The sequence below is a fragment of the Oscillospiraceae bacterium genome, from assembly GCA_034925865.1.
Lineage (GTDB): Bacteria > Bacillota > Clostridia > Oscillospirales > SIG627 > SIG704.
Window position 1 is genome coordinate 1 of the sequence record JAYFRN010000006.1, and the last position, 328,500, is coordinate 328,500.

The 328,500-nt window shown below is 43.1% G+C and carries 306 protein-coding genes, 6 tRNA genes, 1 other RNA gene, 2 pseudogenes and 1 riboswitch; of the genes and pseudogenes, 118 read left to right on the top strand and 197 right to left on the bottom strand.

What is annotated here, in order from left to right; genetic code table 11:
• Window positions 1–457: 457 nt before the first annotated feature.
• The 3 genes from VB118_02355 to VB118_02365 all read right to left on the bottom strand — a co-directional run bounded on the left by VB118_02355 (window position 458) and on the right by VB118_02365 (window position 3,957).
• On the bottom strand, window positions 458–1,363 hold the full coding sequence (locus tag VB118_02355) for a hypothetical protein (GenBank protein ID MEA4831445.1): 906 nt from the start codon (window positions 1,361–1,363) through the stop codon (window positions 458–460).
• Window positions 1,364–2,101: 738 nt separating this feature from the next.
• A complete protein-coding gene (locus VB118_02360; GenBank protein ID MEA4831446.1) occupies window positions 2,102–3,418 on the bottom strand; it encodes an S-layer homology domain-containing protein in 1,317 nt (438 codons plus the stop codon).
• A 161-nt stretch (window positions 3,419–3,579) separates the two neighbouring features.
• Window positions 3,580–3,957, bottom strand: a complete 378-nt coding sequence (locus VB118_02365; GenBank protein MEA4831447.1) for a YlmC/YmxH family sporulation protein — start codon at window positions 3,955–3,957, stop codon at window positions 3,580–3,582.
• A gap of 196 nt (window positions 3,958–4,153) precedes the next feature.
• On the opposite strand from VB118_02365, the gene efp reads away from it, so the two are divergent.
• Window positions 4,154–4,711, top strand: coding sequence for an elongation factor P (efp, locus tag VB118_02370; GenBank protein MEA4831448.1), 558 nt, complete (start codon window positions 4,154–4,156; stop codon window positions 4,709–4,711).
• 22 nt (window positions 4,712–4,733) lie between these two features.
• Complete coding sequence (locus VB118_02375; GenBank protein ID MEA4831449.1) at window positions 4,734–5,144, top strand: hypothetical protein; 411 nt, start codon at window positions 4,734–4,736, stop codon at window positions 5,142–5,144.
• Window positions 5,145–5,786: 642 nt separating this feature from the next.
• Here VB118_02375 and VB118_02380 read toward each other — a convergent pair.
• The 8 genes from VB118_02380 to VB118_02415 form a co-directional block, all read right to left on the bottom strand.
• On the bottom strand, window positions 5,787–7,889 hold the full coding sequence (locus tag VB118_02380) for a beta-propeller domain-containing protein (protein MEA4831450.1): 2,103 nt from the start codon (window positions 7,887–7,889) through the stop codon (window positions 5,787–5,789).
• Between the two features lie 163 nt (window positions 7,890–8,052).
• Window positions 8,053–8,634: a hypothetical protein gene (locus tag VB118_02385; protein MEA4831451.1), complete on the bottom strand. Its 582-nt coding sequence runs from the start codon at window positions 8,632–8,634 to the stop codon at window positions 8,053–8,055.
• Between the two features lie 296 nt (window positions 8,635–8,930).
• Window positions 8,931–10,352: a S26 family signal peptidase gene (locus tag VB118_02390; GenBank protein MEA4831452.1), complete on the bottom strand. Its 1,422-nt coding sequence runs from the start codon at window positions 10,350–10,352 to the stop codon at window positions 8,931–8,933.
• Window positions 10,352–11,404, bottom strand: coding sequence for a hypothetical protein (locus tag VB118_02395; protein MEA4831453.1), 1,053 nt, complete (start codon window positions 11,402–11,404; stop codon window positions 10,352–10,354). Before VB118_02395 ends, VB118_02390 begins: the two co-directional genes overlap by 1 nt.
• A 13-nt stretch (window positions 11,405–11,417) precedes the next feature.
• On the bottom strand, window positions 11,418–11,933 hold the full coding sequence (locus VB118_02400; protein MEA4831454.1) for a signal peptidase I: 516 nt from the start codon (window positions 11,931–11,933) through the stop codon (window positions 11,418–11,420).
• 42 nt (window positions 11,934–11,975) lie between these two features.
• Window positions 11,976–12,551 carry a hypothetical protein gene (locus VB118_02405; protein MEA4831455.1) on the bottom strand — a complete coding sequence of 192 codons (576 nt, stop codon included), beginning with the start codon at window positions 12,549–12,551 and terminating at the stop codon, window positions 11,976–11,978.
• Between the two features lie 174 nt (window positions 12,552–12,725).
• Window positions 12,726–12,813: riboswitch (cyclic di-GMP riboswitch) on the bottom strand.
• 112 nt (window positions 12,814–12,925) lie between these two features.
• Window positions 12,926–13,849 carry a ComEC/Rec2 family competence protein gene (locus tag VB118_02410; protein MEA4831456.1) on the bottom strand — a complete coding sequence of 308 codons (924 nt, stop codon included), beginning with the start codon at window positions 13,847–13,849 and terminating at the stop codon, window positions 12,926–12,928.
• Complete coding sequence (locus tag VB118_02415; protein MEA4831457.1) at window positions 13,846–14,613, bottom strand: sugar phosphate isomerase/epimerase; 768 nt, start codon at window positions 14,611–14,613, stop codon at window positions 13,846–13,848. The genes VB118_02410 and VB118_02415 overlap by 4 nt, the downstream gene beginning before the upstream one ends.
• Before the next feature lie 380 nt (window positions 14,614–14,993).
• Here VB118_02415 and VB118_02420 point away from each other — a divergent pair, with 380 nt between their 5' ends.
• The 14 genes from VB118_02420 to VB118_02485 all read left to right on the top strand — a co-directional run bounded on the left by VB118_02420 (window position 14,994) and on the right by VB118_02485 (window position 31,037).
• Window positions 14,994–15,920 (top strand): YicC/YloC family endoribonuclease, encoded by a 927-nt coding sequence (locus VB118_02420; protein ID MEA4831458.1) that lies wholly within the window; start codon window positions 14,994–14,996, stop codon window positions 15,918–15,920.
• Between the two features lie 32 nt (window positions 15,921–15,952).
• Window positions 15,953–16,231, top strand: a complete 279-nt coding sequence (locus VB118_02425) for a DUF370 domain-containing protein (GenBank protein ID MEA4831459.1) — start codon at window positions 15,953–15,955, stop codon at window positions 16,229–16,231.
• Complete coding sequence (gmk, locus tag VB118_02430) at window positions 16,209–16,868, top strand: guanylate kinase (GenBank protein MEA4831460.1); 660 nt, start codon at window positions 16,209–16,211, stop codon at window positions 16,866–16,868. Before VB118_02425 ends, gmk begins: the two co-directional genes overlap by 23 nt.
• A gap of 14 nt (window positions 16,869–16,882) precedes the next feature.
• Entirely contained in the window at window positions 16,883–17,125 is a 243-nt protein-coding gene (locus VB118_02435) for a DNA-directed RNA polymerase subunit omega (protein MEA4831461.1), read from the top strand.
• Window positions 17,118–19,649, top strand: a complete 2,532-nt coding sequence (gene priA, locus VB118_02440) for a primosomal protein N' (protein ID MEA4831462.1) — start codon at window positions 17,118–17,120, stop codon at window positions 19,647–19,649. Before VB118_02435 ends, priA begins: the two co-directional genes overlap by 8 nt.
• Window positions 19,650–19,888: 239 nt before the next feature.
• Window positions 19,889–20,362, top strand: coding sequence for a peptide deformylase (gene def, locus VB118_02445; GenBank protein ID MEA4831463.1), 474 nt, complete (start codon window positions 19,889–19,891; stop codon window positions 20,360–20,362).
• Complete coding sequence (fmt, locus tag VB118_02450; GenBank protein MEA4831464.1) at window positions 20,355–21,344, top strand: methionyl-tRNA formyltransferase; 990 nt, start codon at window positions 20,355–20,357, stop codon at window positions 21,342–21,344. Before def ends, fmt begins: the two co-directional genes overlap by 8 nt.
• 84 nt (window positions 21,345–21,428) lie before the next feature.
• Window positions 21,429–22,115 carry a zinc metallopeptidase gene (locus VB118_02455; GenBank protein MEA4831465.1) on the top strand — a complete coding sequence of 229 codons (687 nt, stop codon included), beginning with the start codon at window positions 21,429–21,431 and terminating at the stop codon, window positions 22,113–22,115.
• Window positions 22,115–23,419 (top strand): 16S rRNA (cytosine(967)-C(5))-methyltransferase RsmB, encoded by a 1,305-nt coding sequence (gene rsmB, locus VB118_02460; GenBank protein ID MEA4831466.1) that lies wholly within the window; start codon window positions 22,115–22,117, stop codon window positions 23,417–23,419. The genes VB118_02455 and rsmB overlap by 1 nt, the downstream gene beginning before the upstream one ends.
• Window positions 23,420–23,427: 8 nt before the next feature.
• Window positions 23,428–24,501, top strand: a complete 1,074-nt coding sequence (rlmN, locus tag VB118_02465; protein MEA4831467.1) for a 23S rRNA (adenine(2503)-C(2))-methyltransferase RlmN — start codon at window positions 23,428–23,430, stop codon at window positions 24,499–24,501.
• Window positions 24,502–24,516: 15 nt separating this feature from the next.
• The gene (locus tag VB118_02470; GenBank protein ID MEA4831468.1) at window positions 24,517–25,263 is read left to right on the top strand and encodes a Stp1/IreP family PP2C-type Ser/Thr phosphatase; all 747 of its coding nucleotides are present in this window, start codon (window positions 24,517–24,519) and stop codon (window positions 25,261–25,263) included.
• Window positions 25,264–25,289: 26 nt separating this feature from the next.
• Window positions 25,290–27,269: a Stk1 family PASTA domain-containing Ser/Thr kinase gene (gene pknB / locus VB118_02475; protein MEA4831469.1), complete on the top strand. Its 1,980-nt coding sequence runs from the start codon at window positions 25,290–25,292 to the stop codon at window positions 27,267–27,269.
• A gap of 51 nt (window positions 27,270–27,320) precedes the next feature.
• Window positions 27,321–28,259, top strand: a complete 939-nt coding sequence (gene rsgA / locus VB118_02480; GenBank protein MEA4831470.1) for a ribosome small subunit-dependent GTPase A — start codon at window positions 27,321–27,323, stop codon at window positions 28,257–28,259.
• A gap of 288 nt (window positions 28,260–28,547) precedes the next feature.
• Window positions 28,548–31,037: a hypothetical protein gene (locus VB118_02485; GenBank protein MEA4831471.1), complete on the top strand. Its 2,490-nt coding sequence runs from the start codon at window positions 28,548–28,550 to the stop codon at window positions 31,035–31,037.
• Between the two features lie 45 nt (window positions 31,038–31,082).
• On the opposite strand, the gene VB118_02490 is transcribed toward VB118_02485, so the two are convergent.
• The 9 genes from VB118_02490 to VB118_02530 form a co-directional block, all read right to left on the bottom strand.
• Entirely contained in the window at window positions 31,083–33,524 is a 2,442-nt protein-coding gene (locus VB118_02490) for an ATP-dependent DNA helicase (GenBank protein MEA4831472.1), read from the bottom strand.
• Window positions 33,521–34,327 (bottom strand): fumarylacetoacetate hydrolase family protein, encoded by an 807-nt coding sequence (locus VB118_02495; protein ID MEA4831473.1) that lies wholly within the window; start codon window positions 34,325–34,327, stop codon window positions 33,521–33,523. Before VB118_02495 ends, VB118_02490 begins: the two co-directional genes overlap by 4 nt.
• Window positions 34,328–34,341: 14 nt before the next feature.
• Window positions 34,342–34,923: a ribosome biogenesis GTP-binding protein YihA/YsxC gene (yihA, locus tag VB118_02500; GenBank protein ID MEA4831474.1), complete on the bottom strand. Its 582-nt coding sequence runs from the start codon at window positions 34,921–34,923 to the stop codon at window positions 34,342–34,344.
• 42 nt (window positions 34,924–34,965) lie between these two features.
• A complete protein-coding gene (gene lon, locus VB118_02505) occupies window positions 34,966–37,425 on the bottom strand; it encodes an endopeptidase La (GenBank protein MEA4831475.1) in 2,460 nt (819 codons plus the stop codon).
• Between the two features lie 192 nt (window positions 37,426–37,617).
• Window positions 37,618–38,565 carry a hypothetical protein gene (locus VB118_02510; protein MEA4831476.1) on the bottom strand — a complete coding sequence of 316 codons (948 nt, stop codon included), beginning with the start codon at window positions 38,563–38,565 and terminating at the stop codon, window positions 37,618–37,620.
• A 103-nt stretch (window positions 38,566–38,668) separates the two neighbouring features.
• Entirely contained in the window at window positions 38,669–40,465 is a 1,797-nt protein-coding gene (locus tag VB118_02515; GenBank protein MEA4831477.1) for a beta-galactosidase family protein, read from the bottom strand.
• A gap of 19 nt (window positions 40,466–40,484) precedes the next feature.
• Window positions 40,485–42,965 carry a 3'-5' exonuclease gene (locus VB118_02520; GenBank protein ID MEA4831478.1) on the bottom strand — a complete coding sequence of 827 codons (2,481 nt, stop codon included), beginning with the start codon at window positions 42,963–42,965 and terminating at the stop codon, window positions 40,485–40,487.
• An 82-nt stretch (window positions 42,966–43,047) separates the two neighbouring features.
• Window positions 43,048–43,932 (bottom strand): Gfo/Idh/MocA family oxidoreductase, encoded by an 885-nt coding sequence (locus tag VB118_02525; protein MEA4831479.1) that lies wholly within the window; start codon window positions 43,930–43,932, stop codon window positions 43,048–43,050.
• Between the two features lie 19 nt (window positions 43,933–43,951).
• Entirely contained in the window at window positions 43,952–45,067 is a 1,116-nt protein-coding gene (locus VB118_02530; protein MEA4831480.1) for a Gfo/Idh/MocA family oxidoreductase, read from the bottom strand.
• A gap of 258 nt (window positions 45,068–45,325) precedes the next feature.
• Here VB118_02530 and VB118_02535 point away from each other — a divergent pair, with 258 nt between their 5' ends.
• The 3 genes from VB118_02535 to VB118_02545 are packed head-to-tail and all read left to right on the top strand — an operon-like array spanning window position 45,326 to window position 47,673.
• The gene (locus VB118_02535; protein ID MEA4831481.1) at window positions 45,326–45,850 is read left to right on the top strand and encodes an SLOG family protein; all 525 of its coding nucleotides are present in this window, start codon (window positions 45,326–45,328) and stop codon (window positions 45,848–45,850) included.
• Complete coding sequence (locus tag VB118_02540) at window positions 45,847–46,797, top strand: BadF/BadG/BcrA/BcrD ATPase family protein (protein MEA4831482.1); 951 nt, start codon at window positions 45,847–45,849, stop codon at window positions 46,795–46,797. The genes VB118_02535 and VB118_02540 overlap by 4 nt, the downstream gene beginning before the upstream one ends.
• Window positions 46,798–46,803: 6 nt before the next feature.
• The gene (locus VB118_02545) at window positions 46,804–47,673 is read left to right on the top strand and encodes a radical SAM protein (protein MEA4831483.1); all 870 of its coding nucleotides are present in this window, start codon (window positions 46,804–46,806) and stop codon (window positions 47,671–47,673) included.
• A 236-nt stretch (window positions 47,674–47,909) separates the two neighbouring features.
• Here the strand turns inward: VB118_02545 and VB118_02550 are convergent, their stop codons facing one another.
• The 4 genes and pseudogenes from VB118_02550 to VB118_02565 form a co-directional block, all read right to left on the bottom strand.
• Window positions 47,910–48,971 carry a spermidine/putrescine ABC transporter substrate-binding protein gene (locus VB118_02550; protein ID MEA4831484.1) on the bottom strand — a complete coding sequence of 354 codons (1,062 nt, stop codon included), beginning with the start codon at window positions 48,969–48,971 and terminating at the stop codon, window positions 47,910–47,912.
• Between the two features lie 22 nt (window positions 48,972–48,993).
• A complete protein-coding gene (locus VB118_02555) occupies window positions 48,994–49,809 on the bottom strand; it encodes an ABC transporter permease (GenBank protein ID MEA4831485.1) in 816 nt (271 codons plus the stop codon).
• Between the two features lie 44 nt (window positions 49,810–49,853).
• Window positions 49,854–50,663 carry an ABC transporter permease gene (locus tag VB118_02560; protein MEA4831486.1) on the bottom strand — a complete coding sequence of 270 codons (810 nt, stop codon included), beginning with the start codon at window positions 50,661–50,663 and terminating at the stop codon, window positions 49,854–49,856.
• Window positions 50,664–51,049: 386 nt separating this feature from the next.
• Window positions 51,050–52,108 (bottom strand): annotated as a pseudogene (locus tag VB118_02565) (ABC transporter ATP-binding protein).
• A 463-nt stretch (window positions 52,109–52,571) separates the two neighbouring features.
• Here VB118_02565 and VB118_02570 point away from each other — a divergent pair.
• Genes VB118_02570 through VB118_02580 form a run of 3 tightly spaced genes read left to right on the top strand, consistent with a single transcriptional unit; the run spans window position 52,572 to window position 56,714 of the window.
• Window positions 52,572–53,723, top strand: coding sequence for a hypothetical protein (locus VB118_02570; GenBank protein MEA4831487.1), 1,152 nt, complete (start codon window positions 52,572–52,574; stop codon window positions 53,721–53,723).
• Window positions 53,724–54,854 carry a tRNA guanosine(34) transglycosylase Tgt gene (gene tgt, locus VB118_02575; GenBank protein MEA4831488.1) on the top strand — a complete coding sequence of 377 codons (1,131 nt, stop codon included), beginning with the start codon at window positions 53,724–53,726 and terminating at the stop codon, window positions 54,852–54,854.
• 21 nt (window positions 54,855–54,875) lie between these two features.
• On the top strand, window positions 54,876–56,714 hold the full coding sequence (locus VB118_02580; protein ID MEA4831489.1) for a diguanylate cyclase: 1,839 nt from the start codon (window positions 54,876–54,878) through the stop codon (window positions 56,712–56,714).
• 272 nt (window positions 56,715–56,986) lie between these two features.
• Here the strand turns inward: VB118_02580 and VB118_02585 are convergent, their stop codons facing one another.
• Entirely contained in the window at window positions 56,987–58,216 is a 1,230-nt protein-coding gene (locus tag VB118_02585; GenBank protein ID MEA4831490.1) for a phenylacetate--CoA ligase, read from the bottom strand.
• Window positions 58,217–58,413: 197 nt separating this feature from the next.
• On the opposite strand from VB118_02585, the gene VB118_02590 reads away from it, so the two are divergent.
• Together VB118_02590 and VB118_02595 are read left to right on the top strand one after the other, a co-directional pair.
• Window positions 58,414–61,779 carry a PD-(D/E)XK nuclease family protein gene (locus VB118_02590; GenBank protein MEA4831491.1) on the top strand — a complete coding sequence of 1,122 codons (3,366 nt, stop codon included), beginning with the start codon at window positions 58,414–58,416 and terminating at the stop codon, window positions 61,777–61,779.
• A gap of 4 nt (window positions 61,780–61,783) precedes the next feature.
• The gene (locus VB118_02595) at window positions 61,784–65,515 is read left to right on the top strand and encodes a UvrD-helicase domain-containing protein (GenBank protein ID MEA4831492.1); all 3,732 of its coding nucleotides are present in this window, start codon (window positions 61,784–61,786) and stop codon (window positions 65,513–65,515) included.
• Between the two features lie 92 nt (window positions 65,516–65,607).
• Here VB118_02595 and VB118_02600 read toward each other — a convergent pair whose 3' ends face one another.
• From VB118_02600 to VB118_02620, 5 genes are all read right to left on the bottom strand, one after another.
• Window positions 65,608–66,063 (bottom strand): hypothetical protein, encoded by a 456-nt coding sequence (locus VB118_02600; protein MEA4831493.1) that lies wholly within the window; start codon window positions 66,061–66,063, stop codon window positions 65,608–65,610.
• A gap of 12 nt (window positions 66,064–66,075) precedes the next feature.
• Window positions 66,076–66,666, bottom strand: coding sequence for a hypothetical protein (locus VB118_02605; GenBank protein MEA4831494.1), 591 nt, complete (start codon window positions 66,664–66,666; stop codon window positions 66,076–66,078).
• Window positions 66,666–68,165, bottom strand: coding sequence for an extracellular solute-binding protein (locus tag VB118_02610; GenBank protein MEA4831495.1), 1,500 nt, complete (start codon window positions 68,163–68,165; stop codon window positions 66,666–66,668). Before VB118_02610 ends, VB118_02605 begins: the two co-directional genes overlap by 1 nt.
• 266 nt (window positions 68,166–68,431) lie before the next feature.
• Window positions 68,432–69,904, bottom strand: a complete 1,473-nt coding sequence (locus tag VB118_02615; protein ID MEA4831496.1) for a hypothetical protein — start codon at window positions 69,902–69,904, stop codon at window positions 68,432–68,434.
• A 393-nt stretch (window positions 69,905–70,297) separates the two neighbouring features.
• The gene (locus tag VB118_02620; protein MEA4831497.1) at window positions 70,298–71,644 is read right to left on the bottom strand and encodes a hypothetical protein; all 1,347 of its coding nucleotides are present in this window, start codon (window positions 71,642–71,644) and stop codon (window positions 70,298–70,300) included.
• Window positions 71,645–71,886: 242 nt separating this feature from the next.
• Between VB118_02620 and VB118_02625 the strand changes: the two genes are divergently transcribed.
• The 8 genes from VB118_02625 to VB118_02660 all read left to right on the top strand — a co-directional run bounded on the left by VB118_02625 (window position 71,887) and on the right by VB118_02660 (window position 78,914).
• Entirely contained in the window at window positions 71,887–73,677 is a 1,791-nt protein-coding gene (locus tag VB118_02625; protein MEA4831498.1) for an AMP-binding protein, read from the top strand.
• Window positions 73,678–73,722: 45 nt separating this feature from the next.
• Window positions 73,723–73,950: an acyl carrier protein gene (locus VB118_02630; protein MEA4831499.1), complete on the top strand. Its 228-nt coding sequence runs from the start codon at window positions 73,723–73,725 to the stop codon at window positions 73,948–73,950.
• Entirely contained in the window at window positions 73,947–74,879 is a 933-nt protein-coding gene (locus tag VB118_02635) for a radical SAM protein (GenBank protein MEA4831500.1), read from the top strand. The genes VB118_02630 and VB118_02635 overlap by 4 nt, the downstream gene beginning before the upstream one ends.
• Window positions 74,880–75,004: 125 nt before the next feature.
• A complete protein-coding gene (locus VB118_02640) occupies window positions 75,005–75,499 on the top strand; it encodes a tRNA (cytidine(34)-2'-O)-methyltransferase (GenBank protein MEA4831501.1) in 495 nt (164 codons plus the stop codon).
• Window position 75,500: 1 nt separating this feature from the next.
• Window positions 75,501–75,968 (top strand): VanZ family protein, encoded by a 468-nt coding sequence (locus VB118_02645; protein MEA4831502.1) that lies wholly within the window; start codon window positions 75,501–75,503, stop codon window positions 75,966–75,968.
• A 138-nt stretch (window positions 75,969–76,106) separates the two neighbouring features.
• Window positions 76,107–77,105, top strand: a complete 999-nt coding sequence (locus tag VB118_02650) for a MoxR family ATPase (GenBank protein MEA4831503.1) — start codon at window positions 76,107–76,109, stop codon at window positions 77,103–77,105.
• Between the two features lies 1 nt (window position 77,106).
• Window positions 77,107–78,222 (top strand): DUF58 domain-containing protein, encoded by a 1,116-nt coding sequence (locus VB118_02655; protein ID MEA4831504.1) that lies wholly within the window; start codon window positions 77,107–77,109, stop codon window positions 78,220–78,222.
• Complete coding sequence (locus VB118_02660; protein MEA4831505.1) at window positions 78,219–78,914, top strand: hypothetical protein; 696 nt, start codon at window positions 78,219–78,221, stop codon at window positions 78,912–78,914. The genes VB118_02655 and VB118_02660 overlap by 4 nt, the downstream gene beginning before the upstream one ends.
• 7 nt (window positions 78,915–78,921) lie before the next feature.
• Here VB118_02660 and VB118_02665 read toward each other — a convergent pair whose 3' ends face one another.
• From VB118_02665 to VB118_02675, 3 genes are all read right to left on the bottom strand, one after another.
• Entirely contained in the window at window positions 78,922–79,800 is an 879-nt protein-coding gene (locus VB118_02665; GenBank protein ID MEA4831506.1) for a hypothetical protein, read from the bottom strand.
• Window positions 79,801–80,030: 230 nt separating this feature from the next.
• Window positions 80,031–80,276 (bottom strand): hypothetical protein, encoded by a 246-nt coding sequence (locus tag VB118_02670; protein MEA4831507.1) that lies wholly within the window; start codon window positions 80,274–80,276, stop codon window positions 80,031–80,033.
• A gap of 5 nt (window positions 80,277–80,281) precedes the next feature.
• A complete protein-coding gene (locus VB118_02675; protein MEA4831508.1) occupies window positions 80,282–85,435 on the bottom strand; it encodes a vWA domain-containing protein in 5,154 nt (1,717 codons plus the stop codon).
• Between the two features lie 698 nt (window positions 85,436–86,133).
• Here VB118_02675 and ytvI point away from each other — a divergent pair.
• Window positions 86,134–87,252, top strand: coding sequence for a sporulation integral membrane protein YtvI (gene ytvI, locus VB118_02680; GenBank protein MEA4831509.1), 1,119 nt, complete (start codon window positions 86,134–86,136; stop codon window positions 87,250–87,252).
• Between the two features lie 115 nt (window positions 87,253–87,367).
• On the opposite strand, the gene VB118_02685 is transcribed toward ytvI, so the two are convergent.
• Together VB118_02685 and VB118_02690 are read right to left on the bottom strand one after the other, a co-directional pair.
• Window positions 87,368–87,799, bottom strand: a complete 432-nt coding sequence (locus VB118_02685) for a DUF3842 family protein (protein ID MEA4831510.1) — start codon at window positions 87,797–87,799, stop codon at window positions 87,368–87,370.
• A 90-nt stretch (window positions 87,800–87,889) separates the two neighbouring features.
• Window positions 87,890–88,519: a TetR/AcrR family transcriptional regulator gene (locus VB118_02690; protein ID MEA4831511.1), complete on the bottom strand. Its 630-nt coding sequence runs from the start codon at window positions 88,517–88,519 to the stop codon at window positions 87,890–87,892.
• Window positions 88,520–88,691: 172 nt separating this feature from the next.
• On the opposite strand from VB118_02690, the gene VB118_02695 reads away from it, so the two are divergent.
• The 10 genes from VB118_02695 to VB118_02740 all read left to right on the top strand — a co-directional run bounded on the left by VB118_02695 (window position 88,692) and on the right by VB118_02740 (window position 100,827).
• The gene (locus tag VB118_02695; GenBank protein MEA4831512.1) at window positions 88,692–90,803 is read left to right on the top strand and encodes an MMPL family transporter; all 2,112 of its coding nucleotides are present in this window, start codon (window positions 88,692–88,694) and stop codon (window positions 90,801–90,803) included.
• Window positions 90,796–92,991 carry a hypothetical protein gene (locus VB118_02700; GenBank protein MEA4831513.1) on the top strand — a complete coding sequence of 732 codons (2,196 nt, stop codon included), beginning with the start codon at window positions 90,796–90,798 and terminating at the stop codon, window positions 92,989–92,991. The genes VB118_02695 and VB118_02700 overlap by 8 nt, the downstream gene beginning before the upstream one ends.
• Window positions 92,992–93,315: 324 nt before the next feature.
• The gene (locus VB118_02705; GenBank protein ID MEA4831514.1) at window positions 93,316–94,755 is read left to right on the top strand and encodes a carboxyl transferase domain-containing protein; all 1,440 of its coding nucleotides are present in this window, start codon (window positions 93,316–93,318) and stop codon (window positions 94,753–94,755) included.
• Between the two features lie 12 nt (window positions 94,756–94,767).
• Window positions 94,768–95,130: an OadG family protein gene (locus tag VB118_02710; protein MEA4831515.1), complete on the top strand. Its 363-nt coding sequence runs from the start codon at window positions 94,768–94,770 to the stop codon at window positions 95,128–95,130.
• A gap of 50 nt (window positions 95,131–95,180) precedes the next feature.
• Window positions 95,181–95,570, top strand: a complete 390-nt coding sequence (locus VB118_02715; protein ID MEA4831516.1) for a biotin/lipoyl-containing protein — start codon at window positions 95,181–95,183, stop codon at window positions 95,568–95,570.
• A gap of 84 nt (window positions 95,571–95,654) precedes the next feature.
• The gene (locus tag VB118_02720; protein MEA4831517.1) at window positions 95,655–96,779 is read left to right on the top strand and encodes a sodium ion-translocating decarboxylase subunit beta; all 1,125 of its coding nucleotides are present in this window, start codon (window positions 95,655–95,657) and stop codon (window positions 96,777–96,779) included.
• A gap of 51 nt (window positions 96,780–96,830) precedes the next feature.
• Window positions 96,831–98,225: an oxaloacetate decarboxylase subunit alpha gene (locus VB118_02725; GenBank protein MEA4831518.1), complete on the top strand. Its 1,395-nt coding sequence runs from the start codon at window positions 96,831–96,833 to the stop codon at window positions 98,223–98,225.
• 41 nt (window positions 98,226–98,266) lie between these two features.
• Window positions 98,267–99,139, top strand: coding sequence for a hypothetical protein (locus tag VB118_02730; protein MEA4831519.1), 873 nt, complete (start codon window positions 98,267–98,269; stop codon window positions 99,137–99,139).
• A gap of 261 nt (window positions 99,140–99,400) precedes the next feature.
• The gene (locus VB118_02735; GenBank protein MEA4831520.1) at window positions 99,401–100,471 is read left to right on the top strand and encodes a DUF4097 family beta strand repeat-containing protein; all 1,071 of its coding nucleotides are present in this window, start codon (window positions 99,401–99,403) and stop codon (window positions 100,469–100,471) included.
• Between the two features lie 146 nt (window positions 100,472–100,617).
• A complete protein-coding gene (locus tag VB118_02740; GenBank protein ID MEA4831521.1) occupies window positions 100,618–100,827 on the top strand; it encodes a DUF378 domain-containing protein in 210 nt (69 codons plus the stop codon).
• Window positions 100,828–101,221: 394 nt separating this feature from the next.
• On the opposite strand, the gene ssrS is transcribed toward VB118_02740, so the two are convergent.
• Both ssrS and VB118_02750 read right to left on the bottom strand, forming a co-directional pair.
• Window positions 101,222–101,430, bottom strand: a non-coding RNA gene (gene ssrS / locus VB118_02745) — 6S RNA.
• 1 nt (window position 101,431) lies between these two features.
• Window positions 101,432–101,758 carry a DUF1292 domain-containing protein gene (locus tag VB118_02750; GenBank protein ID MEA4831522.1) on the bottom strand — a complete coding sequence of 109 codons (327 nt, stop codon included), beginning with the start codon at window positions 101,756–101,758 and terminating at the stop codon, window positions 101,432–101,434.
• 344 nt (window positions 101,759–102,102) lie between these two features.
• Here VB118_02750 and VB118_02755 point away from each other — a divergent pair, with 344 nt between their 5' ends.
• Both VB118_02755 and VB118_02760 read left to right on the top strand, forming a co-directional pair.
• A complete protein-coding gene (locus VB118_02755) occupies window positions 102,103–103,050 on the top strand; it encodes a GDSL-type esterase/lipase family protein (protein MEA4831523.1) in 948 nt (315 codons plus the stop codon).
• Between the two features lie 58 nt (window positions 103,051–103,108).
• On the top strand, window positions 103,109–103,588 hold the full coding sequence (locus tag VB118_02760) for a DUF4358 domain-containing protein (protein MEA4831524.1): 480 nt from the start codon (window positions 103,109–103,111) through the stop codon (window positions 103,586–103,588).
• Here VB118_02760 and VB118_02765 read toward each other — a convergent pair.
• A complete protein-coding gene (locus tag VB118_02765; protein ID MEA4831525.1) occupies window positions 103,573–104,676 on the bottom strand; it encodes an SLC13 family permease in 1,104 nt (367 codons plus the stop codon). The genes VB118_02760 and VB118_02765 overlap by 16 nt on opposite strands.
• 206 nt (window positions 104,677–104,882) lie before the next feature.
• On the opposite strand from VB118_02765, the gene VB118_02770 reads away from it, so the two are divergent.
• The 8 genes from VB118_02770 to VB118_02805 all read left to right on the top strand — a co-directional run bounded on the left by VB118_02770 (window position 104,883) and on the right by VB118_02805 (window position 111,471).
• Window positions 104,883–105,632, top strand: a complete 750-nt coding sequence (locus tag VB118_02770; protein MEA4831526.1) for an ATP-dependent Clp protease proteolytic subunit — start codon at window positions 104,883–104,885, stop codon at window positions 105,630–105,632.
• A 127-nt stretch (window positions 105,633–105,759) separates the two neighbouring features.
• Window positions 105,760–106,689 carry a hypothetical protein gene (locus tag VB118_02775; protein MEA4831527.1) on the top strand — a complete coding sequence of 310 codons (930 nt, stop codon included), beginning with the start codon at window positions 105,760–105,762 and terminating at the stop codon, window positions 106,687–106,689.
• Window positions 106,690–106,856: 167 nt separating this feature from the next.
• A complete protein-coding gene (locus tag VB118_02780) occupies window positions 106,857–108,377 on the top strand; it encodes a WG repeat-containing protein (protein ID MEA4831528.1) in 1,521 nt (506 codons plus the stop codon).
• A 257-nt stretch (window positions 108,378–108,634) separates the two neighbouring features.
• Window positions 108,635–108,725 (top strand) — tRNA-Ser (locus VB118_02785).
• Between the two features lie 10 nt (window positions 108,726–108,735).
• Window positions 108,736–108,825: transfer RNA gene (locus VB118_02790), tRNA-Ser, on the top strand.
• A 116-nt stretch (window positions 108,826–108,941) separates the two neighbouring features.
• The gene (locus VB118_02795) at window positions 108,942–109,877 is read left to right on the top strand and encodes an aminoglycoside phosphotransferase family protein (protein ID MEA4831529.1); all 936 of its coding nucleotides are present in this window, start codon (window positions 108,942–108,944) and stop codon (window positions 109,875–109,877) included.
• Between the two features lie 259 nt (window positions 109,878–110,136).
• Window positions 110,137–110,784, top strand: coding sequence for a hypothetical protein (locus VB118_02800; protein MEA4831530.1), 648 nt, complete (start codon window positions 110,137–110,139; stop codon window positions 110,782–110,784).
• A 150-nt stretch (window positions 110,785–110,934) separates the two neighbouring features.
• On the top strand, window positions 110,935–111,471 hold the full coding sequence (locus VB118_02805; GenBank protein MEA4831531.1) for a GNAT family protein: 537 nt from the start codon (window positions 110,935–110,937) through the stop codon (window positions 111,469–111,471).
• 350 nt (window positions 111,472–111,821) lie between these two features.
• Here the strand turns inward: VB118_02805 and VB118_02810 are convergent, their stop codons facing one another.
• The 4 genes from VB118_02810 to VB118_02825 all read right to left on the bottom strand — a co-directional run bounded on the left by VB118_02810 (window position 111,822) and on the right by VB118_02825 (window position 114,802).
• Entirely contained in the window at window positions 111,822–112,916 is a 1,095-nt protein-coding gene (locus tag VB118_02810; protein MEA4831532.1) for a plasmid pRiA4b ORF-3 family protein, read from the bottom strand.
• A 286-nt stretch (window positions 112,917–113,202) separates the two neighbouring features.
• Window positions 113,203–113,670, bottom strand: coding sequence for a hypothetical protein (locus tag VB118_02815; GenBank protein MEA4831533.1), 468 nt, complete (start codon window positions 113,668–113,670; stop codon window positions 113,203–113,205).
• Between the two features lie 154 nt (window positions 113,671–113,824).
• Window positions 113,825–114,259, bottom strand: coding sequence for a hypothetical protein (locus VB118_02820; protein ID MEA4831534.1), 435 nt, complete (start codon window positions 114,257–114,259; stop codon window positions 113,825–113,827).
• Between the two features lie 270 nt (window positions 114,260–114,529).
• Complete coding sequence (locus VB118_02825) at window positions 114,530–114,802, bottom strand: DDE-type integrase/transposase/recombinase (GenBank protein ID MEA4831535.1); 273 nt, start codon at window positions 114,800–114,802, stop codon at window positions 114,530–114,532.
• A gap of 39 nt (window positions 114,803–114,841) precedes the next feature.
• On the opposite strand from VB118_02825, the gene VB118_02830 reads away from it, so the two are divergent.
• A complete protein-coding gene (locus VB118_02830; GenBank protein ID MEA4831536.1) occupies window positions 114,842–115,018 on the top strand; it encodes a hypothetical protein in 177 nt (58 codons plus the stop codon).
• A gap of 164 nt (window positions 115,019–115,182) precedes the next feature.
• On the opposite strand, the gene VB118_02835 is transcribed toward VB118_02830, so the two are convergent.
• The 6 genes from VB118_02835 to VB118_02860 all read right to left on the bottom strand — a co-directional run bounded on the left by VB118_02835 (window position 115,183) and on the right by VB118_02860 (window position 121,268).
• Window positions 115,183–115,890, bottom strand: a complete 708-nt coding sequence (locus VB118_02835) for a hypothetical protein (protein ID MEA4831537.1) — start codon at window positions 115,888–115,890, stop codon at window positions 115,183–115,185.
• Window positions 115,847–116,455 carry a hypothetical protein gene (locus VB118_02840; protein MEA4831538.1) on the bottom strand — a complete coding sequence of 203 codons (609 nt, stop codon included), beginning with the start codon at window positions 116,453–116,455 and terminating at the stop codon, window positions 115,847–115,849. Before VB118_02840 ends, VB118_02835 begins: the two co-directional genes overlap by 44 nt.
• 149 nt (window positions 116,456–116,604) lie before the next feature.
• Window positions 116,605–116,757, bottom strand: coding sequence for a hypothetical protein (locus VB118_02845; GenBank protein ID MEA4831539.1), 153 nt, complete (start codon window positions 116,755–116,757; stop codon window positions 116,605–116,607).
• Window positions 116,757–117,617, bottom strand: coding sequence for a hypothetical protein (locus VB118_02850; GenBank protein MEA4831540.1), 861 nt, complete (start codon window positions 117,615–117,617; stop codon window positions 116,757–116,759). The genes VB118_02845 and VB118_02850 overlap by 1 nt, the downstream gene beginning before the upstream one ends.
• Before the next feature lie 140 nt (window positions 117,618–117,757).
• Window positions 117,758–119,524 (bottom strand): ABC transporter ATP-binding protein, encoded by a 1,767-nt coding sequence (locus tag VB118_02855; protein MEA4831541.1) that lies wholly within the window; start codon window positions 119,522–119,524, stop codon window positions 117,758–117,760.
• A 13-nt stretch (window positions 119,525–119,537) separates the two neighbouring features.
• Entirely contained in the window at window positions 119,538–121,268 is a 1,731-nt protein-coding gene (locus VB118_02860) for an ABC transporter ATP-binding protein (protein ID MEA4831542.1), read from the bottom strand.
• A 208-nt stretch (window positions 121,269–121,476) separates the two neighbouring features.
• Here VB118_02860 and VB118_02865 point away from each other — a divergent pair.
• The 7 genes from VB118_02865 (at window position 121,477) to VB118_02895 (ending at window position 125,348) form a co-directional block, all read left to right on the top strand.
• Window positions 121,477–121,552: transfer RNA gene (locus VB118_02865), tRNA-Phe, on the top strand.
• A gap of 46 nt (window positions 121,553–121,598) precedes the next feature.
• Window positions 121,599–121,674, top strand: a tRNA-Gly gene (locus VB118_02870).
• 8 nt (window positions 121,675–121,682) lie between these two features.
• Window positions 121,683–121,756: transfer RNA gene (locus tag VB118_02875), tRNA-Cys, on the top strand.
• A 97-nt stretch (window positions 121,757–121,853) separates the two neighbouring features.
• A complete protein-coding gene (locus VB118_02880) occupies window positions 121,854–122,561 on the top strand; it encodes a transposase (protein ID MEA4831543.1) in 708 nt (235 codons plus the stop codon).
• Window positions 122,562–122,576: 15 nt separating this feature from the next.
• Complete coding sequence (locus tag VB118_02885) at window positions 122,577–123,320, top strand: VanZ family protein (GenBank protein ID MEA4831544.1); 744 nt, start codon at window positions 122,577–122,579, stop codon at window positions 123,318–123,320.
• 87 nt (window positions 123,321–123,407) lie between these two features.
• Window positions 123,408–124,130: a glycosyltransferase gene (locus tag VB118_02890; GenBank protein ID MEA4831545.1), complete on the top strand. Its 723-nt coding sequence runs from the start codon at window positions 123,408–123,410 to the stop codon at window positions 124,128–124,130.
• A 528-nt stretch (window positions 124,131–124,658) separates the two neighbouring features.
• A complete protein-coding gene (locus VB118_02895; protein ID MEA4831546.1) occupies window positions 124,659–125,348 on the top strand; it encodes a hypothetical protein in 690 nt (229 codons plus the stop codon).
• 223 nt (window positions 125,349–125,571) lie between these two features.
• On the opposite strand, the gene VB118_02900 is transcribed toward VB118_02895, so the two are convergent.
• The 3 genes from VB118_02900 to VB118_02910 form a co-directional block, all read right to left on the bottom strand.
• Entirely contained in the window at window positions 125,572–125,838 is a 267-nt protein-coding gene (locus tag VB118_02900) for a hypothetical protein (protein ID MEA4831547.1), read from the bottom strand.
• Window positions 125,839–125,882: 44 nt separating this feature from the next.
• On the bottom strand, window positions 125,883–126,827 hold the full coding sequence (locus VB118_02905) for a hypothetical protein (protein ID MEA4831548.1): 945 nt from the start codon (window positions 126,825–126,827) through the stop codon (window positions 125,883–125,885).
• 307 nt (window positions 126,828–127,134) lie between these two features.
• On the bottom strand, window positions 127,135–128,541 hold the full coding sequence (locus VB118_02910) for a hypothetical protein (GenBank protein MEA4831549.1): 1,407 nt from the start codon (window positions 128,539–128,541) through the stop codon (window positions 127,135–127,137).
• Between the two features lie 287 nt (window positions 128,542–128,828).
• Between VB118_02910 and VB118_02915 the strand changes: the two genes are divergently transcribed.
• The 3 genes from VB118_02915 (at window position 128,829) to VB118_02925 (ending at window position 133,685) form a co-directional block, all read left to right on the top strand.
• The gene (locus VB118_02915; protein ID MEA4831550.1) at window positions 128,829–130,211 is read left to right on the top strand and encodes a hypothetical protein; all 1,383 of its coding nucleotides are present in this window, start codon (window positions 128,829–128,831) and stop codon (window positions 130,209–130,211) included.
• Between the two features lie 747 nt (window positions 130,212–130,958).
• Window positions 130,959–133,175, top strand: coding sequence for a P-loop NTPase fold protein (locus tag VB118_02920; protein ID MEA4831551.1), 2,217 nt, complete (start codon window positions 130,959–130,961; stop codon window positions 133,173–133,175).
• A gap of 69 nt (window positions 133,176–133,244) precedes the next feature.
• Window positions 133,245–133,685 carry a hypothetical protein gene (locus VB118_02925; GenBank protein MEA4831552.1) on the top strand — a complete coding sequence of 147 codons (441 nt, stop codon included), beginning with the start codon at window positions 133,245–133,247 and terminating at the stop codon, window positions 133,683–133,685.
• A gap of 94 nt (window positions 133,686–133,779) precedes the next feature.
• Here the strand turns inward: VB118_02925 and VB118_02930 are convergent, their stop codons facing one another.
• The 53 genes from VB118_02930 to VB118_03190 all read right to left on the bottom strand — a co-directional run bounded on the left by VB118_02930 (window position 133,780) and on the right by VB118_03190 (window position 172,237).
• The gene (locus VB118_02930) at window positions 133,780–134,112 is read right to left on the bottom strand and encodes a hypothetical protein (protein MEA4831553.1); all 333 of its coding nucleotides are present in this window, start codon (window positions 134,110–134,112) and stop codon (window positions 133,780–133,782) included.
• Window positions 134,096–134,371 carry a hypothetical protein gene (locus tag VB118_02935; protein ID MEA4831554.1) on the bottom strand — a complete coding sequence of 92 codons (276 nt, stop codon included), beginning with the start codon at window positions 134,369–134,371 and terminating at the stop codon, window positions 134,096–134,098. The genes VB118_02930 and VB118_02935 overlap by 17 nt, the downstream gene beginning before the upstream one ends.
• Window positions 134,368–135,063, bottom strand: coding sequence for an NlpC/P60 family protein (locus tag VB118_02940; GenBank protein ID MEA4831555.1), 696 nt, complete (start codon window positions 135,061–135,063; stop codon window positions 134,368–134,370). The genes VB118_02935 and VB118_02940 overlap by 4 nt, the downstream gene beginning before the upstream one ends.
• Before the next feature lie 19 nt (window positions 135,064–135,082).
• Complete coding sequence (locus VB118_02945; protein ID MEA4831556.1) at window positions 135,083–135,430, bottom strand: hypothetical protein; 348 nt, start codon at window positions 135,428–135,430, stop codon at window positions 135,083–135,085.
• 22 nt (window positions 135,431–135,452) lie between these two features.
• Entirely contained in the window at window positions 135,453–135,617 is a 165-nt protein-coding gene (locus VB118_02950) for a hypothetical protein (GenBank protein ID MEA4831557.1), read from the bottom strand.
• Window positions 135,614–136,621: a hypothetical protein gene (locus tag VB118_02955; protein MEA4831558.1), complete on the bottom strand. Its 1,008-nt coding sequence runs from the start codon at window positions 136,619–136,621 to the stop codon at window positions 135,614–135,616. The genes VB118_02950 and VB118_02955 overlap by 4 nt, the downstream gene beginning before the upstream one ends.
• 32 nt (window positions 136,622–136,653) lie before the next feature.
• A complete protein-coding gene (locus VB118_02960) occupies window positions 136,654–136,854 on the bottom strand; it encodes a hypothetical protein (GenBank protein ID MEA4831559.1) in 201 nt (66 codons plus the stop codon).
• A gap of 1 nt (window position 136,855) precedes the next feature.
• Window positions 136,856–137,638 carry a hypothetical protein gene (locus tag VB118_02965; protein ID MEA4831560.1) on the bottom strand — a complete coding sequence of 261 codons (783 nt, stop codon included), beginning with the start codon at window positions 137,636–137,638 and terminating at the stop codon, window positions 136,856–136,858.
• Window positions 137,638–138,372, bottom strand: a complete 735-nt coding sequence (locus tag VB118_02970) for a hypothetical protein (protein MEA4831561.1) — start codon at window positions 138,370–138,372, stop codon at window positions 137,638–137,640. The genes VB118_02965 and VB118_02970 overlap by 1 nt, the downstream gene beginning before the upstream one ends.
• Window positions 138,369–138,914 (bottom strand): putative phage tail protein, encoded by a 546-nt coding sequence (locus VB118_02975; protein ID MEA4831562.1) that lies wholly within the window; start codon window positions 138,912–138,914, stop codon window positions 138,369–138,371. Before VB118_02975 ends, VB118_02970 begins: the two co-directional genes overlap by 4 nt.
• Window positions 138,907–139,968 carry a baseplate J/gp47 family protein gene (locus tag VB118_02980; protein MEA4831563.1) on the bottom strand — a complete coding sequence of 354 codons (1,062 nt, stop codon included), beginning with the start codon at window positions 139,966–139,968 and terminating at the stop codon, window positions 138,907–138,909. Before VB118_02980 ends, VB118_02975 begins: the two co-directional genes overlap by 8 nt.
• Complete coding sequence (locus VB118_02985) at window positions 139,968–140,360, bottom strand: DUF2634 domain-containing protein (protein MEA4831564.1); 393 nt, start codon at window positions 140,358–140,360, stop codon at window positions 139,968–139,970. The genes VB118_02980 and VB118_02985 overlap by 1 nt, the downstream gene beginning before the upstream one ends.
• On the bottom strand, window positions 140,357–140,629 hold the full coding sequence (locus VB118_02990; protein MEA4831565.1) for a DUF2577 domain-containing protein: 273 nt from the start codon (window positions 140,627–140,629) through the stop codon (window positions 140,357–140,359). Before VB118_02990 ends, VB118_02985 begins: the two co-directional genes overlap by 4 nt.
• Window positions 140,613–141,572 carry a hydrolase gene (locus tag VB118_02995; GenBank protein MEA4831566.1) on the bottom strand — a complete coding sequence of 320 codons (960 nt, stop codon included), beginning with the start codon at window positions 141,570–141,572 and terminating at the stop codon, window positions 140,613–140,615. The genes VB118_02990 and VB118_02995 overlap by 17 nt, the downstream gene beginning before the upstream one ends.
• Window positions 141,573–141,586: 14 nt before the next feature.
• On the bottom strand, window positions 141,587–142,531 hold the full coding sequence (locus VB118_03000; GenBank protein ID MEA4831567.1) for a LysM peptidoglycan-binding domain-containing protein: 945 nt from the start codon (window positions 142,529–142,531) through the stop codon (window positions 141,587–141,589).
• Window positions 142,531–144,717: a tape measure protein gene (locus VB118_03005; GenBank protein ID MEA4831568.1), complete on the bottom strand. Its 2,187-nt coding sequence runs from the start codon at window positions 144,715–144,717 to the stop codon at window positions 142,531–142,533. Before VB118_03005 ends, VB118_03000 begins: the two co-directional genes overlap by 1 nt.
• A gap of 203 nt (window positions 144,718–144,920) precedes the next feature.
• Entirely contained in the window at window positions 144,921–145,352 is a 432-nt protein-coding gene (locus VB118_03010) for a hypothetical protein (GenBank protein ID MEA4831569.1), read from the bottom strand.
• Window positions 145,353–145,432: 80 nt separating this feature from the next.
• On the bottom strand, window positions 145,433–145,909 hold the full coding sequence (locus VB118_03015; protein ID MEA4831570.1) for a phage tail tube protein: 477 nt from the start codon (window positions 145,907–145,909) through the stop codon (window positions 145,433–145,435).
• Window positions 145,910–145,927: 18 nt separating this feature from the next.
• Window positions 145,928–147,226: a phage tail sheath family protein gene (locus VB118_03020; protein MEA4831571.1), complete on the bottom strand. Its 1,299-nt coding sequence runs from the start codon at window positions 147,224–147,226 to the stop codon at window positions 145,928–145,930.
• 1 nt (window position 147,227) lies between these two features.
• Window positions 147,228–147,434 (bottom strand): hypothetical protein, encoded by a 207-nt coding sequence (locus VB118_03025; protein MEA4831572.1) that lies wholly within the window; start codon window positions 147,432–147,434, stop codon window positions 147,228–147,230.
• Between the two features lie 8 nt (window positions 147,435–147,442).
• The gene (locus VB118_03030; protein MEA4831573.1) at window positions 147,443–147,868 is read right to left on the bottom strand and encodes a hypothetical protein; all 426 of its coding nucleotides are present in this window, start codon (window positions 147,866–147,868) and stop codon (window positions 147,443–147,445) included.
• Window positions 147,865–148,356: an HK97 gp10 family phage protein gene (locus VB118_03035; GenBank protein ID MEA4831574.1), complete on the bottom strand. Its 492-nt coding sequence runs from the start codon at window positions 148,354–148,356 to the stop codon at window positions 147,865–147,867. The genes VB118_03030 and VB118_03035 overlap by 4 nt, the downstream gene beginning before the upstream one ends.
• Window positions 148,356–148,715 (bottom strand): hypothetical protein, encoded by a 360-nt coding sequence (locus VB118_03040; GenBank protein ID MEA4831575.1) that lies wholly within the window; start codon window positions 148,713–148,715, stop codon window positions 148,356–148,358. The genes VB118_03035 and VB118_03040 overlap by 1 nt, the downstream gene beginning before the upstream one ends.
• On the bottom strand, window positions 148,709–149,173 hold the full coding sequence (locus tag VB118_03045; protein MEA4831576.1) for a hypothetical protein: 465 nt from the start codon (window positions 149,171–149,173) through the stop codon (window positions 148,709–148,711). Before VB118_03045 ends, VB118_03040 begins: the two co-directional genes overlap by 7 nt.
• 20 nt (window positions 149,174–149,193) lie before the next feature.
• Window positions 149,194–150,570 carry a phage coat protein gene (locus VB118_03050; GenBank protein ID MEA4831577.1) on the bottom strand — a complete coding sequence of 459 codons (1,377 nt, stop codon included), beginning with the start codon at window positions 150,568–150,570 and terminating at the stop codon, window positions 149,194–149,196.
• Window positions 150,571–150,596: 26 nt separating this feature from the next.
• On the bottom strand, window positions 150,597–151,226 hold the full coding sequence (locus VB118_03055; protein MEA4831578.1) for a phage scaffolding protein: 630 nt from the start codon (window positions 151,224–151,226) through the stop codon (window positions 150,597–150,599).
• Window positions 151,227–151,369: 143 nt separating this feature from the next.
• Window positions 151,370–151,534 (bottom strand): hypothetical protein, encoded by a 165-nt coding sequence (locus tag VB118_03060; protein MEA4831579.1) that lies wholly within the window; start codon window positions 151,532–151,534, stop codon window positions 151,370–151,372.
• Window positions 151,535–151,548: 14 nt separating this feature from the next.
• Window positions 151,549–153,474, bottom strand: coding sequence for a minor capsid protein (locus tag VB118_03065; protein MEA4831580.1), 1,926 nt, complete (start codon window positions 153,472–153,474; stop codon window positions 151,549–151,551).
• On the bottom strand, window positions 153,464–154,888 hold the full coding sequence (locus tag VB118_03070) for a phage portal protein (protein MEA4831581.1): 1,425 nt from the start codon (window positions 154,886–154,888) through the stop codon (window positions 153,464–153,466). The genes VB118_03065 and VB118_03070 overlap by 11 nt, the downstream gene beginning before the upstream one ends.
• Before the next feature lie 162 nt (window positions 154,889–155,050).
• Entirely contained in the window at window positions 155,051–156,460 is a 1,410-nt protein-coding gene (terL, locus tag VB118_03075; protein MEA4831582.1) for a phage terminase large subunit, read from the bottom strand.
• On the bottom strand, window positions 156,450–157,034 hold the full coding sequence (locus tag VB118_03080; GenBank protein MEA4831583.1) for a terminase small subunit: 585 nt from the start codon (window positions 157,032–157,034) through the stop codon (window positions 156,450–156,452). The genes terL and VB118_03080 overlap by 11 nt, the downstream gene beginning before the upstream one ends.
• A gap of 127 nt (window positions 157,035–157,161) precedes the next feature.
• On the bottom strand, window positions 157,162–157,587 hold the full coding sequence (locus tag VB118_03085; protein MEA4831584.1) for a sigma factor-like helix-turn-helix DNA-binding protein: 426 nt from the start codon (window positions 157,585–157,587) through the stop codon (window positions 157,162–157,164).
• 300 nt (window positions 157,588–157,887) lie between these two features.
• On the bottom strand, window positions 157,888–158,460 hold the full coding sequence (locus tag VB118_03090; protein MEA4831585.1) for a hypothetical protein: 573 nt from the start codon (window positions 158,458–158,460) through the stop codon (window positions 157,888–157,890).
• A gap of 17 nt (window positions 158,461–158,477) precedes the next feature.
• Window positions 158,478–158,738, bottom strand: coding sequence for a hypothetical protein (locus VB118_03095; protein MEA4831586.1), 261 nt, complete (start codon window positions 158,736–158,738; stop codon window positions 158,478–158,480).
• A complete protein-coding gene (locus VB118_03100; protein ID MEA4831587.1) occupies window positions 158,735–158,947 on the bottom strand; it encodes a hypothetical protein in 213 nt (70 codons plus the stop codon). The genes VB118_03095 and VB118_03100 overlap by 4 nt, the downstream gene beginning before the upstream one ends.
• Window positions 158,937–159,536 (bottom strand): dATP/dGTP diphosphohydrolase domain-containing protein, encoded by a 600-nt coding sequence (locus VB118_03105; GenBank protein MEA4831588.1) that lies wholly within the window; start codon window positions 159,534–159,536, stop codon window positions 158,937–158,939. The genes VB118_03100 and VB118_03105 overlap by 11 nt, the downstream gene beginning before the upstream one ends.
• A 16-nt stretch (window positions 159,537–159,552) precedes the next feature.
• Entirely contained in the window at window positions 159,553–161,451 is a 1,899-nt protein-coding gene (locus VB118_03110; GenBank protein ID MEA4831589.1) for a phage/plasmid primase, P4 family, read from the bottom strand.
• Between the two features lie 38 nt (window positions 161,452–161,489).
• Complete coding sequence (locus tag VB118_03115; GenBank protein ID MEA4831590.1) at window positions 161,490–163,184, bottom strand: hypothetical protein; 1,695 nt, start codon at window positions 163,182–163,184, stop codon at window positions 161,490–161,492.
• 72 nt (window positions 163,185–163,256) lie between these two features.
• Window positions 163,257–163,718, bottom strand: a complete 462-nt coding sequence (locus VB118_03120) for a DUF669 domain-containing protein (protein ID MEA4831591.1) — start codon at window positions 163,716–163,718, stop codon at window positions 163,257–163,259.
• A gap of 20 nt (window positions 163,719–163,738) precedes the next feature.
• Entirely contained in the window at window positions 163,739–164,080 is a 342-nt protein-coding gene (locus tag VB118_03125) for a hypothetical protein (protein ID MEA4831592.1), read from the bottom strand.
• Window positions 164,080–164,427, bottom strand: coding sequence for a hypothetical protein (locus VB118_03130; protein MEA4831593.1), 348 nt, complete (start codon window positions 164,425–164,427; stop codon window positions 164,080–164,082). Before VB118_03130 ends, VB118_03125 begins: the two co-directional genes overlap by 1 nt.
• Window positions 164,424–166,226 carry an AAA family ATPase gene (locus tag VB118_03135; protein MEA4831594.1) on the bottom strand — a complete coding sequence of 601 codons (1,803 nt, stop codon included), beginning with the start codon at window positions 166,224–166,226 and terminating at the stop codon, window positions 164,424–164,426. Before VB118_03135 ends, VB118_03130 begins: the two co-directional genes overlap by 4 nt.
• On the bottom strand, window positions 166,145–166,561 hold the full coding sequence (locus VB118_03140; protein ID MEA4831595.1) for a VRR-NUC domain-containing protein: 417 nt from the start codon (window positions 166,559–166,561) through the stop codon (window positions 166,145–166,147). Before VB118_03140 ends, VB118_03135 begins: the two co-directional genes overlap by 82 nt.
• A 6-nt stretch (window positions 166,562–166,567) precedes the next feature.
• The gene (locus VB118_03145; protein MEA4831596.1) at window positions 166,568–166,891 is read right to left on the bottom strand and encodes an NUMOD4 domain-containing protein; all 324 of its coding nucleotides are present in this window, start codon (window positions 166,889–166,891) and stop codon (window positions 166,568–166,570) included.
• Window positions 166,892–167,008: 117 nt separating this feature from the next.
• The gene (locus tag VB118_03150; protein ID MEA4831597.1) at window positions 167,009–167,161 is read right to left on the bottom strand and encodes a hypothetical protein; all 153 of its coding nucleotides are present in this window, start codon (window positions 167,159–167,161) and stop codon (window positions 167,009–167,011) included.
• Window positions 167,154–167,612, bottom strand: a complete 459-nt coding sequence (locus tag VB118_03155) for a hypothetical protein (protein MEA4831598.1) — start codon at window positions 167,610–167,612, stop codon at window positions 167,154–167,156. The genes VB118_03150 and VB118_03155 overlap by 8 nt, the downstream gene beginning before the upstream one ends.
• A 192-nt stretch (window positions 167,613–167,804) precedes the next feature.
• Entirely contained in the window at window positions 167,805–169,100 is a 1,296-nt protein-coding gene (locus VB118_03160) for a DEAD/DEAH box helicase (GenBank protein ID MEA4831599.1), read from the bottom strand.
• 23 nt (window positions 169,101–169,123) lie between these two features.
• Window positions 169,124–169,525, bottom strand: coding sequence for a helix-turn-helix transcriptional regulator (locus VB118_03165; GenBank protein ID MEA4831600.1), 402 nt, complete (start codon window positions 169,523–169,525; stop codon window positions 169,124–169,126).
• Window positions 169,526–169,558: 33 nt separating this feature from the next.
• A complete protein-coding gene (locus tag VB118_03170) occupies window positions 169,559–169,768 on the bottom strand; it encodes a helix-turn-helix transcriptional regulator (protein MEA4831601.1) in 210 nt (69 codons plus the stop codon).
• A gap of 56 nt (window positions 169,769–169,824) precedes the next feature.
• Window positions 169,825–170,577, bottom strand: a complete 753-nt coding sequence (locus tag VB118_03175; protein ID MEA4831602.1) for a hypothetical protein — start codon at window positions 170,575–170,577, stop codon at window positions 169,825–169,827.
• Between the two features lie 81 nt (window positions 170,578–170,658).
• A complete protein-coding gene (locus VB118_03180) occupies window positions 170,659–171,132 on the bottom strand; it encodes a hypothetical protein (protein MEA4831603.1) in 474 nt (157 codons plus the stop codon).
• A 35-nt stretch (window positions 171,133–171,167) separates the two neighbouring features.
• On the bottom strand, window positions 171,168–171,905 hold the full coding sequence (locus VB118_03185) for a hypothetical protein (GenBank protein ID MEA4831604.1): 738 nt from the start codon (window positions 171,903–171,905) through the stop codon (window positions 171,168–171,170).
• Window positions 171,906–171,910: 5 nt separating this feature from the next.
• Window positions 171,911–172,237, bottom strand: a complete 327-nt coding sequence (locus VB118_03190; GenBank protein MEA4831605.1) for a hypothetical protein — start codon at window positions 172,235–172,237, stop codon at window positions 171,911–171,913.
• A 191-nt stretch (window positions 172,238–172,428) separates the two neighbouring features.
• On the opposite strand from VB118_03190, the gene VB118_03195 reads away from it, so the two are divergent.
• The 4 genes from VB118_03195 to VB118_03210 all read left to right on the top strand — a co-directional run bounded on the left by VB118_03195 (window position 172,429) and on the right by VB118_03210 (window position 175,239).
• On the top strand, window positions 172,429–173,082 hold the full coding sequence (locus VB118_03195; protein MEA4831606.1) for an XRE family transcriptional regulator: 654 nt from the start codon (window positions 172,429–172,431) through the stop codon (window positions 173,080–173,082).
• 153 nt (window positions 173,083–173,235) lie between these two features.
• Window positions 173,236–173,568: a hypothetical protein gene (locus VB118_03200; protein ID MEA4831607.1), complete on the top strand. Its 333-nt coding sequence runs from the start codon at window positions 173,236–173,238 to the stop codon at window positions 173,566–173,568.
• Window positions 173,569–173,576: 8 nt separating this feature from the next.
• Window positions 173,577–174,101, top strand: a complete 525-nt coding sequence (locus tag VB118_03205) for a hypothetical protein (GenBank protein ID MEA4831608.1) — start codon at window positions 173,577–173,579, stop codon at window positions 174,099–174,101.
• A gap of 52 nt (window positions 174,102–174,153) precedes the next feature.
• On the top strand, window positions 174,154–175,239 hold the full coding sequence (locus VB118_03210) for a tyrosine-type recombinase/integrase (protein MEA4831609.1): 1,086 nt from the start codon (window positions 174,154–174,156) through the stop codon (window positions 175,237–175,239).
• Between the two features lie 163 nt (window positions 175,240–175,402).
• Here the strand turns inward: VB118_03210 and rpsI are convergent, their stop codons facing one another.
• Both rpsI and rplM read right to left on the bottom strand, forming a co-directional pair.
• A complete protein-coding gene (rpsI, locus tag VB118_03215) occupies window positions 175,403–175,816 on the bottom strand; it encodes a 30S ribosomal protein S9 (GenBank protein ID MEA4831610.1) in 414 nt (137 codons plus the stop codon).
• A gap of 18 nt (window positions 175,817–175,834) precedes the next feature.
• A complete protein-coding gene (gene rplM / locus VB118_03220; protein MEA4831611.1) occupies window positions 175,835–176,266 on the bottom strand; it encodes a 50S ribosomal protein L13 in 432 nt (143 codons plus the stop codon).
• A 314-nt stretch (window positions 176,267–176,580) separates the two neighbouring features.
• Between rplM and VB118_03225 the strand changes: the two genes are divergently transcribed.
• A complete protein-coding gene (locus tag VB118_03225; GenBank protein MEA4831612.1) occupies window positions 176,581–177,669 on the top strand; it encodes a hypothetical protein in 1,089 nt (362 codons plus the stop codon).
• An 84-nt stretch (window positions 177,670–177,753) separates the two neighbouring features.
• On the opposite strand, the gene mgtE is transcribed toward VB118_03225, so the two are convergent.
• Complete coding sequence (mgtE, locus tag VB118_03230; protein MEA4831613.1) at window positions 177,754–179,097, bottom strand: magnesium transporter; 1,344 nt, start codon at window positions 179,095–179,097, stop codon at window positions 177,754–177,756.
• Window positions 179,098–179,532: 435 nt separating this feature from the next.
• On the opposite strand from mgtE, the gene ligA reads away from it, so the two are divergent.
• On the top strand, window positions 179,533–181,536 hold the full coding sequence (gene ligA, locus VB118_03235; protein MEA4831614.1) for an NAD-dependent DNA ligase LigA: 2,004 nt from the start codon (window positions 179,533–179,535) through the stop codon (window positions 181,534–181,536).
• Between the two features lie 132 nt (window positions 181,537–181,668).
• On the opposite strand, the gene VB118_03240 is transcribed toward ligA, so the two are convergent.
• From VB118_03240 to VB118_03265, 6 genes are all read right to left on the bottom strand, one after another.
• A complete protein-coding gene (locus tag VB118_03240) occupies window positions 181,669–183,150 on the bottom strand; it encodes a sigma-70 family RNA polymerase sigma factor (protein ID MEA4831615.1) in 1,482 nt (493 codons plus the stop codon).
• Between the two features lie 548 nt (window positions 183,151–183,698).
• Window positions 183,699–184,382 carry a hypothetical protein gene (locus tag VB118_03245; protein MEA4831616.1) on the bottom strand — a complete coding sequence of 228 codons (684 nt, stop codon included), beginning with the start codon at window positions 184,380–184,382 and terminating at the stop codon, window positions 183,699–183,701.
• Between the two features lie 227 nt (window positions 184,383–184,609).
• The gene (gene sppA / locus VB118_03250) at window positions 184,610–185,632 is read right to left on the bottom strand and encodes a signal peptide peptidase SppA (GenBank protein ID MEA4831617.1); all 1,023 of its coding nucleotides are present in this window, start codon (window positions 185,630–185,632) and stop codon (window positions 184,610–184,612) included.
• A gap of 406 nt (window positions 185,633–186,038) precedes the next feature.
• Window positions 186,039–187,148, bottom strand: a complete 1,110-nt coding sequence (gene ychF / locus VB118_03255) for a redox-regulated ATPase YchF (GenBank protein ID MEA4831618.1) — start codon at window positions 187,146–187,148, stop codon at window positions 186,039–186,041.
• Window positions 187,149–187,273: 125 nt separating this feature from the next.
• Window positions 187,274–188,815, bottom strand: a complete 1,542-nt coding sequence (locus VB118_03260; protein ID MEA4831619.1) for a TIGR03905 family TSCPD domain-containing protein — start codon at window positions 188,813–188,815, stop codon at window positions 187,274–187,276.
• A gap of 2 nt (window positions 188,816–188,817) precedes the next feature.
• Window positions 188,818–190,023, bottom strand: a complete 1,206-nt coding sequence (locus tag VB118_03265) for a hypothetical protein (GenBank protein MEA4831620.1) — start codon at window positions 190,021–190,023, stop codon at window positions 188,818–188,820.
• A 262-nt stretch (window positions 190,024–190,285) separates the two neighbouring features.
• On the opposite strand from VB118_03265, the gene VB118_03270 reads away from it, so the two are divergent.
• Together VB118_03270 and VB118_03275 are read left to right on the top strand one after the other, a co-directional pair.
• Window positions 190,286–192,199, top strand: coding sequence for a family 20 glycosylhydrolase (locus VB118_03270; GenBank protein ID MEA4831621.1), 1,914 nt, complete (start codon window positions 190,286–190,288; stop codon window positions 192,197–192,199).
• Between the two features lie 153 nt (window positions 192,200–192,352).
• Window positions 192,353–194,521 carry a family 20 glycosylhydrolase gene (locus VB118_03275; GenBank protein ID MEA4831622.1) on the top strand — a complete coding sequence of 723 codons (2,169 nt, stop codon included), beginning with the start codon at window positions 192,353–192,355 and terminating at the stop codon, window positions 194,519–194,521.
• Window positions 194,522–194,750: 229 nt separating this feature from the next.
• On the opposite strand, the gene VB118_03280 is transcribed toward VB118_03275, so the two are convergent.
• Both VB118_03280 and VB118_03285 read right to left on the bottom strand, forming a co-directional pair.
• Window positions 194,751–195,371, bottom strand: coding sequence for an ECF transporter S component (locus VB118_03280; GenBank protein ID MEA4831623.1), 621 nt, complete (start codon window positions 195,369–195,371; stop codon window positions 194,751–194,753).
• Between the two features lie 540 nt (window positions 195,372–195,911).
• Window positions 195,912–196,292 carry a hypothetical protein gene (locus tag VB118_03285; protein MEA4831624.1) on the bottom strand — a complete coding sequence of 127 codons (381 nt, stop codon included), beginning with the start codon at window positions 196,290–196,292 and terminating at the stop codon, window positions 195,912–195,914.
• A 162-nt stretch (window positions 196,293–196,454) separates the two neighbouring features.
• Between VB118_03285 and VB118_03290 the strand changes: the two genes are divergently transcribed.
• Window positions 196,455–198,368 carry an ABC-F family ATP-binding cassette domain-containing protein gene (locus tag VB118_03290; protein MEA4831625.1) on the top strand — a complete coding sequence of 638 codons (1,914 nt, stop codon included), beginning with the start codon at window positions 196,455–196,457 and terminating at the stop codon, window positions 198,366–198,368.
• Window positions 198,369–198,377: 9 nt separating this feature from the next.
• Here the strand turns inward: VB118_03290 and VB118_03295 are convergent, their stop codons facing one another.
• Window positions 198,378–198,941, bottom strand: coding sequence for a phosphoribosyltransferase family protein (locus VB118_03295; protein MEA4831626.1), 564 nt, complete (start codon window positions 198,939–198,941; stop codon window positions 198,378–198,380).
• A gap of 124 nt (window positions 198,942–199,065) precedes the next feature.
• Here VB118_03295 and VB118_03300 point away from each other — a divergent pair, with 124 nt between their 5' ends.
• The 7 genes from VB118_03300 to VB118_03330 all read left to right on the top strand — a co-directional run bounded on the left by VB118_03300 (window position 199,066) and on the right by VB118_03330 (window position 205,615).
• A complete protein-coding gene (locus VB118_03300; GenBank protein MEA4831627.1) occupies window positions 199,066–199,974 on the top strand; it encodes a DMT family transporter in 909 nt (302 codons plus the stop codon).
• 37 nt (window positions 199,975–200,011) lie between these two features.
• A complete protein-coding gene (locus tag VB118_03305) occupies window positions 200,012–201,073 on the top strand; it encodes a hypothetical protein (protein ID MEA4831628.1) in 1,062 nt (353 codons plus the stop codon).
• Entirely contained in the window at window positions 201,060–202,121 is a 1,062-nt protein-coding gene (locus tag VB118_03310) for a M42 family metallopeptidase (protein ID MEA4831629.1), read from the top strand. The genes VB118_03305 and VB118_03310 overlap by 14 nt, the downstream gene beginning before the upstream one ends.
• Before the next feature lie 12 nt (window positions 202,122–202,133).
• Window positions 202,134–203,165 (top strand): M20/M25/M40 family metallo-hydrolase, encoded by a 1,032-nt coding sequence (locus VB118_03315; protein MEA4831630.1) that lies wholly within the window; start codon window positions 202,134–202,136, stop codon window positions 203,163–203,165.
• 557 nt (window positions 203,166–203,722) lie between these two features.
• Window positions 203,723–204,793, top strand: coding sequence for a sodium ion-translocating decarboxylase subunit beta (locus VB118_03320; protein MEA4831631.1), 1,071 nt, complete (start codon window positions 203,723–203,725; stop codon window positions 204,791–204,793).
• A 19-nt stretch (window positions 204,794–204,812) separates the two neighbouring features.
• Window positions 204,813–204,953: an OadG-related small transporter subunit gene (locus tag VB118_03325; GenBank protein ID MEA4831632.1), complete on the top strand. Its 141-nt coding sequence runs from the start codon at window positions 204,813–204,815 to the stop codon at window positions 204,951–204,953.
• A 260-nt stretch (window positions 204,954–205,213) separates the two neighbouring features.
• Window positions 205,214–205,615, top strand: coding sequence for a GNAT family N-acetyltransferase (locus tag VB118_03330; GenBank protein MEA4831633.1), 402 nt, complete (start codon window positions 205,214–205,216; stop codon window positions 205,613–205,615).
• 227 nt (window positions 205,616–205,842) lie between these two features.
• Here VB118_03330 and VB118_03335 read toward each other — a convergent pair whose 3' ends face one another.
• The 3 genes from VB118_03335 to VB118_03345 form a co-directional block, all read right to left on the bottom strand.
• Window positions 205,843–207,207 (bottom strand): NUDIX domain-containing protein, encoded by a 1,365-nt coding sequence (locus VB118_03335; protein MEA4831634.1) that lies wholly within the window; start codon window positions 207,205–207,207, stop codon window positions 205,843–205,845.
• 31 nt (window positions 207,208–207,238) lie between these two features.
• Window positions 207,239–208,423, bottom strand: a complete 1,185-nt coding sequence (locus VB118_03340) for an NADP-dependent malic enzyme (protein MEA4831635.1) — start codon at window positions 208,421–208,423, stop codon at window positions 207,239–207,241.
• 73 nt (window positions 208,424–208,496) lie between these two features.
• Complete coding sequence (locus tag VB118_03345; protein ID MEA4831636.1) at window positions 208,497–209,612, bottom strand: Ldh family oxidoreductase; 1,116 nt, start codon at window positions 209,610–209,612, stop codon at window positions 208,497–208,499.
• Between the two features lie 254 nt (window positions 209,613–209,866).
• On the opposite strand from VB118_03345, the gene VB118_03350 reads away from it, so the two are divergent.
• A complete protein-coding gene (locus VB118_03350; GenBank protein ID MEA4831637.1) occupies window positions 209,867–210,385 on the top strand; it encodes a DUF4830 domain-containing protein in 519 nt (172 codons plus the stop codon).
• A gap of 198 nt (window positions 210,386–210,583) precedes the next feature.
• The gene (locus tag VB118_03355) at window positions 210,584–213,280 is read left to right on the top strand and encodes a carbohydrate-binding domain-containing protein (protein MEA4831638.1); all 2,697 of its coding nucleotides are present in this window, start codon (window positions 210,584–210,586) and stop codon (window positions 213,278–213,280) included.
• Window positions 213,281–213,461: 181 nt separating this feature from the next.
• Here the strand turns inward: VB118_03355 and VB118_03360 are convergent, their stop codons facing one another.
• The 9 genes from VB118_03360 to VB118_03400 all read right to left on the bottom strand — a co-directional run bounded on the left by VB118_03360 (window position 213,462) and on the right by VB118_03400 (window position 223,147).
• The gene (locus tag VB118_03360; protein ID MEA4831639.1) at window positions 213,462–215,552 is read right to left on the bottom strand and encodes a polyribonucleotide nucleotidyltransferase; all 2,091 of its coding nucleotides are present in this window, start codon (window positions 215,550–215,552) and stop codon (window positions 213,462–213,464) included.
• Window positions 215,553–215,746: 194 nt separating this feature from the next.
• Window positions 215,747–216,013, bottom strand: a complete 267-nt coding sequence (rpsO, locus tag VB118_03365; protein MEA4831640.1) for a 30S ribosomal protein S15 — start codon at window positions 216,011–216,013, stop codon at window positions 215,747–215,749.
• A gap of 426 nt (window positions 216,014–216,439) precedes the next feature.
• Window positions 216,440–216,613 (bottom strand): 4Fe-4S binding protein, encoded by a 174-nt coding sequence (locus tag VB118_03370; protein ID MEA4831641.1) that lies wholly within the window; start codon window positions 216,611–216,613, stop codon window positions 216,440–216,442.
• 70 nt (window positions 216,614–216,683) lie between these two features.
• Window positions 216,684–217,586, bottom strand: a complete 903-nt coding sequence (locus VB118_03375) for a stage 0 sporulation family protein (GenBank protein ID MEA4831642.1) — start codon at window positions 217,584–217,586, stop codon at window positions 216,684–216,686.
• 109 nt (window positions 217,587–217,695) lie between these two features.
• Entirely contained in the window at window positions 217,696–218,985 is a 1,290-nt protein-coding gene (locus VB118_03380; GenBank protein MEA4831643.1) for a UDP-N-acetylglucosamine 1-carboxyvinyltransferase, read from the bottom strand.
• 283 nt (window positions 218,986–219,268) lie between these two features.
• Window positions 219,269–220,270 (bottom strand): hypothetical protein, encoded by a 1,002-nt coding sequence (locus tag VB118_03385; protein ID MEA4831644.1) that lies wholly within the window; start codon window positions 220,268–220,270, stop codon window positions 219,269–219,271.
• A complete protein-coding gene (locus tag VB118_03390) occupies window positions 220,267–221,763 on the bottom strand; it encodes a hypothetical protein (protein MEA4831645.1) in 1,497 nt (498 codons plus the stop codon). The genes VB118_03385 and VB118_03390 overlap by 4 nt, the downstream gene beginning before the upstream one ends.
• 41 nt (window positions 221,764–221,804) lie before the next feature.
• Window positions 221,805–222,827, bottom strand: a complete 1,023-nt coding sequence (locus VB118_03395; GenBank protein ID MEA4831646.1) for a hypothetical protein — start codon at window positions 222,825–222,827, stop codon at window positions 221,805–221,807.
• Window positions 222,824–223,147 carry a cyclic-di-AMP receptor gene (locus VB118_03400; GenBank protein MEA4831647.1) on the bottom strand — a complete coding sequence of 108 codons (324 nt, stop codon included), beginning with the start codon at window positions 223,145–223,147 and terminating at the stop codon, window positions 222,824–222,826. The genes VB118_03395 and VB118_03400 overlap by 4 nt, the downstream gene beginning before the upstream one ends.
• Window positions 223,148–223,506: 359 nt before the next feature.
• Here VB118_03400 and VB118_03405 point away from each other — a divergent pair, with 359 nt between their 5' ends.
• From VB118_03405 to purD, 7 genes are all read left to right on the top strand, one after another.
• Entirely contained in the window at window positions 223,507–225,114 is a 1,608-nt protein-coding gene (locus VB118_03405; protein ID MEA4831648.1) for a CapA family protein, read from the top strand.
• A gap of 129 nt (window positions 225,115–225,243) precedes the next feature.
• Window positions 225,244–225,774 carry a hypothetical protein gene (locus tag VB118_03410; GenBank protein MEA4831649.1) on the top strand — a complete coding sequence of 177 codons (531 nt, stop codon included), beginning with the start codon at window positions 225,244–225,246 and terminating at the stop codon, window positions 225,772–225,774.
• Window positions 225,775–225,857: 83 nt separating this feature from the next.
• Window positions 225,858–226,352 carry a 5-(carboxyamino)imidazole ribonucleotide mutase gene (gene purE, locus VB118_03415; protein ID MEA4831650.1) on the top strand — a complete coding sequence of 165 codons (495 nt, stop codon included), beginning with the start codon at window positions 225,858–225,860 and terminating at the stop codon, window positions 226,350–226,352.
• A gap of 75 nt (window positions 226,353–226,427) precedes the next feature.
• Entirely contained in the window at window positions 226,428–227,138 is a 711-nt protein-coding gene (purC, locus tag VB118_03420; GenBank protein ID MEA4831651.1) for a phosphoribosylaminoimidazolesuccinocarboxamide synthase, read from the top strand.
• Between the two features lie 357 nt (window positions 227,139–227,495).
• Window positions 227,496–228,161 carry a phosphoribosylglycinamide formyltransferase gene (gene purN / locus VB118_03425; GenBank protein ID MEA4831652.1) on the top strand — a complete coding sequence of 222 codons (666 nt, stop codon included), beginning with the start codon at window positions 227,496–227,498 and terminating at the stop codon, window positions 228,159–228,161.
• Window positions 228,158–229,702: a bifunctional phosphoribosylaminoimidazolecarboxamide formyltransferase/IMP cyclohydrolase gene (purH, locus tag VB118_03430; protein ID MEA4831653.1), complete on the top strand. Its 1,545-nt coding sequence runs from the start codon at window positions 228,158–228,160 to the stop codon at window positions 229,700–229,702. Before purN ends, purH begins: the two co-directional genes overlap by 4 nt.
• A 215-nt stretch (window positions 229,703–229,917) precedes the next feature.
• Window positions 229,918–231,180, top strand: coding sequence for a phosphoribosylamine--glycine ligase (gene purD / locus VB118_03435; protein ID MEA4831654.1), 1,263 nt, complete (start codon window positions 229,918–229,920; stop codon window positions 231,178–231,180).
• 161 nt (window positions 231,181–231,341) lie between these two features.
• Here the strand turns inward: purD and VB118_03440 are convergent, their stop codons facing one another.
• The 19 genes from VB118_03440 to VB118_03530 all read right to left on the bottom strand — a co-directional run bounded on the left by VB118_03440 (window position 231,342) and on the right by VB118_03530 (window position 256,125).
• Entirely contained in the window at window positions 231,342–232,349 is a 1,008-nt protein-coding gene (locus VB118_03440) for a GNAT family N-acetyltransferase (protein ID MEA4831655.1), read from the bottom strand.
• Between the two features lie 10 nt (window positions 232,350–232,359).
• Complete coding sequence (locus VB118_03445) at window positions 232,360–232,935, bottom strand: GNAT family N-acetyltransferase (GenBank protein MEA4831656.1); 576 nt, start codon at window positions 232,933–232,935, stop codon at window positions 232,360–232,362.
• 438 nt (window positions 232,936–233,373) lie between these two features.
• Window positions 233,374–234,900 (bottom strand): nitroreductase family protein, encoded by a 1,527-nt coding sequence (locus tag VB118_03450; GenBank protein MEA4831657.1) that lies wholly within the window; start codon window positions 234,898–234,900, stop codon window positions 233,374–233,376.
• A 204-nt stretch (window positions 234,901–235,104) separates the two neighbouring features.
• Window positions 235,105–236,226 (bottom strand): methionine adenosyltransferase, encoded by a 1,122-nt coding sequence (gene metK, locus VB118_03455; GenBank protein MEA4831658.1) that lies wholly within the window; start codon window positions 236,224–236,226, stop codon window positions 235,105–235,107.
• A gap of 52 nt (window positions 236,227–236,278) precedes the next feature.
• Entirely contained in the window at window positions 236,279–236,749 is a 471-nt protein-coding gene (locus VB118_03460) for a small multi-drug export protein (protein MEA4831659.1), read from the bottom strand.
• A 13-nt stretch (window positions 236,750–236,762) separates the two neighbouring features.
• On the bottom strand, window positions 236,763–239,165 hold the full coding sequence (gene leuS / locus VB118_03465) for a leucine--tRNA ligase (protein MEA4831660.1): 2,403 nt from the start codon (window positions 239,163–239,165) through the stop codon (window positions 236,763–236,765).
• Window positions 239,166–239,576: 411 nt separating this feature from the next.
• Window positions 239,577–239,924: a ribosome silencing factor gene (rsfS, locus tag VB118_03470; GenBank protein ID MEA4831661.1), complete on the bottom strand. Its 348-nt coding sequence runs from the start codon at window positions 239,922–239,924 to the stop codon at window positions 239,577–239,579.
• Between the two features lie 51 nt (window positions 239,925–239,975).
• Window positions 239,976–241,184 carry an LCP family protein gene (locus VB118_03475; GenBank protein ID MEA4831662.1) on the bottom strand — a complete coding sequence of 403 codons (1,209 nt, stop codon included), beginning with the start codon at window positions 241,182–241,184 and terminating at the stop codon, window positions 239,976–239,978.
• 29 nt (window positions 241,185–241,213) lie between these two features.
• Window positions 241,214–241,879, bottom strand: a complete 666-nt coding sequence (locus tag VB118_03480) for an HD domain-containing protein (protein MEA4831663.1) — start codon at window positions 241,877–241,879, stop codon at window positions 241,214–241,216.
• A gap of 16 nt (window positions 241,880–241,895) precedes the next feature.
• Entirely contained in the window at window positions 241,896–242,570 is a 675-nt protein-coding gene (gene nadD / locus VB118_03485; protein ID MEA4831664.1) for a nicotinate (nicotinamide) nucleotide adenylyltransferase, read from the bottom strand.
• Window positions 242,567–243,274 carry an RdgB/HAM1 family non-canonical purine NTP pyrophosphatase gene (gene rdgB / locus VB118_03490; GenBank protein ID MEA4831665.1) on the bottom strand — a complete coding sequence of 236 codons (708 nt, stop codon included), beginning with the start codon at window positions 243,272–243,274 and terminating at the stop codon, window positions 242,567–242,569. The genes nadD and rdgB overlap by 4 nt, the downstream gene beginning before the upstream one ends.
• Window positions 243,267–244,199: a signal recognition particle-docking protein FtsY gene (gene ftsY, locus VB118_03495; GenBank protein ID MEA4831666.1), complete on the bottom strand. Its 933-nt coding sequence runs from the start codon at window positions 244,197–244,199 to the stop codon at window positions 243,267–243,269. The genes rdgB and ftsY overlap by 8 nt, the downstream gene beginning before the upstream one ends.
• Window positions 244,200–244,761: 562 nt before the next feature.
• Complete coding sequence (gene smc / locus VB118_03500) at window positions 244,762–248,358, bottom strand: chromosome segregation protein SMC (GenBank protein ID MEA4831667.1); 3,597 nt, start codon at window positions 248,356–248,358, stop codon at window positions 244,762–244,764.
• Window positions 248,359–248,632: 274 nt separating this feature from the next.
• On the bottom strand, window positions 248,633–249,640 hold the full coding sequence (locus VB118_03505; protein ID MEA4831668.1) for a radical SAM protein: 1,008 nt from the start codon (window positions 249,638–249,640) through the stop codon (window positions 248,633–248,635).
• A 14-nt stretch (window positions 249,641–249,654) separates the two neighbouring features.
• On the bottom strand, window positions 249,655–250,443 hold the full coding sequence (gene rnc, locus VB118_03510) for a ribonuclease III (protein MEA4831669.1): 789 nt from the start codon (window positions 250,441–250,443) through the stop codon (window positions 249,655–249,657).
• 43 nt (window positions 250,444–250,486) lie between these two features.
• Window positions 250,487–251,482: a phosphate acyltransferase PlsX gene (gene plsX, locus VB118_03515; protein ID MEA4831670.1), complete on the bottom strand. Its 996-nt coding sequence runs from the start codon at window positions 251,480–251,482 to the stop codon at window positions 250,487–250,489.
• Window positions 251,479–253,776 carry a type I DNA topoisomerase gene (topA, locus tag VB118_03520; GenBank protein MEA4831671.1) on the bottom strand — a complete coding sequence of 766 codons (2,298 nt, stop codon included), beginning with the start codon at window positions 253,774–253,776 and terminating at the stop codon, window positions 251,479–251,481. Before topA ends, plsX begins: the two co-directional genes overlap by 4 nt.
• 47 nt (window positions 253,777–253,823) lie before the next feature.
• Entirely contained in the window at window positions 253,824–255,095 is a 1,272-nt protein-coding gene (dprA, locus tag VB118_03525) for a DNA-processing protein DprA (GenBank protein ID MEA4831672.1), read from the bottom strand.
• A gap of 199 nt (window positions 255,096–255,294) precedes the next feature.
• Complete coding sequence (locus VB118_03530) at window positions 255,295–256,125, bottom strand: RNA methyltransferase (GenBank protein ID MEA4831673.1); 831 nt, start codon at window positions 256,123–256,125, stop codon at window positions 255,295–255,297.
• A 217-nt stretch (window positions 256,126–256,342) separates the two neighbouring features.
• Here VB118_03530 and VB118_03535 point away from each other — a divergent pair, with 217 nt between their 5' ends.
• Window positions 256,343–258,094 (top strand): Na/Pi cotransporter family protein, encoded by a 1,752-nt coding sequence (locus VB118_03535; protein ID MEA4831674.1) that lies wholly within the window; start codon window positions 256,343–256,345, stop codon window positions 258,092–258,094.
• Window positions 258,095–258,329: 235 nt separating this feature from the next.
• On the opposite strand, the gene VB118_03540 is transcribed toward VB118_03535, so the two are convergent.
• From VB118_03540 to murQ, 3 genes are all read right to left on the bottom strand, one after another.
• Window positions 258,330–260,096, bottom strand: a complete 1,767-nt coding sequence (locus tag VB118_03540; protein MEA4831675.1) for a DUF4838 domain-containing protein — start codon at window positions 260,094–260,096, stop codon at window positions 258,330–258,332.
• A 661-nt stretch (window positions 260,097–260,757) separates the two neighbouring features.
• Window positions 260,758–261,357 (bottom strand): hypothetical protein, encoded by a 600-nt coding sequence (locus VB118_03545; GenBank protein MEA4831676.1) that lies wholly within the window; start codon window positions 261,355–261,357, stop codon window positions 260,758–260,760.
• 104 nt (window positions 261,358–261,461) lie between these two features.
• A complete protein-coding gene (gene murQ, locus VB118_03550) occupies window positions 261,462–262,289 on the bottom strand; it encodes an N-acetylmuramic acid 6-phosphate etherase (protein MEA4831677.1) in 828 nt (275 codons plus the stop codon).
• Window positions 262,290–262,659: 370 nt separating this feature from the next.
• On the opposite strand from murQ, the gene VB118_03555 reads away from it, so the two are divergent.
• The 9 genes from VB118_03555 to nifU all read left to right on the top strand — a co-directional run bounded on the left by VB118_03555 (window position 262,660) and on the right by nifU (window position 269,395).
• A complete protein-coding gene (locus tag VB118_03555; protein ID MEA4831678.1) occupies window positions 262,660–263,061 on the top strand; it encodes a DUF4430 domain-containing protein in 402 nt (133 codons plus the stop codon).
• Window positions 263,051–263,560, top strand: coding sequence for a hypothetical protein (locus tag VB118_03560; protein ID MEA4831679.1), 510 nt, complete (start codon window positions 263,051–263,053; stop codon window positions 263,558–263,560). The genes VB118_03555 and VB118_03560 overlap by 11 nt, the downstream gene beginning before the upstream one ends.
• A 79-nt stretch (window positions 263,561–263,639) precedes the next feature.
• A complete protein-coding gene (gene wecB / locus VB118_03565; GenBank protein MEA4831680.1) occupies window positions 263,640–264,740 on the top strand; it encodes a UDP-N-acetylglucosamine 2-epimerase (non-hydrolyzing) in 1,101 nt (366 codons plus the stop codon).
• A gap of 31 nt (window positions 264,741–264,771) precedes the next feature.
• Window positions 264,772–265,152: a hypothetical protein gene (locus tag VB118_03570; GenBank protein ID MEA4831681.1), complete on the top strand. Its 381-nt coding sequence runs from the start codon at window positions 264,772–264,774 to the stop codon at window positions 265,150–265,152.
• Window positions 265,153–265,498: 346 nt separating this feature from the next.
• Complete coding sequence (locus VB118_03575; GenBank protein ID MEA4831682.1) at window positions 265,499–265,732, top strand: HPr family phosphocarrier protein; 234 nt, start codon at window positions 265,499–265,501, stop codon at window positions 265,730–265,732.
• 527 nt (window positions 265,733–266,259) lie between these two features.
• Window positions 266,260–266,916, top strand: a complete 657-nt coding sequence (locus VB118_03580) for a prolyl oligopeptidase family serine peptidase (GenBank protein MEA4831683.1) — start codon at window positions 266,260–266,262, stop codon at window positions 266,914–266,916.
• Window positions 266,916–267,695, top strand: a complete 780-nt coding sequence (locus tag VB118_03585) for a thioesterase (protein MEA4831684.1) — start codon at window positions 266,916–266,918, stop codon at window positions 267,693–267,695. Before VB118_03580 ends, VB118_03585 begins: the two co-directional genes overlap by 1 nt.
• A gap of 63 nt (window positions 267,696–267,758) precedes the next feature.
• Window positions 267,759–268,952 (top strand): aminotransferase class V-fold PLP-dependent enzyme, encoded by a 1,194-nt coding sequence (locus tag VB118_03590; protein MEA4831685.1) that lies wholly within the window; start codon window positions 267,759–267,761, stop codon window positions 268,950–268,952.
• A 17-nt stretch (window positions 268,953–268,969) separates the two neighbouring features.
• Complete coding sequence (gene nifU, locus VB118_03595) at window positions 268,970–269,395, top strand: Fe-S cluster assembly scaffold protein NifU (protein ID MEA4831686.1); 426 nt, start codon at window positions 268,970–268,972, stop codon at window positions 269,393–269,395.
• 184 nt (window positions 269,396–269,579) lie between these two features.
• Here the strand turns inward: nifU and VB118_03600 are convergent, their stop codons facing one another.
• The 5 genes from VB118_03600 to VB118_03620 all read right to left on the bottom strand — a co-directional run bounded on the left by VB118_03600 (window position 269,580) and on the right by VB118_03620 (window position 276,024).
• A complete protein-coding gene (locus tag VB118_03600) occupies window positions 269,580–270,587 on the bottom strand; it encodes a hypothetical protein (protein ID MEA4831687.1) in 1,008 nt (335 codons plus the stop codon).
• 15 nt (window positions 270,588–270,602) lie between these two features.
• On the bottom strand, window positions 270,603–271,862 hold the full coding sequence (locus tag VB118_03605; protein MEA4831688.1) for a hypothetical protein: 1,260 nt from the start codon (window positions 271,860–271,862) through the stop codon (window positions 270,603–270,605).
• A gap of 418 nt (window positions 271,863–272,280) precedes the next feature.
• Entirely contained in the window at window positions 272,281–273,051 is a 771-nt protein-coding gene (locus VB118_03610; GenBank protein MEA4831689.1) for a glucosamine-6-phosphate deaminase, read from the bottom strand.
• Window positions 273,052–273,069: 18 nt separating this feature from the next.
• A complete protein-coding gene (gene nagA, locus VB118_03615) occupies window positions 273,070–274,254 on the bottom strand; it encodes an N-acetylglucosamine-6-phosphate deacetylase (protein MEA4831690.1) in 1,185 nt (394 codons plus the stop codon).
• A gap of 12 nt (window positions 274,255–274,266) precedes the next feature.
• Entirely contained in the window at window positions 274,267–276,024 is a 1,758-nt protein-coding gene (locus VB118_03620; GenBank protein ID MEA4831691.1) for a phosphoenolpyruvate carboxykinase (GTP), read from the bottom strand.
• A gap of 324 nt (window positions 276,025–276,348) precedes the next feature.
• On the opposite strand from VB118_03620, the gene VB118_03625 reads away from it, so the two are divergent.
• Window positions 276,349–278,070 (top strand): DUF4091 domain-containing protein, encoded by a 1,722-nt coding sequence (locus VB118_03625; GenBank protein MEA4831692.1) that lies wholly within the window; start codon window positions 276,349–276,351, stop codon window positions 278,068–278,070.
• Between the two features lie 107 nt (window positions 278,071–278,177).
• Here VB118_03625 and VB118_03630 read toward each other — a convergent pair whose 3' ends face one another.
• From VB118_03630 to VB118_03645, 4 genes are all read right to left on the bottom strand, one after another.
• The gene (locus VB118_03630; GenBank protein ID MEA4831693.1) at window positions 278,178–280,670 is read right to left on the bottom strand and encodes an ATP-dependent Clp protease ATP-binding subunit; all 2,493 of its coding nucleotides are present in this window, start codon (window positions 280,668–280,670) and stop codon (window positions 278,178–278,180) included.
• 82 nt (window positions 280,671–280,752) lie between these two features.
• Window positions 280,753–281,802, bottom strand: a complete 1,050-nt coding sequence (locus VB118_03635) for an ATP--guanido phosphotransferase (GenBank protein ID MEA4831694.1) — start codon at window positions 281,800–281,802, stop codon at window positions 280,753–280,755.
• Between the two features lie 202 nt (window positions 281,803–282,004).
• Window positions 282,005–282,595, bottom strand: coding sequence for a UvrB/UvrC motif-containing protein (locus VB118_03640; GenBank protein ID MEA4831695.1), 591 nt, complete (start codon window positions 282,593–282,595; stop codon window positions 282,005–282,007).
• Between the two features lie 46 nt (window positions 282,596–282,641).
• Complete coding sequence (locus tag VB118_03645) at window positions 282,642–283,097, bottom strand: CtsR family transcriptional regulator (protein ID MEA4831696.1); 456 nt, start codon at window positions 283,095–283,097, stop codon at window positions 282,642–282,644.
• Between the two features lie 270 nt (window positions 283,098–283,367).
• Between VB118_03645 and trmB the strand changes: the two genes are divergently transcribed.
• A complete protein-coding gene (gene trmB / locus VB118_03650; GenBank protein ID MEA4831697.1) occupies window positions 283,368–284,024 on the top strand; it encodes a tRNA (guanosine(46)-N7)-methyltransferase TrmB in 657 nt (218 codons plus the stop codon).
• A gap of 36 nt (window positions 284,025–284,060) precedes the next feature.
• Window positions 284,061–285,002 (top strand): RluA family pseudouridine synthase, encoded by a 942-nt coding sequence (locus VB118_03655; protein MEA4831698.1) that lies wholly within the window; start codon window positions 284,061–284,063, stop codon window positions 285,000–285,002.
• Window positions 285,003–285,192: 190 nt separating this feature from the next.
• Here the strand turns inward: VB118_03655 and VB118_03660 are convergent, their stop codons facing one another.
• Both VB118_03660 and VB118_03665 read right to left on the bottom strand, forming a co-directional pair.
• Complete coding sequence (locus tag VB118_03660; GenBank protein ID MEA4831699.1) at window positions 285,193–288,918, bottom strand: hypothetical protein; 3,726 nt, start codon at window positions 288,916–288,918, stop codon at window positions 285,193–285,195.
• A gap of 302 nt (window positions 288,919–289,220) precedes the next feature.
• Window positions 289,221–290,489 carry a DegT/DnrJ/EryC1/StrS family aminotransferase gene (locus VB118_03665; GenBank protein MEA4831700.1) on the bottom strand — a complete coding sequence of 423 codons (1,269 nt, stop codon included), beginning with the start codon at window positions 290,487–290,489 and terminating at the stop codon, window positions 289,221–289,223.
• Between the two features lie 356 nt (window positions 290,490–290,845).
• On the opposite strand from VB118_03665, the gene VB118_03670 reads away from it, so the two are divergent.
• Window positions 290,846–291,970: a phosphotransferase gene (locus VB118_03670; protein ID MEA4831701.1), complete on the top strand. Its 1,125-nt coding sequence runs from the start codon at window positions 290,846–290,848 to the stop codon at window positions 291,968–291,970.
• 168 nt (window positions 291,971–292,138) lie between these two features.
• Here VB118_03670 and VB118_03675 read toward each other — a convergent pair whose 3' ends face one another.
• The 36 genes and pseudogenes from VB118_03675 to VB118_03850 form a co-directional block, all read right to left on the bottom strand.
• Window positions 292,139–292,690 carry a TIGR01440 family protein gene (locus VB118_03675; protein MEA4831702.1) on the bottom strand — a complete coding sequence of 184 codons (552 nt, stop codon included), beginning with the start codon at window positions 292,688–292,690 and terminating at the stop codon, window positions 292,139–292,141.
• Between the two features lie 300 nt (window positions 292,691–292,990).
• A pseudogene (gene rplQ / locus VB118_03680) lies at window positions 292,991–293,329 on the bottom strand (50S ribosomal protein L17).
• A 30-nt stretch (window positions 293,330–293,359) separates the two neighbouring features.
• Window positions 293,360–294,310 carry a DNA-directed RNA polymerase subunit alpha gene (locus VB118_03685; protein MEA4831703.1) on the bottom strand — a complete coding sequence of 317 codons (951 nt, stop codon included), beginning with the start codon at window positions 294,308–294,310 and terminating at the stop codon, window positions 293,360–293,362.
• A gap of 91 nt (window positions 294,311–294,401) precedes the next feature.
• Window positions 294,402–295,028 carry a 30S ribosomal protein S4 gene (gene rpsD, locus VB118_03690; protein MEA4831704.1) on the bottom strand — a complete coding sequence of 209 codons (627 nt, stop codon included), beginning with the start codon at window positions 295,026–295,028 and terminating at the stop codon, window positions 294,402–294,404.
• 18 nt (window positions 295,029–295,046) lie between these two features.
• Window positions 295,047–295,457 carry a 30S ribosomal protein S11 gene (rpsK, locus tag VB118_03695; protein MEA4831705.1) on the bottom strand — a complete coding sequence of 137 codons (411 nt, stop codon included), beginning with the start codon at window positions 295,455–295,457 and terminating at the stop codon, window positions 295,047–295,049.
• Window positions 295,458–295,473: 16 nt separating this feature from the next.
• On the bottom strand, window positions 295,474–295,842 hold the full coding sequence (rpsM, locus tag VB118_03700; protein MEA4831706.1) for a 30S ribosomal protein S13: 369 nt from the start codon (window positions 295,840–295,842) through the stop codon (window positions 295,474–295,476).
• Between the two features lie 23 nt (window positions 295,843–295,865).
• Window positions 295,866–295,979, bottom strand: coding sequence for a 50S ribosomal protein L36 (gene rpmJ / locus VB118_03705; protein ID MEA4831707.1), 114 nt, complete (start codon window positions 295,977–295,979; stop codon window positions 295,866–295,868).
• 53 nt (window positions 295,980–296,032) lie between these two features.
• Entirely contained in the window at window positions 296,033–296,248 is a 216-nt protein-coding gene (infA, locus tag VB118_03710) for a translation initiation factor IF-1 (GenBank protein MEA4831708.1), read from the bottom strand.
• 22 nt (window positions 296,249–296,270) lie between these two features.
• On the bottom strand, window positions 296,271–297,044 hold the full coding sequence (gene map, locus VB118_03715; GenBank protein MEA4831709.1) for a type I methionyl aminopeptidase: 774 nt from the start codon (window positions 297,042–297,044) through the stop codon (window positions 296,271–296,273).
• On the bottom strand, window positions 297,028–297,681 hold the full coding sequence (locus tag VB118_03720) for an adenylate kinase (GenBank protein ID MEA4831710.1): 654 nt from the start codon (window positions 297,679–297,681) through the stop codon (window positions 297,028–297,030). Before VB118_03720 ends, map begins: the two co-directional genes overlap by 17 nt.
• 17 nt (window positions 297,682–297,698) lie before the next feature.
• A complete protein-coding gene (secY, locus tag VB118_03725; protein ID MEA4831711.1) occupies window positions 297,699–299,006 on the bottom strand; it encodes a preprotein translocase subunit SecY in 1,308 nt (435 codons plus the stop codon).
• Window positions 299,007–299,450 carry a 50S ribosomal protein L15 gene (gene rplO / locus VB118_03730; protein MEA4831712.1) on the bottom strand — a complete coding sequence of 148 codons (444 nt, stop codon included), beginning with the start codon at window positions 299,448–299,450 and terminating at the stop codon, window positions 299,007–299,009. It abuts the gene before it with no gap.
• A gap of 33 nt (window positions 299,451–299,483) precedes the next feature.
• Window positions 299,484–299,666, bottom strand: a complete 183-nt coding sequence (gene rpmD, locus VB118_03735; GenBank protein ID MEA4831713.1) for a 50S ribosomal protein L30 — start codon at window positions 299,664–299,666, stop codon at window positions 299,484–299,486.
• Between the two features lie 40 nt (window positions 299,667–299,706).
• Window positions 299,707–300,210 carry a 30S ribosomal protein S5 gene (rpsE, locus tag VB118_03740; GenBank protein MEA4831714.1) on the bottom strand — a complete coding sequence of 168 codons (504 nt, stop codon included), beginning with the start codon at window positions 300,208–300,210 and terminating at the stop codon, window positions 299,707–299,709.
• A gap of 13 nt (window positions 300,211–300,223) precedes the next feature.
• Window positions 300,224–300,583 carry a 50S ribosomal protein L18 gene (rplR, locus tag VB118_03745; GenBank protein MEA4831715.1) on the bottom strand — a complete coding sequence of 120 codons (360 nt, stop codon included), beginning with the start codon at window positions 300,581–300,583 and terminating at the stop codon, window positions 300,224–300,226.
• A gap of 18 nt (window positions 300,584–300,601) precedes the next feature.
• Window positions 300,602–301,138 carry a 50S ribosomal protein L6 gene (gene rplF, locus VB118_03750; GenBank protein ID MEA4831716.1) on the bottom strand — a complete coding sequence of 179 codons (537 nt, stop codon included), beginning with the start codon at window positions 301,136–301,138 and terminating at the stop codon, window positions 300,602–300,604.
• Window positions 301,139–301,148: 10 nt separating this feature from the next.
• On the bottom strand, window positions 301,149–301,547 hold the full coding sequence (gene rpsH / locus VB118_03755) for a 30S ribosomal protein S8 (protein MEA4831717.1): 399 nt from the start codon (window positions 301,545–301,547) through the stop codon (window positions 301,149–301,151).
• Between the two features lie 89 nt (window positions 301,548–301,636).
• Entirely contained in the window at window positions 301,637–301,822 is a 186-nt protein-coding gene (locus tag VB118_03760; GenBank protein ID MEA4831718.1) for a type Z 30S ribosomal protein S14, read from the bottom strand.
• A gap of 11 nt (window positions 301,823–301,833) precedes the next feature.
• Window positions 301,834–302,376 (bottom strand): 50S ribosomal protein L5, encoded by a 543-nt coding sequence (rplE, locus tag VB118_03765; GenBank protein MEA4831719.1) that lies wholly within the window; start codon window positions 302,374–302,376, stop codon window positions 301,834–301,836.
• A gap of 17 nt (window positions 302,377–302,393) precedes the next feature.
• Complete coding sequence (gene rplX, locus VB118_03770; protein ID MEA4831720.1) at window positions 302,394–302,711, bottom strand: 50S ribosomal protein L24; 318 nt, start codon at window positions 302,709–302,711, stop codon at window positions 302,394–302,396.
• 16 nt (window positions 302,712–302,727) lie between these two features.
• Entirely contained in the window at window positions 302,728–303,096 is a 369-nt protein-coding gene (gene rplN, locus VB118_03775; GenBank protein ID MEA4831721.1) for a 50S ribosomal protein L14, read from the bottom strand.
• A 31-nt stretch (window positions 303,097–303,127) separates the two neighbouring features.
• Complete coding sequence (gene rpsQ, locus VB118_03780) at window positions 303,128–303,388, bottom strand: 30S ribosomal protein S17 (GenBank protein ID MEA4831722.1); 261 nt, start codon at window positions 303,386–303,388, stop codon at window positions 303,128–303,130.
• A gap of 17 nt (window positions 303,389–303,405) precedes the next feature.
• Window positions 303,406–303,624 carry a 50S ribosomal protein L29 gene (gene rpmC / locus VB118_03785; GenBank protein ID MEA4831723.1) on the bottom strand — a complete coding sequence of 73 codons (219 nt, stop codon included), beginning with the start codon at window positions 303,622–303,624 and terminating at the stop codon, window positions 303,406–303,408.
• Complete coding sequence (gene rplP / locus VB118_03790) at window positions 303,621–304,055, bottom strand: 50S ribosomal protein L16 (GenBank protein MEA4831724.1); 435 nt, start codon at window positions 304,053–304,055, stop codon at window positions 303,621–303,623. The genes rpmC and rplP overlap by 4 nt, the downstream gene beginning before the upstream one ends.
• Before the next feature lie 3 nt (window positions 304,056–304,058).
• Window positions 304,059–304,937, bottom strand: coding sequence for a 30S ribosomal protein S3 (gene rpsC, locus VB118_03795; protein MEA4831725.1), 879 nt, complete (start codon window positions 304,935–304,937; stop codon window positions 304,059–304,061).
• Between the two features lie 24 nt (window positions 304,938–304,961).
• Complete coding sequence (rplV, locus tag VB118_03800; protein ID MEA4831726.1) at window positions 304,962–305,309, bottom strand: 50S ribosomal protein L22; 348 nt, start codon at window positions 305,307–305,309, stop codon at window positions 304,962–304,964.
• A 28-nt stretch (window positions 305,310–305,337) separates the two neighbouring features.
• Window positions 305,338–305,616 carry a 30S ribosomal protein S19 gene (gene rpsS, locus VB118_03805; GenBank protein ID MEA4831727.1) on the bottom strand — a complete coding sequence of 93 codons (279 nt, stop codon included), beginning with the start codon at window positions 305,614–305,616 and terminating at the stop codon, window positions 305,338–305,340.
• A 21-nt stretch (window positions 305,617–305,637) separates the two neighbouring features.
• Window positions 305,638–306,468 (bottom strand): 50S ribosomal protein L2, encoded by an 831-nt coding sequence (gene rplB, locus VB118_03810; GenBank protein MEA4831728.1) that lies wholly within the window; start codon window positions 306,466–306,468, stop codon window positions 305,638–305,640.
• A gap of 24 nt (window positions 306,469–306,492) precedes the next feature.
• Window positions 306,493–306,783, bottom strand: a complete 291-nt coding sequence (gene rplW / locus VB118_03815; protein ID MEA4831729.1) for a 50S ribosomal protein L23 — start codon at window positions 306,781–306,783, stop codon at window positions 306,493–306,495.
• Complete coding sequence (gene rplD, locus VB118_03820; GenBank protein ID MEA4831730.1) at window positions 306,780–307,406, bottom strand: 50S ribosomal protein L4; 627 nt, start codon at window positions 307,404–307,406, stop codon at window positions 306,780–306,782. The genes rplW and rplD overlap by 4 nt, the downstream gene beginning before the upstream one ends.
• Before the next feature lie 23 nt (window positions 307,407–307,429).
• Window positions 307,430–308,062 (bottom strand): 50S ribosomal protein L3, encoded by a 633-nt coding sequence (gene rplC, locus VB118_03825; protein ID MEA4831731.1) that lies wholly within the window; start codon window positions 308,060–308,062, stop codon window positions 307,430–307,432.
• A 77-nt stretch (window positions 308,063–308,139) separates the two neighbouring features.
• The gene (gene rpsJ, locus VB118_03830) at window positions 308,140–308,451 is read right to left on the bottom strand and encodes a 30S ribosomal protein S10 (GenBank protein ID MEA4831732.1); all 312 of its coding nucleotides are present in this window, start codon (window positions 308,449–308,451) and stop codon (window positions 308,140–308,142) included.
• A gap of 522 nt (window positions 308,452–308,973) precedes the next feature.
• Entirely contained in the window at window positions 308,974–309,363 is a 390-nt protein-coding gene (locus VB118_03835) for a hypothetical protein (GenBank protein MEA4831733.1), read from the bottom strand.
• 38 nt (window positions 309,364–309,401) lie between these two features.
• Window positions 309,402–309,641, bottom strand: a complete 240-nt coding sequence (locus VB118_03840; protein MEA4831734.1) for a hypothetical protein — start codon at window positions 309,639–309,641, stop codon at window positions 309,402–309,404.
• A 236-nt stretch (window positions 309,642–309,877) separates the two neighbouring features.
• Complete coding sequence (locus VB118_03845) at window positions 309,878–310,891, bottom strand: GDSL-type esterase/lipase family protein (protein MEA4831735.1); 1,014 nt, start codon at window positions 310,889–310,891, stop codon at window positions 309,878–309,880.
• A 35-nt stretch (window positions 310,892–310,926) separates the two neighbouring features.
• Complete coding sequence (locus VB118_03850; protein MEA4831736.1) at window positions 310,927–311,856, bottom strand: LD-carboxypeptidase; 930 nt, start codon at window positions 311,854–311,856, stop codon at window positions 310,927–310,929.
• Between the two features lie 871 nt (window positions 311,857–312,727).
• On the opposite strand from VB118_03850, the gene VB118_03855 reads away from it, so the two are divergent.
• The 15 genes from VB118_03855 to trpA all read left to right on the top strand — a co-directional run bounded on the left by VB118_03855 (window position 312,728) and on the right by trpA (window position 327,994).
• Window positions 312,728–313,033: a hypothetical protein gene (locus VB118_03855; protein MEA4831737.1), complete on the top strand. Its 306-nt coding sequence runs from the start codon at window positions 312,728–312,730 to the stop codon at window positions 313,031–313,033.
• Between the two features lie 102 nt (window positions 313,034–313,135).
• A complete protein-coding gene (locus VB118_03860) occupies window positions 313,136–313,861 on the top strand; it encodes a response regulator transcription factor (GenBank protein ID MEA4831738.1) in 726 nt (241 codons plus the stop codon).
• A 132-nt stretch (window positions 313,862–313,993) separates the two neighbouring features.
• Entirely contained in the window at window positions 313,994–315,334 is a 1,341-nt protein-coding gene (locus tag VB118_03865; protein MEA4831739.1) for an ATP-binding protein, read from the top strand.
• 202 nt (window positions 315,335–315,536) lie between these two features.
• The gene (locus VB118_03870; GenBank protein MEA4831740.1) at window positions 315,537–316,664 is read left to right on the top strand and encodes an aldo/keto reductase; all 1,128 of its coding nucleotides are present in this window, start codon (window positions 315,537–315,539) and stop codon (window positions 316,662–316,664) included.
• A complete protein-coding gene (gene mfd, locus VB118_03875) occupies window positions 316,661–320,227 on the top strand; it encodes a transcription-repair coupling factor (GenBank protein ID MEA4831741.1) in 3,567 nt (1,188 codons plus the stop codon). The genes VB118_03870 and mfd overlap by 4 nt, the downstream gene beginning before the upstream one ends.
• Window positions 320,224–320,667 carry a SoxR reducing system RseC family protein gene (locus VB118_03880; protein MEA4831742.1) on the top strand — a complete coding sequence of 148 codons (444 nt, stop codon included), beginning with the start codon at window positions 320,224–320,226 and terminating at the stop codon, window positions 320,665–320,667. The genes mfd and VB118_03880 overlap by 4 nt, the downstream gene beginning before the upstream one ends.
• A 207-nt stretch (window positions 320,668–320,874) precedes the next feature.
• Window positions 320,875–320,949, top strand: a tRNA-Glu gene (locus VB118_03885).
• A gap of 305 nt (window positions 320,950–321,254) precedes the next feature.
• A complete protein-coding gene (locus VB118_03890) occupies window positions 321,255–321,473 on the top strand; it encodes a hypothetical protein (GenBank protein MEA4831743.1) in 219 nt (72 codons plus the stop codon).
• Between the two features lie 107 nt (window positions 321,474–321,580).
• Complete coding sequence (gene trpE / locus VB118_03895) at window positions 321,581–323,059, top strand: anthranilate synthase component I (protein ID MEA4831744.1); 1,479 nt, start codon at window positions 321,581–321,583, stop codon at window positions 323,057–323,059.
• Window positions 323,056–323,625, top strand: a complete 570-nt coding sequence (locus VB118_03900) for an aminodeoxychorismate/anthranilate synthase component II (GenBank protein ID MEA4831745.1) — start codon at window positions 323,056–323,058, stop codon at window positions 323,623–323,625. Before trpE ends, VB118_03900 begins: the two co-directional genes overlap by 4 nt.
• Window positions 323,626–323,628: 3 nt before the next feature.
• The gene (gene trpD / locus VB118_03905; GenBank protein ID MEA4831746.1) at window positions 323,629–324,660 is read left to right on the top strand and encodes an anthranilate phosphoribosyltransferase; all 1,032 of its coding nucleotides are present in this window, start codon (window positions 323,629–323,631) and stop codon (window positions 324,658–324,660) included.
• The gene (trpC, locus tag VB118_03910; protein ID MEA4831747.1) at window positions 324,657–325,439 is read left to right on the top strand and encodes an indole-3-glycerol phosphate synthase TrpC; all 783 of its coding nucleotides are present in this window, start codon (window positions 324,657–324,659) and stop codon (window positions 325,437–325,439) included. The genes trpD and trpC overlap by 4 nt, the downstream gene beginning before the upstream one ends.
• Entirely contained in the window at window positions 325,436–326,038 is a 603-nt protein-coding gene (locus tag VB118_03915) for a phosphoribosylanthranilate isomerase (GenBank protein MEA4831748.1), read from the top strand. The genes trpC and VB118_03915 overlap by 4 nt, the downstream gene beginning before the upstream one ends.
• Before the next feature lie 2 nt (window positions 326,039–326,040).
• Window positions 326,041–327,231, top strand: a complete 1,191-nt coding sequence (gene trpB / locus VB118_03920; GenBank protein MEA4831749.1) for a tryptophan synthase subunit beta — start codon at window positions 326,041–326,043, stop codon at window positions 327,229–327,231.
• Window positions 327,224–327,994, top strand: a complete 771-nt coding sequence (gene trpA / locus VB118_03925) for a tryptophan synthase subunit alpha (protein MEA4831750.1) — start codon at window positions 327,224–327,226, stop codon at window positions 327,992–327,994. Before trpB ends, trpA begins: the two co-directional genes overlap by 8 nt.
• The last annotated feature ends 506 nt before the right edge of the window (window positions 327,995–328,500 follow it).

Here is a 328,500-nt window from a genome sequence, read left to right on the forward strand (position 1 = left end):
GCTGTATTTATACATCTCGTCGCCCCCAAGTGCAAGCTTTTTAACATGTTTCGGCCATTTTCCTTGCACTTATTATACCATAATTCTTGCGATTTGTCTTGCCTTGCTGTATATTTTCTTTTGTTCAGCGGGCATTATGTAATATGAGTGGAAATATCAAGACACTTGCTTTCTAATATTATGACAGAAATAATAATTACAGTTTTTAACAAAGAATATACTTAGGTATATAAGCCTGTCTCTCTTATAAAATAATAATTAACTGTAATTTTAATAATTATTTAAAGGCGCAGCTTGCAATCTCATAAGCATTTTCGAGATTGCAGGCTGCGCTTTCATATACTTGATATTCTCTCAATATGTAAGTATCAGTACATTTTATTCCGAAGGAACAAAAAGCATACTGTAGCCGATAAATAGAGGTTAAAAGCATCAGCCTCTGGTATTATAATTTTACTTATCTTCTTTTAACCGCAACGAAGGCGCACCCCGCGGAAAGCAGAATAGCGGCAACGGCAAATATCATCATATCTCCGGTTTCCGGAGTTACAACGACAGGCTTTTCTTCAACAACGGCAGCTGTATCCGAAAGGACGATTTTATTTGAACCCACTCTGATATCATCGGCTTGCGGATTGCAAATTCCGTCGCCCCATGTAAGCCAGCTTTCATAATCTCCGGTGGAAGCAGTCAGAAGAACTGTCGCATATCCATATTCTTTGCCGGCTTTAATTTGAGCAATAGCATCCGAAGGGACGATTTTGCCCCACGGAATAGCTACTTCATATGTAGTCTTCGCTCCGTCGTTAACAGCTTTTAATGTGCTTATATTTGCAAAATAGTTTTCAAAGCCCTCCAGACCGCTGTATCCCCAGGCTCCGAACTTTGCATCTTTATGTACAGCGAAACCACATTCTGTTGTTTGCGCACTGAAGCTCTTTGCGGGACCATTTGGGTCAAACTTAACCTGGAAAAAGTCACCATTCCAAATATTACCTGTGCCTACTCCGGGATTGAACGGTGTGGTATCCGGTGTGACCAATGCCATATAGAAATTGTCATTATCCCATCTGAGATACAGATCAAATGAAATAGGAAGATTTTGATTGTCGGCAACAAAGGTGCCGTCGCCAGATGCGGTAGTTGTAAATACGCATCCGCTGTCCTGCTTCATATCGGCGCATTTCACTGAAACCGTGGGCTTGCCCCATTCCGCTTCAGTCAAAACGCCGTCAATAGTAGGAGCTTTTGCAAATTTAAGGATATCGACCGTAGCATTAGAACGTCCTGCTGCAGACACAGAAATAGCGAGTGCGGAAATCAAAAAGATCATCGAAACTACAAGTGCAAGGGTTCTTTTCATCAGTACTTCCTCCAAATAATTATTATAAGCAAACATGCTTCTTGCTCAGATATATTATAATCTATTAAATATAATATTTCAATACCATAATATGCATTTTTGAATTTTTTGAGATAATTTTTTTATATTTATGTTAATTGATTTAGTATTAATGATGTACTTTATTAAAACTTTAATGCTTAATATTGATCGTAAAATTACTTATTAGGAGCATTAAAGCATATCAAAAATACGCAGCATCATATTTACAATTAATAGTGAAACGGCAACTCCTGCTTATCATTTTGAAATAATCCTTGTTTTATAAGAGAAAAATGTTATTACGAATTTCTCCGTCTTTGGGATCTCCCAGAGTAAGTTCGTTCACTTTCGCCTCGTATATCTGCTGCATTTACGCCCCGAAATTCTGCAATATTGGACTTCGTTTTGTGTGGACACTCGTCCGTTCAGGGTATGCCTTATATGCGGTTTCTGTTCGTCAGACTAAGGCTTTGCCCGTGGGTTATTATCCTCCCCACATCCGACTTCCTTCAGATTCCACCTCGCGATGGACACCCTTGTCTTCGGATAACAGTTCCTACTGCCATGTCTCTAGCGGACTTCCACCTCCGAGTAAACGCGCCTGCCGGGCGCACCACTGAATAAAGCGGCAGAACAATCTGCCGCTTTATTATGATTAGTTATTTTAATGTTGTTTGAAATGATTTTCGATTCTCTCTGGATAGATAATATTAAATTTTACAGACCGAAAAGCTTCTGCCAGAAGGTTTTTTTTACATTCATCCAATCAATAGTGTTCGTTAGTAATACGGCGCATTGAGCGTTTGTGAGCTCGCCGTAAGGGTCAAGCAAACCGCCGCCTTTGCCGTTGATTATGCCGCACGCGACCAGCGAATACATAGAATTTGTTGCCCAAGCGGGAATATCGCTCATATCCGCAAAAACAGGTGAAGATTCAGGTGAAGGAACGTCGAGTATACGGTTCAATATAGCCGCGGCTTCGGCGCGGGTTATGGGTGTCTCTGGGCAAAACATCAATCCCGCTTCTGTTTCAACGCCTAGTATTATTCCCTTTGCTGACGCATACGAGACATATTTCTTTAATGAATACGGAATAGAAGCGTCATCTGCAAACGAAGTATAATCAACTTCCTTCAGCTCTTTATCCAATCCCGCAGTTTTCATCGCCATTTTCAGAAATTCACCGCGCGTTACGGGCTGTTCGGGACTGAATACAGGATACCCGTCTTCATTGAGCTTCAAAGCACAGATGTTTTCTTTTATCAATGTTATAGCATTTGAATGAGCCCAGTGATTTGTCATATCAGAGAAACACAGATTGTTATAACTTTTTTCAACGCTCAGCGTTATCGTGGACGCATCAGCAAGATTTCCGTATTCGTCATAAGCGGTGTATTTAAAACTGTCACGGCCCATAAAGCCATCTATTGGTCTGTAAACAAACGATCCGTTTTCAGTATCGCACAGGGTCAGAATACCATGCTTCGGTACTGAGATAATTTCGTATTCCAATTCGTCGCCATCAGCATCCACTCCCTGGAGAGAACCAAAAACAGCAATATTCTTATATGTCATAAAATCTTTTGCATAGCATACCGGCGCTGTATTCTCGCTGTTTGTAAACCTAACCATGCATTCAATTTCGGAAGCTGATATGCCACTGGCATCTGAAAATTTAAAACTGATATCGGTTTTTTCTCCGGATGGAATTAACTTCATATATGGTATATTTGCTTTTGATATTGTCTGTCCGGCAATAACATCAAGACCGCCAATTTTCAATATACCTTCCGCCACATCAGGCAGCTCCGTTATTTTTATATACGTATAATTGGAAAATCCAAGAGCCTTCGCAAAGTCGCCTGCTGTGAAATCCACCGTTCCTCCGCTTGTCGCATTTTTTAAAAGCGATGTTTTCCGTCTTAGAATTTCAATTCCGTATGAGAGTTCTCCTGTATATGCGGATGCGTATACAGTCCCGGCTGATACAAGAATTAATGCGGCAGCCAGCACCGCAAGCAATAATCTTTTCATGTCGACCTCCCGACCGCTTATGCGGCAGTATATTTTATGTGTTGCATTATAAGGCGGCTTCTGATTCCGTCGTTATATCGCTCATATTTTTTCCCTTTTCGGAATTTTCATACATATACAAATACAAAATATGATAGTAATTCCAATAATATAGTATTTTTTTAACCGCATTCGTGTTCTTTGCATTTTTTTCTGTGTTCGATACATTCTGCTGCTTTCTTCACGTCAACTCTCACAAGAATTACATCATCTCCGATTTTTTCTATCTGCTCCCATGATATCCGCAGTCTATTTTTAGTCGGAAGGCAGAATATTCCCGCTCCACCGCACGGTACAGTCACAGCCACAAGCCGTCCGATGCATTTGTCAATTATAAAATCATCAATATATCCCAGTATCAGCCCGTCGCATACGTTTACGACTTGTTTATCCATCATTTCTCTTATGCTGCAAAGCGGTATATTAAAGCATTCCATAGGCAGTTTATTCTGTTCGTTCATATCAATTACATCTCCGATTCCCGTTATTTTTATATTCATAAAATATTATTCTGATATTGGGCTTTTTATGACTTTTTTAGTGAAATTTTTGCGTTTTGATAAAATATATCTTGATAATATTCGTATTGTGTATTATAATATTCTTGTAATATGCGTTTGCCTCATGCGGGCTCGCAAATCAAATGATTATAAATGTGTTGTTTATGATTTTTTACAGCACGGGAGGATATACTATATGGTAGTAGCAGGCGATTTCAGAAACGGCGTGACATTTGAAATGGACGGAAACGTGATGCAGGTCATCGAATTTCAACATGTCAAACCGGGTAAAGGCGCCGCTTTTGTTCGCACGAAGCTTCGCAATGTAATCAGCGGAACCGTTTTGGAAAAGACCTTTAACCCCAGCGATAAATATCCGCCGGCTTATATTGACCGCAAAGAAATGCAGTATCTTTATAACGACGGCGATCTTTATTACTTCATGGATACAGAATCCTTTGAGCAGATACCGATAAACAAAAACGTTCTGGGCGAAGGATTTAAATTTATCAAAGAAGAAATGGTTGTAAAAGTTCTCTCTTATAATGGCAACGTTTACGGCATTGAGCCGCCCATGTTCGTCACACTTAAAATTAGCGAGACTGAGCCCGGCATACGCGGCGATACCGCCACCGGAGGTTCAAAACCAGCGACTCTTGAAACAGGCGCGCAAATCAGAGTTCCGTTCTTTATAAATGAAGGCGACACAGTAAAAATCGACACAAGAACCGGCGAATATCTTGAAAGAGCATAAACCGTGCAGAAAGGATAATAATATGACCATCAACGAAAAAGTTTCTTACCTCAAGGGGCTTATCGTCGGGCTTAAAATCGACGACTCCACTTCTGAAGGAAAAATCATCAATGTCATATCTGATATTCTTGAGGAAATAGCTTCGGAAATCACTGATCTCAAGGACGAAACATCAGAGCTTTCCGATTATGTGGACGAGCTTGATGATGATCTTGCCTCCATCGAAGATGATTTTTACGAATGCGACGGCTGCTGTGAAGAAGATGACGAGGACGAGGACGAGGACAATGACGACGAGGACGATTTCGGAGAGTTTTTCGAAGTCAAATGTCCTTCCTGCGGAGAAACCGTAGTTCTTGACGACAGCATTGATCCTTCCAGAGTGATTTGCCCGGCTTGTCATTGCGAATTCTCTGACACTGTTGATAAATAACATAGTTTGATTACAACAAATGCTAACAAGGATCGCGCAGCTTAAAGGCTGTGCGGTCTTTCTTTTTGTGTGATTAAATATCTATGTCAATGCTTCAGGAATTTTTTTATATTGCGAATAACGCATTAATAGAATAATTAAACCTGCGGTTTATTCATATCACTTGTAAAGTTCTTGATTTCTATAAGTGTATTTTCTATAATAATACCAGAAGCAGGGCCCGCTTACTTTGATAAAATGGGGTATTTTAATATGTCTATTGTAACTGCAGCAGTGAGGATAACGAAATAGCGAGAGAATTAGCTTGGATACAGTCAATCCCGATATATGATAAAGTAAAAAGATTTGGCAAGCTTAAAAGCTGTAGTAGAAAAGTATGCACCCTATGCGAGCTTGAAAAAAAAATATAAATAATTACCATGGTTTATCCTGTTTAATGATTTCTGAGTGTGAAAATAATAGCATTATTATACCGAATGGCTTTTACCAGTAAAAATAATGCTGCTAACAAGCAATAACGCTTACTAGCAGCATTTACATTAAAACGGCAAAAAATAATTATTTATCCACATTTCAAAATACACTATAAGGGTTTGAATGCACGGCAAAGTTATATTTTTATGCAGCTTTAATCAGTAGAATTTATTTATAAGGTTTTTCAGCAGGCTCTGTCACGCCGTCGTAGACCTGATCGTTTACTACATAACTGCTGTATTCAACGGAGCCTTGTTTCACAAGACCGTCGAATGAATACGCGACCAGTTCTCTGCCGGTAAAGTGATAAAGCGTGTCGCCGATATAGGTAATTCTGTTGCCTGTATCATAGCTGTCCTCACCCTTGAAGGAGCTTACAAGCTTGAGTCCGTCCTGTCTGGAATAACTCACAAGCTTTGCGGCAGCCTCGTAGGCGTAATTAGTAGAGTCGTTGGGAGTAAACGTGCCGCGCACCGCGAACATTGATTTATCAGTTATATCGATAAAGCCCTTGTGATCATACAGGAAGTCTGCCCAGCTGCCCATTCCGCCCAGCTTGAGGGAGGATATTTCCTTAGGATTTTCGGGATCAGATACGTCGAAGAGGGACGCCTTGAGTCCTGTATTAATAAAGCCCGTTACAATCTCGTTGCCTTTTTCGTCACGGTAAAACTGCTCTGCCGTACTCTGTCCCACTCCGATAATAAGATTGTCGCCTACGGGATGCAGATAAGAGGAAAATCCAGGGAGCTTGAGTTCGCCTTTTATGACCGGCTTGGATGGGTTTGTCAAATCCACAACATAAAGCGGATCAGTTGTCTCAAAGGTAACCATATATGCGGTGTTTCCGGAAAAACGTGCGGATTTAATCTGCTCGCCTTTTGCAAGGCCTGTAACTGAACCGACGACCTTCATATCTTTATCAAGAACATAAAGACTGTTGCCGGAATTCCAATCTGTGGTTGCTATACGGAAATAGCCGTTATATTCATCGGCCGAAAATTGATTAAGGGGATATCCCTCAACGCTGCCTGTGGCCAGGTATTTAACATCAGTTTTGTCAACACCGAATTTATGGACGGTTGTGTAGGTTTTATCGTTGGCCCAGGTCTGTTGAGTGATGTAGATATTTTCTTCACTCATGTATACTGTGCCATAGCTGTTCCCCACATAGGAAGTGACGGACGGTGCGTCTTCAGAATCAAGCTCTAGAGCTGTTATGAGTGTGATGCCGGAGTTATATTCATAGTTGTCGCACGGAGCGAAAGCTATGTCCGTCGCGGGTATTACGATTGCATCTGCGCCTTTGATCGAATCAAAGTAAACCGGCAGGACATCCGTATCCTTAAGCTGCGCCGCATTTTCGCGTGTCATATAGCATAAATTGTTGTATTTGCTTGTAATAAGGTAGATCACGCCGTCCTTGACGCGGGAGTTCACATATCCGCCTTCCATCTTAACGCTGCGGCTAAGCTTGGGCGCTGTGCGGTCGGATATGTCATATATATCAATCCCCGTAAGACTGCGTCCGATAGGCATAATACACATATCGGAAGCCATTTTTGCACTTGAGAGCGCCGATTTTGCCGGCTCAGCCGCATCGACTGCTGTTCCCTTTTCTGCGGGTGTATCATTAGCTACGGGATTTTGATATTCGTTGTAAAGAAGTATAAGCTTATCGCCCTGAACAAACATAGAATAGTAATACTTGTTGTCAGCGCTTGTGCTTATCTTCGACAGTACCTTCATGCTGCCCGCGGGATATGCATCAACAATTGAAATACTGCCGGAGTTCTGAGATAGAATATAGATATATTTGCCATCGTTCTTGATAATGTCCGCTTCGTCGATACCTTTAACCTGGACATTGGTTTCGCCATGGCTGACACTGTCATTGCCGCCCGCCTGAGGAGACGCCGGAGATTCTGCCGCCGCTTCTTTGCTATCAACTGCCGCCCCGTCTGTTCTCTCTGTCACAGGTGAACCGTTTGCGTTCAAGCCTGCGAGCAGGAAGGATTTAAACTGATCAAGTGAAGTAAAAGTGGCCATAGCTCCGTCCTTGGATGTCGGGAGAGCAACTTCCTTGAAGGTATCTTCATTGTCCTTTGCATTACTGCTTGGGATATTTGTCTCGTTTGTTTTTTCTGTTTTCTGCCCTGATATTCCGGGAATAATCCCATTCGCAACATTTGAGCAGCTTGTTATAAGCATAACAAGAGAAAGCATCAATGCCAAAGGCGTTAGAAACCGTTTAAAAAGATTCTTTTTCATAAATTGCCCCATTCTTAAATTAAATGTCAGATATTCTTCCATAATATTTTATGGTTTGCCTATTAGACATATCATAAGTTAAAAAGTTCCTGAAATTCTCGAATATTATTGATATTAAAAAGATTGAAAAGACCGCCGACGGCGGTCTTTTGGTAAGCTTGATTCAATAATGGTTTCCGGAAATAAATGTACCTGTGCTTGTTAATATCCCCTGAACCTCAATGTTTTTCCCTTTTGCGTCCTTACATCTGTATTTGATATATACCATGCTTACGGAATATCTGCAATCTACATCCGGATCATAATTATATTGTATTCTGTTATCAGTCAGAAATATCTTGAAATCAATATATTTTGAAGGGCTTCCCTGATAATCGGGCTGATTGACATAATCATAATAACCGCAGGCAAATGTTCGTTTAAGCCGGTTATTCGTATCGTTTTGCGGTGAATTTACCATATTGGGAGTAAAATAGGTTCCCATATTCGGTATTCCACTGTTCGGCACCGAAGCAAGGTAAGACGAGAACGATCCCATAATAATATTTAAATCGCTTTCAAGCGAATCATATTGATACATTATTCTGTCATAATGCGCTGCTTCCGGCGGCTTTGTTTCAACTGGGACATCTGCCGCAAATGTGCTGCCGCCGATATCCACAGCCGATTGAAAAATCGCCCCGCTATTTGTCACAAGAACAATGCTAATCGCCGATAAAAGCATTATTATTAAAAGCTTTTTCAATATATCCCTTTCTGCTGTTTAGCGTCAATAAAATAATGTTCTTATGGATTTATTAACTCGGTAATTAAGTAATTACTACTCAAAGAGATAAGATTCTGGTATATGTATTTTTTCTTATAAGACAAGGATTATTTATTAACTCGGCATTTAAATAACTGCCGTTATAGAGAAAAGGTTCTTACATATGGGCTTTTTTCTATTATTAAACAAGGCTGATTTAAATGCCGTTTTAATAATTGCCGTTTAATTATAATCATATATTAATGATTTTGTTTAACTTCGAGAGAATCGCTCGTTCATATAATTTGCTTTTCTGTCTTGCCATTATTCTGAGTGAAAAACCTTTTAATAAACTCCGCAAGCTGTTTGCTGAAAAATATCAATAAAACAGGTATTACGAAAAGCAGTATTCTGCCAAAGAACGTATTTGCAAATAATACAAACGCTCCGATCCATCTGTTCGTTTTATACAAAATTCCGTATATCTTATCGCGATATACTTCCTTTTCCATTAATTTATCTGTCACGAATTCCGGATAATTTGTTATATCAACAGTATATATGTTTTTGTCACAGCCGGTCACCTGCTCGATATAAACTGTTCCCTCCTCGCGGAATATCACAACCGATCCGATTTCTATCGGACTGGAGGTATCAACCCGTTTAAACAGAACAAGATCATTTTTATATATAGAATTTTCCATTGATGTTGACTGAACTATATACGGAATATATCCGCCGATAGAAAATTCTTTTGTCGATGAACCCATGGCAAGCACCAATATAAAAACATTTCCTCCGATAGAAACCGCAATTAATATCATTAATATTGTTTTTAATAAAATTGAAAACGATTTTCCGATAAATGATGACGATTTATTTTTATCATTGAGCGTAAGCTTATTTGTTTTATAATCTCGCATTGCCGCGTTTTCAGCCTCGTGCGAATTGGAATTAAAATAAAACGCTGAATGATTTTTGGCAAATATACAGGATGCCGTTGTTGTGCCGACAAGCAAAGTACAAATAATAAAAGTATAGGAAGAAATTTTTATATCAAAAAGATTACCCGTAAAAGTCATCAGGTATCTGTCTTTGATCAGCTGTGAATACCCCGTTAGATTCTGAAGCAAAATCATAGCTGCTTCAAAGCATATCATGCACAGTACGGCAAACCGTCTTTTCTTTATAAAAAGCGAAATAAACATCGCGCTCCATACAAGCATAAGTATATCGATAAGCCCTACAATATATAATGATAATAAATATCCCAGAATAAACGTGTATTTAAATAATAATGCCATCACCATCGTAACAATAAATCCGAGAGTATATATTGTGGCAACAGTCAAGGTCGTATTTATTATTTTTAAAATAATCATCGAATCTATGCTGTGATTCATCTTCTTAAGCAGATACCATTTGTTTTTATTTATCTGGGCAAAAGTCAACGAATTGTATTTATACATAAACAGTATAAAGAAAAAAACATATGCTATAAGGTTGTATTTAAAGGCTATCGTGTAATAGCTCGGAAGCATTATCTGAGGAAATATTTCTGTTATAACGCTTTCCGACACAGTTTCCAGGAGCGAATGCAGAGCTATTGTCACTATGCCCAAAAAAACACTTATATACATCAGCTGTCTTTTTCCGAGCTCACGTTCAATATAAGAGCAGCTCAGAAGTGAATCAAGGTGTTTTTTTGTATATATCATTATTCGGTTCTCATCAATTCAATAAACGAATTTTCAACGCGTCCCCGATTGAGCTTAATACTATCAGGGTATATTCCGTTATCCGCGAGAAAACGATAAAAGGATGCAGGATCGTTTTCTTTTGACGAATAATTGAATATATATATATTGTCAGATGAAATATCGCATTTCCATTTCGGCATCAGAGCTTCAATTTTTTGAGCTGTTTCCGCTGCTTCCGAGGATTTCAAGACAAATGTGACTTTATCCGCGTGTCTGCATAAATCGTCGACACTTCCGGAAAACTTTAGCTTTCCTTTGTTGATAAACACGACATGATCGCAAACCATACCTATTAGCTTGGGCTGCGCGGTAGCAATCAGAATTGCCTTTTTCTCTGCTTTCGCGAAACTGCAGATATTTTTAAGCAATTCAATCTGTTCCTGATTAAACTGATAATCAAGAATGTTGAATACAATAATATCTGATTCTGACAAGGCAGCTATAAGAAGCTCCGCCATCAGTTTTTCCTGCGGAAGCAACTGACCAATTTTTACAAGAGTATATTTTGAAAGGCCGAATGAATCCAAAAATGAGATCATTTCTTCCTCTCGTACGATATCATCAAGCATATTCCGCTTTTTATTATGCTTTACTTTAATTACTTGCTTTTCATTGTCCCGAGTTAACTTGTCAGCAAGATTAATATTCATCGTTGACAATAAAAGCTGTTCGAGAAGATTGATATTATCTATCATCATTTCAGGCGTATCAATATTAAAAATATGCGGCAGCAATCGGCGCTTTTTTTGAATAGAGCCGATCCTGCCGATTTTACAGCGTCCGCTGTAGTATGCACATGTATTTCCGATTATACGGGTGAGGACATCAGCTTCCGCTATTGCGGAAGAACCGATCCCCCATATTTCGCCTGATTTCATGGAAAAAGTTATATCATTTAAAAGCGGAATTAATACACCGTTTTCATCTGTAACCTGTTCCTGTGAACATACGTGCTCGAGAACAATTATTTCATCGGCTTTTTGAGCCGGTATTTCATGGCGTTCTGACATAGGCAATCTCCAATCACAGCATCGGGATCTTAAACAGCAGTACCGCCTCTATATTTGAGTAGTAAAGCATTTTAAGATCAACGGAGTTTATGGGATTGTCGCCCTTTGTTCGATAACACATCCTGCCCGTATCGTCTTTTACAACGTCTACGATTCGATGAGTCACACGTTCGCCGCCAGCAGTTATAAATGTGACGACGGTGCCAATTTTTATAGCCTTTAAACCCGACGGCCTGTGAGAAATAATGATGCTCCCGACAGGCAATGTAGGATCCATACTCGGCGTTTCTATTCTGTAGATATAAAAATCGAACACGCTGGGCGCAGCCCCGGTGCGCTTAACGTATATGATCTGTGCGAGAATACCTGCAAGAAAAACCATGACGAGCGCGAAGGCGAAATTCTGTAACATGCGCTTTACGGCTTTGCGGCGTATCTCTCCCGCATATTCGGGAGATTTTGCTCTGAGGAGCTCCAGACGCAAGTCTTTAAGCTCCTCAGCCGTTGTCAATTTTCTTTGGTTATTCATTTTGTGGTATTTATAGTATATTAATATAAATTATATTAAATATTACTTAACACTGTTGTCAGTGGTATCCAGAACTTGAGTTCCGGTGGCTTTGATGGAGAACGCCGCGCTCATACCCTGGTACTGGGTATCGCTTGAATCATTGCTTGACGGCCATGTAAATTCAAGCGTATATGTTTGAGAAGCCTTTTGATTTGCGAGCAAAACGGCATTTATGCTGTCATAGTTGATCTTGGTTTTATTTCCGTCCTTGCTGGTATTTGCAGCTGAACTTATTTCAGTTTTATCGGCTCCTGTCCCTTTATATAGCTTCATTGAAATTGGTGCTATGCCCGTATTCAGCTCGACGTCGATATTAAGTTTCATATTTGTTTCCGTAACATCATCGCCGTTAAAATTATTAATCGTGAATGTTACAGATTGTGCATCGCCGGGCGCCATATTGAGGCTTCTTGAATAAAGGTCTCCGTTTTTCGTGCTTGTGATAACAAATTTCGCAGCTTCAAATGCTCCCGTGCCTACATTGTCGATGGAAGCCTGATAAATTGCTAGTGATCCGGATACAAGGCTCGCAACTATAAAGAATACGAGTGCGGAAATTAATACTGTCTTTTTCATCTTGTTCTCCTTCGGTTTTTACGCATTAAGCGTATTGTAATTGGCGTGGCATGTGTGGCAAATGTGACAAATTAGAACAATATTTGACATTTCGCAAATAAAAGCTCCGGACAAAGTCGTACAGACAAGCCGGAGCTATAATTATTCATTCAAGTGTGAACCAAACAAATGAACAATTGCAACTGGCTGTCATAGCATGCAATATGCCTTAGACCCTATAGCTTTGCGCCGTCGACTTTTATCGACTTTGCCAAATATTCAATTTTCGGAATATACTTCCGTCTAAGGAAATAATAGCATACTCCGGTAATCATGTCAATACTTTTTTTAATATTTTTTAATTTATTTATGGCTTTTTTATGTATAGATACGTTTCAGTTTTTTCGGAGCATAACATTTAACAATGTTCCGTCGCTTTCAATAATAATATCGCCGTCATTTTGAGTTAAATAAACCTTTGCCTGTGCATCCGCGAGCCTAGACAATGTTGATTCGCTCGGATGCCCGTAATCGTTGTTTTTTCCGCATGATATGACAGCAATATCCGGCATGACTTCTTTCAGAAAGACATACGAGGTCGCATCGCTGCTGCCATGATGCCCGATCTTCAGCACATCGGCTGAGAGATCATACCCGGATTCAATCAAGTCTTTTTCAGCGTCGTTTCCCGCGTCTCCCATCAGAAGAAAAGATGTGTCTCCGTATTCCAGCTTCAATACGATTGAATTGTCGTTCACGGAATCGTAAAGCCTTTGCGGTCCTATAATCGTCACTTTTGCTTTTCCGAGATAAAAAACGGTTCCGCATACAGGCAAAGTGATTTCAAGGCTTTGTTTATCTAGGTATTTTTTAAAATTGCGGAAAGCAGAAGAATCATATTCATTATACGAACAATATGCCTTTTTTACCGTCGCATAATTGAGAACTCCCGAAAGCCCGCCCACATGATCTTCGTGAGGATGTGTCGCGACCATATAATTTATGTTGTCTATACCGTGCTTTTTCAGAACCGAAACTACGGTGTCTCCGTCGTTTTTATTACCGCCGTCAACCAGCATCACACTCTCACCGCATTCGACAAGAATGGAATCGGCCTGCCCGACATCAATAAATGTTACGCGGAGTATTTCCTCATCAGTACTCGAAGATAAAGGGTCACGGGTTACTCCTGAATTGCCGCAGAAAAGACACGTCGGTATTAAATTTTCACTGAAAAGAAGCGCCGTAATTATAAGCGCAGCGGTGATAACAAAATACCAGGCCTTTACACCGGCCTTTACGGTTTTTTTTCTGCTCATCTGATGTTTGCTTTCATTATATTGTTAAGACTCTTTTCCAGGCATTTGAAAGGATCGACTCCGTAGCATTCGTCCTGTTCGATGAAAGCATGCTTGACTCCGAGTGAATCTGCGGTTGATATTATCGCATCATAATTCATGTTTCCTTCATAAACAGGAGCATAAACCGCGCTTTTTCCGTCATATGCCATATCCTTTAAATGTATGCATTCAGTTCTTCCCGACAGCTTTTTCAACCATTCGACGGCGTCGCCTCCGCCGGCCTGGACCCAATAAGTATCTAGCGTAAAATTCAAAAGGTCGTTTGGAAACAACTCGGAAATTTTCTCCAGTACAGTTTTGCCGTCGAATTTCTGAAATTCAAAAGCATGATTATGATACATAAGCTTTCCCCCGCGTTCGTTCATCCGCTTTGCGGCAGGCATGAACTTATCGGAGAAACGCTTTGCTCCGTCTGAAGCTCCGCGAAATTCGTCCGGCATACCGCCAATTCCAATGTTTTTGCATCCAAACTTCCTGTGAGCGTCAATCACCGCGTCTGTTTCGGACAATATTCTGTCTGTATTGAAATGTGTAAGCGGGCATATCAGCGAAAATTTGTCAAGCTTTTCCGCGAGCCATTCCGGTTGATAAGCACATGTCCCCGAAACCTGAACGGATCTGAACCCCATTGAGGAAAGCTGTGCCAACGTGGACTCGAAACCATCCAGATCTCTGCAAAAATCTCTAACCGTATACAGCTGAGCTCCGATCTGCATTTTCATTTGTAAACCTCTTATATAATCGTTTATTTAATAGAAAATAATAATATTTGATTTATATGAAAACCATATTTTTACTCAAAAAGTGGCAATAAATAAAGACTGTTGAATAGAAAACCGCCTTATCCTGCCTGCAGGTATTTATGCTTATTGACTCGGTATATAAATAGTTACCGCTTAAATGCGTTTTATAAACCACCATAACCTAAGTATATTATAAATTAATGGTACATATTATAAGAAGTACAACAAATTTCCAAAATCTATCGGAATTTTATTATATCACTTCTCTTTGCGTATTTCAATATTGACTTTTATATCATATTGTTATATAATGACATAATAAGTTACTATAGCCGTTTCGCGCTTCGGAGGAAACGCGGATGCAAGCGGCGCAATATATAATTTCCTCCGGGGACGGATATAATATGCCGAAAAGCATGACAGGCTACGGTAAATCCGTAGTAAAAACCGACTCGTCAGAAATTTCGTTCGAATTAAAGAGCGTGAACAATCGATTTCTCGATACCTCCCTTCATCTGCCGCGCACATATTCTTTCGCGGAAGACAAGATAAAGAAGCTTATTTCATCAAAAATCGCACGGGGAAAAATCGATGCTTATCTTAATATAACCCGTACTGAATCTTCCGACACGCTTGTTACTCTAGACGAATCTCTTCTGCGCCAATATGTTGCGGCTCTTAAAAAAATCGCTGCGCTTGAGGGAGTAAAGGACGATATTTCAGTTTCTACTATCGCAAGATATTCAGACATTTTTACACAAACCGCCGCGCCTGAAAACGAAGAAAACCTCTTCTTATTAATAGAACCAGCAGTTTCCGACGCCATTGATTCTTTCGTCGGAATGCGCGTTTTTGAAGGGCAAAGACTCTATAAGGATATTTTATCAAAGCTTTCCGAACTTGAAGAGGATGTTTTGACAATAGAAAAGCTATACCCAGAATCGGTAAAGTCATATTATGACAGGCTTTTCGCAAAGCTTTCCGAGCTTCTTGAAAGCCGTCAGATTGATCAGTCGCGGATAGTTACCGAGGCCGCGGTCTTCGCCGACCGGGTTTCTGCCGACGAAGAAATCACCAGATTAAAAAGCCATATTGCGCAGTTCATATCTATATTAAAAACAGAAAATGAGCCTGTCGGCAAAAAGCTTGATTTTCTTGTGCAGGAAATGAACCGCGAAATAAACACTATCGGTTCAAAATGCAACATGCTTGAAATAACGCGTCTTGTCATAGACGTTAAAAGCATTATAGAAAAGATACGCGAGCAGATACAAAATATCGAATAAATTCATATTAAAGCAAAGGTCGGGATAATTCTATGAAAATGGTCAATATCGGCTTTGGAAATATGGTTTCCTCCGCTCGTGTCGTCTGTCTTGTAAGTCCTGATTCGGCTCCTGTTAAAAGACTTGTACAGGATGCCAAAGACTCAGGCCGCGCCATAGATGTTACCTGCGGACGCAGGACTCGTTCAGTGATTTTCACGGACAGCGAGCATATCATACTTTCCGCGATACAACCGGAAACAATATCAAACCGTCTGTGCGGAGACGCGGACAATGCGGAGGATGAGGATGAAGCAGAACAAAAAGGGTAAAATTCTGATAATATCCGGATGCGCCGGAAGCGGAAAAGGAACGGTTATAAGACTTCTGATGGAGAAGCATAATAACTTTCAGTATTCTGTATCTCTTACGACGCGCGCTCCGCGTGATGGAGAAAAAGAAGGCGTAAATTACTATTTCGTCACACGCGAACGATTCACCGAGGCGATAAAGAACGGAGAGCTGGTCGAATATACCGAATATTGCGGAAATTTCTATGGAACCCCCAAAAAGATGCTTTATGAAAAAATCGGCGAGGGATATACAATCATTCTTGAAATTGAAACCGACGGCGCCGCTCAGATAATGCGGCTGATAGATAAAAATGATCTGATATCCGTTTTTCTTTCCCCGCCAACCTTTACTTCTCTTGAAGAACGTCTGAAGGGCCGTATGACCGAGACCGAAGCTTCCATAACAAAGCGCCTTGAAACAGCGAAAAAAGAAGCGCACAGCGCTTTTCTTTACGATTATATAGTTATCAATCACGACAGCCGCGCAAAGGATGCAGCCGAAACGATTTTTGAATTATGCAGCGATTATCATCACGAATCGAAGCTTGATTATATCGAAGAAGATACACTTTGTCCGTCATTTGACGAATATATAAATAATTTTTTTAAAAATTAAAAGGACATAAAAATATGATTTACCCTCCAGTAGATGAGTTATGCAAAAACGGATGCAACCGTTACATTCTCTGCATCGCCACCTCAAAATGCGCAAGAAAAATAACCGAAAAATACGCTCCGCCGGCAAATGCAAAGAACAGCGATGAAATTGTAAAATCACACCATGCAATTCTCGAGGAAAAGCCTCTCGTTACAGCTATAAACAAGCTTTACAATAACGAGTATAGAATTGTAATTCCGGATATAAATGTATAACGCGGAATGCGATATTTTTATTTTTTCTTCGCTTCCTGAGCTTGACCGACCATATACCTATGCCGTCCGGGAAGGAATAAATATTTTCCCGGGATGCGTCGCCGCTGTTCCGTTTGGGCGAAGCAACAATCCGGCTTTCGGCGTGGTAACCGAAATCAGAAACGTATCCTCTGAAGACGAAATAAACCAAAACGATAAAATAAATCTCAAGGATGTCTTGTACACACTTGATCCGATATATTCTTTATCAGAAATACAGCTTTCTTTGTGCCGATTTTTAAAGGATCACCTGTTTGCGACCTTTTCCGATTGCGCGCGCGCCGTATTGCCGCCAGGTGCGGAGGCGGCCGTGCGCAGTTTTTACATTTGCGGATCTGAGCTTAAATCTCCGGAGAATATTTCTTTTCTTTCACCGCTTACTGATAAAAAGCTGATGCGCATACAAGGGCTGAATGAATCATATGAAAATCTGCTTTTAATATTGAACGGAGCCGAACTCACCGAGAATTCATTTTCCAAAAATGCCGCCGAATATCTTATCCGTAAAAAGCTTTTGGCACGCAAAGCAGTGCTTTCATATGCTTCTTCTGAAAAGAGTGCGAAATTCATTCGCCTTTCCAATCCATGCAATTTTGTTGACAATATCGATATCTTATCAGACAAGCATGTGAAAAAAGCCGCTGTATATGCCCAAGCCGCAAAATACCTTTCAATATGCGGAATTGAAGGTATACCGCTGTCCGAATTTTTAAAACAGTTCGGAATCAGTTATTCCGGTCTGTCAACCATGAGCCGGTTTTATCCGGTGGAAACATTTGAAAAACGCTTATTCAGACCGACATATATTCATCCCTCTCAAGACGAAAATATCACTCAGGAGTTTATTTTAAATGCCGAGCAGGAAAAAGCCGCAGCTTCTTTAGGAGAAATGCTAGATTCCGGCGTCGCTTCCTGCGCGCTTTTACACGGAGTCACCGGAAGCGGAAAAACCATGGTCATGCTTTCGCTTATCGACCGTGCTTTAAAATCCGGAAAAGGTGTTATAATGCTCGTTCCGGAAATAGCGTTGACAGGCAGGGCTTCACGGCTTTTGCTTTCACGATATGGCGACAAAGTCGCAGTCATTCATTCGGGATTGTCCGACGGCGAAAGATTTGATGAATGGACGCTTACTAAAACCGGTAAAAAGACCGTCGTGCTAGGGACAAGAAGCTCAATTTTCGCTCCTGTTCAAAATCTCGGGTTGATAATCATTGATGAAGAACACGATCAAAGCTATAAATCCGATACACGCCTAAAATACCATGCCAGGGATGTCGCCAGATTTTTATGCGCAAAATGCGGCGCGCTGCTGCTGCTTTCCTCCGCGACTCCGGATATAGAAAGTTATTATAAAGCCGAAACGGGTAAATACAGGCTCTTAAATCTGACTGAGAGATTCAATGCTTCGCCGATGCCGGACGCGGAAATATCCGATATAAGAAACGATATTGCGGAGTCTCCCGATAAGCTTATCGGCGCAAGGCTCGGCACAGCAATAAGAGAAACGCTTTCCCGGGGCGAACAGATTATTCTTTTTATGAACCGCAGAGGTTACCGTCATTATATGATGTGCCGATACTGCGGAGGTATAATTCTCTGCCCCAACTGCAGCGTTTCAATGACGCTTCATAACCCCGATTTCGGCGGTGAAAGCCGCCTGATGTGCCATTATTGCGGATATACCGAGGCTCCTCCAGAGCAATGCCCCTCCTGCGGTCACAAGGCGCTTATGTTTTTCGGTTACGGTACCCAAAAGCTTGAAGAACAGCTTAAAACTGAATTTACTTCCGCGCATATAATTCGAATGGATTCAGATACGGTAACCAAAAAGCATTCTCACGATGAAATACTGTCGGATTTTAAATCCGGGAAAGCGGATATACTCATAGGTACTCAAATGGTGGCAAAAGGTCATAATTTTCCTAATGTCACTCTTGTCGGGATCGTTTCCGCGGACAGCTCGCTTTATTTATCCGACTACCGGGCATATGAACAGACTTTTTCTCTTTTGACACAGGTAATAGGTCGAGCAGGGCGCGCGGAGCTTTCAGGACGGGCAATAATCCAGACCATGAATCCGGATCATGAAATAATCCGTCTCGCGGCCTCGCAGGATTATTTAAAATTTTACAAGGGTGAAATTGCCGTCAGAAAAGCTCTTTTATATCCTCCATTCTGTGAAATATGCGCGCTTATTTTGTCCGGACAGGATGAAAAGTTCGTAAAGGAAAGCGCGACATATACAGATTCTCTTCTCGGCGATCTGATAAAATCGGATTTCACCGATGTTAAGCTGATCGCTTACGGACCGTTTGAAGCTATGCCGTACAAGCTCAACAACACCTTCCGCCTTAAATTTGTTTTCAAGCTTAAATCCGACCGCAGAACACGTGAATATTTAAACTTGATATTATCTTTATTCGCAAAATCGAAATATAAATCAGTCATAATTACGATAGATATGAACCCCGGCATTATTTAAGCGCCGGTATCTTAAGCCCGATACACTCATTACTCATTAAAAAATATTTTGATTGTAAACCTGTTCGGCGCATGAGCCTCTTAGCCTGAGCTTACTCATTAAAGCGGCACTAAAAAGCTTTGATGTTTCCAAAGATTTATAATTTTTATTTGCCGCATACAGAAGCTTCATCTTAGAGCATATATAATTCGATACCTAGCATAATAATAAAGCTTTTAAGTTATATAACGGAGGACACAATGGCAATAAGAAGAATAGTTACTGATGCCGATGGCTTTCTAAGAAAGAAATCAAAGCATGTGGACAAGATCGATGCACGTACACTGAAGCTGATCGACGATATGCGCGACACTCTCGCAAAGCACAATGGAGTCGGACTGGCGGCGGTTCAGGTAGGTATATTAAAACGAATTTTTATTGTCAACACCGGCGATGAAACAATCGAGCTTATCAATCCTGAAATTTTATCTGCCGAAGGCGAACAGGAGGATCTGGAGGGCTGTCTCTCAATTCCGGGCAAATGGGGCATCACCCATAGGCCGATGAAGGTCACTGTCCGCGCAGAAGACAGAAACGGTGAAGTCAAGACATACAGTGGCGAAGGCCTTGTTGCACGCGCCTTCTGCCATGAAAACGATCATCTTGACGGCAAGCTTTATATTGATATTGCAACCTCAATGCTTACACAGGAAGAGGTCGACGCACTTGACTGAAAACACTACCTATGATAAAAAACGGAGCATGTCGCTTTTATATATGGGCACCCCGAATTATGCCGTGGCCCCGCTTCGTTCTTTGTTAAATTCCGGTCTTTTTGATAAGATATCAGTTGTCACACGCCAGGACAGCCCGCAGGGACGCGGACTTAAGGATAAATTTTCAGAAGTAAAACGATTTGCCATCGATAATGCTATCGATGTATATCAACCTGTCAATTTAAAAAAGGATAATTTCGAAGCTGTTCTGCAAAAGCTTGATCCCGACATTATAATCGTCGCCGCATACGGCATGATTCTGCCGGAATATGTTCTTAATTTTCCGAGATTCGGATGTATCAATATTCATGCTTCCCTTTTACCGGAATACCGCGGAGCGGCGCCGATAAACCGCGTCATTCTCGACGGAAAGCAAAAAACAGGAATAACCATTATGAGAATGGATAAGGGAATTGACACCGGGGATATTTTATGTAGTTACGAAGTCCCTATTCTACCCTTGGATAATTTCGGTTCACTCTGTGCGAAGCTTTCTGACGCAGGCGCTTCCGTCATACCGGAAGCCGTCAAGCTGATTTTATCAGGTGAAGCGGTATATAAAAAGCAAAACGATTCATTCGCATCCTATGCTTCAAAGATCACCTCTGCCGATCAGTGTATCGATTGGTTTGAAGATGCGGCAAAGATCGTCAACAGAATACGGGCCTTTTCACCCGACCCATGTGCCAATACCATTACTCCCGACGGCAGACTTTTACGGATTAGCGCCGCGCATGAAGGCTCGGCGGTCGAAGCGCAAATTATACCGGGAACAGTTATAAAAGCTAAAAAAGCACTGGAAATTGCCTCCGGCAACTCATTGTCGCTCGTTATCGACGAGCTTCAGCCTGAAGGAAAACGCCGTATGTCCGGACGCGATTTCATAAACGGGCGAGGAATAAACGAGGGCGATGTGCTTTCACGCACGCTCATGTGCTAATACGTAAATTATATTTTTAACGGCAATCAAATCACTTGTTTATATTAATTGCCAAATTAATATTACGAAAGGATACTGTAATACATGCCGACCGGAACAGAATTTTATATAATCCTTATTCTGCCCGCGCTGATCTTTTCAGTTTGGGCAAGCTTCAATGTAAATCATACCTTCAATAAATATTCGAAAATTTCCAACAGCCGGGGCATAACCGCCGAAAACGCGGTTTATGCGGTGCTTGATAACAACCATATAGGCGGAATTTCGCTTGAACGGATTAACGGAAATCTCACAGATCATTATGATCCGGCAAAAAATACGATAAGACTTTCGCAAAACGTTTCCGGTTCAACAAGCATCTCGGCAATCGGCGTCGCCGCACATGAAGCCGGGCATGCGGTACAATACGGTACCGGTTATTCATTAATTAAGCTTCGGACCATGATCATTCCGGTTTGCCAGTTTGGCTCGAACGCCGCCATGCCTCTTGTGTTCATAGGACTTTTCTTTTCAATTCCTGTTTTTGTCGATCTTGGCATATTGTTTTTCGGCGCGGCAGTGGTATTTCAGCTCGTCACGCTTCCGGTGGAATTCAATGCTTCTCATCGCGCTGTCACAGCGCTCAGAGAAACAGGCACACTTACCGGGACCGAGCTTATCGGTGCCGAAAAGGTGCTTAAAGCTGCAGCGTTGACCTATGTCGCCGCGCTTGCTGTCGCTCTTCTCAATTTCCTGCGCCTTCTTTCTCTGGCTGGGAGACGCAGACGCTGATGAAGGAAAAAAAGATTTACTCACACAATGTTCGGGAATTGTGCGTAGACGCGCTCAACAATCTTGAAAAAGACGTAAAATATTCCAACCTTCAGCTAAACGCTTCATTAACCGAAAGTGCTTTATCAGAGCAGGACAGAGCACTGTTCACCGCTCTTTTTTACGGAGTCATTGAAAAGCGCCTCACTCTTGATTATCTCATCGACCGCTTTGTCAAGCGTCCCGATAAGCTCTCTCCTTACACCAGAAACATTTTAAGGACGGCAATATTTCAGCTGTTATTCTTGGAAAAAATTCCGGATCACGCGGCTGTTTTTGAAGCCTGCGAAACGGCAAAAAAGCATGAAGGTCCGGGATGCACATCGCTTGTCAACGGCGTACTGAGAAATATAATCAGAGAAAAAAGCACACTGTTTGATTTTAAAGACGCTGATCCCATAAAAGCTCTTTCTATTAAACACTCTGTTCCTGAAGAATTGATAGCTCTATGGATTCATAGCTATGGTCAAAGAGCGACCGAAATCGTTTGCGCTCTTTCATTGACCAGATATCCGTCTCTGTATGTAAACACTTTGAAAATCAGCCGCCAAGCATACTGCGCAATGCTTACCGATAAGGGTATAGAATATTCGATTTCCGGTAAAACCGATGTTTTACTTAAAGCGCCTTTTCCGGCAGTAAAGCTCCCTGGATTTAATGAAGGATTGATTTTCATACAGGACCTTTCCTGCCAGGCGGCTATATCAGACCTATTACCAGGTAAAAATGAGATAGTAGTTGATGTTTGCGCCTGCCCGGGAGGAAAGAGCTTTTCCGCCGGCATAGCAATGGAAAATACCGGCGCGATATATTCCTTTGATATCCATTCCTCAAAGCTTCCTCTTATAACAAAAAGTGCAGAAAGACTCGGGATTACGAACATAACCGCACGTGAAAACGACGCCAGATTCCCGGCAGCGGAATTAGTCGGAAAAGCGGATACAGTTATCTGCGATGTCCCTTGTTCAGGATTCGGAGTGATCGCAAAAAAGCCTGAAATAAGATATAAGCCTTTATCCGATCTCGCTTCCCTGCCTGATCTTCAGTTTGAAATTCTTGCCAAGTCCTCTATGTACTGCGCACCGGGAGGTAAAATTATGTATTCGACATGTACACTTAATCCAAATGAAAACGAACGAGTTTCAGAACGGTTCTTATCCTCCGCTCCACAGTTTGCAAGAATATCCGGCAACGCCGGAACCACCGTATTTCCGGACGCTTTTCACGACGGATTCTATTATGATATTTTCATCAGAAAAGATTAAAAGCAAATATGATTAATAATACAGATACTAAACCCTTAAAAAAATACGATATCCGAAGCATGTTTCCGGAGGAAATTCAAGCTCTGATCGTTCCGCTCGGATTTGAACGGTATCGTGCAGAACAAATTTTCAGCTGGCTTTACAAAGGCACCGACAGCTTTGAAGACATGACGAATTTATCAAGAACCGCGCGTACGATTCTAAACGATCATTTTTATATCGAAACGCCTAAAATCAATACTTCTTTTAAATCAAAAGAAGACGGCACGATCAAGCTGCTGCTTGAATTTCCGGACGGTGAATTTGCCGAATGCGTCGCACTCGGATATAAATACGGATACAGCGCGTGCGTATCTTCTCAAGCCGGATGCAAAATGGGCTGTTCGTTCTGCGCGTCCACTAAAGCCGGATTTACACGCGACCTGACCGCCGGAGAGATTCTTGTCCAGATTGAAATGCTTCAAAGAGAACTCCGGAAAGAACTGCCGGAAGCCAAAATCGGACATGTGGTAATGATGGGCATTGGCGAGCCGCTTGATAATTATAATAATTCAATTAAATTCATAAGGCTGGCCAACGACCCGCGCGGATACAATATCGGGATGCGAAACATTTCACTTTCAACCTGCGGGTTGGTCGATAAAATAAACAAGCTTGCCGAAGAGGATCTTCCGATTACCCTTTCCGTTTCACTTCACGCGCCTAACAACGAGCTCCGTTCCTCGCTTATGCCGGTCAACAATAAATATCCGATCGAGGAATTAATATATGCCTGCCGCGAATACATTCGCAAAACAGGCCGGCGCATATCCTTTGAATATTCACTGATTCACGGAGTAAATGATACGCCCGAATGTGCAAAGGAGCTTTCAAAGCTGCTTGCAGGGATGATGTGCCACGTTAATGTCATACCAGTAAATCCTATCAGCGAAAAATCGTTTAAGGGCAGCCCCAAAGAACGAATTTTGCTCTTTACAAATCTGCTTTCACTTGGTAAAATAAACGTAACGGTAAGAAGAACCTTAGGTGCGGATATTGACGCTGCCTGTGGTCAGCTTCGCAGGAAAAGAAAGCAAAATTGACATTGGAGTAATTTTATGGATTGCTTCGGTTCTACCGATATCGGAAAAAGACGCGCTCTTAATCAGGATTGCTTTCGTATTGTATATGCGAAAGATTTTCTGATATCATTAGTATGCGACGGAATGGGCGGAGCGAACGGCGGTAATATCGCCTCCGCAATTGCTGCCGATGTTTTTTGCACCCGTTTATCGGATGAGATATCAAGCTCATCCGCTCCTTCCTATGATAACATAAAGGAATATATCAATAACGCGCTTATTGAAGCAAACCGCGCGGTATATGAAAAATCCAAATCCGATCCTGTCCTTGATGGAATGGGTTCGACTTTGGTTGCATTCGTGTCCGATGGGAAAGCCTTTTACACTGCAAATATCGGAGACAGCCGTGCGTATTACATACCTTCGGAATCCGGTGAAATAATAAAGCTTACAAAGGATCATTCTCTTGTTCAATCTCTTATAGATTCCGGCATTATAACCGAAGACGAAGCTGCCGAGCATCCGAACAGAAATATTATAATGCGCGCTGTCGGCGTTGATGAAATTGCCGAACCGGATATAATCTCTCATAACCTGTGCGGAGGCCGCGTGCTGTTGTGCAGCGACGGGCTCTCCGGGTATTTTCATTTTGACGATTCATATAAAAATATTCTTACCGATATGACGGATCCGGAAAATACCGTTAACCGTCTTATCGAGTATGCCAACCGATGCGGCGGCAGCGATAACATAACCGCGGTTATTATCCGGCTTCAGTCATAAACAAATGTCAAAGGAAGATAGTTATTTTGGAAAACCGTGATAAATATGAAGCTCTTGTCGGAACCACTCTCGACAACAGATATCTTATATTAAATATAGTAGGAATCGGCGGAATGTCAGTCGTCTTGAAGGCAAAGGATCTTCAAATGAACCGAATCGTCGCCGTTAAAATACTTAATGAGGAGCAGGCCTCCGATGAAAAAGCTGTTCGTCGCTTTGTCAACGAATCAAAAGCGGTAGCAATGCTTTCGCATCCGAATATAGTCAATATTTTTGATGTCGCATTCGATGGACCGCTTAAATATATCGTAATGGAATACATCGACGGTATAACGCTCAAAGAGTATATGAGCAAAAAGGGAAAGCTGTCATGCCGCGAGGCGGTTTTATTTACCGAACAAATACTCAAGGCTCTTGAGCATGCACATGAAATGGGCGTAATCCACAGAGACATCAAGCCTCAGAACGTGCTTATGTGCGGCGACAATCATATCAAAGTAGCCGACTTCGGAATAGCAAAGCTTCCGGATTCGGAAACCATTACAATGACAGACAAAGCCATAGGCACTGTATATTATATAAGTCCCGAACAGGCAAGCGGAAAACCCACCGGCGTTTATACGGATATTTATTCGGTCGGCGTAATGCTTTACGAGATGGTCACTGGCAGACTTCCTTTTGACGGAGACACACCTCTTTCCATCGCAATGATGCAGGTAAATAATTCTCCGGTCGAGCCCAGGAAAATTGATCCTTCCATTCCTGTGGGCCTTGAACAAATTATTCTTAAAGCAATGCGCAAAAACACCGAGGAAAGATTTAAATCAGCTCGCTCTATGCTTCGCAGCATATCGATATTAAAATCAAATCCCGATGTAATATTTGAAGAAAGACTCCCAAATTCAAAAGCAGAAGATGAAAATGCAAACGCAAACAATACTGATCAATCGGGTTCTGATATAGAATCATTCTCTGACGCCGCAAACGAAAACAAAAAAAAGCTTCCTTCCGCCATCATGGCAAAAAACAAAGGTGCTTTTACGTCTTCAGCAAATGACGCAACTCCTGTCAGATATAAAAAAGCAAAACGCACGATGTTCCCTATAATTTTCGGCGTTACCTGCGCGTTCTTGCTCGTCGCCGGAATCAGCGCGGCAATCGTTGCAATTTCATTTTTTAAAACTCAGTCTCAGGATACAAGCCTGACATTGACCGTCCCTGAATTAGTCGGAAAAGAATATAATGAAACACTTATAAATGATATAGCAAAAGAAAATTTCCGGATTTTATCAAAAAAATATATTTACGACGCTAACTATGATACTAATGTGATCGTTACTCAGGAACCGGTTTCCGGCACAAGGAAAAAAATTGCGAACAATTCTCTGTTTTGCGATATAACCATCACAATAAGCCGGGGCAAGCAATCCATACCAATGCCGGATGTAACAATCACAGAGTATCGAACGGCGGAAATTGAATTAAAAAAGCTAGGTCTCGAGGTAAGAGTAATACAATCCTTTCATGATACGGTTCTCGACGGATATGTGATTTCCACAAGCATAGAAGCCGGAGCGCCTGTCAATGTCGGAGATACCATCACCTTAAACGTAAGCAAAGGTCAGGAAATTCAATATGCTTTGATGGTTGATCTATCCGGGCTGACATATAATGAAGCCGCAAGAAAGCTCGCGGAAAATGGCTTTGCTGTCGGAAAAATCAAACGTGAGCCATCTCTGAGTCCCACGGATACGGTAATAACTCAAAGTATCAAGCCGTTTGTTTCCGTCCCGAAAAAATACACTTCGGTTGATCTGACTCTAAGTATCCAATATACAGAAGAAGCTCTTGAGAGAAAGCGCATCATAGATGAAGGCGGTGATCCGTCACAGCCCGAACAGCCTGTAACCGAAGAAACTCCGAAAACCGGAGATACACCAACTACGGGAACACCCGGCACATCGGAAACGCCGGATACAATACAAATCCCTGCGCCGATAGATTAAGATTAAATGTAACCAGCAAAACAATTCTTAAAATAAAAGGAGAAAATTTTGATGCTTGAACCGGGCTACGGAAATACCGGAATGTTCAGAGGGCGTCTATTATGCTGCGTCGGAGGAAAATACAAGGTATTCGACGGGAACAGCATCATAGGATGCGAAGCCAGAGGTATATTCAGACATAATAACCTCTCCCCTGTAGCGGGGGACGAGGTTATTTGTATTCGCGGACAAAACAATGAAAACACAGCTGTAATAAACGAGGTTCTTCCGCGAAAAAACCTCTTGCCGCGCCCTCCGGTATCAAATATCGATGTTTTGTTTATTGTGTGCGCAAGCTCTGAACCGGAGCCGTCGGTGCTTGGAATCGACAAGCTTACCGTCATAGCCGCTCATCTTTCTATAAAGCCCATACTGATTATAAATAAAACTGAAATAAATCCGGTAAAAGCGTCCGAACTTTTTGATATATATTCTTTTTCGGGAATTAATACATTTTTATTCCAGGAAAACACTCATGATGAAGTAAAAGCTGCTCTGCTCCCTTTAATAGAAGGAAATGTTTGTACATTCGCGGGAGAAAGCGGAGTCGGCAAATCAACGCTCCTCAATTCACTTTTCGGAGAAGATATTTCAAAAACTTCTGTTTTGAGTGACAAAAGTAAAAGAGGGCGTCAGACAACACGCGAAAGTGTTTTATATCCGATTTCTTTTTGTAAAAGCCCTTCTTTTTTGGCGGATACTCCCGGTTTCTCGCTTCTTGATTTTGAAAAGAACTCATTTGTGGATAAATATGAGCTTGCCCAGTGTTTTTCTGATTTTATTTCTTTTACAGATAAATGTAAATATAATAAATGCTCGCATACGGTTGAGGAAGGATGCGCCGTGCTTGAAGCGGTAAGAGAAGGAAAAATTAAGAAAACCCGCCATGAAAGCTATATGTATTTATATAATTGTGTAAAAAATTTTAAACCTTGGGAAAAGAGGTCATAGTCACAAATAAATAAAGATATAATTATATCATGTTTTTGTATTTCCTTTGCTTAATATTACAATTCTAATATCTATATATAGTGTTTCAAAGACTTTTTTATTTCATTATTTTATATTTTCCGATTTGACACAATAATATTTTTTATTGTATTAATGCTATAATTATAATATAAAATCACAATTGTACAATTTGTACATTTTTTTCATTTAATTTTTGTTCATATCGACTGTTGCAATTTATTCATACACATGTTACAATATATTCAGAAATTTTATAGGAGGATATCTATGAAAAAGACTTTTGCATTACTCATTGCCATCGTCATGATAGCTTCTCTGTGCGCATTTCAGGTAAGCGCAGCCGGAAAGGTTGTTTATGTCGGCGGCGATCCAACTCTTGAAGAAAAAGGCACCGGAACACAAGATGATCCTTTTTCAAAGCTCTCTCTTGCGATCAAAGCACTTCCGCAAGGCGGCGAAATCGTTCTCTTAAACGACATTGACCTCGGATACGAATACACCAATGACAAAACCAAACCAGCTCCTACGGCAGATACAATCGGTAATTCATCCGATACTGCTTTTCATTGCAGAAACCCATTTCATACCGGATATATTACAATCCGCAGTGAATCATCCAGTGATGTAAAAAATATTGTTTTTACATGTCACAGAGATTTTACATCCTGGGTAATGGGTGGTCCGACGATATTTAAGGATGTAAAATTCAGTTTTTCAGCAATCGGTGGTTATAAGAGGATCTATTCAAACGGATTCCCGCTTATATTAGACTCAGGTACCACTGGTGAAGGAACTTATTTCTATCCCGGAATAAGCCCCTATACAACCGATGAAGATAAAGCTTCAAGAATCGTGACAAAATCTGATATCATATTCAAAGACGGTAATTGGAATTATCTTTTCGGCGCTCAGGCGACCAACTGCGCCAGCGATCTTGTTTCAAATTATTATGTAATAGGAAAAGCTTCTATCGTCGGATATGCTTCTGTCGGTCCGATGTTTGGAGTTTCTTTCAAAGAAGCAAACCTCTATGTGGATACTACAGGAGCGGTCGCTACTGTTCATTCAGCATATCAAGGTAAAGACGGAACCGTAAATATCTATATCAGAAACGGCTCAGTCGGAACTCTCAACTGCGCCACACAAAGCGGCGGCACACTTAAAGCTGTCAACGTTTATATTTCCGGCGGAGATGTCACCACGGCTCTCAACGGAAAATGCGACGTTGCCGAATCGACAAATCTCTTTCTCGGCAAGGGCTTTAAACCAACTGCCACCGCAGCTGATTTTACATCGACAAATGAATCCACAATTTTCTATGTAGACGGAGCTCTCGGTCATGCAGATTCCGGAGACGGCAGCCATGGCAATCCTTTTGCAAAAATTTCTCAGGCTATAAAAGCAATAGGCGACAATGACGGCACAGTTGTTCTTCTCTCTGATGTTGACCTTGCATACGAAATGTATGAAACTCCCAACGGAAGCGATGATACAGTTAAAACTCATATTTTCAATCCTAAACACAAGGGAACCATAACAATTCTTGGCACTTCCTGCGAAGCTCCCACAAATATCAAGATGACCGCTCATCGTTGGTATGCTTCCTGGAATATGGGCGGAAACACAATTTGCTACAACATAGGAATATTTGGTAACTGTTCATATTATCAGATCTTTAACAATGGTTATGACCTTACTTTTGATTATAACTGCACAACTGCCGGCGGTGCGACATATTTTTACACCGGTAATTCTCCTTATCTTTCCGATGAAGACACCGCGGCTCTCGACGGCAAATATACCGGCGGATCGCTCACTTTTAAAACCGGTACATGGAATTACATTTTCGGGCCGAAGAAAACCGCTATTGCTGAAGTGTCCGAAGGCGAAACCCCGGCTGATAATTTCAACGAAGATGTCAGCACTGCAAATAATATACTCGGTGATGCTGTGTTCTCAGGTTATATTGAGCTGGGCGGAATGGATAATGTCAACGTCAACAAAGTAACTTTGAACTGCAACACCGCAGGCACTATCGGAACTCTGCATGTCGGTTATGCCGGCAACATAAAGGAATGCAGACTCAACCTTCTTAGCGGTACTATCGACAAAGCAGCTCTCGGCAGCGTAAGCGCTGAAGGTTTAACCTGCGATAAGATGATCCTTAATCTTCGCGGCGGCGATATAACAACTCAGTTTGATCTCATTGATACCAAGCCTTTCACTTTCGGTGAAGCAATCGCGTATGTAGCAGACGGAATAAAATACACCGCTACAGCCGGCGAGGGTATTACTCTTAAGACCGGAAATCTCCCCGCTACAGTCTCTCTTGACAAGACATCATATAAACCCGGTCAAGCAATCACTGTTTCCTTCACAGATGCTTCCGCAAAAGACTGGGTTGGAATTATTAAGAAGGGTCACACCCCCGGAGAAACCGCCATCGACAATGATATGGGCGGCAAAACATTCGGATCTGCTCTCATGTGGGCTTATATAAGCGGCGAAGGACAAGTAGTTCTTACCGCTGAATCTGAAGGCTGTCTCAAAGATCTCGAAAAGATCGAGCTTCCTGTCGGCGATTACATCCTCTTCTACGCTCAGAACGACAGCTATGCAGTAACTCAGTCTATCGAATTCAAAGTAAGCAATGAAACCGCTCCTACCGAGACCGGCGATATGACATATATTCTCATCGCCGCAATCATTTTATCAGCAATAGCAGCAGCCGTTGTTGTTAAGAAGCAGAGATCATAATTCGCTTAAATAAATTACCGGAAGCTTTTCAGCTTCCGGTAATTTTTATTCCCAAAACTCGTTTAATGCATCTTTTAAATCATCAATATCGGCAATATGTTTTATATCATCCCAATCGTCAGGAAAAGCTTCTATATAGTCCTGCTGTCTGTATCTTGAATCGCAAAGTAATATGAATCCTCTGTCATCTTCGCTTCTGATAACTCTGCCGGCAGCCTGAAAGACACGGTTTAATCCCGGCAGATCATATGCGAGTCTTTTCCCTGTTTCTCCTCTTTCGTCATATAGTAATACCTGAGATTCCTTTTCTTTATTCGGAGGCACCAATCCAACTCCTACAATTATGGCACCGTAAAGAGCATCTCCAATCAGGTCTATTCCTTCAGAAAATATTCCGCCTAAAACAGCAAAACCGACCATTGAAATATTGCCTAAAGCAATCTGACGAAAGCTTGATACAAACGATTCTCTTTCAGAATTCGGCATATGCCTTTTTTGTACTATAATTTTATCATATGAAAAAAGTCTTTTGTAAACCGATACCGCATTTTCAAGGTAATCAAAAGACGGCATAAAAACAAGATAATTTCCATGCTTCACATTAACTGCCGCGTTTATATATCTACAAAGATCAACAACAGTCGAATTTCTTGCCGAATATGTAGTTTCTATTTCTATGTCTGCAATCAATCGGTTTTCACGTGCATATGGCGATGGCAAATCAATAAAATTGTCAAAATCATTTCCGCCCAGTACGTTGAAATAATATTCGCTCGGCAGCAGAGTCGCAGAAAAAAACACAGCATTTCCCCATTGCAGCACAATGCTTGAAATCCGTTCCGATGGATCGATAAGATATATTTTTAATGATCCGTCCGTATCATAAAGCGTCATATAGGTTCTGATATAGGATGATATTAATCTGTTTGAGCTTTTGCTATCAAGATTCCGAACTGTTTTCGCTATATCGGCTATAAAACAAAACCTTTTATATTTGAAATAAAGATCTTTTATCTTTTCATACGGATACGGCAATGTGTCATCTTCTGGATTCAACGTTATCAACCGTTTCAACAAAAGCTCAGAGAGCTTATATGCGTATATCACTGGTTCATCTTCAAGCTCAAATGAAAATAATTTGTTTTCTTCCTTTACAGCTTTTGCGGCAATTTTAAAATAATTAAGTAAATCCGAAGTAATTTCCGCTTCCTGCTTAAATTTGTTTGATATTGCTTTATAAAATGACGAAATATCTGATTCGTCAAGTCTCGCGGACCAACATTCTCTTACTCTGTCAGGAAGGTTATGCGCCTCGTCTATAAGAAGGAAATAATTATCAGTATTCAACGCGTATCGCTTTATTGAAACAAATGGATCAAAAATATAATTGTAGTCGCAGATGACGATATCGCAATATTCAGAGGCGTCAAGCGCAAGCTCAAAAGGACATACTTTATATTTATCAGCAAAAAAGCCTATATCTTTTTCGCTGATATGTGTGTTTTGATTCAGCAGATTAAGTAATGCTTCATTTATCCGTGAGTAATGACCTGCTGCCTTTTCGCATAGCTCAGGAGTGCATTCATCAAACGGGCAGAGATCATGCTTTGACGCAAGGGTAATTGATTTTAATAAAGGCTTTCCGTTTTGGAGCGCATTAAGCGCATCCATTGCGGCGGCCCTTATACTGCTTCTTGGTGTTAAATAAAATATTTTATCTGTTTTTCCGGCCAGAAGTAATTTAATTGCCGGATACAGAGCAGAAATTGTCTTCCCTATACCGGTAGGAGCAGACGCAAACAACTTGTATTTATTTTTACCCGCTTTATATATTTCACGTATAAGCTCTTTTTGTCCGTCGCGGTATTTATCATACGGAAATTTAATTGTCTTATTATTCAGTTCAGGATTTATATATCGCTTTGCAGCTATCAATGCAAAAGGAAGGTAAGCTTTGATCAGCGTATTAAAGAATTCGTTCAGCTCAGTAAATTCATTAACGCTTTCTCTGTATACTATTTCACCGCTGTTGACCGGCACATAACAAAGCCTGATATTACATCTTGATAGCTTTCTGGAAACGCAAAGCATGAAGGCATAACATTTTGCCTGGGCAAGGTGAAGCGGGTTATACGGAACATTTTCTGCGGTACCTTTAACGCTTTTAATTTCATCTACGGTGTATTCGCCATTGTTCAATGAAATGCCGTCGGCAATTCCGGACACAACAAATTCGATACAGTTATCAGCCAGGACAAACTTTGATTCAAGACGAACCTCAGCTCTGTAATTCTCGTTTTCAGATATCATATCCGATTCAAAACGAGAATGAACGTCCTTTCCTTCTTTGAGCCTGTCAGATGTATAAATTCCGCGACCGCCAATATCTCCAGAGCGAAGCAAGAAGCAGACAAGCTCTCCCACTGAAATATTGACAGTACATTTACATACAGATAATTCATCTGAAATAGATTTTCTGGTTTTCATTTAATTGTTACGAAGTTTTTCAGAATACCTATACCTTCAATTTCAACTTCTATTATATCACCGGCTTTTATCTCTCCGATTCCGCTGGGTGTTCCTGTGGTGACAACATCGCCAGGCATTAGAGTCATACATGACGTAATGAATTCAAGCTGTTCATATACATTCCAACGCATATCTGATGTATTTGCCTTCTGAACTGTCTTTCCGTTACGAACCGTTCTGATATTCAAGCACATAGGATCAACTTCAGTTTCAATCCATGGACCGAAGGGAGCAAAGGTATCAAATCCTTTTGCGCGTGTCCATTGACCATCAATTTTTTGAATGTCACGTGCTGTCACATCGTTAAAGCAGGTATAGCCCAATATATAGTTATGTGCGTCAGATGCTTTAACGCTGCTTGCTTTTTGCGATATAATAAACGCCAGCTCACCCTCATAATCGATTCTTCCAAAACCATTCGGGATCCTGATATTGCCTAAATGATGGTTTACAGAGCTTGGAGGCTTCAGAAAAATGACCGGTGTCTCAGGCACTTCTCCTCCGATCTCAGCAATGTGTTCTTTATAACATTTGCCGACAGCGACGATCTTTGACGGCATTGAAGGAGAAAGGATTACTATATTGTCCGTTTGATCTGATATTGGCAGAATTTCACCTGTTTCGGTAAACCTAAGAAAATCCGTATCACAGCTTTTTTCTTTATTTAAATATTCGCACACAGAGATTTTATCTCCAACGATTTTACCGTATAAAACCGTTTTCTTTTTTCCGTCATTATACTCAAAACGTACAATACGCATATCTATTCTCCGTTTTATAAGTTATTCAGGATTTCAGACCATACATTCCCGCTTCCCTCTCCTGTAAGAGAAGAAAATGGTATCACTTTCGTGCCCGGACGGATGATATCACTGTTTCGAAGCTCGTCTAGATTGATTTTTAGAATTGCTTTTGTTAGTTTATCAGATTTTGTGGCCGCAACAATATATGGTATGTCATGGTAATTCATCCATGTAAACATATTGATATCATCTTTTGTCGCTCCGACTTTTATATCTATCAACTGTATAACGGCTTTAAGCTTGTCGTTTTCTTCGAAATAAGCTTCAACCAGATTAGACCACTTAAGCTGTTCTTCGTTGCTGCGCTGTGCATATCCATATCCGGGAAGATCCACAAAATATATCTTTCCGTCTATATTGTAATAATTAATTGTAATCGTTTTCCCCGGCATTCCGCTTACGCGTGCAAAGTTTTTTCTGTTCAATAGTTTATTAATCAATGAACTTTTGCCTACATTTGAACGTCCCGAAAAAGCAATTTGATATAATCCGTCTCTTATCAGCTGCTCGGAAAATCCGGCGGAAATTGTCAGAGATACATTGTTTTTATTCATCACTTCCTCCTGAAGCTTATTAAACGGTAAATAATAAGATTTTCAGCTTCGCATGCCTGTAATATTAACAGGTACTCTTATTTCTGAAATACTTATATTCGTATTTTCAAAATCAGTAGCTGAAGGCGCTTTTACTTTTGTTTCAGATGCGCTTTCTAATTCTTTGAAACCGCATAATGCAACTCTCAACACATCGAAAATGCTATCTGCCGGAATAAATTCAACATTTTGTTTAACTTCTTCGTCGACTTCATCAAGATCATCAAGGTTTTCGATGGGAATTATTATTTTCTTCATTCCGTTTGCATAAGCAGCCGAGCACTTTTCTCTGAGACCGCCTATAGCAAGCACATTTCCAGTGAGCGTTATTTCGCCTGTCATTGCGATGTCGGTTCTTACGGGCATTTCGGAAAGAGCCGATACAAGCGCACAGGTCATAGATACTCCTGCGCTCGGCCCGTCCTTTGGCACCGCTCCTTCGGGAAAATGAATATGTATGTCAGTCTTATTATAAAAATTTGTATCCTTAATTCCGAACGCTTCGGCATTTTTCCTAATAAGACTTATCGCAGCGTGAGCCGATTCCTTCATAACATCTCCGAGCATACCCGTTAGCTCAAGCTTACCGGTACCGGGCATGGTCAAAACTTCGACTTTAAGCAATTCGCCGCCGGATTCTGTCCACGCAAGTCCATTTACAACACCGATCTGCGGAAGCTTTTCAATCTTATCTTTTTTATATTTTCTTTTTTCAAGATAATTGATTATGTCAGCAGACTCAATAGTCAATGTCTGAGCCTCGCCCGAAACAATCTTTTTTGCGGCACGGCGGCATATCTTAGCTATCTCTCTTTCAAGATTTCTGACGCCTTGCTCTCTTGTGTAATACTCGATTATTTCTGTAATCGACGCATCTGTGAATTTTAAAATCCTTCGATTCAACCCATGACGCTTAACCTGCTTAGGAATTATATGGTTTTTTGCTATTGATATTTTTTCCGACGCAGTGTAACCCTTAATGCTAATAATTTCCATTCTATCGAGCAATGCTCTTGGAATGGTCTCAGTAGTATTTGCTGTTGCAATAAACATACAATCCGAAAGGTCAACCGGTATTTCAATAAAATGATCTCTGAACGCGTGATTCTGTTCACCGTCCAATACCTCAAGCAAAGCCGACGCGGGATCTCCGTGACCGTCATATGCAAGCTTATCAATTTCATCAAGTACAACAACCGGATTCAAAGAACCGGCTTGCGTCAAAGCGTTTACTATTCTACCTGGCATACTACCTATATACGTTTTTCTATGTCCGCGTATTTCCGCTTCATCACGAATACCTCCCAGAGATATACGCACATATTTTCTTTTCATAGCTCTTGCTATTGAAGCGCATATTGATGTTTTACCGACTCCAGGCGCTCCGACAAGGCAGATGATCTGTGTCTTCAGTTCAGGAGCAAGCTGTTTTACAGCAAGAAATTCAATGATTCTTTTCTTGACGTCGATTAAACCGTCATGATCTTCATTCAATATTTTTTCCGCGGATTTTATATCAAGTCTGTCTTTGGTTTTCTTTGTCCAAGGCAATTCAAGACATGCGTCTATATAATTTTTAATAACGGTGGCTTCCGCTGAACCAAACGCCATCTTTGAAAGCTTTTCATTTTCTTTTAAAAGACGGTCTTCAACAGCTTTCGGCAGCTTCTTTTTTACTATTTCATCGTAAAGCTCATCGGATTCTTCTTCAGGTTCGGTATTTCCAAGTTCTTCTCTTATAACATGAAGCTGCTCACGGAGAAAATAATCGCGCTGACTTTTATCCATCCGATCATGGACCTTTTTGTTTATGTCCTCTTCGAGCTTTAGTATATCAATCTCTGATTCCAAAATAAGAGAAATCAACTCCGCGCGTTTTATCGGGTCGAATTCCTCAAGAATTTCTTGTTTGTCTTCATATTTAAACAACACATTAGCGGCGATAAAATCCGAAAATAACCCCGGATCGCTAATTGCGTTTATAGCGACAGTCGCCTCTTTTGAAAGCTTCGGAGCAAATTTTAGATATGTATTAAGCCTGTCTATTGCGTTTTTAATTAAAGCTTCTCCGCGGATACCGCCGTTATCATCAAGCGCTATCGCTTTTTTGATTACATCGGCGTACAATTCTCCGTTTTCATACTTATGAAGCTCCGTCATTTCTGCGCGAGCAACTCCTTCCACGATAAGACGGTATTGCTTATCCGGAAGTTTTAAAGCTTGTTTTATTACTGCAATTGTGCCGATTTTATATAGATCCTTTTGTTCAGGAATATCTACAGAAGAATCAATTTGTGTCACTATAAATATTTTTTTGTCCGATTCCAGCGCTTTTTCAATAGCTGCGACAGATATTTCTCTCGTAGCTTCGAATCCTGTCGGCATATCAGGAAATACTACCATTCCTCGCATTGCAATTACAGGGAGAGTAAAGCTTGTTAATTTTTCTGTATATTTAACCATTTATATTATTTCCTTTTTTCATATTGAGCAGAATAAGTCATTTTCTATTATATCAGACAAAAGAATAAAAGACCATAAGTTTTTATTAATTTTCAATTAAATTTTCTGAGCGGTTAATAGTAAGCGATGTCGTAAAACAAAAAAGCGAGCCCCGAGGAGCTCGCTTTTTTGTTTATTCACTTTTGAATTTAATTATTTAGCTCTTCTTTTTGCGACAACTACACCTGCAAGGCTAAGAGCAGCAACGAGAGCGAATACAACGGTGGTATCACCGGTGGTCGGATTCGTTGTATCATCTTCTGCAGGTTCTGTTGCAGTGGGATGAGCATCAGCGTATGCTTTTGCGATCACGGCGTCAGCATCAGTTTCATGAGCAGGCGTAGGAGCCATAGCAGCTCTTCCGGCTGCGGAATCGTCTGTCTTTATCAAAAGGCAGTCGTACTGAATGTCATTAGCAATGGTATCTTTTGTAGCATAGAGATTAACGGTGATATAAGCAGTTCCTGCGGGAGCAGTTGTTGCAAAACCAGCGCCGCCATCATATGCATTTCCAGCATTGGCAGTGTCAGAATTGGCAGTGTATTCATAATAGTTGGTATCAGTAGCGGCAACAGCTTTGAGATCCTTGTCCCAATACTCAACTTTGAAGCCCATAACTCCTTGAGCGCTGGTCATATTATCAACAAACCAAAGAACGCATTCGGTCTTGATCTTTGTTCCTGCTTCAACGGGAATATAAGCTGTTCTTATTCCCATAACGCTGTTGGCATCGGTCTTATCAAATCCGAGAGCAAACTTTCTATACCAACCATAAGTAGATTGGAATATTTTCGCATCGGTAAATTCGCTGTCTTTTGATTTAACGAAGCCGTAAGGAAGACTGTCATCAGTAAAGCCCGCGTTTTCAATAACACGCATGCCTTTTTCGTCCTGAACAATGGTATCGATATTGGTCGGCATACCGTCGGCGGCAACAGGATATCCTTCGAAATCGGTGTAGAAAATTACACCATTGTCTTTGTCTGTCCATGCGATGAACTTAGGATCGGTCGTGGGAGCAGCATATGAGCTGACTGCGATCAGAGCCGAAATCATCATGCATGCAAGAATAACGGAAAAAAGTCTTATAGCCTTTTTCATAGTGAAACCCTTTCTTTTGTACAAAATTTCTATGTTTATTATACCGCATTTAAATTCGTAATACAAGAGGATTTTTGAATAATTTTAATTTTTTTTAAATTTTTTACAGACGAGGTGTGTCAACGCTTTCACATATTGGATATCCCTGGGAAGATCTCTTCGCATTTCCAATACCTTCCTGCTCGAACACAACTATATCATTTTCTCCTTTTTTCAAAAGAGCTTCCGGTAAAAAGAGCGTTTTAGTAGGTCCAACATCAAAGTATCTTCCTAAATTAAAACCGTTTACGAAAACAATTCCCTTCTTAAAGCCCTCTGTTTTAATAAATGTGTGCCCGTCCGGAGCGTCATTCAAAAAAAGAGTCCCTTTCATAAACGCGGGAAGCATATCCGCACTAAGCTCGGATGACGGAATATACCCGTCATCGGGAATATCGGTCATCGGGCATGTATACACATCCCATTCAAACTGATATTGGTAGTCAAGCTTAATACCACCAATAATTCCCTTTCTGTCATATATACCCGAGCCGTAATTTACGCGTCCCATATTCTCTGTCACAATCGTTATCAATAATCCGCTCTCAGGTATTTCAGGAAGCTTCAAATGCTTGTTTTGCTCCTCGTCGTTGCGGTATATGGTTTTTAAAAGCTTTCCGTCCGCAAAAATATACGCTCTGTCTCTTATGTCACCAAAGCTCAGTTCTCCGCCCGTGTGCGGCCCGCAAAGGCGTTTTTCGTATACTATATAGCCTGTGTTCTGATCATATTTTTCCATTGAATCCGGAAAAGAGGAATGATGAAATCCTGAAATATCTTTAAAACATGATAAAAATGGTTTGGCGCGGTCGAGAATTATTTCTCCGTAAGCACGTCTTTTATGTTCAGCAGGTCGTTCGGGAAGCTTCACTTTTGTTCTTTCTTTCATCAGTGAACAAAGCTTTGTATATTTTTCAGTATATCCTCCCCATTCGCTTATTATGCTGTCATAATCATAGCTTGTTACAGTCGGCATATATTTACCGTCATAGTTCGCACCGTTCATAAACCCGAAGTTTGTCCCGCCGTGAAACATATAGAAATTAAAGGACGCATTTGCATCCAGCATATCGGCGACTTCTTTTCCGAACGATTCCGTATCGCGTGTATGATGCGGAGCATCAATCGCCCAGTGATCAAACCATCCGTCCCAAAATTCAGTACACATAGGCGGATCATCCGGTCTGAAACGCTTCAATTCGTCAAAGGCGGCCTTTGCGTTGCTTCCGAAGTTTGCCGTTTCGTAAACCTCCGGAAGGCTTCCACCCTGGAACGACAGCCTGACAGGACCGTCAGAGGTGAAAAAGAATGTGTCAATTCCATTTTTTAAGTATAATTCCTTTAATGCGGCAAGATATGACTTATCATTTCCAAAGCTGCCATATTCATTTTCGATCTGCAGCGCTATTACGTTTCCACCGCGTGAATATAATGAATCATGTATTAAATCGCAATATTTATTAAGATAATCACGCACATGCGTCATATAAGGCTCCGAATTGCATCTGAGCCTTATGTTTTCATCCTTTAACAGCCAAGCGGGAAATCCGCCAAAATCCCATTCGGCACAAATATACGGACCCGGACGGAGAATGACGTACAAACCAACTTCCGATGCCGCTTCAATAAATTTTTTCAAATCAAGCATTCCTGAAAAATCGAAACAGCCCTTTTGTGGCTCATGCAGATTCCAGCATGAATATGTCTCCACGGTATTCATTCCGCAGGATTTCAGCTGTAACAGCCGTTCTTTCCAGTATTCGGGAAACACGCGAAAATAATGAATTGAACCGGATCTGATTATAAATGGATCATCATCGAGATAAAACGAACCGTTTTTAATACAAAGATCTTTTTTCATATGCCTCTCCTTATTTATTTTAAATATTTGATTTTTTAAGTTGAGCGTAATTACCCAGCAGTTTCTTTCGTCCTGCTTTTGCAAAATCGATTACATAAAGCATATCGCCCGCAACCTCGGTCGCTTCAACTATTTCACCGATACCGAACAGCTTATGCTCGATAATATCCCCTGCGTCGAATTTAGGTGCTTTATTTACATTGATCTTTGGTGATTTTGTATCAGGCAACCGATCATGCTGAGAATTTACGGAAGCTCTGCCGCCAGAGCCGCCTTTTATTTTACTGCTTTCCGTTCTTTTTGAGTTTTCAAATCGTTGCCCTTCATCGAGGCATTCATAATCTTTGTTTCTTTCCTCCGGACACGAACGAAAGACCTTGACATTTTTATTATCGCAGTATTCATCGGGTATCTCCGAAGCAAAACGCGAAACCGGATTTCGCGATATGAAGCCGTATAAAAGCCTTGTTTCGCAGTTTGTTATACAAATGTTTTTCTTTGCACGGGTTAACGCGACATAAAAAAGCCGTCTTTCTTCTTCTATTTCATCCGGAGAATCAACCGATCTCTGCGATGGAAATATTCCTTCCTCAACAGCGGGAAGAAACACGTAATTAAACTCAAGCCCCTTCGCGCTGTGTACTGTCATTAATACCACAGAATCAGATGATTCATCATAATTGTCTATATCCGAAATAAGCGCAGATTCCTCGAGATATGCTGAAAGCGTCGGTTCTTCATGCTTTTCGGTAAAAGAGACGGCGTTTGATACAAGCTCGTTTATATTATCGATCTTGTCTTCGGCTTCTTTTCCGAGCTTGATCAACATATCCATATATCCGCTTTCTTCAATCACTGATCTGAAAAGCTCCGGAAGGCTTATAATACTTTTCTTCAGACGCATTTTCTCAATAATCTCGCAGAAAGGCGCGAATTTATTCTTCAGCGGTTTCAGCTTTTCGTATTTATCACAGTTGCAGATGACTTCATAAAATGTGATTCCCTCTTCTTCTGAAACAGTTAAAGCGGTATTTACCGCGGTATCCCCTATTCCGCGCCTGGGCGTATTGATTATACGCATTAAACGAACTGTATCAGAAGGATTTTCGATCACCGCGAGATATGAATGTATATCCTTTATTTCCGCTCTGTCATTGAAACGTGTTCCGCTCAACAACCTGTGCGGAATTCCGTTCTTAGTTAATACAGTTTCAAGCTCGTTGGAAACCGCGTTGACTCTGTACAGCACGGCAAAATCAGAAAGTTTATACTTCCCCGAAGAAACTAGTGTTTTTATTGTATCCGCAATGAACTGAGCCTCCTGCTCACGGTCGGGAAGCCGCTTGATAAGTATTTTATCTCCAGTTTCCTTATCACACCATAAGATTTTTCCGTGCCTTGATTCGTTATGAGCGATAAGCGCGTTCGCAGCCTCAAGGATGCTCTTTGTCGAGCGGTAATTCTGTTCGAGCATTATTATTTTTGCTTCGGGATATTCCTTGTCAAAGCCAAGTATGTTTTCAACCACTGCTCCTCTGAATTTATATATACTCTGATCGTCATCGCCTACGACCATTAAATTCTTGCATTTCTCCGATATGATTCTAAGAAGAATGCATTGAACCGTATTGGTGTCCTGATATTCATCGACAAGCACATATGAAAACTTGTTTTGTATGTATTCTCTTGGCTCATTATGATCTCTGAAAAGGATTACTGTCAGCATTATTATATCATCAAAATCCAAAGCATTTGCTTCTTTGAGGCGTTTTTGATACAGTTCGTATATCTGAGCCATGCCGCGCGCTTTGAAATCCCGTGAAGAAGAGCGTGTCGTAAATTCCTCGTATGAAATCATTCGGTTCTTTGCGTATGAAATTTTATTTTGCACTTCGCGGGGAACAAACACCTTGTCGTCAAGCTGCAGATTTTTAATACAGGAAACGATCAGCTTTTTTGTGTCATCCGTGTCGTATATAGAAAAATCCCTGTTATAGCCTATCTGATCTATATACCTTCTCAATATCCTGACGCAGATCGAATGGAAGGTGCCGGACCAGATGTCTTTTGCAGCCTCTCCCACAAGTATATCAAGCCTTGATTTTATTTCGGCCGCGGCTTTATTCGTAAAGGTTATGGCAAGAATTCTGTGCGGTGGGCAGGGAGAATCCGCAAAAGGCTTTAATATTCCGAACAACATATTCATATCAGTTATACCCGAAGCGGCAATTCCCTCGAGCATTTTTAATTCTGATTCGGAAACCTCGGGATTTCTATTAGAATAATACGCGTCTCCGAAATTAATCAGATACGCTATCCTGTTCACCAAGGCCGTTGTTTTTCCGCTGCCTGCTCCGGCGAGCACAAGGACTCTTCCTTTAACGGAATATACCGCCTCTCTCTGCCGGTCATTGAGGAAAGAATAGTATTTATCAAAGAAAACATGTTTGAGTGAATTTACACGCTTTTCCACAGCGTTCAGGGAATCGTTAATCGTCATTTTCTATCCTTATTTATGGGAATTGCCTTTCGACGCGCGACAGTCGCGCGTCGAAAGGCATCAGGTTGATTTGTTTGATTTATCAGAATTCCGAGAGAGCAACCTCACGTTTTTCAGCGAGTGATTTTTCTATGGCATTAAGTACATATACCGGCTTAACAAGATCGTCAGTTGAAATCGCGGATTTGCCGGTGCGAATCATATCGACAAAATGTTTTACTTCACTTTCATAGATCCCGCCGATGTTCGGATTTTTTACAATGTTGCCGCCGGCGCCGTATGCGATTGCAATATACTGGTAATTACGGACGAAATTTAGAATAATATCATATTTTGTATATCTGGCAACAGCGGTAAGATGTCCTTCCGATGAAGCGAACGCGCTGACTGACAGAATGTCGCTGCCGAAAGCGGTCATAGCCATTTCGACAAGATGCGATCCGTAGAAATACATGCCGCCGTATTCGCTTTCGAGTTCTGCCGGGAAATTGATTATGCCGCTGTAAAGCTTGCCGACTTTGCCTTCGGCAATTTCAGTTTTCATTTCGAGAAGCTCCGGTGAAAATTTACATCCCGAGCCGCCGATCAGGGGCACCTTGTTTTCAGCGGCAAGAGCAAGCAGTTCACGGGTGTCTTCCACCGAGATGGTGACAGGCTTATCTATGAAGCATGGCATTCCGGCCTTGATAAAGGGCTTTGCGAAAGGAAGGTGATATTTTCCGTGACGGGATGTCACCATTACGCAGTCCACAAGCGGAAGCATTTCCTCCGGCGAGGAAACAATTTTAATTTCAGTTTCCGGGCAGGCCTTTACGATTTCTTCGCTGGGAGACTTTTCAAGAGCGTAAAGAGCGGTGACTCTGAAGTCCGGATAATTATATTCGCCTTTTTCGTTTTTCGTATTCATGGTCTTTGCAAAGGCCATTGCATGTGAATTTTCTGTTCCGAGTATACCAACGCGATACATTTTTATTTCTCCTTAATAATTATTTTCTTACAAAATCAGACATTGCATATTTCATGTCCGGCGGGTTCTGGCGGCGTACTTCCTCGTAAATTGCTATCTGCTGACGAACCTGATATGGCTTTATGGGAGTATCGGCTCCATTTACGAGCGCGTCATATGTCATTTCGTAATATTTCTGAACAGCTCCCGTAAAAGCGCCGCTTCCGTCAACGCTGAAGGATTCTTCATGCCAGTTGAGATTTTCAGAGCAATACTTCGGGGTTCCGTCTTCTTTCTTCAGCGGAAGCACGGTAAGCTTTTGTTCGGAAGCCTCCGAACCAATGAAATACTTCCATTGTATCTGAGACTGTGAAGCTTTGAGTCCGCCGCGTGTTCCTTGAATTTTATATGTATAGGAAGGATAAGGATCGCTTGAGGATGCGGAAACAATTACAAACGGCTTTCCGGGGAAAGAAAGAACAAGCTTCGCATAATCCTCGGCGTCACCATAACCGTTTGCGTTATAAAGACGCGAAAGAACGGCCGGCATATGGTCATAATCGTTTATAAGACTTAAAACCTGATCGAGGGGATGAGGAACGGTATTGTAGAGGTTGCCGGCGTTAAAGCAAAGAACCGTCTGCCAGTCCCAGCGGCGGAAAAAGCCGCCGAATTGAACGTCTATTTCGATAAGACTGCCGAGCACACCTGAATCCAATATTTCCTTGATTTTTACAAAGTAAGGAGCAAAACGTGACTGCTGGAAAATATTCATGTATTTTCCGTTCTTTTTTGCTGTCGCGATCATGTCGTCAAGCTCCGCAACAGAATGAGAAGCAGGCTTTTCACATACGACGTTAAAGCCATGATTCAATAAATCAATTGTTATAGGAGCATGCTGTTCACTGGTCGTTGAATTGATCACAAGATCAATATCTTTTCTTGAGAACAGATCCCTGTAATCGGAATAGATATCACAGCCCGCGCCATATTCGTTCCTGGCGATTTCACGGCGCTGTGCATCCCATTCAACAACGGCGGCAAGATTAAACTTTTCTTTGCCGGCGTTTGTTTGCAAAAATGCGCCGTGGATATCCCGTCCGCTTCTGCCTTGCCCGAGAATTGCAACATTGAGCTTTTTCATAATACCTCTCATATTTTCGGCCTTCCACTCCTGCGGTCGTGCCGTATTTAACGCCCGTAAAGGCATTAACGAGTAAATTATAATATTAAAACTCAAAAAAGTAAAGGGTATTTATAATATTGTTGTTAATTTTCCGTAATTTTCACATTATTTGTCACATGATTTTTCCACGCGGATTTTTATTTGATATTAATTCTGTCGCTTTATCATTGAAATTATCTTTTATATTTGATATAATATCTTCGATAAAAAGATTTCGGAGGAATTACTTTGGGCTGCGTTTGCTGTTTTACCGGTCACCGGTTTTCAGGCCTTCCGTTCGGATCTGACGAATCTGACGAAAAGTGCATGAAATTGACTGATCTTATCTACAAACAAATACGCTTTTTATACGATTTTTGCGGAGTTGATACTTTTATAACCGGGATGGCTCTCGGAATCGATCAGATCGCCGCGGAGCAAACGCTGTCTATTAAACGTATTCATCCGAATATAAGGCTTATCTGCGCTCTTCCATGTGAGAAGCAATATTCAAAATGGACATACGAGCAGGAAGCGCGTTTCAGAGCTATTCTCTCAAAGGCCGATGATTCAAAAATTCTTCAAGTAAATTACAGTCCGGACTGTATGCATAAGCGCAACAAATATATGGTTGATAATTCCGATTTCGTACTTGCGGTCTGGGACGGCTCCTCCGGCGGAACTTCTCAGACTGTCAGATATTCCCTTAAAAAGAAGAAACGCGTTATAATCATCAATCCCGTAACGTTTGAAATTAAAAAGGAAAATATATGAACCAGAACATATTTATGGGTATAGACGGCGGCGGCACAAAAACCGACATAGCTATCGTGTCAGATTCCGGAAAAGCCATCGCAAAAAAATCGTTTGCAGGCTCAAATCCGAACGACTCCGGACTTGATAACGCCTGTCAGTCGCTTCAAAATTATATAAAAGATATTTTGTCTGGCTCCGAACTGTCAGAAACCGATATTACAGCTTGCTTTGCCGGAATCTCGGGAGCATCCACAGGTAGAAATTTAATAAAACTCAATGATTTTTTACATATTGTATTGCCTCAGACCTTATTAAAAATCGGTTCGGACGCTCATAATTGTATTTCATGCGGTATTTATCATAATAACGGATGCTGTATGATCGCCGGAACAGGTTCATCTGCTTTTGCGCGAAAAGGTGAAAAGCTGTTCCAATGCGGCGGATGGGGATATCTTGTTGACGACGCCGGAAGCGGCTTTTCAATCGGACGCGACGGTTTATGCGCAGCCTTCCGGGCGAGAGACGGCAGAGGTGAAAAAACTGTTTTAGCAAAGCTGCTCGACGAGCGTTATGGTGCGCCGTTTTCCATGAAGCTGGATGAATTTTATAAAGGCGGAAAAAGCGCGGTCGCCGCAGTCGCTCCGATTGTTTTCATGGCCCGTTCTCTCGGCGATACAGTCGCAGTCGCAATAATCGATAAAGCAGTCGACGAAATTAAACTTCATATTTCAGTCCTTAAAAGCTATTTTCCCGATGAAGAATGCCGCGTCGTTCTTTGCGGAGGTATGTTCCGTGATAAAGATGTCATTCCCGTCATGCTTCAAAAATTAATCGGAGAAGGCATTGAGCTTATAAATCCTATTGCTCCTCCAGTTTTTGGCGCAGTAGCCGAAGCGATGAATATCACCGGTATCAAAGCCGGTAAAAGAGAAGAAGAAGCTTTTATGAATTCTATATCAATATAAAGCATTATGCACTACATACATGTAAAAGGAATACTGTCGTCTCAGAACGGCATGAATTTATATCGCGGCTGTACACACGGATGTATTTATTGCGACAGCCGCAGCAAATGCTATCAATTCACACATGACTTCGAAGATATAGAAGTCAAGCAAAATGCTCCGGAGCTATTGGAAAAATCGCTTAAAGCAAAGCGCAGGAAATGCATGATCGGAACGGGTTCGATGTGTGATCCGTATATGCACTGCGAACAACAGCTCGGACTTACCCGTCGCTGCCTTGAAATCATCGATCAGTATGGCTTTGGCCTTTCGATTCAGACCAAATCCGATCGCGTTTTACGTGATCTGGATTTATTGAAAAGCATCAACGAAAAATCAAAATGTGTCGTTCAAATGACACTGACAACATACGACGAGAATTTATGTAAAATCCTGGAGCCTAATGTCTGTTCAACGAAATATCGTTTTGAAGTTCTTAAAATACTGCGTGACAACAAAATTCCGTCAGTAGTATGGCTGTCTCCGCTTTTACCGTATATAAACGATACCGAAGACAATCTTCGGGGAATACTTGAATATTGCGTTGAGGCAAAGGTTTTCGGAATTATTTGCTTCGGCATCGGCATGACACTGCGCGAGGGCGACCGTGAATATTTTTACGCGGCCCTCGACCGAAGCTTTCCCGGGCTTCGTGCGAAATATCAAAGCAAATACGGTTATGCATATGAAGTTATGAGCGAAAATAGCGAAGCGCTTATGAGAATATTTCAATCGGAATGCAACAAGCATGGCATCATGAAAGGCAACGAAAGAATATTTGCTTATCTGCATGAATTTCCCGAACAGCCGAAGCCCGAACAGCTGAGCCTTTTTTAACGCCGAAGGAAAACTCTTTACTATAAAAAACCCATACTATACTTCCGGAGTGTTTTTAATTCAAGAAAGGTTCTTCACGGAAAGATATGGATTAAAAATACAGATAATGCTTCTGCAAAAAACCTGCGGCATAATTCAATGGTTACTGAAAAGAAAATTCATGAGCTACTTGCAATTGATTGAATTAAATGCTGCCTGCAGACAATTACGTTTGCAGGCAGCATTTTAAAAAGTAATTATTGATTTGAACTTTTTACTTCAATCCAAAGATCTCTCATCAGATTATCGATATCATCGGGTAAATAGCGGTAATGCTCCCACTTGTCACTTATATCAGGATATGATATGCCGTCGTTCTTGACGTCGTCACCGAGAAGGTCGTAAACCGCTTTATTCGGAGTCGAATATCCGACATATTCGGTATTCAATTTGCCGATCTCGGCCTTGAGCATGAAATTTATAAATTTTTCCGCGAGTTCCTTTTTACCGCTTGTCACAGGAATGCAGAACGCGTCATTAAATATATTTGTTCCGCTTTTGGGGATCGCAAAAGCCAGATCCTCGTTCTCTGCGTGAACTGTTATATAGTCGCCGGCATAATAAGGCATCATATATGCGTTTTCGCTGGGAAGCATTTCAAAGAATTCATCCATTTTATAAATGAAATTCTGCTTTTTAAGCTCCGCGGCGGCGGCACGTATCTCATCTGGATTTGTCGAATTCATGGAATAGCCGAGCTTGTTTAACGCAATCGCGAACGCGTCGCGGGGATTGTTGAACATGAGTATCTTTCCTTGATATTTGTCACTCCAGAGTATATCCCAGCTGTCAACCGGCTCCGTAATATATTTTTTATTGTATATTATGCCGACGGTTCCCCAGAAATAAGGAACGGTATATTCATTATCCGGGTCATATTCTAGATTTTTAAAATCGTCCATTATATTTGAATAATTCGGGATATTTGAATAATCAATTTTCGCGAGCATATTCTCTTTGACCATTTTTTCAATCATATAATCGGAAGGAACGATTACATCGCATTTTGCTCCGCCGGATTTGAGCTTGGCATATAACTCCTCATTGGTAGCGAAATTGCGGTATTTGACTTTAATTCCGGTTTCCTGAGTGAAAAGCTTTATCACGTCATCCGCCGCGTCGACATCGGCGCCGGTGGACATATACTGTCCCCAGTTGTATACGACGATTGTGTTGGCATCGTCTCCGCAGGATGCAAGCGGGAGGGCGACGGATACGCAAAGCGCACAGATAATTAAGACAGAGAGAAGTTTTTTCAATTCAGTTGAGCCTTTCTTTATATTATTTTTGTTTTTCATTTTCATAAGCGAGCTGAGATTTTCTGCTTGCTCTTGTATCCTTTAAGTTCATAAGCAGCAGAGTGAGAATGACTATGATGAACAATAACGCGCTGAGTGCATTTATGGAAAGCGGTATCGGCTTTTTTAAAAGGCCGTAGATATAAATCGGAAGTGTCTGAAAAGTGCCGCTCGTAAAATAACTGATGATGAAATCGTCAAGTGAAAATGTGAAGGCCATTAAAAATCCCGCGAAAACGCCAGGAAATATCTCCGGCAAGACAACTTTACGAAAAGCCGCAGACGGCACGCAGCCGAGATCGAGCGCCGCCTCATACAGGTTTACGTTCATATTCCGTATACGTGGCATTACATTCAAAATGACGTAAGGCGTATTGAATACGATATGCGCAAGCAGCACCGTGACAAAGCCGAGATCGAGTCCGAGAGGATCCATGATGAATACAAAAAGCAAAAGCAGCGAAACACCCGTCACTATCTCCGGATTTATAATCGGAAGATTTGATACATTCATGACGACACCTTTAACGCGTTTGGACAGGTTGTGTATTCCTATTGCCGCGGCGGTTCCCAGTATTGTCGCCGCGACAGAAGAAAGCACGGCGATTAAAAGCGTGTTAAGAAGCGCCTCCATCAGTATTTCGTCTCTGAATAATGCTTCATACCATCGGAAGGAAAACCCCGAAAAAATTGTTTTTGACTTTGTCGAGTTAAACGAGAAGAAAATCATAACAAGGATCGGAGCGTAAAGAAACAGAAAAACTATGCCTAAGTAAATCTTTGAAATAAGCTTTTTCATGTTTATGATCCTCTCTCCTCTCTGTATATAAGCTTTATAACTGTTTAAATCAATATTGCGTCTTCGCCTTTATCGAAGCGGTTCATAATTGCCATACTTATGACAATGATGATCATCAATACGAGGCTGAGCATGCTGCCCATATTGATGTTGGGGGAGCTTCCGACATAATACTGTTCTATCGCGTCGCCTATCATCATGCCGTTTCCGAGGCGCTGGCTTATGACAAAGGTACTTGCGGCGGGGACAAAAACCATAGTTATTCCTGTAATGACGCCCGGAATGCTAAGCGGAAAGACAATGCGTTTGAATATGTTGTAGCCGTTACATCCGAGATCCTGTCCGGCCTCTATCAAAGATTTATCAATTTTTGACATCACGGTATAAATAGGTATGATCATAAACGGAAGAAAATTATATATCATTACCGTTATAACCGCTCCGTCGTTATTGATCAGCTGCTGTCGTTCAAGTCCGAAATACACGAGGATATTGTTTATTATGCCGTTGCTTTCAAGTAAAGTCATCCACGCGTATATTCTGAGCAGAAAATTCATCCACATCGGCAGCATGATCAGCATATTCATCGTGCGCTGTTTATTAACTGACATTTTACTTATTATATAAGCAAACGGATATCCGGCGACAAGACAGATAACCGTCGTTATAAACGCCATACGAAGCGAATCGATGTAAACTCTCACGATATACGGGTTGGTCAGATATTTTAAATTATCAAATGAAAAGGCTCCGGCATCATCGGTAAATGAATAATATAATACCATGCCAAGCGGAATGACGGTAAAAAAAATCATCCAAACTAAATAAGGATAAAACGGCTTTCTGGATTTCATCTGCCGTCGCCTCCTATAGGCTTTTTGATTGATACAATACGGGCATTTTCATGATGGAGCCTTATGCCGACACGCGTTCCGACCTGTTCGTCGTTTGTCGATTTGATCAAATATCTGCGTTCGTCGGTGATGACGATCATCTCATTGTCTCTGTTTTTCCATATGACGCTGTCAAGATATCCGTTGAAATCTCCCTCGTCTTCCGGAACAACCTCGACTGTTTCCGGAGAAAGAGAAAAAGTAATATCGTCGCCTTCTTCGGCTTCAGAATACTTATCATCAAGAACAGCTGAAAACGTTTCGTCCTCGAGAGAATATTCGGCGTATTTATTTCCGTCTTCTTCAGAAATTTTCTTAATGGAAACAGTGATGACATTTTCGGCGTCTTCAAACATTCGTTTCATGATGTGAGTGTTTTCGGGTGTGATATACATGCCAATTTCCCGTCCCACTTCGGCAGCAGCGGTGGAATGAATAAGCCATGAATAACCGCAGACATCAACGGTCATCTCGTAATGTACGCCTTTAAACATACTTGATGTAACAACGCCGGTCAAAACGCCCTTTTCCGGCGAGGTGATTTCAATATCCTCAGGACGGACGACAAGATCGACATATTCGGATCCTTCGGGACGAATATCGACACATTCAAAAGTACGCCCGCAAACGGAGACAGAATAATCTTTATCCATTACGGCATCGAGAATATTGGCTTCGCCGATAAAATCTGCGACAAAGGCATTCGCCGGTTCATTATAAATTGTCTGCGGCGTGCCTATCTGTTGGATTGCGCCGGATTTCATAACAACGATCACGTCTGACATCGTCAGTGCTTCTTCCTGATCGTGTGTAACGTATATAAACGTAATGTTCGCCTGCTTCTGAATCATTTTAAGCTCGAGCTGCATATCCTTGCGCAGCTTGAGATCAAGAGCTCCGAGCGGCTCGTCCAGGAGAAGCAGCCGCGGCATATTGATCAAAGCGCGGGCTATGGCAACTCTTTGCTGCTGTCCGCCGGACAGCTTTGAAACAGGGCGCTTTTCATAGCCCTTGAGGTCGACCATCGCAAGCATTTTTTTAACTCGCGTATTAATCTCCTCCTTCGGAGTTTTTTTGATCCTGAGCCCGAACGCAATATTATCGTAAACATTAAGATGCGGAAACAGCGCGTAACGCTGAAAAACGGTGTTAACCGGCCTTTTATGAGGCGGGACATCGTTTACTACCGCGTTTTCGAATATGATATCTCCGGAAGTCGGCGATTCAAAACCGCCAATAAGCCGGAGTATTGTTGTTTTTCCGCAGCCCGAAGGGCCGAGAAGCGTGACAAAGGCCTTGTCCTTGATGTAAAGATTTATGTGCTTGAGGACGTCCTCACCGTCAAATGATTTGCATATATCGCAAAGACGGACAAGAACATCAGAACAGGACCCGTTTTCGGTCATCTCACTGTACATTGCCTCAGCTCCGGCATTCGGAACCGGGCCATCCTTTCACCATTTAAATTATTCAGGAAAACGCTTAATCAGTAATGTTATATTTTTGATCATTTCCGATAAAAAAGCAACAATAATATACAACGTATTTACGTAAATGTCAATATTATTTGAGTATTTTTTTGTTTATTCTTCAAAATTCGGGATTTTACCGCGAAAAATCGCAATATTTTACAGATTTTCGTCAAAATGCTCCGTTTTCCTCAATTATTCTTATTATAACTCTGATTTACATGACTTCAATAATTCAGAAATAATTTTCATTGCCCCGTTTATCCAGCAAACCTTTATTTATATTTGCTTCGATTTCTCGGGATAAACATGCCCATTTTTTAAGCTTCTTATTTACAAGCGGTTTCTGATATGTTATAATCGTCATGAAAAAGTTTTAACATAAGAAGGTAACAATCAAATGAAAAAAGCAGTTGTTTTCGGAGCGGGAAATATAGGCAGAGGTCTTGCCGGAAGAATTTTTTCCGAGTCCGGATACGAAGTGGTTTTTGTCGACGTCAATAAAGAGCTGTTGACACGCATCAATGAAGCGGGGTGCTATCCGCTTTATGTTACAAAAGGAGAAGGATATGACAAACGAGTGGTTGGACCGGTCCGCGCGATTGACGGCCGCGATATGGATGCCATCTGCAATGAAACAGATTCGTGCGACATTGCCGCTACCGCATGCGGTGTCAACGTTCTTCCTATAATAGCAAAATCCGTCGCAGCCGTCATAAGGCACAGATGTACTCAAGACAATCCCAGGCCCTTGAATTTTATATTATGTGAAAATAAAATAGATGTTCATGTTTACATGAAGGAGCTGCTGTTTCCTCTTTTGAACGAAAAAGAAAGCGAATATGCAAAAACACATATAGGCTTATTGCAGTCTTCCATAGGCTGTATGGTTCCCGCTCCTTCTCCCGCGCTTCTTGCGGAGAATCCTCTGATCATTGCCGTTGAAAATTACAATAAAATATACACGGATAAAAGCGGTGCGGTAGGAGAGCTTCCCGATATATCAGCGCTTATCGCATATGAGCCTTTCGATTTTTATATAAAGAGAAAACTGTATATGCATAATATGAGTCATTGCGTGCTTGCTTATCACGGATATAAAAAAGGATATAAATACGTATACGAAGCTATCGCAGACAAGGAAATCCGCGATATCGTCCGTGCCGCTCTGCGCGAATCCGCAATCGCTCTCGCAAAAGCATACGGCCAGAGTGCGGACGAGCTTTATGAGCACGGAGACGATCTGATCACACGCTATGGCAACAAGCTTCTCGGAGATACTCTCGCCAGAGTAGGCGCCGATCCGAAACGCAAGCTTTCACGTGCGGATAGGCTCACCGGAGCGGCTCTGTTTTGTCTTGAAAACGGAGTTTTCCCCGAACATATAATTCCCGCAATTATCCTCGGATTTTCATTCAATCCCGAAAATGATCCCACCGCACCCGAAATTGCAGCTTATATCAATGAAAATGGATTTGAAAAATCAATTGAAAAATACTGTGGTCTGTCTTCCGGCGAAGAGCTTTATAAGCTCATCGTCGCGCGTTCATAAATGTTTCGAGTTATTGCCACGGACGGCACCGCGCGCAGAGGCGAGCTTGTCACCGTGCATGGAACCATACAAACTCCGGTATTCATGAACGTCGGAACCTGCGCCGCCATAAAAGGCGGTGTAAGCGCCGAGGATCTGACACAGCTCAAGTGTCAGATCGAGCTGTCTAACACTTATCATCTTCATCTGCGTCCCGGGGACGATATAATAAGAGAAATGGGCGGATTGAGAGCTTTCATGGGCTGGGACGGTCCACTGCTGACAGACAGCGGAGGATTTCAGGTATTTTCACTCGCTGTCTTGAGAAAAATCTCTGAGCAGGGAGTTAATTTTCAAAGTCATATCGACGGCGCGAGAATTTTTATGGGTCCTGAGGAAAGCATGAGAATTCAAAGCAATCTCACGAGCACAATAGCAATGGCTTTTGACGAATGCATTGAAAATCCCGCCGAATACGCATATACGCAAAGATCAGTCGAGCGCACGACAAGGTGGCTAATTCGCTGTAAGGACGAAATGAAACGCCTTAATTCGCTCGATGATACGATCAATAAAAATCAAATGCTTTTCGGAATTAATCAAGGAAGCACATATGACGACATTCGCACATCCCATATGGATGAAATCGCATCCCTTGACCTCGACGGATATGCGATAGGCGGACTGGCAGTCGGAGAAGATACGAATGAAATGTATCGCATCATTGATATTGTCGCTCCAAGAATGCCGGAAAACAAGCCGCGTTATCTGATGGGAGTCGGAACTTGCTCCAACATCATCGAAGCGGTATACCGCGGTATAGATATGTTTGACTGCGTAATGCCTTCGCGCAATGCGCGCCACGGAAATATCTGCACTCATGCAGGAGTGATAAATCTTAATAATAAAAAATATGACCGTGACAAGCTTCCGATTGATCCCGAATGCGATTGCCCTGTATGCAGAAAATACTCGAGAGCTTATATCCGCCATCTACTGCGCTCAGGCGAAATGCTCGGATTCAGGCTGGCGGTTATGCACAACCTGTATTTTTATAATAATCTGACGGAAAAAATCCGTTCTGCAATTGAAAACGGCCGTTTTGCTAAATTCAGAGAGGAAAACAGCGAAATATTATCAAAGCGCATCTGAATTACAATCTGGAGGTACCGGGTGAAAAGAGCGTGGATGAGTTTCGCAACGGCAATACTATATTTTTTAACGATAGGCGCTTTTATAATCGACTATCATATTTCGTCAAGCCTTTATATAAAGCAAAACACATATAATATGCTTCGTGACTCATCTGCGGCACAGATCACCGCAATCCGTTCTGTCCTGAAAAGTTATGAGGATATACTTTCAGTATTTTCTCACACCTTGTCAGATATTTCGTTTTCAGATGAAGTACAGCTTGTTTCAAAAATGAAAGCCGTCGCGGACGCAAATTACTTCGAATACCTCGGTATAGCCAATGCAACCGGCGAAGCCATCGACAGCAACGGAGAAATTCTTGAAATAAAAAGCAAAGACTTTTATGTTAAAACAATGGCTGGCGAAACATGCTTTATAAAAAACGAAAAAAGTAAATTTTTGATTTCGGTGCCTGTCTATAATCAAGAGATCCCAAAAGGCGTTTTATTCGCTGTTTTGTCAGCAAATGTCGTTTCCGACCTTCTTATCCTAGAATTTCAACAACACAAAGCATATTCATTTATATGCGACAGCTCCGGAGCCGTTATATCCGAACCGGAAAATAATAATTATACCCCGTTTTGTTCTAATGTGATTGATTTTGTCGGCAATGTCAAATGCGAAGGAATTACACCGGAAAAGCTATCGTCTGATTTAAAAAACAATAACTCCGGCGCTTTTTATTATGGAGATTCCGGTAATAAAGGGTATGTCACATATATGCCCGCTCAATTAAATGACTGGTATATTTTCTGCATTACGTCTGCGGATATTGTCGAAGAACAGCAAAAATTGGAAACCACACGCGTAATTGTTTTGATGCTTAAAATCCTTATTATCACGGCCGTTGTGTTTTTGCTTATTATTATTCTTGATCGGAAAAGAAAAAAACAGCTTGAAAGCGAAAAAGAGCATCTGCGCCAAAGTGAGGAACGATACGAATTAATGGAAAGGCTTTCTGAAAGCGTGACGTTTGAAGGAAGCTTTGATTCGGATATAATAAAATACAACCAATATTACTCTAAAATGTACGGAAGAAACGGCACACCCTGTACGCGGCTGTCGCAGCTTACTCAGCCCAGCGATAAAATATTTCCAGAGGACATGGATGTATATATTTGTCTCGGTAAAAAGATTCTCGAGGGGATATCCCATTCATCAGCAGAGTATAGAATTCTTGACGCAAACGGTACTCCAATATGGCAGAAAACAGAATATCTGATAATCAAGGACGCCGACGGAAAGCCACTGAAGGTTATTGGAAAAATCACCAATATTGACCAGCAGCAAAAACGAATAATCAAGCTGCGTGACTGTTCCGAACGCGACTCCATGACCGAACTCATTAATCACGGTTCGTTCAAAGAAAAAATCAATGCTTCATTGTCTGCCGATTGTGCGGAAACCATTAATGCCTTTATTTATTTTGACATAGACAAATTCAAATCAATAAATGACACTCTCGGACATACGCAGGGAGACCGCGCAATTGTACTTTTCTCGGATTCGATGAAAAAAACATTTCGTGAAACCGATTATCTCGGCAGACTCGGCGGCGACGAATTCGGGGCGTTTTTAAAAAACATTTCTTCGCGCGCTCAAGCCAAAAAAAAGGTCAGCGAGCTTTACGAGGAGCTTAATAAATCTTGCTTATGCGGTAAATTTGATATACCCATATCATTCAGTATGGGAATTGCTTTATATCCTGAAAACGGTAATGATTTTGACTCTCTTTACATATCAGCGGACAAAGCGCTTTATGAAGCGAAGCATTTAAAAGCAACAGGCAAAAATAATAACTGCCCTCAATTTCTATGAACGAAAATTCAATAAACTGATTATCACGAAACCATTCATCATAAAAATCCTGCGGTATACAACCGGACTGTCCGGAAGCAAATTCACGTGTTTTTAAAATCAATAATCGATGTTCTATAGAGATAAGCTCACCAGAACCTTTTCTCCATGGCGAGGTAATTAATTATTCAATTACATCGTTAATAATATGACAAAGAAACGGCTACGGTCGTATCTCGCAGTCAACAAAACGCTGCCGTAAAATTGCGGCAGCGCCATTTTTAATTTATAATTCAATATCTGTTGTCAAATATTCTTGTGGATTTCTTTTCGCTTCTGGGAAGCTCTCCGATGCTTACAGCCTTCGGTACAATTGTGAGCCCGATTTTTGATTTCACGGCTTCCTTTACGGCTTCTTCCAATTCATTTCTTCCGTTTTCTTTTCCCGTTTCAAAGAAAATAGTCATTATATCCTTGCCGTTGAGGTGATCAATCATCACTTGATATTCACTGCTTACGCCTTCGACATCACGGAGAATTTCATCAATCTGACCGGGGAATATATTAACACCCTTGACCTTAACCATATCGTCAGTTCTTCCGACAAGTGTGTCAATTCTCGGATGGGGATTTCCGCATTTACATTCGCCTGGAATATAGCGGGTAAGGTCGTGAGTGCGGTATCTGATAAGCGGAGCGCCCTGCTTACGAAGCGTCGTTATCACAAGCTCGCCGATTTCGCCATCCGGAACATTTTCTCCTGTTTTGGGATTTATAACCTCGAAATACAGATAATCATCCCAATAATGCATTCCGCATTCATATTTACAGCTCATTGCAATGCCGGGACCGTATATCTCGGTAAGGCCATATATGTCATACAGCTCGATCCCAAGCTCGGATGCTATTCTGCGGCGCATCTTTTCGCCCCAACGCTCCGATCCTATAACGCCTTTTCTAAGGCAGATTTTGTCCTTGACGCCACGCTTTGCTATTTCTTCCGCAATCAGAAGCGCATATGAACTCGTGGCGCACAACACCGTGCTGCGCATATCAGTCATCATTTTTATCTGCTTGTCCGTATTCCCCGGACCCATCGGGATAACCATTGCGCCAAGCCGTTCGGCTCCATTCTGAAAGCCTATTCCCGCCGTCCAGAGTCCGTAACCGGGAGTGATATGTATTCGGTCGTCGGCCGTAATTTCTGCGGTTTTATAACAGCGTTCAAACAGGATCGCCCAATCCTCGACATCTGTTTTTGTATAAGGAATTATAACAGGAGTACCTGTCGTTCCGGAAGAAGAATGAATCCGAACAATTTCACGGTCAGGCACGGCGGCAAGACCGAGAGGATACGCGTTTCTGAGTTCATCCTTTTCAGTAAACGGGATCTTTTTAAAATCCTCCCCGCTTGTTATGCCGGTATCGATTCCCGCATATTTCATACCGTAAAAACCGCTGCGCTTTTTTATATTTTTCAATAGCTCTTTTATTTGTTCAAGCTGCATCAGTGTCATGTCCATAACATATTTGTCCTTGTAATCAGTTAAAGTATAGCGATTATATCACACTGTCAGTAAAAAGTCAAATTTCCGCAGTGTAATAAAGCGGCAGTTAAATTTACAGTATTAAAGCGGAATATAAATTTACCTTGTTGATTTTTGCGCTATATTGCTTATAATGTTATATGCATAAATACATCAAAGGTATGGAATAACATATGCTTCATCTAATTGTTTCACCTGATGGGAAATCCATGTCCGATAAAATATTTGAAAATGCGAAAAGCTCGATTTTCGCCGGACGAGAATCATTCATAATCGTTCCGGAACAAAACACTGTGGATTCGGAAATACGGCTTCTTAAGGAATGCGGAGAAAAAGCAAACCTTTTCTGCGAAGTCATAAATTTATCCCGCCTGCCAAACCGCATATTTCGTGAAACAGGCGGCATCTCAGGCGAATATCTGACGAAAGCCGGTAAAGCTCTCTTGATTTCAAAGGTGCTCTCCGAGCTCTCTGATTATCTGACTGTCTACAAAGACGCTGCAAAATCATATGATTTTCCGATGAGGCTTGTCGAATGCCTCGACGGGTTAAAAAGCTCCGGGTTGGGAACCGCCGCGATAAAAGAAGCGGCGCGGAATGCCGGCTATGACGGCAACACACAGCTTATCGGAAAGCTCTCCGAGCTGTATCTTATAGCTTCGGCTTTTGACGAAGAGGCGAAGAACTTTTGCACACTCGAGGACGATATAACAAAGCTGAATTCAATACTCGACGAATTCGACTTTTTCTCAGGCAAGGATGTATACGCGGACGGATTTTTCGGCTTTTCTCTGCCGCAGCTCGAATTGATAAAGCATATAATTGCCCAGGCGGATAATTTTTACATAACAATCAACTGTTACCCAGAAGCAATTGAAGCGACAGAAAAATGCGACGCTTTTTCATCTTCAATTAAGCTTTATTCCAAGCTTCTGCGTTTTTCAGAAAGTGCGGGACAGCAGGCAAAAACTGATTTTATAAAACGCGGTAATACGAGTTTCTTTTCCCAGATTGACGAAAACGCTTTACTGCAGCGTTCATCTTCTCACGTATTATTCTCAGAAACATCCGCCGACGCGCTGCGAATTACTGAATGCGCGTCGGAATATGATGAAATCATCTACTGCGCTCATGAGATTGAAAAGCTCGTCAGGTATGACGGCATACGCTATTCAGATATAGCAGTCGTATACCGTTCAGAAACGCCATATGGCGCTTTATGCGACATGATATTTGAAAAATACTCAATACCGACATTTCATACGCAAAAAAGCAAAATAAACGCAGCTCCGCTGGTACAGGCAATAATATTATCCGTTGAAATAGCTGCCGGAGACACCCGGCTTGATACGATGCGCGCTTATATGAAAACCGGATTTATTCAGCTGTCCCAAGATGAGCTTTTTTTGCTTGAGGATTACGCGCTGTCATGGAGTATTTCCGGTTCGAAATGGTTTACGGGCGATTTTAAAATGAATCCGTCAGGCTACACCAGCGAAATGACAGAATCCGATTCTGAAAGGCTGACGCGTGTGAATCTGGCCCGCCAAAAGCTGATCGCTCCGCTTTATAAATTGAAACAGAACATTTCCTCCACGCGATCGGTTTCCGGAAAGCTTGACGCGGTAACTTCTTTTTTAATTGATGTCGGCGCATACGAGATCATAGCGCGGCAATCAGAGATTCTCATATCGGAAAAGTTATTTTCGGATGCCGGTGAGCTGATTTTACTATGGAACACGGTCGTTTCCTGTATGACGCAGTTTAATAATATATTAGGTGATTATGAGCCGAAGGGCAATTTTATTTCTATGCTCAGGCTGTGCTTCTCCGATGCGTCTACCGGACGCATTCCGTCGGTCAGTGACGCAGTATCTGCCGGTGAAAGCGAATTTATAAGATATGACGGAGTTAAATATCTGTTTGCTCCGGGCTTCAACGCCGATTTATTTCCCGCGTCAAAGCAGTCAGACGGATTCTTTACGGGGCTGGAGCTGGAGGAGCTTCAGCGAATAATGCCGGACGCGGATCTCATCCCGGATATGACTGACAGCGATGAATTGTTTTTATTTCATAGAATTATTTCCGCTCCGCGTGAAAAGCTCTATATAACTTATCATTCTTCTTCATCCTCGGATGATTCTTACTGCGCAAAAAGCCCTTTTATCCCTGTGCTAATGCGAACACTCCCTTCTCTTTCGCTGGATAAATTCAACCCGGACTCTGCGCTTCCGGTATGTCCGGAGGAAGCTTTCTCTGCATTATGTGCAGGTATGTTTGACGATGAAGGCAAAAACAAACTGCTTTCAGCCGTTTCTATAACTGATAAGAGTTTTACAGACAGATTCGCCCGTGCCGACGGCAGATGCGATCCTTTAAGGTCTCTTTCGCATGAATACAATCCATATATATCCGCGCCTTTTATAAATCTCACTCAATCGCGGATACAATCCTATAATCAGTGTAAATATTCGTATTTTTTAAAATATCTTCTTTCCGCTAAGCCAAAAAAGAACATGGCCTTTGATTATTCGGAGGTCGGGACATATATACATGCCATTCTTGAGAAGTTTTTTGTCAATGTTTTTGAATCCGGCGAGTCGCTTGAAACTCTCGACAGAAAAGAAATCATGTCGAGAATACGGCATCTTTCCGAAGAGCATCTCGGCTCCCTTGGCGGAGGTGGTATATCTGAGGCGAGGCTTTTGCATATGACCTCACGAATATCGGATGCTTCCGTCAGAGTCGTCGAAAAGCTGATATGCGAATTCAAGGGCTCTAAATTCATTCCCGTATTGTTTGAATCCGATCTCTCCGAAACCGACAGCGCTTACCGCGTTGGAGCTGAAAAGCATTCTTTACAAATATTCGGAAAGATCGACCGCGCCGATATTTATAAAAGTGAAAACGGCGAATATTTTATCAGAGTAGTTGATTACAAAACCTCGGGAAAAGCTTTTTCAATAAGCGATATATACAACGGCATAAATCTTCAGCTGCTTGTATATCTTTTCGCGCTGTGCCAAAACGGTGTGAAGCTTGGGGAAAAAGGTGACGGCGTTCGTGTCCCGGTAAATCCGGCCGGCCTGATTTATGTTAAAGCACTTTCTTCAGATTCGTTATCAGATCAACCTGTTTCGGATGAAGACGCAGAAACGAAAGCCTCAAAGCTGCTTAAAAACGACGGGCTCATCATTGACGATAAGGAACTTATATATGCGATGGATCCTGCTGTCTCCGGCAGCTTTATTCCTGTTAAATTCAATAAAGACGGGTCAATCTCATCATATTCAAAGGTAATAAGTAAAGAAAATTATTCTATTTTAAAAAAGCATGTCGACCGTATATTGAAAAAAACAGCTGACGATCTGCTAAGAGGTGATTTCACCGCCGATCCGTTTGCCGATAAAAAGCTGTCATGTGAATATTGCGGTTTTAAATGCGTCTGTCGGAATGAAAGCGACGGCGGACGGGAATTTAAAAAATTCGATAAAATATCCGATGTTCTTGCGGAAATAAAAAAAGAAGAGGAGGTCTGACGGTATGGCAAAAGCAAAAATCGCATTTACATCTAATCAAAAAAGTGCGATAAACGCAAAAAATGTGTCTTTGATCGTTTCTGCCGCGGCCGGCAGCGGTAAAACCGCAGTCCTGACCGAAAGAATACTGCAAAGGCTTTCCGATCCTGCGGATCCCGCGGATATTTCAAAATTGCTTGTGGTAACCTTCACACGCTCAGCAGCCGCGGAGCTCAAGGATAGGCTGTATAAAAAGCTCGACGAAGCCTGTCTTGCTAATCCAAGTGACAAGCTGATACGCCGTCAGCTCAATTCTCTTTCGTCGGCAAAAATATCGACAATACACTCGTTCTGTTTTAATATTGTAAAGCAAAACTTTTTTGCGCTCGGTCTGCCGTCAAAGCTCAGAATTTCCGATCCAGCGGAAGCCAAAATGCTGCGCAACGCATGTATGGAAGAGATAGTAAACGCTTATTTTGAAAATTCAGGTGAAGAATCGGTAGGATTCAAGCTTTCATGCAATAACTACGGAGATTTCTTATATTTGGCCGATCTCTGCTCTGCTGTCAAATCGGACAGGAATTTTTCGGAAATGTTGATAAAGCTTTATGAAAAGCTCAGCTCCTTCCCTTTACCGCTCAGAATGCTGAATGAAAGCACTCAAAAGTTATGTGACGAGCTTTCTTTAATGATAAACGAAAAAGCAAACGTCAACGAAAAAGAAAGGGAAGCAAACTGCGATGCTGTTTTAAAAACCGTTACCGGAAGCGTTATTACCGTCGAAGCTCTGAAAGCTGTCAGAGCGATTAAAAGCCGTTCATTGATGCTAAAGGATGCGGCATCGACATCGGATAAAAGGCTCGGTTCCGCTTATCTTCCCGCCTTTGAATCCGATATTGCGCTTTTCGCTGAAGCAGAAAACGCAATACTGTGTAATGACAGCAAAACATTAATGGATTTAATTGGCGCTTCCGAATCAGCAAAAAAGAGGCTTAATCCGCTTCGAATAGCTCCGGATGAAAAAAAGCTGATACGGCTAAAAAATGCATTCCAAAAAATGCGCGACACGGAATTCACACAGTATAAGGATGTAATGTCATCTCTGGGCTCTCTTTTCAGAGAAAGCGTAAAATCCGAATATGAAATCAATATAAAGCTGAACCGTGTGTTGACAGAGCTTCTTACCGATTTCCGTCAGTATTATTCATCTGAAAAATTAAAGCACGGCATACTTGATTATAGCGATCTCGAGCATTATGCTTTTATTTCTCTTGTCAAGCCCGAAACCTTTAATTATTCTACCGGAGAATTTGAACGCACCCCATTTGCCGTTAAATGCTCAAAAGAAATAGATGAAATTTATATCGACGAATACCAGGATACGAATATGCTTCAGGATGCGATTTTCAGAGCTGTTTCGAGGAAGCGCAACATGTTTGCCGTCGGTGACCCTAAGCAGAGTATATATGGTTTTCGCGGAGCTTTACCGGAAATATTCACCTCATATAGAAACAACTGCGGCGATTATTCCGCTGAAAATCCGGATGACAGGCAAAGAATTTTCCTCTCGGATAATTTCAGGTGTGATGAAAGCGTCGTATCATTTGTGAATACTGTATGTGAAAAGCTTTTAAATACAGATCCCGACAACCTTCTTTACGGAAAGAACGACCGGTTAGTAAAATCAAAACTGTTTGAATCAGGTTTCAGCTGTGAAATTGCCGTGATCGACAAATCACCGACCGCTGCGCAAACGGAAGCAGGTTATATAGCGAAAAAAATCAAAGAACTATTATCGGAGAACATAATCACAGATTCCGGACGGCCGTTATGTCCCGATGATATCGCCGTGCTTGCGCGGAAAGCGGATGTTCTTATACCGGTCAAACAGGAACTTGAATCCATAGGCATTGATTCTGTTTGCGCGGCGGATGATAAATTCACAGAATCAGCCGAAATTCTTTTTATGACTTCACTCTTGAATGCGATAGATAATCCATACCGCGATGAATATCTGATCGGTACGCTCGCGTCGCCTGTGTTCTGCTTTTCATCTGATGATCTTTTCAGGATCAGATTGGCAAAAAAGGATTCTCCGTTTTATGAAGCACTGAAGAGCTTTACAAGCGAAGACATGCTTTCGGATAAGGTCACAGAGTTTTTATATAAGCTTTCGGTTTATAGGAATGCGTCTTTGAAATACAACGCATTGGAGCTTATCCGTTATTTGTATTCAGATACGGATATATTTTCCGCTTTTACTTCCGTCGATAAAGCTGTTAGAATTTGCAAAAAGAAAAATCTAGTCCGACTTACGCGAATAGCTCAGAGCTATATCAAAGCGAATTCCGGTGGACTCGGAAGCTTTATACCGTATCTGGCAAGCTTTTCGGGAGCAGATAGCGAAGCATCCGTAAGCGAAGACGGCGGAAGCGTCAAGCTTATGACTATGCATAAAGCTAAGGGACTCGAATTTCCGGTATGTATACTCTGCGGCTTGGGATCAAATCCGAATGAAAGAGATTTAAGCGGCTCTGTTGTGTTTTCATCAAAAACAGGTCCGGCATTTTTGATGCTCAACGACAGCGGAACCGCCAGGTTCAATACCGTTCTCAGACGCGCCGCCATATCGGAGCTGAAAAAGCAGATGAGAGACGAAGAAAAGAGAGTTCTTTATGTTGCAATGACAAGAGCAAGACAAAAGCTTATTGTCTGCGGAACAATGGACGGTACGGATAAATTAAATGAATTGATATGTCCGTTTCCGGAGCATACGCAGGATACCGAATTTATAATTCAGAGTCTTTTTTGGGCAAAAACACCACTTGAAATGATACTGACCTGTATTTCGGATAATACTATGATTACAGAAGCGTTTAAAAAAGCAGGACGTGATGATTATGATGCGTCATCAGTCTGCGTTCCGGGACTGACAGTAAATATTGTCAAAGGAGAGAAAGACAGCTTTGAAAGCAGCTCTGAAATGTTTTTAAAAGGAAACTGCTGTGATAAAAAATACATTCAGCAGACAAAATTCAGCAGGAGCGAAGCGGATAACATCATTGCCGACTTGACATTCATATATCCTTACAGTAAGCTTACTGAAATGCCGAAAAAGCTATCGGTTTCACAATTATACAGAGGGCTTAACGATTTTGATCACATTGAGCAAAAACAGCCTGAGCAGATAATGCTTGCTTCCGGCAACTTTACCAGAAAAGACAATTCATATGACGCGGCCTTCGCCGGTACATCGACGCATCTTTTTATGCAGTTTTGTGACTTTGATATATGCATAAAAAGCGGAACGGAATATGAAGCCGGCCGCCTTGTGGATGAAAATTACATATCTGTAAAAAACCGCGATTTTCTGAATCACAGGGTCTTGAAAGCTTTTTTTGCTTCTGACCTTTTTAACCGGATTCGATTATCCGAATATGTAAAACGGGAATTAAGGTTTAATGTGTTCATGAAAGCCTCTGAATTATTTTCGGATGGAACCAGCTCAGAAAACGACTCAGATATACTCGTTCAGGGCGTGATCGACTGCTTTTTCAAGAACGATGACGGTACATATACGGTCATGGATTATAAAACTGATCGGGTACAGAGTGAGGATATTCTATGGGAAAGATATTCCGCTCAATTGAAGTTATATAAAAAAGCGGTCGAAAAAATGACCGGATCCAGAGTGTCTAAAATTGTGATCTATTCTTTTAATCTCGGCCGAGAAACTGAAATTACGCTTACTGAATAATTCTAATCAACGAAATTAAATGCGGCGCCTTAAACCTGAAAAGGCTTCCGGCGACGCATTTAATTTCCTTCATTTAAAATTCCAAATTAATATTACAATTTCTCAGCAGTAGTGAAAATAGCTTTCATACCGTCAGAGTACTCACCTTTATAAATGTACTTTAAAAAATTCAGATCGTGATCATGATTTTCAAAGGTATGCAGAGTAAGATTCGTTTTTCCGAGTTGTTTGAATTCCGCTTCGATATCCTGTGCTTGCTGCATAGGCGTCATATAGTCATATTCTCCGGAAAATATATGTATTGGCAATTCAAGCAGCGGCAGGATCTCTTTTGTCGGGCGAAGTTCGAAATGTTCCTTGAACCAACCGCTTGTCAAGCGGATACCGTGATTGTTTTTGAGCCATTCGTCGTCGTTTCCGTCAATGGCGCGGAGCATGTTGTACAAATGTTCTGTAGCTAAAGGCGCTGTGTCGGCAAGTGTGATTTTACCGTCTCCGTCACGGTCAAGATCGGTAAAGGCTTTGTCACAGAATAATGATCCTCTCACCTGATTTATATCTTATGTAAAATCCGATTCTGTAATATAGCCTTTTCTGTCATAATCAAACAGATGCCGCCAAAATATAAGTGTAGAATTACCTGAAAGCTGCCATATTAAAATATCACGTAAATTTTCATTGCTATATCCGGCAAGCATCAGCGCAGATATTTTTGCTTTTCCTCCGAGAACGACAAGAGAAGCAAGATTTGAGCCTTCACTCCATCCAAGTAAAATCACACGAACACCTGGGTATGTTTTTCTCAGGTATGCAACAATATTCTCAATGTCAGATACCGAATTATTAGGCAAATATTTTTTATATGCTTCATCATTAATATCGACGAAGTATGGAGGCGTGTCGCCGTCGCTGACACCGCGCTGACTGTAAGAACAAAAACCTATATTCCGTTTAGTTAACTCCTCTGCGAAAACATCAAAGTAGTTAAAGAGCCTCCCGTCAGGCAACTGCCGTTTGGTCGTATAAGTCATAGGTCCCGAACCGTTGACAAAAAGAATAATTTTGCCGCAGATACCACTTTCCGGCAGGCAAATCCGCACATCAAGCGGATATCCGTCATATGCGCATATATTAAGTATTTGTACAGTCATCAGTTGTTTTTAATATATTCGTCTATGGTCCCCTGAATGGCATTAATACTCTGATCCTTGCGTGTGTCATATTCGGAAGAGAAGTTGGACGATGAGGATGTCCACATCGAGCAGAACATGTCATACCATCCACCCCAATTGTAAATCATTGATAAGTCAAAACACCTGTTGGCGAGGATGATATCGAGCATCTCACCCGATTCAACGTCACGCATGGTCTTATGTTCGATCGCCGTATCGTAATAGGCTTTTCTCAATGTATCCTTCGATTCACGGCAAAGCGCTTCAAGCGCGTATGCTGTTACATCAGTATTCACATTCGATGTCGGAATCGCATAAAGCGAAGCGCAGGTAGACGCGTCCACAACCTCGACATAAGGCTGATCCGCATAACGCTTCGGCATCGGGAGCAAGCCAAAGTCCTGATCAAAGGATGTATAAAGATTTCTTATAGTCCACAAAGTGGAGGAAGCGAGCAATGCTCTGTCGTCCTTTACGACCGAGGTGCAATCTCTCGACCAGCCGATATAATAAGTGTCGCGTGATTTGACCATATCCATTATTATATCGTATACTTCAGCTGAGGAGGAAGAATAAACGGAAAGCTCAGGATAATCATCCGCGTTTTTCTTAGTAACAGATTCACCGAGAGAATAAAACAGAGCATATGTATTAAACGGCTCAAAAACGTAGCCATAGCTGTCGTTTATATCCATCTTGCCGTCATCGTTTACGTCCTTTTTCATCTGTTTGGATATCTCTTCAACTTTTTCTATAGTCCACTTATTATCACGTACGAGCTGATATAGATTTTCTATATTATTCTCTTCCCATACGTTTTTATTATAAACGCATATCCAAGTGGCATCATTGTCGGACATTGAAAGATCACCGGTCGTGCAGAAAAGCTTCCCGCCTATTGAAAGCTGTTCATTTGCGTGCTGATCCCACCATGGTCCGTCAAGCTGAAGATAAGGAAGCGTCTTTAAATCGACGCAATATCCGCCTTGAGCCATTGCGGCGACAGATTTTCCCTCCGCGATTATCATGTCGAACGACTGATCGCCTGCATTGATCGAAGCCTCCGCCAATTCGCGTTGATTTTTAGGGGAAACAACAGATTCAAGAGTAATGCCGTATTTTTCGCTGAGTATCCCGTTACGGCGATAAACCGATTCGTTGATTATCTCGTTTTCATCACCATCAGCCGTGAAATCCATGGTATACCAATCAACATACCCGCTTTCGCGTCCCCGCGTGTATGCTTTAAATACATAACCGTTTGCATCTTCAAGCGCCGGAAGAGGATCAAAGCCGTAATATTTACCGTCCCCGGTATCTGTTGATTGTTCGTTTGTGCCGTTTGATTTGTTGCCAGACGGTTTCGTGTCATTTGCACATGAAGCAAACAATGTCGATACAAGAATCAATATCGCAAGAATAATGGATAGCTTTTTCATATTATTGATTATACCCGTGCCTTTCTGTTCTTTCAGCATTTACACTGTCAGTAGATCTTAATTAATGATTATTATATCATAATATTAACAAAAAGTAAATACGGTGGAGAGAAAATCCGCGCCTGTTTCAGACGCGGATTTTATTAACTCGGCATTCAAATAATTAACGCTTAAAGAGAGAAAAGACTCTGGAGTATGGGCTTTTCTCTCTTACACGACTTATTTAAATGCCGTTTAAATAATCGATAGCCGAATTAGCAAAAAGCAATACTTATACAAAGCTTTTGCAAGTGCCGCATATAAAATTAATTTGATTTTAAGAATTCGTCAACAGTCGTATTTATTTCTGCAATAGTCTTATCCTTAGCAGATTCGTAAGTTGACGCGAAATTTGAACCCGATGTTCCCCAGAGATTGTAAAAATATTGATACCAGCCGCCCCAGTTATATATAATTGCCATATCGAAGTATCTGTTCGCGAGGATGATATCCATCATTTCGGCAGATTCCGGATCTCTCATGGTTTTATGCGTAATTGTGAGGTCGTAATATGCAACTCTGAGTGTGTCCTTTGATTCGCGGCAGAATGCTTCAAGTGCGTAGCCGGTAAGGTCGAGCTCCTTGTTGGATTTCGGGATTGAATAGAGCGACCCGCAGGTCGCGGTGCTGACGACATCGACATACGGCTGATCTTCGGTGAGCTTAGGCATAGGAAGTATTCCGAAATCCTGCTCCCATGCTCTGTAATTTGCACGAACTGTATACATTGTGGTTGAGGTCATAAGCGCACGGTTGTCTTTTATTATAGCCGTGCAGGGCGTGGACCAGTCGATAAAATAATCTATCTTATCATCGGAAATGCCCCGGATAATTTCAAATACCTCCGCGGAAGCGGCGGAATACACTGAAAGCTCAGGAATATCATCTTTGTTTTTCTTGGTAATGGACTGGCCGAGGGAATAAAACAGAGCATAGTTGTTAAACGGCTCATAAATATAACCGTATTTATCGTTCACGTCACGTTTGCCGTCATCGTTCAAATCAGTGCTGATGCTCTTGTTTATTTCCTGAACCTTATCAATAGTCCATTTGTTATCGCGGACGAGCTGATAAAGGTCCTCGACATTCTGCTCTTCCTGTACAACCTTATTATATGTGCATATCCATGTTGCGTCATTTGCGGATATCGAAAGATCACCTGTGGTAAAATACAGCTTGTTGGCAATAGAAAGCTGTTCGTTTGCGTGCTGATCCCACCATGGACCTTCAAGCGTGAGATAAGGAACCGTTTTTAAATCGACAAGATATCCTCCCTGCCCAAGAGCGGCGGAAACCTGTCCGTCGGCAACGATAACGTTAAATGCATCATCTTCGGAATTAATTGAGGCAACCGCCTGATCAAACTGCTCCTTCGGAGAAATGACCTGTGAAACGGTAAAACCGTATTTTGTTTTCAATTGCTCGTTTCTGTCATAGACAGAATCGTTGATCGCTTCTTCGGTGGTCTCTTCGGCATAAAAATCAACGGTATTCCACGCGGTATATCCGCTTTCCGGACCGCGGGTATAACCAATCAAATTGAAGCCTTCCGCGCCGCTTAGTTTGGGAAGCGGATCAAAACCGTAAAACTTATCATCAGTTTCTGTTACGGCTCCGGTTTTACCCGTATTAAGCGTGCCTGTTTTTACAGGATTCTTGTTATCGGCACACGAAACAGCCGTGCAAACTGAGCAAAGCAATAACGCGACTATAATCAACGAAATAACTCTTTTTCCCATCTTTTTTCCCTTTCAAAATGTAAAATGACTCATGGATTTAGTATATGGAGCATAACCATAGTAAATTCTTTATCGCTTATATTTAATATTATATCATATATGAATAATATATGTCAATATTGTTATTGCATTTTTATCAGATTTATTGGATTTTAAAAACTGATTTTCTGAAACATGTCAAGAAATAAATATGCGGATTGATATAATTTAGAACAACTTTCATGCACGATGTGACCCATATTATCCGAAAAAGCTCATGTGTCTGAGCTTTTGACTGCAGAGTGATTAGATCGGTAATTATTAACCCGGTAATTAAATAATCACCACTTGAAAAGAGAAAAGCTCTGGTATATGGGCTTTTCCTTTAAAAAGAATTATTCAATTGGCGATTTATCAGTTATTATTCAAAAAATCATTAATTGTTGTATACCTGTTTGCAAGAATTATATCCATCATTTCAGCAGATTCGACATCACGCATGGTTCTGTGAGTGATGGCAAGGTCATAATATGCGACTCTGAGTGTATTTTTTGATTGGCGGCAAAACGACTCAAGCGCATAACCGGTCAGCTCAAGATTGTTATTTGATACAGGAATTGAATATAGCGATCCGGAGGTTGCAGTGCTGACTACATCGACATATGGCTGATCTTCTGTAAGCTTTGGCATCGGAAGTATGCCAAAATCCTGTTCCCATGTTTTATAATTTGCGCGAATGGTATACAACGTCGTGGAGGTCATCAGCGCTCGGTTATCTTTAATGATGGATGTGCAGCCTGTCGACCAGTTTATGTAATAATTTACTTTATCGTCGGATATTCCGCGTATTATTTCGAATACATCGACCGAAGCGGGGGAATATATTGACAGCTCGGGTATGTCATCTTTATTTTTCTTTGTTATTGATTGTCCTAAAGAATAAAACAACGCATAATTATTGAACGGCTCGTAAACATAACCATATTTATCATTTTGATCGCGTTTGCCATCGTCATTCAAGTCAGAGCTTATGCTTTTGTTTATTTCCTGCACCTTATCAATCGTCCACTTGTTGTCACGTACGATCTGATAAAGATTCTCGATGTTTTGTTCTTTATGAACCACCTTGTTGTATGCGCAGATCCATGTTGCGTCATTTGCGGATATCGAAAGATCGCCTGTTGTAAAATATAGCTTACCGGCAATGGAAAGCTGCTCGTTTGCGTGCTGATCCCACCATGGACCTTCAAGCGTGAGATATGGCACTTCTTTGAGGTTCACAAGATATCCTCCCTGACCGAGCGCAGCAGAGACCTGACCGTTGGCGACTATTACATTGAACGCATCATCACCTGTCTTGATAGAAGCGATCGCCTGTTGATACTGATCTGTCTGTGACACTATCTGAGAGACATTGAAACCGTATTTTGTTTTCAGCTGTTCGTTTCTGTTATAAACGGAATCATTGATAACTTCATCTATTGTCCCGTCGGAATAAAAATCTATAGTGCTCCAAGCACCGATGCCGCCGTCAGATCCGCGCGTATAACCTATAAGATTGAAGCCCTCGATATCACTTATTGCGGGAAGAGGATCAAATACGTAAAACTCTCCGCTGTTTTCTGTCGTTTCTGCTCCGCTTGCGTCCGTGCCTGCCTGAGCTGTGCCTGATAACGCATTATTATCGTTACATGAAACCGAGGTGCAAACAGAAAAAATCAGCAATGCGGTGATGATCGGTTTAAATACACTTTTTCCCATTTTGGCTTCTCCTTGTTTTCAATATATAAGCGAAATTTTTTATATCAGTCATCATGTCCTGTTTTATCTTCTGTTAATAATAATATCATATATGAATAATATATGTCAATACTGTTATTATATTTTCCACGGTTTTATTCGTCAACTTCTATTGACAAATTGTCTGAGCAGAAATATAATAAGGAATGTATCTTAATTTATTAAAAACGTTGGCTTAAGTTTCATGAAAGAGAGCTTCACTGATGTATAAAGGATATCCCGCTCGTAAACCACGCGTCGTAACCGATTTAAGATCGCTTATATTCGACAGCGCAGATTTGTTCGGCGACAAGGATTATTTGCGTTTCAAGCATAATAACAATTTGGAATCTGTTTCATTCCGCCGTTTTTCCGATTTCGTATCAGACTTGGGAACATCGCTGTTTGATATGAATCTTTCCGGTAAAACAGCTGTTGTAATAGGCGAAACATCCCCCGAATGGATAATTACGTATCTTTCCGTGATTATCGCAGGAGGAGTTATTGTTCCGCTCGACAAGGACCTATCTCATCAGGAAATAAAGAATTTTATTACAAGATCCGGCGCCTCCGCCGTATTTTATTCCGAGTCCTTTTCCGAGCTTTTTGACGGCAACGACGAAGCTGATAATGGCTGTGATATCAATTGCTATGTAAAGTTCACTCCGGAATTTATCGAATCAGAGCTTTCCGTCAACGACGGTATTCCCGCTCAAGACGGTCAGACACAGGATGGAAGAATAAGACTTGAGGGAAAACACATTTCCTTCGTTTCTCTTCTCCGCCGCGGCCGATACCTGAGATCAACAGGACATACCGAATTCTTCGATATCCCACAGGATATCAGCAAAATGTCCGCTATTATTTTTACCTCGGGCACCACTGGAACAAGCAAGGGCGTCATGCTTTCTCAAGGAAACCTTGTCTGCGCCATAAACGATTCATACCAGATGACAAATTTCACCATATCAGATGTAATCGTTTCAGTCCTTCCGATACACCACACATACGAAATGACCTGTGGTATTCTAACGCCGATTGTATACGGTCTTACCGTATGTATCAATGACAGCCTTAAATATATTCTTAAGAATTTTCAATTTTACAAACCGACAGGCCTTGTTCTCGTCCCTCTTTTTGTTTCCACAATATATAAAAGAATCTGGGACAACGCAGTTAAATCAGGCCGCGACAAAAAGCTTAAGACGGCGCTTACTATTTCAGAACTGTCACGCAAAGTCGGGATCGATATAAGAAAGCCGCTTTTCAAAGATATAATCGCCGCTTTTGGCGGAAGACTTGAAAAAATAATATGCGGCGGAGCCGCTCTCGCGCCGGAGCTTGTCCAGCAATTTGCCGCTTTCGGAATTGTAGTTTCCCAGGGATATGGCATCACCGAATGTGCTCCTCTTATTTCCGTATGTCCATACCATTTTACGAAATTCGGATCTGTCGGACTTCCTGTCCCGGGAATTGAAGTCATGATCGACAAAGAGGATCCTAACGCTTCATACGGTGAAATCGTTGTGCGCGGCGGAAATATAATGCTTGGGTATTACGGCGACGCGGAAGCGACGGCCGCTGCCATTGAAGATGGCTGGTTCCGAACCGGAGATTACGGCTATCTTGACGAAGACGGATACTTATACATCACCGGCCGTAAAAAAAATGTCATCGTTCTCAACAATGGCAAAAATGTATTTCCCGAGGAAATTGAAAGTTATCTCGAAAAAGTCCAGCTGATAGCGGAAAATGTGATCATAGGAAAAGCCAATGAAAGCGGCGAGACTTACGGCATCACCGCTCTTATATTCCCGGATTTTACTTATGCCGCCTCAATCGGTCTCACTGATATAGTAGATATCAGCGAAGCAATCAAGGATCAGATCGCCAAGCTGAACAAATCACTCCCCTCTTTTAAACAAATAAGAGGAATTGAGATCAGAAAAACCGAATTTGATAAAACCACTTCGCATAAAATTAAACGTCACACGGTAAAGGCCGAAAACCAATAACTCATCCTAAATAATAATGCATATGCTTTTCAGGAGATTATATCTATGTTTGAAGAACTCAAAGCAATTCTCACGGACGAGCTTGATGTCTCGCCAGAAATCATCACACCAGACGCTGAATTTATCGACGATTTAAAACTTAACTCTCTCGAGCTTGCCGATCTTGTTGTTTTATGCGAGGACAAATTCGAAATTGACATTGATGAACAGGATATACACACTCTTATCACTGTAAGTGATCTTGTAGACTATATTGAATCAAAAACAGCATGACAAATCCGCTTCGTTCCTGCCGGCTGTGTCCGAGGGATTGCGGCACCGACAGAACGGTCTCAAAGCCGCGCGGCTTTTGCCGCTGCGGTGAACAGCCGTATATTGTAAACAGTTACCTTCATCACTGGGAGGAACCATGTATAAGCGGAACAGACGGCATACGCGGCAGCGGTGCCGTTTTTTTCTCATCATGTCAGCTCAGATGCGTATACTGCCAAAACAATGATTTCTCACGCAAGGAGACAGGGACGGCATTTACTCCGCAGATGCTTTCAGAGCTTTTTCTGCGGCTTCAGGATGAAGGAGCGTATAATATAAATCTTGTCACCCCGACACCGCACATATATTCCATAATATCAGCAGTTGAACTGTGTAAAGGCCACCTGAATATTCCTCTTGTATACAACACCTCGGGATATGAAAAACCGGAAACAATAACACTTTTAAACGATTATATCTCTGTTTATCTGACCGATATGAAATATTTCTCCGCTGAACTCGCCGGAAAGCTCAGCTCAGCGCCGGATTATTATGAATTTGCGTCTACTTCCCTTGCGAAAATGTTGATTAAAAATATTATATTTAATAAATACGGTGATCAAACCATTTTAGAAAACGGCGTTTTAGTGCGCCATCTCGTGCTCCCGGGTCATTACCATGACAGCCTTGATATTATTGACCGCGTCGCTGATATTTTCGACTCTTTTTCCGTAAACGGAGAGCCGCCCGCGCTTTTTTCCTTGATGAGCCAATACACTCCTAACTCAGACAGCTCTCTTCCTGCCGGTATGAACCGGAAAATTCTCACATTGGAATACCAAACAGCAAAGAAAAGGTGTATCAGCCGCGGTATGAGCGGGTATTTTCAGGATATATCCTCGGCAAAAAACGGATATGTCCCGGAAATTAATAAAACGACGATAAATTAATAATTATATTACCGCCAAAAAAGAAAAAGTTATTATAAATAGGCTTTTCTCTTATAAACAATAGCAGTTTGGCAAGCCGAAACCGTCATAAAGCCTGGGTTCGGCGGAAAGGCATACTAATAAAAATGTCTGAAAATTCATTAAATATCGTGCTTCACGAACCGGAAATTCCTCAAAACACTGGGAATATATCAAGAACATGCGCCGCCACCGGCTGTGCATTGCATCTGATTGAACCGCTCGGTTTCAAAGTCACGGATTCCCAGTTGAAAAGAGCCGGGCTTGATTACTGGAAATATCTCGATATTACATATTATAAAAGCCTTGATGATTTCTTTTCGAGAAATAATGGAGATTATTACTTCTTTTCCACGAAAGCCGACAATATATATACAAAGCCAATATTTGCCGGAAAAACATATCTGTTTTTCGGGAAAGAGACCGCCGGACTGCCTGTCACGCTTTTAAAAGAGAATGCTTCGAAAGCGCTCAGACTACCTATGATGACCGGCATACGAAGCCTTAACCTTTCAAATTCAGTTGCCATTGCGATCTATGAAGTGCTTAGGCAATGGAATTTCGATGATTTTCAAATTAACGGGCATCTGGCGGATTATTGATATGAAGTATTTCAAAAGAATTATTTTCCTCGCAGCCGCGTGTGTCTGGCTTGCTTTTATATTTTCAAATTCATTGAAACCTTCTAAAGTGTCACAAAACCAAAGCGACAGATACTCCAATAAAATTACTTTATTTATAAACGAACATGTGTCTCCATCGCGGCCAGTCAGCGAAGAAACTGTATCTCTAATTATCAGAAAAACGGCTCATTTCACAGAATTTCTGATTTTGGGCTTTTTGCTTTCAGCTTCTGCCGCTTCGTTTGTTTCAGCAAGACCAGCTTTCATTATAACGCTCACAGCAGGAGCGATATCAGCTATCTCGGATGAGATAATTCAATTATATGTACCCGGACGCGCCTGCATGGTATCCGATATGCTGATAGACTTTTCAGGTGTGCTCACCGCCTCCCTACTGTTGTTTTTTATTCTCAGAAATAAAATTAAACCTCGCCGTACGAAGCTTTGATTTTAACATCGTTAATAGATTTGTAATACTTGCAATAAGTAATAATTGTATTATATGAGATAAAAGCACTAAGTCTTTTTCTCTTATATCGGTAATCACTTAACTCCGCGTCAAAAATAAATTGTTCGGAAAGGTAAAATGGTAATTTTCATGCAGCTGATATCTGAGCTCAGAGAAAAAATTAAAACAAACATCGAAAAAGTCATCGTCGGGAAGAGTGAAATAACAGATCTTTTGATAATAGCGCTTTTATGTGACGGTCATGTCCTTATAGAGGATGTTCCGGGAACCGGTAAAACCGTAATCGTCAAATCTCTTGCCGCCTCTGTAGACTGTATCTTCAAACGCATTCAATTCACGCCTGATCTTCTTCCGACTGATATAACAGGCATTAACTTTTTTAATATGAAAATATCGGAATTTGAATTTATACCCGGTCCGGTTTTTTCAAACATTATACTTGCCGATGAAATAAACAGAGCAACTCCAAAAACACAATCAGGTCTTCTCGAATGCATGGAAGAGCATCAGGTAACCATTGACGCCGTTACAAGAAAGCTATCTTCGCCGTTTCTCGTTATTGCGACTCAAAATCCTATCGAGAGCATGGGCGTATTTCCTCTTCCCGAAGCTCAGCTTGACCGATTTCTTGTCAAAGTCACGATGAATTATCCGACACGGAAAGAATCAGATGAGATCTTAAAGCGTTTTGCCAGCGAAAATCCGCTTAATAATCTCAAAGCTGTTGTCTCAAAGTCTGAAATACTTGAAGCGCGGGAAGCACTTAAGAATATTTATGTTCATAACGATCTGTTTTCATATATTTCCGCGATCACGGAAGCCTCCAGAAACGCGGAGGGAGTGGCTCTCGGTCTCAGCCCGCGCGGCGCGCTCGCGCTTCTTCAGGTGTCAAAAGGATACGCAGCCATTCAAGGGAGAAATTATGTGATACCTGATGATATCAAGCGTGCCACTCCGTTTGTTGTCGGTCACAGACTGATATTGAAAAGCTCGGCAAAGGTCAACCGAAACGCCGCCTCCGCGATTGTCTCCGATATTATTTCTCGTGTGACAGTTCCGACGGAGGATCTTTCCGGATGGAACATAACACCGAAGCAGCCGATAAAAAATATCTGATATGCCAACTTATATTGAATTATCCGAATACGCTGCATTGGTGCTTATCATTTACCTGATTTTTATAGCTTTACGTCGTATACGCCAATGGCAGATAGACAAACTTGAATATAAACGTGAATTTTCCGATACCGGTGTCTTCGAAGGTCAGACAATAACCCTAACGGAGACAATATATAATAAAACATTTCTCCCTATGCTTTTTGTCGATGTAGAAGCTTTTATACATTGCAAGCTGAGAATCGATTCAATCAGCGCCGGAGCGCCAGACGACGAGATGCAGTATCTCGTCAGCCGGTTTCAGCTTATGCCTTATATGAAAATCAAACGTACGCATACAGTAAACTGTATTGCCCGAGGATATTATTTACTTTCCAATGTTTGTATTTTTAATCTCAATCGAGAAAATCCGCGAGAAGCACCGGCTGAGCTTTTCGTATATCCGATGCTTAACGATTTTTCCGCTGTTCCGCGTCCTCAGAACAATCTTCAGGGTGATTGCATATCCCTTCGCAGGCTCTTAACCGATCCTTTTTCGATAACCGGTATACGAGATTATCAAAGCGGCGATCCGTTCAATCTGATTAATTTCAAGGCCTCGGCGCGAACAGGCTTCGGTAAACTCAAGGTAAATCAGCGCGATTTTTCATCTTCGCGGATATTCAAACTATATATAAATTTTCAGACGGATATAAACTCAAATATACAAACAGTAAAATATGAATCGCTTATGGAAAAAGCACTTTCGGATTCCGCGACAATCATTCAATCCGCGTTGGAATCCGGTCATCACGTGGGTTTTTCTGCAAATTGTTATATGATAAACGGAGATATGTATTTAAAACACAACATTACTGCCGGAGCGTATTATTTTGAAGAAATGCTCAAGGAAATGTCTATGATACGTCCACGCGCGGGTATAAGCTTCCTGTCTCTTGTGGAATTTGATCTCGCCGACGGTCTGAAGGATTCTGAGGTAATGATCTTTACTTCATATATCGACGAGGTCATAGACGACGAAATTTTAAAGCTTGAACATAACGGCAACTCAGTTAATATCTTTCTTCTCCGAACAGATGATGACGAGGCATTGGAAGGAGCGCAAAGTCCGATATGAATATAAAAAAGCCGGACAAAGTCACGGATAACGACATTCAAGACGTAAAAATCCGTTTTACGGAAAAAATAAAAAACAAATATTACCGCAATGCGCTGATATTTTTTCTAATCGCTGTCATTCTCAGTATTCTTTCGATAAATTTCACCGGATATCTGAAACAGGCCGCCGTCATCGTCGGAATTCTATTTTATTATATATCCTTAAAATGCTTTGCGAAATACAATAAAACAGTCGCGAAAACATATTTCGGAAAGCTTTTCGGCGGTATAATCAAGTTTATTCATAAGGCATATCAAATCATCAAGGCAAAGACCGTTGAAATTTTAAAGCTGAAACCCCGGACATCGTTCATGCGAGGCAAAGATGAAAAAGACATCGTCATAGACCATGATACTCCCGGATTTATTGAACAGCTCTTAAATCTCAGAAACAGACCTAAATGGCGCGATATGCATTCCAACGCAGAAAGAACGCGTTTTTTGTATATTAAATTTATGGTACACCTCTGTAAAAAAGGTTATAAATTATTTGCTTCCGATACTTCTCGTGAAATTTCTCTTGTGGCGCCGAATTATACAAATAATAAAAAAGAGGAGGTTTCCCTTCTCTTCGATAATTACGAGCTTGCCAGGTATAACAGTATCGATCCGGACGACGCAACGATAGAGCTTTTAAAGCATATTAATTGAAAGCGTTTTATTGATTTGGATACAGATATCCATCAAGCGCATTTACAGCCGATTCGTCGGGAACACATCCGAATTCAACGATATCCGCAGTTTTTATTGTTTTCTCTATTATGTCCATAACTGGCAACAGCTTGTTTATATCCCATTCGTTGTATACCGCATTCTTAAGCATGAGCTTGAATGCGGTTTTTTCGTCAGGTGTTTTTATACTGTTTACGGTGCTCTGCGATAAAAAGACGATTGCTTTCAAAGGTGCGGAAATATTTTCGCAAACAGCAGACATTCCGGAAAACGGAATACCGCACGCAAGAATTCGTGAATGTGTGGACATATAAATCGCTGTTTTATCACCGTTTATATATTCTGCTTTTTTAATATTTCTCCAAAGCTCGGATTGAGTTGATTTGCCGGTGTTTGAGGGAGCGGAAAACAATATTGCTTCGTTTTTATATATTATTGCAGATGCGTGCATCATCAGCATTCCCAAGCCGGTAATAATTTCTTCGAATCCTATAAAATTCAAACATATGTCGAGACTATTGATAAAGCGAACAAAATCCTGTTTTATTAAGACATTAGAAATATGTGTTCCGGTTTCGTATGCATCGTTTATTAAACATGCAACAGGAGTTTCTTTATTATATTCTTTATAGAATCTATAATATTTACCGTTAATAAAACTGATTTCTACGCTTTCGCTTATATATAAAATATCGCCCGATATCTCCGGTATCTTATTTACAATTTCAAAAAAGCACAAATGATCGGCCGCACCGCTTTTATCTTCGGATAAAAACTTTGCGGCTTTTCCGTATTCCGTTATTTTTATTTCCGGAGGAATTTCCAAAGCTATTTTTTTGTCACATATTTTTATTGTATATCGCATTTGCTCTTCCAAAATATTAATAATATGTTATTTTTTTCGTCTTGTTTTTACAAGAGAGAAAAGCTTATATACCAGAGCTTTTTCTCTTTAAGCGGTAATTGTTCAATTAACAAGTTAATAAATTATTTTGCAATATTTCCTATTTTTAAATATGCTAAAGGGGCTTTTAAAAGCCCCTTTAGCGAGATTACGAAACATATCGTAACTATTGAATTTTGGTTTTGAAAGATTCAGGAACCTATGACATTTCCGCTGGGGGCGTGATAGCATGTCGGATCGTTGTCTCCGCTTATACTGCAGCCCTCGGCATAAAACACAGTTATAGCCTCACCGTTTTCATCCGAACCGATCGATCTGGGAGGATAACAGGTATTGTTTAAAGCAAAAACAGTCATTGATTGACAAGTTACCGCTATGCTTTCCGTAAGTTTGAAGTTCTCGATATTAATTGTCGGTTTTCTATATTGTTTCTTCATCGAAATCACCTCCAATATCTGATAACGTATCTGCCGGCAAATTCAGCAGAGGCTGTTTCGAATATTGATTTTACCGGATCCGTTTGAGCGGATAGCCATTCGCCCGCGGTAATAACATTTTCGCCGTTCACAGCTGCGCCGATTAAAACACTGCTTCCGATATAATATGTATTTCCACCTGCTGCCTTTAACCCTTGCACAGTATATTCCGTTGCCGGGTCGGCATTGCCGGAAAGATAAATTATAAACAGCTTCTCGCTTCCTGATGAACCGACATATGTATATATCGGCGTAATTTCGGTTGTTCCGGACATGATCTTGAGCTTTTCAACTTCAGATGAAGACGGAGCCGAAACAATCATTATTGATCCTGCGAAACCGATTGTGTTTTTCACAACACATCCTGTAAACGTAAGGTCAGGAGCGGGCGTCGCAGTTGTTCCGATCACAACTCCGAGAGACTCGACATACGAAGGTCTCGCGCTATATGTCAGCTTGATATTGGAAAGCGCAAGAAGCCCAGTGGCGCTTGTATTGGTTATGGTAATATCGCATGTCGTGTAATACTTATCCGCTCCGGGGGTTATTACTCCATCACCGGCGACGGTATAATTCACATATCCTACATTACCGCTGTTGCTGCTGCTGCGCAGGTAGTAATTCATATCCGTCGCAGTATCAATTTCATATGCGTCAGTGCCGTTTATATTGAGCACGGATTTATTTCCATTGATTGATTTTGCGCCTATCTGAATTGTTGCAGGAGGCGCGTCAGTCTTGATCTTAAATGAAACGGATTGGCCGGGCGCGAGATAAAGCTCGTTGTTCGGGCCGACCATTTTGTATTGGTCAAGACTTGTGACGGCGGAATTTGTATCGATATAAACTGTCGAGCCTTCTCCGCTGAGCCCAATTCTGTCCTCGGTATTGAGCGAAAGCAAAAGGTCTCTCAACTCGAACGACTGAGGATATGCTTCGTCGTGATCAAGATAATAACTGTTGCCTGCTTCATCAAGCGGATTGTATATTCTGATCGCGTCGATATATACCGTTCCTCTTGATTCGTTTTCAGGGAGAGGAACATAAGCGGATTTTATAACGACTTTATAATTTCCGTATTTACCGCAGTCATAATTGATAACCGGTATCTGATATATTAATCCCGCATGGAAATAGCAATCCTTTATAATAAGACCAATTCTTCTGTATTTGTTGTTGCCATGTATATCAGTCCCTATTATATCATTGAGGTCATATACTTCGACGACTATCATACCAGAATCAATATCTGTTCTGCTTATGATATCAAAGCCGCTGCCGGTAAAGTTAAATGTAGCTTTTCCGACGGTATCCGATTTGTTATCATTAAGCAGTGTCTGAGATGAATAGCTGAATATTTTATCGCCTTGATATGTGGCTTCAAATCCGTACGGATGAACTGTATCTATGCCGGAATAATTATTTGTTTCCTGTATACGCGCGACATAGTTTGTCCATGCGTCAATTAAAAGCTGATTGCCGTATACCGAACCGTCCAATGTTATATATTTCAGAATGTCCGTATCAACAACATTTCCATCTTCATCAAGATAACTTTGTGATACGTTTCCGGAATATATTACAAAGCCTTCAAAATTATCTTCGTAATACATGGTGGAAGCGGGAACGACGGTAACCTTCGAATAAATATAACGTATGCTGCCTTCTGAGAAGTATGTGCTGATGTAATAAAAATCGACCGTGTTGTTCAGAGCTTTCTTAGGTGTGAATCTGATAAACGGCTTAGCTCCTCCGTCCGGGTTTATTATTTCGACTTTGAATTCGGAATTCTGATCGTAGGAAAACATATGAGCAGCGTTCACAGATGAAAAGGACTTATAATAAAGTCTGTTTTCAAGCGTGCCGGCTTCAAAAGGAGCGTCAATAAGCACATATGTCGGAATGAGATCCGGCGCATCGTTCGCGGCGACATCTATATCCGCCGGAAGTCCGTAATCAATGACTATAGCATCGGGAGCCGCAGGCTTTTTTAATGTAACCGCAAAAGCAACCTTTGTATTGAAATAGTCATCCGGTTGACCCCCGGTTAATGACGAATACAACTTTGTCGTGACCGGCTTACCTGCGCCTGTCGTGATTGTAAAGTGGTTGTTAAGTCCGTCGCTTGAGGTTGTTATGCTGTAATTTGCCGCGGAATCATAGCGTTCGTACGGAGACGGAACAAGCGATGCCGCGTCGAAATTCTCATTGAAGAGGTTCTGTGAAGTGTTGAATAAAATCTCTCTGTATATTTCATCAGTAACAGTATATCTGTTGCTGAAGCCGACTATCGTGCCGTCCGGAAGCACCGGATTTCCGGCGTTGTCAACCAGATAAAACTGAAACGCGACCTGTGGCTCAGCCCATGCGAGCTTCGGAACGGGGAAAAGCTTGGTGACTTCATTCCCGAGGTAATTGCTGTAGACCAACTCCGCATGTTCGTTCGTGTCGTACAATCCAGCTTCTTTTCCTGTTCCCTGAGTAGAATTATCAAGATAAATATAATATTTAAGAGCGATTTCTTTTTCTGTAATATCGCCGATTGTCCATGTAAACGTCTTTGTCGACGAGTTATAGATAAAGTGTACGGCGGTTATTATCCCTCCGGCGAAAATATTCTGTGTACCTCCGCCGATAAGGCTTGAGTATGCCTGGGTTCCGTCAGCACTGAATGTCACCCTTTCCAAAACGTTTAGTGAGGATTTACGTGTCCCTATCTGATCGTATGGCATTGGTGATGCGCCGGAAAGACTGCTGATCCAGTCGGCTCTCGTGTAGAGATCATATGTTCCTATCTCTATCGCGGGCGCGGGATCAAGCTGTGTGGTTTCGGGATTTACAACGCCTATCTGACCGGTAAGAGGCATGTTTTGCTTTGTCTGAAGAGAAAAGTCGTCGCCCATCGTATCGGTCACGACAGCTACGGTTCCCGCTTTTCTGATAGACGTGGCTATATCGCCGAACAATGTATAAAGTTCGGACGCGTTTTCAGCAAGATAAGCGTCGGCGGCGGAAGATGAGTTGTTTTGCAGCACCTGCAGACACGAAGCCCCGCGCACATATGTGCTTCCTCCGTTATATGACGGAGGTATGGAATTCGCGCCTACAAGATCGCTTCCGTTTGTAACCTCATATCCCACGGAAATAATCTTTGTTACCTTGGTTTTCAATAGATCGGCATACCCGTTTGTGCTGCCGGTGAAAAAATCCTCCCAGCCTTTTCTGTATTTCACCGAATTATGGTTATTTGTATATATGCTGCTGTCATAAGCGGTGGAGGTGACGCTGTGTCCGTTTCCGTCGGTTCCGTCAAGAACATACAGTCGTAAACCGGCTGATGGATTTAAAGGATCGATATAAAGCGATTTAGTATAATTAGTATCAGCAGCCTGAGATTCATAAAAAACGCCATTGTAGTTGGTGGGAGCGCCGTCGGTCATGAAAACCACATATACGGGTCTGTCGGTTTCTCCCGCCGCGGTGTTTGCCGTGTTTATCTGATCCGCGACAACGCCCGCTTCCTGAAATGCGTAGTCATAGTTGGTGGCGGCGCCGCTAGCAATCGTTATTGAGTTAATTACAGAATTGGATTCGCTCTTGTCGTTGACTCTCAGGGACATTGTGCGAACATCGTCATAAGGAAGCGAACCCTGATTGTAATCACAGTCTTCTCCGGCAAACACAACAACCGAAACTGAGTTTAACGTTTTTGTGCCGTCGGCATTGTCAGCAAGCAGCTTATCGGAGAAATTCGCCGCAGCCTCTTTTGCCGAAGCGATCCGCGATCCCGCCATACTTCTTGATATGTCAAACACAAGAATTACGTCAAAGCCCTTTTTAATAGGCACACCCGTCACGGCAAGCTCTACATTTGCGACACCTGTCGAAAGGAAAGCAGAGCCGGAAGCGGATTTTTTGATTCTGACAGAACCCGGATTCGGATAGTCCGGATCATCATCCATTATAAGAGATTCGACGACGGTTATATTCAAAGTGCCCGCGAGCACGCCGTCGTAATACACTCCTACGCTTTTTGTCCCGAGCGTTAAGTTATTATAATCCTCAAGCATATCGGAGGTAATGGGCACCGTTTCGAAGGACCCGTTCGGGTAAGTAATGTATATAAATAATCCGGACAGAGACGCTTCGCCGTTTCTGACTATTTTTATATTCTTATTTCCCTGTATGGAAATCACAGGCTCCATAATTGAAACGGTGAGCCCGACGTATTTATTTATGGTTTTCGTATTGCTATAAGTATCTTGGAAGGAGGCCGTCACTTTGATAAGTGCGTCGCCTTCACCGATTATTTTGAACTGACCGTCAGCAAGTCCGTTATTTGATATAACATTTGACGAATTTATTGACCCGTCTGATACTGCCGTCCATGTGTAGGAGACCCCCGCCGGGAATCCGCTGCCTGAGGCGGCAAAGCCGATGATATCATTTCTGACAGCCTCAATATCGACGACCGTCCCGGTAACGTCAGAAGTGTTATATGTAAGATCGAAATCAGCAGTCGATTCTGTTTCCGTGACCAATGCGGACGCAGAATAGAGATAAACATTCCCGGTACCGCTTGATGGAGCAGACCAGCCATTATAGTTATTGTATGTCAATGCTCTGCTTGAGCTGTCGATATAGAGCTTGTTGCTAACATATGATACTTTTCTTTTATTGTAGCTGTTTACTATTGAAAGACTGCTGCTATCGCGTCTAAGATATTTTGTTCCTTCTGCAGCCGAAGGTGTGAGATAGAAATTGTCGAAAATTTTCTCGCATTTCCAGATTGCGCTCTGCGAAATTCCGGTAACTGTTCCGCCGGAAATCGTGCCTGTGGTATCCGTGACTAACGAACCATTGGCAGCAAGAAAATGACCTGATCCTGAATTGGAGTTTGAAATGAGATAATATTTACCATCCTCCAAAGAAGAGGTCGATGTGAAAGAATCCGGAAGAGCTGTCTGACTATCTGAAACATAAGTCAGAGCCGGATCTCCCACAGGCACTGACGGCGTGGCAAATACCGACAGCGGCAGAGTCATAAAGACAAACAGCAGCGAAATAAACGCCGCGGCACATCTCATGACTCTGTTATGAGTGAAAAAGAGATTTTTCATTGCGCTTTCCTTTCGATTTAATTTATATAATTTATTATTATTGCGCAATAGTGTTTTTACGAAAAGTTAATATGTATTTACAACTCTATATAATTAACTAACGTTTCATACGCTTTTGCAGTTAAATCTTACCATACATTTTAATCGCTGTCAATATCTTTGCAGTTAATTCAATGAATATTTAATGATTTTTTAACAGCATTTTATTTTTATTTCCACCCAAGCATACTCGCTTTTTATCAATAACACGCAATTCAACAATTTAGCTTTTCTATCACGTTGTGAATTATGTCGAAAGTTACGTCGTGAGTCATGTAAACCAGCTATTATTTATTAACTCGGTATTTAATAATTACCGCTTAAAAAAGAGAAAAGCCTCTGGTATATGGGCTTTTCTCTCTAATAAGACAAGTCTTATATAAATGCCGCTTTAACAATTCATGTGTAAATAACATTAATTACATACCGGATCTGTCTTTTTATGCGGCTCTGTCATGAATGATATTCGGTTCTGCTTTCGTAATCATGATCATATATTTTTACCGAGAAACTGTTTCCAATTTGATGAATTGAGACAGCTTTTACAAAGCTGCTCTTTTGTATTTATTAACTCGGCATGGCTATAAAATAATGTCGTGTTAATAATGCTGTTAAGGCTCACGATCTGATATTTCTATAAAAAGAATAGCGGAGATAAAATGGATAAAAAAAAACAATATGATTATATTGTCAGGATTGCTTTCTGGCTATGCGCGGCGGTAACCGCATATATAGCGATAAAATTCTGCCTGCCTGTGGCATCCCCGTTTATTACAGCATTTATTTTTTCTGTAATACTGAAGCCGGCTTCGTCATTTTTTTCGCATAAAATCGGCATAAAATACAAAGCCGCATCCGCTTTAACCGTGATCGCATTCTTTACCATTATTGCCGTCATTGCCGTTGGCGCCGGAGCAAGGCTTGTTTCGGCTTTATTTTCGTGGATCACACACATTCCGGAATTTTATGAACAAATAATCGCTCCTTCGGCGGCGGAAATTATGAAATACGCTTGTGCAATAGCCGAAAAGCTCAATCCTTCCGTTTCAAAGCCTGCCGCCGAGCTTTTTGATAAAATAATTGAGGCGCTGTATTCGGCATTAAGCTCAATATGCGCGGCCGCGGCGCAGAAAATATCTTCTGTTGCGTCATCTTCTGTTCCGCGTATCATCCTCAGTGTTATGACAACCGTAACGGCAACATATTATCTGACATCAGACGCAGCCGTCATACGGAATTTTTTAAAAGCGCAGATATCGCCGAAAGCATGGGATATTTTAACCCGCGGCCTTGCCTGTACCGGCAAAGCCGCGCTTAAATACATCAGATCCTACGCATTGATAATGCTGATCACCTTCGCGGAGCTTTCTGTCGGGCTTGCGATTATCAGAGTAAATTCGCCTTTCATATCAGCGTTTCTGATAGCGTTGTTCGACATTCTGCCGGTAGTGGGATCAGGAGGAATATTGGTGCCGTGGGCGATTTTAATGTTTATAAGAAATGATACGGCTACGGGTACAGGATTAATTGCCGTATATGTTACGGTCAGCGTTGTCAGAAGCCTTATTGAACCGAAAATAATAGGCGTGCAGACAGGGCTGCATCCTCTAGCCGCTCTCGCCGGTATGTTTGCGGGAGCATCGCTTTTCGGCATAACAGGATTGATCGCAGGCCCTCTTGTTCTCGCCATAATAAAGAACCTTAATGAAAACGGAATATTCAGGATATACAGAGAAAGCACACATCAAGATTCCAACTGCGAAAAGAAAGCGTCGTAATCCGAGATACATCAATGCTTTATCACAGCTACTTAAAACAGTTTTTCAGATTAAAAATAGGCTGCCACAGATTCAATTAAAGAATTTGCAACAGCCTATTTAATATTTATATAGCTTACTGCTTATTCTCGCTAAAAAGAGAAGCGGCCTCGTCGACAGCTGAATTAATCAAATCGGAAAGCTGAGCCGCTCCGATTCCGGCGACCGTCACTCCGCATTTATTAATGGGAATTAGTATTTTTTTTGCTTTGCTCTGCGCGACGGAAACAGCTCCGTCCGGAGTTATTTCCCCGAGCAGCGCGTCCGCAATTATAATGCCTATCGGACCGATAATAACATCGGTTTTGCGCGCTGCAACCTTTACCGCATTTTCACCTGTGGCGGCAAAATCCGCGCCCGCTTTCATCATCGCGGCTGTCGCAACGGTATTTGTACCGATAGCCGTTATCTCGGCCTCCGGCAAACGAATTTTTATCCGTTCGACAAGCTCCCTTCCGATTTTTCCTCCCTGACCGTCTATAACCGTGATACAAAAATTCTTATTCATTACAATATTCTTTCTTTTCTTTATAGAAACACAAACATCTTACAGAATGTACGTTATTTATTCATTAAAGGCGTCGCAATTATTCAGCACTTATTTTGCTTTTATAACATCACATTTTCTGCTTTTTTCGTCATATTTTTCCAAAACCCCCAAACTGAATCTCACGCATTTTTCTGTCCTGGCCGCAAGCTCTCCGGACGATTCTCTCCTCCCGGAATCAAGCCAATGCTTGAAGATACCGATACAGCCCGAAACCATGTAATGATAAAAGGATTCGAGAAATTCTGTATCTATAATTCTGTATGCTTCCGTCCAGTTGCGAATGCACTCATCGTGTCCGATTAAAAGCATTCTGTCGATAAAGTCCTGGCTTCGTTCTGAACCGAGCAGTACGATGCAGGCTTCGTAATTCTTAGAAAGAAAGTCGAATATGTCGGCTAAAGTCGCAAGCAGCGTATCAGTTGCGCCGTAATTATCTTTGGTTGTGCGTTTGCATATCGATTCAATGATTTCGGTGTACATCTCATCCTGGATTTTACCGAACAAGTCAAAAATGTCACGGTAATGCAGATAAAACGTGCCTCTGTTTATATCGGCAAGCTCGCAAATCTCTATTACTGTAATGGTATTCAGCGGCTTTTTCATCAACAGCTCAATCAGTGCTTTTCGGATAGAAAGCTTTGTTTTTCGGATTCTGCGGTCTTTTTGTTCTTCGTTCATAAAATGTTTTCCTTTGTTAATAGACAGTTGTCGCCCGCGTGTTGATTACTGTGCATTTTACGTTAAGTTTGATTATTGATTTTTAATTATGTTCAGAATACCATTATAATATCATACCAACGTACAATAATCAACACTTGTTTTGTCAATAATGGAATTCGGAGTTATGAATATGATCGCTGATTTTATAATAAAACGCAAGACCTCAGTTATAATTGTCTTTGCTGTCGCCGCAGTTATATGCGCCTTTCTTATGGCTGATGTCTCTGTAAATTACAGGCTTTCGGATTACCTGCCCGAGGATTCAGCTTCGACGGCTGCATTGAAGGTAATGAACGATGAATTTCCTTCCGGCGCTCCCAATCTGAGAGTTTATATTCCTGACATTTCTGTTTCCGAAGCTCTTGAAGCGAAAGAAGAACTCGCAGCTTCATACGGAGTTATTGATGTCATGTGGCTTGACGATGTATGCAATCTAAAAAAGCCGCTTGAAATTTACGACAAATCCGTCACAGAAAACTATTTCAAAGACGGTGGAGCTCTTTTTTACCTTACGGTTGATGAAAACAAAACCGCGTCGGAAGTGGTCTCCGCTCTGAGAGATAAATTTGACAGACGCATCGCGCTTAGCGGAGATATCGCGGATGATGCCGCCTCTCAAATAGCGATTTATACGGAAATAACCCGTATTGTCATAATAATTACACCAATTATTCTGTTAATACTTATATTCGCGACCTCATCGTGGCTCGAGCCGTTGCTGTTTGCGATCGTGATATTAATATCAATAATAATAAACCTCGGAACCAATGTTATATTCGGTAAAATCAGCTTTTTAACACAAAGCGTTGCACCTGTTCTGCAGCTTGCCGTATCAATGGATTACATTATTTTTCTTCTCGCATCCTTCGAACGTGAAAGAAAAGCGGGAAAAGAATCCGATCCCGCGGGGGCAATGAAGAAAGCCATCCGTTCTACCTTTTCTACGGTTCTATCAAGCGGAGTCACAACACTCATAGGTTTTATTGTGCTTGTCCTCATGCGCTTTAAAATAGGACCGGATCTCGGCCTTGTTCTTGCGAAGGGAATCCTTGTCAGCATTGTTTCATCTCTTGTTCTTCTTCCCGCGCTTGTGCTTACTCTGTATAAACCCATTGAAAAAGCGCGCCACCGGAGCTTCATGCCGGATTTTACCAAATTTGCGAAAAGAGCCGTTAAAATAAAATATGTTTCGCTTTTTGTAGCGCTCATCTGTGTTATTCCATGCTTTCTCGCTCAGCGTCAGAACAGCTTTACTTACGGAGCGACAGGAGTCAGTCAGGGTTCACAGCTCGGAGAAGACGCGGAGCTTATCGAAAGCAAATTCGGCAAATCCGCCCAGATGGTCCTGCTGGTCCCGAGAGGCAGCACCGGGACAGAAGCATTGCTTTCAAAAGCGCTTTCTTCCGCTGAAAAAATTACATCTGTCACCTCATATGTAAATACCGTCGGAGCTCTTGTGCCCAACGAGATAATCCCTAAGGATAAAACCAATTCACTCCTTTCGGAGCATTATTCGCGATTCATTATTATAGCGAATGTTCCCGACGAAGGCGCAGAATCGTTTTCGGTAGTTGAAAATGTCCGCTCAATAGCGCAGTTATTTTATCCTGACCGTTATTATCTGTGCGGAACAAACGTGAATACCTATGATATGAAGGAAACCGTAATTTCCGACAACATGATAGTGTCTGTCGCGGTTATTGCCGCGATAGGAATCGTGCTTCTGATAAACTTCAGAAATTTTCTACTGCCGCTGCTTTTATTATTTTGCATTGAGACCGCAATATGGATAAACCTTTCCGTGCCGTTTTTCACCGGCGATACTATTCACTATATTTCATTTCTGATAGTAAACACGGTTCAGCTGGGCGCGACAATCGATTATGCAATCCTGTTTACCGAGCATTATAATAAATTCAGGGAAACCATGAACAAAAAAGATTCGGCAATTCAGGCTGTCCGTGTCGCTGCTCCATCAATAATTGTCTCTGCCGTTATATTGAGCTCCGCCGGATTTGCCTTAGGCATGGTATCTTCAAATTTTATAGTCGGGCAGTTTGGCAGCATTCTTGCGCGCGGAGCGATGCTTTCTGCGTTATCGGTTCTGCTTGTGTTCCCCGCTCTTTTAATGATTTTCGACACACTTATATTGAAAACTGGCTTTTGTCATAAAGCCGCGTCAAAAAATGCCGATGATAACATCATTTCTGATTTTAATAAAGGAGACAATAACCATGAATAAAATTCAAAAGCTTGCCGTAATATTAATTTCACTCAGTATTATCCTGACTTTTTCAACACCTTTTGCGTCAAGCGCAGCTTCGGAGACAGGTAATGCGGAGCAACAGGCCGTTTATAAAAAGAGCGAAACAGTATATGCTTCGCTGAATACCGACGGATCGCCGAAAGGAATATATTGTGTAAATTCCTTTTCCGTAATATCCGAAGGAATAATAACCGATTACGGTTATTACGATAAAACGATCAACCTGACCGACTCTTCCGCGCTTGTGTATGAAAACGGTCTCGTCACATTCAACGCAAAGCCGGGAGAATTTTACTATCAGGGCAATCTGTTTGCAGATAAAGCATTGCTTCCGTGGGAATTTAAAATAGAATACCGCCTGGACGGACAGCTGACAGATGCCGCATCCATAGCCGGAAAGAGCGGAAAAGCGGAGATATCTCTTCACGTAACACCGCGCGACTATCCGGCCGCCAAAAGCTGTACTCTTCAAATATCCGGTTCACTGAAGCTCTCAATATTCTCCGATATTTCCGCCGGAGGCGCCACACTTACTGAAATTGGCGGCGAAACGCAGATTGTCTTTACGGTGTTTCCGAACCGTGCGGCTGATCTGAAAATAGACGCAAATACAAATTCATTCGAATTTTCAGGATTTACAATAGCCGCCGCAAAGGCAGAAATGCCAATTGAGCTTTCTTCGGATTCACTCCCGGATTTTACGAAAGAGCTGGAAGAGTTTTCCAAAGGCATAGGAAAATTTAAAAATGGAGCCGGCTCGCTCTCTGACGGAGCAGCCGAATTGAGCCGCGCGGCAGGTTCTTTGGCGGATGGCTGTCAAACAATAAATAAAGCCACCGCTTCCGCGGCAGCAGGAGCGTTAAAGCTCGCCGATTCGACCTACAATGTCGCCAAATCACTGTCTTCTCTCAGTTTGGGAGGCAAAATATTATCCGACGGAATCAAAAACCTTGCGGACGGAGCAAGCTCAGCGGCCGATAAAGGACAAGACCTTATTTCCGGAGCCGAAAAGCTTTCAAACGGAATCGATTCGCTCCAATCCGGAGCGGATAAGCTCGCGTCGGCAACTTCAGAGCTTTGCAAAGGGCAGAAGGAGCTTTCGGATGGTCTGAATGCTCTGCTTCCAGGAGCGATGTCTCTTTCGGGAGGAATCGGGAATGTCTCAGATACGCTTACTGCACTTACATCAGGCAACGATCAGCTTCTTAAAGGAGCCGAAGAAATCAAACAAAACGCATTCAACCAGGCAAACGTACAGCTCTCGGAAGCTCTCGGCTCACACGCGCCTGTCCTCGAAGAATTAAATTATGCCTCTGTGCTTGACGCGTTGATTTCCGATACAGATGCCGGATCATCCGAATCGGGAACAATAGTATTCAAAACACTTAAAAGCTCTTTGGATTCCATATGTTTGTATTACGACGGACTTGAATCTTACTTAAATACGGTCGGCGTTCTGGCAAAAAACGCTCCCGGGTTGAAATCAGGTTCAGATGCGGTTTACGCAGGCATAGCTTTGCTTTCCGAAGGCGCTTGTACTGTTGCCGCAGGCTCGAAAACTATCTCCGATGGCTCTGCAGGGCTTTCCGCAGGGCTTTCGGAAACTCATTCGGGAGCTTCGGAGCTTTCAGAGGGTGTTAAAGCTTATGTCGACGGAGTAAAAACAATAGCAAAAGGGGCGTCTGAGTCAGCAAACGGAATTTCCGAATACGCAGGAGGCATAAAAATGTTTTCTGATGGCTTCTCGAATTTTACCGACGGTGTTTATTCTATGTCAGATGGCATCAGCTCACTCTCGATGGTAATATCTGATTTTAACTCCGGTGTGACAGCGCTTTCTGATGGAACCAAAACAATAGCTGATGGAGCGAAGGAACTATCCGACGGCTCAAATACACTATATGAAAATACTAACGGGATGAGCGCAGCCGTAAAAGAAAAAATTGACGGAGCTTTAAACGAAATTATTTCCGGTTATTCAGGGAATGGTGAAACGGTTTCGTTCATATCTGAAAAAAATACTTTTACCGATAACGTACAATTTGTGATAATCACAGACAGTGTTTCCTCTACTGAAAACACTCCCATACCCGATCCGGAGCCCCAGGCTATGAACTTCTGGCAAAAGTTCTTAAGTTTATTCGGCCTTTACAAGCAGGAATAAAAGCTTGTGTACAGATGATTCATATATGTAATAAACAGCAATTATTTAATAAGAGAAAGACCCATATACCGAAGTCTTTCTCTTTTATTTATGCAATTATTTAACCGCTGAGTTCATAATAATAATTTTTACATAAGCGGTGATAATTATCCATTAATTTTACAATTTCAAATTTATAATCCAAAAGATCTGAAAAAAGCAGAGCAATATTTGTAAATTATGATGAAATATCATAATTTGCGAATATTGCTATTGTTTTTTAATATCGAAAATGATATAATGGGATTTGAATTTGGATTTATTGCCATGAAAGGAATATCATATATGCACACCCAAACTCCAGCTGACACGATAGTAAATATGATCCGTGCCATAAACGAAGCGGAAGAAGCAAAAGCAAAGAAAGCCGCCGAAACCGGCCGTCTTACGGCACGCGCAAGATTGAAATCGTTATTTGACGAAGGTTCGTTCACCGAAATAGGAGCTTTTTTTAAAAAAAGCGGTTCTCCGGAAAGCGAATCGGATACCGTTATTTGCGCATATGGCGCTCTTGACGGAAGACTGATCTATGCATTTTCACAGGAGTATACCGAATCCAAAGCCGGATTCGGAGAAACACAAGCCGTAAAAATCGCCAAGCTTTATGAGCTCGCAACTAAAAACGGCGCGCCGATTGTCGCATTCCTTGATTCGGCGGGAGCAAACATATCCGAGAATATTTCCGTCATATCGTCATACGGAAAAATAATCAAATGTGCAAACGAAGCAAGCGGAATGATTCCGCAAATTGCTGTCGTAACCGGCATATGCGGGGGAGCCGCCGCAATTTACGCGTCAGCGTGTGATTTTATCGTAGCAGAAAAAAATAACTCAAGTATATATCTTTCCGCTCCGAGTATTGTCAGAGCTTCAGACTCAAAAGCCGGAGCCGGTTTTTCGAAAGCTTCCGATTGCTGCGCGCGCGGAATATGCGCCGCTGTCGGCGACGGAGAAGCAGATACAATCGCTAAGGTAAAACGTCTTCTTTCCTTCATACCTTCAAATTGTGAGGATGGAAATATACAGTTCCCGGTCAACGATGATCCCAACAGACCTACGCTGTGTTTTAACGGCGAATATTCGGCCAGCTCAGTTATTACCGGACTTGCCGACGAAGACAGTATTTTCGAGCTTTATGTCGGTTATGCGGCGGAGCTTAAATGCGGATTTGCCGTGATGGGCGGAATTGTCTGCGGCTTTATAGCCTCCGACGGAGGAAAGCTCACGGCATCGGCAATGAAAAAAGCCGCGGGATTCGTATGCTTCTGCGATATGTTCGGCATCAGCCTCCTCACCCTTGTGGACTCGGATGGCTTTGATGCCACCGAAGAAGCATCTGATGACCTCGCCGGAGCCGCCTCCGATCTTTTCAGTGCTTACGCCATTTCGGAATGTCCCAAGGTTACCGTTTATTTCGGCAAAGCATACGGCAGCGTTTCAGCTGTCCTCGGCGGGAAAGAAACCGGTACCGATCTTGCGTTTGCCCTTCCTTTCGCAGAAATCAGCGTTCTCGCCCCGGAAACAGCTACCGCTTTGATGTGGAATGACAAGCTCCGCGGTGAAAAGGATCCTATCGCCGGAAGAGCCGCGCTTGTTGAAAAATGGCGCAGCGATATGGCTTCTCCTATCGCAGCGGCGCAATGCGGAATGATAGACGATGTGATCATGCCGGATGAGCTCCGCGCGAGACTTATCGCGGCGTTTGACACACTTTCTTCCAGATAAGGAGCGAAATAAATGTTTGAACTTGCTGAAAACGCCACATTAAGCGAAAAAATGCTGATGGGCGGAAAGGTTACGCTGTTGGGACTCGGCACGGTTTTTACCATTCTCGCCTTACTTTATTTTGTGCTTGTGCTGTTCCGCGTAGTCTTTGAAAAAAAGCCCTCCGTCCAATCTGATAAAACAACCGCCGTTGCGGATGGCAGTAATGACAGTGATGTAAATATAGCTTCCGGACTTTCGGCCGCTTCCGATTCTTTGTCCGAACAGGACGAAGACGATGAAGAGCTCGCGGCAGCGATTATCGCCGCCATTTCCGCGTCCTCAGGCAAAGCACCAGGTTCGTTCCGTGTTGTATCGCTTAAAAAGAGAAGATGACATATAGCATACTTAATTAAAACGCGTCTTGAAAGGATTAATAAATTTTTATGAAAAAATATATTGTTACCATCAACGGGAAAGCATACGAAGCAACCGTTGAAGAAGTTTCCGATTCATCAGCCTCTTACACCGCTCCCGCTGCTCCTGTTGCTCCTGTTTCTGCTCCAGCCGCTCCAGCGGTAAAAGCCGCGCCAGTTGCTTCTGTCAAGCCCGCTGCCGCACAGGGAACACAAGTTGCCGCTCCTATGCCGGGGACCATTCTTTCTGTTAAGGCATCTGTCGGACAGACAGTAAAAAAAGGCGAGGCGCTCTGCGTTCTTGAAGCAATGAAAATGGAAAACGATATCGTCGCGCTCTGCGACGGCAAAATTGTTCAGGTTTCCGCCACGAAAGGCTCATCTGTCAACACTGGCGACGTTCTGTTCGTCATTGCGTAAGGGCAGGTTTGGTTTATTGATATGATAGAAGCTATAAACGGGTTTTTGGCTACGACGGGCATAGCTCAGCTTTTAAAAAGCGGAATGGCCATAAAAACTCTCATAATGTATGCTATAATCGGCATTCTGTTTTACTTCGCTATAGTAAAAAAATTCGAACCGATGCTATTATTGCCCATTGCGTTCGGAATGCTGCTTGCAAATCTTCCGGGCGCCGGAATAATACACATGGATATGTTTATTTCCGACGATCCGAATTTTCATATTGACGCGCAGAATATCATGCAGAACGGTCAGCTGCTCGATTTCCTTTATCTCGGCGTCAAGCTTGGCATCTATCCTCCGCTGATATTTCTCGGGATCGGCGCAATGACGGACTTTTCTCCGCTTATCTCCAATCCCAAATCGCTGTTTCTCGGCGCAGCGGCACAGCTTGGCGTTTTTGTCGCGTTTGCTCTCGCTCTTTTATTAGGATTTAATCTTTGCGAAGCGGCTGCGATTGGTATCATCGGCGGTGCCGACGGTCCGACTGCCATATATGTCACTAAAACGCTTGCACCGAATTTATTGGGTGCTATCGCAATCGCCGCGTATTCCTACATGGCGCTTGTGCCTTTCATTCAGAAGCCTATTATGCGCGCTCTGACCACCGACAAGGAACGCAAGGTAAAAATGACTCAGCTCCGTCCTGTTTCAAAGCTCGAGTTGGTTCTCTTCCCGATCGTCGTAAGCGCGGTAGTCTGCCTTATAATTCCCGACTGTACTCCGCTTATCGGTATGCTGATGCTCGGAAACCTTCTCAGAGTATCGGGAGTTGTTGAAAGACTTTCTAAAACCGTTCAAAACGAATTGATCAATATTATTACAATTCTTCTCGGTATTTCTGTCGGAGCAACGGCAAACGCCGAAAACTTCCTCAGCGTAAGGACGCTTATGATCACCGGTCTCGGCTTTTTGGCGTTCTGCTTCTCAACCGCCGGCGGAGTTCTCTTCGGCAAAGTTATGTATGCTCTTTCCGGTGGAAAGATAAATCCCCTCATCGGTTCCGCTGGAGTTTCCGCCGTTCCGATGGCCGCAAGAGTTTCTCAGGATGTGGGCAAGGAATACGATCCAACCAACTTCCTTCTCATGCATGCCATGGGCCCGAATGTGGCCGGCGTAATCGGTTCCGCAGTAGCTGCGGGTGTTTTCCTCGCGTTGTTTAAATAACGCAAAAATTCTAATAAGGAGTATAGGGAATAACCCTGTAATCAATAATATATGGGAGTAAAGATAACTGAAACCGTTCTCCGCGATTCTCATCAGAGCCTTATCGCGACAAGAATGACGACCGAACAAATGCTGCCGATTCTAGGCAAGCTCGATAGCATTGGGTATTATTCACTCGAATGCTGGGGAGGCGCCACATTTGATGCCTGTCTCAGATTTTTGAATGAAGATCCGTGGCAAAGACTCAGAATATTAAAGGATAACGTAAAAAAGACACCTCTGCAAATGCTTTTCAGAGGTCAGAACATACTCGGCTACCGTCATTACGCTGATGATGTCGTGGAATATTTTGTTCAGAAATCAATCGCCAACGGTATCGATATCATAAGAATTTTTGACGCGCTCAACGATAAACGCAACCTCAAGGTTGCAATAAACGCGACAAAAAAAGAAAAAGGACATGTTCAGGCCGCTTTCAGCTATACAACAAGTCCGGTTCATAACAACGATTATTTTTCAAAATTCGCAAAAGAGCTTGAAGAAATGGGCGCCGACTCTATATGTATAAAGGATATGGCCGGACTTTTAAAGCCCTATGACGCATATGAGCTTGTTAAATCGCTGAAATCCGCCGTTAAAATCCCCATTCAGCTCCATACGCATTACACCTCCGGTTTGGCTTCCATGACAGTATTAAAGGCTGTCGAAGCTGGAGTTGATATCGTCGACACCGCGATTTCTCCAATGGCCATGGGCACATCCCAGCCGCCCACAGAATCTATTGTCGCGACATTAGCAGGCACAAAATACGATACCGGTCTTGATTTAATAAAGCTTGATGAAATCAATAAATATTTTACTCCTCTCCGCGAGAAATACTTAGCTTCCGGACTTCTGGATCCCAAGGTATTGAAGGTCGACGTAAATGCTCTTCTATATCAGGTTCCGGGCGGAATGCTTTCGAATCTTGTTTCTCAGCTCAAGCAGGCAGGAAAGTCCGACAAGCTTACAGAGGTTCTTGAAGAGGTTCCTCGCGTACGCAAGGATGCTGGATATCCGCCGCTCGTAACTCCGACTTCGCAAATTGTCGGAACTCAAGCCGTTTTAAATATAATCGGCGGCGAAAGATACAAGATGGTTACAAAGGAATTCAAAGGCCTTCTCCGCGGCGAATACGGAAAAACTCCGGTTCCGGTTGACGAAGCTTTCCGTAAATCAATAATCGGAGATGAAAAGCCGATCACATGCCGTCCCGCCGATCTTCTTAAGCCAGAGCTTAATACTCTCAGAAGTGAAATTTCCGAATATATCGAGCAGGATGAGGATGTTCTTTCCTATGCGCTTTTCGGACAGGTAGCTACAAAATTCTTTGAAGAAAGAAAAAAAGCAAAATATAAGCTTGACGCAGATAATTACGACGGCGAAAAGAAGATCCATTCAGTTTAATCTATTCTATTCTATTAATTTATTAAAAAGGAGCGTTTCAGGTGACAGGCGATAATTTTCTGGCTTTACTTGAGCAAAAGCTCAGATTTGCCACAAAAAGCGACAGAGATAAGATACTCGGCTTTTATCACGAAAAGCTATCCGCCGCCGGAACACCCGATGAGGAGGCCGCGCTGGTTGAAGGCTTTGGCCCGCCCGATGAAATAGCAAAGTCAATACATGAAAAATATGCTGAAATGAATACTGAAGCGACCCGTGTTGGCTCCGGCATCGGAGTCGGAGCAGAAACACGGGTCTCTCCCGGTTCCGTAAAAAACACCTTTTCACAAGAAAGCTTTGCGTCACGCTCATTCACTACGTCTTCAGTTTCCCACTCAGGAACCAAAAAGCGGATGGCGGTAAGATATCCCAAAAGTTCTGAACAGTCTATTCCCGTTAATAAGCTTTGGCTTCCCGAAACCGACGGTCTTTTTGTAATAATTCTCAGAAAGCTTAACGCCTCAAAGCAGGTTCGTCCGCTTATTTTTGCCTTGCTTTTAATTCTTTTGGCTCCTCTTCTGATTATAATTACTGTTCTTGCGTTCGCTTTATATGCCGCTTCAATAGGTTTTATTCTCGCCGTGGCGCTTTGCCTGATTCTCATTATGCTTGGACCGACGGCGATCGCTATAGCGGGTTTAAGCTATGGTATAATAATGCTTTTTCAAAATATAACGATTGCTCTCATTGAAATAGGCATAGGGACGATGGTTTTCAGTATTGTCATTGCGATAGTCGGTATCGGATATCAGCTGGTCGCAGGTTTGATTCCGGCAATCATAGGCAAGCTGTCCGCTTTGTATAAATACGGTCTGCAAATTCTGAAAGCATATTTTTTTGGCACAAGCAGTATTACCAAAGCAGCAATAAAATAACAGCCGCGTTAATAAAACACACTTGCACACTGTTTATAGCTAATAAAGTTAATTAGTTAATTACCAATTGTGAGAGAAGATTATGGCATATGGGCTTTCATATAAAACCGTAATTTTATGATCACTGTTGAATATATGAATGCAGATCAAAGTTAAAGCTCAAGCAAACTTCAGCTTTATACTTTTACGATCAGAATAACCGCATTTCCCGGCAGGAAACGGCAATAAATCACACTTTAATGGAAAGGCATGGCCATAAAGATGAGACACTCGACTAAGTCAATGCTCAAATCGGCTCTTGTGCTGTTCTGCACTGGGTTGATTATTACAACATCATGTTATATTTATGCCGCCGCAAACGGAATTGACGTGTATGGCTCGTCATCGCTTCGTCCTATATATGATTCATATAGCGAAACAATAGACGAGATTCTCGCGCGATCTCCCGACGCCGCAAAAAACGCCAATCCGAGTGATTCGTATCCGCCTTTCTCAGCGATTGAAGTCTTTTCACAGGTTGGAGACATCGCTATTAAAAAGACCAACAGCGCAAGCTATATCGAATATGAAAATGTCGACAAAAACAATCTTAAATGTATAATCGAAGGTGACAAGCTTTCTGTCTCAGAAATAAATCCTGTTATGTTCATGGGAGTTTCAGTAAAAAAAGACGGTATTGCCTTTGACGGGCTCAGACAAATTTTCAACAGAAAAGCTACATTCAATCCCAACAGAAAAATCACTTTATATATAAATGAAGCCAAGCCGTTTTTAAGCGTATCGGTTAAAGCCAATATCGGCGATATTGAAATGGACGGAATCTCGGCTTATAAAATAGAGCTTAACCTTTCATACGGAACCGCAAAGGTTCATAACACGACCGTCATTCCAGGCACCAACGAAAGCATAATCAGAATTAACGGAGATATTGCAAGCATTGAATTTTCCGATAATTCCTATCCAATATGTGACATTTCAGTAATATCAGGCAATATTCACGCCTCTGTAAGTGAAAGTAAAAGCAATTTTGAAACGACACTCGGCACAATCTCGGTCGTCACATCATCGGAGCTTAGTGATTATACAGTCAGAATGTCCACTAACTACGGAGATGTAAAGATTCAGGGAAAAAAAGTTACGGACAAAAACGAATATAATCATCAAGGGGCTACAGCAAGCTCGATTTGGATAAAGGCCGGAGCCGGAAACATATCCGTTTCATCACAATCAGTCATATCAAATGGTCAAACAAGTTCAGAAGAACCGGAAATTACCGCAACAGAAACAAATACTGCAAATGAACCGTCTCCTACCGGAGAAATTGCAAATTGATTATTAAAAATTAAATATGTATAGAAAATGTAATTTGTGAGAATAATACCTGCGGACAAGAAAATATACCGCGGGTATTTTCATGTCCTTACCTATAGATAGTTTTATACAACTGAGAAATTTGAAGAAAGATAATGGTAACAGCAATGGTTGACAGGATAGCATTGACTCTGCTTATTATCGGCGGAATCAACTGGGGCAGCATCGGACTGTTCGGCTTCGACATCGTCGCTTGGATCAGTGGCGGCGTAAACACGCTGATCGCGCGAATAATATATACTGTCGTCGGACTTTGCGCGCTATGGTGCATTTCTCTGCTTTTCAGAGAAAGAGACAGCGAGCCCGAACGGATCTGATTTATTAACTCGGCAATTAAATAATTACCGCTATAAGAGAGAAAAGGCTCTGGTATATGAGCTTTTCTCTCTTGTAAAACAAGGATTATTTAATTGCCTTAATAATTATAATACGGCATATTTCGCGGGACGCCTGCCGGATATAGACAGTCGTCCCTTCCCTATATTCTGACATATGATCTCTTATCTCGAAAAGCATTGAAAACCTTTACTATTATCAACATGCTCGGTCTATCATCGTCAGAATTCATGTCATAACGTCACACTTATAAGAATCACCGGAACGAATGTAACGTTCCGGTGATTCTTCGGATTCGACCTAATAGATAGCTTTTGCAATATTTGAGCAAGCGAGGCATTTTAATAAACAAGGTTTATTAAATGCCGTTTTAATAATATACCCGCATCTGCCGTGTGCATACGTATTGAAACCCTCGCTTTCGCAAGGTACGGTTTCCTCTCTCTGACTCAATGCTCCCAGCGTCCGCCAGCAGCGACTTGCGCGCTGAACAAGCGGGAGGTCTGCAACCGTTTTGAGAAGCCGGAATCCATTTCAATTTCGTAGGGTTAAAAACGTATACATCACGTACAGCGCAGGAATAAATTAATTATTATCTTCTTCTTCGGAGGCTTCCTGGTATTCTTCCTCGTCACCTTCGTCGTAGTCATATTCTGCGAGCACTTCATTTTCGAAAGCATCGGCAACTTTATCAAATTCGTCATCATCGTCAATGGTGACAAGGACTTCCTCACCGTTCTCATCGACAAGCTTGAGGATTATATATTCGTCATCATCGCTATTATCGGGGACAAGCGCAAGATATGTGAATCCATCCATTTCAAGATTTCCGATGACCTGGAAATCACGCTCCACTCCATCCTCGTCGGTAAGTGTCACGCTTTCATAATCAAAGTTTTCGTTTTCGCTCATGGTGATATCCGTTTCTCGGGAGCATCAATAATAATTTAATCTTTTATCCGCCGCCTTCTCCCGCAAGACGGCGAAGCCGATATGTCTTTACGGCTATATTTTATAATGAACACGGGTTTTAGTCAATAGTTTTTTAAGATTTTTTTATTTGAGTGCGGATTAATATTATCAAATGGTAATTATTGCGTTCGAAAATGCAATTATTCGGAAGACATTATTTATGCGACAATTATTTAATGCCAGTTAATAAAATATTTTATATGAAAGCTGCTTTTCGCATTGAAAAATGACTGATATGTGATATAATGAATGGGAATTATTATGAAAATATCAAGGATATTAAAATGCCATTGAAAAAAGTAACAAAGAAGACCCGAAATTCACCTAAGCTTGATATGATTTTTATTGTATCGGCCGTAGCAGTAATATTCTTATTTATTTATCTGAACTCACATAATTTTTTCTCCAAACCCGGATCAGACACCGATGAATCGGAAACGACCTGCGTTTCCGACAGTTCGACATATGCCGTAAATATTACTGATGAACCGATTTTCACAGGGCAGGTCACGCCGGAAACTCATATTTCAGAACCGGTTAAAACATCGACTGATAAAACAGAATGTACAACCGGCGCTCCGGATACCGTAGCTGAAACCGAAACCGGTGAGACAAAATATATGACCGTGACGGATGACTATTTTAAAGACGCCGCATTTGTCGGTGATTCGATTACAGATATGTTTATTCTTTATGCGAACATAAAAACCAATGCTTTTTTTTCGCGTGGAATAATGGTAAATAACCTTTTTGAAAAAAAATTCGTCTTAGACGGCGATGATAAAATTGCTCTTGGCGAGGCGTTTAAAAAAGCTCCGGATATTAGAAAGGTTTACATAATGGCCGGTACAAATGAACAGGGCTGGAGTTATCCCGCGCTATTCAAAGATTATTATAAAAAAGCCATTATGGAAATACGAAAATGTCTGCCGGATGCTATAATATATGTTCAAGGTACCTTACCTGTTACCAGAGAAGCCGAGAAACGAACCGACGCAATTTATGACAATAATATTGCCTCCGATTACAGAAGACAGACAATTGAGTTATGCGGTGAACTAAAGGGGCAAAATATATACTACCTTGACATACCATCTATTTTCATTGCGGAAGACGGATATATGTCGGATGGTGTTTCGTTTGACGGTGTGCATCCGGTTAAAAAATATGTTGAAATATGGCGCGAATATTTAAAAACTCACGCTGTCATCAATGAAGCATCAGGAAACTGAACTCAATTTTTAAAAGTATCTCATTTAATCTATTATTACCGAAAGGTTAAAGCAAACAATGTTAAAAAGAATACTGTTTATGATAATCGTTCTTACCATAGTATTTACAGTTTTGGCGTGCGATATTATTAAAAACGCCGATCTGACCGATAAAGACATAGAAAGCATGATTGACGAGCTCAAGAATTCCGAAGTTTTTTCCGAGGATATTGAAAAGATCGGCGACAATTCCGTCGCGGTCATATATAGTATAGCAGAATCCGCCGAAACGAGTATATGTTATTCCGGTATTTCAGGTCTTAAGGCGGAAGAAATATCAGTGTTTAAAGCAAAAACTGAAGAAGATGCTGTCAGCTTCTGCGCATATCTGGAGGCATACCGCGATTCCAGGCTTAAACAATTTGAAAATTACGCTCCGGCCGAGGCGCCGAAGCTTCGTGACGCTATTATAAAAAGAAGCGGTTTGTATGTAATTTACGCCGTAACCGACAATTCTGTAAAAGCCTCGCAAATTATTGACAGTTATCCCAAAAAATAACATGACACAGTTAAAATAATCAAAAAAGCAAAATTAAATACAGAAAATTTTATTATATATTCTTTTGCCTTATCGGGATTGTGTTTTATATATTCTCTGAACGTAATAAGGCTCGCCATAGACGATATAAGCGTCCCGACTCCTCCTATATTAACTCCTCTCAGCAGCTCCCTGTAATTATCGGTAAAGCCGGAAAGCAATATCGCCGTCGGCACATTGCTGATCAGCTGGCATGAAAGCACGCTTGTTAAAAGTGTGCTTTTTTTCATTATATCCATAAAGAACAGTCGTATCGGTTCTATGCGTGAAACATTTCCCGCAAATATGAAAAAGCAAACAAATGTCAAAAGCAGCGTATAATCCACGTCACTCAAGGCTTTCCTGTCCATTAAAAACAGAGCCGGGAAAATAACTGCGGGCCCTATATAATACGGTATTGCGCGGAATACTATAGCTATTGACAAAACAAAAAGCAAAATATATACAACCGTCCGCAGCGGAGGCAAACGCTTCCCTTCGTCGGGTATATCAATTTTTTCAGGAGCGATAAACAGACAGCATACAGTTATGGCCGCTATTGAAATTGCAAATGGAAATGCCATTATACTGACGAATTCGCTGTCCGGTATGTTGAATTTTGAATACAGAAACAAATTCTGCGGATTTCCGAATGGAGTGAGCATTCCTCCGAGATTTGCGGCTATGTTCTGCATTATAAAAGTGAATGCCATTAATTCTCTTTTTCCGGTTTTTTCGAGAATGTAATATCCGAGCGGAAGAAAGGTGATTAAAGCCATATCGTTGGCTATAAGCATAGAACCAATAAAAGTAATGAAAACGAGCCCCAAAACGGACATCCGCGCCGATTTGAATACAGCCACCACTTTTCGGGCTAAAATAGAAAAAAGCTCTATATTACGCATAGCGCATACTACAGAAAGCACGCAGAAAAGGCATGTAAGGGTTTTCAAATCGAAATATGAAGTATATTTTGCGTCAGGTGTGATAAAAACACACGAAACCGCCGCTGCCATGGCAGCGACGGTCAGTACCGTATTTTCCTTTATGAATTTTTTAATATTAACCATTAATGTTTTTATACCTTGTTGCATCCGCGTATAAATTATCGTATGCGGATGTTTTGGTCGCACTCCTCTTTCTAGCGCAATTTTCACGCCAAATGAATTATATCACTTTAATATAAGCAATCAAGTGTTTTATTTCTAATATTTGAATAATTACGTACTTTTTCAGCAAATAATACTTATTGAATCATAAATAACGGGAGATGTATATGAAAGCAAAATATTCAGACAACACAAAAATAAACAACTCAATTGACGGCGATGATAATGAAAGTCAAGAAGAACATCCGGATAATACGCCGACGGAAAGAGATGCAACGAGCATATCGAAGGCCGATGGATTTTCAATCTGCACTATTCTTATAGCCGGTCATATAGAGGGGCATTCATCGGTTTCGCCTCCTATGAAAGCGACAAAATATGAACGAATTATCCCGGAGCTTGTCGCTTTTCAACGTAATCCTGATCTCGACGGACTGCTTATCATTTTGAATACCGTGGGAGGTGATGTTGAAGCCGGGCTTGCGCTTGCGGAGTTGGTCGCGTCGCTTGATAAGCCGACGGTTTCACTCGTGCTCGGAGGCGGACATTCCATAGGCATTCCGATTGCGGTTGCCGCACAAACCTCGTTCATCGTAAAATCCGCAACGATGACACTTCATCCCGTGCGGACTGGAGGCGTTATAATAGGAGCAGAGCAGAGCTTTGAATATATAATGCGTATGCAGGATAGAGTCACAAATTTTATTCTTGATCATTCATCCGTGTCAAAAACCGCTCTTAACCGTTTGATATATTCAAACAAAGAGCTTTCAGGCGATATCGGAAGTCTTATTGACGGAGAGCGTGCCGTTAAAATAGGATTGATAAATAAAGTCGGTGGGCTTGTCGACGCTCTTAATGAGTTAAAATCCATTACAAAGAGGAATAAACCAGATCCATCTTCCGTACCCACATAATTTTTAAAAAAGTATTGAAAAAATCCTTGTATAGTCATATAATAAGATGTATATTTTTGTTCCGTATTAATTTGTTCTGATTTCCATTTTTTTGGTATAATGGAAGCATTGCTTTAAAGGATTAAATATGAAAAAATCGCGCGAGACCGAAAAAAAGAATTCTGAATTACCGAATGCCGGAAAGTACAAACACCGCCTCGGCGACCGCAAGGACGGAAGAAAGCTGCGCTCATTGCAGCCTATATCCACTGTGGCCGCTTACATAATGCCGACTCGAAACGGAGCCAGCAACCTTATTAACGACAGCGTCGAAATATCCGAAATTGAAAAATTTATCCTTAAAAAGCGCGGAGAAGGTTTGAAGGGCTTTGGAATAATTCACTTTTTCATAGCCGCCTATATCCGTCTGTGTTCTCAGCGTCCCGGCATAAACAGATTCATATCCGGACAGCGCATATATACAAGAGACTACGTCGAAGTGAACATGGCCGTAAAAAAGGATTTTGCCCTTGATGCCGAAGAAACGATGATAAAAATGGTCTTCGACAGAGCGGCAACTGTCACCGATGTATATAACAAAATGACTGAGCTGACCGAACAATACAAAAACGACTCTGACGGTCCGAGCGATTTCGATAATTTTGCGAAAGTGCTTAATTTCATCCCAGGTATAGTTTTGAAGTTTGCCGTATGGAATTTAAATTTATGGGACTATTTCGGCTGGCTGCCTAAGTCATGGACCGATCTGAGCCCATTCCATGGATCATTGGTCATTACCTCGATGGGTTCATTGGGCATACCACCGGTTTATCATCACCTTTATAACTTCGGAAATGTTCCCGTGTTTTTTGCATATGGAGCGAAGCGTTTTGTCAGAGAGCTCAATGAAGACGGGCAAATTCAGATTAAAAAGCTTGTCGATTTTACCTTCGTCACCGATGAGAGAATCTGTGACGGTTATTACTTTGCGTCCGCACTCAAACTTTTAAGGCAATTATGTAAGAACCCGGCTATGCTTGATATACCGCCCGAAACAATAATTGATGATATTGAATGACTTATTAAAACGGCATTTAAATAAGTCTTGTTTTATAAGAGAGAAAAGCCCATATACAGAGTCTTTTCTCTCTTTAAGCGGTAATTATTTAAATGCCGAGTTAATAATAAAATATTATTTAATTACGGTTTTAATAGTCATGTTGTTACATGCTACGGAGGCATCAATTGTCAGCTAAATTTCAAAACGAAGCTCCTGATCCGGAAAAGTTGATCATTAAGCGTATAGGAGCAGCTCTTTTACTCGTGTTTATCGCATCGCTGCCTATACTGATTTTTTCAGGAATAATAAAACTGCCGTTCATTTCTCTTCCCTTTGACACAAAAGAATCAAATAATACAGGCTCGACCGCAGATCCGGATATTACCGGAGGCACTCATGAGACCGGCTCCATGTCCACTGGAAATGTCAGCACAGAAACCGCGACAGAACCAGATCCCGCAGAACAATTAAAGAGTGTTCTCGCAGGCTTTGAAGTTTTTTCGTCGGAATTTGCCGAAAAAGGGTATTTGCTTTCCGACGGAAGATACAATCAGGATGAATACAAGCTGATGCTGATCGACACGTCAGCCATTGTTCTTCCTAAAGCATTTACCTTCGGCGACGATGTCCGGGAAATCGTCTTTCGCAGCGACAAGAATAAAGAAAACGTGCAAACAGTTGCTTCGGTGCGCCCTTCGTTAAAACCGAGAATGGGCTTTATTTTTCGTGAAAACGCCGACGGCGCAATGTCTCTGCTGCGTCCTGACGGGGCGGTTATCTACGATCAGATACCGGAAAACGTGAGTTTTGTCGGCGCGCGCGACAGCAGTGATAATCCAGTTTTTCAGATAGACGACAAGTATTGTTATTACGATTTCACTTCCGGGTCTTTTGTTTCGAGTACATATGACCCGAAGCTTGATTATCGCGGCATTGAATTTGATTATCCCTCTTATTACGGAAAGCCGGACAGCGACGTCATAAGATTTCACACTTCAGCAAACAAATGGGGTTATAAAAAATTAGACGGCACACCATGCCTGGGCACAGATAATAATTACGGGCAAATAGGCGCTTATGAATTTCGTGATGAACGAGGCGTTATATTCATGTCTAATAACAGCATGGAAGTTGTTCAAAGATACGGCGGCATTGCTATTTCAAATGTTTCTTTGTATCGTCCGGAGCATGACGGAATAGAAAAGCTCGGATTTTATATGTATGAGTTTGGTTTAATGCGCGCCAGAATAAAAAAATTCAACAACAAAGGCGAAATGATAAAGGATTATGAAACGGTGATCGGAATAAGCGGTGCCGAATTTTTCCTTCCCGCCGATTATGAAATAATATCGTATTCCGACGGCGTCTTTCTGATGAAAAAGGGAGATTATTATGGATATCTCTCTCATACAGGAAAATGGATCTGCAAACCTGTTTACACATACGCACAGCCCTTTATGGAGGGATTGGGCGTTATCGGGTACAAGGACGGGAAAAAGGGCATGATGGACACATCGGGTAATTACGCTGTTCCTCCCGTATTCGATCAGATAACCTCATGTTCCGGAGGAGTTATTTCTCTTTACGACGATCTGACGGGATATTATCTCATACACAAGCTTTTAATTCCCTCGTCTACCGCGGATAATTCCGCGGTAGATAATACTGTAGCAGAAAACTCAGACGGAGAAAGCTCTGCCGAATAAATATCTGATAATGCAGTGCAATGACAAGTAATCAAGTCGCGCTTCTTCGTTGTGAAATTAATTCCTTTGCGTAATTGATTAAATTCCGTGATATTCCGTATGTGTTGTTTTTGCTTTTAAATACATATCGATGATACGTTAAAATTATGAATTATAGATTTTCTCTTATCACCCTGGCAACATTTTTTATTTAATATTAATTTTTATATTGACTTTTTAGAGTTAATATAGTATTATATTAAGGCAGTTGATTTTTTGGAGAGATGTCCGAGCGGTTTAAGGAGCCGGTCTTGAAAACCGGTGACTCTCTTTTGGGAGCCGTGAGTTCGAATCTCACTCTCTCCGCCAATCAACTTATGGAGAAGTACCCAAGCGGTCAAGGGGGCAGTTTGCTAAACTGTTAGGTCGGGTTACCGGCGCAAGGGTTCGATCCCCTTCTTCTCCGCCAAAAAATCACCGTAACTTTGATACAAAATACAAGGTTATGGTGATTCTTTTTTTTCTTAGAACTTGGATGGTTTAATAACATATAATAATAATCTCGATAACCAAGGAGGAGCCAACATGAACATCAACCGTATAAACGATTTTATAACGCTTGATAAGAATGATATTACAGCACTGTTTGCTCCGTTTGACATGTCGATCGGGATAATTAACTTTTCACTCAAGGACAGTATGAGCAACACAGGTTACGAAGTTACAACGACAAAAGGCAGGTTTTTTCTAAAGCTGTACTCGAATACAACCGATAAAATCGAAACCGCCGTTTATAGATACCTGAAGAACAAAATCAATGTTCCGAAGTTGTTTTATTATGACGGCATTAAAGAGAAGTTTCCGTTTACGTACACTATAACAGAGTTTATCGACGGCGTTTCATTAATAAGCCATGTGCGTAACAACTTGAAATATCCGCCGGAAAAGTCTTTTGAAATCGGCCGTATGTGCGCGGCGATACATAAAAAGAAATACACACACGACGCACTTCTTGATGACAAGTTAAACTCTTCAAGGGAGCTTCCGTACACACGCGATAAAATCTTGCGTCTGATTAACGGCAAGCCGGGAAATCATCTTAATGTCGTAACGGTCGAAAAGCTGAAAGCGTTTATCGGAGACAATTCCACCCTATTCGATAGGATTGAAGCCGAAAGCGTGTTGTGCCACGGCGATTTCGGTTACGGGAATATAATGATTTCCGACGAAAAGATATATCTGATTGATTTTGAGTTTGCTTATGCCGGTAGTATATATAATGATATAGGACACTTTTTCAGACGAAAGGGCATAGATGTGCAGGCGCTTATTGATGATCGTATATATAACTCTTTTGCCGACGGTTACAATTCCGTTTCTGATACACAACTGCCGTCAGATTGGTTCAGACTTGCCCGTCTGTGCGATATAAACGCAATGCTCTGTCTGTTAAACCATGACGGTGTTCCGGCAGAGTGGATAGAAGATATTGAAGCCGATATCCTATATTCAATATGTTAGAAATCTTAAAATCTCCGTATAAATATAACATAGTAAGAACGACACAACAGTTAAATATTTCACATTTGCTCATACCGCTGCAAAACAATGTATACCTTTACGAAAGATATCTACCCGCACAGGCTGTATTATAATTATCAGACTTAACCAGATAAGAGCGATAATTTTAATACATTATATATCGCATTCGTCGTTCTTTTTATTAAATTTGGACTGAACCTCATGGGAAAGGTTTTTTATATTTTGGAAGGTGATATTTTTGAATTATCTTATAAAACAAGCAGATGAGCTACTGAAGAATCACGGTTTTGAATATGCTTTCTGTGGCGGATGGGCAATAGATTTATTTATAGAAGCGGAAACGCGAAAGCACAGCGACATCGATATCCATGCCTATTGGCAAGAACGCAATACGATTATTCTGTATATGCAGTCGCTCGGCTTCGAGGTGTATGAAATGCTTGGCGGCGGGATGGCTCATCATATTACGGATATCTATAATCAAATAAAAAGCAAAAGAAATATCTTCTGCTGCAAGCCCGACTGTGAGTTGGTCTGCCTGTCACCCGAAGATAAGGACGGAATATGCGGCATTAATTTTCAACATATCGGTCAAACGAAATTGAATTTTCTCGAGTTTCTTTTCAATGATAAAAGCGAAAATACGCTTATATACGCGAGAAATCATGAGATTAAACAACCTTTGACCGAAGCAATATTATACAGTGATAACATACCGTATTTATCGCCCGAATTTTGTATATTATACAAATCTAACGATACAGAACGAGACGGTTATCAACATGATTATTATACGGCAATGACAAAAATGAATGAGCATCAAAAGCAATGGCTAATCAATGCTCTTGATACTATGTACCCCCAAGGTCATAAATGGAGGTTATGAGTATCTCCGCACAAAATTTTTCTTCCGTAAAAATGCACTCTGTATTAAAATTATCAGCTAAGAACGCAGATTTTGATACGGTAAGTATCAACATTAGCGTTCTTGTTTTATATATTGAAATGTAAGAGATTTATATTATAAGGATTAAAAATGAAATACTATAAGAAAATTATCGGTGAGCGATTATATCTTTCACCTATAAACACAGATGAAGCAGATAGTTACATTAAATGGATGAATGACGAAGCTGTTGCCGTTAATTTTGGTCAATATCCCCGTTTAGTTGCATCGAAAAATGATATGAAATGGCTATATGAACCGGCTAGCGATATGCACCGCTATGCAATTGTGCTTCTCGACGAAGACGTGTTAATTGGCAGCATAAGCCTTCATAATATCGACCACCTTAATCGTAATGCTTTCATAGGCATTTTTATCGGTGAGAACGAGCACCGAAACAAGGGGTATGGCGCTGAAGCTATTCGGCTAATTCTCAATTATGGATTCAAGACAATGAATCTTCACAACATCATGCTCACCGTACATGCGGACAATTTAGCGGGTATCACTTGCTATAAAAAAGTGGGGTTTCGTGAAACAGGTCGGCTGCGTGAATGGATATTCAAAGATGGAATGTATGTCGATAAGATTTATATGGGTATTCTGGAACGCGAGTTCGATGTATAAACTGTCGCTGCATACCCGTTGGATTATAAGAGAAAATATTATTAAATTAAAGACGCATCAACCAAAGAATTACAACTTTTAGTGTATTCAGAAAAGCAGTATTAATATTATTAAACGGCATTTAAATAAGCTTTGTTTTATAAGAGAGAAAAGCCTATATACCAAAGTCTTTTTTCTCTTTAAGCGGTAATTATTTAACACTACAACGAACGAAACGCGTTACGAATAAAAGGCTATATAATAATTTAAGCTTTAACATTAAAAGCATCGTTTTTCAATAATAGAGTGGCTTGGTTACGAAGTTGATTTGTTCGTAATGTTCCGTATAATTTCTATCGTTCGTTGTAGTGTTATATAACGCCGGGATTGTTTTCCCACTTTTGAAGCTCGGGCGTCCAGTACTTTGCCCATTCCTTCATTTCCTTATATTCCGGATGGTCAGGATTCAACATGATTTCGCGGAAGTTAACAAATCCTTCTACGCCGCCAACATCCTCAGGCGGAGTTTGACCGTTTGCTTCCAACAAATATGGTGATTCTTTGTCATATTCATCAATTACACGTACAAGCTCAATCTCATGCTCCCAGTTATCCCCCATATCATATGTGTAGCGCATAGACTTACATCTGGGTAAAAACTCTGACAAGAGATGCCCTTTCATTAAAAGAGTATTTTCATCATACTCCAAGTCATCCTCCGACGGAACAAGTCTGACAGACGATTTATTTTCACTGTCATCAAAGATCGTAAAATCGTATAGATGATAATTTTCCCAGTTAAATACAGACTGTAATACCTTGTGCAGCTGCTCAAATGCCAAATCGGCAGGCACAATAATCCTTCGTACCGCTGTATATACTTGTAAATCAAGCGTTACCAATAATTCAAATGCGCGATATTTGTAAGCCGGCTTTCCTGTAAGCTCGGACAGTGCTTTAATCATTTTCTGATAAGGGATAAATACATTGCTGAAATTACTTGAATAGTTGACTGGACGGTAGTTTATCGAAGCTCCGACCGTATCAAGGAACATTTTTGCAATGCCGTTATATTCATTTCCAACATAAATTGAGCATTCAAGCCCCGCTTTTATTACCCACGCAGTTATCTGCCGGTTATTATTTTTAGAAAACGTCACTTCACCACACATTCGCATATATTCATCAACAATTTCAGGATTAATATTTAAGAATAGTAGTGTGTTTGAAATAGCTCTTTTCATCATCTGAGCTGCGTTTTTCAGATCTTTGCGTTTGACTTCATAAATCGCAACGGTAAAACGTGTGGCGTTGTTCACTAAGACAAGCATATCCTCGGCACGGCGATTTTCCCATACCTTTGTCCAATTTGCCGTCCAAGAAAAAAGCGGGTTTTCGTCTCCGAGTACAGCCGGAGGATTTACCCCCATGGCTTCCGCCAGTTTCTTCGTCAGTCCAATTTGCATTTTCACACTTCCCTTTTATAATTATTTACTATATTTAGACACCTTGTTTTCAATCAAAGAACCGCTATTATAAATTTTTGTTTTACGCTGTGAGTTTCGCAGGAATCAGTAAATTTCTTCGATATAAATCCCTGGTCATTGTTTGTACTCACTCGGCAATAAATATCTACTCGCTTCTCTCTTAGAAGGCAACGAGGGATATAATGAATTCTTTTATTATCAGCCACGGCAATGCCTCCGTAATTACGACTACTAGAAAAATTGGGGTTACCGCTTTCTTTGCCAATCACACCTTTTCCAATTCCGATTTTATTAGTTTAAGAATATACTCAGCGCTTTCTTCATCCAGCTTATGCAGAAAAGCCATACTTCTGCATTTCTTGTATTCCACTCCGTCCATTGTGAAGGTATATCCAGCCGGGCATATTGGCGAACAGGTGCCGCCGACCAGCTTTTTACAATCACCTGCTTTGATGATTTCCTTCTTCATTTTATCCGGAAAATCATTCAAGATAGCATCATAGGCACTTACACCTGCGGCATAAATCCTCATCTTTACGCCTTTTTTCCTAAAAACATAATTCAATAATGATTTCCCTGAATCCGGAAGCATATATGTAGTAACAAATCCGTTCTTTGCAGGCTCAATCTTTCTCTTGCACTCTTTCCCCAGAAGATAATTGTCTAGTTCAAGCACAAATCCCTGAAGGTTCGCCGGAACCTCGTTCAAAAATAGTGTAAACTTTTCATCCATATCTTTTCTCCATAAAGTCTTAATCCTTATATTCATAAATTTATATTTATAATAGTGATTAATCAATCTACAATTTGAGTTCATTATTCAACTCTCCAATCGAACCCACATTATATGAACAACTCAAATCTCAATTATACGGTTGAGATTATTTCTAAACTGAATCTTTAGAATCTATGGTGTTTCTCCAATCATCCGGTACATTTAACCAAAAAGCAGGTATCAAACAAGGTAAGTATACTTTATTGTTAGGCCATTCATGAAAAACATACGATACTATTTCATTGTTATCCTGAATTATCGTATTTGGAATTTGATACATTTCACTAAACCAACCATCATAGTATATACTCCTAGGTCCTCCACCGCCATGCGGACATCCTGTTTTTATGTTGCCACCTATTGCATTATGGCACCACCAGGTTATTTCGGTAACTTTAATGCTTATTTTTGTTAATGAACTGATAAATTCAGTAACATTTTCTATCATAACGATACAGTCAATATATCCCCATCCGACTGGTTGTACTTTATAGGATAACAATAATTTATCAAGTGCATTCTTGGTTTCTCTATCAAAATTGGTCATGGATACTGCTCCCTCTAACATTATATGGATATGGATATGTCAATAAATGTGCAGTCGAAAAAGACCAAAAAACCGAAACAATATATTTTTAAATTTTCTGAGCCTGCGGCAAAAGCAGCACCGCCGAAGGCGGCATGTGCTTTACAAGTTGCCATCAAAAATCCTGCAATCTTCATTTTCGATGGAAAGGATAACAACATATTTTTGAGTTTCCTTCGCCGCCGACAAAAACCGCAAAGCATTTTAACGGCATTCTGTAAAGTGTGCGGGCTATGTAGCAGTCACATAGCAGCGTCCTGTACCGTTGAGGCTTTGAATAATGCCGTTTTTCTTAAGCTTATCACGAAAAGCTTCGATTGTATATTGGCTTCCTCTGTCATTGTGTATAGCGTTCTTTAACTTTCCAAGCTGGCTTACCGTGTCAACGCAAAACTCATTCTTCATGTTATCACGCATTTCAAGCGCCACAATCTCACCGTTAAAGCAGTCCATAACAGGTGAAATATGGACTGCATCATATAAGTAGAGTCGACAAACACCCATAATCTGATAGAATAGAAGTATCAGAAAAGGTGCAGAACAATGATTTACAGTATAGAATTCAAGAAGCGAAACAATGAACTCGAACGAGAGAATGCCGAGCTGAAGCGTGCAAAGGATATATTAAAGGTGCACTCGGCTTTTTCGCGTTCCCCGCGTGTTGCGGATTATAGATCGGACGAAGTAAAAAACATCAGAGCGGCATCTGTTTATTCCTAAATACAAGAACAGGTACGCGGTAAAGTTGATGTGCAGGATTCTGAAAGCAAGTGAGTCCGGTTATTATCGTTGGTGAAAGCCAAAGTAAGTAGAAAACTCGTGAACTTCTGACGATCAAAATTAAAGAGATAACATCCGAGTATACGGAACGATAATTTTTATCCTCAGTTTATATAATCCTTATAGCTGTTTATATAATTATCGAGTTCTTTTTTCGCTTTCGCTTCGTTCTTTTCATAATATGAAGCGAACATGTTCGCTCCTGACGAAATAATCTGCGTAAAGCACTCTCTGAGTCCTCCGAAATTATATATCGTACCAAGATCGAAATTTACGCTGTCAAATATAATATCAAGGCAGAATTTACTTTCTTCATCGCGGGAAACTATGCCCATCAACAGCCTGTCATAATAAGCCGGAAGCATGATCGTGCGTCCATAATATGACAAAGCTTCAATAACTGCCCCGTTTATTTCAGGGTTCTCAGCTGTGTATGGAATGCATATAGCCGGGCTTGAATAACTCATAGGATGGTAATATTCCGCCTGTGATTCATCAAATTTCGGCATGGGAAGTATACCGAAATCATTTTCCATGGATCTGCACTGAGTAATACGGAAAAAGTTTGTCGTACGGAACAATACGCGGTTTGCTTTGAACATTTCGTTGCCATATTCATATGTACTGTAGCCAGAAGGCGGCGTAATGTTTTCATTATGGAACACCGCTGATTTATCAGTATAGAATTCAAATACTTTTCTTACAATTTCGGCTGTTTTATCATTGTATAGATCAAGATATGGAATGTCGTCTGCGTCCTTGGAAAATTTACTTATTAAAAGCGATGGCGCATGTGTCTTCATTGTCAACAAGGCTGATATCTCCGAGAACGAAAAACAGCTTATTGGCAATAGACAGTTCTTTTACAGAGTTTTGAGCATACCAGGGCATATCAAGATGCATTGTTTCGATCGATTTCAGGTCGCAGAGCAGGCCGTTTTGCGCAAGATTGCCAACCGTAGTCATTTCGCACAGTACGGCGTCAAAAGTATTCAACTGAGTTGTAATATCCGCTTTTGCTTCTACATCCGTATATGAGGATGTCTCTTTGCTGGTTATTTTCACATTATAAATTTCAAGTAATTTTTCTTTTCTTTCATACGCGGCATCATTGATCACTTCTCCGGTTTCGCCTTCCGTTGCGGCAAAATCCTTTTGAATAGACCACCCCTCTGATTTTGGCGTCAGAATTACAAATTCTTCGTTCTTAAAATCAATTTCGGAACGCAGATCAAGAGAGTATTGTTCTTCTGTGGCAGCTTCAGTGGTAATAACCTCCGAAACAGGAGCTGTTTGGGTTGAAATGGTGTCTGCAGCTTTAGGTTCGCATGCGGTAATATTTGCGGCAAGAATCATTGCTGCGGCAGGGAAAGCCATTTTCCTTAAGAATGCAATACGTTTTTTTTTTATAAAGATCTTTCTCCTTCATTTATTCAATTTTAATACCTGACGTTCATACTTTGAAATGCCATATATTCTTTTACATGCCCTGATAAACGATTGTGTTGATGACCAGAGTTATTTCGTCATATCTCTGAACATAATTTCTTGTTTTCGTATCCCGGTTTACAGCATAACTCACCTATCTGAAACAGCTTTATACCGCCCAGATCAAGCGGATTATTCATAAATGTATTGTTGAATTGATATTTTCTTCCGAGATAAAAGGATGATTTCATCAGAATTTACAATCGATCCAATAACCCGGCTTATTGATTGCTTTAAAACCTGTTTCCCGTATTCCGATAACTGCCACAGTTTCAGATGCCGGAGCCTTGATATCTCCGGTTTCAAAAAAATTAACAAGCTCATGAACGAAATTAGGGAAAAAGTCGCTGCATTCAGGAATCAAATAATGATCTCCGTTTACCGCAGTCATGGCAAGCGTGAAAGGGCATTCCCAGCCGAAGTGTCCCATTGTCGCAAATTTATTTTCAGGATATTCGATCACGAGCGCGGGAGCAGCTTCCGTGCCTATCGCCATAACGCGAACAGGATCCGATCCCATAAGCTTTACAATCATTTCAATTTGATGAATTGAGTACACAGGATATTCGCCCGGTCCTCTTACAGATAGAGTTTTTATGCTTCCCTGCTTTTTGTCCTTAAGCTCAGTAGAAAATCTCAGCGCAGATGAAGAAAACATAGGTGTTTTACCGTCTTCAGCCATTTTAATAAGCTGCTTGGCCGTTTTTACATCGGGCGCGAAGGTTTTATCTACATATGTGCGTTTTCCGCTTTTCAACGCATAATCACAGAGCGATAGATGCATTTCCGGATTGTTGGGAGATAGAATCATAAGAACATCGCTTTTTTCAACGACTTCTTTTGCCGATGCACAAAGCTCGGCATCGTGTTCAGCGCACCATACTTTGCTGGGCTTTGAGGCTTCTCCTTCATTTTTCGAGCCATCCGGATCAAGAGCGCCCCAGGCGTAACATATCTTATACTCGCCCTTCGTTTCGGTTTCCAACCATCCCGGCAAATTATTGGCATGCCAGTTGTCAAGATAATAATCAATAAGACCGATTTTTTTCATTAGTTCTCCTTAACGTGTTTCATAAAATTTATATTATACATCGCATTATTATGCGCATTGTATCTTTTCTCAACAGTAATATCTGTCAGAACATATCGCAGGAAATAAATACAATATTTTCGGTACTCGCAAATTCGGTGTTATTCGAATTGTGAATAAAACAATTCGCTGTAAAAGCCTTTTTGAGCAAGCAGAGCATCATGTGTACCGCTCTCAACAACATTTCCGTCTCGCATAACAAGAATACAATCTGCATTTTGTATCGTCGATAAACGATGCGCGACGATGAAGCAGGTTTTATTTCTCATAAGCTCGCGCATGGCATCCTGAATTCTTATTTCTGTACGTGTATCCACGTTTGATGTCGCCTCGTCAAGAATCAGCATTTTTGAATCCATCAGCATGGCGCGTGCGATTGTGATAAGCTGTTTTTGTCCCTTGGATATATTGGTTGCATCGTCATTTATAACCGTATCGTAGCCTTTTGGCAGTCTTTTTACAAAGCTGTCGATTTTTGCGGCTTTCCCGGCGGCGAGCACCTGCTCTCTGGTGACGTTTTCTTTTCCGTATGCTATGTTATCATAAACAGTTCCGTTAAAAAGCCATGTATCTTGTAAAACCATCGCGTACGATAGTCTGAGGCTGCGTCGAGTCAGATCGTAAATCGATTTTCCATCGAGCGTAATCTCTCCCGAATCTATGTCGTAAAATCTCATTAAAAGGTTTATAAGCGTGGTTTTCCCTGCTCCGGTAGGACCTACTATAGCAATCAGACTACCGCCTGGCGCGTATAAAGATAAATTTTTAAGTATAATTTTATCTTTTGAGTATCCGAAGCATACCTTTTTCAGCTCTATGTTCCCTTCAGTGGAAACGATTTCCGACGCGCCGGGTCTGTCAGGTGGTTCCGGAATTTCATCAAGCAAACGGAACACTCTTTCAGCGGCGGAAAGCGCGGATTGAAGCTCGCCATAAATGTTGGCGATTTCGTTTATCGGTCCGGAAAATTTTCGTGAGTAAAGCACAAATGACGAAATATCGCCGCACGAAATTGCTTTTCTCATGTAAAGGAGTGCTCCGAAAACACCTATCAGCGTAAATGACAGATTGTTCACAAAGTTTACGGAAGGTCCGACCTTGCTTGAGTGATATTCGGAATCGTAATACGCGTCTACAGTTTCTTTGTTTTTTATATCATGCTTTTCTATAGTATTTTCTTCACGGCAGTAAACACGCAGAGTACGCTGACCAGAAATAATCTCCTCGGTAAATCCGTTGAATTCACCGAGCTTTTCCGAACGCTTGCGAAACATCGGACGCGTCTTTTTTGTTATTCTATAGGTCAGGTAAACAGAAAGAGGCACGGTAAAGACAAAAATTGATACGAGAGCCGGAGAAATTGACAGCATCATTATAAAAGAACCGACCACTGTTATTATGCTTGCGAGTATCTGAACGACATCGTTTGAAAGCGATGCGTTTATTGTGTCAGAATCGTAGGATATCCTGCTGATTATATCACCGATCTGATGCGTGTCGAAAAAGCCGACCGGGAGAGACGATATTTTATTAAAAATGTCTTCTCTGATGTTAAAGGTTATTTTTCGGGCAACGACAAGCATTATCAAAGAAAGAAAATAAGCCAGCAGACTTGAGGCGGCATATAGGAGGATCATAATAAACGCGTAGTGCATAACTCCGTTTATATCAACCTTGCCCTTTCCGGGTTCAATCAGGTCGATCGCATATCCGGAAAGCTTCGGACCCCAAAGAGCGAGAACATTCGATAAAATCGCAAGTCCTGTTGCAAATATTAGCAATAATGTATGCGGAAGCATATACCGGCCGAGCCGTAAAAGCGTATATTTTTTATCTTTTGGTTTTTCAAAGGTTTTCTTTTTGTCCATTTTGATATAACGCTTAACGCGTCCGCTCCTTTCCCAGTTGAAGCAGACTTATCTTGCGGTATTCCTCACAGCTTTTCATCAGCTCCGAATGTGTGCCGGCGCCGATTATTTTCCCGTCATCCAATACGATTATCTTGTCCGCCTGCATAACCGACGAAATGCGTTGCGCGATCAGAATTGTAGTCGTTGACGCATAATTGGTTCTTATTTCACGACGCATAGATGCGTCTGTTTTGTAATCCAACGCGCTTGAAGAATCATCAAGAATAAGGATTTCAGGATTTCCCGCTATCGCGCGAGCAACGAGGAGTCTCTGCTTCTGTCCCCCAGAAAGATTTGATCCCTTGATAGCAACATATCCATCATAGCCTTTGCCATTATCAATAAATTCCGATGCCTGTGCGCGGAATGAAGCCGACATTATATCGCCGTCCGATATGTCTCTGCCAAATCTGATGTTCTCCGCTATTGTGTCTTCAAATAATATATCATTTTGAAATACGACGCCGAATTTCGAATGAAGCTCGTGCGGATCATATGATTTTATTTTTTTACCGTCAATCAATATTTCACCTTCGTCGATATCGTAAAGCCTGAGCAAAAGCGAAATAATAGTAGATTTTCCTGAACCGGTCGGTCCAATTATGCCAAGTGTTTCTCCCTTTCTGAGGTAAAAGGATATGTTTTCGACATCGTTACCATGCTTCAAATATGAAAAAGACACGTTTTTGAACTCTATAACCGGTATATCATCGTCTGATTCCGCAACAGGCACATCACATTCCTCACGTGACAGCTCCTCCGGAGAATCAAGCACTTCAAATATGCGCTTTGCTGACGCGTCCGCCTGAGAATACATTGTGAATATCCTCGTGACAGACAGCATTGCATTTAATATAATCGTAAAATATGTAAGAAATGCAATTATCTTTCCAACTTCGGTGAGATCTGAATTGACTCTGTACGCGCCGACGATGACAACAAGCACAAGTCCAGTGTTAAGTATGAGACGCATGACCGGATCTATCAAAGCCATGGTCGAGCCGGCTTTCATCTCTTTTTTAAGCATATCTGTGTTATATTTTTTAAAACGATCTATTTCATAATCTGTTTTTGAAAGTGCTTTTATAACGCGTATGCCTACGGCATTTTCGCGTACGACACGCACAAGCTCGTCCTGTGTTTCCTGTTGTTTTGTATAAAGCGGAACGCCTCTTTTAGATACCACATATGTAATTAAAACGATAAAAGGCATCATGGCAACCAAAAGAAGAGACAGCACAGGGTCAAGAGTCATTGTGATAACTACTCCGCCAAGTATCAATATAGGAGCGCGTATGCCTATTCTCTGCATCATACCGACAACTCGGTGAACATAATATGTATCTGCTGTCATTCGGCTGATAAGCGAAGGTATGGAGAATTTATCTATCTGACTGTCAGATAGATATGATATTTTACTAAATAAGTCATGTCTTATTCCCTCCGTCGTGTCCCTTGCGACCGCGGCGGCCTTTTGATTGGCAATTATATTTCCGCCCCATGCGATGAACGAACAAAAAAGCATTATAACGCCCCAAATCAAAACAAACCTGGTATTTCCAAGAGGGATTATATCGTCGATAATATGTGCGAGAATCCATGGCAGACATAAATCCATTATTGTTCCGGCAAATTTGATCAGTAATCCCATAGTAATACGCCATTTATATGGCGACAGATAAGCGAATACTCTTTTCATCATAATCCTCAATCTATCAAATATCATTATTATATTTCATTATCAGTAAAAAATCAATATTGTAATTTATATAAGATCAAATAGCAAACGAGAAAAACGAAAAATGATGAATAATTTTCATAAAAATGCTTGACAAGGTATATGGTGTATGCTATAATACAATCTGTTGCGGGAAAACCGCCTGATATACAAAATGCATGGCAAAAAGTTTGCCTCTGTAGCTCAGTTGGTAGAGCAGAGGACTGAAAATCCTCGTGTCGTTGGTTCAATTCCGACCGGAGGCACCATTTGGGAGAGTCGTGTTTCTTTACGATTCATGTTCTCCCTTTTTATGCGGATTTAGCTCATTTGGTAGAGCGCGACCTTGCCAAGGTCGAGGTGGCGGGTTCGAGCCCCGTAATCCGCTCCAATAAATCCGGCGCCATAGCCAAGCGGTAAGGCAGAGGTCTGCAAAACCTTTACCCCCGGTCCGATTCCGGGTGGCGCCTCCAGAAAAAAGCAGTCACGCTTTGCGTGGCTGCTTTTTTAACACATAACAGACAACCGCGGTATCACGGACAACCATGATACAACGGATAACCGCAAAGGTTGTCCGTACGGGTATCAACGGATATCGCAGCGGTAATTGACAAAGACGATATTTTGTTTTATAATAACATTGATTTTATTGAATATTACAATTTATATTGGATTCATTTTATGGAATTGCCAAAACGAAAGCAGATACGATTAAAAGGATACGATTATTCACGAAACGGTGCGTATTTTATAACAATATGCGCCCATAAAAAAGAAACGATATTTTGTGAAATAACCTGTAGGGGAGACCCTTGCGGTCTCCCGCATATTAATCATGACCCTTGCGGTCTGCAAACCATTCAGTATACGCGTTTAGGCGAAATTGCATTACAACAAATCAATTGCATAGAAAAATTATATAAAATTTCATTCGATAAATATGTTGTTATGCCAAACCATATACATGCGATAATATTTATTGACCGCGGCATTACGGACAACCATGATACAACGGACAACCGCGGCATTACGGACAACCGCAAGGGTTGTCCCTACGGGGGCGACGACGGGATATCGCAAATCGTTGGCGCATATAAATCCGTTGTGGCGAATGAATGGCTTAAAATATGCAAACAAAATAACTTGCCGATGGGCGTAATATGGCAGAGGTCGTTTCATGATCATATCATCAGAGATGAACATGATTATATACGAATATGGCAATATATCGACGAAAACCCGACAAAATGGACTGAGGATTGTTTACATGAAATATAATAAAAAGTGTGAAATATGAAAAAATATCTTAGAATACCTGCCTGTATTCTTTATCTGACCGCCTTCTGCTGTATTTTTATTTATATATTTTACAGCTTCACTCCGGCGGTGATGATTACGCCTTCTTCGCGTCTTGCCCTCTTATGCTCGGCATGCCTGACCGTTTACTTTGGAAGCATACTCCTCATAAGGACAATACAAAAACAAAAAATCGTTGCCGTAATGAAAATCACCTTCGCGATATGCTTTGCTTTATACATATGCCTTATAACAACGCTTGTATTGTTTGATTCCTATTTTGGACGATCCATACATTCATGGCTGTCGCAGTGGAATTCGGAAGCGCTGTCGGATTATCTCAAATATTCCTTTAATATTATACCGTTTGCCACTATACTCTCATATATTGAAAAGCTTTTTGAAAACAGAATAAATATGAATAGCGTCGTGATCAATATCGTCGGAAACATTATCGCTTTTACTCCGTTCGCTTTTTTTCTGCCGCTTTTCTTTAAAAAGTTGAGATCCTTTTCGCGGTTCCTTTTAGCGATGATCTGCATTGTTTCCACGGTAGAGCTTTTGCAATTTGTTTTATTGGCAGGTTCCTGTGATATTGATGATGTAATTCTGAATGTCGGAGGTTCCTGTATGGCTTATGGTATTCTGCATATCGGATTTTTTAGCAGGATAATCGAAAAAATAACTCTCTTACAGTATCGGAATGAGCGGAAATTTCCCCGTATTTCAGAGCATAATTAAAATTCACATATTGTCCATGTAATGGCAGACGTAAATGGTTATAATGTATGAAATAAAAACCAATTTATCAATATATAGGAATACCTAATGAAAATTTCTCTGATTATACCGATGTATAACGAAATTTCAATCGCCGCTGATACCGCGAAAACGTTAAACAGCTATATGCGCGGCGTTTATGACGATTTCGAGATCATTTTCTGCGACGACGGAAGCACCGACGGCTGTGCCGGGGCAGTTCGCGATCTGAGGCTGGAGCACGTCCGGGTGACGGGCTATAAAAATAACAGAGGAAAAGGATATGCGGTAAAAACCGGAATGCTCGAAGCCGCGGGCGATATTGTCATATTCACCGACTGCGATCTTGCTTACGGCACCGAAGTCATAAAAAAGCTGTGCGACATGCTCGTTTCATCGCCGGGTTATGCGCTGGCAATAGGCTCACGCAGGCTCGAGCGCGGAGGATACGGAAAATATACAGTAATACGCTCTCTGGCGTCAAAGGTATACGTAAATATCCTGCGCGTCGCGGGAGGTATAAAGCAATCGGATTTTCAATGCGGCTGCAAGGCTTTCAGGCATGACGCCGCGCGCGCGGTTTTCTCCGTGCTTTCGACGGATGGCTTCGCTTTCGATTACGAAGCGCTGCTTCTCGCCGGAAAGCTCGGCTTTAAAACGGCCGAGGTTCCTGTTAAAATCATCAATCACCGCGAATCGAAGATAAATCTTGCACGCGACGCAATCAGAATGCTCAATGACGTCAGAAAAATAAAACGCAAAGTAAACGCGGATTTTAAGCATAAGAAATAACCGCTTTCGCCTGAGACTTATCTCTCTTTAGCGGTAAATATTTAAATGCCAAGTTAATAAAACGAACCACTTCCCTTTTATGGGACAGAGGTTCGTTTTTTTGTTACGATTTTATATTTTTGCTGAGCTTCTCATAAGCTTGTACCGGTATATTAAAAATCTACATTACTCTGTTATTTTTAAGGCTCTTGAAATTCAAAGCGTCGAAGTAAAGCTTTTATATCCGGTATTATCTTTTCAGTTGAACCCTTGTACATGAACTCTCTTTTCCCGGTTATGAACAAGAAAATTCCTGTTATATTCGAATGTTTAAAGCGCTTTCATCCTTACCGCCAATCAGCTGTATAATTTTATCACAATTTATGATATATGAAGAACCGGCAAGGTGCTTGCCGCATAATATATAAAGGATGAGAAAAGCTATGTACCAGCATTATCCGAGTATGTTTACTATTAAAGATAATGTGATAATACAAATATATAAGCTGATTATCCCATTGGAATTACTATGAAAGGTGGAATTTGTTAATGTCCTGTGAATTGTGTAATGCTATTTTCACAGATCCTGCAAAAAGAGCAGCATTTGGATATCAGGCGGAAACAGCGGTCTGCGAATGCCACGATATCTGTGTCGAAGATGTCCGCGATATATGCGTAAAGACAAGAACTCTGACGCAGGTTATCCCATGCAATCCCGACGGACGCGCGGGCTGCCGCGGAGGATTTTTACCGGACGGAGCGCCGCAAGTCCAAAGCTGGAGGGTCTTGTGCGCGGAAGAACGGCTTAGCCCCGAAACCGGCTGTGACCGTATTTTTAATGATGTTGAATTTGAAGTTGTCATTCGGTATGCCTCCGGAACTCTGGCAGTTTTAACCCCTTCAGATACTATCACTTGTATGTGGTATGAATTTGCCGAGTTCCCCAGCGGTGTGTTTTATCCAAACAGTACAGCAGGATTAAATCAGTTCAGAAATGAACTGGCGGCCATCGATGGATCCTGTAAAGTAATAATCATTGAAAACGTAAGAATTGTTACAGAACTTAACGACTGTGTTTTAGTGATTGATTATAAGATCATTGATAAGTTATGGAAACACGAAAATCTTCTTGTAACGGCTATCAAACCATATCCGGGTGTCGGCGAAATAGGAAACATCACTGTTTCACAAGAGTTCGAACAAGGTCATCGTATCGGTCCCTGCAGAGTCAGTATTTAATAATTATTAAGGGATGCGCAAGCTCCCTTTAATATATTATTAAAGCCACATTATTAAACGGCAATTAAATATTCCTCGCTTCATAAGAGAGAAAGCCCCATATACCGGAACCATTTTTCTCTTTGGCGGTAACTAGTTAATCGCCGCGTTAATAACATAATTCAGAAGTATTGCCTCTTGGTTATTCCTGAGCGGCAATACTTCTGTTTATGTAGCCATTCGATTAAACGGTTTTATTTTCTTTCATAGTTTCAATTTCATTAAGCTTAGCTTCTATTCTCAGGAGACAATCAGACATTTCTTTTAGTAAAGATTCAATATTTAATTTTCGGATATCCGAGGATTGCTGATGCCAATATGTCGTTTTTTTAAATATATCATGATTTTTATCATTTTCCGGGCTGTTCGGTATATTGTCTTCTAATATAATTTTAACTTCATTTTCAGCTGATAGCTTGCTGATATATGCGGTATTTTCTTCATTCTCCAATTATATTCCCTCCAAGCTAAGAATGTTTATGAATCCAGTATATATCAGTTCACTTTTATAATATTAATTGAAGCACTGACTGTGGTATTTATTTTCTCCGGGTTTGATACGCCATTTGAAAGCTTTATATCTGTGCCGCTTAAATTAACAATCGTTATTTCCGCAGGTACGGATGCTACATTTATAATCGCTTCGCCTTGAATTTGATATTGTCCGCTTCTGCAATTAAATGAAAGCTGTTGTTTAATTGAATGATTTACTGCTATAGACCATATTTCCTCACAACAAGAAGCCGAAGATATCAGAAAACGGATTGAATAGCTTCCTATTTCTGTAAGCTTGATAACCGAAGTTCCCGCAGTATACGCTATTGGATCTTCACTTGAGGGAGAATTAAAAATAACCGCTGCATTATTTAAAACTATTTGTTCGGCAGTTGAATAAATATACGCAAAGGGTGATAAATAACCTATTTCTCCAAGCATGTAAGAATCAGATGAATCCTGAGTGCATTGCAAGTTTTCGCTTCGATCATAACCTTTGGAACGAAGTGCGCTTCCGACCTTAGAATACATGAAAGGTCCAGGGTAACTTCTTAATCTTTGATTGCCCTGTGCGCCGGGCGGTCCTTGCTCTCCACGTGGGCCGGGCGGTCCTTGAATACCCTGTGGACCAGGGGCCCCTTGTTCACCCTGCGGACCGGGCGGTCCTTGCTCGCCCTGCGGACCGGGCGGCCCCTGTTCACCCTGCGGACCAGGGAATCCTTGTTCGCCCTGCGGGCCAGATGACCCTTGATCACCGTGTTGGACATAAGGCGTCGGAATAACTCCTTTTGTGTAAAGAGAATCCTTCATACCCTGTGGGTTAATGGAATTAGAATTATTAGAGCTTTGCCGTACGGAAGGAAACATCGGAAAGCCTCTTTGTTTGAAATCCGAATATTTGATGATATTCATTTTATCATAATCATCATTATTATTATGTCTCATACCTCACGCCCTCACCTTTATAGAATTATCTATCACAGTCTATGCCGAACATTGTGTTTGGTGAAATTTTACAATTCCGCTTCAGTGTGAACGATTATGAATCTGCATATGCGCGTTTAAACGCATCTACCATGATATAAAACTTTTTAATTTACATTTATAATATTATCAACTATTAACCTTGAATAAAATATAAGAGAAAAGGCTCCGGTATACGGGCTTTTCTCTCTATAGCATGATTTATGCAATTGTTCTTCCTTCCGGCGCCACAGCTACTGAATTAATGAAGTCGATTCCAGCATACAGCTTACTCAATCCACATGCCGTGTCCGGGACAGATCATATAATCGCCGTATCTATTAATTATTTCGTTTCTGCATAATGTTGCCTTTTGGGAATCGATGTTCACACTTGTCATAAGATACGGAGCAAGCAAATTAAATTCCTGCTGTTCAACCGAAAAGCCCTTTATATTTACGTAATCATCTCCCGTAAAAATCAGCTTATGTTCCTCGCAGACCAGAATCGTTTCGCCTTTCACATGACCACCGTCGCCTTGATATACATTGAAATTCAAATCACCGAAGGAAAGCTCTCCTATCTTTGACAGGATATTATTATCCTTCTTTTGCCCTATTATTTTGATCTTTTTTATATCCGGCGGCTGATAACGTGAAATAATGCGGCTTAACCTGCAATACGGAGCATGCATGACATTCTGTTCTCTGAAATTATCTGATTTTTCATTTTCTAGACGGAAATTTTCATAAGTATCTCCGCTTGTATAAATCGATGAAAACATTGATAACAAGCCTGTGTGGTCAATATCGCCGTGAGTCAATACTATATCCTTATGCATTTCGTCAAAGCTTGCGAAAAGGCTGTCGAATATGACACTCATTTCCTCAGCGAAGCACGCAAAGCCGCTGTCTATAAATAAAAGCTCATTGTTATTTTCAAGAATATATGTGTTGCTTCCGCACGGCGGCTCGACCATTATAAGCCGCGTTTTATCGGTGATATCCTTTTTATGTATATGTGCGTTAAAACGCGCGCCTTTATGCCCGACGATGAACACGGCGAATTTTCTGATGTATTCAAATGTTTTCTGAGCGCTTTCTTCCTTATCATCAAGCAGTTGCATGATTTTATTGGAATTTATGATGATCTCGTTTGTCTGCTCCTGTGAAAGCGAAAGAATATTGCGCATTTCATTCGCGAAGCTTAAATAAAATACCGTGGAATCCAGCGTCTTCTCGGTTACCGTATAATCGATGATATTTACATCGCAGAGCAATGAAAGCTCATCGAGCAGACTTTTGATTATATCGGGATTCTCAATGAATAAGCCCATTCTGAAATATTGATACTCAGTGCCGTTTTCCTGAGAATTAATATATGAAATATTTATAGAATATTTGCTTATTACCTCCAGAATGGGTTTCACCGCACCGGGAACATCATGCAGCTTCAGAGAAATCAGAATCACGGAATTGTTCTTCTGCTCCTGAAGGTATCCTATTTTGTTAAGCTGCTCGGATATGCTGTCAAGCTGTTCTTCGGTCGCGGAAACATCAATGAAAAGCGTATGAACATCGATCGCTTTGTTATAGCTTACCCGCACGATATTACCTTTGTTTTCGGCTATGATCTCGCTTGCCTTTAAAAAGGCACCGGCTTTATCGGGCAGCCTTGTTATGAAGGTCTTTTTCATTTTTTTTCTGCCAATCAAATATATTTTTTTTATCGTTTTTATAGACATTAAACGGTTTTTTAATTTTATGACTGCAGTATAGCACATAAATGTAAAATCCTCAACCTGAAATAATATAATGATTATATAATTTATATATTTTGCCGTTACTCTTGAATTTCATTTTCTGTATTTATCCGGATTCATATATTCATTGTCATTGATAAAAAACCTTTTTATGCTTGAAATCATATAATAGAAGCAGTAAAACTAAATTATAGAGCATATTATAATAAAGGAGTATATCTATGGCAAATCCAGCTCAGGCATGTGAGTGTTCACCTTATTCTAATATTTGCTGCTGCGGACCTCAATTCGGCATTTCTGTTGTTCAGCCGAAATGCCAAAATCTCCCCGATGGCAGCGTTGTAAATAATCCCGCGTTCGTCCCCAAGCTGAACAAATCGTTTTGGACGTATAAATTCTTAACAGATTGCGCAAGTACAACAAGAGCAATCAGCAATTTCGGTATTCCAATCTGCGAAATTATCACCGCAGAAACAATCCAGGTCAGCGAGAAAATCGACGGATGCGGAATATTTGTATCCATTCCATTTACCCTGACAAAAAGCGATCCGAATTTGGGCCCGGCCCCGGCAGGTTTTCAATTTGTAAAAATAGAAACCAATAACCGCTACGAAAAAGGGCTCTGCGTCGAATACAGAATTGAAATCACAGGTGATTTTCCTACGGCGGAACAACCAATCAAAGTAAAAGCCGGAAACAATGTACTCACCTTTTCTTGCGAAGGCTGTTTTTTAGTTCCGAAATGCAACCCTTTAGGAAAATTGTCAGTTACAAAAAATTGCAGTCACTCAATAATAAATAATCAGGCAAGTCTGGACTATAATCTCTCAGTAAGCAATATCGGCAACGCAGCATTGAATAATGTTCAGTTTGAAGATGTTATTTTTATACCGACGCAGCTTGTTATCGGCCAGATCACCGTAAATCCGGCAACATTAAATGTGGATACCAGTATCTCCGGTGAAATATCGATATCCGGTAATTTGGGAACCATTGAACCCGGCGGGAATATTCCGATAACCTATAATATAAAAATAGCGAATGTTCAAATACCAGGAAGCTATATGATAAACAATACAGTTAATGTGGCGGCTGAAGGCACTCAGGCTTCCGCAAATTGCCATACTATAATTAATGTTGTAAAATTAAAAGCCGATAAATGTTGTTCAATAGACGGAAATCAGGCGATATATGCATTATCTGTATCAAGCATAGATCAATCTCCGGATGTATTGATAAACCTTTATGACCATATGGATGTTCCGTCGGGAATAACGGTAAGATTCCTTGATTTAAGCGGATGTGAAGGATATTTCTCCGGCAGCGGAAATCCGATACTAACAAATGTCGATGTTCCCGGACCTGTAGGCTTGGATTTCATATGTAAAAATATTATAGTTCCGGCAGGCGGTGTTTTTTTGAAATATGGTAGCTATATTCTGGTATCGAGTTCTGTGGTGGGAATAACAACAATTACCAATACGATTGTCAAAGTAGAACCGGTAATCCCAGAAGCTCAGGTATTCCTCGGTGTCTCCAATATTCCAGTATCGGCAAATATTGACGTTGAGCTTGTTCAGATATGTCAAAGGCCGTGTGTATAATAGGATTTTGTTTTGTTTTAATATTTATATCATGATTGCTTGACCTTGGTTGTTTATATTTTGTTAAAAGAACATCCCGCCAATAGGCGGGATGTTCTTTTACATAATTACATGAAAATAATCGATTTATGTAATCCCCTCCCCAAAACAAACCGCCCTTGCAAAACAAATGTTTTGCAAGGGCGAAAAGCACATAATATGTTGTACTTATCTCTTTGAGAATTTAAAAGTGTTTGTTTCCAAGCATTTTTTGCTTATTTGTGTATCACTTGTATATCGTTCAACTTTCTGTTGAAATTTTAAAGGAATGATAGGTTGATAACTCACAATGTCAATGATATTACAACTTTTTGTGTTATATAAGTGTCATATCTCACGTTATTCTATTTACATTCTTTTGAACTTTTTAAACTTCTTAAAAACGACATAACCTTACCGGTTAGTAACAGGATAGTGACAGTATTTTTCGTATTTCTCCAGAGTGACACTCTGGAGTTTATTGATTTATAAGGGTGTAAATGAAAAATCTGTGATACTATTTCATATGGTTGTTACTATGTTTGCTTTATTGTTTTTATAAAATCAAAAAATAATGTCGAAATAATGTTGATTTTTTCTAATAATGGGATATAATGGTACTTACAATATAAATGATGTTGGGTTAAAATAATCTTATTATAGCAATTAGACGAAGTTTTAAGAAGTAGGTTAGCATAGAAACGATGTGAAGTATCAACGGAGGTGGCTGTGATTTATTCAGATAAACCAATTAGTACAAATAAAGATGATTATCTAGGCAGGGGTGGTTTTGCAAAATTGCTTGCGCAATCCCTCTTAGATATGAATAACGGCGACACTTTTTCAATTGGGCTTTTTGGGAAATGGGGTTGCGGAAAAACCTCTCTTGTAAACATGACGCTAAATGAAGTTGATGAGCTACAGAAAAACTCTAGAGAGAAAAATAAACTCATTGTAGTTCATTTCGAGCCTTGGAATTTTTCTAATACCGATCAGTTATTATCGCAATTTTTCATCCATTTATCTAACAAGTTTAGGAGTAATGGTGATAAAAAACTTGCGAAAATTGGAAATGCCCTCGAGAAGTACTCAGATGCATTTGAAGTGTTTGAAGTAATACCTACTTTCGGAAAATCTCTAGCTTTATTTGGAAAAAAGTGTGTCTCAAAGTTAGGGAAAAAACTAAAAAAAGGCGCTGATGAAAAAGACATATTAAAGCAGAAGGAATACGTTATAAGCCTTTTAGAAAAACAGTCAAACAAAATTTTGATTGTTATTGACGACATTGACCGATTGAATAACGAACAAATCCGTCAAGTTTTTCAACTAATAACGTCTGTCGCCAAATTTCCAAATACAATTTATCTTTTAGTTTTCGATAAAGAAATTGTAGTTAAAGCTTTGGAAAAAGTACAAGAAGGAAGTGGCGAAGACTACCTGGAGAAAATTATCCAAATGCCTATCCAAATACCTGACATCCAACAACCCAAGCTCAGGGGTGTATTATTTAGTCGGATGGATATGCTTATCTCTGAACATAAAGATATATGCTTTCAAGAAGAGCATTGGCAGCGGTTATTTTATTCATGTGTCGAACCGTTCGTAAAGAGTATTAGAGATATAAACCGCCTTTGTAATTCTGTAAAGTTTAAACTTACGACTTTATTCTCCGAAGTTGATTTTACAGATATGGTTGCTATATCAGCTCTAGAGATACATTTTCCAGCAGTGTATGAATGGGTTAAAGGAAATAAACCTATTTTAACGGGTGAACAAGATTGGTCAGCCTTTAAAGCAAATCTTAAAACTCAAAAAGACTGTTATGAATTTTATCAATCTCAAATAAAGTCGTTACTAGAGGACAGTACAACGAAATATGAAGATACAAATCATGTCGTAGTTATTATTACATTTCTATCCCAGATGTTTCCATATTTTGGACAGAAAATTGGTAAGCTTCATGAGACTTACGATTTGAATGTATTAAGAATGAATAATCAAATTGCGCATCCTGATAAATTTGATAGATATTTTGATCTTGAGTTGGATAACATTTTTCTAAAAAAAGCAGAAGTACTTAATGCAGTAAACACATTTAATCAAGAAGAATTTATGACTTTCCTTTTAGAACTTGATAAAAAAGAAATTAGCTATGACTTTCTTGAAGAAGTCAATGCAATGCTCCCGAAAATATCAGCAGATAGAGCCAGAACAATTTCGAGAGCATTGATAGTGACCACAGCCCAGTTGAATACAAATTCACAGAAACGCCTTTTATTTAGAATAAATAACTATGCAGAATTTCTAGTAATAGATTTGATAGATAGAATTAATTCTACGGAAAGAATTGCATTTATTTCTGATATTATTAATAATGCAGATCTTGCTACATTACAATCGATTGCTAATATCATCAATAGGATTGAATTAGGATATGGAAGACTAGCGGCCAATGGCAAAGAATATGAATATAAGAAAATTATCTCTTTAGAGGAGTTACTTCAGCTAGAAATTCTTTTTATAAATAAGGTTAAGGAAATGCTACGGCTGCACAATCTATTTAATATCAGCAATTGGAGAATGATTTATTATTTGCTTGAGAGTTTCGATTTAGACTATGCCCATGGCTATCTTGCTGATGCCTTAAATAATGATGGTAATATCCTCAGATATTTGGATAACTCTGTAAACGTTTGGTCTGGTGGAGACACAAGATATGAATTTAATCAGGAATATAAAAAACATCTAACAGAAGAGCGTATTCTGCAAGCAATCAAATCACAGAAAGAATCAGGTGAATTATTTTTAATGTCAGAAAAAACACAGAACATATGTGGCGCATTTTATTTGAATGCTTTAGGAAAGCAGGATTATAAATGTAATCTTTCTCAAGCTGATGTAGATAAGTTACTTGCAACATGGAAAAGTGAGAATGAGAAAAGCTAAACGTGATTTGATTTTACTTAAATTTAATCATGTTATACAAATAGTACGTATTAATTAAGGAGTAAAATTATGATTGATAATGATTTTTATAAAGCTTTACAATTTTCTAAAAATATATTAAGGTTTACGAGTCCGCTTACGTGGTTAGTAGTTGATTCTGCAGAAATGGTAATCCAAAAGTCTAGTACATTATCAGATAGAGGAAACTTAGATGATATTAAACAAGAGGCTCTTAAACAAGAAATATTGTTAAAAATGGCAGAATGCCAAGCCAAAGTTGCTCAGGAAGTTGCAATCGCTCGTCGAATTGATACAGCTGAAGAAGTTATTATTGAGGAATATTTTGATACCACAGGAGCAGGAGACCTAGGCGTTAAACTTGAGGGTGAGAGTTTATCTGCTGGACTTTCCGGATCAGGAAGACGTGTGTCGAAGAAAGTATATACATTTAAGGGATGGCGTGATGGTGGACTTGAAGTGATTGAAAAATTAACTGATAAAAATGAATGATGTAATTACTTCCCATTATGTAAAATAGGCAATTATAATATAAAAAATCGGGTAAGCGAAACGCCTACCCGATTTTGTTATTCATAAATTTATTCTATTTAATTTCCACAGCTGCCGGAGAAGGTGCTTTTCCCAAATCCTTGCATAGCTCAACATAACCCGCTTGAATTGATTCTTTAATTTTTGCTTCGTCGAAATATTTGCCATAACGGTCAACAAGGATGCTGTATACATAATTAAATTTTTGTTTGCCTTGATTTGTCTCAAAAGTTGTAAGCGCGACTGCGCAAAGAGATTTAGCTGTATCGAAAAGTCGCCGATCTTTAAGCCACGGTACCGCAACCTTTGCGACCCAGGTCGATACCAGAGTTACGATAATACCCATAATCGCAAGGATTATTTGTGTAAAATCAATCGTGTAAGTCATTGTTTTGTTCTTCTCCCTTTTCCTTTTTGGTATTTTTGATATAGTCAGCATATCCTTTCAGATATGGTTCTTTGTTATTGTATTTTCGCTTGTTGCCGTGAAGGTATCCGAGTATGCTAAGCTCTCCGACGCAAGCTCCAAATACGCACGAAATAAGCGTTGACGGTTCGCTTCCGACAATTATGAATATAATCAGGCATACTATCGTAAACACGGCTAAAAACGAGAATATGCTGTATACAACTTTATCGACATTCATATCTTTTTCAGATACTGGAGCGCGATCCGGCTGAAGAGCTGCAGGATAAGCGCGTTTGCTCCGTCCTTTGACAGGCTCATTACGTTCATTGTTTTTCCGATGAGTCTCTCCGGAACGCTTTTGCCGTTGATGTACTTTGCACTGGGGAGAATCGTCACATGGTCACCAGCTTTGAACTGAGAGCTATTCGCTGCCGATGAAACGCTGTAATCAATCCACGGGCATTTACCCCACCACTTCCACGGACGATCTGCAAGCTGAGTTTTAACAACACCGTACTGGAAGCCGCGAGCTTCGATTACCTCGCCATTCCCTATGTACACACCGACATGACCAGACATGAATACAAGCGTACCAGGTATTTCCGGAATTGTGCTGATGTCGCCTTTTTCTGTGCATTTTGTTCGCATACCGTTTGCGGAAACGTCCTGATCTTCGCGGTATTTCGCCGGGCTGTTTGCGTCTGCGCTCCACAGATAGCCTTTTATAAGCCCGACACAATCGTGTACCTTCTGTCCGATATGCTTTTCCCGTGCCTGAGCTACGCGTGAATCAGACCAGTACACCGGGTATGTTTTCGCGTACCAATCAAGATCGCTTGTGTTTGCAAACTGCCCAAAGGAACCGTACCAATACGGTTTTCCGAGCTGCGCCTTACAATAATCAACGAGACCTTTTGCTGTTTTTACCATGGTTTCAACCTCCGTTTTCTTAATCATTTTTATGGTTTTTTACTACGATCTGACCGTGATCGCGTTCAAGATGCTCATTAAGCCGGTTATGTTCCATTTTTGCGGATTCATATGCTTGCGCAGCTGTGCCTGATATCGAAACCATCTGCTTACTCATTTCATCACAACGACCTTCCAGTCGCCTGACATCATCATTTAATCGCGTTTCAATTCGTTCTACGCTGTCTTTGATGTATTCAATATCTTTCGCAAGGCTTCCGGATTCTTTGCCTTCAGCTTTGCTTGCGGATTGACGACCAATAAAAAATGTAAATACAGATAAAACAAAAGCGCAGATCGTTATGATCGCGCTTATTTCTGGTGTCATATAAAAGTGCTCTCCTTTCCAGCTATTTATTGGTAAGTGCTTTCAACTCGGCTATTTCTGCTTCAAGTACTGCTATGCGTTCTTCAGGTGTGGGTTCTGGCGGCGGCATATTCGCACATTCTGCTTCTAATGCCGCAATTTCTTCGGCGGTCATTTCGACATATTGATTGTTATAATACTTTTTCATACTTTAATACCTCGTATAACAATTTTCCCGGAGTTCATGTTTATTGATGTATTAGGCGTACTGATAACTATTTTATTAATATGATTAACTACAGCATAGAAAGGTATAGCTGGGTTATTATAAGAAATCGGAGTTACAACATGATAAACAGTACCACTAAGCGCGCACGTATAATTGACATACTCTGGCACTGTTCCTGAAACATAATCCATTTCCAGTAATTTCGATTTCCCAATATAAGCATGAACATATAATGCAAGATTTCCATTGGCATATCCCATAGACGTCCAACCTCGATTAGGAGTTATCAAAGGTGTGGAATCATACCATAAATCAATGCCTATATTACTTGTAGCACTTGCCTTGACCTCGACATACGCATACAACTCTTTTAACTTTAAAGTTTGACCATCATCGAATTGGTCTATAACGATGCTTTGTATCGGCTCTGCTATTTCAATCGTTTTTTCATAATTAAATGGTGACATACTAGCAATTAAATCATTAAATTCCGCTTCTGTTCCTTTATAACCGCCATCATACGCCGATTGATACGCGCTTTTGCCGTTGAACTTACCTGCATCTGCATCACTCTGTACTGATCGCGCCATGCTCTCGGCATTTTCCGCAATATCTCGTATCTGCGCTGCAAGAGAAGGTGTGACCAGATCAGGTTCTGCATCTGCGGGCTTCGGCGTATTTAGAACAGCTAATGTCGCGCATCGTGAAATATATTGCTTATTATCGCTTGTACCGACAATGGTCATTTTGCCATTTCCGGGTGTAGATGTAAACTCGGCTGGAATATCTATCGGTGTCCCGGAATAAACAACTGATACGCCTGTGGTACGTTCGGCGGGGTAAAAGCATACAGTGATGTTCAGTCCAGACCAATCATCGGATAAAACAAAATCAATTTTATCCATGCCGTATGTACCCCGCGTGCCGATTGTTAAGGACTCTGGCGTAATGTTATATTTACTGAGCGTAAATGCGTAAATCATTGGTCAACCCCTTTCAAGGTGTTTACACAGGTTTATTCAGCCGGCTGAATAATAGCTACGGGAACACCCTCGCGTGTAAAATTACCATCTACAAAATCATCGTTTATTTTCACATCAAGATTTGAGCAGTCATATAATATGGCTTCATTGGGTAACCCGATAAGTTGTATTCCCTGCTCGCCATATTCGTATATGCCAACGACTTTTCCATATAAAATAACAGCTTTTTTCATTCTAATACCCCCATCTTACAATTATTATTCCTGTACCGCCTAAACCTCCCGGATGTCCTGTGTCGGCGGGATAGTTATACTCATAAGCACCACCACCACCACCACCACCGGTATTGATATGTCCATTACCCCCTGCATAAAAACCACTACTGTACAGTCCCCCATACCCACCGCCTATATATCCATAAACACCCGATGCCCAGTTACCAGAATTCCATCTAACTCCACCTCCGCTTCCACCACCACCATATATTGTGTTATTTGTTTCGCCAAAAGAATACATATTATGTCCTTGCAACTCTCCATAAACCCCATCACCATAAGCTGCATTTCTAACAAGTACTTCTGAAGACCTATCATAGTTGGCTCCTAAGGCTCCTGCATCACCACCCTCTTGATTATCAAAGTTAGAAGCATATCCAGCACTGGCTGAAATTAATGAGCCAAGAGTTGTTGGGTTATTTCTTACCCCATATCCAACACTATTAGGAATTACTGCGGAATAACTGCCATTAACGACAACACCTTTAACTGTTTCAGTTTGCCCTGAGGGGCCTCCATGCCCACCAAAATCATTATAAGTGTTTTGTGCATAAGCAGATTGACCTGCCGCACCTGTTCCTACAGCAAAAATATCCACAGTCATGCTTTTTAAAAAGGTTAAAGTGCCTGATGAGTATAGTTCTATTCTACCTTGATTTTTAGTACCAAATACTGCATAGCTCCCACTATAAGTCACATTAATACCTACGCCAAGAACTCCTAGTCTCAGTAAACTACTCATTATTTATCACCTACAGCTATCCATTTGTCTATCTCAATTTGTACAAAAGAAATAACACCATATCTATTAACCACAGTTAATGTTGTAGTTACGCCATTTACGGTAACCCCTGAAGAAACAGCGATATTTGCCGCGCCTGTGTTGTATCTCATTACATCAATCGCTGTTCCTAATGGGTATGCTACTGAAGCATGTGTGGGGATTGTGATTGTTATAGCCGAGGTACTATTTACAACTTGTAGGGTATTTGCATCAGTAAGAACAGAAGTTTTACCTGAGGTCACAGAAACAGTTGATACCCCAAGTAAGGAAGGTGTGACTTTGCCATCTGTTAAAGTCGCATATACTCCATTATGGTTATGATTGCCCTCTGAAACTGTTCCTGCCGCTGTACCTAAATTCTTCGTCGCGGCATTGCCAAGCCCGCTTACATCAGTTGAAGGAATTTGAGTTGATCCCGTAACTCCACCTGTGCCATTACCTTTTAAAATACCCGATGCAGTAATTTTTGTTTGCTTACCGTTTTGTAAATTTGTGATGTCCGATACCATGCTGGCAAGATTAGATTTTTCTGTGGCTGTAAAATTTGCTTCAGAAAGCCCTTTTCCCGTTTCTTTGCTAACTTTATCAAACAATGCAGCGTCAATGATGTCAGCATTTGCATTCAAGTCTGCAATATCGCCGAAATCGTCATATGTAGGTTTATTTAAATTATAATTTGGAGTTTTGATCATTCCAACACCTCATTTTTAATGTCTCGCCAAGTCTTGGCTTTTAGGTAATCCCATGTGAAATTCTTAATCATGCTCCAGGTGTTGTACATCAGTACAAGTTCAATCACTATATTTGCCGGAACGACCCTTTTTAACAGCGCATTCACATCATCAAAGTTTGACTTGGCAACCAACGCAATTTTCACTTTCAAGATATACAGCTCGTTTTGTACTTCCACACTGTAACCATCCGCGCCGCATAAACTCTGAAGCATGTTTTTCAGCACCGGTAAAGTGTAAGGAAGTTGCTCGCTGATGCGGGAAAGGATCCTGAATTTACGATCTTCTAAAATATCTGTTCCCTTGGGTTTAATACCTAAAATTTTTTCCCACCGTTCAACACCGTTTTCAGTCGCCGATTGTACGAATTGGTCATCTAGTGCGTAATCCACAGCATCCCACAAAGCAGATATTTCAGCTTGTTCGCCATTATTCATGATTGCTTGGTATTCCTGCACGTTTTTAATGACCGGGGGAAGATAATCAATTAACTGTCTAAGCATTGATAATACCCCTTACCGGGATTTCATTAGCCCCCAAGGTTAAATTTTGTGCCGCCCCGTTTAATGTAGTGTTGGCAATGTCCACGATACCAGGAAGGTCAAGAAAGCGGGTTTCAATTTGACTGATACGAGCAATCAAAGCGTCATTATCATCCCAAGCTTGACTTAGTTCTTTGAAATAGGCATCCACTGCCGCTTCCGCATAAGATTTCACATCAGTCCAGCTCCAGCCATTCTGATAAGTGATTTCGGTTACAATGTTAATTGTTGATGATGTAACCCCGGCAACGGTCACCACATGACCGATAGGAGCGATACCAAGTCCTAATCCATTGTTGGGTACGGGATCAAGTGCGGTCTGCACTGCATTGACCAATGCCGTTGATGGGATTTGGAATTCAGAATTCAAAATTACAACTTTAACTGTCCCGCCACCATTCCAAACGGGATAAATCTTTACACCACCTACACCATCAAGCGCAAGTGTTTTTTCGATGTAATCATGTTTGTTGCCCCCGAACGCCTGTGATTTAAAACTGTTAAAGTACCGTTCCCTTAAAGAATCGGTGCTTTCTTCATCTTCACCAGGAATAAGAACTTCTGTCAGCTTTGCTGATTCCAATCCTTCAATGTAATCAATAGGAATCATGTCACCAAAACTTTGATTACCAATAATTCCTGTTGATTCGCACTGTACCTTGTAAATACCTGATGAAATCAGTTCAGTTACCACATAGTTCAATTGGTTCAAATTGAATCTTGCATTCAGCATGTCAATGTTTGTTGGGGTGAATTCGCCTTTTAAAATCGCATTTGTAGCAGGTTCAGTTTCAATTCCTCTTTCAGATGCCCTTCTGATTAAATATTCCCTTGATGCGGTATCACCAAAGGATTCATTAAGAATCATGTCCATTTGAATGTAAACAAGTGTAAGTTCGATTGCAGCGGGAGCTAGTGCATCATAAATAATAGATCCTTCACGTTTATCAAATGTGCCAGGAACTCTGTCAAGCATCCTTTTCAAGATAACATCATATGTCATATCTTCATACATTAAAAATTCACCACCTTTTGAATTTGAACTTCACCATAAATAGTGTATACTGTAAATTTGCAAGAGATTTCATTTTTGGATACATCAAATGTGAAATCATTCACTTCAATTATTCTTTTATCCCATGTCAATGCTTCAATGATTCGCCTTTTTAACTCAGGCATTACATAATTTACTGGTTCACCGATAAGGTCAATAAGTTCAATTCCATAATTCCAAGAATAAATCATATATTGATACCTTTCGGTGTTCAAAATACAATATATAGTCTGAATTATAGCTTCCTGTGAATCAATATACCCACCAATTTTATTGGTAAGTTTATATGTATAACTTGGTTGTTCTTCAATTATAAAATCACTGTTAAGAAATCCATTAACTGACGGAATCATGTTATTACCCTATCCCATACAACATATTTCTGACCACCTTGCATTCTCAGAAGAACAACGGTATCACCGACAATCAAGCTATTCTGACCGGTTACATTACTGGTTAAAATAAGCTGTGCTGATGTAAGTGTCATTTTCTGTTCAACATTGATTTTCATAGGTGAAACAGATGTGACTTTACCAAACATAACCGCGCACGGCTTAGAATTTTCGACCGCATCAAGTGCTGCTTTTTTTATGCTCTCGATTAAATTAGGCAATAAATTCACCACCTCTTAAAGTCAAATCCATCCTATGTTCTGATTCCTTGAAAGTGTGTTTGCAACTCTCCACAAGCATGAAGTTCTGAATCATAATGTCGCTTAGATTCAATTTTACAACAACCATACTTCCTGCTCTAACCTTCGGATTACCCAGAGCATTTGTTATTTTCAAATTCCTGGTTTTTGCATTATACAGGTCAAGCAGAGCATTTGCTTTTGCTTGACCATTTTCACCTTTCTGCAAAGTGTCATAATATTGTAGTATCCCCCAATTGTTTATATTGGAAGAATCTTTTGCCATATATACTTCGCGCTTGCTTGTTTTGTCATTTTCATAAACCAATTTTATTTGGTTATATGTTTGTGAATCGATAGTGGAAGTGTAATCAAAATTTTCACCAGTTTCTTCATCAATGACAATATCAAGCTTCATTCTTTCAAGTGCTTTTAATGTTAGTTTTCCGCATTCGTCATAAAGCACATACATGGTCTTTTTGTTTGTCCGCTCTAAATCAAGTGCATTCTGAATCATATCAAGAATGGTAGTATTATCCTCAACCCTGGATTCAATCTTGAATGATGTACTTTCTATTGTTCCAAGGTTGAGATTGTAATCATTCGCCACCATCTTGATGAACTCTGATGCCGTTTTGTTTGTGTACACATAGATGTCTTTATTTTTCAAATACCTGATTTGGTCATAGGCAGTGACAGTGATGTTCATGTCCTTGCTTTGCTTTTTTGAAAAAACAAAGCCATAGAAAACTTTCACACCGTCAATATCCATTCTGACAGGGTTTCCTTCGGTGAAGTTTATCACACTGTCTTTCACAACCGTAAAAGTAAGCTTCCCAGGTGAACCTTTTCTTTCTGTCTGCCAAACAATACCTTCCTGAATAATCGGGGAATACATCATGTTTCCATTTTGAATAAGGATTTGCACATTCATGTTCATCAACCCCCTTAATTTGGCATTTGAAGAATTGTTCCTGCCCAAATTCGATTGCCATTAGAACTGCTTGCAAATCCATGTGCTTTTGCAGCGTTTTCAATAACAGTTTTATTTAAATTATATATTTCAATGTATTTTGAGCCATTACCAAATCTACTTTTTGCAATTCCCCAAAGTGTATCACCGCTTTTTATGGTGTATGTCTTGTATGTCGGTGCTGAACTTGCTGATCTTGTTGAAGCACTGGATGCAGTTATTGTTGTTATGACAGTCAAATCCGCAGCATGAAAAGGTGAATTGATGCCTGTTTTATCAACAACCACATAGTCGGATAATCCTGTTACACCAACTTTATACACCTTATATGTTCCACTATAAACCCATGAAGGAACAGTTTGACCATAGTAATATTTAGCTCCAGTTTTTACTTTCACCGTATCTCCAACCTTAATTACACCGGAAGAAGATGCACCACCATTGCTAGTTTTCTGTGAAGGTGTGCTTGCCTGGTTTATAGTAAGTGCAATGGTCTTAGTTTGATAATCTCTGTATTGTTTCAGCTTAATTTCCGCATTTACATCAAAGCCATTACCTGCATCCTCAATTATCTTATAATCTTCAAGACTAACTTTTAGATTTGTGTCAAACAACTTACCACCCTTCGGCATTTGCCTTGAAATAATAAATTGGAATGGTTTCTGACTGGTTTTCAGTTCTTCAAGCTGATTAAGAAATACACTTGCTTTCTGAAAACCATTTTTATACACTGCAAATGGATATTGTGTTTGTGGAAGCAACGCTGTGAAAGAAACTTCTGTTAGCCCTGCCTTCTTTAAAACATTAATTTCACCATCATTAATAAGCACCATTGTACTGTTCTTATTTGCTATTTTAATGTTGAGCTTTGAAGGGGTGACTGGTAACAACATTGTTCCTAAATAAATATCATACGCCATTATTCATGCACCCCTTCCGCAACCACTTCAAGTTCTTCTGCAACACGGTCAGAAAGATATGTAACCATTCCGTCCAGGTCAGCTTCTGAAGAAACATTGTTTGTGATACCGCCGAATTCAACCTTGACTTCTGCTGTTGTGAATCTATTAACTGTATCCCTTTCAGCAATGTCACGCAGATACTTCAAATCTTCTTCCGAGAGTGCAACAGAACCTGCCATGCTGTCAGTATTATCAGATATATTTGACAGGTATTGTGAGGGGTCAGAACTGTTTGTATAATCATCAGCAGTAGGTATGTTCGATTGGAACAAGCTTGCAGGGTCAAAATTTGATATTGCTTCATCAACGCTTTCACCCGCCGAATAACCAGTGTTCCAAGCGTCTGTATATGACCATTTTTTCAGCCCCAAACTGTCAACACTTAAATCTAATTCATCAATTACATTCTGGTAATTTTCATTCGGTGCATATTCTGCAACTGCGGCATCAGCCATTTCTTTAAGACCTGAACGCCATCCTGCAACAGCATCAGCCATATTTGAACCAAATACGAAATCTAGAGCGGAAGCTATTTTTTCAAGGAGTCCAAGAACGTTATCTGCCATACCTTGAAATAAATAAATGATAGAAGAAATAGGGTTAGTGAATACATTTCCAATAAAATTTGCAAACTCTATGAATGGATTTATTAAATAATTAATAACGCCAAGAATTAAATCAAGCAAGTCAAGAAACAAATTCCACAAGAAAGCACCAAGTGTGGTGAATACGCCAAAAATGATCCCAGTTGCACTAATTGTTAATCCAGTCAGCTTGTTGATATCTGCAATAACCAAATAAAAAAGGGCGATTATTGCAATTATTGCAATTATTATCCAAGTTATAGGACATGCTAGCAAAGCAGCATTGAATCCATATTGTGCAGCAGTTGCGCTTGCTTTTGCCATAGCTTCTGTTCTTGCAGATGTAGCTAGAGCAACATTGGCAGATGCCGCTGCATATGCTTTTACTGCTGCAATTCCTCTAGATATATTACTTATCATTTCAAGAGTATTGGTGACAGCTAAATAACCTGCATATATGCTCAATGCAATTGCCGCGCTATAAACTACAGGTGCAATCAATGACCAATTGTCAGACATAAACTGACTTACAGCACCCACCATATTAAAAATTCCAAGAACAATTCCCGAAACCACAACTAAAGCGCTTGTCACATCAGAAACCAGTACGGTAAATTGCTTTGAATTTGCAATATCATTCATATTTTTAAGAATAGGTTGAAATTGCATCAATGCATCATTTTTTATTGAAGTCCAAATCTGCCCAAAGGTCATAGGCATTTCATTGAATCGTTCTTCGATTTCATCAGCGGAACTGAATAACGCAGCTTTTATGACATCAGCGGTCAACATACCTTCGGATGCCCAATCTTTCATTGTTCCTTCTGCGCCCTTTACATTCACCATATAATCTTCAATTGATTTGGCTAGTAAAGGTGCATTTTCTATAATTGACCTGTATTCATCACCTTGCAGCCTTCCTGATGCCATTGCTTGTGTTAATTGATACATTGCCGAAGCTTGTTCTGTTGCAGATGCACCGCCAATAATGAAGTTCTTGTTCATCAGTTCGGAAAATGCAATCATTTCGTCATTTCCACTGAAAGACTTTCCTGCAAGCAGCCCAAGCTTTGAAACAGTGTCAATAGTGTCTTGATATACTGCTCTCGATCGTTGAGCAGAAGCAAAAATTTTTTGTTCCAATTCTTCAACTGAACCACCATCATCAACAATCAAGGAGAGCCTTGATTCCGAAAGGGCAAGAGTGTCAGAAAGGTCGATTGCTTTCATAACTGTTTGAAAAGACAGATAAGTAGCAGCCAGTTTGGTTATTGATGATAAAAGCTTATTACTGTTGTTTACACCGCTATTTAACGATTCATTAAATTTATTTTGTTCATCAGTATTTGCTTTGATTTTTTCAATTATTTCATTAAGTTCAACATTTGCTGCATTGATTCTTTCTCTCACACCTTCATATTCAATTGAATCAAATGCTGAATTTGCTTTTGATTCAATTGATTCAAACGCACTTACTGTCATATTCAATGCCTGTGTAATATCTATCAATGGGGAAGTCATCATATCTGTTAATCTTATTGCCGTTTGAATCGTTGCCACACATACCACCTGCCTTTCTGTTTATTTTCGCTGCTTTGATTTTATTTTTGCTGCTTCAGCTTTTTCACTTTCCATCTTGATGTTTATGGATGCTATTATAAAAGCTTTTTCCTGGTCATCTAAAACAATAAACTGTGAAGGCAACAAGTGAAACTTGTGCAAACAATAATGAGCATATACAGCATCGCTGTCACCTTCACTGATTAGTTTTTTGCTTCTTCAACCTTATCTTCCATACTGGTGTTAAAGCCATTAAATTCCTGAACGAAAGAGGCAAATTCGTTATATTCACCAGGGTCATCAATTATTTCTTTCAACAGTTCTTCGGGTGTTTTCACACCATAAGAATCTTGAAGTTCCGCATCATACAGATTTGGGAAAACAATTGAAGCAACCATCATCTTTGCAAGATATAAACCAGTATTCAACTTGGGTCTGTAAGCATTTGATTTTCCCTTGACAGGTACTTCAATCATGCAAGCTTCACGGATGTTTTCACTTTCCCTGGTGGCAATAGGCTTGATTTCCCACATCAGGGGATTGCCTTTTTCATCAACCAAAGATTTTGTTGCAGCGTATTTAGTATTTTCTTTCTGCTTTTTGTTGGCTTTCAAAAACAGTTTCAGTTCTGACATATATTAAATTCCTTTCTTAACAGAAAAGCCCCTGATGGTTGTCTATATAAGACCAAACCATCAGGGGCAAGTCACTGTGATTATTGCATCCCTGCGAGAATTACAAAGGTTTCAGGCATCTTGAAGTCCTCAAAGGTGAAATCTATGTCTTCATCAAGGTATTCACCGTCAGCATCAAATTTGGACAGGATACCACCGTCAGTATTACAGTCAACAAACACAAGGGTCTGTCTTCCTGCTGCACTTGTTGGATCATCATTTGTAACCTGAATTTCAAAGTAAATATCTTCACCGGTGTCTTTGTATCTCAAAAGGAGTTGACGGAAGATGCTTTGATTGTAGTGGGCAGTTGCAGAGCCGCTGCCTTTCCAGCTAGTTGCTTTATTACCCGTTCCTGTTTTACCAAGAATCGGAACTTCGGTTTTTTTCTTTTCAAACTTTGCTTCAAAGTTTATCATTTGCATGAAATTATATCTGTTACCTTCAATAGTAACAAAACATTCGGCAAGCTTTGCAGAAATTGCATCCTTGCCTTTCATCACAACATTATTTAGCATTGATTGTCACCCCCTTTCTTACTGCACAATGCAGGTCATGTAAAGCTGAACCATGCTGTTCACAATTGTGACAACATCATTCACCACAACAGACTGCTTTGTATCACCCTGTGCAACCACAACGCTTGAATCATCAAAGTTTTCAATAGCTCTGATTTCTTCGAGCTGTTCATGATGCTTTACAATATCTGCCCAAAGGCTGATTCTGCCTGATGCATCGTTTGGAACAACACCAAGATATTTGGTGTTAAACAATGTTGCAATGTCATTTGCAATTTGATCAATCACCCTGATGGTCTGATTATCCTTGAAGATGCTACCTTTATCCGCTGTGGTAGTGACCAAAGTGTTAATATCTTTTAGAACACGAACACTGTCCCCGACCTTGTGAAAGAGAAATTTACCTACCTGAATCGCAGCTTCAAGTTGTGACTGTGTGTAAACCGTATCAATGGTGTATTCACCATTATATAGCTTATTGGTCAGGGATTTATTGATTGCACATCCTGCCAGGACACCTGCAACCCAATATACACATTCTGTTCCAGTATTATTTTCAACAGAAGCAACACCTTCATAATCAGCCGTTGTATACTGGTGAAGAACACACTGAAATTTAATGCCGAGTTCATCACGCATACGCTTTGTGTAATTGTAATACAGCCCTTTGGTTGTGCTATCACTGGTATCAGAAACAAGCACATTGAAGGACACCGATTCTAGAGCAGCAAGAGCAGTTGAATGATTTGCACCAGTCACAGTTGCATCAGCACCACCAGTAAGTGCAGTTCCTGCTGTGACAGTGAACGCAACAGCCGATTTCCAAACAACCAAATCATTATCTGCAAGTGCATCTGTTTTTCCACTTGTCAATACCGTCTGACTATCGACAAGGACAGAATCTACATATGTTTTTACATCAGATTTGGTTGCATCATCAACATTGGTGCTGATGACAATATCAATGTCATTTCCTCTTGTACCTGCATATTTGGCATCACAGAGTGTGCAAGATGCCTTTGTCCCTGCGCCAAGTCTGTAAACAAACACCTTGATTGCATTCATGAAAATTTCACGTAAAGGCTTCATTTCATCATTCATGTAATCATATCCAAATAGCTTGAAGCAGTTGGTTTGGAAATCGCTCTTTGCAACAGAAATGACAGCACCTTCCTGACCCCACTTTAATTGCATAGGTATTGCAACAATGCCACGGTCAGAAAGTTCTGCACTTGCGCTTGTCGCACTTATGACATTTATATAAGAACCAGGTAGGATTTTATTTTGTGTAACGAAAGTTCCACCACCTAATGCCATTTTAGTTCACCTTACCTTTCAGATATGTTTCAATAGTTTCATCCACTTCTGCAAGTGAATATTCTTTATCATCATCCAAAAGTGCATTTACAAGGTCAATCCTGTCCTTGTACCTTTTGGATGAAGCAATTTGCTTTTTTGAAAACTTAATTTCAAAAGTCTGTTCAACTTTTTCAGCGTTTTCAACTTTGTCTGTATCTTTTGCCATAGTTTATATCATCCTTTCACATCAACATTTGGCTTTGACATTTCACCCATCAGGGTCGAATCTTCGACTTTGTAAACAAACATATCATAATTCACAAAGAAATTCAGGATACCATCAACTGTCTCACCATGCATTTTTGTACCACGAACCAAATCACTTTCAACAGTGATGCATTCCATTGCAAGAAATAAAGCTTCAAGTACCTGGTTACATTCTGACTTTGGTTCTTTAGATGAAGGGAAATACTGAATGCAAAACAAATTATTTCTGAAGTATCGCTTGCCCAACACCTGTGTGTTAATGGGGTTGATGCACGAAATAAAAAAGCAGGGTTCTTTCAAATCCTGCTTTTTTATTTCTGTGTAAATTTCTTTATCATCACCGAATGTTTCATTGATTTTTATACTTACTGCATCAATAATCTCATTAATCATTTGAAGCATTCCCCCATATATTTTTTCAATTTATTTTCAATTACTCTCGGTGCATCAGCTTCAAGTTCTTGCTCTGAAATAGTCAGCATGAAGCGACCTTCAACCCATCCTTTATGATTAGATGTCCTGTGACCAAATTCAACATAGGAAGCGTAATTGACAGGATTTATAATTTCTACCTGATAGGTGTCACCAACTTTTTGAATTTTAAGCGATTCAGCATAGGCAACAGCATCAGATGATCCACCACTTGTTGTTTCGGCTTCAGTTTTTGCTGTCCATCCACGCCTTAATGTACCGCCTTTCTTGCCAGTGCTTTTAGGGTAATCACCTACAGGGGTTCTTTTAATAACCTTTGCCAGTAATCTTGCCGCAAGTTCTTTGACACAGGAAGTTATAAACTGTTCAGCTTGGTTATCACGCAACTGTTCAAGCTGTTTTCTGAATGCATCAAGTTGTCTTATATCTACTTTGACATTCTTACCCATCACGCCCACCCATCAAACAGTTCAAGTATTATTTCTTGATGTGAGCTGAACACACCAGGCTTTCCACTGTTTTTGAATTCAAGCGTTCTGCTCTGATGCAGAACAATTAACTTCGATCCAGGCTTCACTATAATTTCAGGTGCAATGAACAATTTCACAATCTGTGATACCATTTCAGCACTTATGGTTTCGGTATTGCTTTTCAATGTAGAATATGATAATTTACAGGGTTGATTTTGTAGAACAGTGACTTCCTCTTTAGCAGTGGATTTATTTGCTTTTGTATAAGATTTGTATTCCACTATGTCACATGTATCTTGGTATTGCGATTCAATAGCTTTTCTTGCAGCACTTACCATTTCAACCGCCTATATTGCACAAATTCACTTTTACCGTTCTGCATCAGATAAGCAATAAGCAAATCAAGCCGCTGTTCCGGCGTTTTACTGCCATCACCAAAAGAAACGCTTGTGTCACCTTCCTGAATTTGCTTCACCGCTGCATCCAAATTTAAAGTAAACCCTTGTAATTGCCCGCTACTTTTCTTTGAAAATAAGAATTCACCGCATACCATATCAATTACTGTGTTAAATAATTCATTAGGAATTGAAGTAATATTACATGAATTTTTAATATTATTTTCAATTTTCTGAATTGAAAAGCTAAGTACCCAACTGTCACCTTCATTAACAACATAGCCAAAATAATCCAGCCTTAACAGAACATCGGCAAAAACTTGTTCTGTAAGGCTGGAAGTAGGCATAACAGTAATGATGTTGTTAAGAACTATCTGCTGTATAGAATTAAGTTCGGACATACATCATCACCCTTTCTTCATTATCCTCTTGAAATGATTCTTGCAACAGCAATGGACTTGTGGTCAATGTATTCACCGTTTCCGTCATTGACCAATGTCCAGTTCGCGCCATCTTCAAGTTCAGCATCTGTCGGGGAATTGGATGCCATGCTTGTTTTGGTGAAGCTGATACCAAACGGTGCAAACACCTTGCGCTGTCTGCTGTAAAGTGTGTCCTGACCACCGTTTGTTTTCGGATCACGGTTCATTTCATACGGAACTTCCGCACCGATATCCTCAAAGTCAAAAGCACCTTCGCCAAATACATATGTTGTATAAGTATCGGCATAAGTTGCTTCTGCACCTGCAGTGTTGGTTGTTGCAGCAGCAGTGAGTGTTCCGCCTGCGGTCTTTGTTACAGACAACACAGGGATGCCACCAATACCATTGGTCACCTGTGTGAGAGTAATAACACCAGCCGAGTTGGTAACCGTGAACTTACCGCTGTACTGTGCCGCAAGCAATGCTTTTAGAGCTGTCGCATCCGCTATGACATCCGCACCTGCTGCCCACTGCTTTGCGCCGGGGGCAGAAGCAACACATTCATAAGTTTCATCGTCGATCTGTATCTTATCACCTGCAACAGCTTTTGCCGATATCGTGATTTTATAAACGCCCTGCGTTCCTGCATCAGACTGCACAGAACCGAAAGGCATACCATCATCAATAAGCACAACACGACCATTCCAAGTTGCAAGAGAAAGCTGTCTTTCAATGCCTTCTGCATCAGTGTAAGTCATATAAGAAAGAAGTTTCAGATTTTCAAGATTGGTCGCAACCGCGCTGTGCATGATGCAAAGACCATACTTCGCTTTCTTATCACCGCTTGCCTTCTGAATAGCAGTGTTTAACGTACCTGCAGCAACAGAGCTAACCGTTGCACCTGTTATGTCATAGGTGTGACCATTGACAAATTTCAGATTTTCTGCACCAGTCATGCGGAAAATACCTTTCAATATAGAAAGCAAGATGCTCTGGTCTATGTCATCCCAATATTCAGCAACCTGTTTTGCGACATGAGATATGAAACCAGCACCGCCTGTCACATCTTCAGAAAAGTCTTTTTCTGTCCAGGCTTTTGCTCTACCGATAACAACAACGCCCCTTTCATAAGTGGTTGTTCCGGTGGAAGTAATGTCTGTGCTACCGTCATAATTTAACGGTGTGCCGCCGATTCTGCCATACATGGGGATAGTAGCGTACACAACACCAGTCTGACCATTGAAGGCACCTCGAATCTGACTGTTTGGCTGTAACGCTTTGGATTTAATAAGTTCAGTTCTTTTCTTTTTCGGAATTGTATCAATATACTTACCGAAAGCATTCGGGTTAAATGTTTTACTATCGAATTTCGACATGAAAATTCATCCTTTCATTTTTAAAATTAAATATTGGCATCAGGGTTTTGTTCCATATAAGCAGCAAGTTCTTCGTAACTCATTTTGGAAGTGTCAGCCTTGCCATCAGGATCTTCTTTGCCTGTTTCGCCCGGAACAGCACCCTTAATTTTTGTTTGCTTTGTTTCTGCTGTGAAAAGCATTTTGGAATCCTCTGCACCCTGAAGAGCCTTAATTTTATCGGAAAGACCTTTGACTGAGCCATCTTCGGCAAGTTCAATCTTTTCAGTATCACCAAGGTCTAGAAGTGCTTTGACTGCTTTTACATTAACAACCTTTGCAGCCGTTAATGCAGCAGTAACAGCAGCATCCACTTTTAATTGCTTTAATTCAGCAGCATGTGTTTTATCTTTCGTTACGTTGTCGGCTTGCAAAGCAGAAATCTGCTGTTTCAAACCTTCAATGTCACCTGTGGAATTTTTGAGTGTTTCAAGCTGACCATCCCTTTCAGTTACCTGACTTTTCAGGGTGGTGTTCTCTGTTTCAGCATTTTTCAATTTTGTCTGAACAGTTTCCAGATCACTTTTCGCCTTGCCAATATCCTGACTGTTTTCATCAAGAATGCTATCAACCTGTTCCTTCGTCAATCCCATGTCCTCTAAAAATTTGCGTTTCATGATATAAAATCCTTTCATCTTCGCTTTGTTTTCGGGGGTCGCATCCCCTGATTAGTGTCTTTTTTCGACTTCCACCAGGTCAATTTTTGTATGAAAAAGCACCCTGTAATTCAGGGTGCTTCAATCAATATAGTTTATTACTGTCAATAGTCGCTGTCATCATCAGGATAATTCATTACATAAGGCTTTTTGCTGTTTATGCAATCTTGAAGAATTTGCTTTATTTCTTCATCAGTCTTGCTTCTCACAATAGATATAGGAAAGCCTTCACCGAACATTTCAACATATTGTTCTAACAACTTTTCCATATGCATCATCCTTTCTATTTCAACATTTCTTTAAGCATATCACAAAATACGCCATACGATTTTGGAAGATACTTTTTTATTGCATCTAGGCTTGTTGGTGCTGACATTGTGGAATCAAACATTTCAGCAAAAGCTTCTGCTGCAAGACCGTCTGCCAAACCATTGTATGTTCTCTTTGACCAATAATCCCCTGAATGCCCAAATCCAAGGTTGATTTTATGAAGTGTCGCACCATCTATAATGTCAGATAAATCAGCCCTTGCAATTCCTTTGGCAATGTCAGCATCAATTTGTTTTTCCAATGCCTTATATGCAATTGATTTTGAATAGACTGGTTTGCTTAACCATCTACCATATCTTTGATAAAACTGCCAATTAGAATCTGAAATAAACCCTTTACTGTATAACCAAGAATAATCTTTCTCATGTACTTTGAAATCTGCTTTCATCTGATTGTCAAGTGCAGATACCATGTCGTCGATTTCTTGTTTAATTGTCTGTGGAAATACACCACCATTATATGCAGAAGAAAAATGTCTTACGCCATATATAGGATTGTTGATTTTTCCACATGCAATGTTATCTATTGCATGACCTGATTCATGAAAACTTGTTTGATAAGGTGCTGACCATGTACTGCCTTTCGCATCTACAGCACCGTTTACATAAATTTGCGAACCGCTGCAGTGCTCTGTGCCTGATGTATATGCTGCATCACCAACTTGTATTTGTGATTCATATTTTTGCCAAACTTTTGCAGCATTTGAATCAGAACAGTCAACCACCATTTGGTGCATGTCATCATAGTGACTTGTTCCAAACTTCTGTGCTATTTCACAATTGTAATCAACAGGATATTGGTTACTTTTTATAGTATCATCTTTTTCAATTTTTGTCAATCCATCCTTTGAACCGCCTTCCTTGAAGGTCTTTTTCCATTCAGGATATTTCAGTTTACTGTCCACATAGTAAGTCTTGCCATCCGCATCTTTTGCAGCTCTCTCTGTGAAGTTATCATCAAAATAAGGTGCTGTGGTTGATCTGCACCATGGGTGAAAAGGGGGAGCAGTGACACCTGGTTCATAATCTTTCATGGGGAACACCTGACCATCCATCTGCTGACAAATTTCAGAAGTATGCGAATCAAGTGTTGCAACAATTTCGAAATGTTCAACATCCAGTTCATTGAAAGCATCTTTTTGTGACTGACTATTGAAATAAGCGGATTCTGTCATCACAAGCCTTCCTGCCTGATTTTTAGATACCCCCATTTTCTTTGCAATTGTTTTTATTGCATCATCCGGGGATTTCCCAAGCATAATGGTCTGTGATAGCTGTGTATGAACTTCGTTTATAAGACTGGTCTTGTTCGACCATATCCGTTCACTGAAATTTCTTTTATCAGTTGCCCATAGTTTTGAAATTAACTTTTCAAGTGCTGAATCATCAATTGATGCAATATCCCAGCCAACACTGAAACCCTTTTGAATCTCATATGCGGTATGATAATATGTATCAAGATAATTTTTTTTCAGAAGATGATCAATGGCATCTGTCTGACCCCCAAACAATTTTTCAACTGTCTGCTGTGTTTGCAGTTTTAAAGCTTCAAGCCGTGAAACATGAAACCTTGCAGAGGCGTTTTCAAGCTGCTGCATCCAAGCTGTATCTAGGGCATTCTGTTCGCCATATTTAATATAGTCTTTTACATCCCACCTGAATTCAGCAAGTTCTTTTGTTGTAAGTAACTGTCTTGCTTCTGCCATGCTGATATTATTGTTCTTCGCAAAACGTGTATACCATGTAGAAATTTGTTGTTCAATGGCTTTCTGTGCAGCCATATATTGTTCTTCAATGGTAGCAAATGATTCAACAGCGTTCTTATTGGATGCTGCTTCTAGCTGTTCAAAGCGCATTTTCCAATAAGCACTATTCTTCATTTACACCACCGCCATTCTGCTGAACAGGAAGTGCAGGATTGAATGCATTGCCGTATTCTGCCATAGCAGCTGCTTTTTCAGCTTTTTTTCGTTCCAGTTCCTTCTGTGGATCATCCACCCAAGGATGATTTGCCACAATGGTTTCATCAGAAAGAATTCCTACAGATTTACCGCAGTTTTCAATGACTTCCGTTTCATTTATAAGAATATCACGGTTGAAAATCACTTCAACTTCTTCATTTTCAAAATCACCCATGCCGGTATTAACAAAGTGGCAGTTGATAAACCAAAGCAGTTCTTCAAATGCAGCTTGATATTCGGTTTCCATTTCATTTGCATCCAAGTCAATATCAGAATACATGCTTTGAATATTCATTTGATTTGGTTCACCGGAAAGCCTGTCATCTTTAGCATCATAGCCCATTGCATTTTCAATGATTGCTTTCTTGAAAATCTCAATGATTGCCTTGTAGTTTTCGGAATTGACTTCCACCTGCAATGTTTTAAGATCACCATCTGCGCCATCAACGGTCTTGACCTTTACAGCACCATAGGTTGCAAGATTCCTTCTAAATTCGCCAAGGTTTTCACCGTCATAGTTGACAAGAACCAAGATTGTGTTCCGTGCATCTTCTTCCATGTTGTTCTGAAAGTTGGAAAGGATGATGTTCAAGCCATCCTGCAAGGATTTCACATTTTTGATAAGCGGTATTTCGTCACTGTTGTACTTGAACGGAATCAGCGGAATTCTCGACCAGTTCCACCCCTGGTCTTTGCCTTCATTGTCTGTGGTTATGAAATAATTACTGATAAATGGGGCATCAGGAACAAGGTGACCGCCTTCCAAGATGAAGTAATGAATTCCTGATTCATCATAGACTTCAACCTTTTCAACAATCTTTTCCTGCTGCCCTTCGTATGCGACCACCTCATAAATCCTGATGACATAATCAAGAACAGTATGATCTGCATCACGCCATCCAGGAATGATTTCATATCCTTTGAACTTTTTGAAGGTGAATTCACCATGTTCATCATAATAAACGAACAGCCAACCGATGCCTTCATTTAAGGAATCCTTCCCAAGGTTCTTCATCAACCGCATAAAACGCTTATTGAAGAACTTTTTCAGAAGGTCACCATAAGCATCATTATCTGTTCTGACTGCAATCGGCTGACCAAGCAGGTAATCTGCTTTTTGGTTTACCATCTTCTTGTATTGGTTATCAACAATTCTGTTATTCGGAAGATTGTCAACCGTTTCAACCTTGCCGCCTTCACCAATCACTGTTCTTTGGCGTTTTGTTATGTCATGATGACCTGCAAAGTATTTTTCACCGTCAAACATTTCTTTTCTTCGTCTGCTTGCCTTGAATCGTTGAATTTCAAGTTCAATGAAGCGTTCATCTGAAATAACCAATTCAGCACCAAGTTTCACCAAATGATTTATGCGTTCGGTCTCAGAATTATAAAAATTAAACACGATTCACTCACCCCCTTTCTTAAAAACATTGCTTAATATAAACAAACGCCTTGAAATCATAAGGTTTCAAGGCATTTTGTTACTAATGTGTTACTATTCAAAGCTGAAAGTGCTTCCTGCACTGATTTTTTCAGCAATGCCTGTGGTTGCATCAGGGGCATCATCATGTGCATTTTTACCTTCCTTTTGATACCTTGACATTGCATCATAGTATTCAGGGAATCTGTCTTTCCAGTTCACAGGGAAATAAATATGATTCATAACCCATGTACTGTTGGACAAAATTCTTGATTGTTTATTTTTTGATTGAAAGAATGAATTGATTACACAATGGTTTGAACTGTACCGCCGTTTCAATTCTGTTTGAACATTTCTTGCAAACCCTCTGCCACCATTATTGCTTTCAATATCGGCTGCATTAACCTTGCCTTCATAAAGCAGCTTTGCAGTTGCTGGTTCTGTAATTTCCATTCCTTCTTTTGTATAAAGCACATCAAGAATATAAGCTTCACCGCTGTACACACCATAATTGATGCTGCACAGGTAATCATCACCTGTGTCAGCCGTATCAGTATAATTCTTGATTGCTGTAAATAGAAGATTACCGTGTTCATCCATAGGAAGCTTTGAATACGTTTTGAATGAAGTGTACAATCTGCCTTTAATATCAATTGGTTCTTGCTGATAGTTTGCCGATGCAATATCAAGACCCATTGCCTTAATCTTGGCATTATATGAACGCCTGGACAGTATTTCATCACAAAGCATTGTTCCATCATCCTGTAATGCTTTATATGAGATATGCCTAACCTTTGCACCTGATTCTGTGTAATGCGCAAGTGCCTTTCCTGCTAAATCATCACTGTGCCACCTGGTCATTATTATGATGATTTTACCGCTTTCTTCTAGTCTTGAAAGCATGGTGTTTGTAAACCAATCCCAATGTTTTGTAAGAACATCAGCATTATAAGCTTCCGCTGCATTCTTGATAAGGTCATCAATGATAAGAAGTGAAGCACCAAAACCTGTCGCAGTACCTGTTGGTGATGTAGCCAAATAATTGTTATAACCATTGACCAGCGACCACATATTCATTGCACCGTCACCCCTTTGAATGGTGACACCAGGGAACACATCAGAATAAACAACTTGTGCTGCATCCGCTTTTGCTTCCAGGATGGTGTTTCTTACATTCTTTGAAAAAGAAGTGGACAGCGTCTCATTGTATGAACCTGTCATGATCTTTTCTCTTTGATTTACACCGAGGATCCATTCAACAAAGCACCCCACGGTTCTTGACTTTCCGTGTCTGGGGGGCATGTTCACAATCAGAACTTCATCATCTGATTCATAAAATTCTTGAAGTTGATCGCATAGATCAATCAGGAAGTGTCTATTTTTCTTGTAGAAGTCAGGTGCTTTCAGATTGCAATAATAAAAGAAGTTTCGTTTTGCAAGTTCAATCTTTGCCCCACGCTTTACAGTTTCAATATCAACTGTCATCTTTATCACCAACCAACTTTAAAAGCTGTTCAGTGGTAAGCCCTTCATAAGGATTGTTGTCTATCTGACCTGATAATTCAACTTTGTCTTTGAACATTCCAAGGTGCTTGCCGATCAGTTCTAAAGCTCTGACTTTATCACATGAATTCACTTCAATGCCATATTTGCCTTCCTTGATTCCTGAAATAGCAGCCTTTTTTTCAAGGGGAAGTTTATCCGTGTCAAAAAGTTCAACAAATTGTTCTTCAACTTCCTTTTCAACATATTCTTGTGCTTCATCATCCCATAGGCGTTTCTTCCGCTTCTGTGTGGTCACTTTTGCAAAATCGCTACCATTTGAAAAGGCAACTTTCGCAAGTTCTGAAAGAACCTTATCCTGTGTGATTTCAGTCCTCTGTTCTCGCTTATGCATAGCCTTATCAATCGCATCTTGAACTGTAGTTTTCTGTAGTTGTTGATAACCTATTTCACTTGCTCTTTGCTGTGAGTATCCTGCTCTGATTGCTGCCTGTGTTGCGTTCAGGTCAATCAAATATTCCTGCACAAACAGCTTTTGTTTAGGTGTCAGTGCCATATAGCAACACCGCCTTTCAATCAAAATAAGAAAAGCAGACAGTTTGTGACCGTCTGCTTTTCTTCATAGAATTTTCTCAGCTTAATAATATCATATAAACATAGTGTCATTCAATACCCTGAATGTGTCAGTTCGTATCACTGTACGGAATTTTTATATTTTTCAAAGCATCACTGTGAATTCTATGTACCTGCTTTAATGAAAGATCCATTTTTGAAGCAACAACTTCCCATTTAAGAAATTCAATGTACCGCAGCTTCAACACAAGCCTTTCATTTGGTGATTGTACAGTGTTGATTGTTTCCCTGACTTCCTTCTTCAAGTCAACAAAGCGGTCAATCTCTACATTGATGATTGCTTCAAGGTCAATAATTTTGGCAATACACTTTGCAAATGGTGCTTCTGTTGGTCTTGATGCCGAGTGAGGCATACCTGATAAATTTGGGCTTGAAATACTTGTAGACAGTGCTTTCAACTGTTCAATTTCTTCAAGATCACTCTGTATCAAATCGTTCAAGCGGTAAGCTTGCCTTAAATATTGCTTCGCTGTCATTAGTGTTCCTTTCTGTTTAAGTTCAATATTACATCTTAAACATTAAAAAGCCTTATGCAGCAAGACTTTTTAATCTTTTTTCTATATGGAATGTTTATGTGTTCACGATATTTCTTATATACTTATATATTCTTTTATATATCTTGTAGTTTTTTACTATCAAATTATAATCAAGTGTATTATCTCTATATAAAAGAACTTAAAAATATCTTGCACATAGTAAACATCTTAAACATTCCTTATGTAGCAAGGCTTTTTGTGTTCAAGTTTCTGCTTTCATCTTAAACATTATCTTGAGCATCAAATATTCTTTACCTTTGAAGCGTACATGTCAGCAGTATGTGTGAATAGCACATTCGGATACTTCCTGATTGCTCTGTCATATCCATCCCAATCATCCCCATTGTAGGCGCCCATGTGATACCTGATGCAAAGTATTTCTTCTTCCGTCAGTGTCATGAACTGCGACAGCAGCATTATTGATTTATCGCCATGACCTTTTAGCACCACATCAGGATTGTGTTCATAATGGGCTTCTTCACCTTTTACTTCATCCATTCCCATTATCACTGTGCCTTTCACATCCACAACCTTTATGTATTCATCCGTCTTACAAAGGTCATGAAACATACCAACAATAAAGGGGGATTCCTTGCGCATCCATTCAACACCAAGCTTGGCTGTCATTTCAATCAAACATTCCATCACTTCAAGCGAATGATCAAACAAGCCGCCTTCATAATTGCCATGATACTTTGTGGACGCAGGGGCTGTGAAAAAACCATTTCCAATGAGCCAGTTAGTGAAGTCTTTTGAAGCAATACCCTGCATTACATCCTGGAAGTCAATTAATCTTTCAGATTCTTTTTTCATTTTTGTTCATCCTTTCTTCAAGCACCGGGCATTGCAGCACTTTGACCTGCTTCTGTACCGGCTTCTTTTAATGTTTCATCAAGTTCTAATCTGTCAATCAAATCAAACACTATCTTAATGGCTTCGCAAAAAGAAATTTTTTCTGCATTATCAAGGTCATGCACATTTGTGATATAAGTTCCGGTTGCACACCTTCTGTTTGTGTTACACCCATAATTTACTGCCTTTATTGCAAGAAGTTCTTCTGGACTTATTTCTATTTCCCTCGGGAGGTTCATCTGAATTCCTTTCCGCTTCTCTTATGCCTTAATTCAATTCGTGCAATAAGTTCAAAGCCACTTTCTGAAATAATAAACTTTAACATTTTGATCAAAAAGTTAGCTTTGTTTTCGACCTCAGTTTCTTCTTTTATGATAGGCTTCAAAGCTTCGTAAGCAGTGGGATCAGGATAGCCAGATGAGTTTAAAAAAGGGTTTTTATTCGCCATTTTGATTACCTTCTTTCAGATAATCATTTAATTCAGGCTTATGCTCGCATGTCCAAATGCAGCAAAGAAGATTCCATATATATGCTCTATCATGGGGTTCATCTACATCTTCTCTGCACCATTTCAAATAGTGCCTGACCGCTGAATCAATATAGCAATGTGTTGGAATACCTTTCTGCCAGTTATTTTCGCCATACTTCTTTGCACCTTCTTCAAAGTGTTTTGATACTTCAAGTAATTTTGTAGGAATATCTATCATGTCTTTCTCATACTCTGTACCTTCATCTTCATAATCGCATTCAAATAATAAGATTGCTCTATGAAGATGCTCTATGTCACCAGTGGTCTTGAATTTTTCAATCCATCTTAGTTCTTTGCTACCAATTATATCCCCAATCACATCCAGGGGAAGAAGGTCACATCTGCCTTTACCTTCTTGAATGTCACGGACTGCACCAGTTTCAAACTGCCGTCTGTTTCCGCTGTCGATTATTTTAGGTGGAGCAGTAAAATTTGATTTACATACAGGGAGGGCATGTATACCTTCGGGGATAACCTTTTCGTAAAATACGCACTTTTCAGCATTCATTTTAAAACCTTCCTTTTTATTTTTTAATGAATATTTTTACTGTTTGCTTACCGATTCTTTGCATCTTTGTCTCAAAATTTAATATTTTATTAATTTGTTTTGAAAACTCTATGTTTGACATAGGTTGTAAATTATTTGCAAGACAATATTCATGATACCGCTTGTACACTGTTCTCGTTGGTTCATTTTCAATTTGAAAGTCATCATCACTTTCAACTTCTCTGATGAACCCAAGGACAGGATTATTTGATTCTTCATATTCGTCAATTTCTTTTCCCACCTTCTCTGATTCAGTAAAGCAATTTCTTTCAAGTACTCTTTTTAGACCTGCTAGCCCAAGCTGAATCATGTATTCCATTGATTCCTGACTTTTTAAAATATCGCCAATGTGTGGATCAAAGTCAGGATCAGTGTTGCTAAACTTAGCATCAAATGGGATAATAATTAACCTTCGTAATATTGCAGCAGAATCCCTGCCCTTACCCATTCTCGGAATATTGTTCGCGGAAAAAAACAATTTTACATAAGGTTCAAATTCAAACTTTGGTTGCCCTTTTTGTTCTGCATCAATGGTTTCACCAGTGACAATCTTCTTGAATGTTGATGCATCCATTATAAATTCATCAGAAATATCATCACCGATATTCGCAAGTTTTCCGAAAAGCATTACAGTTGAAAACCTATCATCAAGCTTCTTCAAATCTAATGAAGAAATATTCCGTTTCCCAAGCATGTTTTTCAACATGTTCAAATATGTTGATTTACCGTTTGAACCAGTGCCTGTCAGAATGAACGCTTTACCAAGTTCATTTCTTCTGAACAAACAGAACCCTGCTGCTTCTTCAAGCAATTTCCTGATTTGGTCATCACCGCAAGCAATTTTGTTAAGCGTTTGGTCTGTATTCTGTGAATATGCCTGTGGGTTGAAATCCCAATCAATTCTGTTTGTAATAACCATATCAGGGGAAAGAGGAATAAAACTACAATCTTTTATACTGTACACACCATTTCTGAATGCAATCATTGAAGCATCTGTTGAAGGTGTATTTTCGCGAATCATAATGTCAAGGTAAGCCATTACTTCCTGCCTTTTCGATCTGTTAAGCTGTGGGATGTGCTTTATCATTTCGGCTTCAATATCGGTTTGACCGCTGACATAGATTCCATCCCTATAAAGGTGCAGTTGGTTGTTTATTCGGATAATGTGATTATTGTTCTTTATGTAGGTTGCAAACTTGTCAAAAAGAAAAGTGCTGCCCTTGAAGAACACAGGTTTCTTGAAAGCATCATCACGCAGAATCACTTCAAGTTCTTCATCAGAAAGGGGTTCTTTAAGTATGTATTTATTGATTATTCTAATTGTTTCCCTAGTTTCATCAACGGTGAAGTCATTGCTTTGAAGCACCAGGATGTAATTGAACAGTGCTTGGTTTCTTCCATCACCTGCATCCATGTTTAGAAAGTCCATTTGATAGCTTATGGGGAATAACCACTTTGGAACTTCCTGATAATTGTCTGTTTCAGGGTTTTCAATATCCCATTCAACAAAACGTTCCTCACCATTAAACTTCAAAATTTCATATGAATTAGTAAAACCAACCTTAATATCAGCCATTAGCCCAATGGCAAGGTTCTTGTGAGTATGACAATTTCTGACCTTTATGTTTTTGAATAAAAAATGTTTACCCCTGGTGGTCTGAATTACCTTACAATTCAGTTGCAGTGCTTCGACTATGTCCATCAACTTATCAGCCCGATCACTATCATCAATGTCAATCAAAATGGTGTCTTGTGCTAAAATGCCTGCATATTCAGAAAGCGACTGAACTTCTTCAAGTGTTTTGAAATCGGTTCTACCTTTGAATTTTTCAGCAGCCTGTTTGTTACTGGTTTTGATGTAGCCTTTGAAAAACACTATCAGTCACTTCCTTTCTTATCTAAATTTTCATTCATTTACACCACTCCAAAATCAGCAAGCCGACTTTTCGCAAACCTTATATACCATTGCTTATCAAGTTTATACGGAACTTTTATTTCATTCACTTCATCATTATAAATAAAGCAGTGTTCAGGGGAATTGGTTAGCTTTTCAGGTCTGCCTGTCCTTGCGCTGATTTTTTGAACCCCAGCATCAGAATCAAGCTTTGAAGCAAATATCCTGATGCACTTTTCTTTCAATTTTTTATCACCATGAATAATGTCTGTGTATTTATTGCTTATTTTCGATACCAGTTGAAATTCCTTTAATTCATCACACTTCAGGATACTATCTTCAATTGAAATACCATGAACCATGTAATTAATTAACGCTTTATTAAGGATAGGAAGGTCATAATCCAAGTTGGAAAGCTTTTTAACATAACCGCCTTTTGATTTGATTTTGCCATCATCACCAATCAAAATGTAATTGTTTACATCCTTTTGAAACACCTTGCTAAATAATTCAAATTCCATTTTCATACCGGTTAAGCATTCCCATTCATAAACAGCATCATCAAGAAGGTCATAATCGTCTATGCTTTTAAGTTTTAGCAGAATACCATCCGTATTGCTCTGAATTAGCTGTGCATATGATTCGACCATTTCAATTAACATCAGCAGCATAAGCTGTCCATTAACACAAACCGCATTATTCATCCGAGGATCATACAGTTTACTGTTCTTATCTTTAAGCTGTCCACTCATGCTGTTATCAGCAATTTTGAATGGTGCTCTTGCTTTTTTATTTCCTTCAGCTTTATACCTTAGGTTTTGGTTGTGCATCAATTCAAAGTTTTCAGGTTTTGACATGTTTCTATAACCAAACTTATATTTAAGCTGAATTGATGGATAGTATGCAGTAACATCCGCAATCAGCAGCACTCCTGATTCAGTATTTTTCTTTTTTGCCCCATGAATGCCGCCCCAACTAAATGTATGTGGCACACCTGCAATGACCGTTTCCAATGACTTTGAATAATCATAGTTTTCAGGGTTCTTGTACCAGTCAAGCACATATTTGTATTTGTTCAGCTTCAAGCAGGGTACAATGGGAAATTCAAATTCATTGTCATCAAACTTCTTTCCCATGCCACCACAGATTTCAGCCACAAGCTGTGCTTTGGTCTTGCTGTATGAAGAAATCGGAAGATTGAACAGCTTTATCAATTCCCTTGAAGCGTTAAATTCTTCACTTCGTTGTAAGAATACTTCAATGGTCTGTTCTACATCATGGCGACAATATTTTACCGTTTCATTCAGTTCTTCTTGTGTAAGCTTTCTTTGAATATCGAATGGAACAGAAGTTTCCTTGATGTTATTTCCCATGAAGCCTTCAAAGCTTTTCAGTCCTCTGTCTGTGCTAAGCATCACATCATAATTTATAAGTGGAATGTCCCGCAACATAGAAGAATACTTCCATCCTGAATTACCTTTTACAATGATGTAATCATTAATTGTTTTTGGGTCAAATCCGCAAAGAATGCCTTTCAGGATGTATTGGTCATAGTGCCTGGAATTGAAACCAACCCAAATGTCATTGATGTTTTCCTTGTGAAGCTTTTCCAGTGCATCAGGGTCATTGATGATGACATGTTCACGCTTGTTTGTCACATCATTGATGACAACCAACCAGTCATATTGAAAAACTTCAAAGTCATAGAATAACATCTACATCACATCCTTTCAGAAAATAAATGGGGGAAGGGGAAAGCCCTTCCCCCAATGTGTCAACCGCTGTGCTTACTCAACTTCAAACACATCTGTGATTTCGTATGTACCAAAGCCCTTTTTGCCTTCTTCATACGAAAGACCAAATTCAAGCTTGCCATCAATGGCTTCATGCATATCCATCAGAAGCTGTGCATACTGCTTGTATGTTTTGAAGTCAATGTCAAGCCCTGTGTCCATAGAAAGCAACAGTTCATTGACCTTATGGATACAGAACGACTGTGCGATAACTTGATTGTAGAAGATCAAACTACCCTTGTATTCACCTTCAGAAACAACTTTGAACCAAATGGAAACCATGGGAGCACCTGCTTTAGATTTGGTAAGTTCCATCTTGTTGATATTTACTTCATAATCACCAAAAGGAACAGGGGTGAAGCTACCACCACTTTCTTTTTGTTCCTCAACTTCTTTTGCAAGTTCTTCTGTGTTGTACAACTTGTCAAATTCATCCCAAATATTTTTCTGTGCCATAATTTATTTACCTATACCTTTCAAATTTGATTGTTTATTGTTTTTTGAATTTTTCGAACAAGTTCATTCAGTGTTGAACGGTTCAGCCGTTTGCCGAATTCAAGTTCATTCGTCATTTCCAGGCATATTTCTTTTATGTCCTGAAAAGCTGTGGTGTTGGATTCCAGTGAAGCTTCATAAGAAGAAAGGTCACTGTTCACCTTCTGTTCCGTGTAGTCAGCAGCTTCTTGAAGTTCCTGCACAAGGGTTTCAAAGTATCGTTCTGCTTCAAAACCTATGTACTTCTGAATCAGCCACTGAAAGTCTTTGGCATCAAACAAGGTGTGATTCTTGCCATCAGCCAGGGTCATGACCATGCCCATCAGTCAAGCCCTTCAAACAGACCGCCGAAAAGCATCTTAACAATGGTCATTGCAATGTCCTGCTGCTCTGTGGGCTTGAAATCTTCTATGTTCTCAAAGTCCGAATCCGTGAACAGCTTGTCAAACAGCAGTTCCCTTGCAGCAGCAATGAAAAGCTTTTGCAGTTCAGGGTCTTTCTTGCACTGCATGTCAATACACTGTCTGAAAAGGGATTTCCGCAGGAAAGTCCCCCTTTCTTTCGGCATACCTTTGGGAATCGGTGTCAGCTTTGAAGCACATTTCAGATCAGTGATGTTTCTGTGTGCTTCCATGTACTTGAACAGTTCATCATACTTTGACATTATCATTCACCCCTTTTCTTTCTTGTTCTTGTGACAAGTTTTTCCGCAACAGGTGCTTCCTTCGCTGTGCATTCCTCAACAGGGGGTGCAGCAGATTCATCACTTCCTGTTGCTACTGTTCCTTCATCTGTGGAAGTTGTTTCTGTGCTTTCTTCAACAGGTTTACTAAACTGTTCCTTTTCATCAGGCGCATCTGCATCAGTAGGTGCAGGAACAGCTTCTGTTTCAGGCGGTGTGTTTTTCACAGTCCTGTATGCTCTGCCTGTTCTTCCAGTGGAAGATGAACCATTGATTGCACCTTCTACCTTCTCACCATGCATGGTTTTTACAGCGTTTGCATTAGCTTCCGCATATACGGCAAGGAAAGCATCATAATCAAGCGGAATTTCTGTTGTGCTGACCGTTAAACGCCCACCACCAAAGATAACTTCATTTGTCTTGAAGGAAAGTGTTCTGACATCACCGTCAGCCACAACCCTTGCGACAATATCAACCATACCTGCAACCTTGTTTGCGATTTTTTCCTGTAAATTCGGCTTGATAGCAGTAATTTTGTCACCACCCTTTTTGGTGATATCTTTGCTTGTGTCCTCATGGGAAATCAAGATGATGTTTTCATAATCCATGTTTACCAGGCGTTTCATAGTAGACAGATATTCAGTTCTTTCTTTGTCCCAGGCGCGATAGGAATCATCAGATTCATGGGTGATGCCCATTTGGTCATACATGTAAAGTCTGCAATGTTCATGACAATCTTCTAGAAGGTCAACAATTATGGTCTTGAAATTATTTTCCTTCTTTTCAAGTTCTTCAATCGCATCCTTGAACACCGCCCAGGCAAACACCCTTTTGGGTGACATTCTGCCGTTGGCTTCAACCTTGTCCTTGATGCTGATGTACGGTGCGTCAACGAACTTGATATTTCCATCAGTATTTAGCATCAGGGGGTCAGGAAACTTGTTTGCGAAGGTGGTCTTTCCGCTGAATGGCGAACCATACAGCCAAATGACCTTTTTTTCAATCTTTTCAATATTTCTTCTTTCATTCTTCGGTAACAACATATAATCAATCCCTTTCTGACAATAGTCTTGATACTCGCACCAATTGCACAAGTATCCTGTGTTTTGTGGAAAATCCACTGCTTCCTGTGACCGTTTACCTTTCAGAAGGTATTCAATCACTTTATTTGGGTCATATTCGATTTGAACAAGTGAAGGTTCAGCATCTTCAAGTTCATCTTGAATCCGCTTTCGAAAATCTGATAATCCTTCAGTCTTTTTCTGCTTAATTCCGATTTTCGGAATGAACAGGAAGAAAAGATTTCTAATGGTCTTGCCAGGATTCATCTGTTCAAAGAAATATTTGTACAGATGCAACTGGTCTGAATCTTTGTACCTTTTGACATTGTTTGAATATTTGAAGTCATAAATGTCATACACATTCGGAACTTCCGAATCATGAAATCCTGTTACTGGTGCAAGAAGATCAATAAATCCTGTAAAATCTCCCGATGAAATCTCAACTTCAAATTCACCCTTTGGTATAAATCTTGATGCTTTTGAAATTAACTTTTCAAGTTTTATTGCTTCGTTGATATGATCATCTGTGATGATGTGGTATGACATGTAATATTCATTAATCGCTGCATCAACACCCTTTTCCAGTCCTGTATGTAAGGCGGTTCCGATAATAAGCGGATTGTCTGCATTATCAGGTGGTAAAGTCAATAACTTGTCACAATATCGCAACTTGTACTTGAATGGGCATTTTTCAAAGCATTCAATTCTGCTATGTGACCATTGCATTGCATCACCCCTTTCACTATGTTTTTAAACTGTTCAAACCCTTTTGGGTACAGAACTAAGCCGATGCCATGTGAACTGTTGATTGAAGCTGTATTCTTTTTCTGCAAGTCAGAAGGTTTTCCAGCATCACTTTTAAGTTCTGCGCTGATGAAAACGCCGTTCACGCAAAGCAGCAGGTCAGGAATACCGCTTTTCTGATAACCACCACCCCAAACCTTCAAGTACCAACCGCATTCAGGAACAGTTTTTTTGTTCTGTGGACACCCTGCTGCATAAATACCTTCCGATTCAAGCCACTTCTTGATTTTGTTTTCAAATTGCTTTTCCTGTGCCATACCGTTTTACCCCCTTGAACACAACCCAGTGTTCCATGCGTGTTGTATGTTTTCTGATTGTGTAACCCATTCAAGCTGTGAAGCTCTGCAATCGTGTTTCTTACCCTTCTTGTGGTTTACAATGTCTTTGCCTTCGGGTTTATCAATGAAGGCAACAGCAACCAAAATGTGCAGCCTTTCACACCGTCCATCAATCTTCACACGCAGATAACCTTTTCCGTCATCATAGGGGGAAAGAAGATTTCTAGTTTTAATATTCATGACATTGCCAAGGCTGCTAATTATGTAATTTGGATGGTTATCAATAACCTTCCACCTTTCTTTTGGCATCAGCGCACCACCACGAATTCACGCCAGTGCTTTGCAAAAGGGCTTCTTCCGTCAGACTGCTTTTTGTTCAAATGATAGTAACCTTCAAGCAGCATATTTCTTCTTGCAATAGCTCTCTTAATCTTCCGCATCTTTTTCACCATCCTTTAAATGTTTTAGGATGAAATCGAATGCAGAACAATATGTAAGACCTTTTTTAATTTTGCCTTCATCAACTTTAGTGATATAAGCAAAAGCAGAAGCAACAGTCCATTTTCTTTTCTTAACCATTATTTTCACCGTCCTTGATTTCCACTTTTATATATGCAGATTTTGCAGAAGTCTTTGAACACTCATTTGCAATATCAGGGTATTTCTTTTTCAGCTTAGCACTGTCAATGCTTGTGGAAGTAGTTGCTGCAATGTAGGTAATATTCAAGATGTCAGATTCAAATTTTTTGATATTCGCCTTTTCCATTGCTTCTTTCAGCTTATCCTTCATTTCTTTTTCAACAGCTTCAAGTGCTTTCTTCTGTGTACAAATATCAGCAATTTTTTGAATCACTGCAAGCTGCTGCACCTGGAAAGTTGCAAGTGCAGTTTCTTCATCAGGAAGGGATTCACCACAGTTTTCAGGAACTTCACTGCATCCATCGGCGCACGAATCGTATTCTGAGCAGAAATGACAGCATCCTGAAAACTTTCCTAAGGGGCATTCATTTTTACACTTAATCATTTTCATTTATCCTTTCAAATTTATAAGTTTATTACGCAAAGTGTGCATCCTGTAAAAAACATAAGACTAATAGAAGTCTGTACTATTCCGCACATATACGAAATCGTTTCTTGTTCGATTGCACCAATAGATCCAATTAACATAAGAAAAGATAAAACTGCTAATGTACCGAAAATAAATTTGTATGTTCTGCGTTTTTTATACTTTGCATTCATCGAATAGTTCATCAGTAAAATCCTTTCTTTGGTTTAGGGTTTGAAGAATCGCTTCTTCCACACTGTCACAACACATCATCAGATAATAGAAGCATGTTCTGTTCTGACCGATTCTGTGAATACGTTTCTTTGCTTGTTCATAAAGTTCACTTTTATCAGTAAGGGTGAAGAATACAACCTTGTTTGCTTTCTGAAGGTTTAATCCCATTGCTCCTGCCTGATACTGAATGAAAGTGATTGAATCGCTATCATTCTCATAAGCAAATAAATCTTTCACATGACCGTTCACTTCTGAAATGGGTCTTTCCAGTTCCGCTGTAATCTGCTTCAAAGAGTTCAATTCTTCATTGAAGTTATAGAACACAATCAAGCGGTCTTTTGTACTGGAAGCTAAGTCTCCGAAAGTTTGTAATTTGTCCCGATTGTAATGACCGCATAGCATTCTGCTGTAAAGGCGTTTGGTCAATGATGTATCACCGACCAATTCACAACCTTCAATTGTCACAATTCCTGTTTTTCTAAATTTGATGTATTCTTTGGTTTTTGGTACCATCATCGGAATCATCATCTGTTCAGGAAGGTCAATAACTTCATCTGACTTCATGAACACCGCACCATTTTCACGCATCTTTGATTTCAAGCGGTCAACATTCTTGTATGGTTCTTCTTTGTCAACAACCTTGTGAATAAATCCATCTGATTCAACTTTCATCCAATTTACATATTGCTTGTTGTAAAGTTCCTTGCTAATTTTCCATCCAAGCAGATGCATCTGTGACCAAAGGTTTTCATACTTTCCTGATGTCGGTGTTCCCGAAAGAAGAATCACATTGTCAGGATGCATTTTTAAAATGAATTTTGACCGCTTTGCGGTATCATTCTGAATCAAGGAAGATTCATCAAGCATAAGTGTAAAATGTTCTAAGCCAAGCAATTCTGATCGCCTGAATGCCAGGTCATAGTTGATTATTCCAACCGTCATTGAACATCCGTGATACCCTGCCCAAGCTGTATCATGAGATAAAAAATCATCAAGCTGCTTTCTGTCTGTCAGAAGGTAAATATTAATTTTGGGATAATTATCTTTAAAGTGTTTCATCCAATCATCGATTTTTGACTTCTGACAGACAAGAACATTTGTATCTTTACCAAGTTCAACCATCTTTTCTGAGCCGACAAATGTCTTACCAAGCCCCATGTCCAGGTAATAAGCAACCCTGCTGAACTGTTTTGTGTCTTTCAGTATTTGCTTTTGATAGGGGAATAGTTGCACCGCCATTTCACCCTGTTACCTTTCGATTTTTAATTTTCAATGTATTCTTCAAGCTTCTTCGGTGAAATGTGATAAGACCACTTCTCACCTGAAACTTTGCAAGCAAAACCAAACGGTGCTGTTCCCCTTTGTAATGCCACCCTGATGAACTGCCTTGACTTTCCAAGAATCTTTGCTGTCATTTCAACAGGTACATTTTTCAAGCCATTTGGATTAGGTGTTGCATCACTGCATTCTGTGATGCCTTGCAGGAAAGCTTCGGAACATTCAAGTGCATCAGCAATCTTCTTGATCGCAATGTCCTTTGGTTCGTTCTTTCCCGATATGTACTGACTTATTGATGATTTTCCGATTCCAGTCAATGCAGAAAGTTCAGATTGTGACATGTTCCTTTCTACCATTGCTTTCTTTAATTGTGCTGCAAAACTCATTTTGAATGCCTTCCTTTCATGTTATGTAGAATGTTATTCTACCTCTTGCGCAAAAAAAATTGTGTTTACTTCCGTTATGTGCAAAATTTTACATAACTTCATAATTTCACTTGCCCTGAATTCGTGCTTGTTGTTCAACTTATAGCTGAATGTGACCACAGAAACACCGAGTGCTTCAGCTATTTGTTCTTGATTCATGCCGCTTTCAGCAATAGCTGCTTTCAATTTCAATGTATTTGTCATTGTTTCCCTTCCTTTCTTTTAATTTTAGGTATTTTTAATATCCGACGCCGATATAATCAAGCACACGCGCCCCAGTAATTACAACCGTACATCTTAAGTGATTTTTCACGCCGACCGCCCTCAGATGCCATAAGCCCAAGATATGGAACGCTGTTATGCTGTTTCGCCCAATCGTCACAAGGCTTTTCTTTAAGGTAATAGCAGCACTTTGATGATACTTTAAAAGGTGGTATTTGATAATTCACATTCTCTTTTTCGTTTTCATAACCACCGAATTTTTCAAGCCATTTTTGCGGCATCTTCATTCGCGTGTTCTTGCGGTTCCCGCCGTATTCGCCCGTTTCTCCCGTAATAATTGCGTGGCGCACGGTTTCATTCTTCGAAGACGGGTTTTGAAGTAGCTCAATTTTTGCGGCGATTTCTTTCGATAGTACTGGAAAGCCAAACTCTTCAATGATCTGCGGCTTTTTCCACGGCTTGCCGTCCTCGCGGAGCGCAGGTTTGAGCCTTATAACTCCGAGCTGCTTATGTATTGCTTGTATGCTGCTGTCTTCAAGGTAAGATACCGATATAGCCGGCGCGTCTATGCCTAAACTGCGTAAAAAGAGAAGCAATGTTATACTATCAAGCCCGCCGACTGATATATGATAATTTTTGCCGTGTTCATCGCACTGCTCCACAAATTCACATGCTCGCGTTTCGGCATACCTGATTTTAAATTCATACGGTTGCTTTTGCTTAACCATAAAATCAGCCATTTTTCTTTCCGCGCCTATGGCGTGCATTCTTTCGATTACTGATTGTCCCATCTTTCCCTTCCTTTTTAATTCTTTTCTGCAAACTCAACATTTCCCTTTCATGGAAGGGGGAAAAATGAATTCCCCCTCTATTCAATCAACAAATGTGTGCTTGTCCAGGTCATAAATACCAACCAATTTGTCATTTACGAACACCCGAACCCTACGGAATGTAAATAGTTCATATCCTTTATAACCCTTCAATCCAAGGTTTTCACAAGCCTGTCTGATCTCATGATTGAGTGGGTCACCTACTTCTTTTCTAATTTCAATTTCAAAATACTGATTCATATAGAATAACTGGTTGTACAATTTTTGTGTGTACAGCATCCCATCATCCATTCTGACTTCAAGACCAAGCACACTGTTCAATATATCAGATGCACCGCAAAACCTGTCTGTAATTCCTTTGATTGCTTGAAGCTTTTCATAATCAGATTGAAAAGAAGGATTGTTGCCTTTGAAGATTTGGTCAGCTTCAATGATATATTTTTGAAGGCGGTCAAAAAGTTCAGTTCTGAATTCTTCCATGGTCAACTTGTTTTTGTCTATAATTGTTTTAATCATATTCATTTATCCTTTCTGTAAAGGGATTGCCCCCTTCACTTGAATTCCTTTACAAGAACCCTGATGTGCAGCCTTTGAATGTTATATCCACCTGCCAGGATACTTTCAATTTCTGCCCTGCCTTCTTTTCCAAGAACAAAACCATTAAGAACATTCATTCCACAAGCACCTTGACAATCATGAACATTTGACCAATCTGTGATTTTGCCTGTGATGTTCTTTACTCTATAATATAGGTCAAGAATCAATACCTTTGCATCCATCATGTTTTCATCATGAATCTGTTCATCAGTTTTGTCTTTGAACTGAACATCTGAACTCCTATATTTTTTATTGAACTCTTTCCATCCAAGTGTTCTGTAATCATCCTTCATGCGGTTTCTTCTTTCAACATCCCAAGCATCCCATCTTTCAACAAGCTCAATCTGCATTCGCTTCATAGATTCAGGAATATCTTTCAAAAGAATAGATTCTTTTTCAATTTCTCCTGCAAGTTGCTGTCTGTAATTTTCAAGAGTTGCTTTTGTTTCTTCAATTTCTCTTCTTCCACGTTTTATATCATCTTGCAGCCAATCAATATCACACATCAGCCAGTAAGCTTCATTGGATTTCTTGTTCACTTCATATTTATCAGTGTAAGGGTCAAATCCAAGTGTTTTGATTTTAGATTCTTTCTTTGCAATCAGTGCTTCTTTCTTAATGACGGTGCTTGACTTCTTTTCAATTTTACTTTCAGCATTCTGAATTCTATCGTTCAAGATTTCAATTCTCATTGTTGTCAAGCCCCCTTTCTGTTGCATTCTGCTATTTCAATTATGAAGAAGTTATCTTCATCTTCCTGTTGCCATTTCTTGCTGAATTTTTCAGCTTCATTGACACACTTGACAACCCCACGGTCATAAGCAGCACCATTATCACTTCTGTTGTATCTGTACCACTTATCATAACAATGGGTTTTTCTATCCTCATAACCCTTTTGTTCGTCTTTCTGCTGTCTTTCGGTATCCATTACTTCAAGTTCTTGTCCGGTATAAAGGTTTTCACCAAGTACATAGAAGGTTTCATTTCCTCTGTTAAACTTTTGAAGTCCGTTTGTAATACTCATTATTTCCACCAGTCCTTTCAATGTTTGGGTGATGTACGTAGAATGTCTTTCTACCCGATGGCGTCAGTATAGCAGATAGTAGAATAAAAGTCAACACTTTTTTAGAAATATTTTTAAAAAAAGTTGATTTTCATTCTATTTAATGATACAATAAGAAAAAATAAACAATATAGATTGAAGAAAGTTGGTTTATGATGACTACTGGTGAAAAAATCAAAAGCTTTCGTACCAAAAAAGGTTGGTCTCAGGAATATTTGGCAGAACTCATGGGATATCAGCATAAATCATCTATTAATAAAATTGAAATGGGTAAAAGTGATCTACCCCAATCAAAATTGCTAAAATTTGCAGAAATATTTGGAATAGAACCGCAAGAATTACTTGATATATCCGCAACCAATGAAAAAGAAGACCGGCATGAATTTAAATCAAGTGTGGTCACATACCCAATTAATACTATATTCAATCTTCCTGTTATCGCATCTGTTCGTGCTGGATATGATGGTGTTGCAGTGGAAGAATACCAAGGATTTGAATTTGCCTATGATTTAAAAAACCCCGAAGAATATGTTTGGTTTCGTGTTGAAGGTGATAGTATGGCACCGTTAATCATGAACGGTGATTTAGCCCTTGTCCGTAAGCAATCAGATGTTGATAATGGTGATATTGCAATTGTTATATATAATGGCGATATCGGAACTATTAAAAAAGTAATCAAAAATAAAAACGCCATAACACTTATGCCGTTAAACTCTGAATATGAAGCAAAAATGATTGTTGGAGAAGAATTAAATCAAATATGGATTTACGGTAAAGTTGTAGAAATCAAACGAAAATTAAATTAAGTGTTCAAGTTGTTTAAGATGTTCAAGTTACTTACTATTTCTTATATTTAAATTAAGACCAATTAAAGACAATTTATAAATAGCTATAAGAGAATATAGGTAATAAGAACTATCTTGAACACTTGAACATCTTAAACAGAAAGGGAATATTTTATGATTGAATACAATATTCGTTATGGTTCAAGCAATCCATCGAAGTTATATACAGTTAATGACTTAGAATGCTTATTCTTTGAAAATTTATTTTCAAAATTCAAAAAATGTAATTTAAACAATAAAACAGATATGATTAGAATGTCTGATGGAACATTAACAGTTAATTACTCAGGTTGTCCCATTGGAAAGATCAAGCTTCAAGGAAAGAATTATTGGATGCAGATTTTAACAAGTCTATATGACCATGAAATAATCGAAGGAAATATTCAAGTTTTCATACCCAAAATTGATGATTGGATTAAATATATCAATAATTACTTGAAAGGATAATATTTATAATGAAAAAAGGTAAAATAATAGGCTTAATTGTATTTTTGATGTTTATGGGAGCACTTGGATTTGGTATTTTACAAATAGTACAAAATCCTGAAAAATATCAAAAGAAAAATTCAAATGTAGATGTCATTCTAGATGCAACGTCTTTTTATCGTGATAACAAGACTGTGAATGAATCTCAACTGATTGAAATGAATGGACAACCTGATAGCATTGAAGAATGGACATATAATGGATTATCTGCTACATATGCAATCAGAACACTATATTATGGAAATTATTCATATCACTTCAATCATGATATGCTACAAAGAATTTCAATTGATAATGCTGAAATACCATATGAAAACAAGAATGATATTCTTACCATGTTTGGATTAAAAAAATATTCTAATACCAAAATTAATGATTTGAATGTTTCATACAGAGCTGATAAATGCGGTGTTTATGATTTTTGGATTCCTGTTATGGATGAAGATTCTCTTGATGAAATCAGAATTTCTTACACATCCTTGTTTGAACAATAAAAAGACCTGCTATGTAAAAACGCATAGCAGGTTCAAAAAGTGGTGATTGTATATGAAGTTACCCAATGGGTACGGCGCTGTTTATAAACTTCCAGGTAATAGAAGAAAGCCATGGGCAATAAGAAAGACCGTGTCATGGAATATTGACGATACTGGTGAAAAACTTACTAGACAATATAAATATATTGGATATTATGCGACAAGGCAGGAAGCACTTCAAGCATTAGCAGAATATAATACAAATCCTTTTGATATTCAGTCAGGAATTACTTTTTCAGGTGTATATGATAAATGGTCTGAACGTAAGTTCAAAGAAATTAGCGATTCCAATGTAAACGGTTATCAAGCTTCATATAATTTATGCTCTAGAATATACAATGTGAAATTTACAGAACTGAAGCTTTCGCATCTACAAGGAGTTGTTGATTCTTCCGATAAGAACTATCCAACTTTAAAGAAGCTAAAAACACTTTTCAATCAGTTATTTGATTACGCTGTAATGAATGAAATCATTGGTAAGGATAAACACATTGTTGAATATGTGAGTATTGGTAAGGTAGTTAAAAGCGATAAACATTACCGCTTCACTGATTCTGAAATTGATACTATATGGCGGTGGTCAAACAATAACGAATATATTCAAGTTATTTTAATGCTGATTTATAGCGGTGTCCGTCCAGGTGAATTGTTCAATGTAAAAAGACCGAATGTAAATCTTGAAGAAAAATCTTTCTACATTGAAAAGGGGAAAAATGACAATGCAGCTCGAAAAGTACCAATCCATGACAGAGTTTTGCCCTTTTATGAACACTGGATGCAGAAAGGTACTGAATATCTAATAACGCAGTTAAACGGTAAAAAAATCATGTTTGATGTTTACCATGGTCAATATACTGATACCTATTGGAAGCCATTACTTACTGATATGAAAATCTTTCAATACAAAAATGATAAAGCAGAAATGAGAGAACACACCCCTGATGACACAAGGCATACTTTCACTACTATGTGGAAAGAGAAGAAACTGGATGAAGCCATGAGAAGAAAAATCCAAGGTCATTCCGGTAAAGGCATCGGTGAATTGGTTTATACCCACTTTGAATTTGAGGAATTAAGAAAAGAACTGAATAAGCTTTAATGATGTAAAATCAATCCCTGATCATTATTTTTGTGTATCACTTGTATATCATTTGTGTATCACCGTCACGAACAGCGCTGGGCGTTCAGAAACGTGAAATTGAACAAGCCCCTGCAAATAAAGCATTTGCAGGGGCTTGTAAGTGCATAAATATTGAACTTTTTTATCTCTTTGAGAACTGGGAAGCGCGGCGAGCCGCTTTGAGACCGTATTTCTTTCTTTCCTTCATTCTCGGGTCACGGGTGAGCAATCCTGCCTTCTTGAGTAGAGAACGATACGCCTCCGTATCAGCCTGAACAAGAGCTCTTGCTATTCCGTGGCGGATCGCGCCGGCCTGTCCGGAAACGCCGCCGCCGACCACGCTGCATATGACGTCGAATTTCCCTCCGGTGGATGTAACGCCGAACGGCTGACGAATAATGAGCTTGAGAGTATCAAGACCGAAATAATCGTCTATGTCTCTTTTATTAACTGTTATCGCGCCTGTTCCGGGATAAATGCGGACACGGGCGATTGACTTCTTTCTTCTGCCCGTACCGTAAAAATAGGGCTTCGCGCTCTGGTAATTAATTGCCATTTCTTCTTTCTCCCTTCGTTATTTGACCGCGATTTCGGTAGGCGTCTGCGCCTGCTGCTTGTGAGTGTCTCCGGCATAGGTCATGAGACGCGTAATGCTCTTTCTGCCGATAGAGTTGTTCGGGAGCATTCCCTTGACGGCCAGCTGCATAGCAAACTCAGGGCGTTTCTGCATGATTTCTCTATATCCGATCTCCTTGAGACCGCCGATATAACCTGAATGATGTCTGTATTTTTTCTCGTCGAGCTTTTTCCCGGTAAGGACAGCCTTCGAGCAGTTGATAATAACGACAAATTCGCCGCAATCAACATGGGGCGTGAATTCGGGACGATGCTTGCCGCGCAGAATATCGGCAGCGGCGACGGCCACCTTTCCGAGAGGCTTGCCGGCGGCATCCAAAACGTACCATTTGCGTTCAATGGTTTCGGCTTTCGCCATATAAGTGGACATGAATATTCCTCCGATTACAATTTCTTTCTTTGCGTGTGTCATTATACACATATAAATAATATTTGTCAAGAGCTTTTCTGAAAATAATTCAATTTATTCTTCATTTCCTCGCTTTTGCTTTAATTTTCTCTTTCTATCGCCCGTTTTTGATGTGTTGAATTCATAATAACGCTTGCTTTGCGGCACATCTGTATCATGGACGGAAAAATTTACATATTATTTTACATTTATATGTTTTATTTAATACTGTTTGCTGATATATTATAAACTGTAGCAAGTTCTTCTGCTTATGATACATTAAAGGGAGGGTTTTTATGAATAATGCAAAACCGTCGGAAAAGTACGAAAAGCCTTCCGGCAATAAAAAAGTTAAAAAAGCAAATGCCGAAAAAAACGAGCTGATTCGATCGATATTCTCGTTTCTTCTTCTGTTTTTCGCCGTCTTCTCCGCTTCGCCTCAGAGAGGCTTTATCTCGTCTCTGCCGCTTTTATTCGCAGCCGGATTCATCGTCTCTTTTGTTTATGATGAGCCGGTTAAAAATTCCGTTGTTGTCGCGCTTTCCGCCGCCGTGATTTCAGTTGCCGATTATGCCGATCTGAAATACGCCGCGGTTTACACCGTGTCCTGCGTCGCTTTTTACCTGCTTACGGCATTTTGCGCAAAGCTGTTGAAAAAGGCCATATCCGGAAAATCAAAGAGTGGCTGGCTTTCGCTTCTCAACTGCGCGTTGCTTTCCGTATTGCTTATCGCGGCGCATTTCTTCATGTTGGGGACTCCATGGGAAAATATTTCCGCTGCCGATTCGGTAAGGCAGTATGCCGAAGAAAAATACACCAATCAGAAATTCACCTCATACAGGGCAGGATATGACGTTCGTTCGGGACTGTATAACGTAAATGTGTATTATGACTTCAAGGGCACTACGATTTCGTCTCCGATAGCGGTTCGTGAAAACAGCTTTGACGACGGTTATTTTCTGGACACCGCTTTCTCGGTTTCAAGCTATCGCAGCTCTGAGCTTATTTCATTTTTAAAAACAAAATTTGTCGACGACCAGTTTACGGTCACCTGCGCCCCGTTTTTAAAATCATCAAGAGATTATCAATATTTTACAGCGCTCCCCGACGACAGCGAAAACAAGCTTTATCTTTCGGATATGGCGTTTAATCTTACCTTTGATTTTGAATTGCCGACGGCGTCTGAGTTTTACGACGCTTGCCGGAAATATTATGACTATTTGAAAGAAAATAATTATGAATTCGGTCAAATAACATTTTTCGGCGGCGATAAAGGCACTATGTATTATTATATCGTAGCCACTCCCGAGGCTTTCCCGGACGATTCTTCGGCCGTTATCCCCTTCACCGCGGATGCGTATAAGGTGTTTGACCGCGCAAGATGAATTCGATCCACATATGCGAAAAATTGCGGAGCTTAAATAAAAGCTCCGCAATAATTTTATATTATATTTGTATGGCTTAGCAAGTCAAATCTTCAGCAACGAGCTTGCTATGCCGAAATAGATCACAAGCGAAAGCGCGTCGACGATCGTTGTAATAAGCGGCGCGGCCATAATTGCGGGATCGGTCCTGATAAGCTTCGCGAAGAGCGGCAGGATTCCTCCGATGACCTTCGCGATAATTACCGTAGCCAAAAGGCTGAGAGCGACAACGAACGCAACCGGAGCTTTATCAGGGTACATGATCAAAATTCTAAAATAGTTGACCGTGCTCAGGGCAACTCCGACAAGCAGGCTTACCCGGGCTTCCTTCCACACGACCGCAAAGAAATCTGACATCTTAATTTCACCGAGCGCAAGACCGCGGATAATCAATGCGGAGCTCTGGCTTCCGGCGTTTCCGCCGGTATCGGTAAGCATCGGTATAAATGTGACCAACAGCGGCACTGCGGCAAAAGCCGCCTCATAATTTGACAGGATAATTCCCGTCAGCGTGCTTGACAGCATAAGCACGAGAAGCCAGACAATTCGGTTTCTGGCGAGAAACACGACGCCCGATTTCAAATATGGCTTTTCCGAGGGAGACACGGCCGCCATGAGCGTGATATCCTCTGTTGCCTCTTGTGTAAGGATGTCGACGGCGTCATCGACCGTGATTATTCCGACAAGCCGGCTTTCCTTGTCCACGACAGGCAAAGAGAGCAACCCGTATTTTTTGATCAGCTCGACAACGTGTTCGCGGTCGTCGGTCGTGACGGCAGAAACGAAATTCTCCGTCATTATATCGCCGATCAGATCGTCGTCGCGAGCCATAAGCATCTGCTTGACGGTAACTACGCCTTGAAGCACGCGGTTTTCATCGGTTACAAAGCAGGTGTAAACATCTTCCTTTTCACTGCATTTCTCACGAATACGGGCAAACGCTTCCCTTACGGTAAAGCTATGCTTTAAGTTCATAAGCTCCGCCGTCATAATGCTTCCGGCAGAGTTTTCCGGATAATTCAAGTATTGATTTATTGTTTTACGTGTTTCGGATGTCGCCGTCTCAAGTATACGGCGCACCACCGTCGCGGGCAGCTCCTCCATCATATCGACTATGTCGTCGACAAAAAGATCGCTGATAAGATCGACAAGCTCTTTGTCTGTCGCGGCAGAAATAATATGCTGCTGCTTATCGACATCAAGACAAGCGAAAACGTCTGTAGCCTTGTCCTTTTTCAGCATTCTGAAAAGCTTTGTCGCCTGATCCAGCGGAAGCTCCGAGAAAAAATCCGCTATGTCGACCTCGTTGCTTTCATTAAGACGTTCCTTCAGTTCAACAAAACGCTTTTCATTCAACAGATCAATAAGTTCTGTCCACTTCTCACTCATGTCTTTTACCTCCTCGGCAGATTTTCACAAGACCGGGCGGAAATAAAAAACCCGTTATAATTATGCGTGAGGGCATAAATGTAACGGGGACAGAGCACAAAAATTTATACTGCAGCGGTAAAACCGCGCAGCGGCAAGGCAGGCATATAAATCCATGCCTCTTAAAGTCTGACGGAGACGGAAATCTTTATCCGCAAACAGCCGTCCGACGGAACGCCGATAGTATTTTCTTGTGCTATGCTCTTTCCGCTACTTCGACCGTGCGCGTCCACAGATTTCACTCCTTATATATAATTATCGCGGAAATAATCCGCGTTTATATAATATTACTTTTATCCCATTTTGTCAACCCTGAATATAACCGTATTAAAAAGATGTTGTAATTTCCGGCTTGTTTGGTATAATATATCTGAAATGCGAAAGGCGGTGGGCTATATGGATAAACAGGATAAAACAAAAGCAGAAGCGGAGCAGGAAATAAAGTCTCTGCGCGAATCGCTGCACAGGCATTCATACCTATATTATGTACTGGATACGCCCGAAATAAGCGATTACGAGTATGATATGATGTTCCGGAGGCTTTCAGAGCTTGAAACGCAGTATCCGGAGTTTTCCGATCCGCTTTCGCCGACAAGGCGCGTCGGCGGAGCGGCCGCGGAGGGCTTTAAAAAAGTCTCGCACCGCTTCCCTATGAAAAGCCTTAAAGACGTTTTCAGCTTTGACGAGCTTTATGCTTTTATCAACGATATAAAATCAAAGGATCAGGAATGCGAATTTACGGTCGAGTATAAAATCGACGGTCTCTCAGTATGTCTAGAATACGAAAACGGACGTTTTGTCCGCGGCGCGACAAGAGGCGACGGCTTGGTAGGCGAGGATGTCACCGAAAATCTAAAAACAGTCGCGGAAATCCCGTTGATAATAAAAAACGCTCCGCCGTATATCGCCGTAAGAGGCGAGGTATATATGCCAATATCCGCGTTTGAAGCATTAAACACGCAAAGAGAGCTGAACGATGAGGCGCCCTTCGCGAATCCACGCAACGCCGCCGCCGGTTCTCTGAGACTTCTCGACCCGAATACCGTCGCGAAGCGTAAGCTGTCGATATTTGTATTCAACTTGCAGGGTATGGACGGAGAATTACCCGTTTCTCACAGCAAATCTTTCGAATTTCTGAAAACCTTAGGGTTCAGAGTCATACCGGATTACCGTGTGTGCCGCGGCTTTGACGAGATACGCTCAGTGATCGAACGGATGGGAAACGAGCGCGGAAAGCTTAAATTCGATATAGACGGAGCGGTCGTGAAGGTAAATTCCCTTGCCGCACGCGCAAGGCTCGGTGAGCTGCCGAACGTGCCGAAATGGGCGGTCGCTTTCAAATATCCGCCTGAAATCAAGCTTACACTGTTAAAGGACATTATAATACAGGTCGGACGCACCGGCGTGCTCACTCCGAACGCCGTCCTGGATCCGGTAACACTGGCAGGCACGACCGTAAGCCGCGCAACGCTGCATAACGCCGACTTTATAACCGAAAAGGATATCAGGATCGGCGACACCGTATTCGTGAGAAAAGCCGGAGAGATCATTCCCGAAATTCTCGGCTCAGATATTTCAAAGCGTCCGAAGAATTCAGTAAAATTTGAATTTCCCGAAACCTGTCCTTCATGCGGTGAAAAAGTCCTTCGTATAGAGGGTGAGGCGGCGATAAGATGCGTAAGCGCCTCATGTCCATCTCAAAAAATCAGAAACATAATTCACTTTGCTTCACGTGACGCAATGAACATCCAGGGTCTCGGAGAAGCGGTCGCGGCGCAGCTGTGCGACGAAGGCATCACCGATGATGTCTCCGATATATATTATCTTTCCGCCCAAAGGCTTTCATCACTCGAGGGCTTCGGTGAAAAATCGGCGGCGAAGCTGATCGAATCGGCGGAAAGCTCAAAAAAGCTGTGCCTGTCAAGGCTTATTTACGCGCTTGGCATACGAAATGTAGGACAAAAGGCCGCGTATACTCTCGCAAAAGCATTCAAAACTCTGGATGGACTTATGAACGCGACCGTAGATCAGCTTGCGTCCCAAAGCGATATCGGAGAGATCACCGCCAAAGCAATCATCGATTATTTCTCCGTTGAGAAGAATAAAAAAGTCATTTCACGGCTTTTACAGGCCGGTGTAAACACAGAATTTATCCCGACCGATAAATCCGATTCTCTGTCCGGGTTCGTATTTGTTCTTACAGGAACGCTCCCGACCCTGACGAGAGACGAAGCGGGGGCAATGATAACCGAAAACGGCGGGAAGGTATCCTCTTCTGTTTCAAAAAAGACGTCATATGTAGTTGCCGGAGTAGACGCGGGCAGCAAGCTCTCAAAGGCGCGTGAGCTAGGCGTCAAAGTAATCGACGAGGACGGTCTGAAAGCACTTATTGGATACTGAAAAAAGCTCCGGAGCATTGCAATGCTTCGGAGCTTTCTAGTCAGTATTATGCAATACTTCAATCAGGTTTTTATTATTAACTCGGCAAACAAAGCCCGGACTGGCGAACCAATCCGGGCTTTGCTATAATTTTTATACATTCGGAAGTCTATCGCAGAACATAATCAGGTTTGAGGTTACTTTTTCATTCTCAGTAAGCGCTTTAAATGTACCATTGTTATAGAGAATATCCATTACCATTACAGCCACGGAATTACTTACGAATCCTCCCGCATGCCAACTGATAATCAGATCTCTCATTTGCGGCGGATAATTTCTGGCGGTCATCTCGGCAGCTTCAAGTGCATATCCGGCAAATTTCTTTTTAGTAGCTTCGTCAAGTGATGGTATTTTTTCAAAGAAGTCTTCTGCTTTTCCTTTGACTACCATGATATTGACCTTGTTGTCATCGGTCAAGTATTTCCGTTCCCTCAGCCGCTTAAATTTATCTGTGTTTGCAGAATTGTCAGAAATTTCTCTGGTCATAAACTCATATAAAAATTCATAATCGGAGGTTAGATTATTCTCCCAGTGACCTTTTCTTGAACAGTATTTTGTGTCAATAGACCATGAATACACCGGATATTTGTCCGAGTAACGCGTCATATTTCCGCAAGCACTCAGATCCTGAGGCTGTAATACGGAAACATAGTCTGTATCAATCTGCTTTGACGGTAAATTTACACATGCTATGAAATTCCCACCGGAAGTCGTTTTTATTGAATACTTTGATAAATCCTTATTTATCGGGATTTGACATTTGTTTGCCACTCCGTAAAATATTGCAGCGGCTTCAAACAATTCTTTATTTTCACTTGGTATAAACACATCCGGGTAGTCGGCAACAGCTTTTCGTATTGATTGAGTGTAATCCAGTGCAAGAAGCTCCGCAATTTCATGCTGCTTTTTCAATATATTTTCCGCTTCTTCAAGAAAATAGGTCTCAGGGTCAAATTTCACATAGGTTGTAAAGCGGTTCTTGGGCTGTTTTATCAAAAATCCGTTGCCTTCTAGAAAGCCAATTTTATCTTCAATAAAAACAGGTGTAACGCCAAGTTCCTCAGCTATTTCATCCCTTGTTTTGGGGTCATGATAAACGCTGTAAACAATGTTCAAATTTAAACTGTCACCCAAGTAGAATTCAGGTCCACCGTTTGTTCCGGGATTTCCACTGTGTCCGAAGCCAGTTGCTTTAATTGGTTTCAATCCGAGCTTTCCAATTTTTCTTTCCATAATAAACCCTTCTTTCAATTCGTTTCTCGCCTTGTTGAGATGCCACTTTACCGTTCCGACAGGCAAATTCATCATAGATGAAATGGCAGCGATACTTTTATTTTCATAATAATAAGAATAGACAATTTCGCGGCGTACCTTTGTCAGGAAAGATATTTCACGGCGAAGTCGTAACAGTAGTTCATCTTCATCGGTAAAGTACTTATCCTGAAACGGAATATTCATCTCGTCAATTGAAATTCCCTGATGTTTTTTCTTTGATGAGACGAATTTTGAAAACACATGCTCACTGATTCGCCATACATAGCCGTCAGAATTATAAATTTCGCCGGCATTAAGCAATGACCGATATAGTTCAATGATAATATCGGCGCATAAATCATCAGCCTCATCTTAACTAAAACATTTAGTTACGGCAAAGCCATATACTTTGGGCAAGTATTCCGTTATAAGTTCGTCTGCTTTTTGTTTATTCATAGTTATTATTCCGGTACCGTTTGAGTATATAGTGGAAAGAAAATCAGAAAGGTTGGCAATTTATAAAATAATTTTTCGGAGTTTAGTTTTAAATCCTATACCGGCATACGCCGTATCCTTGCTGCCGCATTATAATAGTTTCCGGCTGCCGAGCCACTTTCGTCTTAAAGAAGCTGTGTCGAAGTATGCGTCAAAGATATCATATGTATAGGAGGTAACGTTACCTGCCATGTCGACCTCTGTCCTTATGCTGCCGTCGGTGTAGTATCAGACATATTTTCATAATTATAACAACCTATAATTGTAAGTATTGTCAAGCCTTACTTGAATATTAATTTTTATTTTACTTTAAAAACCAACAGCCGCCAGTTTACACTAACGGCTGTTGATAGATGTTTTATTTTACTATTTCTTTATAAATGTTTATGTACTTCATTATACAAATGATAATTTCTTTTGTAACCATTAATTGTTGCTGAGTACCAATTGGTATCAATTTTTTTAATATTACTAAAATTCCATGTACCACCATATATAATATTATTGAAATCTTTTTTGTTAATACTGCTGTCATCTGAAGAATAAACAATAACTATATCTTTTTTCACTCCCTTAAATGCATAAAACATAATTTTCGTTATTCCATCATTTACTTCAGTATACAATACGCCGGTATAGGAAGTTGATTTATATGGTACTATGTATTCGTTATTATCGATTGGGTACACTTTTCCTTCATTCATTAGTTGAACGGTTTTTTGAAGCATTCCCTTATTCAATGAATAATACATATTTAAATATAAATTTGTGTAAGGAAATAAAGCATACAACAACGTGGTAACAAGTATGATACCTGCGGGAGCAAAGGCTACCAAACGTTTTTCTTTGAATTTTTTAAATAAATAAAATACAGTTCGTATTGCCAATATACCGTATAGAATGTATGGTATATATAACAGAAAACCAACAATAATCCCTGCACCAAAGCTGCGAGTATCTGCCGCTACGTAAAAATTTAATTTATAAAATCGAATATAAGTATTATTATACTGGAAATAATACATGAAATTAAAGTATTGTCTCTTTTTTTCAAGCAAAAATTTCTCCTTTATCGACTTTACCAAGTTCATTGTGTAAACACTCAATATTACCGATCCCATCCATCACCAAAAAAATATCCATCTTGCCGCGAACAACGCTCCGGTTTGGGTAAAGCTTAGTCCATTTAGCGGCAATGTCCAAAGTGCGAAGATGGAGTATTTCCAAAATTGCAGCTTCTTTTGGAAACGCTCCCTTTTTAGTCAGTATTACAGTTCTTTATTCGTCAGTCCATTACGTTGCAGTAGTAGCTCGGGCGCGAAAAATTCATGCTTACAAGCTGCTTGAGCATGGCAAGCTGAGTCGATTCGCCGACAGAGCCTGTTTTTACATAATTAAAAATATCACGAAATGAAAACTCATGCACATAGTAATAATCGACAAACGGAATTCCGTTTTCTCCGCCGACTTTTTCGGATACATAATCCATGAATTCATCATATGTCTTTATACCGTCGATAAGACCGTTTTTCTCAGCTTGAGCCGCGCTGTAAACACGGCCGTCAGCAAGCGCGCGGACATCATTATCCGACATTTTCCTTCCCGTTGATACAATCCCGACAAATTGGCCGTATGCTTCGTCGCAAAGAGACTGCATTATCGCCTGCTGTTCCTCTGTAAATTCAGAAAAATTACCGCCCAGCGTCTTATTGGCGCCGGAATAAATGGTCGTGACCTTGATGCCAAGCTTCTCACAGAGCGCCGTAACGTCAAAAACCTGATTCATGACGACGCCGATTGAACCTGTCAGCGTGTTCCGGTTGGCGTAAATTTCATCGGCGGCACAAGAAATATAATATCCGCCTGACGCGCAAAGCTCGTTCATATATACATATATCGGACGGCCTGTTTCCTTATATTTCAAAAGTGTCAGATATACCTCGTCAGTCTGATATATCGCGCCGCCGGGCGTGTTCATCGAAATACACAGAGCCTCGTTTGAGGTGTCGTTTATAAGGCTGTTTATTGTCGAAATCAGCCAGTTCTGATCATAACTGCCGTCGGAAGCGGCACTGATTGTTCCGGATATCCATATGACAGCCACATTTGGATACATCGGAGTGTTCTGCATCTTGTATCCTGAATTTGACGTTATCGCACCCGACAAAGCGGAGGCGAAGGCGGACATAGCACCGACAAAAATCAGAGCGAGAACAATAACTCCAACGATGATAAGCGTCACAACGAGTGCTGTATGGTTCTTCTTCGGGGGAGCCGGATTATACGGCGGATACGGATTCTGATTCATTTTAATACCCATCCTTATATTTTTTATTGATCGGATCAAATTTTTAAGAAAACGCTGATTATATTATTAACTTGGCATTTAAATAATTACCGCTTAAAGAAAGAAAAGACTTTGGTATATGGGCCTTCCGCTCTTATAAAGCAAGGCATATTTAAATGAGCTTTGTCCTCAGTTATCCTGATATTTTCTTTTCAAGAAGCCGCGTCTATATAATGCCTGCTGAACAATCATAAAACAAATACGGCAAAAAGGAAATGATGAAAACAATGATGGATACTTCGGGTTTTGGCTGGTTTTCAACTGTCAAAACTTCAGTAGACATTATGTAGTCGGGCATTAGGCTTGTGATATGGTACAATTGAGCATCGCATTTATTATGTTCTGATTCGGCTTTTCTGACCGCGATTTATACATTAAATCTGAATAAAACGATGTCTCCGTCCTTCATGACATATTCTTTTCCTTCGCTTCTGACAAGTCCCTGTTCCTTTGCGACGGTCATTGTGCCGACGCGGATCAGATCGTCATACGCGACGACCTCCGCCCTGATAAAGCCCTTTTCAAAGTCGGAGTGAATCTTTCCGGCCGCGCCCGGCGCGAGCGTTCCACGCTTTATTGTCCATGCTCTGACCTCCGGAGTTCCCGCCGTAAGAAAGCTGATCAGCCCAAGCAGGCGATATCCGGCGGTAATCAAACGGTTGAGCCCGGATTCCTTAAGCCCAAGATCCTCAAGGAACATCGAACGCTCGTCGTCCTCAAGCTCGTTAAGCTCTGCCTCTATCTCTGCGCAAACCGGAATTATCTCTGAGCCTTCATTAATTGCAAGCTCATGAAGCGCCTTATAATCAGGGTTTACCTCGCAGAGAGTGCCGTCCTCGGCGTGCTTTATATCCTCTTCTCCTATATTTGCGGCATATATAACCGGCTTCATTGTGAGAAGCGGAGTGTCTGACAAAAGTTCGATTTCGGTTTTATCGAGCGTCATTGAACGCGCGCATTTTCCGTCGCTCAAATATGCCAAAAGACTTTCACAAAGCCTGATTTCAGCTTCGGCACTTTTATCACCCTTAAAACGCTTTCTGGCACGGTCGAGCTTTCTTTCCAAAAGCTCCATATCCGAAAAAATGAGCTCCATATTTATTATTTCCACGTCGCGTCTGGGATCTGTATTTCCTTCGACATGAACAATATCGTCATTTCTGAAACAACGCACCACATGAACGACCGCGTCAACCTCACGGATATGAGAAAGAAATTTGTTTCCGAGCCCTTCTCCCTTTGAAGCGCCGCGTACAAGCCCGGCGATGTCGACGAATTCCACAACAGCCGGCGTTGTTTTGACTGGATGATACATTTCGGTCAACTTGTCAAGCCTTTTATCAGGAACGGGTACGACGCCGACATTAGGATCAATCGTGCAGAACGGAAAATTCGCGGCCTGTGCGCCTGCGTTTGTCAGCGCGTTGAAGAGAGTGCTTTTCCCTACGTTTGGGAGTCCGATTATTCCGAGTTTCATTTTATTTTTATAACCATAGCTTTCGTGAAGCGAAAGCTTCCTTTCATGTGGAATTGTGCTGTCTTGTGAAGCTGAATCGCATCGGTTCAGGCGGTAAAAGCCGCAAAGCTCGCAATCTTATTTCCTTATCTTTGAATGCGGCGCGCTTCAAGGTAATAACGCTTGTCACAGGCGTGACCCATCGAAAATGTCTTTCGGGGCAGCGCGCCGTCAGAAATGACTGTTTTAAACAGCATATTTTTGTCCGTATCGGGAAGCAAGAACGCCGCGGCGCCGCCTTCGTCGGCGAGGCGTCTTGCGACATCGGCACCGTGAATATAATCCACTCTTCGGCCGGATGTTTTAATAAAATCATCTATAAAAGACTGAACACTGCCCACCGCGATCGCGGAAGGCGGGTTTTTTATAAAATATCTCGTTTCACGGCCGTCAGCGCGGAACGCGAACGACTGTTCCTCCGACTGGGTTTCGGAAAGCTCGAAATATCCGCGCAGAGCTTTTTCCACCGCTTCAGGAGAAGCGCCAAACAGCACACGGTGTATCGGCTCGAATTCGAGCGCGGGATCATGAAGATTCACGACCTCGCAAAGCGCATATCTGGCCGGATGCTCGGCGGCATCCGCGGGAGAAAGCGTCGATTTTATCCTTTCATAAAACGCCTTTGCCGTGGCAAGCGAGTGATTCCCATCCCCGACAGCGAACAACAACACGCCGTTATCGTCACCGGAAAGATTATATTTTTCATCGAATGCTTCTCTGTCAGCAAGAGCCGAGAGGGCGGAATCAATTTTCTTAGTGTATTCGGGAGAAACCGCGTATCCGCATACGCTGCCTCCGGAAAGCATGAGCTTGAAATCGTACAGCTTTTCAAACGTATTTTTTACTTCCGGAAAAGACAAAGGCTCTATCACGGTTTTCTCGCGGTCGTCAATGAGCAGCATGACATGCGGAAGCTCAAGGATCGCGCTCTTGCGTACCCTGAGCCTTGGAGGGATGCGTTCCGTGACTGTCCCCTCGGTGGCTCGTACGGCGGAAGCGGAACCCTTGGAATAATCGTATTTTTCTAAATCGATCATACCGACAAGTCCGCGCCTGACAGCGCCGTTTGACAAGGTGCGTTCCGTCAATATAAACTGCGGCTCTCTTTGCTTGAGAATTCCCTGTCTCATATATTCGCGCATCGACTTGTTAATTGAGGCTATTTTCTCGTCAACTCCGGGCTTGTCAAGGTATATCTCCGGCAGAGTGATCCTCAGCGTCGAAGGAGCGGAGCCGACAATCCTGTCGGCGTTTTCCCAGTATTCCGGCTCCGATGTAAACTGGTCGCAGGCAACAACTGACCATTTTGTCATATCGGCGTTTTCCGGCAGCATAACCTCGGCGGGAAAAAATACGCCGTTATCACATTTTATGGCGTTTTCGCGCATATACTTGTCCAATGCGCGCGAAAGCTGGTCGGAGCAACTTGTCGGTTTGCTCCCGCAGGTGATCCCCTTAAACAGGTTTTTTATTTCCGATGCGTTTTTCCCTTCCATCGCGCGTGAAATCGCTTTAAGGTTGCCGTCGCAGCCGCCGGTGAATTTTATATCGGTGATCTTCCCGTCTTCGTCGGCATTGAAGGAAATAAGCCGCGAACAGGTTCCGTTTGTTTTGTATTCGTATCTCATTTTCAATTCCTTGTTATTTTTTCAAATATATCGCAAAATCCGGTGCATGCCGCGTTGAAATCCCCGCTTTGCGGAGCAGAGCCGCGCGCGAAAAGCGCGGGACCGCCGCCCTTGCCGTTAAAATATGCGTTTATCGATTGAATTATATATCCGCAGTTAAGCTTACAGCCGCTCCCGGCGCCGAGTATATAGTTGATCCTTCCGGAAGTTGGGAAAAACACGGCGGCAAATGCAGCCTTTTCAGCTATAAGAAGGTTTAAAAGCTGTTTTGCCTCCGATTCGGTCATAGAGTCATCATATACATAAAACTTCTTGTCTTTGGTTTCAGATATAATTTTCTCGGCTATCTGACTTATCAGCTTCGACGACCTTTCGGCAAGCATGATTTTTGTCTTTCTTTCTTCGGCAATGAGCTTTTCGGCTTTTTCGATCAGATCACCGCCGCCCGGAAACAGCTCGTTCATACGCATGACCGACTCGTGCTTTGCGCTGTAATCTTTATAAGCTTTCGCGCCGCATATAAAATAAAGGCGCGTCCCGCCCCTGAGCGATTCGCTTTTTATTATTTTTAACATTACGACCTTTGCCGTATCAGTCACATGAAGCCCGCAGCAGGCGCACATATCGCCGCCATCTATGACGACAACCCTGACGTCGCCTTTGATCTTTTCGCTTCGCTTTCTGAGAGTAAGTCCGTCGGCCTCTCCGGAGGAAACGGTGAAGCAAGTCACCGGCTTTGCATCATATATCCCGTTCATTACAAAATTTTCGGCTTCAAGCTGCATTTCCAGAGTCAGTGGCGCTTCAAAATCGGCGGTCGCAAATTCCTCGTTCATGTGAAATCCGACGTTTTTGATTCTGAAAAGAGTCAGGACCGCATGTGAAAGCATATGCTCTCCGGTATGAAAACGCATGAATTCCGTACGTCTTTTTATATCTGCGGAAAGGCGTACGGTCGTTCCCGCGGGCATCCTGTCAAGCACGTGTATGATCTCTCCGTCCTCTTCGCGGATATCGGTAAGCGGAATCCCGTCTATCGTGCCCGTATCGGCCGGCTGTCCCCCTCCGCCGGGGAAAAACACGGTACGGTCGAAAATAAGCTCGTAATAAATTCCGTTTTCGCCGCGTTTTTCATCGCAGCGGACGATTCTTGCCTCAGCCTCGCCGACAAGCGGGTTCGGATTGGTATAATATAATTTTTCGGTCATTTCAAATTCCGTATCTTTGGTATTTATCTGATTTATTATATCAAAAGATACGCGTGAATGCAAGCTTTTTGATATGACTCGTTTTTATCTAAAACAAGGATTTTTAAATGCCGCGTAAAATATACAAAAAGCGTATATACAACCAATAACCAATTTTCATCGTTTCCCCTTGTAAATTATCTTTTAATTTGTTATAATAAACCTGTTGTGAGCCGTATTTACGGCTTTATGCGCGATAAAAATATTATTGACGGAGAAATCTATGAACTTCAATTTTTTCGGAGCGACAAACGAGCTTGAGGGCGGAATAACCGAAATTGCCGAAGAACTCGGAGTCGGTCTTTCAGGCTGCGGCTGCGGGTGCAAATGTGAATGCACAGTGACAATCGAAGTCACCCAAAAGGACGGAGCAGACATTGAGCTCTGCTATTCCGAAGGCAAAGCCCGGATAACCTACGATAAAAAGCATCACTTTTTCCGCGCGTTCGGCCTTCTGGTCGAAAATATAAAAAAGGGACAAAACTCCTTCTGCATTAAGGAAACCCCAAAATTCACAATGAACGGCCCGATGTTTGACGTTTCTCAGGGCAGCGCAGTTATTAATGTAAAGAGCGCAAAAAAATTCCTTCGGCAAATGGCGCTGATGGGCTTGAATATGCTCATGTTTTACTGTGAGGACAGCTTTGACGTCAAGAATCAGCCCTATTTCGGATATATGCGCGCGCGCTATTCGGAAGCCGACATACGCGAATGCGACGAATACGCCGATATGCTCGGCATCGAGCTTATCCCCTGTATACAGACGCTCGCTCATCTCGTCGACGTTTTAAAGTGGTATGAGGTTTATTCCTCCATAAGAGAAGACGACGAGTGCCTTTTCGTAGGAGAAGAAGAAACATATAAATTCATCACAGATGTAATAAAATCGGCCACCGCTCCGTTTAAAACAAAGCGTGTTCATATCGGCATGGACGAGGCATGGAAGCTGGGAAGAGGCTCGTATCTTTCAAAGCACGGATATACTCCTATTACGGAAATAATGAAAATCCACCTCAACCGCGTCATGGAGATCGTCCGCTCGCTCGGACTAAAGCCGATGATGTGGAGCGATATGTTCTTCCGCAGCATAGGCAACGGCGATTATTATCAGCCCGACGTTGAAATCCCGCAGAGCGTCATTGACAGTGTTCCGCCTGAAATGCAGCTGGTTCTCTGGGATTATTATCACAACGATCCGGATTTCTACGAGAAGTTCTTAATACAGCACAGAAAATTCTCAGAGCCGATTTTCGCCGGCGGAATATGGACATGGATCGGCTTCGGTCCGCACTGGGACAGAACGTTTCGTTCAACGGAAGCCGCGCTTGATACCTGCAAAAAGCTGGGCATAAAGGAAGTATTCGTCACCATCTGGGGAGACAACGGAACGGAAGCCCCCGCAAATGTAAATATGCTCGGTTTGTCTCTTTACGCGGAACACGGATACTGCGACAAGCTCGACATGGAAAAATTCAAGGAAAGATTTGAGTTCTGTACCGGCGCCAAGTATGACGACTTCATGCTTTTGGAGGATCTTGACAATACTCCCGGCGTTTCTTCCACAGCCGAGACTTCATACAACCCGTCCAAATACCTAATGTGGCAGGATATCCTCACAGGTCTTTTCGACAAAAATTCAGAAGGTCTGCCTTTCGACGCACACTATGCCGCTCTTGCGGAAAAGCTCAAGGCCTGCGTCGGCAGAAACGGGTATTTCGACGAGATGTTCCGTTTCTATTATAATGTGGCAAATACCCTCGCTATAAAAGCCGAAATGGGACTTAAAATAACAAAAGCATATAAAGAAAACGACAGGATAACACTCGAAACCCTGGCGGAAAATGAGCTTCCCGAATTAAAACAGCGCATGCTTGCTTTACGTGAAAGCCACTACCGTCTCTGGTTCGACCTTTATAAGGCTCTCGGGTGGGATGTATTTGATATGCGTTACGGTTCTTTGGTAACAAGAATCGATACAGCAGCGCGTGAAATAAAGGATTACCTCGACGGTAAACTTGAAAAACTGGAGGAGCTTGAAGAACAGCGCCTTGATTACAACGGTAATTCCGGAGTAATCTCATACGCTAACTACTTCGGCAGGATCGTCTCCGCTTCAAGAATCGCTCCTTTCTGCTGAGAGCATGGCTTTCTTTGAAAAGAAGCCGAGCAGAAGCTCAATAAAAGCAGCAAACGGCAATTTAATAATCGCATCCTTACTGTCGTACTTTATGATTATTCAGCAGACATTATTTAATTGCCATTTTAATAATAATACAGCACGGAGGATAAAATGTTCAACATCGACAAAGCGTTGATCCCGCGCCCGCAGCAGATGATGTCCTCAGGCGAAAGCGTCGAATTGGCGCGCTTCGCGCAGTCAGACTTCTCTTTTATATGCGATTATCCTGATGACGCTGTTTGCTTGGAAGCTTTCAGGCTTGTTTCGGACGCATTCATCGCAAAAAGCGCAGCCGTGAGCAACCCGGAAGCTGATTATACCATAGTTCTCCGGGTAAACGCCTGCGACAAAAGGCTTTCCGCCATCGAAAAGCCGGAATCGTATGTCATTGACATCACAGGAGAAAAAGCGGAGCTGTGCGGAGCTGATCCGTCCGGACTTTTTTATGCCGCCACGACATTTGTGCGCCTTATTCACGGTGAAGACAGCAGATCCGTGCTTCCTCTTTGCACGATCATCGACTATCCGGATTTTTCAGACAGAGGTCAATTCATAGAAAACCGCTTCGGAAGCGATTTTATGACGAAAGAGGATTGGTTCGCGGCGATAGATTATTTTGCTGAAATGAAGCTGAATCAGATCACGATAGGCGTCTACGGTTGTTGGTGCGTACAGTATGACAATCGCATATCAGAATTTTTATACTTACCAATCAAGAAATATCCTCAGCTTCAAACGCCCCGCGATATAAAATATTATTCAGTGGAACAGCGCAAATGGATTTACAGGCATGATGTTCTTCCCGTCATGTTCACCGATGATTATTTGGGCGAAGTGATCGCATACGCAAAGAAAAAGAACATCATCGTAAAGCCGCTTTTCAACAGTCTGGGTCACAACACGCTTATCCCGAGGCTGATCCCGGAAATATCCGCGCGCAACGAAAACGGAGAGCCGACGGGGCATTATTTCTGTACCTCCGATGAAAACACATACCGCGTTATGTATGATATTTATGACGAAATCATCGACAGATATCTGAAGCCCAACGGCATAACCGCAATTGAAATCGGTCTTGACGAGGTTTATGCCGGATACGGCGAAAGCGAAAAAGACGTATTCACGCAGTTTTCTCCGCGCTGTATGTGTGAAAAATGCCGCGGCAAGGAATTCCCCGATCTGATGATCGAGTATATTATTAAAATATGCAGATATCTCAAATCCAAAGGGATGAAAAGCATATATATTTACCACGATATGCTCATGCATCACTTTGATTGCATAAACGAAAAACTGGCGGAAAGATTCAAGGAAGCGGATATATACGATGTGGTAGTGCTCGACTGGTGGAGCTATTCCGCGACTCCGCATCTGTTCCGCGGCGAGACCGACAAGGTAAACAGCTGCTTCCGCAGTATAATGAAGCCGTTTTCCGGATATTATCACTGGGTTCTGCCTCTCGAATTTCACGACAATATAAACGGCTGCGCAAAGCTCGCCAAGGAGAAGAATTTTGAAGGCATCGAGTCATACGGCTCCTTCGATTATTCGTTCGACCGCAGCTTTTTATACCAATCCGACCTGTCGTGGAATATATCGTCGGCCGAAAATATCTCAGATTTTTATGAAAGATACGCATACCGCTACTATCCTCATGCGTTCGAGGATGCATATAAGGCTCTCGACAATATGCGGGAGATCATGATCGGCGAGGCCGCGCCTAATTATGCCTGGGAGCTTGAATACTATTTATATACATATCCGAATCCGGACAAACCTTATCCCCATCGCTTCCCCGACGAGGCGTTCGCCAAGATATTGGCGGCAAAGGATACCTACTACCATTATTTTGCGAAAACCAAAGCGCTTGCCGCCGAAGCCATATCATTTTTTAAAGGCGAGAAGAAGCAATGTAAGTCGCCAGAAGCGATCAATAACGTCTGGTTGACGACCGCGTTGCATTATTACACGCTCTGCGACGAATTTGAATCGCTTGTTTCGGATGTGGAAGCATTCAATATAGGAAAGCTGAGCGCAAGAGGGCTTATCTTTGAGCTTGACAGGCTTATCACGGCACGCGAGGCTCTTATGAAGCAGGCAGAAAAAACACGTATAAAAGCAAACGGCTATGTGCTTCTGCGCAATATGTCCGTTTATCTGCGCTCGCTCCTCGATATGCGCGCGTATATTGCAAACAGGATTAATTCAGAACTTAAATTTAAGCTGGATCTCACCGATCTCTCCGAGATCCGCTCCGAAGGCTTTGCATTTCTTCAATAAAAACAGGATTTTAAAAAACTCTTTTTAAAAAAAGAAAAATGATTATTATTTTCCGTTATGTACCGGAATAGGTCTTACATTTGGCATAATATTTAACCATTTAGCAATAGGATTAAGTTTAGGCGTTGTTCTTGGTTTATTATTGGACAATAAAAAGAAATAATATATGTAAGAAAGCAGCGCGCTCCGGAGGCTCCGGAGCGCGCTGCTATGTAATTATCAGATTAATTTATTTACCCGGTATATATTTTGCGAGTGCTTTTGCGACAGCAGCCGCAACGATAAAGCAGACTATTGCTTCAACAAGTCCGTTAAGCCCGACAAACCAGGCAAGAAACGGCATAAGTGCCCTTCCTGCGCGGAGCTCTGTCATAAAGCTGGTCGAGCTGAACAGAAGCATGAATGATATTACAAAGAATACTGTGTTAAAAACCGCACACGAAAGAGCGGAAACGGGGAAAGAAAGAATTTTCGCACCCTTACCCTTAAAATTTGAAAACGCCTTGAAGACAAGCCCCGCAAGCCAGCCGCAGAGTATGCGCGGTATCATACATGTTATAAATGTTAAAATCGGGTTTACCGCCAACAGCGCGGCTCCAAACGGACTCATCCCGAAGCATTGAATAAAGCTGGTAAGCCCGAACATCGCGCCGAGGAAAGCGCCGGCACCCGGCCCGAGGATTATCGCGCCGATAGCCACAGGGATGAGCACGGTCGTTATCTCAATTACACCGAACTGGATATACCCCAGTTTGGTAAGACCCAGAATAAAAATAATCGCGGTCAAAATGGCAAGGCGTGCCATTTTTCCTGTGTTGATTTTTTTTACTGATTTCGGATTCGAATTCATAAAAGCACCTCCTGCTAATTTCGTGCGTTATAAGATTGTTGTATTATACCGCATTGCAGTTGATTTGTCAATGATTATTTTCATATTTTATGAATTATTATTCACCGATATTCACAAAGCGTTTTTTATCAGAATACAGGTTTTACCTATGATGCTGCTTTGTGTGTCTCTATGTTTAAGCAAAACCTGATTAATGCAAAGCAAGCCTCAATAATATATCGAATAAATTTAACAGCTTTTTTATTAATATGAATAAAGTCGCAACGCAAGCCGTATAAAACAGTATTAATTTAATTGCATAAAGCGAAGCGGATTATCATGCATTTTATGCATATATTATTGCATATATGCAATGCTTTGCTTTGCAATATTTACGAAATTTGCCGGGCTGGACCGTTCTTCGGCCTTCCCGGCAAATACAGTATAACGTTTGCGTAAATCAATCTGGAATTTCGGCTTATTAATCCGGCAAATAACTCTGGTATATGGGCTTTTCTTTCTTGCAAAACAAGAATTATTAAATTACCGTTTTAATAAGCGTCATTTGTTTTCGTCGCCCGCCGCTCCGCCGTCCTTTACATTGTCGCTGCCGCCATCGTTTTCACATTCCTCGCATTCACATTCGCATTCGCATTCGTCGAATGGAATAAGAACATACTTTTCCTCAAGCTTTTTGGTTATGTGTTTTTCCATACGCTTGTATGCGCAGGCCGAAAGCACGCATACAGTGGCGGCGCCGCCTATTGCAATGAGTATAATTTTCAAAAGCGAAATGGAAAAATCGGATTTGATTTTTACATCCTTGAATTTGTATTTGCCGTTTTTATCATCGGCGGAAAGCCCGATATCGGCTTTGTTCGTTATGACGATTTTTTCAAGCCTTTCAAGCTTATCGAGCACTGTTTTTATTTGGTCTATCATAACTGTGTACCTCATTTCTCATAATATATTCATATACATATTATTATATCATAGCCGTCGAAAAATGTAAACCAAGCCGTAAAAAATTACATTACTGTATTATTGCGTTTTTCCTTCGGCAGTTGTATAATAAGCATATGTATTTTAAATTTCGGAGTATAAATGACTGTAATCGGATGCAATAATCTGTCGCTCTCGTTCGGGTCCGAAACGCTTCTTGAAGACATCACCCTTGCCATAAACGAAGGCGACAAGCTTGCCGTCGTCGGAGTTAACGGCGCGGGAAAAACAACCTTTTTGAAGCTTATATGCGGTGAACTCGAACCGAGCTCCGGCAGTATTTTCATAACCAAGGGAAAAACCATCGGAAAGCTCGATCAGCATTCTGCGCTTGATCCTGACAGCACCGTTTTTGGAGCGATGCTCGCTGTATTTTCATCCCTCACAGACGCGGAGCGCAGGATAAATTCGCTTGAAGCGGAGATGCGATCGGAATGCCATGAAACGGCCCAGCGCGCCGCCGGCGAATACTCACGTTTGTATGAAGAGTATACCCGCTCCGGCGGCCTTGAATACAAAAGCAGAATAAAAAGCACTCTTAATCGTCTGGGTTTCGGAGACGAATTATTCGAGCTTGAAATATCCGGTCTTTCCGGAGGTCAGAAAACGACGCTAGCATTGGCAAGGCTTTTGCTGGAGGCGCCGGATATTCTTGTGCTCGACGAGCCCACGAATCACCTTGACCTGAAAAGCACGGAGTGGCTTGAGGAACATTTAAAAAAGCTCGGATGCACTCTGATCGTCGTCAGTCATGACAGATATTTTCTCGACCGTGTAACAACCCAAACCTTTGAAATAGAAAACAAACACGGAACTTTTTATTCATGCGCGTTTTCGGAATACCGCGAACGCAAGAGAGCAAACCGCGAGATCGCGGAAAAGCAATACAGAAATCAGCAAAAGGAAATCGAAAGGCTCCGCGCTTATATCGAGCAGCAACGCCGTTGGAATCGCGAAAGGAACATAATCGCCGCCGAAAGCAGAGAAAAGGCAATCGACCGTATGATTAAAGTTGAAAAGCCTTCCGCGCTTCCGAGCGAGCTTAGTTTCTCTTTTGCCGAAACGACATCCTCGGGCAATGATGTTCTTATGACCGATGGGCTTTCAATGGGCTTCGGAGACAACCGACTTTTCAACGATGTAGGCTTTGAAGTCAAAAAAGGCGAACGCTTTTTCATAATAGGAAGCAACGGATGCGGCAAATCCACGCTTCTTAAAATACTCACGGGAACATACATTCCGCTCGGCGGACGTTTTGAATTCGGATACAACTGCCGTATCGGTTACTATGACCAGGAATCACAGGGACTCGACGACGGAAACACCGTCTTCGGAGAGCTATGGGACGGAACCGATATGAAAGAAAGCGAAGCCAGAGCGCTTTTGGCAATGTTCATGTTCCGCGGCGATGATGTTTTCAAAGAAGTAAAAGTCCTGTCCGGCGGAGAGCGGGCGAGACTTACGCTCGCAAAGCTCATGCAGAGGAAGGTCAATGTTCTGATTTTAGACGAACCGACCAATCACCTTGATATAAATTCTCGAGAAGCTCTTGAAAGCGCGCTTGGCAAGTTTGACGGAACGGTTATCGCCGTGAGCCATGACAGGTATTTTATAAACCGCCTTGCCACGCATATACTTGAAATTATTCCCGAAACGCACTCCGCAATAGATTTTATCGGGAGCTATGGCGAATTCACAGAAAAGCGTTCTCTGCTGCTGCCGGTCTCAATGTCCGCTTCAGGCTTTGATAGAGAGCCGACCGCCTCAAAGGAAAGCTATCTGACGATGAAAAAGGCCCGGGCCGCGTCAAGCAAACGCATCCGCGACACAGAAAAAACCTCCGCCGAAATAAAACGGGCGGAGGAAAGGCTTGACGAAATAGTCAGACTTTGCGAAACCGAGGCCGCCAGTGATTACGTGCGGCTTACAGAGCTTTATAACGAAAAATCCGAAACAGAAGAAAAACTTCTTGAGCTTTATGAATTTATGGATCAGCTCACGCAGGAACAGAGCTGAGACGCAGGTTCAGACCGGCTTTTCGCTTCCGTCGGCGTTGAAGAGCGGAAGATATTCAAGATATTTAATGTCGGCACGGTTTTTGGCTTCGCCCTCTGCAAGGATCGCCATGCGCCCGACGATTTCTCCTCCCGCTTTGTTCACAAGAGTTTCCAGCGCGCTTATTGATTCTCCCGTGCTGATGACGTCGTCGATGATGAGAACCCTCTTCCCCTTAAGCGCTTCCATGTCGGCACCGTCGAGATAGAGCATCTGCTTTTTGGCGGTGGTGATTGAATTGACTTCGGTGGCAATGATGTCCTTCATATAAAGCTTAGGCGCTTTTCTGGCGAGAAGGTATTTATTGATACCTCTCTGACGCGCCATTTCATATATCAGCGGGATTCCTTTTGATTCGGCTGTTATCGTGATATCATGCTCGGGCGCAAGCCTGTTTAATTCCTTCGCGCAAGCAACGGTAAGCTCCACATCGCCGAATATCACAAACGCCGCAATATAGAGGTCGTCGCTGACCTTGCAAATCGGAAGGCTGCGCTTCACACCTGCCACGGTTATATCATAAAATTCTCTCATTGTTTAAATTACCAAACCTTTCGATTGATCATTACTTCAAATCAAACATCGTTTATTATATCATATTTTAATCATGTTTTCAATACCGCGGTACTGTACGCGCTATTTTTTTCAGTAAGGCATTATGATAAAAAAAGAAATCGGATCGAATTTTATTCTGTTTCTGGCGGCGCTTATATGGGGCCTCGCGTTCGTGGCGCAAAAGTTAGGCGCTGAATTAATAGGGCCATTCACCTTTAACGGGATCAGATTCGCCCTCGGAGCGCTTTCGCTGCTTCCTGTAATAGCAATTTTGAAAAAGATCGGATTATCCTCTTCCAAAGCATCCTTTAAAAAGCTTTTGGCTTACGGCACATTATGCGGCTCGATAATGTTCGTCGCCTCCTGGCTTCAACAATCGGCAATGAAGGATGTCGACGCGGGGAAAGCCGGGTTTATAACCGGGTTTTATATTGTGCTCGTTCCGCTGTTCGGATTGTTTTTAAAGCAGAAGACAAATTTATTTACCTGGATCGGCGCCGCGCTTGCCGTAACCGGGCTTTACTTTTTAAATGTAAATGAAAATATGTCTCTTAATTTTTCGCCCGGAATACTGGCTTTGTTGATCTCAAGCTTTCTCTGGGCAGCGCACATTATCTGTATAGATCACTGCGTTCAGCGCTCGGATGCGCTCAGGCTTTCGTGCGTACAATGCTTCGTATGCTCCGCCCTGAGCATGATCTGCGCCTTTATTTTCGAAAGCGTTACATTGGCTTCGATAAAATCGGCTGCTGTACCGATAGCCTACGGAGGCTTTTTTTCGGTCGGATTGGCATATACATTTCAAGTAATCGGTCAGAAAAATTCCCGCCCGGCAGTCGCCGCGATAGTTTTAAGTCTTGAATCGGTAACAGCCGCAATCGGTGGCGCGCTGATGCTGAAGGAATCCTTGGGCGCAAGAGGCGTTATAGGGTGTGTGCTTATCTTTGCGGGAATAATCGCCTCTCAGCTTAAAACGATCGCATTAAGCGAAGCGGGTATAAAAAACAAATAATCAAACCAAAAATATAGATTAGGAGAAGAGAAACAACATGCTGGATTTTAATAATCTGCTGTCACGGCTATGCCTCGTGCCGTCCGTTTCCAGCCGCGAGGACCGCGCGCACGCTTTTTTCAAAGAACTTTGCGCGCCATATTTCGATGAGGTCTTATGTGACCGTTTCGGAAATGTGATCGCGAAAAAGCTGTGCGGAAAAAAAGGAGCGAAAAAGCTCATGCTCGACGCTCATCTTGATGAAATCGGGCTTGTCGTCACAGAAATATGCGACGGCGGCTTTGTAAAGGTTGCGCCGATAGGCGGCGTAGATACGGGAATACTTCCCGCAATGGAGCTGATTCTTTACGGAAAGGAAACGATTCGCGGCATTGTGGCGGCCGCGCCTCCGCATTTGATTCCGGCCGACAAGCGAGGCAAAAAGCAGGAGATGAGCTCTGTTCTCGTCGACACAGGTTATTCGAGGGAATCTCTCGAAAAAATTATATCTCCAGGAGATCTGATCGGCTTTGACACGAAATTCACAGAGCTTTTGAATAACCGCGCCGCCTCAAAGGGGATGGACGACCGCGCATGCGGGCTTTGTCTTATCGGTGCGGTCGAGCTTGTCTGCGGCAAGGATATTGATTATGATATATACGTCACTCTGAGCATCAGAGAGGAAACGGGCGCTCTCGGAGCAGTCATGGCGGCATATTCCGTAGAGCCCGATTTCGCGATAGTGGTCGACGTGGATCACGCCCGCCTCCCAGGAGACACGGAAAAGGCACGCGATTTGATCGGAGAGGGAGCAAGCATAACATATACGGACACGCTTTGCCGCCATCTCTCGGATGCGCTTGTAAATTCGTCGAAAAATGCCAGGCTTCCTATACAAGTAATCGCGGATACAGGACATACCGGTACAAACGCTCATGAAATGGCCGTGTCGGCAGGCGGAATACCCTGTGTCGTCCTCTCGCTGCCGCTAAAAAACATGCACACGCCTGTGGAATTATGCGATATTTCCGATATGGAAAGCGTCGCAAACGTAATCGCCGCGTTTATAACCGACGGCACATATAAAGGAGAGGGGGAGATTTTGTTTGACAGAACATAATAAAGCGCTTTTGTCCGCGCTCTGCGATATGAACGGAGCGACAGGATGCGAGGACGAAATTAAGGCGTTCATTATAAAAGAGATTTCGCCGTACTGCGACAAGCTGTTTACGGATAAATTCGGCAATCTTATAGCTTTTAAAAAGGGTGAAAAGACGCTTCACCGCCCGTTGATGTTCGACGCTCATATGGATGAAGTCGGATTTATGGTGCGTGCAATCGACGACGAGGGATATATCAAATTCGTTCCGGTCGGTGGCATAGATGCCGGCATTTTACCAGCCAAACGCGTAAAAATCGGCAAAAACAACATAAATGGCGTAATTTCCTCAAAGCCTGTTCATATGCAGAGAAATGACGCCAATAAAAATGACGCGCTTTCAATAGACAAGCTGCTTATCGACATAGGCGCCAAGGACAGAGAAGACGCGCTTTCTCATGTCTCAATAGGAGACTATATACACTTTGATTCCAAAACCGAATTCTTCGGAGAAAACGGCGGCGTGATTAAAGCAAAGGCGCTTGACGACAGGCTCGGATGCTATCTTCTCATTAACGCAATGCGTGAAACGACCGCGCTTGAATATGACACATACTTCTGCTTTTCAGTACAGGAGGAAACAGGGCTTCGCGGAGCGGCGGTTGCCGCCCATAACCTTTGCCCCTCCGTGGCAGTCGCGCTCGACGCCACAACGGCGGGAGATATGCCCGGAGTCAGCGGAATGGACGTCGTCTGCCGCCAGGGAGAAGGAGGGGTTTTGTCTCTTATTGACGGCGCCGCCATCTATGACAAAGAGCTTCTTTTCACAGTTATGGACGAAGCCAAAGCGCGCGGCATAAAGCATCAGCTTAAAACACGACCGTCCGGCGGAAACGATGCCGCCGCTCTTCAGCGCGCAGGATACGGGGCAAGAGTATGCGCCATGAGCGCGCCCTCGAGATATATCCATTCCCCCTCATCTACCGTCCGTGTGGAGGATGTCGATTCAATGCAGGCGATGATCGGCGTTATGATACATGTATGCGGCAAGTTTGCCGAAAACGAATAAGGAGATAAAATCATGAAGATTTACGATACATTAAAAAAATTCAACGCGGTTCTTTCCGTATCAGGATCCGAACAGGAAATGGCAAAGACTATTACCGAAATCATCAGCCCCTTTGTCGATGAAATACACGCAGACGCAATGGGGAATCTCATTGCGTTAAAGAAAAGCACACGCGAAAACGCGGAAAAGCTCATGTTGTCGGCGCATATGGATCATATCGGATTTATGGTTATGGATATTGATTCTGACGGACGGGCCCGTGTCGCCCCTATCGGCGGGATCTCCGCAATAGCCGCGTCTTATTCGGTCGTGAGCTTCGCATCAGGACTGAAAGGCGTTCTCGTGCCGGAATCCGGGACGGCCGCCGCGGATATTAAAGCCGAAAAGCTGTATGTGGATTTTGGAACTCCCGGTAAAAAGGCGATAGAAAAGAAGGTAAGGATTGGTGATGTATGCGCCGTTTGTCTTCCTCTGACGAGGCTTTCCGGAGGCTGTGTTTCCGGTTCATTTATGGATAATAAGATAAGCTGCGCATGTCTTATCGAGACAGCGCGTGAGCTTGCTTCCGGAAAAGAGCTTTCTCTTCCTTATGATGTATATTTTGTATTTACGGCGCAGGAGGAGGTAGGATGCCGCGGAGCAAAAACGGCCGCTTATTCCATAGCGCCGGATTACGGCATAAACGTCGACATATATCCGGCAGCTGACGTCATCGGAGGAAAGAGCGGACTGAAGCTCGGAGCGGGCCCGAGCATAAAAATAAAGGACGCGAGCGTACTCTGCACTTTCCCGATGATAAAGCATCTGAAGGCATCCGCGGAGGAAGCAGATATTAAATATCAGATAGAGGTCGCGACCTTCGGAGGTACAGATACCTCATCCGTTATAACTTCACACGGCGGAGTTATGGCCGGCGCAATTTCAATTCCGACAAGGCACACGCATTCCCAAGTTGAAATGTTAAAGCTCTCCGATGCCGAAAACGCGGTCGAGCTTTTGACAGCTTCGGTAAAAAAAAGTTTTATTAACGCGGCAACTGAATAATTACCGCTTTAAGAGAAAAAACAGCTGTGGTATATGAGCTTTTCACTTATAAAACAATCATTTTTTAATTGCTGTTTTAATAAGAAAAGCAGTTGACAAAAAGGAACCGTTATGATATATTAAACGCAAGCAAAGGGGAGTAGCTGCGGTGCTTTTATCGCGCCGCCGCAACGATCGTCATGACGCAGCATCCCGTTTCCGGGTTGCCGCCGGTCGCGCGCAATGCAATTACGAGCATTAAGCAAGACTTTTGCCGGATTTTCCGGCAGAAGTCTTTTTTGTTTGATGAAAACCCGAAATAAAGAAATAATAATATAGTTCGGAATAGCTTCTCCTAGTCCTTGATCACCATTATTTTTAAAAGCATAATATCACAGTTATTGAACAGCAATCAAAATAATGATAGCAATGATAGAAAAGCCCATATACTATAGCCTATTTCTCTGACAAGCGGCGATCATTGTATTGTCTCAGCCATGTATATAAATTTATTTGAGGTGATAAATATCAGCGAGTTATTTTCAAATTTTTCAAATCTGGACTGGCGCCAGGCAGTCATGTGGATTATTGGTGCGACACTCATTTATCTCGCGGTAAAAAAAGATATGGAGCCTTCTTTGCTGCTTCCGATGGGATTCGGCGCCATTATTGTCAACCTGCCTCTTTCGGGAGCCGTCACTCAAATAATAGACGGAGCTAAAGAAATAGGCATTATTGACGCGCTTTATTCCGCCGGCATAGCCAATGAACTTTTCCCTCTTCTGTTGTTCATAGGTATCGGCGCGATGATCGATTTTGGTCCGTTAATGCAAAATCCGAAGCTCCTTTTATTCGGCGCGGCGGCGCAGTTCGGCATTTTCTTCACTCTTTCCGCGGCGTCGCTGTTCTTCAATCTTAATGACGCGGCATCCATAGCAATAATAGGCGCCGCTGACGGACCGACATCAATATTTGTGGCGAACTTCTTCAAAAGCAATTACATCGGAGCCATAATTGTATCGGCATATTCTTATATGGCGCTGGTTCCTATTATTCAGCCGGCGGTCATATACGCAACCACCACAAAAGCGGAACGCCGCATACGTATGGAACCTCTTGCCGGAAATGAAATACCTCATTATATCAAAATAATATTTCCGATAGCCGTCACTGTCATAGCAGGGCTTTTTGCCCCGCGTTCGGTCGCGCTTGTAGGCTTTTTGATGTTTGGTAATCTTTTAAGAGAATGCGGAGTGCTAAAGTCTCTTTCCGAAACAGCTCAGACGACGCTTGCAAATCTCATAACTATTTTGCTTGGCATCACTGTTGCGGCAAACATGAGAGCGGAACAATTTCTGACAAAAGAAACTCTCATGATAATGGGGCTGGGACTTTTCGCGTTTGTCTTTGACACGGTCGGAGGGGTATTTTTCGCAAAGCTTTTAAACCTGTTTTCAAAAAAGAAAATCAATCCAATGATCGGTGCCTGCGGCATTTCGGCTTTCCCTATGTCCGCACGCGTCATACACAAGCTCGGCCTTAAAGAAGATCCGACCAATTATCTTCTAATGTACGCCGCGGGCGCAAATGTGGCCGGTCAGATTGCCTCTGTTATAGCCGGAGGGTTGATACTGACGCTTTGCGTATGATTACAAAGGAGAAAATATAATGAATACTGAGCTTTTTTTACAAACTTTGCCGATAATGGCAAAAGGCGTCGGCGGAATCTTTATAGTAATGGGCATAATTTATCTGCTTGTCACCGTGCTCAATGTGATATCGGCAAAAAATAATAATCAAAGCAAATAATTTCCTGGGGACTTTTCCGTGAAAAGTCTCCATACCTTTAAAAGCTCATTCAGAATAAGCTTAAAATGAGTTTTGGAGATTCTCATGAACACGTTTCCAAATAAGCAACAATTCTGAAAATATTTTATCTTCGCACTCTAGATATTGCAGTTAAATGAACTAAGCCTTACCCAATCTGGGAATCGTCCGTGGTAATGGCTGGGATCGGTAATACAAAGCATCTGCACAATGTGCTTGACATGGTCATAAAGGAGAATCGAATGAACTTCGCAACAACAAAAGAAGAAATTGATTATATCAATAGTTCCTTAACTGCTTTTAATATTGCTATGGTTGGCCCTGATAACCATGAACTGTTGAATATGATTGAATATGATAATTCACACAAAATAATAGCTGGTTTATTGGGTGGAACTTATTGGGGATGGATGTATATTGATGTTTTGTGGGTCGATGAAAAATACCGCAAGCATGGATTTGGTTCGAAAATTTTAATTTCAGCTGAAGATGAAGCTCGTAAACGTGGTTGTCATCATGTACATGTCGATACTATGAGTTGGCAAGCACCAGAATTTTATAAAAAACATGGATATAAGATTCTAAGTGAATTAAACGATATTCCGCTTAATAACACAAAATACCATATGATAAAAGAATTATAGTACTATCACATACCTTCATTCATATGTATTTACAAATCTTAGATTGTTGGTTTAGTCACAAGTACTTAAATTCAAGGGGTTATAGTAAAACAGCGAAAAAGATGATTCAGGTTAAATTCCCAAAATGAGTTTTAGGGGATTCTTAAGGACACTTTTCCTAAAAGGATCCTTAAGTGTTTTTTGTATAACAAAACCCGCATCTGCGAGATACGCGGATGCGGGCTTTTTCACTTTTTAGAGGTATTAATTTTTATGTTTCGTTCAATGGTCTGTCTTCCGCGCCACGCGAAAGCGCGGTCATCAAATTTTCCGGCGTGGGAAAGCGCGGAGATATTCTCAAGCGTCGGATTAGGAATTAAATCTGTTCGAAAAAACTCGATCGGAGTTTCCGGAATCCCGGAATTATGCGGGCAGACATTCTGACAGATGTCACAGCCCCAGACGGTCCCGGTCGAAGCAAGGCGATCCTCGTCCCCTTCGTCAAGATGCTTTTTCTGGCTGATGTAGGAAAGGCATCGTGTGTAATCCCGCAATAAAAGCGCATTACCCGGACATTCAGATACGCATTTTCCGCAGTCAAGGCATTCCGTGCGCTCGGATATGCCTGAAGAATCAAGCAATATATGAGATGAAAAATATATTCCGCACAGAAATATGAAGCTTCCATATTTTGAATTTATCAGAAGCCCGTTTTTCCCGATAAAACCAAGCCCGCAGGTCATGGCGGCCGCACGTTCGTCAATGGGTGAATTATCTCCGGTGACGGCAAATTTCACGCAAGCTCCGCGCGAATTCAGAAATTTGCCCAGCCGATCTGACAGCAGCCTGAAATACAAATGATAATCACGCGCGGCGGCATAACGGGATATGCCCGCTCCGTCCGAAAGCTTTGTATAATAAGGCACGCAAAACATAAGGACAGACACCGGCTCTCCGATTTTTGTAATAAGCGATTCGGCCGCGCACGGATTTATAATTTTACACGACGAATAAGGAACAACGGCATACGTATCTATATTTTCAGAGCTTAAAAATTCCCCGAGTATAGCTCCGATATTATCGCCGGATTTATTTTTTCCTTTTGTGTACTTATCCGATTTCATGAGCATTTTAAAAACATACATTTCTCTTAATAGAAAATCAGTATCAGACCGTTCGGATATCTCTTTGTCAGCGTTGAACGCTTCGGAGATATCAAAATATCCCGGAATATACCGGCGTCTTTTCTCATTATCGGTCATATGCGTTTTTCCGGCAGAGCCGGATATTTCACATGTATATATATATGAGTTCTGTTCAAAGGTATCGGAATCATAAAGGCTTCTTCTGATTTCGCGTATCAATCCCAAGGGTTTTACCGTATCCGCAACCACAGAGTATCCTGTTTCTTCGTCAACCTCGCGGATAAGTGCGTCGAGATGATCCTCTTCGCGTTCAATTCCTCCTCCAGGAAGCTTATAATATCCCTCGGCTTCGCTTTTTATCAGCAAAAGCTTATCTCCGCGCCGAATTACGGCGCGGACAGCATTCCGTACAAGCCGTGGCGCGTCGGGATTATAATCACCCTTATCAAAGACTTTTAAAATATTCATATATATTCTCTTATTTAATAAAATAATTGCTTCAGGAGGGATCGTTGGCGGCCTTTACGGCTTCAGCCACAGCCGGAGCGACGCGTTTGTCGAAAGCTTTCGGTAGAATGTATTCGTCACTCAGCTCCGATTCGGAAACAAGCCCTGAAAGCGCGTATGTCGCGGCGACCTTCATTTTTTCGGTTATCGCCTTGGCGCGGCAATCAAGAGCTCCGCGAAAAATGCCCGGGAAAGCAAGAACGTTATTGATTTGATTCGGATAATCGCTTCTGCCCGTGCCGACAATGGCGGCTCCCGCGGCTTTTGCCTCGTCGGGCATTATCTCCGGAACCGGATTCGCCATAGCAAAGACAATAGATCCCTGCGTCATTCCCGCAACCATTTCGCACGTGACAATTTTCGGAGCGGAAACTCCGATAAAGACATCCGCGCCCTTCATTGCATCGCCAAGCTTTCCTGTGACGCCGCACGGATTTGTCAAACGCGCCATTTCGCGCTGTGCGGGATTGAAAGCGTCCTGATCGTCGCAAATTATACCCGCGCGGTCAACCATAACAAGATCCTTTACGCCAAGGTTTATAAGATGCTTTCCGATTGCGATCCCCGCGCTCCCCGAGCCGTTTATAACTGCTTTTACCGATGAAATATCCTTCTTCACAACACGCAGAGCATTCATCAACGCGGCTCCTACGACTATCGCGGTGCCGTGCTGGTCGTCATGAAATACAGGTATGTCGCATATTTCCTTTAAGCGCCGTTCCACTTCAAAGCAGCGCGGCGCGGATATATCCTCGAGATTGATTCCGCCGAAGCTGCCGGAAATCAAGTATATTGTGCGCACAAGCTCGTCGACATCCTTCGACCTTATACATATAGGAAACGCGTCGACGTCTCCGAATTCCTTAAACAAAGCGCATTTGCCTTCCATTACCGGCATTCCGGCCTCCGGGCCTATATCTCCGAGTCCGAGCACGGCGGTGCCGTCGGTGATAACGGCGACGAGCTTGCTCCGGCGTGTAAGAGTAAACGATTTATCATAATCCTTCTGTATTTCCAGGCACGGAGCGGCAACTCCGGGAGTGTATGCGAGAGAGAGCTGCTCTGAATTTTTTATTTCGACACGGCTCTTGATCTCAATTTTTCCCTGCCATTCGTAATGCTTTTGAATTGCCCTTTCGGCAAGTGTTTCCGGTTTTTTATCATTTTGTCCGTTCATAATGATTTTTCCTTTAAGTTCAATCCATTAAGGTTTAGTAGAAAATTATTTATGGTTTATAGGGTGAAATTAGTTATTTGTCTTCAAAAGGGAATTTAAAGTCATATAGACACAATTCGTCTCTGACGGCGATAAGCTCCTTCTGGACCGCGGCATTTACAGGAACTCCGCTGTCTTTTCTCTGCTGCCATACTATATATTCTTTTTCACCGGCGGTATAAATACGGTCATGTCCGGGCGCCTTTTCCGATGAGCGCAGCTCACGAAGGATATCTCCGCAAGTCTTTTTAAAAGCTTCAAGCCCCATGAACGCCTCTGTATCTATCGCAATAAAGAAATGTCCGAGGCGATACGGAACCTTTTGTCCCTTTTCGCCGATTCCGGTAAGCATACGAAGGTAATTTCCCTGCTGCAGAGCAGCGGAGAGTATTTCAACGACAGTGGCATAGCCGTATCCCTTATATCCGGCCAGTTCGTCTCCGATGCCACCCAGCGGGGCAAGAGCCGCGGCGCCTTTTGTCAGATCGGAGAGAATTTCTTCGGAATCGGTCAAGGTTTCGCCGTTTCTACCTATGACCATACCGGCGGGGGTGGGCTTTCCAAGACGGGCGTAATATTCTATTTTACCGCGCTGAACTATCGAAGTCGCGCAGTCAAGCACAAACGGAAACGGTTCGTCGGTCGGCATTCCGAAGGTGATCGGGTTTGTTCCGAGCATATTTTCCACTCCGAAGGTCGGAGCAATCGAAGGGCGCGCGTTTGTCCCGGTAATTCCGATCATTCCGGCAGAGGATGCCATGGTGGCATAATATCCCGCTATGCCATAATGAGTGGAGTTTCTCGCGGCGACCATGCCCATTCCGTATTTTTTGGCTTTTTCTATGGCCATACTCATGGACTTGAAGCCGATGACTTGTCCCATGCCGTCATGTCCGTCGACGACCGCGGTCGTCGGAGTTTCACGAACAATTTCAAAATTCGTTATCGGATTCTGTATACCGGCTTTTATTCTGTCGAGATATATCGGCTTAAAACGGTTTACTCCGTGGGATTCTATGCCCCGACGGTCGGATTCAAGCAGAACATCGGTGCAGATAACCGCATCCTCAGCGGGAACGCCGTATCCTATAAAGGCCGCTTTCACGAAATCGGTTATTTGCTTCCATGATACTATACAGGTTTCTGCCATATTTTTATGTCCTTTTTATATTATAATTTGTAATATAGCCACGATGAATATACCGGGACGCGCGGATCTCCGAAAAGTTCATTCAGTTAATCCTGATTTCTGCTAATCATTATTTTATCACAAACGTGAAATTTTACAATAGTATTTGTTGAAAAACCCGGCGAAGTAAAATATATCAGATAATATATGTAATATAAACCGCTTCCGCCGAATATTATTTGACATGAAGAAACGTTTTACGGAGGTAATTATAAATGTTTGTATATTCTGTGAAGAGCTCTGTGCTAAAAATATGGGCGATCATTATTGTTGCACTGATCGTTATAATTCTGCTTGCAACGCTGCTGCCAAAAAACAATCGCGAAACAGTCGAAATCAAACCGGACGGAATGCTTTATGGTGCGACAAGGCTTTCCTCCGGCGATTTCAAGGGTATTAAAACGGCGTCCGACAGGATTGAATTCTTAAAAAAATTCGGCTGGGAAGTCGATCCCGAAGTGATTGAAATATCAGAGGTAACCGTGCCGTCAGTGTTTGATGCGGTATATACCAAATACAACGAGCTCCAGAAGGGCGAGGGACTTGACCTTTCAAAATTCCGCGGGAAGAAAATAAAAAGATATACTTACATAATAAAGAATTACGATTACAACGGAACAGTGTATGCCAATCTTCTCGTTTACCGCGATACGGTCATAGGCGGAGATGTTTGCTCTGCGGATGTAAACGGCTTCCTGCACGGTTTTACAAAGGACAACAACATCTTCATGTAAACAGTTGTTTCGGCTGCGTTAACGATATCATCTAAGCAGTTTCCGGCGGTATTGGCGATTTAGTCGTCAGACCGCTGGTTTTATGTGTAGATTCATTAAATTTCTTTTCACTTAACATTCAGTTTATTTTCTCTGATTAAATAAAATAACGGGATATAATAAATGCATGCGAAAACATATAGAAAGGCGATACAGAAAATGAAACGCGTACTATGCCTGCTGCTTGCTGCTGCATTAGCCTTGTTTTTCACCGGATGCGGATATGTGAACGAAAATAAAAACAAAAAGGATGACGGAGGAACCGCGCAAGTATCTGGCGCGGACACATACAAGCTGTCTTTTTATTCCGACGGAAACCTTTATTCCTCTGCCGATTATGAAACAGGCGCTTCTGTGACCGTTCCGGCGGAACCCGTGAAGGAAGGATATACCTTCGTATCCTGGGACAATTCCGTTCCCTCTTCCATGCCGGAAGAAAATATATCATTTAATGCCGTATATAAAATAAACAAATATACTCTTACCTATGTGATGGACGGCCAAGCTGTCAAAAACGCGGAATACGAATACGGCGCGGCCATAGAAAGCTATTCACCGGATTATAATTCCGAAGAATATCAATTCAGCGGCTGGGCCGACCTTCCCGCTTCAATGCCTTCATCCGACACCACTGTAACCGGAAAGCTGTACAATCTCGGGGAGATAATAAACATAGACCTTTCATCCCTCAAAGCCGGAAGCGTATACAATATAAGCAAATCCGGCATATATATGGCTTCGGGCACTGCGGCAAACGCACAGCTTTTGTTAAGCGGCAAGGGATGCGATTTTACTCTTATCTTTTCAGATGCTTCTATGACATATCTCGGCGCCGGCGCGCCTGTTCAATGCGATAAAGGCAATTCTCTTAATATTATTTTAACTGACGGAACAGAAAACTTCGTCTCTGACAGCTCATCAAATACCGAAGACGCTGCCATCCAAGTGAAAAGCGCCGATTTAAGCATCAGCGGCGGCGGAAAGCTGACCGTCAATTCCTCGTCCGAGGGAATATACAACACTAAAAATTTCACGGTATCCGGAGGTGATATTACCGTAAATTCCGCGGATCACGGAGTAGCGGTTAAGAATTCGCTTACTATAAAAAGCGGAAAGCTGACTGTGAAAGCAGGCGGCGACGGTATCAAAGCAAAAGGCGATACTGACGAAAACGGTTTGTATATTTCAGGCAGCGGCATTATTTCTCTCTTAGGCGGTACGATTGATCTCACATCCTCCGGAGATGGGATTGACGCCGAATCAAGCATTTTGGTCGGCGGCGGGAAGCTTAATATCAGCTCCGGCCTCGATGGGATCAAAGCCGTTTGCGGCGTCACAATATGCGGCGGCGAAATAAATATAGTTTCAAAAGAGGATGGGATCAAAGCAAACGGCGACGGGACAGCCGCAACCGGTTATGTAAAGCTTTCCGGCGGAACAACAATAATCACATCCGCGGGCGACGGTATCCAGGCAGAAACCTTTCTGACCGTGGACAGTCCCGCAGCAATTACAATAACATCAGGCGGCGGCATTAACGGCGAGACAACCTATGACAGCAACAATGAAGAAATCAGCTGTAACGGATTGAAAGGCAAGCTGTCGCTTGTGATAAACGGAGGGTATATTTCGATAGACAGCCGTGAGACCGCGCTTAAATCAGACGCCGTAATTGAAATTAACGGCGGTTCGGTGGATATAAAATCGGCCTCTACCGCTGTAAAAAGCGAGAATGATGAGGAAACCGCAGGAAAGCTCAGCATCTCCGGCGGAACAACGACGATTTCGGCCGGCAAAAACGGGCTGTTTTCTATTGATACGCTTTCGATAAGCGGCGGAAACGTAAACATAAAAACTACCGGAACCGAAATTAAATCACAAACATCCACGACAAAAATCGGCGGCCGAGGCTTTGGCCCGGATGATAACAATACTGTAAAAATAGCCTCTAAGGGTATAAAATCAAATAGCGATATTGACATAAGCGGCGGAACGATTACAGTGTCGAGCACCGGACACGCAATAAAATCAGGCGGTACTCTCACCGTAAAAGGAAACGCAGTCCTGAATCTCGACGCCTATTATAACAACGCCAACAGCAAAGGACTTGCATCAGACGGCGTTCTCACAATAGACGGCGGCAAAATTGCAATAACACGTTCATACGAAGGCATCGAATCAAAGACTTATATTAATATAAACGGCGGATATATTGAGCTTGCCGCTTCCGATGACGGTCTTAACGCAGGCGGTACCGGTGCTTCAAACACAGGCATAAATATAACAGGGGGTTATTTATTCGTAAACGCAAGCGGCGACGGAATCGATTCAAACGGAAATATAATAATGAGCGGCGGAAACGTAATTGCCGCCGGTCCGACCTCAGACGGGAACGGTCCGCTGGACTGCGGCGACGGAAGCTGTTATATAAAAATCACAGGAGGCGTTCTGCTTGCTTACGGTTCTTCCGGTATGGCTGAATATCCGAGCTCAAATTATTCTACGCAATACAGTATTGGCACTGCTTTATCGCTTTCAGCCGGAACCCTTTGGAGTATAGCCGATTCGGACGGTAATGTGTTGTTTACATTCAAAGCACTTAAGATGACGCAAAGCGTCTGTCTCAGCATTCCGGAGTTTGAAAAGAACGCTGTCTATACGATTTCCACCGGCGGGAGCTATACCGGAGGAACCTGTGTAAACGAGGTTTACAGCGGCGGCTCCTACAGCGGCGGATCTGTTTCTTCAAAGCTCACGCTCACGGCTGTGACTACATCGACCGGAGGCGGAGGAATGAATCCTGGGAGACCCGGCGGAGGAATGAATCCCGGCGGACCCGGCGGCGGAAGACCCTGAGTAATGATTGACTAGGCGATTAAGAATTACAGCTTAAAGAGAAAAAGGCTCTGGTATATGAGCTTTTTTATCTTAGAAGTTTGAATTTATGTTCTATTGAACTATATCACACAAAGAAGCTGTGGCAAAATTATGTTTTGCCGCAGCTTCTTCTACTTTGATATTATTTCTGAAAGTGATCTCAGTTTTCTTCGACATCTTTCATAGAAAGGTTCATTCTTCCCTTATCATCGATTTCGGTAAACTTGACCTTTACCACGTCTCCGACCTTAACGACATCCTCGACCTTCTCTACGCGGTTCTTGGCGAGCTTTGAAATGTGGACGAGTCCTTCTTTACCGGGAGCGAATTCAACAAATGCGCCGAAATTCATAATACGTGTAACAGTTCCGGTAAATACATTGCCCACGACCGGATCAAGCACGATGGAATTTATGATCTCCTGGGCCTTGTATCCCGCGGCGCGGTCGATAGCGGCGATAAATACGCTGCCGTCGTCTTCAATGTCGATCTTCGCGCCTGTGTCTGCGCAGATCTTTTGAATTACTTTTCCGCCGCTGCCGATTACTTCTCTGATCTTATCGGGATTGATTCTCATTGTTATCATTTTTGGCGCATACGGAGAAACATCGTCACGCGGTTTATCTATGCATTTACAGATTATTTCGTCAATTATATAGTTTCTTGCTTTGTGAGTGGTTTCAAGTGCGTTTTTGATTATTTCCGGAGTAAGTCCGTCGATTTTAAGGTCCATCTGGATTGCGGTTATACCGTCTTTCGTTCCGGCCACCTTAAAGTCCATATCGCCGAAGAAATCCTCAAGACCCTGTATGTCGATCATCGTCATCCATCTGTCGTCTTCGGTAATCAAGCCGCATGAAATTCCGGCAACGGGCTTTTTGATCGGAACGCCTGCGTCCATCAGCGCGAGAGTGCTGCCGCAGATCGAAGCCTGTGAAGTCGAACCGTTTGATGAAACGACTTCGGAAACGAGACGGATTGCATACGGAAATTCTTCTACCGCCGGAATGACCGGCTCAAGCGCTCTTTCCGCGAGAGCTCCGTGACCGATCTCTCGGCGTCCTGGGCTACGAGTGGATTTTGCTTCTCCTACGGAATAAGCCGGCATATTGTAATGGTGCATATATCTCTTGAATTCTTCATCGTCAATACCGTCCAGCATCTGGCTGTCTTTAACGGAGCCGAGAGTGGCGACGGTGAGAACCTGAGTCTGACCGCGGGTGAACATTCCGGAGCCATGCGTGCGCGGCAATAATCCGACTTCTGCCGCGAGAGGACGCATTTGATCCATTTTTCTGCTATCGACACGCTTATGATCGTCAAGCAGCCAGCGGCGAACGACATATTTCTGAAGCTTGTATATGCATTCGTTCATCATCGGATGACTTTCAGGATATTTTTCATCGAAAGCTTCGTATATTCTGTTCGTTATTGCGAGAATTTTTACATCCCTGACTTTTTTATCATCTGTATCGAGAGCGACACGCACATCATCTATGGCAAAGTTTTTAATATCGTCATACATATCGTGATTAACTTCGCAGGAAGGATAATCGAATTTCGGCTTGCCGATTTCTCCGATTATCATGTTGATGAAACCGATCAATTCTTTGATCTTTTCATGAGCGAGCATAATCGCGTCATACATGTCTTCGTCGGAGACTTCCTTTGCTCCGGCTTCGATCATAACGACCTTTTTTTCACTTGCCGCGACGGTCAGCTCAAGCGTGGATTTTTCCTTCTGAGCCGCGGTCGGGTTTACAACGAGTTTTCCGTCGACAAGCCCGATCATAGCCCCGCCTATAGGTCCGTTCCATGGAATATCGGAAATAGACAGTGCTATGGAAGCGCCGATCATGCCGGTTATCTCCGGTGAACAGTCAGGATCAACGGAAAGCACGAGCAGAGAAATACATACGTCATTTCTCAGATCCTTAGGGAAGAGAGGACGAATCGGTCTGTCGATGACACGTGAGGTAAGAATTGCTTTTTCGCTTGGACGGCCTTCTCTCTTTAAAAAGCTGCCGGGTATTTTACCTACCGCATAAAGTCTTTCTTCAAAGTCAACGGAAAGCGGAAGAAAATCTATTCCGTCTCTGGGGGCCGCGCTTGCCGTTGCGTTTGCAAGAATAACGGTGTCGCCATATCTTATAAGGCAGGAACCGTTGGAAAGCTGACTGATTTTTCCGGTCTCTACTATAAGGGGACGACCGGCGTATTCATATTTGAACACTTTGTAATTTTCAAACATTTCAAATTCCTTTCTCTTTTGTCCCCGCGTGAGATTAGCGTTTACAAAAATAAATGAGCTTAAATTTCTGTTCGTTTGTTTTTGTAAAGGCTAATCGCATTTGTCCGCTTTACGGAAAATTTCGCGCGGGGAAATTAATCTGATCTCTTTTTGACAGATATTTTGCGCGGCCGCGCAGGCGGCCGCGCTTTGGCTCACTTTCTGATGCTGAGCTTGTCGATTATCGCTCTGTAGCGATTGATGTCTTTTTTGGAAAGATAGGTAAGAAGATTTCTTCTATGTCCAACCATTTTCAAAAGACCTCTGCGGGAATGATGATCCTTGGGATTTACCTTAAGATGCTCGGTAAGTGTTTCTATTCTTTTGGTAAGAATGGCGATCTGCACTTCGGGCGATCCGGTGTCTCCTTCGTGAATGGCATATTCTGTGATTATGCCTTGCTTTTCATCTTTTAAAAGCATTGTCTTTACCTCCGTATTAATATAAGGCAGTCTCCTTCGACCCGGACACGGGAAAGGGCGTCGTATTCCGAAAGGATTCACAAACGGCCTCGGAGTTAACCCGTGACTGCGCCGCGGACGAAAATACCCAAATACTATTATAACATATATTAAGTTTTATGTAAATAGTATTTTCTCATTTTTGCGAAGATTTTATACTTGGTGAATAAAAAAAGAAAAATTCAGAGCCGTGGAAGCGGAGTTAAATTTAATTTTACGAGGAAAGGCGTGTCTGCTTTTGTGATTTTCTGTTTGTCAGACCGGAGGTTTACCTCTTCTTTAATATTCCGCCATGTCACGTATACCGAAAGAAGCGGAGCGACAAATTATATGCCGCTCCGTGATCTTATTTACCGCCGTGACTTATTAAATAAACTACGATAATGATTATTCCTCGGGTTTTGGCGCTTCGACCGGGCAGACATCGGCGCAGGATCCGCATTCAGCGCAGGTGTCCTTGTCGATTACGGCCTTGCCGTCCTTAAGTGTTATTGCGCTGACCGGACATTCGTCCACACATGCTCCGCATCCGATACAGTCATCGGTAATGATGTATGCCATAATTGATTACCTCCTGTTTTTTGATATTATATAATAAACCGCCGAAATAATAAAGGGGTTTTAAAAATATTTATTCTATATTGCTTAATTCATCTCGCTTTTCGTTTTCGATGCGTTTCCTCATACCCGTAACTTTTAGGTCGTCGCGGTTGAATATCTCCGGCGCCAGATCCGGCGCGGAATCAAGTTTTACTTTGACAAAGCCCGAAAGAACGTTCGCTTCGATCACAGTGCCGCCGCCTTTTGGAGTCATGACAATGCTGTCAACCCGGGGCGTTTTTCGCGCCTCCTCCTCGTAAACCTGGTTTTCAAATCTGAGACAGCACATAAGCCTTCCGCAGGTGCCTGATATTTTCACAGAATTTAGCGAAAGATTCTGATCCTTGGCCATTTTAATGGACACCTGGCTGAAATCGTCAAGAAAAGTTTTACAGCAGAACGGACGTCCGCAAATTCCGAGCCCTCCGATCTGCTTGGCTTCGTCTCTGACGCCTATCTGGCGCAGTTCTATGCGTGTTTTAAATACGGATGCGAGGTCTTTCACAAGTTCTCTGAAGTCTATCCGTCCGTCTGCGGTGAAATAAAACAAAAGCTTTGTATTGTCAAAGGTATATTCCACGTCGATCAGCGCCATATCAAGACCATGCCCGGCGACAAGCTCGATAAATTTTGTCTTCGCTCTTTCCTCAACAGCCGTGTTTTCGGACACTTTTTTCAAATCGACATTGTTTGCGAGCCTTATCACCTTTTTAAGCGGAGAAACTATATCGCTTCGCCTTACAACACGGTTTGCAAGCGATACCGTTCCGAATTCTATTCCTCGCGCTGTTTCGACGATTACCTGATCGCCGGGAACGAGCTTATATTCCTGAGGTGAAAAATAATAAATTTTGCCGCCTGTTCTGAATTTTACTCCGACAATTTCATCAGTCTCAGGCTGGCCATCCGTAACCCCGGCATCCTTTACCGGCATTTTCTCGTCGTCATTTTCTGCGATAACTTCTTCAGCGGCGGATTTTTCTTCTTCCAGTGAAATTATATCTTTTCTTGATTTTTTTTCTGACATTTTATATTCTGCTTTCCTATTCGGCTTTTTCGTAAATAACGCTGTCGGGAATGTGGATAAGCTTTATGTCGGCTCCAACGGCGTTGAGCTTTTCGATTATCCTCTCGTATCCGCGCTGTATATGATATATTTCATCGATTTCGGTGCGTCCTGAAGCCGCAAGACCGGCAATGATCATTGCCACCCCGGCTCTCAGGTCTACCGCTCTGACAGGAGCGGCGGTTAGAGCTCCCGTACCTTCTATAATCGCAACCTTTCCGTCAACCTTTATTTTGGCGCTCATACGCTTCAATTCTTCGACATATCTGAATCTGCTGTCGAACACGCCTTCGGTTAATATGCTCGTGCCTTCGGCAAGGCATAAAAGCACGCACATCTGCGGATTCATATCCGTCGGAAAACCGGGATACGGCAAGGTCTTGATATTCACCCTTGAAAGCCGGCCTTTCCTTTCGACGATCACGGCCTCATCTTCCTCCGTTATTGAGACGCCCATTTCAATGAGCTTTGCGGAGATTGAATCCATGTGCTTGGGTATGACGCCGTTGATCTTAAGTCTTCCGCCGGTCGCCGCGGCAAGAATCATATAAGTACCGGCCTCAATCATATCTGGAATTATCGCATACGTTACGCCATGAAGCTTTTTAACGCCGCGGATCTTTATTACATCGGTGCCCGCTCCGCTGATCTGAGCGCCGCACGCATTGAGGAAATTGGCGGTGTCAACAATGTGCGGTTCGTGCGCGGCATTTTCGATTATGGTAATACCGTCCGCCTTTACCGCGGCAAGCATTGTGTTGATCGTGCCTCCGACCGTGACGACATCCATATATATGGAAGAACCCTTAAGTCCGCCGGAAGCTTCGGCGTTTATATATCCGTTCTGAACTGTCACATCGGCTCCGAGTGCTTCGAAGCCTTTAATATGCTGATCTATCGGGCGTACTCCGAAATCACAGCCGCCCGGATAACCTACATGAGCTCTTGAATACCTGCCGAGCTCCGCGCCAATAAGATAATAAGAGGCACGCATTTTCCCGACGATATCGACGGGAGACGAGCCGGGAATGAGAGAGGTCGTGTCAATAATCGCCGTATTTCGGTCGCGTCGCTCCACCTTCGCGCCCATTGCCCTGAGTATATCAAGCGAATTGTTGACATCGCTGATATCAGGCAGGTTTTCTATTATACATTCGTCCTCGACAAGTATAGTCGACAGAATTATGGCGTCGGCAGCATTTTTCATTCCGGAAACGCTTATATCTCCTGTAAGCCGCCTGCCGCCGTATATTACGATTTTATCCATGTGTGCAGTCTTTCCTTATGCAAATTATTATAAGTATATCATCTTTTCAACACAATTAAAAGAGGTTTTTATCAATAATTTCAATATTCCGTTTTTGTTTCACCTCTGTTAATAAGCAATAATTAATAATAATTGCTTCATATGAGAGAAAAATCCATATACAGAGTCATTTCTCTCAATAAAACGCGATTTTTATTAACTCAGCAATTAAATAATTTTCGTGTGAAGAGAGAAAAGACTCTGTATATGGACTTTTCTATCTTATATAACATTATAACAAGGATTATTTAATTGCCGTTTTAATATTTGCATCGTCAATAATTGTCTCCTTAACAACACCGCTGACTCCATCCACGTATACTTTTTTACCGTCCGAAAATTCTATCTGATATGTCGGTATCATATAAAAACCGGTTTCTGAATGGAAAACGCTTCCGTAGCAAAGCTCCGTACATATCACATCGCCGGTTATATCCTTCACACCGAAAAGCGCGTTTATGCCGTCTATCATTGGAAGAGAATAGGACGCGTCCGGTTTTATGAATATGAAACTGCCGCTGATATACACAAGCTCATTGCCGGAAAACACGAACACTATGCGCTTGTCGCAGACAGGAAGTCCTTCTATTATCTGCACAGCCGCAAAATATTCGAGTCCGTCCTCTTTTGCGCCTCCGAGGTATACAAGTGTTTTGTCTTCAAATGAAACTTCTGTCAAACCGCCGGTCAGCTCTTCCAGCAGCTTTTTTTGTTTTGGCGAAGGCTCTATGCCGGGCTTCACCGATCCGCTAAGAAGCTCGTTTACCTTTACAAAAACCTTCTCTTCAGAATATTTACCTGAATTATCTGAGTTCATAACCGCTTCCGGATATATCACATCCTCATCCGCATTTTTTTCCGATTCAGGGATCAGCAAACCGAGGTTTATATAAATTATACTATTATCTTTTCTGATTTCCACGGACACATTTTTCCCGATATAAAGCATGCTGTCGGGACTCCCGTATAATAATTTTCCGTCGCTTCCTACAAGCGCAGCGACAAGCGTTTTAACTTTTTTTTCGGACATTGTGAAATGAAACGTGGGCTTTTTTTGAAGAACTGTCATCACAGAGCTGTCCGAAACGTTCAGCCCGCGCTTTTTCAATATTTCTTCCGCGTTCGCAACCGCCTCTTGAGTCAGCGTTCCGCGGTTTTCTTTGTATGAAACGAACGTTATAGCCAGAAAAATGTTTACTGCCGCAAGCATTATCAACAGGATCCGCTCAAGTATTTTAGAATTCATTCAACTTTCCTGCCATTCTCCGTATCGCTTTTACTGAATGCCCAGTCTGCGGAAAACATATATCCGTTTTGCTTTAAAACATAGCAAAGAGACGCCCCGCGCGCGCTATACGATGCGTTTTCAGCGCGTAATATCACCATGGCCGCTCTGATCGGCATTATAGCGGTTGTCGAATCGGCAGCGGCGTTCACGCTCAGCATGTCCGCGCTGAGATACATTATTTTTTCATCTGTTATTCCGACTGTGACCGACGGTCCGTTTTCTCCGGTTATTTGTGTAAGTCTTATTCCGTTGTAATAATACGAGAACTGAAAAAACACGCATCCGCTTGCGCTGTCAAACGTTATGCTTCTCAGACGAAGCGAGGCCTCTCCTCCAAAGATTCCAGCCGGCAGCGAAGCAGCGATGACGCTTGCCGCCCTTACGCGCTCCGCAAATGAATACTTGTCTGAATCAGATCCGATCAGTGTTCCTATTTTTATGCCGCCGTCAGCCGCCTCATATCTGAGTTTTCCGGTCGGGCTGATGGCAAGAGACATTGAGCTGTCGGCAAATATGATCGAATTGTCGGCCGCGTAATGTTTCGTAAGTATAGGATTGATATAAAAACAGCTCAGTATTTTTTTTATATATTCGTCCTGCAGCAGCTCGGACGATGCGTTGGTTTGATCCAGATAAGCGGCAAAGCGCTCCGCCGGCTGTGCACATAATAATTTCTGAGATGTCTTTATTGTTTTGACAATCGGGAAATCCGAAGGCATCCCATCAAATAACTTCGAATCCTCCGTATTTTCATATAAAAAGTTAAATTCGCAGAAACCTACATTGCTATTATATTCATCCGCGACAGCTTTGTTAAAAGCATATCCGTGATCCGGGAGCTTTTCGGTAAAAAGTGTAATATTTCCGCTGTCATCGCGCGCGCACGCGTTTAAAAGACCGTTTTGCTCGACATATATAACTATACACCTGATATTTGCTCCCCCGATGCTGCCGTCACATACGCTGAGATCGCTGTCCGCGTTAAGGGCGGACACAGCCGCGCTGTTAATTTCACAGTCATACATTATGAATGCGTTCGTGCCCGCGTCAAAAGCGCGCATATACATATCCTCGGCTTCTTCTCCTTCGACAGCTCTGCACACGGATTTTGAGGAAAACAACACAGTCAGATATTGTCTGAGATTAGCATAAACTGATTTTATGAGAGAATCGTCGTAAGCGCATCCTTTCTTTTTACCGGATTCAGCCAGCGATATGAACACGGGCGTTATTTGCAATCCGTCTATTGCAGGTTCTTCTTGTGCGCCATGCAGACTGGTGAATATCCATTTATGCTCCGCCGGAAAATTGCCCGCGTTTTCTGATTGCGGAGCTTCCAGACGAGCGCCGATATAACCGCCCCATAGTAACGCCATTGTCGCGCATAATATTATTATCGCAGTACGTCTGACTACATCTCCCGCGGTGAATGTTTTTTTTTCGGATTTCATAACATATCCTGCCTCTTGTATCTTGCCGCCGACGCGGCAAATCAGTGGTATTCCCGGCTCGCAATATCGGAGTCAAATCCGGCGGCGCATAAAATAAACGCGGTCACGGCTATTGAAACATTGACATTTTTATTTGACGGGGTCAACAGCTCTTCCAGCTTTGAAAACAGCTTCAGAAGATATTTTTCATCAGGTATACCGCATAAGGAATAAAGCCTTTCCGTATCAGACCAGAACATCGGCGTAAAGCCGGTCATGCCGGAAAATCGGGAAACAATCACATCCCTGAATGAAAGCTTCAGCATTGCCATAAGCGTCAAGACACCGTTTTTGTCAGAGTTATCTCCGAATGTATCAAAAAGCTCCGCAAGCCCGGCTCCGCGCGTGCATTTTTCTGTAAAATCTTCTGCTCTCTTTCTCAAGGCGGCAAATTCTTCATCTTCCGCGAGCTTCAGCGCCGAGCCGACGGAGCCGCCGGACAACAGCGCGATCTTCTCAAGTTCATCTGCGCTTTTTTCCGGATATTTTTCCCGCAGCAAGGCGGTCATAGTTTTAATCTCTACCGCTTCGGTCTTAAGTCTGAAGCAGCGGGACAGCACGGTCGGCAACACTGCCGTTATATCCGAAACAGCTAATATGAATGTCACGCCCTGCGATGGTTCCTCGATTGTTTTAAGAAGCGCGTTTTGCGCCTGGACAGTCATAGCGTCGGCCGGCTTTATAATAAAAAAGCGCCTGTCTCCTTCTGCCGGAACGATATGCGAAGCCGCGTTGATTTCCCTGACGGCATCTACGGATATCTGCTTTTTATCTTCCTCCGGCGCAAGCTCTATCACATCCGGATGCTCTCCGTCGAATATCCTTCGGCAGTCGATGCATTCAAGGCACGGGACATCGCCACGCTTTTTTTTGCACAGCGCGCAAGCGCACATATATCGCGCCATAAGCAGTCTTCCTCTGCCCGGGGCGCCTTCTATTATATATGCGCCGAGCAGCCGTTCCTCGGAAGAGACGCGCCGTGCATATGTTTTTATTCCTTCATTTCCGACAATGATGGGGTTCATGCCCTCTCGCATCTTTCAACGTTGAGAACAAATATGGTCGCTCCTCCGACGGTAACCTCTATGGGATAACTGCCCATAGTGGTAGGACTGTATGAAAAATCCATGGGGGCCGTCTGTGTGCGGCGTTTTGAATACTTTTTTATCGTTTCGATCGCTTTATCAACTTCATCGTCATTTATGACGGATATAAAGGTGGAGTTTCCGCTCATTAAAAAACCGCCGGTTGACGCGAGCTTCGTAACTTGAAATCCTTCTTTTGTAAGACGGCTCGATACTGTCGGGCCGTCGTCGTTGTTGATTACAGCAAGTATCAGTTTCATATCGCGGCTTCCTTTCAGATTATATCAATCAATTATTATATTGCCCCATATAATTATAACATAACCGCCGATGTTTTGCAACCTGACAAATATCAAGCTGGATTTTGAATATCAATTATCGAAAACCTGACGGTTTATCCTGTTTTAAACACGAAATGTGCGGATTATTAATCGGAAACAAAATATTAATAACTATTTTTCAAAAAACCTCTTCACATCGGGCGGAAAATATGATATTATTACATTGTATTTGATTTAAACGCTTCCGGGTTTGCAATATCCGGAGCTTTCTATATTTGTTTATATTATTATGAAAAGGAATCACGCCGCCGGTTTTATATGGCGGATGACGGAAAAACATGAAATCAAAAGTACTCAGCTTTGTTTTTTGCTTTGTGGCGTTTGCGCTTTCAATGGTTTTAATGCTGCAAATTGTAAATCCGTCCGGGCTTGAGCCAAAGCCGCAGACAGGTGAATATATTCCCACCGAGACCGGAAATCATCTTCCGCCTATCACCACCGGCTCTCCAGATACGGGTATCAATACCGGCAGCATGACGCTTTCCGATGTTGCCGAAACCGGTAAAGCCGCCGTGGCCGCCATTGACCGCCTTGCATACTCGGATAATAAGGAATATGCCAATTCTCTCGGCAAGCTCGTCACACAGCTGCGCGCCGCGTCGGCTTATCTTTCCGAGAAGGCGTCCGATATGGACGGCTCGCTTTATTATGCCGCCCTTGCGGATCTGTTCGACGAGATCCTGTCAAAGCCGTTTACCGACAACAGCAACTTTTCATCCAACGTATCAGCATACTTAAAGCGACTTGACAGCATATATCCCGCGGACGCCGCGAACAGCGCCGCCTCCGCCGAGCTTGCCGAAGGTCAGACGAGAATGTATTATCCGAAGTTTGATACCGACGTGAACGGAGCATTCGTCCTTGCTATGCTTTCGTTATATGAGAAACAGGCAGTTCAGAATCCCAATGTCATAACGATATCTGTCGGCGGCAACGTCGTTCTGGGCGACAGTATATCCACATCGGACGAAAAAAGCTTTGCAAATCAGATAAAAAAATACGGTAATAATTTTAACTATCCGTTTTTCCGCGTTTCTCCATTATTTGCTACGGATTCTCTGTCACTGATAAGCCTTGAAAATCCGCTTACGAGTTCCATAAATCTCAGCGACGGAGTAAATGCGGTAAAGGGATATCCCGAATACGTGGATATGCTTAAAAAAGGCTCTGTCGAAGCCGCGACCTTCTCGTCCGAGCACGCCAAAGATTACGGTGACAACGGATATACTGATACAATTACAGCGTTCGCCAACGCCGGGATCGCTCTTTCAATCCAATCCGAGATTAAATATATCGACAACTCCGCCGGAAAGATAGCCCTGATTACTTATAATATCATTGATCAGAAGGAAGATTTCGTTGATATTCCCAAAGATGATATCGCAAAAGCAAAAGCTAATGGCGCCGCGCTTGTGATCGTCAGCTTCCATTGGGTGAATTCAAATACCGGAAAGGACGAATACTCCTCCGATATCGCCGGGATCCAGGCGCGTTCGGCTCGTAAAGCAATCGACAACGGAGCGGCTCTTGTCATAGGAAGCCATCCGCATATAATGCAGGCTGTCGAAAAATATAACGGAAAATCGATAATATATTCACCGGGCGATCTCTCTTATGCCGCGACGCTTGATACCACGAAAGCATCGAAAGAGACGTTTATCTTTCGTCAGAGCTTTACTATTGAAAACGGAAACGCGACACCGTCCGCTATGAACGTTTTTCCTGTGATCAACACCTCCTCCGACAGTGAAAATGATTTCCTGCCGACGCCTGTGTTTGATTCAAGGGCCGAAACGATTATAAACAATCTTGTTACGTATTCCACCGCAAGCAAATACGGAATAAAAAAAACAGACATTAATTATATAGTAATCACAAAGCAATAAAGCTGACAGAAACTTTACAGAGCGAAATTTAAGCTTCAAATATACATATCGTGACAACAGGTTATTTGGCTTTACGGTTATAGAAATTACACTTCCGTTGCGTCAATACAGAAAGGCATGGTCATAGCAATGAAAAAATCCCTTTTTAAATTTCTTGCGCTTCTCGCCTTGATTTCAATCCTCATATCCTCCTGCGGTCCCGCGGGAAATACCGGAGATAAGGCTAAATTCGATCTTTCCTCCGCAACCGGCATTTATTTCGTGTATTCGGATTTCGGATATTACCTCATGGATGAAAGCAACGAGCTTTCCGACAAGGTATTGACGGCACTGTCCACGTGTATGTCCGGCAAGTTTGATGAAATAAGCGTGGAATTCCCCGAAAACCTTTCGGACACCGACGAGGTGAAGGCAATGCTCGAAAGCAAGGAGCGCATAGAGGTGCTCTTCCCGGCTCCCGTGACTCTCAAGCTGACAAAAACCGACGGAAGCACATTTGTACTCAACGATTATGACCGTATAATCGTGGCGGTGGACAGCAACGAGATATACCTCTCTAAAAACGGCGTATACAGTACGGGAAAGATAAAAACCGTCGACACCTCAGCGATCAAGCAGCTGATCAAAGACAACCGCGACTACCTTTACACATTGGAATAATTTTTAAATGCTTTCGGGTGAGAAATCGTCCGAAAGTAAACTTTTTAACCGGAATAATAAAAAAATAAGAGGAAACAATTCATATGAAAAAAGCAGTAATAGTAATGGGAAGCGACAGCGATCTCGGAATAATGAAAGGCTGCATCGACACTCTGACGGAATTCTCAATTCCGTTCGAGGTGAGAATAATATCCGCTCACCGCACACCGCGCGCGGCGGAGGAATTTGCATCAAACGCAAGAAAAAACGGCGTGGGTGTCATAATTGCCGCGGCGGGAAAAGCCGCGCACCTGGCCGGAGTGCTGGCCGCTTACACAACGCTGCCTGTTATCGCCGTGCCGATCAAGGGCAGCGCTCTTGACGGAATGGACGCGCTGCTTTCAATGGTTCAAATGCCGTCCGGTGTCCCGGTTGCCACTGTGGCCATAGACGGAGCCGCGAATGCCGCGATCCTCGCCGCGCAGATCCTCTCGCTTTCAGACGAAGCTCTTGAAGCAAAGCTCACCGATCACAAGAAAAAAATGGAGCTCGGTGTGGAAGAAAAGGACAGAAAAATACGCGAACAATTCGGCATATAAAGATACGCGGCTTATTTGTCCATATAAAAGTCCAAAATTTAAATATATATGATAAACGAAAGGCATGGTAATTTTATGCAAAAGCTTGAACAGCTCTACGAAGGCAAAGCGAAAAAAGTATTCAAAACAGATAATCCGGATATCTATCTTGTATATTACAAAGATGATGCCACCGCTTTCAACGGACTTAAAAAAGGTACCATCGAAGGCAAAGGCGTCATAAACAACCGCGTGACTAATCATCTTATGCGGTTGTTGGAGAAAAAAGGCATACCGACTCATTATGTGGAAGAAATATCCCCCCGCGAAACGCTTGTGAAGCGTGTTTCCATCGTGCCTATTGAAGTGATTGTCAGAAACATAGCAGCTGGTTCTCTTTCAAAACGCCTCGGAATTCCAGAGGGCACAAAGATGAACAAAACCGTCCTCGAATTCAGCTACAAGAACGATGAACTCGGAGATCCCATGATCAACGATTATCATGCGCTCGCTATGGGTATCGCTACCGAAGAGGATCTTCAGATAATAAAGGACATGGCGTTTAAGATCAATACGATCCTCGCCGCTTATCTTGCAGACCTCAATATTGAGCTTATAGATTTCAAGCTCGAATTCGGCCGCGATAAGGACGGCAAAATAATTCTCGCCGATGAGATATCTCCGGACACATGCCGCTTCTGGGATTCAGTGACACAGGAAAAGCTGGATAAGGATCGATTCAGACGCGATCTCGGAAATGTCGAAGGCGCATATAAAGAGATTTTAAAGAGACTTCTTGGAGAATAAGGAATACGCTTAAGGACCCTTTTGGAAAAGGATCCTTAAGAATCCCCTAAAACTCATTTTATGATTTCCGCGAAAACCGTATTGAGGTTCTGCAATATTAAAGCTTCGTTTTAAAAAAGGGTCCTTAAGAATCCCCTAAAACTCATTTTGTGATTTCCGCGAAAACCGTATTGAGGTTCTGCAAGCTCAAGGCTTAGTCTTGGAAAAGGGTCCTTAAGAATCCCCTGAAACTCATTTTGTGATTTCCGCTGATGAATCTTTGAATGCCCGAAAACCCATATTTTTTACAGCGGTATAAGGTTACACGATAAGATAATTAAATTAACACACCTAAAGGCAGAATAAATGACAGAAAATATTAAAAAAATCGCCGTGCTTGTATCCGGGGGCGGCACTAATTTACAGGCGCTTATCGACGCGCAAAAAACCGGTGTCTTAAAAAGCGGAAGAATTTGTCTTGTCGTTTCGTCAAAGCCCGGGGCATACGCACTTACCCGCGCGGCAAGCGAGAGGATACCAACCGAAACGCTTGATATCGCGGAATATCCCGACCGTAACGATTACAGCCGGCGGCTTGCCGAGATCGTTTCGTCATATGAAGCGGATCTGGTTGTTCTCGCAGGCTTTATGGTTATATTTACGCCGGAATTCATCGAAAGATTTGAAAACCGCATCATAAATGTACATCCGAGTCTTATTCCGTCATTCTGCGGCGAAGGCTTTTACGGTCTCAGAGTCCACCGCGCGGCGCTGGACCGCGGAGTAAAGGTAAGCGGCGCGACAGTGCATTTTGTCAATTCTGTCACTGACGGAGGGCCGATAATACTCCAGAAAGCGGTCGAGGTTCGTGAGGACGATACACCTGAGACGCTTCAGCAGCGTATAATGCGTGAGGCCGAATGGAAGCTGCTTCCGCAGGCCGCGGAGCTGTTTTGCTCCGGCCGTATCTCTGTTTTAGGCTGCCCCGGCGGCGGATCGGGTAAAGTATATATATCAGAAGCAGAGGAGAATAAAAACAAATGAAAAGAAGAGCAATCATCAGTCTGACCGATAAGACGGGAGCCGTCGATTTTGCGCTCCAGCTGGAAAAACTGGGTTATGAGATAGTTTCAACCGGAGGAACCGCGAAAATACTAAAGGAAAACGGCGTTGCCGTAACAAATGTATCAGATATAACCGGCTTTCCCGAATGCCTCGACGGAAGAGTAAAGACGCTTCATCCCGCCATTCACGCAGGTATTCTCGCCATGCGCGACAATCCGGAGCACATGAAGACATTAGAGGAACAGGGTATTGTTCCTATAGATATTGTCGCGATAAATCTTTATCCGTTCAAAGCGACTGTATTGAAGCCCGGAGTAACACGCGAGGAAGCAATCGAAAACATAGATATTGGCGGGCCGACCATGCTTCGGGCGGCGGCAAAGAATTACGGTGATGTCGCCGTTATCGTCGATCCCTCCGATTATAACACTGTCATAGACGAACTGAAAAACGGTGGAATCACAAAGGAAACCAAGCTGAAGCTCTGTTATAAGGTGTTCAATCATACCGCCGCCTACGACGCGCTCATCGCCGATTATCTGCGCCGCGAAACCGGCAGCGATATTTTTCCGGAAAAGCTCACGCTTACCTACGAAAAGGTTCAGGAAATGCGTTACGGCGAGAATCCTCATCAGAAGGCCTCCTTCTACAAGGAAATCTCCAACAACCGTACCGGCACCCTCGTATGCGCGGAGCAGCTCCACGGAAAGGAACTGAGCTATAACAATATAAACGATACCAACGGCGCACTTGATCTCGTCAAGGAATTCGACGAGCCATGTATTATCGCCGTAAAACATGCCAATCCCTGCGGAGTGGGAATCGGAGATACGATTTACGACGCGTATATAAAGGCCTATGAAGCTGATCCTGTATCAATCTACGGAGGAATCGTTGCCGCAAACCGTGAAATCGACGCGAAAACCGCCGGAGAGATATCAAAAATATTCCTCGAAATTGTCATTGCTCCGTCCTTCACGCCGGAAGCGCTGGAAATAATTGAAAAGAAAAAGAATATCCGCGTTATGCGTCTGCCCGATATCGCAAAGAAAAGCACACCTGATATGCTTGATATGAAAAAGGTCGCCGGTGGGCTTCTCGTTCAAACGCTGGACACAGAGCTCTATAATCCCGAGGAGCTTCATTGTGTGACTGACAGAAAGCCGACCGATGAGGAAATGAAGGCTCTGCTGTTCAACTGGCGCGTCGTCAAGCACACAAAGTCGAACGCCATTGTTATCGGAAACGCGGACCGCACTACGGGCGTCGGCCCCGGACAAACAAACCGTATAACAGCGCTTGAGCTGGCTATTAAATACGCAGGAGACAAGGCCGCCGGAAGCGTAATGGCTTCCGATGCGTACTTCCCGTTCGACGACTGCGTCAATGCCGCGTATAAGGCCGGGATTACAGCGATAATTCAACCGGGCGGCTCGATCCGCGATCCTGATTCTATCGCCGCGTGCAACAAATACGGAATAGCGATGATCTTCACCGGCATGCGTCACTTCAAGCATTAATTTATAAGGACGCGCTGGGGGACTTTTTCGCGAAAAAGTCCCCCGGGCCCCAAAAAGCTCATTCAGGATAACAATAAAAGCTAAATGAAATTTATTTATATCTCCAAATGAGTTTTAGGGGATTCTTAAGCCCCTTTTTCAAAAGGGGGTCTTAAGCGGGGTTTGGGGCGGAGCCCCAATTATATATATATATAAATAATAAGAGGATTAAGGCAATGGAAAAGCTCGACATACTTGTGGTCGGCGGTGGCGGGAGAGAACATGCAGTCTGTGCCGCGCTCAGAAAAAGTGAAAAATGCGGCAGGCTGTACTGCGCGCCTGGTAACGGCGGCATTTCCGAAATAGCGGAATGCGTTCCGGTAAAAGCGACAGACCTTGACGGTATTGTCGCCGCCGCAAAGAATAAAAAAGTATCTCTTGTGTTCGTAACTCCGGATGATCCGCTGGTCATGGGACTTTGTGATCGCCTCGCAGCCGAAGGGATTTCCTCCTTCGGACCGATGGCTGCCGCCGCAAGAATTGAAGGCAGCAAGGTATTCTCGAAACAGCTGATGAAAAGATACGGCATCCCGACCGCCTCTTACGAGGTATTTGACGATCCGGAAGCCGCTCTGGGATTTATTAAAACGCGCGGAGAATATCCCACGGTAATAAAAGCCGACGGGCTTGCGCTCGGAAAGGGCGTTATAATCGCCGAGGATTACGCGGCTGCGGAAAACGGCATAAAGCAGATAATGACAGATAAAATATTTGGCGCATCAGGAGACCGCGTAGTCATTGAGGAATTTCTGACCGGTCCGGAGGTTTCCGTGCTCGCGTTTTGCGATGGGAGGACAATAAAGCCGATGGCTTCCGCTCAGGATCACAAGAGAGCATACGATTATGACAAGGGTCCGAACACGGGCGGAATGGGCGCCTTTTCACCGAGCAATAAATATACAGACGAAATTGCGGACATCTGCATGAATACGATCTTCATCCCGACTGTAAACGCCATGATCGCAGAGGGCTGTCCTTTCCGCGGGGTCATTTACTTCGGTCTTATGCTCACGCCAAAGGGTCCGCGCGTCATTGAATATAACGCTCGCTTCGGCGATCCCGAAACGCAGGTTGTTCTTCCAAGAATGAAGACCGATCTTATTGATATAGTCCTCGCCGTCAATTCGGGCACGCTTGATAAGCTCGAAATAGAATTTTCCGCAGACGCCTGCGCGTGCGTTGTGGCCGCGTCCGGCGGATATCCGGTTAAATACGAAAAGGGTTTTGAAATCAGCGGAATTGATAAGGTAAACGGCGCGGTTGTGTATCACGCCGGTACGACAAAGACAGGAGATAAATACTATACATCCGGCGGACGGGTTTTATGCGTCTCCGCACTCGCGCCCACGCTTGACGAAGCGGTAAAAAAGGCATATGAAGAATTAAAAAAGATTTCCTTTGAGAAAATGCACTACAGAACCGATATAGGCAAGAAGTAATCAGACAATAAAAAGCTATATTATATAAAGATGCAAAACAGAGCCGAAGACTACAATAAGTAGTGCAACGGCTCTGTTTTTACGAACTTAACGAATTCAACGATACACGCAAGATATCATCCGGCAAATCGAGCATTTTAAGCCGTCACGACTTATTAAATTCATTCATTTGGGTTTTCTCCTTTATAATATTCGTCACAATTCCGTCGGCGCCATAACCGTTCATAATCTTTGTGACTAACAATGCGGTTTACAAGATCGATAGGAGAGTGAATCCCTGCTTCGTCGCACCATTTGACGTCAAGTACATATGTATCCATGTCAAACTCGTCGGTATCAATATAAACCGGTATACTTTCCCATCCGGCGAGATATGCCGCAACTGTACGGGTATGACCATCTGTCATAAGTTTCCGACCACAAAATTCCTTTATCGGAACCGGATCAAAATTGCTTTTATCAGACTGATTCAACCACTCCTTAACATTCCGTAGTTTACCGTCGCTGATATAAAGCTGGCTTGGCTGCAAGTCGATTATCGGTAGCGTAAAGATACTGTTATCACTCGGCCGATATCGATGGTGTTCTATGTATTCACTACGTGTCAGACGGTAGTGATACTGAAATTTCCCCTTCTGAGGTTGTGGTAAATCTTCACTCAACACAATGATAAAGCCGTTTTTTTCCCAAACTCTCCGCGAGCGGATGTTGTAGTCCTCACAAAAACAATGTAACACATCAACATTCTCACCGTTGAAAGCAAAATCAATTAGCATGGCAATAAACAGTGAGCCAATACCCTTATTCCAATATGATTTTTCACCGATAGACATGTCGATTCTCCGTACATCAATTGCAGGATCATACATAGCTTTGACATATAGAAGATTCATTTTTTGAAGCCAACACTCGCCTATTGGTATACTATTGACTTCAACTAAAAAATATAAACAGTTTTCCATATCACCACCATAAATTTTATGTACAGTATCAGGCGTATAGGATATGTTTGTCTCGGCTGTACCGCCTTCTGTCCAGTAAAGCACCTCCGGGTCAGCGTTCCATTTGTATAGGTACGGCAAATATTTATCAGCAAGCGGACGCAGAACTACATTGTACTCGTCATTACCGCCGTATAGAGTTATATCGTGCGATTTTATAATACTCATTTCTTTCCTCCTAAATCCTTTTCCAGAACATTGTCTGTGTATGACATCCGTAAAAAGTTGTTTCATATAATCGCTGAAGCTCTCTGTTAGGTTCATCAAGTTTTAAACAAATCTGATTGATTTTACCGTCGTATACATTAGAAAATGCAACGGGATATCCGGGATTAAGCGCAAGTAATTCATCAATCGTATGCTTCTCGCTTTGTATAAGTAACTGCCCTGTAAAGCCAATTCTTTCATAGAAACCTTCGGCACTTTCTACTGAACCGAGTGCAAGCAAATGAACATTAAGGTTTTTTGCTTCTTTCTCAACCTGGGCTATAAGTTCCTTTGCTATTCCGCATTTTCTGTGTTCTTCGTCCACGGCTACAATATCGATGGTAATGTTTCCGTTGTCTTCAAGATGAGAAGGTGTAATACCGATCACCTTACCTTCTGATTCGGCATAAATCAATAGTTCTGGATGTGCTTTCATTCGTTCTGACCAGCTTTGGTGGTTAAATTCACTACCGAATATGTGTTTAGCAAAGATGAGAATTCGCTCAAGCTCATGTTCGTTTGTCGCGTATTTTATAATATAATTCATTTATAATTCCTCCGATAAAATAAAAACACGGTAAGGTATAATCCATGTGGGGATTACGGCCTTACCGTTTGTCATTCTCCGATGCAAACAAGAAGGCCACGGACGAAACATCCGTGACCTATAAGCTTAAGATAACAGTCGGCAAATAACAACACTTAATAAAGCATAGTTTAAATCTACACTTATAATGCTGTTATTACCGACGAACTCAGAGATTAACTCTGTTTTAAGCTCCGCACAATGTCTCGTCGTTATCCTTTTTTGCGGAGCAAACCAGTCGATCCAATTTCATGACGCCTGATATATAAAACATGGTGTAACTGTCCTTTATGAGGTTGCCATAGTATAACACGGATTTTCACCAAAATCAATATCCCTAAATGGTTTTGTCATTAGTGATTTTCTTGCCAGTCTTCTTTTCAAAGCAGCCGCATATTTTTATTTTATGTATTCTGTGATATTTTCGCGTCTTGGCGCGCGTTCTCCAAGGTTCTCACAGCCGTATCCGACCGCAACGGCGAAACGTGGCGAATATCCATCGGGTATTTTCAAAAGCTTTGTTATCGAAGCGCCTGCTTCGCTTTCGAAAGCCGTTTTGAATGAGGCGATATAACAGGTCGAAAGCCCAATTGATTCGGCGGCGATCAGCATGTTTTCACACGCGTTCGCACAGTCTGCCTCAGAATAACTGTTATCCTTCATACCGGATACTATTATGGCGCACGGCGCGCCGCGGAAGCTGTCGAAATTCGGTTCCGAAGCTCTTTTTCTCATATTTTCATCAGATGAATCGAGCATGACCATTCGGTTTGCCTCCGAAATAGCGTCCAGAATACGGCGCGATTCAACGACGGAGAAAAACCATGGCTGAATGCCCTTTGCGGTTGCGGCAAATTTTCCGCATTCAACTATTTTAGCGAGAAGCTCGTGTCCCACCGGATCTGAGGTATATTTCCTTACGCTGCGGCGCGAGAGAATGGCGCGGATGATATCGTTGTCGGCTGTATCGGCCGATATGGAAGCCGATTCAAGCACGGTTTCGATAAAGAACCGCGGACGCGATTTCACCTCAGAATAAATCTTTCCGACATATTCTCCGACCAGACCCGTAGAAAGCATTAGAATCCCGCAAGCAAGCCATACGGAAGCGGCCGTCCATCCCGAAATTTTTATTCCGCAAAGCATCAGTATAAACAGGACTATGATTGCGGCAAACGAAACGCATGCGATTGCCGCTCCGGTCACGGTCACGGCTCTGAGCGGCTTGACGGAAAACGAGGTTATGCCGTCCCACGCGAAAGAAAGCATCTTTTTAAGCGGATATTTGCTCTCGCCGGCTGCGCGTTCCCCGCGCTCGTACTCGACTGTGTCGGTCATGTATCCCAGCTGGGGAACTATCCCGCGCAGGAATAAATTGACCTCCTTGTACTGTATAAGCGCTTGTATTGCGGTACGGCTCATGAGCCGGTAGTCGGCATGGTTGTAGACGATATCAACTCCGAGAGAGCTCATCAGCTTGTAAAAGCCTTCTGCGGTTCCGCGCTTGAAGGCGGTATCCTTTTTTCTTGACGACCTGACTCCATAAACGATTTCACATCCGGACAGATATTTTTTGACCATTTCCTCGGCTGCGGCTACATCATCCTGCAGGTCGGCGTCCATCGATATGGCCATATCGCATTTTTCGGCGGCATAAAACAAGCCCGCCAGAAGCGCGTTCTGATGACCTCTATTTCTCGAAAGCTTTAGTCCGACATAGGTTTTGTCCGTACGGAACAGCTCGGATATCAACGGCCATGTGCCGTCCTTTGATCCGTCGTCCACGAAAACGATCCGGCTTTCGGAAGAAACAAGGCCTTTGGATACCATTGCGCTGACCGCATCCTTGAGAACTCCGGCGGTCTGAAGGATGACCTCCTCCTCATTGTAACATGGAACTACAATATAAAGCTTGTTGCCTCTCATTTATTTCAATCCTTTCTTTTTAGGATTATATATTTATTTGTATTTCTCTTATTATGCCGATATGCTCGGTTTTCTTTATGTGAGTTCGGGAAGCGATTCCGGTTGGATGGAACAGCTTCCCGAGTGAAAATGCTATTTGTTTTAAAGGAACCTCTGCAACTATACTATAAACTGCTTTAAATGACTATGTCGATAAAGCGATGATCAAAGCTTTTCAGCCAGATCGGTGCGCTCCCAGCTTACTCCGAGATCTTCGCGTCCCATATGACCGTAAGCGGTGAGAGGAGTATATATCGGGCGACGCAGCTCAAGCGAATCGATTATGTCCGCGGGCGCGAGGCTGACCTTTTCGAGAAGCTGTTTCGCGATAAGGTCGTCGTCGACCATACCTGTGCCGAAGGTTTCGGCAAGGACAGAAACGGGCTGTTCCACACCGATGGCGTAAGCGATCTGAATTTCACATTTCTTGGCAAGTCCCGCCTTGACCACGTTCTTCGCGAGATAGCGCGCCGCATATGCGGCGCTGCGATCGACCTTTGTCGGATCCTTACCGGAGAAACAGCCGCCGCCGTGACGCGAATAGCCGCCGTATGTATCGACAATGATCTTGCGTCCCGTCAGCCCTGTGTCTCCCTGAGGTCCACCTATCGTAAAGCGTCCTGTCGGGTTGACATAATATATTGTGTCATTATCAAGCAATTCGGCGGGGATGACGGTTTTTATCACGTTTTCTATTATATCCTCGCGTATCTGCTCCTGTGAAACGTTTTCGCCATGCTGTGCGGAGACGATTACGGTATCGACGCGTTTCGGAATATTATTCTCATATTCAACGGTGACCTGAGTTTTACCATCGGGTCTTAAATATGGTAAAAGACCATTTTTACGGACATCGGCGAGCTTCTTGGCAAGTTTATGTGCGAGTGAAATAGGCAGAGGCATCAATTCAGGCGTTTCATCACAGGCAAAACCGAACATCATACCCTGATCCCCGGCGCCGGCGCGGTCAACTCCGAGCGCGATATCGGGCGATTGTTCATGGAGAGAGCTGATAACCGCACAGGTATCACAGTCAAAGCCGTATTTCGCGCGGTCATATCCGACCTCGCGGATCGCCTCGCGGACAATTGTCTGGAGGTCGAAATGCGCCTTGGTCGTAATTTCCCCCATTACCATGACAAGTCCGGTCGTAGCAACAGATTCGCATGCCACACGCGCGCGGATATCCTGTCTTAATATGGTGTCCAGCACGGTGTCCGATATTCGGTCGCATATTTTGTCGGGATGTCCTTCCGTTACGGATTCGGATGTGAAAAATTTCTTCATTGTTTGGTATGCCTTTCTTTGCGGAATATTTTGATTCGACTTCATTGTGACATTATTTGAATACGGTTCTGAAAAAATCCGGCAGCATGTAAGCAAGAGCACCCATTATCAGTCCGCTCGTGCAAACGCCAAGTAAAATCGCAACAAGCGCCTTCCTTATCGGAAGCTTCAGAATGTTTGCGACCAGAGCTCCTGTCCATGCGCCCGTGCCGGGAAGCGGAATCGCAACAAACAGATAAAGACCCAAAAGCTCATATTTTCCGATCTTTTCCGCCTTTTTGCCGGCACGAAAAAGTATTTTCTTTAAAAAAGGGCCAATATATTTTATTTCCGAAAACAATTTCAATATAAAGCGAAAAAACAGCAGAATAAACGGAACCGGTATCATATTTCCCAATACCGAAACGGCAAGCGCCGGCAAGTAGTCAACATCGGCGGCGCTCGCATAGATCAGGGAACCTCTCAGCTCGACGACCGGCAGCATCGATATGAAAAATATATAAATAAATTCTTTTATGGACATTTAAGCGTACTTTTTATCTGACAACGAAATTACAGAGCTTATCTTGGACATATATTTCCTTTACGACCGTTTTATTTTCAAAATACGGCGCAAATTTATCGTTTGATTTTATTTTTTCTATAACGGCTTCCTTCGTCTCTCCCGCGCTTATCACAAGCGTACCGCGGAGCTTGCCCATGAATTGAACTGCGATTTCCACCGTGTCGTCTACTGTCTTTGCTTCATCAAATTTCGGCCAAGGAGCGAGCGAACAGAACCCTTCTCCTCCGATACGCGAATATACCTCTTCGCAAATGTGAGGAGCAAACGGGCAAAGGATCCGCGCAAATACGTTCAGTTCATCCTTTGTCAGCTTACCGACGGAGTATATTTCGTTCATCAGCGTCATCATTGAAGCGATCGCCGTATTGAACTTCATGCCGTTGATATCTTCCGTGACCTTTTTGATCGTTTTATGGAAAAGCCCTTCAATTGCGGGCGTTGCGCCTTCGCCGGAAACCATATAAAGCAGTCCTTCAAAACGGTCAAGGAAGCGCTTACAGCCCTTTATGCTCGCCTGAGACCACGGCGCGCTCTTTTCAAAGTCGCCGATGAACATCTCGTAAAGTCTCAGTGAATCGGCGCCGTAATCACGGACGATGTCGTCGGGATTTATGACGTTTCCGCGAGATTTGGACATTTTCTCGCCGTTTTCGCCGAGTATCATACCGTGTGCGGTACGCTTCATATACGGTTCCTTGCAAGAAAGTATTCCCTGGTCATACAGGAATTTTGCCCAGAAGCGAGAATAGAGCAGATGCAGAGTGACATGCTCCATGCCGCCATTATACCAATCTACGGGCATCCAGTAATTAAGAGCTTCCTTTGACGCAAGTACTTTATCGTTGTGCGGATCGCAATAGCGGAGGAAATACCATGACGAGCCTGCCCAGTTGGGCATTGTATCTGTTTCACGCTTCGCGGGGGCTCCGCAGTTAGGGCAGGTGGTGTTTATCCAATCGGTTGCCTTTGACAAGGGTGATTCGCCGTTGTCGGTCGGCTCATAATGGTCTATATCCGGCAGCTTTAAAGGCAACTCGGATTCTGGGATCGGAACCCAACCGCATTTTTCGCAGTATACGAGCGGAACCGGCTCGCCCCAGTATCTCTGTCTTGAAAATACCCAGTCGCGCAGCTTAAAATTCGTTTTTGCCTGACCGACGCCCTTTTCTGTGATCCATTCGGTGATCTTTTTCTTGGCGTCGGCAACCTCCAGTCCGTTGAGGAATCCGGAGTTGATCATACGACCGGTTTCCACATCCGTGAACGCTTCTTTGGAAATATCTCCGCCGGCGACGACCTCTATTATCGGAAGGTCGAATTTTTTCGCGAAGTCATAGTCGCGCGTATCGTGCGCCGGGACGGCCATTATTGCGCCCGTTCCGTAGGAGGCGAGGACATAATCCGATACGAATATCGGAATTTCCTTTCCGTTGACCGGGTTTATCGCCGAAATACCGCGAAGCATCACGCCTGTTTTATCCTTTACAAGCTCCGTGCGTTCGAAATCGCTTTTCTTTGCGGCTTCGTCTCTGTATGCGGCAACCTCTTCATAATTTGTGAGAGCTATGCGCTTTTCTTCTATGAGTTTATGCTCTGGAGCTATTACCATGTATGTCGCGCCGAAAAGCGTGTCCGGACGCGTTGTATAAACGCGGAGCTTTTCGCCGCAGGTCGTGTCAAAATCCACTTCCGCGCCGTAAGAGCGTCCAATCCAGTTTATTTCCTGTGTTTTGACCCGTTCTATAAAGTCAAGCCCTTCAAGATCGTCAATGAGCCTGTCGGCGTATGCGGTGATCTTCAGCATCCACTGGCTCTTTACCTTGCGTATGACCTCGCTGCCGCACCGTTCGCAGACTCCGTTTACGACTTCCTCGTTTGCAAGGACGACTTTGCACGATGTGCAGAAATTGACTGCCATTTCCTTTTTATACGCAAGCCCGGCTTTGAAAAGCTGTAAAAATATCCACTGTGTCCATTTATAATAGCCCGGATCCGTGGTGTTTATCTCTCTCGACCAGTCGAACGAAAGTCCGAGCATTTTGAGCTGGGTCTTAAAGGTGGCGATGTTTTTCTCCGTCACGAGCTTCGGGTGTATCTTATTCTTTATTGCATAATTTTCGGTGGGAAGTCCGAAAGCGTCCCAGCCCATCGGGAACAGGACGTTTTTGCCTTCCATGCGTTTTTTGCGCGCAACTATATCCAGCGCGGTGTACGGACGCGGATGTCCGATATGAAGACCCTGACCCGAAGGATAAGGAAACTCCACAAGCGCATAGTATTTTTCCTTTGTATAGTCGTTCTTCGCTTCAAAGGTATGAGCAGCGTCCCATTTGTCCTGCCACTTTTTTTCGATCAAGCTGTAATCGTATGACATGATTCTTCACCGTCCAGATTTATATTAATGTTGGTAATCCGGGGCTCCTGAAGAACCCGGGGCTCCCGCCCCGGTCCCCGGCTTAAGCCCTTTTTCAAAAGGGCTTATTAACTCGGCATTTAAATTGCTACCGCTTAAAGAGAGAAAAGGCTTTGACATATGGGCTTTTCTCTCTTATAAAACGAGGCTTATTTAAATGCCGTTTTAATTAGAATTCCTAAAACTCAGAATTGGGAAAGAAAATATATGTTTATTATATTTATACTCAGCATAATCAAGAGAAACGGAAATCTCAAATCTTATTTTCCTGTCGGAAAGTCTTCCGGAATTCTTAAGGGCCCTTTTTCAAAAGGGTTCTTAAGCGGAGTACGGGGCGGAGCTCCGCGTCCGTCGCATTTTTTATTCTGATTTTTACTCTTCATTCCAGGCAACTTCATGCGCGTCCGCCCAAAGCTTTTCAAGCTTATAGAAATCACGCGCACCGCGCATGAAAATATGGACAATCACATCGCCGAAATCCAGGATAGTCCATGCGTCTGTGCCATATCCCTCAATTCCGTAAGGCTTAAAGCCTTCGAGATTCATCTGATATTCGGTCTCGTCGGCGAGCGCTTTCATCTGCGTCGTGCTGTCTGCTCCGGCTATCGCGAAATATTCGGTAATTATCGTTTGATCGTACACATGAAGCAGTTTGATATCCTCGGCTTTTTTACTGTCGAGTATCTTTGCAATTTTTTTTGCTTTATCAAGTGAGGTCATTTAAAATCCTTTCATCAGCTGTTATTTATAATAGTAAGTCATGATAATGATTCAGTCCGAGTCGCCGGTCTTTTTAACCATAGGCGGTATTATCGGAGCTTTCAAGAAGCTCTCGATACTGATTCCGTCTGTATCATTGCGGCCATAATCGTCGCGGTATACTTCGTCCAAAGACATATTTTTTGCCGCTATGTTTCGCGTGGTACAGTTGAAAGCTTTGTTTACTATGGCAAGATTCTCCTTGGAATAAAGCGAATAATGCCATGCTCCGCTTTGCGCTTTATAAGCTGTTCCGCAGGCGATATAGAGACGGATTTTATCTAAGTCCAGTTTTACCGCATTCTTGGCAAAATACGCGCAGTCGCTTAAGTTGAGATCTGTCGTCATATATTTATAGGCTTCCTGCAAAAGCTGAGGGAGCTTTAACGCTGTTTGTACACTGAGCATCTTTTTTACAAACGAGCTTAAGAAAATTCTCTGCGCGTCCACGCGCCCCAAATCGCCTTCGACATAGTCCCAACGGTATCTCACGAACTGCTCGGCTTTGTCGCCGTTTAACAGCGTCAAGCCTGGCTTTAAATGAATATGAAGATCCTGGACATCATCATCATAATTCATTCCTGGGGGGACATCAATCTCGACGCCGCCTATTACATCAATGATTGAACGGAAGCCGCTCAAATCCACATATACATATCTGTCTATTCTGATTCCGAACGTATCCTCAACTACAGTTTCAAGAGATGACATACCCTTTTGGACAAGCTTTACTTCGTCGTGTTCGCCGGAGTTGCAGAGATTGTTGTATGCGGCGGCGAAAACCTCGTTGATTCTGCGCCCCTTGGAGGTGGCGGATGTATCGATTATATAGGTATCGCGCGGGATCTGGAGGATATTGACCTCCTGGTCGGGGACATTGTATGAAATGACCATGATAACATCGGTATGAGATCCGGCTATATCGCGCCCCGCGACGAGTATGTTATAAAATTCTTTTTTATTCTTTATCGGATCGGAGTCTCCGGTTACCACAGGAACACCGGTTCCGTTTGTCTCGTGAAGGTCGGAGGTGGACGGAGTATGCGGGAATTCTTTTGAATGCGGATTATCCGTCTGTATGCCGGGAAGCGCCGTGGACATGAAAATCACAAACCACACCGTAAGCGCCGCGATTATTATTACGGACGCGACCAGCATGATCATAAGCATATTATTTTTGTTTCTAGCCTTTATTTTATCGGGCTTTTTTGATTTGTTCATTTTTGTGTGTTGCCTCATCACATCGGTTATTATTTGTTGCCTGACTCTTCGATTAAAAAGTTGCGCGCGGCAACGGTGTCCGGATGGATAAATTTGTTTTTAGATATGAGATCGCGGAGGTTGAGCGTAAACATGTCAAGCAGTATTGAATCTGTTATCTTTCTCCGCTGATCAACCGAACGTTCAAGATCGAGCTTGGTATGGAGGCGTTCACGCATTGTGCGGCATACCTGCGTGCGTCGGGATTTCTCGGTAAAATCCGCAATATAAAGAATTTTCTGCGGAAAATTCATATCCCATTTTCCGGAGGTATGAGTGTATATGGCGCCGCACATTTCTTCGGGGATGCCAAATTCGTTCTTTGCGACGGCGGCGCCTGTGCGCGCGTGTATCACCCCGGGCGAACGCAGATCATCGTCGGAGAGCATTATATCATATTTTTTACACAAAAGCAATTGTTCGTCTATTGTAAGCTCCTTGGTGCAGTCATGCACGAAGGCGGCCAGACAAAGCGTTTGCCTGTCTTCGTTTATTCCCAGTTTATCGAATAAATATGCAGCTTCTTCGGCGACGAAAAGGCTGTGACGCAGACGTTTCGGAGACAGAGTATCCTGAAGACCCTTTACAATGTATTCCGTTTCCGCGCCGATAAAAAAGCCGCACGCATCCTCAAGCGTTCTTTTTGCTGTAAGCATTTATAATTTGTATCCTTTACTGAATATATAGTCCTTTTTTTATAATGTAGTCGTATACCGGCTTTGTCAGATATTCCGGCATTTGTCTGCGGCTCCCGGCAAGGCTCGCTCTGAGCTTAGTAGATGAAACCACGAGCGGAGAGACGGGCAGTACGGTTATTGAAGCTGAATATTTTATCCTGTATTCTACGAGCTTTTCTTCAAACAACGGATCGGCTTTTTCGCGGCTGGCGGTTATAATTCCGCACATAGCGAATATTTTCTCGTACCTGTACCATGTCTCAAAAGACTCAAACATATCCGATCCGATATAAAGTCCAAGCCGTGAATCCGGATATATACCGCGTAATTTAAGTATGGTATTGAATGTATAGCTTGTTTTGTTCAGATTCGGTTCACTCAGCTCGCTCAGCTCAATATCCGATATGTCCGCGGTCGGAGACAGGTGCGCAAAGGCGAGCCTCGTCATCTCCAGCCTGTCTTGAGCTCCGGCTCCTCCCGAAAGCTTTTTATGCGGAGGCACTCCGGCCGGAATGATGACGAGTCGCGTTGGGGCAAGCTCGCTGATTATCGCTTCTGCTATACGGATATGTCCGATATGAGGCGGGTCAAAGCTTCCGCCAAAAATAACGGTATATTCGCCTTGTCCGGTATTTTCATTAATTTGCATTCCGAAGCCTTGAGCTTTCATAATTTGTATCCGCGTTCCGTGACGGAGCAAAGCCTCCGGTACTCATCCGCGAACGCACGCAAAGCGCGTCCGCGATGGCTTACTGAATTTTTTTCTTCCGGCGTGGCTTCGGCAAGCGTTTTGCCGAGCTCGTCCGATAAAAACACGGGATCATATCCGAAGCCGTCTTTTCCGCGTCGTTCATCTATTATCCTTCCGGAGCATTCTCCATTCACGCAGAAATCGTTTTCCTCCGTTTTGAAGCCGGATCCAGACGCTATTGCTGTTGCTATTGTAAATGCAAATGCAAATGCAAATGCTATTGCTGTTGAGCATACGAATTTTGCGCTTCTGTCGGCTTTTCCCGCTATCCGCTCGGAAAGCAGCGAGAGATTGTCCTCATTTGCTCCGGCGGAGGTGGACAAACCGTTTCTGGCGGCATACCGCGCGGAATAAATGCCCGGCTCTCCGTCAAGCGCGCGGCACACAAGTCCCGAATCGTCCGCGAAAGCGGTCATACCCGTCTTATCACGGACTGCGCGCGCTTTTATAAAGGCGTTTTCGGAAAAACTGTTTCCGTTTTCTTCTATTTCTCCATCGAATCCGGCCTCGCGCATCGAGATTATTTTAATACCGGGAAGAATCGGCGTCAGTATGGCTCTGACCTCTTCGAGCTTGTGCGCGTTCCCGGACGCAAATACGAGTATGTCTTTTGATTTATCCATTATCATTTTCAAACAGAGCATTAACAAAATCGCGCGCGTTAAACGGCTTAAGATCGTCCGCTTTTTCTCCCACGCCAACGAATTTGACAGGTATTCCGAGCTCATTTTTAAGCGAAAATACTATTCCGCCTTTTGCCGTGCCGTCCAGCTTGGTCAGCACAAGCCCCGTTATGCCCGCGGCATTTTTAAATTCCTTTGCCTGATTGACGGCATTCTGTCCTGTGGTCGCATCAAGTACCAAGAGCACCTCCCTGGCGCAATCGGGCAGCTCGCGCGTTATCACGCGGTTGATTTTGGCAAGCTCGTCCATGAGGTTTTTCTTGTTGTGAAGCCTTCCGGCAGTGTCGACGATCAAAACGTCGCGTCCGGTCTTTTTTATTGAGCTTATTGCGTCGAAAACGACGGCCGCAGGGTCCGCGCCTTCGTTTTGCTTGATCATATCCGCTCCGACGCGATCGGCCCATATTTCGAGCTGGTCAATCGCGGCGGCGCGGAACGTGTCCGCTGCGGCCAGAGTGACCTTTTTACCCTCGTCGGAAAGGCATTTTGCGATTTTTGCTATTGAAGTGGTTTTTCCGACGCCGTTTACGCCTATAACAAGTATGACCGAAGGCTTTGTGGACAGATCAAGCCCGGAACTTGTGCCGCCATCAAAGGAAATCATTTCGCATAACACGTCTTTCAGGGCGCTCTTTGCTCCCTCTCCGTCCATTATGCGGTCTTCCTTTATTTTCTGCTTGAGTTTATCTATAATTTCTGCCGAGGAAACTGCGCCTACGTCAGCGAGGATAAGAAGCTCCTCAAGCTCATCGTAAAAATCATCGTCGAGCTTTCCGGAAAACGCCCGAAAAAGGCTGTCCGTACCCTGTAAAAACAACTTTTTCGTTTTTGCGAGTCCGTTTTTTAATTTTTCAAAAAATCCCATCTGTGTTTTCTGCTTCCGTTCTTTTCGTTATTAAGTGATAATTATTAAAAACGGCAATTAAATAAATCTTGTTTTATAAGAGAGAAAAGTCCATATACAAAAGCCTTTTCTCTCTTTTGGCGGTAATTATTTAATTGCCGGGTTAATAAATAATATTGTTTTGCAAGCGCGATTATTTAACTCCCTGATTAATAATATAATTTTGACTTGTATATTATAGCTCTGCCAAATAATGCCTTTGGAAAGGTTTTGACCGGTCTTGCGGCAGAATCCCACTTTAAAATTTGAATAGCTTTTAAAAGCGCAAGGCTTTTGCGTTATAATACTAAAACCCTGCACTTAAAACATATTTTTATAATTTGCTCATTGACTTTCTTTTCTCCGACCGGTAATAAATATGTTTTTACCGGCTGAAAACACGAAATATCAAAGGCTTTTAATATGATAATATATATTTTACCGCAATGATTGTTCGGCAAAAAATATTATAAATTTCCGTAGGTCTGCCGTCTATCACATAATGTAAATATTATGTGAATAATGCCTTTGATATGAAACGAATTTACGATTTTTCGTTTTTTTCCGCTTCCGTTACAAATCCCGGCAAAGACGCAGTGTCAAGGCAGATAAAGTCGCTTACTCCTTTTTCCTGCATTGTTATGCCATATAGGATATCGGCCGCCTCCATCGTTCCGCGTCTGTGCGTTATTATAATGAACTGCGTTACATCGGAGTGGCGTTTTATGTATTCCGCAAAGCGAAAAACATTCACCTCGTCAAGCGCGCTTTCGATTTCGTCGAACACGCAGAACGGAGAGGGATTGATTTTCAGAAGCGCGAGATACAGCGCGATGGCGACGAACGCCTGCTCTCCGCCTGAAAGCAGCGAAAGGCTTTTTACAAGCTTTCCCGGAGGCTGAACGCGGATATCTATACCGCAGTTGAGAATGTCTTCTTCATTTGTTACAATTATGTCCGCGCTTCCGCCCTCGAAAAGCTCCGTAAATATTTCTCTGAAAGCTTCTTTGATATCGGAAAGAGTTTCGAGAAATTTCTCGCGCATCGTCTTTTCTATTGATGATATAAGCTTTTCAAGCTCAGCGCGTGATTTTTCGATATCATCGAGCTGGACGCATAAAAATTCGTGGCGGCTCTTTTGCTCTTTAAGCTCCTCAAGCGCGTCGGTATTTATGCTGCCTATACGCTTAAGCTCGTTTCTGAGCTTCGTCAGCTTTTCTTCGCTTTCTGCAGGTACATCGGCGTCTTTTTCTTCGCCTTCCGCAAACGAATCCGTTTCGGCATCGGTCATACCGTATTCCTCGAACATATACGCGTTTTTTTCGTCATATTCTTGCTTCGCGGCGGCAAGCCTTTGCTCCAGTACGCGGCAAATGTCCGTCTTCTCTTCTTTTTGAGAAAACAGCGAACGCTGACGCTGACGCGCGGCGGTGGTTTTCGATTCGTTATCGGCGAGCGCGGTCCGGAGCGCATCGAGCTTAAGCTTCAATGAGTCTATCCCTGCGCGCGAAGAGCTGCGTTCTATCATAAGCTCTTCGATCAGGCATGAAGCCTCTGATCTTTTTTGTTTGATAATTTCGTTCTCCGCGCTGCGGGCTGTAATTTCGGTTTTACGCTCGGCAATCTTTTCGCGGCATGCCGCGCATTTTGCGTTTTCTGTTTCGCATAATGCCCTCATAGCCGCACAGCTTTCGGTGTATTCGAGATATCTCTTTGTCTGAACGGCTTTTTCGGAATCAAGCTGATGTTTAGATGCTTTCAGCTCTTCGAGAGCAAGCGACGCTTCGCGTATTTTATCTTCGTATGCGCCGCGGCTGTCAAAGGCGGACTTCGAGGCGTTTTCTTCGTCATTTCTTATGCGGTTTAACGTTTCGGCTTCTGTCTTGAGCGCGGCGGCGCGTTCGTCAATATCGGCAATGCGCGAATGCTCGACCGAAACAGAGGCTTTGAGCGTTAAAAGCTCATTTTTTGTCCGCTCAGAGGATTCCGCGCATTTTCTTGCGGCGACCTCGGCGGCGGATTTTGCGGCGCCCAGCGTCTTTATTCTCGCGTCAGTTTCCGCAAGCTCGCGCTTTAAATCCGCTATTTCCTCTTCAAACCGAGCAATATCGGCGTTTCTTGATAGAATTCCTGTTTTATTGAGCTGCTGTCCGCCGGTAAACGAGCCTCCGGCGTTGATTATCTGCCCGTCAAGGCTCACAATCCTGACGGAATAGCTGAGTGACTTGGCGATCCTTGCACAGTCCTCTATTGTTCCCGCGACGAGTGTTCGTCCCAAAAGGAATTCCGCGACAGGCCTGAACTTGTCCTCGCATATTATGAGCGATGAAGCAAGCCCAACATATCCCCCGTCACGTATCGCAGTGTCGCTGAACGTACGCGGACGTATTGTCGTAAGCGGAAGGAAGGTGGCGCGACCCGATCTTGTGCGTTTGAGATATTCTATGGCGGCCTTCGCGCTTTCCTCATCGGCTACGGCGATATTCTGAATACCGGCACCCAAAGCTGTTTCTATCGCGCAGATATACTTATCGTCGGTTTCGAAAAGCTTTGAAACAGGACCGAATATGCCGGTGAGCGTACCGTCCTCGTGAGCGAGCATGATCTCCTTGACACTGCCCGAAAATCCCTCGAACAGACGCTCCATCCGTAAAAGGCTTTCGCGCTGCTGAGTCACCTCGGACAGCTTTATTCTCTTTTGCTGACGGCTCTGATACGCGGCTTCTATATCCGCTGCTGCTTTTTCTCCCGCCGCCGCGGCACCTGCCGCTTCCGCCGCATCAGTGATCGCTCTGGCGGCCGCTTTTTCAAGGCTTTCGTTCAGTTGAATGAGATACTCGGCTTTTTGGGCGCGGGATGATGCGAGCTGTTCTGATTGAGCATCTATTTCCTTTAATCGCGCATCTCTTGATTTTGAGACGCCTTCGTTTTCTCTCTGTGAAAGCCTCAGTTCCGTCTGCTCGTCCTCAAGCAACCTGAGTGCGGCGGCGCAGCGTTCGGTTTCCGCGTCCGCGTCGGAAAGCCTTTGTTCTGCATCTGCCGAAGCTTTTGAAGCTGAAAGCAGCAGATCCTCCTGTATTGAGAGCTTGCTCTCCGCTTCAGCAGCTCTTTTCATAACGGCGTCAAGCTCCGCGCTTAGCTGACCCAGCTGCTCTTCCGAAAGCTTTAACTCGGCGGAGAGCCTTTGTATATTGGTATCGTAATGTCTCTGATCGTTTTCAAGCACGGAAATGCGTGCGGAAATGCCGCCTTCACGTTCGGTTTCGCCCGAAAGCTCCTCGCGCGCGGCTTCAGCGTCGATATTCTGCTTCTGCGCTTCGACAAACAGTCTGTCAAGCTCCGCCTCCGTCTCCGCAAGCCGGTCTGTCGCCTGTGAAAGCAGCGCCGATTGAGACTTGTATTCCGCGTCAACAGAGGATATTGTTTTGTTTAATTCGCCGCGGCGTTTCAGCCACACGGAGATGTCGAGCTTTTTGAATTCGTCGCGCAGCTCGATGTATTTCTGCGCCTTTCGGCTTTGGTTTTCGAGATACGGAAGCCTTGATGCTATTTCGCTTACCAAATCCTTGATCCTTGCCGAATTTTCGATGACCTTGTCAAGCTTGTTTCTTGCCTCGGTCTTGCGGTAACGGAATTTGGATATTCCCGCCGCTTCTTCAAACAGCTCGCGTCTGTCCTCGCTTTTGAGCGAGATAACCTCGGCGATCCTGCCTTGGCTTATGACCGAATAGCCCTCGCGGCCTATTCCCGTATTTAAAAAAAGCTCAACCACGTCCTTGAGGCGGGCTTTTTCTTTATTTATATAATATTCGCTTTCTCCGGTACGGTACAGTCTTCTCGAAACAGAGACCTCGTCGTAATCTATTTTCATCAATCCGTCGGAGTTGTCAATTGTCATTACGACTTCGGCATAGGAGGCGCTGCGGCGCTTTGAGGTGCCGTTGAATATGATGTCCTCCATCTTTCCGCCGCGCAGACTCTTTGGAGACATTTCACCGAGTACCCAGCGTATAGCGTCGGAAATGTTGCTCTTTCCGTTTCCATTGGCTCCGATAATCGCGTTGACTCCCGGGCGGAAGGATATCACCGTTTTGTCCGCGAAAGATTTGAACCCGTATAGTTCAAGTGTTCTTAAATACAAATTTATTTACGTCCTTATAAGAAATATATATAGCCGGAGAGAAGCACCGGTTTAATTATGATAAGCCGGGTAACGCCGGAGATGCCGTCACGAACCCTTGGTAAAAGACTTTTCCGTGGACGATATCCCCATACTTTTTACATAAGGAGATATTCTGTACAAGTATATTGTGATTTGCCTTAAAATTATAAAAATTTATAAATTTGAAGTTTTCGGTATTCTTAAGGGACCTTTTTCAAAAGGGTTCTTAAGCGGGGCAGGGCGGAGTCCAATATCAATCTACCTCTATTTCGGCTTCAAAGCGTGTTAGAGAGCAATTTTCATAAAATCCGATACGAGAAAGTCCGTATTTTACTGTCAGATATATTCTATTGGACTTGTTCTGTCCTACCGCCTGAGAAACATCGCCCTCAGGAACATATATTTTTATTTGAGAGCCGCGCGGCGGGAGAGAAGAAACAAGTTTCTTTTCAATTTCGTCGCGGTAAATAATTGAAAGGCACATCTCGCCGACAGCCGGATCGAACGATCCGAAGCAGTCCTCGTCAGAAAGCCCCTCGTTTGCGCATAAACCGACTCTGAGCACATTGACGCCATGGTCAAAAAAAACGCGGTAAGCCGACGCCGCGTCCTCGGCGCTTTCCTCTCTCGTCCGTGGAATGTATTTACCTTCGCGCGCAAGCTCATATAGCTTTGTGCCGCGCAGCACTACGGTGGGATATATCCTCGAACAATCCGCGCCGCAGCAACATATGGCACGCGCGGTTTCAAGCTCGTCCTCACGCGTGGATTCAGGAAGCCCCGTCATCATTTGCCCGCCAAGCTCAAAGCCGGCTTTTTTTACTCTCTTCATGGCGTCTATCGACTGCGCGGCGTTATGTCCTCTGCCGCAAGCGCTAAGCACACGATCCGATATGCTCTGTATGCCCAATTCGATTGAGCGGACGGGAAACGAACGCAGTATATTCAATATTTCGTCGTCCACGGCGTCGGGACGCGTCGAAAGACGTATGCTTTCCGCCGCGCCGCGTTTCACGGCTTCGGCGGCAGCGTTTAAAAAGGCGGTCATTCTGTCCGTACCTATCGCGGTAAAGCTGCCGCCGAAAAACGCGATCTGCGTGCCCGGCTCACATGGGGATTTAAGCTTGTTAAATTCTTCCTGTGCCTCGTGAGGAGTTATTCCCGACGAGTGCGTGATGCTTTTCTGATTGCAGAATACGCAGGCGTGCGGACAGCCCTCATGCGGTACAAAAACAGGTATATTTCTGTGCTTTTGCTTCATCGGCAGAACCTTTCTCAGCTTTCGCCAAAAAATTCGAGCGCGGCCCTTGCGGCCGCTTGTTCCGATTCGCGCTTAGAACGACCTTTTCCTTTGCCATACAGATTGCTGTTCAAATATACCTCTGTGGTGAAGGTTTTATCATGATCCGGGCCTTCCTCGCCAACTAGCCTGTATTCAAGCGTATCGCCCGGGCTCTCCTGCACTATCTGCTGCAAAAGGCTTTTGTAATCCTTAAGGCTCGCGCCGGAAACAAGGCGGTTTATCCTTTCGTACGCGAGATCTATCACGAATTTTTCGGCGGCTTGTTCTCCGCCGTCGAGCATGACAGCCGCGATGAGCGCCTCACAGGCATCGGCCGTTATTGATTTGCGGTTCCTTCCGTCGCTCCGCTCCTCGCCGTGTCCGAGTAAGAGATATTTCCCCAGCTCAAAGCCCGAGGCATATTCAAAAAGGGCATCTTCACAGACGCTCGCGGCGCGTAGGCGTGTAAGATCGCCCTCCGGGCAATCCTCAAGCAGCTTGAACAGATACTTTGTCACAGATATGGCAAGCATGGAATCCCCAAGGAATTCGTATCTCTCGTTGCATTCGAAATACGGCTTCACAAATTTCTGGGAATGCTGCGAGGTCAGGATGCGCGGCGGATTTTTTTCATTTGCGTATGAGGAGTGCGTCAGAGCGATGTATAGATGTGTTTTGTCGCGGAATTCGTATCCGACCGCTTTTTCAAGCTGCGTTGTCTCGCCTCTGAAGGAAAGCGGATAGTCTTCCGGCTGCGCCCGGCGCATATATTGTGAGTTCATTTTTTATTATAGCTTTCTAAAATAATTATCGTGCATTTCCGGCTTAATCGGCGATTGGAGCGACGGCCGTCTCGATTTTCATGGGGATTCCGCCGGCGGCAAAGGAGCATGCCTGCCGAAAGGCGTTTTTAATCGCCTTTTCACCGCTTGCGCCGTGCGCCTTTATAACAGGCATCGAAATACCGAGCATCGGCGCTCCGCCGTATTCCGTGGAATCGAGACGGCGCTTCATTGCGGATACTTCTTTTCTTATCAGGAAGCCTCCGATTTTGGACGTCAGGCTCGACATTATTGCCTTTTTAAGCTCCAAGGTCAAAAAACTTCCGAAGCCTTCGCAAAGCTTGAGGACAATATTTCCGGTAAAACCGTCGCAGACGAGAACATCGCATGTGCCGAACGGTATATCGCGGCCTTCGATATTGCCGACAAAATTGATCCCGCTTTCTTTTTCGAGAAGAGAATATGCCTCAAGATACGCCGGAGTGCCTTTTGTTCTCTCTGCCCCGTTGTTCAAAAGTCCCACACGCGGAGAGTCAAGCCCGAACATGCTTTTATAATAAACGGTTCCCATTACGGCATACTGCAGCAGATTTTTCGCGCTTGCTTCGGTGTTCGCGCCGGAATCCAAGAGGAGCAGCGGCTTTGTAAACGGCAGCACGGTGCCGATTGCAGCGCGTTTTACGCCCTTGCTCCTTTTCAGTATAAGTGAAGAACCGAGCAAAAGCGCGCCGGTGTTCCCCGCGCTTACGAACGCGTCGCCGACTCCGTCTTTCAATAAATTCAATCCGACAGACATAGAGGAATCGCTTTTTGATTTAACCACGGAAAACGCGTCGTCATCCATAGATATAACGCTTCCGGCCGCGCATATCTTCACGTTCGAGCAATCCATTTTTTCCTTGGCTATTATTCCGTTAATTATATTTTCGTCTCCTGTGAGAACGAGTTCCGCTCCGGATTCCTTTGCGCCGGTAACCGCGCCGGCTATTATTTCACGCGGTCCGTTGTCGCCGCTCATTGCATCAACGATTATTCTCATTTCTGTTCAGCTGCCTGTTCCTTTTCGGTATATTTACAGCCCTTTGAGCTGCACGAAAGCTTGTCGCCACCCTTTTTCTTCACAAGAATAGCGCCGCAGAGGGGACATTTTTTATCAGTCGGCATGTCCCATACGGAAAAATCGCACTGGGGATAATTATCGCAGCCATAAAAGACGCGCTTTCCGCTTCTTTTCTGCACGAGCTTCCCGCCGCATTTCGGGCACGCAATCCCGGTGTCTTTAGCAAGCTGCTTTGTATAACGGCATTTGGGATAGTTTTCACACGCATAGAATTCTCCGAATCTGCCCTTTCTGAGAAAAATCTGTCCTCCGCACAGAGGACATGTCATCCCCTCGACCGGCTTGGGCTGTTCCTTTTTAACCGGATCTCCGTTTTTATCGAGCGTTACCACATAGCGACACTTAGGGTAATTCGGACACGCGGCAAATTTACCGTATCTGCTCTGCTTGAGAATCATCTGTGCTCCGCAATTTTCGCAGAAAATATCGAGCGGCTTATTCTCCAGCACGATATCGTCTTTTGCGATTGACTTGTCCGCGTTTTCGAGCAACGCCGCAAAGCCCTTGTAAAAGTCGTCTATGATCTTTTTAAAGTTTTCTTTTCCGTCGGCTATATTGTCCAATTCGTCTTCCATCGTAGCGGTGAACTTATAGTCGACTATGGGTGCGAAATGCTCCACCATCAGCTCTGTTGTTATTTCTCCCAAAGAGGTGGGCACAAGCGTTTTTCCCTTGCGTTCAATGTATCCGCGCGTAATAATCGTCGTAAGCGTAGGCGTGTATGTGCTTGGACGTCCGATTCCTTTTTCCTCGAGAGCTTTTATCAGCGTCGCTTCAGAATATCTGAGCGGCGGCTGAGTGAAGTTCTGGCGCGGCGTGAGCTCGGAAAGTGAGAGAGTGTCGCCCTCATGCATTGCCGGAAGGCGCGTGTTTTTAACGTCCTCGGCTTCGGAGTCGTCGGGAGCGTCGTCCTTTGTTTCTTCATAGAGAGCAAGGAAGCCCTTGAATCTGACGGTTTCCCCGGAGGCCTTGAATATAAGCGCCTCTCCGGAACGGGTCGTTGCCGCGATATCGGCGGAAACCGCGTCGATTATGGCGGACGCCATCTGGCTCGCGACGAATCTGTCCCATATCAGCTTGTAAAGCTTATACTGATCCGGTGAAAGATTGGCCTTAAGGTCTTCCGGAATATAGTTGACATCCACGGGGCGGATCGCCTCGTGCGCGTCCTGAGCATGTCCTTTTGATTTATAAACTCGAGGAGTCTCCGGATAAAACATTTCGCCGAATTTATCGGTTATAAAAGCTTTCGCCGCGTCGCGGGCTTCGTCAGAAATACGCATTGAGTCGGTTCTCATATAAGTAATAAGGCCGTGCTCTCCTGATTTTCCGACGGAAATACCTTCATACAGCTCCTGAGCCGTTTTCATCGTTCGCTGGGAAGTGAATCCGAGCTTTTTATATGCCTCCTGCTGTAAAAGAGATGTCGTGAAGGGAGGCGCGGGATTTCTCTGCTTTACGTTATTTCTGATCGCGGACACTCTGTAAGCCGCGCTTTCCAGCTTTTTTATCACCTCGTCGGTCGCCGCGCCGTCGGTGAGATGAAGCCGCTCGGACGTGTTTCCATAAAAACGGGCTTTTACATTCTTTTTGCCCAGGGTCTCAAAAATGGCGTCAATCGTCCAGAATTCCTCGTTTTTAAACGCGCGGATTTCCTTTTCGCGTTCCACGACGAGTCTTGTCGCGACAGTCTGTACGCGCCCTGCGGAAAGCCCGTTTTTGACCTTGCTCCAAAGAAATGGGCTGAGCTTATAGCCGACGATTCTGTCGAGAATCCGCCTTGCCTGCTGCGAATTGACAAGGTCCATGTCAATCTCGCGCGGCTTGGTTATCGCGCTTCTGACTGCGGATTTAGTTATTTCGTTGAAGGTGACGCGTTTCGCTTTCTTCTCGTCAAGGCCAAGCACTTTCGCCAGATGCCAGGATATTGCCTCTCCCTCGCGGTCAGGGTCGGTCGCGAGATATACGATCCCGGCATTTTTTGCTTCTTTTTTAAGCGCGTTTATCAGCTCTCCCTTTCCGCGAATATTTATATATTTAGGTTCATATCCGTTTTCAATATTAATTCCGAGAGTACTCTTCGGCAGGTCGCGCACATGTCCTTTTGAAGCGACGACTTTGAAATTGCCTCCGAGATATCCTTTTATTGTGGTCGCTTTTGCCGGAGACTCGACTATCACGAGGCTCGCGGCCTTTGATTGATTATCTTTCACGCGTTTTTCGGTATGACCGATGCCTTTCTAAAAAAATTATATTGAAGCTATTCAGCCTTGAGACCGATCCTGTTTCCGGGATATCTGGTCACAAAGCCCTTGATTTCCAATGAAGTTGCGAGCGAAAGCACCTTTTTTACGGTGCGTATATCCGTGACAAGCGTGTCGATGGGCACAGGATCATAGCTCAGCGCGAGTACGAACGCTCGTTCTTCATCGTCGAGCGCAAGAAGCGACGGGCGCGGATCCGGCTTTTGTTTTTCAACCCGCTCCTGCGGTATGCTCTCTTCCGCGGCCGCTTCGCTTTCGTCCTCGGATGAGGCCGGTGCGGTGAATTTAGGCGGAATGATTGCGGAACGTCCCGCTGATCTGCGTCTCATTCCTCCGAAACCGGCGCCGTCTGCGCCGTCTGTTTTTATATTCTTAGGCGGATCAAGCTTGTCGGCATAATCCGTCCTGAGAGTTTCCAGTATGTCCTCGGCACAGGTAGCGGGCTTCGCACCGGCCTTAAGAATAATATTACATCCCGCGCCTGCGGTATCCAAAATGTCACGCGGAACGGCAAACAGCGGCTTGTGCTGTTTAAGAGCATATTCGGCGGTGATCAGCGCTCCGCTTTTCTGCGCCGCCTCCGTTATAAGCACGGCGGACGAAAGCGCGCTGATGACACGGTTACGTATCGGGAAATTCATTCCGCTCGGCGGAGTGCCGGGCGCGAACTCCGTCATCACAAGCCCTTTTTCGCACACTTCCGCGATAAGCTCACGGTTTTGCGGAGGATAAGGCGTGTCAATGCCGCAGCCAAGTATACCGATTGTCTTTTTACCCGCATACAGAGCCGCTTTATGAGCCAAAGCGTCAACTCCGAGAGCCAGCCCGCTTATGATGACTGCTCCTGCCCGTGCAGAATCGTATGCTATGCGCTTGGTTATGCGTATGCCTCGCTCTGTGACCTTTCTGGTGCCGACGATCGCCAGGCAGGGAGTGTTGTCTATGTCGATGAAATTGCCGAGATAATACATAAGAATAGGGCGATTCGGCAAAAGCCGAAGCCGTTCCGGATAAAACATATCCTTGAGAGAAACGATCCCGACTTTGTTTTTATCGCAGTATTCGAGAATACGGTCGGCGAATTTAAGGCTTTTGTTCAGATAAAGGCTCATACAGCCGGCCCAATCGACAGGCGCGGATTTCAACTCCGGCTCACCGGCTTGATAAACCGCCTCAGGCGAACCGAAGTATTTCAACAACGTATTGGGCGTAACGCGGGCTGCTCCCGATACTGTCGAAAGCCAGACCCAGTAGATCAGCTCGTTCATGTCAAAATGCCCTTTCGCATAAATCAAATTTTTAAGGGAAGAACGCGGTTTAAAAGCTTTTTTTGGTATTTATAAATCAAGCCGCTGTTCTATAATCAAATAAATGAAGTAACGGAATAATCCCATCACAATATTTCATTCCATCATAATATAAATTGAGTTTCTTGCCGGGCTTCTTTTCAAAGAAGCCGCGTTCCCGTTATTTTCTCATTTCGTACATAAACACCGCGGCGGCCGTGGCGGCGTTTAAAGATTCTATGCCTTTGATCGGAATTATAACCGATAAATCCGCGAGCGCCTTCGCCTCCGACGAAAGCCCGTTTCCTTCGTTTCCGATTATAACGCATGCGTTTTCCATATCAGGCTCATTATGTGAAAGCGTTACCGAGTTTTTATCCAGAACCGCCGCATAAACGGAGCAGCCCAGCGAACGGACAAAGCCAACGCCCTGCGCAATATCGTCCGCCTCGTATATCGGCAGCGAAAAAGCCGCGCCCATCGCGCCCCTTAATGTTTTCGAGGAAAACGGGTCGCATGTTCCGCATAATACCGCGCCGTCCAGTCCGAAGGCTACGGCGCTTCGCAGCATGGAGCCGAGATTGCCGGGATCCTGAATTTTTTCAAGTATTATAAAATTGCCTCCGCGAACGGTTTGGGGCATAAATACTTGCGGAAAAGGTCCGCTTCCGCATGAAAATCTGTTTTTGACGGAATCATATGAAAAAGCGCAAAATATTCCTTCAGGACTCTTTTCATCTGAAAGCTTTTCATATACCGAGTCGGGAACCGTAAAAACCGATTCCGCCGGAAGCCTGTCAAGCATATCCGTAAGCCTTGTGTCGTTTGCGGCTTTATCGGCAACTACAGCATATTTGGGAAAGAGACCGTTTGATAGAGCCTCGTAAAAAAGAGTCTTTCCCTCCGCGCAGAACAGCCTAAGCTCATCGCGTTCGCGGCGGCGATCCAATCCGGACAGCATTTTTATAAGCGGATTCTGTCTCGCGGTAATCCTTGAGTATTCATTTTTCATTGATTTTCTCCGTTTTTTGCGTCATTTATCCGCCGGATGCCTGTACATTATTATATAATAGTATGAATCCGAGTATTAATCAAGAGGGGAAACGTCATTTTTTACATCGATTTTACACATACACCGTACTGATTTTACTTTCCCAGGTTAAAGTATAGACGTAAAGTTATGATTGTATGTAAAGAATGTACAAAAAACAAGACGTGAAAGGAAAGCAATGAATCTCTTTAATGTATTGAGCCTGATTTGCGGGCTCGCGTTTTTCCTTTTCGGGATGCAGATGATGGGAACCGCGCTTGAAAAAACCGAAGGCGGCCGTCTGGAGAAAATTCTCGAAAAACTGACCTCGTCGCCGATCAAGGGCGTGTTTATCGGTATGCTTGTAACCGCGGTGATACAAAGCTCCTCCGCCACCACCGTGATGGTCGTCGGTTTTGTAAACTCCGGCATCATGAAGCTGTCGCAGTCGGTCGGAGTCATTATGGGCGCCAATATCGGTACGACAGTGACCGCATGGATATTAAGCCTTGCCGGAATCGAATCCGATAATTTTTTCATAAAGCTGTTCAAGCCCGAAAGCTTTACGCCCCTTTTTGCGATTATCGGCGTATTTCTTATCATGTTTGTCAAGAAGGGTAAAAAACACGATATCGGGTCGATTTTAATCGGATTTGCGGTGCTGATGAACGGAATGTCGATGATGTCTTCCGCCGTAAAGCCGCTTGCTAACGTTCCTGAATTTGCTCAAGTACTGCTGATGTTCTCGAATCCCGTGCTGGGAGTCATTGCCGGAGCCGTACTTACCGCGATAATCCAGTCATCCTCCGCTTCTGTTGGAATTTTACAGGCGCTGACAGTCACAGGCAGCGTCACATACGGCAGCGCGATACCCATAATAATGGGACAGAACATAGGGACCTGCGCCACCGCGCTTATTTCCTGCGTCGGCGCGACAAAAAACGCTAAACGCGCCGCCATGGTGCATCTCTATTTCAACCTTATCGGGACTTTAATTTTCCTGTGCGGCTTTTACGCGCTTAACGCAATTTTTAAATTTTCCTTTATAAACAGCGCACTCAACGCCGCCGATATCGCCATAATACACAGCGCGTTCAATATCGGTTCGACCATTATCCTGTTTCCGTTCTCGAAAAAGCTCGCGAAGCTTGCCACTGTTACGGTCCGCGATTCTAAAACCGAAGAGCATGTCGTCGTGCTTGACGAGCGTCTTTTAAAAACCCCCTCTGTCGCAATCGATCAATGCAAAAACGCCACAGTGCGTATGAGCGCAACGGTCAGGGAAACGCTGTTCGGCGCGCTTTCCCTTATATCGAAATTCGATCAGAAGGAAGCCGACCGGCTTATGTTAGCCGAGGAAGATATAGATAAATACGAAGATATCCTCGGCTCATACCTTGTGAAAATTTCCGCCGCTCAGCTGTCCGATTATGACAGCCGTGAAATATCGAAGCTTCTTCACTGCATAGGCGACTTTGAGCGCATCGGCGACCACGCCGTAAACATAATCGAGGTCGCTCAGGAAATGCACGACAAGAACGTCACCTTCTCCGCCGAGGCAATGAACGAGCTCAACGTGCTTGTTTCCGCGGTTAAAGAAATCATTGAGCTAACAACAGGCTCCTTTGAAAGAGAAGATGCCAAATCAGCCGGAAAGGTCGAGCCGCTGGAGCAGGTCGTCGATCTGCTCAGAGATGAATTGAAATCCCGCCACATTGCAAGGCTCCGCGACGGAAACTGCACGATTGAACTGGGCTTTATGTTTGCGGATCTTCTCTCCAATTGCGAACGCGTATCGGATCATTGCTCTAATATCGCCGTGTGTACAATTCAACTGCATGAAGACAGCTTTGATACACATGATTACCTGAATACCCTTAAAAAAGAACCTGACGGTGCATTTGCCCGCGAATATGAGTCCTATAAGGATAAATTCAGGCTTCCGGCATAAATCAAATAAAAAATACGCGGCTTCTTTTCAAAGAAGCCTGGCAAGAAACAAAATTCAATATTATTAACTCGGTAATCAAATAATTGACACTATAAGAAAGAAAATGTTCTGGTATATGGGCTTTTCTTTCTTATAAAACAAGGATTATATAATTGCCATTTTAATAAAACAAGAGAGGCGATGATCGGTCGCCTCTCATTTATTTATTATTTTACAATTTAATAATGATTCTGCTTTACATTCTGTAGTAAAGCACATACATCCCCGATCTGTCCGCGGCATATCGGCTTTTTTTCATAACTTCTATCGAAAAATCAAGGTCAAGCCGCTCGTGCAGCTCTGTTATATGATGCTTGCGGCAGAGATGTTCGAACATGTCGATCATTTCGTCACGTCCCGGCGCGCCCAACTCCATTCTCGTAAGGCGCACATAAAGAATTGAGAGCCATTCCTTTTCAACGCGCAAAAACACTTTTTCGTTTTCCGCCGCCGATTTTGCCATATCAAAGCATAATTGCGCCTTTTCAATCATGTCGCTTTCAAGCCATCCGGCGTTCGGACAGTCGCGGATGCGCATGTCGAAAGGTTTCACCGCGTTTTGCATCAGATCAAGATATTCACGTATATACGGAGCCGATTTTCCGAAGTATCCATTAAGAAACTCGTCTGTCAGCGCATAAATATCCTCATACGGATTTATCATAAGCCTTGCCTGCAGATATGCCTGGAGCGGAGCCATAGAGCCTCCGCCGCCCTGTGAAAAATTGCCTTCCTCAAATAGGCCCCTGACCCCGGTTTCGTAAAACAGCCTTATATTCTGCGCCAGCCCGTCGAGATTCGGGAACGGCATAAGATAATGTGAAAAATTTGTGCAGTAATCCCATATATAAAGATGCTTGCATTTCTCGGACCATCCCTTAAGATCATTGACAAACCGCGCCTCAGTCGAGCAGGGATCCGCCTTTATGTAGTATTCAAGCGGCTTTGACAGCGCGCATTCTATATTACATAACCGAATTATTACGTTTTTATGCGCACATAATGTTTTTGGCGGCTTGCGTGTATATTGATACGCAAAGGTGTGAAGATATATGTCCGGATATTCGGCCGCGATGCGCTCCGCGAGTTTATTTGTGAACGCGATGACGTTTGCGGAGGGGCTTCCTTCTTTTTCGTCAAGTGTGCGGCATTTTTCACAGCGGCAATATCTTTGATTATCGTTCTGCGCGACGGAAAAAATCCTGCATGAAGGATTATCTTTTATCCATTTCTTTACGCGTTCAACCGATATTTCCAAAACGTCGGGGTTTGATAGACAAAGCTGCCCATTCTTAATGCGTTTACCGTCAATTTCGGAGAAATACTCGGGATGCGATCCGAAATATTCGTCTGGCGGAACGAGATCAAGCATGGCGTGATGAAAGTTATAAAACCGCTCCATGCCTCCCTGTTTCGGGCTTATATCGGCTTTTCCTGAATTTATTCTGTTGTGGGACGCGAAATATCCGTCGAACGCGCCGCGCCAGTAAACGTCGCGGCATTCGAACGCCGGAATAACCGTAATGGAATCACAGGCTTCGCCGTTTTCGTTTTTAATTTCAATGTCAACGGTGTCTGAGCGGGGTATCCTTATCTCATCCGCCGCGAACCATCTGATTCCGAGGAATCTTTCGAGAAATTCGTATACACCGTAAAGCGTTCCGCGCGAGGTGTCCCCGCGAATGAGTATATCCTCGCCTTCGGTCTTTATTTCGCATCCCTCCGCGCCGAGAGAAAGAAAACCTGCCGGTCTGTCATGTATGCCTCCGCGCGCGCCGCGCCCGACGAATATTTCAGGTCCGCGTCTGTCGCAGAGGTCAGAATGGTAGGGTACTATCGCATCTGTAGCGAGGTATATGTATTTCTCCAGCTCCTCCGCGGCGTATTTTGTAACCTCGTCGGCGTCACGGGATACGACGATGAAGTATTTTGAATGCTTTCCGGAGCATAACGTCATTTTCATTGCGTTATTGCCTTTCTATATTTGATAGGGACGCGCTCAAGGCTCCTTTGGGAAAAGGCTCCTTGAAAATCCCCTAAAACTCATTTGGGATTAATATAAAAACAATCCTCAGCCCATTTCAACGGATTTGTGTCGATGTATTGCCATATTTTTTGGTATTCCTGTTTACTGCGGATGATATGGTCATGGTAAGATCGTTTAAACAACGAAAATCCAATTTCTTTTGAAATTAATGTTTTGAATGATTTTATCAATTGTGGTATGGATTGTTTTGTAGGGGACGATGCCCACATCGTCCCGTTTTCTGACAAACAAATAAATATTATCATATGTATATGATTTGTCATTATCACATATTTGTCAATACCGGTAATTCTATTTATGTATTTTTCTGTGATTATGCCATATTCGGATAATTGAATATTCGGGACGATGTGGGCATCGTCCCCTACAGTAACATTTCATGTTTATCTTTGACGCATATGGTGATAAAATACGCACCATATTGGCTATAATCATAATCTTTTAATCTGTTTGTTTTTCGTTTCGGCAAATTCAAATTATCACCGCCTGTTATTATATAACTGTCATAGTATCGGATGGTATATTTGCCGTTTATTTGTTGCTGTTTATCGGAATTGCAAGCCAACGTTGCTTTTATTTATGTTCTTTTAAAATGTAAAAATGAAAGAATACCGACAGGCGTAAAATACGCGCACCAAAATTCGAGAACGGCAACTCCGATCCAATATGATCCCTGCATATCTGGTGAAAACATTCCTGTCATGGGTATAATGAAGCATGAAATAAAAAATACTCCGTGAATCAATAACAGCCATTTCAGCCACTTATCTGCTTTGGTTTTTGCTTGAATTGTTAGCCCTGTAAAAAAAGTTGATAGCGCCATAAGACCGTAACCCAGTAAATCGTAGCTGAAAAACAAACCGAATTTTTGATAATCAATAATTTTTGCCGCCTGTTCGTCCAATCCGTCCAGCCGCACTGCTGTTGTCTGTGCGAAATACACCAAAAGAATAACGATCGCATACAAGCCCGCAAACGTCAATGCACAATATCCCGCCGCTTTCTTTTGCGCTTCGCATTCCTGCAAAAACGCGCTTATCATCGGCACAAAGCTGAATGCAATAAACATACAGGTAAAATAGCTGCCAAAATTATTTCCGGCAATCATACAAAGCGCGAATCCAATCACTGAAGCACAATTTATAAGCGAGCTGACGATTCCTATTCTGCGATTCATGTAATCACCTCTAAGTTTATATTGTATGCAATTTTTTTCATTTTCTGCTTTTATAAAATTTCTGGTCTCTGATTTGCTTTTTGAGATTTCCCGGCATATTTTATTTATTTTGCTTTCAGTAAGTCTATTGCCTTTTTAATATCATATCCAGCTTTTTCGAGAACAGCACGGGCATCGGTGGCAGTTGCTCCGGTTTCCGCCTCGATCATGCGCTGCGCCCTGTTGCGCAGCTTCACGTTCGCCGGATTCATGTATACCATCATATTACCGTGTACGCGCCCAAGCTTTACCATAACACCTGTCGAAATGGTGGTCAGTACCATTTTCTGCGCGGTCGCTGCCTTCATTCTCGTGCTTCCGCTTATGACCTCCGGTCCGACGGCAGGCGTGATCGCTATATCGCAAAGAGACGAAAGCGTCGACGAACCGTGACAGCTCAGCCCGACGGTAAGCGCACCCAGCTCCTTTGCGTATTTTACTGAGCCGTTGACATATCCGGCGCTTCCGCTTGCCGAAATGCCGAACAAAGCGTCTTTCGCGCAAAGCCCAGCGGCTTTAACGTCTGCAATTCCTTGCTCCGCGCTGTCTTCCGCCCCCTCCGAGGATGCGACCAGCGCTCCGTATCCGCCGGCAAGAATCCCCATTACCGTCTCTTTTGATACGCCGTATGTCGGCGGACATTCCGCCGCGTCAAGCACTCCGAGTCTTCCGGATGTGCCTGCGCCGATATAAATAAGCCGTCCTCCCGCTTTTATCCTCTCGGCGATCGCATCTATCGCGGCGGCGATGTTTATCAGCTCCTTTTCGACTGCAAAGGCGACTGTTTTGTCCTCGTCGTTAATTAACTTTGCTATTTCATAAGCGCTCATGCGGTCAATATGAGCGCTTTTTTCGTTATTCCGCTCCGTAAGATAAGAATTATAGTTTTCCATATCGTTTCTCCATTATGTTGTATATAATTATACGGCTGTGCTGCCGCTGCAGATTGCATCGATAACAAATTAAGTTGATTATCAATATAATACTTCCGGTTCCGGAATTTGTCAACTTAAAAACTTGCCTTATAGATTATCATTTAAATTTCCGGATTTTTAATAAATAATCTCTTATAAAAAAAGGGCTATTTATTGCTGTTTAAAATTACCGCGATAATGACATAAAACTTGCTTTTGAATATTCGGTATGTTATAATCCAAAATAAGCCCATACTTTGATATGAGTACTTCCGGGAGCCGCGCATCACGCGCAAATAAATACATATGGCTTCCGGCTCGCCTTACGAAAGGCGGAGGAAGGGACAAAATGACCAAAACCAAAAAGATTGTACTTGCGCTCGCTGCGCTCGTCATTCTGATCGGCGCGTTTTACGCATGCAAGGTTTTATTCATTGACAAACCGATTGAAGGCCAAAAGCAGATAACCGTCACGGTTATCCATGGCGACGGCACGCAAAAGGAAGTCAAAATCAAAACTGATGAGGAATATCTGCGCGGCGCTCTTGATCAGAAAAAGCTCGTTGCCGGAACGGAAGACGAATACGGTCTTTTCATCAAAACCGTTGACGGCGAAACTGTCGATGATTCCAAAAAGCAATGGTGGTGCATAACCAAGGGCGGTGAAATGGTCATGACCGGTGTCGATTCGACAGTCATCGCGGACGGAGATAAATTTGAGCTGACATTTAAAACAGGATATGACTCATAAAAAGAAGGTTTTGTGCGTTCGGGATATAATTATATTCGGCATTTTTTCCGCTCTTATGATCATTTCCCAGGTCGCTCTCAGCTTTCTTCCCAACATTGAGCTCGTTTCGTTCCTTGTTATGCTGTATGTCTCGGTATACGGCATGAGGTCGCTTTGGGCAATATATGTTTTTGTCGCGGTCGAAGGGGTGCTTTACCCCTTCGGACTGTGGTGGATAAGCTATCTGTATATCTGGACGCTGCTCGCGGTAGCCTCGTATATATTCCGCTCCGCGCAAAGCCCGCTTGTCTGGGCTATTATAAGCGGTACCTTCGGGCTTTTGTTCGGCGCGCTTTGCGCCATTCCATATATATTTATCGGAGGCTTTGCGATGGCGTTTTCATACTGGGTCAACGGGATCGCCTTCGATCTGCCGCACTGTATAGGCAATTTCATTATCGCTCTTGTCCTTATGAACCCCGCGAAGAAGCTGATTATGAAGCTCGATAATAAATCCTGACCGTATTCTATACGGACGACTGTATTGCAATATAACGCATATGAAAATTATAAAAATTACCGGAGGTCAGCAAAAATCTATGAAGATTAAAATAATGCCCGTTTTCGGCACAAGACCGGAAGCAATTAAAATGTGCCCGCTCGTAAACGAGCTGAAACGCCGCCCGGAATTCGAAGTCGTGGTATGCGTTACGGGTCAACACCGCGAAATGCTAAAAAGCGTGCTCGATGCCTTCGGGGTAAAGCCGGATATCGACCTCGAAATAATGAAGGAAAACCAGACACTTTTTGATATTACCAATCTGATAACCGAAAAGATGCGTGCCGTGCTGACGAGCGAAAGACCGGACCTTGTGCTTGTACACGGAGACACGACAACGACGTTTGCCGCCGCGCTTTCCTGCTTTTATCTGTCCATTCCCGTCGGACATGTCGAGGCCGGGCTGCGGACGGGAAACATTCTGAGCCCGTTTCCCGAAGAATTCAACCGCAGAGCGGTCTCTCTTGTGGCAAAATTTAATTTCGCGCCGACCGAAACGGCAAAAAGAAACCTTCTTTCCGAAGGAACGAATCCGGCTTCCATTGTCGTTACCGGAAATACGGCAATAGACGCGCTAAAAACGACTGTGAAAAGCGGTTATTCAAATCCGCAGCTTGACTGGGCGTCAGACAGCCGCCTGATTCTCATTACGGCTCACCGCCGCGAAAACCTCGGCGAGCCAATGAAGCATATGTTCCGCGCAATCCGCCGGATAATTGACGAAACGCCGGATATCAAGGCAATATATCCGATCCATCTCAATCCTGCCGTCAGAAAAACCGCCTATGAAGAGCTTTCCGGCTGTGACAGGATAAGGCTCATCGAGCCGCTTGATGTCGTGGATTTCCATAATTTCATGGCAAAAAGCTATCTTATCCTTACCGACAGCGGCGGTATCCAGGAGGAGGCGCCGTCTCTCGGAAAGCCCGTGCTGGTTATGCGCGACACGACGGAAAGACCGGAAGGAATCGAGGCTGGGACACTCAAGCTGGTCGGGACTGACGAAAAGACGATTTACGATAATTTCCGAATTTTAATAAACGATAAAAAGGAATATAACCGCATGAGTCGCGCCTCTAATCCATACGGTGACGGCACGGCGTGCGTGAAAATCGCCGATTTCCTCGCGGAAAGCTTGTAAGAGAAGCGGGAGAAACGCAAGGGGCTCCGCCTTGACCACCGGGTGCCTTTTGAAAAAGGCCCTCGGACCCCCTAAAACTTTCCTTTTGAAAGATATAATTTTCAATGCAGACAGCAGCCCGAACCGCATCGCGGTTTGGGCTGCTGTTTTCACGTTTAACAAACTATGGTCATTATGGACGAAAAGCTTTATTTCTTATTGTATAATAAATGATTATATTATATTCTCAAGAAGCGAGTTTTTGGACAATGCCGCGATTAAGGAAGCGGCGAAGTGCAGCGAAGTCTATTACGCTCATCCATACAGCAGCTGGGAGCGCAGCAGTAATGAAAACGGTAACAGAATCCTTCGGCGTTTTGTTCCTAAGGGGACAGACATTGGCAAACTGACAGAAAAGAACTGCAACGAATAGAGGACTGGGTCAATAATTATCCGAAAAATTTTCGGCTACAAATCCGCCAATGAAATGATGGTGGCATAGATCAGGTGGCTCGAAAAATTTCAAAAGAATATTTCTGATTTAATCTTATTAACTCGGCATTTAAATAATTACCGCTCAAAGAGAGAAAAGACTTTGGTATATGGGCTTTTCTCTCTCATAAAACAATGCTTATTTAAATGCCGTTTTAATAACTGATAAAAAACTGCAACAATTAAACTTGCAATTTTTAGTACCGAAGGCCGCTCAAGACAATTCTTGACATATTGTCTAAAATATGATACAATTAAAAAAAATAAAATAATCGGAGGTAACAACCTTGAAAACACTTCTTATAAAGCTTTCCACGATAGAAGACGTCCGCAATTTTGTCAACGCGGTGACAAAATGTGATGCGGAAATAGATCTCACTTCCGGCAGATATATAGTAGACGCCAAATCCATAATGGGTATATTCAGTCTCGACCTTTTAAACCCCATTACAATGAAAATCAACGGCAACGGCGATTACAGCAGACTTATGGCCGATATAAAGCAATTTATAGTTGAATAACAGCTTATAGATTTTTGAATTTCAAAACCGCATGTTGCTTTAACCCCCAAATGTCGATTACCATTTTTATCTCATTTAAATGCCGGAACGATTTACGGACGCGAAATTCGCGTCCTGTTTGCCGTTCCGGCACGTTTTATGATATGTCTGTTTTTTATATTCTACATTCAGCAGACATTATATAGAATTTGTTTATTTAGTTGCGGCGCAGATTATAATTTATTGATTTTGTGAAATCATAATCTCAACTATAATGATTCATTAACTGTATTTTCAAAAACTTTCTCGTCTAAATGTTCATCAAAAATTAACAACTGCTTAAGTTGCATATATATAAAACAGAGTTATAATATTCTTCTGCCGATATAGTAATCTGCGGATTATCATCAAGCGGCGGAGGATTACCGTACTGTCTGTGTGCAGGCCGGCAGAAACCGGACGCGGCATCATGGACATCAAAAAAACTTATTTTTATTTTATCATGAATACTTTAATTCTGCTATAAAAAAGAAAGGCATGACAAAACAATGGTCATTACCGATAAATACGGCGTACCCAAAACAGACCCGACAATTTTTTCTTATATTATAACGACTCCCGACGATTTCGATCCCGCGCGCGACAGACTTCCCATGATCGTGTTTTTGCACGGCTCAGGCGAGCGCGGAGACAATATCGAGCTTGTCAAGATACACGGTGTTTCAAAGCACTTTGCCGCAATGGGTGATAAGCGCAGCTGTATAACTCTGAGTCCTCAATGTCCGTTTGACGAAACATGGAACATGCATATAAAAGAGCTGAAGTCTTTAATAGATTATATCGCAGATAAATATAACGCCGATAAAAACAGAATTTCCTGTACCGGGCTCAGCATGGGCGGTTTTGGCGCATGGGAGATCGCCATGGAATATCCCGGATATTTTTCCGCGGTGGCTCCGGTATGCGGCGGCGGAATGGAATGGCGCGCTTCTCTGATCGGAAATACACCCGTATGGGCATTCCACGGAGAGGATGACGATACTGTTCCCGTCGGCAGAACAAAGGACATGGTCAAGACGCTTAAGGCCGCAGGCGGAAACGTGAAAATTACTCTTTATCCCGGAGTGGGACATAATTGCTGGGATAACGCATATGACAAGGAGGAGTTGATTGACTGGCTTCTGTCTCAGTCAAAATTAATATAATGCCGTTTGAAAGAAGCATATGCTTTTATAATTACGATATCGATGAAAACAGTCGTTTACGCGTTTCCTCCGTCATGCATAATATGCAGCAGATCGCTCGCGAGGATCTTGAGCTAGAGGGACTCGGATATGAAACAATGCGCGACCATGGCTATGTTTTCGTTCTCACAAAAATGCGCATGGAGTTTACATCTCTGCCGGAGGCATATAAAAAGAAATTTACTTTAGGCTCGTTTGCCCGCGAAATTCGCGGAGCAACCTTCTTCAGAGATTTCTATATGGATACGCCGGAAGGCGAAAGGCTTCTCGCGGCAGCGAGTACATGGGCGCTTATGGATTACAATGCGCGGCGTCCGCTTCGTCCGTCGGCTCTGTATACACTGAACGTTCACTTTCCAGACCGTTCAGTCGGCTTTGATCCCGAACGAAAGATGGCTCCTGATATTGAGCTTACAAAAGTCGATGAGCGGCGGGTATATTCCTCGATGCTTGACGAAAACCGCCATCTCAACAACTGCGTTTACGCCGATCTTTTATTTGATTACGCAAAAAATACATATGTCTCTCCGTCTATCCAGATCGATTTCTGCGGTGAGGCGCATAAGGACGATATAATAACTGTTTATATTGCCACAGGCGAAAATTTTGATTTTTTGTCGGGATTTAACGAAACCAGGGGAAAGAAGTGCTTCGACGCAATTATTCGCGAGCGTACGAATATAGCCGCGGTAAATGCGACCAGGCTTGAGACAGAAACGGAAACAAAAACAGAAACATAATAAATAGTTAATATTTACTAAGTTAAAGGAAAAGGAAACGAAAAACGAAGGAAATATATAATCATGTCAACAAAAAACGAAAAAAGATTCGTATATTGCGATAACGCTGCGACAACAAGGGTATTGCCCGTAATTGCAGCGGAAATAATGCCGTATTTTACCGAAAATTACGGGAATCCGTCGAGCCTTTATTCAAAAGGCCGGGACGCGAAAAAAGCGCTTGACGATTCGCGCGCGCGAATTGCCGCCGTGCTTAACTGCCTTCCGAATGAGATATATTTCACGGGCGGCGGCAGCGAAGGCGACAACTGGGCCATAAAGGGCGCAGCCAAAGCAAACCAGAAAAAAGGAAAGCACATTATTTCCACCAAAATAGAACACCCCGCCGTGCTTAACACTCTCAGCTCGCTTGAAAAAGAGGGCTTTGAAGTAACTTTGCTTGATGTATATGAAAACGGCATCGTCCGCGCCGAGGATTTCAAGGCCGCGATACGTCCTGACACCGTGCTTGCCGCGATAATGACGGCCAACAACGAAATAGGTACGGTTCAGCCTATAAAGGAGCTTTGCGCGATAGCTCATGAAAATGGAGTGCTCTTCTTCACCGACGCGGTGCAGGCGGTCGGACATATTGACATAGACCTCAAGGATACGGGAGTGGACATGATGTCCTTTTCCGGTCACAAGATTCACGCGCCGAAGGGTATCGGGGTATTATATTTAAAAAACGGCATTCGTGTAAGCAATCTCGTCGATGGCGGAGGGCAGGAACGCAAAAAGCGCGGCGGAACCGAGAATGTTCCGGGTGCGGTCGGCACAGCCTGCGCGCTTGAGCTTATGTGTTCCGACTGGGGAAGAACGAAACGTGCCGAAATTCTCAGTCTCAGAGAAGAGCTTTGCGATGAGCTTCTTAAAATTCCGTATATCAGGCTCAACGGCGACCGAAATCGCCGTTTGCCCGGAAATATAAACATTTCGTGCGAATTTATTGAAGGTGAATCACTTATACTGTGGCTTGACATAAACGGTATCTGTGCTTCGACCGGTTCGGCCTGCTCTACGGCATCTCTCGATCCGTCTCATGTTCTGCTTGCGCTCGGGCTTTCTCATGAAACCGCACACGGCTCTTTGAGAATCACGCTTGACGTAGAAAATACATGCGAGGATATAGAATACATTGCGTCCACCGTACGCGGTGTTGTCGAAAAGCTGCGAGCAATGAGCCCGCTTTACGATAATGTTCTGAAAAGCAAATAATATAGGAGGATAAACAAATGTACAGCGAAAAAGTGATGGATCATTTCACCAATCCCCGCAACGTTGGCGAGATCGAAAATGCCGACGGCATCGGCGAGGTCGGAAACGCCAAATGCGGCGATATAATGAGAATGTATCTGAAAATAGACAACGATATAATCACTGATGTCAAGTTCAAAACCTTCGGCTGCGGTGCTGCCATCGCGACAAGCAGCATGGCCACCGAGCTGATCAAGGGAAAGAGCATAAAGGATGCGCTTAAGCTGACTAACAGCGCGGTCGTTGAGGCGCTAGACGGTCTTCCCCCGGTAAAGATTCATTGTTCTGTCCTTGCCGAAGAAGCGGTCAAGGCCGCGCTTGCAGATTATTACAGAAAGACCGGACGCGAGATCGATTTTGATACCGGCTGCGACGGCTGCTGCGACGCCTGCGGAAAGCACTGAACAGAGACGGGAAGCGTTTGCTTTCTTTGATATGGGAAGCAGCTTTCTGAAAAAAGAAGAACTCTTATTTGAACACGCATAGAAATATTCATCCCCGGAACAGGCGAGGCCTGTTCCGGGGATGTGCGTTTTGGAGGGGGAAGTTTAAGTACGGAGAGTATCTGCCTTGGATTTGCTTAATAAATCAATCCATGTTTATTAGTCCGTTTGTGTCTGGTACATTATCCGGAATAGTATCGATGTTATCATACTCAGATGTGTTAAGCGCGGGCTTGTCTTCAACATCAAAATAGATTTTTCCTTCCGGATATTTTGCTTCTTTATATTCGGTTGGGATAAACTGTTTGATAAACTCAAGCGAAAACGGGACATAAAGGTAAGTACCGACTATTTTATAATAATAATCATCTTTTTCGTCTATTATAGCTACTTTTATACTATGAGGACAATTAAAATCCGGATTTAATTTTTTATCATAAAATCCAGATAAATAATTATAATTTTCTTGCGAATTCATATAACAAAGTTTAATAATATATCTCTTATTCTCAACTTGAAAATCGCAATATTTATTTTTAGAATAGCCACTGCCCAAATCATACTCGAATATCGTCCATTCAATCCCGTTTTCTATTTCTTTTGATTCTTTATATGTTTTCCTTGAATTCTCACATAAATTTATAAACCCTTGCGCACTAATATCTTGATTCATATATTCAATAAATTTTTCTGTCATAGTATGTTTATATGATAAAACACTAACATCGATCCTTGTTTTTTCATATGCATCTTTCCTATCTGTGATATACAGATATCCGTAAGATCCGCTCCCGGAAAATGTAGAAAGCCAATGTTTATACCCTTCCAACTTGGCAGGAGTGTAAATCTTAGTAGGCAGATATATTGGTATATCTTTATGAGAATTTATTAAAATAGCCAAATTGATCTTCGATATATTGAGATTAAATACTTCGTCGACGAAGTCCTCATATTTGTTAAAACAAATTGATCCCATTTTCATTGCAAGATCGGCGTTTACTTCGGCATTGCATTTACTTGCATCCAGAACAGGGCTTCCGTCTTTGTCGTATGTCACTTGATAAAACGCTTTCTCATCTACATATCCACATGATGATATAGCTGATGCGAATATGAAAATTATAAGTATATAAATAAATAATTTATTGATCATTGTAGTTTCCTCCCATTAATTTCCGACGTGATGAATTTTATTGAATTTTCCATTTACTAAAGTATTGCAGCTTGAGCAAAATGGTAATTCATTATTATTCAAAATATCGCGAGCAAATATATAACTACTATCAGACTCATAATATTCCATTATACAATTCCATCCATTATTAACATCATGCCCAGATCCGTATACATCCGGAAGACCAAGAGTATGGGCAAATTCGTGAGAGTACACGATCTGGCTGTACGCATTTCTATCATCATCAAGATCATATGTATATCCGTAAATACATACAACAGGGCGTGATGATATAGTGTTGTTATATGCATCATAAAGTCCAAGAACTGATGCAAGAGCAGTCGGATGATAATGTACTCCTCCGGAAAAATAACAATAAGCGTTTACATTCCTGTCCATCCAAAGTGAGTATACAAAATTATCATAACGAGGTGTGTAATATACATTGTCTGATAGGACAGCGTGGCTTTTATGATGTGCACTCGCGCATACCACTGTGGTAATATCTGGATATATGCTGAGAACAGAATTACAGTCATTATCACAAACAGCATTTAAAACAGAAGGGTTATGACATGTGCATGTACAAGCAGAAGAACAAGGCGAGCCATTGTTTCCGCATGAACATCCAGCTGGTCGGTGGCAATCATCCGCAATCGATCTTCCAAAATTTGTTGATTTATATTTCAAATTGAAACCATATCTGCCATATACCGACTGCGCAAATCCCATCGCATCTTCAATATAATTAACACAGTTGCTGTCTGCGTTTTTATAATACGAAAGGTCATATTTATTTATCAGATAAAACGTATTTAATTCGCTTATAAACCAATTTGTATTATTTGATAAAGTATTGCTGACGGAAACAGAATTTCCACTTCCGTATAAGTATTTCGAGTTGTTTGAATACGGAGAAATTCTGTATGTACATTCAGTGTAATAATTAAATTTCCATCTGCATGTAGAAGAGTTATACGTAGACGTATATCCGACAGATTGATTAGAAAAGCTCAGATATAAATCTCCATTATTATTAATCTGATCGAGGCTCTGTATCGTAAAATATCCGTTTCCAACATGATCAAGACGCCATCTTATTGAACTGTTCGGGTCAGGAGTCTCACCGAAATTTGTAAAACTTGCTAGTGATACAGAATTACCAGCATATAAATAATAATCATTTGATTTATTCCTATATATATAAACGTAAAAAACAGCCCGATAGGTGTCAACTTTTAAAAATATTTTCAAAAACTTTTAAATATTTTTTACATACAGGAAAATACTTCATAATAAATATGTTCATATTACTATTGCCATATTATCACCAATGGCAACTTATGTCAACGATTATTTTGTTATATTCGGAGGTTATAATATAATTATTTATTACATAACGAGAAATCAGGCTTTATGCCGATTACAAATATATTCTATATAATGAACACAGTCAGTAATGCAAAGCGTAAAAAAGCATCCCGAACCGCGATGCGGTTCGGGATGTTGTCTGACTCGTTTGTTTGATTTTTCTAAAGGTAAGTTTTCGGGGGTTCGAGGACCTTTTTCAAAAGGTACACGGCGCGTCAAGAGGCGGAGCCTCTTGCGTTTCTCCCTTTATGCTTACAAAATTTTTGCTCCGCGTTAATTAAGAATTTTCGATCCGCGTTGATTAAAGAATTTTCGATCCGCTGTCGCCGTCGACAAAGAGGATAGCGCTGTCATGGCGGCGAAGGATGGAGGCCGGGCACTTTTCCGTGATGTCTCCGGTAACGGTGGCAAACACGGCGTTTGCTTTTGTTTTGGCGGGAACCATGCAGAAAAGGTTCTTGCCGGAGAAAAGCGTCGGAATGGTGAGCGTGAGAGCATGGGTCGGAACATCGGAAAGCGTCTTAAAGCAGCCGTCGTTGACCTGCTGCTGACGGCATATAAGGTCAAGCTCTACGACCTTGACGGCCTTCGGATCGTTGAAAAACGCTACATGCGGATCGTTGAAGGCGATATGTCCGTTTTCGCCTATTCCCATGCAGACGATATCTACCGGATGATCGGCGAGCAGCTTTGAATAGCGCGCGCATTCGGCGTCGATATCGGGATTAAGCCCGTTGAGATAGCTGACGGACTTAAAGGGCGCCTTTGAGAAAATACGGTCGCGAAGGAAATTGCCGAAGCCCTGGGGCGCATCCTTTGCGAGCCCGACATATTCGTCCATGTGGAACGCGTTAATACGTGAAAAATCGATCTCGGGGTCGGTATAGAGCGATTTGAGAAATTCGTTCTGAGAAGGAGCGGCGGCAAAGATCATATTGATCTCTGATTTTTTCGCAAGAAGCTCTTTCATCTTTTTTGCGCACGCGGCGGCGGCATATGCGCCCATCGCGGCTCTGGTATCAAAAATTTTTACGGCAAGCTTGTCTTTTTTGAATTCTTTTATAAGAGCCATTTTAATTGTCCTTTCGATTTACTTGGCAAGATATACAGTGTTTCCTCCGACTATAGTACGGGAAATATTGACGGAATCGTCAAATACAACTATATCGGCGTCATTTCCTGGTACAAGAACGCCTTTGTATTTAAGACCGAGAATTTTCGCCGGTGTGGCGGAAGCCATTTTAACTGCGTCGCAGATGCCGGCGTCGGCATATCTGAGCATATTGCGAACCAGCCGGTCTGTGGTAGCCACACTCGCGGCGAATGCCTTTCTGTCTGGCATTTTGGCGACGCCGTCTTCAATTATGGCGCGCTGACCGTTCTTAAGGCTTCCGACAACTGTCTCTCCTTCATTCATTCCCGCTCCACGGCATGAATCCGTACAAACGGCGACCTTGTCGGCGCCCTTTGCCTTGTATATATACTTGAGCATGGATGGAGGAAGGTGGCATCCGTCCGCGATTATTTCCACAGTAAAATCGTTGATCATGTATCCCGCGTCGATCAGACCCGGGAAGCGGTATGAATTGATGCGGACAAGCCCGCCCATTCCGCTGTAAAAATGGGTGATATTCGTATATCCGTTTTCATAAGCTTCGATTGCGTCATCAAGCTTTGCGTCGGAATGACCTATCGAAGCGAGTATTCCGAGGGATTTCAGATATCTTCCGAGCTCCATTCCTCCCGGCAGCTCGCTCGCGATTGTCCAGCGCATAATATGCGGGCAATATGAGAGGATTTTTTCGTAATGTTCTTTCCTTGGCGGGACTATATATTTCGGATCCTGGGAGCCCTTTTGGCTGTCCGCAAAATACGGGCCCTCGAGGTGAAGACCGGGCATATTCGAGCCCTTTTCGTTGAACTTAAGGGCTTCTTCGTAAATATCGAAGAATTGAAAAAGCTCCTCGTCGCTGCACGTAAGTGAAGTCGGGAGAAGTGTCGTCGTACCGTGAGACGCGTGAAGCTCGGCGGCGCCGAGGAATGCCTCAACGGTGGCGTCCATGAAATCATGTCCGCCGCCGCCGTGTGTGTGCATATCTATAAATCCGGGGGTAATATAGCTCTTTTGGCAGTCAATAACATTATAAAGCGCGTCGCTTTCCGTGCAGCGCTTTCCGACGAAGGTTATCTTTCCGCCGGAATAGCAGAGTTCACCGTTTTCGATTACCCTGTAAGGAGTAACTACTCTGCCGATAAGCTTTGTATCCTGTAACATGATATGCCTCTTTTATTTTGTTCTTGATTTGAGCTCGTCAAGCTGAGCGCGAAGCTCCTTCGGGAATTTATCGTCAAATTTCGAATAGAATTCTTCAATTCCGGCGGCCTCGTCTGCCCAGAGGGATTTATCGACTTCAAGAATGCCCTTGAGCGTATCGAAGGACATATCAAGACCTTCAAGATTGATGTCCTCAGGCTTCGGAACATATCCGATTGCCGTATCGACTGCGTCAACCTTGTCATCGCAGCGGTCGAGAATCCATTTGAGAACACGCATATTGTCGCCGAAGCCCGGCCATATGAACTGCCCGTTGTCGTCCGTACGGAACCAGTTGACATTGAATATCTTCGGGGCGTGCGGGATTTTATTGCCCATCTCAAGCCAGTGAGCAAAGTATTCGCTCATATTGTATCCGCAGAAAGGAAGCATTGCCATCGGATCGCGGCGGACAACGCCGACCTTGCCGGTTGCGGCAGCTGTTGTTTCGGAGGCCATTATAGAGCCGACGAAAACGCCATGCTCCCAGCTTCTTGCCTGATATACAAGCGGAGCGGTTTTCGCGCGGCGTCCGCCGAAAACTATTGCGGAAATCGGAACTCCGGCCGGATCGTTGAATTTTTCTGAAATGCAGGGGCAGTTGATCGCCATAGCGGTGAAGCGTGAGTTCGGGTTCGCGCCCTTTTCGCCGCTTTCGGAATCCCACTTTTCGCCCTTCCAGTCGATCGCGTTTTTGGGCGGATTCTTATCAAGACCTTCCCACCATACGGTGTTGTCGTCGAGATTATGCGCGACATTCGTGAATATGGTATCTCTGCGCGTTGTGGCGAGAGCATTGGGATTTGATTTGACGTTTGTTCCGGGAGCCACGCCGAAGAAGCCGTTTTCGGGGTTTACTGCCCAAAGGCGACCGTCTTCACCTATACGCAGCCAGGCAATGTCGTCGCCGACCGTCCATACCTTATATCCCTTCTTCGCGTAATATTCCGGCGGTATAAGCATGGCGAGATTTGTCTTGCCGCAGGCGCTGGGGAATGCGGCGGCAATATATTTGACCTCTCCTTTGGGATTTTCAAGTCCGAGGATGAGCATGTGCTCTGCCATCCAGCCTTCGTTCTTTCCGAGGAAGGAGGCTATGCGGAGAGCGAAGCATTTTTTACCGAGAAGCACGTTTCCGCCGTAACCGGAGTTGACTGACCAGATGGTTTTATCTTCCGGAAAATGGCATATATAACGGTTTTCGAGGTCAAGCTGAGCTTTTCCATGAAGACCTTTGACAAAATCACTGCTGTCGCCGAGCGCGTCGATAACGGACTTGCCGACACGGGTCATTATAACCATATTGAGTACGACGTAAATGGAGTCTGTAAGCTCAATACCTATTTTCGCGAACGGACTGCCGACGATACCCATTGAATATGGGATTACATACATCGTGCGGCCCTTCATGCTTCCGCGGAACAGCTTAGAAAGCTTTTCATAGCATTCTTTAGGATCCATCCAGTTGTTCGTTGGGCCGGCGTCTTCTTTTTTGGAGGTGCATATAAAAGTTCTGTTTTCTACGCGGGCGACATCGTTGACAGCCGTTCTGTGAAGGTAGCATCCGGGAAGCTTCTCTTGATTGAGCTTTATCATTTCGCCGGTTACGGTCGATTCCTGATGAAGCTTTTCAATTTGCTCTTTGCTGCCGTCAATCCAAACGATATTGTCCGGGCACGTCAGGGCTTTCATTTCGTCGATCCATTTAAGGACTGCTTTGTTCTGTGTCATAGGGATACCTCTTTCCTTGATATAAGGTTAATTAATGCTTATAGATTTTAAATAAAGCTTTTATATTATAAAACCCGGGTTAAGCTCTTGAAATCTGCGGCGGATCATTTTTTGCTGATGCGACGGTAATCACAATCGTTAACCATTTTATATTATAACACATAAAAACACAAATTGCAAGGAGGTATCTCTTTATGAAATGCCAAAAAAGGCAGTAAAATGATAATTATTTTGCCATAATTTATTAAGACAATGTTTCTGTAATTGCCATTCGTACGCCGGCGTGATATAATACAGAAAAATACGGAAAGAGGATGTGCTTATATGGAAACAAGTTCCGCTTCACTTTTATCGGTTATGACCTCTTCGCTTGAAAAATGCTTTGTAGATGGCAATATTGCCGATTATCCCCGCGTCAGAAAACTCAGCGGATTTCAAAATGAAAGGCTGTGCTTTACGCTTGCGCTTTCAGAAAGCAGCGCCGCTTTCGGAGCGCGTCGTGTTCTGCGGTACAGGCTGCGTTCTTCCTTAAAGAAATTTGTCAGTGTTTCCCGTATTGAAAGCGTCCCGTGCAGGATGCCGGTATATCCCGGCCTTTTTGAAAAAGACGGAAATTATCTGAGAAAAGAGCCCGGGCTTTATCCCGATGTCCTCGTTCCCGCACATGAAGGAGAAATTATCTCCGTTCCGGTCGGCCAGATCTGTTCTCTCTGGATCGACGTAAATGCCGGACTTGATACCATGCCCGCCGGTGAGCATCCGATAGAAATTATTCTTCTGTCCGATAACGGCGAACAGATAAAAACCGAAAAAATCACGCTCAGGATAATTCCCGCCCTTTTACCCGAAAGCGATATGGCGGTTACGCAATGGTTTCACTGCGACAGCCTCGCGGCTTATTACAATGTGCGTCCGTTTTCCGAAAAGCATTGGCGCATAATCAGAAATTATATAAAAACAGCCGTAAAAAACGGAATCAACACGATTCTCACTCCGGTTTTTACTCCGCCGCTTGATACGGAGCCCGGAGGAGAACGCATGACCGTTCAGCTTGTCGGAGTGAAATGCTCCTCCGATCCCGCCGAAGGCGGTGCAGAATACGAATTCGATTTTTCTTTGCTTGGTCGCTGGATCGATATGTGCCTTGACTGCGGCGTCGAATATTTTGAGATATCGCATTTCTTCACGCAATGGGGCGCTCTTCACGCGCCGAAGATTGTCGCCGGGTTTACTTCCGGAGGTAAAACGGTCAGTAAGCGCATTTTCGGATGGGATACCGACGCGCACGGCGACGAATACGGCCGGTTTCTCCGCGCGTTTCTTTCCGCTCTTATTCCGTATTTGAAATCCCGCGGAGTCGATAAAAAATGCGTCTATCATATATCCGACGAGCCGTCCGCAAACGATCTTGACAACTATATCAAATCAAAGGCTCAGCTCGGCGGGCTTCTCGACGGCTATACAATTATTGACGCGCTTTCCAATTATACATTTTATGAATCCGGCGCGGTGAAAACTCCCGTTCCGGCCAATGATCATATAAAGCCGTTTATCGAAGGCGGTGTAAAGAACCTTTGGACATATTATTGCTGCGGACAGAATTATCGCGTTTCAAACCGGTTTATTGATATGCCCTCCGCCCGCAACCGCATAATCGGCACGCAGTTTTATAAATATGATATCGCGGGATTTTTACAGTGGGGGTATAATTTTTACTTCACACATCTCTCGCGCCGCCCGGTAAATCCCTTCCAGGTGACCGACGGCGACTTCTGGGTGCCCTCCGGCGACGCTTTTTCGGTATATCCCGCTTCTGACGGAACAACGCTTGAATCGGTCAGGCTTGCGGTTTTTCAAAACGCGCTTCAGGATATGCGCGCCATGAAGCTTCTCGGGACCTTTGTCGGAAAAGACAAGGTAATCGGGCTTATCGAAGAGGGGCTCGCTTCTCCGATCGAATTCGACAGCTATCCGCACGGCGCAGAATATATTCTCTCGATGCGCGAAACGCTCAACGCCGAAATCGAGAAGCATTTGAATAAGTGATAAAAAGAATGCCAAGTTAATAATAACAAAAATTGTCACCGGAATATGCGTGCTTTTGCATATTCCGGCGATTCTTCATTATAAAGCTTTAGTTTTTGGTAACTTTTTCAGCTGCGCTCCGCTTTCGTTTTCCCGTCTTCATAGGAAACCGTGATTTTATCACCGGAGGTGATTTTGCCTTCAAGGATATCCGTGGAAAGCGTGTCCTCAACACGTTTTTGGATAGCGCGTTTGAGAGGACGCGCTCCGTAGACGGGATCAAAGCCCTCGGCAGCAAGCTCGCTCACAAGCGTTTCATCAAAGACGAGTTCGATGGCGTTATTCAGCTTCATCCTCTCTCCGACTTCATTGAGCAGCTTGCGGGTAATTGCGCGGATGTTATCCTCGCTGAGACGGTTAAATATGACTATCTCGTCCACGCGGTTTAAAAATTCTGGGCGGAACAGCTCCTTTAACGCCTTGCTGATGCTTTCCGCGTCACGTTTTGCGGTATCCGCGGCTTTTTCAGAGAGCGAGGCGGTGGTGAAGCCGGAGGCTTTCAAAGCGGGAAGATCGCTTGTACCAGCGTTTGAGGTCATTATTACGACCGAATTTTTGAAATCAACGGTACGTCCGTGGGAATCTGTGAGAATGCCGTCGTCGAGAATCTGCAGAAGCAGATTGAATACGTCGGGATGAGCTTTTTCGATTTCGTCGAACAGTATCACGGAATAAGGATTACGGCGGATCTTTTCGGTAAGCCGGCCGCCGTCGTCAAATCCGACATATCCCGGAGGCGAACCGATAAGTTTTGAAATGCTGTGCTTTTCCATGAATTCCGACATATCAATTCTAATAAGCTTATTCTGATCGCCGAACAGAACCTCCGCGAGAGCCTTTGAAAGCTCTGTCTTGCCGACGCCGGTGGGACCGCAGAATATAAAGCTGCCCGTAGGACGTTTGGGATCGGAAAGCCCTGTACGGCTGCGTCTGATCGCGCGGGCGACCGCGGAAACAGCGTCGTCCTGACCGATCACGCGCCGCTTAAGTTCTTCCTCAAGGCCAAGAAGCTTTTCAGAGTCGCTTTTCAAAAGACGCGCGACAGGAATTTTTGTCCATTGAGTTATAATTTCCGCTATGTCGTTTTCGTCTATGAAGTTTTTTGCGCTGTTGGCTTCTTCAAAAGCCTTCTTTTTAGCTTCGAATTCATCCGACAGCTTTTTTTTCTGCTCAAGCAGCTCCTTGGCTTTCTCATAGCTTTCGGATTTAACGGCTGAGCTTTTCTGAACCTCAAGCTCGTCGATCTGTTTTTGAAGTCCGGCTATATCCTCGGGCAGCGCTCCGTTTTTAATACGGATGCGGCTTTGCGCTTCGTCTATCAGGTCGATGGCTTTATCAGGGAGAAATCTGTCGCTGATATAGCGTTTTGAAAGCCTTACGGCGGCAGAAATCGCTCCGTCAGTGATCTTGATCTTATGATGCGCTTCGTATTTCGGCTTAAGGCCGTTAATAATGGCTATGGATTCTTCTTCGGTCGGTTCGCCGACGAGAACAGATTGAAATCTGCGTTCAAGCGCGGCATCTTTTTCAATAGTACGGTATTCGTTGAGTGTAGTCGCGCCGATAACCTGCATTTCGCCTCTTGCGAGAGCGGGCTTTAGAATATTGGCGGCATCCATCGCGCCTTCGGCCGCGCCGGTGCCGACGAGGGTGTGTATTTCATCAATGAAAAGTATGACGTCTCCGGCTTTAATGACCTCGTCGATCACGGCCTTTATTCTTTCCTCAAATTCGCCGCGGTATTTGCTTCCGGCGACTGCCGCCGCCATGTCAAGCGCGACGACGCGCTTTCCGCTGAGCGTTTCGGGCACCGCGCCGGATGCGATGCGCTGAGCAAGTCCTTCCGCGATCGCGGTTTTGCCGACTCCCGGTTCTCCTATCAAACAGGGATTGTTTTTCGTACGGCGCGACAGGATCTGAATTACACGGCAGAGCTCGGTTTCGCGTCCGATGAGCGGATCAAGCTTGTTTTCCTTTGCCAGAGCGGTGAGGTCGCGCCCGAATTTATCGAGAGTGGGTGTTTTTGTGTTTTTTTTCTGCGCTTTTGTGTTTGTTTTGCCTGTGTCGGCTCGTCCATCTGAAGGAATTTCAGATTCGGAGCTTTCCTGACCGTCAAATTCGGAATTCCCGTAAAACCTCGACTTTATTTCATTGACGATCATTTCGGCGGTGATATTTTCATCCGAAAGGATTTTTACCGCGAGAGAATCGCTTTCACCTACGAGAGAGAGCAAAATATGATATGTGTCGACAGCTTCCGCGCCCTCACGCGATGCCCAATAAGCCGCGTTTTTAATAATACGATCGGCGCGCGGTGTTATCTGGGTTATGTTGGTGTCGGTTTTTTCGCCTTTTCCGGCATAGGATTCTGTGCGGCTTTTGATATCGTCGATATCTCCGCCTAGCGAGGATATGATCTCCGCCGCTGCGCATCCCAGATTTGTCATAAGCCCGATCAGGATATGTTCGCTGCCAATATAGTCGTGCCCCATTTCAGAAGCTGCCTTTGCTGCCGAATTCAACGCTTCCGCGGCTTCGGGAGTGAATTTATAATTATACATGGATTTTCACCTCTTTATTAGTTTGGAATTTAAATAATTACCGCAAAAAGGCTTATTTAAATGCCGTTTAATTACTGATAGTTTATGATTGATTCAGAACGTCTCTTAGCTTGTCCGCTCTGATACTGTCGCGTACTGACGGACGCTCTGCTTCGCGGTCCGCAAGAGCGAGGTGAGCCGGCATCAGATTTGTAATAAGCTTGTCTGCTTCTGCGTATGAGCACATATTATCCAGCCCGATTTCACGTCCCATACGTATGCAGGAATATATATCGGAAAGCTCTGCGGACGAAATGCGCCGTGCGAATTTAGCGGTGCCGAGAGCGCGGTATATCCTGTCCTCTGTTGCGGCCTGAGTATGCTTGATGAGCGATGTCCGTTCACGGCGTTCGCTTTCTATTATACGTCTTGCTATGTTTTCAAACCACGTTATTATTTCGCTTTCGCTTCGTCCGGCGGAGGAACGGTTGGAGATCTGATAAAGCATTCCCCACGCTTCAGAGCCTTCTCCATAAATGCCTCTTATGAGGCAACCGGTTTTATCAATGGCATCTATAAGCGAATTGATTTTGCCGGACATAGTAAGAGAGGGCAGGTGGAGCATTGCCGAAATGCGGAACGCGCAGCCCAGATTTGTAGGACAGGCTGTCAGATAACCCAGCTTTTCGTCGAAGGCTATGGTGAGCTTTTCGGAGATCATATCGTCTGCTTTTCCGGCTGCTTCGTATGCGGAAGCGATATCAAAGCCCGGAACGATCGCCTGTATTCGCATGTGATCCTCTTCATTTACCATAACGGAGAGCTTCACACCCGATGCCGAATCGGCATTCTTTGCTTCGATCAGCATTCCGTCTGCGGCCTGCGCGAAGTCGGGGCTTGAAAGATGGCTTTCGACATAGCTCAAGCGTTCGATTTCGGAGAGCTTTGAAAAATCAATAAATGAGAATTTATCCGGATTGAAAACCGCGCGTATTTTTTCGATCACTGAAGCTTTTCCTGCCTTGTCAAGTCTTTGCGGAAACGGCGTGTTTTCCAGATTCCGCGCAAGGCGAACTCTTGTTGAAATGACGACATCGGAATCTTTTTTGTTTGAGTTTGTATTCTGCTCTTTTGAATCAAAATTATCTGACATATGAATTATCTCCTTTGTGTTATGATGGCGGATGTTTTATGGGGCTTCGCTCCGTTCCCCGCTTAAGGACTCTTTAAAAAGCGTTTTATTAACTCGATATTTAAATAATTATCGTTTTAAATAATAATCCCTTAAAATTTCATTTGGGGATCTTGAGTTTCTTGACAGGCTTCTTTTCAAAGAAGCCGCGCGTCCTTTTATATTATTTACCTTCGTTTTCGATTGAACGGATTTCGTCGCGGAGCTTCGCGGCTGATTCATAATCCTCGTCGGCGATGGCTTTTTTTATTTTTGCCTTGAGCTCTGAAAGCTTCTGAGCGTTTTTATTTTCAGAGGTGGCAGGCTGTTGTTTTACTTCTGCTTTCTTTTCTCCGCGTCTTAAAAAGCTGAGCGGCCTTTTACCCTTGTGTTCGCCCTTTGTCAGTGAATTTGTGTCAAGATACTCAGAGAAGAAGCTGTAACAATTGCCGCAGCCGAATCTGCCGGAATTCGTTATATCTGAAATCGTCGAATGACATACGGGGCAGGCGGCGCCGGGGCCTTTGAGCGCGTGGGCCGTAGACTGGTCAGAAAGCTTGTTTGTGCCGAACATTGGCAATCCGAAAAACGAATCGGAGAAAAAGTTGTCGAAGATAGAAGCAAACGCGGGCTTGAAGTTGAATGCGTTTTTAATACCAAGCTTTTCGGCGCATTCAGAGCAAAGATTGCGCTCTTCTGTTTTTCCGTTGATTGTCTGTTTGTAATAAACGTTGGCGGTATTCTTGCCGCACTCGTCGCAAATAATGTTTTTCATAATAATAATCTCCTTTATATAAATTGTTTAAATTTGTTTTGGATTTTTACATTGCCGCGAGCCGCAGGATCACCGAGCGAAGCACGCAGGCTCTTACTGATGAACGCGTTTCTTTCTGAAGCGTATCCATCGCCCGTTCACTCATGACTGACAGGAGCAAAGCGGCCTCGCGCTCTGTGATGATCTCATCTTGCATAAGATGAAGGATGAAGGCGCGGGCTTCATCATATTCGATTGAATCACCAACTGCGCTGTATACATGCATCAGATACTGCGCCTTGTCCAGATGAACGCGTGTGATTCGGATGAATCCGCCGCCTCCTCGCCTTGATTCGACTATATAGCCTTTCTGCGGAGTGAACCGTGAGGTTATTACATAATTGATCTGGCTCGGGACGCATCCCATTCTGGTGGCGAGCTCATTGCGCCCTATTTCAAGCGTACCGTCGGAATCGTTCAACATTTCTTCTATCAGACGCGCTATCTGTTCTGATAATATCATTTGATAATCGCTCGCTTTCTTTTGCGTTTGACTTTGACTTTCTTTGACCTTGGTTATATGATACCACCATATATATAAAAACGCAAAGTCAATAAAGGTCAAAGAAAGTCAAAGCCAGCCTACTGATCCCGGAAAACCGGACTGAAGCTTATTATTTCTCACCGAATCTCATTTTTCCTCAGCTTTTTGTTGATTTTCATGTAAGTTTATTCTATACTGGTGTTATTGAAACAAATCGAAAGGTCAGAAGCTAATCGGATAAATATGAGGATGAGAAAAAAGAAGCACGGCGAAGAACGGATTGCGGCCTGTTCGGACATCATGTGCGTTACGCCGGAGGAAAACCGCGGAAAGTGGCGGCAATACTTGGAGAATAAATGCGGACGGCCTCTTCCGAGAGGCATTGAGCTGGAAATCGGGTGCGGCAAGGGCGCGTTTATCGCCGCGACCGCCGCAAAAAATAATAACACAGGTTATGTCGCGCTGGAACTTGTGAGGGATGTTCTCATCCTTGCCATGGAAAAGGTTATGGCGGAAGGAACGGACAATATCGTTTTTTCAAATTGTAACGCCGAATTTTGTGAAAAGTTTTTCGCGCCGGGAGAAATTTCGCGGATATATTTGAATTTTTCAGATCCCTGGCCTAAAAAAAAGCACGCAAAACGTCGTCTGACCGCGCCTGCCTTCCTCACTGCCTACCGCAATATGCTTTCAACCGGGGGAGAGATACGCATGAAGACGGATAACGCCGCGCTTTTTGAATTTTCTCTCGAAACCCTTCCGCAAAACGGATTTGATATATTATTCAGTACAAACGACCTGCATAATTCCGCCCTTGCCCCGGATAATATTATGACCGAATATGAAAAGAATTTTTCAGAAGCCGGAAATAAAATTAATATGCTCATCGCCAAAAGATCAGGTTAAACGGGGACGACGGGCTTCATGAAAGGAGCCGAAAAAATGAAGACATTTAAAATCAACAATAACGATGCGGGGCAGAGGCTCGATAAATTCGTGCAGAAATCGACATCGGCGCTTCCTACGTCGCTTTTATATAAATATATCAGGCAAAAGCGAATAAAGGTTAACTCAAAACGCGCGGAAATTTCTTTGAAGCTATGCGAGGGCGACATTGTCGACATGTATATCCCGGAAGAATTTTTCGCCCCGGCCGACGATAGCTATAAAAGTCTGAAGCCTCATCTGGATATCGTTTATGAGGACGAAAATATACTGATAGTCAACAAGCCCTGCGGAATGTCGTGCCATCCCGATGAGGAGCAGACCACCGCGACGCTGATAGACTTTATTAAGGCATACCTTTTTCGCTCAGGCGCTTATGTTCCGGATTCGGAGGCGTCGTTTGCCCCGGCACTGTGCAACAGGATCGACAGGAACACCTGCGGAATCGTCATATGCGCTAAAAACTCTGCCGCTTTACGCGAGCTCAACAGGCTCATTAAAGAACGGCGTGTGGTGAAAAAATATCTTGCGCTTATCCACGGCAAGCCCAAAAGCAATCACATGACGCTTACGCATTATCTGAAGAAAAACGCTTCGGAAAAGCTCGTAAAGGTATACACAACGCCGGATTCCGGCGGACTTATTGCGATTACGGAGCTTTTTTTATTAAGATACGACAAAGAAAAGGACATTTCGCTTCTGGAGCTTATTCTGCATACCGGCAGAACGCATCAGCTCCGCGCACAGCTCGGATTCGTCGGTCTGCCGATGGTCGGCGACGGTAAATACGGCATAAACCGCGAGGACGCGCGCGCCGGATACGATCATCAGGCGCTCTGTGCATATTATTTAAAGCTGCTCCCGGAGCAAGGCGACCTGCTTTATTACCTCGGCGGGCGTGAATTCACTGTCGTCGCCGATGACAGATTCACAATGTAAATAGATAAAAGCAAAAACGGCATATACGGAATGTAGGAGCGTCCGTTTTATCATAAATTAAAGAGGATTGATTTTAAACCAATGAAAATGCGCGGTATTTGCCCGTAAAAAGGCAGATACCGCGCTGATTCTATTGCGGATATATCAGGTTTTGGTGGCGAAGTTAGCCGTAGAAGCGAAAATTTTTTCCTTACCCTATCAGCACTCCTCCGGTTTCGCATCTGAATGCGTCTCCCGGCTTTATATCGGCGTAATATTCCGATTCTCCGTCGCGGATCTTTGTTTTACCGCCCATTCCGCGGCTTTTTTCGCCGCGTTCCCAGGATGTATCCTGAAGAGCGAACGGCATATCCGAAACAAAGCTTATACGATTGCCGCCGGATTTTATTTCGTTCATGTAATATGACGAGGGCTTTTCGTAATCGTCGGAGGATATCACAGCCACTCTGCCGGAAAGCAATGAAGCTTCGGGCATTTCGCCCGCAATTTCAATTTCAATATGTCCGGAAGTATAGTCAACCTCGGTAATGGTTCCGTTATAATATGGATTTTCATGCTCCGGAGTTATAAAATCACCCGCTCGCGCTATGGTATATCCGTATGCCTCGGCGTATACAAGCCTGCCGGATTTATACCTGAAGAGCGCGAAAAGCGCGTCTGTCGTATATTCCGTTCCGGAGATATCGGAAAACGAAGCTTTACAGGAGCTGTCATGGCATGAAATGACGATGTCTTTGTATTCGCCGCTCTTGTATTCAACTTCACATCCGACCGGAGCGAAGCAGGGTGTGTTTTTATTAAATGACGCATTTATTAGTTGCAGCGGCTTTACGCGCGAAATAAACCGGCTGCCTTTATATGGCTCGAGAATATGGGCAAACACACATTTTTCGTTTTTTGCTTTTGTTGTCTTGCGGTGCATTACATAAGGAACCCAAGGCGATTTTCCACGCTCGAAGCCTCCCATTTCGCCATACGCCCTTATGAGCTTCTCTTCGGAGGCATCATTGGGTACAGATATCTCCGATACGGCCAGTCCTACCTCAGAAGCATGACGGAAATTCCATTCCGCTCTGTGCTCTTCATCTATGTTCGCCTCTGCGTCTGCTTTCATCCAGGCGTAATCCGGCGCGGAATACAGCGTGACATCTTTTCCGGCAAGCGTTCCGGAAAGCTTTTCCCTTTTTTTTATTCCGGAAAACCGGATGTTTTTAAAATCCAGCCCGATACCCGAGGTGTTGTAATCGTAAAAGCTTCCGCCGTCGGCATACGCGAAATCGGCCGCAAAGGCGTTTTCACCGTCAGGCGCGGTTATGAGCGCCGCGGTGCGTCCGTAAAAGCATCCGGGATACGCTCCGGAGTTTTCCATCGATGACAGCTTCACGCGGCTGCCATCGATATGCGCTTTCAGCGAGGAATATGAGCGGCATTGGCTCTTTCCGTCGATAATGACCACCATACAGGCGCCGGAGCTTTGCTCCCATTCATGCCATTTTGAATCGGCCCATGTATAAGGATATCCGCCTCCGCCCGCCAGCAGATGATATCCGTACGCGCCGAGCCACAGCCCGAGCTTGTCGCCGTGGTCATGCGGAGCGGACGGCTGGCCGTACATAATAAGATGCTTTGTGTTTTCAAGACTTGTTCCCGAGCGAAGTATGCTTGTCTGCGAATCCTCTAGAAGCACTGATTCCGGAACGCCCGCGTCTTCCGATTTAAGCTTGTATATACCGCTGTCCGGAGCGCACGCAAGCAGCAGCATTGTTTCGTTTATAGAAGCGGAATCAAGGTTATCCAGTGATTCTACGCTTTTTACTCTTTCGCTCTCAAGCTCCTCCGGAGTATAACCTGACAGCGCGACAGCAATCATCCGTTTCAGATTTTCGTTGTGTGTCCTCGTGTACACCGCTTCCCAAAGAGGCGAATACGGAGCTTTGCTTTCAAGGCGGGATTGTTTTATGGGTTCGTTGTTGTTTATCTGGGTATCGCCGAAGGCCGGAGTGAGGTCTCCGCACAAAAGCTTGAAATGAAGTGAAATGATACTGCCGCAGTTCATTTTCGAATCGTCAAAAAGGTTAAGCACGCGTCCGTCAGAATATTTATACATATACGAGCAGTTGGGATACAGCATCATCTCAAGAGAAATCAGCTTTTGATACTCCATCGAATCATACGCATATCTGCCGTCGCGGTAATAACAGTTTCGTATTTTTGACATAAACGACATGTCTCCGCCGTAAAGCGTGCTGTCCATCAGGCTGTCGCTGCCCATGAAAGCGGCGACGAGCATTTTCAAATGAATCCATCTGACAGAGCTGTCATGGGTGACGCCCTTGTTTATATCACATAAATCGATCGCATAAGGTATCATTTCATGTACGGCGCGTTTGATATTAAAGGGATTGTCTTTGCGGTTTGTACCATCAGGCGCGGGAGCTTTTTCGAAAGCCGCCGTGAGCTGATCCGACAGTGCGTCCGCGGCGTCGTAAACGATATCCAGCGCGTTGAAATAGTTGATCAGCATGAAGACCTCTGTCGTCGTCGGCTCCAGCATTTTCGCCATATCGGTTATCGTCCCGTCGCCGCGCCCGCCGTTCATATACGGATACAGATCTGCAATCCTGCCGAGGATTAGAAGAGCGCGCAGCGCGTATTTATTTTCGCCGGTCAGAAGATAAGCATACGCGAGATTAGATATGGCATAGAAATTATCAACGCCGCTTGTTTCCGGACATGCTTTTTTATCCGTTATCGTCGGGGCGTAAGGTATTCCCGTAAGCACCGAAAGGTTGTAAAACCGGTATGCCGCCGTGAACATATACTGCACGCCGGGATTCGGAAAGCCCTCAGGGGCAATAAAACCGCTGCCATCGTCATCTAAGACGATTTCCTCTCCTGTTGAGGGATTTTTTATCACACAGCCGTTTTTGTACCACACTCCGGTCAATGGATTGTAATATTCATACGGCCTTTCAATGCACATCTGCAGCGAATTACGGTTTCCTCCTGTGACGGGATCTCCGTAATACTGTCCGGGGGTGGCTGCGCGCGGATTGGCCGCCGGAAGCATATCGAATATCTCCGCGTCGGTTTTTCCAATCCAGTAATTTGCTTTTGCAATTATTTTGGCGGCAATTTCTCGTCCCCAGGACGTTTCGGCCGCGTTTCTGCGCGCCGTCTCGGCGTCTTCAGGTTTTATAGAGAGCATAAATCCATGCGCTTTTTCTGCCATATATGAATGAACATAACCAGGCAGGAATGTCTTTTTCATTACTGTGTAATGTTTATCATTAAGCCGCGCTGTTTCATCCGCATATCGGTCCGGGTTCGTTCCGGCAGGCATGTTTTTTTCGAAGAACAGCATTCCGCTGCCCTGTCCGCCAAGTTCTTCGCCGTAATAGCTTGTATCCATCGGCAGACCTGACCATCTTGACGAACCTTGGCCGCTTTGGCGTATGATGTTGAATCTGATAAAAGGCGCCTCGGCTCCATCCGGGCGCGCTTCACATGCGAAAAACGTCAGCGGTACGTATATGTCCGCTCCGTATTCCGACTCGAGACGGCGGAAATCAACGCGTATTTCACCTTCTTTTGGAGTTCTTGCGATCATTTTATTTGTATATTCCACTATTTCGGAGCATCCGTCGGCATAAAGCCTTATGGCTTTACAGTTATGGAATTTTCTCTCCGAGCAGGCCGGATCAAACCAAAGGTCGGTATTATCGCCGCTGTATCCGAATTTGTCATATTCGGCTTCTATACGGAATATGGCGGTACAGCCGGAGGTGTATGCCGAAAACAGAGTTTTATGTTCCGCGGCATTATTTGTATATTCGTATTTCATGCCGGCATCCCGCGGCTCGGGAATTACCGCGGGATCGGATACAGCTATATAATAAGGGTATATTGTGCTCATTTATGTTTATCTCACATTCTGACAATTATTAATGAAATTATAATGCCGCGGCTGCATATTGTCAATATGGCAGACAACCTATGTGGTTGTAAAAACTGCATGTATAATAACTCGGCCAATTATTAAAACGGCATTTAAATATGCATTGTTTTATAAGAGAGAAAAGCCCATATACCAAAGTCTTTTCTCTCTTTAAGCGGTAATTATTTAAATGCCGAGTAATAAAGTATTCGCGTACCTTTAAAAAGCAAACGGCGCCGCATGTTACTGCGGCGCCGCATATCTGAAGCTTGTTGAGATAATTATTTCTTATACGCTTCGTATGCTTTTCTGAAAGCAAGAGCGCATTCCTCAATATTCTGTTCCGTCCAAGATTCGTTCGGATATATGATAATCGTGTCGTCGAGAGCCTTCGCTGCGTTAGGAAGGTCAGCAAGCGAATAACGTTTTTCTTTATCGCCCTTATACTCGGGAGCGGCCCACGGATATCCACTGTTGCCGAATACTATGCGCTCGGTATACCATTTGCCGATATAAGGAGTGGCGGCGTAATGTGTGTTACAGCCGATTCCTTCGGCGGTAACAGCAGCGCAGAAGGTATTCTTATCAACGTTCACCTTGGAGCCGTCGAAAATAAGGCGGAGGAACCAATAAGAAGGCTCTGCACCCTTAGGCATCGGAGCAAGGCGGACAACCGGAACATCAGAGAGCTTGGCCATGATAGCGTTAATGACCTCACGGCGTTTTTTCGCGATCGGAAACATCTTTTTAATTTGAACGCGACCGATAGCGCAGTGCATGTCGTCCATATTGAAGTTGAGAGAAGCCATGACATTTTCATTTTCGTTCGTGCCATATGGCTTACCACGGTCAGCAGCCTGTCTTAACTTCCAATAGAGCTTCTCGCATTTGGTGAATACAAGACCGCCCTGTCCGCCGACACAGGTGTGCTTTCCGAACATCATAGAGAATCCGGAGGTGTCTCCGAAAGTTCCGACCGGTTTGCCGTTTATTGCGGCGCCATGTGACTGAGCGCAGTCTTCTATGAGGTATATACCTTTTTCCTTTGCAAACGCGCTGATTGCTTCCATATCGCAGGGCTCACCGGCTATATGTGCGACAAGTATTGCGCTTGTGCGTTCAGGTGAATATACTTTTTTAATTCCTTCAAGGCTGATATTAAAGCTGTCTTTTCCGCTGTCTGCTATTATCGGGATGCAGTTCATCATCACGATAGGCATAATTCCGCCCGGATCCGTAACAGGTCCGCAGATTATTTCAGTAAAGGGCTGAATGTCGAGCGCGCGGAGGGCAACATAAACGGAAGTGGTTCCGCCGTTTACACATTCGGCATATCCGCCGCCGAGAAGCTCGGAAAATTCTTTGCCGAGAGCGGTTCTTTCCGGACCGTTATAACCCGGAGCCGCGCCCGCGTCAATAGCTTCGTCGATTATACGGTTGCATGCCGCTTTTTCTTCCTGGCCGAAGTGATGTCTTGCGGCGAGGGGCGCGGTAACGGCACTTTTGCCGCCATTGATCGCAAGAGCGGCTTTGGCTTCACAATTACTCATAATATTATATCTCCTATATTTATAATTATAGTCCCTTTGGGATATATACAAATTAAGTATACCATATAAAAGCAAATAAATCAATCTTTACGAGAATTATTTTAAACGCATATTGCATAAAGACATCATTTGGCATATAATTAATTTGAGAGATACTATTGAAACATTAATGAAATAATGGATCATAGATATTATTAATAATTGCCGCCTTATTATTAAAACGGCAATTAAATAAGTCTTGTTTTATTAGAGAGAAAAGTGCATATACAAGAGCCTTTTCTCTCTTTTAACGGTATTATTTAATTGTCGAGTTAATAAAATATACTCATAAAACTGTAAGGAGCTGAGATACATACATGCAGACAATCACCGAAAAAGAGACTCTTGATGAAATCCGTCACACACTCAAATGCTTCGGTCTGCCTCACGAGGAGATTTCCGTAGAGCTGATTGAAAACGGCCATATAAATTCTACATATAAAGTTCATATCATCCGCAACGGTATTGAAAAGCCTTATATTGTTCAGGCAGTCAATACCTATGTATTTAAAAACCCTGTCGATATGATGGATAATATCGGTAAGGTGACCGCACATATCAAAAAAAAGCTGATCGAACGCGGAGAGCAGAATATTGAACGGAAGGTTCTGCATTTTTGCAGCACAAATGAAGGCTTTTACTATGTACATGGCAGCCAAAACCGTTTTTGGCGTGCGTATGCCTTTGTTGAAAACTCAAAAACTTATGACAAGGTTGAAAACCCGCAGCTGTTGTTTAACGCCGGGCGCGCTTTCGGCGAATTTCAGATGATGCTCTCGGATTTTCCCATGAATCAGCTCCGAGATACGATTCCGGATTTTCACAACACAAAGAAACGTATGGCTGCTTTTTTCGACTCCGTATATAACGATTTCTGCGGTCGGGTCAAGGATATTCAACCCGAGATTCAATTTTTCAAGGATAGAATCGATGTCGCCGAAAAGCTGATCAATCTGCAGGAAAAAGGCGTTATCCCTCTTCGCGTCACACACAACGATACTAAATACAACAATATCCTGATGGACAGCGAGACAAATGAAGCTTTATGTGTAATCGATCTCGACACCGTCATGCCAGGGCTCGCCGCGTATGACTTCGGCGATGCCATTCGCTTTGCCGCAAGCACTGCCGCAGAGGACGAAACTGACCTTTCAAAGGTTTCCATCAATCTTGAATATTTTGAAGCATTTACGAAAGGCTTCATCGGAGCCTGCGGGAGATTCTTCACCCCTGCAGAAATAGACACTATGGCGTGGGGAGCGCGCATAATTACAATGGAGCTGGCCTCCAGATTTCTTTCCGACTATATCAACGGGGACAAATATTTCCGCATACACCGCCCCGGCCAGAACCTTGACCGCGCTCGCTGTCAAATTCAGCTTGTTTTTGACATGGAACAGAAATTCGACAAAATGTGCGCCATCGTTGATAAATACAGATAACATAAAAGTAACTGCTGCGATAACGCAAATATCTGCTGCTGATTTTTTCTTTTCAAGTGTCAGTTCCATCTTTTTCATAAAGTCATGCTCCATTGTTTTTTATACCATAATGAGCTCTTTGATAGGATCGGAGGACTTTTCTTCAAAAGTCCTCCGATGCTTTCTGAATTACATTAAATTGTTATTATATATTGCTCTTTCACCGCCGACAAATTTCGGTCTGCGGCGGCACAAAACCACATTTGCTTCACCGATTTTTTTTATCTCGCATCTTACCGGAACGCAGACGGGAATTATATGCATCCCTATAAGCGTGTCGCCGATATCCATTCCCGCACTGGCTCGTACTTCTTCAACAGCGGAAGGAGCATCAAAGCGCGCATACGCCGTAGTCGCGAAGGCTCCCCCCGCATGAGCGTGAGGAACGACGTTTACTTCCGTAAAACCGTATTTTAAAGCGCACTCTCTTTCGACTATAAGGCTGCGATTTAGGTGCTCACAGCATTGAACGGCAAGATATAAACCGTTTTCTTTGATTATCGGATATACTCCATCAAAAACCGCTTGGGCGGCATCCATACTGGAAAATGTGCCTATTTTTTTTCCGCATATTTCACTGCTGCTGCATCCGATTACAAAAACATCTCCGGGCTTCAACTTAGCAACAGCCAACAAAGAGCTTATTGCCTGAGCCGCCTGAGACTTTATTTCGTCATACATAATAACACCTCTTAAATAATGACAGCGGACGGTTAAGCCCGGCATTTTGCCGACAAGCCCAAACCGCCCGCGGGTCGTTTTACCGAAACAGTCTACCTGTTCGGATCTATTATTAACTCGGTATGAGAATAGTCCATATATCAAGGCCTTTTCTCTCTTTAATTGGTAATAATTAAATTGCCGTGTTAATAATTATTCGGCTTTAGCTCCAGCCTTTGCTTCCTTGGTAGCAGCCGGCTTGGGTTCAACCGCTTTTTCTTTTTTACTCGATTTCTTTCCCTCGGGCTTATGTTCAAAACCGATCAATTCGATCAAAGCCATTTCTGCGCCGTCACCGCGGCGTGGTCCCATTTTAAGGACTCTCGTGTATCCGCCTGCGCGTTCCGCAAACGTCGGCGCGATGTCGTCAAACAGCTTTTTAACCACATCCTCCTTGGTTATAAAAGCGAGTGCCTGTCTTCTGGCAACCAAAGTATTGGCCTTGCCGAGTGTAATCATTCTATCCGTTAAGCTCCTGAGCTCCTTGGCGCGGGTCACTGTAGTTTCAATGGATCCTTTTTCCAAAAGAAACGTGACCTGTCCTTTCAGCATGGACATTCTATGGTCAGTTGTCATGCCGAGCTTTCTTGATCCGGGCATTGTCTTTTCCTCCTGTTGTTTTAGGAAGCCTTATTCGTCGTCCTTCTTAAGTGATAAGCCTAAGCTGGCGAGCTTTTGAATTACTTCCTCGAGTGATTTCTTTCCGAGGTTTCTGACTTTAATCATTTCATCCTCGGTCTTATTTGTCAGATCCTGTACGGTGTTTATTCCGGCGCGCTTCAAGCAGTTAAAGGAGCGAACCGACATGTCAAGTTCCTCAATGGTTATCTCAAGAACTTTTTCTTTGATGGTCTCGTCTCTGTCCACCATTATTTCGGTGTGTTTTGCCTCGTCCGAAAGGTCGACAAAGATATTGAGATGCTCGTTGAGAATCTTGGCGGCGAGCGAAATGGATTCTTTTGCGGTGATGGTTGCATCGGTAAGTACCTCTATGGTAAGCTTATCGTATTCCATCTTGTCTTCTACGCGTGTGTTGTCAACCGTGTAATTGACATTGTAAACAGGAGTGAAGATAGAATCCGTATATATGGTGCCTATCGAAGGCGCGCCGAGTTGTTTGTTGCGATCGGAGGAAACATATCCTCTTCCGGTATCAAATGTCAGCTCCATATAAAATTTTACGCCCGCTGATACCGTCGCGAGATGATGCCTCGGATTGAGTATTTCGATATCCGAGTCGCATTTGATATCACCGGCGCATACTTCGCACTCGCCGGTGACGTCTATTATGACGGTCTTCGGTTGATTTGAATGCAGCTTGGCTGTGATGCCTTTTACATTCAGTATTATTTCGGTTACATCTTCTTTAACACCCGTTATCGTGGATATCTCGTGAAGGACGCCATCGATCTTTACACAAGTCACAGCGACTCCGGGAAGCGAGCTCAATAATATTCTGCGAAGGGAATTCCCGAGGGTGATGCCGAAGCCTCTTTCGAGCGGCTCAACCGAGAATTTACCGAAAGAGCCGTCCTCGCTCTGCTCGAGAGTGGTTATGCTCGGTCTTTCTATTTCTATCATTGAATAACCCTCCTTGATTAATTCGTTTCCATACTTTTGTCGACGGCTGTCTCCGCCGATATTTTCAAATCAGATTATCGCGAGGGTGTTTTTACTTGGAATAAAGCTCTACTATAAGGTTGTCCTGAATTTCGAAATCAATATCGCCTCTTGCCGGCAAAGCCGTAATGGTTGCCGTGAGATTTTCCTTATTTACGTCGAGCCATTTGACCGATGACTTTCCTTCGATGCTTTCGGCAACAGCTTTGAACTTCGGAAGGTCGCGGCTGGAAGCCTTTAATGCGACGACATCTCCGGCGCTGAGCGTCATTGAAGGAATATTTGCTTTTTTACCGTTCAAGGTAAAGTGACCGTGAAGAACGAGCTGACGCGCGTCTCTGCGGCTTTCAGCAAATCCGGCTCTGTAGATAACATTGTCGAATCTTCTTTCGATAAGTATGAGCAGGTTGTCGCCTGTCATGCCTTCTCTTTTTTCAGCTTTTTTAAAGTAGTTTCTGAACTGAGTCTCAAGAATTCCGTAATATCTCTTTGCCTTTTGCTTTTCACGGAGCTGTAATCCGTATTCCTTGACATTCTTGCGTCCCTGTGCATGCTGTCCGGGTATCTGATTGCGTTTTTCTATGGCGCACTTGCCCGTATAGCAGCGGTCGCCCTTCAAGAACATTTTACAGCCTTCTCTGCGGCACTGTCTGCATGCGGGTCCGGTATATTTAGCCATTTTCTCTGCCTCCTTTTATTATACGCGTCTTCTCTTGGGAGGACGGCATCCGTTGTGCGGAATGGGTGTGACATCCTTTATGAGGATTATGTCGAGACCGGCGGTTTGGAGAGCGCGGATTGCCGACTCTCTTCCTTGACCGGGACCTTTTACATAGACTTCAACAGTCTTCAGTCCGTGCTCCATTGCGAGCTTCGCCGCAGTCTCGGCGGCGGTTTGAGCAGCGTAGGGAGTCGATTTCTTCGAGCCCTTGAAGCCCATTTCACCTGAGGATGCCCAAGAAAGAGCATTACCACTCATATCGGTGAGCGTAACTATCGTGTTATTGTAAGTTGAGCGGATATGAGCGCAGCCTTTTTCAATGTTCTTGCGTTCGCGGCGCTTTTTATTGACGACTCTTTTTGTTGTGGTTACTTGCTTTGCGGCCATTTTCGTCGATCCCTCCTTATTTCTTCTTATTTGCTATTGTCTTAACGGGGCCTTTTCTTGTCCTCGCGTTGGTCTTCGTCCTCTGTCCTCTGACAGGAAGACCCTTGCGATGGCGAATGCCTCTATAACAACCGATATCCGTCATTCTCTTTATATCATAGGCGATGTTTCTTCTAAGATCGCCTTCAACGGTATATCCGTTTTCGATCACTTCGCGGAGACGGGCAATTTCGTCGTCTGTCAAATCCTTGACTCTGGTATCTGGGTTTACTCCGGTCGCAGAAAGGATTTTATTTGACGAGGTTCTTCCGATGCCGAAAATATACGTCAAGCCTATTTCGACGCGTTTTTCTCTCGGAATGTCTACGCCTGCTATACGAGCCATACTTTGATATCCTCCTTAAAAAGTTATCCTTGTCTTTGTTTATGCTTCGGGTTTTCGCAAATCACCATTACGGTGCCTTTTCTTTTGATAATCTTACACTTCTCGCAGATTTTCTTTACGGAAGGCTTTACTTTCATTTCGGTGACCTCCATTGCATTATTATCGCCGCACAAGCAGCATGCGGCTTTACTTACAGCCGGCGAGTGATCCTTCCCTTAGTCGGGTCATATACCGAGACATCGAGGAGAACCTTGTCACCGGGGACTATTTTAATGTAGTTCATACGCATTTTCCCTGAGATATGCGCGATTATTATCATTCCGTTCGGGAGCTTTACCCGGAATGTGGCGTTCGGGAGCGTTTCCGTCACGACGCCTTCAAATTCCATTACATCGTCTTTAGGCAGAAAAAATCCCTCCTTATGAGATTCAATCCGGGACGGTCAGGATCTCGATACTGTCCTCGGTGAAGGTCACGGTGTTTTCATAATGCGCCGCGAGCCCGCCATCGGCAGTTACAACCGTCCAGTTATTCGAAAGAGTTTTTATTGCAGCGCTGTACTGACAGATCATCGGTTCAACAGCAAATACCATTCCCGGCATCAGTCGTGGACCGCGGCCGCTGCGGCCGTAATTCGGTACGTCAGGGCTCTCGTGAAGATCCTGACCGACACCATGTCCGACATATTCTCGAACCACCGAGAATCCGGCGTCCTCCGCGGTCTTTTGTACGGCCGCCGAAATATCGCCTATACGTTTTTCATTCGGTTCTCCGGGTTTTCCATCGGGCTTTGCCGCAGAAATTCCGTTATAAAAGCATTGTTTTGTTATGTCTATCAGACGCTTTGCATCCGCGGAAATGACTCCCGCTCCGAACGTATCGGCGCAGTCGCCGTGAAAGCCGTGATAATATGCTCCAACGTCTATGCTCACGATATCACCTTCCGATAAAATCCTTTCGTCAGGTATCCCGTGAATTATTTCCCCGTTGACGCTTATGCACGCACTGGCCGGAAATCCGTTATAATTGAGAAACGACGGAACAGCGCCGTGACTCTCAATATATTCGCGAATTTTCTTGTCGATCGTTATAAGCTTCGCTCCGGGGTGTACAAGCTCTCCGCCATAACGGAGAGCCGACGCCGTTATACGGCAGCTCTCGCGGATCTTTTCGATCTGCGTCTTGTTATAAAGCTTTATCATTTATTCCAATTGCCTCAAGCGTAAGTCTCGTTGTATCCTCAAGCTTTTCCTGACCGTATACGGTCACGAGCTTTGTCTGCGCCTCATAATAATCTTCAAGAGGCTTTGTCTGCTCGTGATATACCCTCAGACGGTTTTTTACTGTCTCAAGCATATCATCAGCTCTTGTCACAAGCTCACCGCCGCATTTGTCGCATCTCGTCCCTTTTTCCGCTTTTGACGGATTGTAGATAACGTGATACGTTTCGCCGCAGGCCTTGCACACGCGCCTTCCGCTCATTCGCGTTATTATGTCTTCGTCAGACACATAGATATTTATTACCCGGTCAATGCCGAAACCCATTTTATCAAGAGCTTCGGCTTGTCCGGTCGTTCGCGGATATCCGTCGAGAATGAAGCCGTTCTTGCAGTCCGGCATGCTCAGTCTCTCCTTCATAAGCGCGTTAACGGTCTCGTCCGGGAGAAGATCGCCCTTTTCTATTGTTTCCTTTGCTATCTTTCCGAGCGAAGTTCCGTTCTTGATTGCTTCTCTTATCATCGCGCCTGTCGATATTGCGGGAATATCAAGCATATGACCGACATTTTCGGCCTGTGTGCCTTTCCCGGCTCCCGGCGCTCCGATGAAAATTATTTTCATTTAACTTCCTTCTTTGCTTATTCCAAGAATCCCTTATAGTGGCGCATTGTGATCTGCGAATCGAGATCTCTCGTCGTTTCGAGCGCAACGGACACAACTATGAGAAGGCTCGTGCCGCCGAAGGAAAGCGCACCGAAGGAAATTCCGAAGGGATTTGTTATCCATCCTATTACGATCGGTATTATTGCGATTATTCCCAAAAAGAAACCGCCAATCAGCGTAATTTTTCTGAGAACTCTCGCTATATAATCGCTTGTCGGTTTTCCGGGGCGCATACCGAGGACGAAACCACCGTTTTTCTTTAGATTGTTCGCAACTTCCACCGGGTTAAACGATATTGCAAGGTAGAAATATGAGAATGCAATAATAAGTAAGAAAAGCACGACAGCATATGGAACGCTTTGCATTGAAAAGAAGTTGTTAAGGAATTTATACCAGAATGACCCTGCTTCGGGCTGCGGGCAGAACATAGCGATCGTAGCCGGAAGAGTGGCGATGGTGCTGGCAAATATAATCGGCATAACGCCGCTCATATTGAGCTTCATCGGCAGGAACGTACTCTGACCGCCGTACATTTTACGCCCGACCACACGTTTTGCGTATTGGACAGGAAGACGGCGTTCCGATTGAGACATAAATACAATGAATGCAACTATCAGAACAGCAACAATGATCATTGCCGCAAAGATGAGGATCGTATATCCTTTATACAGTGAGAACTGCGCCACGAAAGCGCTGCCCATTGTCGGGATCGCGGAAACGATGTTCACGAAAAGAAGTATCGAGATACCTTGTCCGATGCCTTTTTCCGTGAGCCTTTCGGAAACCCACATGACCAGCACCGCACCGGCGGTCTGGCACATCATGATAACTATGCAGGCAAAAAAGCCGGGCTTTGTTATCGCGTCGATTTTCGAGCTGTTAAGAGTCGCATAATATCCGTAGCTTGTCAATATGCCGAGAGCAACCGTGAGATAACGGGTGATCTGGGTTATTTTCATTCTCCCGTCCTCATCCTTGGACAGTTTCTCCAGCGACGGAATCGCTATTGTGAGAAGCTGTATAACGATCTGGGCGGTGATGTACGGAGATACCGAGAGCGCGAATAAAGTCGCGCGTGAAAAGGTGTTTCCTGAAAGAATGTTGAAGTACGATAATATCGAGGAGTTCGCGCTTGAATTAAACCAAGCGGCGATCGCCGTCGGATCAATAAACGGGAGAGGGAGCACGCAGCCGATTCTGTAGATCAGAACGATTATTATTGTATAAACGATCTTTTTGCGGAGATCCGGGAGCTTCCACGCGTTTACGAACGTCTTGAACACTTAGATCACCTCTGTCTTTCCGCCTGCGGCTTCTATCTTTTCTTTAGCCGCAGCCGAAAAGATTTTAGCTTTAACCGTAATCTTTTTGGTGATATTGCCATTTCCGAGAACCTTGAGTCCGGAGAAAGATTTTTTGATAAGTCCGTTTTCAATAAGGTCTTCTATTCCGACAACCTGTCCGTTTTCGAACATGTCGAGATCGCAGACGTTAATTATCGCATAATTTGTTGCGAATTTCTGATTGTCAAATCCTCTCTTCGGGAGTCTTCTGTAGGCCGGTATCTGTCCGCCTTCGAAGCCGGGGCGAACACCGCCGCCTGAACGTGCGTTTTGTCCTTTGTTTCCCTTACCGGCGGTTTTACCGTTTCCGGATCCGGTGCCTCTGCCCTTGCGGTATGCTTCTTTTGTGGAGCCGGGCGCCGGGGAAAGTTCATAAAGCTTCATGTTTTTTCCTCCTTATATATTTCTTAAGGGAAATCAGTCAACCTTTTCAACCTTTACCAGGTGCCTGATCACATTGATTTTGCCGTTGGTGACCGCGCTGTCTTCCTGGACAGTCTCGTCTCCGATTTTTGTCAGCCCGAGAGCGAGAGCGGTTTTCTGCTGTTTTTCAAGTCTGCCTATTAAGCTTTTGGCGAGTGTTATTTTTAGTTTGGACATTGTTAATCCTGCCTTTCTGCGTTTCGCGCGGGATCCCGGCTCAGCCGAGGATCTCCTCGGGAGTCTTATCCCTCATCTTTGCGACTTGTTCAGCCGTGCGGAGAGTTCTCAAGCCCTCGAAGGTGGCCTTTACAACGTTGGTTGGGTTATTTGAACGCAGACACTTTGTTCTGACGTCCTTTACACCGACTTTGTCAAGAACGCTTCTGACTTTTCCTCCGGCAATAACTCCAGTTCCGGGAGCAGCCGGCTTCAAAAGCACTCTGCCCGCTCCGTAAACGCCGATAATCTCATGCGGGATTGTCGTGCCCTTGAGCGAGACCTCTATAATGTTTTTCTTTGCGTCTTCGATTCCTTTTCTCACGGCTTCAGGACGCTCCGCGGCTTTGCCGAGTCCGCATCCTACATGCCCGTTTCCGTCACCGACGACTACCAGCGCCGTGAACTTACGGACACGTCCGCCTTTTACGGTTTTGGAAACGCTTTTTACATCGACCACGACTTCTGTAAGATCAAGAGTCGCGGCATCAATTCTTCCTGCCATCTCTTCCTCCTCCTCAGAACTTGAGTCCGCTTTCGCGGGCGCCTTCGGCAAGCTCTTGTATACGTCCGTGATACAGATAGCCGCCTCTGTCAAATATGACTGAGGAGATACCCTTTTCAAGAGCGCGTTTTCCTATTATCTGACCGACGAGTCTGGCGCCGGCTTTATTGCCGCCGTTTGCGGCGAAGTCCTTTTCGTGAGAGGAAGCCGAAACGAGCGTATTCCCCGTTGCGTCGTCAATTATCTGAACGATAATGTGATTTTCCGAACGGTAAACCGAAAGACGCGGTCTTTCCGCAGTGCCGGATACCTTACTGCGCACTCTTATGTGACGTTTCAGACGGCTATTGTTTTTATTGATTTTTGAAACCATTTAATTCCGCTCCTTTCTTTATTTACCTGCTTTGCCGGCTTTGCGGCGGATCTTTTCGCCGGCATACTTGACGCCTTTGCCCAGATATGGCTCCGGCGGACGCTTCGATCTTATTTCAGATGCGACTTGTCCTACCTTCTGCTTATCTGCTCCGTGTACGATAACCTTGTTTGGATCCGGTACTTCAAAGGTTATTCCATCTTTTTCATCAAAGAAGATCTCGTGCGAAAATCCCAGATTAAGCACGAGCTGCTTTCCCTTCAGCTGGGCTCTATATCCGCCTTCGCTGATTTCTAGCGTTTTGGAAAAGCCCTTAGTCACACCGGCTACCATATCCGCGATGAGCGCTCTCGTCAGACCGTGGAGAGCTTTGATATTCTTTTCATCGCTTTCTCTGGAGCAAATTATGTGATTGTTTTCCATGTTTATTTTAATAGCGCTGTTGAAGGTTTTTGTAAGCTCGGTCTTCGCTCCCTTTACGGTAAGGGTGCTTCCGTCAAGTGTCACTTTGACTCCGGCCGGAACCTCAACGGGCAATCTTCCGATTCTTGACATTTTACCCTCCTTACCAAATGAAGGCGAGAACTTCTCCGCCGACATTTTCCTTTCTTGCGGTTTTGTCGGTCATGATGCCTTTGGACGTCGATATAATCGCAACGCCGAGACCTTTCATGACTCTAGGAAGCTCCGCGGCACTCGCGTATATACGGAGACCTGGTTTTGACACCCTGCGAAGCCCCTGAATTATTCTTTGTTTACCGGGACCGTATTTCAATACAATTTTGATCATTCCCTGCTTATCATCTTCCGCGAGGGAGTATCCTTTGATGTAGCCTTCGTCTAAAAGTATCTGAGCGATTGACTTTTTAACGTTTGAAGCGGGAACTTCGACCGTTTCGTGTTTTGCCGAATTCGCGTTTCTGATACGCGTGAGCATATCGGCAACAGCATCTGTAATCTGCATTATTATTCCTCCTGTGATATGCGCACAGTATACTTTCCGTACTTATGCGCAAAATTGCCGTCAGTCTTACGGCTTTCCGTTTCGGTCTTTTACCAGCTTGCTTTTCTCACGCCGGGAATTTGGCCTTTATGTGCCAGCTCTCTGAAGCATATACGGCATATACCGAACTTACGCAGATAAGCATGAGGCCTTCCGCAGATCTTGCAGCGGTTGTATTCACGAGTAGAAAACTTCTGCGGCTTTTGCTGCTTGAGTATCATTGATTTCTTTGCCATCGAATCTCTCCTTACTGCTTGGCGAATGGAGCTCCTGCGAGTTTTAAAAGCTCGCGAGCTTCTTCGTCGCTTGTTGCGCTTGTAACGATATTTATATCCATGCCTCTGATCTTATCGATCTTTTCATATTCGATCTCGGGGAATATAAGCTGTTCCTTCAAGCCGAGTGAATAATTTCCGTGTCCGTCAAAGCCGTTCGGGTTGATACCCTTGAAGTCGCGGACGCGGGGAAGAGAAAGATTAAAAAGCTTATCGATAAATATATACATTCTCTCGCCGCGGAGTGTTACCTTTGCGCCGATTTTTGTGCCTTCGCGGAGCTTGAAGTTGGCGATGGATTTCTTTGATACTGTCGCAACTGCTTTCTGTCCGGATATGGCTGTTATATCGGCGATAACGCTGTCGATAATTTTGGAATTATCCTTTGCTTCGCCCGCGCCAACGTTGATGACAACCTTTTCAAACTTCGGGATCTGCATTGTGGATTTATATCCAAATTTCTTCATGAGAGCGGGAGCTATGTCTTTTGCGTATAATTCTTTCATTCTTGACATTTTCTTTTACCTCCCGATCAAAGTGTTTCGCCGCATTTTACACAAACGCGAGCTTTTTCGCCATTTTCGAGAACTTTTGTTTTTGTTCTCACGCCTTTATCGCATTTCGGGCAATATACGTTTACTTTATCGATATAAAGCGCACCTTCGCCCTTCACGATTCCGCCGGTTTCGCCCTGTTTTCTCGGCTTTACGTGCTTGGATACGAAATTGACCCCTTCAATTATGACCTTGCGCTCCTTAGGGCTTACGGAAATGATTTTGCCCTTGTTGCCTTTTTCGTTTCCTGAGATCACCATTACGGTGTCTCCTTTTTTAATACTAAGCTTACTCATTTTCAATATCCTCCGATTAAAGCACTTCGGGTGCAAGCGAAAGTATCTTCAGATAATCTTTTTCTCGAAGCTCTCTTGCCACCGGCCCGAATATGCGGGTGCCTCTTGGAGTATTGTCTTCTTTGATTATGACCGCCGCATTTTCGTCGAATCTTACATAAGATCCGTCGGTTCTGCGAAAAGGCTGTACCGTTCTCACGATAACCGCTTTAACGACCTCTCCCTTTTTGACCATTCCTCCTGGTGTTGCCTTTTTAACGGAGCAAACCACGACATCGCCAATCCCCGCGTAACGTCTGCCCGTACCGCCCAGCACACGGATGCACATTAATTCTTTGGCGCCGGTGTTATCGGCAACCTTCATAAAGCTTTGCTGCTGTAACATTATTGTGTACCTCCTTTTTCAGCTGTTCGGCTTATTTTGCTTTTTCTAATATTTTTACAAGACGCCATCTCTTATCCTTTGAAAGAGGTCTTGTTTCCATGATCTCGACCTTGTCGCCTATGCTGCACTCATTAAGCTCGTCATGCGCTTTGAATTTTACAGTCTTTTTTATTATTTTTTTGTAAACTGGATGTTTGATGTTGTCGCTGATGGCGACGACGATTGTCTTGTCCATCTTGTTGCTTACAACCATACCGGTTCTTGTCTTTCTCAGTGCTCTTTGTTCCTGCATGTTTCTCTCCCTCCCGCTTATTCCGCTTTATTGTCGGACTTTGCGCTCTGGATCTCTTTCTCTCTGAGAACCGTGAGGATCCTGGCGATTGTCTTTCTTGTTTCGGCTATCTTTATCGGGTTGTCAAGCTGGTTTATCGCATGCTGAAAGCGAAGGTTGAAAAGCTGGTTTTTCGCTTCGCGAAGCTCTGTGTTAAGCTCGTCGGTAGTTTTCTCTCTTATTTCCTTTACTTTCATTTCGCTACCTCCTCTGCTTCCTGCTGCGCCTTTGTGACGAATTTGCATTTTATCGGAAGCTTGTTTGCCGCGAGACGCATTGCCTCTTTGGCATCCGCTTCCAATATTCCGTCCATTTCAAACATAACTCTGCCCGGCTTAACTACTGCCACCCAGTATTCTGGTGAACCTTTACCGGAACCCATTCGGGTTTCAGCCGGCTTCTCGGTGATCGGCTTGTCGGGGAAAATTTTAATCCATACCTGACCGCCGCGCTTTGTATAACGCGTCATTGCGATACGGGCAGCCTCTATCTGATTGGAAGTAATCCAGGCCGGCTCTGCGGCAACAAGTCCGAACGATCCGTATGTCAGCTTGTTTCCGCGATACGCTTTACCTGTGAGTCTGCCGCGATGTACACGTCTGTATTTAACTCTTTTGGGCATCAACATTGATTATTTTCCTCCTTCTCTTGAGGGATTCCTGTCCGCTTGCTCGGTTCTTTCGGCAGTGCTTTGTACGTTTGTGTTTCTGTCCGGGCGGAAGTTGTTTCTGTCCGGGCGGAAATTGTTTCTGTCTGAGCGGAAATTGTTTTTGTCTCCGCCTCTGTAGTCACGCCTTTGCCCGTCGCGGCGATCTCTTCTCGGTCTGTCGTCTTTTTTAAATTCTTTCTGCTCGCGCGGTACGGTTCTGCCGGATGCCTGCAGAATCTCGCCGTTGTAGATCCATACCTTTACGCCTATTTTACCGAATGTCGTATTTGCTTCCGCAAATCCGTAATCGATATCGGCGCGTATTGTCTGCAGCGGGATAGTACCTTCGTGATAATGCTCGGTTCTCGCTATTTCAGCGCCGCCGAGTCGTCCGCCGCAAGAGATTTTTATACCCTTTGCGCCGAGCTTCATCGTTCTGCCTATGCAGAACTTCATTGCGCGGCGGAATGAAATTCTTCTCTCAAGCTGGCTGGAGATATTCTCCGCGACAAGCTGAGCGTTGAGGTCGGGCGTCTTTACTTCGTTCACGTTGACGGAAACGGGTGTGCCACCGCCGACAAATTTCTCAATATCCGTGCGCAGCTTTTCGATTTCAACACCGCCTCTGCCGATTATCATGCCCGGCTTTGCACAGTGGATCGTAACGCGCATTCTGTTGGGGTTCCTTTCAATTTCTATCTTTGGAACGCCAGCATTTTTGAGTTTTTCTTTAAGGTATTTTCTGAGTTTATAATCAGATACGAGGATATCGCCGAAAGCTTCATCCTTGGCATACCATCTCGAATCCCAATCCTTTATGACACCGACTCTGAGTCCGTGCGGATTTACCTTCTGACCCATGTTTAGTTATGACCTCCCCTTTAATTATTCTTTTTCCTTCACCACAACAGTTATGTGTGAAGTTCTTTTGAGTATACGGAACGCCCTGCCCTGTGCGCGCGGCATGATCCGCTTGAGAGTTGTGCCGGGAGCGGCATAGCACTCGCTGACATAAAGCTTGTCTTTATTCATTCCGAAGTTGTTTTCCGCGTTTGCGGCAGCTTCGTTGACGAGTTTGTAAATGTATTCCGAGGCACTCTTCCTCGTGTTCTTTAAAATCCCTTTTGCCAGCTCGACATCTTTGCCTCTGATGAGGTCAAGAACGATCATAACCTTTCGCGTGGAGATCCTGACGTGCTCTCTGTGTGCCTTGGCAACCTTTTGTTCTGTCATTAGATTTTCCTCCTTTCGATTATAACCGTCACTGAGCGTTGGCCGTCTTCGTGCCCGCGTGACCTTTAAAGGTTCTCGTAAGCGCGAATTCGCCGAGCTTGTGTCCGACCATATCCTCGGTTATATATACCGGAATATGCTTTCTTCCGTCGTGAACAGCGATCGTATGTCCGATGAATTCGGGGAATATCGTAGACGAGCGTGACCACGTCTTAATAACTTTTTTCTCATTTTTGGCGTTCATAGCCGCGATTGTGTTATACAGTTTATCCTGTACGAACGGGCCTTTCTTAACGCTTCTTGACATCGCTTTGTCCTCCTTTCAGGCTCATTTATCGTTTCTGCGCTTGACAATCTGCTTATTGGTGCGTGCCTTCTTGTTTCTCGTCTTATATCCGAGAGCGGGCTTGCCCCACGGAGTGAGCGGGCCGGGATGTCCGACCGGGCTCTTTCCTTCGCCGCCGCCGTGCGGGTGATCGACAGGGTTCATAGCTGATCCTCTTACTGTCGGACGGATACCGAGATAACGCGTCTTTCCGGCTTTGCCGAGCTTTACGTTTTCATGCTCGATATTTCCTACCTGTCCGATCGTGGCGATGCAGTCGAGACGGATGAATCTTACTTCACCGGACGGAAGTCTGACCTGAGCCTGTCCGTTTTCCTTCGCCATGAGCTGTGCCGCACTGCCGGCGGTCCTCACGAGCTGAGCGCCCTTGCCGGGATAAAGCTCAATGTTGTGGATGAAGGTACCTACCGGGATATTCGCTATAGGAAGCGTGTTACCGGGCTTTATATCGGCGCCTGCTCCGGTGGCGATAACGTCTCCGACGTTCATTCCTACCGGCGCGATGATATATGCCTTTTCACCGCCCTCATATTGTATCAAAGCGATATGAGATGTCCTGTTCGGATCGTATTCGATTGCCACAACCGTTGCGTTGGCTCCGTTGAGGCGCTTAAAATCGATGATTCTGTATTTCTGCTTATTTCCGCCGCCTCTGTGACGAACGGTTATTTTTCCGTTGTTGTTTCTTCCGGCGTTCTTTTTCAGTATTCTTACAAGATTTTTCTCAGGAGTTGACTTCGTTATTTCTTCGAAGGACTGCACTGTCATCTGTCTTCTGCCGGGCGTAGTCGGATTATATATTTTATTAGCCATTATTTTTTCCTCCTTCCGGCTTCATTACATCATGCCGTCGAAGAATTCAATTGTCTTCGAATCGGCGGTGAGGGTGACGATAGCCTTTTTCCATTCAGAGGTCGTCCCGATGTGATAGCCGACTCTTTTCGGCTTCGATTTCATGCTTACGGTGTTGACCGAGTCAACCTTAACCTTAAAAAGCTCTTCGACCGCTTTTTTGATCATGATCTTATTAGCTTTGTCGGCTACCTTGAAGGTGTACTTCTTTTGAGCCGCGCCCGCCATGCTTCCTTCGGTTATTATCGGCTTTATGATGATATCGCAGGCTGTCATGCTTTGTATACCTCCTCGATTATTGCGACAGACGGCTTTGCAAGAATTAAGCTCGTGCAGTTCAGGATGTCGTATACATTAATGCTATTGGCCTGAACGGTCTTTACGCCCGGTATGTTCGCAAGGGATTTGATAAGCTTGTTATCAGCCTCGGGAAGCACAACGAGAGCTTTCTTTGTCGCGCCGATCGCTTTGAGTGTGTTGACCATCGTTCTTGTCTTGTATTCGTTCGCGGCGAGTCCGTCGACGACGATTATCTCTTCCGCCTGTGCCTTGGAGGACAGGGCGCTGACAAGTGCGATTCTCTTTACTTTCTTATTAAGTGTTACGCGGTAGGATCTCGGCTTCGGAGCGAATACGATTCCGCCGTGCGTCCATTGCGGGCTTCTTGTCGAGCCCTGACGCGCTCTGCCGGTGCCCTTCTGTTTCCATGGCTTTTTACCGCCGCCGGAAACCTCGCTTCTTGTGAGGGTTGATTGCGTACCCTGTCTTTGATTCATCAGATATGCGCGTACAGCGGTGTGGAGAACCGTGCTGTTTATCTCTGCTCCGAAAAGTTCGTCGCAAAGCGTAATTTCTCCGACCTGAGCGCCTGTCATATCAAGTACTTTTATGTTTGGCATTTTAATTCCTCCCTTCGCGGCGATTAAGCCTTAACCGAGTTGCGAATAAACACGATTCCGCCCTTCGCGCCCGGGACAGCTCCCTTTACCGCGATGAGGTTTTTTTCGCCGTCTATCTTTGCTACTTTAAGATTCAATACGGTGACCTGTTCGTTTCCGTACTGTCCCGCCATTTTCTTGTTTTTGAACACGCGGGATGGGCTTGAGTTGGCGCCCATTGAACCGACTTCGCGATGGACAGGGCCGACGCCGTGTGTCATCTTAAGTCTGTGATGGTTCCAGCGCTTTATAACGCCTGTAAATCCGCGGCCCTTTGTAATTCCGGTGACATCAACCGCTTCGCCCTCCGCGAACACGTCAGCTTTTATCAGATCCCCGACGTTTATTCCGCTTATGTCGTCAAGACGGAATTCTTTAAGATGCCTTTTCATGGTGACGTTTGCCTTTTTAAAGTGTCCCTGAAGCGGCTTTGTCACCTTTCTTTCGGCGATCTCTGAAAATCCGAGTTGAACCGAGTTGTATCCGTCGGTGTCGACGGTTTTTTTCTGCACGACCGCGCAGGGTCCGGCTTCGATTACCGTGACCGGTATCACTAAGCCTTTTTCGGTGAAGATCTGTGTCATACCGACCTTTTTGCCGATGATTGCCTTTTTCATGTGTTTCCTCCTAAACTTGTTATTGGTTGGATAGATTCCAACGTGACCGGTTTATTCCTGACTTGTCTTCTGGCAAGTTATTCGAACTTGTATTCAAGCTCGACGCCGGCAGGAAGCTCGATAGACATTAATGCGTCAACCGCCTGTTTGGACGGAGAGATTATGTCGATGAGTCTTTTGTGTGTGCGAAGCTCGAACTGCTCGCGGCTGTCCTTGTATTTGAAAGTAGCGCGGATAACCGTGATAATTTCTTTTTCGGTGGGCAGCGGGATAGGACCCGACACCTTTGCGCCGAAACGCTTCGCTGTTTCCACAATCTTTTCGGCCGACTGATCAATCAGTGTATGATCATAAGCCTTCAATCTGATGCGGATTTTTTCTTTTGCCATTTGAATGCCTCCTTAAAATTTCGCCTGCTCCGCGTTTTCCGGGAGCGGCATATAATGTTAGGGGGCTGAAGAAAGCCGGCTTTGTTCTCCGAATACGCCTCCGGGTGTTTCATATATACCCGTAAAAAAACGGATTTGTCTTCAGCTTTGCCACAAAAACGGTCAAAGCCTCAAAAATCCGGGAGAACATATAATTCTGCGCAGAATACCCCTTAACAGATATTGACTTGCGCGAAACTATTCAATTCAGCTTTGCTGTCGCCCGGTTGTCGGACATACTCCACGGAAATTCCCTACCTTTCGGCAGCAACCTCCCGCTTCATCGCACATCAAGCTTTGACAGTATACAATATATAAAATGATTTTTCAATACCTTGCGACAGAATTTACAATTTGTTCATAATTATGCTGAATAGCATTCCGCTGTCATTTTAGTAGTGCCAAAAGGAACGGGCAAATTATAAAATGACCATTCCGCCGTTCCAATAATGCCCGTTCTTTGATTTAACTATCTCAGTGTACCTATTCTTTCGCAATCTCTTCTTCTGTATGTACAGCCGAATCCTTCATATAATATAATTCACCGCTGTTTGATTTTATGTTCTCATATTTCTCAGGCGTTATTTTCTTTTTTTGGATGTTTTCAACCGTAAGCACATTTGAAAACAGCTCTTTTACACTGTTAAGCGGTTTTATTTCTCCTTGCCAATAATAAACGTCTCCTTTACATGTCGATATTTCTTTAAATAAAAGCGATATAACTGTCTTTCCGCTTAAATCAAAATTTGCTTGCATTAAATCATGTTCATTCGCACATGACGTCATTTTTATACAAAGACATTCGTATTTACCCGTTTCAACAGCATCACTCGTAAATACAAAATGGTCGCTGTCAGCATTGTTTAAGTTCATAGGCGTAAAATAACCGGTCAGAGATATTTTTTGGGATCCTACAGTGAATTCAATCGTATACATCGATTCATTCTCAATGAAATACAAAGCTCTTTGATTTCCGTATCAAATTCTGATTTGTCACTGAAAAAGATGTTTTTCCCTTCCGGAAATACTTTCCCCAGTACAACTTCGGTTTTTGAAACAGCCATCCCGGAGCCTGTACACGCGGAAATGTTCATCAATGTACATAAACACAGAAACAGAATAAAGACAAATCTCAATTTGGATTTTTCCATTCATGAAATCTCCTTTTTATTTTATCTATACTACATTTACCATTATATTTTATTAAAATATATTTGTCAATATTGTTTTAATATAAATATTTTCTATAAAGTCAGGTATGTTCTTTTATTTAAACATAAAAAAGAACGGGTAAATTCAATATCCGTTCCTTTTATTTACACTTATTCTGTTTATTTAAATTTCGCTCTTTGCGGAGCTTTCTCCCGCGAGAAAGCGACCGTATCCATTACTGTGCGATCGTGCTGTGTTCGCGGAAATACTTCAGCCACGCGTCACAACCCGATTGATTGACATGGCAGGTGTCGTCGCTTGAATACGCTTTTTTAAGCTGACCGGCTTCGTCCTTGAATTCCTCTGCGAGATTCATGAACGGCACGTCCTTATACGCGGCGAGCCCGACAAGAAGAAGGTTCATACGGTTAATCCGAAAATTCTTGAACACCTTATAATTCGGGTTTTCATCGCAATAGGCGGTGAGCGGCGGAATAGAGTTGATTATCAGCTCGGTATCCGGACATGCTTCGCGCAAAGCGTCGATCAGATCGCCATAATATTTAATGAAGGTTTTATCTGAAATGCTTGTCGCGTTTGTGCCGATGGTAATAACAATACGGCGCGGAGCGACGTTTTTCATCTCTTCTGTAAAGGTTATCAGGGTGCCGTCGTCTTTTTTAACAAGCTTGTTGTTTAGCACTGTGTACGGAGTCGCGGTCTCGAAATAATAAACCTTTTCCTTCGGATGGTATTTCCAGTAGCTGAGGGCAAGCGTCACGGAATCGCCGACAAATATAGTTTCGCTTTGATATAGCTCACCGGCATCCTCTGTCTTTTTCAAAATGGTTCCGGGATAAAGCCCGTCAAGCGAAAAGCCGCTCAGATCATTCACGTCAATATTAAGTGAATCGGCTATTGCTATTATATCGTCTATATCCGCCGGCTTATGCGTGGCGGTCTGTTGGGCAGTGGTGTTTTGTTCTGTTGTGGGAACAACCGGATCGGCTGTCACCGGAGGAATGTACTCAGTGGTTGGCTGTTGTTTTCCTGTTTCAGGCGTTGTGTCGGCTGTTTTTTGTTGATTGGTTCCTGTGCCTGTTCCGGTGGATCCGGTTTCAGAAGGTTTCCGATTCATTGAAATATATACGAATGTAAGTGCTATAAGCGTCACACAGAGTATTGCCACCGCGGCAATCAAAGGAGCATTCGCGGAAGAACGGCGCTTATATTTACGTTTTTTCTGCATTTTCAGCTCTGCCTTTCTTTTTGTATGTAAGGATTTCAGATCGGAAGAATCTCAAGAGTGCCGCGTGCGCTGTCCAGCGCAGCTCTCGCTCCGAGAGGAAGCGACATGTTTTTTGTTATATGCCCGGCCGACAGACCAAACATTACCGGCTTTCCGCATGGCAGCACGACATCTTTTATGACGTCCAGTACAGACATGGGGTGATCCTTGTCCTCTTCGCAGTCAGTAAATGCCCCGAATACAACACCCGCGCACTTGTCAAACACCCCGCAAAGACGCAGATTCGTGAGCATACGGTCAATCCGGTAAACACCCTCGTCGATATCTTCAATGAATATTATTTTCCCCTCCGGTTCAAGAGCATACCGGCTGCCGGAAAGCGCGGTGATCAGCGACAGATTTCCGCCGATGAGCATCCCTTCGGCTTTTCCTTCGGAAAGAAAAGTCGTGTCTGCTCCGACGGGATTTATAAGAGCGCCTGTGTGACAGGGATCGCGCAGAATCCTGTTGAAGTTTTCCTCCGCGTATGTGTCAAAACCGTTGATGATACAGGTTGAAAGCATGGGGGCATGAAAAGTGACAAGTCCTGATTTCTGATTTATCGGTATATGCAGTCCGGTTATATCCGAATAGCCGCAGAATATCTTCGGATTGGCGGCGATAAGGTCATAATCTATCATATCGACAATTCGCGGCGTGCCGTATCCTCCGCGAATGCAGAAGACTGCGTCTACATTTTTATCGGCAAAGGCAGAATTGATTCCTTGCGCCCGTATTTCGTCATTTCCGGAAAGATAGCCGTATTGAGCGTAGCAGCTTTCGTGAACCTTTACGCGGTATCCGTGTTCAATAAGAAAATCAGCGCATTTATCGACAACCGCGGCTTCCCGGCATGGACTTGACGGCGAGACAAGCGCGATCAGATCGCCTTTTTCGAGTGCCTTCGGGTATTTAATAGTATTCATATACATTCCGTTTCAATAATATTGTTATTATATTTTCCGGAACAGTATACTACACCTTTATGAATAAATCAATATGGCCTTTTATACGCGTTAAATACCTAAAAATTGCAAGTTTAATTGTCGCAGTTTTTATCAGTTATTAAAACGGCATTTAAATAAGCCTTGTTTTATAAGAGATAAAAGCCCATATACCAGAGACTTTTCTCTCTTTGAGCGGTAATTATTTAAATGCCGAGTTAATACGATTAAGTGAGAAATATTCTTTTGATTTCTAATCAACCGCGGGGGAATCGGAAATATTTCGAGCCACCTGATCTATGTCACCGTCATTTCATTAGCGGATTTGTAGCCGAAATTTTTCGCGGATAATTATTGACCCAGTCCTCTATTCGTTGCAGTTCTTTTACTGTTCCGTTTTACTTCACTCCGGCCATTTTTGCTTCATTCTTCAAGTATAACCGGTTTCGATATTAAATGGTATATTTTACATGTGCCGATTTATTATTCATTTGACAGTGACCCTAGATGTACCTTGGAGACAAATACGAAATATATATGCATGAATTTATGTATTATAATGTATATTTTAATATAATTACGCATAACTGTTAAATATTGCATCATAAAATAATATTTATTCTTATTAAATTCGGGATTTGGAAATAATCTACATATTTTTTCATTTACCGCGAATAAAACACCGAAATAATAATAGGTTTATGCAATTTGAACAAAAGGTTCAAAAGCATGGGGGGTTTACAATTTTTGAAAAATGTTGTATAATAATCTCATTACTATATATAGTTATATCGCTCCAATATTCACATCCTTTTATACAATATATTGTCAACGGAGAGGGAGGATATCAGAAATGCAGAATTGTTTTATCAGCGGTTCCGTTATATCAAAAGAATGCGTCAAGACTTCGGACGGCGGGCTTGTCTTGTATTTCTTGATTGAGCTCAGGCTTTTGGGCTCACGCGCTAGACGCATTTACTCTATGATGACTGTGAGGATTGGCAGTCACGGACGGTTGAATCTCGATTTTAAAGCGGACGTCGCCCGTGATGAAGAAGCAGCGAGAAAATTGTTTTTCCTGATCACGGACGGTATGGTATTTCCCGAACAATTCAGCGAGATAATGGAGGAGCTCGCAGGAGTATGCACGGTAAAATAATTTGACAATACGGCATCGTCATGTTATAATATCATATGAATATGGATTGATGCGGATGATGCTTTTTGGTGCGCCGCAAATAAAGATCCGGCAGATATGCAGATGATATATTTGGTCGAAGACGATTCCGCTGTCAGAGAGATGGAGGAATATGCATTAAAAACAGCTGGATTTGAGGTGCGCGGATTTGAAGAAGGCGCATCCTTTTTCCATGTATGCGAATCTATTTCCCCGGAGCTTATCGTGCTTGACATAATGCTTCCAGGCGAAGACGGACTGACCATATTGAAAAAGCTTCGGGGCGATGTACGCATGTGTGCGGTTCCGGTAATTCTTGTGACGGCGCGCTCGTCCGAGCTTGATCTGGTAAAAGGGTTCGACAGCGGCGCGGACGATTATATATCAAAGCCGTTCGGAGTGCTTGAATTTATCTCGCGGGTGAAAGCGCTGGTCAGGCGCTCGTCGGCGGACGCCATCGGAGTTCCATTACAGGATACCGAGGCGATAAATGAGACTTTACATAATGTTCTTCGCTTTTACGGAATCGAAATGGACACGGAAGCTCGCGCGGTAAGCTATGAAGGCGATGAAATACGTCTTACGCTGAAAGAATACGAGCTTTTAAAATATTTTCTGCTCAATCCGACACGGGTATTTACAAGGGAGCACCTGATTTCAATTATATGGGGATATGATTTTGAGGGAGAAAGCCGGACGGTGGACATGCATATAAAGACTCTCAGGCAAAAGCTTGGTGACGCCGGACGGTTTATTCAAACGGTACGCGGCGTGGGATACAAGCTCAAATCCCCGGATGACAAGCATTAATCCGGTATCCTATATATGAGCTTTTCTCTCACAATCTTAAGTCACATTGCGAGCAATATAAAACAACCATCATTTGATTGCCGTTTAAATAATATACATCCGCATGACCGCATAACGCATGAAAGATAATTAATGAACATCAGGCAGAGAATAACCGCCGCGATAATATTTGTTTCAATATCAGCGGCGGCCGGAGTGTTCACCATATGCGCAAACCGGTTCGCTGCTGACAGCGAATCGATAATTGCCGCGCTCGGCTTGAGCGCGGTCGTTTGTGTTGCCGCCGCTGTTTTTGCGATGCTTCTCAGCAGCATGGCAATAAAGCCGCTTACCAACGCGTCAAACACCGTTGCAAACAAGCAGCTTGATAAATACAGCCGCGGTATATACAAAGAGGCGGCACCTTTGATGGAAGCGCTGCGAGAAAACGGCCTTGTGATTGACAGGCTGAAACGCGAGCTCTCCGACGGAGTTGAGAATCTTTATTCTATAATCGGAGCAATGAGCGAAGGCATAATCATAACAGATATCAACAGCCTTATTTTAATGTCAAACACCTGCGCCGATTCGTTATTCGGAAGCGAAGCGCTGCGCGGGAAGAGCGCTCTTGCCGCGTTCCGTGGCAGCGAGCTTTACGGGTGTATATCGTCCGCGCTCAACGGCGTGTCAAGAACAGGTAAATTATTAAGAAACGGCAAGACATATCAGGTCATGGCCAACCCGGTGTTTTCCTCTCTCGGAGACAGCGGAGAAAGAAAACAGCTGGGCGCGGCATGTCTTATGCTTGATATAACCGAGCACGAAAGCATAGATTCAATCAAAAGAGAGTTTACCGCAAATGTTTCTCACGAGCTCAAAACGCCTCTGACCGTCATTTCCGGATATGCCGAAATGATAGCGGCGGGGCTGGCGGCAGATGAGGACTGCGCGGTTATGGGCGCAAAGATCGTTGCGGAATCAAAAAGAATGCTGGCTTTGATAGCCGATATAATAAAGCTTTCATCGCTCGAAGACGGCAATATGCTGATGGAAATGGAAATAACGGATACCGATCTCTCCGAACCTGCCGCCGAATGCGTCCGTGCGCTGAAACCGTTTGCCGAAAAATGCTCTGTCGCGATTTCCACAGAAGGATGCGGACACGCCGTCTGCGATAAAAAAATGATCTTCGAGCTTATTTATAACCTTTTGGACAACGCGATAAGATACAATGTAACGGGCGGCAGCGCAACAGTAAAAGTCGCGGATAAACTGATTTCTGTAAAGGATACAGGAATCGGCATATCGGACGAGCATAAATCGAGAATTTTCGAGCGGTTTTACCGTATCGATAAATCGCGTTCACGTATGACCGGCGGCACCGGTCTCGGGCTGGCCATCGTGAAACATATCGCCGAAAGCCACGGAGCCAAAATATCGGTCATATCTTCTCCCGGCAAAGGCACGGAATTCAATGTGACCTTTAAAGAATAATTATTGTCAGCGCAGCCATATTAGAAATAGAAATGAATAAACGATTCAAAGCATCCATTAAACAAATCGGAATTTTGATCTGAAAAATAGCAGAAGAAATATTGGAAAATGAGTTTTAGGGGATTCTTAAGACTCCTTTTCCAAAATGGGTCTTAAGCGTCCGAATAAAAAATTAAAACTATAAATCGGAGGTATTCTATAAATGATTACAAGGACATTTAAAAAAACCGGAGAGCAGCTTTCACATCTCGGCTTTGGCGGAATGAGATTCCCTGTAAGGGAAGACAATACGATCGACCGCGAAAAGGCCGGTGAAATGCTCGATTACGCTTATGCCCGCGGAGTTAATTATTACGACACGGCATACGGATACCACAACGGCGAAAGCGCAAAATTTTTCGGGGATTTTCTGTGCGAGACGCGAAAAAATGAAATTCCGCGAAAATCGATAAAAATAGCCAATAAATTCCCGCTCTGGGGCGTCAATGAAAAAGATGATATTCAGAAAATATTCGATTATCAGCTTGCTTCACTTAAAACCGATTATATCGATTTTTATCTAATGCACGCAATGAACGGCGAGCTGTGGGAAAAATCCGAGAAATTCGGAATATACGATTTTTGCCGCAGAAAAAAAGAAGAGGGCGTCGTCAGAAATTTCGGCTTTTCTTTTCACGGCTCAAACGAAACCCTTATAAAAATGCTCGACGAAGGCGTATGGGATTTTGTACAGATACAGTTCAATTATCTCGACTATTTCACTGGTTCGGCAAAATTCGAGTATGATGAAATCACAAAGAGAGGCATTCCTGTAATGGTTATGGAACCTATCCGAGGAGGAAGCCTTGCCGCCCTTCCGGAAGAAGCGATGAAGATACTGCGTTCGGCGACGGATTCCACACCGGCGGAATTCGCGTTGAGGTTCTGCTCTTCGTTTAAAAATGTGCTCGTCATCCTGAGCGGTATGAGCACGCTGGAGCAGACAAAGCAAAACATAGAGACATTCGAAAACATAAAGCCTCTTTCAGCCGAAGAAATGAATGCCGCGATGAGAATTGTCGCGGCTCTGGAGAAAGGAAAATTCGTGCCCTGTACGGGATGCCGTTATTGCGTCGAGGAATGCCCGATGGATATAAAAATACCGGAAGTATTTGCGGAATACAACGCATATCTTGCCGGTATACCATCCGAAGGGGAAAAGGCTCCGGCTGTCCCCGATGATCTTAAAGAGAGCGCGGCAAACTGCATCGGCTGCGGGTCATGCGCGGCCAGATGCCCACAGGGCATAGCAATCCCGGAAATTATGGACATTATCAGAAATAAAGCATGAAGATATTGACAACCTCCCTGCGGCGCGAGCCGTCGTTTGCCCCGCTCGCGGATGCGTTAAGGCTCGAGAGCCGCCCTGTTCTCGCCAAGGGGCTGTGTGACACGCTCGCTCCCGTTATGTGCGCGGCAATTATTGAGGAACTGAAAGCCAAGACGCTTTTAATTTTCCCTGATGAAAACAAGGCCAGGGAGATGTGCGGAAGGCTTTCAGGCAAATTCAGAGTTTTATATTATCCCGCACGTGATTTCAGACTGACCAGCGCGGAGGCTTCAAGCCGGGAGTTTTCATACGCCCGGCTTTCTGTGCTGTCAAAAATAATGTCCGGCGATTTCGACATCGTTGTAACAACCGTCGAGGCTGCTTCTCAACAGACGCTGCCGCGCACGACAATGAAATCAGCTGTAGTATGCCTTGACATATCGACAAAAATAGGACTTGAAGCGATTGAGGAAAAGCTGGAATCACTCGGCTACAGAAGAGCCGAAAAGGTCGAAGGCGCGGGACAATATTCGGTAAGAGGCGGGATTATCGACGTATTCCTGCCCTCTGAAGACGAACCCGTCAGAATAGAGCTTTTCGGAGACGAGATAGACAGCATGTCTTATTTCGACGTGCTGACACAGCGGCGAACTGAAAAGACAGAATCGGTCACGCTGATACCGGCGGCCGAAATATATTTCGGCCCAAAAGAACGGGAAACCGTGAGCGGTCTTCTGCTCGCGCAGAAAAAGCACCTGAAGCCTAACGAAACAAAAAAGCGTGAATTTATTGAAAGTGAGCTGGGAAAGCTCGAACGCGGAGAAGAAACGGCTTTCGACCTATACAGCTGCGACGTTTACGGCGAAGAAACACTTTTTGATTACGCGACGGAGCTTTTTTATATTGTTTTCGAACCTGACCGTTTGAAGCTGTCGCTAAACGCCTGTGAGGAGCTTCTGCACGAAACCATTAAGAATATATTCGAAGATAATAAAACCTATCTTCCCGCATCCGCCGACAAGCTGATCGGCAGCTTCGGGCTGTTCTGCGACTTGATTTCAGGAAGCCGCGCTCTTTTGATAGAAAGCTTTTCTTCAGGCCGTGAAGCAATAGAACCATCTGGAATATTCACATTCAATTCGCGCCAGACGCCTCCGACGGGTAATAACGCCCAGGTGCTTTGCCAGCTCATAAGCGAATATCTCGAAAGCGGCTATAAAACCGTGTTTGTATGTGAAAATACGCTTGCGGCGCAGAATTTATACAGTTACCTGTATGATAACGGCATCGGAGCGGTTCTTGCCGCCGCCGACGAGGATATATCGATGCTCGACAAGAAGACTGTGTATATCACCGTCGGGATGAAGAGCGACGAACGCGTGATATCGCTTTCGGGCGGATACGAGCTTATGGCGACGAAATTCGCCGTCCTCACAGACAGCGGAAGCGCGCCGAAGTCGAACGCGGCAAGAAGCTTTACGGGACGCAAGGCAAGTGCGCGTGAAAAGATCGTTTCCTATGCCGATCTGAAGGAGGGCGATTACATCGTCCATGAAAATTTCGGCATAGGAATATACAAGGGCATAGAAAAGATCAAGCGCGACGGAGTTATGAAGGATTTCATAAAAATCGCATATGCCGGCACGGACGTGCTTTACGTTCCCTGCTCGAATCTCGACAGCGTATCAAAATATATCGGCGCACGCAGCGAAAGCGGAACGGTAAAGCTCAACCACATGGACGGCACGGAGTGGAACAAGGCAAAATCGCGCGCGAAAAGTGCCGTCAAGGACATTGCGAAACAGCTTATCGCGCTGTATTCGCAAAGGCTTAAAACAAAGGGTCATGCGTTTTCGCCCGACACGGAATGGCAGAAGGAATTTGAGGGCGCTTTCGAATACAATGAAACCGAAGGCCAGCTGCGTTCCGGTGAAGAAATAAAGTCGGACATGGAAAAGCCTTCGCCGATGGACAGGCTTTTGTGCGGCGATGTAGGCTTCGGAAAGACCGAGGTCGCTCTGAGGGCAGTATTTAAATGCGTTATGGACGGGCTTCAGGCCGCAATTCTGGTGCCGACCACAATCCTTGCGTGGCAGCATTATCAAACGGCTCTCGCGCGTTTCAGGGGATATCCGGTCAGTATATCCATGCTGTCGCGTTTCGTAACTAAAAAAGATCAGGAAAAGACGGTTAAACAGCTTAAATCCGGCGAGGTTGACATAATCATAGGCACTCACCGGCTTTTACAAAAGGATATTGATTTTGCGCGGCTCGGACTCGTCGTCATAGATGAAGAGCAGCGATTTGGAGTGACACATAAAGAACGGCTTAAGGATCTTGTCAAATCGGTCGACGTATTGACACTGACGGCAACGCCGATTCCTCGAACACTTAATATGGCGCTGGGCGGAATCAAAGACATGTCCGTACTCGAGGAAGCGCCGAACGACCGCTTCCCTGTCCAGACATATGTATTTGAATATGATGAAGCTTTGATCGGCGAAGCAATACGTAAGGAGCTGAGACGCGGAGGACAGGTTTTATACCTGTACAACAATATTGAGGCTCATCAGTCGCGTGTCGCCAGAATTGAAAAAGCTTTTCCCGAAGCTCGCGTAAAATCAGCCAGCGGCCAAATGGATAAAGAGCTGTTAAGTGATATATGGCGCGAAATGACGGAAGGCAATATTGACGTTCTTGTATGCACGACCATAATCGAGACCGGCGTCGACCTTCCCAACGCGAACACGCTTATAATCGAGGACTGCGACCGCTACGGGCTTTCACAGCTTCATCAGATCCGCGGACGCGTCGGGCGCAGCGACAGAAAAGCATACGCTTATCTGACATACCGCCGCGGGCAGATGCTTTCCGAAATAGCCACAAAGCGGCTTATGGCTATAAAGGAATATACCGAATTCGGCAGCGGCTTCAAGCTTGCTTTACGCGACCTGGAGATACGCGGCGCGGGCAATTTGCTCGGCGCTCAGCAGAGCGGGCATATCGACACGGTCGGATACGACCTTTATATGCGTCTGCTGAACGAAGCCGTTCTCGAGGAAAAGGGAGAATATGTCGCGCCAAAGGACGAAAGCACGATCGACCTGACCGTAGACGCATATATACCCGAAAAATATGTTGAAAGCTCAAAGATGCGCATAGACATATACAAAAAAATTGCCGCTTGTGAAAACGACGACGACCTAAGCGATCTTACTGACGAGCTGATAGACCGCTTCGGCGACATTCCGCGCCCGGTGGACAATTTGTTCAGGGTATCCAAGATAAAACGCATGGCGCAGAACGTTCATATCAAGAAAATTACTCAGCAGGAACAGATCATTACATTCATACTCGGCGCTGCGCCGGATATCGAAGCAGTCATGCTGCTTAAACCTGTTTACACATCCCGGCTGAATATTGAACTGGATGAAAAGCCGCGATTTTCTCTTCGACTCAGTCATGCTGCGGCTTCAAATTCAACTCTGCCCGGAGGCATTGCCGGAAGCGTTTCGCCGTCTCAGCTGTCGCTTGATACGACCGATGAGGTTCTCGCGCATTTGGAGGGATTTTCAAAAAAATGACTGAAACAGGAATTGTTATACGCCTTGACGGAAAATATGCGGTGGTTTCCGTGATAAGGAAAAGCGCATGCGTCGGAGAAAGAGGCGGCTGCTCCGGAAGCTGTGCCGGTTGCTCCGGTTGCTCCTCAAAGGCGCTTGAAGCACGCGTTATAAACGAAGCCGGAGCAAGACCCGGCGACACCGTAGAGCTTTACGCGCCTGACTCCAGGATGCTTTTACTCAGCGCGGCCATATTCTTTTTCCCGCTCCTCGCTGCCATCGCCGCGTATTTCGCAGCGAAGCTTTTCGGCGCGGATGACGAGGCGGCTTTGTTTGTGGCGGCGGCTATGTTTGCTCTGACCGGTATAGCTTCTTTGTTTTTCACCAACCGCACAAAGGAAAGCTTTGCCGTGAAGGCGGTAAGGATTATATCCACTCCGTCACATGAAAAGACGGAGTGAATCCGGAGATATCTAAGCAGATAATTATTAATTGTATAATATTTTAAGAGGGAAAAGCCCATATGACAGGGCTTTTTCTCTTTGGAAGCGGCAATTTTTTACTTACCGCGTTAATAATACATTCACCACAAGCACAACGGCGAAAACTCGTATAAAAAAGCCTTGACAAAGCTTTTTAACTCTGTTATAATAAATCGCGCTCAAAAAGGCCCGTTGGTCAAGCGGCTAAGACACCGCCCTCTCAAGGCGGATTCAGGAGTTCGATTCTCCTACGGGTCACCATATCAAAAAAGCACTTCTTTTGGGGGTGCGTCTTAGGGATTTATAATCCCGGAAAAATATCGGCATAGTTGGTATGTATGTATCGGCTATGCCGATTTTTCTTGCTCCTGTGTGGTTACGGTTGCTGGCGGCGTGAACTCGCCAATGCAGTTATAAACGATTTTGATGCGCTGTACCAACGCTTACATTGCTTCCAAAAAATGTGAATTTTAAAAATTGGCTAGATGTCTTGACATAAAAAAAAATATATGCTATAATACATATCAAATTTAATATATTAAACCGTTGAAGCGGAGATAACGGCAATGATGCCTTTACAGAGAGCCTGCGATGCTGAGAATCAGGCAAGAAACAAGTTGTCAAATGGACCGCTGAGGGCGCAGTCAAATGTGATTATTCACATAGTATTCTGCGACGTTGTAGGCAGACGTCATTTGCCGGGGATATGTTGGTATCCTGATAAGTGCACGGCTTATGCCGTGAATCAAGGTGGCACCGCGAATAGTGTCGTACTTTCAATATGAGTACATTATTCGTCCTTGACAGATTGTATCATTCTGTCAAGGAGTTTTTTGTTTTTACTCCTTTGGCAGATTGTCAAAGGAGTATTTTTATTTGGAGGAAAACAAATATGAAAATTTCACCTGTTTTTAGTGAAGTGGAAAAAATTGCGGCTACTGAAAAATATGATGTGATTCCTGTGAGCTGCGAGATACTATCGGACTTCATAACACCGATTGAAACAATGAAGATACTGAAAAATGTATCTAAGCACTGCTATATGCTGGAATCTGCAAAGGCAGATGAAACATGGGGTCGATATACTTTCCTTGGATTTGATCCGAAAATGGAAATCACTTGCATTGGTGGAACAATTGGTGGTGTCTTAGATGCCGGCAAGCTGAAATATGTGATGGGCAATCCAACGGACTATTTACGCAAGGTGTTATCCGAATACAGAAGCCCTCGTTTTGACTATCTGCCTCCTTTTACCGGCGGCTTGGTTGGCTACTTTTCATATGATTATCTCGAATACAGTGAGCCGAGCGTAAGAACAAACGCAGAAGACACAGAGGCATTCAAAGATGTTGATTTGATGCTGTTTGATAAGGTGATTGCGTTTGACAATATTCGTCAGAGAATCATATTGATTGTCAATATGAAGCTCAATGATCTCGAATCGAATTATAATAAAGCGGTTTGGGAACTGAAACAACTGGTAGATTTGCTTCGACACGGAGAAAAGAAGAATGAACCCGGCGGAAAGCTTTTCGGAGAGGTTACGGCGCTGTTTGACGAAAAACAGTTCTGTGGCATGGTAGAGAAAGCAAAGCACTATATCCGTGAGGGCGATATTTTCCAGATTGTGCTGTCCAACCGTTTGTCAGCTCCATTTGAAGGCAGTCTGCTGAACACTTATCGCGTACTTCGTACAATCAATCCATCGCCGTATATGTTCTATTTTTCAGGAACGGAGGTAGAGGTTGTGGGCGCTTCCCCGGAAACTCTGATTAAGCTGGAAAACGGAGTGCTGCACACCTTCCCTCTTGCCGGATCAAGACCGCGAGGTAAAACTGATGAAGAAGACAAATTGTTAGAAGCAGAGCTGCTTGCCGACGAAAAGGAGCTTGCTGAACACAATATGCTGGTTGATTTAGGGCGTAATGACCTCGGTAAGATCAGCAAATTCGGAACGGTACAGGTCGAAAAACTCCATACCATCGAACGCTTCTCCCATATCATGCACATCGGCTCCACGGTGCGGGGGGAGATAACGGACAAACAGGATGCCCTGGACGCCATTGAAGCGGTGCTGCCCGCAGGAACACTTTCAGGCGCGCCAAAGATTCGCGCCTGTCAGCTTATCGGAGAGCTTGAAAACAACAAGCGCGGTATCTACGGCGGCGCCATCGGGTATATCGATTTCACCGGAAATATGGATACATGCATAGCAATCCGCATTGTTTACAAGAAAAACGGCAAGGTGTTTGTAAGAAGCGGAGCCGGTATTGTGGCAGATTCTGTTCCGGAAAAGGAATACGAAGAATGCCTGAACAAAGCGAGATCTTCTCTTGAAGCGTTGGAACGTGCGCAGGAGGCGGAATTATGATCCTACTTATTGATAACTACGACAGTTTTTCTTATAACCTTTATCAGCTCGTCGGAGAGATTGAACCCGATATCAAGGTCATCCGCAATGATGAAATGACGACAGAAGAAATAAGAAACCTGAATCCTGAAGGCATCATTCTTTCTCCCGGTCCCGGAAGACCCGAAGACGCCGGTGTTATTATTGAGACTGTACGGTCGCTGGGCAAGGATATTCCCATTCTTGGCGTGTGTCTCGGCCATCAAGCAATATGCGCCGCGTTCGGCGCAACCATCACATACGCAAAAAAGCTGATGCACGGCAAGCAGTCGGCTGTGAAATTCGACACAGCCTGTCCGCTTTTCAAGGGATGCCCGGAAACAGCCCTTGTGGCCCGCTATCACTCCCTTGCAGCAGACGCCGCCACGATTCCCGACGAACTAAAAACAACCGCACTTACCACTGACGGGGAGATAATGGCGGTACAGCACAGCAAGTATCCCATCTATGGCGTACAGTTCCATCCTGAATCCATTATGACGCCGGACGGAAGGCAGATGCTTAAAAATTTTATAAAGGAGCTATGAGGTATGATCAAGGAAGCAATCGTAAAGATCGTAAATAAAGAAGATCTCACCTTTGATGAAGCATACACCGTTATGAACGAAATCATGAGCGGTCAAACAACAGCAACACAGAATGCCGCTTTTCTTGCCGCTCTTTCTACAAAGAGCGCCCGAACAGAGACAACGGATGAGATTGCCGGCTGCGCGGTTGCTATGAGAGAGCATGCGACAAAGATTGAAACAGATATGGAGCTTTTTGACATTGTCGGCACCGGCGGTGACAACGCGCACAGCTTTAATATCTCCACCACAGCCGCCTTTGTTGCGGCAGCGGGTGGCATCAAAGTCGCGAAGCACGGCAACAGAGCCGCGTCCTCCCTGTGCGGAACGGCAGATTGTCTTGAAGCCCTGGGCGTAAACATTCATCAAAGTCCCGAGAAATGTATTGAGCTTCTGCGCGAGGTCGGTATGTGCTTCTTCTTCGCGCAAAAATACCACTCCTCTATGAGGTATGTGGGCGCTATCCGCAAGGAGCTTGGTTTCAGAACCGTATTTAACATTCTCGGACCTCTTACGAACCCAGGTACGCCGTCTATGCAGCTTCTCGGCGTGTATGATGAGTATCTTGTGGAGCCGTTGGCGCAGGTACTGATAAACCTTGGCATCAAACGGGGAATGGTCGTTTACGGTCAGGACAAGCTGGATGAGATATCCATGAGCGCGCCGACTACAATATGTGAGATTCGTGACGGTTGGTTTAAATCCTCTGTCATTACTCCGGAAGAATTCGGATTTGCACGCTGTATGAAGGACGACTTGAAGGGCGGCACTCCCGAAGAAAACGCAAAAACCACCCTTGCCATTTTAAATGGCGAAAAGGGTCATAAGAGAAATGCCATATTGATGAACGCAGGCGTGGCGCTCTATATCGGCGGTAAAGCTGACAACATGAAAGAAGGTATCGTACTTGCCGCAGAACTCATTGATACGGGCAAGGCGCTTGAAACTCTCCGCAAACTCATCGAAGTCAGCAACCGTCCGGAGGAAGAGGCATGACAATTCTTGACCAGCTTACCAATTACGCCCGTGAGCGTACCGAGCAGGCGAAAGCGTTATTATCGCCGGAAGAAATCAAACGGCAAGCCCTGCGGCTTCCCAAAGGCGCCTTCGCCTTTGAGAACAAACTAAAAAAGCCGTGGATGTCCTTTATCTGTGAGTGCAAGAAGGCCTCCCCTTCAAAAGGACTGATAGTTCCAGATTTTCCATATTTGCAGATTGCGAAGGAATATGAGGCGGCAGGCGCCGATTGTATTTCCGTGTTGACCGAGCCGAAATGGTTCTTGGGCGATAACGAATATCTGAGAGCAATAGCAAACACTATTTCCGTTCCGTGTCTGCGAAAGGACTTTGTAGTGGATGAGTATATGATATACGAGGCAAAGCTGCTGGGCGCATCGGCGGCATTGCTTATCTGCTCTATCCTGAGCGAAGAAAAAATCAAGGAATACATTGGCGTTTGCAACGAACTAGGGCTGTCTGCATTGGTAGAGGCGCACGATGAAAGCGAAATTCAAATGGCGCTGAATGCCGGTGCGCGCATTATCGGTGTCAACAACCGAAACCTCAAAGATTTCTCCGTGGATACCGACAACAGCCGCAGATTTCGGAAACTGGTACCCCGTGATGTTCTGTTTGTTTCCGAAAGCGGTGTAAGCAGCGCAGAAGATGTGGCGAAGCTCCGTGACATCGGAGCGGATGCTGTTCTGATTGGCGAAACCCTGATGAGGGCAACGGACAAAAAAGCAAAGCTCGATGAATTGCGAGGAGTGACATGACAAGGATAAAGCTTTGCGGTCTTTCCCGTCTTTGCGATATAAAAGCGGCTAATGAGTTGAAACCTGAGTATATCGGATTTGTGTTTGCGCCGAAAAGCAGGCGGTATGTCACTCCCGAAAAGGCGCAAATTTTGAAACAGGCGCTTGACTCCCAAATCACCGCTGTCGGCGTATTTGCAGATGAAGCCGCCGAAACGGTTGCTGAACTCTTAAATATGGGCACCATTGATATTGCTCAGCTTCACGGCAGAGAAAACAAAGAATACATTGAGCAACTACGAAATTTGACCGATAAGCCGATAATAAAGGCTTTTCGCATAGAAACAGCGAGTGATATAGCGGATGCGGAAAAGAGCGCTTCCGACTATATACTGTTGGATTCCGGCGCAGGGACTGGAACAGTATTTGATTGGAAACTGATACAGAACATTAGGAGACCGTATTTTCTCGCCGGAGGGTTTTCGCCCGACAATGTGGAGGAGGCGGTAACAGTACTCCATCCTTTTGCGGTCGACGTCAGCACAGGAATTGAAACAGACGGCCTTAAAGATAAGTGTAAAATGGCGGAATTTGTTGCCGCCGTTAAAAAGGAAGTATGAATATGAGAAATTCAATCGGACGCTTCGGCATTCACGGGGGACAGTATGTCCCCGAAACGCTGATGAATGTGGTTATAGAGCTGGAAGGAGCGTATAATCACTATAAAAACGACCCCGATTTTATTAGAGAACTTGCCGAACTTTTTAATGAATACGCAGGCAGACCCTCAAGACTGTATTTTGCCGATAAAATGACGCAAGACCTCGGCGGCGCGAAAATATATCTTAAGCGCGAGGACCTGAATCATACGGGCGCGCATAAGATCAACAATGTGCTCGGTCAGGCACTGCTTGCAAAAAAGATGGGCAAAACCCGACTTATTGCAGAAACCGGAGCCGGTCAGCATGGAGTCGCTACGGCAACCGCCGCTGCCCTTATGGGTATGGAATGTGTGGTGTTTATGGGCGAAAAAGACACCATACGCCAGGCTCTCAACGTATATCGTATGCGTCTGCTGGGCGCAGAGGTTATTCCCGTAAAGACAGGAACGGCAACGCTCAAAGACGCCGTATCCGAAGCAATGCGTGAATGGACTACCAGAATCAGCGACACGCATTATTGCCTCGGTTCAGTTATGGGACCGCATCCGTTCCCGACTATCGTCCGCGATTTCCAGGCAGTTATCTCCAAAGAGATTAAGGAACAAATTCTTCAAAAGGAAGGCAGACTGCCTGACGCGGTTATCGCCTGTGTGGGCGGCGGCTCTAATGCCATCGGCAGCTTCTATCATTTTATTGAAGACGCGGATGTTCGGTTGATTGGCTGTGAATCGGCAGGCAGGGGCATTGATACCTTTGAGACAGCCGCTACCGTAAACACAGGCAGGGTCGGAATCTTCCACGGGATGAAGTCCTATTTCTGTCAGGATGAATACGGTCAGATCGCTCCTGTTTACTCTATTTCCGCAGGTCTTGATTATCCCGGTGTCGGTCCCGAACATGCTTATCTGCACGATATTGGCAGAGCCGAATATGTTCCCATAACCGATGATAAAGCCGTATGTGCTTTTGAGTATTTGGCAAAGACCGAGGGCATCATACCTGCCATTGAATCGGCTCATGCGGTCGCACACGCAATGAAGCTGGCGCCTGCAATGAGCAGGGAGCAGATTATCGTCATCACTGTTTCCGGCAGAGGAGACAAGGACTGTGCAGCCATTGCCCGCTACAGAGGGGAGGATATCCATGAGTAACATCAGAAAGGCATTTGAAAAGGGAAAGGCGTTTGTCGTCTTTATTACCTGCGGAGATCCCGATATTGAAACCACCGCTGCCGCTGTTCTCGCTGCCGTGGAAAACGGAGCCGACCTTATTGAGCTGGGCATCCCCTTCTCTGATCCCACCGCGGAGGGGCCTGTAATCCAAGGCGCAAATTATCGCGCACTGAAGGGCGGCGTCACGACCGACAAGATTTTCGCATTTGTAAAAGAGCTTCGCCGTGATGTAAAGGTACCGATGGTGTTTATGACTTACGCCAATGTGATATTCGCCTACGGTGCAAAACGCTTTATTTCTGCCTGTAAGGATATTGAGATTGACGGGCTTATCCTGCCCGACCTGCCATTTGAGGAAAAAGACGAGTTCCTGCCAATCTGCCATAAGTACGGCGTTGATCTTGTATCTCTCATTGCACCCACATCGGAGAATCGCATTGCAATGATTGCAAAGGAAGCGGAAGGCTTTCTTTATATTGTATCCAGCCTTGGTGTGACCGGCATGAGAAGCGAGATTAAGACTGACCTTGGCTCAATCGTCAAGGTAGTGCGGCAGAATACCGATATTCCTTGTGCTATCGGTTTTGGTATTTCTACACCAGAACAAGCAAAGGAAATGGCAGATATTTCCGATGGCGCGATCGTTGGATCAGCTATTATCAAACTGCTCGAAAAGCACGGTAAAGGTGCGCCGAAGTATATAGGCGAGTATGTAAAATCGATGAAAGATGCTCTGAGGTAAAATTTTTCTCTCAGTATAGCACATAATCAAGTGTACTGTATATGCGAAAAACGCTTCGGCGGGCATTCCTCTGAAAGATAAAAATTTGCATTCCTGACGCAGCAAAACATATGTTAGCCAATTGGCGTGGAATCAAAGAGTCAATTCATCAGCAGTATTTTATTTATTAATTTGTGTTGTCACATGATGTGAACCATATAACAGTAATATGGGACAAGAAGCAGCATCAATATAAAGTCGTAAGAGGGTACGATACTGAAAGCCGTGCGATGTACTACGATTTGTCTACGGCGGAAGTGTAAGAATTCTGGTCATCTAAAAAATAAGCGAAAAACTGCATTGTGGGATAATACGATCGCATAGTCTACATAATGCCCGCTGAACAAAAGAAAATATACAGCAAGGCAAGACAAATCGCAAGAATTATGGTATAATAAGTGCAAGGAAAATGGCCGAAACATGTTAAAAAGCTTGCACTTGGGGGCGACGAGATGTATAAATACAGC

What these genes read in the sequence shown, in the direction of transcription:
- VB118_02355 (MEA4831445.1), bottom strand. Translation starts at nt 1,363, where the DNA reads ATGAAAAGAACCCTTGCACTTGTAGTTTCGATGATCTTTTTGATTTCC.
- VB118_02360 (MEA4831446.1), bottom strand. Translation starts at nt 3,418, where the DNA reads ATGAAAAGATTATTGCTTGCGGTGCTGGCTGCCGCATTAATTCTTGTA.
- VB118_02365 (MEA4831447.1), bottom strand. Translation starts at nt 3,957, where the DNA reads ATGAATATAAAAATAACGGGAATCGGAGATGTAATTGATATGAACGAA.
- efp (MEA4831448.1), top strand. Translation starts at nt 4,154, where the DNA reads ATGGTAGTAGCAGGCGATTTCAGAAACGGCGTGACATTTGAAATGGAC.
- VB118_02375 (MEA4831449.1), top strand. Translation starts at nt 4,734, where the DNA reads ATGACCATCAACGAAAAAGTTTCTTACCTCAAGGGGCTTATCGTCGGG.
- VB118_02380 (MEA4831450.1), bottom strand. Translation starts at nt 7,889, where the DNA reads ATGAAAAAGAATCTTTTTAAACGGTTTCTAACGCCTTTGGCATTGATG.
- VB118_02390 (MEA4831452.1), bottom strand. Translation starts at nt 10,352, where the DNA reads ATGATATATACAAAAAAACACCTTGATTCACTTCTGAGCTGCTCTTAT.
- VB118_02395 (MEA4831453.1), bottom strand. Translation starts at nt 11,404, where the DNA reads ATGTCAGAACGCCATGAAATACCGGCTCAAAAAGCCGATGAAATAATT.
- VB118_02400 (MEA4831454.1), bottom strand. Translation starts at nt 11,933, where the DNA reads ATGAATAACCAAAGAAAATTGACAACGGCTGAGGAGCTTAAAGACTTG.
- VB118_02405 (MEA4831455.1), bottom strand. Translation starts at nt 12,551, where the DNA reads ATGAAAAAGACAGTATTAATTTCCGCACTCGTATTCTTTATAGTTGCG.
- VB118_02410 (MEA4831456.1), bottom strand. Translation starts at nt 13,849, where the DNA reads ATGAGCAGAAAAAAAACCGTAAAGGCCGGTGTAAAGGCCTGGTATTTT.
- VB118_02415 (MEA4831457.1), bottom strand. Translation starts at nt 14,613, where the DNA reads ATGAAAATGCAGATCGGAGCTCAGCTGTATACGGTTAGAGATTTTTGC.
- VB118_02420 (MEA4831458.1), top strand. Translation starts at nt 14,994, where the DNA reads ATGCAAGCGGCGCAATATATAATTTCCTCCGGGGACGGATATAATATG.
- VB118_02425 (MEA4831459.1), top strand. Translation starts at nt 15,953, where the DNA reads ATGAAAATGGTCAATATCGGCTTTGGAAATATGGTTTCCTCCGCTCGT.
- gmk (MEA4831460.1), top strand. Translation starts at nt 16,209, where the DNA reads ATGAAGCAGAACAAAAAGGGTAAAATTCTGATAATATCCGGATGCGCC.
- VB118_02435 (MEA4831461.1), top strand. Translation starts at nt 16,883, where the DNA reads ATGATTTACCCTCCAGTAGATGAGTTATGCAAAAACGGATGCAACCGT.
- priA (MEA4831462.1), top strand. Translation starts at nt 17,118, where the DNA reads ATGTATAACGCGGAATGCGATATTTTTATTTTTTCTTCGCTTCCTGAG.
- def (MEA4831463.1), top strand. Translation starts at nt 19,889, where the DNA reads ATGGCAATAAGAAGAATAGTTACTGATGCCGATGGCTTTCTAAGAAAG.
- VB118_02455 (MEA4831465.1), top strand. Translation starts at nt 21,429, where the DNA reads ATGCCGACCGGAACAGAATTTTATATAATCCTTATTCTGCCCGCGCTG.
- rsmB (MEA4831466.1), top strand. Translation starts at nt 22,115, where the DNA reads ATGAAGGAAAAAAAGATTTACTCACACAATGTTCGGGAATTGTGCGTA.
- rlmN (MEA4831467.1), top strand. Translation starts at nt 23,428, where the DNA reads ATGATTAATAATACAGATACTAAACCCTTAAAAAAATACGATATCCGA.
- VB118_02470 (MEA4831468.1), top strand. Translation starts at nt 24,517, where the DNA reads ATGGATTGCTTCGGTTCTACCGATATCGGAAAAAGACGCGCTCTTAAT.
- rsgA (MEA4831470.1), top strand. Translation starts at nt 27,321, where the DNA reads ATGCTTGAACCGGGCTACGGAAATACCGGAATGTTCAGAGGGCGTCTA.
- VB118_02485 (MEA4831471.1), top strand. Translation starts at nt 28,548, where the DNA reads ATGAAAAAGACTTTTGCATTACTCATTGCCATCGTCATGATAGCTTCT.
- VB118_02490 (MEA4831472.1), bottom strand. Translation starts at nt 33,524, where the DNA reads ATGAAAACCAGAAAATCTATTTCAGATGAATTATCTGTATGTAAATGT.
- VB118_02495 (MEA4831473.1), bottom strand. Translation starts at nt 34,327, where the DNA reads ATGCGTATTGTACGTTTTGAGTATAATGACGGAAAAAAGAAAACGGTT.
- yihA (MEA4831474.1), bottom strand. Translation starts at nt 34,923, where the DNA reads ATGAATAAAAACAATGTATCTCTGACAATTTCCGCCGGATTTTCCGAG.
- lon (MEA4831475.1), bottom strand. Translation starts at nt 37,425, where the DNA reads ATGGTTAAATATACAGAAAAATTAACAAGCTTTACTCTCCCTGTAATT.
- VB118_02510 (MEA4831476.1), bottom strand. Translation starts at nt 38,565, where the DNA reads ATGAAAAAGGCTATAAGACTTTTTTCCGTTATTCTTGCATGCATGATG.
- VB118_02515 (MEA4831477.1), bottom strand. Translation starts at nt 40,465, where the DNA reads ATGAAAAAAGATCTTTGTATTAAAAACGGTTCGTTTTATCTCGATGAT.
- VB118_02520 (MEA4831478.1), bottom strand. Translation starts at nt 42,965, where the DNA reads ATGACGATTAACGATTCCCTGAACGCTGTGGAAAAGCGTGTAAATTCA.
- VB118_02525 (MEA4831479.1), bottom strand. Translation starts at nt 43,932, where the DNA reads ATGTATCGCGTTGGTATACTCGGAACAGAAAATTCACATGCAATGGCC.
- VB118_02530 (MEA4831480.1), bottom strand. Translation starts at nt 45,067, where the DNA reads ATGAGAGGTATTATGAAAAAGCTCAATGTTGCAATTCTCGGGCAAGGC.
- VB118_02540 (MEA4831482.1), top strand. Translation starts at nt 45,847, where the DNA reads ATGAACCAGAACATATTTATGGGTATAGACGGCGGCGGCACAAAAACC.
- VB118_02545 (MEA4831483.1), top strand. Translation starts at nt 46,804, where the DNA reads ATGCACTACATACATGTAAAAGGAATACTGTCGTCTCAGAACGGCATG.
- VB118_02555 (MEA4831485.1), bottom strand. Translation starts at nt 49,809, where the DNA reads ATGAAAAAGCTTATTTCAAAGATTTACTTAGGCATAGTTTTTCTGTTT.
- VB118_02560 (MEA4831486.1), bottom strand. Translation starts at nt 50,663, where the DNA reads ATGAAATCCAGAAAGCCGTTTTATCCTTATTTAGTTTGGATGATTTTT.
- VB118_02570 (MEA4831487.1), top strand. Translation starts at nt 52,572, where the DNA reads ATGAAAAAAGCAGTTGTTTTCGGAGCGGGAAATATAGGCAGAGGTCTT.
- tgt (MEA4831488.1), top strand. Translation starts at nt 53,724, where the DNA reads ATGTTTCGAGTTATTGCCACGGACGGCACCGCGCGCAGAGGCGAGCTT.
- VB118_02585 (MEA4831490.1), bottom strand. Translation starts at nt 58,216, where the DNA reads ATGGACATGACACTGATGCAGCTTGAACAAATAAAAGAGCTATTGAAA.
- VB118_02590 (MEA4831491.1), top strand. Translation starts at nt 58,414, where the DNA reads ATGCTTCATCTAATTGTTTCACCTGATGGGAAATCCATGTCCGATAAA.
- VB118_02595 (MEA4831492.1), top strand. Translation starts at nt 61,784, where the DNA reads ATGGCAAAAGCAAAAATCGCATTTACATCTAATCAAAAAAGTGCGATA.
- VB118_02605 (MEA4831494.1), bottom strand. Translation starts at nt 66,666, where the DNA reads ATGACTGTACAAATACTTAATATATGCGCATATGACGGATATCCGCTT.
- VB118_02610 (MEA4831495.1), bottom strand. Translation starts at nt 68,165, where the DNA reads ATGCTGAAAGAACAGAAAGGCACGGGTATAATCAATAATATGAAAAAG.
- VB118_02615 (MEA4831496.1), bottom strand. Translation starts at nt 69,904, where the DNA reads ATGGGAAAAAGAGTTATTTCGTTGATTATAGTCGCGTTATTGCTTTGC.
- VB118_02620 (MEA4831497.1), bottom strand. Translation starts at nt 71,644, where the DNA reads ATGGGAAAAAGTGTATTTAAACCGATCATCACCGCATTGCTGATTTTT.
- VB118_02625 (MEA4831498.1), top strand. Translation starts at nt 71,887, where the DNA reads ATGTATAAAGGATATCCCGCTCGTAAACCACGCGTCGTAACCGATTTA.
- VB118_02630 (MEA4831499.1), top strand. Translation starts at nt 73,723, where the DNA reads ATGTTTGAAGAACTCAAAGCAATTCTCACGGACGAGCTTGATGTCTCG.
- VB118_02635 (MEA4831500.1), top strand. Translation starts at nt 73,947, where the DNA reads ATGACAAATCCGCTTCGTTCCTGCCGGCTGTGTCCGAGGGATTGCGGC.
- VB118_02640 (MEA4831501.1), top strand. Translation starts at nt 75,005, where the DNA reads ATGTCTGAAAATTCATTAAATATCGTGCTTCACGAACCGGAAATTCCT.
- VB118_02645 (MEA4831502.1), top strand. Translation starts at nt 75,501, where the DNA reads ATGAAGTATTTCAAAAGAATTATTTTCCTCGCAGCCGCGTGTGTCTGG.
- VB118_02650 (MEA4831503.1), top strand. Translation starts at nt 76,107, where the DNA reads ATGGTAATTTTCATGCAGCTGATATCTGAGCTCAGAGAAAAAATTAAA.
- VB118_02655 (MEA4831504.1), top strand. Translation starts at nt 77,107, where the DNA reads ATGCCAACTTATATTGAATTATCCGAATACGCTGCATTGGTGCTTATC.
- VB118_02660 (MEA4831505.1), top strand. Translation starts at nt 78,219, where the DNA reads ATGAATATAAAAAAGCCGGACAAAGTCACGGATAACGACATTCAAGAC.
- VB118_02665 (MEA4831506.1), bottom strand. Translation starts at nt 79,800, where the DNA reads ATGCGATATACAATAAAAATATGTGACAAAAAAATAGCTTTGGAAATT.
- VB118_02670 (MEA4831507.1), bottom strand. Translation starts at nt 80,276, where the DNA reads ATGAAGAAACAATATAGAAAACCGACAATTAATATCGAGAACTTCAAA.
- VB118_02675 (MEA4831508.1), bottom strand. Translation starts at nt 85,435, where the DNA reads ATGAAAAATCTCTTTTTCACTCATAACAGAGTCATGAGATGTGCCGCG.
- ytvI (MEA4831509.1), top strand. Translation starts at nt 86,134, where the DNA reads ATGGATAAAAAAAAACAATATGATTATATTGTCAGGATTGCTTTCTGG.
- VB118_02685 (MEA4831510.1), bottom strand. Translation starts at nt 87,799, where the DNA reads ATGAATAAGAATTTTTGTATCACGGTTATAGACGGTCAGGGAGGAAAA.
- VB118_02690 (MEA4831511.1), bottom strand. Translation starts at nt 88,519, where the DNA reads ATGAACGAAGAACAAAAAGACCGCAGAATCCGAAAAACAAAGCTTTCT.
- VB118_02695 (MEA4831512.1), top strand. Translation starts at nt 88,692, where the DNA reads ATGATCGCTGATTTTATAATAAAACGCAAGACCTCAGTTATAATTGTC.
- VB118_02700 (MEA4831513.1), top strand. Translation starts at nt 90,796, where the DNA reads ATGAATAAAATTCAAAAGCTTGCCGTAATATTAATTTCACTCAGTATT.
- VB118_02705 (MEA4831514.1), top strand. Translation starts at nt 93,316, where the DNA reads ATGCACACCCAAACTCCAGCTGACACGATAGTAAATATGATCCGTGCC.
- VB118_02710 (MEA4831515.1), top strand. Translation starts at nt 94,768, where the DNA reads ATGTTTGAACTTGCTGAAAACGCCACATTAAGCGAAAAAATGCTGATG.
- VB118_02715 (MEA4831516.1), top strand. Translation starts at nt 95,181, where the DNA reads ATGAAAAAATATATTGTTACCATCAACGGGAAAGCATACGAAGCAACC.
- VB118_02720 (MEA4831517.1), top strand. Translation starts at nt 95,655, where the DNA reads ATGGCCATAAAAACTCTCATAATGTATGCTATAATCGGCATTCTGTTT.
- VB118_02725 (MEA4831518.1), top strand. Translation starts at nt 96,831, where the DNA reads ATGGGAGTAAAGATAACTGAAACCGTTCTCCGCGATTCTCATCAGAGC.
- VB118_02735 (MEA4831520.1), top strand. Translation starts at nt 99,401, where the DNA reads ATGAGACACTCGACTAAGTCAATGCTCAAATCGGCTCTTGTGCTGTTC.
- VB118_02740 (MEA4831521.1), top strand. Translation starts at nt 100,618, where the DNA reads ATGGTTGACAGGATAGCATTGACTCTGCTTATTATCGGCGGAATCAAC.
- VB118_02750 (MEA4831522.1), bottom strand. Translation starts at nt 101,758, where the DNA reads ATGAGCGAAAACGAAAACTTTGATTATGAAAGCGTGACACTTACCGAC.
- VB118_02755 (MEA4831523.1), top strand. Translation starts at nt 102,103, where the DNA reads ATGCCATTGAAAAAAGTAACAAAGAAGACCCGAAATTCACCTAAGCTT.
- VB118_02760 (MEA4831524.1), top strand. Translation starts at nt 103,109, where the DNA reads ATGTTAAAAAGAATACTGTTTATGATAATCGTTCTTACCATAGTATTT.
- VB118_02765 (MEA4831525.1), bottom strand. Translation starts at nt 104,676, where the DNA reads ATGGTTAATATTAAAAAATTCATAAAGGAAAATACGGTACTGACCGTC.
- VB118_02770 (MEA4831526.1), top strand. Translation starts at nt 104,883, where the DNA reads ATGAAAGCAAAATATTCAGACAACACAAAAATAAACAACTCAATTGAC.
- VB118_02775 (MEA4831527.1), top strand. Translation starts at nt 105,760, where the DNA reads ATGAAAAAATCGCGCGAGACCGAAAAAAAGAATTCTGAATTACCGAAT.
- VB118_02795 (MEA4831529.1), top strand. Translation starts at nt 108,942, where the DNA reads ATGAACATCAACCGTATAAACGATTTTATAACGCTTGATAAGAATGAT.
- VB118_02805 (MEA4831531.1), top strand. Translation starts at nt 110,935, where the DNA reads ATGAAATACTATAAGAAAATTATCGGTGAGCGATTATATCTTTCACCT.
- VB118_02810 (MEA4831532.1), bottom strand. Translation starts at nt 112,916, where the DNA reads ATGCAAATTGGACTGACGAAGAAACTGGCGGAAGCCATGGGGGTAAAT.
- VB118_02815 (MEA4831533.1), bottom strand. Translation starts at nt 113,670, where the DNA reads ATGGATGAAAAGTTTACACTATTTTTGAACGAGGTTCCGGCGAACCTT.
- VB118_02820 (MEA4831534.1), bottom strand. Translation starts at nt 114,259, where the DNA reads ATGACCAATTTTGATAGAGAAACCAAGAATGCACTTGATAAATTATTG.
- VB118_02825 (MEA4831535.1), bottom strand. Translation starts at nt 114,802, where the DNA reads ATGGGTGTTTGTCGACTCTACTTATATGATGCAGTCCATATTTCACCT.
- VB118_02830 (MEA4831536.1), top strand. Translation starts at nt 114,842, where the DNA reads ATGATTTACAGTATAGAATTCAAGAAGCGAAACAATGAACTCGAACGA.
- VB118_02840 (MEA4831538.1), bottom strand. Translation starts at nt 116,455, where the DNA reads ATGGCTTTCCCTGCCGCAGCAATGATTCTTGCCGCAAATATTACCGCA.
- VB118_02845 (MEA4831539.1), bottom strand. Translation starts at nt 116,757, where the DNA reads ATGAAATCATCCTTTTATCTCGGAAGAAAATATCAATTCAACAATACA.
- VB118_02850 (MEA4831540.1), bottom strand. Translation starts at nt 117,617, where the DNA reads ATGAAAAAAATCGGTCTTATTGATTATTATCTTGACAACTGGCATGCC.
- VB118_02855 (MEA4831541.1), bottom strand. Translation starts at nt 119,524, where the DNA reads ATGGACAAAAAGAAAACCTTTGAAAAACCAAAAGATAAAAAATATACG.
- VB118_02860 (MEA4831542.1), bottom strand. Translation starts at nt 121,268, where the DNA reads ATGATGAAAAGAGTATTCGCTTATCTGTCGCCATATAAATGGCGTATT.
- VB118_02885 (MEA4831544.1), top strand. Translation starts at nt 122,577, where the DNA reads ATGAAAAAATATCTTAGAATACCTGCCTGTATTCTTTATCTGACCGCC.
- VB118_02890 (MEA4831545.1), top strand. Translation starts at nt 123,408, where the DNA reads ATGAAAATTTCTCTGATTATACCGATGTATAACGAAATTTCAATCGCC.
- VB118_02895 (MEA4831546.1), top strand. Translation starts at nt 124,659, where the DNA reads ATGTCCTGTGAATTGTGTAATGCTATTTTCACAGATCCTGCAAAAAGA.
- VB118_02905 (MEA4831548.1), bottom strand. Translation starts at nt 126,827, where the DNA reads ATGAGACATAATAATAATGATGATTATGATAAAATGAATATCATCAAA.
- VB118_02910 (MEA4831549.1), bottom strand. Translation starts at nt 128,541, where the DNA reads ATGAAAAAGACCTTCATAACAAGGCTGCCCGATAAAGCCGGTGCCTTT.
- VB118_02915 (MEA4831550.1), top strand. Translation starts at nt 128,829, where the DNA reads ATGGCAAATCCAGCTCAGGCATGTGAGTGTTCACCTTATTCTAATATT.
- VB118_02925 (MEA4831552.1), top strand. Translation starts at nt 133,245, where the DNA reads ATGATTGATAATGATTTTTATAAAGCTTTACAATTTTCTAAAAATATA.
- VB118_02930 (MEA4831553.1), bottom strand. Translation starts at nt 134,112, where the DNA reads ATGACTTACACGATTGATTTTACACAAATAATCCTTGCGATTATGGGT.
- VB118_02935 (MEA4831554.1), bottom strand. Translation starts at nt 134,371, where the DNA reads ATGAATGTCGATAAAGTTGTATACAGCATATTCTCGTTTTTAGCCGTG.
- VB118_02940 (MEA4831555.1), bottom strand. Translation starts at nt 135,063, where the DNA reads ATGGTAAAAACAGCAAAAGGTCTCGTTGATTATTGTAAGGCGCAGCTC.
- VB118_02945 (MEA4831556.1), bottom strand. Translation starts at nt 135,430, where the DNA reads ATGACACCAGAAATAAGCGCGATCATAACGATCTGCGCTTTTGTTTTA.
- VB118_02950 (MEA4831557.1), bottom strand. Translation starts at nt 135,617, where the DNA reads ATGAAAAAGTATTATAACAATCAATATGTCGAAATGACCGCCGAAGAA.
- VB118_02955 (MEA4831558.1), bottom strand. Translation starts at nt 136,621, where the DNA reads ATGATTTACGCATTTACGCTCAGTAAATATAACATTACGCCAGAGTCC.
- VB118_02960 (MEA4831559.1), bottom strand. Translation starts at nt 136,854, where the DNA reads ATGAAAAAAGCTGTTATTTTATATGGAAAAGTCGTTGGCATATACGAA.
- VB118_02965 (MEA4831560.1), bottom strand. Translation starts at nt 137,638, where the DNA reads ATGAGTAGTTTACTGAGACTAGGAGTTCTTGGCGTAGGTATTAATGTG.
- VB118_02970 (MEA4831561.1), bottom strand. Translation starts at nt 138,372, where the DNA reads ATGATCAAAACTCCAAATTATAATTTAAATAAACCTACATATGACGAT.
- VB118_02975 (MEA4831562.1), bottom strand. Translation starts at nt 138,914, where the DNA reads ATGCTTAGACAGTTAATTGATTATCTTCCCCCGGTCATTAAAAACGTG.
- VB118_02980 (MEA4831563.1), bottom strand. Translation starts at nt 139,968, where the DNA reads ATGTATGAAGATATGACATATGATGTTATCTTGAAAAGGATGCTTGAC.
- VB118_02985 (MEA4831564.1), bottom strand. Translation starts at nt 140,360, where the DNA reads ATGATTCCGTCAGTTAATGGATTTCTTAACAGTGATTTTATAATTGAA.
- VB118_02995 (MEA4831566.1), bottom strand. Translation starts at nt 141,572, where the DNA reads ATGAATGTGCAAATCCTTATTCAAAATGGAAACATGATGTATTCCCCG.
- VB118_03000 (MEA4831567.1), bottom strand. Translation starts at nt 142,531, where the DNA reads ATGGCGTATGATATTTATTTAGGAACAATGTTGTTACCAGTCACCCCT.
- VB118_03010 (MEA4831569.1), bottom strand. Translation starts at nt 145,352, where the DNA reads ATGTCAGAACTGAAACTGTTTTTGAAAGCCAACAAAAAGCAGAAAGAA.
- VB118_03015 (MEA4831570.1), bottom strand. Translation starts at nt 145,909, where the DNA reads ATGCTAAATAATGTTGTGATGAAAGGCAAGGATGCAATTTCTGCAAAG.
- VB118_03020 (MEA4831571.1), bottom strand. Translation starts at nt 147,226, where the DNA reads ATGGCATTAGGTGGTGGAACTTTCGTTACACAAAATAAAATCCTACCT.
- VB118_03025 (MEA4831572.1), bottom strand. Translation starts at nt 147,434, where the DNA reads ATGGCAAAAGATACAGACAAAGTTGAAAACGCTGAAAAAGTTGAACAG.
- VB118_03030 (MEA4831573.1), bottom strand. Translation starts at nt 147,868, where the DNA reads ATGATTAATGAGATTATTGATGCAGTAAGTATAAAAATCAATGAAACA.
- VB118_03035 (MEA4831574.1), bottom strand. Translation starts at nt 148,356, where the DNA reads ATGGGTAAGAATGTCAAAGTAGATATAAGACAACTTGATGCATTCAGA.
- VB118_03040 (MEA4831575.1), bottom strand. Translation starts at nt 148,715, where the DNA reads ATGGTAAGTGCTGCAAGAAAAGCTATTGAATCGCAATACCAAGATACA.
- VB118_03045 (MEA4831576.1), bottom strand. Translation starts at nt 149,173, where the DNA reads ATGTCCGAACTTAATTCTATACAGCAGATAGTTCTTAACAACATCATT.
- VB118_03050 (MEA4831577.1), bottom strand. Translation starts at nt 150,570, where the DNA reads ATGTCGAAATTCGATAGTAAAACATTTAACCCGAATGCTTTCGGTAAG.
- VB118_03055 (MEA4831578.1), bottom strand. Translation starts at nt 151,226, where the DNA reads ATGAAACGCAAATTTTTAGAGGACATGGGATTGACGAAGGAACAGGTT.
- VB118_03060 (MEA4831579.1), bottom strand. Translation starts at nt 151,534, where the DNA reads ATGGAAAAGTTGTTAGAACAATATGTTGAAATGTTCGGTGAAGGCTTT.
- VB118_03065 (MEA4831580.1), bottom strand. Translation starts at nt 153,474, where the DNA reads ATGAAGAATAGTGCTTATTGGAAAATGCGCTTTGAACAGCTAGAAGCA.
- terL (MEA4831582.1), bottom strand. Translation starts at nt 156,460, where the DNA reads ATGACAGTTGATATTGAAACTGTAAAGCGTGGGGCAAAGATTGAACTT.
- VB118_03080 (MEA4831583.1), bottom strand. Translation starts at nt 157,034, where the DNA reads ATGGCACTGACACCTAAACAAAAGCTGTTTGTGCAGGAATATTTGATT.
- VB118_03085 (MEA4831584.1), bottom strand. Translation starts at nt 157,587, where the DNA reads ATGACAGCGAAGCAATATTTAAGGCAAGCTTACCGCTTGAACGATTTG.
- VB118_03090 (MEA4831585.1), bottom strand. Translation starts at nt 158,460, where the DNA reads ATGAAAAAAGAATCTGAAAGATTAATTGACTTCCAGGATGTAATGCAG.
- VB118_03095 (MEA4831586.1), bottom strand. Translation starts at nt 158,738, where the DNA reads ATGAACCTCCCGAGGGAAATAGAAATAAGTCCAGAAGAACTTCTTGCA.
- VB118_03100 (MEA4831587.1), bottom strand. Translation starts at nt 158,947, where the DNA reads ATGGCGAATAAAAACCCTTTTTTAAACTCATCTGGCTATCCTGATCCC.
- VB118_03105 (MEA4831588.1), bottom strand. Translation starts at nt 159,536, where the DNA reads ATGAATGCTGAAAAGTGCGTATTTTACGAAAAGGTTATCCCCGAAGGT.
- VB118_03115 (MEA4831590.1), bottom strand. Translation starts at nt 163,184, where the DNA reads ATGTTATTCTATGACTTTGAAGTTTTTCAATATGACTGGTTGGTTGTC.
- VB118_03120 (MEA4831591.1), bottom strand. Translation starts at nt 163,718, where the DNA reads ATGGCACAGAAAAATATTTGGGATGAATTTGACAAGTTGTACAACACA.
- VB118_03125 (MEA4831592.1), bottom strand. Translation starts at nt 164,080, where the DNA reads ATGGGCATGGTCATGACCCTGGCTGATGGCAAGAATCACACCTTGTTT.
- VB118_03130 (MEA4831593.1), bottom strand. Translation starts at nt 164,427, where the DNA reads ATGATAATGTCAAAGTATGATGAACTGTTCAAGTACATGGAAGCACAC.
- VB118_03135 (MEA4831594.1), bottom strand. Translation starts at nt 166,226, where the DNA reads ATGCAATGGTCACATAGCAGAATTGAATGCTTTGAAAAATGCCCATTC.
- VB118_03140 (MEA4831595.1), bottom strand. Translation starts at nt 166,561, where the DNA reads ATGGCACAGGAAAAGCAATTTGAAAACAAAATCAAGAAGTGGCTTGAA.
- VB118_03145 (MEA4831596.1), bottom strand. Translation starts at nt 166,891, where the DNA reads ATGCCAAAAGAAAGGTGGAAGGTTATTGATAACCATCCAAATTACATA.
- VB118_03150 (MEA4831597.1), bottom strand. Translation starts at nt 167,161, where the DNA reads ATGGTTAAGAAAAGAAAATGGACTGTTGCTTCTGCTTTTGCTTATATC.
- VB118_03155 (MEA4831598.1), bottom strand. Translation starts at nt 167,612, where the DNA reads ATGAAAATGATTAAGTGTAAAAATGAATGCCCCTTAGGAAAGTTTTCA.
- VB118_03160 (MEA4831599.1), bottom strand. Translation starts at nt 169,100, where the DNA reads ATGGCGGTGCAACTATTCCCCTATCAAAAGCAAATACTGAAAGACACA.
- VB118_03165 (MEA4831600.1), bottom strand. Translation starts at nt 169,525, where the DNA reads ATGAGTTTTGCAGCACAATTAAAGAAAGCAATGGTAGAAAGGAACATG.
- VB118_03170 (MEA4831601.1), bottom strand. Translation starts at nt 169,768, where the DNA reads ATGACAAATACATTGAAATTGAAAGCAGCTATTGCTGAAAGCGGCATG.
- VB118_03175 (MEA4831602.1), bottom strand. Translation starts at nt 170,577, where the DNA reads ATGGGACAATCAGTAATCGAAAGAATGCACGCCATAGGCGCGGAAAGA.
- VB118_03180 (MEA4831603.1), bottom strand. Translation starts at nt 171,132, where the DNA reads ATGATTAAAACAATTATAGACAAAAACAAGTTGACCATGGAAGAATTC.
- VB118_03185 (MEA4831604.1), bottom strand. Translation starts at nt 171,905, where the DNA reads ATGAGAATTGAAATCTTGAACGATAGAATTCAGAATGCTGAAAGTAAA.
- VB118_03190 (MEA4831605.1), bottom strand. Translation starts at nt 172,237, where the DNA reads ATGAGTATTACAAACGGACTTCAAAAGTTTAACAGAGGAAATGAAACC.
- VB118_03195 (MEA4831606.1), top strand. Translation starts at nt 172,429, where the DNA reads ATGATGACTACTGGTGAAAAAATCAAAAGCTTTCGTACCAAAAAAGGT.
- VB118_03200 (MEA4831607.1), top strand. Translation starts at nt 173,236, where the DNA reads ATGATTGAATACAATATTCGTTATGGTTCAAGCAATCCATCGAAGTTA.
- VB118_03205 (MEA4831608.1), top strand. Translation starts at nt 173,577, where the DNA reads ATGAAAAAAGGTAAAATAATAGGCTTAATTGTATTTTTGATGTTTATG.
- VB118_03210 (MEA4831609.1), top strand. Translation starts at nt 174,154, where the DNA reads ATGAAGTTACCCAATGGGTACGGCGCTGTTTATAAACTTCCAGGTAAT.
- rpsI (MEA4831610.1), bottom strand. Translation starts at nt 175,816, where the DNA reads ATGGCAATTAATTACCAGAGCGCGAAGCCCTATTTTTACGGTACGGGC.
- rplM (MEA4831611.1), bottom strand. Translation starts at nt 176,266, where the DNA reads ATGTCCACTTATATGGCGAAAGCCGAAACCATTGAACGCAAATGGTAC.
- VB118_03225 (MEA4831612.1), top strand. Translation starts at nt 176,581, where the DNA reads ATGAATAATGCAAAACCGTCGGAAAAGTACGAAAAGCCTTCCGGCAAT.
- mgtE (MEA4831613.1), bottom strand. Translation starts at nt 179,097, where the DNA reads ATGAGTGAGAAGTGGACAGAACTTATTGATCTGTTGAATGAAAAGCGT.
- ligA (MEA4831614.1), top strand. Translation starts at nt 179,533, where the DNA reads ATGGATAAACAGGATAAAACAAAAGCAGAAGCGGAGCAGGAAATAAAG.
- sppA (MEA4831617.1), bottom strand. Translation starts at nt 185,632, where the DNA reads ATGAATCAGAATCCGTATCCGCCGTATAATCCGGCTCCCCCGAAGAAG.
- ychF (MEA4831618.1), bottom strand. Translation starts at nt 187,148, where the DNA reads ATGAAACTCGGAATAATCGGACTCCCAAACGTAGGGAAAAGCACTCTC.
- VB118_03260 (MEA4831619.1), bottom strand. Translation starts at nt 188,815, where the DNA reads ATGAGATACGAATACAAAACAAACGGAACCTGTTCGCGGCTTATTTCC.
- VB118_03265 (MEA4831620.1), bottom strand. Translation starts at nt 190,023, where the DNA reads ATGACCGAAAAATTATATTATACCAATCCGAACCCGCTTGTCGGCGAG.
- VB118_03270 (MEA4831621.1), top strand. Translation starts at nt 190,286, where the DNA reads ATGAACTTCAATTTTTTCGGAGCGACAAACGAGCTTGAGGGCGGAATA.
- VB118_03275 (MEA4831622.1), top strand. Translation starts at nt 192,353, where the DNA reads ATGTTCAACATCGACAAAGCGTTGATCCCGCGCCCGCAGCAGATGATG.
- VB118_03280 (MEA4831623.1), bottom strand. Translation starts at nt 195,371, where the DNA reads ATGAATTCGAATCCGAAATCAGTAAAAAAAATCAACACAGGAAAAATG.
- VB118_03285 (MEA4831624.1), bottom strand. Translation starts at nt 196,292, where the DNA reads ATGATAGACCAAATAAAAACAGTGCTCGATAAGCTTGAAAGGCTTGAA.
- VB118_03290 (MEA4831625.1), top strand. Translation starts at nt 196,455, where the DNA reads ATGACTGTAATCGGATGCAATAATCTGTCGCTCTCGTTCGGGTCCGAA.
- VB118_03295 (MEA4831626.1), bottom strand. Translation starts at nt 198,941, where the DNA reads ATGAGAGAATTTTATGATATAACCGTGGCAGGTGTGAAGCGCAGCCTT.
- VB118_03300 (MEA4831627.1), top strand. Translation starts at nt 199,066, where the DNA reads ATGATAAAAAAAGAAATCGGATCGAATTTTATTCTGTTTCTGGCGGCG.
- VB118_03305 (MEA4831628.1), top strand. Translation starts at nt 200,012, where the DNA reads ATGCTGGATTTTAATAATCTGCTGTCACGGCTATGCCTCGTGCCGTCC.
- VB118_03315 (MEA4831630.1), top strand. Translation starts at nt 202,134, where the DNA reads ATGAAGATTTACGATACATTAAAAAAATTCAACGCGGTTCTTTCCGTA.
- VB118_03320 (MEA4831631.1), top strand. Translation starts at nt 203,723, where the DNA reads ATGTGGATTATTGGTGCGACACTCATTTATCTCGCGGTAAAAAAAGAT.
- VB118_03325 (MEA4831632.1), top strand. Translation starts at nt 204,813, where the DNA reads ATGAATACTGAGCTTTTTTTACAAACTTTGCCGATAATGGCAAAAGGC.
- VB118_03330 (MEA4831633.1), top strand. Translation starts at nt 205,214, where the DNA reads ATGAACTTCGCAACAACAAAAGAAGAAATTGATTATATCAATAGTTCC.
- VB118_03335 (MEA4831634.1), bottom strand. Translation starts at nt 207,207, where the DNA reads ATGAATATTTTAAAAGTCTTTGATAAGGGTGATTATAATCCCGACGCG.
- VB118_03340 (MEA4831635.1), bottom strand. Translation starts at nt 208,423, where the DNA reads ATGAACGGACAAAATGATAAAAAACCGGAAACACTTGCCGAAAGGGCA.
- VB118_03345 (MEA4831636.1), bottom strand. Translation starts at nt 209,612, where the DNA reads ATGGCAGAAACCTGTATAGTATCATGGAAGCAAATAACCGATTTCGTG.
- VB118_03350 (MEA4831637.1), top strand. Translation starts at nt 209,867, where the DNA reads ATGTTTGTATATTCTGTGAAGAGCTCTGTGCTAAAAATATGGGCGATC.
- VB118_03355 (MEA4831638.1), top strand. Translation starts at nt 210,584, where the DNA reads ATGAAACGCGTACTATGCCTGCTGCTTGCTGCTGCATTAGCCTTGTTT.
- VB118_03360 (MEA4831639.1), bottom strand. Translation starts at nt 215,552, where the DNA reads ATGTTTGAAAATTACAAAGTGTTCAAATATGAATACGCCGGTCGTCCC.
- rpsO (MEA4831640.1), bottom strand. Translation starts at nt 216,013, where the DNA reads ATGCTTTTAAAAGATGAAAAGCAAGGCATAATCACAGAATATGCCATT.
- VB118_03370 (MEA4831641.1), bottom strand. Translation starts at nt 216,613, where the DNA reads ATGGCATACATCATTACCGATGACTGTATCGGATGCGGAGCATGTGTG.
- VB118_03375 (MEA4831642.1), bottom strand. Translation starts at nt 217,586, where the DNA reads ATGCCGGTAAAGGATGCCGGGGTTACGGATGGCCAGCCTGAGACTGAT.
- VB118_03380 (MEA4831643.1), bottom strand. Translation starts at nt 218,985, where the DNA reads ATGGATAAAATCGTAATATACGGCGGCAGGCGGCTTACAGGAGATATA.
- VB118_03385 (MEA4831644.1), bottom strand. Translation starts at nt 220,270, where the DNA reads ATGAATTCTAAAATACTTGAGCGGATCCTGTTGATAATGCTTGCGGCA.
- VB118_03390 (MEA4831645.1), bottom strand. Translation starts at nt 221,763, where the DNA reads ATGAAATCCGAAAAAAAAACATTCACCGCGGGAGATGTAGTCAGACGT.
- VB118_03395 (MEA4831646.1), bottom strand. Translation starts at nt 222,827, where the DNA reads ATGAACCCCATCATTGTCGGAAATGAAGGAATAAAAACATATGCACGG.
- VB118_03400 (MEA4831647.1), bottom strand. Translation starts at nt 223,147, where the DNA reads ATGAAACTGATACTTGCTGTAATCAACAACGACGACGGCCCGACAGTA.
- VB118_03405 (MEA4831648.1), top strand. Translation starts at nt 223,507, where the DNA reads ATGAAATCAAAAGTACTCAGCTTTGTTTTTTGCTTTGTGGCGTTTGCG.
- VB118_03410 (MEA4831649.1), top strand. Translation starts at nt 225,244, where the DNA reads ATGAAAAAATCCCTTTTTAAATTTCTTGCGCTTCTCGCCTTGATTTCA.
- purE (MEA4831650.1), top strand. Translation starts at nt 225,858, where the DNA reads ATGAAAAAAGCAGTAATAGTAATGGGAAGCGACAGCGATCTCGGAATA.
- purC (MEA4831651.1), top strand. Translation starts at nt 226,428, where the DNA reads ATGCAAAAGCTTGAACAGCTCTACGAAGGCAAAGCGAAAAAAGTATTC.
- purH (MEA4831653.1), top strand. Translation starts at nt 228,158, where the DNA reads ATGAAAAGAAGAGCAATCATCAGTCTGACCGATAAGACGGGAGCCGTC.
- purD (MEA4831654.1), top strand. Translation starts at nt 229,918, where the DNA reads ATGGAAAAGCTCGACATACTTGTGGTCGGCGGTGGCGGGAGAGAACAT.
- VB118_03440 (MEA4831655.1), bottom strand. Translation starts at nt 232,349, where the DNA reads ATGAGTATTATAAAATCGCACGATATAACTCTATACGGCGGTAATGAC.
- VB118_03445 (MEA4831656.1), bottom strand. Translation starts at nt 232,935, where the DNA reads ATGAATTATATTATAAAATACGCGACAAACGAACATGAGCTTGAGCGA.
- VB118_03450 (MEA4831657.1), bottom strand. Translation starts at nt 234,900, where the DNA reads ATGAGAGGCAACAAGCTTTATATTGTAGTTCCATGTTACAATGAGGAG.
- metK (MEA4831658.1), bottom strand. Translation starts at nt 236,226, where the DNA reads ATGAAGAAATTTTTCACATCCGAATCCGTAACGGAAGGACATCCCGAC.
- VB118_03460 (MEA4831659.1), bottom strand. Translation starts at nt 236,749, where the DNA reads ATGTCCATAAAAGAATTTATTTATATATTTTTCATATCGATGCTGCCG.
- leuS (MEA4831660.1), bottom strand. Translation starts at nt 239,165, where the DNA reads ATGTCATACGATTACAGCTTGATCGAAAAAAAGTGGCAGGACAAATGG.
- rsfS (MEA4831661.1), bottom strand. Translation starts at nt 239,924, where the DNA reads ATGACCTCACTTGATAAAGCAAAAAAAATTGCAAAGATACTCGACAGT.
- VB118_03475 (MEA4831662.1), bottom strand. Translation starts at nt 241,184, where the DNA reads ATGAACAAATCAAAAAAGCCCGATAAAATAAAGGCTAGAAACAAAAAT.
- VB118_03480 (MEA4831663.1), bottom strand. Translation starts at nt 241,879, where the DNA reads ATGCTTACAGCAAAAAGAACGCTTGAGGATGCGTGCGGCTTTTTTATC.
- nadD (MEA4831664.1), bottom strand. Translation starts at nt 242,570, where the DNA reads ATGAAAGCTCAAGGCTTCGGAATGCAAATTAATGAAAATACCGGACAA.
- rdgB (MEA4831665.1), bottom strand. Translation starts at nt 243,274, where the DNA reads ATGGATAAATCAAAAGACATACTCGTATTTGCGTCCGGGAACGCGCAC.
- ftsY (MEA4831666.1), bottom strand. Translation starts at nt 244,199, where the DNA reads ATGGGATTTTTTGAAAAATTAAAAAACGGACTCGCAAAAACGAAAAAG.
- VB118_03505 (MEA4831668.1), bottom strand. Translation starts at nt 249,640, where the DNA reads ATGAAGCAAAAGCACAGAAATATACCTGTTTTTGTACCGCATGAGGGC.
- rnc (MEA4831669.1), bottom strand. Translation starts at nt 250,443, where the DNA reads ATGAACTCACAATATATGCGCCGGGCGCAGCCGGAAGACTATCCGCTT.
- plsX (MEA4831670.1), bottom strand. Translation starts at nt 251,482, where the DNA reads ATGAGAATAATCGTTGATGCAATGAGCGGCGACAACGGACCGCGTGAA.
- dprA (MEA4831672.1), bottom strand. Translation starts at nt 255,095, where the DNA reads ATGAACGAGCTGATCTACTGGGTCTGGCTTTCGACAGTATCGGGAGCA.
- VB118_03530 (MEA4831673.1), bottom strand. Translation starts at nt 256,125, where the DNA reads ATGAAAAATGAATACTCAAGGATTACCGCGAGACAGAATCCGCTTATA.
- VB118_03535 (MEA4831674.1), top strand. Translation starts at nt 256,343, where the DNA reads ATGAATCTCTTTAATGTATTGAGCCTGATTTGCGGGCTCGCGTTTTTC.
- VB118_03540 (MEA4831675.1), bottom strand. Translation starts at nt 260,096, where the DNA reads ATGAAAATGACGTTATGCTCCGGAAAGCATTCAAAATACTTCATCGTC.
- VB118_03545 (MEA4831676.1), bottom strand. Translation starts at nt 261,357, where the DNA reads ATGAATCGCAGAATAGGAATCGTCAGCTCGCTTATAAATTGTGCTTCA.
- murQ (MEA4831677.1), bottom strand. Translation starts at nt 262,289, where the DNA reads ATGGAAAACTATAATTCTTATCTTACGGAGCGGAATAACGAAAAAAGC.
- VB118_03555 (MEA4831678.1), top strand. Translation starts at nt 262,660, where the DNA reads ATGACCAAAACCAAAAAGATTGTACTTGCGCTCGCTGCGCTCGTCATT.
- VB118_03560 (MEA4831679.1), top strand. Translation starts at nt 263,051, where the DNA reads ATGACTCATAAAAAGAAGGTTTTGTGCGTTCGGGATATAATTATATTC.
- wecB (MEA4831680.1), top strand. Translation starts at nt 263,640, where the DNA reads ATGAAGATTAAAATAATGCCCGTTTTCGGCACAAGACCGGAAGCAATT.
- VB118_03580 (MEA4831683.1), top strand. Translation starts at nt 266,260, where the DNA reads ATGGTCATTACCGATAAATACGGCGTACCCAAAACAGACCCGACAATT.
- VB118_03585 (MEA4831684.1), top strand. Translation starts at nt 266,916, where the DNA reads ATGCCGTTTGAAAGAAGCATATGCTTTTATAATTACGATATCGATGAA.
- VB118_03590 (MEA4831685.1), top strand. Translation starts at nt 267,759, where the DNA reads ATGTCAACAAAAAACGAAAAAAGATTCGTATATTGCGATAACGCTGCG.
- nifU (MEA4831686.1), top strand. Translation starts at nt 268,970, where the DNA reads ATGTACAGCGAAAAAGTGATGGATCATTTCACCAATCCCCGCAACGTT.
- VB118_03600 (MEA4831687.1), bottom strand. Translation starts at nt 270,587, where the DNA reads ATGATCAATAAATTATTTATTTATATACTTATAATTTTCATATTCGCA.
- VB118_03610 (MEA4831689.1), bottom strand. Translation starts at nt 273,051, where the DNA reads ATGGCTCTTATAAAAGAATTCAAAAAAGACAAGCTTGCCGTAAAAATT.
- nagA (MEA4831690.1), bottom strand. Translation starts at nt 274,254, where the DNA reads ATGTTACAGGATACAAAGCTTATCGGCAGAGTAGTTACTCCTTACAGG.
- VB118_03620 (MEA4831691.1), bottom strand. Translation starts at nt 276,024, where the DNA reads ATGACACAGAACAAAGCAGTCCTTAAATGGATCGACGAAATGAAAGCC.
- VB118_03625 (MEA4831692.1), top strand. Translation starts at nt 276,349, where the DNA reads ATGGAAACAAGTTCCGCTTCACTTTTATCGGTTATGACCTCTTCGCTT.
- VB118_03630 (MEA4831693.1), bottom strand. Translation starts at nt 280,670, where the DNA reads ATGTATAATTATAAATTCACTCCCGAAGCCGCGGAAGCGTTGAATTCG.
- VB118_03635 (MEA4831694.1), bottom strand. Translation starts at nt 281,802, where the DNA reads ATGTCAGATAATTTTGATTCAAAAGAGCAGAATACAAACTCAAACAAA.
- VB118_03640 (MEA4831695.1), bottom strand. Translation starts at nt 282,595, where the DNA reads ATGAAAAACATTATTTGCGACGAGTGCGGCAAGAATACCGCCAACGTT.
- VB118_03645 (MEA4831696.1), bottom strand. Translation starts at nt 283,097, where the DNA reads ATGATATTATCAGAACAGATAGCGCGTCTGATAGAAGAAATGTTGAAC.
- trmB (MEA4831697.1), top strand. Translation starts at nt 283,368, where the DNA reads ATGAGAAAAAAGAAGCACGGCGAAGAACGGATTGCGGCCTGTTCGGAC.
- VB118_03655 (MEA4831698.1), top strand. Translation starts at nt 284,061, where the DNA reads ATGAAGACATTTAAAATCAACAATAACGATGCGGGGCAGAGGCTCGAT.
- VB118_03660 (MEA4831699.1), bottom strand. Translation starts at nt 288,918, where the DNA reads ATGAGCACAATATACCCTTATTATATAGCTGTATCCGATCCCGCGGTA.
- VB118_03665 (MEA4831700.1), bottom strand. Translation starts at nt 290,489, where the DNA reads ATGAGTAATTGTGAAGCCAAAGCCGCTCTTGCGATCAATGGCGGCAAA.
- VB118_03670 (MEA4831701.1), top strand. Translation starts at nt 290,846, where the DNA reads ATGCAGACAATCACCGAAAAAGAGACTCTTGATGAAATCCGTCACACA.
- VB118_03675 (MEA4831702.1), bottom strand. Translation starts at nt 292,690, where the DNA reads ATGTATGACGAAATAAAGTCTCAGGCGGCTCAGGCAATAAGCTCTTTG.
- VB118_03685 (MEA4831703.1), bottom strand. Translation starts at nt 294,310, where the DNA reads ATGATAGAAATAGAAAGACCGAGCATAACCACTCTCGAGCAGAGCGAG.
- rpsD (MEA4831704.1), bottom strand. Translation starts at nt 295,028, where the DNA reads ATGGCTAAATATACCGGACCCGCATGCAGACAGTGCCGCAGAGAAGGC.
- rpsK (MEA4831705.1), bottom strand. Translation starts at nt 295,457, where the DNA reads ATGGCCGCAAAGCAAGTAACCACAACAAAAAGAGTCGTCAATAAAAAG.
- rpsM (MEA4831706.1), bottom strand. Translation starts at nt 295,842, where the DNA reads ATGGCTCGTATAGCAGGCGTAGACATTCCGAGAGAAAAACGCGTCGAA.
- rpmJ (MEA4831707.1), bottom strand. Translation starts at nt 295,979, where the DNA reads ATGAAAGTAAAGCCTTCCGTAAAGAAAATCTGCGAGAAGTGTAAGATT.
- map (MEA4831709.1), bottom strand. Translation starts at nt 297,044, where the DNA reads ATGATAAAGCTTTATAACAAGACGCAGATCGAAAAGATCCGCGAGAGC.
- VB118_03720 (MEA4831710.1), bottom strand. Translation starts at nt 297,681, where the DNA reads ATGAAAATAATTTTCATCGGAGCGCCGGGAGCCGGGAAAGGCACACAG.
- rplO (MEA4831712.1), bottom strand. Translation starts at nt 299,450, where the DNA reads ATGAAGCTTTATGAACTTTCCCCGGCGCCCGGCTCCACAAAAGAAGCA.
- rpmD (MEA4831713.1), bottom strand. Translation starts at nt 299,666, where the DNA reads ATGTCCAAACTAAAAATAACACTCGCCAAAAGCTTAATAGGCAGACTT.
- rpsE (MEA4831714.1), bottom strand. Translation starts at nt 300,210, where the DNA reads ATGGCAGGAAGAATTGATGCCGCGACTCTTGATCTTACAGAAGTCGTG.
- rplR (MEA4831715.1), bottom strand. Translation starts at nt 300,583, where the DNA reads ATGGTTTCAAAAATCAATAAAAACAATAGCCGTCTGAAACGTCACATA.
- rplF (MEA4831716.1), bottom strand. Translation starts at nt 301,138, where the DNA reads ATGTCAAGAATCGGAAGATTGCCCGTTGAGGTTCCGGCCGGAGTCAAA.
- rpsH (MEA4831717.1), bottom strand. Translation starts at nt 301,547, where the DNA reads ATGCAGATTACAGATGCTGTTGCCGATATGCTCACGCGTATCAGAAAC.
- VB118_03760 (MEA4831718.1), bottom strand. Translation starts at nt 301,822, where the DNA reads ATGGCAAAGAAATCAATGATACTCAAGCAGCAAAAGCCGCAGAAGTTT.
- rplE (MEA4831719.1), bottom strand. Translation starts at nt 302,376, where the DNA reads ATGTCAAGAATGAAAGAATTATACGCAAAAGACATAGCTCCCGCTCTC.
- rplX (MEA4831720.1), bottom strand. Translation starts at nt 302,711, where the DNA reads ATGAGTAAGCTTAGTATTAAAAAAGGAGACACCGTAATGGTGATCTCA.
- rplN (MEA4831721.1), bottom strand. Translation starts at nt 303,096, where the DNA reads ATGTTACAGCAGCAAAGCTTTATGAAGGTTGCCGATAACACCGGCGCC.
- rpsQ (MEA4831722.1), bottom strand. Translation starts at nt 303,388, where the DNA reads ATGCAGGAACAAAGAGCACTGAGAAAGACAAGAACCGGTATGGTTGTA.
- rpmC (MEA4831723.1), bottom strand. Translation starts at nt 303,624, where the DNA reads ATGAAAGTAAAGGAAATAAGAGAGAAAACTACCGACGAGCTTAACACA.
- rplP (MEA4831724.1), bottom strand. Translation starts at nt 304,055, where the DNA reads ATGTTGATGCCCAAAAGAGTTAAATACAGACGTGTACATCGCGGCAGA.
- rpsC (MEA4831725.1), bottom strand. Translation starts at nt 304,937, where the DNA reads ATGGGTCAGAAGGTAAATCCGCACGGACTCAGAGTCGGTGTCATAAAG.
- rplV (MEA4831726.1), bottom strand. Translation starts at nt 305,309, where the DNA reads ATGACAGAACAAAAGGTTGCCAAGGCACACAGAGAGCACGTCAGGATC.
- rpsS (MEA4831727.1), bottom strand. Translation starts at nt 305,616, where the DNA reads ATGTCAAGAAGCGTTAAGAAAGGCCCGTTCGTACAGGATAAACTGTAT.
- rplB (MEA4831728.1), bottom strand. Translation starts at nt 306,468, where the DNA reads ATGGCTAATAAAATATATAATCCGACTACGCCCGGCAGAAGACAGATG.
- rplW (MEA4831729.1), bottom strand. Translation starts at nt 306,783, where the DNA reads ATGACAGCCTGCGATATCATCATAAAGCCGATAATAACCGAAGGAAGC.
- rplD (MEA4831730.1), bottom strand. Translation starts at nt 307,406, where the DNA reads ATGCCAAACATAAAAGTACTTGATATGACAGGCGCTCAGGTCGGAGAA.
- rplC (MEA4831731.1), bottom strand. Translation starts at nt 308,062, where the DNA reads ATGAAAAAGGCAATCATCGGCAAAAAGGTCGGTATGACACAGATCTTC.
- rpsJ (MEA4831732.1), bottom strand. Translation starts at nt 308,451, where the DNA reads ATGGCAAAAGAAAAAATCCGCATCAGATTGAAGGCTTATGATCATACA.
- VB118_03835 (MEA4831733.1), bottom strand. Translation starts at nt 309,363, where the DNA reads ATGAACTTAAACAATGCTGACAGCGACCATTTTGTATTTACGAGTGAT.
- VB118_03840 (MEA4831734.1), bottom strand. Translation starts at nt 309,641, where the DNA reads ATGGAAAAATCCAAATTGAGATTTGTCTTTATTCTGTTTCTGTGTTTA.
- VB118_03845 (MEA4831735.1), bottom strand. Translation starts at nt 310,891, where the DNA reads ATGCAGAAAAAACGTAAATATAAGCGCCGTTCTTCCGCGAATGCTCCT.
- VB118_03850 (MEA4831736.1), bottom strand. Translation starts at nt 311,856, where the DNA reads ATGAATACTATTAAATACCCGAAGGCACTCGAAAAAGGCGATCTGATC.
- VB118_03855 (MEA4831737.1), top strand. Translation starts at nt 312,728, where the DNA reads ATGCAGAATTGTTTTATCAGCGGTTCCGTTATATCAAAAGAATGCGTC.
- VB118_03860 (MEA4831738.1), top strand. Translation starts at nt 313,136, where the DNA reads ATGATATATTTGGTCGAAGACGATTCCGCTGTCAGAGAGATGGAGGAA.
- VB118_03865 (MEA4831739.1), top strand. Translation starts at nt 313,994, where the DNA reads ATGAACATCAGGCAGAGAATAACCGCCGCGATAATATTTGTTTCAATA.
- VB118_03870 (MEA4831740.1), top strand. Translation starts at nt 315,537, where the DNA reads ATGATTACAAGGACATTTAAAAAAACCGGAGAGCAGCTTTCACATCTC.
- mfd (MEA4831741.1), top strand. Translation starts at nt 316,661, where the DNA reads ATGAAGATATTGACAACCTCCCTGCGGCGCGAGCCGTCGTTTGCCCCG.
- VB118_03880 (MEA4831742.1), top strand. Translation starts at nt 320,224, where the DNA reads ATGACTGAAACAGGAATTGTTATACGCCTTGACGGAAAATATGCGGTG.
- VB118_03890 (MEA4831743.1), top strand. Translation starts at nt 321,255, where the DNA reads ATGATGCCTTTACAGAGAGCCTGCGATGCTGAGAATCAGGCAAGAAAC.
- trpE (MEA4831744.1), top strand. Translation starts at nt 321,581, where the DNA reads ATGAAAATTTCACCTGTTTTTAGTGAAGTGGAAAAAATTGCGGCTACT.
- VB118_03900 (MEA4831745.1), top strand. Translation starts at nt 323,056, where the DNA reads ATGATCCTACTTATTGATAACTACGACAGTTTTTCTTATAACCTTTAT.
- trpD (MEA4831746.1), top strand. Translation starts at nt 323,629, where the DNA reads ATGATCAAGGAAGCAATCGTAAAGATCGTAAATAAAGAAGATCTCACC.
- trpC (MEA4831747.1), top strand. Translation starts at nt 324,657, where the DNA reads ATGACAATTCTTGACCAGCTTACCAATTACGCCCGTGAGCGTACCGAG.
- VB118_03915 (MEA4831748.1), top strand. Translation starts at nt 325,436, where the DNA reads ATGACAAGGATAAAGCTTTGCGGTCTTTCCCGTCTTTGCGATATAAAA.
- trpB (MEA4831749.1), top strand. Translation starts at nt 326,041, where the DNA reads ATGAGAAATTCAATCGGACGCTTCGGCATTCACGGGGGACAGTATGTC.
- trpA (MEA4831750.1), top strand. Translation starts at nt 327,224, where the DNA reads ATGAGTAACATCAGAAAGGCATTTGAAAAGGGAAAGGCGTTTGTCGTC.